Source organism: Streptococcus vestibularis (assembly GCF_900636445.1).
Taxonomy (GTDB): domain Bacteria; phylum Bacillota; class Bacilli; order Lactobacillales; family Streptococcaceae; genus Streptococcus; species Streptococcus vestibularis.
The window spans coordinates 748,854-1,210,226 of sequence record NZ_LR134275.1; the positions used below are offsets into that span (position 1 = coordinate 748,854).

The 461,373-nt window shown below is 39.0% G+C and carries 426 protein-coding genes, 1 tRNA gene, 29 pseudogenes, 1 riboswitch and 1 other annotated feature (2 of these 458 running past the window's edge); of the genes and pseudogenes, 211 read left to right on the plus strand and 245 right to left on the minus strand.

Going from position 1 to position 461,373, the window contains the following annotated elements:
* On the plus strand, positions 1-240 hold the 3' portion of the coding sequence (locus EL076_RS03840; RefSeq protein WP_003097449.1) for a Fur family transcriptional regulator. The gene continues 198 nt to the left of window position 1, outside the view; 240 of the gene's 438 nt are visible here — the last part of the coding sequence; its start codon lies beyond the left edge, outside the window; its stop codon occupies positions 238-240.
* 210 nt (positions 241-450) lie between these two features.
* Here EL076_RS03840 and EL076_RS03845 read toward each other — a convergent pair whose 3' ends face one another.
* On the minus strand, positions 451-1,653 hold the full coding sequence (locus tag EL076_RS03845; protein WP_126429321.1) for an IS110 family RNA-guided transposase: 1,203 nt from the start codon (positions 1,651-1,653) through the stop codon (positions 451-453).
* Between the two features lie 322 nt (positions 1,654-1,975).
* Here EL076_RS03845 and EL076_RS03855 point away from each other — a divergent pair, with 322 nt between their 5' ends.
* The 17 genes and pseudogenes from EL076_RS03855 to ileS all read left to right on the plus strand — a co-directional run bounded on the left by EL076_RS03855 (position 1,976) and on the right by ileS (position 18,399).
* Positions 1,976-2,182 (plus strand): YqgQ family protein, encoded by a 207-nt coding sequence (locus EL076_RS03855; RefSeq protein WP_003097448.1) that lies wholly within the window; start codon positions 1,976-1,978, stop codon positions 2,180-2,182.
* Positions 2,175-3,143: an ROK family glucokinase gene (locus EL076_RS03860; RefSeq protein WP_003094633.1), complete on the plus strand. Its 969-nt coding sequence runs from the start codon at positions 2,175-2,177 to the stop codon at positions 3,141-3,143. Before EL076_RS03855 ends, EL076_RS03860 begins: the two co-directional genes overlap by 8 nt.
* A gap of 138 nt (positions 3,144-3,281) precedes the next feature.
* Positions 3,282-5,132, plus strand: a complete 1,851-nt coding sequence (gene typA, locus EL076_RS03865) for a translational GTPase TypA (protein WP_117646873.1) — start codon at positions 3,282-3,284, stop codon at positions 5,130-5,132.
* Between the two features lie 19 nt (positions 5,133-5,151).
* Positions 5,152-5,424 carry a DUF3165 family protein gene (locus tag EL076_RS03870; RefSeq protein ID WP_003093713.1) on the plus strand — a complete coding sequence of 91 codons (273 nt, stop codon included), beginning with the start codon at positions 5,152-5,154 and terminating at the stop codon, positions 5,422-5,424.
* A gap of 123 nt (positions 5,425-5,547) precedes the next feature.
* Positions 5,548-6,900: a UDP-N-acetylmuramoyl-L-alanine--D-glutamate ligase gene (gene murD / locus EL076_RS03875; protein ID WP_003093667.1), complete on the plus strand. Its 1,353-nt coding sequence runs from the start codon at positions 5,548-5,550 to the stop codon at positions 6,898-6,900.
* 3 nt (positions 6,901-6,903) lie between these two features.
* Complete coding sequence (locus EL076_RS03880) at positions 6,904-7,974, plus strand: UDP-N-acetylglucosamine--N-acetylmuramyl-(pentapeptide) pyrophosphoryl-undecaprenol N-acetylglucosamine transferase (protein WP_003093920.1); 1,071 nt, start codon at positions 6,904-6,906, stop codon at positions 7,972-7,974.
* Positions 7,975-7,983: 9 nt separating this feature from the next.
* Positions 7,984-9,108: a cell division protein FtsQ/DivIB gene (locus EL076_RS03885; protein WP_126429323.1), complete on the plus strand. Its 1,125-nt coding sequence runs from the start codon at positions 7,984-7,986 to the stop codon at positions 9,106-9,108.
* 125 nt (positions 9,109-9,233) lie between these two features.
* Entirely contained in the window at positions 9,234-10,610 is a 1,377-nt protein-coding gene (gene ftsA, locus EL076_RS03890; RefSeq protein ID WP_126429325.1) for a cell division protein FtsA, read from the plus strand.
* A gap of 28 nt (positions 10,611-10,638) precedes the next feature.
* A pseudogene (gene ftsZ / locus EL076_RS03895) lies at positions 10,639-11,626 on the plus strand (cell division protein FtsZ); the annotation flags it as partial.
* Positions 11,627-11,805: 179 nt separating this feature from the next.
* Positions 11,806-11,961, plus strand: a pseudogene (locus tag EL076_RS10555) (cell division protein FtsZ); the annotation flags it as partial.
* 2 nt (positions 11,962-11,963) lie between these two features.
* The gene (locus EL076_RS03900) at positions 11,964-12,647 is read left to right on the plus strand and encodes a YggS family pyridoxal phosphate-dependent enzyme (RefSeq protein WP_126430141.1); all 684 of its coding nucleotides are present in this window, start codon (positions 11,964-11,966) and stop codon (positions 12,645-12,647) included.
* A 4-nt stretch (positions 12,648-12,651) separates the two neighbouring features.
* Positions 12,652-13,233: a cell division protein SepF gene (locus EL076_RS03905; protein ID WP_126429329.1), complete on the plus strand. Its 582-nt coding sequence runs from the start codon at positions 12,652-12,654 to the stop codon at positions 13,231-13,233.
* 3 nt (positions 13,234-13,236) lie between these two features.
* Positions 13,237-13,494 carry a YggT family protein gene (locus EL076_RS03910; protein ID WP_003094075.1) on the plus strand — a complete coding sequence of 86 codons (258 nt, stop codon included), beginning with the start codon at positions 13,237-13,239 and terminating at the stop codon, positions 13,492-13,494.
* Positions 13,494-14,294 carry a YlmH family RNA-binding protein gene (locus tag EL076_RS03915; RefSeq protein ID WP_126430142.1) on the plus strand — a complete coding sequence of 267 codons (801 nt, stop codon included), beginning with the start codon at positions 13,494-13,496 and terminating at the stop codon, positions 14,292-14,294. The genes EL076_RS03910 and EL076_RS03915 overlap by 1 nt, the downstream gene beginning before the upstream one ends.
* Positions 14,295-14,324: 30 nt before the next feature.
* Positions 14,325-14,465 (plus strand): DivIVA domain-containing protein, encoded by a 141-nt coding sequence (locus tag EL076_RS03920; RefSeq protein ID WP_003094392.1) that lies wholly within the window; start codon positions 14,325-14,327, stop codon positions 14,463-14,465.
* Positions 14,466-14,477: 12 nt separating this feature from the next.
* Positions 14,478-15,150, plus strand: a pseudogene (locus tag EL076_RS03925) (DivIVA domain-containing protein); the annotation flags it as partial.
* Positions 15,151-15,600: 450 nt separating this feature from the next.
* The gene (gene ileS / locus EL076_RS03930; RefSeq protein WP_003094246.1) at positions 15,601-18,399 is read left to right on the plus strand and encodes an isoleucine--tRNA ligase; all 2,799 of its coding nucleotides are present in this window, start codon (positions 15,601-15,603) and stop codon (positions 18,397-18,399) included.
* Positions 18,400-18,451: 52 nt separating this feature from the next.
* Here ileS and EL076_RS03935 read toward each other — a convergent pair.
* Positions 18,452-19,701 (minus strand): annotated as a pseudogene (locus tag EL076_RS03935) (ISL3 family transposase).
* A gap of 197 nt (positions 19,702-19,898) precedes the next feature.
* Positions 19,899-20,694, minus strand: a pseudogene (locus tag EL076_RS03940) (ISL3 family transposase); the annotation flags it as partial.
* Between the two features lie 229 nt (positions 20,695-20,923).
* Between EL076_RS03940 and EL076_RS03945 the strand changes: the two are divergent.
* Entirely contained in the window at positions 20,924-22,186 is a 1,263-nt protein-coding gene (locus tag EL076_RS03945; protein WP_003093785.1) for an NRAMP family divalent metal transporter, read from the plus strand.
* 130 nt (positions 22,187-22,316) lie between these two features.
* On the opposite strand, the gene EL076_RS03950 is transcribed toward EL076_RS03945, so the two are convergent.
* The 4 genes from EL076_RS03950 to yghU all read right to left on the minus strand — a co-directional run bounded on the left by EL076_RS03950 (position 22,317) and on the right by yghU (position 25,396).
* Positions 22,317-22,559 (minus strand): type B 50S ribosomal protein L31, encoded by a 243-nt coding sequence (locus tag EL076_RS03950; RefSeq protein WP_003093591.1) that lies wholly within the window; start codon positions 22,557-22,559, stop codon positions 22,317-22,319.
* A gap of 105 nt (positions 22,560-22,664) precedes the next feature.
* Positions 22,665-23,597 (minus strand): FAD:protein FMN transferase, encoded by a 933-nt coding sequence (locus EL076_RS03960; protein WP_003093357.1) that lies wholly within the window; start codon positions 23,595-23,597, stop codon positions 22,665-22,667.
* On the minus strand, positions 23,584-24,528 hold the full coding sequence (locus tag EL076_RS03965) for a DHH family phosphoesterase (RefSeq protein ID WP_003097433.1): 945 nt from the start codon (positions 24,526-24,528) through the stop codon (positions 23,584-23,586). The genes EL076_RS03960 and EL076_RS03965 overlap by 14 nt, the downstream gene beginning before the upstream one ends.
* A gap of 79 nt (positions 24,529-24,607) precedes the next feature.
* The gene (gene yghU, locus EL076_RS03970; RefSeq protein ID WP_003093646.1) at positions 24,608-25,396 is read right to left on the minus strand and encodes a glutathione-dependent disulfide-bond oxidoreductase; all 789 of its coding nucleotides are present in this window, start codon (positions 25,394-25,396) and stop codon (positions 24,608-24,610) included.
* A gap of 172 nt (positions 25,397-25,568) precedes the next feature.
* Between yghU and add the strand changes: the two genes are divergently transcribed.
* From add to dltD, 15 genes are all read left to right on the plus strand, one after another.
* Positions 25,569-26,579 (plus strand): adenosine deaminase, encoded by a 1,011-nt coding sequence (gene add, locus EL076_RS03975; RefSeq protein ID WP_003093576.1) that lies wholly within the window; start codon positions 25,569-25,571, stop codon positions 26,577-26,579.
* A 184-nt stretch (positions 26,580-26,763) separates the two neighbouring features.
* Positions 26,764-27,360, plus strand: coding sequence for a thymidine kinase (locus tag EL076_RS03980; protein WP_003093204.1), 597 nt, complete (start codon positions 26,764-26,766; stop codon positions 27,358-27,360).
* Positions 27,361-27,396: 36 nt separating this feature from the next.
* Positions 27,397-28,476, plus strand: a complete 1,080-nt coding sequence (gene prfA, locus EL076_RS03985) for a peptide chain release factor 1 (protein WP_003097431.1) — start codon at positions 27,397-27,399, stop codon at positions 28,474-28,476.
* A complete protein-coding gene (gene prmC, locus EL076_RS03990; RefSeq protein ID WP_126429333.1) occupies positions 28,473-29,306 on the plus strand; it encodes a peptide chain release factor N(5)-glutamine methyltransferase in 834 nt (277 codons plus the stop codon). The genes prfA and prmC overlap by 4 nt, the downstream gene beginning before the upstream one ends.
* Positions 29,293-29,898 (plus strand): L-threonylcarbamoyladenylate synthase, encoded by a 606-nt coding sequence (locus EL076_RS03995; RefSeq protein WP_126429335.1) that lies wholly within the window; start codon positions 29,293-29,295, stop codon positions 29,896-29,898. Before prmC ends, EL076_RS03995 begins: the two co-directional genes overlap by 14 nt.
* A gap of 94 nt (positions 29,899-29,992) precedes the next feature.
* The gene (gene glyA, locus EL076_RS04000) at positions 29,993-31,243 is read left to right on the plus strand and encodes a serine hydroxymethyltransferase (RefSeq protein ID WP_003094383.1); all 1,251 of its coding nucleotides are present in this window, start codon (positions 29,993-29,995) and stop codon (positions 31,241-31,243) included.
* 6 nt (positions 31,244-31,249) lie between these two features.
* A complete protein-coding gene (locus EL076_RS04005) occupies positions 31,250-32,227 on the plus strand; it encodes a nucleoid-associated protein (protein WP_003093572.1) in 978 nt (325 codons plus the stop codon).
* Position 32,228: 1 nt separating this feature from the next.
* Positions 32,229-32,840, plus strand: coding sequence for a lysozyme family protein (locus tag EL076_RS04010; protein ID WP_126429337.1), 612 nt, complete (start codon positions 32,229-32,231; stop codon positions 32,838-32,840).
* Positions 32,841-32,871: 31 nt separating this feature from the next.
* Positions 32,872-34,611, plus strand: a complete 1,740-nt coding sequence (locus tag EL076_RS04015) for an ABC transporter ATP-binding protein (RefSeq protein ID WP_126429339.1) — start codon at positions 32,872-32,874, stop codon at positions 34,609-34,611.
* Positions 34,601-36,349, plus strand: coding sequence for an ABC transporter ATP-binding protein (locus tag EL076_RS04020; RefSeq protein WP_048788206.1), 1,749 nt, complete (start codon positions 34,601-34,603; stop codon positions 36,347-36,349). Before EL076_RS04015 ends, EL076_RS04020 begins: the two co-directional genes overlap by 11 nt.
* A 174-nt stretch (positions 36,350-36,523) precedes the next feature.
* Positions 36,524-36,655, plus strand: coding sequence for a teichoic acid D-Ala incorporation-associated protein DltX (locus EL076_RS04025; protein WP_002885174.1), 132 nt, complete (start codon positions 36,524-36,526; stop codon positions 36,653-36,655).
* Between the two features lie 8 nt (positions 36,656-36,663).
* Positions 36,664-38,214, plus strand: a complete 1,551-nt coding sequence (gene dltA / locus EL076_RS04030; RefSeq protein ID WP_003094058.1) for a D-alanine--poly(phosphoribitol) ligase subunit DltA — start codon at positions 36,664-36,666, stop codon at positions 38,212-38,214.
* Entirely contained in the window at positions 38,211-39,458 is a 1,248-nt protein-coding gene (dltB, locus tag EL076_RS04035) for a D-alanyl-lipoteichoic acid biosynthesis protein DltB (protein WP_126429341.1), read from the plus strand. The genes dltA and dltB overlap by 4 nt, the downstream gene beginning before the upstream one ends.
* A 17-nt stretch (positions 39,459-39,475) precedes the next feature.
* A complete protein-coding gene (gene dltC / locus EL076_RS04040; protein ID WP_002891149.1) occupies positions 39,476-39,715 on the plus strand; it encodes a D-alanine--poly(phosphoribitol) ligase subunit DltC in 240 nt (79 codons plus the stop codon).
* A complete protein-coding gene (gene dltD / locus EL076_RS04045; RefSeq protein WP_003094418.1) occupies positions 39,708-40,976 on the plus strand; it encodes a D-alanyl-lipoteichoic acid biosynthesis protein DltD in 1,269 nt (422 codons plus the stop codon). Before dltC ends, dltD begins: the two co-directional genes overlap by 8 nt.
* Before the next feature lie 167 nt (positions 40,977-41,143).
* Here the strand turns inward: dltD and EL076_RS04050 are convergent, their stop codons facing one another.
* Together EL076_RS04050 and pabB are read right to left on the minus strand one after the other, a co-directional pair.
* Positions 41,144-43,780, minus strand: a complete 2,637-nt coding sequence (locus EL076_RS04050) for a calcium-translocating P-type ATPase, PMCA-type (RefSeq protein WP_126429344.1) — start codon at positions 43,778-43,780, stop codon at positions 41,144-41,146.
* 161 nt (positions 43,781-43,941) lie between these two features.
* Positions 43,942-45,660, minus strand: coding sequence for an aminodeoxychorismate synthase component I (pabB, locus tag EL076_RS04055; RefSeq protein ID WP_126429346.1), 1,719 nt, complete (start codon positions 45,658-45,660; stop codon positions 43,942-43,944).
* Positions 45,661-45,808: 148 nt separating this feature from the next.
* On the opposite strand from pabB, the gene EL076_RS04060 reads away from it, so the two are divergent.
* The 3 genes from EL076_RS04060 (at position 45,809) to metF (ending at position 49,789) form a co-directional block, all read left to right on the plus strand.
* Positions 45,809-46,162 (plus strand): hypothetical protein, encoded by a 354-nt coding sequence (locus EL076_RS04060; RefSeq protein ID WP_003093771.1) that lies wholly within the window; start codon positions 45,809-45,811, stop codon positions 46,160-46,162.
* Positions 46,163-46,480: 318 nt separating this feature from the next.
* Positions 46,481-48,730, plus strand: a complete 2,250-nt coding sequence (metE, locus tag EL076_RS04065; protein ID WP_003097411.1) for a 5-methyltetrahydropteroyltriglutamate--homocysteine S-methyltransferase — start codon at positions 46,481-46,483, stop codon at positions 48,728-48,730.
* Between the two features lie 183 nt (positions 48,731-48,913).
* Entirely contained in the window at positions 48,914-49,789 is an 876-nt protein-coding gene (gene metF / locus EL076_RS04070) for a methylenetetrahydrofolate reductase [NAD(P)H] (RefSeq protein WP_126429348.1), read from the plus strand.
* Between the two features lie 137 nt (positions 49,790-49,926).
* On the opposite strand, the gene EL076_RS04075 is transcribed toward metF, so the two are convergent.
* The 4 genes from EL076_RS04075 to EL076_RS04090 all read right to left on the minus strand — a co-directional run bounded on the left by EL076_RS04075 (position 49,927) and on the right by EL076_RS04090 (position 53,530).
* Positions 49,927-51,645, minus strand: coding sequence for a phospho-sugar mutase (locus EL076_RS04075; RefSeq protein ID WP_126429350.1), 1,719 nt, complete (start codon positions 51,643-51,645; stop codon positions 49,927-49,929).
* A gap of 80 nt (positions 51,646-51,725) precedes the next feature.
* On the minus strand, positions 51,726-52,298 hold the full coding sequence (locus tag EL076_RS04080; RefSeq protein WP_126429352.1) for an ECF transporter S component: 573 nt from the start codon (positions 52,296-52,298) through the stop codon (positions 51,726-51,728).
* Positions 52,291-52,854, minus strand: coding sequence for a phosphopantothenoylcysteine decarboxylase (coaC, locus tag EL076_RS04085; RefSeq protein ID WP_126429354.1), 564 nt, complete (start codon positions 52,852-52,854; stop codon positions 52,291-52,293). The genes EL076_RS04080 and coaC overlap by 8 nt, the downstream gene beginning before the upstream one ends.
* Entirely contained in the window at positions 52,847-53,530 is a 684-nt protein-coding gene (locus EL076_RS04090) for a phosphopantothenate--cysteine ligase (protein WP_003094310.1), read from the minus strand. Before EL076_RS04090 ends, coaC begins: the two co-directional genes overlap by 8 nt.
* Positions 53,531-53,724: 194 nt before the next feature.
* Here EL076_RS04090 and EL076_RS04095 point away from each other — a divergent pair, with 194 nt between their 5' ends.
* The 3 genes from EL076_RS04095 to EL076_RS04105 all read left to right on the plus strand — a co-directional run bounded on the left by EL076_RS04095 (position 53,725) and on the right by EL076_RS04105 (position 57,669).
* Positions 53,725-55,395, plus strand: coding sequence for a formate--tetrahydrofolate ligase (locus EL076_RS04095; protein ID WP_003094109.1), 1,671 nt, complete (start codon positions 53,725-53,727; stop codon positions 55,393-55,395).
* Positions 55,396-55,589: 194 nt separating this feature from the next.
* The gene (locus EL076_RS04100; protein WP_003093839.1) at positions 55,590-56,264 is read left to right on the plus strand and encodes a response regulator transcription factor; all 675 of its coding nucleotides are present in this window, start codon (positions 55,590-55,592) and stop codon (positions 56,262-56,264) included.
* Complete coding sequence (locus EL076_RS04105; RefSeq protein ID WP_126429356.1) at positions 56,254-57,669, plus strand: sensor histidine kinase; 1,416 nt, start codon at positions 56,254-56,256, stop codon at positions 57,667-57,669. The genes EL076_RS04100 and EL076_RS04105 overlap by 11 nt, the downstream gene beginning before the upstream one ends.
* 86 nt (positions 57,670-57,755) lie before the next feature.
* Here EL076_RS04105 and rpsT read toward each other — a convergent pair whose 3' ends face one another.
* Positions 57,756-57,992: a 30S ribosomal protein S20 gene (gene rpsT, locus EL076_RS04110; protein ID WP_003093369.1), complete on the minus strand. Its 237-nt coding sequence runs from the start codon at positions 57,990-57,992 to the stop codon at positions 57,756-57,758.
* Between the two features lie 68 nt (positions 57,993-58,060).
* The gene (gene coaA / locus EL076_RS04115) at positions 58,061-58,981 is read right to left on the minus strand and encodes a type I pantothenate kinase (RefSeq protein ID WP_037621505.1); all 921 of its coding nucleotides are present in this window, start codon (positions 58,979-58,981) and stop codon (positions 58,061-58,063) included.
* A gap of 110 nt (positions 58,982-59,091) precedes the next feature.
* Here coaA and EL076_RS04120 point away from each other — a divergent pair, with 110 nt between their 5' ends.
* The 8 genes from EL076_RS04120 (at position 59,092) to EL076_RS04155 (ending at position 66,839) form a co-directional block, all read left to right on the plus strand.
* Complete coding sequence (locus EL076_RS04120) at positions 59,092-59,682, plus strand: class I SAM-dependent methyltransferase (RefSeq protein ID WP_003093879.1); 591 nt, start codon at positions 59,092-59,094, stop codon at positions 59,680-59,682.
* Positions 59,679-60,956, plus strand: a complete 1,278-nt coding sequence (locus tag EL076_RS04125; RefSeq protein ID WP_003097398.1) for a pyrimidine-nucleoside phosphorylase — start codon at positions 59,679-59,681, stop codon at positions 60,954-60,956. The genes EL076_RS04120 and EL076_RS04125 overlap by 4 nt, the downstream gene beginning before the upstream one ends.
* A gap of 33 nt (positions 60,957-60,989) precedes the next feature.
* Positions 60,990-61,652 carry a deoxyribose-phosphate aldolase gene (gene deoC / locus EL076_RS04130; protein WP_003094196.1) on the plus strand — a complete coding sequence of 221 codons (663 nt, stop codon included), beginning with the start codon at positions 60,990-60,992 and terminating at the stop codon, positions 61,650-61,652.
* Entirely contained in the window at positions 61,639-62,037 is a 399-nt protein-coding gene (locus EL076_RS04135; RefSeq protein ID WP_003094441.1) for a cytidine deaminase, read from the plus strand. The genes deoC and EL076_RS04135 overlap by 14 nt, the downstream gene beginning before the upstream one ends.
* A gap of 67 nt (positions 62,038-62,104) precedes the next feature.
* Positions 62,105-63,169: a BMP family lipoprotein gene (locus EL076_RS04140; RefSeq protein ID WP_197716153.1), complete on the plus strand. Its 1,065-nt coding sequence runs from the start codon at positions 62,105-62,107 to the stop codon at positions 63,167-63,169.
* 113 nt (positions 63,170-63,282) lie between these two features.
* Complete coding sequence (locus EL076_RS04145) at positions 63,283-64,821, plus strand: ABC transporter ATP-binding protein (protein WP_003093565.1); 1,539 nt, start codon at positions 63,283-63,285, stop codon at positions 64,819-64,821.
* The gene (locus EL076_RS04150) at positions 64,814-65,881 is read left to right on the plus strand and encodes an ABC transporter permease (RefSeq protein ID WP_003094699.1); all 1,068 of its coding nucleotides are present in this window, start codon (positions 64,814-64,816) and stop codon (positions 65,879-65,881) included. The genes EL076_RS04145 and EL076_RS04150 overlap by 8 nt, the downstream gene beginning before the upstream one ends.
* A 1-nt stretch (position 65,882) precedes the next feature.
* A complete protein-coding gene (locus EL076_RS04155; RefSeq protein ID WP_003093997.1) occupies positions 65,883-66,839 on the plus strand; it encodes an ABC transporter permease in 957 nt (318 codons plus the stop codon).
* Between the two features lie 107 nt (positions 66,840-66,946).
* Here EL076_RS04155 and EL076_RS04160 read toward each other — a convergent pair whose 3' ends face one another.
* Entirely contained in the window at positions 66,947-67,582 is a 636-nt protein-coding gene (locus EL076_RS04160) for an MBL fold metallo-hydrolase (protein WP_003093355.1), read from the minus strand.
* A 95-nt stretch (positions 67,583-67,677) separates the two neighbouring features.
* On the opposite strand from EL076_RS04160, the gene EL076_RS04165 reads away from it, so the two are divergent.
* From EL076_RS04165 to EL076_RS04255, 18 genes and pseudogenes are all read left to right on the plus strand, one after another.
* Positions 67,678-70,164 (plus strand): bifunctional DnaQ family exonuclease/ATP-dependent helicase, encoded by a 2,487-nt coding sequence (locus EL076_RS04165; protein WP_126429358.1) that lies wholly within the window; start codon positions 67,678-67,680, stop codon positions 70,162-70,164.
* 144 nt (positions 70,165-70,308) lie between these two features.
* Complete coding sequence (locus tag EL076_RS04170) at positions 70,309-70,791, plus strand: cell wall elongation regulator TseB-like domain-containing protein (protein WP_003093469.1); 483 nt, start codon at positions 70,309-70,311, stop codon at positions 70,789-70,791.
* A 4-nt stretch (positions 70,792-70,795) separates the two neighbouring features.
* Positions 70,796-71,977, plus strand: a complete 1,182-nt coding sequence (locus EL076_RS04175; protein WP_003097388.1) for a pyridoxal phosphate-dependent aminotransferase — start codon at positions 70,796-70,798, stop codon at positions 71,975-71,977.
* 37 nt (positions 71,978-72,014) lie between these two features.
* A complete protein-coding gene (gene asnS / locus EL076_RS04180; RefSeq protein WP_003094004.1) occupies positions 72,015-73,361 on the plus strand; it encodes an asparagine--tRNA ligase in 1,347 nt (448 codons plus the stop codon).
* A gap of 26 nt (positions 73,362-73,387) precedes the next feature.
* Positions 73,388-73,795: a hypothetical protein gene (locus EL076_RS04185; protein WP_003093846.1), complete on the plus strand. Its 408-nt coding sequence runs from the start codon at positions 73,388-73,390 to the stop codon at positions 73,793-73,795.
* Between the two features lie 108 nt (positions 73,796-73,903).
* A complete protein-coding gene (locus EL076_RS04190) occupies positions 73,904-74,284 on the plus strand; it encodes a RidA family protein (RefSeq protein ID WP_003093219.1) in 381 nt (126 codons plus the stop codon).
* Positions 74,285-74,458: 174 nt separating this feature from the next.
* Positions 74,459-75,112, plus strand: a complete 654-nt coding sequence (gene queC / locus EL076_RS04195) for a 7-cyano-7-deazaguanine synthase QueC (protein ID WP_126429360.1) — start codon at positions 74,459-74,461, stop codon at positions 75,110-75,112.
* Complete coding sequence (gene queD / locus EL076_RS04200) at positions 75,112-75,555, plus strand: 6-carboxytetrahydropterin synthase QueD (protein WP_126429362.1); 444 nt, start codon at positions 75,112-75,114, stop codon at positions 75,553-75,555. The genes queC and queD overlap by 1 nt, the downstream gene beginning before the upstream one ends.
* Positions 75,548-76,264 (plus strand): 7-carboxy-7-deazaguanine synthase QueE, encoded by a 717-nt coding sequence (gene queE, locus EL076_RS04205; RefSeq protein ID WP_126429364.1) that lies wholly within the window; start codon positions 75,548-75,550, stop codon positions 76,262-76,264. The genes queD and queE overlap by 8 nt, the downstream gene beginning before the upstream one ends.
* Before the next feature lie 122 nt (positions 76,265-76,386).
* Positions 76,387-76,878 carry a preQ(1) synthase gene (gene queF / locus EL076_RS04210; protein WP_003097375.1) on the plus strand — a complete coding sequence of 164 codons (492 nt, stop codon included), beginning with the start codon at positions 76,387-76,389 and terminating at the stop codon, positions 76,876-76,878.
* A 452-nt stretch (positions 76,879-77,330) separates the two neighbouring features.
* A complete protein-coding gene (locus EL076_RS04215; protein ID WP_126429366.1) occupies positions 77,331-77,588 on the plus strand; it encodes a hypothetical protein in 258 nt (85 codons plus the stop codon).
* 143 nt (positions 77,589-77,731) lie between these two features.
* A complete protein-coding gene (locus EL076_RS04220) occupies positions 77,732-77,986 on the plus strand; it encodes a hypothetical protein (RefSeq protein WP_082311365.1) in 255 nt (84 codons plus the stop codon).
* A 598-nt stretch (positions 77,987-78,584) separates the two neighbouring features.
* Positions 78,585-79,355 carry a DUF1003 domain-containing protein gene (locus EL076_RS04230; protein ID WP_003093760.1) on the plus strand — a complete coding sequence of 257 codons (771 nt, stop codon included), beginning with the start codon at positions 78,585-78,587 and terminating at the stop codon, positions 79,353-79,355.
* Complete coding sequence (gene rapZ, locus EL076_RS04235) at positions 79,336-80,226, plus strand: RNase adapter RapZ (protein ID WP_003093833.1); 891 nt, start codon at positions 79,336-79,338, stop codon at positions 80,224-80,226. Before EL076_RS04230 ends, rapZ begins: the two co-directional genes overlap by 20 nt.
* Positions 80,223-81,197: a YvcK family protein gene (locus tag EL076_RS04240; protein ID WP_048788199.1), complete on the plus strand. Its 975-nt coding sequence runs from the start codon at positions 80,223-80,225 to the stop codon at positions 81,195-81,197. The genes rapZ and EL076_RS04240 overlap by 4 nt, the downstream gene beginning before the upstream one ends.
* The gene (gene whiA / locus EL076_RS04245) at positions 81,194-82,105 is read left to right on the plus strand and encodes a DNA-binding protein WhiA (RefSeq protein ID WP_126429368.1); all 912 of its coding nucleotides are present in this window, start codon (positions 81,194-81,196) and stop codon (positions 82,103-82,105) included. The genes EL076_RS04240 and whiA overlap by 4 nt, the downstream gene beginning before the upstream one ends.
* 17 nt (positions 82,106-82,122) lie before the next feature.
* Positions 82,123-83,520 (plus strand): C69 family dipeptidase, encoded by a 1,398-nt coding sequence (locus EL076_RS04250; protein ID WP_048788198.1) that lies wholly within the window; start codon positions 82,123-82,125, stop codon positions 83,518-83,520.
* An 83-nt stretch (positions 83,521-83,603) separates the two neighbouring features.
* Positions 83,604-84,698: pseudogene (locus EL076_RS04255) on the plus strand (IS3 family transposase).
* Between the two features lie 57 nt (positions 84,699-84,755).
* On the opposite strand, the gene EL076_RS04260 reads toward EL076_RS04255, so the two are convergent.
* Positions 84,756-85,577: a PrsW family glutamic-type intramembrane protease gene (locus tag EL076_RS04260; RefSeq protein ID WP_048788001.1), complete on the minus strand. Its 822-nt coding sequence runs from the start codon at positions 85,575-85,577 to the stop codon at positions 84,756-84,758.
* Between the two features lie 156 nt (positions 85,578-85,733).
* Here EL076_RS04260 and EL076_RS04265 point away from each other — a divergent pair, with 156 nt between their 5' ends.
* Together EL076_RS04265 and EL076_RS04270 are read left to right on the plus strand one after the other, a co-directional pair.
* Positions 85,734-87,278, plus strand: coding sequence for a zinc ABC transporter substrate-binding protein AdcA (locus EL076_RS04265; protein WP_126429370.1), 1,545 nt, complete (start codon positions 85,734-85,736; stop codon positions 87,276-87,278).
* A 220-nt stretch (positions 87,279-87,498) separates the two neighbouring features.
* Positions 87,499-87,897: a hypothetical protein gene (locus tag EL076_RS04270; protein ID WP_126429372.1), complete on the plus strand. Its 399-nt coding sequence runs from the start codon at positions 87,499-87,501 to the stop codon at positions 87,895-87,897.
* A 243-nt stretch (positions 87,898-88,140) separates the two neighbouring features.
* On the opposite strand, the pseudogene EL076_RS04275 reads toward EL076_RS04270, so the two are convergent.
* From EL076_RS04275 to EL076_RS04285, 3 genes and pseudogenes are all read right to left on the minus strand, one after another.
* Positions 88,141-88,638 (minus strand): annotated as a pseudogene (locus EL076_RS04275) (transposase); the annotation flags it as partial.
* A gap of 63 nt (positions 88,639-88,701) precedes the next feature.
* Positions 88,702-88,848 (minus strand): annotated as a pseudogene (locus EL076_RS10075) (transposase); the annotation flags it as partial.
* 265 nt (positions 88,849-89,113) lie between these two features.
* A complete protein-coding gene (locus EL076_RS04285) occupies positions 89,114-90,121 on the minus strand; it encodes a YeiH family protein (RefSeq protein ID WP_003092677.1) in 1,008 nt (335 codons plus the stop codon).
* Positions 90,122-90,293: 172 nt separating this feature from the next.
* Between EL076_RS04285 and EL076_RS04290 the strand changes: the two genes are divergently transcribed.
* Positions 90,294-91,007 (plus strand): glucosaminidase domain-containing protein, encoded by a 714-nt coding sequence (locus EL076_RS04290; protein WP_126429374.1) that lies wholly within the window; start codon positions 90,294-90,296, stop codon positions 91,005-91,007.
* A 104-nt stretch (positions 91,008-91,111) separates the two neighbouring features.
* Positions 91,112-91,981: pseudogene (locus EL076_RS04295) on the plus strand (IS3 family transposase); the annotation flags it as partial.
* A gap of 97 nt (positions 91,982-92,078) precedes the next feature.
* Here the strand turns inward: EL076_RS04295 and EL076_RS04300 are convergent.
* On the minus strand, positions 92,079-92,987 hold the full coding sequence (locus EL076_RS04300; RefSeq protein WP_003092595.1) for a LysR family transcriptional regulator: 909 nt from the start codon (positions 92,985-92,987) through the stop codon (positions 92,079-92,081).
* A gap of 206 nt (positions 92,988-93,193) precedes the next feature.
* On the opposite strand from EL076_RS04300, the gene glmS reads away from it, so the two are divergent.
* The 9 genes from glmS (at position 93,194) to adhP (ending at position 101,129) form a co-directional block, all read left to right on the plus strand.
* On the plus strand, positions 93,194-95,002 hold the full coding sequence (gene glmS / locus EL076_RS04305; RefSeq protein WP_126429376.1) for a glutamine--fructose-6-phosphate transaminase (isomerizing): 1,809 nt from the start codon (positions 93,194-93,196) through the stop codon (positions 95,000-95,002).
* A gap of 109 nt (positions 95,003-95,111) precedes the next feature.
* Positions 95,112-95,444, plus strand: a complete 333-nt coding sequence (locus tag EL076_RS04310) for a zinc ribbon domain-containing protein YjdM (protein WP_002891088.1) — start codon at positions 95,112-95,114, stop codon at positions 95,442-95,444.
* Between the two features lie 199 nt (positions 95,445-95,643).
* The gene (locus EL076_RS04315) at positions 95,644-96,285 is read left to right on the plus strand and encodes an amino acid ABC transporter permease (RefSeq protein ID WP_126429378.1); all 642 of its coding nucleotides are present in this window, start codon (positions 95,644-95,646) and stop codon (positions 96,283-96,285) included.
* A gap of 8 nt (positions 96,286-96,293) precedes the next feature.
* On the plus strand, positions 96,294-96,923 hold the full coding sequence (locus EL076_RS04320) for an amino acid ABC transporter ATP-binding protein (protein WP_003092990.1): 630 nt from the start codon (positions 96,294-96,296) through the stop codon (positions 96,921-96,923).
* Positions 96,924-96,935: 12 nt separating this feature from the next.
* Complete coding sequence (locus EL076_RS04325) at positions 96,936-97,787, plus strand: amino acid ABC transporter substrate-binding protein (protein ID WP_126429380.1); 852 nt, start codon at positions 96,936-96,938, stop codon at positions 97,785-97,787.
* A gap of 112 nt (positions 97,788-97,899) precedes the next feature.
* A complete protein-coding gene (locus EL076_RS04330; RefSeq protein ID WP_126429382.1) occupies positions 97,900-99,315 on the plus strand; it encodes a Y-family DNA polymerase in 1,416 nt (471 codons plus the stop codon).
* On the plus strand, positions 99,312-99,689 hold the full coding sequence (locus EL076_RS04335) for a hypothetical protein (protein ID WP_117647171.1): 378 nt from the start codon (positions 99,312-99,314) through the stop codon (positions 99,687-99,689). Before EL076_RS04330 ends, EL076_RS04335 begins: the two co-directional genes overlap by 4 nt.
* Positions 99,667-99,948 carry a DUF5960 family protein gene (locus EL076_RS04340; RefSeq protein WP_117647170.1) on the plus strand — a complete coding sequence of 94 codons (282 nt, stop codon included), beginning with the start codon at positions 99,667-99,669 and terminating at the stop codon, positions 99,946-99,948. The genes EL076_RS04335 and EL076_RS04340 overlap by 23 nt, the downstream gene beginning before the upstream one ends.
* Positions 99,949-100,109: 161 nt before the next feature.
* Complete coding sequence (gene adhP, locus EL076_RS04345) at positions 100,110-101,129, plus strand: alcohol dehydrogenase AdhP (protein WP_003092519.1); 1,020 nt, start codon at positions 100,110-100,112, stop codon at positions 101,127-101,129.
* Between the two features lie 306 nt (positions 101,130-101,435).
* Here the strand turns inward: adhP and EL076_RS04350 are convergent, their stop codons facing one another.
* From EL076_RS04350 to EL076_RS04365, 4 genes are all read right to left on the minus strand, one after another.
* Complete coding sequence (locus EL076_RS04350; protein WP_197716148.1) at positions 101,436-102,731, minus strand: tyrosine-type recombinase/integrase; 1,296 nt, start codon at positions 102,729-102,731, stop codon at positions 101,436-101,438.
* A complete protein-coding gene (locus tag EL076_RS04355; RefSeq protein WP_269148169.1) occupies positions 102,724-102,945 on the minus strand; it encodes a DUF3173 family protein in 222 nt (73 codons plus the stop codon). Before EL076_RS04355 ends, EL076_RS04350 begins: the two co-directional genes overlap by 8 nt.
* 106 nt (positions 102,946-103,051) lie before the next feature.
* A complete protein-coding gene (locus EL076_RS04360; protein WP_126429384.1) occupies positions 103,052-104,407 on the minus strand; it encodes a hypothetical protein in 1,356 nt (451 codons plus the stop codon).
* Between the two features lie 632 nt (positions 104,408-105,039).
* Positions 105,040-106,278: a hypothetical protein gene (locus tag EL076_RS04365; protein ID WP_126429386.1), complete on the minus strand. Its 1,239-nt coding sequence runs from the start codon at positions 106,276-106,278 to the stop codon at positions 105,040-105,042.
* Between the two features lie 691 nt (positions 106,279-106,969).
* Here EL076_RS04365 and EL076_RS04370 point away from each other — a divergent pair.
* Complete coding sequence (locus tag EL076_RS04370) at positions 106,970-107,536, plus strand: hypothetical protein (protein ID WP_003097344.1); 567 nt, start codon at positions 106,970-106,972, stop codon at positions 107,534-107,536.
* 240 nt (positions 107,537-107,776) lie between these two features.
* Here EL076_RS04370 and EL076_RS04375 read toward each other — a convergent pair whose 3' ends face one another.
* The 3 genes from EL076_RS04375 to EL076_RS04390 form a co-directional block, all read right to left on the minus strand.
* Positions 107,777-109,084, minus strand: a complete 1,308-nt coding sequence (locus tag EL076_RS04375) for a sensor histidine kinase (protein WP_126429388.1) — start codon at positions 109,082-109,084, stop codon at positions 107,777-107,779.
* Positions 109,085-109,093: 9 nt separating this feature from the next.
* On the minus strand, positions 109,094-109,837 hold the full coding sequence (locus EL076_RS04380) for a response regulator transcription factor (RefSeq protein WP_126429389.1): 744 nt from the start codon (positions 109,835-109,837) through the stop codon (positions 109,094-109,096).
* 998 nt (positions 109,838-110,835) lie between these two features.
* Positions 110,836-111,162, minus strand: a complete 327-nt coding sequence (locus EL076_RS04390; protein ID WP_064519801.1) for a helix-turn-helix domain-containing protein — start codon at positions 111,160-111,162, stop codon at positions 110,836-110,838.
* Positions 111,163-111,322: 160 nt separating this feature from the next.
* Here EL076_RS04390 and EL076_RS04395 point away from each other — a divergent pair, with 160 nt between their 5' ends.
* From EL076_RS04395 to EL076_RS10240, 5 genes are all read left to right on the plus strand, one after another.
* Positions 111,323-114,319 (plus strand): SEC10/PgrA surface exclusion domain-containing protein, encoded by a 2,997-nt coding sequence (locus tag EL076_RS04395; RefSeq protein WP_064519799.1) that lies wholly within the window; start codon positions 111,323-111,325, stop codon positions 114,317-114,319.
* 126 nt (positions 114,320-114,445) lie between these two features.
* Positions 114,446-114,808, plus strand: coding sequence for a hypothetical protein (locus tag EL076_RS04400; protein ID WP_064519797.1), 363 nt, complete (start codon positions 114,446-114,448; stop codon positions 114,806-114,808).
* Positions 114,809-114,948: 140 nt separating this feature from the next.
* Positions 114,949-116,217, plus strand: coding sequence for a DUF6287 domain-containing protein (locus EL076_RS04405; protein ID WP_232009677.1), 1,269 nt, complete (start codon positions 114,949-114,951; stop codon positions 116,215-116,217).
* Between the two features lie 493 nt (positions 116,218-116,710).
* Positions 116,711-117,094, plus strand: a complete 384-nt coding sequence (locus EL076_RS04410) for a hypothetical protein (RefSeq protein ID WP_126429393.1) — start codon at positions 116,711-116,713, stop codon at positions 117,092-117,094.
* A 25-nt stretch (positions 117,095-117,119) separates the two neighbouring features.
* Entirely contained in the window at positions 117,120-117,506 is a 387-nt protein-coding gene (locus EL076_RS10240) for a hypothetical protein (RefSeq protein ID WP_232009680.1), read from the plus strand.
* Positions 117,507-117,812: 306 nt separating this feature from the next.
* On the opposite strand, the pseudogene EL076_RS10475 reads toward EL076_RS10240, so the two are convergent.
* Positions 117,813-118,121 (minus strand): annotated as a pseudogene (locus EL076_RS10475) (transposase); the annotation flags it as partial.
* A gap of 228 nt (positions 118,122-118,349) precedes the next feature.
* Positions 118,350-119,912, minus strand: a complete 1,563-nt coding sequence (guaA, locus tag EL076_RS04425) for a glutamine-hydrolyzing GMP synthase (RefSeq protein WP_126429397.1) — start codon at positions 119,910-119,912, stop codon at positions 118,350-118,352.
* Between the two features lie 169 nt (positions 119,913-120,081).
* On the opposite strand from guaA, the gene EL076_RS04430 reads away from it, so the two are divergent.
* From EL076_RS04430 to trmFO, 18 genes are all read left to right on the plus strand, one after another.
* Positions 120,082-120,780 carry a GntR family transcriptional regulator gene (locus EL076_RS04430; RefSeq protein WP_003092716.1) on the plus strand — a complete coding sequence of 233 codons (699 nt, stop codon included), beginning with the start codon at positions 120,082-120,084 and terminating at the stop codon, positions 120,778-120,780.
* 65 nt (positions 120,781-120,845) lie between these two features.
* Complete coding sequence (locus EL076_RS04435) at positions 120,846-121,178, plus strand: putative DNA-binding protein (protein WP_117647188.1); 333 nt, start codon at positions 120,846-120,848, stop codon at positions 121,176-121,178.
* A 32-nt stretch (positions 121,179-121,210) separates the two neighbouring features.
* Positions 121,211-122,773, plus strand: a complete 1,563-nt coding sequence (gene ffh / locus EL076_RS04440) for a signal recognition particle protein (protein WP_126429400.1) — start codon at positions 121,211-121,213, stop codon at positions 122,771-122,773.
* A gap of 112 nt (positions 122,774-122,885) precedes the next feature.
* Complete coding sequence (locus EL076_RS04445; RefSeq protein ID WP_126429402.1) at positions 122,886-123,413, plus strand: ECF transporter S component; 528 nt, start codon at positions 122,886-122,888, stop codon at positions 123,411-123,413.
* A 19-nt stretch (positions 123,414-123,432) separates the two neighbouring features.
* A complete protein-coding gene (locus EL076_RS04450; RefSeq protein WP_126429404.1) occupies positions 123,433-123,948 on the plus strand; it encodes a transcription repressor NadR in 516 nt (171 codons plus the stop codon).
* Positions 123,949-124,042: 94 nt separating this feature from the next.
* The gene (locus EL076_RS04455; RefSeq protein WP_003092569.1) at positions 124,043-124,732 is read left to right on the plus strand and encodes an XRE family transcriptional regulator; all 690 of its coding nucleotides are present in this window, start codon (positions 124,043-124,045) and stop codon (positions 124,730-124,732) included.
* 128 nt (positions 124,733-124,860) lie between these two features.
* The gene (gene ylqF / locus EL076_RS04460) at positions 124,861-125,715 is read left to right on the plus strand and encodes a ribosome biogenesis GTPase YlqF (protein WP_126429406.1); all 855 of its coding nucleotides are present in this window, start codon (positions 124,861-124,863) and stop codon (positions 125,713-125,715) included.
* On the plus strand, positions 125,702-126,472 hold the full coding sequence (locus tag EL076_RS04465; RefSeq protein WP_003097285.1) for a ribonuclease HII: 771 nt from the start codon (positions 125,702-125,704) through the stop codon (positions 126,470-126,472). Before ylqF ends, EL076_RS04465 begins: the two co-directional genes overlap by 14 nt.
* Positions 126,473-126,478: 6 nt before the next feature.
* The gene (locus EL076_RS04470; RefSeq protein WP_003097283.1) at positions 126,479-127,399 is read left to right on the plus strand and encodes an ROK family protein; all 921 of its coding nucleotides are present in this window, start codon (positions 126,479-126,481) and stop codon (positions 127,397-127,399) included.
* Positions 127,400-127,465: 66 nt separating this feature from the next.
* Entirely contained in the window at positions 127,466-128,305 is an 840-nt protein-coding gene (gene dprA / locus EL076_RS04475; protein WP_003093081.1) for a DNA-processing protein DprA, read from the plus strand.
* Positions 128,306-128,472: 167 nt separating this feature from the next.
* Positions 128,473-130,605, plus strand: coding sequence for a type I DNA topoisomerase (topA, locus tag EL076_RS04480; RefSeq protein WP_003092737.1), 2,133 nt, complete (start codon positions 128,473-128,475; stop codon positions 130,603-130,605).
* Positions 130,606-130,786: 181 nt separating this feature from the next.
* Positions 130,787-131,464 (plus strand): ABC transporter ATP-binding protein, encoded by a 678-nt coding sequence (locus EL076_RS04485; protein ID WP_003097278.1) that lies wholly within the window; start codon positions 130,787-130,789, stop codon positions 131,462-131,464.
* Position 131,465: 1 nt separating this feature from the next.
* Positions 131,466-132,194, plus strand: a complete 729-nt coding sequence (locus EL076_RS04490; RefSeq protein WP_037621492.1) for an ABC-2 family transporter permease — start codon at positions 131,466-131,468, stop codon at positions 132,192-132,194.
* A complete protein-coding gene (locus EL076_RS04495) occupies positions 132,157-132,828 on the plus strand; it encodes an ABC-2 family transporter permease (protein ID WP_232009682.1) in 672 nt (223 codons plus the stop codon). The genes EL076_RS04490 and EL076_RS04495 overlap by 38 nt, the downstream gene beginning before the upstream one ends.
* Positions 132,829-132,957: 129 nt before the next feature.
* Positions 132,958-133,782: a TraX family protein gene (locus tag EL076_RS04500; protein ID WP_126429410.1), complete on the plus strand. Its 825-nt coding sequence runs from the start codon at positions 132,958-132,960 to the stop codon at positions 133,780-133,782.
* A gap of 35 nt (positions 133,783-133,817) precedes the next feature.
* Positions 133,818-134,477, plus strand: coding sequence for a response regulator transcription factor (locus tag EL076_RS04505; RefSeq protein ID WP_003097267.1), 660 nt, complete (start codon positions 133,818-133,820; stop codon positions 134,475-134,477).
* Entirely contained in the window at positions 134,468-135,844 is a 1,377-nt protein-coding gene (locus EL076_RS04510) for a sensor histidine kinase (protein WP_037621489.1), read from the plus strand. The genes EL076_RS04505 and EL076_RS04510 overlap by 10 nt, the downstream gene beginning before the upstream one ends.
* A 117-nt stretch (positions 135,845-135,961) precedes the next feature.
* Positions 135,962-137,305: a methylenetetrahydrofolate--tRNA-(uracil(54)-C(5))-methyltransferase (FADH(2)-oxidizing) TrmFO gene (trmFO, locus tag EL076_RS04515; protein ID WP_126429412.1), complete on the plus strand. Its 1,344-nt coding sequence runs from the start codon at positions 135,962-135,964 to the stop codon at positions 137,303-137,305.
* A 69-nt stretch (positions 137,306-137,374) separates the two neighbouring features.
* Here the strand turns inward: trmFO and EL076_RS04520 are convergent, their stop codons facing one another.
* Complete coding sequence (locus EL076_RS04520) at positions 137,375-137,860, minus strand: uroporphyrinogen decarboxylase/cobalamine-independent methonine synthase family protein (protein ID WP_126429414.1); 486 nt, start codon at positions 137,858-137,860, stop codon at positions 137,375-137,377.
* A 167-nt stretch (positions 137,861-138,027) separates the two neighbouring features.
* Here EL076_RS04520 and ndk point away from each other — a divergent pair, with 167 nt between their 5' ends.
* The 4 genes from ndk (at position 138,028) to EL076_RS09960 (ending at position 139,977) form a co-directional block, all read left to right on the plus strand.
* The gene (gene ndk / locus EL076_RS04525; RefSeq protein ID WP_160312382.1) at positions 138,028-138,441 is read left to right on the plus strand and encodes a nucleoside-diphosphate kinase; all 414 of its coding nucleotides are present in this window, start codon (positions 138,028-138,030) and stop codon (positions 138,439-138,441) included.
* A 1-nt stretch (position 138,442) separates the two neighbouring features.
* Complete coding sequence (locus EL076_RS04530; RefSeq protein WP_003097256.1) at positions 138,443-138,736, plus strand: rhodanese-like domain-containing protein; 294 nt, start codon at positions 138,443-138,445, stop codon at positions 138,734-138,736.
* A 210-nt stretch (positions 138,737-138,946) separates the two neighbouring features.
* The gene (locus tag EL076_RS04535) at positions 138,947-139,711 is read left to right on the plus strand and encodes a (S)-acetoin forming diacetyl reductase (protein ID WP_003092657.1); all 765 of its coding nucleotides are present in this window, start codon (positions 138,947-138,949) and stop codon (positions 139,709-139,711) included.
* Between the two features lie 101 nt (positions 139,712-139,812).
* Positions 139,813-139,977: a hypothetical protein gene (locus EL076_RS09960; RefSeq protein ID WP_003093033.1), complete on the plus strand. Its 165-nt coding sequence runs from the start codon at positions 139,813-139,815 to the stop codon at positions 139,975-139,977.
* 42 nt (positions 139,978-140,019) lie between these two features.
* Here EL076_RS09960 and EL076_RS04540 read toward each other — a convergent pair whose 3' ends face one another.
* The gene (locus tag EL076_RS04540; RefSeq protein WP_048788476.1) at positions 140,020-141,249 is read right to left on the minus strand and encodes a YkvI family membrane protein; all 1,230 of its coding nucleotides are present in this window, start codon (positions 141,247-141,249) and stop codon (positions 140,020-140,022) included.
* Between the two features lie 331 nt (positions 141,250-141,580).
* Between EL076_RS04540 and lepA the strand changes: the two genes are divergently transcribed.
* The 14 genes and pseudogenes from lepA (at position 141,581) to EL076_RS04615 (ending at position 155,470) form a co-directional block, all read left to right on the plus strand.
* Positions 141,581-143,413, plus strand: coding sequence for a translation elongation factor 4 (gene lepA / locus EL076_RS04545; RefSeq protein ID WP_003092624.1), 1,833 nt, complete (start codon positions 141,581-141,583; stop codon positions 143,411-143,413).
* Between the two features lie 408 nt (positions 143,414-143,821).
* A complete protein-coding gene (locus EL076_RS04555; protein ID WP_126429416.1) occupies positions 143,822-144,163 on the plus strand; it encodes a hypothetical protein in 342 nt (113 codons plus the stop codon).
* A 162-nt stretch (positions 144,164-144,325) separates the two neighbouring features.
* Positions 144,326-144,799, plus strand: a pseudogene (gene tnpA, locus EL076_RS04560) (IS200/IS605 family transposase).
* Positions 144,800-145,122: 323 nt separating this feature from the next.
* A complete protein-coding gene (alsS, locus tag EL076_RS04565; protein ID WP_003092991.1) occupies positions 145,123-146,799 on the plus strand; it encodes an acetolactate synthase AlsS in 1,677 nt (558 codons plus the stop codon).
* A gap of 15 nt (positions 146,800-146,814) precedes the next feature.
* Complete coding sequence (gene budA / locus EL076_RS04570; RefSeq protein WP_002883899.1) at positions 146,815-147,534, plus strand: acetolactate decarboxylase; 720 nt, start codon at positions 146,815-146,817, stop codon at positions 147,532-147,534.
* A gap of 161 nt (positions 147,535-147,695) precedes the next feature.
* Positions 147,696-148,145: a MarR family winged helix-turn-helix transcriptional regulator gene (locus tag EL076_RS04575; RefSeq protein WP_003092808.1), complete on the plus strand. Its 450-nt coding sequence runs from the start codon at positions 147,696-147,698 to the stop codon at positions 148,143-148,145.
* An 18-nt stretch (positions 148,146-148,163) separates the two neighbouring features.
* Positions 148,164-149,018, plus strand: coding sequence for an SDR family oxidoreductase (locus tag EL076_RS04580; RefSeq protein WP_003092602.1), 855 nt, complete (start codon positions 148,164-148,166; stop codon positions 149,016-149,018).
* Positions 149,011-149,739, plus strand: a complete 729-nt coding sequence (locus EL076_RS04585; protein WP_003092419.1) for an ATP-binding cassette domain-containing protein — start codon at positions 149,011-149,013, stop codon at positions 149,737-149,739. Before EL076_RS04580 ends, EL076_RS04585 begins: the two co-directional genes overlap by 8 nt.
* Positions 149,732-151,252, plus strand: coding sequence for an ABC transporter permease/substrate-binding protein (locus EL076_RS04590; protein ID WP_126429418.1), 1,521 nt, complete (start codon positions 149,732-149,734; stop codon positions 151,250-151,252). Before EL076_RS04585 ends, EL076_RS04590 begins: the two co-directional genes overlap by 8 nt.
* Before the next feature lie 110 nt (positions 151,253-151,362).
* Complete coding sequence (locus tag EL076_RS04595; protein ID WP_003092900.1) at positions 151,363-152,163, plus strand: PhzF family phenazine biosynthesis protein; 801 nt, start codon at positions 151,363-151,365, stop codon at positions 152,161-152,163.
* Positions 152,164-152,477: 314 nt separating this feature from the next.
* Positions 152,478-153,080: a membrane protein gene (locus EL076_RS04600; protein WP_003092778.1), complete on the plus strand. Its 603-nt coding sequence runs from the start codon at positions 152,478-152,480 to the stop codon at positions 153,078-153,080.
* The gene (locus EL076_RS04605) at positions 153,080-153,871 is read left to right on the plus strand and encodes an energy-coupling factor transporter transmembrane component T (protein WP_003092653.1); all 792 of its coding nucleotides are present in this window, start codon (positions 153,080-153,082) and stop codon (positions 153,869-153,871) included. The genes EL076_RS04600 and EL076_RS04605 overlap by 1 nt, the downstream gene beginning before the upstream one ends.
* Positions 153,847-154,683: an ABC transporter ATP-binding protein gene (locus EL076_RS04610; RefSeq protein ID WP_003092707.1), complete on the plus strand. Its 837-nt coding sequence runs from the start codon at positions 153,847-153,849 to the stop codon at positions 154,681-154,683. The genes EL076_RS04605 and EL076_RS04610 overlap by 25 nt, the downstream gene beginning before the upstream one ends.
* Positions 154,670-155,470 carry an energy-coupling factor ABC transporter ATP-binding protein gene (locus EL076_RS04615; RefSeq protein WP_003092894.1) on the plus strand — a complete coding sequence of 267 codons (801 nt, stop codon included), beginning with the start codon at positions 154,670-154,672 and terminating at the stop codon, positions 155,468-155,470. Before EL076_RS04610 ends, EL076_RS04615 begins: the two co-directional genes overlap by 14 nt.
* A 102-nt stretch (positions 155,471-155,572) precedes the next feature.
* On the opposite strand, the pseudogene EL076_RS04620 reads toward EL076_RS04615, so the two are convergent.
* Positions 155,573-156,822, minus strand: a pseudogene (locus tag EL076_RS04620) (ISL3 family transposase).
* A 594-nt stretch (positions 156,823-157,416) separates the two neighbouring features.
* On the opposite strand from EL076_RS04620, the gene EL076_RS04630 reads away from it, so the two are divergent.
* The 4 genes from EL076_RS04630 (at position 157,417) to EL076_RS04645 (ending at position 160,652) form a co-directional block, all read left to right on the plus strand.
* Positions 157,417-157,848 carry an Rrf2 family transcriptional regulator gene (locus EL076_RS04630; protein ID WP_003092884.1) on the plus strand — a complete coding sequence of 144 codons (432 nt, stop codon included), beginning with the start codon at positions 157,417-157,419 and terminating at the stop codon, positions 157,846-157,848.
* A 76-nt stretch (positions 157,849-157,924) separates the two neighbouring features.
* Entirely contained in the window at positions 157,925-158,929 is a 1,005-nt protein-coding gene (locus tag EL076_RS04635) for an NADP-dependent oxidoreductase (protein WP_003092806.1), read from the plus strand.
* A 12-nt stretch (positions 158,930-158,941) separates the two neighbouring features.
* Positions 158,942-159,778, plus strand: coding sequence for an alpha/beta fold hydrolase (locus tag EL076_RS04640; protein WP_003092491.1), 837 nt, complete (start codon positions 158,942-158,944; stop codon positions 159,776-159,778).
* Position 159,779: 1 nt separating this feature from the next.
* Positions 159,780-160,652 carry an SDR family NAD(P)-dependent oxidoreductase gene (locus EL076_RS04645; RefSeq protein ID WP_003092413.1) on the plus strand — a complete coding sequence of 291 codons (873 nt, stop codon included), beginning with the start codon at positions 159,780-159,782 and terminating at the stop codon, positions 160,650-160,652.
* 63 nt (positions 160,653-160,715) lie between these two features.
* Here EL076_RS04645 and EL076_RS10480 read toward each other — a convergent pair.
* Positions 160,716-161,046, minus strand: a pseudogene (locus tag EL076_RS10480) (glucuronide permease).
* Positions 161,047-161,084: 38 nt separating this feature from the next.
* Positions 161,085-161,624: a TetR/AcrR family transcriptional regulator gene (locus tag EL076_RS04655; protein ID WP_225901349.1), complete on the minus strand. Its 540-nt coding sequence runs from the start codon at positions 161,622-161,624 to the stop codon at positions 161,085-161,087.
* Between the two features lie 133 nt (positions 161,625-161,757).
* Here EL076_RS04655 and EL076_RS04660 point away from each other — a divergent pair, with 133 nt between their 5' ends.
* The 13 genes and pseudogenes from EL076_RS04660 to EL076_RS04720 all read left to right on the plus strand — a co-directional run bounded on the left by EL076_RS04660 (position 161,758) and on the right by EL076_RS04720 (position 174,208).
* A complete protein-coding gene (locus EL076_RS04660) occupies positions 161,758-162,663 on the plus strand; it encodes a cation diffusion facilitator family transporter (RefSeq protein WP_003092452.1) in 906 nt (301 codons plus the stop codon).
* 71 nt (positions 162,664-162,734) lie between these two features.
* On the plus strand, positions 162,735-163,772 hold the full coding sequence (locus tag EL076_RS04665; protein ID WP_126429420.1) for a zinc-binding dehydrogenase: 1,038 nt from the start codon (positions 162,735-162,737) through the stop codon (positions 163,770-163,772).
* Positions 163,773-163,778: 6 nt separating this feature from the next.
* Positions 163,779-164,072: pseudogene (locus tag EL076_RS04670) on the plus strand (IS30 family transposase); the annotation flags it as partial.
* A 163-nt stretch (positions 164,073-164,235) separates the two neighbouring features.
* Positions 164,236-164,634 (plus strand): CopY/TcrY family copper transport repressor, encoded by a 399-nt coding sequence (locus EL076_RS04675; RefSeq protein WP_126429422.1) that lies wholly within the window; start codon positions 164,236-164,238, stop codon positions 164,632-164,634.
* 15 nt (positions 164,635-164,649) lie between these two features.
* Positions 164,650-165,021 (plus strand): cupredoxin domain-containing protein, encoded by a 372-nt coding sequence (locus tag EL076_RS04680; protein WP_003093093.1) that lies wholly within the window; start codon positions 164,650-164,652, stop codon positions 165,019-165,021.
* 10 nt (positions 165,022-165,031) lie between these two features.
* Positions 165,032-167,254: a heavy metal translocating P-type ATPase gene (locus EL076_RS04685; RefSeq protein ID WP_126429424.1), complete on the plus strand. Its 2,223-nt coding sequence runs from the start codon at positions 165,032-165,034 to the stop codon at positions 167,252-167,254.
* A 361-nt stretch (positions 167,255-167,615) separates the two neighbouring features.
* A complete protein-coding gene (gene spxB / locus EL076_RS04690) occupies positions 167,616-169,391 on the plus strand; it encodes a pyruvate oxidase (protein WP_126429426.1) in 1,776 nt (591 codons plus the stop codon).
* Between the two features lie 483 nt (positions 169,392-169,874).
* Entirely contained in the window at positions 169,875-170,396 is a 522-nt protein-coding gene (locus tag EL076_RS10245) for a hypothetical protein (RefSeq protein ID WP_126429428.1), read from the plus strand.
* A gap of 39 nt (positions 170,397-170,435) precedes the next feature.
* Complete coding sequence (locus EL076_RS10250) at positions 170,436-170,603, plus strand: hypothetical protein (protein ID WP_003092967.1); 168 nt, start codon at positions 170,436-170,438, stop codon at positions 170,601-170,603.
* A gap of 191 nt (positions 170,604-170,794) precedes the next feature.
* The gene (locus EL076_RS04705) at positions 170,795-171,511 is read left to right on the plus strand and encodes an ABC transporter ATP-binding protein (RefSeq protein ID WP_126429430.1); all 717 of its coding nucleotides are present in this window, start codon (positions 170,795-170,797) and stop codon (positions 171,509-171,511) included.
* A 1-nt stretch (position 171,512) separates the two neighbouring features.
* Complete coding sequence (locus tag EL076_RS04710; protein ID WP_126429432.1) at positions 171,513-172,595, plus strand: ABC transporter permease; 1,083 nt, start codon at positions 171,513-171,515, stop codon at positions 172,593-172,595.
* 23 nt (positions 172,596-172,618) lie between these two features.
* Positions 172,619-173,242: a TetR/AcrR family transcriptional regulator gene (locus EL076_RS04715; protein ID WP_003092576.1), complete on the plus strand. Its 624-nt coding sequence runs from the start codon at positions 172,619-172,621 to the stop codon at positions 173,240-173,242.
* Positions 173,243-173,443: 201 nt separating this feature from the next.
* Positions 173,444-174,208 (plus strand): nucleoside phosphorylase, encoded by a 765-nt coding sequence (locus EL076_RS04720; protein WP_126429434.1) that lies wholly within the window; start codon positions 173,444-173,446, stop codon positions 174,206-174,208.
* Positions 174,209-174,267: 59 nt separating this feature from the next.
* Here EL076_RS04720 and EL076_RS04725 read toward each other — a convergent pair whose 3' ends face one another.
* Positions 174,268-174,903: an HAD-IA family hydrolase gene (locus tag EL076_RS04725; RefSeq protein ID WP_126429436.1), complete on the minus strand. Its 636-nt coding sequence runs from the start codon at positions 174,901-174,903 to the stop codon at positions 174,268-174,270.
* Between the two features lie 16 nt (positions 174,904-174,919).
* Here EL076_RS04725 and EL076_RS10255 point away from each other — a divergent pair, with 16 nt between their 5' ends.
* Positions 174,920-175,135 carry a hypothetical protein gene (locus tag EL076_RS10255; protein WP_232009684.1) on the plus strand — a complete coding sequence of 72 codons (216 nt, stop codon included), beginning with the start codon at positions 174,920-174,922 and terminating at the stop codon, positions 175,133-175,135.
* A gap of 75 nt (positions 175,136-175,210) precedes the next feature.
* Positions 175,211-175,393, plus strand: a pseudogene (locus EL076_RS10260) (hypothetical protein); the annotation flags it as partial.
* A gap of 175 nt (positions 175,394-175,568) precedes the next feature.
* On the opposite strand, the gene EL076_RS04730 reads toward EL076_RS10260, so the two are convergent.
* Together EL076_RS04730 and EL076_RS04735 are read right to left on the minus strand one after the other, a co-directional pair.
* Positions 175,569-176,921 carry an MATE family efflux transporter gene (locus EL076_RS04730; RefSeq protein ID WP_126429438.1) on the minus strand — a complete coding sequence of 451 codons (1,353 nt, stop codon included), beginning with the start codon at positions 176,919-176,921 and terminating at the stop codon, positions 175,569-175,571.
* A gap of 49 nt (positions 176,922-176,970) precedes the next feature.
* Entirely contained in the window at positions 176,971-177,234 is a 264-nt protein-coding gene (locus tag EL076_RS04735) for a tryptophan permease (RefSeq protein ID WP_126430145.1), read from the minus strand.
* Positions 177,235-177,341: 107 nt separating this feature from the next.
* Here EL076_RS04735 and EL076_RS10265 point away from each other — a divergent pair, with 107 nt between their 5' ends.
* Positions 177,342-177,800, plus strand: a complete 459-nt coding sequence (locus EL076_RS10265) for a hypothetical protein (protein ID WP_227278275.1) — start codon at positions 177,342-177,344, stop codon at positions 177,798-177,800.
* Positions 177,801-177,925: 125 nt separating this feature from the next.
* On the opposite strand, the gene EL076_RS04745 is transcribed toward EL076_RS10265, so the two are convergent.
* A complete protein-coding gene (locus tag EL076_RS04745; RefSeq protein WP_126429440.1) occupies positions 177,926-179,584 on the minus strand; it encodes an Rqc2 family fibronectin-binding protein in 1,659 nt (552 codons plus the stop codon).
* Positions 179,585-179,730: 146 nt separating this feature from the next.
* Positions 179,731-180,321, minus strand: coding sequence for an HNH endonuclease domain-containing protein (locus EL076_RS04750; protein WP_126429442.1), 591 nt, complete (start codon positions 180,319-180,321; stop codon positions 179,731-179,733).
* Positions 180,322-180,515: 194 nt separating this feature from the next.
* Here EL076_RS04750 and EL076_RS04755 point away from each other — a divergent pair, with 194 nt between their 5' ends.
* From EL076_RS04755 to EL076_RS10085, 7 genes and pseudogenes are all read left to right on the plus strand, one after another.
* Positions 180,516-181,316 (plus strand): TraX family protein, encoded by an 801-nt coding sequence (locus tag EL076_RS04755; RefSeq protein WP_126429444.1) that lies wholly within the window; start codon positions 180,516-180,518, stop codon positions 181,314-181,316.
* A 132-nt stretch (positions 181,317-181,448) separates the two neighbouring features.
* Complete coding sequence (locus tag EL076_RS04760; protein ID WP_126429446.1) at positions 181,449-181,997, plus strand: DJ-1 family glyoxalase III; 549 nt, start codon at positions 181,449-181,451, stop codon at positions 181,995-181,997.
* Between the two features lie 268 nt (positions 181,998-182,265).
* Positions 182,266-183,039, plus strand: a complete 774-nt coding sequence (locus tag EL076_RS04770) for a dihydroorotate dehydrogenase electron transfer subunit (RefSeq protein WP_048788151.1) — start codon at positions 182,266-182,268, stop codon at positions 183,037-183,039.
* A 9-nt stretch (positions 183,040-183,048) separates the two neighbouring features.
* On the plus strand, positions 183,049-184,005 hold the full coding sequence (locus EL076_RS04775) for a dihydroorotate dehydrogenase (protein ID WP_126429450.1): 957 nt from the start codon (positions 183,049-183,051) through the stop codon (positions 184,003-184,005).
* Between the two features lie 236 nt (positions 184,006-184,241).
* Complete coding sequence (gene pyrF / locus EL076_RS04780; protein ID WP_126429452.1) at positions 184,242-184,937, plus strand: orotidine-5'-phosphate decarboxylase; 696 nt, start codon at positions 184,242-184,244, stop codon at positions 184,935-184,937.
* Between the two features lie 87 nt (positions 184,938-185,024).
* Positions 185,025-185,654: an orotate phosphoribosyltransferase gene (gene pyrE / locus EL076_RS04785; protein ID WP_126429454.1), complete on the plus strand. Its 630-nt coding sequence runs from the start codon at positions 185,025-185,027 to the stop codon at positions 185,652-185,654.
* 275 nt (positions 185,655-185,929) lie between these two features.
* Positions 185,930-186,577, plus strand: a pseudogene (locus EL076_RS10085) (5'-nucleotidase C-terminal domain-containing protein); the annotation flags it as partial.
* Positions 186,578-186,613: 36 nt separating this feature from the next.
* On the opposite strand, the gene EL076_RS04805 reads toward EL076_RS10085, so the two are convergent.
* The 3 genes from EL076_RS04805 to EL076_RS04815 form a co-directional block, all read right to left on the minus strand.
* On the minus strand, positions 186,614-187,555 hold the full coding sequence (locus EL076_RS04805) for an AraC family transcriptional regulator (protein WP_126429456.1): 942 nt from the start codon (positions 187,553-187,555) through the stop codon (positions 186,614-186,616).
* A gap of 139 nt (positions 187,556-187,694) precedes the next feature.
* Positions 187,695-189,065, minus strand: a complete 1,371-nt coding sequence (mnmE, locus tag EL076_RS04810) for a tRNA uridine-5-carboxymethylaminomethyl(34) synthesis GTPase MnmE (RefSeq protein WP_048788148.1) — start codon at positions 189,063-189,065, stop codon at positions 187,695-187,697.
* Between the two features lie 127 nt (positions 189,066-189,192).
* Entirely contained in the window at positions 189,193-190,536 is a 1,344-nt protein-coding gene (locus tag EL076_RS04815; protein ID WP_126429458.1) for an alanine/glycine:cation symporter family protein, read from the minus strand.
* 96 nt (positions 190,537-190,632) lie between these two features.
* Positions 190,633-190,739, minus strand: a riboswitch (glycine riboswitch).
* Positions 190,740-191,044: 305 nt separating this feature from the next.
* On the opposite strand from EL076_RS04815, the gene pcrA reads away from it, so the two are divergent.
* The 20 genes from pcrA to EL076_RS04915 all read left to right on the plus strand — a co-directional run bounded on the left by pcrA (position 191,045) and on the right by EL076_RS04915 (position 211,097).
* Positions 191,045-193,354, plus strand: coding sequence for a DNA helicase PcrA (gene pcrA, locus EL076_RS04820; protein WP_126429460.1), 2,310 nt, complete (start codon positions 191,045-191,047; stop codon positions 193,352-193,354).
* 120 nt (positions 193,355-193,474) lie between these two features.
* A complete protein-coding gene (locus EL076_RS04825) occupies positions 193,475-194,755 on the plus strand; it encodes an O-acetylhomoserine aminocarboxypropyltransferase/cysteine synthase family protein (protein WP_211205175.1) in 1,281 nt (426 codons plus the stop codon).
* A 60-nt stretch (positions 194,756-194,815) separates the two neighbouring features.
* On the plus strand, positions 194,816-195,571 hold the full coding sequence (locus EL076_RS04830) for an HAD-IIB family hydrolase (RefSeq protein WP_003097184.1): 756 nt from the start codon (positions 194,816-194,818) through the stop codon (positions 195,569-195,571).
* A gap of 64 nt (positions 195,572-195,635) precedes the next feature.
* Positions 195,636-196,130 (plus strand): thiol peroxidase, encoded by a 495-nt coding sequence (tpx, locus tag EL076_RS04835; protein ID WP_048788144.1) that lies wholly within the window; start codon positions 195,636-195,638, stop codon positions 196,128-196,130.
* Between the two features lie 127 nt (positions 196,131-196,257).
* A complete protein-coding gene (locus EL076_RS04840) occupies positions 196,258-196,878 on the plus strand; it encodes a restriction endonuclease subunit S (RefSeq protein ID WP_126429462.1) in 621 nt (206 codons plus the stop codon).
* 88 nt (positions 196,879-196,966) lie between these two features.
* Complete coding sequence (locus EL076_RS04845) at positions 196,967-197,200, plus strand: DUF1858 domain-containing protein (protein ID WP_003097182.1); 234 nt, start codon at positions 196,967-196,969, stop codon at positions 197,198-197,200.
* Between the two features lies 1 nt (position 197,201).
* Positions 197,202-198,548: a DUF438 domain-containing protein gene (locus EL076_RS04850; protein ID WP_126429464.1), complete on the plus strand. Its 1,347-nt coding sequence runs from the start codon at positions 197,202-197,204 to the stop codon at positions 198,546-198,548.
* A 120-nt stretch (positions 198,549-198,668) separates the two neighbouring features.
* Positions 198,669-199,550, plus strand: coding sequence for a tRNA pseudouridine(55) synthase TruB (gene truB, locus EL076_RS04855; RefSeq protein ID WP_126429466.1), 882 nt, complete (start codon positions 198,669-198,671; stop codon positions 199,548-199,550).
* The gene (locus EL076_RS04860; RefSeq protein ID WP_126429468.1) at positions 199,547-200,458 is read left to right on the plus strand and encodes a bifunctional riboflavin kinase/FAD synthetase; all 912 of its coding nucleotides are present in this window, start codon (positions 199,547-199,549) and stop codon (positions 200,456-200,458) included. Before truB ends, EL076_RS04860 begins: the two co-directional genes overlap by 4 nt.
* Before the next feature lie 70 nt (positions 200,459-200,528).
* Positions 200,529-200,942 (plus strand): Spx/MgsR family RNA polymerase-binding regulatory protein, encoded by a 414-nt coding sequence (locus EL076_RS04865; protein WP_003092599.1) that lies wholly within the window; start codon positions 200,529-200,531, stop codon positions 200,940-200,942.
* A complete protein-coding gene (locus tag EL076_RS04870; protein WP_004182521.1) occupies positions 200,935-201,216 on the plus strand; it encodes a UPF0223 family protein in 282 nt (93 codons plus the stop codon). The genes EL076_RS04865 and EL076_RS04870 overlap by 8 nt, the downstream gene beginning before the upstream one ends.
* Complete coding sequence (locus EL076_RS04875; RefSeq protein WP_037621466.1) at positions 201,206-201,973, plus strand: inositol monophosphatase family protein; 768 nt, start codon at positions 201,206-201,208, stop codon at positions 201,971-201,973. The genes EL076_RS04870 and EL076_RS04875 overlap by 11 nt, the downstream gene beginning before the upstream one ends.
* Positions 201,974-202,053: 80 nt before the next feature.
* Positions 202,054-203,364 (plus strand): RsmF rRNA methyltransferase first C-terminal domain-containing protein, encoded by a 1,311-nt coding sequence (locus tag EL076_RS04880; protein WP_126429470.1) that lies wholly within the window; start codon positions 202,054-202,056, stop codon positions 203,362-203,364.
* A gap of 125 nt (positions 203,365-203,489) precedes the next feature.
* Entirely contained in the window at positions 203,490-204,365 is an 876-nt protein-coding gene (locus EL076_RS04885; RefSeq protein WP_126429472.1) for a phosphate ABC transporter substrate-binding protein PstS family protein, read from the plus strand.
* A gap of 2 nt (positions 204,366-204,367) precedes the next feature.
* Positions 204,368-205,282, plus strand: a complete 915-nt coding sequence (pstC, locus tag EL076_RS04890) for a phosphate ABC transporter permease subunit PstC (protein ID WP_002890959.1) — start codon at positions 204,368-204,370, stop codon at positions 205,280-205,282.
* Positions 205,272-206,156, plus strand: coding sequence for a phosphate ABC transporter permease PstA (gene pstA, locus EL076_RS04895; RefSeq protein ID WP_003092751.1), 885 nt, complete (start codon positions 205,272-205,274; stop codon positions 206,154-206,156). Before pstC ends, pstA begins: the two co-directional genes overlap by 11 nt.
* Before the next feature lie 10 nt (positions 206,157-206,166).
* Positions 206,167-206,970, plus strand: a complete 804-nt coding sequence (pstB, locus tag EL076_RS04900) for a phosphate ABC transporter ATP-binding protein PstB (protein ID WP_003092580.1) — start codon at positions 206,167-206,169, stop codon at positions 206,968-206,970.
* A gap of 12 nt (positions 206,971-206,982) precedes the next feature.
* Positions 206,983-207,741, plus strand: a complete 759-nt coding sequence (gene pstB / locus EL076_RS04905; RefSeq protein WP_003097173.1) for a phosphate ABC transporter ATP-binding protein PstB — start codon at positions 206,983-206,985, stop codon at positions 207,739-207,741.
* Between the two features lie 28 nt (positions 207,742-207,769).
* Positions 207,770-208,423, plus strand: coding sequence for a phosphate signaling complex protein PhoU (gene phoU, locus EL076_RS04910; protein WP_037621464.1), 654 nt, complete (start codon positions 207,770-207,772; stop codon positions 208,421-208,423).
* Positions 208,424-208,556: 133 nt separating this feature from the next.
* The gene (locus tag EL076_RS04915; RefSeq protein WP_126429474.1) at positions 208,557-211,097 is read left to right on the plus strand and encodes a M1 family metallopeptidase; all 2,541 of its coding nucleotides are present in this window, start codon (positions 208,557-208,559) and stop codon (positions 211,095-211,097) included.
* Positions 211,098-211,258: 161 nt separating this feature from the next.
* Here EL076_RS04915 and xerS read toward each other — a convergent pair whose 3' ends face one another.
* The 9 genes from xerS to EL076_RS04960 all read right to left on the minus strand — a co-directional run bounded on the left by xerS (position 211,259) and on the right by EL076_RS04960 (position 222,105).
* A complete protein-coding gene (gene xerS / locus EL076_RS04920) occupies positions 211,259-212,329 on the minus strand; it encodes a tyrosine recombinase XerS (RefSeq protein WP_126429476.1) in 1,071 nt (356 codons plus the stop codon).
* A gap of 283 nt (positions 212,330-212,612) precedes the next feature.
* A complete protein-coding gene (locus tag EL076_RS04925) occupies positions 212,613-213,602 on the minus strand; it encodes a lipoate--protein ligase (protein ID WP_126429478.1) in 990 nt (329 codons plus the stop codon).
* A gap of 91 nt (positions 213,603-213,693) precedes the next feature.
* Positions 213,694-214,599 (minus strand): type II restriction endonuclease, encoded by a 906-nt coding sequence (locus EL076_RS04930; protein WP_164555392.1) that lies wholly within the window; start codon positions 214,597-214,599, stop codon positions 213,694-213,696.
* Between the two features lie 126 nt (positions 214,600-214,725).
* Positions 214,726-215,316 carry a PD-(D/E)XK nuclease superfamily protein gene (locus EL076_RS04935; RefSeq protein WP_126429482.1) on the minus strand — a complete coding sequence of 197 codons (591 nt, stop codon included), beginning with the start codon at positions 215,314-215,316 and terminating at the stop codon, positions 214,726-214,728.
* Positions 215,313-216,161 carry a DNA-methyltransferase gene (locus EL076_RS04940; RefSeq protein WP_126429484.1) on the minus strand — a complete coding sequence of 283 codons (849 nt, stop codon included), beginning with the start codon at positions 216,159-216,161 and terminating at the stop codon, positions 215,313-215,315. The genes EL076_RS04935 and EL076_RS04940 overlap by 4 nt, the downstream gene beginning before the upstream one ends.
* Entirely contained in the window at positions 216,154-216,996 is an 843-nt protein-coding gene (locus EL076_RS04945; protein WP_126430147.1) for a DNA adenine methylase, read from the minus strand. The genes EL076_RS04940 and EL076_RS04945 overlap by 8 nt, the downstream gene beginning before the upstream one ends.
* 91 nt (positions 216,997-217,087) lie before the next feature.
* Positions 217,088-219,349 (minus strand): glycogen/starch/alpha-glucan family phosphorylase, encoded by a 2,262-nt coding sequence (glgP, locus tag EL076_RS04950; protein ID WP_003097164.1) that lies wholly within the window; start codon positions 219,347-219,349, stop codon positions 217,088-217,090.
* A 1-nt stretch (position 219,350) separates the two neighbouring features.
* Entirely contained in the window at positions 219,351-220,850 is a 1,500-nt protein-coding gene (malQ, locus tag EL076_RS04955) for a 4-alpha-glucanotransferase (RefSeq protein ID WP_003097163.1), read from the minus strand.
* Between the two features lie 253 nt (positions 220,851-221,103).
* A complete protein-coding gene (locus EL076_RS04960) occupies positions 221,104-222,105 on the minus strand; it encodes a LacI family DNA-binding transcriptional regulator (RefSeq protein ID WP_003092528.1) in 1,002 nt (333 codons plus the stop codon).
* Between the two features lie 185 nt (positions 222,106-222,290).
* Here EL076_RS04960 and EL076_RS04965 point away from each other — a divergent pair, with 185 nt between their 5' ends.
* The 5 genes from EL076_RS04965 (at position 222,291) to EL076_RS04985 (ending at position 227,251) form a co-directional block, all read left to right on the plus strand.
* Positions 222,291-223,538 carry an extracellular solute-binding protein gene (locus EL076_RS04965; protein ID WP_003092892.1) on the plus strand — a complete coding sequence of 416 codons (1,248 nt, stop codon included), beginning with the start codon at positions 222,291-222,293 and terminating at the stop codon, positions 223,536-223,538.
* Positions 223,539-223,653: 115 nt separating this feature from the next.
* Positions 223,654-225,012, plus strand: coding sequence for a carbohydrate ABC transporter permease (locus tag EL076_RS04970; RefSeq protein ID WP_048788132.1), 1,359 nt, complete (start codon positions 223,654-223,656; stop codon positions 225,010-225,012).
* On the plus strand, positions 225,012-225,848 hold the full coding sequence (locus tag EL076_RS04975; RefSeq protein WP_003092671.1) for a sugar ABC transporter permease: 837 nt from the start codon (positions 225,012-225,014) through the stop codon (positions 225,846-225,848). The genes EL076_RS04970 and EL076_RS04975 overlap by 1 nt, the downstream gene beginning before the upstream one ends.
* Positions 225,849-225,863: 15 nt before the next feature.
* Positions 225,864-227,000 (plus strand): ABC transporter ATP-binding protein, encoded by a 1,137-nt coding sequence (locus EL076_RS04980; RefSeq protein WP_048788130.1) that lies wholly within the window; start codon positions 225,864-225,866, stop codon positions 226,998-227,000.
* A 161-nt stretch (positions 227,001-227,161) separates the two neighbouring features.
* On the plus strand, positions 227,162-227,251 hold the full coding sequence (locus tag EL076_RS04985; RefSeq protein ID WP_232009695.1) for a type I toxin-antitoxin system Fst family toxin: 90 nt from the start codon (positions 227,162-227,164) through the stop codon (positions 227,249-227,251).
* 135 nt (positions 227,252-227,386) lie between these two features.
* On the opposite strand, the gene EL076_RS04990 is transcribed toward EL076_RS04985, so the two are convergent.
* The 5 genes from EL076_RS04990 to efeO are packed head-to-tail and all read right to left on the minus strand — an operon-like array spanning position 227,387 to position 232,049.
* The gene (locus EL076_RS04990; RefSeq protein ID WP_003092496.1) at positions 227,387-227,575 is read right to left on the minus strand and encodes a twin-arginine translocase TatA/TatE family subunit; all 189 of its coding nucleotides are present in this window, start codon (positions 227,573-227,575) and stop codon (positions 227,387-227,389) included.
* Between the two features lie 12 nt (positions 227,576-227,587).
* Entirely contained in the window at positions 227,588-228,316 is a 729-nt protein-coding gene (gene tatC, locus EL076_RS04995) for a twin-arginine translocase subunit TatC (RefSeq protein ID WP_126429486.1), read from the minus strand.
* Entirely contained in the window at positions 228,303-229,988 is a 1,686-nt protein-coding gene (locus EL076_RS05000; RefSeq protein WP_126429488.1) for an FTR1 family iron permease, read from the minus strand. Before EL076_RS05000 ends, tatC begins: the two co-directional genes overlap by 14 nt.
* A complete protein-coding gene (efeB, locus tag EL076_RS05005) occupies positions 229,966-231,171 on the minus strand; it encodes an iron uptake transporter deferrochelatase/peroxidase subunit (RefSeq protein WP_126429490.1) in 1,206 nt (401 codons plus the stop codon). Before efeB ends, EL076_RS05000 begins: the two co-directional genes overlap by 23 nt.
* A gap of 5 nt (positions 231,172-231,176) precedes the next feature.
* Positions 231,177-232,049 (minus strand): iron uptake system protein EfeO, encoded by an 873-nt coding sequence (efeO, locus tag EL076_RS05010; RefSeq protein ID WP_126429492.1) that lies wholly within the window; start codon positions 232,047-232,049, stop codon positions 231,177-231,179.
* Positions 232,050-232,403: 354 nt separating this feature from the next.
* Here efeO and EL076_RS05015 point away from each other — a divergent pair.
* Positions 232,404-233,426 (plus strand): annotated as a pseudogene (locus EL076_RS05015) (ISL3 family transposase); the annotation flags it as partial.
* Positions 233,427-233,629: 203 nt separating this feature from the next.
* Here the strand turns inward: EL076_RS05015 and EL076_RS05020 are convergent.
* The 5 genes from EL076_RS05020 to EL076_RS05040 all read right to left on the minus strand — a co-directional run bounded on the left by EL076_RS05020 (position 233,630) and on the right by EL076_RS05040 (position 243,285).
* Positions 233,630-237,472 (minus strand): GBS Bsp-like repeat-containing protein, encoded by a 3,843-nt coding sequence (locus EL076_RS05020; protein ID WP_126429494.1) that lies wholly within the window; start codon positions 237,470-237,472, stop codon positions 233,630-233,632.
* Between the two features lie 262 nt (positions 237,473-237,734).
* Positions 237,735-239,492, minus strand: a complete 1,758-nt coding sequence (lpdA, locus tag EL076_RS05025; protein ID WP_126429496.1) for a dihydrolipoyl dehydrogenase — start codon at positions 239,490-239,492, stop codon at positions 237,735-237,737.
* A gap of 180 nt (positions 239,493-239,672) precedes the next feature.
* Positions 239,673-241,055 carry a dihydrolipoamide acetyltransferase gene (locus EL076_RS05030; protein WP_126429498.1) on the minus strand — a complete coding sequence of 461 codons (1,383 nt, stop codon included), beginning with the start codon at positions 241,053-241,055 and terminating at the stop codon, positions 239,673-239,675.
* A 235-nt stretch (positions 241,056-241,290) separates the two neighbouring features.
* On the minus strand, positions 241,291-242,289 hold the full coding sequence (locus EL076_RS05035; protein ID WP_003092853.1) for an alpha-ketoacid dehydrogenase subunit beta: 999 nt from the start codon (positions 242,287-242,289) through the stop codon (positions 241,291-241,293).
* Between the two features lie 24 nt (positions 242,290-242,313).
* Positions 242,314-243,285, minus strand: coding sequence for a thiamine pyrophosphate-dependent dehydrogenase E1 component subunit alpha (locus EL076_RS05040; protein ID WP_126429500.1), 972 nt, complete (start codon positions 243,283-243,285; stop codon positions 242,314-242,316).
* Between the two features lie 192 nt (positions 243,286-243,477).
* Between EL076_RS05040 and EL076_RS05045 the strand changes: the two genes are divergently transcribed.
* The gene (locus EL076_RS05045; protein WP_232009618.1) at positions 243,478-243,936 is read left to right on the plus strand and encodes a hypothetical protein; all 459 of its coding nucleotides are present in this window, start codon (positions 243,478-243,480) and stop codon (positions 243,934-243,936) included.
* Between the two features lie 46 nt (positions 243,937-243,982).
* Here the strand turns inward: EL076_RS05045 and EL076_RS05050 are convergent, their stop codons facing one another.
* The 3 genes from EL076_RS05050 to EL076_RS05060 all read right to left on the minus strand — a co-directional run bounded on the left by EL076_RS05050 (position 243,983) and on the right by EL076_RS05060 (position 247,924).
* The gene (locus EL076_RS05050) at positions 243,983-245,908 is read right to left on the minus strand and encodes a DUF2207 domain-containing protein (protein ID WP_126429502.1); all 1,926 of its coding nucleotides are present in this window, start codon (positions 245,906-245,908) and stop codon (positions 243,983-243,985) included.
* A gap of 74 nt (positions 245,909-245,982) precedes the next feature.
* Entirely contained in the window at positions 245,983-247,251 is a 1,269-nt protein-coding gene (locus EL076_RS05055) for a dihydroorotase (protein WP_003092772.1), read from the minus strand.
* Positions 247,252-247,270: 19 nt separating this feature from the next.
* On the minus strand, positions 247,271-247,924 hold the full coding sequence (locus EL076_RS05060; protein ID WP_003092476.1) for a uracil-DNA glycosylase: 654 nt from the start codon (positions 247,922-247,924) through the stop codon (positions 247,271-247,273).
* 213 nt (positions 247,925-248,137) lie between these two features.
* Here EL076_RS05060 and EL076_RS05065 point away from each other — a divergent pair, with 213 nt between their 5' ends.
* From EL076_RS05065 to EL076_RS05075, 3 genes are all read left to right on the plus strand, one after another.
* Positions 248,138-249,334: a cation diffusion facilitator family transporter gene (locus EL076_RS05065; protein ID WP_126429504.1), complete on the plus strand. Its 1,197-nt coding sequence runs from the start codon at positions 248,138-248,140 to the stop codon at positions 249,332-249,334.
* 239 nt (positions 249,335-249,573) lie between these two features.
* Positions 249,574-250,920 (plus strand): D-alanyl-D-alanine carboxypeptidase, encoded by a 1,347-nt coding sequence (locus EL076_RS05070; protein ID WP_003092721.1) that lies wholly within the window; start codon positions 249,574-249,576, stop codon positions 250,918-250,920.
* Positions 250,921-251,072: 152 nt separating this feature from the next.
* On the plus strand, positions 251,073-251,315 hold the full coding sequence (locus EL076_RS05075; RefSeq protein WP_232009619.1) for a hypothetical protein: 243 nt from the start codon (positions 251,073-251,075) through the stop codon (positions 251,313-251,315).
* Between the two features lie 208 nt (positions 251,316-251,523).
* Here the strand turns inward: EL076_RS05075 and tnpA (EL076_RS05080) are convergent, their stop codons facing one another.
* The 14 genes and pseudogenes from tnpA (EL076_RS05080) to EL076_RS05135 all read right to left on the minus strand — a co-directional run bounded on the left by tnpA (EL076_RS05080) (position 251,524) and on the right by EL076_RS05135 (position 261,142).
* On the minus strand, positions 251,524-251,988 hold the full coding sequence (gene tnpA, locus EL076_RS05080) for an IS200/IS605 family transposase (protein ID WP_002883780.1): 465 nt from the start codon (positions 251,986-251,988) through the stop codon (positions 251,524-251,526).
* 191 nt (positions 251,989-252,179) lie between these two features.
* Positions 252,180-253,031: a patatin-like phospholipase family protein gene (locus EL076_RS05085; protein WP_003097140.1), complete on the minus strand. Its 852-nt coding sequence runs from the start codon at positions 253,029-253,031 to the stop codon at positions 252,180-252,182.
* The gene (locus tag EL076_RS05090; RefSeq protein WP_003097139.1) at positions 253,028-253,648 is read right to left on the minus strand and encodes an SGNH/GDSL hydrolase family protein; all 621 of its coding nucleotides are present in this window, start codon (positions 253,646-253,648) and stop codon (positions 253,028-253,030) included. The genes EL076_RS05085 and EL076_RS05090 overlap by 4 nt, the downstream gene beginning before the upstream one ends.
* Before the next feature lie 3 nt (positions 253,649-253,651).
* Positions 253,652-255,229 (minus strand): ABC1 kinase family protein, encoded by a 1,578-nt coding sequence (locus EL076_RS05095; protein ID WP_003097138.1) that lies wholly within the window; start codon positions 255,227-255,229, stop codon positions 253,652-253,654.
* A 17-nt stretch (positions 255,230-255,246) separates the two neighbouring features.
* Positions 255,247-255,525 carry a phasin family protein gene (locus tag EL076_RS05100; RefSeq protein WP_003097136.1) on the minus strand — a complete coding sequence of 93 codons (279 nt, stop codon included), beginning with the start codon at positions 255,523-255,525 and terminating at the stop codon, positions 255,247-255,249.
* Positions 255,526-255,772: 247 nt separating this feature from the next.
* The gene (locus tag EL076_RS05105) at positions 255,773-256,762 is read right to left on the minus strand and encodes a family 1 glycosylhydrolase (protein ID WP_232009620.1); all 990 of its coding nucleotides are present in this window, start codon (positions 256,760-256,762) and stop codon (positions 255,773-255,775) included.
* Positions 256,725-257,105 (minus strand): annotated as a pseudogene (locus tag EL076_RS10275) (family 1 glycosylhydrolase); the annotation flags it as partial. The gene EL076_RS05105 and the pseudogene EL076_RS10275, both read right to left, overlap by 38 nt.
* A 210-nt stretch (positions 257,106-257,315) precedes the next feature.
* Positions 257,316-258,452 (minus strand): AI-2E family transporter, encoded by a 1,137-nt coding sequence (locus tag EL076_RS05110; RefSeq protein WP_003092608.1) that lies wholly within the window; start codon positions 258,450-258,452, stop codon positions 257,316-257,318.
* A 78-nt stretch (positions 258,453-258,530) separates the two neighbouring features.
* Positions 258,531-259,127 (minus strand): histidine phosphatase family protein, encoded by a 597-nt coding sequence (locus tag EL076_RS05115; protein WP_064519740.1) that lies wholly within the window; start codon positions 259,125-259,127, stop codon positions 258,531-258,533.
* Positions 259,124-259,732 carry a histidine phosphatase family protein gene (locus EL076_RS05120; RefSeq protein WP_003097124.1) on the minus strand — a complete coding sequence of 203 codons (609 nt, stop codon included), beginning with the start codon at positions 259,730-259,732 and terminating at the stop codon, positions 259,124-259,126. The genes EL076_RS05115 and EL076_RS05120 overlap by 4 nt, the downstream gene beginning before the upstream one ends.
* The gene (locus tag EL076_RS05125) at positions 259,729-260,331 is read right to left on the minus strand and encodes a histidine phosphatase family protein (RefSeq protein ID WP_126429506.1); all 603 of its coding nucleotides are present in this window, start codon (positions 260,329-260,331) and stop codon (positions 259,729-259,731) included. Before EL076_RS05125 ends, EL076_RS05120 begins: the two co-directional genes overlap by 4 nt.
* Before the next feature lie 17 nt (positions 260,332-260,348).
* Entirely contained in the window at positions 260,349-260,543 is a 195-nt protein-coding gene (locus EL076_RS10280) for an HAD hydrolase family protein (protein ID WP_227278735.1), read from the minus strand.
* Positions 260,544-260,545: 2 nt separating this feature from the next.
* The gene (locus tag EL076_RS10285) at positions 260,546-260,719 is read right to left on the minus strand and encodes an HAD family hydrolase (RefSeq protein WP_227278734.1); all 174 of its coding nucleotides are present in this window, start codon (positions 260,717-260,719) and stop codon (positions 260,546-260,548) included.
* Positions 260,720-260,929: 210 nt separating this feature from the next.
* Positions 260,930-261,142 carry an HAD hydrolase family protein gene (locus EL076_RS05135; protein WP_126429508.1) on the minus strand — a complete coding sequence of 71 codons (213 nt, stop codon included), beginning with the start codon at positions 261,140-261,142 and terminating at the stop codon, positions 260,930-260,932.
* Positions 261,143-261,329: 187 nt separating this feature from the next.
* Between EL076_RS05135 and EL076_RS05140 the strand changes: the two genes are divergently transcribed.
* A complete protein-coding gene (locus EL076_RS05140; RefSeq protein WP_126430148.1) occupies positions 261,330-262,307 on the plus strand; it encodes a phosphodiester glycosidase family protein in 978 nt (325 codons plus the stop codon).
* 32 nt (positions 262,308-262,339) lie between these two features.
* Here the strand turns inward: EL076_RS05140 and EL076_RS05145 are convergent, their stop codons facing one another.
* The 24 genes from EL076_RS05145 to pepV form a co-directional block, all read right to left on the minus strand.
* A complete protein-coding gene (locus EL076_RS05145; protein ID WP_126429510.1) occupies positions 262,340-263,392 on the minus strand; it encodes a sugar transferase in 1,053 nt (350 codons plus the stop codon).
* A 10-nt stretch (positions 263,393-263,402) separates the two neighbouring features.
* Positions 263,403-264,395, minus strand: coding sequence for a stealth family protein (locus EL076_RS05150; RefSeq protein ID WP_126429512.1), 993 nt, complete (start codon positions 264,393-264,395; stop codon positions 263,403-263,405).
* Positions 264,392-265,492 (minus strand): UDP-galactopyranose mutase, encoded by a 1,101-nt coding sequence (gene glf / locus EL076_RS05155; protein ID WP_126429514.1) that lies wholly within the window; start codon positions 265,490-265,492, stop codon positions 264,392-264,394. Before glf ends, EL076_RS05150 begins: the two co-directional genes overlap by 4 nt.
* Positions 265,493-265,502: 10 nt before the next feature.
* Positions 265,503-266,918, minus strand: coding sequence for a flippase (locus EL076_RS05160; RefSeq protein ID WP_003092703.1), 1,416 nt, complete (start codon positions 266,916-266,918; stop codon positions 265,503-265,505).
* Positions 266,915-268,069, minus strand: a complete 1,155-nt coding sequence (locus EL076_RS05165; RefSeq protein ID WP_126429516.1) for a polysaccharide polymerase — start codon at positions 268,067-268,069, stop codon at positions 266,915-266,917. The genes EL076_RS05160 and EL076_RS05165 overlap by 4 nt, the downstream gene beginning before the upstream one ends.
* Positions 268,070-268,102: 33 nt before the next feature.
* Complete coding sequence (locus EL076_RS05170) at positions 268,103-269,173, minus strand: glycosyltransferase family 2 protein (RefSeq protein WP_048788580.1); 1,071 nt, start codon at positions 269,171-269,173, stop codon at positions 268,103-268,105.
* Entirely contained in the window at positions 269,170-270,138 is a 969-nt protein-coding gene (locus EL076_RS05175; RefSeq protein ID WP_126429518.1) for a DUF6625 family protein, read from the minus strand. The genes EL076_RS05170 and EL076_RS05175 overlap by 4 nt, the downstream gene beginning before the upstream one ends.
* Complete coding sequence (locus tag EL076_RS05180) at positions 270,135-270,776, minus strand: DUF1919 domain-containing protein (RefSeq protein ID WP_126429520.1); 642 nt, start codon at positions 270,774-270,776, stop codon at positions 270,135-270,137. Before EL076_RS05180 ends, EL076_RS05175 begins: the two co-directional genes overlap by 4 nt.
* Before the next feature lies 1 nt (position 270,777).
* Positions 270,778-271,926, minus strand: coding sequence for a glycosyltransferase family 4 protein (locus tag EL076_RS05185; protein ID WP_126429522.1), 1,149 nt, complete (start codon positions 271,924-271,926; stop codon positions 270,778-270,780).
* A 2-nt stretch (positions 271,927-271,928) separates the two neighbouring features.
* The gene (cps2T, locus tag EL076_RS05190) at positions 271,929-273,101 is read right to left on the minus strand and encodes a beta 1-4 rhamnosyltransferase Cps2T (protein ID WP_064519691.1); all 1,173 of its coding nucleotides are present in this window, start codon (positions 273,099-273,101) and stop codon (positions 271,929-271,931) included.
* 32 nt (positions 273,102-273,133) lie between these two features.
* Positions 273,134-274,501: a sugar transferase gene (locus EL076_RS05195; protein ID WP_126429524.1), complete on the minus strand. Its 1,368-nt coding sequence runs from the start codon at positions 274,499-274,501 to the stop codon at positions 273,134-273,136.
* Between the two features lie 55 nt (positions 274,502-274,556).
* The gene (locus EL076_RS05200; RefSeq protein WP_126429526.1) at positions 274,557-275,315 is read right to left on the minus strand and encodes a tyrosine-protein kinase; all 759 of its coding nucleotides are present in this window, start codon (positions 275,313-275,315) and stop codon (positions 274,557-274,559) included.
* Positions 275,316-275,324: 9 nt separating this feature from the next.
* Positions 275,325-276,017, minus strand: coding sequence for a capsular polysaccharide biosynthesis protein (locus EL076_RS05205; RefSeq protein WP_003092954.1), 693 nt, complete (start codon positions 276,015-276,017; stop codon positions 275,325-275,327).
* Between the two features lie 8 nt (positions 276,018-276,025).
* On the minus strand, positions 276,026-276,757 hold the full coding sequence (gene cps4B / locus EL076_RS05210) for a capsular polysaccharide biosynthesis protein Cps4B (protein ID WP_126429528.1): 732 nt from the start codon (positions 276,755-276,757) through the stop codon (positions 276,026-276,028).
* On the minus strand, positions 276,758-278,218 hold the full coding sequence (gene cpsA / locus EL076_RS05215) for an LCP family glycopolymer transferase CpsA (protein WP_126429530.1): 1,461 nt from the start codon (positions 278,216-278,218) through the stop codon (positions 276,758-276,760).
* A 343-nt stretch (positions 278,219-278,561) separates the two neighbouring features.
* Positions 278,562-279,272 carry a purine-nucleoside phosphorylase gene (gene deoD / locus EL076_RS05220; RefSeq protein ID WP_064519695.1) on the minus strand — a complete coding sequence of 237 codons (711 nt, stop codon included), beginning with the start codon at positions 279,270-279,272 and terminating at the stop codon, positions 278,562-278,564.
* A 337-nt stretch (positions 279,273-279,609) separates the two neighbouring features.
* The gene (locus tag EL076_RS05225) at positions 279,610-280,323 is read right to left on the minus strand and encodes a type 1 glutamine amidotransferase (RefSeq protein ID WP_126430149.1); all 714 of its coding nucleotides are present in this window, start codon (positions 280,321-280,323) and stop codon (positions 279,610-279,612) included.
* A complete protein-coding gene (locus tag EL076_RS05230) occupies positions 280,320-281,567 on the minus strand; it encodes a chloride channel protein (RefSeq protein WP_126429535.1) in 1,248 nt (415 codons plus the stop codon). Before EL076_RS05230 ends, EL076_RS05225 begins: the two co-directional genes overlap by 4 nt.
* A gap of 3 nt (positions 281,568-281,570) precedes the next feature.
* Positions 281,571-282,380, minus strand: a complete 810-nt coding sequence (locus EL076_RS05235) for a purine-nucleoside phosphorylase (RefSeq protein ID WP_003092568.1) — start codon at positions 282,378-282,380, stop codon at positions 281,571-281,573.
* A gap of 19 nt (positions 282,381-282,399) precedes the next feature.
* Complete coding sequence (locus tag EL076_RS05240; protein ID WP_048788577.1) at positions 282,400-282,942, minus strand: DUF1697 domain-containing protein; 543 nt, start codon at positions 282,940-282,942, stop codon at positions 282,400-282,402.
* 1 nt (position 282,943) lies between these two features.
* A complete protein-coding gene (locus EL076_RS05245) occupies positions 282,944-284,155 on the minus strand; it encodes a phosphopentomutase (RefSeq protein WP_003092904.1) in 1,212 nt (403 codons plus the stop codon).
* Positions 284,156-284,279: 124 nt separating this feature from the next.
* Positions 284,280-284,960: a ribose-5-phosphate isomerase RpiA gene (rpiA, locus tag EL076_RS05250; protein WP_048788575.1), complete on the minus strand. Its 681-nt coding sequence runs from the start codon at positions 284,958-284,960 to the stop codon at positions 284,280-284,282.
* Positions 284,961-285,457: 497 nt separating this feature from the next.
* A complete protein-coding gene (locus tag EL076_RS05255; RefSeq protein ID WP_003092921.1) occupies positions 285,458-286,042 on the minus strand; it encodes a uracil-DNA glycosylase family protein in 585 nt (194 codons plus the stop codon).
* A 39-nt stretch (positions 286,043-286,081) separates the two neighbouring features.
* On the minus strand, positions 286,082-287,488 hold the full coding sequence (gene pepV / locus EL076_RS05260; RefSeq protein ID WP_003092940.1) for a dipeptidase PepV: 1,407 nt from the start codon (positions 287,486-287,488) through the stop codon (positions 286,082-286,084).
* A gap of 229 nt (positions 287,489-287,717) precedes the next feature.
* On the opposite strand from pepV, the gene EL076_RS05265 reads away from it, so the two are divergent.
* Positions 287,718-287,903, plus strand: a complete 186-nt coding sequence (locus EL076_RS05265) for a 4-oxalocrotonate tautomerase (RefSeq protein WP_002950885.1) — start codon at positions 287,718-287,720, stop codon at positions 287,901-287,903.
* A 70-nt stretch (positions 287,904-287,973) separates the two neighbouring features.
* On the opposite strand, the gene EL076_RS10485 is transcribed toward EL076_RS05265, so the two are convergent.
* From EL076_RS10485 to EL076_RS05300, 7 genes are all read right to left on the minus strand, one after another.
* On the minus strand, positions 287,974-288,189 hold the full coding sequence (locus EL076_RS10485) for a hypothetical protein (protein ID WP_081448749.1): 216 nt from the start codon (positions 288,187-288,189) through the stop codon (positions 287,974-287,976).
* Between the two features lie 378 nt (positions 288,190-288,567).
* Positions 288,568-289,041 carry a GNAT family N-acetyltransferase gene (locus EL076_RS05275; protein WP_003092996.1) on the minus strand — a complete coding sequence of 158 codons (474 nt, stop codon included), beginning with the start codon at positions 289,039-289,041 and terminating at the stop codon, positions 288,568-288,570.
* Positions 289,042-289,084: 43 nt separating this feature from the next.
* Complete coding sequence (gene rplT / locus EL076_RS05280) at positions 289,085-289,444, minus strand: 50S ribosomal protein L20 (protein WP_126429537.1); 360 nt, start codon at positions 289,442-289,444, stop codon at positions 289,085-289,087.
* A 56-nt stretch (positions 289,445-289,500) separates the two neighbouring features.
* Positions 289,501-289,701, minus strand: a complete 201-nt coding sequence (gene rpmI, locus EL076_RS05285; RefSeq protein WP_002885093.1) for a 50S ribosomal protein L35 — start codon at positions 289,699-289,701, stop codon at positions 289,501-289,503.
* A gap of 38 nt (positions 289,702-289,739) precedes the next feature.
* Positions 289,740-290,270, minus strand: a complete 531-nt coding sequence (gene infC / locus EL076_RS05290; RefSeq protein WP_002885108.1) for a translation initiation factor IF-3 — start codon at positions 290,268-290,270, stop codon at positions 289,740-289,742.
* Positions 290,271-290,283: 13 nt separating this feature from the next.
* Positions 290,284-290,406 (minus strand) — a sequence feature (ribosomal protein L20 leader region).
* A gap of 23 nt (positions 290,407-290,429) precedes the next feature.
* A complete protein-coding gene (gene cmk / locus EL076_RS05295; protein ID WP_126429539.1) occupies positions 290,430-291,110 on the minus strand; it encodes a (d)CMP kinase in 681 nt (226 codons plus the stop codon).
* A 21-nt stretch (positions 291,111-291,131) separates the two neighbouring features.
* Positions 291,132-291,761 (minus strand): SAG1386/EF1546 family surface-associated protein, encoded by a 630-nt coding sequence (locus EL076_RS05300; protein WP_126429541.1) that lies wholly within the window; start codon positions 291,759-291,761, stop codon positions 291,132-291,134.
* A gap of 45 nt (positions 291,762-291,806) precedes the next feature.
* Here EL076_RS05300 and EL076_RS05305 point away from each other — a divergent pair, with 45 nt between their 5' ends.
* Entirely contained in the window at positions 291,807-292,004 is a 198-nt protein-coding gene (locus EL076_RS05305) for a ferredoxin (protein ID WP_003093080.1), read from the plus strand.
* Here EL076_RS05305 and EL076_RS05310 read toward each other — a convergent pair.
* The 10 genes from EL076_RS05310 to queG all read right to left on the minus strand — a co-directional run bounded on the left by EL076_RS05310 (position 291,988) and on the right by queG (position 301,670).
* Complete coding sequence (locus EL076_RS05310) at positions 291,988-292,488, minus strand: EbsA family protein (RefSeq protein ID WP_126429543.1); 501 nt, start codon at positions 292,486-292,488, stop codon at positions 291,988-291,990. The two genes, EL076_RS05305 and EL076_RS05310, sit on opposite strands and share 17 nt — an antisense overlap.
* A 56-nt stretch (positions 292,489-292,544) precedes the next feature.
* Complete coding sequence (gene pepT / locus EL076_RS05315; RefSeq protein WP_126429545.1) at positions 292,545-293,768, minus strand: peptidase T; 1,224 nt, start codon at positions 293,766-293,768, stop codon at positions 292,545-292,547.
* A gap of 206 nt (positions 293,769-293,974) precedes the next feature.
* The gene (gene lepB, locus EL076_RS05325; RefSeq protein WP_003092871.1) at positions 293,975-294,532 is read right to left on the minus strand and encodes a signal peptidase I; all 558 of its coding nucleotides are present in this window, start codon (positions 294,530-294,532) and stop codon (positions 293,975-293,977) included.
* A 122-nt stretch (positions 294,533-294,654) separates the two neighbouring features.
* On the minus strand, positions 294,655-295,884 hold the full coding sequence (locus tag EL076_RS05330; protein WP_003092446.1) for a tetratricopeptide repeat protein: 1,230 nt from the start codon (positions 295,882-295,884) through the stop codon (positions 294,655-294,657).
* Positions 295,874-297,052 (minus strand): AI-2E family transporter, encoded by a 1,179-nt coding sequence (locus EL076_RS05335; protein ID WP_064519699.1) that lies wholly within the window; start codon positions 297,050-297,052, stop codon positions 295,874-295,876. The genes EL076_RS05330 and EL076_RS05335 overlap by 11 nt, the downstream gene beginning before the upstream one ends.
* Positions 297,053-297,061: 9 nt before the next feature.
* Complete coding sequence (locus tag EL076_RS05340) at positions 297,062-297,544, minus strand: NUDIX hydrolase (protein ID WP_003093051.1); 483 nt, start codon at positions 297,542-297,544, stop codon at positions 297,062-297,064.
* A 155-nt stretch (positions 297,545-297,699) separates the two neighbouring features.
* Positions 297,700-298,629: a permease-like cell division protein FtsX gene (gene ftsX / locus EL076_RS05345; protein ID WP_003092823.1), complete on the minus strand. Its 930-nt coding sequence runs from the start codon at positions 298,627-298,629 to the stop codon at positions 297,700-297,702.
* Positions 298,622-299,314 carry a cell division ATP-binding protein FtsE gene (gene ftsE / locus EL076_RS05350; RefSeq protein ID WP_003092794.1) on the minus strand — a complete coding sequence of 231 codons (693 nt, stop codon included), beginning with the start codon at positions 299,312-299,314 and terminating at the stop codon, positions 298,622-298,624. The genes ftsX and ftsE overlap by 8 nt, the downstream gene beginning before the upstream one ends.
* An 86-nt stretch (positions 299,315-299,400) precedes the next feature.
* Positions 299,401-300,499, minus strand: a protein-coding gene (gene prfB, locus EL076_RS05355; RefSeq protein ID WP_117648635.1) for a peptide chain release factor 2 whose coding sequence is annotated in 2 segments (ribosomal slippage) — positions 299,401-300,426 and positions 300,428-300,499 — 1,098 coding nt in all. Because the reading frame shifts where the segments join, the coding sequence is not laid out codon by codon here.
* Between the two features lie 52 nt (positions 300,500-300,551).
* The gene (gene queG / locus EL076_RS05360) at positions 300,552-301,670 is read right to left on the minus strand and encodes a tRNA epoxyqueuosine(34) reductase QueG (protein WP_064519705.1); all 1,119 of its coding nucleotides are present in this window, start codon (positions 301,668-301,670) and stop codon (positions 300,552-300,554) included.
* Between the two features lie 93 nt (positions 301,671-301,763).
* On the opposite strand from queG, the gene EL076_RS05365 reads away from it, so the two are divergent.
* Positions 301,764-302,621, plus strand: coding sequence for a metallophosphoesterase (locus tag EL076_RS05365; RefSeq protein ID WP_126429547.1), 858 nt, complete (start codon positions 301,764-301,766; stop codon positions 302,619-302,621).
* A gap of 25 nt (positions 302,622-302,646) precedes the next feature.
* On the opposite strand, the gene EL076_RS05370 is transcribed toward EL076_RS05365, so the two are convergent.
* From EL076_RS05370 to EL076_RS05385, 4 genes are all read right to left on the minus strand, one after another.
* Positions 302,647-303,393: an NADPH-dependent oxidoreductase gene (locus tag EL076_RS05370; RefSeq protein ID WP_126429549.1), complete on the minus strand. Its 747-nt coding sequence runs from the start codon at positions 303,391-303,393 to the stop codon at positions 302,647-302,649.
* Between the two features lie 109 nt (positions 303,394-303,502).
* The gene (locus tag EL076_RS05375) at positions 303,503-306,187 is read right to left on the minus strand and encodes a cation-translocating P-type ATPase (protein WP_126429551.1); all 2,685 of its coding nucleotides are present in this window, start codon (positions 306,185-306,187) and stop codon (positions 303,503-303,505) included.
* A 252-nt stretch (positions 306,188-306,439) separates the two neighbouring features.
* On the minus strand, positions 306,440-306,826 hold the full coding sequence (locus EL076_RS05380) for a DUF1934 domain-containing protein (RefSeq protein ID WP_126429553.1): 387 nt from the start codon (positions 306,824-306,826) through the stop codon (positions 306,440-306,442).
* 74 nt (positions 306,827-306,900) lie between these two features.
* The gene (locus EL076_RS05385) at positions 306,901-307,764 is read right to left on the minus strand and encodes a GNAT family N-acetyltransferase (RefSeq protein WP_126429555.1); all 864 of its coding nucleotides are present in this window, start codon (positions 307,762-307,764) and stop codon (positions 306,901-306,903) included.
* Positions 307,765-307,942: 178 nt separating this feature from the next.
* Between EL076_RS05385 and yidA the strand changes: the two genes are divergently transcribed.
* Positions 307,943-308,752 carry a sugar-phosphatase gene (gene yidA / locus EL076_RS05390; protein WP_003092782.1) on the plus strand — a complete coding sequence of 270 codons (810 nt, stop codon included), beginning with the start codon at positions 307,943-307,945 and terminating at the stop codon, positions 308,750-308,752.
* 1 nt (position 308,753) lies between these two features.
* Positions 308,754-309,968: an aminoacyltransferase gene (locus tag EL076_RS05395; RefSeq protein WP_064519711.1), complete on the plus strand. Its 1,215-nt coding sequence runs from the start codon at positions 308,754-308,756 to the stop codon at positions 309,966-309,968.
* 54 nt (positions 309,969-310,022) lie between these two features.
* Here the strand turns inward: EL076_RS05395 and EL076_RS05400 are convergent, their stop codons facing one another.
* Genes EL076_RS05400 through yycF form a run of 4 tightly spaced genes read right to left on the minus strand, consistent with a single transcriptional unit; the run spans position 310,023 to position 313,301 of the window.
* Positions 310,023-310,382, minus strand: coding sequence for a YbaN family protein (locus tag EL076_RS05400; RefSeq protein ID WP_003093009.1), 360 nt, complete (start codon positions 310,380-310,382; stop codon positions 310,023-310,025).
* 60 nt (positions 310,383-310,442) lie between these two features.
* A complete protein-coding gene (locus EL076_RS05405; RefSeq protein WP_003093062.1) occupies positions 310,443-311,255 on the minus strand; it encodes an MBL fold metallo-hydrolase in 813 nt (270 codons plus the stop codon).
* 5 nt (positions 311,256-311,260) lie between these two features.
* On the minus strand, positions 311,261-312,601 hold the full coding sequence (gene vicK, locus EL076_RS05410; RefSeq protein ID WP_003092744.1) for a cell wall metabolism sensor histidine kinase VicK: 1,341 nt from the start codon (positions 312,599-312,601) through the stop codon (positions 311,261-311,263).
* Positions 312,594-313,301 carry a response regulator YycF gene (yycF, locus tag EL076_RS05415; RefSeq protein ID WP_003093060.1) on the minus strand — a complete coding sequence of 236 codons (708 nt, stop codon included), beginning with the start codon at positions 313,299-313,301 and terminating at the stop codon, positions 312,594-312,596. Before yycF ends, vicK begins: the two co-directional genes overlap by 8 nt.
* Before the next feature lie 286 nt (positions 313,302-313,587).
* On the opposite strand from yycF, the gene EL076_RS05420 reads away from it, so the two are divergent.
* The 8 genes from EL076_RS05420 (at position 313,588) to EL076_RS05455 (ending at position 319,752) form a co-directional block, all read left to right on the plus strand.
* The gene (locus tag EL076_RS05420) at positions 313,588-314,355 is read left to right on the plus strand and encodes an amino acid ABC transporter ATP-binding protein (RefSeq protein WP_126429557.1); all 768 of its coding nucleotides are present in this window, start codon (positions 313,588-313,590) and stop codon (positions 314,353-314,355) included.
* Positions 314,356-314,364: 9 nt separating this feature from the next.
* Entirely contained in the window at positions 314,365-315,198 is an 834-nt protein-coding gene (locus tag EL076_RS05425; RefSeq protein WP_126429559.1) for a transporter substrate-binding domain-containing protein, read from the plus strand.
* A 17-nt stretch (positions 315,199-315,215) separates the two neighbouring features.
* Complete coding sequence (locus EL076_RS05430; protein WP_126429561.1) at positions 315,216-315,914, plus strand: amino acid ABC transporter permease; 699 nt, start codon at positions 315,216-315,218, stop codon at positions 315,912-315,914.
* A gap of 11 nt (positions 315,915-315,925) precedes the next feature.
* Positions 315,926-316,576 carry an amino acid ABC transporter permease gene (locus tag EL076_RS05435; protein WP_126429563.1) on the plus strand — a complete coding sequence of 217 codons (651 nt, stop codon included), beginning with the start codon at positions 315,926-315,928 and terminating at the stop codon, positions 316,574-316,576.
* A 185-nt stretch (positions 316,577-316,761) separates the two neighbouring features.
* The gene (locus tag EL076_RS05440; protein ID WP_002885036.1) at positions 316,762-317,529 is read left to right on the plus strand and encodes an amino acid ABC transporter ATP-binding protein; all 768 of its coding nucleotides are present in this window, start codon (positions 316,762-316,764) and stop codon (positions 317,527-317,529) included.
* 11 nt (positions 317,530-317,540) lie between these two features.
* A complete protein-coding gene (locus tag EL076_RS05445; protein WP_126429565.1) occupies positions 317,541-318,374 on the plus strand; it encodes a transporter substrate-binding domain-containing protein in 834 nt (277 codons plus the stop codon).
* A gap of 17 nt (positions 318,375-318,391) precedes the next feature.
* On the plus strand, positions 318,392-319,090 hold the full coding sequence (locus EL076_RS05450; protein ID WP_002886251.1) for an amino acid ABC transporter permease: 699 nt from the start codon (positions 318,392-318,394) through the stop codon (positions 319,088-319,090).
* An 11-nt stretch (positions 319,091-319,101) separates the two neighbouring features.
* A complete protein-coding gene (locus EL076_RS05455) occupies positions 319,102-319,752 on the plus strand; it encodes an amino acid ABC transporter permease (RefSeq protein ID WP_002886253.1) in 651 nt (216 codons plus the stop codon).
* 73 nt (positions 319,753-319,825) lie between these two features.
* Here the strand turns inward: EL076_RS05455 and EL076_RS05460 are convergent, their stop codons facing one another.
* The 6 genes from EL076_RS05460 to metK all read right to left on the minus strand — a co-directional run bounded on the left by EL076_RS05460 (position 319,826) and on the right by metK (position 325,288).
* A complete protein-coding gene (locus tag EL076_RS05460; RefSeq protein WP_126429567.1) occupies positions 319,826-320,707 on the minus strand; it encodes a DNA/RNA non-specific endonuclease in 882 nt (293 codons plus the stop codon).
* Positions 320,708-320,768: 61 nt separating this feature from the next.
* Positions 320,769-320,957 (minus strand): DNA-directed RNA polymerase subunit beta, encoded by a 189-nt coding sequence (locus tag EL076_RS05465; protein WP_013990684.1) that lies wholly within the window; start codon positions 320,955-320,957, stop codon positions 320,769-320,771.
* A gap of 1 nt (position 320,958) precedes the next feature.
* On the minus strand, positions 320,959-322,230 hold the full coding sequence (gene murA / locus EL076_RS05470) for a UDP-N-acetylglucosamine 1-carboxyvinyltransferase (protein WP_126429569.1): 1,272 nt from the start codon (positions 322,228-322,230) through the stop codon (positions 320,959-320,961).
* Between the two features lie 67 nt (positions 322,231-322,297).
* Positions 322,298-322,534, minus strand: coding sequence for a DUF1146 family protein (locus EL076_RS05475; RefSeq protein WP_003097025.1), 237 nt, complete (start codon positions 322,532-322,534; stop codon positions 322,298-322,300).
* A gap of 181 nt (positions 322,535-322,715) precedes the next feature.
* On the minus strand, positions 322,716-323,735 hold the full coding sequence (galE, locus tag EL076_RS05480; protein WP_126429571.1) for a UDP-glucose 4-epimerase GalE: 1,020 nt from the start codon (positions 323,733-323,735) through the stop codon (positions 322,716-322,718).
* A gap of 359 nt (positions 323,736-324,094) precedes the next feature.
* On the minus strand, positions 324,095-325,288 hold the full coding sequence (metK, locus tag EL076_RS05485) for a methionine adenosyltransferase (protein ID WP_126429573.1): 1,194 nt from the start codon (positions 325,286-325,288) through the stop codon (positions 324,095-324,097).
* A 277-nt stretch (positions 325,289-325,565) separates the two neighbouring features.
* On the opposite strand from metK, the gene birA reads away from it, so the two are divergent.
* A complete protein-coding gene (gene birA / locus EL076_RS05490; protein ID WP_126429575.1) occupies positions 325,566-326,504 on the plus strand; it encodes a bifunctional biotin--[acetyl-CoA-carboxylase] ligase/biotin operon repressor BirA in 939 nt (312 codons plus the stop codon).
* On the opposite strand, the gene EL076_RS05495 is transcribed toward birA, so the two are convergent.
* From EL076_RS05495 to miaA, 4 genes are all read right to left on the minus strand, one after another.
* A complete protein-coding gene (locus EL076_RS05495; protein ID WP_117647009.1) occupies positions 326,491-326,676 on the minus strand; it encodes a DUF3272 family protein in 186 nt (61 codons plus the stop codon). The genes birA and EL076_RS05495 overlap by 14 nt on opposite strands.
* A 226-nt stretch (positions 326,677-326,902) precedes the next feature.
* The gene (gene dnaX, locus EL076_RS05500; protein ID WP_126429577.1) at positions 326,903-328,555 is read right to left on the minus strand and encodes a DNA polymerase III subunit gamma/tau; all 1,653 of its coding nucleotides are present in this window, start codon (positions 328,553-328,555) and stop codon (positions 326,903-326,905) included.
* Positions 328,555-329,055, minus strand: coding sequence for a GAF domain-containing protein (locus EL076_RS05505; protein WP_003097017.1), 501 nt, complete (start codon positions 329,053-329,055; stop codon positions 328,555-328,557). Before EL076_RS05505 ends, dnaX begins: the two co-directional genes overlap by 1 nt.
* Positions 329,056-329,105: 50 nt before the next feature.
* The gene (miaA, locus tag EL076_RS05510) at positions 329,106-329,999 is read right to left on the minus strand and encodes a tRNA (adenosine(37)-N6)-dimethylallyltransferase MiaA (protein ID WP_126429579.1); all 894 of its coding nucleotides are present in this window, start codon (positions 329,997-329,999) and stop codon (positions 329,106-329,108) included.
* A gap of 75 nt (positions 330,000-330,074) precedes the next feature.
* On the opposite strand from miaA, the gene EL076_RS05515 reads away from it, so the two are divergent.
* Positions 330,075-330,251, plus strand: a complete 177-nt coding sequence (locus EL076_RS05515; protein ID WP_126429581.1) for a DUF3042 family protein — start codon at positions 330,075-330,077, stop codon at positions 330,249-330,251.
* A gap of 378 nt (positions 330,252-330,629) precedes the next feature.
* Here EL076_RS05515 and EL076_RS05520 read toward each other — a convergent pair whose 3' ends face one another.
* From EL076_RS05520 to EL076_RS10565, 19 genes are all read right to left on the minus strand, one after another.
* Entirely contained in the window at positions 330,630-331,115 is a 486-nt protein-coding gene (locus EL076_RS05520; protein WP_003092689.1) for a hypothetical protein, read from the minus strand.
* A gap of 129 nt (positions 331,116-331,244) precedes the next feature.
* Positions 331,245-331,316, minus strand: a tRNA-Arg gene (locus EL076_RS05525).
* Between the two features lie 50 nt (positions 331,317-331,366).
* On the minus strand, positions 331,367-331,714 hold the full coding sequence (gene rplS / locus EL076_RS05530; RefSeq protein WP_002950935.1) for a 50S ribosomal protein L19: 348 nt from the start codon (positions 331,712-331,714) through the stop codon (positions 331,367-331,369).
* 127 nt (positions 331,715-331,841) lie between these two features.
* On the minus strand, positions 331,842-333,068 hold the full coding sequence (locus tag EL076_RS05535; protein WP_126429583.1) for a voltage-gated chloride channel family protein: 1,227 nt from the start codon (positions 333,066-333,068) through the stop codon (positions 331,842-331,844).
* A 9-nt stretch (positions 333,069-333,077) separates the two neighbouring features.
* Positions 333,078-333,350, minus strand: coding sequence for a chorismate mutase (locus EL076_RS05540; protein WP_126429585.1), 273 nt, complete (start codon positions 333,348-333,350; stop codon positions 333,078-333,080).
* A 73-nt stretch (positions 333,351-333,423) separates the two neighbouring features.
* Entirely contained in the window at positions 333,424-334,959 is a 1,536-nt protein-coding gene (locus EL076_RS05545) for a ClC family H(+)/Cl(-) exchange transporter (protein ID WP_126429587.1), read from the minus strand.
* Positions 334,960-335,009: 50 nt separating this feature from the next.
* Positions 335,010-335,453, minus strand: a complete 444-nt coding sequence (locus EL076_RS05550; protein WP_003092543.1) for a flavodoxin — start codon at positions 335,451-335,453, stop codon at positions 335,010-335,012.
* An 85-nt stretch (positions 335,454-335,538) separates the two neighbouring features.
* Positions 335,539-335,910: a hypothetical protein gene (locus EL076_RS05555; protein WP_126429589.1), complete on the minus strand. Its 372-nt coding sequence runs from the start codon at positions 335,908-335,910 to the stop codon at positions 335,539-335,541.
* A 12-nt stretch (positions 335,911-335,922) separates the two neighbouring features.
* A complete protein-coding gene (locus EL076_RS05560) occupies positions 335,923-336,642 on the minus strand; it encodes a matrixin family metalloprotease (protein WP_126429591.1) in 720 nt (239 codons plus the stop codon).
* Between the two features lie 119 nt (positions 336,643-336,761).
* Positions 336,762-337,544: an alpha/beta hydrolase gene (locus EL076_RS05565; RefSeq protein ID WP_048788245.1), complete on the minus strand. Its 783-nt coding sequence runs from the start codon at positions 337,542-337,544 to the stop codon at positions 336,762-336,764.
* A gap of 135 nt (positions 337,545-337,679) precedes the next feature.
* Positions 337,680-339,341, minus strand: coding sequence for a ribonuclease J (locus EL076_RS05570; protein ID WP_003097001.1), 1,662 nt, complete (start codon positions 339,339-339,341; stop codon positions 337,680-337,682).
* Between the two features lie 179 nt (positions 339,342-339,520).
* The gene (locus tag EL076_RS05575) at positions 339,521-340,279 is read right to left on the minus strand and encodes an ABC transporter ATP-binding protein (RefSeq protein WP_126429593.1); all 759 of its coding nucleotides are present in this window, start codon (positions 340,277-340,279) and stop codon (positions 339,521-339,523) included.
* Positions 340,276-341,145: an ABC transporter permease gene (locus tag EL076_RS05580; RefSeq protein ID WP_003092696.1), complete on the minus strand. Its 870-nt coding sequence runs from the start codon at positions 341,143-341,145 to the stop codon at positions 340,276-340,278. Before EL076_RS05580 ends, EL076_RS05575 begins: the two co-directional genes overlap by 4 nt.
* Before the next feature lie 11 nt (positions 341,146-341,156).
* Complete coding sequence (gene trpX, locus EL076_RS05585; protein ID WP_126429595.1) at positions 341,157-342,158, minus strand: tryptophan ABC transporter substrate-binding protein; 1,002 nt, start codon at positions 342,156-342,158, stop codon at positions 341,157-341,159.
* Between the two features lie 135 nt (positions 342,159-342,293).
* Positions 342,294-342,515: a DUF4649 family protein gene (locus tag EL076_RS05590; RefSeq protein WP_002890796.1), complete on the minus strand. Its 222-nt coding sequence runs from the start codon at positions 342,513-342,515 to the stop codon at positions 342,294-342,296.
* 183 nt (positions 342,516-342,698) lie between these two features.
* Complete coding sequence (locus tag EL076_RS10560; protein ID WP_365312916.1) at positions 342,699-343,043, minus strand: LPXTG cell wall anchor domain-containing protein; 345 nt, start codon at positions 343,041-343,043, stop codon at positions 342,699-342,701.
* Positions 343,022-343,804, minus strand: coding sequence for a cell surface protein (locus EL076_RS05595; RefSeq protein WP_232009621.1), 783 nt, complete (start codon positions 343,802-343,804; stop codon positions 343,022-343,024). The genes EL076_RS10560 and EL076_RS05595 overlap by 22 nt, the downstream gene beginning before the upstream one ends.
* A 76-nt stretch (positions 343,805-343,880) precedes the next feature.
* The gene (locus EL076_RS10090) at positions 343,881-344,297 is read right to left on the minus strand and encodes a hypothetical protein (protein ID WP_197716133.1); all 417 of its coding nucleotides are present in this window, start codon (positions 344,295-344,297) and stop codon (positions 343,881-343,883) included.
* The gene (locus EL076_RS10565) at positions 344,281-344,394 is read right to left on the minus strand and encodes a YSIRK-type signal peptide-containing protein (protein ID WP_082311353.1); all 114 of its coding nucleotides are present in this window, start codon (positions 344,392-344,394) and stop codon (positions 344,281-344,283) included. Before EL076_RS10565 ends, EL076_RS10090 begins: the two co-directional genes overlap by 17 nt.
* A 771-nt stretch (positions 344,395-345,165) precedes the next feature.
* Between EL076_RS10565 and EL076_RS05610 the strand changes: the two are divergent.
* Positions 345,166-346,414, plus strand: a pseudogene (locus EL076_RS05610) (ISL3 family transposase).
* 153 nt (positions 346,415-346,567) lie between these two features.
* A complete protein-coding gene (locus tag EL076_RS05615) occupies positions 346,568-347,770 on the plus strand; it encodes an IS110 family RNA-guided transposase (protein ID WP_126429321.1) in 1,203 nt (400 codons plus the stop codon).
* Positions 347,771-347,978: 208 nt separating this feature from the next.
* On the opposite strand, the gene pyk is transcribed toward EL076_RS05615, so the two are convergent.
* The 11 genes and pseudogenes from pyk to EL076_RS05670 form a co-directional block, all read right to left on the minus strand.
* Complete coding sequence (pyk, locus tag EL076_RS05620; RefSeq protein WP_126429597.1) at positions 347,979-349,481, minus strand: pyruvate kinase; 1,503 nt, start codon at positions 349,479-349,481, stop codon at positions 347,979-347,981.
* A 69-nt stretch (positions 349,482-349,550) separates the two neighbouring features.
* On the minus strand, positions 349,551-350,570 hold the full coding sequence (gene pfkA, locus EL076_RS05625) for a 6-phosphofructokinase (RefSeq protein WP_126429600.1): 1,020 nt from the start codon (positions 350,568-350,570) through the stop codon (positions 349,551-349,553).
* 92 nt (positions 350,571-350,662) lie between these two features.
* Positions 350,663-353,773: a DNA polymerase III subunit alpha gene (locus tag EL076_RS05630; protein WP_126429602.1), complete on the minus strand. Its 3,111-nt coding sequence runs from the start codon at positions 353,771-353,773 to the stop codon at positions 350,663-350,665.
* A gap of 152 nt (positions 353,774-353,925) precedes the next feature.
* Positions 353,926-354,711 carry an L-threonylcarbamoyladenylate synthase gene (locus EL076_RS05635; RefSeq protein ID WP_003092717.1) on the minus strand — a complete coding sequence of 262 codons (786 nt, stop codon included), beginning with the start codon at positions 354,709-354,711 and terminating at the stop codon, positions 353,926-353,928.
* 96 nt (positions 354,712-354,807) lie between these two features.
* Complete coding sequence (leuD, locus tag EL076_RS05640; RefSeq protein ID WP_126429604.1) at positions 354,808-355,398, minus strand: 3-isopropylmalate dehydratase small subunit; 591 nt, start codon at positions 355,396-355,398, stop codon at positions 354,808-354,810.
* 9 nt (positions 355,399-355,407) lie between these two features.
* The gene (leuC, locus tag EL076_RS05645; protein WP_003092639.1) at positions 355,408-356,790 is read right to left on the minus strand and encodes a 3-isopropylmalate dehydratase large subunit; all 1,383 of its coding nucleotides are present in this window, start codon (positions 356,788-356,790) and stop codon (positions 355,408-355,410) included.
* A 30-nt stretch (positions 356,791-356,820) separates the two neighbouring features.
* On the minus strand, positions 356,821-357,102 hold the full coding sequence (locus EL076_RS05650) for a DUF1294 domain-containing protein (protein WP_003096988.1): 282 nt from the start codon (positions 357,100-357,102) through the stop codon (positions 356,821-356,823).
* 4 nt (positions 357,103-357,106) lie between these two features.
* Positions 357,107-358,144, minus strand: a complete 1,038-nt coding sequence (leuB, locus tag EL076_RS05655) for a 3-isopropylmalate dehydrogenase (protein WP_126429606.1) — start codon at positions 358,142-358,144, stop codon at positions 357,107-357,109.
* 18 nt (positions 358,145-358,162) lie between these two features.
* Entirely contained in the window at positions 358,163-359,719 is a 1,557-nt protein-coding gene (locus EL076_RS05660; protein WP_126429608.1) for a 2-isopropylmalate synthase, read from the minus strand.
* A gap of 346 nt (positions 359,720-360,065) precedes the next feature.
* A pseudogene (locus EL076_RS05665) lies at positions 360,066-360,389 on the minus strand (2,3-bisphosphoglycerate-dependent phosphoglycerate mutase); the annotation flags it as partial.
* Positions 360,390-360,428: 39 nt separating this feature from the next.
* Positions 360,429-360,818 (minus strand): nuclear transport factor 2 family protein, encoded by a 390-nt coding sequence (locus EL076_RS05670; RefSeq protein WP_002890784.1) that lies wholly within the window; start codon positions 360,816-360,818, stop codon positions 360,429-360,431.
* 145 nt (positions 360,819-360,963) lie between these two features.
* On the opposite strand from EL076_RS05670, the gene EL076_RS05675 reads away from it, so the two are divergent.
* On the plus strand, positions 360,964-361,293 hold the full coding sequence (locus tag EL076_RS05675) for a winged helix-turn-helix transcriptional regulator (protein ID WP_126429610.1): 330 nt from the start codon (positions 360,964-360,966) through the stop codon (positions 361,291-361,293).
* A gap of 96 nt (positions 361,294-361,389) precedes the next feature.
* On the opposite strand, the gene EL076_RS05680 is transcribed toward EL076_RS05675, so the two are convergent.
* Complete coding sequence (locus tag EL076_RS05680; protein ID WP_000240128.1) at positions 361,390-362,082, minus strand: phosphoglycerate mutase; 693 nt, start codon at positions 362,080-362,082, stop codon at positions 361,390-361,392.
* A gap of 255 nt (positions 362,083-362,337) precedes the next feature.
* Between EL076_RS05680 and EL076_RS05685 the strand changes: the two genes are divergently transcribed.
* Positions 362,338-363,273 carry a dihydroorotate oxidase gene (locus tag EL076_RS05685; RefSeq protein ID WP_126429612.1) on the plus strand — a complete coding sequence of 312 codons (936 nt, stop codon included), beginning with the start codon at positions 362,338-362,340 and terminating at the stop codon, positions 363,271-363,273.
* Positions 363,274-363,330: 57 nt separating this feature from the next.
* Here EL076_RS05685 and EL076_RS05690 read toward each other — a convergent pair whose 3' ends face one another.
* From EL076_RS05690 to EL076_RS05825, 28 genes and pseudogenes are all read right to left on the minus strand, one after another.
* Positions 363,331-363,531, minus strand: coding sequence for a hypothetical protein (locus EL076_RS05690; RefSeq protein ID WP_003092672.1), 201 nt, complete (start codon positions 363,529-363,531; stop codon positions 363,331-363,333).
* A 58-nt stretch (positions 363,532-363,589) separates the two neighbouring features.
* Positions 363,590-363,865 carry an HU family DNA-binding protein gene (locus EL076_RS05695; RefSeq protein WP_002950996.1) on the minus strand — a complete coding sequence of 92 codons (276 nt, stop codon included), beginning with the start codon at positions 363,863-363,865 and terminating at the stop codon, positions 363,590-363,592.
* Positions 363,866-364,001: 136 nt separating this feature from the next.
* Positions 364,002-364,571 carry a YpmS family protein gene (locus tag EL076_RS05700; protein WP_126429614.1) on the minus strand — a complete coding sequence of 190 codons (570 nt, stop codon included), beginning with the start codon at positions 364,569-364,571 and terminating at the stop codon, positions 364,002-364,004.
* Positions 364,564-365,439, minus strand: a complete 876-nt coding sequence (locus EL076_RS05705) for an SGNH/GDSL hydrolase family protein (RefSeq protein ID WP_126429616.1) — start codon at positions 365,437-365,439, stop codon at positions 364,564-364,566. Before EL076_RS05705 ends, EL076_RS05700 begins: the two co-directional genes overlap by 8 nt.
* Positions 365,432-366,268: a DegV family protein gene (locus EL076_RS05710; RefSeq protein ID WP_126429618.1), complete on the minus strand. Its 837-nt coding sequence runs from the start codon at positions 366,266-366,268 to the stop codon at positions 365,432-365,434. Before EL076_RS05710 ends, EL076_RS05705 begins: the two co-directional genes overlap by 8 nt.
* Positions 366,269-366,337: 69 nt before the next feature.
* The gene (gene recN / locus EL076_RS05715; protein WP_003092712.1) at positions 366,338-368,008 is read right to left on the minus strand and encodes a DNA repair protein RecN; all 1,671 of its coding nucleotides are present in this window, start codon (positions 368,006-368,008) and stop codon (positions 366,338-366,340) included.
* Positions 368,009-368,016: 8 nt separating this feature from the next.
* Entirely contained in the window at positions 368,017-368,463 is a 447-nt protein-coding gene (locus tag EL076_RS05720) for an arginine repressor (RefSeq protein ID WP_003093096.1), read from the minus strand.
* Positions 368,450-369,277: a TlyA family RNA methyltransferase gene (locus tag EL076_RS05725; RefSeq protein ID WP_126429620.1), complete on the minus strand. Its 828-nt coding sequence runs from the start codon at positions 369,275-369,277 to the stop codon at positions 368,450-368,452. Before EL076_RS05725 ends, EL076_RS05720 begins: the two co-directional genes overlap by 14 nt.
* The gene (locus tag EL076_RS05730; RefSeq protein ID WP_126429622.1) at positions 369,270-370,142 is read right to left on the minus strand and encodes a polyprenyl synthetase family protein; all 873 of its coding nucleotides are present in this window, start codon (positions 370,140-370,142) and stop codon (positions 369,270-369,272) included. The genes EL076_RS05725 and EL076_RS05730 overlap by 8 nt, the downstream gene beginning before the upstream one ends.
* On the minus strand, positions 370,142-370,357 hold the full coding sequence (locus tag EL076_RS05735; RefSeq protein WP_002884058.1) for an exodeoxyribonuclease VII small subunit: 216 nt from the start codon (positions 370,355-370,357) through the stop codon (positions 370,142-370,144). Before EL076_RS05735 ends, EL076_RS05730 begins: the two co-directional genes overlap by 1 nt.
* Positions 370,347-371,675: an exodeoxyribonuclease VII large subunit gene (xseA, locus tag EL076_RS05740; protein ID WP_126429624.1), complete on the minus strand. Its 1,329-nt coding sequence runs from the start codon at positions 371,673-371,675 to the stop codon at positions 370,347-370,349. The genes EL076_RS05735 and xseA overlap by 11 nt, the downstream gene beginning before the upstream one ends.
* Before the next feature lie 186 nt (positions 371,676-371,861).
* Positions 371,862-372,401 carry a hypothetical protein gene (locus EL076_RS10300; protein WP_227278701.1) on the minus strand — a complete coding sequence of 180 codons (540 nt, stop codon included), beginning with the start codon at positions 372,399-372,401 and terminating at the stop codon, positions 371,862-371,864.
* Positions 372,402-372,748: 347 nt separating this feature from the next.
* The gene (nth, locus tag EL076_RS05750; RefSeq protein ID WP_126429626.1) at positions 372,749-373,393 is read right to left on the minus strand and encodes an endonuclease III; all 645 of its coding nucleotides are present in this window, start codon (positions 373,391-373,393) and stop codon (positions 372,749-372,751) included.
* Positions 373,393-374,091 (minus strand): DnaD domain-containing protein, encoded by a 699-nt coding sequence (locus EL076_RS05755; protein WP_126429628.1) that lies wholly within the window; start codon positions 374,089-374,091, stop codon positions 373,393-373,395. Before EL076_RS05755 ends, nth begins: the two co-directional genes overlap by 1 nt.
* A gap of 70 nt (positions 374,092-374,161) precedes the next feature.
* The gene (gene metA, locus EL076_RS05760; protein WP_003093071.1) at positions 374,162-375,106 is read right to left on the minus strand and encodes a homoserine O-acetyltransferase MetA; all 945 of its coding nucleotides are present in this window, start codon (positions 375,104-375,106) and stop codon (positions 374,162-374,164) included.
* Positions 375,107-375,276: 170 nt separating this feature from the next.
* A complete protein-coding gene (locus tag EL076_RS05765; RefSeq protein WP_048788237.1) occupies positions 375,277-375,795 on the minus strand; it encodes an adenine phosphoribosyltransferase in 519 nt (172 codons plus the stop codon).
* A gap of 114 nt (positions 375,796-375,909) precedes the next feature.
* Positions 375,910-378,120, minus strand: a complete 2,211-nt coding sequence (recJ, locus tag EL076_RS05770; RefSeq protein WP_126429630.1) for a single-stranded-DNA-specific exonuclease RecJ — start codon at positions 378,118-378,120, stop codon at positions 375,910-375,912.
* A gap of 310 nt (positions 378,121-378,430) precedes the next feature.
* Positions 378,431-378,835: a GNAT family N-acetyltransferase gene (locus tag EL076_RS05775; RefSeq protein WP_126429632.1), complete on the minus strand. Its 405-nt coding sequence runs from the start codon at positions 378,833-378,835 to the stop codon at positions 378,431-378,433.
* 1 nt (position 378,836) lies between these two features.
* A pseudogene (locus EL076_RS05780) lies at positions 378,837-379,545 on the minus strand (class I SAM-dependent methyltransferase).
* An 11-nt stretch (positions 379,546-379,556) separates the two neighbouring features.
* Positions 379,557-380,324 (minus strand): SDR family NAD(P)-dependent oxidoreductase, encoded by a 768-nt coding sequence (locus EL076_RS05785; RefSeq protein ID WP_126429634.1) that lies wholly within the window; start codon positions 380,322-380,324, stop codon positions 379,557-379,559.
* Positions 380,324-381,253 (minus strand): ribonuclease Z, encoded by a 930-nt coding sequence (gene rnz, locus EL076_RS05790; protein WP_003092575.1) that lies wholly within the window; start codon positions 381,251-381,253, stop codon positions 380,324-380,326. Before rnz ends, EL076_RS05785 begins: the two co-directional genes overlap by 1 nt.
* A 31-nt stretch (positions 381,254-381,284) precedes the next feature.
* Complete coding sequence (locus tag EL076_RS05795) at positions 381,285-381,926, minus strand: hypothetical protein (RefSeq protein WP_003092719.1); 642 nt, start codon at positions 381,924-381,926, stop codon at positions 381,285-381,287.
* Positions 381,919-383,157: a GTPase HflX gene (hflX, locus tag EL076_RS05800; RefSeq protein WP_003092955.1), complete on the minus strand. Its 1,239-nt coding sequence runs from the start codon at positions 383,155-383,157 to the stop codon at positions 381,919-381,921. Before hflX ends, EL076_RS05795 begins: the two co-directional genes overlap by 8 nt.
* 119 nt (positions 383,158-383,276) lie before the next feature.
* Positions 383,277-384,704: an FtsW/RodA/SpoVE family cell cycle protein gene (locus EL076_RS05805; RefSeq protein WP_003092627.1), complete on the minus strand. Its 1,428-nt coding sequence runs from the start codon at positions 384,702-384,704 to the stop codon at positions 383,277-383,279.
* A 296-nt stretch (positions 384,705-385,000) separates the two neighbouring features.
* Positions 385,001-386,508: pseudogene (locus tag EL076_RS05810) on the minus strand (glycoside hydrolase family 70 protein); the annotation flags it as partial.
* Between the two features lie 155 nt (positions 386,509-386,663).
* Positions 386,664-386,753, minus strand: coding sequence for a KxYKxGKxW signal peptide domain-containing protein (locus tag EL076_RS10570; protein WP_082311352.1), 90 nt, complete (start codon positions 386,751-386,753; stop codon positions 386,664-386,666).
* Between the two features lie 268 nt (positions 386,754-387,021).
* Positions 387,022-388,044 carry a glycosyltransferase gene (locus EL076_RS05820; RefSeq protein ID WP_003093013.1) on the minus strand — a complete coding sequence of 341 codons (1,023 nt, stop codon included), beginning with the start codon at positions 388,042-388,044 and terminating at the stop codon, positions 387,022-387,024.
* A 33-nt stretch (positions 388,045-388,077) separates the two neighbouring features.
* Positions 388,078-389,358, minus strand: a complete 1,281-nt coding sequence (locus tag EL076_RS05825) for a carbohydrate-binding domain-containing protein (protein WP_126429636.1) — start codon at positions 389,356-389,358, stop codon at positions 388,078-388,080.
* Between the two features lie 313 nt (positions 389,359-389,671).
* Here EL076_RS05825 and EL076_RS05830 point away from each other — a divergent pair, with 313 nt between their 5' ends.
* Positions 389,672-390,451, plus strand: coding sequence for a polyphosphate polymerase domain-containing protein (locus EL076_RS05830; RefSeq protein WP_126429638.1), 780 nt, complete (start codon positions 389,672-389,674; stop codon positions 390,449-390,451).
* Complete coding sequence (locus tag EL076_RS05835; RefSeq protein WP_003092561.1) at positions 390,444-391,127, plus strand: DUF4956 domain-containing protein; 684 nt, start codon at positions 390,444-390,446, stop codon at positions 391,125-391,127. Before EL076_RS05830 ends, EL076_RS05835 begins: the two co-directional genes overlap by 8 nt.
* A 153-nt stretch (positions 391,128-391,280) precedes the next feature.
* Here EL076_RS05835 and hisE read toward each other — a convergent pair whose 3' ends face one another.
* From hisE to cdaA, 26 genes and pseudogenes are all read right to left on the minus strand, one after another.
* Positions 391,281-391,595 (minus strand): phosphoribosyl-ATP diphosphatase, encoded by a 315-nt coding sequence (gene hisE, locus EL076_RS05840; RefSeq protein ID WP_126429640.1) that lies wholly within the window; start codon positions 391,593-391,595, stop codon positions 391,281-391,283.
* Positions 391,596-391,603: 8 nt separating this feature from the next.
* Positions 391,604-391,943: pseudogene (hisI, locus tag EL076_RS05845) on the minus strand (phosphoribosyl-AMP cyclohydrolase).
* Positions 391,940-392,698, minus strand: a complete 759-nt coding sequence (gene hisF / locus EL076_RS05850) for an imidazole glycerol phosphate synthase subunit HisF (RefSeq protein WP_003092820.1) — start codon at positions 392,696-392,698, stop codon at positions 391,940-391,942. Before hisF ends, hisI begins: the two are co-directional and overlap by 4 nt.
* Position 392,699: 1 nt before the next feature.
* Positions 392,700-392,801 (minus strand): annotated as a pseudogene (locus EL076_RS05855) (1-(5-phosphoribosyl)-5-[(5-phosphoribosylamino)methylideneamino]imidazole-4-carboxamide isomerase); the annotation flags it as partial.
* 276 nt (positions 392,802-393,077) lie between these two features.
* Entirely contained in the window at positions 393,078-393,467 is a 390-nt protein-coding gene (locus tag EL076_RS05860) for a hypothetical protein (protein ID WP_164555403.1), read from the minus strand.
* Complete coding sequence (locus EL076_RS05865) at positions 393,448-394,371, minus strand: phosphodiester glycosidase family protein (protein WP_126429644.1); 924 nt, start codon at positions 394,369-394,371, stop codon at positions 393,448-393,450. The genes EL076_RS05860 and EL076_RS05865 overlap by 20 nt, the downstream gene beginning before the upstream one ends.
* Positions 394,372-394,532: 161 nt before the next feature.
* Positions 394,533-395,267, minus strand: a complete 735-nt coding sequence (locus EL076_RS05870) for a PHP domain-containing protein (protein WP_126430151.1) — start codon at positions 395,265-395,267, stop codon at positions 394,533-394,535.
* Positions 395,268-395,275: 8 nt separating this feature from the next.
* The gene (locus EL076_RS05875; RefSeq protein WP_126429646.1) at positions 395,276-395,920 is read right to left on the minus strand and encodes a TIGR01906 family membrane protein; all 645 of its coding nucleotides are present in this window, start codon (positions 395,918-395,920) and stop codon (positions 395,276-395,278) included.
* Entirely contained in the window at positions 395,910-396,683 is a 774-nt protein-coding gene (locus EL076_RS05880) for a TIGR01457 family HAD-type hydrolase (RefSeq protein WP_003096954.1), read from the minus strand. Before EL076_RS05880 ends, EL076_RS05875 begins: the two co-directional genes overlap by 11 nt.
* 1 nt (position 396,684) lies before the next feature.
* Positions 396,685-397,428: an acyl-ACP thioesterase domain-containing protein gene (locus EL076_RS05885; RefSeq protein WP_126429648.1), complete on the minus strand. Its 744-nt coding sequence runs from the start codon at positions 397,426-397,428 to the stop codon at positions 396,685-396,687.
* Positions 397,429-398,565, minus strand: coding sequence for a radical SAM family heme chaperone HemW (gene hemW / locus EL076_RS05890; protein WP_003092450.1), 1,137 nt, complete (start codon positions 398,563-398,565; stop codon positions 397,429-397,431).
* Between the two features lie 95 nt (positions 398,566-398,660).
* Positions 398,661-399,395, minus strand: coding sequence for a hypothetical protein (locus EL076_RS05895; RefSeq protein WP_039976174.1), 735 nt, complete (start codon positions 399,393-399,395; stop codon positions 398,661-398,663).
* Between the two features lie 196 nt (positions 399,396-399,591).
* The gene (locus tag EL076_RS05900) at positions 399,592-399,882 is read right to left on the minus strand and encodes a hypothetical protein (protein ID WP_003092659.1); all 291 of its coding nucleotides are present in this window, start codon (positions 399,880-399,882) and stop codon (positions 399,592-399,594) included.
* 249 nt (positions 399,883-400,131) lie between these two features.
* On the minus strand, positions 400,132-400,335 hold the full coding sequence (locus tag EL076_RS05905) for a hypothetical protein (RefSeq protein WP_169309486.1): 204 nt from the start codon (positions 400,333-400,335) through the stop codon (positions 400,132-400,134).
* A gap of 115 nt (positions 400,336-400,450) precedes the next feature.
* Complete coding sequence (locus tag EL076_RS10305) at positions 400,451-400,669, minus strand: hypothetical protein (RefSeq protein WP_126429651.1); 219 nt, start codon at positions 400,667-400,669, stop codon at positions 400,451-400,453.
* A 64-nt stretch (positions 400,670-400,733) separates the two neighbouring features.
* Complete coding sequence (gene rfbB / locus EL076_RS05915; protein ID WP_003096936.1) at positions 400,734-401,780, minus strand: dTDP-glucose 4,6-dehydratase; 1,047 nt, start codon at positions 401,778-401,780, stop codon at positions 400,734-400,736.
* A gap of 205 nt (positions 401,781-401,985) precedes the next feature.
* Positions 401,986-402,579 (minus strand): dTDP-4-dehydrorhamnose 3,5-epimerase family protein, encoded by a 594-nt coding sequence (locus EL076_RS05920; RefSeq protein WP_003096935.1) that lies wholly within the window; start codon positions 402,577-402,579, stop codon positions 401,986-401,988.
* Positions 402,579-403,448 carry a glucose-1-phosphate thymidylyltransferase RfbA gene (gene rfbA / locus EL076_RS05925; protein ID WP_003092398.1) on the minus strand — a complete coding sequence of 290 codons (870 nt, stop codon included), beginning with the start codon at positions 403,446-403,448 and terminating at the stop codon, positions 402,579-402,581. Before rfbA ends, EL076_RS05920 begins: the two co-directional genes overlap by 1 nt.
* A gap of 230 nt (positions 403,449-403,678) precedes the next feature.
* Positions 403,679-404,770, minus strand: coding sequence for an NAD(P)/FAD-dependent oxidoreductase (locus tag EL076_RS05930; RefSeq protein WP_003092619.1), 1,092 nt, complete (start codon positions 404,768-404,770; stop codon positions 403,679-403,681).
* Between the two features lie 66 nt (positions 404,771-404,836).
* The gene (locus EL076_RS05935; RefSeq protein WP_003092589.1) at positions 404,837-405,118 is read right to left on the minus strand and encodes a ZIP family metal transporter; all 282 of its coding nucleotides are present in this window, start codon (positions 405,116-405,118) and stop codon (positions 404,837-404,839) included.
* A 12-nt stretch (positions 405,119-405,130) separates the two neighbouring features.
* Positions 405,131-405,919 carry a Nif3-like dinuclear metal center hexameric protein gene (locus EL076_RS05940; RefSeq protein WP_003092812.1) on the minus strand — a complete coding sequence of 263 codons (789 nt, stop codon included), beginning with the start codon at positions 405,917-405,919 and terminating at the stop codon, positions 405,131-405,133.
* Positions 405,909-406,595: a tRNA (adenine(22)-N(1))-methyltransferase gene (locus tag EL076_RS05945; RefSeq protein WP_003092791.1), complete on the minus strand. Its 687-nt coding sequence runs from the start codon at positions 406,593-406,595 to the stop codon at positions 405,909-405,911. Before EL076_RS05945 ends, EL076_RS05940 begins: the two co-directional genes overlap by 11 nt.
* A gap of 98 nt (positions 406,596-406,693) precedes the next feature.
* A complete protein-coding gene (locus EL076_RS05950; protein WP_003093059.1) occupies positions 406,694-407,134 on the minus strand; it encodes a GtrA family protein in 441 nt (146 codons plus the stop codon).
* Between the two features lie 2 nt (positions 407,135-407,136).
* Positions 407,137-408,489, minus strand: coding sequence for a phosphoglucosamine mutase (glmM, locus tag EL076_RS05955; RefSeq protein ID WP_003092462.1), 1,353 nt, complete (start codon positions 408,487-408,489; stop codon positions 407,137-407,139).
* A gap of 220 nt (positions 408,490-408,709) precedes the next feature.
* A complete protein-coding gene (locus tag EL076_RS05960; RefSeq protein ID WP_003092632.1) occupies positions 408,710-409,675 on the minus strand; it encodes a CdaR family protein in 966 nt (321 codons plus the stop codon).
* Positions 409,672-410,523: a diadenylate cyclase CdaA gene (gene cdaA, locus EL076_RS05965; RefSeq protein WP_039976172.1), complete on the minus strand. Its 852-nt coding sequence runs from the start codon at positions 410,521-410,523 to the stop codon at positions 409,672-409,674. The genes EL076_RS05960 and cdaA overlap by 4 nt, the downstream gene beginning before the upstream one ends.
* A 101-nt stretch (positions 410,524-410,624) precedes the next feature.
* Here cdaA and murT point away from each other — a divergent pair, with 101 nt between their 5' ends.
* Both murT and gatD read left to right on the plus strand, forming a co-directional pair.
* Entirely contained in the window at positions 410,625-411,968 is a 1,344-nt protein-coding gene (murT, locus tag EL076_RS05970; protein WP_003093103.1) for a lipid II isoglutaminyl synthase subunit MurT, read from the plus strand.
* On the plus strand, positions 411,968-412,756 hold the full coding sequence (gatD, locus tag EL076_RS05975; protein WP_003092813.1) for a lipid II isoglutaminyl synthase subunit GatD: 789 nt from the start codon (positions 411,968-411,970) through the stop codon (positions 412,754-412,756). The genes murT and gatD overlap by 1 nt, the downstream gene beginning before the upstream one ends.
* 52 nt (positions 412,757-412,808) lie before the next feature.
* On the opposite strand, the gene mprF is transcribed toward gatD, so the two are convergent.
* The 4 genes from mprF to udk form a co-directional block, all read right to left on the minus strand.
* A complete protein-coding gene (gene mprF / locus EL076_RS05980; protein ID WP_003092535.1) occupies positions 412,809-415,364 on the minus strand; it encodes a bifunctional lysylphosphatidylglycerol flippase/synthetase MprF in 2,556 nt (851 codons plus the stop codon).
* Entirely contained in the window at positions 415,361-416,080 is a 720-nt protein-coding gene (locus EL076_RS05985) for an alpha/beta fold hydrolase (protein WP_003092532.1), read from the minus strand. The genes mprF and EL076_RS05985 overlap by 4 nt, the downstream gene beginning before the upstream one ends.
* Before the next feature lie 214 nt (positions 416,081-416,294).
* Entirely contained in the window at positions 416,295-418,214 is a 1,920-nt protein-coding gene (locus EL076_RS05990; protein ID WP_003092731.1) for an ABC-F family ATP-binding cassette domain-containing protein, read from the minus strand.
* A 36-nt stretch (positions 418,215-418,250) separates the two neighbouring features.
* On the minus strand, positions 418,251-418,886 hold the full coding sequence (gene udk, locus EL076_RS05995; protein WP_003092587.1) for a uridine kinase: 636 nt from the start codon (positions 418,884-418,886) through the stop codon (positions 418,251-418,253).
* Positions 418,887-418,977: 91 nt separating this feature from the next.
* Between udk and EL076_RS06000 the strand changes: the two genes are divergently transcribed.
* Positions 418,978-420,060 carry a DEAD/DEAH box helicase gene (locus EL076_RS06000; RefSeq protein ID WP_126429653.1) on the plus strand — a complete coding sequence of 361 codons (1,083 nt, stop codon included), beginning with the start codon at positions 418,978-418,980 and terminating at the stop codon, positions 420,058-420,060.
* A 52-nt stretch (positions 420,061-420,112) separates the two neighbouring features.
* On the opposite strand, the gene EL076_RS06005 is transcribed toward EL076_RS06000, so the two are convergent.
* From EL076_RS06005 to acnA, 9 genes are all read right to left on the minus strand, one after another.
* Positions 420,113-421,276 (minus strand): ATP-grasp domain-containing protein, encoded by a 1,164-nt coding sequence (locus tag EL076_RS06005; protein ID WP_003092497.1) that lies wholly within the window; start codon positions 421,274-421,276, stop codon positions 420,113-420,115.
* A gap of 45 nt (positions 421,277-421,321) precedes the next feature.
* A complete protein-coding gene (locus EL076_RS06010) occupies positions 421,322-422,062 on the minus strand; it encodes an esterase family protein (RefSeq protein ID WP_003093069.1) in 741 nt (246 codons plus the stop codon).
* A 51-nt stretch (positions 422,063-422,113) separates the two neighbouring features.
* Positions 422,114-422,941 carry an alpha/beta hydrolase gene (locus EL076_RS06015; RefSeq protein ID WP_003092898.1) on the minus strand — a complete coding sequence of 276 codons (828 nt, stop codon included), beginning with the start codon at positions 422,939-422,941 and terminating at the stop codon, positions 422,114-422,116.
* Positions 422,942-423,056: 115 nt separating this feature from the next.
* Positions 423,057-424,490 carry an NADP-dependent glyceraldehyde-3-phosphate dehydrogenase gene (locus EL076_RS06020; RefSeq protein WP_003092704.1) on the minus strand — a complete coding sequence of 478 codons (1,434 nt, stop codon included), beginning with the start codon at positions 424,488-424,490 and terminating at the stop codon, positions 423,057-423,059.
* Between the two features lie 218 nt (positions 424,491-424,708).
* Positions 424,709-426,442 (minus strand): phosphoenolpyruvate--protein phosphotransferase, encoded by a 1,734-nt coding sequence (gene ptsP, locus EL076_RS06025; protein ID WP_003092582.1) that lies wholly within the window; start codon positions 426,440-426,442, stop codon positions 424,709-424,711.
* A 4-nt stretch (positions 426,443-426,446) separates the two neighbouring features.
* Positions 426,447-426,710 carry a phosphocarrier protein HPr gene (locus tag EL076_RS06030; protein WP_003092417.1) on the minus strand — a complete coding sequence of 88 codons (264 nt, stop codon included), beginning with the start codon at positions 426,708-426,710 and terminating at the stop codon, positions 426,447-426,449.
* A 261-nt stretch (positions 426,711-426,971) separates the two neighbouring features.
* Positions 426,972-428,147: an NADP-dependent isocitrate dehydrogenase gene (gene icd, locus EL076_RS06035; protein WP_003093026.1), complete on the minus strand. Its 1,176-nt coding sequence runs from the start codon at positions 428,145-428,147 to the stop codon at positions 426,972-426,974.
* Positions 428,148-428,160: 13 nt separating this feature from the next.
* A complete protein-coding gene (locus EL076_RS06040) occupies positions 428,161-429,285 on the minus strand; it encodes a citrate synthase (protein ID WP_048788218.1) in 1,125 nt (374 codons plus the stop codon).
* Between the two features lies 1 nt (position 429,286).
* The gene (acnA, locus tag EL076_RS06045) at positions 429,287-431,950 is read right to left on the minus strand and encodes an aconitate hydratase AcnA (protein WP_003092591.1); all 2,664 of its coding nucleotides are present in this window, start codon (positions 431,948-431,950) and stop codon (positions 429,287-429,289) included.
* A 331-nt stretch (positions 431,951-432,281) separates the two neighbouring features.
* On the opposite strand from acnA, the gene EL076_RS06050 reads away from it, so the two are divergent.
* The 3 genes from EL076_RS06050 (at position 432,282) to nrdF (ending at position 435,876) form a co-directional block, all read left to right on the plus strand.
* Positions 432,282-432,506 (plus strand): redoxin NrdH, encoded by a 225-nt coding sequence (locus EL076_RS06050; protein ID WP_003092756.1) that lies wholly within the window; start codon positions 432,282-432,284, stop codon positions 432,504-432,506.
* Between the two features lie 90 nt (positions 432,507-432,596).
* Positions 432,597-434,756, plus strand: a complete 2,160-nt coding sequence (gene nrdE, locus EL076_RS06055) for a class 1b ribonucleoside-diphosphate reductase subunit alpha (protein WP_048788217.1) — start codon at positions 432,597-432,599, stop codon at positions 434,754-434,756.
* A 157-nt stretch (positions 434,757-434,913) separates the two neighbouring features.
* Positions 434,914-435,876, plus strand: a complete 963-nt coding sequence (gene nrdF, locus EL076_RS06060; RefSeq protein ID WP_003092647.1) for a class 1b ribonucleoside-diphosphate reductase subunit beta — start codon at positions 434,914-434,916, stop codon at positions 435,874-435,876.
* 180 nt (positions 435,877-436,056) lie between these two features.
* On the opposite strand, the pseudogene EL076_RS06065 reads toward nrdF, so the two are convergent.
* Positions 436,057-436,979, minus strand: a pseudogene (locus EL076_RS06065) (IS3 family transposase).
* 152 nt (positions 436,980-437,131) lie between these two features.
* Between EL076_RS06065 and EL076_RS06075 the strand changes: the two are divergent.
* Both EL076_RS06075 and EL076_RS06085 read left to right on the plus strand, forming a co-directional pair.
* Positions 437,132-438,381: pseudogene (locus tag EL076_RS06075) on the plus strand (ISL3 family transposase).
* A gap of 278 nt (positions 438,382-438,659) precedes the next feature.
* Positions 438,660-439,862 carry an IS110 family RNA-guided transposase gene (locus EL076_RS06085; RefSeq protein ID WP_126429655.1) on the plus strand — a complete coding sequence of 401 codons (1,203 nt, stop codon included), beginning with the start codon at positions 438,660-438,662 and terminating at the stop codon, positions 439,860-439,862.
* 337 nt (positions 439,863-440,199) lie between these two features.
* Here the strand turns inward: EL076_RS06085 and EL076_RS10610 are convergent.
* Together EL076_RS10610 and EL076_RS10615 are read right to left on the minus strand one after the other, a co-directional pair.
* Positions 440,200-444,078 (minus strand): annotated as a pseudogene (locus tag EL076_RS10610) (collagen-flanked surface repeat-containing protein); the annotation flags it as partial.
* A 711-nt stretch (positions 444,079-444,789) separates the two neighbouring features.
* A pseudogene (locus EL076_RS10615) lies at positions 444,790-449,811 on the minus strand (G5 domain-containing protein); the annotation flags it as partial.
* Positions 449,812-450,028: 217 nt separating this feature from the next.
* Here EL076_RS10615 and pclR point away from each other — a divergent pair.
* Both pclR and EL076_RS06100 read left to right on the plus strand, forming a co-directional pair.
* Positions 450,029-451,513 (plus strand): virulence transcriptional activator PclR, encoded by a 1,485-nt coding sequence (pclR, locus tag EL076_RS06095; RefSeq protein ID WP_003094276.1) that lies wholly within the window; start codon positions 450,029-450,031, stop codon positions 451,511-451,513.
* A 231-nt stretch (positions 451,514-451,744) separates the two neighbouring features.
* Positions 451,745-452,566: pseudogene (locus EL076_RS06100) on the plus strand (transposase family protein); the annotation flags it as partial.
* Positions 452,567-452,660: 94 nt separating this feature from the next.
* Here EL076_RS06100 and EL076_RS06105 read toward each other — a convergent pair.
* From EL076_RS06105 to gyrA, 4 genes are all read right to left on the minus strand, one after another.
* Entirely contained in the window at positions 452,661-453,629 is a 969-nt protein-coding gene (locus EL076_RS06105; RefSeq protein ID WP_126429659.1) for a DUF1002 domain-containing protein, read from the minus strand.
* A gap of 113 nt (positions 453,630-453,742) precedes the next feature.
* Positions 453,743-454,144, minus strand: coding sequence for an SMU1112c/YaeR family gloxylase I-like metalloprotein (gene gloA2, locus EL076_RS06110; RefSeq protein ID WP_126429661.1), 402 nt, complete (start codon positions 454,142-454,144; stop codon positions 453,743-453,745).
* A 36-nt stretch (positions 454,145-454,180) separates the two neighbouring features.
* Positions 454,181-454,942, minus strand: coding sequence for a class A sortase (locus EL076_RS06115; RefSeq protein WP_003094436.1), 762 nt, complete (start codon positions 454,940-454,942; stop codon positions 454,181-454,183).
* Positions 454,942-457,410 carry a DNA gyrase subunit A gene (gene gyrA, locus EL076_RS06120; protein WP_003094494.1) on the minus strand — a complete coding sequence of 823 codons (2,469 nt, stop codon included), beginning with the start codon at positions 457,408-457,410 and terminating at the stop codon, positions 454,942-454,944. The genes EL076_RS06115 and gyrA overlap by 1 nt, the downstream gene beginning before the upstream one ends.
* Before the next feature lie 220 nt (positions 457,411-457,630).
* Between gyrA and EL076_RS06125 the strand changes: the two genes are divergently transcribed.
* Positions 457,631-458,617 (plus strand): L-lactate dehydrogenase, encoded by a 987-nt coding sequence (locus tag EL076_RS06125; RefSeq protein WP_126429663.1) that lies wholly within the window; start codon positions 457,631-457,633, stop codon positions 458,615-458,617.
* A gap of 92 nt (positions 458,618-458,709) precedes the next feature.
* On the opposite strand, the gene nox is transcribed toward EL076_RS06125, so the two are convergent.
* On the minus strand, positions 458,710-460,083 hold the full coding sequence (nox, locus tag EL076_RS06130) for a H2O-forming NADH oxidase (RefSeq protein WP_126429665.1): 1,374 nt from the start codon (positions 460,081-460,083) through the stop codon (positions 458,710-458,712).
* Between the two features lie 315 nt (positions 460,084-460,398).
* Positions 460,399-461,373 carry the 3' portion of an ABC-F family ATP-binding cassette domain-containing protein gene (locus EL076_RS06135; RefSeq protein WP_126429667.1) on the minus strand. 564 nt of this gene lie beyond the right edge of the window, so the window shows 975 of its 1,539 coding nt (coding positions 565-1,539); its start codon lies off the right edge, out of view — the gene reads right to left on this strand; the stop codon is at positions 460,399-460,401.

Below are 461,373 nucleotides of genomic sequence, written 5' to 3' on the forward strand. Positions count from 1 at the left end.
AACTTGAAAGTGTTGGTTGAAGAGGGAATTGTCTCTGAAATTAAGGTTAATAATGATAATACAACATATTATGATTTTATGGGGCATGACCACTTAAACATTGTTTGTGAAAAATGTGGTCAAATTACTGATTTAGATTTACCGATTCCGTCTTTCAAAGAAGAGGTAGAATCTCAAACAGGATTTCGTATCACTCGTGAGCAGATGATTTTGCATGGCATTTGTCCGAATTGTCAATAGATAAGAGCCTAAGTTAAATAGACTTGGGTTTTTTTCTACCATTTGTCAAGTCTATCAAGGCTTTAAGTAAAAAAAGAGATAAGACAGTATCTATTCTGAGGTTACTGTCTTATTTTTAACACTTTTTGATCTATAAATGGGCATGCTAAAAAAACACCTCATCTGGTATTTTTTGAAACAAGGTGTTACAATAATACGGTATAGACAGCCTTATCGATTTTGGGTCAAAGAGTAATCGTAAAGTTTGTTATGCGTAATGAGGTAATACATTGTTCGAATGAGACGATGTATAGAGGCAATCGTATGTGGCTTAGTTGAAGCTATTGTCGATTGTCTTTTTCGTTTCTCATAAAAGTCAGCGATATGGCAGGGATTGGTATGACTAGCTGAAGCGATGTTGTGAATGCACTTGAACAAGATTTTTCTGGCATAGGGATTCCCTCGTTTAGTGATGTGTTCCTTGGCGAGAAAGTTCCCAGATTCATAGTGTCTCAGGTCAATGCCAATAAAAGCGTTGATTTGATTGGTAGACTGAAAGCGACGAATATCTCCCAATTCGCCAATGATAGATGTCGCTGTGGCTTCTGCGATGCCAGGAATTGACCGTAAGATGTCATACTCTGGTAAAGGCTGAGCTAGAGCTACCATGTCGTTTAAGACAACTTGTCTGCGTTCAGAAAGACGAAGCAACTCTTGAGCATAGTAACGAACCTCTTCAAGCATTGGAGAGGTTTTCTTGACCGCACAAAAAGATTGTTTAGCGAGTTTTATAAGTTTATCAGTTAGGTAAGCAATACGCTTTTCAGAGATGCGTTTGGAGGTAGATTGACGGATAATCTCACACAAGTTACTTTGAGATAGGCTTAATACAAACTCTTTGCATGGAAAAGCCATCACTAAGTTCCAATATTGCTCTCCAGTAGGTGTGGATAATAGATTTTCCAATTCAGGAAATGTGACTTGTAGGACCTTGTGCAGACGGTTTTTAGTTCGAACAAGATCTTCTGTCATATTTTGATAGAAACGGCTTAAATCACGCAGGTGTTGATAAACTTCTTCCTGCACGTAAGTTGGTTTACGATTGTGCACAAGCTGAGATTTAGCCAGCTTTTCAGCGTCAATTTTATCTGTTTTACGAACTCGCAGACTGTCCAATTGCTTCTTAGCTTCCAGTGGATTTAGCCGTGTGTAAGCGTAACTATATTCCTCAAGAAAGGCTTGAAGACGTCGAGAATAGACGCCTGTAGCCTCAAATATAATCTCAGGGTTATGAACAGTTTTCAAGTCGCCCAACAGGCGATTGAATCCAATGGTATCATTGAGTATGGTGTAGCCATGAACCTTCTCACCATTGACTAAAATGGCCACCTCAGAACTTGTTTTACTGACATCAATTCCAAATACTGCACGCATGACATTACCTCTTTTGTCTTGAATAATTCCATGTTTTAGTGATTTTATTTTCAATACGCGACGTTTAGCGTCCTACATACTTTGATCAAACTCCACCTAAAACAAGGTGTCTTGCCAGTTTGTCAAGCGACGTCTAGCGCCATAGAGCCCTACGACTTTACAAGACACCACTACTTTAACATAAAGAAAAAGTAGTGAGTACTCTCTCCCGTCGGAGATTTCTTCACTACTAATCTTAGTATGTTTGTCTAGTTACATAATAATCTGTAAAGGTTTTCAAAATTATCTTGTCATGCCTTAAGCTTTTTGCTAAAATATTTCTATGAAAACATTATATGACGTTCAACAGTTGTTGAAGCAGTTTGGGATAGTAGTTTACTTGGGTAAAAGGCTCTATGATATCGAGATAATGAAGATTGAATTGGAAGCTCTTTATCAGAATGCTTTGATAGACAAGGAAAACTATCTTATTGCTGAAATGATTTTACGACGTGAACATCGCATTGAAATGGAGAAAGAAAATGAGTAAGAAACTCTTAGGTATTGACCTTGGTGGAACAACTGTTAAGTTTGGTATTTTGACTGCAGATGGTGAAGTTCAAGAAAAATGGGCTATTGAAACAAATACGCTTGAAAATGGTAGCCACATTGTTCCTAACATTGTAGAGTCTTTGAAACACCGTTTGGAAATGTATGGACTTACTGCTGAAGATTTTATTGGAATTGGTATGGGATCTCCAGGTGCAGTTGACCGAGAAAATAAAACAGTAACGGGTGCTTTTAACTTGAACTGGGCAGAAACTCAAGAAGTTGGCTCTGTCATTGAAAAAGAACTTGGTATTCCATTCGCTATTGATAATGATGCTAATGTGGCTGCACTGGGTGAACGTTGGGTTGGTGCTGGTGCTAACAATCCGGATGTTGTCTTTGTAACATTGGGAACAGGTGTTGGTGGCGGTGTTATCGCTGATGGTAACTTAATTCATGGTGTTGCCGGTGCTGGTGGAGAAATTGGTCACATTATTGTTGAACCTGAAACAGGATTTGACTGTACTTGCGGAAACAAGGGGTGTCTGGAAACTGTAGCTTCAGCAACAGGTGTTGTACGTTTAGCACATTATTTGGCAGAAGGATACGAAGGAAACTCTTCTATTAAAGCTGCTGTAGACAATGGTGAGCAAGTGACAAGTAAAGATATCTTCGTAGCTGCTGCTGAAGGTGATAAGTTTGCTAATAGCATTGTTGATAAAGTCTCTGAATACCTAGGACTTGCAACAGCAAACATCTCAAACATTCTTAACCCAGATTCTGTCGTTATCGGTGGTGGTGTTTCTGCCGCAGGAGAGTTTTTGCGTAGTCGTGTTGAAGGATACTTTAAACGTTATGCATTCCCACAAGTTCGCCGTACAACAAAAGTGAAATTAGCGGAGCTTGGAAATGATGCGGGAATCATTGGAGCTGCTAGTCTTGCTTGTAGTATTGACAAATAATGAGATAAAGTGCGCCTAACCGGATAAGGGAAGGTAGCACTTTTTTTGTTGAAAAACGTTTACAATTATCTGATCTCTGCCATTTTATTGAAAATGTGGTATACTTGAAAAGTTGAAATAAATAATAAAGAGGAAAAAATGACTAAACTTAGAGAAGATATCCGTAACGTTGCCATTATTGCCCACGTTGACCACGGAAAAACAACACTTGTAGATGAATTGTTGAAACAATCACACACCCTTGATGAACGTAAGGAACTTGATGAGCGTGCAATGGACTCTAACGATCTTGAAAAAGAGCGTGGTATTACCATCCTTGCTAAGAATACAGCCGTTGCTTACAAAGGTACTCGTATCAATATCATGGACACTCCGGGGCACGCGGACTTTGGTGGAGAAGTTGAACGTATCATGAAAATGGTTGACGGTGTTGTTCTTGTCGTCGATGCTTATGAAGGGACAATGCCTCAAACACGTTTTGTATTGAAAAAAGCTCTTGAGCAAAATTTGACACCAATTGTTGTTGTCAACAAGATTGATAAACCCTCAGCTCGTCCTGAAGAAGTTGTTGATGAAGTCCTAGAACTATTCATTGAACTCGGTGCAGATGATGATCAATTGGAATTCCCAGTTGTTTATGCATCAGCTATTAATGGAACATCATCATTGTCAGATAACCCTGCTGATCAAGAGCACACTATGGCTCCAATCTTTGACACTATTATTGATCACATCCCAGCTCCTGTAGATAACTCAGATGAGCCTCTTCAATTCCAAGTGTCGCTTCTTGACTACAATGATTTCGTTGGTCGTATCGGTATTGGACGTATCTTCCGTGGAACTGTAAAAGTTGGTGACCAAGTTACCCTTTCAAAACTTGACGGAACAACAAAGAACTTCCGTGTTACTAAACTTTTCGGTTTCTTTGGTTTGGAGCGTCGTGAAATTGAAGAAGCCAAAGCTGGTGACTTGATTGCTATCTCAGGTATGGAAGATATCTTTGTCGGTGAAACAATCACACCAACTGATGCTGTTGAACCATTGCCAGTTCTTCGTATTGACGAACCAACACTTCAAATGACTTTCTTGGCGAATAACTCACCATTTGCTGGTCGCGAAGGTAAACACGTGACATCACGTAAAGTCGAAGAGCGTCTTTTGGCTGAGTTGCAAACAGACGTTTCACTACGTGTTGATCCAACTGATTCACCAGATAAATGGACTGTCTCAGGTCGTGGTGAATTGCACTTATCAATCCTTATCGAAACAATGCGTCGTGAAGGATATGAACTTCAAGTGTCACGTCCAGAAGTTATCATCAAGGAAATTGATGGAGTGAAATGCGAACCATTTGAACGTGTTCAAATTGATACTCCAGAAGAGTACCAAGGTTCTATCATCCAAGCTCTTTCAGAACGTAAAGGTGACATGCTTGATATGCAAATGGTTGGTAATGGTCAAACACGCCTTATCTTCCTTGTACCAGCTCGTGGACTTATCGGATTCTCTACTGAATTCTTGTCTATGACACGTGGTTACGGTATCATGAACCATACCTTCGACCAATACTTGCCGGTTGTTGCTGGTGAGATTGGCGGACGTCACCGTGGTGCCCTCGTTTCTATCGATACAGGTAAAGCGACAACTTACTCAATCATGCGTATTGAAGAACGTGGTACTATCTTTGTTAACCCAGGTACTGAAGTTTATGAAGGTATGATTGTCGGTGAGAATGCTCGTGAAAATGACCTTGGTGTTAACATTACTACAGCAAAACAAATGACAAATGTGCGTTCAGCTACTAAGGATCAGACGGCTGTTATTAAGACTCCACGTATCTTGACACTTGAAGAATCACTTGAATTCTTGGATGATGATGAATACATGGAAGTAACACCTGAATCTATTCGCTTGCGTAAACAAATTTTGAATAAAGCAGAGCGTGATAAAGCTAATAAACGTAAGAAAAAAGCGGCGGAAGCTGAATAATCTTTAGATAGGAGAAGAGATGTTTTATCTGATTGTTGCCATATTGATTGCTTCATTCTATTTCTTTATTGCACCAAAGTCGGTAAAAAACACTATGAATCTTCTCTTTGTCATGGCTACCTTAGCATTGCTCTTGCTTTTAGCAGTGTTATCAATCATTAAATTCTTCAGTTTGCCTGGTGAGTTCTTTGTCACGGTAGGAATGCTTGCATTAAGTTATTTCACCTTGAAAGATTTTTTCGCCATGCCAGAGCTCAATCGTGATAAAGCTCAACAAGATGAAAATAAGTAGCATGATATTAAAGCCAATCTAACAGATTGGCTTTTTTTCTGTATCTAGAAAAGACTACTCCTTGAAATAGCTTGTGATAAAGGGTAAAATGGTTATGATACAATTTGAGAGAGTGGATGAATTATGAAATTAATAACACAATTTGAAAATAAAAAAGTTTTAGTCCTTGGTTTGGCTAAATCTGGTGAAGCAGCGGCTCGTCTTTTGGCTAAGTTGGGTGCTATTGTCACAGTAAATGACGGTAAACCATTTGAAGAAAACCCATCAGCACAGGCGCTTCTTGAAGAAGGAATTAAGGTTGTCTGTGGTGGACATCCTCTTGAACTTTTGGATGAAAATTTTGAATTAATGGTCAAGAATCCTGGAATTCGGTATGATAATCCAATGGTAGCTCGTGCGCTTGAAAAAGAAATTCCAGTTTGGACTGAAGTTGAGTTGGCTTACCTAGTCTCTGAAGCACCAATTATCGGTATTACAGGTTCAAACGGTAAGACAACCACAACAACTATGATTGCTGATGTTTTAAATCATGGTGGCAAGTCAGGTGTCTTGTCTGGGAATATTGGTTTCCCTGCATCAGAAGTAGCGCAATCAGTGACAAATCAGGATACTTTGGTTATGGAGTTGTCTTCCTTCCAATTGATGGGAATTGAGAGCTTCCATCCACATATTGCTGTGATTACGAACTTGATGCCGACGCATATTGACTACCATGGTAGCTTTGAAGGATACGTGGCTGCCAAATGGAATATTCAAAACAAAATGACATCAGACGATTTTGTTATTTTAAACTTTAATCAAGATTTGGCTAAAGAGTTGGCTACGCAAACAAATGCACAAGTCGTTCCCTTCTCAACTGTGGAAAAAGTAGATGGTGCTTATCTGGAAAATGGTGGCCTCTACTTCAAAGGTGAATTGGTAATGCATGCTGATGAACTTGGAGTTCCAGGAAGTCACAATGTTGAAAATGCTTTAGCGACAATTGCTGTAGCAAAATTGTCAAGTGTTTCCAACCAGGCAATTAAAGAAACTCTCTCAAGCTTTGGTGGGGTTAAACACCGTCTTCAATTTGTTGATACGATTGATAATGTAAAATTCTATAATGATAGTAAGTCAACAAATATTTTAGCGACACAAAAAGCACTTTCTGGCTTTGATAATAGTAAAGTCATTTTGATTGCCGGTGGGTTGGACCGTGGTAATGAATTCGATGAACTCATTCCTGATATTACTGGTCTTAAGAAAATGGTAATTTTGGGAGAATCAGCTCCTCGTGTCAAACGTGCTGCAGACAAAGCTGGTGTGACCCATCTGGATGCCAAAGACGTGGCCGATGCGACACGTATTGCCTTTGAACAAGCTAGTGCAGGAGATGTTGTCCTGTTGAGTCCCGCTAACGCAAGTTGGGATATGTACAAGAATTTCGAAGTGCGTGGTGATGAATTTATCACAACTGTTGAGCGATTGAAGGGATAGGCTATGGCAAAATCGAAAAAGATTGTTTTTACTGGTGGAGGGACAGTTGGACATGTGACCTTAAATCTTATCTTAATTCCAAAGTTTCTAAAAGATGGATGGGAAGTGCACTATATCGGTGATAAACATGGTATCGAACACGAACAAATTGATAAGTCTGGTTTAGATGTAACCTTCCATAGTATCGCTACAGGTAAACTACGTCGTTATTTTTCATGGCAAAACATGTTGGATGTCTTTAAAGTTGGTTGGGGGATTCTACAGTCAATTGCAATCATTGCTAAGATTCGTCCCCAAGCACTCTTTTCAAAAGGTGGATTTGTATCTGTGCCACCAGTTATCGCATCTAAATTATTAAGAGTTCCTGTATATGTTCACGAGTCTGACTTGTCTATGGGCTTAGCCAATAAAATCGCATACAAGTTTGCAACTACTATGTTTACGACTTTTGAACAATCAAAAGCTTTGGTGAAGACAAAGCATGTCGGTGCTATTACTAAGGTGGGTATGACAAGGTCTGATAATTCAGATCAACTAGATGAGGTTAAAGAACAGTTTGATGAGAAACTAAAAACAGTCCTTTTTATTGGGGGATCAGCTGGTGCAAAGGTGTTTAATGATTTTATTAGCAAAACTCCAGAACTGATTGAGCACTATAATATCATCAATATATCTGGGGATTCTTCATTAAATACCCTGGAGCGTCATCTTTATAGAGTTGATTATGTGACAGATTTGTACCAACCTCTTATGGATATGGCTGATTTAGTTGTAACTCGTGGTGGTTCAAATACTATTTTTGAATTGTTGGCTATGAAAAAACTTCATTTAATCGTTCCTCTAGGAAAAGAAGCTAGCCGTGGGGACCAACTTGAAAATGCTGACTATTTTGAAAGAAAGGGTTACGCTCGTCAATTGCAGGAACCAGAATTAAGTTGGGAGACATTAAATCACGAGCTTGAACAACTTGTTGAACATGCAGAGACTTACAAAGAAGCTATGGCTAAATCTGAGGAAATCACTTCTCCTGATGATTTTTACAAACTATTAGTGACTAGTATTTCAAATAAATAAAGGAATTTCATGGCAAAAAAGGATCAAAAATCACAAGAAAAAAAAGTTCTGACGGAGTGGCAGAAGCGAAATCTAGAATTTTTGAGAAAAAAAGAAACCAAAGATTCAGAAGAGATGACTAACAAAACAGGCGTTTATCCAGAAAAAGCCACATCTCAGGAGAACAAAATACCAGTAAAAAAAAAGGTCAAGAAGAAAAAAAGAAAAAAAGTCAATACGACTAGCAATATTCCAATTGCACAACAAAATCTTGCAGGACTTGTTATTTTTATAGCTGCGATTTTAATCGTATTTTCACTCTTCTTTATTTCGCCTTGGTCTAAGCAAAAGATTCTTACAGTATCAGGAACAAAAAATGCTCTACCAGAAGATGTGAAAGTTGCAAGTGGTATTCTTGATACAGATTATATTACTCACGTCTTTTTCAACCAAGAAGAGGTTGCATCAACTGTTGAAAAGACCAACGTTTGGGTCAAAAAGGCTACGGTAACTTATAGTTTTCCAAATCAATTTAATATTGCAGTGAAAGAATATCCAATCGTGGCTTATCGTCAAACATCAAATGGATATGTTTCTATTCTTGAAAATGGTAAGACTGGAGGGACTGTTTCGACAGGAAATCTACCAGATAAATTCATCACTTTAAAGATGGATGATGAAAAGAAAATTGAAGATTTAGTAAAAGAGTTGAATAAACTTGATAGTAAAATCAAGACTAATATTCAAATTATTAATTTAACGCCTACAAAAGCTACTACAGATTTGTTGACAATTGAGTTATATGATGGAAATTCTATTCGCGTTCCCCTTTCTCAATTAACGACTAAGTTACCTTATTACGAGAAAATTAAGAGTAAGCTTTCAGATGGAAGTATTGTAGATATGGAGGTTGGCCTCTATACAACAACTCCTGAAGTAGAATCATCAAAAACTGATAAGGATAAAAAGAAAGATAAAAACAAGACAGATAAGAAGGAAGATAAAGAAATTTCCGGCGAGGGTCAAGGAACAACGACACTAAGTGAACAAAATACTGAGGAAGAAGCTAATGCTGAAAATTCAGATATTCAAGGAGTAGGAAATCCGACTGTTAATCAAGATAGAACTCTTCAAACTTCCCCTATTCAAGGCTAATATTGAATAATAAAAACGTAAAATGCTGACATTTTACGTTTTTTTATGGTACAATAGTATCTGAATAATTCTGTATTTATACAGTTTACAAAGATATTGAATGGAAAGATTGAGAGGTCGAGTGAATGGCTAGAGATGGCTTTTTTACAGGATTAGATATAGGAACTAGCTCGATTAAGGTTCTTGTTGCTGAGTTTATTGATGGATCAATGAATGTCATCGGAGTAAGTAATGTTAAGAGTTCTGGTGTGAAAGATGGCATCATTGTTGATATTGACGCTGCAGCAAAATCAATCAAAACAGCTATTGAGCAAGCAGAAGAAAAAGCTGGTATTGTGATTGAGCAAGTGAATGTTGGGCTTCCAGCCAATCTTCTTCAAATTGAGCCTACACAAGGTATGATTCCTGTAACAAGTGAATCAAAAGAAATCAAAGATGAAGACGTTGAAAGTGTTGTTCGCTCAGCCTTGACTAAGAGTATTACACCTGAGCGTGAGGTTATCTCACTAGTTCCTGAAGAATTTATCGTTGATGGTTTTCAAGGGATTCGTGATCCTCGTGGAATGATGGGGATTCGTCTTGAAATGAGAGGTCTCATTTACACAGGACCAACAACAATTCTTCACAATCTTCGTAAGACAGTTGAGCGTGCAGGTATTCAGGTTGAGAATATCATCATCTCTCCTCTTGCAATGACTCGTGCTGTCTTGAATGAAGGTGAGCGTGAATTTGGTGCTACTGTTATTGATATGGGTGGTGGCCAAACGACTGTTGCAAGCATGCGTGCTCAAGAACTTCAGTTTACTAATATTTACTCTGAGGGTGGCGAATATGTCACCAAGGATATTTCAAAAGTCTTGAAAACATCTATGCAAATTGCAGAAGCGCTTAAGTTTAATTTTGGTAATGCTAACATTGAAGAAGCAAGTGAAACTGAAACTGTTCAGGTAGAGGTTGTAGGTGAAAATTCACCTGTTGAAATCACTGAGAAATATCTTGCTGAGATTATCTCAGCTCGTGTGAAGCATATCTTGGATAGAGTTAAACAAGACTTGACACGAGGTCGCCTACTTGATTTGCCTGGTGGTATTGTCCTTGTAGGTGGAACAGCCATCATGCCAGGTGTGGTTGAAGTTGCTCAGGAAATTTTTGAGACAAATGTGAAACTTTATATACCTAACCAAGTTGGTATCCGTAATCCAATGTTTGCAAATGTAATTAGTCTTGTTGAGTATGTTGGTCTCCTTACAGAAGTTGATATTATTGCTCAGCAAGCTGTGTGTGGTGAAGAGTATCTTCGTCGTAAACCTATCGACAATGAGGCGCCTACCTTGAGTTTTGATAGAACTACTACTTCAGCACCTCGAGTGACTCCACAACAAAATCGTATTCCAGTTGAGAATACCGTTGAGGTACCTCTACCGGTTGATGAAGAAAATCATGAACAAAAACAAAAACTCGGAGATCGTGTTCGTGGAATCTTCGGAAGTATGTTTGATTAATTGAATCTAGTAAAAGTGAGGAAATAAAATGAGTTTTTCATTTGATAGCGCATCAGTTCAGGGTGCGGTAATTAAAGTTATCGGTGTCGGTGGAGGTGGAGGAAATGCCATCAACCGAATGATTGAAGAAGGTCTTGCTGGTGTTGAATTTATTGCAGCTAACACGGATATTCAAGCACTCAGCTCTTCTAAAGCAGAAACAGTTATCCAATTAGGTCCTAAATTGACTCGTGGTCTTGGTGCTGGAGGTCAACCTGAAGTTGGTCGTAAAGCAGCTGAAGAAAGTGAAGAAACACTTACAGAGGCACTTACAGGAGCTGATATGGTATTTATCACTGCTGGTATGGGTGGTGGTTCTGGTACAGGGGCAGCACCAGTTATTGCACGTATTGCTAAAAGCTTGGGTGCATTGACAGTAGCAGTGGTTACACGTCCATTTGGATTTGAAGGTAATAAGCGCGGTTCCTTCGCTGTTGAAGGTATTCAAGAATTGCGTGAGCAAGTTGATACTCTTCTTATTATCTCTAACAACAACCTTCTTGAAATCGTTGATAAGAAAACTCCACTTCTTGAAGCCCTTAGTGAAGCAGATAATGTCCTACGCCAAGGGGTACAAGGGATTACAGACCTTATTACCAACCCAGGTTTAATCAACCTCGACTTTGCTGATGTGAAAACAGTTATGGCAAATAAAGGCAATGCGCTTATGGGGATTGGTATTGGTTCTGGTGAAGAACGTATTGTTGAAGCTGCACGCAAAGCAATCTATTCACCGCTTCTTGAAACAACTATCGATGGTGCAGAAGATGTTATTGTTAACGTAACTGGTGGACTTGATATGACTCTTACAGAGGCAGAAGAAGCATCTGAAATCGTTGGTCAAGCTGCTGGTAACGGTGTTAATATTTGGCTTGGTACATCAATCGATGATACTTTGAAAGATGAAATTCGTGTAACGGTTGTTGCAACAGGGGTTCGTCAAGATCGTGCTGAAAAGGTATCTGGTATGAAAGCCCGACCACGTAAAGTGACTACAGCTCCTTCACAATCGTCAGTTCCTACTCAGCAAGTGGCTCAAGAACAACAACGTCCAGGTTCTCAACCTTCATTTGAACGTCAACTGAACTTAGACTACAATGAAACACCTTCAATGTCACAATCAGGAGTTCGTCCTGCTGTGGCAGCATCTCAACAAGAGCAGTCAGCTTTTGGACATTGGGATTTGAAACGTGATGATATTTCTCGTCCTGAAACAGGTGAACTTGATAGTCAATTAACGATGTCTACATTCTCAAGTGATGTTGAAGATGACGATGAATTGGAGACACCACCATTTTTTAAAAACCGTTAATGATGACTATAGAAGATAATAAAAATGGTATTTATCAAGCGGTAAAAAAAGCATGTGAAAAAGCTAATCGCTCTAGCGAAGAAGTCAATATAATTGCCGTAACTAAGTATGTTTCAAGTGAAATAGCTGAAGAATTGGTTGAAACGGGAATTAAACACATTGCTGAAAACCGTGTTGATAAATTTTTAGATAAGTATCAGGCATTAAAAAAATATGATTTGACATGGCACCTTATTGGTAGTTTACAACGTCGAAAAGTAAAGGATGTTATTAATTTAGTTGATTATTTTCATGCTTTGGATTCTGTTAAATTGGCAGAGGAAATTCAAAAGCGTGCGGATCATACCATTAATTGCTTCCTACAAGTTAATGTTTCAGGTGAGGAGTCGAAACATGGTTTTCCACCTGAAGAACTTGATACAGTTCTAAATCACATTGCAAATCTTGATAAAATTTGTATAGTAGGGCTAATGACTATGGCTCCAATTGATGCGAATGCTCAAGAACTTGATAAGATTTTTGCTGAGACAAATGAACTTAGACAATCAATTCAAGATAAAAAAATAAAGAATGTTCCTTGTGATCAACTAAGCATGGGGATGAGTCGAGACTATGACATGGCTATTCAGAATGGATCAACCTTTGTTAGAATAGGCAGTGCATTCTTTAAAGAGAACGGAGAATAACCTTATGGCAATAAAAGATGCAATTGATAAAATTGTTTCATATTTTGATACCGACGAAGTAACAGATTATGAAGATGTTGCTAAAGAAGAGGCTAAAGAACGTCCAGTTAAAGTACAGAAAACTGGGCATACACCCCCTCGACAGCAACGTAAACCTGAACGTCCTCAGGCAACAGTCCCTCCTCGTCGCCAACATATCAATTCAGACGTACAGGAAACTCAAGTCCTTCGTAGTTTACCCTTGAGTCGATCACAAGCTAATCAGGGATCCCAACAAATGAATATAACTAAAACTACAATTGCAATTAAATATCCTAAAAAATATGAAGATGCTCAAGAAATTGTAGAACTTTTGATTGAAAATGAATGTGTTTTAATTGATTTTCAATATATGTTAGAAGCACAAGCTCGTCGTTGTTTAGACTTTATTGATGGTGCTAGTAAGGTACTTACAGGAAACTTACAAAAAGTTGGTTCTTCCATGTACTTGCTCACACCAATCAACGTTGTTGTTGACATCGAAGAGATTGGTTTGACTCATGGAAATCAAGAAGCTACTTTCGACTTCGACATGAAGAGACGTTAAGCCATGTCTGTATTACTATATGTTATTTGGGCACGTATTGTTAACTTAGTAGAGATACTCCTTGTAATCTATGCTTTGTTATCTTGGTTTCCAGGAGCTTATGATACAGCTCTTGGGAAGACTATTAGACAAATTGTTCAGCCAATTCTTGCGCCATTTCGTAGGCTGAATTTGGTTTTTGCTGGTATTGATTTTTCAATTATCGCAATTATACTTTTGTTAAATTTCTCTCTTAGTATTCTTAAGGTTGTCCTATTTTGATGTTTGAACAAAAAAATATTGAACAGCATTACTCGTTAGAAGAACGTCTTTTTTTAGAAAAGGTTAGGGGATTTTGTCAATTAGTTGAAGATCGGTATAGCCCCTATTTGACTGATTTCTTAAATCCTCGTGAAATCCAGATTGTCAAAGATTTAGCAAATTACTATAATTTAAAATTCTTTGTAAGTTCAACTTTTGATAACGAAGAGTATGGAAGAGTGATTCTTGCACCGGATTATTATGAGCTTGATGAAGATGACTTTGAAATTAAACGATTAGAAATTTCTTATGCTAGACAATTTAATAAATTGATACACCCCAAAATTTTGGGCGCACTGATCAATCAACTTGGTCTTGAACGTCAAGTATTTGGAGATATCATTCTTGATGAAGAAGGCCGAGTTCAATTTAATATTGCTTCTCATCTAGCCAGCTATGCAATAATGTCTATTACTAAAATCGGTAAGGTTTCGGTTACGCTTAGAGAAGCAAGTAAAGATGATTGGATTTCAAATAAAGAAAAATATTCTCAATCTTTTGTCTTGCTTTCTAGTATGCGTCTTGATAATGTGTTAGCTACAGTATTAAAAATATCACGTTCAAATGCTTTAAAGCTAATTGCTTCAGGAAAAGTCAAACTTAATTATAGGCAAATTGAGAAAGCTGATCAGACAATATCTATTGGTGATATGATTTCAGTTAGAGGTTTTGGCCGATTTCGTCTAGCTCAACAAGAAGGAATTTCTAAATCAGGAAAAGCTAAGGTCGTCATCGACAGTCTTCTAAGACGACAAAAGTAGGTATTTAATTGAAAAGCATCAGAGATGCTAATGAAACTTGAGGAGATCTGTAATGAACAAGAAGTAGATGATTTTCTTGATATTATCGTAGATAGTTATGAAGATTTAGTTCATGGAAATCGTGAACTTGTTGCTCATGTAAAAGAGTTTGAAGAAATGGTAAAAAAATAAAGGAGGCCTGTAATGGCAATCACAGCACTTGATATTAAAGATAAACAGTTTACCACTAAATTTCGTGGATACAATGAACAAGAAGTAGATGAATTTCTTGATATTATCGTAGATGATTATGAAGATTTAGTTCGTGACAATCGTGAACTTTCTACTCGTGTAAAAGAGCTTGAAGAAAAATTGGCTTATTTTGACGAAATGAAAGAATCATTGAGCCAGTCAGTTATCTTGGCTCAAGAAACAGCTGAAAAAGTTAAAGCTTCAGCAGCAGATGAATCAGCTAACTTGATTAACAAGGCCAACTTTAATGCGACACACTTGATTGAAGAAGCTAAATCTAAGGCATCTGAAATTCTTCGTGATGCTACAGATGAAGCAAAACGTGTTGCCATTGAAACTGAAGAACTTAAACGTCAAAGTCGTGTTTTCCACCAACGTCTTTTGGCTGCAGTTGAAGGTCAACTTAACTTGGCAAATGCTCCAGAGTGGGGGGAATTGTTGCAACCAACAGCTATTTATCTTCAAAACTCAGATGCTGCCTTTAAAGAAGTTGTTGAAAAAGTGCTGGATGAACATGTTCCAGATTCAAATGATGCTGCTTCGTTCGATGCAACTCGTCAATTCACTCCTGACGAAATGGCTGAACTTCAACGTCGCGTTGCTGAAAGCAATAAACAAGTTGAAGATTTCTCTAATCCAGATATTGACGAAACAAATGATATTACTTCAATTCCAGTAGATTTTGGTATTGCAGATTCATTCGAAAGTGAAGTAGCTGATTTTCCAACTTCTACACTTGTAGACGAGGACATTGATTTGCAATCAGAAGCAAGTGTTGAAATCAACCTTAATGAAACACAAACTTTTAAATTAAATATTGGCGAATAAGAAAAATACAACTTACCAAGTATATTAACAGCGAGTGGGAGATGGTGTGAGTCCCACATTCCCTATTTGGATAGTTATCATTTTCAAGCATTCTAACTGAAATAAGTAAGCTAGAAGGGAGGTCCTCCTTACGGACATTTGAGGGAGCAATTTTACGTGCTCTAAACTAAGGTGGTACCACGAGCTTTCGTCCTTTTTTGATGAAGGCTCTTTTTATTTAGTAGAATTAAATTAAAGAGGAGATATAATGAAACTTAAAGAAACTTTAAATCTAGGTAAGACAGCTTTTCCAATGCGTGCTGGACTTCCTAATAAAGAACCACTCTGGCAAAAAGAGTGGGAAGATGCTAAGATGTATCAACGTCGTCAAGAGTTGAACCAAGGTAAACCTCACTTCACTCTTCATGATGGACCTCCATATGCCAATGGTAATATTCACGTTGGACATGCGATGAATAAGATTTCTAAGGATATCATTGTTCGTTCAAAATCAATGTCTGGTTTCTATGCTCCTTACGTTCCTGGTTGGGATACGCATGGTCTTCCAATTGAACAAGTGTTGGCAAAACAAGGTGTGAAACGTAAAGAACTTGATCGTGCTGAATACCTTAAGATGTGTCGTGATTATGCACTTTCACAAGTTGACAAACAACGTGAAGATTTCAAACGTCTTGGTGTTTCGGCTGATTGGGATAACCCATATGTTACTTTGACACCAGATTATGAGGCAGCCCAAATCCGTGTCTTTGGTGAAATGGCTAAAAAGGGTTATATCTATCAAGGTGCGAAACCTGTATACTGGTCATGGTCATCAGAATCAGCACTTGCTGAAGCAGAGATTGAATATCATGATTTGGTTTCAACATCTCTTTACTATGCCAATAAGGTTAAAGAAGGTAAAGGTGTTTTAGATACTGATACTTATATTGTTGTTTGGACTACAACACCATTTACAGTGACAGCTTCACGTGGTTTGACTGTAGGTGCAGATATTGAGTATGTTCTTGTAAAACCTGCTGGAGAGACTCGTAAGTTTATTGTTGCTTCTGAATTACTAAATAGTCTTTCTGAGAAATTTGGTTGGGCTGAAGTAGAAGTTCTTAATACTTACCGTGGTGATGAATTAAATCAAATCGTTACAGAACACCCTTGGGATACAGAAGTTGATGAGCTTGTTATCCTTGGTGACCACGTTACTACAGATTCTGGTACAGGTATCGTCCATACGGCCCCTGGTTTTGGTGAGGATGACTATAATGTAGGTATCGCTAATGGCCTTGAAGTTGCGGTAACTGTTAATGAGCGTGGTATCATGATGGAAAATGCTGGTCCTGATTTTGAAGGTCAGTTCTACGATAAAGTGGCACCAATTGTTATGGAAAAACTCGGCGATTTACTTCTTGCGAAAGAAGAAATCTCACACTCATACCCATTTGACTGGCGTACGAAGAAACCAATCATCTGGCGTGCAGTGCCGCAATGGTTTGCCTCTGTTTCTAAATTCCGTCAAGAGATTTTGGATGAGATTGAAAAAGTTAAATTCCATTCTGAGTGGGGGAAAGTTCGTCTCTACAACATGATTCGTGACCGTGGTGACTGGGTAATCTCTCGTCAACGAGCTTGGGGTGTACCACTCCCAATCTTCTATGCTGAAGATAAAACACCAATCATGACTGAAGAAACGATTGAACATGTGGCTAAACTTTTCGAAGAGCACGGTTCAGTTATCTGGTGGGAACGTGATGCCAAAGATCTTCTTCCAGAAGGCTTTACACATCCAGGTTCACCAAATGGTGAGTTCACTAAAGAAAATGATATTATGGATGTGTGGTTTGACTCAGGATCATCATGGAATGGTGTTGTTGTAAACCGTCCAGAGTTAACATATCCAGCTGATCTCTATCTCGAAGGTTCAGACCAATACCGTGGTTGGTTCAACTCATCACTTATCACCTCAGTTGCCAATCATGGTGTTGCACCATATAAACAACTCTTGTCTCAAGGTTTTGCACTTGATGGTAAGGGTGAAAAGATGTCTAAATCTCTTGGAAATACCATTGCGCCTAGTGATGTTGAGAAACAATTTGGTGCTGAAATTCTTCGTCTTTGGGTAACAAGTGTAGATACTAGCAATGACGTTCGTATCTCAATGGATATCCTTAGCCAAGTATCAGAATCTTATCGTAAGATTCGTAACACACTTCGTTTCTTGCTTGCTAATACTTCTGACTTCAATCCAACAACTGATGCAGTAGCCTTCGAAGACTTGCGCTCTGTCGATCAATATATGACTATTCGTTTCAACCAATTGGTTAAGACTATTCGTGATGCCTATGCAAACTTTGAATTCTTGACTATTTACAAAGCTTTGGTTAACTTTATTAATGTTGAATTGTCAGCCTTCTATCTTGATTTTGCCAAAGATGTCGTTTACATTGAGAGCGCTGAATCACTTGAACGTCGTCAAATGCAAACAGTCTTCTACGATATTCTTGTTAAGATTACAAAACTCTTGACTCCAATCCTTCCTCATACTGCAGAAGAAATTTGGTCATATCTTGAATTTGAAAATGAAGACTATGTTCAATTGTCAGAGTTGCCAGAAGCAGAAGATTTTGCAAATCAAGATGCACTTCTTGAAAAATGGAATGCCTTCATGGACTTCCGTGGACAAGCTCAAAAAGCTTTGGAAGAAGCTCGTAATGAGAAAGTTATTGGTAAATCGCTTGAAGCTCATTTAACTATCTATCCAGATGCTGAAGTTAAAGAACTTCTTGAAAGTTTGAATACTAACCTTGCTCAACTTTTGATTGTTTCAGCTCTAACAATTGCTGAAGAAGATGTTCCTGAATCTGCTGTAAGCTTCCAAGGTGTTTCATTCACAGTAGAACGTGCTGAAGGTGAAGTATGCGACCGTTGTCGTCGTATTGATCCAACTACTAAAGAACGTAGCTACAACGCGACTATCTGTGATCACTGTGCTAGCATTATCGAAGAAAACTTTGCTGAAGGTGTGGCAGAAGGTTTCGAAGTTAAAGCAAAATAAGCTAAAAAGAGTCGCTCCTTGTCAACTGTAGTGGGTGACGAAAAGCTAACATCTAGAGAGGACCTGATAGGTCTTCTCTTTTTTTATGTTCAGAGTGATGAAGACACGTTTCTTAAAGTTGATGAAGTTTCTAAAACCGAAGCCCAACCGTTTGATGTCTTTAATCAACTTGTTGGTAGCTTCCAGTTTTGCGTTTGAATAGTCTGTTTCTAGTGCATTTTGGATGTATTGTTTGTGTCTAAGAAAAGTTCTAAAGACCGTTTGAAAGCAGTGATTGACCTTGCTCATGTTCTCCTCTATTAACTCAAAAAACTCGTCTACTCTCTTCTCCTGAAAGTGAAAAAGCAAAAGCTGATAAAGTGTATAGTAGTCAGTAAGCTCTTTTGAAAAGCCTAGTGTCTTCTCAACAACTTCATGTGGTGCTAAAGTTTGGCGGAAAGTCTTTGAATAGAAAGAGTTGAGAGATAACTTACAGCTGTCCTTTTGGAAGAGTCGCCAGTGATTTTTCAAGGCTCGATAGGGTAGTGACTTCTTATCGAACTGGTTCATGGTTGCAATTCTAGTCTTTAAAAATGCTCTACCAAGGTGCTGGATAATGTGGAAACGATCAATAATGATTTCGGCGTTTGGGAAAAGTTTTTTGGCTAGTGGGATATAGGCTCCAGACATATCCATTGTGATAAACTGCACCTGTTGGCGAGCTTTTAATGGATACTTTAAAAAGTAGTTTCGTATAGTGGTTTGGCGGCGATTATCAAGGATGGTTATGAGTTCGTTTGTCTCATAATTCTGCGCCACAAAAGCCAATTCCCCTTTCTTGAACCCAAACTCATCCCAGGACATAACAGCTGGAAGTTTGTCATAATGTTTCTTGAAAGTGAACTGGTCAAGCTTACGATAGACAGTGGACGTCGACACACGAAGTCTTCTGGCAATATCAGTTAGTGAGACCTTCTCAGTTAGGAGTTGTGCAACCTTTTGTCGGACTAAATTGGAGATTTGGCAGTTTTTCTCAACGATTGATGTCTCAGCTACCGTGACTCTCCTACAATTTTTACACTGGAAACGACGTTTTTTCAGACGTAGTAGAGTTGGAGTTCCAGCTTGCTCGAGAAGAGGGATTTTAGAGTTTTTTTGAAAGTCGTACTTGATCATCTTTCCATGGCAGTGAGGACATGATGGTGCAGGGTAATCAAGTTTTGCTTGAATCTCTATATGAGTATCAGTTTCGAAAACAAGTGAAATAATGATATTTTGGTCTTTAATTCCGATTAATTCTGTGGTATTCTTAATAAGTCTCATAAGTTCTTCCTAATGATGGTTTGGTTGCTTTTCATTATAGTTCTTATGGGACTTTTTGTGTACACTTAAAAAGTTCTATAATCTCTACAGTGGTTTTACCCACTACAGAAATTATAGAGCCTCTCTTTTTTATGTTCAGAGTGATGAAAATATGCTTCCTAAAGTTGATAGAGGTTAGAATAATTAGCGAGTTCTTATGAAAAATGCAGTGTTTTCTCAAGGACTTCATGTGAGTTTTAGGTTTGACAAAAGGTCTTCGAGTGAAATGATTTACAAGATAACTTACGGCTGTCCTTTTGGAAGAGTCTCCAGTGATTTTTTAAAGCTCGATAAGGTAGTGACTTCTTATCAAACTAGTTCATAATGGTAATTCTTGTCTTTTAAAAAGCTCTACCGAGGTGCTGGATGATGTGAAATCGATCAAGAACAATTTTGGCGTTAGGGAAGAGTTTGCGAGCCAGTGGAATATAAGCTCTAGACATATCCATCGTGATAAACTGCACTTTTTGTCGAGCTTTCAATGGATACTTCAAAAAGTAGTTTCGTATAGTGGTTTGGCGACGATTATCAAGGATGGTTATGATCTCGTTGGTCTCATAGTTTTGAGCGATAAAATCCAAGTCACCTTTCTTGAACCCAAACTCATCCCAGGACATTACAGCTGGGAGTTTGTCAAAATGTTCCTTGAAAGTAAACTGGTCAAGCTTACGATAGACAGCGGACGTCGACACACGAAACCTTCTGGCAATATCAGTTAGGAGTTGTGTAACCTTTTGACGGACTAGATTGAAGATTTGGCAGTTTTTCTCAACGATTGATGTCTCAGCTACCATGATTCGCCTACAATTTTTACACTGGAAGCGACGTTTCTTTAGATGTAGTAGAGTCGGTGTTCCAGTTTTGCTTGAACCTCGATGTAGATATCTTTTTCAAAAATAAGAGAAGTAATGATGTTAGGGTCTTTAACTCTGTGGTATTCTTAATAGATCTCATGAGTTCTTCCTAATGATGGTTTAGCCGTTTTTCATTATAGTTCTTATGGGACTTTTTGTCTGCATTCAAAAAGCTCTATAATCTCTACAGTGGTTTTACTCACTACAGAAATTATAGAGCCGATTTTTCAGAAAATATGTGAAATGCTATTGAAATTATTCCAAAAATTGTGTAAAATGGTAAACATCAATTCAGATTATTCTGAAAATTCATTTTAGGAGATTCTCTTATGTCACAAACAAGTATAACTAGTCAGTCTACCTGGCGTAGTAAAATAAAAGCAATGGGACCCGGTATCCTAATGGCTTCGGCGGCCGTAGGTGGTTCCCACATCGTTTCATCTACCCAAGCGGGTGGTTCTTATGGATGGGCCTTGTTAGGATTAGTTATTCTGGCTAATCTCTTCAAATACCCATTCTTCCGTTTTGGTGCTGAGTATACCGCAGATACAGGTAAAACTCTTGTTGAAGGTTATGCTGAGAAAGGTAAATTCTATCTTTGGGTATTCTTCATTTTGAATGTCTTCTCAGCCTTGGTTAATACTGCGGGAGTTTCTATTCTTTGTTCAGCCATCATTGCTAGTGCCTTTCCAATGCTTGGTTTGAGTATTACCACATGGTCAATCATTTTGGTTGCAATCATTTGGGGTATGTTACTCTTTGGTGGTTACAAACTTCTTGATGGCATGGCTAAATGGATCATGTCAGCTTTGACTATTGCAACAGTAGCAGCAGTTATTATTGCAGCAATCAAACATCCAGAGTACAGTACTGACTTCGTTGAAAAAACACCTTGGCAGCTAGCAGCCCTTCCATTTATCGTTTCACTTCTTGGATGGATGCCAGCTCCAATTGAAATTTCAGCTATTAACTCACTTTGGTCAGCTGAGAAAAAGAAAACTGTTGATTTCAACACTGATGATGCCCTCTTTGACTTTAACGTTGGTTACATCGGAACAGCTATTCTTGCGGTATTCTTTGTAGCTCTAGGTGCGCTTATCCAGTACCCAACTGGTAAACCAGTAGAAGCAGCATCAGCTAAGTATATTGCTCAGTTTGTTGGTATGTATGCCTCAGTACTTGGTGAGTGGTCACGCTATTTGATTACCTTTATTGCTTTCTTGTGTATCTTTGGTACTGTAATTACTGTTATCGATGGTTACTCACGTGTTAACGAAATTTCTCTTCGTCTTTTGTTTAACCAAAAAGAAAAAAATCAAACACCATTGAATGTTTGGATGACATTGACAGCTATTCTTGGTCTCATCATTATTTTCTTCTTCCAAGGTCAAGTAGCAACAATGCTTCGTTTTGCCATGATTGGTTCATTCCTTACAACACCTTTCTTTGCGCTTTTGAATTACGTACTTGTTACTAAAGAGAAGAAAGACCTTCCAACTTGGTTGAAAGGACTTGCTATTGCAGGGTTGATCTTCTTGTTTGGATTTGCCCTCTTCTTTATCTGGGCTTTGGCTATTGGTAAAGCAGGTTAATAGGATTAAACGGTTTCCATATGGAAGCTGTTTTTTTCTTTTATAAAGATGGGAGTAGGAGAGATAGATTATATCCAAGAGTATACAAAAAAACCATTCCAATCGGAATGGTTTAACAACAAGATATTGCTTATTTGAGACCGTATTTTTTGTTGAAACGATCCACGCGTCCGTCTGCTTGAGTGAATTTTTGACGGCCAGTGTAGAATGGGTGTGAATCTGATGAAATTTCTACACGGATAAGTGGATAAGTTTCACCTTCGAATTCAACTGTTTCGTTTGAGTGTTTAGTTGAACCGCTAAGGAATTGGTAACCAGTGGTTGTGTCCATGAATACTACTTGACGGTAATCTGGATGGATATCTTTTTTCATGTTAAAATATTTCCTTTCTGCCATGGTACTTTCCGCACCATAGTTTTTTTAACTATTTTAGTTTATCAAAAGGTGGTCTTCTTGACAAGTCTTTTTTACTATTTTTTAGGAAATTCGCATTTTGTAAATGCCACCTGTCTGAAAGCATCGATTATCTTTATCAACGATGATAGCTTCAAGATTTGGCTGTGAACTAACTTCCTGGAAAATGCGTTCTAGACTTGAGCCAAATAAACGTGTCGTCCAAATTTCACCATCGACTGAGAGGGATGAAATGATGGTAAGACTAGCTAGATCACTAGAGACAGGGTAGCCAGTTTGACTATCGAAAATATGATGGTAAGTTTTGCCATCTATCTCAAAAGTGCGTTCATAGATTCCTGAAGTGACAATAGACTGGTCTCTTATAGCAAGCACCATAAGATTTGTGTTTCTAGTCTCCTTGGGATTTTGAATACCAATTCTCCATTTTTGATCAGGATTGTGTAAGGCTGGTCCAAATGTTAAGACATTGCCCCCCAGATTAATCAGAGCACTAGTTACATTTTCATCTTTGAGATAATCTGCTATACGATCTGCAATATAACCTTTTGCCAAAGCACCAAGATCAATTTTCATCCCTTTTTCTTTGAGAAAAACGCTTTGATTTTCCTCGGATAGAACGATGTCTTTGGGATTAATAATATCTAGGAGTGGAGCGATTTCTTCAGGAAGGGGGAGTCTGGCATCAGAAAAGCCAATTCGCCAAGTCTGAATGAGAGGTCCGATAGCAATATTAAGGTGACTTCCAGGTTGGCAGCTATGCCATTTTCCAAGAGCAATAAGTTCAAAAAGCTCTGGGTGAACCGTCACCGAATGTAAGCCTGCTGCCTTGTTAATTTTCATGAGTTCGGAACTGTCGTCATTGGCTGAGAAGCGCTTATTGTAGGTATGTAGGAGTGCTTCAACCTGGTCTAGCAGGGGGGTTGGTTCTTCATGATAGATAGAGACGTCAATCACAGTTCCCATGAGACGTACACGACGATTAGTGAGTTGCATGGGCAACGGTATCCTTGATTTCTCGATAGATTTGTTCGTTTTCGTTTAAGCTGTAGGAATTGGCACCACTAGCAAGTGGGTGGCCGCCACCATCATGGCGTTTGGCAATCTCGTTGATGACAATACTTTTACTGCGCAGACGGACACGGTAATGCCCTTCAGGCTGCTCTACGAAAATAGCCCAAGATTCGACGCAATCAATACGGCCTGGAGTACCAACGATGGCAGAACTTTCAGCATCAGTGACATTGAATTCATCCAAAATCTTTCGTGTCAAGACAACTCGAGCTGCACCATTTTCATCAACTTCAAGATTATCGAAAACATAGCCTTGAAGTTTAGCAATTTTGAAAGGAAAACTGTCCATTCGACGAGCCATAGATGCAAAATCAAAGTTATGTTCGCGAAGTTTAGCAGCGATTTGTAGTGTTTTAGGAGTTGTAGATGGGTAGAGGAAGCGACCTGTGTCGCCAACAATACCATTGTAAAGAACACGAGCAGCGGCATCTGACAAGGAAAGACCAAGAGTGAGAGCCCAGTCAGTCACAATTTCGCTGGCACTTGAAGCAGTCGTATCAACTAAGAGGAGATCGCCGTAGGCATCGTCGTTAGGATGATGGTCAATTTTGATAAGAAAGTCCCCCTTATCAAAACGGTCGTCGTCGATACGAGGAGTGTTGGCTGTATCGGTAACAATAACAAGCGCTCCTTCATAGTCTTGGTCAGTTACCTTATCCATTTCAGCAATCCAAGACAAGGTAGGTTCATTGACACCAGTCGCGAGAACCTTTTTATCTGGAAAGTTTGTTTTTAAAATTTCCTTCAGTCCTACCTGACTACCAATGGCATCAGGGTCTGGTCTTTGGTGACGGTGGATAATAATAGTGTCATAGGCTTTTATTTTTTCTAAAATAGCTTGAAATATAGTCATGAATGTCTCCTTGTGATTTTGTTTCTATTATATCATGAAACAATAGAAAAACGGTTAGCCTAGGCAAACCGTTATAAAATTAGATATCTTTATAGTCGACTTCAAGTCCACGTTTAACCGCTGGACGGTTGGCAATTTTTTCAGTCCATGCTTGAAGGTGCTTGTACTCTTTAACATCAAGGAAAATACCAGCCTTCTCCCAAATTTTATCTTGAGCAAGACGGCCATACCAAGACCAGATTGCGATATCAGCGATGGTGTATTCATCACCAGCAATATAAGGTTTGGTTGCTAATTCTTTATCCAGCAAGTCAAGTTGGCGTTTGGCTTCCATCGCGAAACGGTTGATGGCGTATTCAATTTTGTCAGGCGCATAGTGGAAAAAGTGACCAAATCCGCCACCTAGGAAAGGTGCCGCACCTGTTTGCCAAAAGAGCCAGTTGAGAACTTCCGTACGTTTTGCGTGATCAGTTGGAATGAGTTTTCCGAATTTTTCAGCCAAGTAAAGCAGGATGTTAGCTGATTCAAAGACACGAACCGGTTGTTCTTCAGAATAATCCATCATGGCTGGAATCTTTGAGTTTGGATTAATTGCAACAAAGTCTGAGCCAAATTGGTCACCGTCACCAATCTTAATACGATAAGCATCATATCCCGCTTGAGTCACACCAAGTTCTTTCAATTCCTCCAGCATGATAGTTGCCTTGATACCATTAGGTGTTGGAAGAGTATAGAGTTGGAAAGGTTGGTCACCTTTAGGTAAAGTTTGTTCAAAACGTGCACCAGCTGTAGGTTGATTGAGGCCGCCCCAGGCACCTCCCATAGAGGTTGGAATTTCCCAAACTTCTGGTAAAATATAGTCAGACATAAAGTTTCTCCTTGTATTCTTGATAGTTACATCCTAACAAAATGCTAATGGCATTTCAAGAATCTACTACGTCCTATTAGCGCGACACCTTGACTTTTTCTATAAGAATGATAAGATAGTAAAAATTAATTTTTATCTGATAAAAACATATTGTTTAGAGAGGAAGAAAAGAATGACTGCTATTGATTTTCATAAGTTGGCTAAAACAGAACTACACTGCCATTTGGATGGTTCTCTATCATTGGAAACTATTCGTCACCTAGCTGACTTGGCACAGATTGAGTTGCCTGAGGACGATGCGGAGCTCAAACACCATGTGACAGCCCCGGCTACCTGTGAGAGTCTCCTAGATTATCTTGAGGCTTTTGATTACATTCGTCCTTTGCTTCAAACAAAGGAAGCTTTGACCATTGCGGCTTATGATGTCGCTAAACAGGCTGCTCTTGAAAATGTTATCTATATTGAAGTGCGTTTTGCTCCCGAATTGTCAATGGATAAGGGGTTGACTGTCGCTGAAATCATTGATGCTGTTTGTCAAGGCTTACGTCAAGCTCAAGAAGAATTTGGTATTATTGCTAAGGCACTGGTTTGTGGTATGCGCCAATCAGATCAAGCTTTAACAGCTCGTATTCTTGATGAAGCAAATGAAGTTGAAGATAGTGACTTTGTTGGTTTTGATTTTGCTGGAGATGAGCATCATTATGGACCTAAAGCGATTAAACCTCTGATTGAACAAGTCCAAAGTTACAACCGTCCGATGACTTTCCATGCTGGTGAATGTGGATGCGCTGCCTTTTTGGCTGAGTCAATTGCCATGGGAATTAAGCGTAATGGCCATGCAACAATCTTGGCTCAAGAGCCTGAGCTTCTGGAAGAGTTTGTTAAAAATGGTGTCACAGGAGAGCTATGTTTAACAAGTAATCTCCAGACCAAGGCAGCCGTTACAGTAGCTGATTTTCCTTATCTAAAAATGAAAGTGGCAGGGGCTAATATTACTATTAATACGGACAATCGTACCGTTTCTGATACAAACTTAACCAAGGAATACGAACTCTATCACAAGCATTTTGATAGCTCAGTACAAGATTTTTATGCTCATAATAAGACGGCAATCGAAGCTTCATTTGCTAGCGATGAGGAGAAAGCAGAACTTCTTGATAGATTGGCTAAAGCCTATTCATAAGAAGTAAATAGACTGGTAAAACTTTATAAAGGTGATAAGATTGAGCCATTTGGAACATCAGTCAAACCAATCATAAAAATAAGGGAGTGAGGCGAACTTTTTTCAAAATTTGTTCAGTCTCCCTCCCTTTTAGGCTTGGAATTATGATAAAATAAGTACAATACATATTTTAGAGGAGACTGGTTTGGCACAACTTTATTTTCGCTACGGCACCATGAATTCTGGGAAATCCATTGAGATTCTTAAGGTTGCACATAATTACGAAGAACAAGGAAAACCAGTAGTACTGTTGACCAGTCGTTTGGATAATCGAGATGGAGTCGGCTATATCTCGAGTCGTATTGGCATGAAACGGAAGGCCTATCCTATTGGTGATGATACGGATATTTTTGGTTACATTGCTAATATGTATCCACGACCGTACTGTGTTTTAGTTGATGAGGCTCAGTTTTTGACCCGTGCGAATGTCTATGATTTGGCACGAATTGTTGATGTGTTAGATATTCCAGTGATGGCTTTTGGTCTCAAAAATGATTTTCAGAACAATCTCTTTGAAGGTTCTAAATACCTTTTGCTTTTGTCTGATAAGATTGATGAGATTAAGACCATTTGTCATTATTGCTCGAGAAAGGCAACCATGGTTCTTCGTATGGAAGATGGTAAGCCAGTTTATGAGGGAGCACAAGTTCAAATTGGAGGACACGAGAGTTATATCTCTGTTTGCCGAAAGCACTGGTTTAATCCACCTCACGAAAACATAATCCCTTTGAATAAGGCCTAAAATGACTATTAGTTATATAAGGAGAAAAGATAACAAATGAATATTTATGATCAGTTACAAGCGGTTGAAGACCGTTATGAGGAATTGGGTGAATTGCTCAGTGACCCTGAAGTCGTTTCAGACACTAAACGCTTCATGGAGTTGTCACGTGAAGAAGCAAATACTCGTGAAACTGTGACAGTTTACCGTGAGTACAAGCAAGTCATCCAAAGTATCTCAGATGCTGAAGAGATGATTAAGGAAGCAAGCGGTGATCCTGACTTGGAAGAAATGGCTAAGGAAGAACTCAAAGAATCCAAAGCCGCTAAAGAAGAGTATGAAGAACGTTTGAAAATTCTTCTCTTGCCAAAAGACCCTAATGATGACAAGAATATTATCCTCGAAATCCGTGGGGCTGCAGGTGGTGATGAAGCTGCCTTGTTTGCAGGTGACCTTTTAGCTATGTACCAAAAATACGCAGAAACACAAGGTTGGCGCTTTGATGTCATGGAAGCCTCTTATAATGGTGTCGGTGGTATCAAAGAAGTGGTTGCCATGGTTTCAGGCCAATCAGTCTACTCTAAACTCAAATATGAATCAGGAGCACACCGTGTGCAACGTGTGCCTGTGACTGAGAGCCAAGGTCGTGTTCATACTTCTACAGCAACTGTTTTGGTAATGCCAGAAGTTGAAGAAGTGGAGTACGAAATCGATCCTAAGGACCTCCGTGTCGATATCTATCACGCATCTGGTGCCGGTGGTCAGAACGTCAATAAAGTTGCGACTGCGGTTCGTATGGTTCACATTCCTACTGGAATTAAAGTAGAGATGCAAGAAGAACGTACACAACAGAAGAACCGTGATAAAGCTATGAAGATTATTCGTGCGCGTGTTGCGGACCACTTTGCACAAATCGCTCAAGATGAACAAGATGCTGAGCGTAAATCTACTGTTGGTACAGGGGATCGTTCAGAGCGTATCCGTACGTACAACTTCCCACAAAACCGTGTGACGGATCATCGTATTGGTTTGACCCTTCAAAAATTAGATACGATTTTGGCTGGGAAAATGGATGAAGTCATTGATGCTCTTGTTCTTTACGATCAAACGCAAAAATTGGAAGAGCTTAACAAATGATTTTAGCGGATGTCCTGGCTGACTATGAGAAGCAACTTGAGGCTGTTGGAGAAGAGCCAGAGGCCCTTTCCTTTGTTTATCGTGGTTTGAAACAGTGGGACTTGACTCATTTTGTTCTTCAATTGCGTCAAGAAGTTTCAGAGGAAGATGCAGAGTTGTTAGCTTATGTATTCAGCCAACTAAAGAATCACAAGCCTGCTCAGTATATTTTGGGTTATGAAGACTTTCATGGCTTGCGTTTTCAGGTTGATGAGCGTGTCTTGATTCCACGTCCTGAAACTGAGGAATTAGTGGATTTAATTTTGGCGGAAAACCCTAGCTCAGAGCTCAAGATTCTTGATATCGGAACTGGGAGTGGTGCTATTTCGGTATCCCTGAAAAAGAGTTGCCCCTTTTGGCAAGTAACAGCTAGTGACTTGTCAGCTGACGCCTTAGTACTTGCTAAAGAGAATGCTAAACTAAATCAGGTAGACATCAGCTTTGTTCAATCAGATGTTTTCGAAAATATTTCTGGTAGTTTTGATATCATTGTGTCAAATCCTCCCTATATTTCTGAAAATGATAAGGACGAAGTTGGTTTAAATGTCTTGACTAGCGAGCCAAAGATGGCCTTGTTTGCTGATGAAGAGGGGCTAGCCATTTATAGACAGATTATTGAGGACGCAACGAAGTATTTAACTCCAAAAGGAAAACTCTACTTTGAAATTGGATATAAGCAAGGACTGGATTTGAAAAGGCTCTTGTCACTACATTTTCCAGATAAGCATGTGCGTGTCCTTAAGGATCAATTTGGACAGGATAGAATGGTCGTGATGGATGATGAAAAGTAAGAAACAGTTAAGAGAAAGTTTGGATAATGGTGAGGCCATTGTTCTTCCTACAGAGACTGTCTATGGTCTATTTGCTAAGGCTATGGATGAGAGTGCTGTGAACCATGTTTATGAGCTGAAAAATCGTCCTAGAGATAAAGCCATGAATTTGAATGTAGCCTCGTATGAAGATATCCTTTCCTATTCAAAGGAGCAACCCAAGTATTTGAAACAATTGTACGATGCTTTTTTGCCTGGACCTCTGACCATCATCTTAAAAGCTAATGATCAAGTACCTAGATGGATTAATTCAGGATTGGCAACGGTTGGATTTCGGTTACCAAACCATCCCGTAACTAGAGAGTTGATTCAAGCTGAGGGGCCTTTGATTGGACCATCAGCCAATAAGTCTGGGAAGGAAAGTGGTCGTCATTTCGACGATATTAGGGCACAATTTGATTTTCAGGTGACTGGCTATCGGGATGATAATGCCTTGTTAGGTGTAGATTCGACAATTTTGGATTTGTCGGTCTCACCTGCTAGGATTCTCAGACAAGGAAAAATAACAAAAGATGACCTATTGGCGGCTCTACCAGAGTTGACCATAGAATAAAATGACTAACAGAGACTTAAGAAAGAGTGAGATAACTTTCGACTGTTTGTGGGTGAGTTGTTTGAAAGCCCATTAGACCTCAAAGGAGACCTCTATGATTTTTGATAAAGAAGATTACAAAGCATTTGACCCTGAACTTTGGAATGCCATTGATGCTGAGGCTGAACGTCAACAAAACAATATTGAGTTGATTGCCTCTGAAAACGTGGTTTCTAAAGCCGTTATGGCTGCTCAAGGAACGCTCTTGACTAACAAATACGCAGAAGGCTATCCAGGTAAACGTTACTATGGTGGTACTGACGTGATTGATGTGGTTGAGTCTCTTGCTATTGAGCGTGCCAAAGAACTTTTTGGGGCAAAATTTGCTAACGTGCAACCTCACTCAGGTAGCCAAGCCAATGCAGCAGTTTACATGTCTTTGATTCAACCAGGTGATACGGTTATGGGAATGGATTTGTCAGCGGGTGGTCACTTGACACACGGTGCACCAGTTAGTTTTTCTGGTAAGACCTATAACTTTGTGCCTTACAATGTTGATAAGGAAAGTGAACTTCTTGATTATGATGCTATCCTTGCTCAAGCAAAAGAAGTGAAACCAAAACTTATCGTAGCAGGGGCTTCAGCATACTCACGTATCATTGATTTTGCTAAATTCCGTGAAATCGCTGATGCTGTAGGTGCTTACCTCATGGTAGATATGGCTCACATTGCAGGTCTTGTAGCCTCTGGTCATCATCCAAGTCCGGTTCCTTATGCACATGTGACAACTACAACGACCCACAAGACACTTCGTGGACCTCGTGGTGGTTTGATTTTGACTGATGATGAAGATATCGCTAAGAAATTGAATTCTGCGGTCTTCCCTGGTTTGCAAGGTGGCCCATTGGAACACGTTATTGCTGCCAAGGCTGTCGCTCTTAAAGAAGCACTTGACCCTGCCTTTAAGGAATACGGTGAAAATGTTATCAAGAATGCTGCTGCCATGGCGGATGTTTTCAACCAACATCCAGATTTCCGTGTTATCTCAGGTGGCACTAACAATCACCTCTTCTTGGTTGATGTGACTAAAGTTGTTGAAAATGGTAAGGTTGCACAAAACGTTCTTGAAGAAGTTAATATTACTTTGAATAAGAATGGTATTCCTTACGAGCAGTTGTCTCCATTTAAGACATCTGGTATTCGTGTTGGTAGTCCAGCTATTACAAGTCGTGGTATGGGGGAAGCTGAGAGCCGTAAAATTGCTGAATTAATGGTTGAAGCTTTGGAAAATCACGATAAACCTGAAGTTTTGGAACGCATTCGTGGAGACGTTAAAGTTCTTACAGATGATTTCCCACTCTATTAATAAATTATGTTAGATCTATATATTAAACGCATTATCATTCATCAGTTTTCTCCAAATGATACGGAGCTGGTTTTAGCAGAAGGGCCTCTTGAAATAACGCCACGTTTAGATGAGTATTTTAGAAAGAAACTCTCTAAGGTTTTCTCAGATGAGGCTAAACGAGGGTATTTCGATACAGAGAATGTTTTCATTAGTCATTTAGGAGATGATTTGATGGAAAGTTCAGTCAAGATTGCCCAACTTTGGAAGGAAGAATTTGTCATTTCTGAAGATCAAAAGACCAATGATTTGGTCTTTATTCAGTTTGACAAAGAAGGGCAAGAGTATTTTGCTTTCTTGCGTATTGCTCTTAAGGATAGTTTGATTCATTCTTTGGGAGATAGCCAACATCCTATTCAATTGTCACAAAATAATTTGCCTTCTGCTGCCCAGACGCCTGATGAAGCTTTGGTAATCAATCGTAGTAGTAAGCAGTATTATTTGATTGAAAAGCGAATCAAGCATAATGGAAGCTTTGCCAATTATTTCTCTGAAAATCTGTTGCAGGTCCAGCCTGAGCAATCTGTCAAAAAATCGATTAAGATGGTTGAAGATACTGCTCAGAAGATTGCTGAGAATTTTAATCAGGATGACTTTAACTTCCAAGGAAAGATGAAATCTGCTATTTTCAATAATTTGGAAGAAGACCAAGAGTTATCACCTGAAAAATTGGCAGACCAGCTCTTTGATAATAATTTGACAGCTCGTTTGACCTTCGTTGATGAGCTCAAAGAGGCCATTCCTGAACCTATTTCGGTATCAGATATTGACCATTCACGTCAAATTAAAAAATTGGAGAATCAAAAATTATCGTTATCGAACGGAATTGAGTTAATCGTGCCTAATAATGTGTATCAGGATGCTGACAGTGTTGAGTTTATTCAAAATCCTGATGGCACCTACTCTATTCTCATCAAAAATATCGAGGATATCATCAATAAATAATATGTTTAAATGGATAAGACGTCTGGCGGTTTTTGTTGTAGTCCTCATCATAGGTATCCAATGCTATCGAATCCATGCCAATATTCAACATGTCCTAACCTATGAATCTATGGTTAAGGAGGTATTGGCTGAGGACGACATTGAAAATACAACCAATGTCGATTTGGTTCTGGCTATGATCTACACAGAAACCAAGGGGAAGACAGATGACGTGATGCAGTCCAGTGAAAGTTCTACAGGGGTGACCAACTCCATAACAGATCGAAAAGAAAGTATTCGTCAAGGGGTGACGGTTCTGTCGGAAAATCTGGAAGAAGCTGCCCACCATAAGGTGGATCCTTGGACAGCAGTACAAGCTTATAACTTTGGTAAGTCCTATATCGATTATGTGGCTGATAACGGTGGTGTTAACACCGTTGAACTAGCAAATGCCTATTCTAAAGATGTCGTTGCTCCAAGTCTAGGAAACACTAGTGGTAAAACCTATACTTATTATCAACCTGTTGCCATGTATTATGGTGGGGGTAAGCTTTATACAAATGGTGGAAATATTTATTACGCCAAAGAAGTACAGTTTAATCTCTTTCTGATGCGAATGTTCTCTCGTCTCTAAGAGTAGCTACTTCATTCTTAAGGAAAGACAAATGAAAGCATTATTAGTTTATTTTAAAGGATACGTTAAAGATAGTATCCTGGGACCCGTTTTTAAATTAATCGAAGCCAGTTTCGAACTCTTGGTCCCTCTAGTGATTGCTGGAATTGTCGACACAACTATTCCAAATAAAGACCAAAATCATCTGTTTATGATGATTTTTCTCTTGTTCGGACTTGCCGTTATTGGGGTTGTCGTTGCTATTTCAGCACAGTATTTTTCATCCAGAGCAGCAGTTGGCTATGCCCAAGGTTTAACCGATGATTTGTATGCGAAAATCATGCGTTTATCAAAGGAAAAGCGGGATGAGATTGGAACGTCAAGTTTGGTGACACGTTTGACTGGTGATACCTTTCAAATTCAAACGGGTATCAATCAATTTTTGAGGCTCTTTTTGAGGGCACCAATCATTGTGACGGGAGCCATTATTATGGCATTCCGTATCAGCCCGCGTTTAACCTTATGGTTTCTTGGAATGGTCTTGGTATTGACACTTATTATTGTACTAGCTAGTCGCATCGTCAATCCTCTATATGCCAAGATTCGAGTAATTAATGAATCAATTGTTACCAATACGCGTCAACAACTTGAAGGTATGAGGGTTATTCGGGCTTTTGATCAGAGTGAGCGTGAATTAGACAACTTTACCGCTGTCAATAAAGACTTGAAGAAGTGGCAGCTCAAAACAGGAGTGATAGCAAGTCTCATTAGTCCTTTGACTTTCTTGGTTGTTAATATGACCTTGATTGCTATCCTTTGGCAAGGAAATCTGCAAATTCAAGGTGGCCTTTTGTCTCAAGGTATGCTGATTGCTCTGGTCAATTATCTCTTGCAAATTTTGACGGAGCTTCTTAAATTAGCCATGATGTTGAGTAATCTCAACCAAAGCTCTATTTCAGCGAAACGTGTACAAGCTATTTTTGAACTCCAAGATGAGGACATTGAAGCGCCTTTAATAATAAAGAAACCCAATCAACCAATCATAGCCCTTGAAATTGACAAGATGACTTTTACTTATCCTACAGCTAGTCAACCATCGCTACAAGAAATCGACTTTAAGACTTTTGAAGGCGAGTCTCTGGGGATTATTGGGGGTACAGGTTCGGGGAAATCGACCTTGGTCAATTTAATTATGAATCTTTATCAACCTCAGTTTGGTAGTTTGACTATCTTTAAAAATCAGTTGTCGCCGAATAATCTTAAAGAGTGGCGGTCTTGGATTGCTTATGTCCCACAGAAAGCTGAGTTGTTTAGGGGAACCATTCGTTCAAACTTGTCATTAGGACTTGATTACGAACCAAGTGATCAAGAATTGTGGCATGCTCTTGACATGGCTCAGGCTGCTGATTTTGTAAGAGAAAAGGACCTTGGTTTAGATGAGCCAGTTGAGTCGTTTGGCCGTAATTTTTCGGGTGGTCAGCGTCAGCGTCTGACTATTGCGCGTGCTTTGATGCGACCAGCCCCTTTCTTAATTTTGGATGATTCGACCTCAGCTTTAGATTACTTGACTGAAAGCCGTCTATTAGCGGCTATCAGAGAAAATCTTAAATCAACTAGTTTGATTATTATTTCGCAAAGAACAAATAGCCTAAAAGCTGTTGATCAAATTTTGGTACTTGATAAGGGACACCAAGTTGGCCTGGGTAATCATGAAGAATTGCTTGCTACTAATAAACTCTATCAAGACATTCATTATTCTCAACACCAAAAGGAGGTCGCTGATGAAGGCTAGAAATAACAAATCAACGCTTAAACGTTTAAGTAGAGATATCTTAAGTCAACGTTACCTCTTTGCCTTAGCAACTGTTGGGACCATTATTCAAGTTGCCTTAACGGTTTACTTACCTATCTTAATTGGTGATGCAGTGGATGCTGTTCTTAAGATGAATGCCGTTCTTTTGATGTCACGTTTGATTTGGCAGATGCTTTTGGTTATCTTAGCTAATAGTGCAATCCAGTGGCTTAACCCTTTGATTTATAATAGATTGATTTATTCCTACAGCGAAAGTTTACGTGAACGAGTCATGATGAAAATCCATGCTATGCCTCTCAGTTACCTTGACCGTCAAGGAACTGGAGATATAGTTAGCCGTGTGACTACAGATAGTGACCAATTGAATAATGGACTTCTTATGGTCTTTAATCAATTTTTCGTTGGACTTTTGACTATCTTTGTCATAATCATTACCATGAGTCGCTTAGACTGGCTCATGATGCTCTTAGTTCTAGTGATGACGCCTCTATCAATGCTTGTGGCTCGTTTTATTGCTAGGAAGAGTTATCAACTCTATCGCAACCAAACCAAGTGGAGAGGTACACAGACTCAGCTGATTGAGGAAAGTCTGACTCAGGAAGCTCTGGTACAAAGTCTAAATGCTCAAGACCAGATGGTTAGCAATTTTAAAGAGGTTAATGGTAAGTATGCTAACTATTCACAGGGTGCTATCTTTTACTCGTCTGCGGTTAACCCAGCTACACGTTTTGTTAATAGTCTGATTTACGCTCTCATTGCAGGTGTTGGGGCCTATCGCATTATGTCGGGTGGCACATTTACAGTGGGACAATTGACTACGTTCCTAAACTATGTCACTCAGTATACCAAACCTTTTAATGACATATCATCTGTCCTATCCGAACTTCAAAGTGCTTTAGCCTGTGCTGATCGCCTTTATATGATTTTAGATGAAAATGAAATACCAGAAACGGGTAATGCGGTTTTAGAAGAAGATGATGTTCAGGGACATTTTCAATTTGACCATGTTCAATTTGGCTATTTGCATAATAAACCTCTTATCAAGGATTTGAGTATTGATATTCCTGCTGCTAGTACCGTTGCTATTGTTGGCCCAACAGGAGCAGGAAAATCTACTTTGATTAATCTTCTTATGCGTTTTTATGACTTGGACAAGGGACAAATTTTGCTGGACGGTCGACCTATTACGGATTATACCCGTGAGAGTCTTCGCAAGCAGATTGGGATGGTCTTGCAGGAAACTTGGCTTGAGGTCGCCACTATCCATGATAATATTGCTTATGGTAATCCAAAAGCTAGTCGAGAGGAAGTAGTTGCAGCAGCCAAAGCAGCTAATGCTGATTTCTTTATTAAACAATTACCTCAAGGCTATGACACTTTCTTAAAAGATGCAGGGCAATCTCTTTCACAAGGACAACGTCAGCTTTTGACCATTGCTCGCATATTTGTCAATGTGCCTAAAATCTTAATCTTGGATGAAGCGACTTCTAGTATCGATACCCGTACAGAGCTTCTCATTCAAGAGGCCTTCGCTAAATTAATGAAAGGTCGAACAAGTTTCATCATTGCCCATCGATTATCTACCATTGAAAATGCGGACCTTATTTTGGTCATGAATAATGGGGATATCGTTGAATATGGAACCCATGAACAACTGATGCAAGCTAAGGGAATGTACTATCGAATGCAGACAGCCCAAAAGACACAAAATAGTTAAAAAAACAGAGCTTTTAGGCTCTGTTTTTTTAACATTTCAGCTAACCATTTATCGCTAAAACCTATTGATGAAAAAGAAATGAAATTTAGTTATTTTTTCTTTTTTATTGGAAAAAATGGAGATAAGATGGTAAACTAGAGAGGATATTATATAAAAAAGGTATCGAAAATTAGAATGTTAAAACACAAAAACGTCCTAGTATTTTTAGGACAAACCTTGCTTTATTTCGCCATTTTTATGGCCCTAATTTATCTCTACAATTACCTAGGACAAGGTCAAGGTAATTTTATCTATAACGAATTTTAGGAAGAATAATGACGAATACAAAAATTAAAGATATGATTGAAACGATTGAGCAGTTTGCTCAATCACAACCTGACTTTCCTGTTTACAATATTTTAGGGGAAGTTCACACTTACGGTGACTTAAAAGCTGCTTCGGATAACCTAGCTGCCAAGATTGATAGTCTCGATATTCCAGAAAAATCACCTGTTGTGGTTTATGGTGGTCAAGAGTATGAAATGTTGGCAACTTTTGTCGCTTTGACTAAATCTGGTCACTCTTATATTCCAATTGATAGTCACTCAGCTCTTGAGCGCGTGACGGCAATTGTTGAAGTAGCAGAGCCTAGTCTGATTATTGCTATTAATGATTTCCCACTTGAGGATGTCCAAACACCAATCTTGACACTGGACCAGGTGAAGATAGCTTTTGAAAGTAAAACTAGCTACGAAGTGACTCATCCTGTTAAGGGCGATGATACTTATTACATCATCTTTACATCAGGAACTACAGGTAAGCCTAAAGGGGTACAAATTTCACACAATAATCTCCTTAGTTTCACTAACTGGATGATTACGGACAAGGAATTTGCGACTCCAACACGTCCACAAATGCTGGCTCAACCGCCTTATTCATTTGACTTATCAGTAATGTACTGGGCACCTACGTTGGCACTTGGAGGAACACTCTATGCGCTTCCTTCAGCCATTACACAGGATTTCAAGAAGCTCTTTGAAACGATCTTCTCCCTTCCAATTGCTATTTGGACATCGACGCCATCATTTGCAGATATGGCAATGTTGTCTGAAGACTTCAATGCAGAGAAGATGCCAGAAATTACGCATTTTTATTTTGACGGAGAAGAGTTGACTGTCAAGACTGCTCAAAAGCTTCGCCAACGTTTCCCAGAAGCACGTATTATCAATGCTTACGGACCAACTGAAGCAACTGTAGCCTTATCAGCAGTAGCAGTAACTGATGAGATGCTGGCTAACCTTAAGCGTTTGCCGATTGGTTATACCAAGGAAGATTCACCGACTTATATTATCGATGAAGATGGTAATATCCTTCCAAATGGTCAGCAGGGAGAAATTATCGTCTCAGGTCCAGCAGTTTCAAAAGGCTATATGAATAATCCTGAGAAGACTGCGGAAGCCTTCTTTGAGTTTAATGGACTTCCTGCCTACCATACTGGTGATGTAGGAACGATGACTGATGAGGGTCTACTTCTTTACGGCGGACGCATGGACTTCCAGATTAAATTTAATGGTTTCCGTATTGAGTTAGAGGATGTTTCACAAAACCTTAATAAGTCTAAGTATATTGATTCAGCAGTAGCTGTGCCACGTTACAATAAAGACCATAAGGTTCAGAATCTATTGGCTTATGTGATTCTTAAGGATGGTGTTCGTGAGCAGTTTGAACGTGACATTGATATTACTAAGGCTATTAAGGCTGACTTAGAAGATATCATGATGTCTTACATGATGCCTACTAAGTTCCTCTATCGTGAGAGCTTGCCTTTAACACCAAATGGGAAAATTGATATCAAGGGGCTTATCAGTGAGGTTAACAACCGATGATAGACTTCTTGAAACAGCTTCCCCATTTAGAAGCCTATGGTAATCCTTTCTATTTCATCTATCTTGGGATAGCTCTATTGCCAATCTTTGTGGGCCTCTTCTTTAAAAAGCGTTTTGCGATTTATGAATGTTTGGTAAGTCTAGCCTTTATTGTTCTTGCTCTGACAGGAACACATGCTAGTCAATTACTAGCCTTACTCTTTTATATTATTTGGCAAATCATCTGGGTATACTCATACAAACGTTATCGCAGTCAAAAGGATAATAAATGGGTATTTTACCTACACTCGTTTCTTGTGGTTTTACCTTTGATTTTTGTTAAAGTAGAGCCAGCTATTAATGGTAACCAGTCGCTTTTTAACTTCCTTGGTATTTCTTACCTCACTTTCCGTGCAGTAGGGATGATTATCGAGATGCGTGATGGAGTGCTTAAAGAGTTCACACTAGGGGAATTCCTCCGCTTCATGCTCTTTATGCCGACCTTCACAAGTGGTCCTATTGATCGCTTCAAACGCTTTAATGATGACTATCAAGCTATTCCTGAGCGTGATGAGTTGATGAACATGTTAGAGCAAGCTGTAAAATATATTATGCTTGGTTTTCTCTATAAGTTTGTTTTGGCTCAGATTTTTGGAAGTATGCTTTTACCACCATTAAAAGCACAAGCCTTGAGCCAAGGCGGTATCTTTAATCTACCAACGCTTGGTGTCATGTATGTTTATGGTTTTGATCTCTTCTTTGATTTTGCGGGCTACTCCATGTTTGCCCTCGCAGCGTCTAATCTCATGGGGATTAAGAGCCCAATCAACTTTGACAAGCCTTTTATTTCACGTGATTTGAAAGAATTTTGGAACCGTTGGCATATGAGTTTGTCTTTCTGGTTCCGTGACTTTGTCTTTATGCGTATGGTTATGGTTTTGATGAGGAATAAGGTTTTTAAAAATCGTAATACCACATCAAACGTGGCCTATGTTCTCAATATGATGGTAATGGGATTCTGGCATGGGGTTACTTGGTACTATATTGCCTATGGTATTTTCCATGGAGTTGGGCTAGGAATTAATGATGCCTGGTTGCGTAAGAAGAAGACCATTAATAAAGAGCGTAAAAAAGCAGGACTTAAGCCTCTTCCAGAAAATAAATGGACCAAGGCTTTGGGAATCTTTATCACATTTAATACAGTTATGTTATCATTCTTGATTTTCTCTGGATTCTTGAATGATCTCTGGTTCACTAAAAAATAAGTAAAGGAATTTTAAAAATGGATGTAAAATCAGAAGTTATTGAAATTATTGATGAGCTCTTCATGGAAGATGTATCAGACATGATGGATGAAGACCTTTTCGATGCTGGTGTTCTTGATTCAATGGGAACAGTTGAACTTATCGTTGAATTGGAGTCACGTTTTGATATCCGTGTTCCAGTTTCAGAATTTGGTCGTGATGATTGGAACACAGCTAATAAGATTGTTGAAGGGGTAACGGAGCTTCGCAATGCTTAAGCGTTTATGGCAGATTTTTGGTCCAGTAATTTGTGCCTTGGTCTTGGTAGTAGTAGTTATATATGCCTACCCACAAGGTAGAAAATATAGTTATGAAGCTGAAAAACGTAGCGCAGTAACGCTGACGAATGAAAACTTTAAGAGTCGGACGAATAAAACTACCGCTCTTTCAGACCAGAATCATCGTTTTGTACCTTACTTTGGGTCTAGTGAGTGGTTACGTTTTGATGCCCTTCATCCGGCTGTTTTAGCAGAAAAATACGACCGTAACTATCGCCCATACTTTATTGGACAACGTGGGGCAGCCTCTCTAAATCAATATTTGGGGATGCAACAAATGCTTCCAGAATTACAAAACGGTACAGCTGTGTACGTCTTGTCTCCGCAATGGTTCACTAAAAAGGGTTATAACTCTGCAGCTTTTCAGCAGTTCTTCAATAACGACCAACTTAGTAGTTTCTTAAGTCAAAATCAGACGGATGCAAATTCACAGTATGCTGCTGAACGTATCTTAGAGATAAAACCTAAGATAACGATGAAATCTCAACTTTCTAAAGTGGCTAAAGGACAAGATCTCAATACTGTCGATAAAACCTACATTCAATTCATGGCAGAGCTAAATAAGCGAGAAGATAGCTTATTTAGTCCTTTAGTAGCGTTAAATAACGCTAATTATGACAAAAAGGTTCTTCCTTATCTTAAAGAGTTACCAGACCAATTCTCTTATGATGCCCTTGATCAGGTTGCTGTAAGAGATGCAGAAGCACATACCAAATCAAATGACTTTGGGATTGATGACCGTTTTTATAAGAAACGCTTATCTAAGAAAATTGGTAAACTTAAAGGTTTCCAGAAAAATCTTTCCTATGAAGTTTCTCAAGAATATGGTGATTTGCAGTTGGTTCTTAATCAATTTGCCAAGTCAAATACAAATGTCATTTTTGTTATTCCACCTGTTAATAGCAAGTGGATGGCTTATACTGGACTTAATCAGGAAATGTATGATGCTACGGTTTCTAAAATCCGTTATCAATTGGAAAGTCAAGGATTTACCAATATTGCAGACTTCTCAAAAGATGGCGATCAACCTTACTTTATGCAAGATACCATACATATGGGCTGGAAAGGTTGGGTAGCCTTTGACAAGGCCGTTGATCCTTTCGTTAGTAACCCAACACCTGCGCCTAGCTATAAATTGAATGATCGCTTTTATAGTAAGGACTGGGCAGGATATACAGGAACTCCTAGTCAGTTTAAGTAACACACAAAAAAGGCTTTCGAAAGCCTTTTTTTGTTATGGAGTCATAAGAGAATAATATTACTCTTATAATTTTTTCATAGGTTACCTTTAGAAATTGAGAAAAAGAATTGGGAGTAAGACCCAATCCTTTTTATTACCTTGAAGATTTGCAATACTTTAAACAGATCTTATTTGTTTTTAGTTAGAGCTTTTCGAATGAAATCTGCTGGTATAATCAATACAGCAATAAGAAGAGCAATGATATAGTGTTGAATGTTCATTGGAACAGTACTAAATACTTTTCCACCAAATTGAATAATAAGCGTTTGAACAACAGCAATAGAAATCATAACGATTGAAAATTTCTTGTTTTCACCGATATGTTCAAAAATATTGAAGCTATTACTACGTGTATTAAGTGAGTTGAAAATAACAGCATAGATAAATACGGTAAATGTAAAGGTTGTTACCATTTCAAAGTTACCAGTTCCATTTGTGATAAAGTCTTGGATACCTACAACATTTTTGAGAATGGCCAAACATACGACAGTAATGAAGATACTAGCTACACCGATAGCAGATTTCATATAGCCAGTAAGAATGTTTGCCTTCTTAGCAACTGGTTTTTCGTTCATATAACGATCTAGCGTAGGCTCTTCACCAAAGGCAAGGGCAGCAAGTGTGTCCATGATAAGGTTAATCCAAAGAATTTGGATGATTGTGAATGGCTCTTTGAGGCCCAAAAGTGGTGAGAGAAGTGACATGGCAATAGTCGTCACGTTTACGGTTAACTGGAAGATAATGAATTTACTTACTGATTTACTCATAGTACGTCCATAGAGGACGGCTTTTTCAATAGAAGTCAATGAGTTATTTAAGATAACGATATCTGAAGCTTCACGAGCAACTTCAGTACCATCACCCATTGAGAAACCAACATCAGCTGATTTAAGGGCTGGCGAGTCATTGACCCCATCACCTGTCATACCAGCGACCATATCAAGGTCTTGAGCTGCCTCAATAAGACGTTTTTTATCCATTGGAAGGGCACGACTTACCACTTTTAAGTGAGGCAATTGTTGTTTAAGCTTTTGATCTGAGAGGGCAGAGAGTTCATCGTGAGTAAGGACAAGGTCATTTTCTCCAGTAACGATACCGGCTTCTTTAGCGATAGCAACAGCGGTTTCTTTACGGTCACCAGTTACCATAACTACTTGAACACCCGCACGGTTCATTGTTTCAACAGTTTGTTTGATTGAAGAACGAACGTTATCACGGATACATACAATACCAATCAAGACTTTATCATTACCATCTATATTGAGGATAGCAAGCAAACGCATTGAACGGTTAGCTTGTTCCAATGATAACTCTTGAAAACGAGCTTTAATATCATCTGTAAAGTTTAGTTTATTACCATTTTTATCAAGATAGTAGTTGCAGTCATTTAGGATGAATTCTGGAGCACCTTTGATGTAAGTTTTTCCGTCCTTAGTCGTTACACTTGCGAATTTTGTTGCTGAGTTGAATTGTTGCTTCTCAGTAATTGTATTCGTATCGAAGTCAAGTTGAGAACGACCAATTAAGAAGTCAAGGAGTGCACGGTCAGTGGCGTTACTACCAACAGCACTGCCATCAGCTACTATGGCATCGTTGTTAAGACCGATACCATTAATCATTTCGGCTTTAAGGCTATCTGACATTGTGTCAAAATCAGGCGCATCAGTTTCACCAGTAGCCGCATAAAGTGTTCCATCAGCAAGGAAGAAGTCAACTACAGATAGTTTACCTTCTGTGATGGTACCAGTCTTATCACTAAAGAGGATATTCATGTATCCGGCCGTTTCAATGGTATCAGGATGGCGAACCAAGATATTTTGTGCTAAAAGTCGACCTGAGTTCATTGAAGAAACGAGTGCCAACATCATTGGCAGACCTTCTGGAACAGCCATGATGATGATTGTAACTGCAAAGAGAATTGTTTCAATGATAAGAAGGAAGGTTGAACCACCATTGAGGTTATTAGCCTTATTAAGGGCAATAAAGCCTAATACAAGGTTGATCACTGAATATGCAGCACCCGCACTATAACCGAGGACACCGATATTACCAGCAAGCTTGTTAAGTTTCTCTTTAGATGGTGAATCTTTACTATCTTCTTGAAGAGAAGTATTGATGCTTCCTAGAACGGTATTATCACCAATTTGTGTAGCTTCCATAACGGCTTCACCTGAAGTAACAACTGTACCACGGAAGACTTTGAGCTCTGTAAAGAGGTCTGAAGAGTCTGGCTCTGCTTGATTGCTAAGAGGAAGTTTTTTAGCATCTTCACTTTCACCATTAAGGACAGCTTGGTTTACTTTTAACTCACCTTCCAAGATGATACCGTCAACTGGAATCTTATCTCCTGATTGAAGGAGAATCTGATCACCTTTTACAATATCATCAACGAGAACCTCTTTAAGTTTACCATCACGATAAACCTTAGCGTTAGTTTTTGAAGCCTCTTCTTGAAGAGTGTTGAATTTTTGCTCATTTCGGTATTGTGAGACTGCTGAGAATCCTGTAGACATCAAAATGGCGAAGATTAGTGAGATAGCCTCATACCAATTGGCTTCACCGATAGCAGGGAAAATCATTCCAACAAAGTTGAAGATGATTTTTAATCCTAAGGCAGCCAAGAGGATGAGAATCCATTGATCCTGGAAGGCTTCAATAAAAATTGAAAGAAGCGAGTTAGCCTCTTTACTAGAGAGCTTATTATCGCCATGAGCGTTTTTACTTGCTTGAACTTCTGTAGAAGTCAAACCTTGAAATTTTTTCATTAAACGTATTTTTCCTTTCTAGATTGTTAAGAATTTAAAACCTAATAGAAGCAATAATGTTAATAACTGTCAGTAAGTATTATACTTTATTGTTGATTTTTTACCAAGGGAGGCAGTGCTTGATTTCTAGAAAATGAAATTTCTATTTTTAAATCCATATTTTAGATATCCACCTTCAACTCATACAATCCTCTCACAGCATTACAGCCATAGATGGCTTGAGCTTGTTTTAGATTATCTAGAGTCAAAACTCTCTCTGTGACTTGATTATTAGCAATGAGGCTTTGTCTGTAAATACCGTTTAAGAGTCCGAGGTGAACAGGTGGAGTGTAGAGTTGGTCCTCGATTTTAAGAACAAGGTTACCGATAGAAGTTTCTAAAAGTTCTTTCTTCTGATTATAGTAGATTTGCTCATGAGGTTCTAAACTAATGTGTGGTCGATAACTTGTTTTAAAGTAGGTATAGGGGCTATCCAAAGGATGTGTTTGCTCAACTAATCTTGCTTGACAAAAAACATCAGCTAAACCTGTTAATTGGTTATGTTCAAATGTAAGTTCACCGTTTTTGGCAAGGGACATTTTTAAACGATAGTCTGTGTCAAAATCAAGGGACTGACACAAATCTTCTACTTGATTTTGAACTTCTTCTTTATTGAAAGGATAAGAAAAGTAGCGACTGGACTCTTGTAGACGATTGAGATGTTCCTTAAGAAAGAGCAGTTTACCTCGATGAATTCGTCCAGTTGAGATAAGATCAAATTTAGGATTTTGACGGTATAGAACAGCTGACTTTTGCTTTGTTTCTTCATATTCAGCTTCCCATTTGCTGTCCCAGGTGATTCCACCGCCTACTCCATATATAGCCTTGTTTCCCTGCATTTGAAGTGTTCGGATGGCTACGTTGAAAATAGTCGGTCCATTAGGTAGCAAAATACCAATGGCTCCACAATAGACGCCTCGAGCTTGTTTTTCGACGTCTTTAATAATTGCCATAGTAGCTATTTTTGGTGCTCCTGTAATAGATCCACAAGGAAAAAGAGCTTGGAAGATGTCACCTAAACTGCTGTTTGGTAGGAGTTGCGTTTCAATAGTCGAAGTCATTTGCCAAATGGTAGAGTATTGTTCAACCATGCAAAGGCTTTTTACATTTTCACTTCCTATTTTTGAAATACGATTCATGTCATTTCTAAGAAGATCGACAATCATCATATTTTCAGAACGATTTTTCTGATCCTGAGCTAGCCATTGTGCTTGTTTGAGGTCAGTTTCAGTTGTCAAGCCACGATTTGTTGTCCCTTTCATAGGACGTGTGGTCAATCCATCACCATCTTTTTTAAAGAAGAGTTCAGGACTTACGGAAATGATGGAAACATCATCGTGTTGAATAAAGGCATTGTAATGTGCATTTTGCTCAACAACCAATCGGTTGTAGATGGCAAATGGATCTGCTGTGATGTTCTGTTGAAGTTGGACGGTATAATTGACCTGGTAGGTGTCACCTTGACGAATATGGTGGTGTATATGCTCAATAGCAGCCTTATATTCCTCAGCTGAAGTTAGTTCTTGCCAAGTTTTTGGTAAGGTAATTGGCTTATAAGTAAGTGGAATAGGCTCTGTTTGAACAGATTCATGAATAGTGAAGTAGAGGAGATACTCGGACATTAATGGGTCATCAATAACCTCAAATTTTGTCTCGAAGGCAGGGGCAGCTTCATAGGAAACATAACCTACTGCATAATAGCCTTGATTTTGATAGGCTTCGACTTCAGCTAAAAGATGCTTAACTTCCTTAATGTCCTTTGTTTTTAGTTCTTTAATGGTGTCTGTAAAGATTTGTCTGACACCAAGTTCCTTAAAATCAATAACAGTTTTCTTATGCATACATAGAGTATAACATAAGAAGATAGCCTCTGGTTCTTTTTCATGATTTAATTCTCTTTCTTAAAATTTTAGCCAAAAAAATGAACTTTTCAGATAGTTTTACATATGTTATAATGATATGGACTAAAAGAAGATTTTAGAGGGAAATATGACAAACAAAAATAAATTTGAGAAAGGTAACAGTAGTCTTTCAAATAAAAAATTGAAAAAAGTGACTTCCAAGCGGAATTCTTGGAAACATCAAATGTACGAGCTTGAGATTGCTATTGCAAAAGAGTCAAGCAATAAAAAGAGAGACGAGCTTATAAAACTTTATAATGGTTATATGAGTGAGTATAATAGTTTAAAGAAGCAAATCATTTGGTTAGCAGTATTGGGAATATGTTTCTTGGTTGTCTTGGTGATTTTGGGATATTTTATTTGGAATAGTTATAACAGTGAGAACATGTCCTATACGTCTTCTTGGCTTCAAGAACGAGTAATTAGCACGATCAAGATTTAGTTATGATTAAAACACCTTATTTTATGACTTTACTACGCAATAGTGAACATAGATGAGTTGATCACTAAATATTAAAGAAGAAAAAGTAAGGTATATCTCTAGATAAAAGTCTAGGGATTTTTTGATAAAAGTAACCTTATAACCTCTCTATATAGTTATTAGCTATACCGATATCTAATTAAAATAAGAAAACAAGACTAGAAAGCCTTTATTTTATAGGGTATAGTTTAAAACTATATAAATAGGAAACTAATAACAATTATACAGACATTTATTTCTTTGGTAAGATTAATTCAACAACAAAGAGGAGGACACAAGATGTCAACTACTATCATTGGTTTCCCACGTTTGGGTGAATTCCGAGAATTAAAATTTACTACAGAAAAATATTTTAGAAATGAAATTACTGCAGACGAACTTTTAGCAGCTGCTAAAGATTTGCGTGCAAAACACTGGAATATTGTTAAAGAAAAAGGTATTACTGAAATTCCTTCAAATGACTTTTCTCATTACGATAACTTCCTTGATGCGGCCTTCCTTTTCAACGTCGTGCCTGCTTCAGTTCAAAACTTGGATTTGACAGATCTTGAACGTTACTTTGCTTTGGCGCGTGGTTACCAAGGTGAAAAAGGGGATGTACGTGCCCTTCCAATGAAAAAATGGTTTAACACTAACTACCATTACATCGTTCCTAAATTTGAAAAAACAACAGAAGTTAAACTTGCTGGTCACAAGATTTTTGATGAGTTCCAAGAAGCTAAAGAATTGGGTCTTAACACACGTCCAGTTGTAGTTGGACCATTTACTTTCCTTCAATTATCTGACTTTGAAGATGGTGTGAAAGCAGAAGACTTTGTAGACAGCTTTGTGGCAGCTTACCAAGAAGTCTTTGCAAACTTGGCAGAGCTTGGAGCTACTCGTATTCAACTCGATGAGCCAGCCCTTGTTAAAGATTTGACAGCTGAAGAAAAAGCTCTCTTCTTGAACCTTTACAACAAACTCTTGGCTGATAAAAAAGGTCTTGAAGTCTTGATCCAAACTTACTTTGGTGACGTTCGTGATATCTACAATGACCTTGTGAACTTGCCAGTTGACGGTATTGGTCTTGACTTTGTTGAAGGTAAGAAAACACTTGAATTGGTTAAAGGTGGTTTCCCAGCTGATAAGACTCTCTATGCCGGTATCGTCAATGGTAAAAATATCTGGCGTAACAACTACGAGAAGAGTCTTGCAATTCTTGAACAAGTGCCAGCTGAAAATGTTGTTTTGACAACATCTTGCTCACTCCTTCATGTACCATTTACAACTGCTAACGAAGAATTTGAACCAGCTATCTTGAACCACTTTGCCTTTGCAGTTGAAAAATTAGACGAATTGCGTGATTTGGATGCTATCCGTAATGGTCAAGGTGAAGAAGCCCTTGCTGCTAACAAAGAACTCTTCGCGACTGAGCGTGTTGGTGAAAATGCTGAACTTCGTGCCCGTATTGCAGGCTTGACTGAAGCTGATTACACTCGTTTGCCAGCATTTGCAGAACGTGAAGCGATTCAAAAAGATGCTTTCAAACTTCCATTGCTTCCAACAACAACTATCGGTTCATTCCCTCAAACTAAGGAAGTTCGTGCTAAACGTTTGGCTTTCCGTAAGAATGAATTGTCTCAGGAAGAATACGATGCTTTCCTTGCTGAAATCACTGATGAATGGATTAAATGGCAAGAAGAAGTTGGATTTGACGTACTTGTACACGGTGAATTCGAACGTAACGACATGGTTGAATACTTCGGTCAAAACTTGTCAGGTTACCTCTTCTCTAAAAATGGTTGGGTTCAATCATACGGTATGCGTGGGGTTAAACCACCAATCATTTGGGGTGATGTGACTCGTCTTAACCCAATCACTGTGAAATGGTCTAGCTACGCACAAAGCCGTACAGACAAGCCTGTTAAGGGTATGTTGACTGGACCTGTTACTATCCTTAACTGGTCATTCCCACGTGAAGACATCTCTATCAAGGATTCAACTCTTCAAATTGCTCTTGCAATCAAAGATGAAGTGCTTGATCTTGAAGCTGCAGGCGTTAAAATTATCCAAATTGACGAAGCTGCTCTTCGTGAAAAATTGCCACTCCGTCGTAGTGACTGGTATGAAGATTACCTCGACTGGGCAATTCCAGCCTTCCGCTTGGTACACTCTACCGTAGCACCTGATACACAAATCCACACTCACATGTGTTACTCAGAATTTACAGATATCATTCCAGCCATCGACAACTTGGATGCAGACGTTATCTCATTTGAAGCTAGTCGTTCAAATCTTGAAATTTTGGATGAACTTAAAGCTCAAAACTTCCAAACAGAAGTTGGACCTGGGGTTTACGATATCCACTCACCACGTGTCCCACAAGACGGTGAAATTGACCACACTATCGAAGCAATCTTGGCTAAAGTACCAAGCGGTAAAGTATGGATCAACCCTGACTGTGGTTTGAAGACTCGCGGAATCAAAGAAACTAAAGAAAGCTTGATCAAGCTTGTAGAAGCTGCAAAAGCAGCTCGCGAAAACTTATAAGCAGAAGTTATCATATGTTGAAGACCTTCTTCTTTAAGTGTAGAAGGTTTTCAATAGCGAATAATTTTCTAAAGATTTTTGTAAGCAGGCTATGATTAACAAGTGTACTCTACTTATGAAGTCAGTAGGCACTTAAAACAGCTTTCGTCTTAACAAAAATCTAAAAAGAAGAAGGTATAAAATATGACAAGCCAAACACCATCACTCTCTTTTGAAGTCTTTCCACCTAACCCTGCAGTAGGTAACGAAAAAATTCTACGTGCCCTTGAGGATATGCAAGGATTGGCTCCACACTTTATTAGTGTGACAGCTAGTAATAACAAATATAATATCAAAGAGACGACGGTTCCTTTGGCAGATCATATTCAAAATGACCTAGCCATCCCAACGATTGCCCACCTTCCGGCTATCTATTTGGGTAAAGAAAAGGTTGCTGATACCTTACGTGACTTGGATGCTGTTGGTGTACACCGTATCTTAGCCCTACGTGGCGATATCATTCCTGGTGTGGAACCTCTTAAAGACTTTAGATATGCCACTGATTTGATTGAGTTTATTAAGGAAGAAGCTCCTCAATTTGATATCATCGGTGCCTGCTATCCTGAAGGGCATCCAGATTCGCCAAATCAAATCTCTGATATCCAAAACCTTAAGAAAAAGGTTGATGCAGGTTGTTCTAGCCTTGTAACTCAACTCTTCTTTGACAATGAACGTTTCTATGATTTTCAAGATAAATGTACCTTGGCTGGAATTGATGTACCAATTCATGCGGGTATTATGCCTATTTTGAATCGTAACCAAGCCCTACGTTTGCTTAAGACTTGTGAGAATATTCATTTACCACGTAAGTTCCGTGCCATTTTGGATAAGTATGAGCATGATCCTGAGTCACTTAGAGCGGCAGGTCTTGCCTATGCTATTGACCAGATTGTAGATCTTGTTACGCAAGATGTTGCAGGCGTTCACCTCTACACCATGAATAATGCAGAGACTGCTCGTCATATTCATGGAGCTACTCATTCCTTGTTTAAGCATCATTCACAAGTTAGCGCTCTATAATCGAATCATAAAACTACCACCTATAGTTTAATCTATAGGTGGTCTTTTGGTTCTAGTAGTAAAAAAGATAGCTTGCCTCCGTAATCTAAGTTTTGTCAGTATAAAAAGACTTAGAGCTTAGCTCTAAGTCTTAAATATTATTCACCTACGAAAGCATTGATTTCTGCTTCGATATTCGCAATTTTTTCTTTAGCATCTGCTTCAGATTCACCAATTGTAGCGATGTAGAATTTGATTTTTGGTTCTGTACCTGAAGGACGAACGGCAAACCATGAATCATCAGCCAAGACGTATTTCAAAACGTTACTTGGAGGAGTTGTCAATTTTTCTACGCAGTCAGCAGTAGTAGCTGTTTGTTCCAAGAAGTCTTCTGTTTTAGCAATATCAGTGTTGTTGAATTGTTTAGGAGCATTGCCACGGAATTTGTCCATGATTTTCTTGATTTCTGCAGCACCATCAACACCTGAAAGCGTAACTGAAATTGTCTTTTCTGCGAAGTAACCATATTGTTTGTAGATTTCTTCGATACCATCTGCCAATGTCATACCACGTGAACGGTAGTATGCAGCAATTTCCGCAACGATAAGAACGGCTTGGATAGCGTCTTTATCACGTACAAATGGTTTGATGAGGTAACCGAAGCTTTCTTCAAAACCAAGCATGTAAGTGTAATTGTGCTGTGTTTCAAATTCATGAATCTTTTCACCGATAAATTTGAAGCCAGTCAAGACGTTAAACATTGTTGCGCCGTAGCTTTCTGCAATCTTAGTAACCAATTCAGTTGATACGATTGATTTACAAAGGGCAGCATTAGCAGGGAGAGTACCAGCTGTTTTGTGAGCTTCGAGGATATATTTGGCGATGATAGCACCAATTTGGTTACCAGAAAGGTTGAGGTATGAACCATCTGGTTGACGAATTTCAACACCAAGACGGTCTGCGTCAGGGTCAGTTGCAACCAATACGTCGGCATCTACTTTACGACCGAGTTCTTCAGCAAGAGCAAAGGCAGCTTGGTTTTCTGGGTTAGGAGATTTAACAGTTGAGAAGTCAGCATCAGGAACCGCTTGAGCTTCAACGACTTGAACAGCATCAAACCCAGCTTGAGCAAGGGAACGGCGAGCCAACATTTCACCAGTACCATGAAGTGGAGTATATACAATCTTCATGTCACGACCGTACTCATTAATCAAGTCTTGGTTGATGTTAACGTCTTTAACTTCTTTTAGGTATTCAGCATCAACATTTTCACCGATGACTTCGATGAGACCGCTAGCCTTGCTGTCTTCGAGGTCAGCTAATTTGACAGTGAAAGGATTATCAATAGCACGGATGTAATCTGTCAATGCATCGGCATCTGCAGGTGGCATTTGTCCACCGTCTTCACCGTAAACCTTGTATCCATTAAATGGAGCAGGGTTGTGGCTAGCTGTTACCATGATACCAGCAAATGTGTGGAGGTGACGAACAGCAAATGACAATTCAGGTGTTGGACGAAGACTTTCAAATACATAAGATTTGATACCATGTGCAGCCAAAACTTGAGCAGATTCAAAGGCAAACTCTGGAGAGAAGTGACGGCTATCGTAAGCGATCGCAACACCACGTTTTTTAGCCTCTTCCCCTTTTGAGTCAATCAATTGCGCCAAACCTTCAGTTGCTTGGCGAACAACGTAAATGTTAATGCGGTTAGTACCAGCACCGATCAATCCACGCATACCAGCTGTACCGAATTCAAGGTTGGTATAGAAGGCATCTTCTTTCGTTTTTTCATCCATTGCGACCAACTCATCACGAAGGTAAGCAGGCAATTCAGCGAAATCGAGCCATTTTTGATAATTTTCAGTGTAAGACATATCAATCTCCTTTATATTTATAAACGCTTACATTATATCACAATTAAAGGAAAAAAACATGGTAATTACCATGTTTTTCTTTATTTTTTCAATCGAAGTAGCACAGGTGTGATACTAAGTGTTAATAGGCCAGCAATAACCATTTCAGCAACAGAGTTTGTAGTGAAAATAGTTGCCATTAGAGTTTTTCCACCTGCTGAGTAGAAATTAGGGATTAAAAAGTAGATACCAAGAAGTACAAAGAATGTATTTGTAAAAGCCCCTAAAATACCAGATAGCGTCAACCCTATACGATTTTGAACTAACTTGTAGACAAAGTAAGGGAAAATACCGATTAAAATACGAGGAACAATTGCAATGACAGCAGATACCCAGGTTCCCCCTTCGACAAAAGGACTAAAAAGATAACTACTTACTGAATAGATGATAGTGTTACGAATAATACTCATAATTCCCATAAAACCGCCTAAATATGCTCCAATTTTAGGACCATAGACGATACTAGCAATAATGACTGGGATATGAGTTAAGGTTGGTTTGATTGGAAGTACAAAAGCAGCAAAGATAGTTTGACTGAGTACTTCAATAACGACCATTGTGGCTATCAATAGAGCCAATTGTGCCGTTTGGTTGGCTTTATTTTTTTTATTCATCATAAACTCCTTTTCTTGTTAAAGCATTATCGATTGACTCAATAATGACAGCAATATCAGCTAGAGCGCCACGACCTGTATCTCCGCATGCAAGTAAGCCAGATTTTGGAAGAATTTCTTGGTAGCCAACCTCTTGTAAGGTCTTTAAGTTCTTCTTAGTCAATGGATTTTCATACATTTTCGTATTCATAGCTGGTGCAATTAATTTGGGAGTGGTGCTAGGTAAAGCTAAAGCCGTAGCAGTTAGCATGTTATCAGCCATGCCGTGTGCTAATTTGGCAATCGTATTTGCTGAAGCTGGAGCAACAATAAAGAGATCAGTTTCCTTAGCTAAGTCAATATGATTAATACGTTCAGCCAATTTTTCTTCCATAACATCGGTGTGAACCAGATTCTTAGAAAGAACTTGAAGGGTCAGAGGTGTAATAAAGGCTTGAGCAGCCTCAGTCATAATGACGTGGATGTCATACCCCTTTTTCTTTAGTTTGCTTGTCAGGTCTGCTGACTTATAGGCGGAAATTGATCCGGAAACAGCAAGGATAATACGTTTAGTCATGGCATATCCTTTCAAATAAAGCTTGAGCAATTGCAGATTTAGTTGTAACCTTCTCTTCACCCTTTTCGTCAACTAGATAAGCAATATGTTGATTTGGAGTAATCTCACCCAAATCATTTGCCACAATAATGTTTGCTTGATTGCGTTTAAGACTGGTACGAGCAGCCTCGAAAAGATCTTCTTTGCTGACATTTGCGAGAAGTTTGAAGCCAACCAACTGAATATTGGGATTCCATTGTTTAACCAGGCTAATAATCTTTGGTGTCTTTTTAAGGAAAAGAACCTGATAATCCGAAGTCGAAGATATTTTGCTCTCAGTGTTAGACTTATGTAAGAGTTGGCTGAGGTTTTCCGTATCTTCCAACTCAGCGAAATCCGTCATATAAATTGGAGTATAGTCAGAGATAGCCATACTATGGATGAGGACATCGTGCTCCTTGACAAGTGGCTCCATACTTTTTAGGAGACTGTCTACGTTGGTAATTTCTGTAATCTTTAGATTTTCTTTTGGTTCAGGTTTAACGGCAGTCTTTGCAGTAACTAAGGTAACTTGGTGACCCTTGGCCAAGAAAAGTTCAGCGATTTCCTTACCTAGATAACCTGTTGAATGATTTGTGATTCCACGAACAGCATCAATCTTTTCAGTGGTACCACCTGATGTAATCAAAATTTTCATAGTAGTATTGTACTAAAAATTGAAATTTTAGTAAACAATAATAAGTGTTTTTGAGACATGTCCCCTATAAAATAAAGTTATAACTTTCTATAGTTAAACAAAAACCGAACATTGAAAAGTAATTAGTTAAAAATGGTGCGTTTTTTATTGATCTTTGTTATAATAGTACATAGAAAGATATAGAGGAGTGTCTCATGAAAACAGATATCGAAATTGCTCAAAGTGTAGAATTAAAACCAATCACAGAAGTAGTTGAAAAAGTTGGAATCGGCTTTGACGATTTGGAACTCTACGGAAAATATAAGGCAAAATTGTCATTTGATAAAATCAATGAAGTCAAAGATGACAAACCAGGAAAACTGATTTTGGTAACAGCCATCAATCCAACACCAGCAGGTGAAGGTAAATCAACCATGTCAATTGGTCTTGCAGACGCTCTTAACAAAATTGGTAAGAAAACAATGATTGCCCTTCGTGAACCATCTCTTGGGCCTGTTATGGGGATTAAAGGTGGTGCTGCAGGTGGTGGTTACGCTCAAGTTCTTCCAATGGAAGATATCAACCTCCACTTCACAGGTGATATGCACGCTATTACTACAGCGAATAATGCCTTGTCAGCCCTTCTTGATAATCATATTCATCAAGGAAACACCCTAGGTATTGATCAACGTCGTATTATTTGGAAACGTGTCGTTGACCTTAATGACCGTGCTCTTCGTCATGTGACAGTTGGTCTTGGTGGTCCACTCAATGGTATTCCACGTGAAGATGGTTTTGATATTACCGTAGCCTCTGAAATCATGGCAATTCTTTGCTTGGCTACTGATATCAATGACCTTAAAGAACGCTTGGCTAACATTGTCGTTGCTTACCGTTATGACCGTACACCTGTTTATGTACGTGATCTTGAAATTGAAGGTGCGCTTACACTTATTCTAAAAGATGCCATCAAACCTAACTTGGTACAGACAATTTATGGCACACCAGCCTTGGTACATGGTGGTCCATTTGCTAACATCGCTCACGGATGTAACTCAGTTCTAGCTACATCTACAGCACTTCGCTTGGCAGATTACACGATCACTGAAGCAGGTTTCGGTGCAGACCTTGGTGCTGAAAAATTCCTTGATATTAAAACTCCAAACCTCCCAACAACTCCAGATGCTGTCGTTATTGTTGCTACACTTCGTGCTCTTAAGATGCATGGTGGTGTTGCTAAAACTGACCTTTCTGAGGAAAATGTTCAAGCCGTTCGTGATGGCTTCGCAAACTTGAAACGTCATGTGGAAAATGTTCGTAAATTCGGTCTTCCTGCAGTCGTTGCTATTAACGAATTTGTTGCTGATACTGAAGCTGAAATTGCAGCCCTTAAAGAACTTTGTTCAGAAATCAAGGTTCCTGTTGAATTAGCTAGCGTTTGGGCTAATGGTGCTGATGGTGGTATTGATCTTGCTAATGCAGTAGTGGATGCTGTTGAAAATGGCAATGCTGATTACAAACGTCTCTATTCAGATGATGACAGCTTGGAAGAAAAGATTACTAAAATTGTTACTGAAATCTATGGTGGTAAATCAGTTGTCTTCGAGAAAAAAGCTAAAAATCAACTCAAACAGTTTGCAGAATTTGGTTGGGATAAATTGCCAGTATGTATGGCTAAAACACAATATAGTTTCTCAGATAACCAATTCTTGCTTGGAGCACCAGAAGGTTTTGATATCACTATTCGTGAGTTTGTTCCTAAAACAGGTGCTGGATTCATCGTGGCTCTCACAGGTGATGTTATGACCATGCCAGGTCTTCCAAAAGCCCCAGCGGCCCTCAAGATGGATGTTGCTGAAGATGGAACAGCAGTTGGTTTGTTCTAATAATGAATATTTCTTTAAAGCAGTGCCTGTAGGTGCTGTTTTTTGCTCCATTTATGAAAATCTTAAGGAAAATAAGGTAAACTGAGTCTAAAGGAAAGAAATTAATGCACTAGAAGATTAAGTGTATTTTCGATATAATAGGATGACTTAGAGAGATATATGACTAGGTTTTACACCTAGCAAGAGGGATAACTATGATTAAAATTTTACTAGTAGAAGATGATTTGAGTTTGTCAAACTCAGTTTTTGATTTTTTAGATGACTTTGCGGATGTGATGCAAGTATTTGATGGAGATGAAGGTCTTTACGAAGCTGAAAGTGGTGTTTATGATTTGATTCTCTTGGACTTAATGTTACCTGAAAAAGATGGTTTTACAGTTCTTAAAGAATTGCGAGAGCAAGGAATAACGACTCCTGTTCTTATCATGACTGCTAAGGAAAGTCTAGACGATAAGGGGCATGGCTTCGAACTCGGAGCTGATGATTATCTAACCAAGCCTTTCTATTTAGAAGAATTGAAGATGCGTATTCAAGCACTTTTGAAACGTTCTGGTAAATTTGACCAAAATACTCTTTCTTTTGGAGATGTTCGTGTCAATCTTGCTACAAATTCAACCTATGTAGGCGATAAAGAAGTAGAACTTCTTGGTAAAGAATTTGATTTATTGGTCTACTTCCTACAAAATCAAAACGTTATCTTGCCTAAGTCGCAAATTTTTGATCGTCTTTGGGGATTTGATAGTGACACTACTATCTCTGTTGTTGAAGTTTATGTTTCGAAAATTCGTAAGAAACTTAAGGGGACAGATTTTGCTACCAACCTACAGACCTTAAGAAGTGTGGGGTATATTTTGAAGAATGCTGACTAAATGTTTCAATTATCTCTTCAGGAGAATCAAGTCAGACGGCTTTAAGTCCTTCATCCATTTCTTTGCAACTTTTTCTGGTATTTTCCTTATCATGACTGTTATGATTTTGCAGATTCTCAGTTATGGAGTTTATTCCAATGTTGACTCTAGTCTGAAAGCAGCAGCAACTAAGACAAATTCTTATTTGGAAATGGAAATGCTAAAACGGGAATTTTTTCTGACTTCTGAGGTGGATCAAAATAATACAACAACCATTTATCAGGCTTATGATACTAAAAGCTCTACAGCTGAAACACCTGACTCGAGTGGCTCTAAGAAAGAATCTAAGAAGAAATCAAAGATGGAAGATGCCCCTCACGATTTATCAGTTGCAGCAAATACTAGTGTCCTAGTGCTTGATAAAAATGGAAAAGTCCTCAATGTCGTTGATAAATTTTCAAGCTTATCTAATTTACCAATAGATAAAAATAATATTGATGTTATCAGTAAGGGAAGTGCTCAGAACTATTTTGATCAAACAGAAAATTATCGCTTGATTACTGAAAAAGTAGATAATAATTTCTATCCTGATGCTAAGTACCTTGTTATTGCAATCAATACGACGCAATTAGAAGAAGCCACTGAACGTTATGTAAAACTAATTGTCATTATGATGAGTTTTTTTTGGCTACTATCTATCGCAGCTAGTTTGTATTTGGCAAAATGGTCAAGACGGCCTATACAGGAAAGTCTGGAGAAGCAGAAGGCATTTGTTGAGAATGCTAGCCACGAGTTGCGTACGCCACTTGCTGTGATTCAAAACCGACTAGAGGCGCTTTTCCGTAAGCCTGAAAGTACCATTTTAGATAATTCAGAAAACATTGCTTCAAGTCTTGATGAAGTCCGAAATATGCGTCTTTTGACGACCAATCTCTTGAATTTGGCTCGTCGTGATGATGGTATTAAACCAGAAATTGAAACCTTAGATTCTTCTTTCTTTGATACAGTCTTTACCAATTATGCTATGATTGCTGAAGAAAGTGAAAAGGGGTTTACTGCTCAAAATCAGGTTGGGCGCTCAATCCAAACTGATAAGACTCTATTGAAGCAGCTCATGACAATTTTATTCGATAATGCTATCAAATATACAGAAGATGATGGCCAGGTGACTTTCACCGTTCGTACTAATGATCGTCATCTTTATATTACAGTGGCAGACAATGGCCCTGGTATTGCAGATGAAGATAAGAAAAAAATCTTTGATCGTTTCTACCGAGTAGACAAAGCTAGAACTAGACAAAAAGGTGGTTTTGGGTTGGGCTTATCTTTGGCACAACAGATTGTTCTTGCTCTTAAAGGAACGATAATTGTCAAGGACAATCAGCCGAAGGGGACTATTTTTGAAGTTAAAATTACCGGAGTCTAATGAATAAATAAAAATCCTGCTAACAATAGGCTAGCAGGATTTTTATGATATTATGACAAGAAAAAAACTCCTACTGGAGTTTTCAATTAGTTAGCCAATTTAGCTGCAAGACGTGATTTATCGCGGCTTGCTTTGTTTTTATGAATCAAACCTTTTGAAGCGGCTTTATCGATGCTTGCTGATGCAGCTCGGAAAGCTTCTTCAGTTGGGTTAGCGTTGAATGCCTTAATAGCAGTACGCAAAGCTGATTTTTGAGCTGAGTTTTTTTCGTTTTGTTTAACGTTAAGTTCAGCGCGTTTGATAGCTGATTTAATATTTGCCAATGTTTTCACCTCCAAATTTATCTAACTATGTCATTATACGTTATTTTAGGTCCCTTGGCAAGCTTTTTCTATTTTTTTAAATGAATGAGGTCGATTTTATGATTATCACCTTTATGAAGAATAAGCTCTGCACGATTTCGTGTAGGCTCGATATAATTTTCTAGATTTACCAAGTTGATTTCTTCCCAAGTTTTTTGCGCTAAGGAAAGTGCTTCTTCTTTTGTAAATTTGGTAAAACGATGGTAATAGTTGTTTTCATCTTTTCGAGCAAGTTCAAGAAGAGTTTGAAAACGTTCAAGATACCAAGTTTTGATATTTTTTACGTCAGCATCAATATAGATAGAAAAATCAAAATAGTCACTCATATAGAGACGTTGGTTAATGGGATTCTGAAAAACATTAATACCTTCAACAATTAGGAAATTTGGTTGACTAATTTCTTGAGTAAGTCCTGGTACAATATCATAAATTTCATGTGAGTAAACAGGAATGTTGACGTCCCCACTATTTTTTATGGTATCTAGAAAATTGAGAAGTAGTGGCATGTCGTAGGATTCGGGGAAGCCTTTACGATTAAGTATTCCCTTATCTATGAGGACCTGGTTTGGGAATAAAAAACCATCTGTTGTCACCATATCAACCTTCGTCTTAGGGAAGGTTCTTTGAAGAAGTAGTTGCAGAAGGCGACTGGTTGTTGATTTTCCGACTGCAACAGAACCTGAGATACCAATAACAAAAGGTCTGTTAGCCTGTGTTTTTTGCAAAAAAATACCTTTTGAAAAGGTGAGGTCCTCTGCAGCTCGCTGATAGATATGAATCAAATTGATTAAAGGAAGATAGATGTCCCTCACTTCCTGAACGTCAATCTTGTCATTTAAACTCTTAATGGATTCTAGTTCTTCTGAGGTTAATGATACTTGATCTTCTTGATAGAATCTTTGCCAATCGTTCCGAGATATAGTTTCAAAATTGATAAATTCATTTAACATAAGTTCCATTATATCAAAAAAGGATTCGAGATGTAAGCCTTACCATTTAACTAGCCTTAGTTTTATATTTCTGTTAGAATAAAAGAAAAGGACTATTTAGAAGGAAAATTATGTCAAAAATGTACTATGCTGAGACGCCAGATGCGGCTCACGATATTCATGATTTAAAAGTAAATCTATTAGGAGAAAGTTTCCAGTTTTATACGGATGCTGGAGTATTCTCTAAGAAAATGATTGATTTTGGAAGTCAAGTACTTCTGAACGCTTTAGATTTAGAGGCTGGAAAGACAGTTCTTGATGTAGGTTGTGGTTATGGCCCTCTTGGTATCAGTTTAGCCAAGGTTCAAGGAGTCAAAGTCACTATGATTGATATCAATAGTAGGGCTATAGATTTGGCTAAACAGAATGCCGAACGCAATAAGGTCGAGGCTACTATTTTTCAATCCAACATCTATAAGAATGTCACAGGAAGCTTTGATTATGTGATTTCTAATCCCCCCATTCGTGCTGGTAAGAAAGTGGTTCATCAAGTTATTGAGGAAGCCTACGACCATCTCAATCTAAGTGGTACTTTAACTATAGTGATTCAGAAAAAACAAGGAGCTCCGTCAGCTAAGGCTAAGATGGAGGAAGTGTTTGGAAATGCTGAAGTTGTAAAGAAGGACAAGGGATATTATATCCTAAGAAGTGAAAAGGTATGAGAACAGTTGATTTAATTGAAAAGAAAAGAGATGCTGGAGAATTAACCACAGAAGAAATTACTTATCTCATTAATGGCTACGTTTCTGGAGCAATACCTGATTATCAGATAGCTGCTTTGGCAATGGCTATTTACTATCAAGGTATGTCTATTCGTGAAATCCATGATTTAACGACAGAAATGGTTGCTTCGGGTGAACAATATGACCTGTCAGAAATCCCAGGTGTTAAGGTGGACAAACATTCGACCGGAGGTGTTGGTGATAAAGTAACCATTATTCTCATGCCACTTGTAGCTAGTTTTGGAGTGCCAGTAGCTAAAATGAGTGGACGTGGTCTTGGTCATACAGGCGGAACTATTGATAAACTCGAGTCTATTAAAGGTTATCAGGTTGAACGTAGCAAGGAAGAGTTTATTGACCAGGTTAAAGAAATTGGGATTTCTCTTATTGGTCAGTCGGAACATTTGGTTAAGGCTGATAAACTCTTGTATGCTCTACGTGATGTGACTGCAACAGTAGATTCTATTCCTCTAATTGCAAGCTCTGTCATGTCTAAAAAAATTGCAGCAGGTGCTGATAAGATTTTGCTGGATGTTACCGTTGGTCAAGGGGCTTTCATGAAAAACATGTCAGATGCTGAGAAGTTGTCTGAGACTATGGTTGCACTAGGTCGCGAAGTAAATCGTCAAACAATCGCTGTAATTACAGATATGAGTCAACCACTAGGTAAAGCTATTGGTAACCGTCTAGAAATCACTGAGGCGATTGAAATTATGCAGGGTAAGGGTCGTGAGGATATCACTGACTTTATCTGCGAGCTAGCCGAAATTTTATTGGATTTAGCACAGGTTGAGGTTAGCCCAGAAGAAATTCGTCAGCATCTAGTTGGTGGAAAAGCACTTGCCAAGTTTGAAGAGCTCATTCTAGCTCAGGGCGGTGATATAGAGGATCTTTATCGTTGTAGTAATGCGCCTATTATGACAGAAATTCATGCAGATGAAGCTGGTTACATAGAGGAGCTTCCAGCTATGGCTTTTGGGAAGTTTGCCATGCAATTAGGAGCAGGTCGTGCTACAAAGACTGACAGTCTTAATTATGAAACCGGAATTGTTTTTGAAAAGAAAGTTGGCGACTCTGTAGCTCAAGGAGACCTTATCGCTAAGGTCTATAGCCAAGAAATTTTATCTGAAAAAATGCTGACTGAATTCAAAAAAAATGTTATTATTGGTAGAGTGTGTAAAAAGCCAAATGAAATATTGAAAATTATTTCTTAGGACTTAATCTCAATCTAATTAAGGAGTTTTTTTATGTCTGTTAATAGCTATATTGATCATACTTTATTAAAAGCTGACGCTAATGAGGAACAGATTTATGCCTTAATTGACGAGGCTAAGAAATATCAATTTGCGAGTGTTTGTGTTAATCCAACTTGGGTAAAGACTGCAGCAGAACTTTTGAAAGACAGTTCTGTTAACGTCTGTACAGTAATTGGCTTTCCTTTAGGGGCTTCTACATCAGCTGTCAAGGCCTTTGAAGCTAAGGATGCTATTGCTAATGGAGCTGATGAAATTGATATGGTTATCAATATTGGTGCTCTTAAATCTAGAAATCTTAAATTAGTTGAAGACGACATTAAAGCTGTTGTTGAAGCTAGTGGAAGACGGCTTGTAAAGGTAATCATTGAAACTTGTCTCTTAACTGATGAAGAAAAAGTCCAAGCTTGCCAATTAGCAAAACTAGCAGGTGCAGATTTTGTGAAGACATCTACAGGATTCTCTACTGGTGGGGCTACCATTGAGGATATTGAACTCATGCGTGAGACCGTTGGCCCAACTATGGGAGTGAAAGCATCAGGTGGTGCTCGTACACTTGAGGCTGCTCAAGCCTTTATCAAAGCTGGGGCAACCCGTATTGGTACTTCATCTGGAGTTGCCATTATGAAAGGTCAAGAAAGCCATGACAGTTACTAACAAAGATAAAGTGATAGAAGCAGCTCGATTGGCAGCAGAAAATGCCTATGTTCCCTACTCTAAGTTTAGAGTTGGTGCGGCTTTGATTACAAAAAATGGAGAAATCTTTCAAGGCTGCAATATAGAAAATGCCTCTTTTGGGTTGACCAATTGTGCAGAAAGAACGGCTATTTTTAAAGCGGTATCTGAAGGATACTGTGATTTTGAGTATCTCGCTGTTTACGGTGATACCAAAGAGCCTATATCACCATGTGGTGCATGTCGCCAAGTGATGGTTGAATTTTTTGAATCCGATTCTAAAGTGATTCTTATCGCTAAAGATAAATCGACAGTCGAGATGACAGTCGGAGAGTTGTTACCATACTCTTTTACAGACTTACAATAGTCTAGTTGTTTTATTCTTTATTAAGCAAGTTTTCTTGCAAGTTATAGGAGGAGTGTTCAAGATGAAATTGAACAAGAAAATTATTGGAATTGGTCTTGTTGCTGTAGCAGCACTTGGTCTTGCGGCCTGTGCTCGTGGTGGACGAGGTGGTTCAGCAGCTGATTCGAAAGTTAAAGCTGCAATTGTTACAGATACTGGTGGTGTTGATGATAAATCATTTAACCAATCAGCATGGGAAGGTCTTCAAGCTTGGGGTAAAGCTAACAAACTTGAAAAAGATTCAGGTTTCACATATTTCCAATCAAACTCAGAATCTGATTTTGCAACAAACATGTCATCAGCTGTAGACCAAAATTATAATCTTATCTTTGGTGTTGGTTTTGCACTTCACGATGCTGTTTCAGAATCAGCTAAAGATAACGAGAAAATTAATTACGTTATCGTCGATGATGTAGTTAAAGACCAAAAGAACGTTGAAAGCGTATTGTTTGCTGATAATGAAGGAGCTTACCTTGCAGGTATTGCCGCAGCAATGCAATCAAAAACAAACAAAGTTGGTTTCATCGGTGGTCAAAAATCAGACACAATTACACGTTTCGAAGCTGGTTTCACTGCAGGTGCTAAATCTGTAAAACCTGATATTGATGTTCAAGTTCAATATGCTGAGTCATTCTCTGATGCTGCCAAAGGTTCAACTATTGCTTCAACAATGTATGCTTCAGGCGCAGATGTTATCTATCAAGCAGCTGGTGGAACTGGTACAGGTGTCTTCACAGCCGCTAAAGAGGTTAATGAAAAACTTAGCGCTGATAGCGATAAAAAGGTTTGGGTAATCGGTGTTGACCGCGACCAATCAGCAGAAGGAAACTATACATCTTCAGACAATAAAAAATCTAACTTTGTATTGACTTCAACAATCAAACAAGTTGGTGCAGTCGTTAAAGACATTGCTAACGATCAAGTTAAAGGCAAGAAATTTGAAGGTGGTAAAACTAAGACTTATGGTATCAAAGATGGCGGTGTTGACATCGTAACATCTAATCTCCCTTCAGATATTAAGGATGCAGTCGTAAAAGCTAAAGAACAAATCAAGAATGGTGAATTGAAACCAACTGATGGTCTTAGCAAATAATGGGTTAAGTACACACACTTAGACTTTAAACTGGGACAATTTTTGTCTCAGCAAAGGGAAGCAGTTTATGATTTCCTTTGCTGATATAATAATTATTTTTGAGAGGAGATTGTATGACCAAGCCAAATGTCATTGAAATGCACGACATTACCAAAAAATTTGGTGAATTTGTTGCAAACGATCACATCAATCTCGATGTGAGACCAGGAGAAATCCATGCCCTCCTCGGTGAAAATGGTGCAGGTAAGTCAACCTTGATGAATATGCTTGCAGGTCTGTTACAGCCTACAAGCGGAACAATTAAGGTAAATGGGCAAGCTGTGACGATTGATTCACCGTCTAAAGCAACAAAATTGGGTATTGGGATGGTCCACCAGCACTTTATGTTGGTTGAAGCTTTTACAGTTGCTGAAAACATCATTTTAGGTAGTGAAGTGACCAAATCTGGTGGTGTTCTTGATATGAAGAAGGCTGTAAAGGAAATTACAGAATTATCTCAACGATACGGCCTGGCGGTTGATCCATCAGCTAAGATTGCAGACATCTCTGTCGGTGCCCAACAACGTGTTGAAATCCTTAAAACCTTGTACCGTGGTGCTGATATTTTGATTTTCGATGAGCCCACAGCCGTTTTGACACCTTCTGAAATTACGGAGCTTTTAAACATCATGAGAACTTTGGTTAAGGAAGGTAAGTCTATTATCCTTATCACCCATAAGTTGGATGAAATTCGTACGGTTTCTGATCGTGTTACGGTTATTAGACGTGGTAAGTCAATTGATACAGTTACTATTGAAGGCTCTACAAATGCCGATTTGGCTGAAATGATGGTTGGTCGTCATGTTTCCTTTAAGACAGATAAAATTCCTTCAAATCCTAAAGAAGTGGTTCTTTCTATTAAAAATTTGGTGGTTAATGAGAATCGAGGTGTTCCAGCTGTTAAAAACTTATCGTTAGATGTGCGTGCTGGTGAGATAATTGGTATCGCTGGTATTGACGGAAATGGACAGACAGAACTTGTCCAAGCAATTACGGGACTTCGTAAAATTAAATCTGGTGACATCACTATTAAGGGTGAGTCTATCATTCATAAGACTACACGTCAGATTACTGAGATGAGTGTCGGTCATATTCCAGAAGATCGCCATCGTGATGGTATGATTCTTGAGATGACAGTTGCTGAAAATATTGCTCTTCAAACCTATTATAAGGAGCCTAATTCTAAGAACGGTATTTTGAATTATAATATCATAAATGCAAAGGCTCGTGAATTGATGAACGAATTTGACGTTCGTGGTGCTGGAGAATTAATCGCCGGTGGTGATTTGTCAGGTGGTAACCAACAAAAAGCAGTTATCGCCCGTGAAATTGACCGTAATCCAGATCTTCTTATTGTAAGTCAACCAACTCGTGGTCTTGATGTTGGTGCCATCGAGTACATCCGTAAACGTATTATCGCTGAACGTGATAAAGGTAAGGCTGTCATTGTTGTCAGCTTTGAATTGGATGAAATTCTTGATATGTCAGATCAAATTGCTGTTATCTATGATGGTGCAATTCAAGGTATCTTAGATCCTGCTGAAACCAATAAGCAAGATCTTGGTATCCTTATGGCTGGTGGACAATTGAATAAGGAGGAAGCAAATGTCTAAAAAAACACAAAATTGGGCAGTTCCTTTAATTGCTGTTCTCTTGGGAATGTTGGTCGGTGCTGTTTTGATGTTAATCTTTGGTTACGACCCATTCTGGGCTTACTACGATCTTTTCTCAACGGCCTTTGGCTCTTTGAAAAATATCGGTGAAATTCTACGTGCCATGAGTCCATTGATTCTGATTGCACTTGGTTTCTCTGTAGCATCTAAGGCAGGATTTTTCAACGTTGGTTTGCCAGGGCAGGCCTTAGCTGGTTGGACATCCGCTGTATGGTTTGCATTAGCGTTTCCAGAATTACCAAAAGTGGTTTCAGTTTTCTGTACAGTAATCATCGGTCTTGTAGCTGGTGGTATCGCTGGTGCAATTCCGGGTATTCTTCGTGCTTATTTGGGAACTAGTGAGGTCATTGTTACCATCATGATGAACTACATCATTTTGTATGTAGCAAATAATATTGTTCGATTTGGTTTTACAGCCGACATGTTGCGTTCATCAGAAGCATCTAATAAGGTCGCATCCTCTGCAAGCTACCAAACAGAATTCTTATCATCTTTAACTGGTGGCTCACGTTTTAATATTGGTTTCTTCCTTGCTCTTGCAGCAGTTTTCCTTGTTTGGTTCATGCTCAAGAAAACAACAACTGGTTTTGAAATTACATCTGTAGGTCTCAACCCTCATGCGTCTGAATATGCAGGGATGTCATCAAAACGTGTTATTATTATGTCTATGATTATTTCAGGTGCCCTTTGTGGACTTGGAGGAACAGTAGAAGGACTTGGTACCTTCCAAAATGCATTTGTTCAAAACTCTTCATTGGCAATTGGTTGGAACGGTATGGCGGTTGCTCTTTTGGCTACTAATTCACCTATTGGTATTCCGTTTGCTGCCCTTCTTTATGGTGTCTTGTCTGTAGGTAAGAGTGGTATGATTGGTGTGCCTTCTGAGGTTATCGACGTTGTATCTGCTTTGATTATATTCTTTGTTGGTGCTAACTACATTATTAGATATTGGGTTCTCCCTCGTCATAAGTCAGTGAAAGCTAAAGGAGGACAAAACTAATATGGACTTCATTACAATTTTAGCCTTGATTGTTGCCTCTATGCTGAAATACTCAGCACCATTGATTTTCACAAGTATCGGTGGTACTTTCTCTGAACGAGGTGGTATCGTAAATGTCGGTCTTGAAGGAATCATGGTTATTGGAGCCTTCGCAGGTGTTATCTTTAACTTGAATTTTGCAGATAGCTTTGGTGATGCAACTCCTTGGATTGCCGCGATTGTAGCAGGTCTTATTGGTCTTGTTTACTCATTGCTCCACGCGGTTGCGACCATTAATTTCCGTGCGGACCATGTTGTTTCTGGTACGGTATTGAACTTGATTGCTCCATCTTTAGCAGTCTTTCTGACACGTGTTATCTTTGGTGCCGGTCAAACACCAGCTATTAGCCATAACTTTAAAACTGTATCATTTCCAATTTTGAGCCATATTCCAATCTTGGGTAAAGTCTTCTTTACGAACGTTTCCTTGATTGCATATGTAGCTATTTTGGTTTCAGTTGTGTCATGGTGGGTTATCTTCAAGACTCGCTTTGGTTTGCGTCTTCGCTCAGTAGGTGAGCATCCACAGGCTGCAGATACACTTGGGATTAACGTTTATCGTATGCGTTACTACGGTGTTATGATTTCTGGTTTCCTTGGTGGTGTTGGTGGTGCGGTTTACGCCCAATCGATTTCAAATAACTTTGCCGTTACCACTATTGCTGGTCCTGGTTTCATCGCTTTGGCTGCTATGATTTTTGGTCGTTGGAATCCAGTTGGAGCTATGCTCTCAAGTTTGTTCTTCGGTTTGTCACAATCATTGGCAATCATCGGAAAACAGTTACCTGTTATTTCACATGTACCAAACGTCTATTTGCAAATTGCACCATATATTTTGACAATTATTGTTTTAGCTGCATTCTTCGGTAAAGCCGTTGCACCTAAAGCAGATGGTGTTAACTATATCAAATCTAAATAGGAACTCAAAAGAGTTTCTGATGAGAAGGAAGGCCCTTGGGCCTTCTTTTCTGTACTCAAAAAGCCCAACTTTGCCGAAATGAGAACAGCAGTGATGAGCTTTTCTTTTTATGAAAAATGTGGGTTAAAGACTTTTTCGTGACCGATAGTTGTGTCCCATCCGTGGCCTGGGAAAATGCGATAGTGATTAGGAAGAGTGAAGAGTTGCTCTTGAATGCTAGAAAGTAACTGGTCGTGATTACCTGTAGGAAGGTCCCATCGCCCAACTGTTTCTTTAAAAAGGGCATCACCAGAAAAAACAGTTTCTTCTTTTTCAAAGATAAAGGAAACTCCACCGATAGAATGTCCAGGAGTTGGAACGACTTTAAACTGGAAGTTGCCGATGTTATAGTCCTTGATAAAATCAAAGTAGTAGTCAGCAGGATTGACAATAACATCCTCCATATCATCATGACGTGGAAGACCAGACAAATTATGAACAGGATTCATTAACCAGTCTTTCTCAGTTTCTGCGACATAGACAGGTGGGTGGTTATAAGCTTGACGGACAGCTTCGACGCTTATAATGTGATCGTAGTGCGTGTGGGTCAAGAGGATAGCCACAACAGGTTTAGCAATTTCCTCGAGTTCAGCTAAGATACTTGAAGTGTTGCTTCCTGGATCAATGACTAAGCTGGCTGATTCATTTTCTAAAATATAGGTGTTTTCCTGGGCAACAGGATTTAAAATTCGTTTTATTTTCATAGCTCTAGTTTAGCACGAAATTCAGGCTTTTTCCAATATCAGAATGATGGTTTTGTCTTTTTTTGGTGTCTTGGATATGCTATAATAAGGTCACTATGAGTGAAAAAAACACGAATAAATATGCCATTGTTGATTTGGAAGCTACATCGGCTTCATCAACGGCTTGTATAATTCAGGTGGGAATTGTCATCATGCAAAATGGTCTGGTAATTGATGAATTTGCGAGTGACGTTAACCCACACCAAGAACTTGATGATCATATTGTTCACTTAACAGGAATTACTGATCAACAGTTGTCTCAGGCACCAGATTTCTCAGAAATTGCTAGAACCATTTTTGAACTGATTGAGGATTGTATTTTTGTTGCCCATAATGTAAAATTTGATGCCAACTTGCTTGCAGAGGCACTTTTTATGGAGGGTTTCGAACTAAGGACACCTCGTGTTGATACGGTTGAATTGGCTCAGGTCTTTTATCCGACGCTAGAACAATATAAACTTTCTTATTTATCACAAGTCTTAAATCTTGACTTAGCACAAGCTCATACGGCAATTGAAGATGCGAGAGCTACAGGACAGCTTTTGTTTCATTTAATGGATAAGATTGCTAGCTTACCTAGACAGACCATTGATATGCTTTTGACATTTTCTGATAATTTGCTTTTTGAGTCTGAATTGGTTATTCGTGATGCTATAAAAGGTAAAACTAACAGTCTTTCAAAGAAATATGTCATGCTTGAGGAATCTGGTATCGTACTTCGTAGACCTTTGACTTATATGTCGGAACGGAAGCTTTCTCAAGATTTTGAAACTAATATTGCTCTCTTAGGTTTGGAATCAAGATCTAAACAAGAGGAATTTGCGAAGACAGTGAGGAGGGAACTTGACAATACTGATATTTCAATGATTCAAGCTCAAACTGGAATCGGGAAAACCTATGGCTACCTGCTCCCTTTGTTAGCACAAGCCGATGTCGATAAAGTAGTAGTAGCTGTTCCGACCAAGCTTCTTCAAAATCAGATTATAAGTAAGGAGGCTAAGGCCTTAGCAGAAGTCTTTAACATTAACTTTCATAGTCTCAAAGGACCAACGAACTATATCAAATTAGATGCTTTTTACCATACCTTATTACGTCAGGATAGTAACCGTTTGATTAATCGTTATAAAATGCAACTTTTAGTTTGGTTGACTGAAACCGAAACTGGTGATCTTGACGAAATTAAACAGAAACAACGCTACATGGCTTATTTTGATGAAATCAAACATGATGGTAAGCTAAAGGCAGATAGTCTTTTTGCAGGCTACGATTTTTGGAAGCAGTCTTATCAAAAAGGTCAAGAAGCTAGAGTGGTTGTAACCAATCATGCTTATCTATTGACACGTATGGAAGATGACCATGATTTTGTTCGAGGAAAGACTCTTGTGATTGATGAAGGACAAAAGATGGTTCTGGCTTTGGAACAGTTTTCACGTCATCAAGTCAATCTTACGACTCTTTTGCAACAGATTCATCGTATTCTTGATAGTGATAGTCAGACTTTGTTGCAACAGCGTTTGCTTGAAAATTTGCAGTTTGAAGTGAGCCATTTAATTCAAGAGCATCAACGATTCCCTCAGAAGCAGTATAATCGACAGCAATTAAATCGTTTGCTTCAAACCATTTCTGAACTTGAAGGTGAGAGTGATGTGATGGAGATGCTGTCACCATTGAACACACCGCTTTACAGTCATTTTTGGCTTGAAACAGACTATTATCAGGAACATCGCGTTACTTATTTAAAGGCTTCACGTCAGGAGCTATTGAAATTATCAAGTTATCTCCCAAGTGCTCAAAAAGTGTTAATCGTTTCAGCAACAATTGATATTGGTCCAGACGTCGATGTGGCTGATTTATTAGGACTAAGTCAGGTACGTAAAGTAAGGCTTCCAATGGAAACTTTACCAAATCAAGCTATCTGGATTGATCAAACCATGCCTATGATTGGTGTTTCTTCTGAAGAAGAATATGGAGAAGCGATTGCAAAGCGACTCCAGAAACTATCTGCAATGGGATATCCTATTTTAGTATTATTTACATCTCGAAAGAGTATGATAGCTGTTTCTGATTTGTTAGATCATAGGAAAGTTCATCACTTGACTCAAGAGAAAAATGGGACAGCTTTTAATGTCAAAAAACGTTTCGATAAAGGTGAGACTAATCTCTTACTTGGTATGGGGTCGTTCTGGGAGGGTGCTGATTTTGCTCAACAAGATAAGGTTATCGAGGTTATCACACGTCTTCCTTTTGACAATCCTAAAGATCCTTTCTATCAAAAAATAGAGTCTTTGTTATCTAAGCAAGGAAGAAGTACTTTTGATAGTTACAGTCTCCCGATGACGGTTTTACGTTTCAAACAGGCTATTGGCCGTGCCCAAAGAAGACCAGAACAGCGATCAGCTATTTTACTAATGGATAATCGTCCCCTAGTTAAGAGCTATGGAAAACTGTTCATAAAGGAAGTGTCACAAGAAATCATCCTAAAACATGCCCCATTTAAGCTGCTGAAAGAGGACATTCAAGAATTCTTAGAAAAAGACTGCTAATTTCTTAGGCAAAGATATTCTAAGACGACAGAGTTTCTATGCATTTCCTGAGTCATAAAAAGATAGTTATTACCAGTGATATAGCTATGTAAAGATTTCTCTTTTTCTGATATAATAAATTCAGAAACTTTTTTAGGAGGCATTATGCGTAAACAACGACAACCGTGGACAAAAAAGCAACAGCTTATTTTTGGAATGATTGTACTTGTTGTGACTGTAATTGTGTCCATTACAGCAATGCTAGTTGTTGCGGTAAAGCCCTATGTCGATGCTGAGAAGCAAGTGATTGCCATAGCTAAGACCAAAGCTGATCTTCATACTGTTTCTGAATTTAATATCTACAACGGTCAGGCAACCTACTACGGACTTCTTGGAAAGTCTGGTCAAGGTGAGAAACTGGCTGTTATCGTGAGTCATGATTCAGGTGAGGTTGATATCTACAAGCAATCGGATGGTATTAGTAAGTCAGTGGCTAAAAAAGCAGCTAAAGCCTATGGTGCTAAGGATATATCCTATGTCCACCTAGGAAAATATGGCAAAACTCCTATTTGGGAAGTGAAGTCAGGAACCCAGTATTATCTGGTTGATTTTATCTCAGGTCAGGTTATTAAAGTGGAAGGACTATAATGAAATGACAAAATTATCAAATCGTGTATTACAAATGGAAGAAAGTGTTACTTTAGCTGCCAGTGCGCGTGCTAAAGCTCTTAAAGCTCAAGGACGTGATATCTTGAGTTTGACACTTGGTGAACCAGATTTTGTGACACCTAAGAACATTCAAGATGCTGCCATTGCCTCTATTGAAAATGGTAAGGCAAGTTTCTATACCGTAGCTTCTGGACTCCCAGAACTTAAGGATGAGATTAGCACTTACATGGAAAACTTCTATGGCTATGCTGTAAAACCAAATGAGGTTGTTGTTGGCACTGGTGCGAAGTTTATCTTATATGCTTTCTTTGCTACGGTTATCAATCCTGGTGATGAAGTCATTATTCCAACACCTTGCTGGGTTTCTTACGTAGACCAAGTTAAAATGGTTGAAGGTGTTCCGGTCACTTTCCAAACGACTGAAGCTAATCACTTTAAAGCAACGGTTGAACAACTTGAAGCAGCCCGTACTGAAAAAACTAAAGTTGTCTTGCTTAATTCTCCATCAAATCCAACAGGAATGATTTATAGTAAGGAAGAATTGCAAGCAATTGGTGACTGGGCGGTTGAGCACGATATTTTGATTTTAGCTGATGACATTTATGGCCGATTGGTCTATAATGGCAATACTTTCACACCAATTTCAAGCTTGTCAGATGCTATTCGTAAGCAAACAATTGTGATTAATGGCGTTTCTAAGACCTATGCTATGACAGGTTGGCGCGTGGGATTTGCTGTAGGAGATCCAGAAATTATTTCAGGAATGGCGAAGATTATTAGCCAAACAACATCAAATCTTACAGCAGTTTCTCAATACGCTGCTATTGAAGCTTTAACCGGTGATCAGTCTTCTATCGAAGAGATGCGTCAAGCCTTTGAAGAACGTTTAAATACGATTTATCCACTCTTGGCTGAAGTACCCGGATTTGAAGTTATCAAACCTCAAGGTGCCTTTTACCTTTTCCCTAATGTTAAAAAAGCTATGGAAATCAAAGGCTATACAGATGTCAATGATTTTACCAATGCCATCCTTGAAGAGGCAGAGGTAGCTTTAGTGACAGGTGCGGGATTTGGTGCTCCTGAAAATATTCGTTTTAGTTATGCTACAGATTTAGATACTCTGAAAGAGGCTGTTCGTCGTATCAAAGCATTTATGGAAAAATAAATTTTAATATAAATCAAAAGAAAAGAGAAGTAATTACATGTCTAAACAATTAGTTTCAATTATTGATGTGCCTAAACACGTGGGCGAAGAAATCACTATCGGTGCATGGGTAGCTAACAAATCAGGTAAAGGGAAATTGGCCTTTCTTCAATTGCGTGATGGAACTGCCTTTTTCCAAGCGGTAGCTTTCAAACCTAACTTCATCGAAAAATACGGTGAAGAAGAAGGTACTGAAAAATTTGATACTGTTAAACGCCTTAGCCAAGAAACATCAGTTTATGTGACTGGTGTGGTCAAAGAAGACGAACGTTCAAAATTTGGTTACGAGTTGGATGTGACAGCAGTAGAAGTCATCGGTGAATCACATGATTACCCAATCACACCAAAAGAACACGGAACTGACTTCTTGATGGATAATCGTCACCTTTGGTTGCGTTCACGTAAACAAATGGCTGTTCAACAAATTCGTAATGCGATTATTTACGCAACTTACGAATTCTTTGATAAAAATGGTTTCATCAAATTTGATAGTCCAATTTTGTCGGGAAATGCAGCTGAAGATTCAACAGAATTATTTGAAACGGATTACTTTGGTACACCTGCTTACCTAAGCCAATCTGGTCAGCTTTACCTTGAGGCTGGTGCTATGGCTCTTGGTCGTGTCTTTGACTTTGGTCCTGTTTTCCGTGCCGAAAAATCAAAAACACGTCGTCACTTGACTGAGTTCTGGATGATGGATGCCGAGTATTCGTTCTTGTCACATGATGAGTCTCTTGACTTGCAAGAAGCATATGTTAAAGCGCTTATTCAAGGTGTTATTGATCGTGCACCACAAGCTCTTGAAATTCTTGAACGTGACGTAGATCTTCTTAAGAAATACATTGCTGAGCCATTCAAGCGTGTATCTTATGATGAAGCAATTGATCTTCTTCAAGCACATGAAAATGATGAAGATACAGATTATGAGCACCTCGAACATGGGGATGACTTCGGTTCACCACACGAAACTTGGATTTCTAACTATTTTGGTGTTCCAACATTCGTTGTTAATTATCCAGCAAGCTTCAAGGCCTTCTACATGAAACCAGTTCCTGGTAATCCTGAGCGCGTTCTTTGTGCAGACCTTTTGGCACCAGAAGGTTATGGTGAAATCATCGGTGGTTCAATGCGTGAAGATGACTACGATGCTCTTGTAGGTAAAATGGATGAACTCGGAATGGACCGTTCAGAATACGAATTCTACCTTGACCTTCGTAAATATGGTTCAGTGCCTCATGGTGGTTTTGGTATCGGTATTGAACGTATGGTTACCTTTGTAGCTGGTACGAAACATATCCGTGAAGCTATTCCATTCCCACGTATGTTGCACCGTATCAAACCATAAGTAAAATTCTTTAGGAGTGCAAAAGTATGAAAAGATGGTTACTTGGTCTTTTGGCCTTACTTTGTATGGTTTCAATGGTAGCTTGTAGCAAGTCTGCTCCTTCTTTACAAGGAGAGTGGAAAGCTCAGGACGCTCTTAAAAAAGATTATAAAATCATTTTTAAGAAAGATAAAGTAACGATTGGTGAGCATGATTATAACTATACAGTAGATGGTCCTAAGGCTAAAGATAACTATACCTATTATTCTCTTAAAGTAAAAGACCAGGGAAAAGAAACGAGTTATACTGTATTTTTCCCCACAAAATCAAAAGAAACAGCTCTCTTTTTACAACCTAATGATGACAAGGAGGCTCTGAAAGGGCAAATGCTCTTTGCACTCAATAAAAAGGAAAATCCAGACTACTATGACTATGTCAAAAAGTATATGAAATAATAAGAGAAGGATTAGTTTGGAGCTAATTCTTTTCTTTTTGAAAATACCTGTTTCAATTTTCAGAATATTTTGCTATAATAACAACATACTAGTCGAAGGAGAATTATCATGGCAAAAACTATTCATACTGATAAAGCACCAGCTGCAATTGGACCTTATGTTCAAGGTAAAATCGTAGGAAATCTTTTGTTTGCATCTGGCCAAGTACCATTGTCACCAGAAACAGGTGAAATCATTGGTGAAACGATTCAAGAACAAACAGAACAAGTCCTTAAAAATGTTGGCGCTATTTTGGCAGAAGCTGGAACAGACTTTGACCATGTTGTGAAAACAACTTGTTTCCTTAGCGACATCAATGATTTTGTTCCATTTAACGAGATTTATGCGACTGCATTTACATCTGACTTTCCTGCACGTTCTGCGGTGGAAGTAGCACGCTTGCCAAAAGATGTTAAAATCGAAATCGAAGTTATTGCTGAGATTGATTAATGAAGAGAGTTTTGGCTCTTTTCTTTTTTTCTCAACTATGATATCCTATTAAGGATAAATCATTTTCGATGTTTGGGAGACACCATCGCTAAAAAAAACCATTACTGGCGTTTTTTTGGCTCCCCCAAGGGGCCTTTTTATGTGTCTCAGACATCACGAATAAAGAGGAATATTATGAAACGTCAATCAGCTTTGGTCGTCTTTAGTGGCGGTCAAGATTCTACTACTTGCCTATTTTGGGCTTTAAAACATTATGAAACTGTTGAACTAGTTACCTTTGCTTACGGGCAACGTCATAGCTTGGAAATTGAAGTAGCTAAAGAGATTGCGCAAGAACAAGGGCTAAAGCATCATGTTTTGGATATGTCTTTGCTTGGTCAAATCACTGAAAATGCCTTAACATCTGATATTGAGATTGAGGCAGAAGAAGGTGAAGTTCCTAATACTTTTGTGGACGGGCGTAATCATCTTTTCCTTTCTTTTGCAGCTGTTCTAGCCAAGCAACGTGGTATTACTGACATTATTACGGGTGTTTGTGAGACAGACTTTTCTGGTTATCCAGACTGTCGTGATGTTTTTGTCAAATCACTTAATGTCACACTCAACCTTGCTATGGCCTATGATTTTGTTATTCAGACTCCTCTTATGTGGTTAGATAAGGCTGAGACTTGGGCTTTGGCTGATCAACTTGGAGCTTTTGACTACGTTCGTGAAAAAACGCTGACTTGCTATAACGGTATTATAGGGACAGGATGTGGTGATTGCCCTGCCTGCCATTTGCGCCAAAAAGGACTTGAAAAATATCTTTCAGAAAGAGGAGATGCTTAATGTTTTTTGCACCGAAAGAAATCAAGACTGAAACAGGTGAGTCTTTGGTTTATAATCTTCACCGTACAATGGTTTCTAAAGAGTTTACTTTTGATGCTGCCCACCATCTCTTTCATTATGAAGGCAAATGCAAATCGCTTCATGGTCATACCTACCATCTTCAAATAGCAGTGAGTGGTTACTTGGATGAGCGTGGCATGACCTATGATTTTGGTGACCTTAAGAGCATTTACAAGGATCATTTGGAACCTCATCTGGATCACCGTTATCTCAATGAGACTTTGCCTTATATGAACACGACTGCAGAAAATATGGTTTTCTGGATTTTTCAGACGACTAGTGAATATCTTCCGGAGGAGCGTGGGCTTCGTTTGGAGTATGTACGGCTATATGAGACACCGACAGCTTTTGCGGAGTTTAGACGGGAGTGGTTAGATGACTAGAGAACGAGTACTTAAACTACCAGTCCTTGAAATTTTTGGGCCGACCTTTCAAGGTGAAGGTCGAGCTATTGGGCAAAAGACCATGTTTGTAAGAACTGCAGGATGTGATTATCACTGTGATTGGTGTGATTCTGCCTTCACTTGGGACGGTTCAGAAAAACCAACACGAATGACAGCTGATGAGGTTATTGAAGCTTTAGATGCTCTTGGGACTTATGACTATGTAACCTTATCTGGAGGGAATCCAGCTCTTTTAGCGGCTAATATGGCTGAGCTTGTTTCAAAACTCAAGGCAAGAGACGTGACCTTAGCTGTTGAAACACAAGGGTCTCGTTGGCAGGAGTGGCTAAGGGAGATTGATCAAGTAACCTTAAGTCCTAAACCGCCATCATCCAAGATGGAAGTCAATATGGAAACCCTTGACTTTATTGTTTCCCAGCTGGATCCTGATAAAGTTACCTTCAAGGTTCCTGTTTTCGATGATGCAGATTTAGCCTTTGCTAAAATGATTCAGGAACGTTATCAGCCAGATGTCATGTTTCTTTCGGCTGGCAATCCTGAACCTAAAGCAGAGGGTAATATTGTCCAACATCAATTAAATCGCCTTAAAGAACTGTGGGAGACAGTAGCTGCCGATGACTCATGGGGCAATGTACGTGTTCTCCCTCAGCTTCATACCCTACTCTATGATAATGAGCGCGGAGTATAATCTTTACATTCTATAAGCTTAGAATTGATAGTATTTTTACTTTTTTAATGATTAACATTAGAAATTTAGATTAAAAATTGACCATATTAAGGTCTAGAAAAATTAACAATAAAGGAAGAAAAATGTCACAACAAGAAGAAATGAAGAACCTCACTCTCCTTGGTAATAAGGAGACACCTTATATTTTTGAATACTCTCCACAAGTCTTGGAGTCTTTTGATAATCGTCACACTGATAATGATTACTTTATCAAATTCAACTGTCCAGAATTTACGTCACTTTGTCCTATTACTGGGCAACCTGATTTTGCAAGCATCTATATTTCTTATATTCCAGATCAGCTCTGCGTTGAGTCTAAATCTCTAAAGCTTTACCTCTTTAGTTACCGTAATCACGGTGATTTCCACGAAAACTGTATTAATACCATTGGTAAAGATTTGGTAGAGCTTTTGAATCCTCGTTACCTAGAAGTTTGGGGTAAATTTACCCCTCGTGGTGGTATTTCGATTGACCCTTATTATAATTACGGTCGTCCAGAAACTAAGTATGAAAAGATGGCAGAGCAACGTCTCTTTAATCACGATCTTTACCCGGAAAATATTGATAATCGTTAATATCTTTCTAAAAGTCCTTATGAAAATAATGGACTTTTTTCTTGTCCAAAAATTGATTAAGTGGTATCGGAAGTAAAAATATTTTTGACATTATATTGGTTATATATTAGAAACTTCTATTATTAAAATAGTTTGACAATAGAAACTTTATTTCTCACAATTAAGTTGTAAAACGCAGTGTAAGAGGTCGCTTTAAAAGAGGTGTGTTTGTTTTTAAAATGGTGATGAAAACAATGAGAAAAAGTTTACGTTTAATTTCGTGTGTTGTATTAGGAGCAGCCATACTAGCACCAATGGTAGTCGGTAAAGACCATGCTGAAGCTGATACTTATTATGGTAATGGATATACTTATAACTCATGGTATAACAACTATTATTCTGAATATAACTAAGGACATGATGGTTATAACAATTACAACGAATCAGATGCTTACCGATTTAGCAACGGTTATTTGTACTACATCTTAAGTGATAGTAGCTACTATGTGAGCTATAACGGTTGTTGGGTTCGTGGTGGCGACTATAATAACAATAATGGTGGTTCTAACAATACACTAATGATTGGTTATGAGATTTTGAGAAACGCTCCTCACTACCGTTATGAAAATGATATTCACTATTATTTGAAAGATGATGTCGATTATTACTATTATTCAAATGGTAAGAGGGTACTTTTAAAGATTAAAGCACAGATTCTGAAGCTCCAATAACCTCAGAAACAGCTTCAACAGCCGATTCAAGTTCGGAAACAAGTTACGAAGTCCCTGATCTTGAAATACCAGCATATGCACCTGAGACCAATATTGACTATGATAAGTGACCAAAACTAACATTGCCACCGACAGATTATCCTATGTATTCAGATCCAAGATTTGTCGATAACAATAGCACTGCAAGTGATAATCCAGAGCTTAATCCAGAATTCCATAATTCTGTAGAGAATGACGAGTACATGTATGATAACAATGCATCAAGCGTTAAATTATATTTTGAAAATGTAGTTGGAATAGGTGAAGCTGGTGAAGATCTTCCATTCCAAAATGTTGATGAATTCAGAGGCTATGTCATTAATAATTTTGCTCCAAAATTCATAGACAATGCTGGCTGAGGTTGTAATGTAACTTGGGAAATGAAGATATTGACAACTTCAACGCTTTTAAGGGCATTGCTTGGGCACGTGACTATTTATTATAACTAATCTCAAGAGCTATGTTGACGACAAAAAAATATAGTGATGTTTAATTTAGATATGTTAAATTTATTTATCATGTAGAACCAACTGAAAATTCTGACTATGTTGAGCTTGATTCAGCGATGGCTGTATTTAACGAAATCAATGCATAACGTAAAGCAGCAGGTTTGCCAGAGCTTACATGGTCTGATGATCTTTACAATAGCACAACTCTTCTACATGCCAAAGATATTTCACACAGATATAACAGTGATGGTATTGTTATCGTCGTGAATCTGATGGTTCAGTGGTATTTGTGAGCGTCTCATGAGTCCAGATGTTACCCAAGCAGCAGTTGCTTGCGTTGTCGCTGGTGATGCTACTTACTACTGGACCTTAAACTACCAATAAGAAGATTTTAAATATTGTCCCAATATAGGAGGAGCCCGAGATTAGTCTTGGATTCTTTTACTTTATAGATTGAACGTTTGAGTCTTCAATGTGGTATAATAAAGCCTAGAAAGAAGGCGAAACTATGCAGGTAAAAAGAGTTCAAGATTATATCTCTAAAGAGTGGTTCGACGAGACAGATGGTTCTTATTTCGAACGACTGAATAGTCGTTTACAGGTCCTTCTAAGAAAAGACTACCCTGATTTAAAAGGACATGATTTTATAAGTAATATCAGTCTTTTGGACTATAGGTTAGTTTTTCTCGATGAGGTTATCTCCAATGCTAATGAGAAAAATGAGCATGTGCGTGAAACAGTTCATGATGTGACCAAGAGTTTGCTATACGAAGACCAGGATGTCCAGGAACAATTGGATAGTCGAATTACTTTTGGCCAAAAGGTGGCTGATGAAGTGGCCAGATTTGGTGGATCTTGGACTTTTATCTTGTCATTCATTGCTTTTATGGGGATTTGGATGGGGCTGAATGTCGTCCAACCCTTTGGTATTGCCTTTGACAAGTACCCATTTATTCTGTTGAATCTCGCCTTATCTACACTGGCTGCAGTTCAGGCACCTCTGATTATGATGAGTCAGAATCGAGCATCGGATTATGATCGATTGCAAGCACGAAATGACTATCACGTCAATAAACAATCAAAGGAAGAAATCCGACTTTTACATGAAAAGATTGATCACTTGGTACAACAAGACCAATCAGATTTGCTTACTATTCAAAAATTGCAGACAGAAATGCTAATGGCAGTTAGTCAACAAGTTGAGAAGATATCAGATGATATTCGTGTTTTGAAAGAAATGAGACTAGAAAGGGAGACTCATGAAGACAAAGATAATTAATTTAGTGGTTGTTACAGGGATGAGTGGTGCAGGTAAGACTGTAGCAATTCAATCATTTGAGGACATTGGTTATTTTACCATTGATAATATTCCACCTTCACTGGTGCCAAAGGTTATTGAGCTGTTGAAACACAGTGAAGAGACAGATAAGATTGCTCTTGTTGTCGACATGCGTAGTCGTGTTTTCTTTGACGAAATTAACGATATTCTAGATCAGTTGGAAAGCAATGAGGAACTCAATTTCAAAATTCTTTTCTTAGATGCTACGGATGGTGAATTAGTTTCACGTTATAAAGAGACACGTCGTAGTCATCCACTAGCGGCAGATGGACGTGTTTTGGATGGAATTAAGCTAGAGCGTGAACTTTTGTCACCACTTAAGAGTTTGAGTCAAAACGTGGTGGATACAACTGAACTAACTCCACGTCAGCTTCGTAAGGCAATTTCTGAACAATTTTCATCTGAGCAAGACCAATCTTCTTTCCGTATTGAAGTTTTGAGTTTTGGATTTAAATATGGATTGCCATTGGATGCAGATTTGGTATTTGATGTCCGTTTCTTGCCAAATCCATATTATGATCCTACTCTTCGTAACCTCACTGGCTTGGACAGAGAAGTTTATGATTTTGTTATGACTCATAAGGAATCAGAGGATTTTTACAAGAATTTAAGTCACCTCATTAAACCAATTCTTCCAGGCTATCAAAAAGAAGGTAAATCTGTTCTTACCATTGCTGTTGGATGTACAGGTGGTCAACACCGTAGTGTAGCCTTTGCGCATCGTCTAGCTCAAGATTTGAAAAATGATTGGACGGTAAATGAAACACATCGTGATAAGGATAGACGTAAGGAAACGGTGAATCGTTCATGAAAAAACCAAGAATTACAGTAATAGGTGGGGGAACTGGTATTCCAGTTATTCTTCGTAGTTTGCGTCATAAAGATGTGGATATCACTGCTGTTGTAACTGTGGCTGATGATGGCGGTTCTTCAGGAGATTTGCGTGATATTATGAAACTAACTCCTCCAGGGGATTTGCGTAATGTTTTGGTTGCTATGAGTGATATGCCTAAACTTTATGAACGCGTTTTCCAATACCGTTTTGATCAAACTGATGGAGCTTTAGCTGGTCACCCACTTGGAAACCTGGTTATCGCTGGAATATCAGAAATGCAAGGGTCTACCTATAATGCTATGCAGCTTTTAACGAAGTTTTTCCATGTTACAGGTAAGATTTATCCTGCCAGCGAGACTGCTCTAACCCTTCATGCCGTTTTTCAAGATGGACATGAGGTGGCAGGCGAGAGTAGCATTTCTCAATACGACGGCATGATTGAGCGTGTCTATGTGACCAACACCTACAATGAAGAGGTGCCGAAGGCAAGTCGTAAGGTTGTTGATGCCATTATGAATAGTGATATGATTGTACTAGGCCCTGGCTCTCTTTATACATCGATTTTGCCAAATCTGGTTATACCAGAGATTCGTCAAGCACTTTTAGAGACCAAGGCTGATGTCACTTACATTTGTAATATTATGACTCAGTATGGAGAAACGGAGCAATTTTCAGATGCTGACCATGTGGCCGTTCTCAATCGTCATCTTGGCTCTGATGTTATTGATAATGTTTTGGTTAACATCAAAAAGGTTCCTCAGGAATACATGGCTAGTAATAAATTTGATGAATACCTTGTTCAGGTTGAGCATGATTTTGAGGGCTTACGTCGTGAAGCAAAAACAATTGTTTCTTCTAATTTTCTGCGACTTGAGAACGGAGGTGCCTTCCACCATGGCGATTTGGTAGTGGAAGAGCTTATGCATCTAGTGAGGAAGAAGTCATGAGTTTCACGATTAAGGTTAAAGAAGAGATAATTGCAGCCTCGAGTAAAGATATAGCGGAATTGTCAGCATTGATTAAGATGTCTGGTTCCGTTGGTTTAACGAATCAAGGACTGACTCTCTCTATTTCGACAGAGAATGCAAAAATTGCTCGTCATATCTACCAGCTGATAGAAAATCGCTACCATTGCAATCCTGCATTGAGACATTATAACAAGACTAATCTCAAGAAAAATCGTGTTTACACTGTCTTTGTTGCTGAGAATGTCAATGGCATTTTGTCTGATTTACAATTAGCAGATTCTTTCTTTGGCTTTGAAACAGGCATTGAAACGTCAATAATGGAAGATGACGAGGCTGGAAGGTCCTATTTACGGGGGGCTTTTTTGGCAACTGGAACGATACGCGATCCTGAAAAAGGCCGTTATCAATTGGAAATCTTCTCTGTCTATCAGGACCACGCAGAAGATCTAGCCTCTCTCATGAAAAAATTTATGCTTGATGCCAAGGTTTTAAGCCATAAAAATGGTTTTGTAACCTATCTTCAAAAAGCTGAGGATATTATGGATTTTCTCATCGTTATTGGTGCCATGACTTCTAAGGAGATTTTTGAAGAGGTCAAAATTATGAGGGAGACCAGAAATGACCTCAATCGTGCTAATAATGCTGAGACAGCTAATATTGCTAGGACAATTAGCGCTAGCATGAAAACAATAAATAACATTATCAAGATTATGGATACGGTTGGCTTGGAGGTTTTACCAGTTGAACTGCGTCAAATTGCCCAACTCCGTATTGCTAATCCAGATTACTCTATCCAGCAAATCGCAGATAGTATAGAACCTCCTCTAACCAAGAGTGGTGTCAACCATCGTCTCAGAAAAATAAATAAGATAGCAGACGATTTGTAAGTAGAAAGGAAGCTTTTATGGCTTGTACAACGATTTTAGTAGGTAAGAAAGCCTCATATGATGGCTCTACCATGATTGCACGTACTGAAGATTCTCAATCAGGCGTTTTTACGCCCAAAGAGTTCCTAGTAGTGACCCCTGAAGACCAACCACGTCATTATCAGTCTGTGCTTAGCAAGTTTTCAATTGATTTGCCAGATAATCCTTTACGTTATACCTCTGTACCAGATGCACTTGGTAAAGACGGTATCTGGGGAGAGGCTGGTATTAACTCAGCTAATGTTGCCATGAGTGCAACAGAAACAATCACCACTAATGCGCGTGTTCTCGGTGCAGACCCTCTTGTAAAAGATGGTTTTGGAGAAGAGGATATGCTAACTTTGGTCTTGCCTTATATCAAAACTGCTCGTGAAGGTGTCCTTCGCTTGGGTGAACTCCTTGAAACTTATGGCACATATGAGTCAAATGGTATTGCTTTTGCAGATACTGAAGAAATTTGGTGGCTAGAGACCATAGGTGGTCACCATTGGATTGCCAGACGTGTTCCAGACGATGCCTATGTCACTAACCCAAACCAACTTGGCATCGATCACTATGAGTTTGAAAATCCAGACGACTATTTAGCCTCACCAGATATCCGGAACTTTATCAATAAGCATCATTTGGATTTAACCTATTCTAACGAACACTTTAATCCACGTTATGCTTTTGGTAGCCAACGAGATAAGGATCGTCATTATAATACACCACGCGCTTGGGCTATGCAGAAATTTTTGAACCCAGAAAAGGACTATGATCCAAAATCATTCTTCATTCCATGGTGCCAAAAACCTTACCGTAAAATTACAGTTGAAGATGTTAAATACGTTTTGAGTCTTCATTACCAAGATACGCCTTATGATCCTTATGGACCTCAAGGAGACGCTATGAGTCAACGCCAATTCCGTCCAATCGGTATCAACCGTACTAGTCAAACGGCTCTCTTGCAAATGCGTCCTAACAAACCCTCAGAAACGACAGGTATCCAATGGTTAGCCTATGGATCAATGCCATTTGGTACAATGGTGCCATTCTGGACTCAAGTCGGAACGACACCTGCTTATTTCCGTCAAACAACAGATAAGGTTGATACAGGTAATTTTTACTGGAGCAACCGTTTGATTGCTGCAATCTGTGATCCGCATTTCCAACAGCATGAAGCAGATTTGGATGACTATGTCGAAACAACTATGGCACTTGGACATGCCATGATTAATCGTGTAGATACTGCTTTGGAAAATGATGAAAGTATTGATTTTGAAACTGAAAATCAAAAGATTAGTGACCAGATACAGTTAGAAACAGATAAACTATTGGCAAAAGTTTTAGATGATGCAAGTAATTTGATGACTAATCGTTTTTCTATGAGTGATTAAAGTTATCAAAAAAAGCCTTTCCAATTTTGAACTGCACCCTAAAAGTTAGACAGAAAAAATCTAACTTTTGGGGTGTTTTTATTATGAAATTGACTTATGAAGATAAAGTTCAAATATATGAACTGAGAAAGCAAGGAAAAAGCTTTAAACGACTTTCAAATCAATTTGGTGAACATCTCTGGTCTAATTACATGGTGAAATTAATTGACCGTTATGGAATACACATCGTCAAAAAGGGAAAGATTCGTTACCATTCTCCTAAATTCAAACGAGAAATGTTTGATAAAGTTCTACTTGAAGGTTGTGCTCAACAAAGTGTTTGTCTGGACTATGGGCTCTCAAATCAAAGATTGCTTAACAATTGGATAGTACAATACAAGAAAAATGGGTATACTATTGTTGAGAAAAGAAGAGGAAGAGTACCTAAAAAGTTAAAAGAGCTAGAAGACAGGGACGAAGCCTTACAGCGAGAAAGGAAGAAATAGAGAAATGGTTGTAGGAGGATTTCGACTAGACTTACTTCTGGAAACAGCTCGTTTACCGCAATCAACTTACTACTATCAGGAGAAGAGACTGGGTGGGCTTGATAAAGATAAAGAGCTTAAAGCTGAAATTCAGTCAATTTATTGTGAGCATAAAGGAAATTACGGCTATCGTCGAATGACTCTTGAATTGCGAAATTGTAGTTTTATAGTGAACCATAAAAAGGTGCAACGTCTTATGAAAGTAGCTGTTTTAACCGCTAGAATTCGTCGTAAACGTAAGTATTATTCATATCAAGGAGAGGTTGGCAAGAAAGCAGAGAATCTCATTCAACGCCAGTTTGAAGCATCAAAACCAATGGGAAAGTGCTACACAGATGCGACAGAGTTTGATATTCCAAGTAGCTAACGGGGGTAGTTATATCAATACCGTATTCTCATCGCTTTTTATAGTGGGTAAGGGGGATTCAGCCTTCCATGTCACGTAAAGGGAACAGTCCATACAACGGCATGATGGAATCTTTCTTTTGCATTCTGAAGTCTGAGATGTTTTATGGTTATGAGAAGATGTTTAAGTTAATTGAGCATTTGAAACAAGCTATTGTAGACTATTTTGATTATTACAACAACAAACGAATTGGGGTAAAACTAAAAGGACTCAGTCCTGTGCAATACAGAACTAAATCCTTCGGATAAATTAATTGTCTAACTTTTTGGGATCAGTACAAAAAGGCTTTTTTCGTAGTCTGAACATTATTTGTTTTCTTTATCTAGTTTCGAGAGGAGCTGATAAAGCGAAATAAAGAAGAAAAGATTGAGTGAAATGAGAAGTCCTGACGCCCATGGTAAATCACTCTCTAAAGTTCGAAGAGGTGAGTTCCAAGCAAAGTGTGAGGCAAAGGCACCACAGGCATAGAATATACCAATAAGACGATATTTTTGATGAATGAGTTTTTGATGTGAACGCCATATCAAGACAAGCCCCATAGCAAGGAAGGATGTGTAAAGCCAGTGGGACGATATTGCCCCAATACTGCGACCAAGAATTCCCGAAATCGTATAAGAAAAACCATCAGGCAAATCTGAAAGGATATATGAAAAATCCTCACTAATCTGAAAACCAAGACCTGCTGTAATAGCAACGAGTAAGAGTCCTTTGTAACTTTTTGTAGGAACCATATAGACAGCAAAGATAAATGCTGCTAGTTTGAGAGGCTCCTCAACCAGTGGGGCCATTATAGCATCCTCAAAGCGGTAGAAGAAATTCTTTGAAGAAAGATGGGCAGTCACCCATTCATGGGAAAAAGTATTAGCATAACCTGCCAACCAACCTGTAATAAAGAGTCCGCCAATTAGAGCAAATACGAGAACAAGTGGTTTCACCTGCCATTTCTTGCCTAAGAACCGAATCAGAAATATTGCTGGAATGATGTAGCAGAGAGCAATGAGAGTTGATAGCCCGATAATTCCATAAGCAGAGCCAGACAAAGCTCCAGAAGTATATGATTGTGTATCATAGGTCAGGCCGATGGCTGACAAAAATAGAAAAAGATATAGAGTTAGTTTTCGAACCATGTATAACCTACTTTCAAAATGATACTTCCAGTATATCAAATTATTCTTTCTCTTTGAAATATTTCATTTTTTTATTTAGGGACTTGCAAAATAAAATTAATGTGATATACTTAACCAGTAAACTATTAACCGGTTAAGTATTTTGAAAGGAATATCATGAAAAAGAAACGCATTTTTGGCATAGCAGGATTGGCAGCTGTTGTTCTAGCTGCTAGTGCAGGTATTTATTATACGACTAGTCAACACGATTCAAAGGGGAATGGTGATTTGAAGGTTGTAACGAGCTTCTACCCTGTTTATGAATTCACCAAGCAGGTTGTTGGAGATGAGGGAGAGGTGTCTTATCTTATCCCTGCAGGTAGTGAGGCCCATGATTTTCAGCCTTCTACTAAGAATGTTGCTGATATTGAGAAAGCGGACACTTTTGTCTACTTAAATGAGAATATGGAAACATGGGTTCCCAAGATTGAGAAAACCATTAATACCAAAAATACTAAGGTTATCGAGGCAAGTAAAGGAATGGTTCTTTTGCCTGGTACAGAGGAAGAAGATCATGATCACGGTGGTGAAGAACATCACCATGAGTACGATCCCCATGTTTGGCTCTCACCAAAACGTTCTCAAAAATTAGTGAAAACTATTAGAGATGGTTTGATTGCTCAACATCCAGATAAAAAAGCGGTATTTACGACCAACGCAGAAAAATATCTAAAAAAATTACAAGCTTTGGATAAGGAGTATACGGAAGCATTGAGTCATACAAAACAGAAGAGTTTTGTTACACAGCACGCAGCCTTTGCCTACCTTGCTTTAGATTACGGTTTGACCCAAGTGCCAATTTCAGGTGTTTCAGCTGAATCTGATCCATCTGCAAAACGTATTGCTAGCCTTTCTAAGTATGTCAAAGAATATGACATTAACTATATCTACTTTGAGGAAAATGCTTCAAGTAGCGTTGCCAAAACCTTAGCTAATGAAGTAGGAGTTAAGACAGCAGTTTTAAATCCAATTGAATCACTAACTAAGGAACAGTTGAAAAAAGGTGAAGATTATGTCAGTGTTATGACTGAGAACCTAAAGAATCTTCGTTTAACAACAGATGTTGAAGGTAAAGCTATCCAACCTGAAACAGGAATTGATGACAAGAAAACAGTACAAAATGGTTACTTTGATGACAAAGATGTTAAAGATAGAGAACTTTCTGATTGGTCTGGTAAGTGGCAATCGGTCTATCCTTACCTCCAAGATGGTACTTTAGATCAAGTATTTGAATACAAATCTCTACTGAATAAGGATAAAACCGCACAAGAATACAAAGAGTACTACACTAAGGGCTATCAAACAGATGTTTCTAAAATTGCTATTGATGGTAAAAAGATGACTATGACTTTCACAAAGAATGATGGAAGTAGCGTGACACACACTTATCGTTATGATGGTTATAAGATTTTGACTTATGCTTCTGGTAAAAAAGGTGTCCGTTATCTCTTCACAGCAACTGACAGTCAAGCAGCAGATAATCCTTACCAGTATGTCCAATTTTCTGATCATCAAATAGATCCAACAAGCGCAGCACATTTTCATATTTTCTTTGGTAATAGTAGTCAAGAAGAAATTCTAAAAGAAATGGACAACTGGCCAACTTACTATCCTGGAAAACTTAGCGGCTTTGAAATTGCACAAGAAATGGTCAGTCACTAAGGTTATTAAATCACTCATTTTGAGTGATTTTTATTTTTTAAAAAAGCCATTTATTTCTTAAGATATTAGAAAAATAACTAGTGTAATTATTTTAAAATAAGACTTTCAATGTAAAAAGTATTTCTAAGAAAATCATGTAAAATTATTAAATAATTACTACTTTTTTTCACCTTTTAGTGGTACAATGATATTATGATTTTCAGATAATCAGGAGAGACCTATGAACCAGTATTTAGTAGCGATACACTATATTCAACTGCTTCAAGCAGAACTCAATATTCTTAATCGTGATGCACGCTTGCTTTTTGATCTCAAGATTGATCCCAATCTTGCTAAACGTGAGCTTGCTGATTTAAAAGTATCTCTATCTAAATTATCTGATAAAAACCTTTATATCGAAGGTACAATCTGGTATCAACCAAGTTTATTTGCTATTATCGATCAAAATTTAGGGGTTATTGATGACTGGCTTAAGGAATTAGATGACTTCTTTGAATTTAGTTACGGTACAACAGTCTACACTGTTTTGAAAGAGAACGAAAATCGAAGTTATGACTTATTGCTTGGTCTTTATAGACGTCTTGAATACGTTATCTCAGATATAAAAAATTGCCGTTAGATTGTTAACGGCTTTTGATATGTCAAGAAATTTAGTTTATGTTTTAAATAGGCTCTTTTCTACCATTTGTCAAGTCTATCAAGGCTTTAAGTAAAAAAAGGGATAAGACAGTAGCTATTCCGAAGTTACTGTCTTATTTTTAAGCCTTTTTGATTCACAAATGGTCATGCTAAAAAAACACCTTATCTGGTATTTTTTGAAACAAGGTGTTACAATAATACGGCATAGACAGCCTTATCGATTTTAGGCCAAAGAGTAATCATAAAGTTTGTTATGCGTAATGAGGTAATACATTGTTCGAATGAGACGATGTATAGAGGCAATCGTATGTGGCTTAGTTGAAGCTATTGTCGATTGTCTTTTTCGTTTCTCATAAAAGTCAGCGATATGGCAGGGATTGGTATGACTAGCTGAAGCGATGTTGTGAATGCACTTGAACAAGATTTTTCTGGCATAGGGATTCCCTCGTTTAGTGATGTGTTCCTTGGCGAGAAAGTTCCCAGATTCATAGTGTCTCAGGTCAATGCCAATAAAAGCGTTGATTTGATTGGTAGACTGAAGGCGACGAATATCTCCCAATTTGCCAATGATAGATGTCGCTGTGGTTTCTGCGATGCCAGGAATTGACCGTAAGATGTCATACTCTGGTAAAGGCTGAGCTAGAGCTACCATGTCGTTTAAGACAACTTGTCTGCATTCAGAAAGATGAAGCAATTCTTGAGCATAGTAACGGACCTCCTCCCGTCGGATATTTCTTCACTACTAATCTTAGTATGTTTGTCAACTGTAGTGGGTGACGAAAAGCTAACATCTAGAGAGGACCGGATAGGTCCTCTTTTTATGTATGTTTAGAGTGATAAAGACACGTTTCTTAAAGTTAATAAAGTTTCTAAAACCGAATCCTAATCGTTTGATGTCTTTGATCAACTTGTTAGTCGCTTCAAGTTTTGCTTGAATCTCGATATGAGTGTCAGTTTCAAAAATAAGTAAAATCTTGATATTTTGGTCTTTGATTCCGATTAATTCTGTGGGATTCTTAATAGGTCTCATGAGTTCTTCCTAATGATGGTTTTGTCGCTTTTCATTATAGTTCTTATGGGACTTTTTGTGTACACTCAAAAAGCTCTATAACTCTACAGTGGTTTTACCCACTATAGAAATTATAGAGCCACAATAAAATAAAACTCACAAACTAAACAAGTTTGTGAGTTTTATTTTACCAAAGTCCTAATAGCTTTTGCATGAGGAGTGAAACGACACTAATTAATAGCCAACAAATTCCTCCCACTAATAGAGCAGCTCCCCCCCTAGTAATTAGTTTTTTGAGATTTGTTTGGTAACCGATAGCTGTCATGGCCATGATAATCATGAATTTTGAAAGGTCTTTTAAAGGATTGAAGATAGCGGATGGGACACCCATAGACATCGTTATGGTTGTAACGAGTGAAGCCAACAGGAACCAAAGGATGAAGTTTGGAATTGCTTTGGTCAGAGAAAAACTCTCCTGTGTATTATCTTTTTTTGACTGCCAAATAGAGAGTCCTAGAGTGATAGGAATGATAGCAAGTGTCCTTGTTAATTTGACAATCGTTGCCTGCTCTAGGATGGATGTTCCATGTAAGCTATCCCATGAACTAGCAGTAGCAGTTACAGAGGATGTATCATTAACAGCTGTCCCAGCAAATATAGCAAATCCCTGATTACTGAGGCCTAACCAAGAGCCTAAGTGGGGAAAAAGTAGAGCTGCCAAAATGTTGAAAAAGAAAATAACAGAGATTGCAGTTGCAATGGACTCATCTTTGGCCTTGATAACAGGTGCAGTGGCTGCAATAGCAGAACCACCGCAGATAGATGATCCAACTCCTACTAAAGTTGCGATTTCACTATCTAATTTAAATAGCTTATGGATGAAATAAGCAGTAATCAGTGCCGTAGTAATGGTAGCTAAAATAATGGGCAGAGATGTTAAACCAACGTTGAAGACTTGAGAAAGATTTAATCCAAATCCAAGAAGAACAACTGCGTATTGTAATACTTTTTTTGATGTAAATTGCATCCCTACTAAAAATTTTTTTTGATTTATAGGTAGGCTAGCTAATAAGAGTCCAATAAAAAGTCCAATGACCGGTCCACCAATAATAGGAAATAATTTTCCAAGATACCAAGCTATGAGCGATATAAGTATTGAAATACTTATTCCAGGTAAGGATTCTTTTATTTTCATTAAGTTACCTCCTTAAAACTTGACTATATTATAGCTTATTATAAATATGATGTAAAGGTGACTTCTGCCTTATTTCTCAGCAACAACTAGGTAAGAAGGTTGCAGGGTATCAGTTTTTTTGATAGAATAGTATTAAAATATTATAATCGTTTTTTTATGAAGGGAGGGCTGTATGTATCGTCATTTAAAGAAGTATTTTGTTTTTATCGTAGGGGCTTTTATCTGTTCACTCTTTTTTGTGTTGGCTTTTACAACAGACAGAAAGAATGATAATAGTGTCAATGCTAAAGCTGAAGCTGCCTATAATCAAACTACGACAGCTTTTATTGATAGTATCGGTGAGACTGCGAGACAGATTGGTCAAGACTACAATATCTATGCTTCTGTTTTAATTGCTCAAGCAATTCTAGAATCAAATTCAGGTCAGTCAGGTTTGAGTCAAGCTCCTTATTACAACTTCTTTGGTATTAAGGGTTCTTATAATGGAAACTCTGTTACAATGCGTACTTGGGAAGATGGAGGTGCAGGAAATACTTACGAGATTGACGAGCCCTTTCGTTCATATGGAAGTCTGAGTGATTCCCTAGCAGATTATGCTGCTTTGATGACGTCATCTACTTATTCAGGTACTTGGAAATCAAATACAAGTAGCTATGCGGATGCTACTCAGGCACTCACAGGAACCTATGCTACAGATAGTCTGTATGCATCTAAGTTAAATAGTATTATTGCATACTATGGTCTTACTATCTACGATCAAGCTCCGGTTACTCAGAAAACAGGTTCAAGTAGCGGTCTTGTTTGGAATGCTTATAGAGGATCATACACAGATGCTGAGACCTTATCTATAGATGAGGTTTGGGCAAGCTATAAAAATTATAAATAAAAAGAGCCGAAATGAACTGCACCCCAAAGGTTAGACAGAAAAAATCTAACTTGGGGTGTTTTTATTATGAAATTAACTTATGAAGATAAAGTTTAAATATATGAATTGAGAAAACAAGAGGGAGACCGCCTAAAATGGGACGTAAGCCAAAGAAGAAATCTGAAGAGATGACAGAGCTAGAGCAACTTCAAGAGGAGAATGAACGCTTACGTACCGAGGTGGCTTACCTAAAAAAGTTAAAAGAGCTAGAAGGAGGGACGAAGCCTTACAGCGAGAAAGTCAGAGATAATTAGAGAAATAGTCACAAGAGGATTTCGACTAGATTTACTTCTTGAAACGGACGGTTTAGCTCGCTCAACTTACTACTATCAGGTGAAGAGACTGGGTTGGCTTGACAAAGATAAAGAGCTTAAAGCTGAGATTCAAGTTATTTTTACTGAGTGCAATGTCTGATGAAGGCTCTTGGTTTAAGTGCTCGAATTCGTTGTAAACGTAAGTATTATTCATATCAAGGAGAGGTTGGTAAGAAAGTAGAGAATCTCATTCAACGCCAGTTCGAAGCATCTAAAACAATGGAAAAGCGCTATACAGATTTGACATTCCAGCAAGAAGCCAAAAACTTTATTTATCACTCGTTTTAGATGGTTTCAATAGTGAAATTATTGCTTATAATCTTTATCCATAGTGACTAGGGATGGCAATATCAACATCAGTATTATCATCGATTTTTAGAGGATAAACGGATCCAACCGTCTATGTCACGTAAGGGAAATAGTCCAGACAATGGTATGATGGAATCCTTCTTTTGCATTCTGAAGTCTGAGATGTTTTATGGTTATGAGAAGATGTTTAAGTTAATTGAGCATTTGAAACAAGCTACTGTAGGCTATATTGATTACTACAACAACAAACGCATTAATGTAAAACTAAAAGGACTCAATCCTGTGCAATACAGAACTAAATCCTTTACTTAAATTATTTGTCTAACTTTTTGGGGTCAGTACAAAAGGGCTCTTTTTTGAACGATAAAAAATTCCAACCTTATGTGATGGGGACTAAGTAGCTCTTATATTAGTTATCAAAAGTGACCTCTTTAACAAGATTATCTAAGAATTTTTCTCCCATTTTAGAAAGAGTAGCCTTTTCATGTTTCAAGTAAACAATATCAATTTCATCATCAATATCTAGTGGAATAGAGACGATATTGTCACCATTTAAATTACTATTTAAGATACCAGTGGCAATTGTGTATCCATCCAAACCAATTAATAGGTTAAAAAGTGTTGCACGGTCTGAAACCACAATCGACTTTTTATGGGGGATTTGTGAGAGAATCTCTTCAGAATAATAGAAGGAATTATGAATCCCCTGATCGTAACTAAGGTATGGGAAGTCCTCTAAATCTTCCAATGAGACCACTTTATGCTTGGCCAAAGGATTTGACTTGCTGACAAAGATATGAGGTCTAGCTTTAAAGAGACTAGTATAGGTAAGTCGGTTATCGTCAAACATTTTAGTCAAGACATCTCGGTTATAGCCATTAAGGAAGAGAACACCGATTTCTGAACGGAAGTTCTTAACGTCTTCGATAATCTCGTAGGTACGAGTTTCACGTAAGAAGAGCTCGTAACGCGTCATATCAGCTCTCTTGAGAAGTGAGACGAAGGCATTGACGACAAACGCGTAGTGTTGAGAAGAGACACTAAACAATTCACGTGTTTCTGTGTGACTCTTGTAGCGTTCTTCCAAGAGATTCGTTTGTTCCACTACCTGACGGGCATAAGAGAGAAATTCAACTCCATCCTTGGTTAAGGTGATTCCTTTAGGGTTACGGATAAAAATGTCAATTCCCATTTCTCTTTCTAAATCGCGGACAGCGTTTGAAAGACTTGGTTGTGTAATGAAAAGTTGTTTTGCGGCTTCATTCATTGAGCCGGTTTCGACGATTTTGATAATATAATGTAATTGTTGAATTCGCATAGCCTTATTATAGCATACTTTAAGGATTATTCCTTAGGATAAGAAGCGATTAAAAAGTCTTTTTGGGACTATACCAATTTTATGCTTGACAATGTTAAATATATGGAATATACTGTCCTCGTTAAGCTTTTTAAAGAGCTTATTGACTATACCAATTTTAAATAAAGGAGACATGACCTCTTTGATCTGAGGTTATTATTAAAAATATGTGTGGAATTGTTGGTGTTGTAGGTAACACAAATGCAACTGATATCTTGATTCAAGGACTTGAAAAGCTAGAGTACCGTGGTTACGATTCAGCCGGTATCTTTGTAGCTGGTAAAGCATCTAGTCAATTGGTTAAAGCTGTTGGCCGTATTGCGGAACTTAATGCTAAAACTGCAGGAGTAGAAGGTACTGCAGGTATCGGACATACTCGTTGGGCGACTCATGGGAAACCAACGGAAGACAATGCTCACCCACATCGTTCAGAAACAGAACGCTTTGTTTTGGTTCACAACGGTGTTATTGAAAACTATCTTGAAATTAAGGAAGAATACCTTTCTGGTCATCATTTCAAAGGTCAAACCGATACTGAAATTGCTATTCACTTGATTGGTAAATTTGTTGAAGAAGAAGGTTTGTCAACTATTGAAGCTTTCAAGAAGGCTCTTCACATTATCCGTGGGTCATATGCTTTTGCACTCATGGATTCTGAAGATGCATCAACAATTTATGTCGCTAAAAACAAATCACCACTTTTAATTGGTCTTGGTGATGGTTATAACATGATCTGCTCTGATGCTATGGCTATGATTCGTGAAACAAACCAATACATGGAAATTCACGATCAAGAGTTGGTTATCGTGAAAGCTGATAGTGTCGAAGTTCAAGATTATGATGGCAATGTGAAAGCACGTGATAGCTATACTGCTGAGCTTGACCTTTCTGATATCGGTAAAGGAACATACCCTTACTACATGCTCAAAGAAATCGATGAGCAACCAACAGTGATGCGTAAGCTTATCCAAGCCTACACAGATGACAAGGGACAAGTGACTGTAGATGCTGATATTATCAAGGCTGTTCAAGAAGCTGACCGCATCTATATCCTCGCAGCAGGAACTTCTTATCATGCCGGTTTTGCCTCTAAGAAGATGCTTGAAGAGTTGACAGATACTCCAGTTGAGCTTGGTATTTCTTCTGAGTGGGGTTATGGTATGCCACTCCTTAGCAAGAAACCTCTCTTTGTCTTTATTAGTCAATCAGGTGAAACAGCAGATAGTCGTCAGGTTCTTGTTAAAGCTAACGAGTTGGGTATTCCAAGTTTGACAGTGACAAACGTTCCGGGATCTACTCTTTCTCGCGAAGCTGACCACACGATGCTTCTTCATGCTGGACCAGAAATTGCCGTAGCTTCTACTAAAGCTTACACAGCTCAGATTGCAGCCCTTGCATTCTTGGCTAAAGCAGTCGGTGAAGCTAATGGTAATGAAAAAGCTGAAGCATTCGACTTGGTACATGAATTGTCACTTGTAGCACAATCTATCGAATCAACACTCTCTGAAAAAGAAGCGATTGATGAGAAGGTAGCAGCTCTTCTTTCAGAAACACGTAACGCTTTCTATATCGGTCGTGGTCAAGATTACTATGTTGCTATGGAAGCAAGTCTTAAATTGAAAGAAATCTCATATATCCAATGTGAAGGTTTCGCAGCAGGTGAGTTGAAACATGGTACAATCGCTCTTATCGAAGATGGTACACCTGTTATTTCCCTCCTGTCTGACGCTGTTCTTGCTAGCCACACTCGTGGTAATATTCAAGAGGTGGCAGCACGTGGTGCTAAAGTGTTGACTATTGCTGAGGAAAATGTTGCTAAAGAAGGTGATGACATCGTTCTTAATAACGTTCACCCTTACTTGTCACCAATTTCAATGGTTGTACCGACACAATTGATTGCTTATTTTGCAACACTCCATCGTGGACTCGACGTTGATAAACCACGTAACTTGGCTAAATCAGTTACTGTTGAATAAAAATACCAACATCTCTTACAGTGTAAGGGATGTTGTTTGTTTTTCACCCTTGCTTAATTAGGAAATCTAAAGTAGAATAGTATCTATATCACAATCTTAGGAGAGAATTATGTCATTGCCAAATTGTCCAAAATGTAACTCAGAGTATGTTTATGAAGATGGAATCTTGCTTGTATGTCCTGAATGTGCCTATGAGTGGGATCCAAACGAAGTTGCAGAAGAAGAAGGACTTGTGGTTCTTGATAGCAATGGAACACGTCTTGCTGACGGTGATACTGTTACAGTTATTAAAGATTTGAAAGTTAAAGGTGCTCCAAAAGATATTAAACAAGGCACACGTGTAAAAAATATTCGTTTGGTTGAAGGTGACCACAACATTGATTGTAAGATTGATGGTTTTGGTGCTATGAAACTTAAATCTGAATTTGTTAAGAAAATCTAAAATAAGCTTTAGGGACACTAGACTTAAGTATGGTTTGTTTCTTAGGAACGATTATTTAAGTCTCTTAGGAGTGTGACTATGAACTCATTTAAAAAGTGGGTCTAGTCGCACTCCTTTTTACTATTTTCAAAATCTTATATCATTTTTTTAAAAAATTTGGTATAATATTCAACAATACTAAATAATTATAGGAGTTTATATGTCATACGTTTTGGAAGTATTACCAGCCCTTTTGAACGGTGCGGTAGTCACACTTCAAGTATTTTTCATTGTTATCGTACTGTCGATTCCATTAGGGATTGTACTTGCTTTCTTAATGCAGATTAAATTCAAACCTTTAAATTGGTTACTAACCCTTTACGTTTGGATTATGCGTGGAACACCGCTCCTTTTGCAATTAATCTTCGTTTATTATGTTCTTCCGAGTGTAGGGATTGTCTTTGACCGCCTTCCGGCTGCTATTCTTGCTTTTACGCTTAATTATGCTGCTTATTTCGCAGAGATTTTCCGTGGAGGAATTTTGGCTATTCCGAAAGGACAATACGAAGCAGCTAAAATGCTTAAACTTAGTCCTTTCCAAACCATCCGCTACATTATCCTTCCTCAGGTGGTCAAGATTGTCTTGCCAAGTATCTTTAACGAGATTATTAACTTGGTTAAGGATTCATCATTGGTTTATGTGCTTGGGGTTGGAGACCTTCTTTTGGAAAGTCGTACCGCTGCGAACCGTGATGCGACCTTAGCACCGATGTTTGTGGCAGGAGCTATTTATCTTGTCCTTGTGGGTGTGGTGACTGTGGCTTCAAAACACATCGAAAAGAAATTCAACTATTATAAATAGGAGACCTTATGTTAGAATTAAAAAATATTTCCAAGCAATTTGGTCAACACAAAATTTTTGATAACTATAACCTAACTGTCGAAGAGGGGAAAATCCTAGCTATCGTTGGACCATCTGGTGGTGGTAAAACGACTCTCTTGCGTATGCTAGCAGGACTTGAAACCATTGATTCAGGACAAATTATTTATGAAAATGAAGAGATTCCTTTGGATCAGATGGAAAGTCGTAATTTGCTCGGTTTTGTCTTCCAAGATTTCCAACTGTTTCCACATTTGACAGTCTTAGACAATCTAACGCTTTCGCCAATTAAAACGATGGGAATGTCTAAGGAAGATGCTCAGAAAAAAGCTCAAGCTCTACTTGACCGTTTAGGCCTTGGAGCTCACGGAAATGCTTATCCTTACTCTCTTTCTGGGGGACAAAAACAACGTGTTGCATTTGCGCGTGCTATGATGATTGATCCGAAAATCGTCGGCTATGATGAACCAACTTCCGCTCTTGACCCTGAGTTGCGTCAAGAAGTGGAGAAATTGATTGTGCAGAATCGTGAGACTGGGATTACGCAAATCGTTATCACTCACGATATACAGTTTGCACAGCACATCGCCGATGAGATTGTCACTATCAATCCAAAATAGTGAGGATTTTCTATGAAAAAAATAGTGAAAACAGTTTTGCTATCCTGTCTTGTCATTTTGCCTTTGTTTGCGCTATCAGCTTGCAGCTCGCGCTCACATTTTGCAACTCAGAAAGATCAGTGGCAAATCTATACCAAAGAAAAGAAAATCAAAATTGGTTTTGATGCAACCTTTGTTCCTATGGGATATGAGGAAAAGGATGGTAGCTATGTTGGTTTTGATATTGATCTTGCAACTGCAGTCTTTAAATTGTATGGTATCGATGTCGAATGGCAGGCTATTGACTGGGATATGAAAGAAACAGAACTGAAGAATGGGACAATTGACCTCATTTGGAATGGTTACTCGGTCACGGATGAGCGTAAGAAGTCTGCAGACTTCACGGAACCTTATATGGTCAATGAACAAGTACTGGTAACCAAAAAGTCTTCAGGAATTGATTCTGTTGCTGGAATGTCAGGCAAGACCTTAGGTGCCCAAGCGGGGTCTTCTGGTTATGATGCTTTCAATGCTTCTCCGAAGATTTTGAGGGATATCGTTGCCAACCAAAAAGCAGTCCAATATTCGACCTTTACTCAAGCCTTGATTGACCTTGATAGTGGACGTATTGACGGTCTATTGATTGACCGTGTGTATGCTAATTACTACTTAGAAAAATCAGGGGTTCTGGATCAGTATAATGTTATGCCTGCTGGTTATGAAGGTGAAAGCTTTGCTGTAGGTGCTCGTAAAGCAGATAAGACACTGATCAAAAAAATCAATCAAGGATTTAGAACCCTTTATAAAAAAGGAGAATTCCAAAAGATTTCTAAAAAGTGGTTTGGCGAAGATGTTGCCACAGACCAAGTTAAAGGAAAAAAATAGAAGGATAACAACATTCTAGAAGGGATGTTGTTATTTTTTATGGAAAATACTTGAAATATAAGAAGTTATAATTTATACTAGTGTTAGTTTATAAACTAACGAAAGGGCGAGCATGGGATATTTTGATTATTCAAGAGAACCGCAAAGTGATATTGCTTTTGTAGATATGAAATCTTTCTATGCAAGTGTGGAGTGTGTTGAACGTGGTCTACACCCTCTTAAGACTTCACTATGTGTGATGAGTAGGGCTGAAAATGCTAATGGCTTGATACTAGCCTCTTCCCCCATATTTAAGCAGGTTTTTGGCAAGTCAAATGTTAGTCGTTCTTATGACTTACCTTTTGACATTCATTCTCGTAAGTTTCATTATTATAATGCCAAAAAGCAGGGACTTCCAACGGATAGAGATTTTGTAGATTACATAGAATCTTGGGCTAAGGTTACCTTTATCGTTCCTCCTAGAATGGACCTCTATATAAAAAAGAATATCCAGATTCAACACATTTTCCAGAATTATGCCAGTGTTGAAGATATTCTTCCCTATTCCATTGATGAGGGTTTCATTGATCTCACGTCGTCACTGAATTACTTTATTCCCGATAGAACAGTTACAAGAAAAGATAAGTTAGATATGATTTCAGGGCGTATTCAAAGAGATATTTGGAGGGAGACAGGTATTTACTCGACAGTTGGGATGTCTAATAGTAATCCCTTATTGGCCAAGTTAGCTCTTGATAATGAGGCCAAACATACGGCTACTATGAGAGCCAACTGGTCCTATGAAGATGTTGAGACTAAGGTTTGGAATATCCCCCATATGACCGATTTCTGGGGGATTGGTAAGCGGATGGAGAAGCAGCTAAACAAGTTGGGAATTTGCTCCATTCGAGAGCTTGCTAATAGCAATCCTGATACTCTTAAAAAGGAGTTAGGTATTGTGGGCTTAGACCTCTTTTTTCATGCCAACGGTATCGATGAAAGTAATGTTCATAAACCTTATAAACCAAAGTCACATGGCTTAGGGAATTCCCAAATCTTGCCACGAGACTATGATCGTCAAGCTGATATTGAATTGATTCTAAGAGAGATGGCAGAACAGGTAGCTATTAGGTTAAGACGAGCTCATAAGAAAGCTTGTCAAGTTTCCATTAGTATTGGGTTTTCAAAGTTAGAGGGCAAGCGTTCGCTACAAGCACAGATGAAGATTGAACCTGCTAATAATACAAGGATACTAATAGGACATGTCATTGAACTCTTTAGGAAGAAATATCAAGGAGGGGCTGTTCGAAGTGTGAGTGTCTCTTATGCAAATTTTGTAGATGAAAGGCTTCAAATTCTTTCTTTATTTGATAATCCTGATGATATTGATAAAGAAGAAAGGCTTCAAGCAGCTATAGATAGTATTCGACAGGAATTTGGCTTTACGACCATTCAAAAAGCAACAGCTTTACAGGAGGCATCTAGGAGTCTTGCTCGAAGCAAGCTTATTGGTGGCCACTCAGCTGGAGGATTAGATGGATTAAAATGATAGACCGTAGTTACCTTCCCTTTCAATCAGCTAGGGAACACCAAGATAGGGGAATGATGAAGTGGATGGGCTTCTTTTTGTCGGAACACACAAATTCCCTACATGAAGATAAGACTAAAGAAAATCTAACTAATCATTTGGATGATTTAGAGAAGTTTACTTTATTGAACCAGCTTTATTTGGGCCAATTATTGGGGAATTTCCAGATAAAGGATCAAGGTAGGCGCTGTAGGATTAATGGTTATGTGGTTGACTTGGATTTTGATCAAGTTACTATAAAATCTTTCAAGCAATATAAAGGTATTCGAACAAAGGATATATTAGAAATTAGTTTTGGGGGTGAAAACATAGATGAAGATGAGAGAAATTTATGATGATAAATTTCAAATTGACTATTTTTCTGATAGCTATTTAAAGTTTGAAGAAGACTTTTATCGCTATTCTGCTATGGATATTCCCTTAACCTTTTTGACGGATGATATTCTTAGAGAGATGGCTATCAGTCAAAAGAATTATTTTCTATTAAATAAAGAGAATGCTAGAGACGGACGCAATCATTATTTCCATTTTGAAGTCAGCCTTTTGGATTTCAAGACACTCGTGAGACAGTATAGGTATCTTGGAAATGATTAAATCATATCACATCCAGCGGGAGAAATAGTATGTCTTTAATTGCTAGCCAGAGCTTTCAAGAAATTTGTTAGTGACCGAGGAACGTTTTATGTAAGCGTTGACATTGTTTATAAGAGTGCTATAATGAGGGTGTTAAAAGTTATCATATGGAGGTAATTAAGATGAGAGCAGTTGTTGTTAATCAAGCAAGCACAGGTATTGAAGTTGTGGACCATGAAAAACCAGCGTTAGTTGGTCATGGTCAAGCTTTGGTTAAAGTTGAATACTGTGGCGTTTGCCATACTGACCTTCACGTAGCTCATGGCGACTTTGGTCAAGTTCCAGGTCGTATCTTAGGCCATGAAGGAATTGGTATTGTTGAAGAAGTTGGCGAAGGAGTTGAAACACTTAAAAAAGGTGATCGCGTATCAATCGCTTGGTTCTTCGAAGGGTGTGGCCACTGTGAATACTGTACAACTGGACGTGAAACACTCTGTCGGTCTGTAAAAAATGCTGGTTATAATGTTGATGGTGGTATGAGTGACTATGCTTTGGTTACTGCTGACTACGCTGTGAAAGTTCCAGAAGGACTCAATCCAGCTCAAGCCTCATCTATTACTTGTGCTGGAGTTACAACCTATAAAGCCATTAAAGAAGCTAAAGTTGAACCTGGTCAATGGGTAGCTATTTATGGTGCTGGAGGGCTAGGTAATTTAGCTATTCAATATGCTAAGAAAGTTTTTAACGCACGAGTAGTAGCAGTTGACATTAATCAAGATAAACTAGATTTGGCTAAAGAATCTGGCGCGGATTTAGTGGTAAATGGTAAAGAAGTTGAAGATGTAGCAGGCTATATCCAAGAGAAAACTGGTGGTACACACAGTGCTGTTGTAACAGCTGTTTCTAAGGTTGCTTTCAACCAGGCTGTCGATACTGTACGTGCCGGTGGTACGATCGTTGCCGTTGGGCTCCCATCTGAATACATGGAGCTCTCAATTGTCAAAACAGTTCTAGATGGTATCCGTGTTGTTGGATCTCTTGTAGGTACGCGTAAAGACTTAGAAGAGGCTTTTGACTTCGGTGCACAAGGCTTGGTAGTACCAGTTGTTGAAACCGTTCCTGTTGATACAGCGGTAGAAGTATTTGATCAAATGGAAAAAGGTGAAATTCAAGGACGTAAGGTACTTGATTTCACTAAGTAAGCGTACATCTGTCAATACCTACCATGACTATATGAGGAGTTGGGTAGCCTAAACTGGCTAAACTACTTTTTGAAAGCAGTATATCTGAACGAAATTCCATTGATTTATTTGTATTGATGGAATTTTTATTGCTCTAAAACTTCATTTAGATATAAAACAAAAAAGCGTTGAACGATTGCGTTCAGCGATTTTGATGATTTTGGTTTTATTCCCACTCAATAGTAATCTATACCTCTAAAATCCTTTCATATTGGGATTTTAGAAAGACTTATTTATTTTTGGTGGGCTAGATGGTGGGGATTGTTATTATTTTAAAATTGTTTGATTTCCATTGAATTTTACTAAACTTTTTGAAGGGAATGAGATTGAAATATTGCCAGTCATTTCTTGTGTGATAGCCTCATCTGCTCCCGTCCACATGTGAGCGTAATGTTTAAGAGTAATTTCTGGTGACGAGTGGCCGAGACGTTTTGATAGAATCAAGATTGGAACATTAAATTCATTGATAAGGTAAGAAGCGTGGCTGTGTCTTAATCCTTTAGCTTGAATTGGTTTAACATGAGCCAGTTTTGCATACCTTTTGATAGCTCTGGAAATTGTAGACTTCAGCATCGGAAGTCCATCATATGAAAAGATAAAATCACTGTCATGGCCAAGGCCTAGATTACCTTGAACTTTACGCCATTCTTTTAAAATTTTTATTGTATCATCATCAAGGCTTATCATACGTTTGCCATCTTTAGTTTTTGTATAAGAATTACGAGTCCAATTTTTTTTATTTTTGATAATTAGCATGTGATGGACTCGAAGCCTCTTTTTTTCAAAGTCAATATCATCCCACTGTAGTGCACAACCTTCATTTACACGGATGCCGGTCATAAAATAAATCCATAACATAACAAAATATAAATGTTCGTAAAAGTCATTAATATAAATCATAGATATTACGGATTCAAATTCAGACTTTGTCCAGTATGGAACCTCACTTTTTCCTTTTGGGATTGCCTTTGAGCGTTTAGAGATATTACTTTCTACATAACCTAGATCAAAAGCATAATCTAAAGATTTTCGAAACATTCCGAAGACTAAGCTAGCATAACCTTGGGAGTAACCGGCACCTCCCTCTTCAGCACTAGTTAGTAACCAAGTCCGAAAACTTTGTACTTGTTCAATTGATATTGAACGAAGTTTAGTGTTACCGAAACGTTCACTGATTAATAGTAAACTCTTTTCACGTACTAAATATGTGCTATCTTGAACAGTGGTACGGTAATATGGAATGTAATGGTTAGTCATAAATTGTTTATAATTCATATGATAATTAGAAAAACCATTAGCTTCATAATATTCTCTCTTGATTCTGATTAATTCTTTGTTAGCTTCGCTAGCCGATTTAAAATCAATTCCGTTTTTATCTTTTCTCCCCTTTCTGCGAATTCGTTTTCCTGTGATTTTATCTAAACCAAATTCCGTCTGGTAAAAAAATTTCCCATTATTGTCAACATAAACGCCATGATATTTTGTCTTTTTTTGCTTTTTAGTCTTTTGTTGAGATTGCTCTTTTAGTCTTTGTTGCTCGTTGAAATTAATTTCATCACTCATTATTTATGGAGTCCTCCTTTTCTTTCTCTAAAAGTGATACCCCAATAATTTCTTCAACAGCATGAATAGGAACATAATCTAGACGATGATTGTTATAAAACGCATATCCTTTTTGTACCATAATCTTCTTTGCTTGTCGAATGATAGTCATTGCGGTATTAGTTTTATAACCCAAAGCAATTAAATCGTTTTTATTAATAATTTTTTTTAACACATTATTCTCCTTTTTTAACATCAAGGGTTGAAGAGTTATTTTTTCAAGAACCTTGATATAATAAGAAATACTTGATAGATGGATTTAAAAATAGCTATCAAAATAACTAAAATAGTTCACTATCTAAATCATTTAATTGATTAATAATAATTTTATTTAAATCAATTTTATTGTTTTTCTTTTTTGAGCGAATAATTTGATTAAAAACAATATCTCTTTGATCAGTAGTGAATTCTTTTTGTTTTAATAAATGAATTTCTGTACAAGTTTCATTGATAAAACAACCCAACCCCAAAACTTTTGCAAATTCTAGCGAATCATGAAATAGTTTAAAAAGATGTAAAACTTGCCAACTTATCATTTTAGATAAGAAATATGTACTCTCATTTGAATCACGTTTCCGACTCTGTTTAATAAGATTTCGCTTTGTTCTAGCACTGTTGCTTGTACTTATAAAAGAAGTAGTATCTAAAAAGCAAAAGATGCCTTCGTCAATGGTGAGCGGTGAGAGTTTTTCAAGTGAGTTATTGAGTTGTCTTGATAAGAAAGCATCAATATAGTCATCTTTTCCTTTTTCTCTATTCAAACGACATAATTCTTGCTCAGTGATTTTGATTGACTTTCTAAGTAAGTCGATATATCTAAAAATGGAGCTGGTAAGAAGTTCCTCAAGAAAAATAATAATTTGTTTATCGGTTAGATCTTCTAATAATGCTGAACCAAATTCTTTTTTTATCTTTTGTTCATTCAGTGTTGTTTCATAGCGGTAGACTCTAAATTGCCGTTTTGAATTACGTTTAATATGTCTTCTGTGCTCAGCTTTTGCAGTCTTATCGTATAACACATGCTCCATATTTTTTCGTAGTCTTGAACTTAAAATGTGATGATCCTCTTTAGTTGAAGCCTTTTCATAAATTTTTTTATCAACTTGAGAGGCTTTAGAAAAACACTTGATGAATAAATTACGGGTTTGAAGATGAATGATTGAGTCGGTAGCAAAAGTAAAAGCAAGTTCTAACTTCATAAGACTGATTTTGTATGGAGTGATTAGTATTCCCATTTCAGACTCGAAAATTTTTAAAAGTTTTATAACCCGACTTTTTAAATGGTTGACTGAGATAGTTTCAGTATTAACATCTGGATGAATGAGTTGGAGACGACAATAGTAACTACTATGTTTCCTATAAAAATCCTGTCCGATTTCGAGTTTTCCAAATTCTTTTGAAGTTATTTGGATAAATTCGTAATTTCCACATTCTGATATCTTACATTTATTGTTTTTACTATTGTTAGTTTTTAAATATCTAGATAAAATATTATGATCAAACTCAAAGGTTCCACTAATTCTAATAGTTGTGCTATCAATGCCACAAAATGCTGATGTTGTTGAAAAACATCTCTTCATTATCTTTTCGTTACATTGTTGTATTTTATCTTTTTCACAAATAATTTTTTCTTGCATTTATTACTCCTTACTAATTTTTATTTTTAAAGAATATGTTTGAAAAAAATAGATTTTAAGAGATTTTTAAAAACCATAATTTAGAACTCTTAAATATTATTTTTCTTCTTAGATATTATGTTTGAAAAAAATAGATTTTAAGAGATTTTTAAAAACCATAATTTAGAACTCTTAAATATTATTTTTCTTCTTAGACATTATGTTTGAAAAAAATAGATTTTAAGAGATTTTTAAAAACCATAATTTAGAACTCTTAAATATTATTTTTCTTCTTAGACATTATGTTTGAAAAAAATAGATTTTAAGAGATTTTTAAAAATCATAATTTAGAACTCTTAAATATTATTTTTCTTCTTAGACATTATGTTTGAAAAAAACAAGTTTTAAGAGAATTTTAAAAACCATAATTTTGACTAAAATTTTTTAGTCTGTGTTGGAGAACAAAAGTTTAATATCAGTATCATATGTAACGAAAAAAATATAACTATAAATTTAAAAGAAGTTGAAGCTATTAAACTTAAAATAAAAATGTAAACATAAAAAAAGTCCTTGCTATATTAGCAAGGAAACTTTTATATTGGACCAACTCATATCGAGTACTCGTTAGTCACTAATCAATCTTGAAAGGATCTCTATATCTGTTCATTCTCATATGTAAAATCTGATTCATTATCAGTTTTAGCATCATATCCAAATAGTTGTGTAGGAGGTGGATCACGTCTTTCGCCCTCTAAGTAATCTCGTTCGTGTTGTGCAAGCTTTTCATTTAACTCTGTATCATGACGAATAATATTATAACGTTCGTATTTTTTAGAACCAAATGTTTGAGACAATTTTTGTTTAAATATATTCCAGAGGTTCTCTTTATTTTTTAAGAAATATGTTTTGAAGCAACTTTCGGCTAGATCGATACTCTCTTGCAGAATATTAATTGATTTCTTTAAAAAAGTATTCTCCTCTCTTAATTCTTTATTTTTCTTTTTAATTTTAGTAATCTCTTCGAGGTTTGCTTTTTTCATCTGAATGTCAATGTCTAACTCTTGTTTAGTTCTCAAGATCTCTGACAGTTCCTTTTTATTTTTCTCTGCTTCAGATTTAGCATTTTCAGCCCACATCTTTTTCTCCTCAATTTTTTGATCTAAGTTTTTAAGTTTTGTAGTTCGTTTGTAAATCTCAGTATCCAGATGGTTAGCTATTGTTTTAGATTTGCCACTTTCTTGAACTTGAACTCCATGATTTCTAGCTGTTGTTCGAAGTAGTTCGCGTTGAGCTGCTTGCCATCGAGTTTGTGCCGTTACTAAATCTTTATTTTTTTTAGATCCTGATGTGTAGTAACCCATTTCTTTGAGGGCACCTTCCTGACCGACTTGAATGCTTAAGCCTCTTTTATTTTGCCGTTTGACTAAGATGAAATCAACATGAAGATGAGGGGCAGAACCAGGCTCATCTGCATGAAAATAGGCACCGAAAATGATGGCGTTAGGATTATTTTTTTTGAATTGTTCTAAAAAATCTGTGAGAATCTTTTCTGATTCTGTGATTGTGGGATGATGGTTAACATTTCCTATGGTAAAAATTGCCTCATGGCTGGTAGCAGGATTGCGATTGGGATCACGTTTATAAGCTGAAAGCATTTTCGTATGATAGTCTATAATTTGTCTGTCAGATCGAGTTTGTTTCGCATTATAGTCAAGAACAGCCTGTCCGAAAATTTTATAATAAGGCTGTTTGATAGGCCTATCCTCTATAATTTTAAAATATCCATCTGGGTCTATATGATCCTCTGAGTTGGTTATGTTGCGATTACGAATATTATGGTCACGACTCATCTTTTTTCCAAAGTGAGCTGAAATAGTATATGCATTGTTCATAACTTTCTCCTTTATTTATTAATTATGTCTGATAAGTTGAAAATAAAAAAACAGCTTATGATGAATTTTTTAGGAGATGATGGAGACAGTCAGCAGAGTCTGACTCTATTTATAACACAATATACATAATGACAGAGTCATTATTATTGTGGTCTTGCAGACGGCTAGGATTACATCCTCTTTTTCCAAAATTATTTGGAAAAATTCACCTTTCTGTTGGCAAAGGTAAGTTATTTTTCTAAATTAAAAAAGAAATAAAAAAAGAGATTGAGAGAATCTCGCCTCTATATCTATATTTAAGTGATTGTGAAGAGGTTTTATCAATACGTCAATTGATACGTATATAAACTGGAAAGACTAGAGATATTGAGGCTTGTATGGAAAGTAGTACTAAAAGAGTAAATACTTCTCGAGAATCTATCAATATACTCTATATCATATCTTTAAAATTAGTTACTCAAGCAAAGGTAATGGACATGGTATATATTTGTCCACTGTTTGAGAGATTTTAGGGAGGTATCCTAATTGTTCTTTGTTAACACGATTTAAAGACTATCATTTAAAATAGATGCTAAAAATAGAAGATGTTGTCCTTTTATGACGAGAAAACTACAGTTTATGACTTCAATGAAACTTTAGTTGTCTTTATATTATACTAATCTTGTAAATCATAAGAAAAGGAACGTCAATCATGAAAACAACAACTAAACTCATTGGTATCCTATCAGCTCTTATTGTAGTAATCCTCGCTATCTTCTTAGTGACTAAGTTTAATAGTCATGAGTCGGCACGTGTTAGCTCAAGTAGTAGCCCAGCCAAGACGGTTAAGAAATCATCTTCAAGCTCAAGTAAAGCTGTTAAGAAGGATAAGAAAGCAGCTCAATCATCTTCTTCAGCAGTCACAAATGAAGGGAATGACAATCAGGCCTCAGCAGTAGCACCTAAAGCTTCTTCTCAAGAACAAGCTCAAGCAGGTACCACAGATGGTGGGAAAGTGGCTAAAGCAACAACACCAGCTTCTCAAGTTGGAGGAGTTGAGGGTGGTCGAGGTGCTTGGAAAGCTACTTCTGGAACATTGACACTTGATGAGGAAACCCCTGTATATGCTGCACCAGATAAAGACAGTGGGGTTGTTTCTAAAATGCCTGCAGGTGATGTTGATTGGGATAAATATGAAATTTTACCTGATGGAAACTGGTATAGTTTTGTCAAAGATGGGCAACGTTATTATATTTCATATTCAGATGTAGGGCATTGATAAATAATTAAGAAGTCTTTATAAACTACTTTTCAAGTCTATCAAGGCTTTAAGATAAACATGAAATAAAAAAAGACAGTAACTATTCTGAAGTTACTGTCTTTTTTGGGTCTTAAGAAAACCACTAGCTATGCTAGTGGTCCCAAAAATTAATAAGCTATGTAGCAAAAAATACTAGAAACAGACGATTCAAATGCAAAACCTAAGTCGATTAAAGAGGTTAAAGTTAAAAGTCGAGACTTACTTACAAAATCTGATAGTTTGAGAAAAGAGATGATTTGCACTACGAGTGGTAATCGTAGATTTAGGGTATTTTTCCAATATGCTATTTACATTATGTAACCCAAGACCTCTTCCTTTCCCTTTACTAGAGTACCCCCTAGCAAAAATATGACTAACATCCACTTTTTCTGATTTTATACTATTTTCAACGATAAGTACCAATGAATTATCATTATTTATGAAAACAACAGTCATTCTTGGACTTATAGCTTCAATCGTAGCTTCGATAGCATTATCGCAAAGTACAGATAGGATAGTTATAAAATCTAGTAATTCTATCCTAAAATTACTAACAGGTTCTTCAATCTCAACAGAAATTGAAATTCCCCTATTTTGTGCCTCAAGTAATTTAGCGGAAAGAATACTTTTGATAGCATCATTCTTAATATTACTAAGTTTAGCAATATCAAACTTACTATTATAGAATTGGTTTCCACTATCTCTAAGCACACCATTGTAAACAGTTTTAATAGCTTCAATATCTTGATTATCAATTCCTAATTTTAGACTGGTCAAAATATTAATATAGTCATGACGGAAACTTCTAATTTCCTCATAAAGTGATTCAACATGATGGCTGTAACTAGATAGTTCACTTAGTTGAGTATCCTTCTGCTCAATTATTTCCTTTTCTAGTTTTTCTTTTGAAACTGCATTGAGGTAGAGTAGTATTACAAAAAACAGAACAATATAAAAGTTATTAATATGTCCTCTCCAGTTATCTGCATCAGCTAATTTGTCTCTATAAATAACAAGTATAGAAACTAACAACATATATACAAACATAGAGATGTTGATCAGTAATAATAAATACTTGAAATAGTGATGCTTGAAACCTTCTTTTATTTCGTTAAAATCTAACCTAAGAGATTTTACTATGAGTAAATGAAGAGGAAAAACTAATAATTCAATTAAGATATCATACCAACTTAGTTTGACTTCATTGAAGACTGAGACTCCTAGTAAAGGGAAAACATAGAATCCCAACATTCTACCTAGCAAGCTATTAACAATAATGGGGTACAAGCCATAAAAAATATCAAGTATTTTACTTTTATACTTATTTTGATATATGTTATAAGCGATAAAGATAAAAAAGAAAGCAAAGTATCCAACAGGAGGACATATGATGAGGAGTAGAACATACAAAAATGGACCAATAATACACCACAAAGGTTTGATTGGTTGGTTACTTATTTGTTGAAATAGTAACAATACTACTAATATCTTAGAGTAGAACAGCAATAAATTTATAACTATATCCATAGAAACCCCTTAGCTTTTCAAAGATTTAACTTTTTCTAGGAGTCCCTTATATTTCGTACGTGAAATGGGACATTCATTATTATTTTCAAACATTACCATTTTCTCTTCCTTATTGATCCTAACGATATTTTCAGGATTAACGATAAATGAACGATGGCATCGATATAGGCGATCATCAGCTCGTTCAACTTCTGAAATACTGGCGTAGAACTCCATGCGTTCTTCTTTAGTATGCAAAATAACTTTATGTATTGTTGGAGATGTTTCAAAAAATAAGATATTGTTAAAAGGCACTTGAACTTGGGCCGTAGCTGTTTCAAAAGTAAAAGAATCTTGGGCAATAGTGGCACCCATTTTATCCATGGTATATTCAATTGCTAAATGAACACGTTCATAAAAATCTTCATCATCCATAGCTTTATCAATAAAATCTAGTGCAGCAACTCTATATTTAAAAGTGACTGGCATAAATTCTGAGTGTGTTGTTACAAAAACAATTGTTGCATTAGGGTCTTTTTTCCGAATTTCTTTTGCAATGTCTAGCCCCTTTTTTTCTTCTCCTTTAATTTCAATATCTAAAAAGAAAAGTTGATGAGAACCTCTTTCGGTAATTGCGTCAAGTAGCTGGCTAGGTTTTCCAAAAATCTCAGGTCCTTTACATTTTAGAGATTTTTTTGCAATAACATCCTTAATAACGGTCTCTATTCGTGTTTGTTGTAAAAATTCGTCTTCTAAAATAAAAATATTTAACAATTAGTGTACTCTCCATTCGATAAAATATTTAGTACTGTAGTAAAAGACATCGAAGTCTTTTCCAATATTAAAAATTATATGACTTGTTGTTTTAGATAAGAATGATATTATTTAGGGGTAATTAATGCATTTCTATAGCATCTAAATAAAAATCAATATTTCTTCTCCAAGTTAATATTGTAAAAGTAGTGATTGGAATAATAGAACCGTCAAGTCGTAAATAGTCTGAGAACAATCATCATCGCTATATTTTTATCGTAGATGACAATAAATGAACCGTTTACGATATTCAACTAATTGAATGGTATAACCAAGCTATAATAAAAATAGAAATTGGAGGAGAGGTATGCTCAATATTGTAAAGCACTTTTGGTTGTTGATTACTGTAAAAAGGTATATAAAAAAATATAAGTTAAAAGTTAAAATTGGCAACCATTTTAATTGTTTAAGAATTACTACAGCAACCAATTGTCTATATTTTATCATACATACAAAGAAATGTAACTATGGAAAAAAAGTCAAAAAAATTAGGCGAAATAACGTTAGTGCACAAATTATTTTATTGACACCAAATGTTGATTATAAAAGAATATTCAATGAACACCTCGAACTCTTAGGTGTTATTGATATAAAAAAGTCATTAGCGGGATTTACTAATGACATTAGTGGATATCTAGATTACTTTTTTAATATCGAAAAGGTGCACTAACCTCCATGTACATGTAAACTGTACTTGAGGTTATTTTTTATCATCCTATTAAATCGTTTTTCGATATTTTATCGTAACAAACGTTTATTTATGGATGTTATAACAAACAAAGCTCAAATCTGGAACTTTTGAAACAAGGATGTACCTTTGTATGGAATAAAAATCGATTTATATATCACAATGATAAATAAAGAAAGTTAAAAAGACTTATCTCTTATATTTTATAGAGATAAGTCTTTTACTTAAATTCTATTTTAACCTATAGTAGTTGTCAGTTTAAAAGGTTCTGTTATTTTGTTTCAGTCATAATAGTATTGATAGCTGTGATTAATTTCTTTTGTTTGTACTCAGGCAATGCTTTTAAATTATCAATAAGTTTTACCAAATCGCTATCTTCTTCTTTTAGTGTGACATCAAAGAAAGTGGAGATATCCACATCTAAGGCTTTCATAATTTTTTCAAGAGTTTTGATTTTAATATTAGGTTCTAGATTTTCAATTTTATAAACGTAATTTGTCCCTAATTCAGCTTTTTCTTCAAGCATTTCTTGAGTCATTCCCTCTTTTATTCGTAAGACTCTAATACGCTTACTGATATATTCTTGTAGATTTGACATAAACCACCTCACAGGGTTAATTTTACAACCTTAAAAGGTTGGTTATAACACCTTAAAAGGTTAAAAACGACTTTACAAGGTTGTTTTTAAGTTATATAATGTAAACATTACAATATAGGAATTGTATAATTTATTGAAAATTAAAGGAGTTTTAGCGTTAATGGAAAAGAAAGAAGCTATAAAGGTATTAGCTAGTGTATCTACAGTGATTGTAGCGACAGGATTAACGTCTGTAGCGAATGCTAATCAACAAGAAGCCCTAAAAACAGAAGTTGATGCCTTAAGTTCTAAAGTGACTGTTCAAGCTCTTAAAGAAGCTGAGAACAAGCAAAGTGTAGCGGTACAAGCAGTAAATGCTCAACAAGATATAGTTAATCAAGCCATCACTGAAGAAGAAAAAGCTGAAAAAACTGAAGCTATGGCTAAGGAAGCTCTTGATGAAGCGCAAATTATCAAAGATAAGGCCACTCTTGCTGAAATTGATAAAACTAAACAAAATATTAGTGAAACAGAATCAGCAATCGAAAATCAAGATGTTCAACTTCAGAATGCTCAAGCTGAGACTGCTAAAGCTCAAGATAAAGTTAACAAACAAACTGAAATTGTTAACAGTGATCAAACAAAAATTACTACTCAAGAAACTAATTTAGCAAATGCTAAAGCCGATGTAGAAACTGCTCAAAAAAATCTTGATGGTACAGGAGCTAAAGAAATCATCTCAGAACGAGATAATGCTCAAAGTGATTTGGCAACGAAAAAAGCTGTTGAAGCTAATGCCAAAAGCAAGCTAGAAGAAGCACAGAAAGCTGATGCTGATAAAAAAGTTAAACTTGAACAAGCTGAAAAAGATGAAAAACTTCAAACTAAATCTGTTGAAGACACTTCTAAAAGTTTGAGCGATGCTGAGGCTAAGGCTAAACAGACTAAAGAGCAACTCAATAATGCTAATATTGCTGTAACTAATGCTCAAGCAGCACTTGATGGTACAGGAGCTAAAGAAATCATCTCAGAGCGAGATAATGCTCAAAGTGATTTGGCAACGAAAAAAGCTGCTGAATCCAAGGCTCAAAGCAATCTAGAAGAAGCACAAAAGACTGATGCTGATAAAAAAGCTAAAATCCAAACATTGACAGAAACTTTGACTGCTCAACAAAATGTAGCTTTGAGAACTTCAACGGAATTGACAGCTGCTATAGCTGTTGCGGCTGATGCTAAGTCTAAAAAAGAAGAAGCAGACAAAGCTGTAAAACGGTTGGAAGATAAACTAACTAGTTTAGAAAATCTTAGCACTATTGAAATTCCAGAAGAAGTTGCAAGTGCTTATCGAAACTTCTATGAAGATAAATCAGAAGCAAACAAAGATAAGCTCTTCGATGCTGTTCAAACTTGGTGGGATAACCGTGATTATAGCAAAGAAAACAACTATCCTGTTGACGACACTGTAATTAATGATCTTAGTGATTTAACAAAAGAACAAATTGCTAACCTCTCACTTTATCAGGCAGGATTGATTCAACAAGTGCGAAAAACTATCTGGGGTGATTCTGAAATTCTTGTGACAGAAGATGTTGTTACAGCAATGAAGAATATCACAACTGCTTATTCGAACATGTCAAATCCTGATGGTGACCATCTTTTTAGTGCTCTAACTAATGATGGAACTGATACTACGCATTGGAAGGCAGAAAACCTCGGTTACATCAAAGCTAAACCAACTACAATGTCGGCTTTGTATAAAGGTATTTATAAATCTATTATCAATACTTTTGGTAGTGACTACAATCAGAATTATGCACATATTATTACAACAGTTGGAGGAAAACCTGACTATAAAAACGGTAAGGTTATTCCAAATTATATTGGTGCTGCAACAAGCGTAACACCAGAAGGTCTTGGATTGATGCATGAAATTCATTTCAATCACACTTCGTCAGATACTGATAAAATATTAAGTAATCCATTTGACTCTTCGGTTGTAAAAACTCAACTAGCTGACGCTAAAGCTGTTCAAACTTCTGCGGATAATGCTAACAAAACAGCCCAAAACCGATTAAATACAGCATCAGTAGCAAATAACGCAGCTCAGGATACTGTATCTAACACAACAAAAACTTTGAACGCACTCAAAGCAATTGCTGACCTCACACCTGATGCCAAAGCTAAGTTGGATGAAGCTACTGAGGTACGTAAGAATGCAGAAAGTCGATTCAGTAACGCTCAAAAATCAGTTGACAATCTTAACGCTGATGTTGCTACTAAAACTAAAGCTCTTGCGGATGCAAAAGTAGCACAAGAAAAAGCCAACAACGCAAACAAAACAGCAAATGAAGAATTGAATTCTGCGCAGGCTAAAAATAAACTTGCTAATGAAGTGCTCTCAGAAACTCGCAATAAAATTGCCTCACTCAAAGCAACTGCTGACCTCACACCTGATGCTAAAATCAAATTGGCTGAAGCGACTTCGGCGCGTGAATTAGCTGAGCTAAGATTAGTCAAAGCTCAAAAAGCTGTTAATAATCTTAACTCAGATGTTGCAAGTAAGACTAAAGCTCTTGCGGATGCTAAAGCAACACTTCAAAAAGAAGAAGCTAAGTTGGAAGAACTTAAAGCTAAAAAAGCGAAAGACGAAAAAGAACTTGCTTCTCTTCAAGAAACAGTGAACGCTTTGAAAGTGAATGAAGTTAAAATCAAAGACGAGATTAAATCTCTTAAAACTAAACTTCAAGAAACAAAAGATTATCTTAGTAAACTCGAAAATGCTGATAGTAATTTAGAAAAAGCTAAAGTTGCTTACAAACTAGCAGTAGAAAAACATAAAGAAGCTAAATCAATTCTTGATAAAGAAACTGAAAAACTTAAACAGTTGCTTATCAATAAACATGATGCAGTAACTCAATATGAAGCTATTGTTCAAAAAGGTGGAACTCCTGTTGCTATCCTTAATGAAAATGGCCAAATAGTAGGTTATAACTCTTCATTTTCCCGAGATGTCAGAACTGCTGTTCGCACTATTACCGATAATGTCGTTTCGAAACATGGTGTACCGATCTATCAAGCATCATTACCTGAAACAGGTGAAGGTGAGACAGCGGTTTATACGCTTTCAGGAATTACGTTTCTTGCTTTAGCAGGAGTGATGAGAAAGAAGAAGTTATAAATGACAGTTTCTAAATTGCTTTACTGAGTGAGAAGTTATGGCGTAACTGAAGATTCACTGCCTTACTTTAATCAAAATTACTTCCATATTCTAGAGAAGTTGAGAATAAAAATAGGAGAATATAAAATGAAAAAAGTATTAATTATTGTTTCTGTTGTTGTAATTGCACTTGCAGGGATTGGCATTGGAGCATATTTCTTAACACGTGAAAAGTCTCCGGAGCAGCAGGTTGTGGGGACTTGGTACGATGGTGAAAATGATGTAACGATTGAGTTGAAATCAAATAAGAGCCTGAAAATTACAAAAGAAAGTGGTGAATCTAGAACAGGTACTTGGCGAATTGCGGGTGATAAAATTAAGTTTACGGCAACAAGTGGTCCCAAAGCTGAAGGTGAACTTTCAACAGGAAAGATTGAATCTATTTTCTTTGAATTCACTAACACCAATGTAAGTTATGCACTTCACGATGCCACCTATGAAAAACAATAAATAGTTATAGGACTCCTATGAAGATTCATTGTACTCTTCATAGGAGTCCTATTTTGCTGAAATAGTTTTTGCATGTGGTGGGGAATCAAATCAAAACATTTAGCGGAAATAAACATATTGAAAGAACAGGAGAATTTAATATGAAAAAATGGATACTGATATCGCTTTTAAGCCTGAGTACTTTGACCTTGGTTGCATGTGGCTCTAATCAAATGAAGCAGGTAACACAGCAATCATCTTCGTCTAGTAAGCAATCATTAAAGAAGAATAGACAGGAAGCATTTCAAACAGTCTTAGATCGATATAAATCTTATCAGAAAGCAATAAATAGTGGTGATGATAGTCGTTTATCTGAATCCTTAAAACAGGTTGAAGCTACATCTGAGGAATATATGCTCATTGATAATTTAGGGCATTCGGGAACGTCAGCTGATTTTCAATATGCGTTTGTAGACTTAGATAAAGATGGACAGGACGAGTTATTAATTGGTAAACAAGATTATATTTCTGCAATCTATTACCTAAAAAATAGTCAACCTTCATTGTTACATGTAGCCTATGTAGCTCCTGTTGGTGGGGCACGTTCATCTCTCACTGCTTATGAAAACGGTCAGGTGGTATTTGCTGCCTGGCAATCATCGAATCCGGAAGTAAACCTAACTTTATACAAAGTTGAAGCTAGTGTCCCAAATAAGGAAAAAGAAACTACGATACAAATGAATGATAAGAAGAAAATCGAAGATGAATTAGGTATCTCGTCTACGGCTTTGAATCTCAAAAACTTAAAGTGGGAATCAATTGATAAAGGTTCAACGACTTCTTCAAAAGAAAGCGCTATGAAATCTTCTAGTCAGAGTGAGGATATTAAGTCAGAAACTGGTTTTCAGGTTCGTGTGCAAATATCGGATTTGGAAATACGCAAAGAACCAAGTGCTAAATCTCAGTCTTTGGGCAAGATATCTCAAGGTATTCATACTATTGCGGAAACAACAAATGCAGAAGGTTACACTTGGGGGAAATTACAATCTGGTCAAGGATGGATTGCTCTTGATTATACGGAACGAATAGAAGGTGAGAAAAAAACTCAATCGGAATCTAGTAGTATGAACATCCAAGAAATTCAAACAGGTAATTTTTCAAGTGTTAAAGGATCTTGGAGAAATGAACAAGGAAATAGTATTACTTTTGATGCCAATGGCTTGATTCAAGTTAATGGCAAACCTGCGGGTGATGTAGTTTTTGATAAGTTCGTCGTAAAAGGAGAAAAGCTCACAGCCGTTACAAAAACATCAGAAGGTATTAGTGAGACACCAATTGTATTTACTCCGTCGGGACAAGATGGAAGAGAGTCAATTTTTTGGAGTAAAAATCATGTCAGTGATGGTACGGATGTTTATTATAGAGAGTAGAAGACTAGTCATTTTATCGAATCACAAAAAGAGTCGCTTTTCATTAGCGACTCTTTTAATATACTTCAAAAGGTAGATTATTTCTGTATAATCTTTGGGCTGTGGGTCTTTATAAAAAAATTATTTTGTTTTTTTAAATTCAACTTTTCTGACATACTATATAGTTACCAAAGTAGAGAGGCAAAAATATATATAATTACTAAAAGTAAAGTTACTTATGATTTTTAGGCTTATCACTTACAGATATAACAAGAACTTAAAATATAAGAGAGGTGACTGAACTTATATTTAAGAAGAAACTACGACTATTTTTGAGAAGTAAAAAAATTATTTTGTTTTTTTAAAATTCAACTTTTCTGACATACTTAAATTGTAAATCAGGAGGTTAACTATATGATAAATGTTCTTTTTTAGAGATTAGGCTATGAACTTGACCAATTTGATACGGAATAGTTCTGTTAATTATTGAATTAGATTAAGAAAGGTTTGACAAATGAAAACTGTAAAAAAATATATTAATAAACAAATCATGACAATAGTGGGTGATCTGATTGAGAAAAGAGAAGAGATGGATATTGTTATCAACTTCGATACTTACGAGGATGACTTCTATGTAGATTTATCTCGAGATAATCAAGAACTGTCGTTCGCTTTTGTTGATGATACATTGAGGATTGTAGTTTATCACTCTTGCCATTGTAAAAATATGTTTGAGATTAGAGAGATGGATGAGATTTTAAATTTGAATTATGCACTTGATATGTTGCTTGAATCATTTTTGTTTAATGAATGGTATGATCTTGTAGCAGATTTAACGAGTCATACGCTCTGGCAAATGGTAGAAAAGTACAAAAAAGACAAGGTGAATGATATTTGATATATGAGATGAAAGGATTAATAATATGAGAACTCCCCAAAATTACAATCAATCGGTAAATGACAAAAAAATTACGAATAAGATGATTGCAGAATGTATTTATTCTGTAAACAAGCGAGCTAAAAATTATCGTGATAAAATAAGAAAATATAAAGCCGATGGCTACAATCTGTATACAGAAAGAAACATTGAAAATGCTGAAGATGAGATGGAAAAATACTATACGATGAAAGAAGAATTGTTAACAGTGTTTGAACCATCACTAATTCATAGACAATATGTAGGAGAAGAGAAAAAACGAGTATTTAGTACTGAAAAAGACTATGATAAATTATTGCAAGAAAAAAGTAATGATATCATTTGGAAAAGTGGTTACCGTGATGAGAATTCTATAGAAGTAAAAATTTTTTGATTATAAGTTAGATAGAAAAAAATATTTATATTTTTTAGTTTATGAAATTGGGAAGTCTAGTTTCCATTTACCCATTTCGGAGCAAAAGGCTAAAAAGTATACTAAATTACAAATTAAAGAAATTGACAAAGATTTCAAGACTCATGGAGCCAATATTAAAGGATTACTTTCAACACAATTTGTAAATAAAGTCTTGAGATTACTTCAAAGTGGTGACTATACAATTGTGGAATAAGACAAAGATAATATAATAAAATAAACATACTGAGAAGGTTGAATCTCAGTATGTTTTTGTCATTCGAAAAACATTAGCTTTTGTTCAAGCTGATAACGACCACAAATCTGATCAGGAGGCCAGGAGGATTTTAAACACTCATCAACTTCCTTTTTTAACTTTGGTGTCAAACGAGACTTCCGACTTTTTTGCTTAGCCCTGTGGTTGTAGTGTTCCTGTGCTAAGGCTAGGGAATAAGCATTTTTGCATCGTTTTAACCCACTTTAAATGGTAGACTTATGGACTCCAAGTTTACTTGCAATTTGGCAAAGTTTCAAACCTAATTCTAAGTAGTTTTCTATTTTAATTCGCTCGTCTGTGGTAAATTGATGGTAGCTCATAAGTTGTCCTTTCGTAATTAGTTCGTTCAATTCTATTTTACTAGAAAAATCGTATGAGTTTTTATTGTGCACTTATATTGTATATTCAAGAGACAAAAATCCCCACCAGAAAGAAATTCTGGTGGGGTATTTGGTGGGGAACCAAATATAATTAATTAGATTTTAGCGTTTTAAAACAATTCAAAATGCTGTTAAATCAATCAAGTCACTCTAAATTAGGTTTATATTTTATTCCCACTCAACAGTTGCAGGTGGTTTACTTGTAATATCGTAGACGATACGGTTAACGTGGTCAACTTCGTTAACGATACGAACAGAAATCTTTTGAAGAACTTCCCATGGAAGTTTCGCAAAGTCAGCTGTCATGCCGTCAATTGAAGTGATAGCACGGATAGCGATAGTGTAGTCATAAGTACGGCCATCACCCATAACACCGACAGAGCGAACGCCTGTGTTAACAGTGAAGTATTGCCATACATCACGATCAAGACCAGCTTTGGCAATTTCTTCGCGAAGGATAGCATCAGACTCACGAACAGTTTCAAGTTTCTCTTCAGTGATTTCACCCATAACACGGATGGCAAGTCCTGGTCCTGGGAAAGGTTGACGCCAAACGACTTCATCAGGCATTCCCATCTCAGTACCAAGGGCACGGACTTCATCTTTAAAGAGGGTGTTAAGTGGTTCAATCAATTCAAACTGCATGTCTTCTGGAAGACCACCAACGTTGTGGTGAGATTTGATTGTTTGAGCTGTCTCAGTACCGGATTCAATAATATCAGTGTAGAGTGTTCCTTGAGCCAGGAAGTCTACACCTTTAAGTTTGCTTGCTTCGTCATCAAAGACGTAAACAAACTCGTTACCGATGATTTTACGTTTTTTCTCAGGATCATCAACACCAGCCAAGAGGTCTAGGAAGCGTTTAGAAGCATCAACACGGATAATGTTAAGGCCAAATTTACCTCCAAGCATCTCCATAACTTGGTCACCTTCACCTTTACGGAGAAGACCGTGGTCAACGAAGATACATGTCAATTGATCTCCGATAGCTTTTTGCAAAAGGACACCAACAACAGATGAATCAACCCCACCTGAGAGCCCAAGAAGGACTTTACGGTCACCAACTGTTTCACGGATTTGTGCAATTTGCATATCTACGAAGTTAGCCATTGACCAGTCACCTTTGGCACCACAGATGCCAAAAGCAAAGTTTTTCAAGATATCATTACCATACACAGAGTGACGAACTTCTGGATGGAATTGGATACCATAGAAGTTTTTCTCAGTATCTTCCATCGCAGCGAATGGGCAATCCACTGAGTCACCAACAAGATGGAAACCTTCTGGAATTTCTGTAACAGCATCACCGTGGCTCATCAGAACAACTTGTTCTTCAGGAGTTCCAGCAAAGATCTCTGACTGGGCACGAAGGCGAAGTGTTGATTGGCCATACTCACGGTTACCTGCTTCACCAGCAGGAACAACTTTACCACCGAGTTTGTGGGTCAAAAGTTGCATTCCGTAACAGATACCAAGAATTGGGATACCAAGCTCGAAAATTTCTTCGTCAATACCGAAAGCATCCTCGGCATAAACAGAGTTAGGACCACCTGAAAGTACGATACCGATAGGATTTATGGCACGGACTTCATCAGCAGTAATTTTATGGCTCTTCAATTCAGAGAAAACGCCAAATTCACGAATACGACGTGCAATCAGCTGATTGTATTGGCTACCATAGTCTAGAACAATGATTTTCTGCACATCATTCAAAGTAGAAATGTCAGTCATTATTACCCTTTCTTTTTACGTCACACATGGACTCTTTCTTATGCAATCATTGTATCACAAATTTATGGACTTAGCACCTAGATTTATACGAGAAACTGTAAGTCCCTTACTTATCTTTACAATTATGTCACTTTTTTTTGTAAAATAGGAAAAAAGGAGGGGGGATTTGATGTTACCAGCGTATATTCGGATACATGATAAGATAAAGGAAGATGTTGATGATGGTGCTTGGAAAATCGGGCAACGTCTTCCTAGCGAGCGAGATCTTTGCGAGACTTTTGATGTGAGTCGGATGACTGTGCGCCAGGCGATAACACTTTTAGTGGATGAGGGAATTTTAGAACGCAAACCAGGAAGTGGAACCTTTGTGGCTAGCAGTCGAGTTAAGGAAAAGATGCGTGGAACTACGAGTTTTACTGAGATTGTCAAATCCCAAGGCAAGAAGCCGTCTAGTGAGCTTATTTCGTATCAACGTCTACATCCAAATGAGTTCGAAATCAAGAATTTAGGTGTCTTGCCACAGTCCCATGTCATTCGTATGGAACGTGTTCGTTTTGCCGATGACATTCCGGTTGCCTATGAAATTGCCAGTATCCCTGAGAAAATTATCCGAGGTTTTAAGGAATCAGATATTACCGAACATTTCTTCAAGACACTGACCGATAATGGCTATGAAATAGGAAAAAGTCAGCAGACCATATCAGCAAGTTCGGCCAATAGTAGTCTAGCCAAGCACCTTAAGGTTAAGACCGGTGATGCTCTCTTGAGTCTGATACAAATTTCCTTCCTCCAAGATGGACAGGCTTTCGAATATGTAAGAAGTTACTATGTTGGCGACCGTTTTGAATTTTATTTGGAGAACAATTAGAAGTCACTGCTTTTTTCTGCATAAGAATGGTGCTAACACCATGATTTTATGGTAAAATGAAGCTTATGGAAATTGAAAAAACCAATCGCATGAATGCCCTGTTTGAGTTCTATGCAGCCTTGTTAACAGATAAACAGATGAACTATATTGAGCTATATTATGCGGATGATTATAGTTTGGCAGAAATTGCCGAGGAATTTGGTGTGAGTCGTCAGGCCGTATATGATAACATCAAGCGTACTGAGAAGATTTTAGAAGCTTACGAGATGAAATTACATATGTATTCAGATTACATCGTTCGTAGCCAAATTTTTGATGATATCATGGAAAAATACGCAGACGATAGCTATCTCCAGGAACAAATTGCTGTGCTTAGTAGCATTGATAATAGAGATTAGATTCAAGCAGAAAGTAAGAGAGGAAATGATATATGGCTTTTGAAAGCTTAACGGAACGCTTGCAAGGCGTTTTCAAAAATTTAAGACGTAAAGGAAAACTTTCAGAGAAAGAAGTTCAAGAAGTCACTAAAGAGATTCGTTTGGCACTTCTTGAAGCAGACGTAGCTCTACCAGTTGTTAAGACATTTATCAAACGTGTTCGTGAACGCGCTGTAGGTCACGAAATCATTGATACTCTTGATGCTTCACAACAAATCATTAAGATTGTTAATGAAGAATTGACAGAAATTCTTGGGTCTGAAACATCTGAGATTGAGAAATCTCCAAAGATTCCAACAATCATTATGATGGTTGGTCTTCAAGGGGCTGGTAAAACGACCTTTGCTGGTAAATTGGCGAATAAGCTGATTAAAGAACAAGAAGCCCGTCCAATGATGATTGCGGCGGACATCTATCGTCCAGCTGCCATTGACCAATTGAAGACTTTGGGACAACAAATCAATATTCCTGTTTTTGATATGGGTACAGAGACACCGGCGGTTGAGATTGTCAAAAATGGTTTGGAACAAGCGCGTGCAAATAAAAATGACTATGTCTTGATTGATACGGCTGGTCGTTTGCAGATTGACGAGACTCTCATGCAAGAGTTGCGTGATATCAAAGATTTTGCTCATCCAAACGAGATTCTCTTGGTTGTAGATAGCATGATTGGTCAGGAAGCTGCCAACGTTGCCAAGGAGTTCAATGAACAACTAGATATCACAGGTGTCGTTCTTACTAAAATTGATGGTGATACACGTGGTGGTGCAGCTCTTTCTATTCGTGAGATCACTGGTAAGCCGATTAAATTTACAGGTACTGGTGAGAAAATTACGGATATCGAGACTTTCCACCCTGACCGTATGTCAAGCCGTATCTTAGGTATGGGTGACCTTCTTACCCTTATTGAAAAAGCTTCTCAAGAATACGATGAGAAAAAATCTCTTGAGTTGGCTGAAAAGATGCGTGAAAATACCTTTGATTTCAATGACTTCATCGACCAATTAGACCAAGTGCAAAATATGGGTCCTATGGAGGATTTGCTTAAGATGTTGCCAGGTATGGCTAACAATCCTGCCTTGGCTAATGTTAAAGTAGATGAGAAACAGATTGCGCGCAAACGTGCCATTGTGTCATCAATGACACCAGAAGAGCGTGAAAATCCTGATCTCTTGACACCAAGCCGTCGTCGCCGTATTGCCAATGGTTCGGGAAATACCTTCATCGAAGTAAACAAGTTTATTAAAGATTTCAATCAAGCCAAACAAATGATGCAAGGCGTTATGTCTGGCGACATGGAACAAATGATGCGTCAAATGGGTCTTAACCCAAATAATCTGCCAAAAAACATGCCAAATATGCCTGATATGGGTAATATGGACATGTCTGCTCTTGAAGGCATGATGGGTGGCGCTGGTATGCCAGATCTAGGGAATATGGATCTAAGCCAAATGCTTGGTGGTGGTCTTAAAGGTAAAGTTGGTTCATTTGCCATGAAACATGCGATGAAGCGGCAAGCTAACAAGTTGAAGAAAGCTAAGAAAAAACGTAAATAAGAAACTTAGAACGCTAGGGCATTTTGCGCTAGTGTTTTTTTCTGAAAAATATTGACTTATATAACTATACACTGTAACATACTAATGTATATACAGTAAAAAGGAGTAAATTATGAAACCTAAAAAGAGAATTCAAGAAATGACCTTTGCAGCTTTATTAACTGCAATTGCTATCCTTATCCCAAGTATCATGCCAATTAAACTGATCATCCCACCGGCTTCGTATACTTTGGGGAGCCATGTTCCAATATTTCTAGCTATGTTTATATCTCCCTGGGTAACTGCTTTTGTTATCTTAGCTTCTAGTTTGGGATACTTTATGGCTGGCTATCCGATTGTGGTTGTTTTTAGAGCCTTTTCTCATATTATATTTGGTTTTTTAGGCGCACTCTATTTGAAAAAATTTCCACAAACGATAGAAAATCATAAATCATCATTGCTTTTTAACTTTGTTTTAGGGCTTATCCATGCTATAGGTGAAGTTCTTGCTTGTGTGATTTTTTATTCAGTAACAGGAGAGGATTTCCAAAAACTGTTCTATGTTCTCTTTGTTTTAGTTGGTTTTGGCACTATTGTCCATAGTATGATAGACTATGTTATAGCATTATCAATTTTCAAAAGTATTCGAAAAATACGCTAGTTGAAAGAGGGGGGTGTCTATGGCTTCAAATCGAAAAGAAGAATTATTGGCACTCTTAAAGGGAGCTAAAGAGGCAATAAATGGACAGAGTCTGGCGGAGCATTTTGGTGTGACACGTCAAATCATTGTTCAAGATATTGCACTTTTACGTGCAGATGGTGCCCAGATTATTTCAACTAATAGGGGATATATCTATAAAAGTAGCGATGACAATTCTTATGTACGTAGGCTGTTTAAGGTGAATCATAAAGTATCTGATATGGAAGATGAGCTTTTGGCTATTGTTGATAATGGCGGCCGTATTCAAAATATCATGATAGATCATCCAGTCTATGGAGAAATTCAGACTTTGTTGAAATTGTCTTGTCGTCGAGATGTTAGTCATTTTTTAGATCAATCATCGTCAAATGACTTTCACCCCTTATCTGATTTAACAAATGGAATTCATTACCATCTTGTCGAAGCAGATAGTGAGCAGGATATGGCTTATATAGAAGAGGCACTAAACCATCTAGGATTTTTAGTTAAAGAATAATACAAAAGAGAATTGTAAAAGTAGTTAGTTTCACTTGAAGTTAACTGCTTTTTTTGATAAACTTGTGTTAGTTTATTAACTTACGGAGGTAGCCATGTTTTCAGGACAAAGACTTAAGGAAATTCGAGAAGCACAAGGGATGAGTCAGGCAGCAGTGGCTAAGCATCTAGGAATTTCTCGCTCCTCTTATTTTAATTGGGAAAATGGTAAGACGAAACCAAATCAAAAGAACCTATCGATTTTGGCTGAACTTTTTGGCGTAGCTGAGACCTATTTTCTTTCTGAACATGAGATTGTAGAAGTTTACTTGGAACTAAATGAGGAAAATCGTCAGGAAGCTTTGCGACTTACTAAGGCTCTCCTAGAAGAGCAAGAAGCAGAAAAGCAGAAAGCACCTGTTATTTCGCTTTACTCTTACAAAGTTTTCGAGCGTTTATCAGCCGGAACTGGTTACACTTACTTTGGTGATGGCAACTATGATGAAGTTTTCTATGATGAAGAATTAGATCATGATTTTGCATCGTGGGTATTTGGAGACTCTATGGAACCTACCTACCTAAATGGTGAAGTAGTGCTAATCAAACAAACAGGTTTTGATTATGATGGAGCTGTTTATGCTGTAGACTGGGACGGTCAAACCTATATCAAAAAAGTTTATCGCGAGGAAGATGGACTACGATTAGTTTCTCTCAATAAACGTTATGGTGATAAGTTCGCACCCTATGACGAAGATCCCCGAATCATTGGTAAAATTGTCGGTAACTTTATGCCTGTTGAGGCTTAGTCAACTTTTATCGATTGGGCATCTTAAACTAAATCTGATATAATATAAGTAAAGTGAAGCCAAGTCTTTGGCTTTTTTTAAAGAGTTTAAATCATATTTTACTAAGAAAATAAAGAGGAGAGATATACATGGCTACTATTCAATGGTTTCCTGGTCACATGTCCAAAGCCCGTCGACAAGTTCAGGAAAATCTTAAGCATGTTGATTTTGTAACAATTTTAGTGGATGCACGTTTGCCACTGTCAAGTCAAAATCCCATGCTGACTAAAATTGTTGGTGATAAACCAAAACTTTTAATTCTTAATAAGGCTGACCTTGCTGATAGTAATCGTACAAAAGAGTGGCGTAGCTATTTTGAGACTCAAGGGATTAAAACCTTGGCCATTAATTCCAAGGAACAATCTACAGTTAAATTGGTGACAGACGCTGCTAAGAGTCTTATGGCTGACAAGATTCAACGATTACGTGAACGTGGTATTCAGAAAGAGACCTTGAGAACCATGATTATTGGGATTCCAAATGCTGGGAAATCTACCTTGATGAATCGTTTGGCTGGTAAAAAAATTGCCGTTGTAGGAAATAAACCTGGTGTGACAAAAGGTCAACAGTGGTTGAAGTCTAATAAGGACTTGGAAATCCTTGATACTCCGGGAATTTTGTGGCCTAAGTTTGAAGATGAGTTGGTCGGCTTGAAGCTTGCTTTGACTGGAGCCATCAAGGACCAGCTCTTGCCAATGGATGAAGTTACGATTTTTGGACTTAACTATTTTAAAACTTACTATCCTGAACGTTTAGAGGAACGCTTTAAAGGTATTGACATTGAGGAAGAGGCACCAGAAATCATAATGGAAATGACTCGAAAACTTGGCTTCCGTGAAGATTATGACCGTTTCTATAATCTATTTGTCAAAGAAGTTCGTGATGGAAAACTAGGTCGTTACACACTTGATATTGTTGGGGTCGATACTGATGGCGACAATTAAAGAAGTCAAGGAGCAATTGGCCACTTTGACAGATCTTGACGATTACCGATGGGCAAGTTTTGAGGATGATAGTCGAGCTGGTGTGCAGACTGCCATTAAGCAACGACGTAAAGCTATCCTAGCTGAGATTGCTGAGGAAGAACGCTTAGAGATGATGCTCAGTTACGAAAAAGTACTTTATGCTCAGGGAGTTGAACTCATTGCAGGTGTTGATGAAGTTGGACGTGGCCCTTTGGCTGGGCCGGTGGTAGCTGCAGCGGTTATCTTACCAAAGTTTTGCAAAATAAAAGGTCTCAATGACAGTAAAAAAATTCCCAAATCAAAACATGAAGCCATTTATAAGCAGGTGATGAAGGAAGCAGTTGCTGTTGGGGTTGGTATTAAGGACAACCATGTGATTGACGATGTCAATATTTATGAAGCAACCAAGCTTGCTATGGCTGAAGCTATTGAAAAACTTAGTCCCAAACCTGAACATTTGTTAATTGATGCCATGACTTTGGACCTACCAATAGGACAAACATCAATTATAAAAGGGGATGCTAATTCTTTATCTATTGCGGCAGCTTCCATCGTAGCGAAGGTAACCCGTGATAAGATGATGGCTGACTATGATCAGGAGTTTCCTGGTTACGCATTTGCCAAAAATGCAGGCTATGGTACCAAGGATCATCTGTCTGGCCTAGATAACTTTGGTGTTACACCAATTCATAGAAGAAGCTTCGAACCAATAAAGTCAATAATAAAAAGTAGGTGAAGTGGCGTGATTTTAGCTATTGATATCGGAGGAACCTTTATCAAGTTTGGGTTAGTTGATGATGATTTTAAGATTAGCAATCAATCTAAAGTTCCAACACCACCAACGTTAGACAACTTTTGGTTGACTTTAGAGCATATTGTCTCGTCTCACAAGGATATTATTTCTGGGATTGCCATTGCGTGCCCAGGAGAAATAAATAGTAAACGTGGTTTCATTTTCAAGGGCGGTCTTATCCCTTATTTAACGGCTATCCCACTTGGGTCACGATTGACTAAAACATTTCAACTGCCTGTAAAGGTTATCAATGATGCTGATGCGGCGGCTTTGGCTGAAGCCAGATATGGAAGTCTACAAGAGTTAGATTGTGGGGCTGCCTTGGTTTTAGGTACGGGTGTTGGTTTAGGACTTGTCTCACAGGAGGACTTGCTATCACCTCTGTCAGTTACCCAATATCTGCGAGCTCCAAGTCCCCAAAGCATGAGTCAAACCTCTCTGCCCTTCCAGTGGGAATTGTTTATGCATGGCTTAGTAAGTCTTGTCGATAACAAGGGGTCTGCAGTAGGCTTTATTCATGAAGCCAGTGAGTTACTTGGGTTAAATCAAGACGATGGTCCAACAGTATTCTCAGCGATAGAGGAAAATCAATCGGAAGATCTAAATCTTTTATTTAAAAACTATTGTCATGAAATTGCTGTTCTTGTACTAAATTTGCAGAGCTTCTTTAGGCTGGAGAAAGTTGTTATCGGTGGTGGTATCAGTAGGCAAGATACTTTAATTGAAGGAATATGCGATGCCTATGAGGAGTTATTTAATGATAAGTCTGAATTAGGTTTTGAGCCTATAACTCTTCAAGCCTGTCATTTCCATAACGATAGTAACCTATTAGGGGCGGCGTCTTATTTTGCCTCTGAAAATGATTTATAATCAAGGAAAGTTCCATAATGGAGCTTTTTTCTTTTCTGTTGCGAATAAAGAAAAGGAGGTATCTATATGAATAATTTTGAACTTTTTAAACTTAAAGCCGCTGGGTTGACGAATTTGAATATCTTAAATATTTTGGACTATCAAAAGACTAAAGATAGAAAATTGAGTTTACGTGATATGGCAGTGGTATCCAAGTCTAAAAATGCAGTACTCTTTATGGAAAAGTATAAGAGTTTAGATATTAAGCAACTCAAAGAACAGTTTGAACGTTTTCCTACGTTATCGATTTTTGATAAAGAATATCCCATTGAGCTGAAGCACACCTATAATCCTCCTGTTCTCCTTTATTATCAGGGAAATCTTGATTTACTGATTAAACCAAAGCTAGCTGTTGTTGGGGCAAGAAATTGTTCTGAAACAGGCAAGCAGTCTGTTCGAAAAATTGTTAGTGAACTTGGTAATCAGTTTACTATTGTGAGTGGATTGGCGCGTGGAATTGATACTTGTGCGCATATGGAGTCCTTGAAAAATAAGGGAAACACTATTGCAGTTATCGGGACAGGACTTGATGTTTATTATCCTAAAGAAAATAAAGCTTTGCAGGACTATATGGCTAAAAACCATTTAGTTCTTACAGAATATGGACCGGGGGAACAGCCTCTCAAGTACCATTTTCCTGAACGAAATCGGATTATTTCTGGATTGTGTCAAGGAGTTATGGTCGTAGAAGCTAAGCTTCGCTCGGGAAGCCTGATTACTTGTGAGCGTGCCATGGAAGAAGGTAGAGATGTTTTTGCTATTCCAGGAAATATTTTAGATGGAAAGTCAGACGGATGCCATCACTTGATTCAGGAGGGTGCAAAGTGCATCACGACAGGGTTTGACATTCTTTCAGAGTTTTCTTGAAAATCAAAGTTCTCCTATAGAGATAAAGTTTTTTATTGACAGTTAAAGAAAAGGAAGGTATCATGTTAGTTGCTTGGTTCAAGATGTTTCATTTTTTAATGTCTTGTGACTAGATTTTAGACAGATTAGTGGCGCAGCCAGTTTATAATATTACAAGGAAATAGTCTATGGCGACAGCAACGAAAACTAAAACAACAAAGAAAACGACAGCCAAAAAGGCGACTAAAAAGAGGGCGACACCAAAGAAAAATTTGGTCATCGTGGAGTCTCCTGCCAAAGCAAAAACTATTGAAAAGTACCTTGGGCGCAATTATAAAGTTGTAGCCTCTGTTGGGCATATCCGTGATTTGAAAAAATCAAGTATGTCTATTGATTTTGAAAACAACTACGAACCTCAGTACATTAATATTCGAGGTAAAGGACCTCTTATCAATGAATTGAAGAAAGAGGCTAAAAAAGCTAAGCAAGTCTTTCTCGCAAGTGACCCGGACCGTGAAGGGGAAGCCATTTCATGGCATTTGTCACATATTCTTGGTTTAGAGCCAGAGGAAAAAAATCGTGTCGTCTTTAACGAAATTACTAAAGATGCAGTGAAGAATGCCTTTGTGGAGCCACGCGCCATTGACATGGACTTGGTAGATGCGCAGCAAGCTCGTCGTGTCTTGGACCGTATTGTGGGTTACTCCATTTCACCTCTTCTTTGGAAGAAGGTTAAGAAAGGTCTTTCTGCAGGTCGGGTGCAATCGGTAGCTCTTAAGCTTATTATTGACCGTGAGAATGAAATTAAGGCCTTTAAACCAGAAGAATATTGGACAATTGATGGTTCCTTTAAGAAGGGTACTAAGAAATTTCAGGCTAGTTTCTATGGCTTGGATGGTAAAAAGCTTAAGCTCAACAATAATGACGATGTTCAAGCCGTTCTGTCTCGTATCACAAGTGATGATTTTAATGTAGATAAGGTAGAGAAAAAAGAACGCCGTCGTAATGCACCATTGCCATATACAACCTCATCTCTCCAACAGGATGCTGCTAATAAGATTAACTTCCGTACACGTAAGACCATGATGGTTGCCCAACAGTTGTATGAAGGGATTAATCTGGGTTCAGGAGCTCAAGGTTTGATTACCTATATGCGTACGGACTCAACACGTATCAGTCCGGTTGCTCAAAACCAGGCTGCTGAATTTATTACAGAACGCTTTGGTTCTAAGTATTCAAAACACGGTAGCAAGGTGAAAAATAGTTCGGGAGCACAAGATGCTCATGAGGCTATCCGTCCGTCAAATGTTTTCCAAACACCAGAAAGTATCGCTAAGTATTTGGATAAGGATCAGCTTAAGCTCTATACTCTTATCTGGAATCGTTTTGTAGCGAGTCAAATGACAGCAGCAGTATTTGATACGATGAAGGTGACCTTGTCTCAAAACGGAGTCATTTTCACAGCAAATGGTAGCCAAATCAAGTTTGACGGTTATATGGCCGTTTACAACGACTCTGATAAAAATAAAATGCTTCCTGATATGGCTGAAGGTGATACGGTTAAGAAGGTTGTGACAACGCCTGAACAACACTTTACGCAACCACCTGCACGCTATTCTGAAGCGACATTGATTAAGACTTTGGAAGAAAATGGCGTTGGTCGTCCGTCAACATATGCGCCAACGCTTGATGTTATCCAACGTCGCTACTATGTCAAATTGGTGGCTAAACGTTTTGAACCAACTGAACTTGGTGAAATTGTTAATAGCCTAATCGTAGAGTTCTTCCCAGACATCGTGGATGTTAAATTCACTGCCGAGATGGAAGGTAAACTCGATAAAGTTGAAATCGGTAAGGAACAATGGCAGAAGGTTATTGATGAATTCTTCAAACCTTTCCAAAAAGAATTGGAAAAAGCTGAAGAAGGTATTGAAAAAATCCAAATCAAGGATGAGCCTGCTGGTTTTGATTGTGATCTCTGTGGTCACCCAATGGTCATCAAACTTGGTCGCTACGGTAAGTTCTACGCATGTAGTAATTTTCCAGACTGTCATAACACCAAGGCCATTACTAAAGAAATTGGCGTTACTTGTCCAACCTGTGGTCAAGGTCAGGTCATCGAACGTAAGACAAAACGTAATCGTGTCTTTTATGGTTGTGACCGCTATCCTGACTGTGAATTTACGTCGTGGGATATCCCTGTTGGACGTAACTGTCCTAAATCAGGCGATTACCTCGTCGAGAAGAAAGTACGTGGTGGTGGCAAACAAGTCATCTGTAGTAACGAAGAGTGTGACTACAAAGAATCTGTTGTTAAATAAAGACATAGCTATCTCAAGTTAAGACTTGGGATAGTTTTTTGTCTTTTATCCAAAAAACTGATACTTTCCTTAAATTTGTTTTTTATACTAAGGATGAAAAGAAAGGAGAGTAAGTGGTTTTTGATATTAGTAAGATATAAGATTATATTGAAAAAACACTTATTCTGAAAGAGGTGCATCAATGCAAATAACTGTTAAACAACTTTCAAAATCATACAAAGATAAGACTATTTTAGACAATGTCACATTTACTATTGAATCTGGAACAGTTTGTGGTCTCTTAGGGGTTAATGGTGCTGGTAAGTCGACACTGATGAAAATACTTTTTGGTTTGCTTCCCAAAAGTAGTGGAGAAATTCAATTCGATGGCATATCAAAAGGCAAACAATCATTAGGTGCATTAATCGAAGCACCTGCTATTTATCACAACCTTTCGGCTTTTGATAATTTAAAAACAAAAGCGTTACTATATGATATTCCTGATTCAAAGATTATTAAAACCTTAGAAATAATTGGTCTTTCAAATACTAGAAAGAAAAAGGCCGGTAAATTTTCATTAGGTATGAAGCAACGATTAGGAATTGGCATGGCTATTTTAACTGATCCCCAATTTTTAATTCTCGATGAGCCTACTAATGGACTTGATCCTGATGGTATAAAAGAACTGCTAGACCTTATTCGTTCTTTGAAGGCAAAAGGGATGACGATTCTGATTTCTAGCCATCAACTTTTAGAAATAAGTAAGGTGGCCGATCATATTCTTATTCTCGACAAAGGTAAAATACAATATGATGGTGAAAATAAAAATGTAGATAGTCTTGAGAGACTCTTCTTTAAAATTGTTCATGGGGGGTACTGATATGCAAAAGATATTCTATTCGGAATTGCTCAAATTACGACATTTAGGAACGACTAAATTCTTAATAATCATACCGTTTTTAACCGTTCTTATAGCCTTTTTAATGGGAGGATTGCAGATTTTTGTTCCCTTTTCAGTCTATTGGTGGGAAGCTATCTTTTTATATCTAGTGAATGGTCTATTGTTCATAGTTGATAGACGTTTAGAAGGTCAGGCGGGGCATTTTCAAAATGTTACAAACAGGAGTTTCGCTTGGAAAATTTCTCTGATGAAAATGGTGCTTATAGGAATGAGAACGTTCATTTCTAGTTTATTCTTACTAGTTTTCCTCAGTCTCGTTGCATTTATTTATGCAGGTTTTATTCCAATAAATATTCCTAAAACAGCTATTTCATTAATCTTAATTTGGATGACAACTTTATGGAATATTCCTTTTCTTTATCTGATGTCTAAATACATTAGTCATTTCATCCTATTAGCACTTAACACACTGACTTGTCTTTTAATAGCACCATTTATTGCTCAAAGTTCACTCTGGTTCGTCTTGCCCTATACCTATCACTATAAAATAGCTCAATTTATATTAAACCTTAAACCATCAGGGGATATTATTGTAAATCAAAATCAATACAGCATTTCGCAAGTGTTACTTACGATGATACTATCAATAGCAGTGACATCACTTTTATCTTATGTCCTGCAAGGGAGACAATCAAATGCTAAGGTGTGAGTTACTTAAATTAAAGAATACTATTAGTCTCTATCTTATTGTCAGTTTTTCGTTACTAGAGATTCTTTTAATCCCCCTTTATGTAAGTTTCGTTCCTAATGGTTTTTCCCTAACAAATTTAGCCATATTATCTTTTTTATGCTATCCACTATTAACAGTATTTTTATCAATTTTAGGGATTGAACAGGAAAAACACTCTAATCAATATCAAGAAATATCGAGTTATCCTAAAAAAAGACGTTTATGGTTGGCTAAACTTTTAATAGCAGACCTAATCCTTAGCCTACCTTCTTTATTGAGTTGGATTAGTATAAATCTACTCTTAAAACATAGCCTCGATGGATTTGTAGTAAGCCTATCAAGTTGGATGCTAATTATCTTTCTCAATCATTTTCATTACTTAACACAAGTGAGTCTGAACAGTGCCAGTAATATTATTATCTCTATGGTTGAAATTATTTTTATTATTTTTGCTAGTAATAAAGTTTTCTTGTCTATTCATTGGCTTCCTATTGCATTTCCTATTAACAGCATTCTCATAGGTGATTGGCGTCAACTCACTACCTTGCCTTTATGGATAGTTGGGGTGACTATGTTATTTATTTGTTCCATAGATTTCAAAACAAAAAGATAATATAAGAAATAACATGGATAGTATATTAGTCTTCAGTGATTATCCTAAAATAATATTAATTGTTTGTCTGAAAAGTAAACTATATTAGTTAATTTTTTATACTAAGGATGAAAAGAAAGGAGAGTTATTATGAAACGTTTAAGTTTATCAGGTTCCCAACTCAAATATATAGCCCTAATTACTATGGTATTCGACCATATTCATTATTTTTTTGATTATACAGGGGAAATCCCCATTTGGTTTGCTATGATTGGGAGATTAGCGGCTCCCTTGTTCCTTTTTTGTGTGATTGAGGGTTTTATTCATACCCATAACCGGAAGAAATACTTCCTAAAGATTTATGCTTTAGCAATTGTGATGGGATTGATTCAATTTGGATTCTATAATTTTCTACATCCTCTAGTTAGACCGGATGGTTTCTTTCCACAAAATATGATGCTGTCGTCATTCGCAATTTTGCTCGTTGCTCTTCAAGGTATTGCTTGGATTCAAGAAAAGAAATACCTTAAAGGACTCCCAACCTTACTTTTCCCATTATTGCTTCCATGGTTAATGGTACCTTTTTATCTGCTAAGTATGAACAAACCTACGTTATTTTTTCTACTAAAATTTCTCAATTTTACAGTGATACCAGTTCATACATTTATCAGTGACGGAGGAACGTGGTTACTTTTGACTGGTATCGCTATGTATCTTTGTCATAAGAATCTTAAGAAAGAAGTGCTTGCTTTTGTGAGTGTTAGTCTTGTTTGGGTACTAATGGTGATTGTTCTAAGCAGACCTTCTTTTCACGATTTAATGTTCAAATACTTTGAATGGATGGAAATATTTTCGGCTCCTTTAATGCTTTGCTATAACGGTGAGAGAGGGAAAGGGTCAAAATATTTGTTCTACATCTTTTATCCAAGTCATATTTATCTACTTTACGCCTTGTCAGTTGTCTTCTATAGATGATATGATAAAGGTAATTTTGTACGAAAGGAAAGGTTATGGCTCAAATACTTGTTATTGATGATCAAGAAGATATTGTGAAATTGGTTGTAAAGGCTTTAGAGCTTCAAAATCATAAGGTGACGGGGCTTACAAGTGTTTTAGATTTGGATAAGAACTCGTTGCCACGCTTTGACTTGATTTTACTGGATATCATGATGCCTGATGTTGATGGTTTCCAGTTTTGTCATGAGATTCGTGATCAGGTGGATTGTCCTATACTCTTTATTACAGCCAAAACGCAAGAGGTTGATATTGTCCAAGGCTTGACTTATGGTGCTGATGATTATATTTGTAAGCCATTTGGGGTTAAAGAACTGCAAGCGCGTGTGGCTGCTCACTTGAGACGTGAACATCGTGAGCGTCACCATAAGCTTTCACTTGGGGATTTTCAGTTTGATTTGTCGGCTCAGGAGCTTTATGTTGAGAATCAGTTGTTAGATTTGACTAAATCGGAGTACGGTATTTGTCAATTTTTGGCTGAAAATAAGGGTCAAGTCTTTTCAAAAGAACAAATCTACACGCATTTGTACGGCTATGAGGATAAAGGAAGTCCAACAGCAGTGGCTGAACATATTAAAAATATCCGTGCAAAGCTCAAAGATGTTGGGCAAAATCCTATTGAAACAGTCTGGGGGATTGGTTACAAGTGGCACTAATAAAAAAACGAGAATACTCTCTAAGAACAATCTTGTTATCTTATGTCGTTAGCCTGACGATCCTCTCGGCAATCAGCGGTCTTCTTATTTTGTATTTGTTCAGTTTGTCTTATCGTTTTGGAGTTGTGATTCCAGCAAATCAAGTTGAGAGTGATTTGTCTGCTGTGAGAAGTGATATTGAAACTTCTAAGGTCTTTAATCCCGAGATTTTACCTGATGGTACGAGTTATGTCTTTTTAACTAGAGATTTTAAGCTTAAAAAGTCTAACATGCCTGTTAACTTGCAAGAAGAATCCTTACTAAATTACCAATTCAAGAATGCTCACGGTGGGATATACGGCTATTTTCAGTCTTTTGAACGGTCAGATGGTATAGTCATTGTCAACTATCAATTATCACCTAGGTATCATAATGCGTGGATGAATCAGCATTTTCCAAATGCTGATATATTGATGATTGGCTCAATGATTGTATTCATTCTCCTCATATTTATTATTTTAACTTTTTACTATGCAAATAAATTAAGCCAGCAGCTTAAACCTATATTAAAAGTTACTGAAAAAATTTCCCAACAAGACTTGGATTTTAAAACCACTCAGTCTACAATTAAGGAGTTCAATCAGGTTTTAAGTGGTTTGGATCATATGCGAGTAGCACTTCGTGAATCTTTGATGGAAAATTGGAGGGCTGAGCAAGATAAGCAAAATCAAATTTCTGCCTTAACTCATGACCTAAAGACGCCCCTTACAGTTTCCCGTGGCAATGCGGAACTTTTAGCCATGACACCCTTAAATGCAGACCAAATGGACTTATTAAAACATTTTCAAAAGGGAATTGCACAGGTTGATGCTTACGTTAAAGAATTGTCAGAACTCAACAAAATGAGTTTGAAGAAAACCCTGTCGCTTGAAGACATTTCGGTTAGGGAATTTGTTGAAGATATTTTCGATCAAACCTTGTCACTAGCTCAAATCAAACAAATCAATGTAGCATTTGACAAGAAAGAAATCGAGAAAGAAAGCATAGGCAATTGGGATAAGTCCTTGTTGAATCGAGCTATTATGAATATTGTTTCAAATGCCGTAGAGCATACACCCAGTGGCAGTCATTTGCTCCTAACCGCTAGGGTAGAAGAAGATGAATTCAAGTTTATATGCCTTGATTCTGGTCCTGGATTTTCCCTTGAATCACTTGAAAAGGCCACTCAGCTCTTTTATCAAGAGGATAAAAGCAGACAGAGCCGCAGTCATAGTGGCCTTGGTCTGACTATTGCCAATGATATTATTCGCTTACACCATGGTAGTCTTTCTCTATCAAATGACAATGGCACGGGTGGTGCTAAAGTGACTATCATTTTACCTCTTTAAATACAGATGACTCCTAGTCGCCAGATGAGGAGTTTTTTGCTATACTACTAAGAGTAAAAATGAAGAAAGATTTGTGGGAATAGGATTTTATCTTATTCCCGAAGAGGTATTAGTGTCATGTCTCAATCAAAAGCAGATTATATTAACGTGATTGGAGCTGGTTTGGCCGGATCCGAGGCGGCTTATCAGGTTGCCAAACGTGGTATTCCAGTAAAACTTTATGAAATGCGTGGGGTCAAAGCAACACCACAGCATAAGACAACCAATTTTGCAGAATTGGTTTGCTCTAACTCTTTCCGTGGTGATAGTTTAACCAATGCTGTAGGGCTTCTTAAAGAAGAAATGCGTCGCTTGGACTCTATCATTATGCGAAATGGAGAAGCTCACCGTGTGCCAGCTGGTGGTGCCATGGCGGTGGACCGTGAAGGTTATGCAGAAGCGGTGACAGCAGAAATTGAAAATCATCCATTAATTGAAGTTATCCGTGAAGAAATCACAGAGATTCCTGATGATGCCATTACAGTTATTGCTTCAGGACCATTGACTTCTGATGCTTTGGCTGAAAAAATTCATGAGCTTAACGGTGGCGATGGGTTTTATTTCTATGATGCCGCTGCACCAATCGTTGATAAAGCGACTATCGACATGAACAAGGTTTACCTTAAGTCACGCTATGACAAGGGTGAAGCAGCTTATCTAAACTGTCCAATGACCAAGGAAGAGTTCATGGCTTTCCATGAGGCTTTGACAACAGCTGAAGAAGCTCCTTTAAATTCTTTCGAAAAAGAAAAGTATTTCGAAGGCTGTATGCCTATCGAGGTCATGGCTAAACGTGGTATCAAGACAATGCTCTATGGCCCTATGAAACCAGTTGGTTTGGAGTATCCTGAGGATTACAAAGGGCCACGTGACGGCGATTTTAAGACACCTTATGCGGTTGTTCAGCTTCGTCAGGACAATGCGGCTGGTAGTCTCTATAACATCGTTGGTTTTCAAACACACCTCAAATGGGGCGAACAAAAGCGTGTCTTCCAAATGATTCCAGGTCTTGAAAATGCTGAATTTGTGCGTTATGGGGTTATGCACCGCAACTCGTACATGGATTCGCCAAACTTGCTCAAACAGACCTTCCAATCAAAATCAAACCCTAATTTGTTCTTTGCGGGACAAATGACTGGTGTTGAAGGCTATGTTGAATCAGCTGCCTCAGGTTTAGTTGCTGGAATCAATGCAGCCCGTCTCTTTAAGGGGGAGGAAGAGGTTATTTTCCCTCAAACAACAGCTATCGGGAGCCTTCCATATTATGTGACACATGCTGAAAGCAAACATTTCCAACCAATGAATGTTAACTTTGGTATTATCAAAGAATTGGAAGGCTCACGTATTCGTGACAAGAAAGAGCGTTATGAAAAGATCGCAGAGAGAGCTCTTAAAGATTTACAAACTTTTATAGAAGCTTAATGCGAACATAAAAAGCCCTCACAAGAGTGAAGGCTTTTCGTTTTAGAGAGGAGCGAATAGAAATATCAATTAACCAAAGAATTTCTTAGCGATATCTTGACCTTGTTTGATTTTAGCCCATTGTTGAGGTGTTGCCAACTCATTACCTGAGTTACATGAGGCGAGACCACATTGGTGAGAAGGGAAGAGACGCTCTTTAGGAAGGATTTGACTAGCTTTTTCAAGCAAGTCAAGGACACGTTCTTCGTCATCAAGGTCAGTTGTTTTAGATGACAAAAGTCCTAGAACATAGCGTTCAATTCCTTTAAATCCCCAGACAAAGTCTAAATGCCACATAGAACGTCCAAACTCACCATCAGTAAGGATGTCAATACCGTTAGCTTTTTGGTCAACCACAATTTGCTTAATATTTGCAGTTTCAGTTTCTTGATAACCAGGAAGGGCATCGTAGAAAGGATACTGGATGTTGTCACGGTGCTCGATTTCGTCCTTGTATTTACGGAGATCCGCAGGACGAAGGAGAGAACCAACTAATTGAAATTTAGATTTTGTCATAAGATTCACCTCAAAATAAGATTTTATGTCTATAATACTTTTTATTTATTTCAATTGAAAATCTTTATTTTCTTTCTGAGGGTATAGTTTAAGAATATATAAGGTTTTGATCTGCAAAATGACACTTCCTATGGTAAAATGAAAAGAAAACAATGAAGGTTGGGAACATGCAAAAAACATTTTTTATTATTAAACCAGATGCTGTAAAACGACACTTGATGGGACAAGTGATTGATCGTATTGAACGTCGTGGCTTTATTATTGAACGCATGGAGATGCTGACGCTTGACGAAGAACGTCTTAAAGAACATTATGCTCAATTGGTTGATAAACCCTTTTTCCCTAGTATTTCTGAATTCATGATGAGTGGTCCATCAGTGATTGGTATTATGTCTGGTCCAGGTGTTATCAAGTCATGGCGTGATATGATGGGAGCAACTAATCCTGGGGATGCTGCTCCTGGAACGATTCGTGGAGACTTTGCAACAGCACCAGATGGTGACATGATTCCAAATATTGTTCATGGCTCTGATTCAGAAGAATCTGCGGCTCGAGAAATTAAGATTTGGTTTGGTGAGTAAGATGGATTTAGTACAGATTCAATCTGATTTAGCTAAGGGTGGACTGTTAATTGATGTCAGAAGTCCAGAAGAGTATTCAGAAGGTCATGTTAAGGATGCCCTCTTAATACCTCACACCCAGTTTTTTTCTGCTGAGATTCCAGCTGAAAAAGACGCTTCCATTTACCTCTATTGTAAAATGGGACCTCGTGCAGAATTTGCTGCCTCAGTTCTTAAAGAGCGAGGCTATACTAAGGTGACTAATCTAGGTGGTTTGGATGATATGGAAGCCCTAGGGTTTAAGTTTGAAAAATAATAGAAATAAGGTCACTAGTAGTGATCTTATTTGTTTTCAGAAAGCATGACAATTTATTGACAACGCTTTCATAAAGTGGTAAGATTTTAATTGAGTTAAGACAAAGCCTATGAAAATGACTTTGCCAGAACTTGACTAACTTAGCGTATTCCAATTGAGATAAGGCTTCTTATTAAGCCAGTGACTCTAATTGGTAGAGGAGGATTTCGTATGTCAAAAGTTGCTATTGTTACAGGTGCAGGTCAAGGTATTGGTTTTGCGATTGCAAAACGCTTGGTTGAAGATGGTTTTAAAGTCGGAATATTGGACTATAACGCTGAAACCGCTGAAAAAGCAGTTGCTGAATTGTCAGAAGACAAAGCATTTTCCGTTGTAGTAGATGTGTCTAAACAAGCTGAGGTAGCAGCAGCTTTCCAAAAAGTAGTTGATCACTTTGGCGACTTGAATGTTGTTGTTAATAATGCTGGTGTGGCACCAACAACACCCCTTGACACTATTACTGAAGAACAGTTTCAACGTACATTTAATATTAATGTTGGTGGAGTTATCTGGGGTGCCCAAGCTGCCCAAGCACAATTTAAAGCACTTGGTCATGGTGGTAAAATCATCAATGCAACTTCACAAGCAGGTGTCGTTGGTAACCCTAACTTGACTGTATACGGTGGAACTAAATTCGCAGTTCGTGGTATTACTCAAACTTTGGCGCGTGACTTGGCTGATTCAGGTATCACTGTAAATGCTTATGCACCAGGTATCGTTAAGACTCCAATGATGTTTGATATTGCCCACGAAGTTGGTAAAAATGCTGGTAAAGATGATGAGTGGGGTATGCAAACTTTTGCTAAAGATATTACCCTCAAACGTTTGTCAGAACCTGAAGATGTTGCAGCAGCAGTTAGCTTCTTAGCTGGACCTGACTCAAACTACATCACAGGTCAAACAATCATTGTTGATGGTGGTATGCAGTTCCATTAAGATTAAAAGGGAGAGCGAAATGCTCTCTCTTTTTTGCTTGATAAAAAATAATATTTCTGATAATATAATTATAAATATTTATGGTTTTAAAGGGGATTCCTATGTCAGACATTTTACACTATATTGCTGAGCACCCGTTTTATAGTCTTTTTCTATTGGGAATTGTTGTACTAGCCTTTGGTTTAGCTCCATTTTCAAGTAGTTCAATAGAGAACAAGCGTTCAGCTATTATTAATAAGCACTATAACGATAATTTCAAGAAGTAAAAAGCCCAAACTATACCGGTTTGGACTTTTTTTACTGTTATTTTAGCTGTTTTCATCTTCCACAAGGTCATGTATATCTTTTTTTAATTCACTTGTTTGAATGATTGATTCTTCCCCTAAAGCGTTATATTTTTCTTTATCTTTTTTTGAGTAAACTTTTTTAGGATGGAATTTTTTGTTAATTAGAGTAATCATTTGACGACGTAAGTTCATTTCTTCATTAATATTTTGTTTGTCTCGTATCCAAGCAACTGTTAAGACAAATAACATGATCATTCCAATATATCCCAAAATTGGATACATGAGCCCAACAAGTTCCTTGAATCCCATAAATGAAAGAATGAAACCAATTATTACCGAGGTGATAAGGTAAATACGAAACTTCTTGACGTTATCACCTGAGAATCGTTTAGCGAGAGCATAAAAAAGACTAAAGGCAGTGTTAAAGATTAAACCAAATATTACAATTGCGTAGGTAAACGCAAACAATGGATGAACCCTGTTGGCTAAAATTAACATGGGAATATCGACACCTTTTATACTATCTACATTAGCGAATAAGACAAGTGAAGCAACAGCAATAATCAATCCGACTATAGCACCACCAATGGTACCACTTTTTTTGGCGACACCAATTCGCATAATTGAGCCTCCAAGTACAAATGCCATGGATACACCGGTCATCACACAAAGTGCAAAATAATTTATGACAGCCATCCAAATATTCGGCATTGCGGGTGTAAGTTGACGAGCAACCATATCTAGATGGTTAAGGTTGTAACTTTTACCGATAAAAGTTTGACCAGCAATAATGAGTATCATAATAATTATTATTGGTGTGAATATTCCAATGATATTAGTGATTTTCTCAAAGTCCATAAAACTGACGATAATGACTAGGGCTGTACAAATCAAGGCACCAATCCAAATAGGAAAACCAAACTGCTGATGCAAATTAGAACCTGCTCCAGCAATCATGACAAAACCAATAACAAAACAAGAAATAATAAGGGATAGGTCTAAGATTTTATTGGTAATTGGATGAGCTATTTTAGATAATACTTCAGAATGATCATTAGACCGATAATAACTTCCTAGTGTAAGGATTATTTTCCCAAAAAAAGCATTTAGTACAGCGAGAACTAAAACGCCTAATAAGCCGACTAATCCAAAGCTAACAAAATATTGCATAAGGTCCTGTCCAGAGGAGAGTCCTGCACCGACAATGATTCCTACGTAGGCAAGTGCTACTGATAAAATTTTCTTAAACATAAACATCCTTTCAACTATTTATTTCTAAAAAAGATTATTATATTCTATTTTAATTAGTAAGTTTAACAAAAATATTACATATTCTTTGTTTAGAGGTAAAGATGCTTAGGAAATCTGTAATTGTTCAGAATTTTGTTACTAATAAAGCTACTTCTAAAGTAATAAACTCATTAAAGGAAGAAATTCCTTTGATGTTTGGTAAAAGACAACTAAGTATGAATAACCTATGTAATCTGGTAGATAGAGATAGGCAAAAGCCTGTCTTTTTTGTATAATAGGAGGTAACGATTAGTTTTTTTATAATCACAAGTAAGAACTAGGAAAGATAAAAATGCCAAATATTGAAGAATTAAAACAACGACAGGAGAAGATTCGTAACTTCTCAATTATTGCCCATATTGACCACGGTAAATCAACGCTTGCTGACCGTATCTTGGAAAAGACTGAGACAGTATCAAGTCGTGAGATGCAGGCGCAACTCCTTGATAGTATGGACCTCGAGCGTGAACGTGGTATCACTATCAAACTAAATGCCATTGAGCTTAACTACACAGCTAAAGACGGTGAGACTTATATTTTCCACCTTATCGACACACCAGGACACGTGGACTTTACTTATGAGGTATCACGCTCCCTTGCTGCCTGTGAGGGTGCTATCTTGGTGGTAGATGCAGCTCAAGGGATTGAAGCACAAACACTTGCCAATGTTTACTTGGCACTTGATAATGACTTGGAAATCTTACCAGTTATCAATAAAATCGACCTTCCAGCTGCAGATCCTGAACGTGTGCGTACAGAGGTTGAAGATGTTATCGGACTAGATGCTTCGGAAGCCGTGCTTGCATCAGCTAAAGCTGGTATTGGTATCGAAGAGATTCTCGAACAAATCGTTGAGAAGGTTCCTGCGCCTCAAGGTGATGTGGAAGCACCTCTCCAAGCCCTTATCTTTGACTCTGTTTATGATGCGTATCGTGGTGTCATTCTCCAAGTGCGTGTGGTTAACGGAATGGTTAAACCAGGCGATAAGATTCAAATGATGTCTAATGGCAAAACCTTTGACGTTACTGAGGTCGGTATTTTCACACCTAAAGCTGTTGGCCGTGACTACCTTGCGACAGGTGATGTTGGTTATATAGCTGCCTCAATTAAGACTGTTGCTGATACTCGTGTCGGTGATACAGTGACACTTGCAGATAATCCAGCAGCAGAGCCACTCCATGGCTATAAGCAAATGAATCCAATGGTCTTCGCCGGTCTTTATCCAATTGAGTCTAATAAATACAATGACTTGCGTGAGGCCCTTGAAAAGCTCCAATTGAATGATGCCAGTCTTCAATTTGAGCCTGAAACGTCTCAAGCCCTTGGTTTTGGTTTCCGTTGTGGTTTCTTGGGTCTTCTTCACATGGATGTTATCCAAGAGCGCTTGGAACGTGAGTTTAACATCGATCTCATCATGACGGCACCATCGGTAGTTTACCATGTTAACACTACTGACGGTGAGATGCTTGAAGTGTCTAACCCATCTGAGTTCCCAGATCCTACACGCATTGATGCTATCGAAGAGCCTTATGTTAAAGCTCAAATTATGGTTCCTCAAGAGTATGTTGGTGCTGTTATGGAGTTGGCACAACGTAAACGTGGTGATTTTGAAACCATGGAATATATCGATGATAATCGTGTGAACGTTATCTATCAGATTCCACTTGCCGAAATCGTCTTTGATTTCTTTGATAAATTGAAATCATCTACGCGTGGTTATGCAAGCTTTGACTATGAATTGTCAGAATATCGTCGTTCACAATTGGTGAAAATGGATATTCTCCTTAATGGTGACAAGGTCGATGCCCTTAGCTTCATCGTTCACAAGGAATTTGCTTACGAGCGTGGAAAACTTATCGTTGATAAACTTAAGAAAATCATTCCACGTCAACAATTCGAAGTGCCTATCCAAGCGGCTATTGGTCAAAAAATTGTTGCCCGTACAGATATCAAAGCCCTTCGTAAAAATGTCTTGGCAAAATGTTATGGTGGTGACGTTTCACGTAAACGTAAACTCCTCGAAAAACAAAAAGCCGGTAAGAAACGTATGAAAGCCATCGGTTCGGTTGAAGTACCACAAGAAGCCTTCTTGTCAGTACTTTCAATGGACGAAGATGAGAAATAAGAGTAATAGTCAGAATGTGATGTTCTGGCTATTTTTGTAAAAAAGTTATAATAAAGATGATTTTAAACTTTCCCTTCTCAAAGCGTGGAAGGATTTATGCTGCTACTATACTAATGCTTTTCTTTTTAGGGAAATGGCTATACAAAGCATGTAGCAGAATTACAGACTGCCCTAAAAGCAGATAAGGTAACTTCCAATGAGATTTTTGCTAGTCGTCAACAATATGTTGTACTTAGTCATGTAGAACCCACTTACTATATTACGATAATACTATAAAATCGGACTTAGAGAATATAAAGAAGCTAGATAAGGATTCATGGGGCTTTTAGTCTTATCAGGAAACCCATCACAAGCATTTTTCTCAGCTTTAGGCTATAATATACAAAAAGGAATGTTGGGAGGGCCACTATGGATATCACAAATTTTATTCCTAGTCAGCGACAGGCTATGTTGGAACGTTTTCAGCAAGTGGAGGCCTTGGAATTAGGTGCAATTCGTATTGAGTTGAAGGTTGCTAATCCTGTAGGTATTATTTATGAGTGCTACATTATGGCAGGGGATAATTATTTTTCTGATCAAGCAGTGGTGTCTTTCCGTATTCTATACGAAAAGGACCTGGATAGGATTTCTTTGGACGTGGTGGACATCCCTGGGCGATCAAGCTTGTCAAATTACCTCAAGCTATTGGGAATTTTTGAAGGCTTACAAAATTATCTCAATCGAGAGTTTGCTAAGGTAAAAAATAGTTAAACACCTGATTGCTATCAGGTGTTTCTTTTTGTTTTACGAAAACCACTAGCTGTGCTAGTGGTTCCGAAAAGCTTTTAGCGATGTATCAAAAAAGTCCCCCTAAAGTGTTATATTAGATAAGGTTTCCCGACCACTAACTAATATACAAAAGGAGGATCCCTGATGAGACAGGATAATAATAGTTTAGCACATACTACATGGAATGCTATGTATCATATTGAGTTCGCACCCAAATATTGACGTCAGATAATTTATGGGAAATACAAAGCAAGTATTGGTCAAATTTTACGGTTAATATGTGAAAGAAAAGGCGTTGAAATTCATGAAGCAGCAGCTTGCTCAGATCATATTCACATGTTAGTGAGTATACCATCGAAGCTAAGTATTTCCTCATTTATGGGATATTTAAAAGGTAAAAGTGCATTAATAATGTTTGATAAACACGCCAATTTAAAATATAAATATGGGAATCGCAAATTTTGGTGTCGAGGCTTTTATGTTGATACGGTTGGGCGAAATCAGAAGCGAATTGAAGAATATATTCGTAATCCATTACAAGAGGACATGATAGCAGATCAGTTCAATCTTTTCGAGGAGTATGATCCGTTTACAGGTGAGAAGAATAAGAGAAAGTAATCTTAAAGAGACCCGCTAGACGGGTCAGCTAGCAAAGGTGGTGCTGAAGGGAAACCATTCGGTAGGCCTTTAGGCCTCGGCCGGTAGCAGAGGCTTTCAGCCGAAGAGCAAGCCACCCGTTCTCACGGGTGGTTTTGACTACGTTTGAAGTGCAAAATTTCACAATCTTTTTTTCACAAGATTGTCTAAAAACTGTGCTATAATGATAACAGAATTGTGAAGTGATTAAAGTTTGTGAAAAATGGAGCATACTTTAACTCTTTGTGACCTATACTTGAGAGGAAAGTGGGCTCTGTTTTTGAAGAGCCAGAAGGACTGTGTTCATGTCAGATGAAAAGCAATTGTATGGTGCGGACTTAGTGGTTGATAGTTTAATCAACCATGATGTTGATTATGTCTTTGGTATCCCTGGAGCAAAAATCGATAGGGTTTTTGATACTTTGGAAGATAAGGGACCTGAATTGATTGTTGCCCGTCATGAGCAAAATGCCGCTTTTATGGCTCAGGGTGTTGGACGAATTACAGGCAAACCTGGTGTTGTTTTGGTAACATCTGGTCCTGGTGTATCCAATTTGGCTACTGGATTGGTAACAGCTACGGATGAGGGAGACCCTGTCCTTGCTATTGGTGGTCAGGTTAAACGTTCAGATCTTTTGAAACGTGCCCACCAATCAATGAATAATGTTGCCATGCTTGAGCCAATTACTAAGTATGCAGCTGAAGTACATGATGCTAATACCCTTTCTGAAACAGTAGCAAATGCCTATCGCTATGCTAAATCAGGGAAACCTGGCGCAAGCTTTATTTCAATTCCTCAAGATGTAACTGATGCTACAGTCAGTGTTAAGGCTATTAAGCCTATGACAGATCCAAAACTTGGTTCAGCATCTGTTTCTGATATTAACTATCTCGCACAAGCCATTAAAAATGCCGTATTACCGGTCTTACTTTTAGGGAACGGTGCTTCATCAGAAGCTGTAACTTACTCTATTCGCCAGATTTTGAAACATGTTAAATTACCAGTTGTTGAAACTTTCCAAGGTGCTGGTATTGTGTCACGTGATCTTGAAGAAGATACTTTCTTTGGTCGTGTAGGCCTTTTCCGAAATCAACCAGGAGACATGTTGCTTAAGAAGTCTGACTTGATTATTGCCATTGGTTATGACCCAATCGAATATGAAGCGCGTAACTGGAATGCTGAAATTTCAGCCCGTATCATTGTAATTGACGTTGAACCTGCTGAGGTGGATACTTACTTCCAGCCAGAACGTGAGTTGATTGGTAATGTTGAAGCAACTTTAGATTTGCTCTTGCCAGCTATTCAAGGTTATAAATTACCTGAAGGATCAGTTGAATACCTTAAAGGATTGAAGAATAACGTTGTTGAGGATGTTAAGTTTGATCGCCGACCTGAAGAAGGAAAGGTACATCCGCTAGATTTGATTGAAGTTTTGCAAGACCAAACCAAAGATGATATGACAGTCACCGTTGACGTTGGTAGTCACTATATTTGGATGGCCCGCTATTTCAAATCTTATGAACCACGTCATTTGCTTTTCTCAAATGGGATGCAAACTTTAGGGGTTGCTCTTCCGTGGGCCATCTCTGCAGCTTTGGTTCGTCCTAAGACAAAAGTCATTTCTGTTTCTGGTGACGGTGGTTTCCTCTTCTCAGCACAAGAATTGGAAACGGCAGTTCGTTTGAAATTGCCAATTGTTCATATTATCTGGAACGATGGTCATTACAATATGGTGGAATTCCAGGAAGAAATGAAGTACGGTCGTTCATCTGGGGTTGACTTTGGTCCAGTTGATTTTGTAAAATATGCTGAGAGCTTTGGAGCAAAAGGATATCGTGCAACAAGTAAGGAAGAGTTTGCTAGCTTGCTTCAAGAAGCCTTGGTTCAAGCTGTAGATGGACCAGTCCTTATTGATGTTCCAATTGATTATAAAGATAATATTAAACTTGGCGAAACTATCTTGCCAGATGAATTTTACTAAGAAGAGGGTGTAGACATGTCTGAAGCCATAAAATTATTTCAATATAATACCTTGGGAGCCTTGATGGCTGGGCTTTATGGAGGTACTTTAACAGTTGGTGAATTGTTGGAGCATGGAGACTTGGGTCTCGGAACATTAGATTCTATCGATGGTGAGTTGATTGTTCTTGACGGTAAAGCCTATCAAGCCAAAGGGTCTGAGGGTAAGGTCGAAGTGGTAGAAGTTTCTCCTGATGAAAAAGTACCTTATGCAGCAGTCGTACCTCACCAAGCTGAAGTTATATTCCGTCAACGTTATGAAATGACTGATAAAGAGCTTGAGGATCGTATTGAATCTTATTATGATGGGGTTAACCTCTTCCGTTCTATCAAAATCAAAGGTCATTTTAAACATATGCACGTGCGTATGATTCCAAAATCAAATGCCGATATTAAGTTTGCGGATGTTGCCACACGCCAACCTGAGTACGAGGTAGATAATATTTCAGGTACTATCGTTGGTATTTGGACGCCAGAAATGTTCCATGGTGTGAGTGTTGCAGGGTATCACCTCCATTTTATTTCAGACGACTTGACGTTTGGTGGTCACGTTATGGACTTTGTTATTGAAAATGGTATTATCGAAGTTGGCCCAGTTGACCAACTCGACCAACGTTTCCCAGTTCAAGACCGTCAGTATCTTTTTGCAAAATTCAATGTTGATGAGATGCGTGAAGATATTACTAAGGCTGAATAAAATTTTTTAAGACATCAAAAATCACAGAAAGGACTTTCCTAGATAATTAGGGAAGTTTTTTTGTTTTTACAGTTACTTCTATATCGAAATAGTTGACAAATGTAACGCCGAGAGTTACAATTATGGGTGTAAAGTTCGATATAGAAGAAAAAGGAGACGAAATGGACAAGATGTTAGGGGGCTACCAAGCTCTACAGATTCGTTTGTTGAATGGGCGTATCTTTCAAAAACTCTTGAGCAAGGAACCAGATGCTCAATACAGAAGTGAACAAGGGAAAATTTTAACAGTGCTTTGGCAAAAGGAAGATGGCCGAGCAACTGCGACAGATATCGCCCTTGCGACGGGTCTAGCCAATAATACATTGACCAGTATGGTTAAGAAATTGAAAGAACAAGGCTTAGTTACGATTCAACATTGTACGCAGGATAAAAGGAAAAAATATATTTCTTTGACAGATCTCGGTTGGGCGCAAAAAGAAATTGGAGACCGTGTCAGTGAAGAGTTAGGTGAGATTTTTTACCAAGGATTTTCTGATCAAGAAATTCAAGAATTTGAAGCCTATCAAGAGCGTATTATCACAAATCTAAAAGCTAAAGAAAATGACATCTAGGGAAAGGAAGTAATAGTTATGATTGGTATGACAGGGGTAACAGGGAAATTAGGTTCTTATGTGGCTAATCTTGTCGATAAGAAGGGAATCGCTTCAGTCCATCTAGCACGAAGCCCAGAGCGTGCAAAGATCTATGCGTCAGCGGAAATTCGTAAAATAGTGTATGCCAATACACCAGAGGTGGTTGAGGCCTTGAAGGGGATCGATATCTTGTTGATGGTTTCTGCTCGGGAAAATCCAGAGCGTGTCAAAGAGCACAAGGACTTTTTAGATGCTGCAAAGCTAGCAGGGGTAGAGCATATAGTCTATACCTCATTTTATGGGGCAGATAAAAAGGCAATTTTCACCTTATCTCGAGATCATGCCCAGACGGAAGCCTATATCAAGGAGTTAGGGTTCACCTACACTTTTTTGAGAGATAATTTTTACTTGGACTTCCTGATTGATATGGCGCTTGAAAATGGAAAGATTCGTGGTCCGGCAGGCAGTGGCCTTGTGTCAGCTGTTTCCCGTAAGGACACATCTAGGGTTGCAGCAGAGATTCTTTTAAATCCTAAGGAGTGGGAAAATCAAAGCTTGAATCTTACAGGGCCAGAGGATCTTTCCATGGAAGAAATCGTAGCGCTTCTCTCAAAAGAGACCGGTGACGCCATCGAGTATGTAGATGAATCAGTCGAAGAAGCCTATGAGTCACGGAAAAAATGGCCAGCACAAACTTGGGAGTACGATGCCTGGGTCAGCACCTATACAGCGATTAAAGCTGGCGAACAGGCTGGGGTTTCAACAGATATTGAAAAAGTCCTAGGGCATCCGGCAAGTAGCCTATTGGATACTCTTAGAGATAGAAAGCTTATTGAGGAAAAAAATGATTGAATACAAAAATGTAGCCTTACGCTACACTGAAAAAGATGTCCTTAGAGATGTCAATCTCCGCATTGAAAATGGAGAATTTATGGTTCTTGTGGGACCTTCAGGATCTGGAAAGACCACCATGATCAAGATGATTAACCGTCTTTTGGAGCCGACAGATGGCAATATCTATATGGATGGAAAACGCATCAAGGACTATGATGAACGAGAGTTACGTCTCAGTACAGGCTATGTCCTTCAAGCCATTGCCCTATTTCCTAACTTGACAGTTGAGGAAAATATTGCTCTCATTCCTGAAATGAAGGGCTGGACTAAAGAACAAATTACTTCTAAAACAGAAGAACTCTTGGATAAGGTTGGCCTACCTGCTGCAGAGTATGCAAAGCGCATGCCTAGTGAATTATCTGGTGGAGAGCAACAGCGGATTGGCATTGTACGAGCTATCATTGGGGAACCAAAGATTCTATTGATGGACGAGCCTTTTTCAGCCTTGGATGCCATCTCTCGCAAGCAGTTGCAAGAATTGACCAAGGCCTTACATAAAGAATTCGGTATGACGACCATCTTCGTAACACATGATACGGATGAGGCCTTAAAATTAGGAGATCGAATTGCAGTTTTGCAGGATGGAGAAATTCGCCAGGTTGCAGAACCTGAAACAATTTTACAAGCGCCTGCGACAGACTTTGTAGCAAACTTGTTTGGAGGTAGCCTTCATGTCTAATTTGATTTCAACTTTTCAAGAACGTTTTGGGGACTGGGTCGCTGCACTGGGACAACATTTGCAACTGTCATTACTGACCTTGCTCCTTGCTATTTTTCTAGCTGTCCCATTAGCAATTTATTTAAGTACACGAAAGAGAGTTAGCAACTGGGTCCTACAGTTAGCTGGAGTCTTTCAAACCATCCCTTCCATGGCACTTCTGGGACTCTTTATCCCTATTATGGGAATTGGAACACTTCCTGCTTTAACAGCTCTAGTCATTTATGCGATATTCCCCATTTTGCAAAATACCATTACAGGATTACGTGGGATTGACCCAAGCCTCGAAGAAGCAGGGGTCGCCTTCGGGATGACCAAGTGGGAGCGACTCAAGAAGTTTGAGATCCCCTTGGCCATGCCCGTCATCATGCCTGGGATTCGGACAGCAGCTGTGATGATTATCGGGACGGCTACCCTAGCTGCCTTGATTGGGGCTGGAGGACTTGGTTCATTTATCCTTTTGGGGATTGATCGCAATAATGCCAGTCTGATTTTGATCGGTGCCCTGTCTTCTGCCTTCTTAGCCATCGCCTTTAACCTTCTTCTCAAATGGATGGAAAAGGCCAAATTGCGGACCATCTTTGCGGCTTTTGCGGTAATGGTTATCGGATTGGGAGTTTCTTATACGCCAAGTCTTCTTTCCAAACCGGAAAAAGAAAACCTGGTCATTGCTGGGAAGTTGGGTCCTGAACCGGAAATTATAGCCAATATGTATAAGATTTTGATCGAAGAAAACACGGACATGACAGTGACTGTTAAACCAAATTTTGGCAAGACCACTTTCCTCTATCAAGCTCTGAAAAAATGGGATATTGCTATCTATCCAGAGTTTACAGGGACCGTGACTGAAAGTCTCCTCAAGCCGGCGCCGCAAGTCGACCATGATCCAGAAGCAGTCTACAAAGCAGCTCGAGATGGAATCAAGAAACAAGACAACCTGGCCTTGCTCAAACCCATGGCTTATCAGAATACCTATGCTGTCGCAGTGCCTAAGAAAATTGCCCAAGAGTATGGACTCAAGACCATTTCAGATTTGAAAAAGGTGGAAGGACAACTCAAGGCAGGATTTACGCTAGAGTTTAATGATCGAGAGGATGGGAACAAGGGCTTGCAGAAAGTTTACGGACTCCATCTACAAGTATCCACCATGGAGCCAGCCCTTCGATACCAGGCTATCCAGTCTGGTGAAATCCAGATAACAGATGCCTACTCAACGGATGCCGAGCTTGCTCGCTATGACCTTGTGGCCCTAGAGGATGACAAACAACTCTTCCCACCTTATCAAGGAGCACCCCTTATGAAAGAAGCTTTTCTTAAGAAACATCCAGAATTGGAAGGCATTCTAAACAAGTTAGCTGGTAAAATCACAGAAAAGCAAATGAGTCAGATGAACTACCAAGTCGGAGTAGAAGGTAAATCGGCTGATCAAGTAGCTCATGGCTTTTTGGTAAAAGAAGGGTTTGTAAAGAACTAATGAAAAATTTGCACAAAAAGTAACTTATTCAATTAACTTTTTTAGTTACATTTGTCTGTTTTCTATCCTATTTTCAGATATAATAAAGGTAACAAATTAAGGAGCCCTTCATGCCAATTAGTCAGTATACCATCCCGCAATTTATTGTAGATGCTTTTACAGATACCGTTTTTAAGGGGAACCCAGCGGCTGTTTGTCTTCTGGACGAATGGTTGTCAGATACTACCTTACAGAATATCGCTAAAGAAAACAATCTTTCTGAGACAGCCTTTACAGTTAAAGATGGCGACCACTACGAATTACGTTGGTTTACTCCCGGTGGAGAAATCGATTTGTGTGGCCATGCTACCTTGGCAACGGCTTTTGTTCTCTTTCAATTTATCGAAGAGGATGCTGAAAGTCTAACTTTTGCGACACAGAGTGGAGAACTTTTAGTCAGTAAAAAAGATGACTACTATGAGCTGAATTTTCCATCATACGCTATGCATCAAGTAGTTGTCACAAGTGAGATGGAAGAAGCAATCGGGGTCCGTCCACTTGAAGCATGGCTTGGAAGAGATCTAGTCTGTATCTTGCCACATGAAAACGATGTCATTAATGCAAGTCCAGATTTTGATAAAGTAAAAGCTTTAGATGGGCTCCTCCTGAATATCACCGCGAGAGGAAGCAACTATGATACTGTAACTCGAAGTTTCGCTCCAAAATTATCAGTCAAGGAAGATCCAGTCTGTGGCTCAGGACACTGTCATGTCATTCCTTTGTGGGCTAATAAGTTGGCACAAGCAGAATTTAGGGCCTACCAAGCCTCTGAAAGGAGTGGACTCCTCCTTTGTCGTATAGAGGGAGATAGGATTTACCTTGCAGGTAAGGCTTCCCTTTATAGCCGTGGTGAAATATATATCATGGACTAAATTTCGGTCAATGACAACAGCATAGAAATATTAGTGATAGCAATTAAAACAAAATCCCAATCAAAGATGTCTAGCTCAGCTAGGCATTTTAAATTTTTTCATATTTTTTGAAGAATTTTCAGAAAAAACTTGACAATTTTGAAAATAAGCGTATGATAGGAGTGTGAACTTTGAAATAGTAATTTTACTATATTAATCTATGTCGACTATGGTTGATTTGTGAAAAGACTAAATAGTTCTATTAACTATTCTTTAGAGCGTTGCGTCCGAAAGTCATTCCTGACACGGCTCTTTAAAAACAAAAGGAGAAGATTATGAAAACAGAACCGATTCATCGTACCAGTATGTGGAAATTTAAGTTAAGTGCTGCCACCATGACTTTGATTCCCGCTGCCGTGGGGATTAACTATGTTGCCAAAGCCTTGGCGGAGGGGTTAAAGTTGCCCGTTTGGCTGGGGTCTTTGGGAACCTTTCTTGCCAGCATGTTGGCTGGGCCGGTTGCCGGTGCCATCAGTGGTTTCATCAACAACGTGATCTATGGGCTGACCTTATCGCCAATTTCAACCGTGTATGCGATTACCAGCATCGGAATTGGGATTGCTGTTGGAGTTTTGCACGCCAATGGGTGGTTCTCGTCAGCGCGACGAGTATTTGTTTCTGCTATTATTATTGCCTTCGTTTCAGCTGTCATTTCAACGCCACTCAACGTCATCTTTTGGGGTGGTCAGACCGGTATCGCTTGGGGTGACTCATTGTTTGCGGTAATGGTCGCCAATCATGCACCAGTGTGGCTGGCCTCATTTACCGATGAATTTATCTTGGATATTTTGGATAAAGTCTGCGTGGCCTACCTGGCATTCTTCATCTATCGTCAGCTGCCGAAGCGGATGGTGCACTTCTTTAGCGATGATAAATGATGACTGATCAAACATTTATTTCTGGAGCGCCACGGGTCAAGCTCAAGTGGTACCAGGTGATCGATCCGATTACTAAGCTCTTGTTCATCTTGGACATGACGTTGTTGAGCTTTGCCAGTATGAATTTATTGCTTCAGGCCGGATTAATTCTTGCCGCAACACTGCTATTGTTATTTTCCAAATTGAGTTCTACCATCTTTAAGGCGCTGGGATTCAGCCTGTTTCTGATTTGCACCATGCTGATCATCCAAGGGCTATTTTACAGTCGGAATCAAACTGTGCTGTTTTCTGTGCTTGGGGTGTCGTTCTACAAAGAAGGCCTGATTTACGCCGCCACTCTGGGTTGTCGAGTATTGGTGATTATTTTGACAAGTGGCTTTTTTATGGTGACCACGAGTATTTCAGAAAACGCGGCCTATTTGGAACTGTCCGGATTGTCTTATAAAACCGTCTACGTTCTGATGTCGGTGTGTTATATTTTGCCGGAAATGATGCGCAATATGCGGAAAATCCAGCAGGCACAAAAAGTTCGCGGAACCAATCCGCAAAAAACGTTGATTCAGAAATTAAAGTCAGTCCTGCCGGTTCTAATTCCATTGGTGATTAAGACCTTGGATCAATCGATGGCGCGGTCGATTTCTCTCCAACTGAGAGGTTTTGATAATCTCAACCGGACTGTCAGAACCTCCCAGCGCGTGTATCGCCTGTCGCGGACGCTGCACATTGGTCTGACTGGATTGGCAATTTTATTGATTGGGTGGAAGATATGGACGAAGATAAACGGATTGTAATTGAAAATTTGACCACCCGTTATCCGGGTACTGAGCAACCACAACTGCGTCAGATTAACGCGGAGGTTCATACCGGCCAGGTGGTTGGGATTATCGGGAATAGCCACTCCGGCAAATCGACTTTGTGCCGTGTGCTGGCAGGGGTCATTCCCAAAATTGTGTCTGCTGAGATTGAGGGCGACTGGCACATGTTTGGCCAACGAGTGTCCGACAATTGGCCCGTTTATAATGCCATGAATGGAGTTGTACTGCAAAATCCAGCTGGCCAACTAAGCGGGTTGGCAGACACGGTTGCCGATGAAATCGCCTTTGACTTGATTAATCAGGGAATGGCTGAAGGACTGATTCAAAAACGGGTTGAAGCAGTTGCCACGCAAATGGGGCTGATTGAACAGCTGAATTTGCGTCCCGAGAGCCTTTCCGGTGGTCAGATCCAGCGGTTGGCAATTGCTACGGCGATTGCGGCTAACCCGGCTGTTTTGATTATGGATGATCCGACTAGTGAGATGGATCCCCTTGGCCGCCGACAATTTTTCCAATGGCTGGCCCAAGTCAAAGAGACGACTGTCTTCATTGTCACCAGTGAAATTGACGATTTGTGCGAAGTCGCCGACGTTGTGTGGGTGCTGCACGAGGGTCAAATGGTAGCCCAGGGCAGGCCGGGTGAGGTGTTTAATCATTTGGCAGCTGACTGGCAGATTCCAGCCCCGACAATCCAGCAACTTGCTCAAAAAATGGATTGGCACTTGGCTGATGGCCGGTATCCGGTGAATTACGCTGATCTGAAGGAGGTTCGTTATGTCCACAATTGAACTGAACCACCTGACGTTCACTTATCCGGAACGGTCCTTTAGCTTGGATGTTGAAGACAAACACTTCGCCGATCCGATGGTGGCGATTGTCGGCCAAAATGGTGCCGGCAAATCAACGCTCTTCAAATTGTTGACGGGCTTGCTGACACCACAAACCGGTGTGATTAAGATCGATGGAGAAAATTTTAATGATCTTAAACCAGTCGAAAAGTTACTGAAGGTTGGGATTACTTTTCAGAATCCTGACGATCAGCTTTTCAACCCGACCGTTCAACGAGAGGTGGAGTGGAGTGTCGCGCAGGTCATGGATGACCACGACACGATTACGAGGCGGGCTTTAGCGGCTCTAAAAAGAGTTGGCTTAGATGATAAAACAGCTGAAAGTCCATATGACTTGTCATTGTCGGAACGCAAGCTGTTGAGCGTTGCCACAGTTTTGGCAGTGGATCCGGCGATTTATTTATTTGATGAGCCGATGATGTCGCTTGATTGGGAAAGCCGGCGCAAGTTGACCGCAATTTTCCATGAGTTGGCTGATTCGGGCCACCAAGTTGTGACCATCACCCATGACATGGATTGGGTCGCCGCCGAGTTTGAGTCGGTGTATGTTATGGAACACGGGAAGTTTGGCTTCGCCGGCAGTCCACGGGAATTGTTCAGCGATCACGAACTTGTCCAGCGAGTGGGATTACTACCACCGCGGATTATGGACATAGCGGAGTCGCTGGGTGATTCACAGACATATTTATCGGTTAATGATTATTGCCAGAAAAATCGAGATGTATAGAAAAAGTCACCTCTGCGGGTTTTCCAGATTGAAGGATTAACTTCAGCTTATGGCAAGAACTCGGCTCTTTGTCAACTGTAGTGGGTGACGAAAAGCTAACATCTAGAGAGGACCTGATAGGTCTTCTCTTTTTTTATGTTCAGAGTGATGAAGACACGTTTCTTAAAGTTGATGAAGTTTCTAAAACCGAAGCCCAACCGTTTGATGTCTTTAATCAACTTGTTGGTAGCCTCCAGTTTCGCGTTTGAATAGTCTGTTTCTAGCGCATTCTGGATGTATTGTTTGTGTCTAAGAAAAGTTCTAAAGACCGTTTGAAAATAGTGATTGACCTTGCTCATGTTCTCCTCTATTAACTCAAAAAACTCGTCTACTCTCTTCTCCTGAAAGTGAAAAAGCAAAAGCTGATAAAGTGTATAGTAGTCAGTAAGCTCTTTTGAAAAGCCTAGTGTCTTCTCAACAACTTCATGTGGTGCTAAAGTTTGGCGGAAAGTCTTTGAATAAAAAGAGTTGAGAGATAGTTTACGGCTGTCCTTTTGGAAAAGTCGCCAATGATTTTTCAAGGCTCGATAAGGTAGTGACTTCTTATCGAACTGGTTCATGGTTGCAATTCTAGTCTTTAAAAATGCTCTACCAAGGTGCTGGATAATGTGGAAACGATCAATAATGATTTCGGCGTTTGGGAAAAGTTTTTTGGCTAGTGGAATATAAGCCCCAGACATATCCATCGTGATAAACTGCACCTTTTGTCGAGCTTTCAATGGATACTTCAAAAAGTAGTTTCGAATAGTGGTTTGACGGCGATTATCAAGGATAGTTATGAGTTTGTTTGTCTCATAGTTTTGTGCCACAAAAGCTAATTCCCCTTTCTTGAACCCAAACTCATCCCAGGACATAACAGCTGGAAGTTTGTCATAATGTTTCTTGAAAGTGAACTGGTCAAGCTTACGATAGACAGTGGACGTTGACACACGAAGTCTTCTGGCAATATCAGTTAGTGACACCTTCTCAGTTAGGAGTTGTGTAACCTTTTGTTGGACCAGATTAGAGATTTGGCAGTTTTTCTCAACGATAGATGTCTCAGCCACCGTTACTCTCCTACAACTTTTACACTGGAAACGACGTTTTTTCAGACGTAGTAGTGTCGGCGTTCCAGCTTGCTCGAGAAGAGGGATTTTAGAGTTTTTTTGAAAGTCATATTTGATCATCTTTCCATGGCAGTGAGGACATGATGGTGCAGGGTAATCGAGTTTTGCTTGAATCTCTATATGAGTGTCAGTTTCAAAAACAAGTGAAATAATGATATTTTGGTCTTTAATTCCGATTAATTCTGTGGTATTCTTAATAAGTCTCATAAGTTCTTCCTAATGATGGTTTTGTCGCTTTTCATTATAGTTCTTATGGGACTTTTTGTGTACACTTAAAAAAGCTCTATAATCTCTACAGTGGTTTTACCCACTACAGAAATTATAGAGCCATAAGAATAAGGAGTAGGATATCATATCCGCTCCTTTTTCTGTTGTTCTATAAAGAAATCTGATTTTATGGCCATTTTATTGCAGTTTACAAAGACTTTTTAAGGATTTTAATTGCATTTTCTTCAGTCTTACTTGTATAATGAATAAAAAAGTAAAAATAGTATTATGAAATAGAAATGGAAGGTAGAGGCCAACTTCTCCAGCAGTGCAACAATTTCTTATATGCATGGAAGAGAAGTCTTCTGGATTACTATAGACAACTCTTTGATACTTCGTCAGCTTTTGGTACAATAGTACAAATTTACAAGAGGTGGTCTATGATTTAGCAACACACGATTCCCATTTTAGAGTTTGACAACAAGTCACATGGCCTGATAATTTTTAAAAAAAGTGAAGCAAAAGTCTTGCTTTTCTTTTTATTTGTGTTAAACTTGTTATTGTATCAGATACAAGATATCTAAAGGAGTTTTTATGGATACGAAATTTTCAGTAGCCTTGCACATCCTAACCATGATTAGTGAGAGTAAGGAAACCTTAAGTTCACAAGCACTGGCTGAGAGCGTTGGGACCAACGCTAGTTATATTCGTAAGGTGGTTGCCTTATTGAAAAATGCTGGACTGATCCAGTCTCAGCAAGGAAAAACGGGCTACCAACCTAGTAAATCGCCAAAGGACATCACCTTACTTAACATTTATTTTGCCACACAAGAAGTCAGCCACATCAGCTTATTTCCCGTCCATCAAAATAGCAATCTGGATTGCCCAGTGGGAAAACATATCCAAGCTGCCGTTTCGCCACTATTTGTTAGTGCTGAAGCTCAACTTGAGAAGGAACTAGCCCACCAAACCTTAGAAGATGTCATTGACAATCTTTATAAAGAAGCCAAACAAAAACGAAACTGATTTGCATGCAGATCAGTTTTAAAAAGACCAGACATGTATCTTTATCAGATACAATAAAAAAAGAAAAGAGAAGACAATGAAAGCCGCACAACATACTACTTATAACAAAAAGAATATCACACTGAATATCACAGAAGTCGCTAAACCGAGTATCACAGACAAAGAAGTTTTGGTCAAAGTCACCGCAGCTGGTGTCAATCCTCTGGATAACATGATTTCCCGAGGAGAGGTCAAGATGATTGTTCCTTACAAACTCCCACAAACTGCAGGAAATGAAGTGGTCGGTATCATTGAAGAGACCGGCACACAAGTCAAAAACCTCAAAGTCGGTGACCGAGTTTTTGGACGTCTCCCACTTGACCATATTGGTGCCTTTGCCGAGTATGTAGCCGTAGACAGTCAGGCTCTAGCCAAAGTTCCAGATTATCTATCTGACGAAGAAGCTGCTGCTGTTCCGCTTACTGCCTTGACTATCATGCAATCCCTAGAACTCATGGGAGCTCAAGCTGGCAAGACCATCTTTATCTCTGGTGGTACTGGAGGTGTCGGTGGAATGGCCATTCCAATTGCCAAGGCCAAAGGTTTGAAAGTCATCACCAATGGGGCTGGAGATAGCGCTGATCGGGTGTTGAACCTTGGAGCAGATCGCTTTATCGATTACAAAATAGAGGATTATACAAAAACTGTTAGCCAGGTTGATTATGTCCTCGATACCCTTGGGGGCGCTGAGACTGAAAAACAAATGTCTATCATGAAAAAAGGTGGTCAGCTTGTTTCCCTTCGTGCCATGCCAAACGGTGCCTTTGCCAAACGGATGAACCTGCCAAAATGGAAACAGATCCTACTTGGACTAGCTGGTCGTAAATTTGATAAGATGGCTGACAAATACGGCGTTCACTACCATTTTATCTTTGTAGAAAGCAATGGCGCTCAATTACAAGAGGTAGCAGATCTCTTTAGCAAATTGGAAATCAAACCATCTATCGACACAGTTTATCCATTTGAAGAAGTGAATAGCGCCTTAGACAAGGTCGCTAATGGGCGCTCACGTGGAAAAACAGTCCTCAGCTTTAAGAAATAAAAAGGAAAAACAATGTCATATCTTACAACTAAAAATCAATACATCACTGTCCAAGGAAATCAAATTGCCTATCGCGAACTCAGTAAAGTCAAATCAAAACTACCTCTTCTGATGCTGGTCCATTTGGCAGCAACTCTCGATAACTGGGATCCAAAACTATTAGACTTAATTGCTGAAAAGCACCATGTCATTGTAGTCGATCTTCCTGGTGTTGGAGCCAGTCAAGGAAAAGTGGCTCCGACTATACCTGGAATGGCTGAGCAGACAATTGACTTTGTAAAAGCGGTTGGTTACGATAAAATCAACCTCCTCGGTCTTTCTATGGGAGGTATGATTGCCCAAGAAATCATCCGAATAAATCCTACTCTAGTGAGCCGTTTGATTTTGGCTGGAACAGGACCTCGAGGTGGAAAAGAGGTCGATAAGGTCACAGGGAAAACATTTAACTATATGTTTAAAGCGGGACTCGAGCGTATCGATCCTAAACGCTATATCTTCTATAATCATGATGAACAAGGAAAAATCGAAGCTTTGAAAGTACTAGGACGAATGGGTATGAGAACAAAGGAATTTGCGGACAAAGACATGAGTGTGCCTGGTTTCTTGACTCAACTCAAAGCTATTAAACGTTGGGGGAAAGATCCTCAAGACGACCTAAAATTTATCACTCAACCAACCTTAATCGTCAACGGGGATAAGGATATGCAGATTCCAACAGAAAATTCTTATGATATGCATGAGAAAATAAAAGATAGTAAGCTGATTATCTATCCAAATGCTGGCCACGGTTCGATCTTCCAATATGCAGAGGAGTTTTCAAAAGAACTCATTGCTTTCTTGGGGGACTAAGATGGTCAAAACAATTCTGATTACAGGTGCTACTGACGGTATTGGTAAACATTTGGCAAAGAAACTGGCCAGTGAAGGGCATCAGGTCATCCTTCATGGTCGAAATCCTCAAAAACTGGAGTTGGCGCTTCAAGAGGTTCGTTCAGTCTCCTTGAGAGATAGAGTTTCTAGCTACTTGGCAGATTTTTCAAAATTAGACGATGTTTATCGATTTGTGGAGGAAATCAAGCGAGACTTTCAACGTATCGATGTCTTGTTTAACAATGCAGGCCTGTATGCAGGAAAAGACCGAAAAGCGAGTGCTGAAAATGTCGAGTTGACATTTATGTTATCCGTTCTGGTTCCCTATATTTTAACAACTGAGCTAAGTCCCTTGTTAGAAAAAGCAGCTGACGGCCGTGTCATTAATACTTCTTCCTATATGCATCATTTTGCCAAGGTCAAGGATTTGGACTTTCAATTTGAGAAAGAATACAATCCAGGATTGGCCTATAATAATTCCAAGCTCTACACCATCTGGATGACACGTTATTTGGCAAGGAAATTCTTTTTAAAAGCTTCAAACATCACCATCAATGCCTATCATCCCGGCTTGATTTCAACTAACTTAGGGAATGATTCCAGTGATGAAAAGACGAAAAAGTCTCTCTTTGGACGCCTGATGAAGTCTCTGTCAAAAGATTTAGATCAGGGAATCGAAACAGGCTATTATCTCACCTTATCAGAGGAAGTCAGGGGCTTGACTGGCTACTACTTTGATGAAAAGAAAGTCAAGTCTGTATCTGAAAAAGGATATACATTTGAAAAAGCACGGAAATTAATGGATTACTGCCAAAATAATGTCAAAATGTTTAAAGAAAAGCAGGATGTTTAATTCCTTATTTATTTCGTAACTACCAAAAAACTCAAGTTTTCATTGATAAAACTTGAGTTTTTCTTAGATGAGGGCTAATAAAATGGTAAGAATCAGAGCGATTCCAATCCGAATGACATGGCGGGCTGGATTGAAGTTTTTTTGTGCTTGCCATTCCAATAGGCTCCGTAGCAAATCAACCCACAGCCAATCATCCAAAGAGATAGTGTGACAATCGGCAAAAAGAAGTAGAGAATGAGAGAGAAGGTCGCAAGGCTACTTCCTAGAAAAAGTAGGTAAATTCCAAGGGTCTTCTTGCCCTTTTTAATTCGGAAACGCTGACTAATAAATGAAGAAGTGCAAAAGCAAGGGCCAAGAAAGCTGTGAAAAAGCTGAGAAGAATGGGGAGAAGCATAGTTTTCCTTTTTATGATACATGATGTAAAGTCGCACCTTAGTTAGAAGCGACGTTTAAAATCTCCAAATAAAATTGGACCACTTCCTGTTCGCTATAGGATTTTCCTTTTTTTAGCCACCAGCTGAGAGTTTCAATGAAGTGGCTGACGACCAGGTGCTTGAGATAGGAGTGAGGAATGTTGGGGTGTGAGTGAATCAGTTCATCAGCGACCATCGGGTAGACATCATGTTCTAGCTCTTTGCGCAGTTGCCGGATAAAATAATCGTTTTTGGAGAGCAAGAGACTGGTCACATGGTCCTGATTTTTCTTGAAATGCTGAAAGATATGGGCCAGGTAGTCATGAGTAGAGAGTTGATTATTGCGCTCAAAGAGGTGGTGAAAGAGTTTTTGGCAGAGTTCATCCATCAATAATTCCTTACTTTCGTAATGACTATAAAAGGTCGAGCGCCCGACGTCGGCTAAATCAATGATTTCCTGAACAGTGATAGTCTCGTAGTCTTTAAGGTTTAGTAATTGTAAAAAAGCATTATAGATAGCTTTTCGAGTCTTTGTAATGCGACGATCTTGTGCAGTCATATGGACACTATGAACAAACTGTTCAGTAACATACATAGCGAACGGTTTGCCCCTATCCTTTCTGTTGATAGTATTGGATAATAGATAATGAACATGATGTTCATGAATCTATTATAACAAAGGAAGTAATATAATGAAGACAAAACGTGCGGTTTGGTTAGCTTTTTTCTTAAATCTAAGCTTTGCCATTGTTGAGTTTATTGCGGGTGGAATTTTTGGTTCCAGTGCGGTTCTCGCTGATTCAGTCCATGACTTGGGGGATGCTCTAGCCATTGGCCTCTCGGCCTTTCTAGAAACGATCTCCAATCGTCAAGAAGATAGTCACTATACCCTAGGCTACAAGCGCTTTAGCTTATTAGGGGCTTTAGTAACGGCAGTCATTCTGATGACCGGGTCTGGTATGGTGATTTTGGAAAATGTAAGCAAGCTTTTCCACCCTCAGCCCGTCAATGACGAAGGGCTTCTTTGGTTGGGAATGTTTGCTATCAGTGTCAATGTGCTGGCGAGTCTGGTCATTCGCAAGGGGCAGACCAAGAATGAATCCATTCTCAGCCTGCACTTTCTGGAAGATACCTTGGGGTGGGTGGCTGTTATCCTAATGGCCATTGTTCTCCGATTTACCGACTGGTATATTCTGGATCCGCTCTTATCTCTTGCCATTTCCATCTTTATTCTGTCCAAAGCCATTCCACGTTTTTGGAGCACGCTTAAGATTTTCCTCGATGCCGTTCCAGAAGGAGTGGATATACAGAAGATCAAGAAAGATTTGGCAGAGTTGGACCATGTCGCTAGTATCAATCAACTCAATCTTTGGACCATGGATGGTTTGGAAAAGAACGCCATTGTCCATGTTTGTCTGGAGCATGTCAAGCATATGGAGGTTTGTAAAGAGTCTATCCGAAACTTGCTCCAAGAGAGGGGCTTTCAAAATGTCACCATCGAAGTTGATGAAGACTTGGCAACTCACCGATCTCACAAGCGTAAAATTGAGAAGTTGGAAGTTGAACAAAATCATGGACATGATTATCATTATCATTAAATATCTGGTTTAAGCGAAACCTTAATGAAAAGAGTATACTAATAGTATCAAAAAGAAACTGGGGTAAATAAATGAAATCAGCAGTTTATACCAAAGCTGGGAAAGTTGGTCTAGCAGAAATTGATCGTCCGCACATCAAAGTACCAGATGATGTCATTCTTCGCATCGTTCGTACCTGTGTTTGTGGATCGGACCTTTGGAGTTACCGTAATCCGGAAATAGAAGAAGGACATAGAAATAGCGGTCATGAGGCTATCGGAATTGTCGAGGAAGTTGGTGAGGAAGTTACTACAGTAAAACCAGGTGACTTTGTCATTTCCCCTTTCACACATGGTTGTGGACAGTGTGATGCCTGTCGTGCTGGTTTTGATGGCTCTTGTGATAACCACCTAGGTAATAACTGGTCTGGGGGCGTGCAGGCTGAGTATATCCGTTTCCACTTTGCCAACTGGGCCCTTATCAAAATTCCTGGGCAACCTTCAGATTATAGTGAAGGCATGCTCAAGTCGCTTTTGACACTGGCTGATGTCATGCCGACGGGTTACCATGCGGCGCGTGTGGCTAATGTGCAAAAGGGTGATAAGGTAGTCGTTATCGGAGATGGGGCTGTTGGTCAATGTGCTGTCATCGCAGCTAAGATGCGTGGTGCCTCACAAATTGTCCTTATGAGTCGTCATGAAGATCGTCAAAAAATGGCTTTGGAGTCAGGTGCGACTGCAGTTGTTGCGGAGCGTGGTGAAGAAGGCATTGCTAAGGTCCGTGAAATCCTTGGTGGAGGAGCAGATGCTGCCCTTGAATGTGTTGGTACTGAAGTAGCAGTAGAACAAGCTCTTGGTGTCCTTCATAATGGTGGTCGTATGGGGTTTGTTGGCGTTCCACACTATGAAAATCGTGCCATTGGATCAACTTTTGGACAAAATACAACGATTGGTGGGGGACCAGCCTCTGTCACAACCTATGATAAACAAGTTTTGTTAAAAGCTGTTCTTGATGGCGACATCAATCCAGGACGAGTCTTTACGACAAGTTATAAATTGGAAGATATTAATCAGGCCTATAAAGATATGGATGAACGCAAGACCATCAAGGCTATGATTGTGATAGAGTAACGAATTAAGTCGATCACTTTTGATTGCGGAAAAGAATTTTCTAATTGGAAATCTATTTCGAATGCACATGACATTGATATTTTCTTTGCGGATCCAGGATGTCCTGGGCAACGAGGTCTCAATGAACATTCTAATGGCTTATTAAGACGAAATGGACTACCTAAACAAATAGATTTTACGAATATTTCTCAAAATTATTTATCAGCTACAGCTGATAAAAGAAATAGACTTCCTAGGAAGTCTTTGAATTATCAAACACCATACCAAGCTTTTCTGAGTTACATGAAAAATTTAACTTAATTTGACAATTTAGGGAGATAAAAATAGGGAGTGGAAAAAGCCCAACCAGACAAATCTTCAAAGAAAGATTTGTTTTTTTTATAACTTTTGGTTGACAAATGTAAACATTAGGAATAGAATAACATTGTAAGGTTTACAAATGTAGATTTAGAAAGGAGAGGTCATGCAAATTTCCAATGCGGAATGGCGCATCATGAAGATAATCTGGATGGAAGGCAAGCAGACCAGCACGGATTTGATCGCCGTCTTGTCCGAGCGCTTTGACTGGTCGAAGTCGACCATCAAGACCCTCTTGTTCCGCTTGGTGGAAAAGGGGTGCTTGACTAGAGAAAAAACAGACAAAGCCTTTGTTTACTCGGCATTGTTGACGCAGGACCAGAGTTTAGACTTGGTGGTTGAGGAGGTGAAAGACAAGGTTTGCTCAAAAAGAATTGTACAGGTGCTTGAAAACTTGATTCAGGCGAGTGACTTTACGCTTGCAGATCTTAATCAGCTGCAGCAGGTCCTGGAAGAAAAGAAAGCAGAGGCTGTCGAAACAGTCCCTTGCAATTGTATGTCATAGAAAGAAGGAAATTCCATGTTTGGATTGTTGATTAGTATTGTTTGTTTACTTGTGGTTGCTTTTATTGCTTGGTGGTTCTTTGCAGAGCATGAAAAGGTAAGCGGCCACGCTCGTCAGAAATCAGGTTATCAAGAAATTGAAGTCGAAGTCATGGGGGGCTATTCGCCTGAAACCATTGTCCTGAAAAAGAATGTTCCAGCCCGGATCATCTTTAATCGCAAGGATCCATCTTCATGTCTGGCTCAAGTGATCTTTCCAGATTTTGGCGTTCATGAAGATTTGCCTTTAGGTGAAAAACATGTCATTGAAATTACGCCAGAAAAAGCGGGCGAATATGGGTATTCATGTGGAATGAACATGATGCATGGTCAAATGATTGTGGAATAAAGGAGTAGGTATGGTAGAAAAACAAAAAGCAGTTGTGGAAAACGGAGTGCAAAAGATCCGTATTACAGCAGAAAAGGGCTATAGTCCCAAAGAATTTCAACTTCAAAAAGGGATCCCTGCTGAAATCACCTTCCATCGGGTCAATCCTTCCGGCTGTTACAAGGAAATTTTGTTTGAAGATCAGGGGATTTTAGAGCCTTTGGAAGTCGGTGTGGATAAGGTGATATCCTTTACCCCGACAGAAACAGGGGACTTTGAGTTTTCATGTGGAATGAAGATGCAAAAGGGTTCCTACACGGTTGTGGAAAAACGCCGTCGTGTCTTAAATTTACGGGGTCGCTTTTGGATTACTAGTATCTTTACCCTTCCTTTATTGATCTTGATGATTGGGATGTGGGCAGGATTTGTCTCCCATCCAGTCAGTCGCTGGGGGACTTTTCTAGCGACAACGCCGATCATGTTGGTAGCAGGAGTACCTTTTATCAAGAGTGCCTGGGCCTCATTTAAGAAGCACCATTCCAATATGGATACCTTGGTAGCTCTTGGAACCCTGGTAGCCTATGTCTATAGTGTATTTGCCCTTTTTACTGGTCAGCCAGTATACTTTGAGGCTGCGGGTTTTATCATCTTCTTTATCCTCTTAGGGCAAATCTTTGAAGAACGGATGCGTAACAATGCCTCCGAGGCTGTGGAAAAGTTGTTGGATTTGCAGGCAAAAACGGCTCAAGTTCTCCGTGATGGGAACTATGTCGAGGTGGCGGCAGAAGATATCCAAATTGATGACTTGATTCGGGTCCGTCCTGGGGAAAAGATTGCGGTTGATGGGACGATTGTAGAAGGAAGTACGACCATTGATGAGTCGATGGTGACAGGTGAAAGCTTGCCTGTGGAAAAATCAGTTGGTGATGCAGTTATCGGCTCCACTATCAACAGCAATGGAAACATTCTCTTTAAGGCTGAAAAAGTCGGTAGTGAGACCCTCTTATCTCAAATTGTGGACTTTGTCAAAATGGCCCAATCCAGTCGTGCTCCCATTCAAGATTTGACGGATAAGATTTCAGGTATCTTTGTTCCAGTGGTGACGATTTTGGCCATTGCGACTTTCTGGGTTTGGTCCGTGCTTCTGGGCGCGTCGCTTCAAGAGGCCATGCTCTATGCAGTCTCTGTCCTCATTATTGCCTGTCCTTGTGCCCTTGGTTTAGCAACCCCAACAGCTCTGATGGTCGGAACCGGCCGTAGTGCCAAGATGGGGGTTCTGATTAAAAATGGAACAGTTCTTCAAGAAGTGCAAAAGATTCAAACCGTTGTGTTTGATAAGACAGGGACTATTACCATTGGCCAACCACTTGTAACCGATGTTGTAGGAGATGAAGCGCGTGTCTTGACACTGGCTGCTAGTCTTGAAACTTTTTCAGAACATCCACTAGCCCAAGCGGTGTTATCCCAAGCAGAAGAAAAAGGTTTGGTGTTATCGCCTGTGGAAAACTTCCAAGCGATTGAAGGAAAAGGGGTCCAAGGTCAGATCGACCAGCAGTTGGTGACCTTGGGAAATGGTAAACTTCATGACGGGACAGCGATGGATCCGGAGCTTGAAAAACGGATGGTAGACTTGCAAGAGCAGGCCAAAACAGTGATCAATTTGGCTGTGGATGGGCAAGTGATTGGCTTGATTGCCATTCAAGATGCTCCAAAGGCCAGCTCAAAAGAAGCGATCAAAAAGCTTAAAGAACGGGGCTTGAAAACGGTCATGTTAACGGGGGATAATGAACGGGTGGCCCAAGCTATTGCTAAGCAAGTGGGAATTGACACCGTCATTGCTGATGTCCTTCCTCAAGAAAAAGCTAGCGCCATCCAAAAACTGCAAGAAGCTAGCAAGGTCGCCTTTGTTGGAGATGGGATCAATGATGCTCCAGCTCTCTCGATCGCGGATGTGGGGATCGCTATGGGATCTGGAACGGATATTGCGATCGAGTCCGGTGGCATCGTGCTCACGCAAAATGATTTGCTTGGCGTTGTGCGCGCCTTTGACATGAGTCAAAAGACCTTCCGCAGGATCTTACTCAATCTCTTCTGGGCCTCTATCTACAATATCCTTGGGCTTCCAATTGCTGCTGGAGTCTTTGTAGGACTGGGATTGACCCTTAATCCAGAACTAGCAGGTCTTGCCATGGCCCTTAGTTCTTTGTCTGTTTTGACTAGTTCTCTGCTTCTCAATGTTGCGAAAATTGATTAGACTCAACAAAAAAAGTAGTACAGAATTCATTTAAGATTCTGTACCACTTTTTTGTCTTTTCTTACAGCCACAAGGGAAAACAGAAGCATATATTTTATAATAAAATATCCTATTATAAGATAGTTTGTGAAAATTTCTCAAATTCAGCATCTGTTATGTAATAGGGATTGAGCATCTCTGAGCAGATCCTTATACATGTGAATCTCTTTGTGTTAAATTAGTTCTATAATCGTTTTGTAAAACGTTTTCATGAGAATGATCAGAATAAATTAATTTTCAAGACGAGCTTTGATCGCAAAGATGAAGTAGAAGCGCTGTGCTTCATTTTTCAGGATCAAATTAGAAATAAAGGAGAGTTAGAATGACTCAAGGGAAAATTATTGCATCTGCAGCAATGTTGAACGTATTGAAAACATGGGGCGTAGACACGATCTATGGGATCCCATCAGGAACACTTAGCTCATTGATGGACGCTTTGGCTGAAGACAAAGATATCCGTTTCTTGCAAGTTCGCCACGAAGAAACTGGTGCTCTTGCAGCAGTAATGCAAGCGAAATTTGGTGGCTCTATCGGGGTTGCAGTTGGTTCAGGTGGACCTGGTGCGACTCACTTGATCAATGGTGTTTATGATGCAGCTATGGATAACACTCCATTTCTTGCTATTCTTGGATCACGTCCAAACAACGAACTCAACATGGATGCTTTCCAAGAATTGAACCAAAACCCAATGTACAATGGTATCGCTGTATACAATAAACGTGTAGCTTATGCAGAACAATTGCCAAAAGTGATTGACGAAGCTTGCCGTGCTGCCGTTTCTAAAAAAGGTCCAGCTGTTGTTGAAATTCCAGTAAACTTTGGTTTCCAAGAAATCGACGAAAACTCATACTATGGATCAGGTTCTTACGAACGCCGCTTCATCGCTCCTGCTTTGAACGAAGCGGAGATCAACAAAGCTGTTGAAATCTTGAATAATGCGGAACGCCCAGTGATCTATGCTGGTTTCGGTGGAGTTGGTGCTGGTGATGTCATCACTGAATTGTCTCGTAAAATCAAAGCACCAATCATCACAACTGGTAAAAACTTTGAAGCTTTCGAATGGAACTATGAAGGGTTGACAGGTTCTGCATACCGTGTTGGTTGGAAACCAGCGAACGAAGTAGTCTTTGAAGCAGACACTGTTCTTTTCCTTGGTTCAAACTTCCCATTTGCTGAAGTTTATGAAGCCTTCAAGAACACTGAAAAATTCATCCAAGTGGATATCGACCCTTACAAACTTGGGAAACGTCATGCCCTTGACGCTTCAATCCTTGGTGATGCAGGTCAAGCAGCCAAAGCTATCCTTGATAAAGTAAACCCAGTTGAGTCTACTCCATGGTGGCGTGCAAACGTGAAGAACAACCAAAACTGGCGTGATTACATGAACAAACTCGAAGGTAAAACTGAGGGTGAATTGCAATTGTATCAAGTTTACAATGCAATCAACAAACATGCTGATCAAGACGCTATCTACTCAATCGACGTAGGGGACACTACTCAAACATCTACTCGTCACCTTCACATGACACCTAAGAACATGTGGCGTACATCTCCACTCTTTGCGACAATGGGTATTGCCCTTCCTGGTGGTATCGCTGCTAAGAAAGACAATCCAGATCGCCAAGTATGGAACATCATGGGTGACGGTGCATTCAACATGTGCTACCCAGACGTTATCACAAACGTTCAATACGACCTTCCAGTTATCAACGTTGTCTTCTCAAATGGTAAATATGCCTTCATCAAGGACAAATACGAAGACACAAACAAACACTTGTTTGGTTGTGACTTCCCTAATGCTGACTATGCGAAAATTGCTGAAGCACAAGGTGCTGTTGGGTTCACTGTAAACCGTATCGAAGATATCGATGCAGTCGTTGCAGAAGCTGTTAAATTGAACAAAGAAGGTAAGACCGTTGTCATTGATGCCCGCATCACGCAACACCGTCCCCTTCCAGTAGAAGTACTTGAGTTGGATCCAAAACAACACTCAGAAGAAGCCATCAAAGCATTTAAGGAAAAATACGAAGCAGAAGAACTCGTACCATTCCGCCTCTTCTTGGAAGAAGAAGGATTGCAATCACGCGCAATCAAATAATTCCTCTCGTCGAAAATCAAAGATAAATTTGTAGACTTCTTTATTAGGTTACTGCCGACGATTTCATCATTGAAACCTTAATTTTCAATGATGGAATCTAGTGCAGAGCCTAGAAAAAGTCCCAAAGGATTTTTCGTAGTTTGATGAGCAAGGATTTGCTATCAAACTTGGTTCCGCCTTGTTTACTCTTTGATTTTCTTAGAGAGAAAAGTGAAAAGATTGGAGTAATCCGGTCTTTTTTATTAAAGACAAAATCTTCTTTGAAACTTTCCTTAGGTGAGTACGATGGTTGGCTGGACTAAGAAAAGAAGGGAGAGAACCAATCCAATTTCATCTTATCTTTATTTCAAAGAATGTTAAAATAAAGATAAGATATTGTAATCGTTTAGATTTGCTTAGTAATGTTCTTCATATTTTCAAAAAATGGATTTTACCAGTTGCTTGCCTTGCGTTTGTTTTCTTTAGATTATAGGAGGTAGAGCAATGAAAAAGAAAATCAATCAATGTTTACTTTCGTTTCTCATACTATTTTTAGCCTTGTTTTTGACTGGTTTCAGAAAAATGAAGACTAGTGATTACAACAAGGTCATAGGGGTTATTGTCGAGAACTGTAATAAAGTAGGTTTGCATGGTAAGGTTACTATTACTAACTTGTATTGGACAGCCTTAGAAATACCAACTTACCACGTGACTTATACCTATTCTGAGAAAACTTACGATAACCAGAAAGTAGCATTAGAGCAAAATACGGCTATTCATGAAGAAGGGTCAAGTGACTCTTATGGCAATGTTCCAGAATATAAAGAATCGTTTTTGAAGCAGAAATCTATCCAAAAAGTTGAGAAGAAAATTGAAAAACAATTGAAGAAACAAAAAATCGGTCTTCCTATTAGGTTTTTTAGTTTTCTATCTAACTTCAGTCATGATGAAAAGGAGAAAAATCTGGATACCTTAACCTCAGACAATCTCAAAGCAGGTAAGAAGGACTTTGCTGGTAACTATTAAATTCCATACCAAACCTTGATTGATCAAGAGTTGGTTTATATGACTATTTTTATTTATGATAATGAATCAGTCAAAGAACAAGATATGAAAGATGCGGCTAAAAAGTTAGATGCTAGTGATCTTCCGAATGGTAAATATAATTTCTTATATTCCAATACCAAGGATGAGAATCAAGATTCTTCCTTCTCACGAGCCTTTAAAAAGTGAATAGGAGAGATCATTTCAGAGTATAGTGAATAGATTCTTAACATCAGAAGTTTTTGTCATAAACATTGGATGCTATCATCCAGTGTTTTTATTTAAAAAAAATTCAAATCATCACTTGACAAGTGAGTGAACACTCACTATAATAACCTTGTGTTTAAAAAGTGAGTAAACACTCACCTGGGAGGATGCAAATGAAAACATTGCTACATTTACAAGATTTAGAAAAATCTTTTGGTCATAAAATGGTGTTAGACCATGTTGGATTTGAATTACAGTCTGGGGAAATCATTGGTCTAATCGGTCCTTCTGGTGCTGGTAAATCAACTATGATTAAAACCATGTTAGGGATGGAAAAGGCAGATAGCGGTATCGCTTTAGTCTTAGACCAGACCATGCCCAATCGTCATATTCTGGGAGATATTGGCTATATGGCCCAGTCAGATGCTCTATATGAAGCTTTGTCAGGACAAGAAAATTTGGAATTTTTCGGTCAGCTCAAGGGACTTTCTAAGAAAGACTTGTCATTTGAAATTGCCCATGTAGCTCAAGTGGTAGATTTGACAGATCACTTAAACCAGGCGGTCTCTGGTTATTCCGGGGGCATGAAACGACGCTTGTCGCTGGCTATTGCGCTTTTAGGAAATCCGCAACTCTTGATACTGGACGAACCGACAGTTGGGATTGACCCTTCTCTTCGAAAGAAAATTTGGAGAGAGTTAATGACACTCAGAGACAATGGTGTAGGGATCTTGGTTACAACCCATGTTATGGATGAAGCAGAGCTGACAGATAAGGTCGGACTACTATTAGGTGGAAATATCATTGCCTTTGATACACCATCCAAGCTAAAAGAATCTTATGGTGTTTCAAGTATTGAAGGAGTCTTTTTGAAAGCAGAAGGAGAATGAAATGAGAACAATTGCCATTGCAAAAAAAGTTATCAAAGAATTACTACGTGACAAACGGACACTGGCCCTAATGTTTGTGGCACCAGTCTTTATTATGTGGCTGATGAACCTCATGTTTTCGGCTAGTACAACGGTGACTGTTAAGCTAGCGACACAAGATGTGCCAAGTAGTTTGGTAAGTAGGATGGATGACTTAGAACATGTCAGTGTCAAAACCTACAAAGACTTGGTTCAAGCTAAAGAGGCTTTAAACGATGAAAAAGTAGATGCAGTTATCTCTTATAAGGATGGTGAATATCATGTAGCCTATGCCAATACAGATGCCTCTAAAACTTCGGTGACCCGACAAGTATTACGCACCAGTATTGCTAGTGAAGACACCAATCAATTATTAGCCCGTGTGAAGCAATCCCTTCCACAATTACAACTAAAGGTAAAATCTCCTGAAATTAAGGAATCTTATGAATATGGTAACGAGGACACCGGCTTCTTTGCTAAAATGATTCCTGTTTTGATTGGGTTCGTCGTTTTCTTCTTTGTCTTTTTGATTTCAGGTATGGCACTCTTGAAAGAACGTACTAGCGGAACCCTAGATCGTTTGCTGGCAACCCCAGTCAAACGTTCGGAAATCGTTTACGGCTATATGTTGTCTTACGGTCTTATTGCCATACTGCAGACAGCAGTAGTCGTTCTAGCAGCCATCTGGTTGTTGAACATTGAAGTTGTCGGAAGCCTGTTAAATGTTATAATAGTTAATGTTGTACTGGCTCTGGTGGCACTAGCCTTCGGAATTCTCTTGTCTACCTTGGCAAAATCAGAATTTCAGATGATGCAATTTATTCCTCTTGTGATTATGCCGCAACTCTTTTTCTCAGGAATCATTTCACTTGATTCAATGGGAGACTGGGCAAAAACACTAGGAAAATTCTTGCCTTTGACCTACTCAGGTGATGCGATGAGTCAGATTATTCTTTACGGACGTGGACTTGGAGATATTTTACCATATATTGGTGTTCTACTAGTCTTCCTTGTCGCTTTGACAGTTCTCAATATTGTCGGCTTGCGTCGTTACCGTAAAGTATAAAATATAAATATACGAGGATGAAAATGAGTGAGAGTGTTTTTGAGTCGTTTGAAGCTTATCTAAAGGGTGCAGACTATCCCAAGGGAAAGAAAAAAATCATGCAGGCGGCGGTCGATTTGATTTCTACTAAGAGTTACAATGGGACCTCCACCTTACAAATTGCTAAACATGCGGGACTTAGCCAAGCAACGCTCTTCAAGTATTTCAAGACTAAAGAAGATTTATTAACAGCTATTTTGCACCCTGTTGTTCCAGGACTTTTCGGTCGTTTTTTTGAAGAACTTTTAGCCTTAGAAACGACTGAAGAAAAGGTGCATTATCTGGTTCAAAATCGTATGGCCTATCTCAAAAAGAATCGCGCTTTGATGAAAATTATTTTTCAGGAAATTTTTTCAAATAAGAAACTGAGAAAAGAACAACTTTATATTTGGAATACTCTTCAGGATAAATTATTAGTACTCCACAAGGAATTGATAGCAGATTCACGAGTGAATCCTGAAATCACGGTTCCTCAAATGGTTCGTATTTGTATAGGTCCCTTATTGGCCTACTTTGCCCAACTCTATATCGTTAGCGACAATAGTGACATAAGAGAAGAAGACTTAAATTTGTTGGAAAAACAGATTTTAGGTGGTTTGTGGAAATAAACGCCGACTGAAATCATATTTCTTAAAATAAAACACAAAAAGGACATGTTTCTGACTAAAGCAGATTTATGTCCTTTCTTTTCAGTTATGTACATTGTTTAATTGGTTTTTCTTTGTAATTCTTGGGAAGTAGTTCCTATGAAATCATATTACATTGGTTATTTTTTGATATAATAATTCTTAAAACTTAGGAGGCAACAGATGATACATAAACATGAAATCCCAATTTTAGAGTTTGATGACAATCCTCAGGCTGTGATTATGCCGACACATGAGGATTTAGACTTGAACTTGCCGGCTAGGTGCGTCTACGCCTTTTTAGAGGAAGAAATAGAACGTTATGCGACTTCTGTTGGAGCTGAAAAAGTTGGTGAGTTTGTCTCTGCGACCAAAATCTATCCTGTTTATGTTATGACTTACAATGGGGAGGAAATATGCTTGGCTCAAGCTCCAGTAGGATCAGCTGCAGCAGCTCAATTTATGGACTGGTTGATTGGTTGTGGCGTCAAGCAAATCATATCAACTGGAACTTGTGGTGTCTTGGTAGACATGCCAGAGAATATCTTTTTGATTCCGACGAGAGCATTGCGAGATGAAGGTGCAAGTTACCACTATGTTGCGCCTTCTCGCTATATAGACATGAATACACAAGCTCTTGGAGCCATTGAGAGAACTTTAAAGCAAAAGAAAATCCCCTATGAAGAGGTCATGACCTGGTCGACAGACGGCTTTTATAGAGAAACACCTGATAAAGTTGCTTATCGGATTGAAGAGGGGTGTAGTGTTGTAGAGATGGAGTGTGCATCTCTTGCAGCAGTTGCTCAACTTCGAGGAGCTATTTGGGGCTTGCTTCTGTTTACTGCTGATTCCCTAGCAGATATAGACAATTACAATCAACGAAATTGGGGCTCAGAGGCTTTTGATAAGGCCTTAGAGATCTGCTTAGATATCATTGTTCAGATGTAATTTTGATTTGATAGAAAAGAGCATGATGGTATAGTCATGCTCTTTTTATGTATCAATTGTTATTTCAAAATATTCCAGAGTTCTTGGGAAGTATCAGCTACAAAATCAGGATTTTCTTCCAAAAGGGTTTCGTTTGTCCCGAATCCCCAAGTAACAGCCAAGGTCTTGATACCAACGGTTTTTCCTCCAATCATGTCATACTTGGTGTCGCCAACAATGACAGAATGGTCTTTGTTCGCATTATTTTCAGTAATAGCACGCTGCAAGACGTCAGCCTTGTTGAAAGTAGCAGGTGTGGCCCCATAGATGTCGTCAAAAAACTCAGTGATGCCAAGGTATTTGCACATTTTCCGAGCAGTAGGCTCATTTTTGGAAGTTGTGATATAGATTTTCTTATTTGGATCTTGACTCAGCTTCTCGAGTACTTCTTTTATACCGTCGTAGAGATGAGCTTCAAACTGTCCTTTGTTCTCATAATAGTCACGATAAAGTTGAACAGCTTGGGCAGCACCTTCTTCGCTTATTTCTTCTCTGAATGTGACTTCTAGAGGTGGTCCCATAAAGGTGCGAATTTTTTTATTGCTTGGAACAGGTAGGCCCAGTCTTTCAAAGGTTTGGACAAAACCATTGTGGATGCCCTCAGAACTATCTATAAGGGTACCATCAAGGTCGAAGAAAATGTGTGTAAATATCATATGATTCTCCAATACAATGTTGTTTATTTATTATATCATGATAGGACAAAATGCAAAGTCAAACAATACAAGTCATATTTTCAAAGAGAAGACGATTGTGCATGATTTTGATAGGACGGAGTTGAAAAAAGCTCCTAAATGTACCGTTATCCTCGACGACCTCTATGGTGAAATTTTAGGCCCATTGTATATCACTCTTATAGGTGCGACAACCGGTCAAACTGATAGTTAAGACTTTTCAACCTTCTTTAAGAAACAATACAAGGATAAAAAAGTTATTTCAGTTAGTTAGCAGGGAAATCCAGATTTAGACAAGATTGCTGAGTTAAAACCTGATTTAATCCTTATGACAGGAGAGCGAGAAGATCTTTATGAGGATTTGTCTGAAATTGCACCGATTGTTGGCTACCAAACCAACAACGATGAAAATTGGGACTATTACGAAACGTCTCCCATACTATGCTTACGGGCATTTTGGTTACCTGTATGATACTTATAAGTTCAATCGTGCCGAAACCTTATAATCCAGATGATATGTTCCAAGTTATAGATCTAGATTAACTAAAAGATATTACCCCTGATCTCTTGATTGTTCAAGCTGATTCTCAGGAACTCCTAGATAACAAACTTAAAAACTCACCTATCTGGAGTAACCTTAAAGCTGTTCAAAAAGGGGGCTTGCTGACAAACAAGCGTCTGATATGTTTTCTCAAAGAAAAATAGAGCTGAATAGTCATAGGAATCCAAATCAAAGGTTCACATAGGATAACGCCAAGGTAGCCCATATAAGGAATGACGAAAACAACAAAGAGAATTTTACCAAAAAGCTCAATAAAGCTAGAGGTTAAAGGTGTTAGTTTCTTACCTAGACCTTGCAGGCTATTTCTAAAGATGAAGAGCATTCCTAAAATAGGATAAAAGAGAGAACTGATACGGAGGTAGAGACTGGCATTGTCAATAATCACAGCATTATCAGACCCAGAAATAAGACCAGCCAAGAAGGGGCTTGTTACATAGAGGAGGGCACAAGCAATGACAGACCAAGTTATAGAAACAAGACAGGATTGCTTTAACCCAGCGACAATGCGTTTAAACTGTTGGGCTCCGAAATTCTGCGAGGTGAAGGTTGTCACCCCAGCAGCAAGGGAGGTCAATGGTAGAACCGCAAAGGACATAATTCGTCTCGCTGACACCTGAGCGCTAATGATGAGAGAGCCGAAGCCATTAATGGCGTACTGTAAGGTCACAGTTCCAATAGAAACAATAGAATTCATGAGCCCCATAGCCATCCCTTGTCCCAAAAGGTCCAGATAAAGGCTTGAATCAAGAACACAGTCAGACTTATGTGGTAGGAGAAAGGTCACTCTTTTCTTAATATAGTAAAGACAGAGGATAGCAGAAAGCCCCTGTGAGATTATAGTTGCCAAGCCTGCTGATTGAACACCAAGATGGAGCTGTGTAATAAAGAAAAGGTCTAAAACGATATTGACCAGAGCCGAAAATATCAGAAAATAGAGGGCTGTCAGACTATCACCAACTGCTCTGAGGAGGCCTGCACACAGATTATAACCCAAAGTAACCCCAACACAGGAGACAATCATTGAAATATACTGGTAGGACTGCCCAATGATAGAAGTAGGCGTCCCTAAAAATCTTAGCAAAGGATAGAGCCCGAAATGTCCTAGAATCATAACCAGGGCACTTAAGCCCAGACCGATGACAACTGTGGCCGCGACAGACTGACGAAGTTTTCTATAGTCTTGCGCTCCATAATAACGTGCGATAACAACTCCCATACCATTTCCAACGCCAAGAGCAAAGCCGATAACCAAATCAAAAATAGCAGAAGAAGCTCCTACAGCAGCCAAGGCATCTGGCCCTAGAAAATGACCCACAATCATGACATCGGCAGTATTGTAGAGTTGCTGGAAAATATTGGATATCAGAATTGGTAGAGCAAAGATTAAAAGAGACCGCAAAATAGGGCCTCGTAAAAGATTAACTGACGCATTTTTCATAGACTTATTATAGCAAGATTGTAATTGTGAAACAATGTTAAAAGCCATCCTAGGATGACTTTTGCATATTTTTTAGATAGCGGCTGAGTGTTTGTGTCATATGGTTGTAGCCTGCCGCGATCATTGGAATTTGTAAGTAAATATAAGGTAGGGTGTACTGGCTCTTAGTCTCTGATATGAGGTGAAAGAGGATGCCACCGAAGAGATAGAGGAAGGCATAGAGGCCCAGTGTTGCTCCATCTTCCATTCGTTTATAAGTGAAAGCATAGTAGAACGCACCACCAAGATATAGGACTAGGAGATAGCCTTGCATATAGGTCACAAAAAAGAGATGTAGGGTCAGATGGCATATAATAATAAGATGACAACAATAAATACGTTTTCAAATATTTTATCTAAAAAATAGAATGAGGAAATAAAATGTCAAAAAATTCAAGATTCAATGAGGATTTTAGTTATATCATGTGGATTATAAGTCTACTAACAGTCTTTTCTGTGCTCTTTGTAAAACTTACATACTTAGTAGCATTACCTTATTATAAAGTTATAACAAACTTGTTCTCAGAAAAAGTTAGCCAGTCTGAAGCTCAAAAGTTTAAATATTGGATGCGATTTCTTCCTGTAGGCTGGTTTGTAGATATTAACAGTATTGAAGACAACAAACGTATCAAAAATGCTTCTGTTACTTCATCATTTTTACCAATAGCACTTCTTGTGTATTTAATTACTGTTCCATTAACTAATGATGCTTCTTCAGACTCAATAATATGGGTGATTTCATTTATTTTTCTGTGTTTTACAATAGGTAGTGTTATTGGATTTTACAAAAATTTTAAGTTTACAAAAAATATTCAAGATTATCACAAGAATATGTATTGAAAAATAAATATAAAATAAATTACCAATATAATGAAAAAAGGAACCTACTAAGTTCCTTTTTTATTACAGTTAAACTAGCATTTACAACCACTTAGTATTACATACTGGTTGGTGGAAGGTTAAATTTACTTCATCCGCATACTGTCAATTTTTTCTTCAGTTGGTGTGACGCGTAGGGTCTTTTGTCCTGTATAAGTCACAAATCCAGGCTTACCTGCTGTTGGTTTGTTGAGCTTCTTAACATCAATCATATCGACTTGAACCAAGTTTGACAGACGGGCCTTAGAATAGTAGGCTGCCAATTCAGCCGCATCGGTCTTGACATCGTCAGTTGGGTTAAGATTTCCCTTGATAACTACGTGACTACCTGGGATATCCTTGGCGTGGAACCAGAGCTCCCCCTTTTTAGCCATCTTGAAGGTCAACTCCTCATTTTGTAGGTTGTTACGACCAACCATAATAATGGTCTTACCATCAGAAGCTAGATACTGTTCAGGTTTCTTGCGTTTGTGGCGTTTGTCAGTTGAACGACGTTTCATAAAGCCAGCCTGAACAAGCTCTTCACGAATATCCTCGATTTCATCCATGTTGGCTTGAGAAAGACTGAACTCCACACTCTCCAGATAATCAATAGTCTGCTTGGTTTCCTCAATCAAACCAGTCAAGTGCTTAACAGCCTCCTTGAGCTTCTGGTATTTCTTGAAGTAACGCTGAGCATTTTGGTTAGGTGTTAGAGCCACATTTAGAGGAATGGTAATCTTTTCGCCAGTGTAGTAGTTGTCTAGCTCGACACTATCTTTATCATTTGGCACCATGCTGAGGTAGGTGGTCAATAGTTCCCCTTTTTGACGGAGCTCCTCGGCATTTTCAGTCGCCGCAAGCTCTTTTTCTTGTTTAACAAGTTTCTTCTTATTTTTTTCCAGTTCATTTTGCACACGATGGATCAAATCACTAGCCTGTTGAGTCACACGGTCACGCGCTGCCTTGTCCAAATAGTAGTAGTCCAATAGGGCTGACAAGGTTTCAAACTCAGGTTGGTCCTGACTATCTGAGAATCTTACAGCTGAGAATGCCTTAGCCGTTAAGTTTGGCTCTATTTCACGATTGAAGAAGGCACGGAAATTCTTGAATTTATCAGTATCAAGTAAAGCTGATAATTCATTGGCCGTGTCGCGCCCCAAACCTTGGAAAAGTTTTTGAAGGTTTCTAGAGGACAAATCCTCGGTTTGTAGGATTTCAAAGAGCTTTTCGTCTGCAATGTCAAATGGATTCTTGGCGTCTGTCTTAGGAGGAGCGATATAGGTAGACCCAGGCAGAATAGTACGGTAACTATTTTGTGAGAAACCAACGTGCTTGATAGACTCGATGATTTTGCTCTCGTTTTTGTCAATCAGGATAATGTTGGAGTGTTTCCCCATGATTTCCATGACCAGAGTAACCTTAACGCTATCACCAATTTCGTTTTTGTTAGAGACTGAAATTTCAAGAACACGGTCATTTTCAAGCTGTTGGATATCCTCGATAACTGCTCCCTGAAGGTATTTACGCATAATCATGGTATAGGTGTTTGGATTTTGCGGATTTGGCAACTCTGCCTTGGTCGTCTGAATACGCCCAAAAACAGGGTGAGCCGAAAGCAGAAGCTTGTAATTCTGACGATTGTTACGAATGGTCAGGACCAACTCACGCTCAAAAGGCTGATTAACCTTCTGGATACGCCCGTAGAGCACCTGCTCACGCAACTCAGCTGTCATATGATGAAGAAAAAAGCCGTCAAAAGACATGATGTACTTCCTTTCTTGTTAGAGATAATGGTTGTTCTTTTAGTTGTGATAAATCATAAAACGCCTATCCATTATAGCATAAAGAGAGTAGAAATGCTTGAGGAGGGTAATTAAGAAATCAGAGATTGCCATTCATTGAAGCAGCATTATTTTATTAAGTGTTTTATTTTATCGTAATATTCATTAGCCTTTTCATCAGCTTTTTGTCTGAGCTCATCTTGTATTTTTTTATATTCTAAATCTAACAAGTGAGATAATTTGTCTCTAATTTCATCATAATTATAATTATATTTTTTTTGAAACTCTTTGAGTTTTTCTAAGCGTTCTTCACGTTCTTTTAAAGTTGATCCCTTCTCCTTCCAGAATTGCTCAGATTTTTTTGTTTTACCTAACAAAAAATCCGAGGCTGTAAGTGTACCTTTTTTACGATTAGCATCCGGAGAACAAATAATAATATTTCCCTTTACATTTAATCCACAGTATTTCCTATTTTGCGGTATAATATGATCTAGCTCATTATTTTTGATACTTAATTTTTCATCAGTGTATGGACATTTATAATCAAAGAATTCAAGACAATTTTTGAAGTAGTCTTCATCAACAGCTGGAAATTTTTTACTCAATTGAGATAATATTTTTCTAATTGATGAATTTGCAACATCAGATTCACTATGTCCTTTAATTGACTTTCTATTTTTTAATTGATTAAAATATTTTTTTGTAAATTTCTCTTCCATGTGTAAAACCTCTTTAATTTATATTTATAGTAGATACCATTTTAATTGAATTAATTCGAAATCTACTATGATAATAGTATTTACTCTTTATCTTAAAGTCAACATCATAATAGACGATATTCATAACGAATACCTTTGAATTTACATCTAACTTATGGTATCATTTAATATGCTGAAAATTAAAGGAGCATTAAATGAACGATATAAAAAAGATATGCAATGCGACTAATTTGAAATACCTAGCTATTGTACTTATGTTTTTGGATCACATCCATCAGATGTTTGAGGGTATGGGAGCACCACTATGGTTGACTATGTTAGGACGTTTGGTTTTTCCTATTTTTCTCTTTCTAGCAGCTGATAGTTTTCATTACACACACGACCGTATGGCTTTTCTCAGACGTTTGCTTTACATGAGCTGGTTCATGACTATTGGTAACACCATTATTAGTAGTGTCTTTCATAATGGTAATCTTGGTTTGATGAACAATGCTTTTTCAACCTTCTTTATCACTGGGATTTTTATTTGTTCTTGGGATTTGTTGGCTAAGGGGCTTCGCGATAAATCATACAAGGAATTGATTCAAGGGATTGGTGTCTTTCTATTGCCGATTCTTTCATCTATTCCAGTTGTAGTCCTTGGAGGTATATTTGAAACACCACATGCAAACCCACTTGTTGTACAAATTGTTGCCTTTATCTTGTCACTTGTGCCAAGTATTATCATGGTTGAGGGTGGCTTTGTCATGGTTATCCTTGGTTTGCTATTCTATATTTTCCGTACCAATCGCATCGCTCAAATCATCGTCTTAGCTGTTATTTCAGTGATTGCCCATCTCTTTGATCCGACAGGTGTACAGTGGATGATGGTCTTTGCTGCGATTCCTATGTATTTCTATAATGGTGAGCGAGGTAGTGGTAACAAGAATTTCTTCTATATTTTCTACCCAGCCCATATTTATCTCTTGTGGATCTTAGCAAGTTTGTTTAGATAAAATGACAAGGGCAGTCTTTGTGCTGTCTTTTTTCGTGCTCAAAATCCATTTTTATGGTTTGTTTCCTGCTTCTAAAACTGCTATAATTTAAGGCGTAATAGAATCTTGTGATAACTAAATTGGAGGTATATCATGACAAAAGTAGCAGTAGTATTTGCGGAAGGATTTGAAGAAATCGAAGCTTTGAGCCCAGTGGATGTCTTCCGCCGAGCAGGATTTGACTGTGACATGCTTGGACTTGAAAGTGCATCAGTGACTGGCTCACATGGGATTCAAGTTGCCATGGATGGCGTATTTGATGGCAATTTTGCGAATTATGACTTGGTTGTCCTTCCTGGAGGTATGCCTGGATCAACTAATCTACGCGACAACGAAACTTTGATTGCCTCTCTTCAAGAGGCTGCAAAAGCTGGAAAATACGTTGCTGCCATTTGTGCGGCACCAATTGTTCTCGAACGTGCTGGTCTTCTTGAAGGTCGCAAATTCACATGTTTCCCTGGTGTTGAAGAACAAATTGCATCTGGCGACCATCAAACTGATTTGGTGGTCGTTGATGGCAATATTGTCACAAGCCGTGGTGCCGGAACAGCATTGGCATTTGCATATGCCTTGGTTGATCTATTAGGCGGTGATGGTCAACAGTTGGCTCATACTATGGTCTACGACAGACTGTTTCAATAAGATGATAATAGACATGTATCAAACAGAGGGCCTAGTTATAGGCTAGAGAGACCTTAGCTTAGTTTTAAGAGATTTGGTTTTTTCTTTTCTGCTTTGACATCTCGCTTGAAAATGGTTATAATAATGACAAAATAACCTTTAAATGAGTCCAGAGAGGCTTAAAAGGTCGGACAGATTGAAACAGCAGGGTTCTCCTGTGATTTTTTGTGCGACCTTGCCATGTGGCGAGGTTTTTTTGATGACATTTTGCAGTTTAGAAAGGGTTGTCATGATATTAGTTGAAGATTTAACCATTGTGAGTCAGCGTGAGATTGCACCTCGTATTTTTGAGATGGTGCTTAAGGGAGAGATGGTTGCAGATATGCATGTTGGTCAGTTCGTTCACCTCAAGGTGCCAGACCCAAGCAAGCTCCTTCGTCGTCCGATTTCAATTTCAGAGATTGACTACGACAAGAAAGAGGCAACTATTGTCTACCGTGTGGAGCGTGAGGGAACAGCTATTCTGTCTAAGATGGTAGCTGGACAAACCATTGATACCATGGGCCCTCAGGGTAATGGTTTTGATATTTCTGTTATTGAGGCTGGGCAGAAAGCTCTCCTAGTTGGTGGAGGTATTGGTGTGCCACCTTTGGTTGAGACGGCTAAGCAGTTGAAGACTAAGGGAGTGGAAGTTGTATCAGTCATTGGTTTTGCCAATAAGGATGCCGTCATCTTGGAGGACAAGCTCAGAGCTTGTGGTGATGTTTATGTGACCACTGATGACGGTTCATACGGTATCAAGGGTTACGTTTCGACAGTTATTGATGGTTTCGACTGGACTCCAGATGCCGTTTACAGTTGCGGAGCTCCAGGCATGCTTAAATATGTCGACAGCAAGTTTGAAAATCACCCTCATGCCTATGTTTCTATGGAAGCTCGCATGGCTTGTGGTATGGGTGCTTGCTATGCCTGTGTGGTTCACGTTAAAGGAGAGTCGGACGCCAAAAATCTTCGTGTTTGTGAAGAGGGACCAGTCTTCCCTACCGGAAAAGTCATCGTCTAGGAGGTTACTATGTCAGAAATTAAATCAGAAAATCGTTTAGCTATTAGCCTTCCAGGACTCGATTTGAAGAATCCTATTATCCCAGCTTCTGGTTGCTTTGGTTTTGGTCAAGAGTATGCCAAGTATTACGATTTGGATAAACTAGGATCGATCATGATTAAGGCAACGACTGCCAACCCACGCTTTGGTAATCCGACACCACGTGTGGCTGAGACACCATCAGGCATGCTTAATGCCATTGGCTTGCAAAACCCTGGTGTTGATGCTGTCTTGTTTGAAAAACTCCCATGGTTACAGGAACATTATCCTGAGTTGCCAATCATTGCGAATGTGGCTGGATTTTCTAACGAAGAATATGCGGAAGTCTCTCACAAGATTTCCAAAGCTAGTAACGTCAAGGCAATTGAGCTCAACATCTCCTGTCCAAACGTGGATCATGGCAACAACGGCCTTCTCATCGGACAAGTCCCAGAACTTGCCTATGCAGCCGTAAAAGCCAGTGTTTCTCATTCTGATGTGCCCGTCTATGTCAAACTGACACCAAGCGTGGCTGACATCACAAGTGTTGCCAAGGCAGTCGAAGATGCCGGTGCGATAGGTTTCACCATGATTAACACCTTGGTCGGAACACGCTATGACTTGGCGACTCGCAAACCTATCATTGCCAATGGCCAAGGTGGTATGTCAGGCCCAGCTGTCTTTCCAGTAGCCCTTAAACTTATCCGCCAAGTTGCTCTAGCTTCAGACCTTCCAATTATCGGTATGGGGGGTGTTGACAGTGCCGAAGCGGCTATCGAAATGTTTATTGCTGGTTCCTCAGCCATCGGTGTCGGAACAGCCAACTTCGCAGATCCATATGCCTGCCCTAAAATCATTGACCGACTCCCTGAGGTTATGGACAAGTACGGCATCACAACTCTTGAGGACTTGCGCGAGGAAGTTCGAACAGACTTGTTGGGGAAATAGAATAAAAATAGCATTTTTAAGGAATTTAACAAAGCTATAATTACTTTCATCCCCCTTTGACATTCCATTATAAAAGCGCTATAATAGAACAAATTGAACTGAACCTTTAATCGAGTCCAGAGAGGCGAGAAAGGTGTACTGAGATGCTACGGCATCACTAAGGGGTAGGGACTGCCCTATTTTCGTGCAACCTTCGCTGACTGGCGGAGGTTTTTTTGTGTGAAAGGATATAAGAAATGAGAGAAAATCGTCCTGTTATTGCCCTTGATTTCCCGACTTTTGAGGATGTCAAGGCTTTCCTTGCTAAGTTTCCTGCTGATGAAAAGCTCTATGTGAAGATTGGTATGGAACTTTACTATGCGGCTGGGCCTGAGATTGTGTGCTACGTTAAAAAGCTTGGCCATAGTGTTTTCCTTGACCTTAAGCTTCACGATATTCCAAATACTGTGAAATCAGCCATGCGTGTCTTGTCTAACCTTGGCGTTGATATGACTAATGTGCATGCGGCCGGTGGTGTGGAAATGATGAAGGCTGCGCGTGAAGGCTTGGGAGATGGTCCAATCTTGATTGCTGTAACACAGCTAACCTCTACCTCTGAAGAGCAGATGCGTGATTTTCAAAATATCCAAACCACACTTCAAGAATCAGTGGTTCATTATGCTAAGAAGACTGCTGAAGCGGGTCTTAATGGTGTTGTTTGCTCAGCACATGAAGTAGCAAAAATCAAAGAAGCAACAAATGGAGATTTCGTTTGTTTGACACCTGGTATTCGTCCAGCAGGAGCAGCAGTTGGTGACCAAAAACGTGTCATGACACCTGCCGATGCCCATCAAATTGGTTCAGATTACATTGTCGTTGGTCGTCCAATTACACAAGCTGCCGATCCAGTAGCAGCTTATCACGACATCAAGGCCCAATGGAACGGTCAATAAATTTTCAAAAAGACCTTATTTCATAGGAAAATAGATGGAATTAGGTTATAATAAAGAGTAGAAAACGCTTTACGGAGGATAATAATTATGACATTAGCATCACAAATCGCATCTGACTTGCTCGATATCAAGGCTGTTTACCTTAAACCTGAAGAACCATTTACATGGGCATCAGGAATCAAATCACCAATCTACACAGACAACCGTATTACTTTGTCTTATCCAGAAACTCGTACACTTATTGAAAATGGTTTTGTGGAAAAAATTAAGGAAGAATTTCCCGAAGTAGAAGTAATTGCAGGTACTGCAACTGCGGGTATTCCTCACGGTGCGATTATAGCTGACAAGATGAACCTTCCATTTGCCTACATCCGTAGCAAACCAAAAGATCACGGTGCTGGTAACCAAATCGAAGGTCGTGTGGTTAAAGGCGAAAAAATGGTTGTTGTTGAAGACTTGATTTCAACTGGCGGTTCAGTACTTGATGCTGTTGCAGCTGCAGAGCGTGAAGGGGCTGATGTTATCGGTGTTGTGGCTATCTTCACTTACGAATTGCCAAAAGCTGAGAAAAACTTCGCAGATGCTGGCGTGAAATTGATCACTCTTTCAAACTACACTGAGTTGATTAAGGTTGCTAAAGTTCAAGGTTACATTACAGCAGACGGACTTAAACTCTTGAGGAAATTCAAAGAAAACCAAGAAACTTGGCAAGACTAGTTATCATGATTTAAGGTGGAACGTTTTAGGCGTTTTGCTTTTTTTAGAATAATTTAGGAAAAGATAAGCAGGGAGAGTATATGAGGACAATTAATGAGCAGTTAGATGCAACGGCAATGGATGAAGCTGTGCAAAATAAGATGGTCAGTCCCCGAGAACTAGTGTAGGCTACCATTCGTGAAGCAGAGAGGAGGAATCCCAAAATCAATGCTATCGTCAGTCAACGCTACGAGAAAGCATTGAAAGAAGCAGAAACTAGAGACTTTTCAGAAAGACCTTCAGCTGGTTTCCTTCAAGTCGCTGGAGCTCGCGTATATTATGACACAACTTTTCCAGCTGAAAAACGTATCTTATCAATTGACATTTTGGATCAAGAAACCGGTGTCTATAAACCGCTCAACACTAATGAAACTTACTACCTTGTAACGAATGACTTCTTGGCTGCTGGTGGCGATGGCTTCACAATGCTTGGTGGTCCACGTGAAGAGGGTCCTTCACTCGATACAGCCTTTGCTGATTACTTGACTCATGCAGATCTTACGAAATACGCAGTAATTAATCCTAATTCACGTACAATTTCTATTTCAAGTGCCGATTTTGCTGTTTTAAATAAGAAAGAGAATGCGGAAGATCCAAGGGTTAATCCATTAAATACTATTGATCCAACTGTAGCTTCTAAAGTGTTAGAAAAAACTAAACCAGTAGTATCTAAAGTAGTAACAACACCTACCGGTAAAGCCTTCTTCGTTTCAACTTCAAACGAAACTCTTAAGGAAATTGAAAAGGTTACTGAAACTTTAGGCTAAACCGAAGAACTTCCTACAACAGGTGATAAGGCCTCACACGCTGGGCTCCTCGGACTTGGTGTATTGCTAACTATCTTTGGAATTAGTGGAAAACACAAAGGTAAAGAGAAATACTAAGAAGTTTGCAGATAAAAATTAGAGTTAACCATTTGGCTAACTCTTTTTTGTTTTATTGTTGTTGCTATGTGTTTTTCGATACTGACTTGGTGTTTGGTCGTAATAGTGTTTAAATTGACGGTTGAAATTGGATAAATTGTTAAAACCAACATTAGTAGCAATTTCCAAAACTGGTTTTACGCTATTACGGAGCTCCTCGCAAGCAGCATGTAGTCTTGCTTGAATGATAAATTCGGTACAAGAGGTGCCAGTATGTTGTTTAAAAATCGTCATAAAGTGTGTCTTACTATATCCCATGAGCTCTGACAACTTTCCAATCGTGAGATTTTCAGCATAATGTTGATTGATGTAATCAATGATTTCACGAATTTTATCATTTTTACGATAATGATCATCAGAAGTTTTTCGCTTTACCAAATGATAGAAGTAGAGGAGGTAGATTAATTCTTCCAACTTTGACTTGAGAAGAAGTTCATAGTGACGATTTTTCTGACGAATCATCTTAAAAATCTCGAAGAGAAGTGCTTTTATTTCCGTATAACCCTCGTCTGATGGTCTTAGACATTGTTTAAACTTAAAATTGGAATTCTGTAAGGGCTGAAGATATCGGAGACTAAGCAGATCCACCAGAGACTGTCCCAACATATCCAAATGAAAATGAAGGGTGTCAGTATGATGAGACTGATTATCTATGGGATGAATCGAATGAAGCTCATTAGGACCTATCAAAAAAATATCTCCAGCCTGACTGTCAAAATAGTCATAATCAATATGATAGCGAGCTGTCCCCTCATAAACGTACTGAATCTCAAGCTCAGGATGCCAATGAAAAAGGATATCAGGACGTCCATTTTCAACCTTGATTTCCGTCAGTCGAAATGGAAGCAGATTATCGTCAAAATCTATCAAATGTTTAAAATCAGTATCAGTAGCTGCTTGACTCATGGTAAACCTTTCAAAATCATAGGATAGTACCATGATAGCATTTTATTTCTTAAAAAGCATGAGTTAATCGTCTTATGATATAGATATATTTTTTACATAATTTTATTTCTGTATTTAAGGTATGGAAAGTAAAAAGATGATGCAACATCTTTTTACATAAATTTAGTTATGTTTATTTCCCTAGGCAGAACTGACTAAAGAGTTGCGTAATGAGTTCATCCGGTGCGGCGTCACCAGTAATTTCGCCAAGAATTTCCCATGTGCGAGTCATATCAACTTGTAATAGGTCAACAGGCATACCTAATTCAAGTCCTTGATTGACGGCTTCAAGACTTTCAAGCGCCCTTTCAATGAGTGAAATATGTCGTGCATTTGAGAGATAAGTAGCATCTTTTTCCACTAAGCCAGCATTATCAAAGAAGAGTTGGTTGATGCGATCTTCGATTTTGTCAATGTTTTCATTCTTGAGGACTGAAATCGGAATGACATCTTCAGGAAGCTCTTCCATTTGGATTGCTTGTGGAAGGTCAGTTTTATTTAGGAGAATGATACGATTACTATTTTTGCTAATTTCGAGTAATGTACGGTCTTGCTCAGTTAGCGGTTCGGAGCTATTAAGGACAAGAAGAACCAGGTCAGCCTCTTCAAGAGCTTTCTTAGAACGCTCAACACCAATTTTTTCGACCACATCATCTGTGTCACGAATACCAGCGGTATCAATTAACTTAAGAGGAACACCCTTAATATTAACGTATTCTTCAATAACATCACGGGTAGTCCCTTCAATATCAGTAACGATAGCTTTCTCTTCACGTAGGAGATTGTTGAGAAGACTAGATTTTCCGACATTAGGACGGCCTATGATTGCTGTCGAAAGACCTTCTCGTAGGATTTTCCCTCGTTTGGCAGTAGCAAGAAGATTTTCTAGAAGTGCTTGAAAATCTTGAGTCTTTTCACGTACAAGAGCTGTAGTAACTTCTTCAACATCATCATACTCTGGGTAATCAATATTCACCTCGACTTGAGCCAAAGTGTTAAGGATTTCTTGGCGAGTGTTGTTAATGAGATCCTTGAGCGAACCATCAAGTTGGGAAACGGCAACGGCCATAGCCTTATCAGTTTTAGCACGAATCAAATCCATGACAGCTTCGGCCTGGGTCAAGTCCACACGACCATTCAAGAAGGCACGTTTGGTAAATTCCCCTGGTTCAGCCATACGAGCTCCAGAACGGATTAGGAGTTGAAGGATTTCATTAGTAACAGCGACACCACCATGTGTGTTGATTTCCACGACATCCTCGCGTGTAAAGGTCTTTGGTGCACGCATCACACTGACCATGACTTCATCAATGGTTTCATCATTTTCCACGATATGACCGTAATTGATAGTATGTGAAGCGACCGTTTCTAAATTTTTTCCTTTGAAAACCTTATTAGCAATAGCAACAGCATCGGTTCCAGATAAGCGAACGATACCGATAGCACCTTCACCTAAGGGCGTTGAAATAGCAGTAATCGTATCAAATTCTTTGGTAATTGACATAGTTTTTCCTTTGGATTTTTTCTGTATTAGTTGTAAAATGATTTAATTTCATTGTAACGCAAAAGACCGGTAGTAGCAAGGATTGGTGCCGATAAAACCAAGAAAAAAGAGCCTGAGCTCTTTTTGTTTATTTGTGGCGTTCAAAGTATGATTTGGTTTCTTTAATGATGATTGGTGAGAGGACTAGGAGGGCAATCAAGTTAGGCAATGCCATCAATCCGTTTACGATATCCGCAATTTTCCAAACAACATCAAGAGTGAGGTAACCACCAAGAGCAACCATGACTACAAAAATGAGGCGGTAGAGTGGAAGGAATTTCGTTGATTTGAAAATGAATTCGAAACAACGTTCACCGTAGTAAGACCAACCCAAGATTGTTGTAAAGGCAAAGAGAACCAAAGAAAGTGTTAAGGCAATTTCACCAAATGTACCAAAAACAGAAGAGAAGGCCGCTTGTGTCATTGGGGCACCTTCTAGGCTACCTGACCATTGACCAGTTACAAGGATAGCAAGACCAGTAAGTGTACAGATGATAATCGTATCAATGAAAGTACCTGTCATTGAAATCAAACCTTGTTCAACAGGTTCTTCGGTCTTAGCAGCAGCTGCAGCGATAGGAGCTGATCCAAGACCTGACTCATTTGAGAAGACACCACGCGCAATACCAAGACGCATTGCAACCATGACTGTTGCACCAGCAAAACCACCTACGGCTGCTTTACCAGTAAAGGCAGATTGGAAGACTGTTTCAAGGACTGGAAGAAGTTGACTAAAGTTAGTAAAGATAACCACAAGAGCTGCTAGGATATAAAGTCCAGCCATAAATGGTACGACCTTTTCAGAAACTTTAGAGATAGATTGGATACCACCAAAAATGATGGCAGCAGTAATAAGAGCTAAGATAACACTAACAATTTTTGGTGACCAATCAAAGCTGTTTTGAAGAGATGATGTGATTGAGTTAACTTGAGAGAAAGTACCGATCCCCAACCATGCAACTAGGACACCTGCAAAGGCAAAGAAGTAGGCCAAAGGTTTAGCAATAGTTTGCCATTTACCAGAAAAACCGTGTGTAATGTAATACATTGGACCACCAGAAACATTACCTTGGTCATCAAGTGTACGGAATTTAATAGCCAAAAGACCTTCGGAATATTTGGTTGCCATACCAAAGAAAGCAGCAATCCACATCCAGAAAAGGGCACCAGGTCCACCAGTTTTGATGGCAGTAGCTACACCGACAATGTTACCTGTACCAACAGTTGCAGCAAGAGCCGTTGCGAGGGCTGCAAAACTAGAAATATCACCTTCCCCTTTATCTTCAGCAAAGATAAGTTTAAAGGCTTTAGGCAGACGAATGATTTGCAAAAGTCCAAGACGAAGCGTAAGGTAAATCCCAGTTCCTACAAGAAGGACCAAAAGGGGTGGTCCCCAGACAAAATCATCAATGGTAGTAAAAAAGTCTAACATGAATGTAACAATCTCCTTTAACCGAGACGTCAAAAAAGAGGTTTGGCTTAACCAGACCTCTGAGAATACAAAGCTATTACTACAAGTTAAAAACTTGCGATGCTTTCTGTCCTTTTACCTGAGAGTTTCGGTTGTTACCCCTTGCCCCTTCGGTGTCTTGTTTACAGCTAAAGCTGTTTCAAGATCTCTCCAGAAGTCCGTCAATCACCAGTTTTCCTGATGACATCACTCGGTTCTTATTTTATTGTGGTTCTATCTTATCGAAAAAACCGAACAGTGTCAACACTAATTTTCATCATAACTATAAAAAACCGAATATTCTACTTAAGAATGCCTTTCACCAAAACCTAGAAAAGCTTGGAATAACAATCATGTTAAGCAAATAACCTCCCAATAAAAACAAACGATTATTTGCTAAAGTTATTTCACACACATTATGAATAGAGTCTGCATTTTCATTCGAAAAATGATAAAATAATAGAGCTTATTTTTGAGAATGGAGAATATTATGAACCCATTATTAACTGGTATGAATGACAAACAGGCCGAAGCAGTTCAAACGACTGAAGGCCCTCTTTTGATTATGGCTGGTGCAGGATCTGGGAAGACACGTGTGCTTACCCACCGCATTGCCTACCTTATCGACGAGAAAATGATCAATCCCTGGAATATCCTAGCCATCACCTTTACCAATAAGGCTGCCCGTGAGATGCGTGAGCGTGCTATGGCTTTAAATCCAGCAACTTCAGAAACCTTGATTGCGACCTTCCATAGCATGTGTGTGCGAATCCTTCGTCGTGAAGCGGACCATATTGGATACAACCGAAACTTTACTATCGTGGATCCTGGGGAACAACGTACTTTGATGAAACGTATTCTAAAGACTCTTAATCTTGATCCTAAGAAGTGGAATGAACGTGCCATCTTAGGGACGATTTCCAACGCCAAAAATGATTTATTGGATGAAGTGGCCTATGAGCACCAGGCTGGTGATATGTACACCCAAATCGTTGCTAAATGTTATAAGTCCTATCAGGAAGAGCTCCGTCGTAGCGAAGCCATGGATTTCGACGATTTGATTATGATGACTTTACGTCTCTTTGACAAAAATCCTGATGTTCTCGCCTATTATCAGCAGCGTTATCAGTACATTCACGTGGATGAGTACCAAGATACCAACCATGCTCAGTATCAGTTGGTAAAACTCTTAGCATCTCGCTTCAAGAATATCTGTGTCGTAGGTGATGCGGACCAATCAATCTACGGTTGGCGTGGGGCTGATATGCAGAACATCCTTGATTTTGAGAAGGACTATCCTGAAGCTAAGGTTGTCCTCTTGGAGGAAAACTACCGTTCAACCAAGAAGATTCTCCAGGCGGCCAACGAAGTTATCAAGAATAACCGCAACCGCCGTCCTAAGAAACTTTGGACTCAAAATGACGACGGTGAACAAATCGTTTATTACCGTGCTAATGACGAGCGTGATGAGGCTGTATTCGTAGCTTCAACAATCGACAATATCGTCCGTGAAGAAGGCAAGAATTTCAAAGACTTTGCTGTTCTTTACCGTACCAATGCTCAGTCTCGTACTATTGAGGAAGCCTTGCTCAAGTCTAATATTCCTTATACAATGGTTGGTGGGACAAAATTCTACAGCCGTAAAGAGATTCGTGATGTTATTTCTTATTTGAACTTGATTGCCAACCCTTCAGATAACATCAGTTTTGAACGTGTCGTCAATGAACCTAAACGTGGAGTTGGGCCTGGCACGCTCGAAAAGATTCGTAACTTTGCCTATGAGCAAAATATGAGCCTTCTAGATGCTTCAGCGAATATTATGTTGTCTCCTATTAAGGGAAAAGCAGCTCAAGGCGTTTACGATTTCGCTAACACGATTCTGAACCTACGTGACCAGCTAGATGGGCTAAGCATTACCGAGACTGTAGAAGCTATTTTAGACAAGTCTGGTTATCTGGATGCTCTGTCCATGCAACAAACGCTTGAAAGCCAAGCACGCATTGAAAATATCGAAGAATTCATGTCTGTTACTAAGAATTTTGATGAAACCAACACCGATGGTACGGAGGACGAGACAGGTATTGACCGTTTAGGTCGTTTCTTGAATGATCTAGCTTTGATTGCTGATACGGATGATGGTGATATGGAAGCGGCAGAAGTAACCTTGATGACTCTTCATGCTGCTAAAGGACTTGAATTCCCAGTCGTCTTTCTTATCGGTATGGAAGAGGGAGTCTTCCCTTTGTCTCGTGCTTCAGAGGATCCAGAAGAACTCGAAGAAGAGCGTCGCTTAGCTTACGTAGGTATTACCCGTGCTGAAGAGATCCTTTTCCTTACCAACGCTAATACACGTACGCTTTTTGGTAAGACTAGCTATAATCGCCCTAGCCGTTTCTTGCGTGAAATTTCAGATGATTTATTACAATATCAAGGTCTAGCACGTCCAGCCAATTCATCATTTGGTGTTCGTTTTACAAAGGAAGAGCCAACACAATTTGGTCAGGGCATGAGTTTACAACAAGCGCTTCAGACCAGAAAAGCAAATGCACAACCGCAAAGGCATACTGGCGCTCAGCCATTTTCAAAAGCTACTGGCGGACTACCTTTTGGTAAGGCTTCAGACTCTGGAAATTCAGCTACTGATTGGGAAATCGGAGATATTGCTCACCACAAGAAGTGGGGAGATGGTACCGTTCTAGAAGTAACTGGAAGTGGCAAGACACAGGAACTTAAGATAAAATTCCCAGAAGTTGGACTTAAAAAAGTCTTGTCAAGCGTAGCACCTATTGTGAAGAAATAGAAAGGGACCGAAAGGTCCTTTTTATAAGCCCTCCCTATCACATTGATAAAACATTTCTATTAGACAGCTAGCTTTTCTGGGTGTAGAATGAAGGCAACTTTTGTTTTGGAGGACACCCATATGTCACGAGAATTTTCATTTGAAACCTTACAATTACACGCTGGACAAACACCTGACAAGGAAACAAAATCACGTGCTGTTCCAATTTACCAAACGACTTCATATGTTTTTGACGATGCTCAAGAAGGTGAAGATCTTTTTGCCCTTAGAAAACCGGGTAATATTTACACACGTATTACCAATCCAACAGTAGCAGTACTTGAAGAACGTATTGCAGCCCTCGAAGGTGGTGTTGGTGCCTTGGCTACGGCTTCAGGTATGGCTGCAATCACCTATGCAATCCTTGGCTTGGCACATGCTGGTGATCATGTTGTTGCTGCGACAACCCTCTATGGCGGGACATTCAATCTCTTAAAAGAAACTCTTCCACGCTATGGTGTCACAACAACTTTTGTAGATGTTGACAATCCTGAAGAAATTGAAGCTGCTATCAAAGATAATACCAAACTTGTCTTGATTGAGTCTTTGGGTAATCCGCTTATCAACATTCCTGATTTTGAAAAGATTGCTGAGATTGCTCACAGTCATAATATTCCATTGGTTGCTGACAATACTTTTGGTACTCCATATCTCATCAATGTTATCACCCATGGTGTAGATATCGTGGTTCATTCTGCGACGAAGTTTATCGGTGGACATGGAACAACCATAGGAGGCCTTATCGTCGATTCTGGTAAATTCGACTGGGAAGCTTCAGGAAAATTCCCACAGTTGGTTGAAGAAGACCCATCTTACCACAATATCAGCTATACACGTGATGTTGGTCCAGCAGCATTTATCACTGCCCTTCGTACCCAACTTTTGCGTGACACAGGAGCTGCCTTAGCACCTTTCAATGCTTTCTTACTTTTACAAGGACTTGAAACACTTTCACTTCGTGTCGAACGCCACGTCGAAAATGCTAAAAAGATCGTAGACTTTTTGGAAAATCATCCAAAAGTTGAAAAAGTTAACTATCCTGGATTACCATCAAGTCCTTACTATGATTTAGCACAAAAATACTTCCCTAAAGGACCAGGTTCTATTTTCACTTTCCATGTTAAAGGTGGACAAGACGAAGCACGTACCGTAATTGATAATCTTGAAATCTTCTCAGATTTAGCTAACGTTGCTGATGCAAAATCTTTGGTGGTGCACCCTGCAACAACAACTCACCAACAATTGGCAGAAGCAGATTTGCTAGCTTGTGGTGTCACTCCAAATCAAATTCGTATCTCAGTTGGTTTGGAAAACGCAGATGATTTGATTGAAGATTTAAAACTAGCTCTTGATAAAATCTAAGTATTTCAATACAAAATGATTTAGCCAGCTCTTTAGCTGGTTTTTTGTTATACTATCCCTATGAAATTTGTTTTTGATTTGGATGGAACCCTATGTTTTGATGATATGACCATGTCAAAAGAACTACAAGATGTTCTTTTGACAGCACCAAAATACGGTCATGACATTATTTTTGCAACAGCACGCTCTTACAGAGACTGTCTTAGTATTTTAGAAGGAGGATTGAGAAATCTGACAGTAGTTGGCTTAAACGGTGGTGAAGTCTTTCAAGATGAATGTTTAGTATCACAATACACAATACCTTCTTCTGCTCTAAGAACGATTGTTAGCTACTGTGATACTTATAATCTCCCTTATTTTATTGATGATACCTTTAATTATGCTATTCAAAATCCTGAGCAAATCCCTTTTCTTTCAAATGTTGATCCATTAAACAAAGCAAGAATTTTGCCTGTTCATGAACTTAATGAGCCTATCAAAGTTGTTATTCCACTTGTAGAGCATGAAGATATACGTGAAGACCTTATCTTTAATCTAAACAAACTGGAATGTTTAGACCTTACTTACCATGATATCGAAAGGTGTCTTTACATTAATCCTAAAGGTGTGAGCAAGGCTAGTACTGTTTTAAACCACTTTGGTAAAGACTTTGTAGCTTTTGGAAATGATCAAAATGATATTTCTCTTTTCAAAAATGCTATATATGGAGTGCAAATTGGTGATTATCCCTACCTAAAAAACTTTGCGGATGAGGTTATTCCTGCAATTAATGCAGTTATTGCTGAAAAAATTAGACTACTGTTTGAAAAGTTCTAAACAAATGCTTAGGCTTATTGCTATATTTACAGTACAATAGTAAAAAAAGTATTGGAGGACTAACATGCCAACATTTATTGGAAAACCAGTTACAGTAGCAGAAGACAAACAACTTCAAGTTGGAGATACCTTGCGTGACTTTAACTTGACCACAACAGATTTGACGAAAAAATCACTTTCAGAATTCGATGGAAAGAAAAAAGTTATCTCTATTGTTCCATCAATCGATACTGGTATTTGTTCAACTCAAACACGTACCTTTAACAAGGAATTGTCAGAACTAGATGATACTGTAGTTATCACTATTTCAGCGGACCTACCATTTGCACAAGCTCGTTGGTGTGGTGCTGAAGGTCTTGAAAATGCCATTATGCTTTCTGACTACTATGATAATAGTTTTGGTAAAGATTATGGTGTTCTTATTGAAGAATGGCACTTGTTAGCGCGTGCCGTTTTAGTGGCAGATGCTGACAACAAGATTACTTATGTCGAATATTTGGACAATATCAATACTGATTCAAACTATGAAGCGGCAGTAGCAGCAGTTAAGAGCTTATAAAAAAGAGGTACAGGTCTCTTTTTTATTTTGCCTTTCTTACAGTTTTTACTTGCAAAAGTATTAGCTTCTTGCTATTATTGTATAGCAATACTCAATACGGATAGTAAAATATAAAAAAGGAGATTCAATGTCTGAAAAAGAAAGACCTCAACTGATTATCGATTACGAAGCTAATACAGACAAACTTGTTCGTTTAGGCGATGTTGTTGATCAATTTAAAGGAAAAGCTGTCCCAGCTAAGGCAGAACCTGGTGAATTTGCTGTCATTAATCTATCGGATATGACACCTAACGGTATTGCCTACGATGACCTTAAAACATTTTCTGAGGAACGCCGCAAACTTTTACGATTTCTCTTAGAAGATGGAGATGTTCTTATTGCATCTAAGGGAACTGTACAAAAAGTTGCTGTTTTCGAAGATCAGGGCAAGCGAGAAGTTGTCGCCTCATCAAATATCACAGTATTAAGACCTAAGGAAAAACTCCGTGGTTTCTACATCAAGTTTTTCCTTGAGACAGAGATTGGTCGTACCTATTTAGACTATGCTGATAAGGGAAAGGCTGTCCTAAATTTATCGACGGCTGACCTCTTAGACATCAAAATTCCTGAGATACCAATTGTGAAGCAAGATTACCAAATTGCTGCCTACCTACGTGGGCGTGCTGATTACCACCGTAAGATGATTCGTGCAGAGCAAGAGTGGGAAAACATCCAGCATAATGTCACAGAAGCCCTATTTGGAAATTAATCAAAAGCCATCAAACTAGGATTTGTTGGTCTTTTTTTATTATTCTCGTGTATAATGGTAGTAGTAAATATGTTATTAGGAGGTCATTATGACTACCAACACTATAGATTTATCACAACCCGTCGCAACCATCATTAAAGAGCATCCAGAGGTTAAGGAGTTACTGATTGATCTTGGTTTTAAGCCCTTGTCCAATCCTGCTATGCTAAATACTGTTGGTAAGGTAACCAGTATAAAAGCTGGCTCTAAGTTAGCTAACATTCCCTTGGACAAAATCAAGCAAACCTTACTGTTCAATGGTTATGATGTCATCGGAGACTAACATGGAAAATAATCGTATTCAAATACTCAAAGAAATACTCCTAGATTTACACCATGGAGCCAGTCCTGAAAGTGTTCAAGAACGCTTCAATCAACACTTCAAGGGAGTATCTGCCCTTGAAATCTCTATGATGGAGCATGAATTGATGTCATCTGAAGATGGGGTTACCTTTGAAGATGTTATGAGCCTCTGTAATGTCCACGCTAACCTCTTTAAAGGAGCAATTGCAGATGTGGAAGTGGCGGATGCTGATCAAGAGGGCCACCCTGTTTATGTTTTCAAGCAAGAAAATCTAGCACTTCGTTCAGCCATACTCCGTATCCGACGTATCATTGAAAACATTAGTAAGCCTGAAAATGAAGATTTCAAATCTGACCTACTCAATGGGCTTAGACATCAGATGTCTTTATTGGGACAATTCCATAACCATTACACACGTAAAGAAAAGCTCTTCTTTCCAATTATGGAACGTCATGGCCATGACTCCCCTCCAAAAGTGATGTGGGGAGTAGATGATGATATCCGAAAACTTTTTAGAGCAGCAGAAGCTAAATTAAAAGAACTTCCAGATACTGATTTAGAAGAATTTTCAAAGTCCTTTGAAGCTTTCTCAGAAGAATTTGAAGCCATGATTTTCAAAGAAGAGGCTATCTTGCTTATGATTCTGCTTGAAACCTTCACACAGGATGATTGGCTTTCGATTGCCGAAGAAAGCGATGCCTATGGCTATGCAATAATAAAACCTACAGCTGTCTGGAAACCTAAGCGTGAGCGTTTTGAGGAAGACAATACGGAAACATCGCAAGAAAAGTCTGGTCTAAGCACTGACGAACATACGGGCAATACCCGAATTATTGACACTCCCGAAGGGCAATTCACTATCAGCTTCACTCCAAAACCAAAAACTGAAACTGTCGTAGATAGAGAAACAACGCAACCTTTTGGCAATGGTTATCTTTCTGTGGAGCAGGCCAATCTCATTCTTAACCATCTTCCTTTGGAAATCACTTTCGTCAATAAAGAGGATATTTTCCAGTACTATAATGATAGTGTTCCAGCCAATGAGATGGTCTTTAAACGAACACCTAGCCAAATTGGACGAAACGTTGAACTTTGTCATCCACCAAAAGTGCTTGAAAAGGTCAAGAAAATCTTTGAATTACTAAGAAGTGGGGAGCGTGACCAAGTTCCAATGTGGTTCAAATCTGAACGTTTAGGAAAATTCGTTTATGTTACCTATGCAGCTGTTAGGGATGACAAGGGAGATTTTCAGGGTGTCCTAGAATATGTGCAGGATATTCAGCCTTTCTTTGAACTGAAAAGCGACCTTAATAGAGATATCGATTAAAAAAGCTAGCAGACCCGCGATTGCTTATGACTATTATACTTAAGAGGTTAGAGACTTTGCTCTCTGCCTCTTTATGTTTCTACCTAGCTCTTTAGGATGGCTTTTGATATAATTAAAAGTATGATTTCAGGAATTATTAATCTAAAAAAAGAGGCTGGAATGACCAGTCATGATGCTGTTTTTAAACTACGTAAAATATTACATGAGAAAAAAATTGGGCACGGAGGAACTCTTGATCCAGATGTTACTGGTGTTCTACCTATAGCGGTTGGAAAAGCTACTCGTGTTATTGAATACATGACTGAAGCAGGTAAAGTCTATGAGGGCGAAATCACCATTGGATTTTCAACAACTACCGAGGATACTAGTGGAGAAGTCGTCCAAACAACTCCAATAACAGAGCTAGATGAAGTAACTGTCGATCAGGCAATGGCTAGTTTTGAGGGAGAAATCACACAAATTCCTCCTATGTACTCAGCGGTTAAGGTCAACGGAAAGAAACTTTATGAGTACGCACGCGCTGGTGAAGAAGTAGAGCGTCCACAACGTCAAGTGACAATTACCGAGTTTGTCCGTACCTCTCCTATTGAATTGGAAAACAACACCGCAAAATTCACCTTCCGTGTTGCTTGTAGTAAGGGGACTTATGTCCGTACCTTATCTGTCGATTTGGGTGCTAAACTCGGCTACGCAAGTCATATGTCTGCTCTTCGTCGAACAGCTTCAGCTGGTCTAACCTTAGATAAGGCATTAACTCTCTCTCAAATCTCAGAAATGGTAGAAGCAGGGGATACGTCCTTCCTCCTTCCCATTGAATTCGGTGTTCAGGATTTGCCAGCAGTACAAGTCAATGAAGATGATGCCAAAGAAATCTCATTTGGTCGCTTTATTTCAATTGATAGCCAAGAGCCTTTGGTTGCGGCCTTTTTAGGAGACAAAGTACTAGCCATCATGGAAAAGCGAAATCAAGTTTATAAACCTAGAAAAGTATTAAGTCAATGAAAATAACTTCTATTAACGATTATAAAGATATCCATCAGGATAAGGAAACTGTCCTGGTCTTAGGCTATTTCGATGCGCTTCATCGTGGTCATAAGGTCCTTTTTGATAAGGCACGCCAGATTGCTGACGACAAACAGCTTGAAGTAGCTGTCCTTACCTTTAATGAAAGTCCTCAACTGACTTTTCAACGGTATACGGATGATCTCCTTCTGCACATTACAGCACCTCAAAGACGTTGTGATCTTTTTGAAGCCTATGGAACAGATCAGCTTTATTTAACAGATTTTAATAGTGATTTTGCTCGAACAAGTTCTGACGACTTCATTGCTCGTTATATTAAGCGTTTGAAAGCTCAAGAGGTTGTAGTGGGCTTTGATTACAAGTTTGGACACCATCGAACAGATGCGGACTATTTAGCTCGAAATTTTTCTGGAAGGGTACATGTCATTGAAGAACAACAAAGTGATGGTGAAAAGATTTCATCAACCCGTGTTCGCCAGTTGATTAGAGAAGGTAAGGTTAAAGAGGCAAATTACCTCTTGGGACATGAATTCTCTACACGGGGTATTGTGGTCCACGGAGATGCCCGTGGACGTACCATTGGTTTTCCAACTGCTAATTTAGCACCAATCGACAGAACTTTTCTACCTGCTGATGGCGTCTATGTTGCCGATGTCGTCATTGATGGAAAACGCTATCGTTCTATGACTAGTCTAGGAAAAAATGTCACCTTTGGTGGTACAGAGTTACGTCTTGAAGCCAACATCTTTGATTTTGAAGGTGATATTTATGGAAAGACAATTGAAGTTTTTTGGTTAGATTATATCCGTGATATGATCAAGTTCAATAATATAGACGAGCTATGCGACCAACTGGAAGCGGATAAAAAAATCGCGGAAAAATTTTAAGAAAGCGTAGCCAAAACTAATCAAATAATGTATAATGTTTTAGGAATGTTAAAGTGAAAGGGGTGTTTGCATGGTAACTTTATTTTTATCACCTAGCTGCACCAGCTGTAGGAAAGCACGAGCCTGGTTGACCAATCATGAAGTTGCTTTTGACGAACACAATATCATCACGAGCCCATTAACTCACGATGAGTTGATGAAGATTTTGTCTTACACGGAAAATGGTACTGAAGATATCATTTCAACCCGTTCAAAAGTCTTTCAGAAGCTAAATATCGATGTGGATGATTTGACCATCAAGGAACTCATTCAATTGATTTCTGAATATCCAAATCTTCTTCGTCGACCTATCATTATGGATAACAAACGTATGCAAATCGGTTTTAACGAAGATGAAATTCGTGCCTTTTTGCCTCGTGATTATAGAAAGCAAGAACTGCGTCAAGCGACCATTCGTGCTGAAATTAAGGGTAACAATGACTAAAGGAAATTATTCCTACCCACTCGATCCATCATGGAGCACTGAGGAAATCACCACAGTGCTTCATTTTTTGAGTCAGGTAGAAAAAGCATATGAGAGTAAGGTTGACCGTGATCAGCTCTTGCAGGCCTATAAGGCGTTTAAAACAGTTGTTCCAGGAAAGGCACCTGAAAAGCAACTAGACAAGGCCTTTGAAGAAGCTAGCGGTTTTTCAACCTATCAAGCTGTCAAAGCTGCTAAAGCAAAAGATAAAGGATTTGTATCACTTGGAAAATAAACTGATTTTCGCCAAAGAAATCATCAAAGAAGCTGGTGCTTTTATTAAAGAAAGTTTAAGCAAAACAATCACAGTCGAAGAAAAGACGGCTTTTGATGATTTAGTTACTAATATTGACAAACAAACACAAGATTTACTCGTGGCACGTATTAAATCTTCCTTTCCTTCAGACAATATTTTCGCTGAAGAAAATGGCTTGGTGCATAATATCAAAGATGGGAACGTCTGGGTCTTGGATCCTATTGATGGAACGGTCAATTTTATTGTCCAACAAGATAATTTTTGTGTGATGATTGCCTACTATGAAGAGGGGCAAGGGAAATTTGGTCTCATTTATAATGTCATGGCTGATCAACTTTTCTATGGTGGTGGCCAGTTTGATGTGTATTGTAATGACAAATTGCTTCCAGCCTATAAAAGTCGACCTTTAGACCGGTGCCTAGTCGCTAGCAATGGAGCGATGTATGCTAAAAATTTTCACGGCTTAAAAGACCTTATTGATAAGACCTTGGGTGTTCGTGTCTACGGTGGTGCTGGTTTAAGCATGTCAAAAGTCCTATCTGGTCAAATTTTAGCTTACTTTTCAGTTATTTACCCTTGGGACTATGCTGCAGCAAGTATTATGGGAGAAAAATTGGGTTATCATCTTGAGACCATTACCGGAGAACCACTGGATTATTCTAGTCGTCAAGCTGTAATGCTTGTGCCTAAAGACAGACTTGAAGAAATCAAGGATATTATGGGCTCAGAAAATTAATTTAAAACAAAAAACCATACTGGACAAATCAGAACAGCAAGTTCTCTTGGTTAGTCCAGTTTTTTGATAGAAAGGAAACTATGCAATTTCCATCAGACTTTATAGAAAAATATAATAACTTCCTTGGAGATGAAGCGAAGGACTTCTTTGCATCTTTTGACCAAGAAGCCGTGTCCGCCTACCGTACTAACCCTCTGAAAAAGCAACAGAAGGACTTTCCTGATGCTATTCCTGAAACACCTTGGGGCCATTACGGTAAAATTTCTGGAAAATCTGCCGATCATGCAACTGGTTTGGTTTATTCTCAGGAACCAGCTGCTCAAATGGTTGCTCAAGTGGCAGCTCCGGCCAAGGGAAGTCGTGTCTTAGACTTGGCAGCTGCTCCGGGCGGAAAGTCTACTCATCTTCTAAGCTACTTAGATAATACTGGACTGCTCGTCAGCAATGAAATCAATCCCAAGCGTAGTAAAATTCTGGTTGAAAACATAGAACGTTTTGGGGCGAGAAATGTTGTTGTGACTAACACGTTAGCTGATAAGCTAGCCAAAGTTTTCAAAAATTACTTTGATACGATCGTCTTTGATGGACCATGTTCTGGTGAAGGAATGTTCCGCAAGGATCCTAAAGCAATCCAATATTGGCACAAGGATTATCCTAGTGAACTGGCACAATTGCAGAAGGATATTCTGTCAGACGGATTGAAGATGCTCGCTCCTGGTGGTCAATTGATCTACTCAACCTGTACCTGGTCTCCTGAGGAAAACGAAGGGGTTGTTGCTTGGATTTTAGAAAATTACCCTGATCTTGAATTAGTGCAAATCCCTAAATGGAATGGCATGAGTGATGGAATTGATTTTCCAGAAACAGCTAGAATGTATCCACACCATTTCAAAGGTGAAGGCCAGTTTATAGCAAAATTCCAGGATAAGCGCGTCCCTGAGCAGACACGTATCAAAGAAGGAAAATCTAACCTAAACAAGGAGCAGAAGCAACATTGGGAAGATTTTGCAAAAAAACACCTTAAGACTAGTCTAAATGGTTTACTCCAAGTTTTTGGGGACAATCTCTATCTGCTTCCTAAGGGACTTCCAGATCTTTCTAAAGTAAAAATCGCTCGTAACGGTCTGCATCTTGGTGTCTTCAAGAAAAAACGTTTCGAACCAAGTTTTGCGCTTGGAATTGCGTTAACCTCTGATGAAGTTGTTTCAAGTATAGAGCTAACTCAAGACCAGTTTGCCCAATATGTTTCTGGTAATGTGCTCACTCTAGATCAAACGCAACCAAACGGTTGGTATCAGCTTTTAGTGGATGGCAATGGTTTTGGATTTGCCAAAATCGTTGGAAACACGGTTAAAAACTACTATCCTAAAGGATTAAGATTCCTTGTATAAGGGTCTGTAATCAAACTTTAATATGACTTAATTATCTTATACTTGGTATAATTATATAGATGTCTTTTAATAGCATATATATAAGACACTATCTTACTTATGTTACAAAATGTCGGAGGACAAAAATGAAAAAAACAAAAGTCCTTGCAGTGATTCTGTCACTGACAATGGCCATGCTAGTCTTAACTGGCTGTGCCTCTTGGATTGACCGTGGCCAGTCCATTACAGCAGTTGGTTCTACGGCCCTTCAACCCTTAGTGGAGGCGGCAGCAGATGGGTTCGCTGAAAAGAACCCTGAGAATATCGTTAACGTCCAAGGTGGTGGTTCTGGTACTGGACTTTCTCAGGTACAATCCGGTGCCGTTCAAATCGGAAACAGTGACCTTTTTGCCGAGGAAAAATCTGGAATAGATGCCAGTAAGCTTGTTGACTATCAAGTTGCCGTTGCAGGGATTGCAGTTATTACAAACAAAGAAGTCTCTGTAGATAACTTGACAACAGAACAACTGCGTAAGATTTTCACTGGTGAAATCACAAACTGGAAACAGCTTGGTGGTAAAGACCTAGAGATTACTATTATTAACCGTGCAGCTAGCTCAGGATCGCGCGCAACTTTCGATGCAGTGATTATGGATGGTAAATCACCAATCCGTACCCAAGAGCAAGATTCTAATGGTATGGTTAAGTCAATCGTTGCTCAGACACCAGGTGCTATTTCATACCTATCATTTGCTTACCTTGATGATTCTGTTAAAACATTGAAGTTAAATGGATTTGAACCCAAAGCTGAAAATGTTGCAACTAACGATTGGCCGATTTGGTCCTACGAACATATGTATACCAAGGGAAAACCGGATAGCTATACCAAACAATTCTTAGATTACATGATGAGTGACGAAGTCCAAGAAAACGTCGTCGCAAAAATGGGTTACATTTCCATTCATAGCATGAAAGTTACCAAGGATGCTGATGGTAACGTCTCAAAGAAGAGTGAGGAGTAAGCATGAAAAATGAAGAATTGGTGAAACAATTAACATCACCCTCTAAAAATTCACGCCTCGAGAAGTTTGGTAAAACAATCACTTTCCTTTGCCTGGCTTTGATTGTTTTCATCGTGGCGATGATTTTACTTTTCGTTGCTCAAAAAGGGCTGGCGACTTTCTTTGTCAATAAAGTTAGCTTGGTCGAGTTTCTCTTTAGTGGTGATTGGTCACCATCTGAAGGCAAATTCGGAGCTCTACCAATGATTTTGGGATCATTCGTAGTGACTTTACTTTCAGCCTTGGTTGCAACCCCATTTGCCATTGGAGCAGCCATCTTTATGACTGAGATTTCTCCTAAAGGGGCTAAATTCCTACAACCCGCCATCGAACTTTTGGTCGGGATTCCATCCGTTGTTTATGGATTTATTGGTCTCCAAGTCGTGGTTCCATTTGTTCGCTTAATTTTTGGTGGAACAGGTTTTGGTATTCTTTCAGGTACCTTTGTCTTGTTCGTCATGATTCTACCAACCGTAACCTTTATGACAACAGATACGCTTCGTGCAGTGCCTCGTCACTATCGTGAAGCTAGTCTAGCAATGGGAGCTACACGTTGGCAAACGATTTGGCGTGTGACACTTAATGCGGCTAAACCAGGTATTTTCACGGCCGTTATCTTTGGTATGGCCCGTGCCTTTGGTGAGGCTCTAGCCATCCAAATGGTTGTCGGAAATTCCGCAGTGATTCCAACTTCTTTAACGACACCAGCAGCAACATTGACATCTGTCTTGACTATGGGAATCGGGAATACAGTCATGGGTACTGTTTCAAACAATGTCCTTTGGTCTCTCGCCTTGGTGCTCTTATTGATGAGTCTTGGTTTTAATATGTTGGTAAAATTCATTACCCGTGAGAGAAAGAGAAATTATGAACGCTAAAAAAATTGATAAAATTGCCATCAGCACGCTTTATGTGATTGCTGGCATTATTGTAACAATCCTGGCAGCCTTGATTCTCTATATCTTGGTTCGCGGGATACCACACATCAGCTGGTCATTCCTGACTAGTCGATCATCTTCCTACAAAGCTGGTGGAGGAATTGGGGTTCAACTCTACAATTCATTCTTCCTTTTGGTTATTACCTTGATTATTTCTGTGCCTCTTTCAATGGGAGCTGGCATCTTCTTATCAGAATATGCTAAAAAAGGACGACTTACCAACTTTGTCCGTACCTGTATTGAAATCCTATCTTCACTACCTTCAGTGGTGGTCGGACTCTTTGGTTATTTGATTTTCGTTGTCCAATTTCAGTATGGATTTTCAATCCTATCAGGTGCCTTGGCCTTAACTGTCTTTAACTTGCCACAAATGACTCGTACTGTTGAAGATAGCTTAAGAACCGTTCACCATACCCAACGTGAAGCTGGCCTAGCTCTAGGCTTGTCTCGATGGGAAACTGTCTGTCACGTTGTTGTTCCAGAAGCCTTACCTGGTATTGTTACTGGTATCGTTCTTGCTTCTGGTCGTATTTTCGGGGAAGCAGCAGCACTTATCTACACAGCAGGTCAATCGGCACCAGCACTTAACTGGAGCGACTGGAATCCGCTTAGCATCTCTAGTCCAATTTCGATTTTCCGTCAAGCAGAGACACTTGCTGTTCACATCTGGAAGGTCAACTCAGAAGGTACGACACCTGACGCCACTGCAGTATCTGCTGGTTCAGCAGCAGTGCTCTTGATTTTCATTCTGATTTTCAACTTTGGTGCACGTCGTTTGGGAGCTTACCTCCATAAGAAATTAACATCCGCTTAAAGGAGTTATCATGACAAAATATAATTGGGACGAGCGTCATATTATTACCTTCCCAGAGAAGGAGCTCGCTCTTGAAACAAAGGACTTGCATGTCTACTATGGTCAAAAAGAAGCCATCAAAGGCATTGACATGCAATTCGAGAAAAATAAAATCACAGCTCTTATTGGCCCTTCAGGATGCGGGAAATCAACCTTTCTTCGTAGCCTAAACCGTATGAATGATACGATTGATATTGCTAAGGTTACTGGACAAATCCTTTATCAAGGCGTCGATGTCAATGCAAGTAATATCAATGTTTATGAAATGCGTAAACATATTGGAATGGTTTTCCAACGTCCAAATCCATTCGCCAAGTCTATTTACAGAAATATCACCTTTGCTCACGAACGTAAAGGTGTAAGAGATAAGCAAACCTTGGACGAGATTGTTGAAACATCACTTAAGCAAGCTGGACTTTGGGATCAAGTTAAAGATGACCTTCATAAATCTGCCTTTACCCTTTCAGGTGGTCAGCAACAACGTCTTTGTATTGCAAGAGCTATTGCCGTGAAACCGCAGATTCTCCTCATGGACGAACCTGCAGCTTCATTGGACCCTGTAGCTACTATGCAGCTCGAAGAGACCATGTTTGAACTTAAGGAAGATTACTCTATTATCATCGTGACGCACAATATGCAACAAGCAGCGCGTGCTAGTGATTATACAGCATTCTTCTACCTTGGTGATCTTATCGAATATGATGAAACCAAGAAAATCTTCCAAGACGCTGCCCTACAGTCGACCAATGACTATGTATCAGGACGTTTTGGATAGAAAGGAGCACTCATGACTGAACCTATCATTTCAATTAATGATTTATCGGTGTATTTCAATAAGAAAAAAGCCCTCAATAATGTGACAATGGATTTCTATCCAAATGAAATCACGGCCCTTATCGGTCCTTCAGGATCCGGGAAATCAACCCTGCTCCGCTCTATCAACCGAATGGGAGATTTAAACCCCGAGTGGACACTTACTGGTGCTGTTTCCTACAATGGTCACAATGTCTACAGTCCTCGAACAGATACCGTTGAACTCCGTAAAGAAATCGGAATGGTCTTCCAACAACCCAATCCTTTTCCAATGTCTATCTATGAAAACGTGGTTTATGGCCTTCGTATCAATGGAATCAAAGATAAGACTGTCCTTGACAAAGCAGTAGAAGAGTCACTAAAAGGTGCTTCAATCTGGGAAGAGGTCAAAGACCGTCTCCATGACTCAGCGCTTGGACTTTCAGGAGGACAACAGCAACGTGTCTGTATTGCACGGGTTCTTGCTACATCTCCAAAGGTTATCCTTCTTGATGAACCAACCTCAGCCCTCGACCCTATCTCCGCTGGTAAAATTGAGGAGACCCTATATAACCTTAAAGACCAATACACCTTGCTATTAGTCACACGTTCTATGCAACAGGCAAGCCGCATCTCACAACGAACCACCTTTTTCCTCGATGGAGAACTCATTGAGTATTCATCAACAAAAGACATGTTCCTAAATCCACAACATAAAGAAACAGAAGATTATATTACCGGTAAATTCGGTTAAGAAAGGACAGATTACTAAAATAATTATGATGTTACGAACACCCTTCGAAGAAGAATTAGAAAAACTCCACAACCAATTTTACGCTATGGGTACAGAGGTTGCAGCTCAGCTTAAGAAAGCTGTACGTGCCTTTATCAGCCATGATCGTGATTTGGCTAAGGAAGTTATTGAAAATGACGAAATCATCAATAACTACGAAACCAAACTTGAGAAAAAATCACTTGAAATTATTGCTCTACAGCAACCTGTATCAAGTGATTTGCGTACAGTTATCACCGCACTTAAAGCATCTAGCGACGTTGAGCGTATGGGTGACCATGCCGTTGCTGTCGCTAAAGCAACCATCCGCATTAAAGGTGAAGAACGGATAACTGAAATTGAAGCTGAAATCAAGAAAATGGGGAAAGCAGTTCGCCACATGGTCGAGGATGCTCTAGATGTTTACTTGAACAGTGACGAACAACGCGCTTATGAAATCGCAGCTTCAGATGAAATCATTGATAACTATTTCCGTGATATTCAGGCCATGACAGTAGAAGGTGTTCGTAAGAATCCTGATGCTGCCTTCGCTGCCAAAGAATATTTCCAAGTACTTATGTATTTGGAACGTATCGGCGACTATGCCCGCAATCTCTGCGAGTGGGTTGTCTACCTCAAATCTGGTAAAATCATTGAACTGTAGGCAAAGCTTCCAATCTATGTTATAATGGGTCTGTATTAAATAATTCAGACCCTTTTCTTTTGTAAAAGAGTCTAATATCGAAACATTTGTCAGTCTGTTTCGATACGAAAAGTTAGATTAGGAGTATATACGTATGACAGCATCTGTTGCTCGTTTTATCGAAAGTTTCATCCCTGAAAATTACAATCTTTTCTTGGACATTAATCGTTCTGAAAAGACCTTTACAGGGAATGTTGCCATTACAGGTGAAGCCTTTGATAATCACATCTCCCTTCACCAAAAAGACCTTACCATTAATTCAGTTCTCTTGGATAATGAATCCTTGAACTTCCAAATGGATGATGCCAATGAGGCTTTCCATATTGAACTCCCAGAAACTGGGGTTCTAACAATGTTCATCGAATTTTCTGGCCGCATCACAGATAATATGACTGGTATTTATCCATCATATTACACTTACAATGGTGAAAAGAAGGAAATTATTTCAACACAGTTTGAATCTCATTTCGCCCGTGAAGCTTTTCCTTCTGTTGATGAACCAGAAGCAAAAGCGACTTTTGATCTCTCATTGAAATTTGACGCTGAAGAAGGCGATACTGCCTTGTCAAACATGCCAGAAATCAATAGCCATTTGCGTGAGGAAACTGGAGTTTGGACATTTGAGACAACACCTCGCATGTCAACATACCTTCTCGCCTTTGGTTTCGGTGCTCTCCAGGGTAAAACAGCCAAAACACAAAATGGCACTGAAGTTGGTGTCTTCGCTACAGTTGCACAAGCAGAAAATAGCGTCGACTTCGCTCTTGATATTGCCGTTCGTGTCATCGACTTCTATGAAGACTACTTCCAAGTCAAGTATCCTATCCCATTATCATACCACCTTGCTCTTCCTGACTTCTCAGCGGGTGCCATGGAAAACTGGGGTCTCGTTACCTATCGTGAAGTTTACCTCCTTGTAGATGAAAATAGCTCAGCTGAAAGCCGCCAACAAGTTGCCCTTGTTGTTGCCCACGAATTGGCTCACCAATGGTTCGGTAACCTTGTTACCATGAAATGGTGGGATGATTTATGGCTTAACGAAAGTTTTGCCAACATGATGGAGTATGTTTCAGTGGATGCTATTGAACCAAGCTGGAACATCTTTGAAGATTTCCAAACAACTGGTGTGCCTCATGCTCTTCAACGTGACGCAACAGACGGAGTACAGTCCGTCCACATGGAAGTTAATCATCCAGACGAGATTAATACCCTCTTTGATAGTGCTATTGTTTATGCCAAAGGTAGCCGTCTTATGCATATGCTCCGCCGTTGGTTGGGCGATGAAGCCTTTGCCAAAGGGCTTAAAGCTTACTTTGAAAAACACCAATATAACAATACTGTTGGACGTGACCTTTGGAATGCTCTTTCGGATGCTTCAGGTAAGGATGTTTCTAGCTTCATGGATACATGGTTAGAGCAACCAGGTTACCCTGTGGTTAGTGCAGAAGTTGTTGATGATACGCTTATCCTTAGTCAAAAACAATTCTTTATTGGTGAACATGAAGACAAAGGACGTCTTTGGGAGATTCCATTGAATACAAACTGGAATAGGCTTCCAGATACACTTTCAGAAGAGCGTATTGAGATTCCAAATTATAGCCAGCTTGCTACCGAAAATAATGGTGCTCTCCGTCTTAATACAGCTAATACAGCACATTACATCACAGACTATCAAGGACAACTCTTGGACAATATCTTAGAGGATTTTGTAAACCTTGATACTGTAAGTAAACTTCAAATTTTACAAGAACGCCGTCTTCTAGCGGAAAGTGGACGTATCTCGTATGCAAGCCTAGTTGCTCTTCTTGATCTTGTCGAAAAGGAAGAAAGCTTCTTGATTTCTCAAGCTAAATCTCAAATCCTTGCTGGTTTGAAACGCTTTATCGATGAAGATACAGAAACAGAAGTGCATTATAAAGCCTTAGTATGTCGTCAATTTCAAAATGACTTTGAACACCTTGGTTTCGATGCCAAAGAAGGAGAGTCTGATGAAGATGAAATGGTCCGTCAAACAGCTCTTAGCTACTTGATTCAAGCAGACTATCAACCAGCAGTCCTTGCAGCAGCAAGTGTTTTCCAAGCCCATAAAGAAAACATCGAAAGTATTCCAGCAAGTGTCCGTGGCCTTGTCCTCATCAACCAAATGAAACAAGAAAACAGTCTTTCTCTTGTTGAAGAGTATGTTAATGCATACGTAGCAACAAACGACAGTAACTTCCGTCGTCAATTGACTCAAGCACTTTCATACCTTAAAAATCAAGAAGGTCTTGACTACGTACTAGGTAAACTTAAAGATAAAAACGTTGTTAAACCGCAAGATTTGTATCTATGGTATATGAACTTCCTCAGCAAATCTTTTGCTCAAGAAACCGTTTGGAATTGGGCTAAAGAAAACTGGGAGTGGATTAAAGCAGCCCTTGGTGGTGATATGAGCTTTGATAGCTTTGTTAATATCCCAGCAGGAATCTTTAAAACGAAAGAACGTCTTGACCAATATATTGCATTCTTCGAGCCACAAACAAGTGACAAAGCTTTGGAACGTAATATTTTGATGGGAATTAAAACAATTGCTGCACGCGTAGACTTGATTGAAAAAGAAAAAGCTGCGGTTGAATCAGCTCTTAAAGATTATTAATATAAAAAACAAGCTTTCCATGAAGGAGAGTTTGTTTTTGTTCACAATCATTTACATAATTTTAGTTTTGTTAACAATCGTGAATAAAATTAGTTTGATATAATTAAATTTATGTAAAATAAAAATAATCAAGCCAAATAGGAATGGTTATGATTGGTTAATTATAAATTATCTAGAGCATTTTTTTGCTCATCATTTACAATATGGGTGTAAAGATCAGTGACCTGAGTGGAAGCATGACCAAGTTGATGACTAACTAAAACTTGAGACTTAGTAGCATCATAAAGACGTGTTGCCAGAGTATGGCGTAGTTTGTGAGGAGTAACACGAATCTTGAAATCCTGAGAATACTTAGCAACCATTTTTTCGATACTTGAAGCATCGATACGGTTTGGAACCCCTCGATATTCTGTTAAAAATAGGGCAAGGTCTTGCTTTTCAGCCTTATAGCGTTTATCACGTATGTTAAGATAATTTTCAAGATAGGGTCTTGCAAAACTCGCCACATTAACGGAGTCCCGTTTGCCACCTTTTCGAGTGACGTCAATGACCATCATTTTTAAATTTATATCTTTAAGGTCTAGATTAACAGCCTCAGATAGTCGAACACCTGAAGCCAGCAGCAAGGCAATGATAGCTAAATCACGCTCTTTATTCTTATAAAACGAAGATTTAGCACGATTTGAGAGCTTGACTTCATATTCATTTTCTACATAATCAAGGAAATCCATGGTTTCATCGCCTAGAAAAAGTTTTTGTTTGATATTCTCAGCACGTGCAGCCAAGGTTTCTTTCTTTTTCTTAGTCGAAACTTTTTTCATGACGTTACGATAGAAATATGGTTCACCATCAGGTCCCTCGACCTCCTCAGTTAAATACTTATAGAGACTAGATAATGCTGAAAGCGTACGATTAATGGTTGTTTGAGAGACACCTTGTTTCTTGGAGTAGGTATTTAAAGATGGACGTTCACGTAGATAGAGGACAAACGATTCCATATCTTTTTTAGTTAGATTTTCCAAGGTTTTGATATCAATTGAGGCAATATCATCAGCATCTGAAATACCTGAGTCAATCAACCAGTCAAAAAAGCGTTTATATTCCTTGAGATATTCATATAAGGTCGTGAAAGAATACGGTACCGATAGTTTAGATTGATAATACTCCAAAACAAACCAAGGCATAAGAGATTTGTATTCTTCAATTTTTTCTAGTAAGAGTTCACGTTTCATTAATTTTATTCTCCATAATTACTTAATAGAAGTATATCACACCCTCATATTTCTTTCAAGAAAATTATAGTTTTTCGGAAAGATGTTGTGGGGTATTTTTCTCTTATATGGGCTTTTTAGGTTCGTTGGCCTATTTTATAAAATGACTAACTTAGTCAATCATAAAGGAACTTTCAGAGTATCATGTGAATTTGATTCTGGAAATTATTTAAAGTTTACTTTAGACAATATAGAAACTCACCAAAAAAACAACCTAGAGTTTTCCGGGTTGTTTAAATAATGATTAAGCTGCGATAGCTTTTGCAACCTCCTCGGTTGTCATGCGTGAGAAATAATGTGTTGTGTCGATGGTTTTAAGTTTAGCCAAGACATCTTCGTACTCGTAAGGTACACCGACCAGCAGCTCTTCAATATCAGATACATCCCCGATACCAAAGAAATCTCCGTAAATCTTAACAGATTTGATAATTGAATTTTCAACATTCGCATAAGTTGAAATCTTACCTGCTGGGTAACGAACGTTACGCTCTACTGTGTATTCTGGCGACTGTCCGTAAGTCCAATCCCAGGTATTGAATTGTTTCTCATAAGACTCTTGAATCTTAGCCAATTCGTCTTCAGAAAGGACGTATTCAGTCATTTCTGGGTAGAATTCTTTCATTTTTTCCAAGATTTTATCTGAGAATTCATTTACAGTGATTTTTTCTGGCAATTCGTCTACAATATTTGTCACACGAGCTCGTACAGATTTAACACCTTTTGATTCAATTTTGTCTTTGCTGACTTTAAGGGCTTGGCCAAGAACCGACATATCAACGTCAAAAAGCAAGCAACCATGGTGCATCATACGACCTTTATAGTAAGCTTGAGCATTTCCACAAAACTTTTTACCATCGATTTCAAGGTCATTTCGACCGGTAAATTCAGCTTTAACTCCCAAATCAGCAAGTGTTGCGATTACCGGTTGAGAGAAAGTCTTAAAGTCAAATGCTCCTTCATCTGCCTTGTTAGAGATGATAGTATAGTTGAGGTTGTTCAAATCGTGATAAACAGCGCCACCACCAGATAAACGACGAACGACCTTGATACCATGAGCATCTGTATATTCTTTGTTAATCTCTTGAATGGTATTTTGGTGTTTACCAACAATGATAGCTGGACGGTTAATCCAAAGAATGAACAATTCATCTTCATTTACCAATTCACGAAAGGCATAGGCTTCCAAAGCAATATTATAGGCAGGGTCATTTGATGTGTTTACAATATATTTCATGAGGTCTCCTCTTGTAATGTGATACTTATATTATAAAGGAAAACGGTGACAAAGTACACGAAGACGGCTTGGGAGATAAAACGTTAACTTGTTACTTTAGTAAATTAAATAGAAATCCATTTTTTAACATTTCTAAATTAAAGACATTGACAATGTGTCCAAAAGCCTCAGCTAGCGGGAGATGAGCAGTTTTCCAGCCTATTCCATCTGTCACCCAAACAAATTCCACATTATCATCTGATGTGACTACAAACTGGCTTAGTTCTGTAAATTCCCCAGCCACAGCTTTAAGCTTGCTTCCACCTCCACCATAGTAATTTGTTTCAATTAACCACACTTTATGTTTTTCTTCAGAATAAACTGCAACATCGAATCTACGTTGAGATTTATCAACTGGTACATCAATATCCCAAGTCTCTTTGATAAAACTTGCAGTTGCTTGAGCTTTATAGGATAGACCGTATGCTTTGCATACTTTTGAGACATTTCTTTCAAGTATACCTTCCATCGTTGTACCACTACGGTTTTTACGGCCATTACTATCTAATCCTGTTTCAACCCCATAGACATAGTCAACTAAAGACCGATTGGCTTCATTTTGAAGAAAATTTAAAAGACCAGATCTCTCAATAAAATCAATATAACCTTTGATGTTATTTGTATCAATATTTTTAAAATCTAATTGATAAAAACTCATATTATCAGTTTCATCCAGTGATAACACATCAATAACCTTATCACGGCATGCAATTAAACTAGGAATGGCTTTTAATAGTTCTGGTTGTTTTTCAAACAACTCTAGAGCAACATTATAAATATTTTTCTTACCAATTAAATAATTTAGTGTATTTAACTCAATCTCAAATTTTTTAGTTTCTCGATTTACTTTTTCCCAATTCACATAATATTCAGGTGTGCGATTTGTGACAGAAAGAGTCGATAAAAAAATATTAAGACGGTCTGATGGTAAAGATGAAATATATTTGTAGTAATCCATTATAGTAATCTCCTTGAACTATTATTAATTATATGGTCATTTCATTAGTTAAAATGAAGATAATAAATATTCTTATTCAGTAAAAGTTCTTATATTCATTGGATAGTATTAAAAGTAAGTTTATTGTCAAACTTTAGGTACAGGTAATCCAAACTCCTTTAATGGAATATAATTAAACCGATAATAACATCCGACACTATTTACATAATCTAGAACATCTTTATATTTCTTCTTCAAGAACCATTCATCTAGAAGATAATAATACTTTACTTCCTTATTTAATGGAGAAAAAAGTTTCTTATACTGCTTTAGTTTAAAATCACAAGTCTGCAATTTTTCATCTACACTTCCATTAGTATTTTGAGTCTTTTTTTCAATTATGAAAACTGTATTATTATCCATTACAAAAATAGAATCATCTGGCAATAGTTTTTTTGAAAGAATTTCATTGTATTTTAAATCTACTTCATCAAAATAACGGTATAAGCCATGCTTTTGAAATATTTCTGCAACGTACTCTCCTTTATAAGTTACACTCCATCGAGAAACTTTTTTTCGTTTCTTTTTTGTAACTTTGCCATCTTTTCGCTCGAAATCAAAATCATTCTCAAATATTTCGTATCCATTTTGCTTTGCGATAAACGTTGGCAAATCCGTTTTTAACTCAAAAGCTAATCCTGTTTTAGTATTTGCACCACCGACTCCACCTTTTATCAATTATTTCCCTCCTTTAAAAAAGTTTTATCAGAACTTATAGTCGAAGCATAGTCTTCTCTCTCTAATCTTGCTTGTGCTATTTTTAAATAATCCTTCTCAGAATCTATTCCAATAAAACATCGTCCTAACCTCTTAGCCACCACTCCAGTTGTACCACTACCTACAAAAGGATCAAGGATATAATCATTAGGTCTGGTAGACGCTAAAATGATGCGCTCTAAAAGGTACTCTGGCTTTTGTGTCGGATGCTTACCTGCCCACTTTTCAGATTTCTTAGTTAAGGCACCAGTCCAGACATCTTTCATCTGTTTTCCACCATTAAGTTCTTTCATCAATTCATAGTTATAATAATGCTTTGCTTTTTTATCATTTTTTCGAGCCCATAATATAGTCTCCGTGGAATGTGTGAAATAACGACAAGACAGATTCGGAGCAGGATTAGTTTTTTGCCATGTTATATTATTTAGGATTTTAAAACCTTCTTGTTCTAAGGCCATCCCAACAGAATATATATTATGAAAACTACCTGAAACCCATAGTGTTCCATTGGTTTTCAAGACCCTTTTTGCTAATCTAATCCAATTTCTATTAAACTCATGCTTTTCTTCAAGAGTATCGATTTTATCCCAGTCTCCTTTGTTCACTGAAACGATTTTACCTCCTGAATTTGAGAAACCTCCATTACTTAAGAAATAAGGTGGATCCGCAAAAATCATATCCATACTTTCAGGTTTTATCTTTTTTAAAAACTCAAATGTATCCGCATGTACCAGGATTGCTTTATCTTTATAATAGTATGGTTTGTCCATTAAAACACCTCCATACTCATATTCGTAATTATTCATAATTTGTAACGATGATTTCCTTAATTGTCCCTCGACTTTTTGGCTTTGCACCATTTGTACGCGAAGCATCCACATAATGAAGATTAAACTCCTGATAAAGATCCTCGACTAACGGACTTGAAGAATTTGATAAAATAACCTTAACACCACGTCGAGTTAAATCTCTAACGGTATTTCTTAACCTTACTTGATCTTCATAAGAAAAACCTTCATGAGTATAGGAAGTAAAAGAACTGGTCTCAGACAAAGGAATATATGGTGGGTCAAAATATACTAAATCACCATCAACGGCATCGGCAACAGCGTTAGCAAAGTCTCCTTGTAAAATTTGAATATTATTAGCATTTAGATACCCAGATACTTCATAAATCAAATCTTCGTCTAGAATTTTAGGATTCTTATATCGACCGTATGGGACATTGAATTGATTTTTTGAATTCACACGATAAAGACCATTAAAATCGACGCGTAACATATAAAGAATTCTTGCGGCTCTTTCAACATCAGTCATATTCTCAATGCGTCCATCTCTGTCAGCGGAACGAATATTAAGATAATAATCTTTCGAATTATTATCTCTATGTTCTGCTAATAGATCTATTAATTCATTTGGATTATCGCGTATCTGTAAATACGCATTTATCAATTCCTCATTAAAGTCATTTATAATTGCATCATGTGGTAAGAGTTTAAAAAATAAAGCTCCTCCACCAATAAAAGGCTCATAGTACCTATTAAAGTCATCAGGTATTAACTCTGTCAAAATAGGTAATAACTTACGTTTACCACCGGTCCACTTTGTAAAAGGTTTCATTCTTTTATTATAACAAAACATAGATATTGATTGCACACTTTTTTTAGTTTTTTTTTCATGCAAAAAAACAAGACCATTTCTGATCTTGCTTTCCTTCTATGCAACTAGAATATTATTTTGTGTGCCAGATGTCTTTGTCATACTGTTCGATTGTACGGTCAGATGAGAAGAATCCTGCTTCAGCGATGTTATAAACAACTTTTTTGTTCCATGCTTCTTGATCTTCGTAAGCTGCATAGACTTCCTCTTTTTTCTCGATGTATTCAGCCAAGTCAATCAATGTCATGAACCAGTCTTTAGAGATAAGTTCATTGTGGAGACGTTCCAAGCGTTCTTTATCACCAAGTTTAACAAGGTCTTCGCTTACGATAAAGTCAACAGCTGCTTTGATGTTTGCATCTTTTTCATAGTAATCACGTGATACATAGCCAGCTTTTTCATAAAGGTCGATGATTGTATCAGAGTCTTTACCAAATGTGAAGATGTTTTCTGGTCCTACCAATTCAGCAATCTCTACGTTGGCACCGTCCATTGTACCAAGTGTAAGGGCACCATTAAGCATGAATTTCATGTTACCTGTACCTGAAGCTTCTTTAGAAGCCAATGAGATTTGTTCTGAAATATCTGTCGCTGGGATAAGGTGTTCAGCAACTGTTACGTTGTAGTTCTCAACCAAGTGGACGTTGAGGTATTTGCTTACTTCTGGATCATTATTAATGAGTTCAGAAAGTGACAAGATCAAGTGAATGATGTCTTGAGCAATAACGTAGGCAGGAGCTGCTTTACCACCAAAGATGATTGTGATTTTACGTTTTGGAAGATTTCCTTTTTTGATTTCCAAGTATTTGTGGATGACATACAAAGCGTTCATTTGTTGACGTTTGTATTCGTGGAAACGTTTGATTTGTGTATCGATGATTGAATTTTCGTCAAGGTCAATACCTTTATTGGCTTTAAGATAACGTTTAAGAGCCAATTTGTTATCATATTTGATTTGAGACAAACGTTTGTGAACTGCTGGATCATCTGCAAAGGCAGCCAATTTTTCCAATTGAGTTGCGTCAGTAAGATAACCATCACCAATCAATTCTTTGATGTAGTCAGCAAGTTCTTGGTTTGAGAATTCCAACCAACGACGGAATGTAATACCGTTTGTTTTGTTGTTGAAGCGTTCTGGGTAAAGGTCGTAGAATGGTTTCAACTCAGAAGCTTTAAGGATTTCTGTGTGAAGTGCTGCTACACCGTTAACGCTTGTAGAGAAGTGGATGTCCATGTGTGCCATGTGAACACGGTTGTGTTCGTCAATGATTTGAACACGTGGATCTTCAAATTTTTCACGAACGATAGCGTCCAATTTCTTGATGATAACAACAAGGTGTGGAACAACTTCTTCAAGGTAATCAAGAGGCCATTTTTCAAGGGCTTCAGCCAAGATAGTGTGGTTTGTGTAACCCACCATTTTGCTCACGATTGATACTGCTTCATCAAATTCAAATCCATGTTTTTCTGTTAAAAGACGGATCAATTCAGGGATAACCATTGATGGGTGAGTATCGTTTATTTGTACGTAAGCGTAATCTGGAAGATCGTGAAGGTTAGAACCACGTTCGATAGCTTCGTCAATCAAAAGTTGAGCAGCGTTTGATACCATGAAGTATTGTTGGTAGATACGCAAGAGCTCACCTTTACGAGTTGAATCATCTGGGTAAAGGAAAAGTGTCAAGTTTTTTTGGATTTCGTCTTGATCAAAAGTGATTCCTTTTTCAATTAAGCCATAGTCCAAGCCATTGATATCGAAGAGGTTAAGGTAGTTCTTAGTTTCTTTCTTGTAACCCAAGATATCCAAACGGTCCAAACGTGATTTCAATGTGAAGTTTTTGAATGGAACATCATAAGAGATATCAGTTGGTACCAACCATGATTGATCTTCAATCCAGTAGTTTGGTTCAGCATATTGTTTGTTATCTTTGAAGACTTGTTTGAAAAGACCACAGTGGTAGTTAAGACCAACACCTTCACCGTTAATGCCAAGTGTTGACATAGAATCTATGAAACATGAAGCCAAACGTCCCAAACCACCGTTACCAAGAGATGGTTCTGGTTCAACATCTTCGATTTCACTGATTGATTTTCCGGCAGCAGCTAATTCAGCTTTCACATCTTTATAGATGCCCAAGTTAATCAAGTTATTAGACAAAAGTTTACCAATCAAGAACTCAGCTGAGATGTAGTAAACTTTACGTTTGCTATCGTTTTTAGGTTTTGGGGCAGCTGCTTCTTTTACAAATTCTAACAAAAGGTAGTAGATTTCTTCGTTTGAAAGTTCTTTAAGATTTTTATTTTTCGCTTCAACGTAATTTGTAAATGTAGACATTTTATTTATTTCCTCGATTATATCTTTCTGTAATATCAGTTAAAAATTCTTTCTTATCAACGGTGATTTCACCTGGAAGCATACGCCATTTCCAGTTTTCTCCAACTGTGTTAGGGAAGTTTGTACGACTATTTTCAGGTTTATCAAGAATATCTTGCATAGTCGCAATAGCTGTGTTACTTACTGTTGCGAAGAGTGTGCGAAGAAGGGCACGTGTGATTGGTTCACCTTGACGACGGTTGATATAAGCATCAGTGTAATCACGTTGCTCTTGTGTCAAGTTGTCGTACCAACCGTTGATTACTTCGTTATCATGTGTACCAGTGTAAGCCACTGAGTGGTGTGTGTATACGTGTGGAATATCAATGCTGTTTCCAGTGGTATCATAGAAACCAAACTGAACAATCTTCATTCCTGGGTAACCACAGTCTGCAAGAAGTTTACGTGTCTTATCATCAATATTACCAAGGTCTTCGGCAATAATCTTAAGATCACCCAACTCTTCTTTAACCACTTTGAAGAGGTCATAACCAGGTCCTGGAACCCATTTACCATTTTCAGCAGTTTCATCTCCACCAGGGATTTCCCAGAAATCAGAGAAACCTTTGAAGTGGTCGATACGCAAGTAATCATAGAGTTTGAATGATTCTTGAATACGGAAGACCCACCAAGCATAGTTTTCTGCTTTGTGTTTATCCCAAGCGTAGATTGGGTTACCCCAAAGCTGACCAGTAGCTGAGAAGTTATCTGGTGGAACGCCGGCAATGTAACGTGGTTTACATTCGGCATCTAGTTTGAAGAGGTGTGGTTGAGTCCAAACTTCAACACTATCAGCTGAAATGTAGATTGGCATGTCACCAATGATTTGAATACCATTTTTGTTAGCATAGGCTTTAAGCTCTGCCCATTGACTAAAGAAGAGGTATTGTACTACTTGGTGGTAAGTGATGACATCAACAAGTTCTTTGCGAAGTTTTTCAAGAGTTGCCTCATCGCGTTTAACCGCTTTTTTGTCATCCCAATCTTGAAGGGCTTTGTTATCAAAGTGTTCTTTGATAGCCATGAAGTCAGCATAATCTGCTAACCAGTTAACATTTTCAGATTTGAAAGCTTCAAACTTCTTAGCTTCTTTTTTGTCAGCCAAGATTGCTTTTACAGCTTTTTCAAGGATTGGACGACGAGCTTCGTAAACTTTAGCATAGTCGATAAACTCTGGATTTGAACCAAAGTCAACACCCTCAACATCTGCTTCAGTCAAGAAACCGTCACGGATAAGGAAATCCAAATCGATGAAGTGTGTGTTTCCCGCTACTGCTGAGAATGATTGGTAAGGTGAATCCCCATAACTTGTAGTAGTCAATGGCAAAATTTGCCAGTATGTTTGCTTTGTTTCTTTCAAGAAATCAACAAAGTCGTAGGCTGCTTGACCGAAAGATCCGATCCCGTAGTCACCTGGAAGTGATGTGATGTGCATCAAAACACCGCTTGCTCGTTTGTTCATAAAGTTTACCTCAAATTATTTTTTACACTAACGATTATAATGCAAACGGTTGCACAAGTCAAGAATTTTTAGCAAAAAAAATATAAACTTTTTATTTCTCTTTAAATCAACGTTCGTGAAATAAACGTTTTCATTTAGTGAGTTCTTCTACTAACTTAATTGCGCTCTGGATTTTCTGAAAAATAATTGTCTAGGTAATAAAAAATGGTTGGTAACTTAAGTTACCAACCAAAAGTAAATATTTAAACCTTTTTTATCTCGTTGAGACACTTTCTCTTTCAATGAGTTTAAATGGAATTGTTATTTTCTGTGCCTTAGTATGAGGATTTTTAAGAAGATCCAATAGCCTTCGGACGCTTTCCTTACCCAGTTCTTTAATATTAATGTCATAGGTAGTTAGGAAAGGATGCATGATTTCAGCAAAAGTCGAATTATTGAAAGAAATAACGGCGTAATCTTCGGGAATTCTGATTCCCTGATTATTTAGCCAGTGTATAAGCCGTAGGGCAATCAAGTCATCTTTAACAATTAAGGCGGTCAGTTGATAAGATTGCAAACTCTCTGTCAATGAATCAATGACTCTAGATGAAAAAACAAGTTCTGGATAAGCTTCTAAATTAAATTCGTTAGTCGCTTCAATATATCCTTGATAACGTTCTTGACCTACTTGACCAAAAAGATCATCTGTTACAAAACCAACCTTTTGGTGACCTTTAGTTCTTAAATAACTAACAGCTTCTTGTCCAAGTTCTTTATTATCATTATCAATATAGGTTACTTTATTATTATTATCAACTGCTGCTCCAACAACTACGAAAGGAACTTTTTCTTTTAATAAGTAGTCTTTAACTGGATCTTTTTTTTCTGAATAGAGAATGATAAAGCCATCAGCTCGTTTTTGACGATGCATAAGCTCGACCTGTTTAACTAATTCTTCAAGTGTGGCACCCGTAGCAATACTAATGACCTGAGAATGGCAACTAGCTTCTTCATTAATTGCTGTTAGAATCTCCATATAGAATGGTTGACTAATTTTTTCACGGTCTGTTAAGGGAGGAAGAACAACACCTAAACTATGTGTTAAGCCTGTCGCCAACATTTGTGCTGCTGAGTTTGGTACATAACCTAATTCATCCATAGCCGCTCTTACTTTAACTTTGGTTTCTTCTGATATGGCCTGGTTATCCTTTAAGGTCCTGCTTACTGTTGATGGGCTGACACCAGCCCTCTTAGCAACATCTTTAATTGTAGCCATTATTTTCCTCTCATTTTTATAAATATTTCTTTATATTCGTAAAATACAAGAATTATTATAACTAAAATAAACAGCTCTTGCAATCGTTTGCAAAAAAAGTTTAATTTTTTTTAGAAAACACTTGACAGATGTTGGAAACGGTTGCATAATATATACCGTAAAATATATTTCTGGAGGACATAGAAATGAAAAAATGGCAAAAAGTATTACTTGGTAGTGCTGGACTTCTTGTAGCTGGTTCGCTCTTGGTAGCGTGTAGCTCAAACTCAAGCAAAAGCTCAAGTTCAGATAGCAAGACTTTGAAACTTTGGGTTCCAACTGGTGCCAAGAAGTCTTATTCAAATACAGTAGCAGAGTTTGAAAAGAAATCTGGTTACAAAGTTGATATGGTAGAAATGGAAGACCCAAACGCTCAAGAAAACTTGACTAAAGATGCATCTACTGCTGCAGATGTCTTCTCACTTCCACATGACCAACTCGGTAAATTGGTGGACGCTGGAGCTATCCAAGAGATTCCTGAGAAATACTCAAAAGAAATTACTGAGCAAGATACTGAGCAAGCTGCCAAAGGTGCTCAATACAAAGGTAAAACCTACGCCTTCCCATATGGTATCGAAACACAAGTTACTTACTACAACAAATCTAAGCTTAATGAAGAAGATGTGAAATCGTATGAAACAATCACTTCTAAAGCTAAATTTGGTAGCAACCTGAAAGAAGTTAATGCTTACGGAACTGGTCCTCTCTTCCTTTCAGTTGGTGACACTCTCTTTGGTCCTAACGGTGAAGATGCGAAAGGTACTAACTGGGGTAACGAGGCTGGTGTGAATGTTCTTAAATTCATCGCAGCTCAAAAAGACAACAAAGGATTTGTCAATGTTGATTCAGCTAACATGATGGCTAAATTCGAAGATGGTTCAGTTGATGCATTCCAATCAGGACCATGGGATTACGCAGCTGCTGCTAAAGCTGTTGGCAAAGACAAGCTTGGTGTTGCCGTGTATCCAACAGTTAATATCGGTGGCCAAGATGTTCAACAAAAAGCCTTCATGGGTGTAAAACTTTACGCTGTAAACCAAACACCTTCTAAAGGTAATGCTAAACGTATCGCTGCTTCTTACCAATTGGCACAAGCTTTGACAAGCAAAGACAGTCAAAATAACCAATTCACTAATGAAGATCGTCACATCATCCCTGCTAATAAAGAAGTTCAAGCTTCTGAAGCAGTTAAAAATGATGCACTTGCACAAGCTGTAATTACTATGGGTTCATCTGAGCAATACACAACTGTTATGCCTAAACTTAGTCAAATGTCAGTCTTCTGGACTGAAAGTGCTGCTCTTATGAGTGACGCTTATAACGGTAAAATCAAGGAAGACCAATTCCTTACTAAATTACAACAATTTGATAAAGATTTGGCAGCGGCTAAATAAGAAACCTAACAAATGAGGAGGTAAAGAGGCAGGTCAAGTTCCTAGCCTCTTTCTCACTTATTTGTAGACAAAATAGAAACCATCACTAATCACACATTTATCTGAGGAGATATCTATGTCACAAACAATCTACGACACAACTCCTATGCGCCAGGTCTTCAAAGAAGGTACATGGGATGTCAAATTATCCTTTCTGGTAATGGGATTGGCAAACTTGGTCAACAAACAGTTTACCAAGGGATTGCTCTTCCTCCTTTCTGAGATTGCCTTTCTAGCGGCATTCGTTATACAAATTATTCCTGCACTTCAAGGGATGATTAGCTTGGGGACTCAAGAACAGGGTGAGGCTGTTAAGGAAGTTAATGGTGTTAAACTTACTGTTCAGGTTGCTGGAGACAACTCTATGCTATTGTTGATTTTTGGACTTGCGTCATTAATCTTCTGTGCAGTCTTCGTTTATATTTACTGGTGTAACCTTAAGAGTGCTCGCCATCTCATGGCTCTTAAACAATCGGGTCGCAAGGTGCCGAACTTTATCGAGGACTTCAAGACCTTGGCTGACGGTCGCTTCCACATGGGGCTTATGACTGTCCCTTTGATTGGGGTTCTGCTATTCACAATCTTGCCTTTGATCTATATGGTCTGTTTGGCCTTTACTAACTTTGACCACAATCACCCAGCCCCTAAATCACTCTTCGATTGGGTTGGCTTTGCAAGTTTTGGTGAAGTTTTACAAGGTCGTATGGCTGGTACTTTCTTCCCACTTTTGACTTGGACCTTGATTTGGGCAGTTGCCGCAACAGCAACTACTTTCTTCTTTGGTATTGTTCTCGCCCTCTTGCTTAATACTAAGGGGCTTAAATTCAAGAAAGTATGGCGTACTCTATTCGTTATCACTATCGCCGTTCCTCAATTTGTATCACTTCTTTTGATGCGTAATTTCCTTAATGACCACGGTCCTTTGAATGGTTTACTTCAAACCTTGCATATCACTAACGGACCTATTCCGTTCTTGACTGATCCCTTGTGGGCTAAGTTCTCTATTATCTTTGTTAATATGTGGATTGGTATTCCATTTACAATGTTGGTCGCAACTGGTATCATCATGAACTTGCCAACTGAGCAAATTGAAGCAGCTGAAATTGATGGGGCAAGTAAATTCCAAATTTTCAAGAGTATCACTTTCCCACAAATTCTCTTGATTATGGCACCATCTTTGATTCAACAATTCATCGGTAATATTAATAACTTCAACGTTATCTACTTCCTTACTGGCGGTGGACCTACTAACTCTGAATACTATCAAGCAGGTTCAACTGACCTCTTGGTAACTTGGCTCTACAAACTAACTGTTAGCGCTAAAGACTACAACTTGGCATCTGTTATCGGTATCTTGATTTTTGCCATCTCTGCAACATTCAGTCTCTTGGCCTACACAAGATCATCTTCATTCAAGGAAGGGGCTGCTAAATAATGAAACGTAAGAAAAATCTTTATCTAACTGGTACTTATATTCTATTGACAGTTCTAACTGTTATCTGGTTGATTCCGATTATTTGGATCTTCCTTACAAGTTTCCGTGGTGAAGGAGCTAATGCCGTACCATACTTCTTCCCTAAGACTTACACTTTTAATAACTACATCAAACTGTTTACCAGCGATGCTTATCCATTTGGGAAATGGTTTATCAATACTTTCATCGTTGCTACATGTACATGTATCCTCTCAACTTTGATTACCGTTGGGATGGCCTACTCACTTAGCCGCATTAAATTTAAGCACAGAAACGGCTTCTTAAAATTGGCGCTTGTACTTAATATGTTCCCTGGTTTCATGTCAATGATTGCGGTCTACTATATTTTGAAGGCCCTCAATTTGACACAAACGTTGACATCTTTGGTTTTGGTTTATTCTGCTGGGGCAGCTCTTGGTTTCTACATTGCGAAAGGTTTCTTTGATACCATTCCTTACTCATTGGATGAATCAGCAATGATTGACGGGGCAACTCGTCTTCAAATCTTCACTAAGATTACCTTACCACTTTCTAAACCGATCATCGTCTACACCGCCCTCATGGCCTTCATGGGACCTTGGGTAGACTTCATTTTTGCATCTGTTATCCTCGGTGACGTTAAAGATAAATATACTGTTGCCCTTGGACTCTACCAAATGCTTAACCAAGACGCTATCAATGAATGGTTCCTTCCATTTACCGCAGGTGCTATTATCATCGCCATCCCAATCACTCTTCTCTTTATTTTCATGCAGAAATACTATGTTGAAGGTGTAACCGGCGGATCAGTTAAATAATAAAGGATAAATGATATGACAACTCTTAAACTGGATAAAATTTATAAAAAATACCCAAATGCAACCCACTACTCTGTCGAAGATTTCAGTATCGACATCAAAGACAAAGAATTCATCGTGTTCGTAGGTCCTTCAGGATGTGGTAAATCAACAACACTCCGTATGGTAGCTGGTCTTGAAGAAATCACAGAAGGAACACTTTCTATTGATGGTGAAGTGGTTAATGACAAATCACCAAAAGACCGTGACATTGCCATGGTATTCCAAAACTACGCACTTTACCCACACATGACTGTTTATGAAAATATGGCCTTTGGTCTAAAACTTCGTAAATATAAAAAAGACGATATTGACAGACGTGTACGTGAAGCAGCTGCCAGCCTTGGCTTAACTGAATTCTTGGAACGTAAACCTGCTGACCTTTCTGGTGGTCAACGTCAGCGTGTAGCTATGGGTCGTGCCATTGTTCGTGATGCTAAAGTCTTTCTTATGGACGAACCTCTCTCAAACTTGGATGCTAAACTTCGTGTCACAATGCGTGCTGAAATTGCTAAGATTACTCGTAATATTGGGGCTACTACTATCTACGTTACTCACGACCAAACAGAAGCTATGACTCTTGCTGACCGTATCGTTATCATGAGTTCAACTAAGAATCCTGATGGTTCTGGTACTATTGGTCGTATCGAGCAAATTGGTACTCCTCAAGAACTTTACAATGAGCCAGCTAATAAGTTTGTTGCTGGATTTATTGGAAGTCCTGCCATGAACTTCTTCAATGTCAAAGTTGATGGCAATCGTATCACTAACTCTGAAGGTTTGGATATTGTGATTTCTGAAGGTCAAGCTAAAATCTTAAGGGAAACAGGTTACCAAGGTAAGGAAGTTATCTTTGGTATCCGTCCTGAAGACGTTTCTAGTCGTCCAATCGTTCAAGAAGTATATCCAGATGCCAATGTTGATGCTGAAGTAGTCGTTTCAGAACTTCTCGGTGCAGAGACAATGCTTTACCTAAAACTTGGAGAAACTGAGTTTGCTGCTCGCGTTGATGCACGTGATTTCCACAATCCAGGTGAGAAAGTTAACCTTACTTTCAACGTTGCTAAAGGTCACTTCTTCGACGCTGAAACAGAAAAACGTATCAGTTTGTAAGCTATAAAAAATCGGCTCAAAAGAGCTGATTTTTTTGTTATGATCGCAATACATTCTAACGTTTACTTCCTTACAGTTATTAAAGATATCTCTATCAAACTATGATATAATATCCCTTGGCACCTCGACACCGCCTACGAAGGGAAGTGGGATTGCCTATGATGGATTTACTATTCAAAATTATCATCGGACCCATTGTGGTCGATATTATCCTTCGTCTGATCGACAAGTGGTTAAACAAGGATAGATAGTCCTAAAAAAGACCCCGAGCTTATGTGGAAGTTAGCCTGGGGTCTTTTCTTGCCTATGATATAGACTTACTATTCAATACAGGTGAATTATGTCATAAAAGCTTCGAATTGTCAAGAAACTAGAGTATCTAGGAACTAGTCTTTCTTCTCAGTCTCATGATCCTTTTTATCTTCATCAGTCTTATTTACAGCTGCTTTAAATTCGGCTAGCATTTTACCGATGGATTGGCCGAGTTCTGGCAAGCGTTTAGGACCGAAAATAAGGAGGGCACCTAGGACAATAATGATAAGTCCTGGGGCTCCGATATCACGTAGAATTCCCATAAGATCTCCTTTCTAGTTATCTTTATATTTTCTTTGTTTACGTTTATAAATGAGCTTACTTAGAGTTACGCTAACTTCATAAAGCAAGATTAAGGGTGCCGTCATGGCCAGGTCACTGATAAAGTCAGCTGGTGTTAGAATGACCGCCAAAACCAAGAGAATAAAGTAAGCATAGCGTCTATTGTGTGTCAGAAAAACTGGTGTTATCATGCCGATAGATGTCAAAAAACTCACAACTACGGGAAGTTCAAAGAGAACTGCTAAAGGCACTGTCGTATGCAGTAAAAAACTAAGGTAGTTCTGTGCTGTAATTTGTGTATTAAAGTGCCCTTCTCCTAGTTTTAAAAGTACTTCTAAGATAGCTGGACTAACAAAATAATAACCAAAGGCCAAACCCAATACAAAACAGACAAAAGTTGCTGGGATATAAGCAAAGATAGCACGCGCTTCATTGTCCCTCAAACCTGGTTTTACAAACTGCCAAATCTGGTAGGTCGTGAAAGGCAGAGTAACCGTAAAAGCCATGAGACTTGCTAGATTAATGTAAATCCAGAGAATATCGTTAGGCCCAAGAACCAATAAAGGCTTGTCAAACCCTCTAGTCAGATAAGCATAGAGCTCCCCAGCAAACAACAGGGTAATACAAAAAACTAGGAAAAAACAAAACACTACTGCCATGAAGCGTCTCCGAAACTCCACCAGATGCTCAACAATAGTCATCTCATCCTTACTTCTTGCCATGCTGTCTCACCGTCACAAAGGCAATAATAACAATAAAGATAAGTTGTGGAATCAAGACTTCCCAGCTTGGATAAATACCAGCCCAATCAATGGTTGGGAAACCAGTGATCAAATGATTGGACATCATATTAGTCAACTGGAGGGCATGAATGCTGACACCGAGCATCTTGAAGGCCAAGGCATAAATCAACCAGGTTAAAATAAAGAAAATACGGTGTGGTTTAATATAATGACTAGCCTTAGTCATAGCCACAGCAATGATAACAAGAACTGCAATAGCTGAAGCAATACCAATCAAGAAATTAGCTGTCGTGATACGTGGGATAATACCAACATAGAAAAGGATTGTCTCAGCTCCTTCACGGAAGACAGCCAAGAAACTGAGGGCAAACATAGATACAAAGCTTCCAGTAGCCGTCACCGTCTTCATCTGGCGGTCCATAAAGTCATTCCACTGTTTGACTGATGACTTACTATGGAGCCATATTCCAATGAGAATCATCATTGCAACTGCGAAAATACCAACGCCACCTTCAATAATTTCACGGTTAGAGCCCGAAGTTACTGCTGGAAAGACAACTTGCAAGACGACAGCTATAGCAGCACTGGCTAATACCCCAGAAACGGCTCCTCCATATACCCATTTGAGTCCCTTACGCATCTTAGCTGCCTTAAGAGTTGTCACAAGGGCCATAACGATGAGGAGGGCTTCAACCCCTTCACGCAAGAGAATTAACATAGCATCAAAGGCATTGTAAGAAGCACTGGTATCGATAGCAGATAGGTCTGTAATCAAAGCTTGGAGTTTGTCCTGATAAGCTTTTTCTTTTCCCTTAACCATGATAACAGGCGTTTCACTCTCCACACGTGTATAGAGGCTAGGATTAGTTGTGCTTACATCTCCTTCAATGGTTGGCCAAATAGTGATGAATTTCTTCATAGTGGCCGCAGCCGTTTTTTCATCACCCGATTGGAATTGACCTAAAGCTTTTTTCAAGAGCTTAATACCATCTTTAAGAGTTAAACTGGTACTAGTGCTATCAAGAGGGACACCCTTGATAAAGTCATCAATCCCCCCTTTAAGATCATCATAGGATGACTGGATGCTAGTGAAATCAGTTGGTTCTGTCTCGATGCTACTTCTTAATAGTGAAATGGCGGTCTCAATCTTACCGTAGTAGGCAGTACTATGGTCACGGACAACAGCTTCATTTCGCGTCCAAGCATTATTTAATTCACTGTAAGTTTTTCGTGTCACAATCAAATCTTTGGCATTAATGGCATCCTGTAAGTTCTTGAAATAAGGATTTAGGTGAATTTCAAGTTTTTCCTTCTCTGCGTCTAAATCAACAGGATTTTGCTCTTTCTCAAATTTAAGAAGGGCTGACGAGATGGCGGTTAAGTCCTCTTCTGTCACATCTCCCTTAATATCAAGAGCCTTGCTAACTTTTCGACCAGCCTTGGAATCGTGATTTTCTTTAGTTTCGAAATCAGACTTAATCTCACTAACCAATTCATTAGCTTTTGTTTGATCTTTATTTTGAACAGCTGTTGTCGTATCTGTGATTTTGATGAAAAGATCACTGTAAGATTCAGCAGCTACTGGATAAGTACAGAATAAGGCCAGAAGCCCAAGTAAAACGAGGAGTTTATTCAAAGAGTGCTTGACCAAGGTAGCCTCCTTTCTCCACGCCTGCAAAGCAAGCAAAGAGCCCACTTCCGATATGGGTGATGTACTCATTCATCTTGTCTACAGCACCAAGATTGGTCTGAATTTTAACAAAACGGTCGGGATCCTTCTGGTAGGCAATGAAAATCAAACCTGAATCAAACTGGCCAGTTCTCTCATCAATGCCATCTGAATAGGAATAGGAACGGCGTAAGATAGGAAGGTTCACTTCTTTAGCCAAACGGACATGTGAATCGACTGGAAGTTTTGACAAATCTACTTCGTCAAACTCATCTTTCTTTCCAAAGGGTGCACCTGATTCCTTGTAACGACCAAAGGTATTTTCCTGCTCCTGCAAATTGGTACGATCCCAAGTTTCCAAGTGCATCTGTACCAGACGAAGAGCCATATAAGAACCACCCTTCATCCAATCTTTACTATCGGTCCAGACCACCTTGTCGAATTCCTTTTCTGTCGTAACATTGGCAGTACCGTCCTTGAAGCCAAAGAGATTTCGTGGCGTTTCCTTGCGGTCTCCAATGGCAGCAAAACCTGATTTGCTCCACTTCATGGTAATTTTATTACGACCTTTGCGAATCAAATTGCGAACAGCATGAAATGCCACTTGTTCATCATCTGCACAGGCTTGAATAACGATATCTCCACCCGTATACTTGTCCTGCAACTGCTCCTTAGGAAATGGAGGCAAATCACGGAAGAGCTTAGGACGTTTGGATTCTAAACCAAGTTTTTTAAGAAAATCAGCCGAAATTCCAAAAGTCAGACTCAGGCGATAGGGATTGAGTCCCACCGTTTCGCCTGTATCCGTAGGAGGCAAGAGGGCATTAGAACCATCCTTTTTAACTAGTTCACCTTCTACTAATTTACTACTATAATCTGTCCAGTCCTTAAAGAGCTGAATCACTTCTTTTTTATCGGTCGTGCGAAGATCTAGAACCACCAAATAACAAGCCTTCTGCATAGGAGTCGTAATTCCAGCCTGGTGCTTTCCAAAGAAACTAATATCTTCATCCCCGTCTAGGGCCTTTTTTGTTGAACTATCCTGATTAGCGAAAAAAGCAGATGCACCAGAAAGACCAAGCGCAAGCCCAGCTCCTCCAATACCTGCTTTTTTAAGAAATTCACGACGGTCCATTTTTTTATCTAAAAATTTTTCGTCAGTCATTTTTCTTATTTCCCATCTAGGATAACACCCATTTGTGATAATGGTTCACCAAGTTTCGTTACAGCTTCGGCCAATTCCTTAGTATCTGCTTCACTCAAATCAGTATAAGACTTATAGTTTTTCTCATCAGTCATGTGTTTATCTAAGAGACCATTAACATTCTTGAATTCTGTTTCCAAAGTCTTAACAAGTTTAGCATCTTTCTTCTCAATCAATGGCTTGAAGAGTTCAAAGATTTTTTCTGCACCTTCAATATTGGCACGGAAATCATAAAGATCAGTGTGTGAGAAGACCTCTTCTTCACCTGTAATCTTTTGAGTTGCTACTTCGTTAAGAAGATCAACAGCACCTGTCAACATGATATCTGGAGTGACTTTAACAGTTGCGATTTTAGCCTTTAGTTCCTTGATATCATTGACTAATTGATCCACATAGGCAGCTGTACCCTCTGTCGTGTTGTCTTGCCACATGATACGTTCGATACGGTGGAACCCTGACCAACCGTCTTCTGATTTATTTTCGTCCATGTAATCAACCAAACGGTAGTCGATTTTCACGTCAGACTCACCAAAGCTTTCTGCAATCGGCTCTGAACGCTCGTAAGCCATACGAATCAATGGGTATTGTTTCTTAGCTTCTTCAAGATTTCCTGACTTGAGGGTTTCACTGAATCCTTCAGTATCTTTCAAAAGCTGATCAATTTCGCCTTCTACGAAAGTCTTATAATCACTTGTGGCCTGATTCAATTGCTTTTGCTCACTGGCTGTGAGTTTTGAGTTAGTTGAGCTTGAATTACTTGAATTACCAGATTTGGCACAAGCCGTCAATAAAAGTCCTGATGCCAAAAGAACAACACCAAGTTTGCTAAGTTTTTTCATGAATGTCTCCTATTTTCAAGATAGTGTTCGACATTTGTCGTTATATATGTGAATCGTCGTTTTAACATTAATAAAGAACGAACGATGATAAGTCAATAATGATCTCTCATATGTAAGAGAACATATCTAAACTAACAGAAGAAACTAGCACTGTCAACGGTTTTAGGCTATTTAAGAACTATTCTAAAGAGCAGATAAGAATGATTATAAATAATACAAAACCAAGGAATTCTTACTCTATAATTTCTGTAGTGGGTAAAACCACTATAGTTCTTATAGAGCTTTTTGAGTGTACACAAAAAGTCCCATAAGAACTATAATGAAAAGCGACAAAACCATCATTAGGAAGAACTTATGAGACTTATTAAGAATACCACAGAATTAATCGGAATTAAAGACCAAAATATCATTATTTCACTTGTTTTTGAAACTGACACTCATATAGAGATTCAAGCAAAACTTGATTATCCTGCACCATCATGCCCTCACTGCCAAGGAAAGATGATCAAATATGACTTTCAAAAAAACTCTAAAATCCCTCTTCTCGAGCAAGCTGGAACGCCAACTCTACTACGTCTGAAAAAACGTCGTTTCCAGTGTAAAAGTTGTAGGAGAGTAACGGTGGCTGAGACATCTATCGTTGAGAAAAACTGCCAAATCTCCAATCTAGTCCGACAAAAGGTTACACAACTCCTAACTGAGAAGGTGTCACTAACTGATATTGCCAGAAGACTTCGTGTGTCAACGTCCACTGTCTATCGTAAGCTTGACCAGTTCACTTTCAAGAAACATTATGACAAACTTCCAGCTATAATGTCCTGGGATGAGTTTGGGTTCAAGAAAGGTGACTTGGCTTTTGTGGCGCAGAATTATGAGACAAACGAACTCATAACCATCCTTGATAATCGCCGTCAAACCACTATTCGAAACTACTTTTTGAAGTATCCTTTGAAAGCACGTCAAAAGGTACGGTTTATCACGATGGATATGTCTGGAGCCTATATGCCACTAGCTCGAAGGCTTTTCCCAAATGCCGAAATCATTATTGATCGTTTCCACATCATCCAGCACCTTGGTCGAGCCTTTTTAAAGACAAGAATTGCCATTATGAACCAGTTTGATAAGAAGTCACTACCCTATCGAGCCTTGAAAAATCATTGGCGACTTTTCCAAAAGGACAGCCGTAAACTATCTCTCAACTCTTTTTATTCAAAGACTTTCCGCCAAACTTTAGCACCACATGAAGTTGTTGAGAAGACATTGATTTTCTCAGAAGAACTCACCAACTACTATACTCTTTACCAGCTTTTACTTTTTCACTTTCAGGAGAAAAGAGTAGATGAGTTCTTTGAGTTATATGATTACTCTTTGGCCCAAAATCGATAAGGCTGTCTATGCCGTATTATTGTAACACCTTGTTTCAAAAAATACCAGATAAGGTGTTTTTTTAGCATGCCCATTTATGAATCAAAAAGGCTTAAAAATAAGACAGTAACTTCGAAATAGCTACTGTCTTATCCCTTTTTTACTTAAATCCTTGATCGACTTGACAAATGGTAGAAAAGAGCCGGATTTATAGATTAAGCAAAGACAGAGAAGAATGGTGCACCAAGCTTAGTATCCATTGCATCTCTACTCTGAACACCATGAATGTAATCCAATGAATACCATCCATTGTTATTGGCGTTAAATGGATCACGAACATATGTTTTACCATTATCATAGCCATGAAGTACGATTTCATGCGTGTAAGGATAATTGGTAAATTGACTTGCTCCTACTGCCGCCAAAACGTGTTGACCTGACATCAAAGCTGAGGCAATGTTATCAATACTTGAAAGTACGTTGCTCTTCAGACCCCAATTTTTACTTGCTAATACAATACCATCTGCATCAGTACCAGCGACTGATGTTTTGTTAAATGAATTTGTATTGTAATACAAATAATCCGCAACTGTCGTTGGTGCAATGACAGTTCCCAAGATATCTGTAAAAGTCATGGCAAGTGATGTTGGAACACAGCCAGATTGATCCATATTGCTGACACCATACCACTTAGAAGCCCAACGAGGATCACGTTGAGAATAATAAGTCGTCTGAGGCTCAACACGACGATTACGTGGAGCAAGAGCTGTCTCACCAAGGTTAAATCCGTCTTCAGTATTGTCTACATAGTCTACATAAACATGAGTCGTATAGTTACCTATGAGATTCTTATGATTAACAGTCGATACATTTATTTCAGTATGTGTTCCAGTAGGTGCTGTATTGTACCAAGAAAGGTTTCCTTGGTTACTTTCTGACCATACAGCTACATGAATATTCTTAATCTGACGTCCTTGTGGCGCTTGATCAACTACAACTGTAAAACTACCTGCTTCTGAATTAACATTAGTGATATAGGTTTGCGTTTTAGTCTTAGCATTACGGAATTCAACTGTTGTCGTTGTCCCTCCTACACCAACTTGTGACCCATCATTTAAAATGTAGTACAAATGAATATTGTACAAACCTGTTGAATTTTTGTGGTTAGTAGCTTGAACATTTACCGTATAAGTGCCATTAGCTTGACGTGTGGCTTCATACCAACGGATGTCATCTTGACCATCTTTTTCAGACCAAATAGGTACTTGAACAGCACGAACACCTTTAGAACTATAGACATCACTAATAATAACATCAAAAGTTCCAGTGTCTTTATTGTTATTAACTACTGAAATAGTGCCGACTGGCTTATTATGTTTTACATCTACAATTGTTTCAGTGATATAATGACGTTGGTTGGCATTATCTACGATATAAAGGTCAGCACGGTAATTTCCTAGTGAATTCTTATGCTCACTAGACTTGATTGTTACACGATAACTACCATCAGATTGGCGACTTGCTTTGTGCCAAACCAAATCATCTTGTCCGTTAACTAAACTCCATGATGGGACTAAGACTTCCTTAACCCCATTTGGTGCAACGATATTGCGAATAACAGCGTCAAAAGTACCTAAATCAGCATTATTATTTTCAATAACGAGACTTGCGCTAGGGCGAGTTTGAGTAACTTCTACCACTTTTTCAGTGAGATAGAAACGTTTGTTAGAGTCATCTACGATGTAGGCATCGGCACGGTATTTACCAGTTGAATTCTTATGATCCGTTGCTTTGATAGTCACACGGTAAGAGCCATCCGCTTGGCGAGTTGCCTTATGCCAGATAAGGTCGTCCTGACCACCATCCAGACTCCACGATGGCACAAGAACCTCTTTCAAACCTGTAGGAGCAACAATATTACGGACAACAGCATCAAAGGTGCCTGTTGCAGTGTTATTGTTTTCAATTGTAAGAACACCGCTTGGTCGAGCATAATCAACAGACACCACTTTTTCAGAAATGTAGTGTCGATTGTTAGAGTTGTCCACGATATAGGCATCTGCACGGTAATTTCCTTTATTACCCTTATGCTCACTTGCCTTTATAGTTACACGATAGCTACCATCACTTTGCTTAGTCGCCTTATGCCAGATAAGGTCATCTTGACCACCATTCAGACTCCACGATGGCACAAGAACCTCTTTCAAACCAGTAGGTGCAACAATATTACGGACAACAGCATCAAAGGTACCTGTTGCAGTGTTATTGTTTTCAATCGTAAGAACACCGCTTGGTCGAGCATAATCAACAGACACCACTTTTTCAGAAATGTAGTGTCGATTGTTAGAGTTGTCTACGATATAGGCATCTGCACGGTAATTCCCTGTATTACCCTTATGCTCACTTGCCTTTATAGTTACACGATAGCTACCATCACTTTGCTTAGTCGCCTTATGCCAGATGAGGTCGTCCTGACCACCATCCAGACTCCACGATGGAACTAAAACTTCTTTAACACCTAGAGGAGCTGATATATTAGTGATAACGGCGTCAAAAGTACCAGCATTGACGTTGTTATTCTCAATAGCAAAACTTGCTTTGGGTTTCAACTGCTCTGGTGTCTTACCAATAAAGACTTGAGTAGTTGTTCCACCAACACCCGTCAATTGTCCGTCTTTTTGAACATAATAAAGGTGAACATTATAAAGGCCTGTTGAGTTTTTATGGGCTGAAGCTTTAACATTGACTGTGTAAGTTCCATTATTTTGACGGTCAGCAGTATACCAGATAATGTCATCTTGGCCATTAATTTCTGACCAAATTGGAACAGAGACTGTTCCAACACCATTTGGTGCTTTGACATTAGAGATGACAACATCAAAGCTACCTAAGATTGGGTTGTTATTGACAATTGAGATAACACCACTCAAATCACCTTGAGTTGGATCTGTTTCAATGCCTACATTAGCAGTAAAACGTCCAGTATAGTCAACACTTTGATCGAAGACATGTTTGCCTGGCAAAAGATTAGCTGTCGCTGAGAACTGCCATGCACCAGTTTTACCGTTATAGCGCATATTCTTTGCACTAGTAGCCGTAAGTCTTGCTGATGGATATTGGGCAACCCAGAAGTTTTCAATACCAAATTGAGAGGTAGAAACAGGTCCACGGTAGCCTAGATTGTTCTCATCCAACCAACTAGCACTAGTATAGAACATCAAGTTATTGTAACCATGCTTGCGCATTTCATTAACCCATGCTTGAGTGTTACGGTTGATATTAGGAAGCATGTTAGAATCTTCAAAATCGTTAACCATAACAGTGCTCTTTGGAAGGTTAAGTCTTTGTGCTGCCTCGATATAGAAACGAGCCTCTGCACGTGCTTCTTCCTCAGTTGTGTATCGAGAAAAATGATAAGTCGATACTTGGAGGCCTGCGATTTGCGCATTGCGAACCTGTGATGGAGCTTTGGGATTATTGTACCAAGTATCTTCAGTCAATTTAACGACTACGCCACCCACACCTTGGCGTGCAAGAGCACGGTAATCATCTACACTGATATCGCCATTGTGGCTGCTAACATCAATAAAAGTCTTAGGCTGAACCCTAAGAGTTGTCGAAGGGACATCTGAAGAATTCGTTAATTTAGCAGGCTTGGCAACAACCTTGTTAGAAGCCTCAGAAGCCGTTGAATGTGCAGAAGAAGTCACACTCTCAGAGCTAGCATTTGAAGTTGCTACTGATGTAGACGTAACAGTCGTTGTTGAGTTAGCTACATTTGTTGATGCAATTGAGGTTACAGCCGCCACACTAGACGTAGGCGCTTCCGAATTTTGCTTAGCAGTAGCTGTAGAGGCAGGGGCTGAAACAGTTGAGCTTGATGTTTCAATAAGTGACGCTTCACCACCCAAAACATCTGCTACGGTTGCAGGCTGATAGTGGTTTCCTTCAGCAATAGAAGGTGCTTGTGTTGCCACTTCATCTGCTTGAGCAACCTGAGTAGTTACAGACAAGAGAACAGCCGCGCTGGCATAGTAGATAAAATCTTTCGTTCGCATTTAACTTTCCTTTTGCATTTGTAATACTTGAACCATTTTACCACAGAAAAACTCTCATGGAAAGGTTATTATTAAAAAGTTTCTAAATAAAATAGATATATTATAGAATCATAAACAAACTATCTTTCCTGATAGAAAACTATTTAACTTATTATTCGTATTTTTCTCTAAAACTATTGAAAATCCGTAACGATTTTTTAATAAATACAAATGATAATATTTGAAAAAATTCCCGAACATCTGTCCGAGAATTTAATTTATCTTATTTACGTTTTGGTGGGTTATGGATAGCTTCTCCAAGTACGTCAGCAAAAGCTTCATACATATTTTCAGAGAAAGTTGGGTGACCATGGATAGATTGCAAGAGCTCATCTACAGTCAGTTCATTTTCCATAATAGTTGATGCTTCGTTAATCAACTCAGCTGCAGCCGGTCCAATGATATGAACACCAAGGATTTCATGGTACTTCGCATCTGCAACGACTTTAACAAAACCTTGAGCTTCGTTTGAAGCAATAGCACGTCCATTACCAGCAAAGCTTGATTTACCAATGAGGACATCACCATATTTAGCGCGTGCATCTTCTTCCGTAAGACCACACATTGCGACTTCTGGGTGTGTGTATACAGCAGCTGGTGTGTAGTCAAGGTGAGCCTTACGGACATTGCCACGCATAGCATTTTCAGCTGCAACTTCACCCATACGGTAAGCAGCGTGAGCAAGCATCTTAGTTCCGTTTACATCACCCGGTGCATAGATACCAGGGATTGATGTTTCTTGATAAGCATTCACTTTGATACGACCACGGTCTAATTCAAGGTTAAGATTTTCAAGACCATCCAACTGAGGAACACGACCAATTGAAAGAAGGGCGCGATCAGCTACAATCTCTTCACCATTATTGAGTTTAAGGGTCAATTGGTTGTTAGCTTCTACAATCTCAGAAACTCCGACAGATGTCATGATCTTCATACCCTTCTTAGCAAGGATTTTTTGAAGTTCAAGTGACACTTCTTTATCCATAGCTGGAATAATGCGGTCAGCCATCTCAACAACAGTTACTTCTACACCGTATGAAGCATAAACAAGACCAAGCTCGATACCAACAACACCACCACCCATAACAGCAAGTGATTTAGGCAATTCACGTAAGTCAAGAATATCATCTGATGTCATCACAAGTTGTGAATCGATTCCAGGGATATTAATACGTGATACTTTTGATCCAGTTGCAAGGATGATATTACGTCCCTTGATTGTTTCTGATCCAATAGTAACAGTCTTATCGGGGTTAACTTGACCAAGACCATTGAAAATAGTTACCTTATTAGCCTTCAGGAGACCTTGCACACCACCTGTAAGGGTCTTAACAACAGAGTTCTTAAAGTCAACCGTTTTATCCATATCGATAGTGTAATTTGTTGATGCTAGGTTGATACCACGACCTGCAGCAATCTTAAGCCCATCAAGGATTTCTGCATTTTTAAGGTAGGTCTTAGTTGGAATACATCCTTTATTCAAACATGTTCCACCAAATTCTGATTTTTCAACGATAGCAACTTTGCCGCCAAGTTGTGCTCCACGAATGGCAGAATAGTATCCAGCAGGACCACCACCAACAACGATAATATCGTACTCATTGTCAGCAAGTGGTGCTTTTTCTGCAGCAGCTGCTGGAGCAGTTTGGGCAGGAGCTTTAGGAACTTCAAGACCAGCTGATTCCAACTGAGCAGTTGCTTCTACAACAGGTGCGCTAGCTGCGTTGTCAGCCACAACTTCACCTTCTGCTCCAATATAACCAATAACCTCAGTAACTGGTACAGTTTCACCAGCCTGACGAGTAATCTTCAAAAGAACACCAGAATCTTCTGCTTCAAGTTCCATGTTCGTTTTATCTGACATAATTTCAAGAAGGATATCTCCCTCATTAACCACATCACCCTCTTGTTTCTTCCACTCGATGATTTCACCTTCCTGCATGTCCACACCAAGCTTAGGCATAATAATCTCAAAAGCCATATTTTATGATACTAAGAACGCTAAAATGCGACAGAATTTTAGGAGTTTTACGTTAGTGTGCTTGCACACAAGTAAAACTATCTAAATTCCGAAGCATTTCGTTCGAGTTCAAATCAACTCAAACGCTTTAACGCCCTCTCCTTTCTATTTTAAAACTTCAGTTTTCAGATATTTTTTTACTTAAATCAACAATTCCATTGGATTTTCAATCAAATGTTTTAAATCAACCATGAATTTTGCACCATTCATACCATCTACAATACGGTGGTCAATAGTCAAGCATAACCCCATGATTGGACGTACGACAACTTCACCATCAACAACAACCGGTGTCTGAATAGTTGCTGAAACACCAAGGATGGCTGAGTTTGGTTGATTAATGATTGGATTGAATGACTTGGTTCCGAACATTCCCAAGTTAGTGATAGAGAAGGTTGAACCTGACATTTCTGCCGCCTTCAATTTACCAGCCTGAGCTTTTTTGATGACATCCTTAGAGGCCACCACAAAGTCAGACAAACTCATCTTATCTGCACCATGAACTACTGGTACAATCAAGCCATCATCGAGACCAACGGCAATACCGAGATTAACAAATTTGTGTAATTCGATATTTTGCGCATCATCAATCAAGGATGCATTGAGGTAACGGTGTTCCTCTTTCATAAGGGTACGCACAACTGCCAAACCAATCAAATCAGTGAAGGTCACCTTCATGCCAGTCTTATTCATGATTGGATCAAGGACTTGCTTACGAAGAGCCATAAGGTTAGTCATGTCCACATCGTAGTTAAGGGTAAAGGTTGGCGCAGTTAAGTAAGAGTGAGTCATTCCCTTCGAAATAGCCTTACGCATAGCAGACATTGGGATAACTTCCACACCTTCTGGCAAGACTTTTTCTGGCTTAGCTTCAACCACACGTGTAGCTTCCTTAACTTGGGCTGGGGCACTGATTGCAAGGATGTCTTCCTTAGTAATCTTACCGCCAAAGCCTGTTCCAGATACGCTAGCTAAATCAATACCAAGGTCCGCTGCAATCTTACGTGCCAACGGAGTTGCCTTAGGTTGAGCACCCTTAAAGTTCTCAACGTCATCAACATGAACACGACCTTTTGCTCCAGTTCCTGGAACTTGAGCGATGTCAATTCCCAACTCACGCGCTACTTTACGTGCTTTAGGTGTTGCACGTACTTTGCCACCTTCGTATACGACAGGTGCTTGGGCTTGTGCTGCTACTACAGTTGCTTCCACAGTAGCAACTTCTTCAACTTGCAGGGCAGCTTCTGCAGCTGGTGCGCTCGCAGCATTATCAGCCACAACTTCACCTTCTGATCCAATATAACCAATAACCTCAGTAACTGGTACAGTTTCACCAGCCTGACGGGTAATCTTCAAAAGAACACCTGAATCTTCTGCTTCAAGTTCCATGTTCGTTTTATCTGACATGATTTCAAGAAGGATATCTCCCTCATTAACCACATCACCCTCTTGTTTCTTCCACTCGATGATTTCGCCTTCCTGCATGTCCACACCAAGTTTTGGCATAATAATCTCAAAAGCCATATTTTATGATACTAAGAACGCTAAAATGCGACAAAATTTTAGTAGTTTTATGTTAGTGTGCTTGCACGCAAGTAAAACTATCTAAATTCCGAAGCATTTCGTCCGAGTTCAAATCAACTCAAACGCTTTAACGCCCTCTCCTTTCTACTTTAAATTATATTTTCCGATACTCTCACAGTTAAAACAAGAAACACATTTTACTAGCGAGACATATCACTTAACCGTCGCTAGAAAGTTAGTTTCCTTTATTGGCCATCTTGATAATAGCAGCCTTAATCTTTTCAACATCTGGAAGAACCGCTTGTTCCAAGACACGCGCATAAGGTACAGGCACATCTTCACTTGCCAAACGTACAATTGGGTGGTCGAGGTAATCAAATGCTTCACTTTCAGTAACCATAGCAGCAATCTCACCGATGAAGCCACCTGTTTTATATGCGTCATTGACCAACATAAGTTTTCCAGTCTTCTTGACTGATTCAAAAATCAATTCTTTATCAAGTGGAACGAGAGTACGAGGGTCAACGACCTCAACATTAATACCTTGTTCAGTCACTTCTTCAGCCGCCTTAAGAACACGTTCCAACATACGACCATATGTGACAATAGTAAGGTCAGTTCCTTCACGCTTGATTTCACCTTTTCCAAGTGGAATGTAGAAATCAGGGTCTTGTGTCACTTCCTCTTTCTTACCGTAAAGTGCTTTTGGTTCCATGAAAATAACAATGTTATTATCTTGAATAGCAGATTTCAAAAGACCTTTAGCATCGTTAGCATTACCTGGAGCAACCACTTTAATCCCTGGAATGTGAGTCAACCATGACTCAAGAGATTGTGAGTGTTGTGCCGCAGAACCAATCCCTGAACCAGAGGCTACACGGAAAGTTACAGGAGTCTTCAAACCACCACCAAACATGTAGTTGTTTTTTGCACCATTATTAACGATAGCGTCAAGGGCAATCGTAATGAAGTCCATGAAAGTCAAGTCAACGATTGGACGAAGACCTGTAATGGCAGACCCAACAGCTGCACCAGCGATAGCTGCCTCTGAAATTGGCGTATCTTTAACACGTTTTTCACCAAACTCTGCCAACATACCAACTGATGTACCGAAGTCACCACCATAGATACCAACATCTTCACCCATAAGGAAGATGTTTTCGTCTTTACGCATTTCCTCGCTCATAGCAAGGTTTACTGCCTCACGCAAGGCCATCAATTTTGTTTCACTCATACTTGTATTACTCATCCTTTCTCTTTAGTCTACCCATACATCTTCAAAGGCAACTGAAAGTTCTGGATCTGGGCTATTTTGGGCGAACTCATAAGCTGCATCAACCTCTGCTTTAACTTGGCTTTGGATAGCATCCAACTCTTCAGCGCTTGCGATATTTTCAGAAACGAGATAGTCACGGTATTTAATAATTGGGTCGTTATTGTTCTTCCACTCGTCAACTTCTTCCTTAGTACGGTAAACACCCGCATCGGCTGTAGAGTGACCAAACCAACGGTATGATTCAACTTCAACAATAGCAGGACCATTACCACCACGAACATGGTCAACAGCTTTACCCATTGTATCATATACAGCCATTACATCGTTACCATCTTCACAGTAGAATCCAGGAATACCATAAGCTTCTGCACGTGTATACAAGTGAGGAGTGTTGGTAGCTCTATGAATATCCATTGAGATACCATAACGATTATTGATGATAAAGAAGATAACAGGCAATTTCCAAGTAGCCGCCATATTGACTGACTCATGGAATGAACCTTCATTAGTAGCGCCATCACCTGAAAAGGCAACAACGATATTTCCAGTTTCTTTGTACTGTTGAGTAAGAGCTGCACCTACGGCAAGAGCATAACCACCACCAACAATACCGTTAGTACCATAGTTACCTTTTTCAAAGTCAGCCAAGTGCATAGAACCTCCACGCCCCTTAGAAACTCCTGTTGCCTTACCAGCAAGCTCTGCCATCATTTTATTCAAATCCATATCTTGAGCAATAGATTGTCCGTGACCACGGTGATTTGAAAAGAAGATATCGTCATAACTCAAGTGTTGAACAGCCCCAACGTTGGCTGCTTCCTCACCAACTGAAAAGTGAGTCATTCCTTGAACAAAACCACGACGAACTAATTTATTAATACGTGAATCGAATTCACGGATACGTTCCATTTTAGTGAACATCTCAAGATGTGTCTCTTTAGAAAGTTTTACCATATCGATCTCCTCTATCGAAATTTTTCTATACATCTAGGATAGGTTAAAAAAACTCAATGAGCAAGAAATATGCTTAAAAAATGAAAAGCCTTACATCCCTATCGCTTATAGGCAATTCGTATGCTCTTTTTCAAAGCGTTATGATATGATTGGATAGATTTTACTCGTACTCAAATAGGGTATTTTATTATATTGGGTGATGCCATTATTAACGGGCTTACGGCATGTATAGCTTTTATACTTCAAATTATTATCTTCAAGGTGACCACGCAAAGGCCGCTTAGATACTGGATTATTATTTTAGCTGGTATAGCAATTTTTGCCTCTAGTTATTTGGGCATTTTGTATCCAAAATCCGGTTTTATTGCATTTGTACTCTTTCTAGCTGCCAAATCCTACAAAAATCTAAGACATACCATTTTGGAGACTTTCTTCATACCTTTCACCTTTGCCTTAATGGTAAGACTGGTGATTTTTCTGATTATCCCAATATTTTTCCCTGTAGTCTTGGATTACTATTTTGCTGGCCCCTTTAACCTCTTTCTCTCTTTTTTACTAAAACGTACTGCTTCAAGTGGATTATTCTCGTATGAAATGAGAGGAGCTAAATCAGATAATCCTCAAGCTAAACAAAGACACCCAAGTTGGTAAACTGGATGTCCTTTTATGCTAATATTCCACGATGGATTGGTGGGTCTTAGAAGGCACCACCGCCGCCGCCTCCTCCGCCCCCAGAGAAGCCACCGCCACCTAGACCTCCACTACCACTGTTTGAGTTGATAGAAAAGTTACTTACTGTATTCGAAGTCGAAACATAGGATTCTAAGCGACTAACATTGTTCAAAAGAAGAAATGGCGTTGCAGAATGAGTGAACTCATCTAAAGATGGATTGCTGAGGTGGATGTTATATCGTTTCAATACATCACTTACTTTATTCGCTTGTCCGTAAAGTGTCGCATAAACCAAGATACGATTCCATAGGATAACAGATTCGAGTTCTGATTGCCTAAAAGATGTAATACTTCGGAGCATGCTTTCGAAATATTGCCAATGACGATATTCTTCGATATGTGACGGGTCTAAAGTTTTCTTCCGTCTTTTTTTAATAAATCTTCTATTAGAGTACCAAACTAAAGCAACAAAGAGCGAAACCAAAAGATAAATAACTCCTAGGCCAGAACCAAGGCCCACAAATAAAAATATTGTTGCTAGTGTAGAAATAATAAAAAGTAAAGCAAATACCACATTCCCTGAAGTAATAAACATATTTTCTTTAATGGTAAAGTCTCGATATAGGTTAGGAAGACCGAGTGAGACAATCTCTCGATTCACACCTTCAGTTACACTTCTTCCATCTTGAACAAACTTCCTCCTGATACGCTGTCCTTCTTCACGAACAGAATTCCTTTCATAATTAGACTTAGCGTTGTTAAACTGTTTTCTTAATCCTTTCTCGTCAAGATAGTATCTAGAGAACATCTCGCGATCCGTGATTTCTATACGATCATCAAACAACATTTCAAGGAAATCAAACTCGTAGTCTGCTAAGCCCTCCTTTGGAATTCTTCTCAGAGTATGAACACCATTTTCTTGGCTATAGCCTATGTAGCCTCTATCGACAAGATCTAGAATTACTGCTTGAACCATGTTCTTAAATTTTAAATGTCCATTCTCTTCGCCAAGTCCTGTTTTATCAAATGATTGGTTATAAATACTTTTTGCTAAAACTAAAGGTGGTAAATCTTGAGGAGTTTCGTATATTCGTACATCGTATGGGAAGGAAGGCTCCTTAGTCCATCTCAAAACTCTCCAGAATAAGAAAGAGCCGAGAATAAAGAAACCAACCATCACTTTAGGCAAAATCTTGTAAAAAGCATTCTGATAGGCTGCCATTGTCTTGCTAATAGATGCTTCCTTCTCTATAAACTTTTCCCTATATTTCTCATCACTGATATATGACAAATGACCATCTTTTAACGCAGACGTCATAGGCCAATATGCATGTATTTCTAGCTTACCACCCGACGGTAAGTTTTCAACCCGCACACGATAACCGTTTGAAGTTCGCTCTACATCGGGAGTTTTTCCAAAATAGCCCGTATGAGCAAAAAGCTCCCCATGACTTGCATCTAGGCCTTCAACTTCAAAGTCAACATGGTTGATTGATTCATCCCAATCAGAGATAGGAAACCAGTTTAAAACAGCAATATCTGAATAGAGTGACAACATATTCTGTATCTGCCAGGTAACTTTTAACTGAACCTTATCACCATCGGAACCCGAATTGTAAACTTTTAGTTTTACACCGTCAGAAAGATTTGTTTCCTCCACTTGAATATCTTTCTTTTCTTGACCATTCACGGTTGCTGAAACACTAGGGTTTTCCGAAATCATGAATCCTTTAGGTACAGGATCAGCATATCCAAGTGTCACATATTGTCCATTATAGTCACTATTAAAAACATATAGTACTTCCTGGGTGAAGGTCCCATTGCCATCATCATTTATAATTAGGTGCCCCTTGTAGGAAGCAATGTCATATCTTACCTCTTTTGCATGAACTGTTGTTGTCGGCAGGAGGATGGTAAGAATAACAATCAGAAACAAAAGAATTTTTTTCATCTGCGTCCCCTTTAATGACTAAAAAAGCAGGTACAACACCAAGTGTCTCGATGTGCCCTGCTCTGATCTGCTATTTAGGCTTGATAAACAATCTCACCGTCACAGATAGTGTATTTAACACTGCCCGTAAGTTCTTCGCCTACAAATGGTGAATTAGCTGCTTTAGACTTAAAGTCTGCTGTAACCTGACGTTTTTCCTTGTCTGCAAAAATCACAAGGTCAGCTGGTCCATTTTCAGCCAAATAACCAGCATCGAAGCCATAAAGATCAGATGGGTTGCTAGTCATTACTTTCAAGAGTTCTGTCAAACTTAAATGTCCTGCTTCAACTAAATTAGTCAAACCAAGAGATAGAGAGGTTTCCAGACCAGTCATTCCTGATAGTGCTTTAGTCACATCAGACACATTCTTTTCATCGGCATGATGTGGCGCGTGGTCTGTGGCAATGACTGAGATGACTCCAGATTTCAACCCTTCGATGACGGCCCGACGGTCAGATTCCAAACGAAGTGGTGGGTTCATCTTGGCATTAGCGCCTTTTGAGAGTAAGAGGTCTTCAGTTTTTGAGAAGTGCTGTGGCGCTACTTCAGCAGTGACTTGTGCTCCAAGTTTTTGAGCAAACTCAACGACTTTTACAGATTCAGCTTTCGACAAGTGTTGAATATGAACATGGGCTTGTGTATCATAAGCAATCATGACATCACGCGCAATCATACTGTACTCAGCTACACCAGTCGCCCCACAGATATGAAACTCTTTTTTAGCAATATTTTCATTGAAACCGAGAATACCATTAAGATCAGGATCCTCCTCGTGAAGACTGATAAAGGTATTATTCTCCTTAGCTAGCTCCATGGCTTTTTTGACAATACCAGCATTGGTCAATGGAATACCATCATCTGAGAATCCGACAGCACCGGCTTCAAGCAAACCCTTGAAATCAGTGAGGTTTTCACCATCAAAGTTCTTTGTAATAGTCGCAACAGACTTAACATGGATATTTTCCTTAGCTGCCGAAGTCAAGACATCTTTCAAAGTTTCCTTGTCTGAAATCGTTGGATTCGTATTAGCCATCATCACAACTGTTGTAAAACCACCTGCAGCCGCTGCCAAGGCACCCGTATGAATGTCTTCCTTATGGGTTTGACCTGGCTCACGGAAATGAACATGGATATCCACCAAACCAGGAGCAACCACAAGACCAGTGGCATCGATAACTTGGGCATCTCCAGCATCGATATTTTCAGCAATTTTAACGACTTTTTTACCGTCCACAAGAACATCAGCTTGCGTATCCAAACCAGACTTAGGGTCTACAACACGACCATTTTTAATCAGTAACATAATCTTCCAACTTTCTATTTTACTTCAACCAATCAATTGGGGATTGGCCTTGAGATACAAGGTAGGCATTGGCTTTTGAAAATGGCTTGCTGCCAAAAAAACCACGATAGGCCGACAAGGGACTCGGATGGGCACTCTCAATAATGGCATGTTTAGAATTAGTCACTAGCACTTTCTTCTTACGAGCATAGCCACCCCAAAGTATAAAGACTACAGGAGTATCCTTTTGATTAAGAACCTTAATAACAGCATCTGTAAAAGGTTCCCAAATCTGACCAGCATGTCCATTTGCCTGACCAGCTGGGACAGTCAGACAGGCATTAAGCAATAGCACCCCTTGCTCGGCCCAGGTTGTTAAATCATGATGACTTCTAGGACCAAGATCCTCCCCCAATTCTTTGAGAATATTAACCAAAGAAGGTGGAGCTGGAATCGTCTCAGGAACTGAAAACGAAAGCCCCTGAGCCTGATTAGGCCCATGGTAAGGGTCCTGACCAAGGATTACCACCCGAACTTCTTCAAAAGGAGTCTCTAACAAAGCATTAAATACCTTATCTCGTGGGGGATAAACCGTTCCCTGACTATAAACCTGATCCATAAACTGATTTATCTTTGAAAAATAATGATCCGGCAGTTCCTCTTTCAGAAGCTTGTGCCATGTCGAATGTTCCATAAAAACCTCTTTTAGATTATTATACACCCTAAATTATACCATAATTTGTAGATAATATTCGGAAAATACTGAAAAATACTATGTGATAGCTGTTTCTTCAATCTTTTCCTTTTAAAAAGGCGATTCATATTAACAATCAATGTATTACAGGCTTTAAGTAACTATTCTTTTGTGCTATAATAAATACTTATATTTAAACAAAAAGGTAAATCTATGACGACGTATGAAAATTTAAGGGCAGCCAAACGAGGGCCTATTGTCAGCATTGCAGCCTACTTACTTCTTACCATTGCCAAACTTATTGCTGGACACTTTTTAAACTCTAGCTCATTGATTGCTGATGGTTTTAACAACTTATCTGATATTTTGGGGAATGTCGCCCTACTCATTGGATTGCACCTGGCTAGTCAACCAGCCGATGCAGATCATAGGTTTGGTCATTGGAAGATTGAAGACTTATCAAGCCTAGTTACTTCCTTTATCATGTTCGTAGTAGGCTTCCAAGTCCTAATTCAGACAGTTCGAAAGATTTTTTTGAGAGAAGAAACTGTCGTTGATCCACTTGGTGCCACTGTCGGTGTCCTATCTGCTCTCGTCATGTGTGGCGTTTACTTATACAATAAAAGACTTGCTAAAAAGCTAAAATCCAGTGCTTTGATAGCTGCTGCTAAGGACAATCTCTCCGATGCCGTAACTTCTATTGGAACATCAATCGCCATTCTTGCAGCATCCTTCAACCTTACCATCATCGACTATATTACTGCTATTATCATCACCTTCTTTATCCTAAAGACAGCCTATGGTATCTTCATGGAAGCAACCTTCAGCTTGTCAGATGGTTTTGATGAGAGGAATCTTAAGGCCTATGAAAAAGCCATTCTGGAGATTCCCAAAGTTACCAAAGTTAAAAAGCAACGTGGACGTTCCTATGGTAGTAATATCTATCTTGATATCGTTGTTGAAATGAACCCTGACCTCTCCGTCTACGAGAGTCACGCCATTACTGAACAAATTGAAGAAATCCTCAGTAAGCGTTTTTCTGTCTATGATACTGATGTCCATGTAGAGCCTGCTGCAATTCCTGAAGACGAAATTTATGGAAATGTACTTCGCAAACTCACTCGGAATGAAAAGATTATCTTATCAAAGATTCCAGACTACGAAAACCTCTTAGCACCTGACTTCTACTTAATTGATGAAAATGGTCATCATCACACACGTGAGAAAGTCATTGCCAATCATCAACCACTTCTCAATAACTTTGACAGCTTCAAGATGACATCTGTTAGTCAAAAAACGAAATTAATTAGTTACGAACTGGGAGGCAATTTCCATACCAGCATCTGGCGCCGAAATGAGACATGGTTTATGATTTACCATCAAGTCACAGCTATAAAAGATAACGAGTAACGAGCAACTCAGCTCGTTTTTTTGTCATCAAAAGTATGTTATTTTTAAAACACTATAGATTCTAAAAATTGTATTAAAATATAAAATATTACGAAAACACAGTATGTTATATGGTATAATGGAAGTGTTTATCACCATCAAATTTGTCTTTTTAAATTTGGTTGATACATAAATTCTATTAAAGTATTTATATTGGTTCTGCCTACGACAGAACCAATATAAAATAAAGGAGACACATTATGAAAAAGAAAATTGTTTCCATCCTTTTATCAGCTTGTCTAGCCCTAGCCCCTAGTTTGTCTAGTGCAGATGAATTAATGGATATTACACGCGCTGCTGGTTATACTGAAGCGACAGAGGCCTATCGTCCTAAATCTACTCTATTAATTGATGGAACTACCGGAGATGTCCTCTGGGAGGAGAATGCTGATGAAATCCGTGACCCAGCCTCTATGTCTAAGGCTATGACCCTGTACTTGGTCTTCGAAGCCATGTCCAAAGGAGAAATTTCAGAAGATACTGTTATTACAGCTACTCCTACAGACCAAGCTATTGCCGATATTTATGAAATCTCCAACAACAAGATTGTTGCTGGTGTTGACTACACGGTTTCAGAGCTCATTACCATGACAGCGGTGCCATCCTCTAACGTTACAACTGTGATGCTAGCCAACTACTTGACCAATAATAATCCTGATAAATGGCTAGACATGATGAATGAAAAATCTAAAGAGCTGGGGATGACCAATACCAAATGGTTTAACGCTTCTGGTGCCGTTGCTGTTGCCTTCAAAGGTTACTACAGTCCTCAACGTTACGATAACAACCAAACCAACCAAACAACTGCGCGTGATTTGGCTATCATGACCTATAACTTCATCAAGAAATACCCAAAAATTCTCAAGTACACTAGCAAACCTGTTGTCACAGTTAAGAAGGGAACACCTTACGAGGAAACCTTCGAGACTTACAACTACTCTATTCCAGGTGCCAAATACGGAATTGATGGGGTTGATGGGTTGAAGACAGGATCTAGCCCAGAAGGTGCCTTCAACTATATTGACACCATCAAACGTGGTAATCAACGTATGATTGCTGTCATCATGGGCTCTGGTGATTGGTCTGACCAAACAGGTGAAGAGATTCGTCATACCTTTGGTAATGCTCTCGTTGAGAAAATGTATAAAGACTTCTCTTACAAGAAAGTTCTTAGCAAGGGTGAACAAGAAATCGACGGTAAAAAATACAATGTCGAAAAAGATGTCTACGCCACAGTCAAAAAAGGCAAAGACCCTAAAATCTCTGTTAAAGATGATCAAATTGTTATTGATAATGGTCTGAAGACAGTATCACCTAATATCAAGGCTACTTCTGTTAAAGCTACAAAAGTTAAGGGATGGTTCGATTTTGGAAGTAAGCAAAAAGATAAAAAGGCTACAAAAGCAACAAATAATGGCCAACTCCCAGTTTATTTCTGGCTACTCTGCCTTGTTCCAATTGGACTTCTCTACTTGATTTATCTAAATGAAAAGGGACGTCTTCAGAAAGTTAAAGAACGACGTCTGGCTCGAGAACAACATAAATAAAAGAAAGCGTGTCTATGACACGTTTTTTTCTGATTTTAAATAGAAAACTAAAATTGCTGAAATCTATGCTATAATACTACGGTATAACGTTTTATAAACAATAAAATATATTAATATATCAGACAATACGTTATTACTTAAGGAGACTATTTGTGAAAAAGAAATTGTTGGGCCTCCTTCTAGTAGCTAGTCTGACAATATCTCCCAGTCTGTCATTCGCTGACCAACTGGGAGATATTGCACAAAAAGCAGGTTACAAGGAAGCCACTGAGACATACAGACCTAAATCATCTCTTTTGATTGATGCAAACACCGGTGATATCCTTTGGCAAGATAATATTGATGAAGTCCGCGACCCTGCTTCCTCCTGTTGCCAATTTACGTTATCTACCTGATTTTCAACAATGAAAAGAAGCGTCGTCAAAAACTCAACGAACGTTGTCAAGCTCGACAAATGAATAATCATAACCACCCGTCTAACGGGTGGTTTGACCAAGGGCTATAAGCCCATAATACCAGCCAGCGCCTAAAGACGCTGGCTTTCACTTTGTTCAAGCCTTATTGCTTTTGACTCGTCACAAGCCTCTCAAAGAGGCATTCGCATTACTTACCGTTATCCCTAAAGGGATTTTCATATTCTTTCACGCTTAATTTATCTAAAGCGATATCATGCTTCTCTTGTTCCTGAATATATTTCTTAATTGTGGCTTCATTAAGTCCTACCGTACTTACATAATAACCTTCTGCCCAAAAATGTCTGTTCCCAAATTTATATTTTAAATTGGCGTGTTTATCAAACATCATTAATGCACTTTTACCTTTCAAATATCCCATAAAACTAGCTACACTCATTCGTGGTGGAATACTTACTAACATATGGACATGATCTGGCATTAAGTGGCCTTCTATTATTTCAACGCCTTTATATTGGCATAGTCTATGAAAAATCTCTCCCAGACTACTCCTATATTGATTATAGATTATTTTTCGTCTATACTTAGGTGTAAATACAATGTGGTACTTACACATCCATTTTGTATGTGATAAACTGTGAGCTTTTTGCGCCATAGTCTTAACTCCTTCCGCTTTACAATTGGCTTGAACACCTATATTGTAACTCGTTTGGAGTTTTTTTGTTATGACGGTATAACCTTCGATGCGCACCCGCATAGCGGGTGGTTTATCTGTTTCGCACCTTCGGAGCGAAACGGACTTAAAGTCACATAACTAAAAAAAACGTGCCCAGAAAAGCACGTTTTTTAGTTATCTCCAAGAAATATTTTGAGATTGGACATATCATTACGTATTTGTTCCAATCCTTCTTGATAAATAGCTTCGAACTTTTCTGGGTCCTTTTCCAATCGACCAACTTCAAGAGCATGCTCTGGACGAATGGCATATACTTTTCCAGTTTTTTCCAAAGTCTCAATCTTCTCAATACTCTTATTGTAGTGTATATGGCGATTTGAAGGCACCTCAACAAATTCAGGATACTTGCGGTAAAAGAGCTTGTAAATCCGCTTGCTAGTTTTAGAAGGTTGTTTACGATAAGACTTAGGGCGTGTTAAAACCACAACGAATTTATCAAATCCCATATTTTCCATAAAATCAATGGGAAGACTATCAGACAGACCACCATCCATGTAGCGTTTGCCCTTGTACTCGACTATTTCAGAAACCAAGGGTAGAGCGGAACTTGCACGAAAGGCTTCCATCTGCTCAAAGACATGATCAATCTTAATATAGTCTGGTTTTCCCGTCTCAATATCTGTAGTGACCACATAGAAGGGAACACCAGACTCAGCAAAAGCTTCCTGATCAAAAACATCTAACTCCATAGGAACCTTATAATAGGAGAACTCCTTATTAACGAAGTTACCGGTTGTCAGCCATGACCAGAAACTCATGTAACGACGGTCCCCCATGAATCGCTTGTTATAGCGAAGAGCTCTTTTGGGTTGGTTAGAGAGATAATTGACACCAAAAAGTGCTCCAGCAGATACCGAGACAACGCCATCCACCTTGATCCCAGCTTCTAAGAAGGCGTCTAAGACACCAGCTGTGTATAAACCACGCATACCACCGCCTTCTAGGACTAAGCCTACCTTCATTCTAAAATCTCCTTTATAATTGGTTCTGCTATGACCTGATAAGCTTGTGGACTCAAGTGCAAACCATCAGTTGTATAGTTGGCATTTAACTGTCCTTGAGCATCCGTAAGGTAATCAAAAAGATCGACATAAGTCACGCCAGGTAGGACTGCTAGTTGTTGATTAAGTTCACCTACAGTAGCATTGTTTCGAATTTTAACCTTCGAAGCATATTCCAATCTTTCACTGACGGGAAAGACACTTAGCAAGTAAATTTCTGTATATAGAGATTCTTGTCGAACTGTCATGATAATATCGGAAATACGATTGACGACATCTTGAATGGGGTAACCTCGTCCAATGTCATTAATTCCAATCAAGATAACCAATTTACTGGGTTCCAAATCTAAAACTTGCTCTTTAAGATGTTCTAAAAGCCAAACCGAGTCTGTTCCTGCAATCCCGCGGTTTACCAAGGGAAACTCTCGACCCAAATATTTTTTCAATGCAAAAAACTCCGTGATAGAGTCCCCTGCAAAAACAATTTGTCCCTTGTCTAACTTTTGATTTTCACTTACAAATTTAGCTAAACGTTCTTTTTGATAAGCCACAAGCTCAGGCCTAGTTGTTTCCATCATACCTTATCCTTTTTTCTTAAATATTATACGACCTACGGTAACTAAAGCTAGGAAAGTTCCAATTCCAAGAAATAGCCAAGCAAGATTTTGAAAATCTGATTTATTGGACAAAAGAGCACCAGACAGAAGAAATGCCAATGTCAGCAAGGCTAAAACCAGATTATTTAAAACTTTCTCAAAGACTTTAACCCTACCTGAAAAGTCAATAAAATCATGGTTAAGCACGATTCGTCCGTTTAAAATCTGCTCCAAGAGCTGATGCAGGCGACGTGGAATATTTTTTCCATTGCGAAGCAGGTAAAAGAGTTCAATCAAGATAGTCTCTTTATTTAGGGTCTGCTTAAGCATATCCGGCCCCATATTCTCTAGGAAGTAATCCTTGGCCAGGGTCATCAGATCCATATTTGGTGCTAATTCTCGAAAAATACCTTCAATTTGAATCGAAGATTTCTCCAAAATAGTAATTTGAGAAGAGGCTTTAAGATGATTCTTCTGGAAAATAGCCAGCAAATCTTCAAGCAAATCTGTCATCGACAGACTGCCTAGTTCTACACCAGAATAACGGCCCAGCATCTGCTCCACATCCTGACTTAGAGCTGCACGATTTAGACCATTATCAAACTGAGTAACTGACAAAATAGCCTTAGTCATGCCGTCAACATCCTGAGCAGTAAAACTATATAAGATGTCATTTAAGGACGCACGCATCCCCGCTTCCAACTCACCCATAATTCCAAAGTCAATGAAACAAATCTTGCCATCACGTACCAACAGATTTCCAGGATGAGGGTCACCATGAAAATAGCCATCCTTGAACACTTGCTTGATAAATGACAGCATTAGTTTCTTACCCACGTCTTCCAGGTCATAGCCAACCTCAATCAGTTGGCTGTAGTCATTAAGGGGAATCCCATCGATGTACTCTTCGACTATGAGGTGTGGCCTCGTAAAGGAATCATAGACCTCTGGGACACCTAGACAAGCAACAGCCCTGTTATTTGCCTTAAAACGCTTCATGGCCTCTGCTTCATTCCTGAAATCAAGTTCCTTGATTAGGGTTTCACGCAGATTTTCCAGAACCTCTTGAACATCGACCATAGGGATAAAATGCTTAGGTATATGCCGTGCAAGCTTAATGAGAAGCTGAATATCTTCCTTAACGACCTTATCAATACCTGGTCTCTGAATTTTTATAATCACTTCCTGACCAGACAACAATCTAGCCCTATGAGTCTGAGCTACAGAACCAGAAGCCAAGGGCTCTTCCGAGAAATCAAGGAAACTGTCAGAAAGCCCATTGGGTAATTCTCTCTTAATGGCAGTCATGACTTCCTCTTTATTCAAGGGAGGAACTGAGCTCTGGAGCTTTGATAATTCTTTGATATAGTTTTCCGGCAAAAGGTCAGAGCGCGTGGATAGGATTTGACCAATTTTAACAAAACTAGGTCCTAATTGCTCAAAGGCTTGGCGGAGCTTGACAGGTGTTGTCTGTTGGTCTTGAGGAAGATGCTTTTCACGATAAGAAAGGAGACCAACTGACGAGAAAACCTTCAACACATGTCTCAATCGTTTACTTGCCATTTTAGTCTCCTTACATTTTATTTATTTTGACTGAGCAAAGCGTCAAGTTTTTCTTCAAGACGTTTCACATCCTCCTTAGTCGCATACTCAACTGAAGTTTTCTTGGCATCGAGTTTAGCTAAAAATTCTTGAGCTTCTTCCTTACTTTGACGTTTGAGCTCTTGTTCCAGTTCCTTACCTTCTTCAACAGTCAAGCGCCCCTTTTCAACCAACTCTTTGACAAAACTATCAGCTTTATCTACTGTCATAGCAGTCAATCCGATTCCAGCTAAGAGAACTTTTTTCAAATCATTCATTATCGCTACCTCCATCTAAGTAGGAAAAGCAAAGAAATAGACTAGCCACTTCTTCAGAAAATATAAGAACGTTTTCACACTTTTATTCTACCACTTTTTCAAAAAATGTGTTAAATAACATAAATTACAATATATGGTATTTCGATACTCATAACACAAATATATCCAACGAAATCCTTATTTATCAACATTGTACTAAAATACTAATTAAGAATCTCAAGCTTTTGCTGAGATTCTTAACAAGTTTCTATTTGTAAAGGGCAGCACCATTACTTACGATAACAGATTTATACCAAGCAAATGACTTTTTCTTATAACGTGCCAAGCTACCACTATCATCATCATTTCGATCAACGTAGATGAAACCATAACGTTTACTAAATTCTGCAGTTGAGGCTGAAACCAAATCAATTGTCCCCCAAGTCGTATAACCCCAAAGCTCCACACCATCTTGAAGAGCTTCACTGACTTGCATCAAGTGTTTTCGAAGATAATCATCTTCAACTGTTGAACCATCAGGACCATCGACAAGGACATCCTTGGCAGCCAAACCATTTTCGACGATAAACAATGGTAATTGATAACGATTATAGAAGTCATTCAAAACTAGACGAAGACCGATTGGATCAATTGCCCCAACCCCACTCAGATTTCTCAAGGTAGGGATTTTCAACACCACCCATAATATTTCCTTTACCAATCGTATAGTCTTCTGTATTGTATGCTGTGCGACAGACATGTAATAAGAGAATGAAATAAAATCAACGATATTCTTCAAAATTTCATCATCGCCAGGGGCAAATTGTATTCCAATACTATGCTTTTTTGAAATATCCTTTAATGTAAGTCGGATATTTCCCACGTGCATGAATATCCGAGAGAGATAGTTTTGATTTTCAAACTCGTGAATAGCCAACTGTTCCAAAGAATTAGCTGTCATTCCATAAGCTGGCATGGCAAGAACCATACAACCAATCTTAAAATCAGGGTTGATGTCATGACCAATCTTGGTTGCTGAAGCTGAAGCGACTAATTCGTGGTAGACTGCTTGGTAGAGTTCCTGTTTAGATAGCTTTTCCATGAGAGTTGCAATACCACCTGACATGAACGGTGCATGTAGAACAGAGTTCACTTCATTAAAGGTCAACCAATATTTGACCTTATCTTTATAACGTGTGAAGACGGTGCAAACATAGTTTTCATAAAAACCAATTAATTTTACGATTAGTCCATCCATTGTATTCACGCGCCAAGTTTAGAGGTGTTTCATAGTGAGACAAGGTTACAAGTGGTTCAATGCCGTACTTAGCCAATTCATCAAAGACTTTATCGTAGAAGGCTAGTCCTGCTTCATTTGGCTCAGCATCATCACCATTTGGGAAAATACGAGACCATGCAATTGACATATGAAAGACCCTGAAGTCCATCTCTGCCAAAAGTGCTATGTCCTCTTTATAACGGTGATAGAAATCTATACCTTCTAGCTTTAGATTATCTGGTGTTGGTTCTTCAGTAATCAAAGGATTCAAAGCCCCAGGTTCAAAAGGGACACCACCTTTTGGAGTCACATCCTGGACAGATAAACCTTTACCATCTAGGTTATAAGCACCTTCAAACTGGTTGGCAGCTGTTGAACCACCCTAGAGAAATTCTTTCGGAAATGTATAAGTCATCTTTTATCTCCTTGTATTGTTCAATTTACTCATAGTTTAACACTTAGAAAACGATTGCAATTATATTATTGAAATCTGATACTATAACACGAAAAAACAGACCGAAGTCTGTTTGAATTAATCACTATTTTCTAAAGAAGCAACTGCTTTGGCTTCTTCGCGTGTAACCACATTATCCTTAACAATCTGATAAAGGGTTGCGGCTACTGGAACGGAAACCAACATACCCAAGATCCCCGCTAAGGCAGATCCTATGGTAATGGCAAAGATAACCCAAATGCCTGGAAGTCCGGTAGAACCACCAACCACATAGGGATAGATGAGATTTCCTTCAAACTGTTGCAGAATAACCACGTAGGCAACAAACAAAAGTGCCAAGGTCACGGAATGAGTCATAATCAAAATGGTACCAATGGTAACACCAATATAGGCACCCACAACTGGTATCATTGCTGAAAAGCCAATCAGGATAGAAATGGTCGCAGCATAAGGAAAATTAAAGATACGCATCCCAATATAACATAAGGTCCCCAAAATGCAGGCTTCAATAGACTGATAGACAAAGAAATTGCGGAAACGATTATTTAGAATACCAACCACATAGTGGAAAGTTTTACCATAACGCCCCAAATAGACATCTACTAAGCGATTAACCTGATTACCAAGTTTCTCCTTCCCAGCTAAGACATAGCAAGAAAAGACAACACTAATAAAGAGATTAATCAAAGTTGACGGTAGGCTAGTCAAGGAAGTCAAGAAATTCGTCAAACCAGTCATGATTTGTTGAAGTAACTGAGCACTGTAGCTATTGATTAGCTCTCTAACCTGTGTCACACCACCCAGGTCTTGGATAACCTTCTGCAAAGATTTGTTCTTAAGTAACCAATTAATCAAATTATTAATAGCCGAGCGATCTTGACTAATCAAGGTATTGATACTGTCAATCAAATCAGGAAGGACAGTGAATACTACCCAAGTAAAGACCAAACCGATGGTCGCAAAAGCCAAGAGCAGGGAAACGGGACGTTTAATTTTAGTGATAAAACCAAATGGTATAAACTTGACCAGTATTTTTTCATAAAAAGACATCAGGATATTGACCACAAAGGCAATTCCCGCTCCAACTAAGAAGGGCTGACTGGCGACAAATATCGTGTTACAAATCGAAACAACTGTTTCCCAATAGGTATATATCAAGAAACAGCTGAAAAACAGCACAGCCATCCAAATGAACTGATTTTTTGTAAACTTCATAGGCACTCCCAAATTTAAAATACCCTTCCATTATACACTAAGAAAGGGGTTCTTACTATCTTTTTTTAAAGAAAGAAACTAAAACTCCATGAATTCTTGATCAGTTAAAGGATCTATTAGTTTGACAAAGTGAAAGTCCGATCCATCGTAATCAAAGACCAAGATGGCACAATTGCCTGGACAAGACTGAAAAGCACGCTCTGGCTCCACAGCATGAAGAAAAGTCATCAAGGCTCCTGCGTGACTAACGGCTAAAATAGATTGGTCAGGATGCTTATCTACTATCTCCTTAGCACTCGCAACCACACGCATAACAAACTGATCTTGACTTTCTCCACCAAACTGGGCATAGTGGTCACCAAAATGCCCCACAACAGATGTCTTGGGATGAAGATACTCTGGCTGACCCTCAAAGATACCAAAATGCATTTCTTTAAGTCCCTTAACACGTTTATAATCAGTACGCCCAGTAGCCAATTCAAGCGTATCAGAAGCCCTTTCAGTTGTCGTGCAGTAATAATGATCAAAAGCCATATCATGTTTTTCAAAATAAGCACGCACCTGACGAGCTTGGTCTCTACCTTTTTCAGTCAAGGGCGAGTCACACCACCCTTGAATCCGATTAAGTGTGTTAAAAAGTGTTTGACCATGTCGCATTAAATAGAATCTTGTCATCCTTCTCCTCCGTAGATATACTCTTCTTCCACAGGGTTATAAATTGAAACCAATTCAAATTGACCTTGATTATAGGTAAAATGTAAGATAGAACAATTTTTAAGGCCATGAATATCTGGAACAGGATCTAAAACACGCCTACAGAACTGCAAAATAGATGGACCATGACTAACAAGCAAGGACTTAGAGCCCTCGGCCACACTCTCCATGATAGCTCTAACAGTCAACTCCATACGATCCCGGACTTGAGTTGTACTTTCACCACCAAATTGAACAAAGAAATCACCAAAGCCTTGTCCATCAGGTAAGGCTTTAGGGGTAAGATATTCTGGTTGCCCCTCAAAAGATCCAAAATCCTGTCCTCTAAGACCTTTAAGTCTTTCATAATCTGTTCGTCCTGTCACAATTTCTAGAGTATCGCTAGCTCTCTCAGAGGTTGACGTAAAGACATGATCAAAAATTGTCTCTTGCTTGGCTAGATACTGACCAGCCTTTTTAGCCTGTTCAATCCCGACTTCCGTCAAAGGAGCATCGCAGACCCCTTGAATCCTATGTTGAGCGTTAAATCGTGTTTGTCCATGTCTCATTAAATAAAATTCTTTCATAATGTCACCTCTAAACCAGAAATCGGGTCAACCACCTGAAGGAGTTCCAATTGCCCTTTGTTATAATCATAAACACAAATATTGCAGTTACCAAAGCCTATCCCTTCAGGAAATGGCAAATCCATAGTAATAATTAACCCCCATAAAGCCGCTCCATGACTAACAAATAGAAGATTCTCAGCACCCTCCTTAGTATGTTCTTCTGCTTTCTCTATGACAGTCTTTAAAACCCTCTGTCCAACCTTGCGAATATCTTCGCCACCGTATGGGACCAAGAGATCTTCAAAAGATCGTGAACCTGGACGATGTTTGGGTAGGAGATGCTCTGGTTGAGCTTCAAAAGACCCAAAATTCATTTCTTTAATTCCCTTGAGCTGGGTTACAGTGTACTCAGGCGCCACAATCTTTGCCGTGTCAGTTGCTCTCTCTTGCGTAGATGAACAGACAGCATCAAAAGAAATACCTTTCTCCGCAAAGTACTGCTTAGCTTGTTCTGCCTGACAGATTCCATTTTCAGTTAGAGGAGAGTCACACCATCCCTGAACACGCTTTTGTGTATTAAATAATGTCTCACCATGTCTCATTAAATATAACTTCATTACTTTACCACCCTTTTTTACGATAAACCTAAATAATCTTCTAAGATAGTCAATACGCCTTGATCCTTGTGGTGCGGTGCTATTTGGTCTGCCACTTGCAAAAGAGCAGGGCTGGCATTTTCCATCGCATAAGAATGACTAGACATATGCAGGAGCTCAATATCATTATCGCCATCACCAAAGGCCATAACATTTGCCTCAAACAAATCCAATCTTAAGTGTGAACTCCTTTTTGAATGAAATCAATGGCACCAAAACCGCTTGGAACATCTACAAGATTACCATCGAAATCATGATTAAAAGCCTCTGAAACACGATTAGCTTCTTCAGGACTCAGTAACATTGTAATTTTGATGAAATCATCATCTAACTCCTCAAGCCCATTCAAACGCTGAATGGCAGCTTCTAGGGCTTTTTGCTCTTATTCTGTTATCATCTCAGCAAAATTAACCCTAGACCCTTTTAACATATAGTAGCCTTGAGCACCATTAAATATAGTTGGCCTATCTAACAAATTATAATTGAAATAGCTTAGCAGGTTTTCAACATCATTTGATGCCATAAATTCCTGACATAAGAGCTGACCATAGCTAACCACCTATCCACCATTTTCAGCTACAAAATGCAGGCGGTCAAAAGTCTCTGCAAACATGGGTTTAAGACTACTCATACTATTACTTGATGCAACGACAAAGTGCATATCACGCGCAGCCATAGCATCTAAAATCTGATGAAAACGCTCCTTGTCATAGCTCCCTTTATCGTCTAAAAATGTCCCACCCCTATCTGATGCAATCACCTTAATAGACATAAAGTACCTCCTTGACTAACTTACTCTTATTATAACCTTTTTAGAAAACGCTTACCAGTATCATAATAGGAAAAACTGATACTATTCTTGGATATTTAATGCTCTTAAGATTGTGTTGCCAGCCTAGATTGTTTATAATGATAGTATGAAATTAAAAAAATTTTTAAGAATGCTATTTTCTCTTCTAATGATAGGTGCTATAGTTGGTGGACTAATCTACCTTACCATCTATTTCAATAACCGAGATATTAAGAAGCTTTCCATGCCATCAAACAAGGATGGATTGACCTTTAACATAGAAAATAAGGAGCTCCTCGACCAGTCAGTCCTACTTGAAAAAGGCAGTATTAAGAATGTAGATATGCAAATCTTGTCTTTTAAAAAAGATGGAAAATATGTCCTTCAAAAGGGAAAAACCGAAGATAATAATCCTGAACTTACAGAACACAATATTAAGTACGAGGCTAATCGTAGAGAAGCTCTTGCTCTTATTAACTCAGGTTTTTGGTCTTACGAAGGACTAGATCGTCCTTTCGCTCAAAAAGAAATCGGACTTGGCAAAACTGGCCTTCTTTATGGGGATGATCAAAATAATATAACTGCTGGGACCTATCCTAATATAGACACGGCACAAATGTTCACACACATGGGAAGTAACGGTTGGAATACAGGTGCCTTTGGAATTATCATTAAGGATAAAAAGCTAGATAAAAATTGGGAAAAAGGTGATCCTGATGAACCGAATGCCCGTTCTATTTACGTCGAGACCTATGATGGTATTATCCGTATTATCCAAACATACGGCCACACTTCTCTCAATAAAGGATTAAATCACAAAGATATTTATAATCTTTTGAAAAATTTAGGCTACTCAAATATTCGCCTAGCTTTCTTACTTGATGGTGGTGGAACGACTCGCATGTACACCCGATCTGACAATGGTAAAGAAAAGGTTGTTGGTGCCTTTGTTGATGACAGAACCTATATTGAGTACCTCTATCTCGCCAAGCGTGACAGCAATGCTACTGATCCATATATATGGCGTGATCAAGAGCTCGTAAAAGCAGGTAAATCAAAGTCAATCACTTATAAGGACTATATTGAAGCAATCTTTTCAAATGGAATAGTTCCAGGAACCCAATACCAATTTGAAATCTCTAAATAATACAAAAAATCCTCACAAACATGAGGATTTTCTTATTTCAAATTGTTTAATGCTGTAATCAGATAGTGACCATCACGGATGCCTTTACCAACACACTTAGCATTTTCAACCAAATCTTGATAGTTAGTATCTGAAAGATTGTCGATTGTCGCCTTCAAATCATGAAGCGACTCTACTGCAATCCCACAGCCGTTCTCAAGAACAAAGTGAGACAAGGCAGACTGTTTCCAAACTACAAGAGGAAAACCTGAGGCCAAGTATAGTGACGCCTTGTGAGAGTTGTTATAGCGTAGGTACTCACCAAATACACCACTACATGTCTCAGCGCTATCACCATCCCAGACAAGCCCAAAACCACCCTCAAGAGCTGATGGTAGCTCGTCAGGTAGGAATGACCCAAAGTAAGTCTCATTCGTAAGAGCTCTGCTCTCGTCGAAACCAACACCATAAAGGTTGTAAGCAGGTTCTTCAGGAATGGAGTAAAGATAACCAGCTTTTTCCTGAGCCAAATTACCAGCTACAATAATTGGCTGATTCTTAGTAAGCCCCGTCTTATCTTGGAAATTTGGAATCAAATAGTCGAAAATGCCAAGGCTAATAATCTTATCTGCATCGACCCCTTTATCCACCAAAACAGATTTCATAATTGGATTGTGGGCAATGATACCATCAGCTACACCTAAAAGACCTGATTCCTGGATTCTCATTCGAATTCTATGTTTTAATCGAGCAGCTTGACTATTCATAAAACGAAGTGCATCCAAATCATGGATGATAAACTGAATTTTCACACCTCTTTTTCTTGCTTTTTTAACAAGTAAAGTAGTGAAAAAACTATGATGAAGCATTGGAAATTGAATTAGAAGTTCATCCCCTTTATTCAAACGATTTAAAGACTGGCTGAATGATTTAGCCTTATGTATTTGAGCCTTTATTATACTCATATTGTACCAATTATCAACCGAAAGAACCAAGGCCTGATACCCTTCTCTCTTTACAATTTCTTCAACATCATTACGTGCCTTATTCCCGGCATTTTTCACATTATTATCGTGTAAGAATTCTTCTTTTAAATAGTATTTCATCTCTTATTTCTCATTTTTCAAAAGCTGATTTTTCAGGATAGCGTTTTTGTAAGATTTGCTTAAAATGAACGAGATTTTCTTCCTTAAAGTTACCATCGTCATTCACACAAAGCAGCTTTTTATGTTTATCTTCAAAGATTTTATCAAGTTTATCCACTTGATTTAAACCAATTGTCTCTCCAAAATTCTTTGACATAGGATAAAACTGGTTACTTTCAATTTGCCAGTGAGAACAGATGTATTGATTGACATCCACTCCATAGTCTCTCACTTGATTACGTGACGTTTTATCTAATGTTTCTCTTTCAATTTCCCATAAATGTGCCAAGGTACTCTTTTTCATTGGAACAGGTAAATGCTGGTTCACATAGCCTGTTGGCCCCCATGGCAAGAGTAGCAAGTTTTTCAAAACCAAAGACCCATAACGGTAATTAAAGAATTTCCAAGGTGAAGATTTTAAGGCTTTTTTATTAGGAAAATGACGATAAATTAATTCAACATTATTGTTATACGTATTCGTAAATGGTGACCAAGGAACCAAAGCATCATAAACCGCTAAAAGCTTCGGTTGTCCATGCTTATAAAAATCCGAAGGCTGGCTATCCCTTATTAAGTACATATCATCATTGAAATAGAGATAGTTTTCCGACAAGCCTTCAATCCGATGGAAGTTAAGCTCAATAGCCGCTGAATTATAAGTAGGTAGATACTCTTTAGGGATAAATTCCTTATGAGTGACCAATTTAAGTTTTGGATGCTCCAAGTTCAACCATTCAGGTTTTTGTCCATTGGTGACTAAGTAAACATGATTTACCCAAGGAGCATGTTTTTCAATCATTCGAAACCAATAATTAAAAATACCATAATCACGATAACGTTGCTCTCCATCAATCTCTTCGCCCAAATCATCAAAATGAGCAGTCACAGCTTGTTTCTCACGGATAAACTCTGGATCACTACCATCGACCCAGGGAACAACGATATCAATCTTTTCTTGTGTCATTTAGTAAATTCTTTCTCAACGACTTCCAAGGCACGCTCAATGACCACGTGCATGTCGTAGTATTTATAATCTGCAAGACGTCCACAGAAGATAACCTTGTTATTTTTCTCAGCTTCTTCTTGGTACTTGGCAAACATAGCATTGTTCTTTTCATCATTGATTGGGTAGTATGGCTCATCCCCACGTTTCCAGTCAGCTGGGTATTCGCGCGTGATGACAGTCTTTGGTTGGGTTCCATACTCGAAGTGCTTATGCTCAATGATACGAGTATAAGGAATCTTACGCTCTGTGTAGTTGACTACAGCATTACCTTGATGATTTTCCTCATCCAAGATTTCGTGTTCAAAACGCAGGCTGCGGTACTCCAACTCCCCATGCTTGTAGTCAAAGTACTGGTCAATCATCCCTGTAAAGACAACTTTTTCCGCTGATGCTTCAAGCTCTTCACGATTGGCAAAGAAGTCAACTCCAAGCTCTACTTCTACATCTCCAAGCATATTTTCAATGATGACATTGTAACCACCGATTGGAATCCCTTGATAACGGTCATTAAAGTAGTTATTATCAAAGGTTAAGCGAACTGGAAGACGTTTGATGATAAATGGTGGAAGGTCTGTTGCAGAACGTCCCCATTGTTTTTCCGTGTAACCTTTGATCAACTTTTCATAGATATCAGGACCAATCAACTTGATTGCTTGTTCTTCCAAGTTTTTAGGATCAACATCCTTCATGTCAGCCGTTTGCTCCGCAATCTTGTCCTTGACTTCTTGTGGAGTCTTGGTCCCCCACATAGCGTAGAAGGTATTCATGTTGAAGGGAAGATTGTAGAGGCTCCCCTTGTAGTTAGCCACTGGTGAGTTGATATAGTTGTTAAATTCAGCAAATTGGTTGACATAGTCCCATACTTTTTTATTAGACGTATGGAAAATGTGGGCACCATACTTGTGAACATTGATGCCTTCAACCTCCTCACAGTAGATATTTCCACCGATGTGATCACGTTTGTCAATCACTTTTACTTTTTTACCACGTTTTGTAGCTTCGTATGCGAAGATTGCTCCAGACAAACCAGCACCAACGATAAGATAATCGTACATATTCTTCTCCTTAGTTTTTCATTAACTGTTGTTTCAAGTCTTTCATATCAACGACACGCAAGACAAAAATTAAAATGACATAAATAATAGCTCCCACAAAGCCATCTACTGCTACATTTGCCATAGGTTTAAATTGGACAAACATCTTAAAGACAAAGAGCCCAAGATACATGACAACTGATGCTAAAATGATTTTAGACATAGCTGGAAGGATAGACACATCTTTCATGAATCCCCTTGAAAATTTCAGTTGGATAACCCATACCAAAGCCTCTGTTAAAACTGAAACAATAGAGGCTCCGACAAAACCAAATGGAGGAATTAACAAGAGATTAAGTCCCACACTGACAACTGCCGGAATAGTCGTAGAGAGCATAAACTCACGATGTTTATTGTGTGGAATCAAAATCTGAATCCCCATAATATTTGTCCATCCGATGAAGAACATCCTAAAGACCATGATGGCAATAGCAAGATAAGCCTCTTGAAAATCTTTCCCTAGGAAGAAACTCACAAAGTCCTTATTGACAATCAAGAGACCTGCTATAATCGGGAAAATTACCAGATTATAAATCAAGAAAGAAAGTTCATGCATCTTGTTAACTGCCTTATAATCACCACTAGATAGTAGACCAGATACCCTAGGAAGCATAACACTTCCTAAAGAAGTCACTAGAGTTAAAAGGATATTGATAATCTTCAATGCTTGATCATAAATACCGACATCATTGGTAGATGATAAGGCACCTAGCATCGTACGATCCAAAGTCACGTATAATGAAATGGCAACCTGCGGTAGAAAAAGCAAGATAACAGGCTTGAGATGTATCCTAGCGTAAGACAAATCAAAATGAGGATCACCAATATAAGATCTGGCTGGTAACCACATACTCAATTGGCCTAGCAATTCGAAGAAGGTCAAAAGGAAAACATAAAGATACAAATCACCAGGTGTTTTCACAAATAGGAAGATGGAAATAACACCTAAGACCTTCACCGTTGTATTCCTTGCGGTAATACGACGAAAATCCTCCAAGCCTTGGAATAACCAAGAAATATCCATTCCTTTTGATATCAAACTTAGTCCTAAGATATAAGCCACCATATTTTGCATGCCAGGAAAGAATAAACACAAAAGCGTATACAAGGCAAGAGACAAAATAGTAGCTATCAATTGAAGAGTATAAATACCCCAGAAATTTTTGCGAATATCCTTACGATGTGCTGAAATCTCCTTGGTCCCATAATTGGCAACACCTAAAGTCGCCAGGAGAATAAAGTAGGTCACAATCGAATTAAAGTAACCATAAGTACCTAAATCCTTTGAACTGAAAATACGAGTAACATAAGGTGTCGTAATGATCGGTAAAACAATAACCAGTAACTGGTAGGAAAGATTGTAGGCGTAGTTTTTAAGAACTTTCATGATAATTCAATTCTATCTTTCGTTTTGTATTGATTTGGCAAAAGACTTGCAAATAATGCAAACATAAAGATATTATATCCTGGTCTTACCCAAAAAGCTTCAATCATACAATTCACTGTAATAAGCGATAATAAGGCCAAGAATAAAAACATACCTTGTTTATAAAACCTTTTTGATGCAATAACATAAATCAATACCAGTAATACAACAGGAACAACTCCGTAATAGAATAACATTTGAATATAAGAGGAATCTACATAATTATAACTGTATACTGACTCTGTGGTACCACCATATCCAATAAACTTAACTCCAGTTGTTCCAAATAAATGTATGTCATAGGTATCTATTGCGTTTTTTCCTAAAAACAACCTCATACTGAATAAGTTGTTCAAACTTACAAATAGAGAAGAAGACCAGGTAAAGAAATATGTCAAATAAAACATTATGGAAGAAAAAATAGCTGCAGAATAAGGTAGGATTCCATAAATTTTGAATTTTCTTTCTTTAGTCACATACATTAGAATAAAAATGACAGTTGCTAAAAGTACAGAAAGAGCATTTAGCCTAGCATCACAAAATTTGATAATGAAAAATGACAAACTAAGACCTACCAAAGTTCGTAATATGATGAGTCTCTTACGTAGTATATATCCCCAGGCAATAAATAAATAAAAGCAGTGAGATGCAAAGTCAGTTGGATAAATGAAACCAAAGGAATTTCTAATCACTAAAACTGACGAACGGACCTGAGCAAACTGTAAATTTGGAATAACTCCCAGAATTGAAAGTACGAAAACTCCTAATACTATCGCTCCTGATACAATAACGTATGTTTTTAATATAACATCGATATCTGCATCATATAATAATAAAATTAACAATGAATAAAGTAAGAAATTAGTCCCCCCTGTACTCATAAATACGACAGAGCTTGTTGCTAGTAATAAAATAGAAGTTAAGATATAAAAGAAAGTGAATTTTTTTATATATAAAAATCTAAAACATAATAATAATGAAAAACAGATTAATAAAATAACCGGGAGATTTGGTATCGTTCTGTTTAACATTGTTGTCATAAGAGTATCGTACCCAACAATTAGGGTCAACACTAGGATAACCAAAAGGTTCTCAAACTTAATTTTTAACATAATACCTTTTTACTCTTAATAAAATAACTACACCTATTTAAAAGCAATTTTACGTAAGATTGGATTCATTTTTAATTTTTCAACAAATATGACAGTACTAAATTTTTTTCTTGCAAGAAGATCAATACATAGTCTCCGAAGAAAGGAGGAAATATCTTGCCGCCTTAATAACGTCTTATAAGACCCAATAATTTGATTCCTATTTCCTGAAAAAATATCGTAAAAAGCTTTATTAGCAATTATAGATCGCAGTAATTCTATCTTATCTTTCCTTCTCATATTTAAATTAGAAATTTGAAAGGTTGCGCTTACAATGATTTTCGTCTTAATTTCTTGAATTAATGTGGCATCTTCTAATTGGAACTGTTCAAGCAATTTATGTAATTCTTGAAGTTCATCTAATTGAATTTCAATTCTCCTAGGATGAAAACTGGTTAATGCTGAACCACTTCTACCAGCAATATAATTATAGAGTGTCGAATCAATAAATAGAATAGTATTTAAATGTCGATAAACTTGAAAATTGAATAAAGTATCTTCTCCTATTTGTTTATTAGGAAACCTAATATCATGCTTTAAAATAAATGTCTTGTTATAGATTCTTGACCAAACATTATACATCATATCAGTTTTGAATAATTCTATAAATTCATTTCTAAATTCATTCTTTCTAAGAAGACCACAATGTGTATAAAAATGAGGGCGACAAGACAATACCGTATTCTTATTTTCTTTAATTTCATTGTAGCCAAAACAAAGAACATCCCATTTTTGTTTTAAATTAGAAGAAATCTTATCAAAGAAATTATCTGACAAAAAATCATCCGGATCCATAAAATATAAATAATTTCCCTTCGATAAAGAAATACCTAAATTCCTAGCTTCTGCCACTCCGTTATTTTCGATGTGACTAACAAAAACATTTGAAAAATTACTTTGGTACTCATCACAAATCGCACCACTTTTATCACTTGAACCATCATTAATTAGCAGAATTTCATATGTGATTGATGACGGTTGCAAAAGTATTGAATCTAGACCCCTTCTTAAATAATTTTCAACATTATATACTGGAATAATAATGCTCAAATCTATATTATTCATTTACTCTTCATCCTTAACTTATGTCGAATAAAACCTAATGTCCATTTTTCTCTCTTAAACTTCTTTAAAAATGTTGACTTAACATGTTCCCAATAAAATCTATTATTTGTTACTTTTTCAATCTCTTGTATAGAAATTTTATCTCCAACGACTAGTCGGTTAGGTATAACATAAAATGAATCGACAACCTCAAACTCTGGACATTCAATCGTCCTTTTTTGGAAATGTGCATATAATGGATGTTTAACGACTAGCTTATTGTCTTTAATTTCAATACTTTCAAGTCCATTCTTTTCTGACCAAAAATAATAGCGTTTAGGTTCATCTTCACCATATTCTCGAAATGAGAAATGACTAATATCGATATCATGAAAGAATTTATCTTGCAGTTGTTTGAAATTACTTTTTTCAAAAATCTTTTGGATACCATCTGCCTCATCAAAAATAAAAGTTTGCTCGTTAGTGAAGACATTATGATAATCTAATCGATAGTTTAAACCTCTACCAGACATGAATACATGATTAACTTCTTGTGAATTTTTAAATATTTGGAGGTGACCAAAAAGACCATATCGAGCATAATCATTCTCAAAAAAGCTATGCTTTTCCAGAAATTGATAAATATCACCAAGTAAGACATCTGTATCACAAAATCCCCAGTAATCATACTCTTTTAATTCTTCTTCAAAAATAAGCCCGTAGGCAACCCTATAGTCACATAATTTATACGGAGTTTTGAGAGAAATTTCAAAATCAAATTTAGACTGTACTTTTTTTCTTAAATCATCAAACGAAAGAGTCTTAAATTCAATATTATCAGCGTTTAAAACTTCAAATTGGTCAACATTTTGATCAGTATAAATTAAGAAATCAATCTTTTGATTACGTTTGGCGGTCAACAAAAAATAAGGGAAAAACTTTGGAAGTTTTCCAAAATATGGAATAATGAGTCTTATCTTTTTCATTTACTTAAATCCTCTCCGCCCTTATTCAACCAGGTAACAACATTAAAATAGCGATGATACGTTTTCAAGTCGATGCCAACGTGCCCTTGCTTTTCAGCTGATTTGAAATGAACTAGGGAAGGTAAATCACTATAATTCTTAGAAGAGAAGATAACCTTACTCTTGTATGGAAGCTCTTCGAACTCTTTCATCAATTCATAAGTACAAGCATCATTATCATTGAACTTGAAATACAAATTATCCCAATGAATTCTTTCTAAACGACGGTTCCATTTTTGAGTTGTTTCTTTCTCATCTGCATAATGTAAGAAATGTAATTCGATATCGTCTAAAAGGGCAAGTGGATAAGCATTATCAAAGTCTTTAATGTATTTCGATTCCTTAACAAATTTCAAGGGGATATTTCCACTCAAATAGTGTTTTAAATTCTTGAGCATCTTGATGTAATCAGGAGAGAAAACAAACATCCCTACAAATGGCGTTTGATAAGGTAAGCCCAATTCCTGATAGACTTTTCCAGCCCAACAATTATCACAAATGATAGTAAAGTTTTTATTCTTAAGTCTTCTTCTAGGAATAAAGTTAATAATTGGATAAACAATTGGTTTTAATTTATTCTTAATTTTTTCAATATTCATCTTAGTATTTCTTATATAGCTCTGAGAAATTACGAATATAACTTTGTAATGAGAAAAGTTCTTTTTGACGTTTGACCGATGCCTTGCCAAATTGCTCTCTCTTCTCAGTCTTCTCAACTAATTCTTGAATGGCCTTCGATAATTCTGCAGGCTGATTTGGAGTGGCTAGGAGACCGTTTACCCCCTCCTTAACCATTTCACAGACACCACCATGACGATAACCAACTACAGGTTTGCCACAAGCCATTGCTTCGAGGACTACTGTTGGTAGAGGATCTGGATTGGTACTTGGTAAGACAAAGATATCAAACATATTATAGAGCTCTGTCGTCTTACTATAATAGTCAATACGCTTGATTTGTCTAGCTACTGGTAAGGCTGATATAGCTTTTTCCAACTCATCAACACGCCATTCTTCACCCTCAAATGCACTACCAGCCAAAAAGGCAACTGCTTTTGGATTAGCCTTCAAAATTGGAGTCACAGCTTCTAAAAAGTCGCCTTGCCCTTTCCAGGCATTAACTCGACCAACCATACCAATGACAAGCGAATCTTGTGCGATGCCAAACTGATCACGGACGGCCTTGGCATCCATTTCATGATATACGGCATTGTCAACACCATTATAGATGACTTGAACTTGGTCATTTTTTACAAAGCGAGACTGCTTGACGTGGTTGGCTACAGCATTTGATACCGTCACAATCGTATCAGCATAACGTCCCATCAAAAAGTTGATGAAATCTGAGATTGCTTTTGGTTTCACAATAATTTCATGCACATGCCAAATTAAAGGAAGTTTCAATTTACGTTTGAGATAAATCCCCTCAAGTACTGCAGTCGTATTGTTGTGAAGGAGAGTAATTCCATTTTCCTTAGCATATTCGGCGATTTTCTTTGAATAACGATTATATGAGCTAAAATACTCAAGAATCCCCTTAGGATTAAAATATTTACGACGCAAGATTGGATAATCGATAACTCTAACTTTAGCACCAACACTCTCCAATGCACCGGCTAGGACACCATCATTGGGTAAGATAACGTGTGCTTCAAATTCGTCTTTATTCAAACCTTTAATAAGCTCCAACAAAACCTTATCAGCGCCATACATTTCAGCACCAGCGTGGAGATATAAAATTTTCTGCATTTCTATCCTTTAAATACTTTTTCGTAATCTGCAACAATTTTTTCCCAAGTAAAGGCTTCAGAGATACGTTTACTTGATTTTTGATTGAGATCTTCTATAGCTTGTTCATCCAATTGCTCAGCTTGATCAATGACACTTGCTAATTGATCTTTCTTCCAATAGAGAGCACCATCTTCACCGACTTCACGGTTAAAGCCAACATCCAACAAAAGATTGAGCTTAGTAGACTCAAGAGCCTCAAGAAGGGACGGATTGGTACCACCTACTTCATGACCATGGAAGTAAGCGAAGGCATTCTCACGAATGTATTTGAGCAATTCTTGATCATAGACAGTTCCAACAAATTTAACACGAGGATCTTTATCAAAACCAGTTTCCTGACGCAACTTGTCGTAGAACTTGTTTTCTTCAACATTGGTAATGAGAACAAAGTCCTTGTCAGAGTTAGACGCCATAAAACCACGAATCATGGCCTCATAGTTATTTTCAGGCACAAAACGTCCTACAACAAGGTAATAATTGCTTTCAATGACACCCTTTTCAAAATACCATGTGCGTACCTTATCATCAACTTTAGTCAATCGAGATTTAGTCGTATCTGTTCCATAGGCAATGTAGGTTGTTTGAGGACGATACTTGGCATAATCCTTCTGAATATATGATTCAATGTTTTTACTATCACAAATCAGAAGGTCTGCATGCTTAACCATAAGTTGTTCTGAAATCTTCCAATATTTACGGACAGGAAGACTCCATTTAGCACGAAGCCATTCATGACCGTCCGGGTTAACCATAAGGGTACCACCGATATCCCTGATTTTCTTTTTAATACTTGAGATAAATGGACCAATTCGGCAGGCCAAAACATAAAAGATTGGTGCTTGGTCTTTATTTTCCTTGGCAATTTCAATGGCCTTATTGAGAGCTGCGATGTCATAAGCGATGGCACGTGCAGGCCCGATATTTGGGACGTCGATATTGTAGCATTTAGCACCGTTATGTTCGAAAGTGTCTGCTGTAATACCTGATTTAGCAGAGTTTTCACGCATACAAGCTACATAATACTGAATATCTTTATCTTGTTGGAACTCTGTTAACTTCTCAACAAAGGTTTCAAATCCCCCATATTTTGCTGGAATTCCCTTAGAACCAACGATATAAACTGTTTTTGTCATTTAATCACCATCAAAAGAAATGGAGAAAGCTATCACTTTGCTCCATCCTTCTTTACTACTACTTTAATTGTCTTTAATAAGATTCTTATATCACGCCAGATTATCCAATCGTCCATATAAGCAACATCTAGTTTGACAACTTCATCAAAATCAGTAATTTCACTACGACCACTTACTTGCCAAAGACCAGTGATTCCTGGTCTAAAGCTTAACCGACGTTTTTGTTCTGGCGTATACGATTCGTATTCGTCCAATGTTGGAGGGCGTGTTCCAACTAAACTCATATCACCTTTTAGAACATTCCAAAATTGTGGAAGTTCATCAAGACTCGTTTTACGAATAAAATGTCCAATCTTGGTAATCCGTGGATCATTATCCATCTTAAACATACCACCAGACATCTTATTTTGAGACATCAAATTCTTCTTAATTTCTTCGGCATCTACACGCATCGAACGGAATTTATAAAACTTGAAGATACGTCCATTTTCACCTACGCGATCTTGAACAAAAATTGCTGGTCCACCATCCCTACGGATAAGAGGGTAAAGAAAGATTCCGACTAAACCACATAGGAGCAAACCAAATAAGGCCCCACAGATATCAAGAAAACGTTTAGCTACGATATCACCGTAACTATAAAACTGCGTTGAAAATGTAACAACATTAAAAGGACCCAACTGTTGGATACGTTTTTTACCTTGACTCATAAATTCAAGGGAATTTAAATTAATGGATACTGGAATTCCCATAAGCTCAAAAGGCGAGGCATAGTCCCAAATTTTGTACTGTTCACTAGGTAGATTAATTAGCACTTGGTCAACAACCGAGTGTGTAGCATATTCAACAAGATTTTCAGGTTTCACACTCTTAATAAAAGGACTTGTAAAATAAGGATTATCCAAAACACAGACCGCAGTAATCCTACCATCCATATTGTCTTTCATACGAATCAAAACATCTTCCAGACGTGCTTGATCAGAAATTAAGAGGATATTTTTATTTCCTTTACGGCGCGTATAAATGGATGAGCGGAAGTACCTTAGAAGAGTATTTGTCAGATATAACAAAGTACATGTGATTAGAGTGACGTATAGAAGACCTCGTCGTGAAATCGAAAAATCACCATCTGCAAAAAATGATAGGAAGGTTACAACTAGAGCAAATATAAAACCATACTTAACAGTTGCAATAAGCTCATCTAAATAGCCCCTATATTTAAGATTTTCATAATAACTACTGATATAGTATGTGACAACATGGACCACGCCTAGAATGACCATACTTCCTTTGGTTATCTCAGTGTAAGGTAATTTACTAGCTAACCAGGCTGCAAACACAACCACAACTAACTGTACAACTCCAATTTCAATGCGACGAATTTCTTGTTTTTCTTTCACTCTTAACTCCTCTTTAAATATTAATGCATAAGGAGCCGCATTATCACCATTAACGCTATCCTTTTCTACGACGATGTGCTCTTGAATGACTTTCTTTTTGTTTTCCTTTTTTTCCGTACTCACCATATGATCCATACGAACCGTACGAACCGTACGAACCGTATGACCCATATTTATCAACTGTCATATCAACTTTATTAAGAACGACACCTAAAAATTGAGAACTACTTTGTTCCAATTGTTCAACAGCTTTGGCTACAAAGCGACGTTTAATTTTTCCAGCTGCTGTAACTAAGATACTTGCGTCAGCCTGATGGGCAATAATAGCGGCATCAATTACCAAACCAATTGGTGGCGTATCGATGATGACGTAATCATAACGACTGCGAGCAACATCCATCAAATGTCTAAAATTATCATTTTGCAAAAGACTTGTTGGATTAGGTGGAACAGGGCCAGATGCAATGACATCCAAACCGGAAATATTAGTTTGACAAATTGTTTCATTTAAATCAGCATTTCCTGAAAGAAAATTTGAAAGACCTTTATACGGCGCATTTGATTTAAAGGTCCCTGACAAAACAGAGTTACGAGTATCTGCATCAATGAAAAGTGTTCGAAGCCCAACACTAGCAAATGAAATCGCTAAGTTAACAGATGTCGTTGATTTTCCTTCACCAGCTTCAACAGAGCTAATAGAAATCACTTTCATCTGAGCACCAGAAAATTGAATATTTGTGCGAATGGCATTGTAATATTCTTCTGTTTGTTTGGCAAACTGTACTTTAGATTTTACTAACTTTAATAGAGGCATTTCTTCTCCTTAAATTTTATCTGTATCAGGGACAATTCCAAGAAGTGTCATTCCAAGAGTCTCTTCAATATCCTCTGGACGGCGAATGCGATCATCTAAGATTTCACGACCTAATACACCAACCACTGCAAGGAATACCCCAAACACTGCTCCAATAAGTACATTACGTTTAATGTTTGGTGAAGATGGTGATTCCGGTAATTTAGCGTCTTCAAGTGTTGTAACATCTTCAACTTTTGTCACGTTCTTGATTTTTTCTGAAGCAACTTCACGTACCTTATTAGCAAGGAGTTGAGCGTCTTGACCTGTTTTAGCACTTACAGAAATCGAAATAAGACGTGTATCAGTAGGGATATTAACCGAAATCTTTTTAGCAAGCTCAGCTTCAGTCATCTTCAATTTTTCATCCTTGATAACTTCAGATAAGACATCATTAGATGTAATAATTTCTTTATAGTCTTTTGTCAAAAATGTACCAGCCTGCAAATCTTGAGCTGAAATATTTTTACTGTCATTGGTTTGATTAGCCACATATATGCGTGTAGATGACGTATATGTAGGCTGAATTAGGAAGTAAGTTCCCAAGAAAGCAAAGACAGCTACATAAAAGGCCGTGAAAAGGATGAACACCTTTTTACTCCAAAGTTTATGCAATAGTGCAAGCACATCGATTTCAACACGTTTCGTGTTTTCCTGAGTCATAGTTTCTCCTATATGTATTGATTTTCAAGTAGTGTTTGGGGGTTATCGATAAAGAGATTACGTGCGCGTCTAGTCCCATATGTTTTTTTAATAATAGCATATGCATCCTTCATAAATGGTGGTCTTGGACCAAGATTATGCATATCACTAGCAACAATATGAACTAAATTATTTTCCAAGAAAAAGCGTACACGTTTCTTTCTCACTTTTTCTTTATCGCCAAATAGCTTTGGTTTTAAGACATGAGAGCTATTAACTTGTGTGTAGCAACCCATATTGATAATTTCACGAACTCGATCAGCGTTTTCTTCGAGGGCGTCATAGCGTTCAATGTGAGCAACAATCGGTGTTACCCCTGCTCGTATAACATTACTCAGCCCGTCATGAATTTCCTTCCAAGATGTTCTGGCACTAAACTCAATCAAAGCAAATTGCGTGTTGTGCATACGCGGAATAAGATTCTTTTCAAGTTTCTCCACAATGTCTGAGGTGTAATAAAGTTCACCACCATAATAAATAGTTAAGTCTGGATAAAGTGCTTCTGCTTTTTCTTTAACTTTTGAAAAATTTGCAAAGATTTTATCCTCTGGGGTTTCAAACATCCCCTTACGACGGTGGGAGGTAGAAACAATCGTACGCACACCCTGAGCGTAACTTTCTCCAATGAGTTCCAAACTTTCCTCTAAAGTTTTAGGACCATCATCGACATCAAAAACAATATGTGAGTGAACATCAATCACTTATTTTTCCTCCATCATATTTTTGATAGCTTGAGCAGCACTTTCCACACTAGAATCATCTAGCTTCATCATGTAGAGACTAGAATTTGGCATAGCATATGAAGTCAATTGTCCCGTTGAGCCTGTACCTGTCACCGCTTGAGATGTAACTGTAAATTTAGTTCCTGAATCCAGTTGTGTATTAGCCAAGGCGTTAATGGTATCCAAAGACATGTTAGTTTGAACAGAATCTTGAAGATTGTTAACAATTGACGTAAAGTTTGATACTGAATGAAGTGAAGCTAATTTGTTAACAATCGCTGAAATAACTTTTTCTTGATTTTTACCACGATCATTATCACCACCATCCAAGCTATAACGCTCACGAACAAAACCAAGTGCTTGTTCTGAGTTCATTTGAATATCTCCAACTGGGAAATCAAACTTCCCATGAAGACTTTTGAAGGCTTGATCATTATGAACGGTCACTCCACCAAGTTGGTCAATCAATTTAAGGAATGACGTGAAGTTGATACGTGCATAATAATCAATATTAATACCATAAAGATTTTCCAAAGTTTGCTCTGATGTTTCAACACCATAGATACCTGCATGAGTTAGCTTATCATACTGGTTCGCTCCACCACCAGGAATCTTAACATATGCGTCACGAGGTGTTGTTGTCAAAAGAATCTTATGCGTATTCATATTAACAGTCATAATGATATTAACGTCTGAACGTGATATTGTCGAAATAGAACCATAGGTATCAATACCACTAATATAAATATTGAAAACTTTTGAGTCCACCTGTTTCGCAGAACCGTTATTCTTCCTTTTAATTTTGTAGGTATAAATAGTTTTTAGATTTGAAGCGTAGTCACTATCAACTGATTCTAATAGGCTAGCATAAGAACCACTCAAGACCATTGCTTGAGAATTTCCAGACTTAAGATTGTCATAAGCTTCTTGATAGGAAGCAACATCATCGACTTTGACATCAACCTTTTTGTCATCCTTTAAAGCTGACATCAAAGTATCGATATTTTTCTTATCAATCTTAATCGGTGCCTGAACGCTAGTAATCTGACTCACATCTTTGATATCACTATCCTTCGGAACCACAATGCTCATTTCTACCTCTGAAAAAGCTGCAGTCTGATTCATACGATTAGTGATATCAATCAGTTGTTTAAATCCAAAAATACCAACCAAAGAAGATAGTGAAAAGATTACTAATACAACCGTTGTCACTAGTGGTGATTTTTTGGTTTTCTGAAAGAAGATACTAACCGCAAGAACCAGTAACAAACCAAAGGTAATAATTATGTTCAAAAACCTAAAAGATAGGAAGTTATAATTGAACATAATGAATAATAAGACCGCTGCCAAAATAGCATACAGAACGGTCAATCCAAAGTTGACCATTACCAACGATCTATTGTTCGTCCGTTTTTGCTTACGCTTCGTACGCGAACTCATATAAATTTCTCCTGAATATTAAAATTAGACATTTTCCATCATCATTATAACATTACTATAACTTCATTTCAATTGTCATTATTTTTAAAAAAGAAGAAACCGTTTTTCATAAGCCTATCAAGTATCTATTCTTTATCACTATTTCTAATATTGTAAGTATTATATCCCATTTTCAAGATGTTTCATGAGATTATCAGTTATTTATCTAATCATTAAAGACAAATTCCTTAAAATACTTTTAGAGTATTCTTGTAGTTTGAAAACTTTTAACCTTTCTAGCTATCGAAATAATATAACCTTTCGGCTAATCAAAAAAGATAGCTACAGACATCCTTTTCATAATCTAGTCTGCAATAAGAGTTTCAAGACCTACTTTCATCATGTCAGTAAAGGTATTTTGACGTTCTTCAGCAGTTGTATCCTCATCTGGATTTACCAAACTATCAGAAATAGTCATAATAGCCAGAGCATCTACTTGGTGTTGGGCTGCAAGGTAATAAAGTGCTGCTGCTTCCATTTCGACAGCCTTCACGCCCCATTTCCCAAGCTCAATATTTTTTTCAAAATAATTTGAGTAAAAAACATCAGAAGATAGAACATTACCAACATGTGTTGTCATACCAAAATCTTTGGCAATATGATAAGCTTTATCCAAGAGATTGAAACTTGCAATTTGAGGAAAGTCGTATTGAGGCCAGTCATTACGAATAATATTAGAGTTAGTTGCTGCTGCTTGTGCTAGAACTAACTCACGAACGTGAACATTCTCATTCAAAGAACCGGCAGTTCCTACTCGAATTAATTTTTTAACACCGTAGTCAACAATGAGCTCACGTGCATAGATAGAGATAGATGGCATCCCCATCCCAGTTCCCATTACTGAGATACGTTCACCCTTGTATGTTCCTGTGTAACCAAACATGTTACGTACTTCGTTGAAACACACAGCATCTTCAAGGAAATTTTCGGCAATAAATTTTGCACGTAAAGGATCCCCAGGAAGAAGAATCTTATCAGCAATATCTCCTTGTTTGGCAGAAATATGAATTGACATAATTAATCTATAAAGGGCGACAGAGACGAAGTAAAAATAGGAAACTGACGAAGCATTGCAAATGCTATCCATTCTATCTTTTTCACTGTTCTCCGCCCGTATTCAGTTCAGTGAATACAGTTAACCCATCCTTTCTATTATTTATTAAGGTAAAAGAGCAACTAGAAAGTGACTGAAAATTAGGAAGGCTGACATAGCTCTACGCATCTAAGAAGGTTAGCTATTTTCTAAACTCTCCACTCGTTTTCAAATATGAATACCTGCTGCACCATCCTTAAGTTATATTTTTTTAAAGTTTTCTACTATTATATAAATAGTATATGAGCTACTTAAATGTTTAGATCTGGATTAGTGAATCTAGAAAAGCAAATAACTTTTTGTTCATTTCAGAATAATCGTTTTTACGTAATTGATCTGGTGTTTGAACAAAAGGTAACTGTTTATTTTGCTGGCACAAGTGCTCTTCACCATCAGCAGCTATCAGTAAATCAATCGCTTCAAGGTCAAACTCTAAATGTGCTTGGAAGGCATAATGTTTAGGGCTAAAGCGAACTATTTGGCGTGGACAGCCCTGACTGGTCGCAAGAACAACTGCCTTGTCGGTCAAACCAGGCATATCTCCATGCCAGTGACCCGTGTTTAAAGTAGAACCAAAATCTTTAATGTGCTCATCAGCTAATCCTTCCTCTGTTAAGGTCAAAGGGAAAACGCCAATCTCGCGTTCTGGACTATGTTCATATTTCCCACCATAAGCTCCAGCTAACAGTTGAGCCCCTAAGCATACCCCGACAATATAGATATCAGCATCAATAGCTTTTTGAATTAATGCAATTTCAGCCTTTGGATCATAGTATGGAAAGACTTGACGATCTTCATCAGGTGACTGAGGTCCGCCCATTACTATAAGGAAATCAATATCATCAACAGTTTCTGGAAGTTTCTCTTTCTCATAAACCTTTGTTGACGAAATATGGTGTCCACGCTTTTGAGCCCATTTCAAATAAGCTCCTGGAACCTCAAATTTTTCGTGTAAAATAAAATGAATATTCATAATCTTTTCTTCCATTTATTGTTTATTATCTTTGATAGGATACTCGCTAGTATAAGAGGGAATACGATAACACCTCCAGTACCTGTAAAACCAACAACTAAGGCTATTCCTGTTAGAGGGGCATCAAGCGTTGTTCCTAAAAATACGGTTGCCCCTAGTAACATTCCTAAACTAAGACTATGAGAAAATCCAAAATTTCCAAGAAGTACCGTTATCAGATAACCCGTACCTACACCTAAAGCAAAGGATGGCGTCAGAGTTCCACCATAAGCACCACTCCTTAAAAGTAGACAGACCAATAGACATTTGATGATGAGAATGACAGGAAGATCTGCTGAAGAGTTCCCAGAAAAAATCCATTGAGCTAAAACTTGTCCATTTCCCATAAAAATAGGAAGGTAAGCTGACAATACACCAAGAATTAGAAAGGCAAAGGGCAACGTCCAAAGAATTTCTTTACCTGTAATACGATGGCTACTGGCCTTCTTTGCAAAATATCCAAATATTATGGCAAATGGTGTTACAAATAATGCTAAGATGATTGCCTGTATGAAACTGGAAGAATCAATAGTCACTGTATCGACTATATATAAGGCGTGTCCACCAACAATTGGTTTAGCACAATAAGCAGATACATAAGTAGTCGCAAAAATAATGATAATATTCTTTAGTGTCCAAGAGACTCCTAATGTTTCCAAAACAAATAAAGCGCTAGCAAAAGGCACTTGGTAAACAGAGGCTAGCCCTGCACCAGCACCACAAGCAATTAATAATTGTCTATCGGAAATGTCTAAATGCAATCCTTTAGAAAGACTACCACCAAAGAGAGCACCCAATTCTCGAGGTGCTCCTTCTTTGCCTATTGAGGCCCCAGCAGCAACGATTGCCACCTGGATTAATGCATGTAGAGACTGACCTAGAAAATTTGGACTCCTTTTACCAACGAGTTTTTTAGCTTTGCTAATAGAAAGTAAGGTGACACGCCGTTGAAGAAAATACCAAAATAAACTAGATAAGACCCCAACAACAAGTAAGACTGAGAGCCTTCGAAAAGCACTCACTGATTGAAACTGTAACAAGAGGTTCCCTTTATCTTTACCAAACGCAAGAACTTGTATAAATTCTAGAAGATAGTGGCAAAAAATTCCAACAACCCCTGAAGCAACGCCAGTCCCAATAACAGCTAAACTCAGCTTAAGGAATTTTAGTAACAACCTTAAACGTCTCCTTACCTGAGAAATCATTTCTTAGAGTTCCGCCAAAATAGCTTTAAGCAATCCTTTGAAGTCCCCCTTGATACGTTCAGTCACTTCTACAACTTCTTCGTGGTTGAGTTCTTCTTGGAAACCAGCAGCATGGTTAGTGATACATGAAATTCCTAGAACTTTCAAGCCTGAGTGAGCTGCCACAATAACTTCAGGAACAGTGGACATACCAACTGCATCTGCCCCCAATGTCTTATAGGCACGAATCTCTGCAGGTGTTTCATAAGTCGGACCAGTTACACCGATATAGACACCTTCATCAAGCTTGATACCAAGTTTCTTAGCCACTTCATGGGCAGTAGCACGGTATTCTGGTGTGTAGGCTTTAGACATATCAGGGAAACGTGGGCCAAAGTCATCCAAGTTTTCACCGATCAATGGGTTTTGACCAGTCATATTGATATGGTCAGTAATAGTCATCAAAGTACCAGGACCGAAGCCAATACCACCAGCAGCATTAGTTACAATAACACCTTCACAACCAAGAGCTTTCATAACACGTACAGGGAAAGTTACCACTTCAAGAGGATTTCCTTCATAAAAATGGAAACGTCCTTGAAGAGCCAATACCTTACGTCCAGACAAAGTACCATATACAAGTTTACCTGCATGACCGACTACTGTTGATTGTCCCCAGTTTGGAATATCTGCGTAATCGATTACAATAGCATCTTGGACCTCTTCAGCCAATTCTCCAAGTCCAGAACCCAAAATCAAACCAAACTCAGGTTTTTCAATTCCTTTGCTTTCCAAAAAGGCTTGCGTAACTCTAATTTTTTCAAGTAGTGACATCTAAATCTCCTTTAGTTCCTTATTTTTTTAAATAATGACCAATGTTTGAAAAAGTTCTTGCATTTCGAATCGTAATATAAGGATAAAATGATGACTTTAATAGATTTTTATGATAAGCCGTTTGATTGTAGCTTGTCTTATCATATTTCCCCCAGTAAATTCCTAATTCCCCAAAATGAAGAGTCTCATCTGCCAAATCAAAAGAATTTATTACTCTCTTTAATTGATCCTTGTCTAATTGTACTGTATAAAAGAGGACATCTTTTCTGTACAAATCATTTTCCCACCATTTTGGTAGAGATTTACACTCATTTTGGTATTCCTCTAGTGTGAAAAGGGAAAAGACAGTAATAAATGAGTAAGACTTATTCAGAAATTCTTCTATTACAAAAAGTAATTCTTCTTTCATCATGGGTGAATCAAAGAAAAAATTTCCACTATTAATATAGGAGGAAACATTCTTAAAACCAAGTTTCTCAAGGTCATGGCGGAATTTTTCCATGACTACCTTATTACGACCGCCGACATTTATCCCACGAACCAGAAGTGCATAACGTTTCATTTTAGACAAGTTTATCTAAGAAACTTTCACCAATCATGGCTTTCTCAACACCGAAGTTATCCGCAATTGTTGCTGAGATGTCGGCGAAGTGTCCAACTGGAATCAAGCCACTACCTTTGAAGGCTGGACTGTAAGCCAAAAACGGGATGTATTCACGCGTATGGTCTGTACCAGCATAAGTTGGGTCATTACCATGGTCTGCAGTAATCATCAAGAGATCATCTTCTTTCATAGCAGCGATGATTTCAGGCAAGCGCTCATCAAATTCATGCAAGCAATCGCGATAGCCATGTGGATTACGACGGTGTCCGTAAAGGGCATCAAAGTCTACTAAGTTTGTGAAAGAGAAACCATGTTTAAACTCTTCTGATGTCATAGCCTTAATCAAATTGTCTACACCGTGGCTATTTGATTTGTTGTGGCCCATATCGTGGTTGATACCTTCACCATTGAAGATGTCACTAATCTTACCAACTGAGTAAGTATCGATACCAGCCTCATTCAATTTGTCCAAAACAGTTGGAGCAAATGGTGAAACAGCCAAGTCACGACGGTTAGATGTACGAGTAAAGTTTCCAGGCTCACCAACGTAAGGACGAGCAATGATACGACCAAGAAGAGCTGGACGTTCCAAAGTGATAGAACGAGCAAATTCACAAATACGATACAATTCTTCAACAGGAATAATATCCTCGTGAGCTGCGATTTGAAGAACCGGATCAGCTGATGTATAAATAATCAATTCGCCTGTTTCCATTTGGCGTGGTCCAAAATCATCGATAACTGCTGTACCAGAATAAGGTTTGTTGGCCTCGCGGATGACCTTGCGTCCTGAGAATTCTTCGATTTGAGTAAGAATTTCCTCTGGGAAGCCATTCCAGAAAGTATCGAAAGGCTCTGTAATATTAAGTCCCATGATTTCCCAGTGACCTGTCATGGTATCTTTTCCAAGAGAGACTTCTTCTAACTTAGTTGCGTAACCAGTTGGATTGCTCTCAGCTGGAACAGTTTTCAAGGCTTGTTCGCGAGGAATATTTCCAAGACCAAGTTTAGCCATGTTTGGCACATTCAAACCAACAGTTTTAGAAATATGTCCAAGAGTATCTGAAGCTCCGTCAGGAACACCAGCATTGACAAAGTTATTGGCATCTGGAGCTGCACCAATACCTACTGAGTCAAGAACGATTAAATGCATTCGATTAAATTTGGACATAACAACACCACATAGAGCTAAAATCTTTCGAAATTACCTCTTTCCTTTCTACATAATAATCTAGTAATAACATAACTATTAAGCTACTTTATTCATTTACAATTTAAAAGAAAATTAAACAGGACTAATCCTTAGCCTCAACAATCTTAACACCGTCTTTTCCAGCAACGATAACCTTGTTAACCATTCCATTGAATAAACCATGATCAACAACACCAGTCATAGCTTTTAGTTCGTCACCTAAAGCAACTGGATTATTAATTTTGCCGAGATCCAAATCAATAATGAAATTCTTCATATCTGTAACAAAGCGATCACCTTGTTCAGTTAATCGGAATGATGGCTTATAACCCTTAGATTCAAAGACGCGATATAATCGATCAGCACCATATTGAACAACTTCGACTGGTAATTTAAAAGCACCAAGTTGTTCAACCATCTTAGACTCATCAACTACCCAGATGTACTCTTTAGTAGGTGTAGCAACGATTTTTTCCATCAAGAGGGCACCACCGCCACCTTTAATACCGTTGAGTTGAGGATCTACTTCGTCGGCGCCATCAACGGTAACATCAATACTATCAATATCATCCACTGATTTCAAAGGAATACCTAGACCTTCAGCTTGCTTCGTTGTTTGACTAGATGTCGTTACACCTACTACACTAAGACCTTCCTCCTTTATTCGACGACCAATCTCCTCTACAAAGAAATAAGCTGTTGAACCAGTACCTAGTCCAACAACCATGCCATCTCCAACAAAACTAGCAGCCCTTACACCAGCGAGCTTTTTCAATTCTTCCATGCACATCTCCTTGCATCTTTCTATACATTTAGTTAGACTCATTATAACATGAGTCTTCTTTAAATTGCAACGATAAGTATGAAAAGGCTATCAAAAACTTTAAAACAATAAAACTAGACCCTAAAATTAGAATCTAGTTTGGACGGAGAAATAATATAATAGCACCACTTAGTCTTCTTTACGACATTTGAAGAATTCTACGAAAGCTGAAAAAAATCATTGCGCTGTTGTAAAATGAAGTGCAACAGGGCAATTTCTTTAGTCTAAAAAATAGTTATTTTAATTTTATATGTTGCTCTTATTGAAATTAAAATTATATTGCAATTAATGCGTTTGGTATTGAAGTTTTTATTAATTATATTTTTCAAATAATTTTGTTAGAAGATCAAAAAAAGCCCCAAAGGGCCAAAATCTTTACAATATTTGGGTATGCTCTGATAGTTGCTTCATTGATTTGAAACAATACCTAGTGACAATCCAAGTTCAGATATCTGAATTCATTGACTCAAGATTTTTTGAACCAATGCTTTTAAATCTGGAACCACTTCTTTCATAAACCATGGATTTTTCGCTTGCCAGATATTATTTCGTGGTGACGGATGCACTAAAGGAAAATAGTCTGGAAGATAATCTTTGTAATGCTTAACTGTATCTGTTAACTTAGCTGATGACTTTTGATGCAAATAGTAACGCTGAGCATAGTTTCCTACTAGTATGGTTAATTGAATATTTGGAGCTAAATCTAAAACTCTCTCATGCCATTTATCTGCAAAACCTTTGCGAGGCGGTAAATCTCCCGATTTTCCGTGACCCGGGAAATAAAAATCCATTGGTACAATGGCAAACATACCCGATTCATAAAAATCTTCTCTCGAAACACCCATCCAATCCCGTAGATTATCCCCACTAGGATCATTCCAATAAAGCCCAGACTCTTGAGCACGGATACCAGGAGCTTGTCCGACGATATTAATCCGTGCCGTTTTTGGAATACTAAACAAGGGTTTGATACCTTGTTCAGTATAAGTTTTATTTTGTTCATCATCCATAATTGCTTGTGTCAATTCTTCAAGTGTTTCCATATTTTCCTCCAAAAAAAGAGACAAAATGTCTCTTCTTTTTTATTTGACCAACTCATAGATAGCTTCTGCATAAATAGCAGCTGCACGGTACAAGTCCTCAACTTCAGTAAACTCATTTGCTTGATGCATGGTATTGACATACCCTGGGAACATAGCACCATAAGCAACACCACGTTTAAGCAGACGCCCAAAGGTTCCGCCACCAATGATTTGTTCATGACCTTTAAGGCCTGTCTGTTTCTCATAAACAGAAAGAAGTGTCTGTACCATAGGATCACTAACTGGTACATAGTGCGGTACGTGACCATGTTCTGAGAGACTGACTGCCTTAGGCTCTTCAAGTTTTTCAAGACAAGTCTTAATATCATCCGTATCAACCCCTTGAGGGTAGCGGAAATTCAAAGCAATTGTATTATCTTCAGATTCCTTGTTGAAGGTAAAGACACCGGCATTCATAGTTAACTCACCCATTTTAGAATCTGTATAGGCAAGACCTGTCTTTTCAGCAAAGAAATCTTGATGAAGTGTTTCAGCAACTAAATTCAAATAAGTCTTAGCATTAGCCTGAAAATCAAATTGGCTAAGGAAGAGTGCTAAGTATGTTGCCCCATTGATACCATTTTGAGGCATCATACCATGAGCTGATTTCCCATGAATAGTCACATGGAAAGCACCTGCTTCTTCAGTCACTTGACCAGTTACTTCTTGATCAGCAACAAAGTCATTAAGTTTAGACTCAAGTTCCTGTAAAGTGATAGGTGCCGTAAACTCTGCACTTGCAGATTCAGGAACCATATTTTCACGCATGCCACCATTAAAGCTTACGAGGCTAAAGTCACCATCGTTTTGTCCTTCAAAATGAAGATAGGCAGTAATATTTCCTTTTTCCCCATTGATAATTGGAAATTCTGCATCAGGAGAAAAACCAAAATCAGGATCTTTCAATCCATTATGAGCGAAGTAATAATCCATATCACCCCAACCAGATTCTTCATCTGTACCAACAATAAAGCGAACGCGCTTAGATACTGGAAGCTCAAGCTCTTTGATAATTTTCAAGGCATAATAACAAGCCATTGTGGGCCCTTTATCATCTGATGAACCACGAGCATAAAGCTTTCCTTCTTTGATGACTGGCTCATAAGGATCAGTGTCCCATCCGCTACCCGCTGGAACCACATCCAAGTGTGCAAAGATACCCAATACCTCATCTCCTTGACCAAATTCAAAGTCACCAGCGTAATTATCAATATTACGAGTTTTATAACCATCACGTTCAGCTAAAGCAAGAAAATGTTCCAAAGCTTTTACTGGTCCAGGACCAAATGGGTGCTTTTCATCAACCTTACTGTCATCACGTTCTGAATTAATACGCAAAAGACCAAAAAGGTCCTCCATCAAAGCTTCTTTACGTTTATCAACTTCGGCGCGAAAATCAATTGTCATAATTTACTCCTTACTGTCTTTAGTTAGCACTATTTTACCATTTTTAGTAAGAGTTTTCATCTCTTTGAATATACCAAATTAAAAAGGAAAATAGTTTTCTAAGATCACAAGACACCTACCTCTTTCAAAATAATTCATAGTCTAGCATTATTTCAAGAATTTCTAAAAACTTTAGAATATTCTCTTAATTCATGCTATAATAGGACTATCAAAACTAAGGAGATGCATTATGCCATTTGTAAAAATTGATCTCTTTGAAGGTCGTTCAGAAGAACAAAAGATTGAACTTGCTCGCGAAGTTACTGAGGTTGTATCACGTGTTGCAAAAGCCCCTAAGGAAGCTATCCATGTTTTCATTAACGATATGCCAGAAGGGACTTACTACCCACACGGTGAAATGAAAAAGAAAAACTAATCATCAAAAAGCAGTCACATCTGTGACTGCTTTTTGATATAAAATCTGGAGTCTAACTTCAGTTCACAACTTAAATAATAGTTGGTAATTCGTCATCGTCGTCAAAATTCTCAACGACTCCTTCACCAGGCAAAGGTTTTTGTAGTTTTCCCAAGATAAAACGTGAGATTGGACCAACCACTAGAAAATTAAGTGGTAAAGCCATGATAACATTTGTCAACCAAGCACGACCATAGGATAATAGCGTCACCAAATGACTGTTGTAAACTAATCCATAGAATGACATAAAGGTTACCATGAATAGCGCCATGGTTCCAGAAATCACTAAAATCTTTGCCCATCGTTTATCATGGGCTTTTACTTTATGTAAAATCGCAAATGCTATTGTCTTGGCTAGTGGTCCCACCAAAAGCATATCCAGTAAGAAAGCAACTACAAATCCAGGAAGATAACCTTGGAAAAAGTGACCCCAAACAAAGGGAACTACTCCAGTCCAATCAAGGATGAGAAGATTCCATAGACCATCATTCCACACATCAAAAACGTAAAAAGCAAAGCTTCTTTAAAATTACGAGGCATTAAAATTCTCCATTTCTAAAAGTTCTCTTTCAGCATATCAAAAATTTTTTCTCCTCGTAAGTTAAATTTCTCTCATGAAAACGTATTATTTTAGGATACTTTCCATTTCTGTATATCTCGGTTTCATACCTAAACGTTCGTAAAAACGTACAGCTCCCTCATTATCATTCCATACGTGAAGTGTCAGATTATAACAACCTAACTCCTTAGCATAGTCCAAGGCAAATTGATAAAGCTTCTCCCCTAATTTTTGACCTCGAGCCTCCTTATCAACGCATAAATCATCAATAAAAAGAGTCTTAACAGCCTTTAGTGGACCATTATTATCAGATACTTCTTTAATCATTAAGAACAGATGACCCAAGATACGCCCATCTTTCGCCTCATAAACAAAAATAGGTTTATTTGGATCATTAATCACTGCTTCTAACTCTACATCTGTAAATTTACTGCCTTCTGACTTAAAAACATCAGGACGTGCGTGATGATGAACTAGAAGAATCTGCCCCAATAACTCCTGTAATCTTGGGATATCTTCTGCTCTTGCTAAACGAATCATAATTACCTCCATAAAAAAAGATGGGTAAAACCCATCTTAATTCTTATTTACCAAGTTTTGCTTTAGCTGCATCTGCAAGAGATGTGAAAGCTGCTGCATCGTTAACTGCCAAATCAGCAAGCATTTTACGGTTAACTTCGATTTCAGCCAATTTCAAACCGTGCATCAATTGTGAGTATGACAAACCGTTCAAACGAGCTGCCGCATTGATACGTGTAATCCAAAGCTTACGGAAATCACGTTTCTTTTGACGACGGTCACGGTATGCATAGTAGTAAGAATTCATTACTTGTTCTTTTGCAGTACGGAACAAGATGTGTTTTGCACCATAGTAACCTTTAGCAAGTTTCAATACACGTTTACGACGTTTGCGTGATACAACGCCACCTTTAACACGAGCCATTTATATATTCCTCCGAATTAGTTCTAGTTTAGTTAATTTGTAATGCTTGTAGCGGATTAACGCATTTGTGAAAGCATTGATTTGATACGTTTAAAGTCACCTGAATGTACCATTGACGCTTTACGAAGGTGACGACGTTGTTTTTTAGTTTTACCGTGGAAACGGTGAGATGTGAAGGCACGGAAGCGTTTCAATCCACCTGAACCTGTACGTTTGAAACGTTTAGCTGATGCGCGGTGTGTTTTTTGTTTTGGCATTTTAAAATTCTCCTCTTAAAATAGTGTTAGTTTGACAATTATTTTTTGTCAGGAATTGGTGCAAGTTGCATGAACATTTGACGTCCATCCATCTTCGCTCTTTGCTCAATAATCGCAATATCTTGCGTTTTTTCAGCAAATTCCGCCAATACCTTAGCTCCGATTTCTTTATGAGTAATCATACGACCTTTGAATCGGATAGAAACTTTAACCTTGTTTCCTTTTTCAAGGAATTTACGGCCGTTACGAAGTTTTGTTTCAAAGTCACCTTTATCGATGACTGGGCTCAAACGAACTTCCTTAACGGTAACAACGCTTTGTTTCTTACGTTGTTCTTTTTGTTTCTTTTGATACTCAAATTTGAACTTACCATAGTCCATAATCTTAGCAACAGGTGGCGTAGCTTGTGGTTGGATAAGAACCAAGTCAACATTTGCATCATCTGCAATAGCTTGTGCTTCTGACAATGGTTTAATTCCCAATTGTTCACCATCAAGACCAACAAGACGAACTTCACGAACGCGAATTTCATCATTAATGAATAGATCTTTCTTAGCTATGATCTTCACCTCTTTATTTTTTTAGAGAAAAACAAAGCGGACTTGATATACAAGCCCGCACACATAATATCCCTTTAAGGATTTGACATGTTGGGCCAGACAACCTAAGTCGCAAGGCGAGAAGTTCTCACTTCTGCTTTTCTCATTGTTAATAGTATAACAAGTGAGTCATCCTTTGTCAATAATTTTTTTTGCTTTTTCTTGAATAAATTCCACAACACCCTCAATTGACACTCCTGTAGTGTCAAAAGTGATGGCATCTTCCGCTGGTTTAAGAGGTGATACCTTACGATGACTATCTTTATAGTCACGTTCAGCAATTTCTTTTTTTAAAGTCTCAAGGTCAGCAGGAATACCTTTTTCGATATTTTCCTTATAACGGCGTTCCGCACGTTCATCAACTGAAGCAATCAAGAAGATTTTGAGTTCTGCATCAGGCAAAACCACAGTCCCAATATCACGACCATCCATGATAATAGCACCATCTTGAGCAATACGTTGTTGTTGCGCAACCAGTTCTTGGCGCACTTCAGGAATGGCTGCTACCCAAGAAACATTATTTGTGACTTGGTTATCACGAATGGGGTGTGTAATATCAACATCACCAACATAAACCTGCTGGCTACCATCTGCTGCTTTTCCAAATGAAATCGGATGTTGAGATAGTTGCTCCAAAATTTCTGGTACATTTTCCTCAGTCAAACCATTCTGCAAGGCCAAATAAGTTGCAGATCGGTACATAGCACCTGTATCAAGATAAGTATAGCCAAGATTTTTTGCAATAATCTTGGCTACTGTACTTTTTCCACTTGACGCAGGACCATCAATAGCAATTCTAATATCTTTCATGATGTTCCTTTGCTTTTAAAATTATTGAACATTAACGACATCACCTGGGTTAGCATACCAGTAACCACTTGTCATGTGATCAGGGTTAAGACGTTCCAACTCATCTACAGAGATACCTGCACGTGCAGCGATTGAACCGGCACCTTCACCAGATTGAACAACGATTGATGAACCGTCGGTTGCTGCTGCCGCACTTGATGGTGTTGTTTCAGCTGAGCCAGTTGCATAGTCTTTTTCAACATGTTTAGAAGAGCTTGATGCTTTCGTTGATGAAGATTTCTCTTTAGTAGATTTCTCACTATCTTCACCCTTACCTGAATCTTTTTCGCTTGATGAAGATTTAACAACTTTGCTAGTTGAAGTTGAAGAGAAACCTGAAGATTCCTTAGACGCTGCAGTTTTGCTTCCTCCAACATTTGATGTGTAGAAAACAAAGAACAAAATACATACAACAATAATAAAGAATAAGCCAAGCAAGACTGTCAAGAATGACGAATTGATGAAGCCACCTTTTTCTTGCTTCTCATCTGAAGGAGTGTTCTCCTCTTCTTCAAAATCCTCAAACTCATCTTCGTCATCTAGAAAATCAGCATCAACTACTTCTTCCAACTCTTCTTCAGAAACCTTATCTTTCCATGGTTTTTTACTCATGATTTTCTCCTTGTAAAAACAATAAATCTATTTTAAAATAATACTATGAAAGTATCATTAATTCCAGAAAAATGTATCGCTTGTGGTTTGTGCCAAACCTACTCTCCTGTCTTTGATTATGATGACGAAGGAATCGTTAGGTTTAAAGATAGCGACCAACTTATTAGAACGATTGAAAATAGTCCCGAAACTTTGACAGCTGTCAAATCTTGTCCTACTAAAGCCCTTATTTGCGAAGTTTAATCTTGAGGGCTTTTTTTGATTCCTCATAAAAGGCAAAATAATCAAAATTAGTCATATAATCCATTAGTTCTACCTCACCTTTGAAATCAGGATGAAGTGCTAAAGCATCTAAGAAATATTTCTTAGGCCACTTTCTCATATAAAACTGACGTTTCTTTCCATTTTTAAAAATGAGGCACAAGCCGGTTTTGACAACTTCCACTTTTTCAATATCACTAATCTGTACCTTACGCGGTTTAAAAATATTGAAAGAAACAATACGCAGTATTCCATAATCTTCAATAATAAAGTAACGATGGAACCCTAGACCAAATAAAGCAACAAAAATAGTGAAAAGCATCAAAATATGTGAGGGCACCGAGTACAACTCGAACAGAAGGGCGGCTGCAATAAAGATTGGCGTGATGGCTAAAGACCAATAAATGATAAGCCAAGATAATTCAGGTTGCCAATGGTAACGATACTTGCCGAAAATTTTAATCATCTCAGCACCTCCATTACTTCTAATTCTACCATAAAATCAGTTTTTAGCAAGCACAATTAGGGATTACTGACAATTCCAAGAATAACATCTACAGCTTTTTCCATTGTTTGTAAAGAAACGTACTCATAACGACCATGCATATTTTCACCACCTGCAAAAAGGTTTGGCGTCGGAATTCCCATGAAAGATATCTTTGAACCATCAGTTCCACCACGAATTGGCTCAATGACTGGAACAATTCCTAGGTCCTCCATAACCTCCTTAGCCAACTCAACAGGCATCATATCTTTTTCAATGACTTGACGCATGTTATAATATTGATCTTTGATCACCAAATCAACTCGCGTTTGACCGTAGGCTTGATTCATTTTATCGGCAATTTCTTGGAAAGTTGCTTTTCGATTTTCAAAAGACTCTGTCTCAAAATCACGAATGATATATGATGAATTTGCTTCTTCAACAGTACCTGTCATTGTTTGAAGATGGTTGAAACCTTGATAACCATCCGTCAACTCTGGACGATCTTCTGCGGGCAACTGATTATGAAAATCAATTGCCAATTGCAAAGCATTGACCATCTGACCTTTTGCTGTTCCAGGGTGGACATTACGGCCATAAAAGGTCAGCTCTGCACCCGCGGCAGAGAAGGTTTCATACTGTAATTCACCCAATGGACCACCGTCAACAGTGTATGCAAAATCGACATCAAAATCATCAACATCAAATTTATCTGCGCCAATTCCAATTTCTTCATCAGGACCAAAGCCTACACGAATCTCACAATGCTTGATTTCAGGATGTGCCTTCAAATGAGCCAATGCTGTCATAATCTCAGCAATACCAGATTTATCATCAGCTCCAAGAAGAGTGGTGCCATCTGTCGTAATAAGTGTATGACCGATGTAATTCTGGAGATTTGGAAAATCAGTTGGATTTAGGTTGTAACCTGAGGTCCCAAGAGGAATAATGCCTCCATCATAGGATTCAATAACTTGGGGTGATACTCCTTCTGCATTAAAATCTGCAGTATCCATATGAGAGATGAAACCAATCTTACGTGTTAATTGGTCATCGTTAGCCGGCAGGGTTGCCACTAGGTAACCATTACTTTCCAAATAATGGACGTTACTTAAACCAAGCTCTTCCAATTCTGGTTTTAGAATATTCAAAGCAAAATCTACCTGGCTTTGTGTTGTCGGCGTCCTTGTTGCATTTTCATCACTGCGTGTATTTATTTTGACATAGCGTAGAAAACGTTCTAAGAGTAAATCGTAGGCCATAAGTACTCCTTTTATTGTATTTACTATTTATCTCAATTATAGCATAAAAACCCATCATATTGATGGGTTGACCGTATGACTGAAACTTTAGTTTCTTTTTCGTAATAAGCCTTAGTCCCCATCACAATTGCATTTGCTAAAGACAATATCACTAAAAAAGCTAGAAACTTATCAAAAGTTCCTAGCTTTTTAGTAGTATTGAAATATTAATCGACATCAACGAAACCAAAACGTGATAGAGGATACAATCTGAAAGAGATAACACCTTTAATTTGGTCCTTTTCAATAAGACCAAACTTACGACTATCATCTGTATTACGACGGTTATCGTTCAACACAAGGTATTGACCTTTTTCAATCTTAGTTTGTTTATTATCTGTCAATGTTGCAATGGAAAAATCATCAGTAAAGAAATTCCCAGGTGACACTGTCGCCAAATAAGCTGATTTATCTTTGCTAATATAGGCTTCGTCAACTGACTTATCATTGATATAAAGGAAATCATCCATAGCTGTCACGCTCTTGCCCTCATCAGCAATAACACGGCCGATATATTCCTTACCATTAACCGTATACAAGATAAAGTCCTTATTATGCGGTTCAACATTTTTATTGAAAGTAACATAATCACCTGCATGAATATAGTCATTTGCCTGACCTTCGGTTACACGGTGTGTTGATAACACAAAAGCTCTTAACAATAAAATCACTACAATGGCAAGAACTGCTATGATAATATTTCGAATTAAATCTCTCTTAACCATATTTACTCCTTATGGGTTCTAATAAAATCATAACATAAATAGACAAATAAAAAAAGAGGAGGTTGAGTAAGATTCGCACTCCCCTCCTTCTATTTAAACCACCAATTAAAACATTTTAAAGCTTAGTAATCTTCAAGAAACGTTTGCATATTGACATCGTCTGGCACCAAGGCAAGGTATTTTTCTGCTGTTACACGCGCCTGGTCTCTGTAACCAAATTCTCTTAGAATATATGCATAATCCTGTAAGAATTCAGGATTATCAGCCAAATCTTTAGACAAATCTTGATAAATTTGAAAAGCTTCTTCTTCATCATCAAGTGCTTGATAGGCTCTGGCGATATTCCAACGAGCCAAAACAGAATCAACCTCGTAATCAGCTAAAGCTACCAGGTCCTCGTAACGTTCTTCTTCCAAATAGAGAGTACTTAAACGTAAGACAATCTCATCCTGGTCCTCAGCCAATGGCAAGGCTTGCTTCAAATAAGATTCAGCAGATTGAGTATCATGCAACTCGTAGGATAACTGTGACGCTAACAAAAGTAATTGAACATCAAAGGCATTTTTTGAAATTCCTTGTTGTGCCATACGTAAGGCTTCTTCGGTTTTATGTTCTGCATGTAACGACAAAGCGTAAACATACTCATAACCTTCGAAGTCTGCAGACATGGTTTCTATCTGCTTAAAGTAAAAATTAGCTTTTTGATACTCTTCTTGATCATAGAGCAAAGTGGCTAATTCAAAAGCAGTGGTATCATCGTACTCAATTTCAATAGCTTTTTCCAAAAATTCACGAGCAGCTTCAAACTTTCCAAGACTGGCATAAGCCTTACCAATGCGTTCATAAGTAGAAACCCCAGTCATTGCCAGGAGGTCACGATTATCCAATTTAGCATAGTATTGAATAGCTTGTTCAAAATTTCCAAGTTCAAATTCCATCTCAGCCAAACCAAAAATAATCAATGAATCATCTGATAATTGACTTGCCTCCAACAACTTATCACGTGCCACATCAGTTAAACCCTCCATTTGATAGATGTCTGCCTTTACAATTAAAGCGGACAAATAGTCGTCAGAGTCTTCAGGTATGGCATCCAAATAAAGAAAGGCCTCTTCAATATCGCCATCTTCGGCTACAATTTGTGCTAGATTGACATTAACCTCTGGAAAATCAAAACGAACTTTTTCGTAAATTTCCTGTGCCTGTGGTAAGAAACCAATAGACTCTAAGTATTGGCCCAACTCAACAAGAACCTCTGCAGGGTCTTCTCGTAAAGCTTTTTTAAAATATTTGTCAGCGTGGTCTAAATCTTGGTTTCCGATAGAGGCAACCATTTTTTCACTATTTAACATCGTCTTTTTGTCCTTCATTTTCTAGATCATCTTGATAAAGATTACTTACAGAACGGTACCAATCAAAAATCTCTCTAACAACAACCTTGACAGAGGCATAGATTGGAATCCCTAATAGGACACCCCACACACCGTACAGAGATCCTGCTGTCAAGAGAATAAACATAATGGTGATAGGGTGAATGCTTAGTTTATTTCCCAAAACAAGTGGAGAAACAAAACGTCCTTCAATAGTTTGCTCGATAACAAAAATGATGAGGACCTTGATTAGCATAGCAGGGCCTTGAACCAATCCCATAATAACAACGGGTACCATAGCTAGAAAGCTTCCAAGATAGGGAATCATATTTAGAAATCCTGCTAAAATACCAAAAGTCATTCCATAACGAAGCCCAACAATCTTGAACATGATACAGAACATAATTGCCACGACAATTGCTACTGTCACTTGACCTTGAACATAACCTTCGAGCTGACTATTGATATCTGAAAGCATACGGACAGTCGTTTTACGAAAACGTGTCGGTAAAGCTGAGACAAAGCTATGTTTCATCTTTTGACTATCTCTTAAGAGATAAAAAAGAATGAATGGTGTCAAAATGATAGCAACTGTTACTCTTGCTACTGTGCTAGCAAAGGTCCCAATCCAAGTCAGAGCTGAAGTAGAAAAGTGCTCGGCATAGTTGACCATTCTCGCTGAAAAATCACTGAGCACAGCCTCTAAATCTCCATGAAAATTGGAAAGAATAGGAAGTTTCAACCAACGTTCCGTTTCACTGTTTGCCCGAGCAATGTATGATGGTGCATTTCTAATCAAAATCAAAATTTGATCTTGTAAGTTAGGAATAGCCGTCGAAATTCCCCAAACTAGGAGTAAGGCAAGAATAGCATAGATAAGCAAGATAGACATGGTCCGATTTAAACCAGTTTTTTCGACTAATAGCACCAAAGGTTTTATCAGATAATAAAGGAGCATGGAAATAACCAGCGGCAACATAATAATGGTCAGAAATTGAATAACTGGTGAAAAAATTGGACTAATTTTGGTAAAAATCAAGACCGTCAAACCAATCAAGAGTAAGATTAGAAAGGCCATTACCACCTGATTATTCAAAATCCACATAAAAAACCATGTTTGTGAAAATTTTTCTGTCTTTTTACGGCTCATAGTTTCTCCTTATTTATCATAAAAAGTTACAGTTTTATCTACCAAGTTCTGGTTAGAATCATAAACAAATTTTGCAGAGAAGAAAGGTCTATCTTCAAGAATCCACTTAAAAATCTCATAGTCACCTTCCCAGGTTGGCTTCGTTAAAACCTGATCATATGGCACCCATTCAAGTGTCCCTTCGCGAGATTCCTCATCAGAAATGAGTTCTCCTTCAAAATCAGTCACCTTAAAGACATAGGTATACCAATCGTGGCCCGGAGTAAATTCAGGGAAGGTAATCATACCTTTGAAGTTCATCTCAGTTACTGTAAAATGGGTTTCCTCGAAAATTTCACGACGAGCACATTCGTCAGGTGTCTCTCCAGCTTCTAGTTTTCCCCCGACAGAAATCCACTTTCCTTCATGAACATCATTAGGCTTTTTATTACGATGTAGGAGCAAAAGCTCCTTTCCATTGTCAATATAACAAATGGTAGCTAACTTTGTCATAATGCATCTCTTTTCCAATGTTTTTTAAATATTATACCAAATATAGTCTTTGATTTGGGCTTTGAGCATAACCATTTTCAGATAAAGCTGAAATCTCTGCTCCTGAATCTCTTGACAAGCAAAAAGAGAACCAGAACGGTTCTCCTTTAATTGCATTAATACTTCAAATAACGGCGCATTGCCATACGTGACCCAATCGAACCGATAATGATACCGACTGCAAAGAGAGTTCCGATAACTGCATAGACAAACCACTCTGGATCATACATCGAAATACCACCTTTAACGAAATCAGGGTTCAAAGATGAGTATACCATATGATACAAAAGGTAAATGAGGCCAGAAGGAATGATAGCACCAAGTGCTCCAATCCAAGCACCTTCCATCAAGTAGGGACGACGAATGTATGAATTCTTAGCACCTACCAAACGCATGATTTGAATTTCAGTCGCACGTGACATAATGGTAATACGGATGGTATTTGAAATCAATAGGACAGCCACAATAGTTAAGAGAGCTGTGGCAATGATTCCCCAAAATTGAACACGTTTCATAGTAGACATCAGAATTTCGGTATCGGAACCACCAAAGTTAGCGTTATCAACACCCTGAATGGCTTTTGCTTCCTTGGCAACACGACTGACATCATCTGGTGATTTCGTTTGGACGATGTAAACATCTGAAAGAGGGTTGGCATCTCCAGTAGCTGTCTCGAAACTTGAACCCATTGTTTCAATCAGTTGTTTCTTTTGTTCTTCTTTGCTAGAGAAGGTAACCTTATCTACACCTTTGATTTTGGTCAAAGCATCATAAATCTTATGGTAGTCTTTATTAGCAACAATCTGTCCAGAAAGTTCCTTGACTGTTTTCGAAGCATCTGATGAATCTGGATCCAAGTAGACATTGACCTGAATATTCTTTTCAATATCTGAAGCCAATTTCTGCGTATTTAAAATAACAGAGCCAAAGACACCTAAAAGTGAAAGAACAATCATTACCGAAAATACTGCGGTAAGTGTCGACAATAGATTACGTTTGAGATTCTTAATCGATTCTCCTAAATGGCGGAAAAAGCGTCTAATCATGGTAACCGTACTCTCCTTCCTCTTCATCACGAACAATACGTCCTTCCTCAATCGCTAAAACACGATGACGAAGGTTATTAACGATAGTTGAGTTATGGGTTGCCATTATAATGGTAGTCCCTTGCAAGTTGATACGTTCAAGTACCTGCATAATTTCCCAAGAAATTTCTGGGTCCAAGTTCCCTGTTGGTTCATCCGCAATCAAAACTTTTGGATTATTTACAATAGCACGTGCAATAGCGACACGCTGTTGCTCACCACCAGACAATTGATTTGGGAATGAACGCATCTTGTGTTTAAGACCAACCAACTCGAGTACTTCTGCCACTCGTTTCTTGATATGACGAGGTTTCTCACCAATAACTTCCATGGCATAAGCAACATTTTCAAAAGCTGTTTTCTTGGGAAGAAGTTTATAATCCTGGAAAACAACCCCAATAGAACGTCGCAAGAGTGGTACATCTTTCTTACGAAGACGGGTTAAATCAAACTCCCCAACCTTCATAGAACCACTCGTTAATTTTTCTTCTTGGTAGAACAAGCGAATTAAACTTGATTTACCAGCACCAGAAGGGCCGACTAAGTAAACAAACTCCCCTGAGTTGACAGATAAATCAATATGTCTTAGAGCTGTTGTTGACTTATCATACTTCTTAGTAACATCTTTTAATTCAATAAGAGCCATAATGTCAGTATTCAACTACTAAATTAGTTGAAGCCTTCCTTTCATTGAGATAGAGTATCTTAATACATAAAACAAGTATATTATTACTATTCTTCCATGCGCCACTTGAGGTAGGCATCGATGAAGCCTTCAATATCCCCATCCATTACCTTATCAACCTGGGCAACTTCGTAGCCTGTACGGTGATCTTTAACCATGGTATATGGCGTGAAAACGTATGAGCGAATTTGACTTCCCCAAGTGATTTCTTTCTTATCACCTTTCAAAGCATTAACTTCTTCTGCTTTCTTTTCTTGCTCCATTTGATAAAGCTTAGCTTGAAGCATCTTCATAGCACGGTCACGGTTTCCGTATTGTGTACGGTCAACCGTAGAAGCTACAACAATACCTGTTGGAATGTGAGTCAAACGCACACCGGTAGAAACCTTATTGACGTTCTGACCACCTGCACCACCTGAGCGGAAAGTATCCATCTTGATATCATCATCACGGATTTCAACTTCAATGGTATCATCTAATTCAGGCATGACTTCCACTGATGTAAATGAGGTATGACGACGTTTGGCAGAGTCAAATGGTGAGATACGAACCAAACGGTGGACACCCATTTCTGACTTAAGGAAACCATAAGCATTAGGTCCTTCAAAAGCAAGGGTTACAGATTTGATTCCAGCTTCATCACCCGCCTGATAATCCAAAGTCTCAACTTTGAAACCTTTGGCATTTCCATAACGCTGGTACATCCGGAGTAACATATCTGCCCAGTCTTGAGCCTCTGTCCCACCAGATCCTGGGTGAATTTCAAGAATGGCATTATTATGGTCATATGGCTCAGACAGGAGCAGCGTCATCTCGTAACTTGTCATAATCTTATCAAGTTTTTCGAGAGTTTCTTCGAGTTCCTCTTGAATGCTATCATCTTCTTCCAACATTTCCAAATAAAGCTCTGTCTCGTCAGAGAGTTCTTGCATATTGTTGAAAGTTTCGTACTTCATTTTGAGCTCATTTAACTCTTGTGAAGTCTTTTGAGCTGCAATATTATCATTCCAAAAATCTGGCTCAGTCATTCGGTTTTCAAGGAGCGCAATGTCCTCTTCCAAACGATCTAAGTCAAAGAGACCTCCCGAAGCTCACGAGCTTCTCTTGATTTTCAGAGATTTTTTGGCGAATTTCTGCCACTTCCATGGATAGGTTTCCTCCATTTTATAGTATTATGCTTAATTCTAGCATAAATCACTTAAATTTGCCATTTTGCACACACAAGCTCCCACTCTGCTTGGGCGTCTTCATCTTTAAGTGAAAGATTGCTCATATAGTCTAACATGGCCTCATCAGGCTTCTTAACAATCTCACCGAGAGCCCAAATGGCAGTCGCCGTATGGATGGGATTATTATTCTTATCAATTATCTCCATCAGTTTGACAATAGCATTGCGATCATGTAGGTTGGCCAAGGCAATAATAGCATTACGCTGAAGAATATTTTTCCCGCGCCATGAACCGGCAATCATCCCAAATTTCTCCTTGAAGGATTTGTTGGTCAGCTCGAGAAAAGGAAGTAATTCAGGCATGGCAAGCTCAGGATCAATATCTGAAGCCAAGGGATTGTCGATACCTCTGTTATATGGACAGGAAATCTGACAAATGTCGCAACCATAGATAACAGTCTTGATTTTCTTTCGAAACTCCATATCCATCATACCTTTATCCTGTGTTTGGAAGGATAGGCAACGACGAGCATTCATAGTCCCATCGCCAATGAGACAAGATGTCGGACAGGCATCCAGACAACGACGGCAATCCCCACAACCATAGTCAACTTCTTGATCTGGTTCAATCTCTAGATTAGTGATAAGCTCGCCAAGATACATGTAGGACCCGTATTCTTTCGAGATAACTAGTCCATTTTTCCCTATGAAACCAATACCAGCTCGCTTGGCCACTGCTGTATCGACCAGAGCTCCAGTGTCCACCATACCTTTATATTCGAAGTTTTCCGTCAGTTTTTCAATGCCTTCTGCCAGACGCTTCAATTTATCCTGCAAGACATAGTGATAATCTATACCCCATGAATTTGGAGTGATTTTGCCACGCTTATATTCTGTTTTTGGGGGTTGTTGTGGCAGCTTATGCGGATAGGCAACTGCAATGGAAATGATGGTTTTAGCTGATTCCAAGGTCAACTTAGGATAAATACGCTCTTCAATATTTTTATGTTCAAAGCCTGTCGTTCGCCCTTCTTCAACACCAAGTCGAAGGGATTTTTCCAGATAGGCGAAATCATCAGCGGTTGTAAAACCAATTTTTGAAATGCCAATTTCCTTGGCCATCTTTTGTATCTCTAACTTGATATCCATATTCTTATCATAATGAAATTGTAGTCTAAGGGCAAGTATTTTCCACCATCTTCATTTACAGACAAGCCTTAACCTTTTTGTTACAATGTTTCTATGACGAGACTTGCAGTAATGAGTGATTTACATATTGATATAAATCACTTTGAAACATATGAAATTGATACTCTTATAAAGTGCCTAAAAAATCAAGAGGTTAGCCATCTCCATATCGCTGGTGATATTTCTAACCATTTTTTTATCGATACGAAACCTTTTCTACGGAAACTTTCTAAGGAGGTCAAGGTCACCTATAATTTAGGCAATCATGATATGCTTGATTTAGAGGATGACCTTATTGATAATCTGGATTTTCAGGTGACAAATTTAGGTAGTAAGACATTATTGGCTTTTCATGGGTGGTATGACTATTCCTATTCAGATGAAACGTTAGATAAGATTCTTAAACGTAAGAAACAACTTTGGTTCGACCGTCGACTTATGCGTTTAGGTACTGATCCGGAAATCTGTCAAAGGAGTCTCAAGAAGCTAGATAATATTCTAAATGATTTAGACACGAATAACCTTATAGTTGCCATGCATTGTGTTCCTCACAGTCGCTTTACCATGACGCATGAACGTTTTGCACCGTTTAATGCCTACTTAGGCTCGGAAGAATTCCACCAGATTTTCGTCAAGCATGGCGTTAAAGATGCTGTTTTTGGTCATGCCCACCGCAGTTATGGGACGGTAACTATTGACGGTATAACCTATCACTCACGACCTCTTGGATACCGACGAGAATGGGATTTAACCATCGACTTTGTTTCCAATCACCCTGAACTCAATCCTACTGGAACGTGGAACCTCTCCAAACGTTATAATCTGGTCAAGAAACGACCAGAGTTTTTAGAGTATGAAAAAAAGGAACTAGCAAATGAGTTCCTTTCATCTATGACACTGTTCAATTTATAGAACGGCTCTCATGAGAGTCGTTTTTTTAGTCGGTGAAAAATCCCTGCTTTTGAAGGTCCTTCAAAGTATTCGCACGATTGGCAACGGATTTATCCATAGTCTTTGCAATCTGAGTCGTAAATTCGTCAACCCTATTATTAAGATCGCGAAGGTCATAATACTCATGAACTTCAGCATCGTAATCTTTTAACTCCTCCAAGGGATTTTCTAAATCCTGATAATAATTTTCCATATGGATGACGTGACGTGGCAAACGAGGTTTAAGCTGTGGTTCCTGATCTGGCCAACCAACTGCTAAGCCCACTGCTGGATAGACATACTTGGGAAGTTTGAGAAGCTCTGAAAGTTTGGCATTATCATTTAAGATACTCCCCAAATAAACTGTTCCCATACCTAAACTTTCTGCAGCCACAACCATATTTTGAGCAGCAATCATAGCATCTGAAAAAGCAGAAATAAAGCGTTCGGGGCTACCTTGTACCAAAGCCTTGGCTCCCTTAGCTTCTGCAATCAGGGTATTACGTCTTTGGTCCACAACAAATACAAATAGGTGCCCAGCATTTGGAATATAAGGCTGATTGGCAATTTCAGCAATTTCTTCCTTCAATTTTTGATCAGTAATACTGATAATCGAATAGGATTGTCTAAAATTACTTGTTGATGTATGTCTGGCAACATCAACAAGGAGGTTAACCTCTTCTTGTGTCAAAGTCACAGGTTTAAACTGACGAATACTGCGGTGATTGAGTTGTGTCTTAATGGTTTCGTTCATAGCCTTCTCCTTAACTTATGATTAGTTCCTTTCAATTATAAACAAGACCCCTCCTGAATTCAAGATGTGATAAGAAAAAGCCAGAGACCATTATCTCTGACTTTATGTCTTAAATAGCGTCTTTATCCTTACCAAGGGCACGTTGAATAGCTTTGACTAATTCAACCGAAACCACAATCAAGAATGAACCTACAATAACAGCAAGCCATTGTGTAAGACTAAGGTGTGATACATGAAAAAGGTTATTAAATCCAGGAACTACGATAGTTGCCATCAAAAGAACAAAGGCTACTGGAATTGCCCAGTTGAAAGTCTTGTTTCTAAAGAGACCAACTTTAAAGACTGATTGATAAACAGATTTAACGTTAAAGGCATGGAGCAACTGGATTAATCCAAGGGTAGCAAAGGCCATTGTAAGGGCATCCGCATGAATTTCTGCTTGCGTATGATGCTCTGGAAAGGCAAGACCCCAACCATATACTGCCAGAACAAGGATAGTTTGGAAAACACCTTGATACATAATCGCTTCGAAGACACCACCATCAAAGAAGTTTGATTGGCGACCACGAGGTTTGTGAGTCATAATACCTGGTTCAGCTGGTTCAACCCCAAGAGCGATGGCTGGAAGGGTATCAGTTACTAAGTTAATCCAGAGAAGATGCACCGGTTGAAGCACATCCCATCCAAATAATGTAGCAAAGAAGATAATAAAGACTTCGGCCATGTTGGCTGACAAAAGGTATTGGATTGATTTTTGAATATTTGAGAAGACCTTACGTCCTTCTTCTACTGCAACGATGATTGTCGCAAAATTATCATCGGCAAGAACCATATCTGAAGCTCCCTTAGAAACCTCTGTACCTGTAATTCCCATACCGATACCGATATCAGCTGTCTTAAGTGAAGGCGCATCATTAACCCCATCACCTGTCATGGCAACAACCTTGCCCTCATTTTGCCACGCCTTAACAATACGAACCTTGTGTTCAGGAGACACACGCGCATAAACAGAGTACTGTTTGAAGACTTTTTGGAACTCTTCATCAGAAAGCTCATTAAGCTCAGCTCCAGTAAAGACATGATCTTCCGTATCATTTGGATCAATGATACCGAGACGCTTAGCGATTGCTTCCGCTGTATCTTGGTGATCACCTGTAATCATAATTGGACGGATTCCCGCTTCTTTAGCGACACGAACAGCTTCTGCTGCTTCAGGACGTTCTGGGTCAATCATCCCTACCAAACCAGAGAAAATCAAATCAGATTCAACAACTTCAGATTCCAAAGTAGGAATTTCACTCGTTGTCTTATAAGCCATCATCAAGACACGGAGAGCTTGTTTGGCCAAGTCTTTATTAGTTGCAAGGATAGCTTTCTTGTCTTCATCCGTGATAGAACGAACCTCACCATTGATTTCAATTTGAGTCACACGTTTGAGCAATTGGTCAGGTGCACCTTTAACAGCTACAAAGTATGTGCCATCTGCTTCTTTATGAATAGTAGACATGAGCTTACGGTCAGAGTCAAATGGCAATTCTGCCACACGAGGCTCTGATTTCAAGACGTCGCGAACATCAAAATTGTGATCCAAACCAAACTGTACAAGGGCTGTTTCGGTTGGGTCCCCGATTAATTTACCATCTGGATCCACCTTCGTATCATTAGCAAAGTTCATAATACGAAGGGTCGTATTGTCAGCACTAAGTTCTGTATCAGCGTTTTGCAATTGACCGTTTGTATAGACTTTTTCAACAGTCATCTGGTTCATGGTTAAGGTACCAGTCTTATCAGATGCGATAATTTCTGTTGAACCAAGGGTTTCAACGGCTGGCAATTTACGAACAATTGAATTGCGTTTGGCAAGAGTCGTTGTTCCAAGTGACAGGAGAATCGTTACAATGGCAGGCAAACCTTCAGGAATGGCTGCAACGGCAAGCGCAACGGCAACCATCAAGCCTTCAAGAGGCTGTTCACCACGAATGAAGACACTAACCAAGAATGTCACCAAGGCAATAGCGACAATCAGATAAGTCAAGGTCTTAGACAATTGCTCCAAGCTTTGTTTCAATGGTGTTTGTGATTCGTCCGCATTAGCCAGCATATCTGCAATCTTACCAACCTCAGTATACATACCAGTATTGGTTACAACTCCAGTACCACGACCATAAGTAACGTTAGAGTTTTGGTAACCCATATTCACACGGTCACCAATACCTGCATCAGCTGCAACCGTTTCAGTAATATCCTTTTCAACTGGAACGGATTCACCTGTAAGGGCTGCTTCTTCAATCTTAAGTGAGGCAGCTTCGAGCAAGCGCATATCCGCAGGAACAACATCACCTGCTTCAAGCAAGACGATGTCTCCAGGAACCAATTCACGTGAATCAATTTCAACGACATGGCCATCACGGCGCACACGAGCCCTAGGACTAGACATGTTTTTGAGAGCTTCAATAGCCGCTTCTGCTTGTCCTTCTTGATACACACCAAAGGCAGCATTCAAAACAACAACGGCTAAAATAATGCAGGCATCCGTCAAACCATGAATACCTTCTGTAATAACAGAAAGGGCGGCAGCGACAAGCAAGATGATGATCATCAAATCTTTAAACTGATCAATGAATTTTGACAAGAGGCTGCGTTTTTCACCTTCATCCAACTCGTTATAGCCATAGGCATCTAAACGTTCCTTGGCTTGTGCAGTGGACAAACCATCAACAGAAGTGTCCAAGTTTTTTAGGACTTCTTCCTCTCCTTGTGTGTAAAACAAGGCTTTATTTTGTTCTTTAGACAAAATAATTTCCTCCTTCTCTATAGGTAAAAATGGCTAACAAGACTCTTTTTATATAAAAAGAGACTTGTTTAATTAAAAACAAGTCTCGCTGTTTAAGAATATGCCGGAAATGTGAAATTTCGTAATGACGACATAATCGCAACTGTTAATCAAATCTCATGATTACAGTCACCTGCTACTCCCTTATTTGTACTAAATATTTTATCATAAATTATTCTTTATTCAAGCAAAATGATTCTATTTTTTCAAAAATTAAAACCAAGAAACTTCTAATTCATAATCAGCAAAAACATCTTCTGTTTCTGGATGCTTCAACTGATAATGAACATCAAGTGTTTGTCCATTTGGATCATGGGCAAATAGACTAGTATCTGTCAGAAAATGCTGGGTGCCAAGCGGTGTCGGAATGTGAACTAAGGCAGGTACTTTAGCAGAAAAACGCATAATGGATTTAGGATTAGAAAAGCGTGTCATCACCAGCTCTTCCTTGTTCAACTTAATAACCACTTTTTCTTTCTCGGAATTATGGTGAACAAGATAGGTATAATCTCCTTTTTCCATAACTTCACAAGTGTGGATTTCTTCGATAATTTCCGTTTGATCGCCTACTTTAATTTTATTTTTTATTTTGATTTTCATTAATTACTCCTTTTGTTACTATACCTATTTTGGCAACTCTAATGCGATACTGACAGCAATCTCCAAAAAAGTCATTAAATCTGTTTCAAGTAAACCACTTGGGTTTGTTTGACAAAGCCAATTTTTTCATACAAACGTTTTGCTCCAATATTGTCATCTTCCACTGCGATTTGGAAGGACTTGTCATTTTGTGCAATGAGTTGATTTACGACTGATTTAGCCAGATAGCTACCATATCCTTTGCCACGATAGGCTTCTACTACAGCAAGCCCATAGAGGTAGTTACTATTCCCAGATAAATCAACCGTACAAACTCCAATAACCTGACCTTCTTTGAGGAGGATGTAAAGCAGGCTACTCGAATCTTTTAAGGCCTCAGCAATATATCTGTGGGGCACCTCAAGAGTTTCTTCCGCATCAGAAAAGGCTTGGTGGTGAAGTTGAGTAATTTCTTCAAGATAAGAGGGTTCTGCTAAGAGCACCTTAACATCTGAACGGGACTCCAAAACATATGGTGTCCTATCTCGCCCTAGCCAGGTTTCCGTTTCTTCATTCTCAATCAAACCCCAATGACTTGCCAAATCAGGATGACCATCTAGAAAAACACGCTCCGTCTGAAAGGTCACTGAGCGAATAGGGTAAGATGCCGTTTCTTCTTTAAAACTCTTAAACAAGGCACGTGCAATGCCCTTACGACGATGATTGGGATGAACTAGGATACTTAGTTCAACATCCTCATCATCCGCATAGACCGTTAATAAGCCAAGCAACTCTTCCTCTTGATAATAGAGGAAAAAAGCCGGCATATTGGGATCAAAATTAAACATATTGGAGAGATAAGGTTCTCGAAAGGTTTGATCATGGGCTTGGCAGCTGGCAATCAATACTTTTGCTTCCTTACGTTCTTTATCGGTCAGTTGGTTGGTAAATCGAATCACTCTTGTCTCTCCTTTATTAGTCTGACCTTATTTTACCAATTAAAAAGCATTTGAGCAATTCTCACCTAATCTACTTCTTTAAAGAGACAATAATACTTTTATCAGGAAGAACTATGACAAAGCACCTAAATTTTAGTAAAATAGAAGGGAAACTAACTAAACGAAACAGGTAATTATTATGTCTATTAAACTTATTGCTGTTGATATTGATGGAACGCTTCTAAATAGCCAACGTCAAGTTACACCGGAAGTCTTTCAAGCGATTCAAGATGCTAAAGCCGCTGGTGTAAAGGTTGTTATTGCGACTGGTCGCCCTATTCCAGGAGTACTTCCACTTCTTGAAGAGCTTAACCTCAACCAAGACGGAGACTATGTTATCACTTTTAATGGTGGTCTTGTCCAAGAGACTTCTACTGGTAATGAATTGATTCGTGAGACCCTTTCATATGAAGACTATCTTGATATTGAAGTTTTGGCTAACAAACTTGGTGTTCATTCACATGCTATTACTAAAGATGGTATCTACACAAGTAATCGAAATATTGGACGTTACACCGTTCATGAGTCTACACTTGTTCATATGCCAATTTACTATCGTACACCTGAAGAGGTAGCTGACAAGGAATTCGTTAAGGCCATGTATATCGATGAACCTGAAATTCTTGATGCAGCCATTGCCAAACTTCCACAGGAATTTTATGACCGCTTTACCATTGTAAAATCAACACCATTTTATCTAGAAATTCTCAAGAAAACAGCCAACAAAGGTATCGCTGTAACCCATCTTGCTGAAAAACTCGGTCTTTCGAAAGAAGAAACAATGGCTATCGGTGATGAAGAAAATGACCGTGCTATGCTTGAAGTCGTTGGCTCTCCTGTTGTTATGAAAAATGGAAATCCAGAAATCAAGAAAATCGCCAAACACATCACAAAATCAAATGATGAATCTGGTGTCGCTTACGCTATTAGAAAGTGGGTGCTAGACTAATATGTATACCTATAAAACTGGTCTCAGTACTTCCGAGCATGACCGCTTTGTGATTGATAGTCCTCAAACCAACTTATTACAAAGTAGCTCATGGGCAAAAATCAAGGATAGTTGGGGCAATGACCGCCTAGGTTTCTATCAAGATGGTAATCTCGTTGCTGTCGCTAGTGTCCTTATTCAGCCACTTCCTCTTGGCTTTTCTATGATTTATATTCCTCGTGGGCCTATTATGGACTATCAAAATAAAGAGTTGCTCGCCTTTGTTATAGCTTCACTAAAAAAATATGCCAAAACAAAGCGTGCCCTCTTTGTGAAATTTGACCCAAGTCTCTTCGTGACTAAAAGCTTGATTTCACAAGAAGCTGAAATCCGTAAAGAGACTATGGCAATTGCCAAATACATCCAAGCTCTTGGCGTTGAATGGACAGGCCTCACTGAAGATATGGCTGAAAATATCCAACCTCGCTTCCAGGCTAATATCCATAAGGAAGATTTCACTGAAGAACAACTCTCTAAAAGTACCAAGCAGGCTGTTCGTACTGCTCGAAACAAGGGGATTTCAGTCCAATTTGGTGGTACTGAACTTCTTGAACAATTCGCATCTTTGATGAAGAAGACAGAGGCCCGTAAGAACATCCACCTTCGTGGCATTGACTATTATGAAAAGTTGTTGACGACTTACCCAGAGTCGTCATACATTACACTCTCGACACTAGACTTGCCAGCTCGTCTCAAAGATCTTAATAAACAACTGGAAAAGAACATCGCTGATGCAGCCAAGTTCACTGAAAAAACTAAACCAGGAAAAATCGAGAACAATAAGCAAGAGCACAAAAGACTTAAAGAAGAGATTGACTTTCTTCAAGAAAAGGTTGATGCTGGAAATAAGACTGTCCCACTTTCAGGTACATTAGTTCTTGAATTTGGCAAGACGTCTGAGAATATCTATGCAGGAATGGATGAAGACTACCGCCGTTATCAACCGGCTATTCTGACCTGGTATGAAACAGCTAATCACGCCTTTGAGCGTGGTTCCGAATGGCAAAATATGGGGGGAATTGAAAATTCACTTGATGGTGGTTTGTATAATTTCAAGTCTAAATTTAACCCACGTATTGAACAATTCATTGGGGAATTCAACCTTCCAGTTAGCCCTCTTTACGGACTAGCCAATTTTGCCTATAAACTCCGTAAGAAATTACGTAGCAAACATTAATGGATAGTATTTAAAATGAGACTTCCTTTTGGGAGCCTCATTTTTTATCTTTTATTAGTCTTTATCAGGAATAACCTTAAATAAGTAATAGGTGATAAAGAGTGTTAGGCAAAAAAGCGCAATTTTTACCCAAATAATAGGAGCGAAAACTATCGATATTCCCATTAAAACATAGATTTGGATAATGATTCTTTTCTTTCGTTCTTTGGCAATCGATTTTGTTTCTCGAAAATCGGCGACATAAGTTTGGTAAAGTTTGGTATTATATAACCATTTCTCAAAACGTTTGGAACTTTTAGCAAAACAAGCAATGGCTAAAAGTAGAAAAGGTGTTGTGGGCAAGATAGGAAGAGGAATTCCAAGAATGCCCAAACCAAGCGAGACAAACCCTAGCGAGAGATAAATTACTTTCATAAATACATTCCTTTTAAAAAGCTACACTAAAGGCATTAGTGCAGCTCTTCTGCTATTATTTTAAATATCTGTTAGTGGGGTCGCCGTGTCTGGTGAGGTATCAAAAACCTTAAAGTCAGTTCCAACACCAAAGTCAGCGCGAGCCAACTGATTTTCCATGGTCATGTGGGCCAACTCCTTGATATTATTTTCTTTGGAAAGGTGACCCAAGTAGATCTTTTTAGTTTTATTACCAATGCTACGAATCATAGCATCCGCTCCATCTTCATTACACAAATGACCTTGATCAGAGAGGATACGTTGCTTAGTTGACCAAGGATAAGAACCCGCCCTAAGGATTTCAATATCATGATTGGACTCAATCAGATAACCATCAGCATTCTCAATAATACCTGCCATGCGATCAGACACATAACCCGTATCCGTCAACATGACAAAACTTTTTCCATCTTTCATGAAGCGATAGAACTGTGGATCAATAGCATCGTGACTAACTCCAAAAGACTCAATATCAATGTCTCCAAAGGTTAGAAGCTTATCACGAGAAAAAACATGTTTCTGGCTATTTTCAATCTTGCCAAGCATGTTCTTACTATCCATAATTTGCCAGGTTTTCTCATTGGCGTAGATATCCATGCCATATTTACGAGCTAAAACACCTACACCATGGATATGGTCCTTGTGTTCATGTGTTACTAAGATGGCATCAAGATCACTTGGATCACGATCAATCTCTGCTAGCAAACTTGTAATCTTTTTTCCTGATAAACCAGCATCCACTAAAATCTTCTTTTCGGGAGTTTCCAAATAAAAGGAATTCCCGGTTGAGCCTGAAGCCAAAATACTGTATTTAAACCCTAAATCTGAGGTCATTTATACTACATCTCCCATTCATCAACCATCATGGCATCCTTGTCATATGGAAGCACAATTGTAAAAGTTGAACCCTTACCATACTCACTCTTAGCCCAAATAAAGCCCTTATGTTGTTTAACAATTTCTTTTGCAATGGACAAGCCAAGTCCTGTTCCACCTTGAGCACGACTTCTGGCCTTATCAACGCGGTAAAAACGGTCGAAAATCAACGGCAAATCCTTCTTAGGAATACCCAAACCTTGGTCAGAAATAGAAACAATCAACTGTGAATCAGTCGTCTTCATAGACACTGTAATCTTACCACCATCAGGCGAATACTTGATGGCATTATTAAGTATATTATCTACGACCTGAGTCATCTTATCAGTATCAATTTCCACCCAAATAGAGTTTACTGAGTAATCTCTAATGATTTCATAAAACTTACCTGGATTAGTTTCTTGACTCTTAATTTGATCAAACCGATTCAATATATAGGTCATAAAGGCTGTAAAGTTTGTCATTTCGACATCAAGCTGTGTGCTTTTATTGTCAATTCGAGACAATGCCAAGAGGTCAGAAATCATACGCATCATGCGGTTGGTTTCATCTAAAGAAACTTTAATAAAGTTTGGAGCAATTTCTTCGTGGAGAGCACCATCATCAAGCGCTTCAAGATAGGATTTCACTGAAGTCAAAGGTGTCCGCAATTCGTGACTAACATTTGATACGAAGAGACGACGTTCACGCTCCTCTTTTTCCTGTTCAGTGGCATCATGAAGAACGGCTACCAGACCTGAAATAAAACCAGATTCCTTACGAATTAGTGCAAAATTAACACGTAGCGTCACAAATTCATCATTAGCATCTCGACGCGACAGATGGATTTCGGGCGTCTTAGACAACAATTCACTATAGGTGTAGGGATTCTCACCATCTAATAAATCCAAAATAGACATCTGAGTCGCACTTTCGCGATCTAAATTCAACAAGCGTTGAGCAGTGCTATTAATCATGGTAATCTGACCACGGCGATTGGTCGCAATAACCCCGTCACTCATGTACGAAAGGACAGATGATAAGCGGTTTTTTTCCTGGGCTAGATTTTCATGTGTCAAACGAAAGACGTCCGACAAATCATTCAAGCGATCCGCTAGCTCTAAAAGCTCTGAATCTCCCTTTATGCGTAATTTTTCATTATAATTACCTGCCATAAGGGACTTGACTCTCTTAGTCAACTTTCGGATATTTTTAGCTTGTCGATAATCACGATAAGCTAAAAAAATAAAATAGAAAGCAACAAATAGGAGCGTAAAGAGTAAGGCTAGTTCAAAGCTTGTAATATTTAAGCCAATACTAGTCATAATTCTTCATGTAATAACCGACACCACGACGCGTCAAGATATATTCAGGACGGCTAGGTGTATCTTCAATCTTTTCACGCAGACGACGAATAGTTACGTCCACAGTACGAACATCCCCAAAATAGTCATAACCCCAAACGGTTTCAAGCAAATGTTCACGCGTCATAACTTGTCCCATATGTGTTGCCAAATGGAAGAGCAACTCAAATTCACGGTGGGTCAACTCAACTTCGTTTCCACGTTTTTTAGCAACAAAGGCATCCGGAACAATAATCAACTCACCAATTGAAATTTCCTGCTTGCCAGAGTTAGAGCTCTCTTCTACTGCAGTTTCAATAGTTTCTGTACGACGCAAGTGGGCTTTAATACGTGCCAACAATTCACGGTTAGAAAATGGCTTAGTCACATAGTCGTCTGCCCCAATTTCTAATCCGATAACCTTATCAAACTCACTATCTTTAGCTGAAAGCATAATAATCGGTGTGTGGCTCGTTTTACGGATTTCCTTGGCTACTTCCAAGCCATCCAGTTCAGGCAACATCAAGTCCAGGATAACCAAGTCTGGTTTTTCAGCTTCAAATTGTTCTAAAGCTTCTCGACCATCAAAGGCCGTAACCACTTCATAACCCTCCTTAGTAAGGTTAAACTTGATGATATCCGATATTGGTCTTTCATCATCAACAACTAGAATTTTTTTCATAATAAACACCTCATCGGTTTTCTTAAGTCATTCAATTTAGTAAAGCCAAAAACTTTACGTATCAAAGGTATTATACCAAAAAATAGGTCAAGGACCAAGTTTCTACTATAGATATTAAGCTGATATACAAGCTTTCTTTGTTTTTTGAGATAGCTTTGCTATGTGTAATCGGTAAAAAGACGAACACTATGATTGAATTTTCAAACATTTTTGACATTTTGCTATATCTATAGTAAAATACACTCTTGTTATTACATATATTAATGTAAAATTTTAGGAGGCTCTTATGGCACTTATCGAATTTAAAAATGTCAATAAATACTACGGAGATTATCATGCACTTCGTGATATCAATCTAGAAATTGAAAAAGGACAAGTTGTGGTTCTCTTGGGCCCTTCTGGGTCTGGGAAATCTACCCTTATCCGTACTATCAATGCCTTGGAATCCATCGATAACGGTACGCTTATCGTTAACGGACATAATATGACGGAGGCTTCTGCCAAAGATTTGGTAGAATTGCGTAAGGAAGCAGGGATGGTTTTCCAACACTTTAACCTCTACCCTCACAAAACCGTTCTTGAAAATGTTACCTTGGCACCTATCAAGGTGCTTGGAATCAGTAAGTCAGACGCCGAAAAAACTGCTGAAAAATTCCTTCGCTACGTTAACATGTGGGACAAGAAAGATTCATACCCTGGTATGCTTTCTGGTGGGCAAAAACAACGTATCGCTATCGCCCGTGGTCTTGCCATGAATCCTGAGCTCTTGCTCTTTGACGAACCAACATCAGCCCTTGACCCAGAGACTATTGGTGACGTTCTTGCCGTTATGCAAAACCTTGCCAAAGGTGGCATGAACATGGTTGTCGTAACCCACGAAATGGGCTTTGCCCGTAGTGTAGCTGACCGTATCATTTTCATGGCTGAAGGTCAGGTCCTTGTAGACACTACGGATGTCGATGGCTTCTTCGACAGTCCAACTGAACCTCGTGCAGTTCAATTCCTTTCTAAGATTATCGACCACAACTCTGATCGTGTCCAAGTGGATGCCTAAGGAGGACTTATGTTAATCAAGAAACTTAGTCGCATTTTTGCTATCTCTGCTTTGGCTTTTGTAGCAGTTCTCCTCTGGAACACCAAAAGTAGTCAGGCAGATGAGAGCAGTAAACTACTCAATAGTGCTGCAATTCAAAAAATTGTCAAAAAAGGGACTCTAAACGTTGGTGTCAAACAGGATGTCCCAAACTTTGGTTACTACTCAGCCAAAACCAATACCTATCAAGGGATGGAAATTGACCTCGCTAAGAAAATCGCCAAAAAACTTAAGGTGAAGGTGAATTTTACAGCGGTTACCCCACAAACTCGTGAAGCCCTTATGGATAACGGGACTATTGACATGCTTATCGCTACTTATACCATTACAGATGAGCGTAAGGCTTCATATGCCATGTCAAATCCTTACTACTACGACCAAATCGGTTTCCTTGTTCAAACTAAATCTGGCTACAAGAAACTTTCTGATCTAAACGGTAAAACTATTGGAGTATCTCAAGGGTCATCTGCCAAAACTGCTGTTGAAGAGTACGCTTCAGCTAATAACCTTAAGTTTGACTACGTTCAACTTGGATCTTATCCTGAGTTAACCGTATCCCTCTATGCTTACCGTATTGACGCCTTTGCTGGTGATAAATCAATCTTGTCAGGTTACGAAAGTGATAAAACCAAGATCCTTGATGAAGGTTTCAAAACACAAGAATACGGTATCGCCTCAAGCAAGTCTAACCAAGAGTTAATTGATTATACCAACGATTTGATTGCTAAATGGCAAAAAGATGGTAGCCTTCAAAAACTCTACGATAAGTATCACTTGAAACCAGCTAAGGCTGAAGATAAATAGAAAGGAGTCCTGAATTTATGTATCTTTTAACTGAAACGGCTAGTCCTTTCGCTCTTGAACGTTGGGCTGCTTTCTTCGCTAACTTTGGTCAGTTTGCCAAAGGTTTCTTTTACACTCTTGGCATTTCAATTGGTGCCTTGATTGTAGCTCTTCTTCTTGGGCTCATCTTTGGGGCTATGAGTTCAACTCACAACAAGGTCCTTCGCGGCATCTCACGTGTCTATGTCGAAATCTTCCAGAACACACCCTTACTTGTGCAATTCGTGGTTGTCTTCTATGGGATTTCAATATTGACTGATGGTCATGTCATGATCCCAATTTCATTGACAGCTATCCTTTGTGTAGGGGTCTACACAGGAGCTTATATCTCTGAAATTATTCGTACAGGTATCGAGGCAGTTCCTAAAGGTCAAACCGAAGCAGCTTTGTCTCAAGGGTTCACCTACGCTGATACCATGCGTATCATCGTCTTGCCTCAAGCCGTCCGTACTATCTTGCCACCATTGACCAACCAAGTGGTTAACTTGATTAAGAATACTTCAACAGTTGCCATCATCTCTGGAGCAGATATCATGTTCACGGCTAAGGCTTGGGCTTATGATACCACTAACTATGTGCCGGCCTTTGCTGGGGCTGCTTTCCTCTACTTTATCATGTGTTTCCCTCTAGCTACCTGGGCACGTCGTAAAGAAGAAGAGAATAAGAAAGCTTACTAAGGAGGTCCACTATGTCAGAAGTTTTATCAGCTACTAACCTTAAATTCTTAGCACAAGGGATGTGGACGACCCTTTACTTGTCTTTCTTCATCATCGTGCTATCTACCTTGTTCGGAACAATTCTGGCGGTCATGCGTAACGGAAAGAATCCTATTCTTCGTTGGATCGCTTCTATCTACGTTGAGTTCGTCCGTAACGTTCCTAACTTGCTTTGGATTTTCATTATCTTCTTGGTCTTCCAGCTTAAGTCAACTGCGGCAGGGATTACCTCTTTCACAGTCTTCACCTCAGCCGCCTTAGCGGAAATCATTCGTGGGGGACTGAACTCTATCGACCATGGCCAAACGGAAGCCGGCTTGTCTCAAGGATTTAACAGCAGACAAATCTTTGTTTACATCATCTTCCCACAAGCTATTCGTAAGATGTTGCCATCTATCATCTCTCAATTCGTAACAGTTATCAAGGATACTTCTTTCCTTTACTCTGTTATCGCCCTACAAGAATTGTTTGGTAAGAGCCAGATTCTGATGGGTGGTTACTACGAACCTAGTCAAATCTTTACCTTATACGGTATTGTAGCTCTAGCCTATTTCGTGGTTAACTTTGCTATTTCTAGCTACTCTCGCTACCTCTCTAAACAATGGGAGCAAGCTAGTGAATAAACAAAAACTCACCTACGGGTGGGTTTTTGTTTGCTCATATTTATAACAAAAAAATGATTAATTATTTAGTAAAAACCGAACGTTTTGAAAGAATATTCGGAATTTTTTGACTTTCGTCTTTACTTATGCTAAAATTTAATACATGTTAGAAAAGCTAACAAGCAAATCCATTATAGGAGGCTCTTATGGCACTTATCGAATTTAAAAATGTCAATAAATACTACGGAGATTATCATGCACTTCGTGATATCAATCTAGAAATTGAAAAAGGACAAGTTGTGGTTCTCTTGGGCCCTTCTGGGTCTGGGAAATCTACCCTTATCCGTACAATCAATGCCTTGGAATCAATTGATAACGGTACGCTTATCGTTAACGGACATAATGTGACGGAGGCTTCTGCCAAAGATTTGGTAGAATTGCGTAAGGAAGCAGGTATGGTTTTCCAACACTTTAACCTCTACCCTCACAAAACCGTTCTTGAAAATGTTACCTTGGCACCTATCAAGGTGCTTGGAATCAGTAAGGCAGAGGCTGAAAAGACTGCTGAAAAATTCCTTCGCTACGTTAACATGTGGGACAAGAAAGATTCATACCCTGGTATGCTTTCTGGTGGACAAAAACAGCGTATCGCTATTGCCCGTGGTCTTGCCATGAATCCTGAGCTCTTGCTCTTTGATGAGCCAACGTCAGCCCTTGACCCAGAGACTATCGGTGACGTACTGGCGGTTATGCAGAACCTTGCCAAAGGTGGCATGAACATGGTAGTGGTTACCCACGAAATGGGCTTTGCTCGCAGTGTGGCAGACCGTATCATTTTCATGGCTGAAGGTCAGGTTCTCGTGGATACTACGGATGTCGATGGCTTCTTTGACAATCCAACTGAACCTCGTGCTGTTCAATTCCTTTCTAAGATTATCGACCACAACTCTGATCGTGTCCAAGTGGATGCCTAAGGAGGTTGCCTATGATTTTCAAAAAAATCTTACGTTACCTAACTGTCGCATGCTTAGCAATTGTCACTATTTTTCTTATCTCGAGTCACAAGACTAAGGCGGAAGACACTAGTAAGCTTCTTGATAGTAAAGCAGTCCAAAAGATTGTTAAGCGAGGGACACTCAATGTTGGTGTAAAACAAGACGTTCCTAACTTTGGTTACTATTCTGCTAAGACCAATAGCTACGAAGGTATGGAAGTTGATCTTGCTAAAAAGATTGCTGATGAGTTAAAAGTGAAAGTAAATTACATCCCTGTAACGACGCAAACCCGTGAACCTCTTATGGATAACGGTACTATCGACTTACTCATCGGTACCTACACCATTAATGACGAACGTAAGGCATCTTATGCCATCTCAGATCCTTACTACCATGATCAAATTGGTTTCTTGGTCCTAAAGAATTCAGATATTAATAAAATCTCAGATTTGAATGGTAAGACTATCGGGGTTTCTCAAGGAGCGTCAACTAAGGCTGCCTTACAAGAATATGCCTCAGCCCACAATCTTAAGTTCAACTACGTTCAACTCGGTTCTTTCCCAGAATTGGCTGTATCTCTTTACGCTCATCGTGTAAATGCTTTCTCAGTTGATAAATCTATCCTTTCTGGCTATGAAAGTAAAAAGACTAAAACCTTAAAAGAAGGTTTCAAAACACAAGAATACGGTATCGCCTCAAGCAAGTCTAACCAAGAGTTGATTGATTATACCAACGATTTGATTGCTAAATGGCAAAAAGATGGTAGCCTTCATAAACTCTACGATAAGTATCACTTGAAACCAGCTAAAGCTGAAGATAAATAGAAAGGAGTCCTGAATTTATGTATCTTTTAACTGAAACGGCTAGTCCTTTCGCTCTTGAACGTTGGGCTGCTTTCTTCGCTAACTTTGGTCAGTTTGCCAAAGGTTTCTTTTACACTCTTGGCATTTCAATCGGTGCCTTGATTGTAGCTCTTCTTCTTGGGCTCATCTTTGGGGCTATGAGTTCAACTCACAACAAGGTTCTCCGTGGCATCTCACGTGTCTATGTCGAAATCTTCCAGAACACACCCTTGCTTGTGCAATTCGTGGTTGTCTTCTATGGGATTTCAATATTGACTGATGGTCATGTCATGATCCCAATTTCATTGACAGCTATCCTTTGTGTAGGGGTCTACACAGGAGCTTATATCTCTGAAATTATTCGTACAGGTATCGAGGCAGTTCCTAAAGGTCAAACCGAAGCAGCTTTGTCTCAAGGGTTCACCTACGCTGATACCATGCGTATCATCATCTTGCCTCAAGCCGTCCGTACTATCTTGCCACCATTGACCAACCAAGTGGTTAACTTGATTAAGAATACTTCAACAGTTGCCATCATCTCTGGAGCAGATATCATGTTCACGGCTAAGGCTTGGGCTTATGATACCACTAACTATGTGCCGGCCTTTGCTGGGGCTGCTTTCCTCTACTTTATCATGTGTTTCCCTCTAGCTACCTGGGCACGTCGTAAAGAAGAAGAGAATAAGAAAGCTTACTAAGGAGGTCCACTATGTCAGAAGTTTTATCAGCTACTAACCTTAAATTCTTAGCACAAGGGATGTGGACGACCCTTTACTTGTCTTTCTTCATCATCGTGCTATCTACCTTGTTCGGAACAATTCTGGCGGTCATGCGTAATGGAAAGAATCCTATTCTTCGTTGGATCGCTTCTATCTACGTTGAGTTCGTCCGTAACGTTCCTAACTTACTTTGGATTTTCATTATCTTCTTGGTCTTCCAGCTTAAGTCAACTGCGGCAGGAATTACCTCTTTCACGGTCTTCACCTCAGCGGCCTTGGCGGAAATCATTCGTGGGGGACTGAACTCTATCGATCATGGCCAAACGGAAGCCGGCTTATCTCAAGGATTTAACAACAAACAAATCTTTATTTACATCATCTTCCCACAAGCTATTCGTAAGATGTTGCCATCTATCATCTCTCAATTCGTAACAGTTATCAAGGATACTTCTTTCCTTTACTCTGTTATCGCCCTACAAGAATTGTTTGGTAAGAGCCAGATTCTGATGGGTGGGTACTACGAACCTAGTCAAATCTTTACCTTATACGGTATTGTGGCTTTAGCTTATTTCGTGGTTAACTTTGCTATTTCTAGCTACTCTCGCTACCTCTCTAAACAATGGGAGCAAGCTAGTGAATAAACAAAAACTCACCTTAGGGTGGTTTTTGTTTGCTGGATACTAAAAACGACTCCGATTGGAGTCGTTTGTTTCGTTAATTCACCGTTACTTTCCCTGAATAATAATCTAGGGTAATCCCTTTTTGTACATTTGGAACAAAGACATTGAACTCAAGTGAGCCATCTGCAGACTTGGCTTCAAGATGCGATCCCGATGGAATGAGGTTATCTCCTTCATAAATCAAGGTCACGCGATAACGGACACGTTTGTTTTTATCCAGAGCTTTTCGTACCAGGCTTTCATAATAATTTTGTCCCGTAGAACTCTCGCTATTGGCTTGGTTAGCCCAAGCAGTTTGAACGGCAACATTTTCTGGATTTGAAGTCGAGGCATCAAATCCTTTGAGACCACCTACAAGTGCATAGCCTAACAAGTGACCTCGATCTACGGCATGGTTATACTCTCCAGATAGATTGTGAACTTGATGCCATCCAGCTGGTGTCCAAGACGTTGAGCCATTCCCTGTTTCTTGACGATTTTTGTACTGTCTGGTCGCTTTACTTAACAAAGCATTAGCAACTGTAGGAACCGTTTGACCGTGAACTGTTTTGACTTGGTTATTAGCATAGGGTTGGCTTGATACCTTAGCATTTAGATTAGTCTTATTTCCATTAACAATATAAGCCCCTGCCCCATTCCATTCTAAAGAGTTTCCGAGTTGACTCTTGACAGAGCTAGTCATCACTATCTCAGCGAGCTGCTCTTGTGGTGTAGACTGCCCACTTGTTGAACTGTTTGATTTGACGAAGTTATTGGATTTTCCCGAGACTAGACTAGCTACCTGCTTGATTGGATTATTAGGCGAGAGCTTACTGCTCGTCCCAATGTAACCTAGAACCGCTATCAAGACCGCTATTAGTAACGAGATTAGCTGACGTTTCTGTTTATTTGTTAAAGATGTCTTTCTTTTTGCCATTGTTCTCTTTCTTTTATATGAATATCATGACTAAAGGAGCGGGATTACTTCCCACTCCCTTTTATTTTCCTGTAAATTTAGCAACAATTGCCTGCCAAGTTTCTGGTTTTAAGATGCTTATAGGATCCTTGCCCTCTCCTAAAACAGCATAGCCAACCATCAAGCCGATAGCTAGAAAAGCAAGGCCAATCACACACACACTTAAAACTAGTAATAATTGACGAAAAACATAGCCTTTACCAGTTTCCATACTAAGCCTCACTTACACGTGAAATATTTGCTCCTAGTTTAGCTAGTTTCTCATGAAATTGATAGTAACCACGATCCAAGTGTGTCAATTTACCAACAGTCGTTGTTCCTTCAGCTACCATTCCTGTAAGAATAAGTGCTGCTGAAGCTCGAAGGTCAGTAGACATAACTTGAGCACCTTGAAGTGGTAAACCACCGTGAATCATAGCCGTATCACGAAGGATTTCTGAATGAAGTCCCATACGACGCATTTCTTCCAAGTGTTGGAAGCGATTTTCAAAGACTGTTTCGATCATGGTTGATTCCCCGTTTACCACTGCCATAAGTGCTGTAAATTGAGCCTGCATGTCAGTTGGGAAACCAGGGTGAGGTAGAGTTTTAACGGTTACTGGTTTCAATTGAGAAACATCAGATTTAACACGAATGCCACCTTCTTCTTCCTTAACATCAACACCCATTTCCAATAATTTTGAAATCAAAGGACGGTTATGTTCCCAGATAGCATCTTTGATGAGGATATCTCCAGAAGTCATAGCCGCTGCTACCATAAAGGTACCTGCTTCAATACGGTCTTGAACAACTGCATGTTTAGTACCACGGAGAGCTTTAACACCTTTAATCACGAGTGTTTCAGTTCCAGCACCTTTGACGTCTGCTCCCATCTCGTTAAGAAGAAGGGCCAAATCAACAATTTCTGGTTCACGTGCAGCATTTTCAATGGTTGTAACTCCATCAGCCAATGTTGCTGCCATCATAAGGTTTTGAGTGGCACCAACAGATGGGAAGTCCATATAAATCGTTGCACCTTTAAGGTTTTCTGCCGTCGCAGTAATGTCACCACCAACTTGGGTAATTTTAGCACCCATTGCTTCTAAACCTTTGAGGTGGAGGTCGATTGGACGACTACCAATCGTACAACCGCCAGGCATTGAGACCTTAGCGTGACCATTACGAGCAAGAATAGGTCCAAGAACTACGATTGACGCACGCATCTTGCTAACATACTCATATGGTGCTTGATCGAGAATTTCTCCACTAGCATCAACGACAACGGTATTCTTTTCCTCGTCAAAGTCTACAGCAATATCTAAACCACGAACAACATTATTCATCGTGTAAACATCTGACAAGATTGGAACATTAGTTAAGGTTGTTTGACCTTCCGAGGCCAAGATAGTCGCTGCCAACAAGGGAAGGACAGCGTTTTTAGCACCTTCAATGACAACCTCACCACTTAATCGAGTGTTGCCACCCTGCACAATAATTTTATCCATAAGGATTCCTTTCAAGGGTCATTTTCATCTTTTTGTATTATATCAAAAGTCTTTTAAAATCACTAATTTAAGAAATCGAGCTAGCCATATTCTGTCCAAATGCTAAAACCGACAGAATAAAGGAACTGATAAGGTAGCCTAAGGCAATACTGATAAAGAGTAAAAAGAGTTTCAATTTACCAGTATTTTCAATCGGATTTTTGATGATTTTTGCCCAATCAAAGAGGCTAATCAGCATATGATAGCTCAATCCAATAAATACTAGGTGACTCGCCAAAGTGACGAATTGATTAATAATAGCCATAGTTTCATTATACCATAGAAAGCTAGTCTAAAACATAAAAAGAGGGGTGAGACAGTTCTAAACCTATAATCATTAAGTGACTGCTTTCACTCCTCTTCTCTTTATTTCTGAAACTACTAGATTAGGGCTTTTTTTAAAATATAGTTCTTGTCCTACTCTCTATAGGGTATGATTTCCTAGACTAAGCATAGTCTTCGTAACCATTTGGGTTTGTTTTTTGCCAACGCCAAGAATCTCTGACCATCTCTTTCAAAGTTTTCTTAGCTTCCCAGCCGAGAACCTCTCTAGCCTTTTCAGGAGACGCATAACAAGTCGCAATATCACCAGCACGACGTCCTTGAATACGGTATGGAATAGCAACCTTGTTTTCAGCTTCGAAAGTCTTAACGAGATCCAAAACGCTATAACCATATCCAGTACCCAAGTTGAAAATCTCAGCACCTTTATGACTCAAATTATATTTGACAGCAGCCAAGTGACCTGAGGCCAAGTCAAGAACGTGAATGTAGTCACGCACACCTGTACCATCTGGAGTTGGATAATCATCACCAAAAATATTAAGCTCAGGCAGTTTACCGATAGCTACTTGTGTAATATATGGCATAAGATTGTTTGGAATACCGTTTGGCAATTCCCCAATCAAACCACTTTCATGAGCACCGATAGGATTGAAATAACGAAGATTTGTGACAGACCATGACGGATCTGATGCAGCTACGTCTATAAGAATTTGTTCCATCATCAACTTAGTATAACCGTATGGGTTAATAGCTGATGTGGGCATATCTTCGGTCATTGGAGAAGGATTATTGGTACCGTAAACTGTGGCACTTGAACTGAAGACGATGTTTTTAACTTCATATTCCTTCATTTTTTCAAGAAGGGTGATTGTACCACTGATATTGTTTTTATAATATTTCAAAGGTTTTTGAACAGATTCATCAACTGTCTTGAAGGCAGCAAAGTGAATGATCAATTCAATATCTTCATTTGTAAAAACCTTATCTAAAAGTTCTGTATCTAAAATTGAACCTTGATAGAATGGGAACTTCTTACCTGTGATATTTTCCAAGCGTTCAAGGACTGCTGGAGAGCTATTTGAAAAGTCATCAACCAAGACTACATCAAAACCTGCATTAAGGAGTTCGACAGTGGTGTGACTACCAATGTAGCCAGCTCCTCCTGTAATTAAAATAGACATAGGTATTTCCTTTCTTGTTCGTCAGCATCTCTTCTCTCACAATCTTTCATGGTAAAATGAACCGAAGGTTCTTGTGTCATTGGAGATATAATCCTGAGCTTCATGTGATAATTCTAATTTTTTTAATAAGCGATACTTGACTTCAGCTCAGCAGTTTGATTTGGAACAGGTGACAGTAAGTCATCTATAAAGAAATTATTAATGGTTGGTGTCCTTAAGCCTATCATTTTAAACATCTAACCGTTTCAGTAAAGTCTTAAATAAGAAAATTCATATTATTTATAATAGGTACAAAAAACAGAATTCAAAAAATTAAATTCTGCCTTAATTAAAATCATTAAATTAGATATAATATTATCTTAAGCCTCTACTGCTGCTTTAAGTGCTTCAACCTTATCCAATTTTTCCCATGGAAGATCGACATCTGTACGTCCCATGTGACCATAAGCCGCTGTTTGACGGTAGATAGGACGTTTAAGATCAAGCATTGCAATGATACCAGCTGGGCGCAAGTCAAAGAGATTACGGACAGCAGATTCAAGTTTGCTTTCAGCAACTGTCGCCGTTCCGAAAGTATCAACACGGACAGACACAGGGGTAGCAACACCGATAGCATAAGCCAGTTGTACTTCTGCTTTCTTAGCAAGACCAGCAGCTACGATGTTTTTGGCAATGTAGCGAGCTGCATATGAAGCTGAACGGTCAACCTTAGTGGCATCTTTACCAGAGAAGGCACCACCACCGTGTCTTGAGTAGCCACCATAAGTATCAACAATAATCTTACGACCAGTCAAACCAGAGTCCCCTTGAGGTCCTCCAATAACAAAACGACCTGTTGGGTTGATAAAGAATTTAGTCTCATTATCCAAGTATTCGGCTGGAATAACTGCTTTAATGACTTTTTCAATGACGTCTTGACGAATTTGGTCGTTAGTCGCTTCAGGATCGTGTTGTGTTGAAATAACAACAGCATCAACACGTACTGGTTGGTCATGCTCATCATACTCAACAGTAACCTGAGATTTAGCATCCGGACGAAGGTAGGAAATCTCACCAGATTTACGCAAATCTGCCAATTTTTTAACCAATTTATGTGAAAGACTAACTGGAAGTGGCATAAATTCAGGAGTTTCATCAATAGCAAAACCAAACATCAAACCTTGGTCACCAGCTCCGATAAGATCAAGTGGATCTTGATCACCAGTTCCACGAACTTCAAGTGCTTCATTGACACCTTGAGCAATATCTGGAGATTGTTCAATCAATGATGGGTGAACCCCAACAGATTCTGCTGCAAAGCCGTATTCTGCATTGTTATAACCAATTTCAGCGATAGTATCACGAACCACACGGTTAATGTCCACATAAGCTGTTGTAGAAACCTCACCAAAAACATGGACAGAACCAGTGTAAACAGCTGTTTCTGCTGCTACATGGGCGTCTGGATCTTCTGCTAAAATCGCATCGAGAATGGCATCTGAAATTTGGTCTGCAATTTTATCTGGATGCCCTTCAGATACTGATTCAGACGTGAAAAGTTTACGTTCTGACATATAAAATGTCCCCCTTTTAATATGAAAAATAGTATTAGACAGCACGGATTTAACCGTCTCCTAATAGGTAAAACGCTATTCTCCTGGTAGAGATAAACGCCGTTAAAAAGTTACAAAGAACCAACAGTCAAGCTAGGATGACTGTTGCCTTATCGGGACTTAATAACTATCCTCCATTATATCATTTTTTTCAGTCTAGTCATATAGTTATTTATTATCAAGCCTCATCAATAATTTATAGTGAGCATTTTACCATCTTTTGTATTATACTTAGGATATGAAAACTTATGAGCACGTTTATGACATCTTATCGAAGAGTCCAGACTTTGTAACGGGAGAGAGCTTGGCTAAAAGCCTTGGGGTCTCACGGACAGCTATTTGGAAGGCAATTCAAACACTTCAAGAACAAGGAATTGACATTACAAGTGTCCGAAAGAAAGGCTACTATTTAGAAAAGGGAGATATTCTTCTTCCTCAAGATATTTCTAAGCAACTCAACATTCCAGTCTACTTTAATCCAGATTCTAATTCTACCCAACTAGATGCTAAACATGGCATGGAAAAGAATAATTCAACGCCTGCACTTTATCTGGCATCAAGTCAAAAGGCAGCCAAAGGACGATTTGAACGTCACTTCTTTGCCAGTCCACAAGGTGGTATCTACATGAGTATCCACTTAAAGCCCAACTGTCATTTTGAGGAGTTACCCCCTTATACGATGATGGTGGCAGCTACTATTGTCAAAGCTATTCAGCGTCTAACCGGTATCAATACAGAAATCAAATGGGTTAATGACATCTACCTCAACAACAAAAAAATGGCTGGTATCCTTACCGAAGCCATTAGTTCTATCGAATCTGGTCGCATCACAGATGTCATTATCGGGGTTGGGCTTAACTTCTCAATCAGTGATTTTCCTGAAAAGTTAGCTAATAAAGCTACTAGTCTTTTTACTTCTGAAAAACCAAGCATCACTCGAAACCAGCTCATTTCAGAAATTTGGAAGCTCTTTTTAACCATTCCTACTAGCGATCTGGTCAAGGTCTATAAAGAAAAGTCCATCGTTTTAGACAAACAAGTGACCTTTAAACAAGCTGGAAGGACTTATACTGGTATTGCCAAGGAAATTGGTAATAAGGGCCAACTTCTCGTTCTTACTGATGATGGTCAGGAAAAATGGTTGACCGCTGGTGAAGTGAGCCTTACTTCTTGGTAGACTTGTCGGCTGCACGCGCAATGCGTGAAACAACATAGGTTGTCCAAAGACGACGTAAGAGTAAGTAACCAAAAAAGACTGTAAAAAAGTAATAGCCATGCTGTAAACTATAATTAAAACAAACCGTTTCAAAAATAGTTTCAAGCGTAATAAACAAAATTTGTTGAATCATAAGATTATTATATCAATAGATAGAGCCTGGGACAAGCAGTCTAGGCTCTTTTAGATGTTAGAAAGATTAGACCTCAAGATAGATAAACACACTCACAAGATACCTAAGGCGGGATAACTAACTTTCCCTAGCTTCTACATTTCTTGGCTCGGACCTAAAGAGGTCCACTGGACCTCCTCGCTTTTTCATTTCTTGGCTCGGACCTAAAAAGGTCCACTGGACCTTTTTAGTCCTCTATTTCTACAATATCAGAGAGAAACTCGAGTTCTTGAGGGATATACTCTTCACGATCTTCTTTTTCTAACTCTTCCTTAGATTTTAGACTTCGTGCAAATTCTGTACGGAGTTTTTCAAATTCTGATTTTGGAACAGCCATAATATTAGGCGAGAAACCGGCAGCTGAACTCATGATATTACCAAACATATCATTGAGATCACTACGTTTCATGACCAGTTCAGCATTAAAGGCAGCATTAAATGCCAGGATGGCATTTTCCTGATTGGCTAGTACAGGCTCAGATCCATTCAAAAGGGCCCTATTTTGTGGGCTAATAGAATCCAAGATTTCAGGCCAAGTTCCCTTTAGAGCATCCAGACACTGGCGTGATTTCTGGGGATTTTCCATGGTTTCACGCATAATAGTGAGAATCTTTTCACGATCCACCTTGTACTGATAAGCAGGTTTGGCTTTTCGAGTTGGTAATGCATCTCCTTGGACTTTGCCCTCTTTAAGAGCTTTACGTAGGCCTTCTACTTCGCGACGAAGACTATCTAACTCTTCTTGTAAATTCTCTGGAATTTCTTGTGACATCTGACTATGGGTTTCTGACAATTTTATAGTCAGCATCTCCGCATAGATTTTAGGATGTGTCCCAGTTTTAATTTCTGGCAAGGCACTTGTAACCAAGTCAATCAATTGGAAAAGTCGGTCTTGCTCCAGAGAAAGGTTTTCTTCAAAAAGGGGACTATGATGACTGTTCTCTCCGCCCGCTTTGACAATCAAAAGATCACGGAAATACTCCAAGAGATCAGTCGCAAAACGGCTCATAGACTTCCCATTATCAAAAAGAGTTTCAAGATTTGATAAAGCTTGCGTAGTCTCTTGATTGCGAACGTTAGCGACAAAACTATCTAGGGCTGTTAAACCAATAGAACCAGTGATTTCTTCAGCTACGGCTTGGCTGACATGATTGTCAGGAGAAAGACTCAGTGCTTGGTCTAAGATTGACAAAGCATCACGCATACCACCTTCCGCACGACGAGCAATAATGGTCAAAGCCTCATCATCAAAGGTTAATCCTTCTTTTTCCAGAATTGAAGCCAAATGCTCCTTAATAGCTCCCTGTTTGATCGATTTAAACTCAAAGCGTTGGACACGAGAAAGAATGGTTGCAGGAATCTTATGTAATTCAGTGGTCGCCAGGATAAAAACAACATTTTGAGTTGGTTCTTCCAAAGTCTTCAAAAGAGCATTGAAGGCACCTGTCGAGAGCATGTGAACTTCGTCAATAATATAGACCTTGTAAGTCGCACGACTTGGAGCATAGGTTGACTTATCACGAATCTCACGAATCTCATCAACACCGTTATTGGAAGCCGCATCGATCTCAATAACATCTTCAAGACTGCCGTTAGTAATATCACGACAGATATCACAGTGGTTACATGGCTCACCATCGACCTGATTAGGACAATTCATTGCTTTGGCAAAAATTTTTGCTGCACTGGTCTTACCAGTACCACGTGGGCCAGAAAAGAGATAGGCGTGGCTGATTTTCCCTGACTCTACCGCCTGTCTTAGCGTGGTTGAAATCACTTTTTGACCAACCATCTCGCCAAAAGTCTGACTACGGTATTTACGATATAAGGCTTGATACATTAGTTAACCTCAAACATTGCAAAAGTAAGATTTGTTTTTTCAAGTAAGACTTTGACAAACTGTTCAAGATAGTCTTGGTCAATGTCATCGTAGTCTCCTACTTGATGAGAATCCAAATCAAGAACACCAACTAATGTACCATCCTTCACCATAGGGACAACAATCTCACTTCGAGCAGCAGAATCACAGGCAATATAGTTGGCATGTTTAGTGACATCTTGGACAATCAAGGTTCTATTTTCTGCCGCAGATTGGCCACAAACACCCTTACCTAAGGCAATTCGAACACAAGAGACATTCCCTTGAAATGGTCCAAGGATTAACTCGTTTTTAGCATGATCCAATAGATAAAAACCTGTGAACACTGAGTTTGGCAATGTGGTATTCAAGAGAGCCGAGGCATTAGAAAAGTTGGCCAGAGCATTGTCTTCATTGGCAAAAAGTGCCTTAGCCTGAGCTAGCATTATTTCATAGGCTGATTTTTTTTCTTCTTTAGTCATAGTTATTATTATAGCAAAGATAGGTATTTAAAACTAGGAACCACCTACTCCTATCCTTCCCTTTCATTTAAAAATAAAGCAAGATCTTGAATCACATTTTCAGGATAATCTGGACTAGAAATCTGATAAAACTTAACCCTCATGCGATTTCTGAACCAGGTTAATTGGCGTTTAGCAAATCGACGGGTATTTTGCTTGAGTTTTTCTAAGGCCTCATCTAAAGTTTGTTCCCCAGAAAAATAAGGAAATAATTCCTTGTAGCCAATTCCACGTGCGGACTGGACCTCAGGATAATTATCATAGAGCCACTTAGCCTCTTCCAAAAGCCCAAGTTCAACCATCTTGTCAACACGAGTATTAATACGTTCATAAATCAGAGAGCGCTCATCATCCAACCCAATAATAAAAGGATCAAAAGTCGTTTCTGTATTTTCAGGATTATCAGAAAAGCGATGCAACTCAAGAGCCCTAATGGCACGACGACGATTAATCTCCTTTATCTCTATACCTAAATTATCGATCTGCTCAAAAAGTTCCAAATCAGAAAGTTGCTCTAACTCAGAGCGATAGGCTAACACCTGCTCTTGATCCACTTGCCCCCCCAGATGATAACCTTCAAGAAGACTTTGCAAATAAAGACCTGTACCACCAACAATAATAGGAAGTTTGCCACGATTGACAATTTCAGTAATGGCAATTTGCGCTTCAGTCACAAAATCATAGGCTGAATAAGACTCATCGACATCTCGGACATCAATCAGATGATGCACTGCCGCTGCCTGTTCTTCAGGAGTGGCCTTTGCAGTTCCTATATTCAATTGTCGATAAATCTGCTGGCTATCTCCCGAAATTATCTCCCCATTAAAACGCTGGGCCAATTCAATTCCAAGTGCCGTTTTTCCCACAGCAGTAGGTCCAGCCACTACAATAAGTTTGGTTTTCATAATGTTTCCACTTGCTATTCTAGATATTTTTTTAGATAATATAAGCATATTATAACATATACGGAGGATAGTCTCATGGCTAAAAAACATTCATTTGCTAAAGGTCTTGCTACTGGTATTCTCGGAACTGCTGCTACTGTTGCAGGTGCCGTTTTCGCAGTTAAAAAGACAATTATCGATCCAGAAGAAAAGAAATTGGCTTTCATCGAAGAAAACCGTAAAAAAGCAGCTCGCCGTCGTGTAAGTCGCTAATAGTTATAACCAGGGAAACCTGGTTTTTTGATTGAAGAGATAGATTTCTTTTACGTTAGTTAACTGGTCTGATAATCACATCAAAGGGAAAAATCTAAAGGTAATCTCAATAGTTATTATGGCTCCAGAATGAAATAAAAACATAATTCGCAATTTGTTTTGGACCCTTTTGTTCAATCTCCAAAGTAGATAAAACAATATCTTCACCAAACTTCCAATCGCCTGTTATTCAAAATCTCAGACCTTTTTATCACAATATAATGTCCTCAGAAAAGTTTATTTGGTACATCAAAAATGACTATTTCATATTCTTTACCTATCATCTTTTATTTATAACGCAATAAAAAAGCCTCTTTTAAAGAGACTTATGAAACCAGTTTACTTATTATTTAAAGCTTCAATAACTCGGTCAGTATTAGCTGTCACATTTGTATTATTGTAACGATGTTGAATTAGACTTTCGATTGTTTCTTTGCAAGTCAAAAGATTGGACTTTTCAAATACAACAACACTCAATACATGTGCACCTCCAGAAGTTAGATTTAAAATCAAAAGAGTCTGGAATGCACTTAATACCGTCAAAATACCATAAGCAGCTAAGATCAATCCTCCTAAGATAGATGAACCCATCATATTAAAGCCAACTAGAGCAAAGATAATTCCCCATGCGAAAGATTTAAAATCTAATCTGAATGAATCATCAACACTTGAGATATGATCCACTGGAATCGTTTTATTCTGTGCTCCAAGAGGAATAACCTTCAAAATAGTGTTAGGGTTTGAAGTCTTGATAAAATCTCCTTCAAGTGCTACAGATGCTTTTAGATAAAATGTTAGATACGAAGTGATGAAGGTTTGTTTCACAATAATCTCCTTTTTCTATTTTCTATAAAAAATCACGAGACTATTATATATATATATATTGTCAAGACCTTACTAAAAAGTTAGTTCAGAAATTCAAAATGATTCCAAAACCATTCAAACTATTTTTGATGTCCCCTGCCGGAATCGAACCAGCAACGACTCCTTAGGAGGGAGTTGTTATATCCATTTAACTAAGAGGACTTATGAAAAAATCTGCCACGAGGACAGATTTTTTTGTCGAAATCTGTAAATTATTTACGGATTTCTTTGATACGTGCAGCTTTACCTTGCAAAGCACGCAAGTAGTAAAGTTTAGCACGGCGGACTTTACCGTAGCGTACAACTTCAATCTTGTCAACACGTGGAGTGTGGATTGGGAAAGTACGTTCTACACCGATACCGCTTGAGATTTTACGAACTGTGTACATTTCTGAGATCCCTTGACCTTTGCGTGAAATAACTACACCTTCAAAGATCTGGATACGTTCGCGAGTTCCTTCGACAACTTTCGCGTGAACGCGAACTGTGTCACCAGGACGGAATGATGGGATGTCAGTACGAAGTTGACCTTCTGTCAAACTTTGGATCAATGGATTCATTTTTATATACTCCTATCTTACTAATCTTAAGAGCAACCTCTGTGTCTCAGCGGATTAGCCGTTATTTTTGTGTGTCCATTACACACTCTTATTATCTTATCAAAAAATTGTCAGGATGTCTAGTATCTTATTGCATTTCTAGCATTTTTTGTTGTCCATAAATGCTCGTCTTATGATTAATGAGATAAGCAAAAGCCATGACAATCACATAAGGAAGGATGTTAGCTGGTCCAAAGACCTCTACACCAATGAAAATCGGTGCTAAAAGGGTATTGGTACTGCTACCAAAGACTGACAAATAACCAAGACCTGCTACAAGTGGAATTGGAAGTCCTAGAACTGGTGCTAGAACAGCACCAAGACTTGCTCCGATAGCAAACAAAGGTGTTACTTCTCCTCCTTGGAAACCAAGAGATAAAGTAAAGACGGTCAAGAGCAATTTCAAGAGCCAATCAAATGAATAAATGGTCCCACCACCAACACTTAAAACAATCAAATTTGTCCCAAGTCCTGTATAGCGCCCCTTCCACAAAAGCAAAAGAAGACAGGTCAATACGACACTTCCTAAAAGAACACGATAGTAGGGATTAGGAAGAATACTAGCAACCTTTTTTTTAGCCATTGCCAATAGATAGGCAAAGAGATTACCTACTAAACCAAAGGTAAGACCCAAAAGAACTAATTTAACAAAAGTCTCAAGATCAATACTCAAACTGTCAGATACAAAGTGACTAAACTTTTCAAGTCCTAAAAAATGACTTGTTGTACTAGCTACAAAAGATGCGATAAGAGTTGGTGCTAGAATTGGTAGGCTTAACTGACCCAGAGTCAAGACCTCAATAGCGAAGAAAGTCGCAGCGATTGGTGTTTGGAAGAGCCCTCCAAAACCAGCTGCCATCCCCATGGTCAAGAAAATGCGTGAAGCATTAGGGATCTTAAAATAGCGACTAAAAGCATGGGAAACTGTGGCTCCGAGCTGAACAGCAACTCCTTCTCGACCTGCAGAGCCCCCAAAAAGATGGGTCAGCCACGTTGTCACTGTCACAAGTGGGATTAATCTTAAAGGTACCTGCTTCTCCTCATTGTGACCAACCTTGAAAATTAAGCCCATCCCTTGTGCTGCTTTGCCTGCAAACCTTTGGTATAGGTAAACAATCAAAAGCCCCGCTATAGGAAGCGCTGGGACTAGATAAATGAGATGATGGTCTCGATATTCTGAAAGCCCTATAAGAACACGACCAAAAATAGCATCAATTAGTCCAACTATCACTCCTAGAAAGACAGCATATAGACTCAAAATCACTAGATTGGAGTATGAGAGACCTTGACTCTCACTTAATTGTCTAACTTTCATTTTAGTAGCCTACTTTCCTTCAAGCTTCCCTGCTTGATAAGTACGAGAATGCTTCATAATATCCGAAAAACTAGCTACGATAACCTCTTGGTATTCCGGATTTGTGACACTCGCTGCTACTTTATCTAGCAAGGCCTGCTCACGCTCAGGATCATAAATCGCCTTTCCAGTGCGTTGCTTAAAAGCACTAACTCGAGTTACCAATTTCATACGTTCTTCCAACAAGGCAACAATCTCATTATCAACTGTGTCAATCTGTTGGCGGATCTCATTTAAGTCCATACTGACCTCCTTTTTTCTCTTCATTATAACAAAAATGACCTGAGGACAAAAGAGCCTCAAGCCATTGAATTGCTTATAAAAAGAGTTTTCTTACCTGACTGATATTACTTTCATTAACAACCAGATACAGGGTTGCTCCTGCTTTTAGACGTGTGTCTCCATGAACAACTTCAGACTGGTCTTGAAAAATCTGAGTGGAAATCAAAACCCCATCAGGTAAGGTTAAATCCTTAACCAATCGACCGGCTAGACTGTCTGTAACTGGTAAGTCAATCATCGTCGGTATTTTATCAACTTGCTTTGGTTCGTGAGCGATTAGATTGTGAAGCATGGCTTCATAGACAGGTTCTCCTCCCATGAAATCCATGACCAGATAGGCAATTAGGGTCACGACACCAATTGTCATTAACTGGTGAAGATCCCCTACCATCTCAGTCACCAAAATCATAGCAGTTAGCGGTGCCTTGGATACTGCACCGAAATAACCTGCCATGCCTAAGATGATGAAGATGGGGAACTTAGTCGAATCCAAGAAACCTAAATTTTCAAAAGCTGCAGCAAAAACGCTACCAGAAAGAGCACCGAGAGTCAAAATCGGAAGGAAAATACCACCAGGAAAACCTGACCCGAATGACAACATACTCCAAATAAAGCGAATAGCCAAATAGAGGATAGCCACAGTTAGAGCAGGATGTAAACCATTTAAGGCAAGAATCAATTCATTCCCACCACCTAAAAGATGTGGAAAATAGAGGCCTATAGGAATGATAAACAGAACTGCCAAAAGGCCATGAAAATGAGATGGCAAGTGGAAGATTTTTCCTAACCCTTGGTAGACCTTACCAATACGTAAGACAACCCACTCATAACCGTATCCAAGCACACCTAGAAAAATCCCCAAGACAATAAGAATCCAATAATCTTTCAAAGGAAATACGGGTAATTTTTCTGTCATAGCAAGGACTGGTACCTGGCCAAAGATGCGTAGGGAAACAGCATTGGCTACTAAAGATGCCGTTAAAGCTGTCACCCAAACATGACGAGAGAAATGATGATAGACTTCTTCGACGACAAATAGAAGACCTGCAATTGGGGCATTGAAGGCAGCCGATAACCCTGCTGCTGCTCCTGCAGCAATCAAGACGCGCTTCTCACGCGCAGAGAGCTTAAGTCCCTCGGCTAATCCCTTAGCAGTCATGGCACCTAGTTGAATACTAGGCCCCTCACGACCCAACATCAGTCCCATTGAAATCCCAAGAACACCTCCTAGGAACTTACGCCATAAAACTGACCACCAAGACGGATGTAAAAGCCCCATCAGTTCCCCTTCAACATGAGGAATCCCTGATCCCTTGATGTCTTTTTCCTGCTTAATGAGATAACCAATTAAAATAGCAAAGACCAAATTGACAAAGACAATTTCTAAAATAAGGACTGGATTGTGCAGGGCGTCTTGATAAATGGATACCGAGATTTGGGCCCCTTTAGCAATTAACCAACGAAAGAAGCTAACGACTGCACCTGCAGCCACACCGACTAAGAGCCCACGCCAAACGGACCAAAGGAGATGTTGAGATTGCGTCCTAAAATCTCTTTCTATTTCATTCATAAAAACTCCATTTTTAACTACAATAAAAGCAGACTTTACTCTGCTTTTTCTTATGCTAATGCTTCTGAAACTTTCTCAGCGAAAGCTTCGAGGTTTTCGATATCTTCATCTTCAGCAGAAAGGTCAACTTTGACACTATCCGCACCTTTAGTTGCACCAGTAAAGGTGAATTGTGTTTCAAATTCATCAACTGATTTACAGAAATAATCGTAGAAAGTATCTCCTGAACCTACAACACCGAAAATCTTGCCTGACAAATCAAGGTCAGCCAAATCTTCGTAAAAGTCAACGATTTCATCTGGCAACTCTCCATCACCATAAGTGTAAGTCGCTACAATACAGATGTCTGCATCTTCAAAATCAGCGGCATCAACCGTTGTACACTCGTCTACATCTACAGTGTGACCCAATTCTTCCAATTTTTTGGCAACGATATCTGCGATTTCTTCCGTGTTACCGGTCATACTGGCATAAACGATTTTTGCTAAAGCCATACTGTCCTCCAAAATAATAAATTAACTATATTATATCATATTTCTTCAGAAAATAAATGACCTAATAACTCAAAAAAACTGCCCATCAGGACAGTTTTAGATTTTGTAAGAGCTCAAACTGTCGATAGACTAGCCATAAGCCAAGACCAACTATCAGAATGAGAATCACTGCTCTCATGAGACCTCTCAGAAAAGTCAAGAGCCAAGTAAGAATCATAGAGGTGATTAGCCAACTCCATCCAGAAGCACCGTAAAGGGTTTGAATACTCTCTATGGAATGACTAGTCAGCATTTTTACCCAAGTGGGAATATAAATATAAATGCCATCACTTGATAAGCCCAAACGATTGGCAATCATGGTTCCTGTTGTTTGCAACCAAGTAAGGACCTCTGCATTGAAAAGAAAAAGGAAGGTTTGCATGGGGTAACGTCTAGCAAGGCGTTTCAAATAGCGCATGACAGCTCCTCCTTAATTAGCATAAAGAGCATGGACCGTATCAATATCCACCTGTTGAATCCCGTAATAAGATCCAGCTGATTGCATAACGGATGTCTTAGAGTCATCGTGATCTAAGCCGATGGCATGCCCCAATTCGTGCTCAGCCGTATTCACAATACGCTTGTGAGTATAACCAAAATCACTATTCAAGAGGAAATAACGATTCAACTTAACATCCACATGAGTGATACGATTTGTTAAAACATTAGTCTGACTGTCCGCTAGACCAGCTGCCTGTGAATTCGCATCGGAATAGTCAGTCGCAACAATGTCAGCTGTTGAAGCATCATCAGTTAAAGTAAAGATGAAAGCACCCGTGTTATTCCAGTCGGTGATAGCTTCCTTATAGGCAGCTACCAAGGTCTCATCCGTGGACTGAATATAGATACTGGCTGTATTTTGCGCCCATCTAGCTCCATTAGACTCAGGAATTGTATCTGTCGTCGATAGGTTTGAAACAACCTTTTTAACATCACTTGCATTGGTCCCACTAAAACCTAGCTCAACTTGTCGAAAGGCTTGATTAATGTTTGTAGCTAAGGTACTTGAAGAGTTATTAGCATAATAGATAAGTCCATAACCAACTATGGCTAAGACTAGGGCAAGTTTAAATATAGCCCAAATAAGATTCCAAATAAATTGTAAAAGAAGTTTGGGAATATAGAAGATTACTCTCAATAATTTTTTCAATACAGAGCCTCCTTTTCGAAACTTCCCCTAGTATATCATGCTCTAATAGTTCTAAAAAGTAAAAAATATCACTTTAAGCTTTTATCATCTCTTTGATAAGATGTTACATACTTGACCAATTAAGATAAACGTTCTTCTTTAATGTAATCAATAGGTAACCATTCTAAATAGGCTTCTAGTTGTTTTTCCCAATAATACCACTCATGTCTTCCATGGTCCGTGCGGTAGTCAATGTCCAAACCAAGAGCTTTCAAGTCAGCTACTGCTTTGTTTTGAGAGTCAAAAAGGAAATCCTCAAGACCACACCAGGCAAAGAATTTGGTTTTCTTGTCATGTTGCTTGGCTAGATTAACCAGTTTATGCTGCTCAATGTCTTTTCCTTCCAAATCGCCAAAGACACCTTGCCAGTATTCCTTAGACTCACTCGTCTCATCTGTAATCATCTCCGCTGATAATCCAAGGGCACCAGAGAAGGAACCTGCACAAGCAAAGTTATTTGTCGTTAAGGCTAGTTTGAAAGAACCATAGCCACCCATAGAAAGTCCAGCGATAAAGGTCTTTTCACGCTTCTTAGTCATACTAGGGAAGAAACGTTGCATAACTTGAGGAAGCTCCTTAGCAATGGCATCGTAATACTTAACCCCGTAGTTGGTATTTGTATACCAGCCATTTTCCGTGTTAGGCATAATAACGATGAGATTAGTCTTACGAAGGAGACGCTGAATATTGGTACGGAAGGCCCAAGAATTATGATTGCCCCCCATGCCATGAAGGAGATAGAGAACCGGAATATCCATATCACTTTCCCTTTCAGCAATCTGGTCGCGGTCTGGATAAATGACATCTACTTGACGGTACTGTCCTAGAACGTCTGATGAGTATTCAATTTGAAAAAAAGCCATTTGTATTTTCCTTTCTAAATGTCAGAAAAGCTGGGATACCCCAGCTTCTGCTTTAAGAAGAAAATCTTGTCGAGATTTACCTCTACTTCGATGAATGCAAGCGAGACGCTCACACTCTTAATGTAAAATCAATGATTAACGTACTTCCATGACTACTGGAAGAATCGCTGGGCGACGTTTAGTTTGGTCAAAGAGGAACTTAGCTACATCGTCTCGGACGGCACCTTTAAGTTCACCCCAATCAAAGCTGTCTCCTGCCAAGTAATTTTCAACGGTAGCATTGACAATGTCAGCAGCCTCACGGAGAATGTCACGGCTCTTCTTCACATAAACGAACCCACGTGTATTCACACGCGCTTTAGAGACAATCTTACGTTCCTTCTTGTTAACAGTGATAGCTACGATAAAGATACCATCTTCAGACAAGACCTTGCGGTCACGAAGGACGATATTACCCACATCACCGATGGCATTACCGTCAATCATAACATCACCGGCTGGAACAGCTCCTTCATGAAGGAAACCTTGATCCTCTGACAAGTGCATGATGTCACCGCGTTTAACGATATAAATGTTTTCTGGAAGAATACCAACTTCCAAGGCTAACTCTGCATGGGCTTGAAGGTCACGGTACTCACCTTGGACAGGGAAGAGATACTGTGGACGAAGGAGGTTAATCATCAATTGAAGTTCACGAGCATTGGCATGTCCAGATACACGAAGGCTCTGCGTAATCATCTTAACAGTTCCACCAGCCTTATAGATAGCGTTGTTAACACGTGCCACTACAGCTTCCTTAGCAATGCTTGGAGTTGTTACGATATAAACCAGATCTCCATCCTTAATTTGAACGTAACGGTGACGACCAACGGCCATCTTTTGGAGGCCATCGATTGGTTCACCCATACGACCATTTTCAAGGATAATCAACTCGTGGTCTTCAAACTTGTTCATGTCTTTTGGTTTGACAATAAGTTTTTCATGCTCCACAGTCAATTTTTTAAGACGGATGGCTGTACGGACAATATTTTCTACGTCAAAACCAGTAAGAACAACGCGACGTCCGTGATCAGCAGCTGAATCGAAGACTTGTTGAATACGTACCAAGTTTGAGGCAACTGCAGCAACAATAACACGTCCCTCTGCATCAGCAATAACTTGGTCAATCTCTTGGCCAACCTCTGCTTCAGAAGCTGTTTGTTCAGTACTTGTCGCATTTGCTGAGTCTGACAAGAGTGCCAAGACACCTTCTCGACCGATTTCAGCCAAGCGACTTAAATCAGTTTTGTAGTAAGGGCGAGCAGCCTGGTCAAACTTGAAATCACCAGTATAGACAATATTGCCTCGGTCCGTGCCAAGAACAATCCCCATTGATTCTGGGATAGAGTGAGTTGTCTTAAAGAATGAGACCACTGCATCTTCAAATTCAATTTCAGTTTCTGCGTCAATAACATGGAAGTTATTGAATTTCTTAACGCCAGCATTTTTTACAAAAAGCTTAGCCAACTCAATAGTAAGTGATGACCCAAAGACCGGTACTTTGACGTCTTGCAAGATATAAGGTAGGGCACCAATGGCATCAGCATGTCCGTGCGTCAAGAAAATCCCTTGGATACGATCTCTATTTTCAATCAAGTAATCTAAGTTAGGAATGACAAAGTCAACACCTAGTTGTTCATTTTCAGGATACTTTAGACCAGCATCCAAGATAAAGATAGAGTCGTTAATTTCAACAATATAGAGGTTCTTAGCATTTTCACGTACTCCACCTAGGGCAATAATTTTAATATCGCTCATGCTTGTTTTTCTCCTTTTTAGTTTGACTCTCTTCTAGAGCCTATTTTTACAGACGGTCCAAGAAGCTGAACGTTCGTGCGAACAGTCTCCTTGTCGATTTACAGGCCACAACAAAAAGTTGCATACTCTTTAAGTATACAACTTTTTAGCTTATTTTACAATTTAGAGTCAATCTGGGCCTACTCGAACATAGCATAGTAGTCTGTGATATCCAATTGATCCTTTTCTTCCTTGGTAAGATCTTTAATGATTTGTCCATCCTTCATAACGATAAGACGGTTCCCATATTTAAGAGCATCTTCCATGTGATGGGTAATCATCAAGGCTGTAAGATGGTCGCCCGTCACAAACTCATCAGTCAACTCCATAAGAGCCACACTTGTCTTAGGATCCAAGGCTGCGGTGTGCTCATCTAAGAGCAAGAGCTCAGGACGTTTAAGTGTTGCCATTAAAAGGCTAAGGGCTTGGCGCTGACCACCTGAAAGGAGACCTGCTGGTGTATCTAAGTGCTTTTCTAAACCATTACTGATACGTTCAATCAGACCTTGAAATTCCTCTGTGAAGAGATGAATTTGGCGTGATTTAAGGCCTCGTTTTTCGCCACGGTATTTGGCAATCAAGAGGTTTTCTGCAACGGTCATACGAGGAGCTGTCCCCATTTTAGGATCTTGGAAGACTCTTGAGAGGTACTTAGCACGCTTCTCAGCAGGGAGAGACGTAACATCCTCACCCATGATGAAAATCTGACCACTGGTCAACATGAGGGTCCCTGCAATGACGTTGAAGAGGGTTGATTTCCCGGCACCATTTCCACCAAGAATGGTAATAAAATCACCTTCTCTAATGGTAAGGTTGACATGGTCCAGGATGGTTTTTTCGGTGTTAAAACCGTTATTGACCTTAACAGTCGCATCTTTGAGTTCTACAATAGCTGTCATCGTGATAAGGTCACCCCCTTAAAGAATTTTCGGCGTAGGACAGGCGAGATCAAGCAAATGGCCAGAACAATCGCACTAAAGAGTTTGAGGTAGTTCGTGTTAAATCCAAGAGCGATAACTGCTGTCAAAAGGAACTGATAAAGGATTGAACCTACACAGATGGCAATCAGTCGTTCCAACAAGGTCAAGTTAGTCGTATACAAGACTTCACCAATGATAATGCTGGCAAGTCCGATGACGATAACCCCAATCCCTTTTGAAACGTCGGCATAACCGTCCTGTTGACTAATCAAGGCTCCTGAGAGGGCAATAATACCATTTGAGATAACAAGTCCCATCACTTCCATTGAATCCGTATTGATACCAAAAGATTTAGCCATGTCTCTATTATCACCTGTGGCAATATAGGCTTGCCCTAGGCGCGTGTTAAGAAAGGCAATCAAGGCAGTGATAACAATGGTTACAGCAATGAGACCGACGATTAAGAGGTTGTAGTCCTTGCTGAAAGGAAGTAAATCTTGAATAGTCTTAATATCAAGAAGTCCTAGGTTGGCCCTACCCATAATCATAAGCATGACTGAGTTAAGAGAAGTCATGACCAAAATCCCTGCCAAAATAGTAGGAATTTCTCCCTTAGTATAGAGGAGACCAGTCACAAGTCCAGCACCACAGCCGGCCAAAACAGCAACCAAGGTCGCCAAGATGGGGTTCCAACCAAAATTCATAAGGGTTACTGCTACTGCCCCACCAAGAGGAAAGGAACCTTCTGTTGTCAAATCAGGAAAATCCAAGATACGGAAAGTCATGTAAATACCAAGACCTAGGATTCCGTATAGAAGCCCCTGATAAATAGATGAAATAATCATATGTCCTCCTCTTATTTATCAGCTTTAACAGCGATGTCTGACTGTTTAAGCACATTTTCAGGGATGGTGATATTGAGGTCTTGAGCTACTTTGAGATTGAGGGTTGGTGTCCCATCATCAATCACATCAACTGGGACATCCTTAACTTTTTTACCTTTTAGAACCTTAACGGCACTGCGAGCTGTAGCCTTTCCGAGTTCATATTGGCTTTGAGCAACTGAAGCCAAACCGCCCTCTTTCACCATCGTATCAACCGTCGTATAAACTGGAATCTTAGCTTGGTTGGCTGAAGAGATTACTGTTGAGAAAGCTGATGCAATGGTATTATCCTGAGGTGTCCAGATGGCGTCAACCTTACCAGTCATGACTGACATGGTTGTGTTGATTTCATTGGTTGATGGTACGGCGTACTCGACCACATTCAGACCATCTTGTTCAGCATATTTTTTAAAGTTTTCAACCTGTGATTTGGAATTATCTTCACTTGAAGCGTAGAGAATACCAATCGTTTTGGCGTTGGGTGTCAGTGATTTGACCAATTCTACTGTCTGCTTAATCGGCACTTGGTTAGAGGTACCAGTGACATTACCTTCTGGATGCTTGAGATCCTTAACTAATTTTGCCCCAATAGGGTCCGAGATAGCCCCCATAATGACTGGAATATCCTTGGTAGCTGCCGCTAGCCCTTGTGCTGCTGGTGTGGCAATGCCGATAACGACATCGTTCTTGTCGTTGACCAATTGTTTAGACATGGTTTGAATCTTTGATTGATCCCCTTCAGCATTTAGGAGGGTAACTTGAACCTTGTTCCCTTTATAACCAGCTTCCTTAAGGCCATCCTCAATACCTTTCTCGATTTGATCCAGGGCATCATGAGTGACGAACTGAAGGATTCCTACTTTGACGACCTTATTGGTATTTTGGTGTTCTTTTTTGAACAGATCTGTACCAATGGAGCTGAGCGTCAAGATAGCTAAGAAAACCAAAGTCCAAATTAAACGCTTGTTTTTCATATCTGTCTCCTTATATAAATTCTTACTTTCTATTGTAAGTCATTTTCAGTCAATTAGCAATATTCTTAATTTATAAAAATTACCTTTCTCAAAGAAAAAGAATCAGAACACGATGTCTGATTCTTTTTCCTATTATTACTGATATTGTGCCAAGTCTAGCTTCATAATATAAAAGTAAAGGTCGCCATATTGTCCTTTGTAGCCAATATCATGTCCGTTTATAGTCACCTTAGTGACTGGCGTTGAATCCGGTAAGGCAATCCAACAAGCTTGCTGTGCTCTGACAAATTCATTGTAATCTTCAAAAGAAGTGTGTTTTTCTTGCTTTGCAGTATTTAAATAAGTTACTTCAATCATCGAGGGACCTCCTTCTTATCCTTTAATTAATGTCTAGATTACGCTTCTTAGAGAGTAAAGTCAATCATGACGACTTAAAAAACTAGCAGGCTAGACTATACAAATAGACCCCATGGCAAATGCTGTGAAATCTATATTGATTCGAATCAGAATTCTACTGCCCTAAACGACCGTTAAATCATTTTAACATTTGCGTCGTTTTCCAGTATAGAGTCCCATTCCTGCTATAAGACTTGACAAACTAACAAATGCAAGATTTGAATTCTCACTACCAGTTTCTGGAAGTTGAGCTGTCTTATCAGTTGGATTGATAAAGTATGCTTCTTCTTTTGTTTCTGGGAGAACTGGAGCCTTAGGCTCTTCTGTTTGTGGAGCTGGCTGTGGCACTGGTGTTGGAGTCACAGTCTGTTTGTAGATGTGCTGAGTATTACCATTTTCATCAACGTATGATGTCGTTACTTGTTCGTAGACATGTTCGATATCACAATTAAGTAATTTCTTGGTTTCTACGAAGCGATAACCTGGAATTTCAGCTTTTGCTTGTTCACCATCAACTGTAGGATTTCCCTACCACCCTTATCTACAAATGACGTAACTGGCAATACAGTAAGTGTGTAAGTCGCTGAAGCCTTAGTTTCGTTCACATCTTCATGAACCACTGTAACTGCTGGGACAGGTTCTGTAAATTCAGCTTCTGGTGTGAATGTTACTGTACCATCTGCTGCTACCGTGTAACTACCAAGACCTGAAACAGTCTTGGTAGTGGTGCTATCTTCAAATGTAACTGGAACGGCATCATTTATTGATACACGGATGTCACCTTCAGTAAAGATTGGCTTGCCTGTTTGAGTTGCACTCTTCTTACCAATTGAAGTAACTGTTGTGACAGTTTGTGTGTACTTATCAGTTGCAGTCTTAAGAGCATTATCTGACACTCTACCATCTTTATCACGACCAACTGAAGTCGTAAGAGAAACTGTTACACCCTTGGCAGTTCCAGTAAATCCTGGGTCTGATACAAAGGTAACCTTTCCAGTCAGCTCATCTAAATAGTAGATTCCTTCTACAGTCGAAACAGGATCATTGATTACATTTCCAGTTGTTGGATCGACAAACTTGGACATATAATCAAAATCAAGTGTGATTTTAACTTTCTCACCATTATTATTTGTTCCTTCAATAGCTAATTCTGGAGTACCAGTTTGACTAACTCCTTGAACATCCATAGATGTCTTGTCTTCCCTCTCAAGTTCCTTCGGAGTAACAGTTGGAATATATAGACCATCCATGCTATCCCAAACTTCATTTATAGAAGGAAGTACTTCTTTGTCTTTAGAAACTCAATCAGTTGTATAGCCGTTGTTATCAGTAATCTGATTCAGTATTCATTATGGCTGCCTCAGTTGCCTCTAATTCATTACTTGCAGAAAGAGCTGAAGTATTTGTCAAACCGTTAGCAACTACCAAATTCTCTAATGAGGCTTGAGCTGTAGAAGATGATTCATGATTCTTGGCTTCTGATGTTTGACTTGATAAATCCATCGATTTAGCAGTTCCACTACCGTTATCTGTAGATTGAAAAGGTTCAGTTTTAGCACTTGCTTGGCTATCTGTAACTGAGGGTGCAGTTTCACTTGTTGCTTCGTTCGCAATCATTAATGCCAATGTACTATATAGTTGTGCATCTTGACTAATAGGTGTAGCGGCACTTGCTACACCAGCTGTTTGAACTTCTGTAGTTAACTCATCTGCTAAAACTTTGTTATCAATACCAAGTTCCAAGTAAGACAGAGTACACGCCTACATTGAGTTTACGAATTGAAAATCGACTTAAACAATTATTTAATAAATCTTTACCCACTTTGGTAATCCTCCACACTTAACATTTAAGTATCCTACCCCTCAATGAGATTAAAAGTATTTTAAAATATTAATCGTTTAACATTCTAACACGATCAGTAAAGATAATTTATTTTTTGTATAAATATAACTTTATCCAAGTCTATATAAAATATATGCATATGTTTACCAGTATTTAAAATTGTCCAAAAAAAATAATTTTAAAGTTTCATTATTTCGAAGAAAGCAATTACATTAATTAACCTTAGAAAAATGAATTCAAGGGAAATGTTTAAATTTCTAAATCCTAATCATTATAGTCAACTTCATAAAACGTCTCTTTAGTGTCTTTTTGAAAGTTTCTAGGAGCTTTAACAAATTTCGTATACACTCTTAAAATAAATGTAGCTAAAACAATATATTTCTAGGCAAATTATCTTAAGCAATTCAATTTAGCTAGCTACTTAAAATAGGAGTGTAAAGTCTATACTATTACAGCTATACCTGAATCTTCTAGGATTTTACAATCAAAATAAAAGCTAAGATTCAACGAAAAATCATGTAATTTATCATAATACTCATTTATAACCAACTCAGCCATTTTATATCCCCCCATTAATCCACTTCCTCAAAGATAATCTATATAGCATATTCCACTAGATAAATTTTATAGTTAAATAAAATATAAAAGGCTCTATAATTTCTGTAGTGGGTAAAACCACTGTAGAGATTATAGAGCTTTTTAAGTGTACACAAAAAGTCCCATAAGAACTATAATGAAAAGCAACCAAACCATCATTAGGAAGAACTTATGAGACTTATTAAGAACACCACAGAATTAATCGGAATTAAAGACCCTAACATCATTATTTCTCTTGTTTTTGAAACGGATACTCATATCGAGATTCAAGCAAAACTGGATTATCCTGCACCACCATGCCCTCATTGCCAAGGAAAGATGATTAAATATGACTTTCAAAGACCTTCTAAAATCCCTCTTCTCGAGCAAGCGGGAATACCGACACTGCTACGTCTGAAGAAACGTCGGTTTCAGTGTAAAAGTTGTAGGAGAACACGGTGGCTAAGACATCAATCGTTGAGAAAAACTGCCAAATCTCTAATCTGGTCCGACAAAAGGTTACACAACTCCTAACTGAGAAGGTGTCACTAACGGATATTGCCAGAAGACTTCGTGTATCGACATCCACTGTCTATCGTAAGCTTGATCAGTTTTCTTTCAAGGAACATTTTGATAAACTCCCAGCTGTTATGTCCTGGGATGAGTTTGGGTTCAAGAAAGGGGAATTAGCTTTTGTGGCACAAAACTATGAGACAAACAAACTCATAACTATCCTTGATAATCGCCGTCAAACCACTATACGAAACTACTTTTTGAAGTATCCATTGAAAGCTCGACAAAAGGTGCAGTTTATCACGATGGATATGTCTGGGGCTTATATTCCACTAGCCAAAAAACTTTTCCCAAACGCTAAAATCGTTCTTGATCGTTTCCACATCATCCAGCACCTTGGTCGAGCCTTTTTAAAGACAAGAATTGCCATTATGAACCAGTTTGATAAGAAGTCACTACCCTATCGAGCCTTGAAAAATCATTGGCGACTTTTCCAAAAGGACAGCCGTAAACTATCTCTCAACTCTTTTTATTCAAAGACTTTCCGCCAAACTTTAGCACCACATGAAGTTGTTGAGAAGACATTGAATTTCTCAGAGGAACTCGCTAATTATTATAACCTCTATCAGCTTTTGCTTTTTCACTTTCAGGAGAAGAGAGTAGATGAATTCTTTGAGCTGATAGAGGAAAATAGAAGCAAAGTCAATCACTATTTTCAAACGGTCTTTAGAACTTTTCTTAGACACAAACAATACATCCAAAATGCACTAGAAACAGACTATTCAAACGCAAAACTGGAAGCTACCAACAAGTTGATTAAAGACATCAAACGGTTGGGCTTCGGTTTTAGAAACTTCATCAACTTTAAGAAACGTGTCTTCATCACTCTGAACATAAAAAAAGAGAAGACCTATCAGGTCCTCTCTAGATGTTAGCTTTTCGTCACCCACTACAGTTGACAAACTGGCAAGACACCTTGTTTTAGGTGGAGTTTGATCAAAGTATGTAGGACGCTAAACGTCGCGTATTGAAAATAAAATCACTAAAACATGGAATTATTCAAGACAAAAGAGGTAATGTCATGCGTGCAGTATTTGGAATTGATGTCAGTAAAACAAGTTCTGAGGTGGCCATTTTAGTCAATGGTGAGAAGGTTCATGGCTACACCATACTCAATGATACCATTGGATTCAATCGCCTGTTGGGCGACTTGAAAACTGTTCATAACCCTGAGATTATATTTGAGGCTACAGGCGTCTATTCTCGACGTCTTCAAGCCTTTCTTGAGGAATATAGTTACGCTTACACACGGCTAAATCCACTGGAAGCTAAGAAGCAATTGGACAGTCTGCGAGTTCGTAAAACAGATAAAATTGACGCTGAAAAGCTGGCTAAATCTCAGCTTGTGCACAATCGTAAACCAACTTACGTGCAGGAAGAAGTTTATCAACACCTGCGTGATTTAAGCCGTTTCTATCAAAATATGACAGAAGATCTTGTTCGAACTAAAAACCGTCTGCACAAGGTCCTACAAGTCACATTTCCTGAATTGGAAAATCTATTATCCACACCTACTGGAGAGCAATATTGGAACTTAGTGATGGCTTTTCCATGCAAAGAGTTTGTATTAAGCCTATCTCAAAGTAACTTGTGTGAGATTATCCGTCAATCTACCTCCAAACGCATCTCTGAAAAGCGTATTGCTTACCTAACTGATAAACTTATAAAACTCGCTAAACAATCTTTTTGTGCGGTCAAGAAAACCTCTCCAATGCTTGAAGAGGTTCGTTACTATGCTCAAGAGTTGCTTCGTCTTTCTGAACGCAGACAAGTTGTCTTAAACGACATGGTAGCTCTAGCTCAGCCTTTACCAGAGTATGACATCTTACGGTCAATTCCTGGCATCGCAGAAGCCACAGCGACATCTATCATTGGCGAATTGGGAGATATTCGTCGCTTTCAGTCTACCAATCAAATCAACGCTTTTATTGGCATTGACCTGAGACACTATGAATCTGGGAACTTTCTCGCCAAGGAACACATCACTAAACGAGGGAATCCCTATGCCAGAAAAATCTTGTTCAAGTGCATTCACAACATCGCTTCAGCTAGTCATACCAATCCCTGCCATATCGCTGACTTTTATGAGAAACGAAAAAGACAATCGACAATAGCTTCAACTAAGCCACATACGATTGCCTCTATACATCGTCTCATTCGAACAATGTATTACCTCATTACGCATAACAAACTTTACGATTACTCTTTGACCCAAAATCGATAAGGCTGTCTATACCGTATTATTGTAACACCTTGTTTCAAAAAATACCAGATGAGGTGTTTTTTTAGCATGCCCATTTATAGATCAAAAAGTGTTAAAAATAAGACAGTAACCTCAGAATAGATACTGTCTTATCTCTTTTTTTACTTAAAGCCTTGATAGACTTGACAAATGGTAGAAAAGAGCCCTTTATATTTAAGTATAACTTAAATTATTTTACTGTGCGGATACGCATAGTGTTTGTACCACCTGTACCTACTGGAACACCAGCAACGATAACAATGTTATCACCAGATTCTACAAGACCTGATTCCAATGCAACTTTTTCAGCAACATCAAACATATCATCAGTTGAGCTTGGTTTTTCAGTAACTACTGGAATAACACCCCAGTTAAGCATCAATGATTTTTGAGTAATTTCATCGAATGTTACAGCCAAGATATCAGCTTCTGGACGGTATTTAGAAATCAAACGAGCAGTGTTACCTGATTCAGTAAGCGCAACAACAAGTTTGATATCCATTGAGTTAGTAGCATCTTTAACTGCAGACGCAACTACTTCAGTCTTAGTTGAACGGTCAAATGTTGATGAATCAAGACGTCCATACTCTTTAAGAAGAGTTTGAGCGTTTTTATCAATTGTAGCCATTGTACGAACTGATTCAACTGGGTATTTACCATTTGCAGACTCACCAGAAAGCATTGTAGCATCTGTACCATCGATAACTGCGTTGAATACGTCAGATACTTCAGAACGAGTTGCACGTGGTTTTTCTGTCATTGTTTCAAGCATGTTAGTAGCTGTAACAACAACTTTACCAGCAGCGTTTACTTTAGTGATGATCATTTTTTGGTAAACTGGAACCATTTCAAATGGAACTTCGATACCCATGTCACCACGTGCAATCATGATACCATCAGCAGCTTCGATGATTGAATCAATGTTTTCAATACCTTGTTGGTTTTCGATTTTAGCCAACAATTTAACATGTCCATTACCAGTTTCTTCACAGATAGCACGAACTTCTTGTACGTCTTTTGCAGTACGCACAAATGAGATAGCGATAAAGTTAAGACCTTGTTCAAGACCGAAACGAATATCGTCATTATCTCTTTCAGCAAGTGCTGGGAATGGGATTTTAGTGTTAGGAATGTTTACACCTTTTTGTTTAGCGATGATACCATCATTTTCAACTTCAACGATGAATTCACGTTTTTCAGCATCTTTGTCTACAACACGAAGACCAAGTTTACCATCATCGACAAGAACTTGTTTACCAACTTCTACATCGTCAAAAACGTCAAGTGCGCCTGCAACGTTCAAAGCGATAACGTCGCGAGTTGATTTGATACCTTGTTTAGTAGCAACACGAATTTGTTCACCAGTTTTGTATGCATACTCTTTAGCATCACCTTCGAACAATTCTGTACGGATTTCAGGTCCTTTTGTATCAAGAAGGAAACCTACTTTTTGACCAGCAAGGTCTTCTGCCATACGAACGACATCCATACGTTCACCTTGTTCAGCGTGGTCACCATGTGAGAAGTTGAAACGGAAAACGTTGGCACCTTCCTTGATCAATTGAGCAATGTTTTTAGCAGATGCTTCACGGTCAAGTTTTTCACCCCAGTAACCATCTTCACCAAATTTTTTACCGCCACGGATTTCAACCGCAGGACCAAGTGTTGCAACGATTTTTACACGTTTATTCATGATAAATAAATCTCCCTTATATTTTTTGTCGCCTTAGCGACGGATTAACAATAATTTAAGTAACTGAGATTAGTTCAAGTTAGACAATGAACGGTTAAGGTCTGCAAAGTCAAGACGAGCTTTGTGTGGATTGTTAACGATAATTTTACCGTCTTCAGTAAGACTGAACAAAGCGCCTTCTTCTGCCGTACCAAGGATTGGGCTCTCAACAAGCTCTTCATTGTGGATACCAACAGCTACACCACCAATACCTTGTTTAAGGAGGTCAACCGCATGCGCACCCATCCATGAAGCAAGAACACGGTCACGCGCAGTTGGTGTACCACCACGAACCACGTGTCCAATGTTTGTTGCACGAAGATCTGAAGTGTCTCCAGCCTCTTTCATTTTAGTTGCAAATTCTTCTGCACCCATAACACCTTCAGCAAGTACGATTACATGGTGAGTTTTAGCACCTGATTCGTAACCTTCTTTAACTTTACGAACAACTTCATTGATGTCGTACTCTTCTTCAGGTACAATAATTTGATCTGCACCAGAAGCAATACCAGCCCAAAGAGCGATATCACCAGCGTTACGTCCCATTACCTCAACGACAAAAGTACGTCCATGACTGAAAGCAGTATCTTGGATTTTATCCAAGGCTTCTGTTGCAGTTGCAACAGCTGTATCAAATCCAATTGTATAGTCTGTACCAACAATATCGTTATCGATAGTTCCTGGAAGACCAACTGCTGGGAAACCATGTTCAGTCAAACGCATAGCACCATGGTAAGAACCATCTCCACCAATAACTACTACACCTTCGATTCCATGTTTTTTAAGTTGCTCAATACCTTTAAGTTGACCCTCAAGTTGGGCAAACTCAGGATAGCGAGCAGACTGAAGGAAAGTACCACCACGGCTGAGGATGTTGTCTACGCCTTTGGCATCAAGTTGGAAGATATCTCCTTCAACCATACCAGCGTATCCACGGTTAATGCCGAATACTTCAATTCCTTCAGAAATTGCTTTGAGAACAACTGCACGAGCGGCAGCGTTCATACCAGGGGCATCTCCACCACTAGTCAAAACAGCAATACGTTTCATTATTCCTGATACTCCTTTTATATATTTAACATTTTCATTATAACACAAAGAATTCTAAATGGCTTTAAATTTGAAAAGTTTTATCGTTTTTTTTAACGTAAAACCGTTTTCAACACTAAGGGTGCTAATTCCCTACTGAGTTCTTCGTTCTTAGACACTTTATATCGTTGACTAACTATCGTTTCCTTGCTTCCCTGATAACGAATAACCACAGGAATATGTCCAGGATGCTTGGCTAAAATTTGAGAAACTTCTAAATCTTTATTATGATTCTCTAGTAAAATCCAAAAACGCTCAGTACTAGCCTCCTCTATATTTGACAAAATTAATTGAAGACGTCCGTCGCGCTCCTGAGTTCGTCCCTCTAGATAAAAGAGACCACCTTCTTTTAACTTATCTTTATGATAGAAATAAGTTTCTGGAAAAAGAGTGACATCCAGTTTATTTACCCCATCAAAAACGCTTAGAAAAGCCATCTGGTCTCCCTTTTTCGTTCTGATAATGCGAACTGATTCAAGCTGAACCAAAACTGTAGCCTTACTGTTCAAAGCCAACTCAGAAATTGGTTGGTAGGGCCGTGATGTCATTTTTTGAGCTAAATGTAATGGATGTGTACTAAGCCCAACGCCTAGTAAATCCTGCTCTATACTGTAGCGTTCTGTCTGACTATAGTCTTCATACTCCACCCAAGAATAAGAGGACTCTGCAAACAAACTTCCTAACTCGTTCACAAAAGTAAAGAGGTTGCTTAAATTACCAATGATTTTCTGACGATTTGGTTCAAAGATATCAAACAAACCAATTTGGATGAGAGGAGTCAGAATATCGACTTTCTGATATTTGCTAGGAATACGTGTCAAAAAGTCTTCTATAGAAATGTATTTGCCATTTTGTTTGCGTTCCTCAATAATCCAAAGGGCAAAATCTCTTGGCAAGCCTTTTATTGTCTTAAGTCCCAAAACAATCTTTCCATCTGAAATCTTGTCCAGATAGGGAATCCTATTAATATCGAGGCTAGCTAGGGAGAAGCCATTTTCAATGGCATCCTTAATGTAATCACTTGACGAATAATTTAACATGACGTCATAGAATATCTGAGGATAATGCGTTTTAAAATAAGCTAATTGGAAGGCTAGGGCTGAATAAGCATAGGCATGACTTCTATTAAAACCATAACCTGCAAATTTAGCCATCATACTAAAGAGACGTTTAGCAATCTGAGGGTCACGTCCCAATTGACGACTTCCTTCCATGAACTCTTCAGACATCTTAGACATTTCATTGGCATCTTTTTTAGACATCGCTCGACGAAGCAAATCGGCTTTTCCGAGTGTAAAGCCTGCAAATACTTGGGCAATCTGCATAACCTGCTCCTGATAAAGCATGATGCCATAGGTAGGTTCAAGAATTGGAGCAACCACTGGGTCAATGAGATCAACTTTCTCCTTACCAGATTTACGAGCGATAAAATTATCTGTATAATCGCTAGCTCCTGGACGGTTAAGAGAGGTAGTCGCTACTACTTCTTCAAACTTAGTAGGTTTAATCCGTTTAAGGAGATTTATAGCACCTGCCTGCTCGAACTGAAAAATCCCCTTTGTCTTACCACTGGCAAAGAGCGCTAGGGTTTGTGAATCTTCCAAGTCAATGGATTTGATATCAATAGCGATTCCTTGTTCTTCTTCAAGCTTCTCCCTCATTTTTTGAACAAAGGTCAAATTTCGAAGCCCCAAGAAATCCATCTTAAGCAAACCATTGTCCTCGACTGCGGAGGCATCGTACTGTGTAACCATCATGTCCTCACCTGCCTTAAGAGGAATATGGTTGGTCAGGTCATCATCGCTCATCACGATACCTGCAGCATGTATAGAGGTTTGTCTTGGCTGGCCTTCAATAGCCTTAGCAATTTCAAAAGCCCTCTGAAATTCCTGTCTCTGATTAATCAACTGTCTAAATGACATATTCTTCTCATAGACAGAAGTCAGATTGTCACGAAAAGAAATCTTTTTACTTAGTTGGGACAGTTCAAATTCTTTAGCACCAAAACGTTTAAAAACATCTCGAATAGCCTGCTTAGCTCCAAAGGTTGAAAAAGTAACAATCTGAGCAGAGTGTTTACTACCATAACGGTCCCTAACATAATGAAGAAACTCGCTTCGATAGATATCGGGCAAGTCAATATCAATATCAGGCATGCTATAACGCTCTTCATTTAGGAAACGCTCGAAAAGCAAGTCATTTTTAACGGGATCAATTCCAGTAATATCAAGGACATAGGCCACTAAGCTTCCTGCAGCAGAGCCACGCCCCATTCCCATATAATAACCACGGCTACGCCCAAAGCGTAATAAGTCCCAGACAATCAAGAAATAATCATCAAATCCCATCTGATGAATGATAGATAATTCTTTGTCTAAACGTTCCTGATAAACTGGTTCTCTTAACGCTTTACTATCCAATCCAGATTGAGCTAATTGACGTAATTGGTCAACTGCTGGCATATCACGATTAAAACGAGGAAGCTTGAGATTTGTATCAAATTGATAAGAGACATCTGAAACAAGTTGCTCCAAATTGTTCAAAGCCTCTGGAATATCACTATATGCACTTTCCATTTCTTGAGGCGAGAAAAGAAGCTGATTCATAGGGCAGATGGAGACCTCAGACAAGGACACATTTTGTGAGATGGCATGTAACGTCTGGATAGTCGAGCGATCTGCATTTTCAAAATAACGCACTGTATGTAAAGGAACCACAGGATAATCGAACTCTTTACCAGCATCTTCTGGCCTTACCCCAATAAAAACCTCTGAACCAAGAGTCATCCCTGGCTCCCAGTCCTCACTTGGAATAATTAGGGCGATGTCATTCAGATAGTCTGAAAAAGGCGTAAACTCCCGCTGCCCTGAGGAGAGCTCTGTCGCCAACTTCATCAAATTTTTATAGCCTTGATTATTTTTAGCTAATAGGCGAAAGGGAATTTTTCTCCCATCATAGAATAAATTAGCTTCTATTCCAATCAAGGGACGTAAACCATTTCTGATTGCAAGCTGGGCAAAATGATAGGCAGCATAGAGATTATCACGATCCATCAAACCTATACTTTGATAACCAAGCTCTTTGGCACGTTTTACATAGGTGTTTAAATCTACAACGCTGTCCATGAAACTATATACTGATTTTGTATCCAATTGTGCAAACATGAGGGCCTCCTTTCAAAATTATTTTTTGTCAAATAATAATTTAGTTTTCTAGAAAAAATCAAAGAAACCTATTCAAATAGTATTATATCACAAGTTTTTAAGAATATTAAAAGCAGAACCAGAGGTCCTGCTTTCTTGAAGACATTATTTTCTTAATAATACTCACCTTGACGGTAGTTCCAAGAATTAAAGTGGTCTGAAAGGTGCATCATAATTTTATCTATATCAAGCCCCTTACGGATAACTACTGGACATGGTTCTACTGAACGGCTTCCCTCACCTTGTTCAGGAATTAATTTACCATCTGCATCAACCATTGATACCATAACCCCTTGTTCATAACGTGTTTCAACAGTTTTATCAGGCTGAATTGACGCAACGTATTCATCAGCTTCGATGACAAGGTCAACAGCATTTTCAATACGTTCACCAATACCTTCAACCTTACCACGGTTACCTTTACCTGAAGGGTTTGCTGATGAAGCGTAAACCATCTTGCCTTCTTTTTCCCACATTTCTTTGGCAATTTGCTCACCAGCTTTACCAAATTTAATAACGAAACATGATGTTCCACGTACATCAGTCATAAGCTCTTCACGGCCATCACCAAATGCTTGGAGTTTTGCGTAAGCATCCTCACGCCACGGAAGAATACATCCAAGAAGGATATCTTCATCCCAGTGCTTTTGATAGAATGCATCAATTTCAGGAGTCAATTGTGCCAATGCACGCAACTCATCCATGCTTCCGCAAAGAACAACACCTGGTTTGTTACGGTTACGTTCTTTAGCTTCGAATTTACGTTCCAAACCAGCTTTATCGCTAGTCATAATAATGTAACCAACTTTAGTTGGTGTAACGATACATCCACCTTCACCTTTAAGAATTTCAAAACCTTCTTGGTTAAGGTTACCATCCCATTGGACATGTTTAGTCATAATGTGTGTTCTCCATCTAATTTATAATACATATATTTTATCATGTTCATAGTTATCAGGCAAGTAATTTTCGGAATATTCGAAAATATAAGACTATTACTGCCAATAGCTTGGACGATGTTTTTCGTACTCGGTGATCAAATCCTCATACTGCAGGGTAATCCCTATATCATCTAATCCATTTAAAAGTTTATGTTTCCATTCACCATCAATTTCAAAAGTGAACTCACCAACCGGTGAAATAATTTTTTGTTGTTCTAAGTCTACCGTCACTTCATCAGTAGGTTTTAATTGTTTCAATTTTTGACGTACTTCTATCGGTTGAACAATTGGTAACATCCCATTATTAAGTTCATTATTATAGTGAATGTCTCCGAAGGAACCTGCAATAACAACTTTAAATCCGTAGTCAGCTAGGGCCCACGCAGCATGTTCACGAGATGAACCTGCACCGAAATTATCACCTGTTATTAAAATAGTTGCTTTACGATATTCAGGTCGATTAAAAACAAAATCAGGATCCTCAGTATATTTGTCATCTTTATAACGCCAAGCATACATTAAATATTTTCCAAAACCTTTTTTGTCAATCAGTTTGAGAAACTGTTTGGGAAGAATCTGGTCGGTATCGATGTTATCATTCATCAATGGAACTGTCGTCCCGGTATAAATGGTAAATTTTTCCATGTTTCCTCCTTATTGTACTTCTGGCATTTGGCGAACATCAACGAAACGTCCGGCGATAGCTGCTGCCGCTGCCATTGCAGGACTGCAAAGGTGTGTTTTTGCTCCAAACCCCTGTCGATCCTCAAAATTTCGATTACTTGTTGAAGCACAGTGGACCCCATCAGGAACTTTATCTGGATTCATTCCAAGACACATCGAGCATCCTGGGTCTCTCCATTCAAAACCGGCATCTTTAAATATCTTATCCAACCCAATTTTCTCTGCAGCTTGTTTAACAGGTCTAGAACCTGGAACCACAATAGCTGTCAAATTAGGGGCAATCTTCTTACCTTTAACAAATCTGGCTGCCAACTGCAAGTCACTCAAGCGAGCATTAGTACAAGACCCAATAAAGATATACCCAAGATCAATGTCTTCTGCTTTTTGACCCGGACGAAGATCCATATAATGGTATGCACGCTCATCATTCATATCTCGAACTTCAGGGAAAGGCGTATCAAAATCTACTCCCATAGATGGATTAGTCCCCCATGTGACCATTGGTGCCAACTCAGAAACATCCATACGAATGACTTTATCGTATTCCGCATCATCATCACTAACTAGTGTCTTCCAGTCAGCTACTGCTGCATCAAAATCCTCAGGAACACATTCTCGACCACGCATATAATCATATGTTGCTTGGTCTGGATTCATAATTCCCATTTTCGAACCAAATTCAATCGACATATTACAGATTGTCATGCGTTCTTCCATAGTTAAACGGTCAATTGCCTCACCGCGGTACTCTACAACATAACCCACTCCACAAGCAACCCCATATTTAGCAATCAAGGCGAGAATGTAATCTTTTGAATAAATCCCTTTCTGAGGTTTCCCAGTGAATTCTACCAACATCTTTTTAGGCTTGACTTGCCAAAGTGTCTGTGTAGCAAAGACATGCTCAACCTCGCTCGTTCCAATACCAAAGGCTATAGCTCCAAAGGCACCGTGGGTAGCTGTGTGGCTATCCCCACAAACAATAAACTTACCTGGTTGCGTACGTCCTGTTTCTGGACCAACCATATGTACGATTCCTTGCTTATCCGAACCATGTGGCGCATTGTCAATACCAAACTCAATGACATTTTCAGCAAGTTTATCAATTTGTGCCTTAGAAATAACATCTCTAATATCAAAGATATTCACAGTTGGAACATTATGGTCAAAGGTCCCAAAAGTCAGATCTGGACGCCTTACTTTACGTCCAGCATCACGAAGACCTTGAAAAGCTTGAGGACTAGTCACTTCATGAATATAATGTTGGTCCACGTACATAAGTTGGGGTTGCCCCTCATCACCTGCAATTACATGGCGTTCCCATAGTTTATCAAAAATTGATTTTCCGCTCATAAAATACTCCAAATATAATCTAAGGATTAGCTAATCCGAAAGTCTTGTTAGAATAAGGTATAAAAGAACGACATCTATAACAATCCCTAAAAGCCAGCAGAACTTAAAGTACCATTTGTTAATTTTATGTCTAAATAGTCTCCCACCTAGAAAGGCACCAATACCACCAAAGATAATAGTCTGCAATAATAATGACTTCTCAGAAATCCGTCTCTTATGTTGAATAGCCTTATGTTTATCAAGTCCATAAACGGATAAGACGACTAGATTCCACACCAACAAAACACTTAGTAACACTAATTTCAGTGTCATGATGTTAGAGATTGCCAATAATAGCTGCTGTCATTTCAGCAGTCGAATCCTGACCACCCAAATCACGTGTCAAGATGCCTTGATTCAAGGTCTTATCAACAGCATTTTCAATCAATTCTGCCCCTTCAGTTTCATTAAAACTTTCACGTAACATCATAGCTACTGACAAAATCATTGAAATTGGGTTGGCGATACCTTGACCAGCGATGTCTGGTGCCGAACCGTGGATTGGTTCATAAAGACTTGGACCATTTTCAGAGTGACTGGCAGATGGCATAACACCTAAAGTTCCTGGAAGAACACTTGATTCATCAGACAAGATATCCCCAAAAAGATTTTCTGTCACAACTACGTCAAAACGAGCTGGGTTGGTAATCATAATCATTGCGGCACTATCAACGAGTTGGTGTTCAAGAGTTACATCTGGAAACTCCAAAGAAACTTCATCAGCAACCTTACGCCACAATTTAGAAGTTGCCAAGACATTTTGTTTATCAATGCTAGTGACCTTTTTGCCACGACCTTGAGCAATCTTGAAAGCACGACGCATGATTCGACGAATCTCATCTGCTGAATAATCATTGATATCACGAGCCTTATCTTCTTCAAGAATATGCTCACCAAAGTAAATACCGCCCGTAAGCTCACGAACAACGACAAAATCTACGCCTTCAATACGCTCAGGCTTAAGAGGTGACAAGTGTTTCAAAGCATCAAAGATGCGGACAGGACGGATATTAGCAAAGAGATTTAACTCTTTACGAATGGCCAAAAGTCCTTGTTCAGGACGAACTGGCGCATTGTCATATTTAGGTCCACCAATTGCAGCCAAGAGGATAGCATCTGCTGATTTAGCAGCATCCAAAGTTGACTTAGGAAGTGGATGACCCTCAGCATCAATGCCAGCACCACCAAATGGTTTAGCATCGATGTCGTAATCAAATCCAATTTTTGAAGCTACTTTATCCAGAACTTCAAGACCCGCTGCCATAATCTCAGGTCCAATTCCATCACCTGAAAGTGTTACAATTTTTTTTGTCATGTTTAACTCCTCTTAGGCTTATGGAAGGTCACGGTAAGAAACTTTTCGTGCCATCTCACCAGCATTTTCTTTTTGAACCAGCGTATTCGCATTAATATAGGCAATTGCTGATGCTTTCAAGACGTCAAAGTCCAAACCAGATGCATTGAAAATAGTATCTGTATCTACATTTTCGACAGTTACAAGTACACGCGCTTGCGCATCAATACCATCAGTTACTGCGTCAATATTATAAGAAGTCAAGCGAACTGTTTGGTTGAAGAATTTGTCAATAGCATTGAAGATAGCTTCAACTGACCCTTGGCCATTTGCCAAAAATTCAACAGATTCACCATCTTCATTAACCAAGCTTACTGTAGCAGTAATTGTTTCATCAGCATTAGTTGTCAAGCGAAGATCTTGGAAGTGGAAGCCTTCTGGATTATCTACACTTGTACCAGCAACAAGTGCACGAATATCTGCATCAGTAATATCATGTTTTTTCCCAGCCAAGACTTTAAATTTGGCAAAGAGTGGTTTGATATCTTCTTCCACAAAGTCAAGCTCAAGTTCTTTCAATTTTTCAACAAAGGCATGACGTCCTGACAATTTACCAAGAGGAAGACTGTTACTCTTCACACCTACCAATTCTGGTGTGAAAATTTCATAAGTTTGTGGGTTCTTAAGAACACCATCTTGGTGGATACCAGATTCGTGAGAGAAGGCATTCCCACCAACAACAGCTTTATTTTTAGGAACAGGAATTCCAGAGAAGCGAGAAACAAGCTCTGAAGTATTCATTGTTTCATTAAGAACAATATCACTTGTTGCTTGGAAAAAGTCTTCACGAATTTTCAAAGCAACAGCTACTTCTTCAAGAGCAACATTACCCGCACGTTCACCGATACCATTAACAGTTCCCTGTACACGTCCAGCACCGTGTTTAATTGCTGTCAAAGTATTTGCAGTTGCCATACCGAGGTCATCGTGACAGTGAACACCAAAGACAACTTTATGGTCTGATTTAATATTTTCAGTCAAATGATCAAAAATACGCGCAAACTCTTCTGGAGTCGTAAATCCTACTGTATCAGGAATATTAATATATGATGCACCAGCATCAACTGCTGTTTGAACAACTTCAGTCAAGAAATCAAGCTCTGTACGAGTAGCATCCTCTGGTGAAAACTCTACAACTTCAAACTTTGAACGTGCATATGACACATGCTCTTTTACAATTTCAAGAATTTCTTCTTTTGATTTATTAAATTTGAATTCACGGTGAATTGGGCTTGTTGCGATAAAGACATGAATTTGTGGATACTTAGCATCTTTCAAAGCTTCATAACAAGCATCGATATCAGATTTTACTGAACGAGCCAAACCAGTAACAGAAGTTGTTGTCATAGCTTCCGCAATTTGTTTTACTGCCTCAAATGAATCTGGGCTAGCTGCAGGAAAACCTGCTTCGATTACAGAAATTCCCCATTTTTCAAGTTGCTTAGCAATGGCAACTTTTTCTTTGATTGAAAAGTTAACACCTGGTGTTTGTTCCCCATCACGAAGACTTGTATCAAAAAATTCAACTTTACGCATAGACATTCCTCTTTCTAAAAGTAAAAACGATAGTAGTAAAAAAACATCTCACTCGGAAACCCAAGCGAGATGTTTTTACCTCCCGCTTGGTAAGCCAAACAGGACTAATGCTTTTGCACTAGCCCTCATTACGCAATAGCAAAGTTGTTGTAGTTGCGAATGTCATTTGACTGATTTCCTTTCGATGTATCTTGACTAATATGATACATCTTTCCAACTTGAAAGTCAAGGAAAAATTACTGAATTGACTGACTTTTCTGACCGTTTTTTACAATTTTTTTCAGAAAAACAAAAAAGCTGACCAAAGTCAACTTTTTATTTGTTAATGATAACTACCTATCTCAGCTTATTTTTCGAGGTAGTATTCGTTAACAACGTTCAATTTTTCATCAAATTCGAATACTAATGGTGGGAAGTTTGGAATTTCAACGTCCATGATTTCGTCATCAGACAAGTCTTTGAAGTGTTTTACAAGGGCACGGATTGAGTTACCGTGTGCTCCTACGAATACGTTTTTACCATCTTTAAGTGCTGGAGCGATTTTATCTTCCCAGAATGGAAGGGCACGTTCCAAAGTAACTTTCAAGTTTTCAGCATCTGGAATTACTGAGTCATCAAGTGAAGCGTAACGACGGTCAGTGTGTGCTGAGTGCTCATCATCACGATCCATAAATCAAATTTCATTTCAGATTATAGATTAATTTACTGTCTAACCCCAGAAAGCATCTTCTACTGCTTGATCTGATGAAAAGAGCCAAACTTCCTTGATCTTTCCATCATCCATGCGAAAAAGATCAATACCATTCATGTTGAGTTCCTCGCCGTCTGGGCGAGTTCCGACAAAGGTCACATTGGCTGCTACAAGGTCAATATTTTCAGACACCCAGTTAGTCAATACTTTGAAGGTACCGTTTGTTTTTTCTGAAAATTGAGCCAAGTGTGCTCCAAGTGCTTCTTTTCCAACAACTGTACCGGAATTACTATGCTGACCTGGCTGGTGCCAGATGATATCATCTGCCATAGTCTCAAAAACAGCTGGAAAATCACCTGTTATAAGACCATTGTTATACGCGTTAAAAATTTCTAAATTTACTGACATGAGTTACTCCTCGTTTCTTTTATTTATGATATAATATTATCACTTACTAACAAAAAGACAAGTAGGCACTTTATTGTTATCTAGTATCAAATACGATACTATTATTGTCAAATAAGAGAATAATTTTAAAAAATTTGGAGGAATTATGGTAACCAAAGTCAGTGAATACGGAATTTGTCCTTTTGCCACGACGCAGCGTGTACTAACAGGCAAATGGGCTCTAGTCATCATCTATCAACTCAGTACGGGGACTAAGCGTTTTAATGAACTACAACGTCTAATTCCTGGCATTACCCAAACCATTCTAACACGACACCTCAGACAGCTCGAGAAGGATAAAATCGTGGAGCGTAAAGTCTATGCTGAAGTTCCCCCACGGGTTGAATACAGTCTAACTGAAATGGGTAGAAACTTTCAAGGTGTCCTAGATGCCATTGAAAGTTGGGGACTGGAGTATATCGAAACTCTAGACTAATTATCTCCTCGGTTCATCTCACCTTACAAAATGAGACGAACCGAGAGTCAGTTCTCAAAAAAAGGCGGAATAAATCCCGCCTTTTATCTTTTATAATTATTTTCCAAGGTAATATTCAGAAACAACGTTCAATTTTTCGTCAAATTCGAATACCAATGGTGGGAAGTTTGGAATTTCAACATCCATGATTTCGTCATCTGACAATTGTTTGATGTGTTTTACAAGGGCACGGATTGAGTTACCGTGTGCACCTACGAATACGTTTTTACCATCTTTAAGAGCTGGAGCGATTTTATCTTCCCAGAATGGAAGGGCACGTTCCAAAGTAACTTTCAAGTTTTCAGCATCTGGAATTACTGAGTCATCAAGTGAAGCGTAACGACGGTCAGTGTGTGCTGAGTGCTCATCATCACGATCCATTGCTGGAGGCAATACATCGTATGAACGACGCCAGATGTGAACTTGCTCATCACCAAATTGTTCAGCAGCTTCTGCTTTGTTTTTGCCAGTCAAACCACCGTAGTGACGTTCATTCAAGCGCCATGATTTTTCAACTGGAACCCAAAGTTGGTCAGATGCTTCAAGTGCAAGGTTAGTTGTTTTGATCGCACGTTTCAATACTGAAGTGTATGCTTGGTCAAATTCGATGCCAGCTTCTTTGATCAATTTACCAGCGTCGATAGCTTGTTGAGTACCTTTTTCAGAAAGATCTACGTCAGCCCAACCTGTGAAAAGGTTAGCTTTGTTCCATTCAGACTCACCGTGGCGAGCGAAAACCAATTTTACCATTAGTTATGTCTCCTTTTTATTTTGGGTTATACCCATTTACTCTATCTATTCTACCCAAAAAACCTTGAAAAAGCTAGCAAAATCCCAAAATTCTGTAAAATTCTACTGCTTCTTTCCTTTGTCAAATTGGAACTAAGCGGAAGTTTAAGTCAGAAGTTTATACCTATCCATTATTTCCTTGTTTTAGGCCTTCTTTCATGCTAAAATGGGATGAAAATAGTAACATTTTACTTTGTGATCTCTAAGGAGGATATTATGGTTTCTACTGCTACAAAAGTTGGCCAATTTACGTTTGATAACTGTCTTATGAATGCTGCTGGTGTTTACTGCATGACTAAGGAAGAATTGGCAGAGGTTGAAACTTCAGCTGCTGGTTCATTCGTCACAAAAACAGGAACACTTGAGGCCCGCCCTGGTAATCCTGAACCACGTTATGTCAATGTACCCCTTGGTTCAATCAACTCAATGGGATTGCCAAATAACGGTTTTGAATACTATCTTGACTATGTCATTGAATTGCAAAATCAACCCAATACAAAAAAACATTTCCTCTCACTAGTGGGGCTCTCGCCAGAAGAAACACACACTATTCTTAAGAAGGTTCAAGATAGCGACTATGAGGGGCTCGTTGAACTCAATCTTTCATGTCCTAACGTTCCAGGTAAACCTCAAATTGCTTACGATTTTGAAACAACAACCGAGATCCTAACTGAAGTCTTTTCTTACTTTACGAAACCTATTGGTGTGAAATTACCACCATACTTTGATATTGTACACTTTGATCAAGCAGCTGCTGTTTTCAACCAATTCCCTCTTGTCTTCGTTAACTGTGTGAACTCTATTGGTAATGGACTTTACATTGAAGATGAATCTGTTGTCATCAAACCTAAAAATGGTTTTGGGGGTATCGGAGGTGACTATATCAAACCTACTGCCTTGGCAAACGTTCATGCTTTCTACCAACGCTTGAAACCTGAAATCCAAATCATTGGTACTGGTGGTGTCAAATCTGGTCGTGATGCCTTTGAACACATCCTTTGTGGCGCAAGTATGGTACAAGTTGGTACTGCACTTCAAAAAGAAGGTGTCGCTATTTTTGACCGTATTACTAAAGAACTCAAAGAAATCATGGAAGAAAAAGGTTACGAAACTCTTGAAGACTTCCGAGGAAAACTTCATTACATTGACTAGTCTATAAAAAAAGTTTGGAAGGTCTTCCAAACTTTTTTATTGATGAGGATTCTCCTATTAGACAAGACCATCATCGTCACGTTCGTCCCAGTCTTCAAAAGGATCCTTTCCCTCTTTTTCAGCTTGAAGACGTTTCTGACGAGCTTCTTCGATTTGTTTTTCACTTGGTTTCATCAGTTTGCTAATAGCAGCAATAGCTGATAACTTAATAACAGTAAAAACCAAAAGAAAGATCAATACCACTGTTATGGTTTTCATAGTTTTCCTTATATTTTTTCAATAAATCAAAACCCCTAAAAGCTTAGGGGTTTTAACATTATTTAACTGCGTCTTTAAGAGCTTTACCAGCTTTAAATGCAGGAACTTTAGAAGCTGCGATTGAGATAGTTTCACCAGTTTGTGGGTTACGACCTTGACGAGCAGCACGTTCACGCACTTCAAAGTTACCGAAACCAATCAATTGTACTTTTTCACCTGCAGCAAGGAATTCTTCGATAGAAGCGAAAACCGCATCTACAGCTGCTGCTGAATCTTTTTTAGTAAGCTCAGTTGCTTCTGCAACTTTAGCGATCAAATCTTGTTTGTTAGCCATTGTAACAATCCTCCAATTTATTTCTAAGCGAATGATATTTTTAGCGCTTCGACAAATATTATCTTATCCTAAAAGCCTTATGAGGTCAAGTAATAAACGCTAATTTCATCGCTTTTTTGTAAAAAATAAAGCCTTTTTAATTTATTGTCTTATAGATGTCAAATTCGATACGGTCGTTAACTAAATCGAAACTCTGAGCACGTGCTGTTATTCCCTTATCATTCTTCATAGACTGAATATTTAGGGTAACCTTTCCCTTCTTACTGTCAATTACAATATAATCAGGAAGTTTTGTTGAACGTTTAATCATCTTAAGAGCATCTGAAACAGGGAGCTTCAAGGTTCCTGCCGAGAGCTCAGACACTTGAAGAACGACAGCACCCGACTCACTTACAAGAGGTGTAAAGTAAACATAGAGGGGTACTGCGTGACCTAAGACCTTATAACTACTCTCAAAAACAATTTTGGAATTGGTAACATTGACCTTGAAACGCATTTTGTCAGTAGAATAATCTTGTGCAAACCCTGTAAGCGCCGCATCAAGCTCCTCTTTACTCATACTATACTTTCCAATTTTAGTAGCTCCTTTAGGTAAGGATACTGAGCTCGTTTCGACTGGTGTCATTATTCTAACTGTCACGACACTAATTAGGGCTAAATTTAAGGCTAAAAGTCCCAAAAACAACCATTTCCATACCTTACTCACCTGACCACTCCTTCTTTGTTTGGTTTATACGTTTTAAAATCGCATCTGACATAATTTGATAACCTGTGTTGTTGGGGTGAAAATGATCATCCTCGAATAGAGCATCGTTTAAACTACCTTGGGATGATTTGGCAGACTGTGATGTTTCATCAGAGCTCGTCACTCCTCCCTTACCATCAATTCCCTTATAGAGCAGATCGTTAACTGGAACAAAGTAGACATTGTCGTACTCCTTACACACGTCTTCGGTAGACTGGTTCCAATTATCAACAATGGTTTGCATTTCTGTCATCTCTGGAAAATTAAGATAAAACGGATTGTAAATACCAACAATATAAATCGGTAAAGTTTTATTATCCTTACGAGCTAGCTCAATAATATGTCGCAATCTCTTTTGATACTCCACAGCAGGTTTGCTAAAGGTATTCACATTAAGATTGGTGATATTATCCTTAATGACATGAATCACATCATTTCCACCAACAGTCAAAGTCATCATTTTTGCCTTTTTGAGCTCCCTTTTGATATCCTTCTTTTCCTGCATCCTCTTGAGGATTTGATTGCTGGTGTTTCCTGCGATACCATAGTTGCGAGAAGTCACTTGCCAATTAAAATCTGACTCTAAGGCCTGGGATAAAACAGGAACGAAGCCTCCTTGTTTACTGCTGTCACCCACACCTTGGGTAAGTGAGTCTCCAATGGCCACATAAGTTACCTTTTCTTTTTTTACAAACCTTATCTTGTCAGTAATCTTTGATGACCGATGATTGCTTGGTACAATAAAAATGAAAAGCCCTACAAATAATAGAAAAAGCAATAAGAAGCCTACTAGACTTCTAAGTAATTCTGATTCTTTCAATTTATTCATAGCGAACCATTACGGCAAAGGCGTCTTCACCAGTGTGTGTTTGAATGATTGACCCTGTTTCAAGAATTGAAATTGGAGCACCCAATACCTCAAGTTTCGAAGCAAGTTCATTCGCCAAATCCCGTTTTCCTGCATAAGAAATACCTATCTCAGCAACCTTGCGATCCTTGATAGCATCAATGTAAGAATCCAACCATTTCATGAAAGTTTTTGCACCACGACCTTTAGCAATAGTATTTAACTGATAGTCCTTCAATTCCATAATAACACGGATATTGAGCAATGATGATAAGAGGCCTGTAACACGTCCAATACGGCCACCTTTGACAAGATTCTCAAGGGTAGAGACACCAATATGAAGTTCAGATTTACTTTTCACTTCTTCTACATGTGCCACAATGTCTTCAAGACTAGCCCCTTCTTGCGCGAGTTTAGCAGCCTCAACTACTTGAAATTTGAGACACTGATCTGTAAAACCTGAGTCTATAACTGTTACATCAGCTCCTGAAAGGTTAGCTCCTTGACGCGAAGCCTCACATGTCCCAGAAAGAGTATGCATAAGATGGATGGCCACAATTTGCTCTGCACCATCTTTAACCAATTTTTCATATGTCTCAGCAAACAACCCCACTGGTGGTTGGCTTGTCTTTGGTAACTCTTTACTATGCTTCATCATTTCCAGGAAACGACCTTCTTCACGAAGGTCACTATCTGAATAGATGACACCATCCACCATAACTGACAATGGAACGACAGTGATATTGTACTTTTCAACCAATTCCGGTTCAATCGTAATTGACGAATCGGTTACAATTCTGATTTTACTCATATTTCTCTCGCTTAACACAAATTTTTATTCTATTATAGCATGACTAGAGAGGTTTTCCCAGCTATTTTCCTAAACAGGTTCATCCACTTTTAATAAAGCTCTAGCTTGACTCAAGGCAGCATCAGTCACATTGTCACCTGCAAGCATCTTGGCGATTTCCTCAACTCTTTCTTCAGATGTCAAGAGACGAACACGAGATACAGTTGTCTCGTTATCACTTTCTTTAGAAATAAAGAATTGATAATCTGCAATAGCGATTACTTGAGGAAGGTGACTGATAGCCAATACCTGACCATGACTTCCAATCTTATGAATCTTCTGTGCGATAGCCTGGGCTACGCGGCCTGATACTCCAGTATCAACCTCGTCAAAGACAATACTAGTTTTATCTTCTTTTCGAGCAAAGGCTGACTTAATGGCTAGCATAAGTCGAGACAGTTCGCCACCAGATGCGACCTTAACAAGCGGTTTAAAACCTTCACCTGGATTGGTTGAAATATAAAACTCAACTTGCTCATTACCATCACGGTTAAATTTCCCCTTAGTAAAGATAACTTTAAAATCAGCCTTATCCATATAAAGGTCACATAGTTCAGCCTTAATCTCAGCTTCAAGGGCTGTGGCAATTTGATGGCGTGCCGTTTGTAGGGTCTCTGCAGCCGCCAGCAGATCTTTTTCAAGTTGCTTAAGCTCTTGTTCCATAGCATCCGAAGAGCTGGAATTGCCAGTCAGAAGATTGTATTCTTTACTTGAATTTTCGAGATAATCTAAGACATCATCAACAGTTCCACCATATTTACGGGTAATGGCATTAATCGTATCTAAACGGTGTTCAATCTCTTGCAAACGCCCAGCATCAAAATCTAAATTATCCACAAGATCTCCCAACTGTTTAGTAACATCCTCAAGGACATAATAGGCCTCTGATAAATTATTAGAGAGTTCTTTATAATCAGAGTCATACTCTTCAAGAGATTGAAGGTCATTCATAGCAGAACGGACATTTGATAGACTTGAAAAATCTTCATTATCCAGCATAACATAGGCATTTGTTAGGGTATCAGCTATCTGCTTATGATTCAATAGTTTGTCTCGTTCCTTCAGTAAAGCAAAATCTTCTCCTGATTTCAAGGAAGCTGCCTCAATTTCTGCAATCTGAAAGGCTAGCATTTCAATTCGAGCCTTATGCTCTTGCTCATTTTTCTGTTTTTCAAGAACAGCTTTTCTTAACTCACGGTAGCGATCAAAATACTCTTGATACTTTTTCTTCGTTTGGAAAAATGCCTTATCTCCAAAAGCATCCAACATGCTAATGTGAAGAGCAGGTCTCATAAGTTCTTCTTGGTCATGCTGTCCATGGATATCTACCAAAAAGTGTCCAACAGATTTAAGAGTCGTTAAATTGACCATTTGACCGTTGATACGACTGACACTTCGACCATTTTGGAAGACTTCACGTCGGATAATTAATTCATCCTCAACAGGAATCCCATTATCTTCCAAGAGACTAACTAAAGCAGGATTTTGTTCAATTGAAAAGAATCCCTGAATCTCCGCCTTAGGGGCTGAATGACGGACAACCTCGCTAGATGCCCGTGCCCCCAACATAAGATTCATGGCATCAATGATAATGGATTTCCCTGCCCCAGTCTCTCCGGTGAGAACAGTCATGCCATTTTCAAAGTTAAGAGAAATTTCTTCAATAATTGCGAAATTCTTTATCGTAATTTCGAGAAGCATGCTTCCTCCTATTCTTCAACCCACTTGACGATTTGTCCCTGTAATTCAATAGCTGCTAATTCTGACTGAGCAACCAAAAAGAGCGTGTCATCATCAGCAATCAAGCTAAAAATCAAATGCTTGTATTCATCCAAAAGAATCTTTTTGATGAGACGACTAGTCCCTGGCTGAACTAAGATATTCATAAAGGCATGTTGTCGATCAATACGCAACAAGCGGCGGCAAGCAACAGAAGATCCACCTACTCGTCTAGGCGCAGTTGAAAGCCCATAGATGTAGGAACCATCTTCGGTTGGCACTTTGGTAATACCAATTTCATTGATATCACGTGATACCGTAGCCTGAGTAGCCTTCAACCCCTCAGCCTGGAGTAATCTTACCAATTCTCCCTGGGTCGTAATTTTATTTTCTTGGACAATCTTTCGGATTAACTCCAAACGATCATTCTTCTTCATTCTTCTTAAACTCCTTATGTGCTTGTGCTACAACTTCTTTGATTGAAGTTTGAACATCATTTCGAGGAGAACCTGTCTTCTCCAAGTGTGCGAGAAATTCAATGTTACCATGACCACCTTGAATAGGTGAAAAATCCAGTCCTTTAACTGAAAATCCATAGTCAACTGCAAAAGCTGCTACGGTTTCTAATACTTTTTCATGGATACTGCTCTCACGAACAATTCCATTTTTTCCAATTTGTTCACGGCCCGCCTCAAATTGAGGTTTCACAAGAGCAACAACTTGCCCTCCATCAACCAATATCTTAGCTAAGGCCGGTAGAATCAAATTAAGAGAGATAAAGCTGACATCAATAGATGCAAATGATGGTAATCCCTCTGTGAAATCGACAGGTTCAGCATATCGAAAATTATATTGCTCCATAGAACGCACTCGATCATCTTGACGCAATTTCCAAACTAACTGATTGGTACCAACATCTACTGCATAAACTAGTTTGGCACCATTTTGAAGCATGACATCGGTAAATCCACCTGTTGAGGCACCGATATCGATAGTTGTCATATCTTCAACTGATAGATTGAAAACAGCTAAAGCTTTTTCAAGTTTGAGTCCTCCACGACTCACATACTTAAGCTTTTCACCTTTGAGCTTCAACTCTGTTCCATCATCAATTTTTTCACCAGGTTTATCGTAACGCTCACCATTGATAACATTAACAACTAAACCAGCCATAACACCACGTTTAGCTTGTTCTCGCGTTTCAAATAGGCCTTGTTTATAAGCCAAGACATCTACTCTTTCCTTAGGCATGGAGTCTTAACCTTTCTATGATTTTCATAATATTATCTTGCTTGAAACCTTGGTCCTCAGCCAAATCTTTGAAAATAGACTCAGCCTTATTTAGTGACTCCTCAAGAATGACATGCGATTTTTCCAAACCAAGAAGAGCCGGATAAGTTGATTTTCCAGCAACTACGTCTTTCCCAGGTGTCTTCCCAAGCTCTTCGAAATCAGCAGTCACATCCAAAATATCATCACGTACTTGAAAGGCAAGACCAATCAGGCGACCAGCTTCTTTTAGATTTTCCAAAACCTCTTGATCTTTTTGAGCAACAATACCAGCCGCTACAAACGGAAAGGTTAAAAGCTTTCCTGTCTTATGCTCATGAATTTGAGCCAGTTGCGATAAATCAAGTTCCTGACCTTCACCCTTCATATCCAACATCTGACCACCAACCATACCGAAGGTCCCTGACGCATAAGATAAAGCTTGAATCAATTGAACACGAATCTCTGCAGAAAGTTCTGTTTGGGCTACAAGTGCGAAGGGATCCAAAAAGAGAGAATCACCAGCTAATATTGCCGTTGCTTCATCAAATTTTTTATGGTTTGTTAAACGTCCTCGACGGTAATCATCATTATCCATTGCCGGTAAATCGTCGTGAATAAGACTTCCAGTATGAATCATTTCAAGACTTGCTGCGACATCAAAATGACTAGGAGTAAGCTCTAAACCAAATCCTTCAAGTAAATCTAAGAAAATCAGTGGACGAATACGCTTACCGCCACTATCAACCGAATAAAGAATAGCAGTGATTAAATCACTTGATATTGGAAGGTTTTTCTTTTGATAGAAATCACGGATAGCCGCATCAATTTTTTCACGCTTGGTCATTAGGCATCCATTTCCGTTTCTGTACCGTCCGCTTGCATAACCTTAACCAATGTCTTTTCAGCATCTTCTAAGGTCTTTTGCAAATCTTTAGATAGGGCCATACCCTTTTGGAACTCCGCAATAGCATCTTCAAGAGCAACATCGCCTGTCTCAAGCTTAGTAACGATGGCCTCTAGGTCCTGTAAATTTTCCTCAAATGTTTTTTTAGTTGACATTTTTTACCTCTACTTCTAGTTCTCCATCCCTCATTTGGATAGTTAATTGATCACCTTCAGTAATATCCTTAATAGTGGTTAGGGGCTTATCGTCTTTATTGACAATAGCATAGCCCCTCGCAACAATACGGCTAGTATCCAGTGATAATAGGGTATCTTGCGCTTTCTCTAGTCTCACATGATAGCCGTTAAGGGTGTTCTTAGTTGTGGTAACTAACAAACGCTGTAAGGACTCTCGACGGTCTTGGTAATTCTCTACACTAGTCAAGAGATTCAAACCTTGCAGTCTCTGACTTAAAAGAGCCACTTCTTTTTGTTTGCGTTCAAAATCCTGCTTTATAAAGACTTCAAGTCGGGCTGTCAATTGGTCAATCTTTTGCAAATAACTATCATAAAGACGTTCAGGTTGCCTAAAGACAACCGATTGCGATAATTTGGCTAAACGTTCTTGGTTATACTGTATACGTCTCAAACAGGCTTGATAGGCTCTATTTTGTCTCTCACGAATCCAAACCAAGGTATCGGCCTTTGATACCGGAGTCGCAAGTTCTGCCGCTGCTGTAGGCGTAGCAGCCCTACGATCTGCAACAAAGTCAGCCAAGGTCGTATCGGTTTCATGACCAACACTAGAAATTACAGGCAAACGACTCTCAAAAATCGATTGCACCACAATTTCTTCGTTAAAGGCCCAGAGATCTTCGATAGAGCCTCCACCACGACCTACGATTAAAAGATCCAGATCGCCCCTTTGATTGGCTCTATAAATATTTTCAGCAATTTCCTGTGCAGCTCCTTCACCTTGAACCTTGGTAGGAAAAAGTAAGATTTCTACACCAGGAAAACGACGGTTAACAGTCGTAATAATATCTCGAATAACCGCACCACTAGGACTTGTGACAACCCCGATTTTTTTGACAAAATTAGGAAGACCCCGCTTATGACGCTCGTCGAAATAGCCTTCAGCAGTTAATTTCTTACGAAGCTGTTCAAATTGGAGAGCCAAGGCACCCACACCATCTGGCTCGGCTTTCTCAATAATAATCGAGTAGGAACCACTCGGCTCATAAATCTGTACCCGACCAACGACATTGATTTTCATCCCTTCTTCGAGGTCAAAACCAAGTTTTTTGAAAACTCCCGCCCAAATTGTAGCTTGGATAACAGCCCCTTCATCCTTCAAAGAAAAATACTGATGACTCGGCCGACGGCGAAAATTGGAAACCTGACCTGTCAAATATACCCTCTCTAAATAAGGGTCACGGTCAAATTTCATTTTCAAATATTTGGTTAAGGATGTGACCGATAAATAGTCTGACACGACAATTCTCCTTTATTTAACCTATCCTCGAAAACCTGAAGACATTAAAAAAGTTCTGTAGAACCATCATCCCCAAATCTTCTCAGTCAGTTTTTTAATTGTATACACGATTACCTTAAATTATATCAAAAAAGACTGTCAAAAGACAGTCTCAACCACCATTGTCAGGTGTTTTATATAGTTTCATTAATCGGTTGTATAAGTTTTTGAAACGACGTCCCAAGAATCGCTTGAACCGTCAATACCACCATAGGCTTCGAGTTGTCCCTTCTTATCTACACGGAAAAGAAGAACCTCATTACCATAGGTATCATAAAGTTGAGCATAAACTAGGTTATCATCATCATCCGTCCATGAATAAACATTCCAACCTAGATTTTTATAATTTTCTCCAGTTGAACCTTGTTCTTTAGCATAGGTAGAAAAAACCCAATCTTCTAACTGTTTATCAGACAAAGATGAGGTATCAACTTGAGAGGATTGATTATCAGATGACGCTGCAGCTGCTTCCTTACTTTTAGCTAACTGGCCATTTTTCCATGGGTTTGTTTCACTCTCTTTTTGGTTATTACTATACCACATCAAAGTAACAACAGGAATAACCACTGCAAGTACTGCAACAACTCCAATTACCCATCTAATGATTTTAGGATCTTTGAGTTTATTAAAACTCGAAACATTCCTTCCCTTAGTTCTTTCAGTTTTACGACGTCTAAATTCGCTCACAGCTTTATCCTCTTTTTCTTGAAAGTAGTCCCTTTTTTTCTTTTCCTCTTGTTCCAAGAGTTTTTGCACTTCCCTACGACCCTGCGAATCACTCGTTTGAGTCAATGAAATTTGCAACTAAAAAATACGATTATCCAAAGCTTGCTCATATTCTTTGGCTGCTTCTCTATCACCGTTATCAGCTAAGGCTCTCAGATACCCTTCATTACTGAATTCAGCCATTCACTATTTCGCTACTACTTCTAAATCGTTTCTTCTATTTTCTTAAAGCCTGGGACTTTTGTCAAGTTACTAATTTGTAACAAAATCTTACAACTGTAAAAGCTGAAGAAAATCACATCTTCAGCTTATTTCTTGGTTATTCCTCGATAATACTTACAGTAACTTTGAAGAGGACAAGTCTGGCATTTAGGATTCTTGGCTAAACAATGATAGCGTCCAAAGAAAATCATGCGGTGATGACTGATAATCCAATCTTTCTTTGGTATTTTCTTCATCAATTCTGCTTCGATTTCCTCTACACTAGCATTTTCTGGAGCTATATTCAGACGTTTAGAAACGCGAGAGACATGTGTATCTACAGCAATAGACGGAATCCCGTAGACTTCAGCCAATACGACGTTAGCTGTTTTTCGTCCAACACCAGGTAAACTCTCTAATTCCTTGTGAGTTTTGGGAACTTGTCCGTCGAAATTCATTAAAACAACTCTAGCAGTTTTGATGATATTCTTTGCCTTATTCTTATATAGTCCAATGGTTCTTAAGCACATTTCAACATCATCAAGATTAGCAGATGCTAAATCTTCAATTTCTGGATAACGAGCCCACAAACCCGGTGTTACCTTATTAACAGCTTTGTCTGTTGTTTGAGCAGATAAAATAACAGCAACTAGTAGTTGAAAGGGAGTCTCCCACTCCAGCTCGCCATGTGCATCTGGAAACATCTTTCCCATTAAAGCTAGAGCTTCATTAACACGTTTTCTACCTAACATTATTGACCACCCCACAATTGACGGGCCGCATCCATACCAGTTTTGAACTCATCCGAAATCTGGTGATGTTGTTTCTTTCCTTGATGCTCCAAACGACGTTCTTCAACTTGAATTTTAGTAGTAATACCACTTGTTTTCCAGTTACGAAGAACCCCTTTGATATAATTCCAGTTGTTTTTTCGGTTAAATACTGCCTCTTTCAGAGCTTCACGGATTAATTCCGGGTCAGTGTGTTCTTCCTGAATTTCCTTATTTAAATCTTCGATTACCATAGGATTCAATATTCCCAAAGCCTGTTCCAACTCATCTGTCAGCTGTTTAATAAGCTGCGTATTTGTTGGTTGGCCAACAACAGGACCTGTCGTTGGCTTTTCACTACTCACTAGCTTGTCTAACACTGCTAGGGCAGGTGAAGCATCAACAACCATCTCAATTTCATTATTAACTTTAATAGTCGTAAAATCAAGGAGTCCAGCCTCAGTTAATGTCGTAATACTTTTATTAACCTCAGTGAGGGTCTTTCCAGTTGCCTGCGCTATCTGACTAGAGGCCACTTCTCCAATCTGAGTAGTCGTTTGTAGATAGAGAAACTGCCAAACTAAAAAGTCATCCGCTGATGGAAAAATATCCTTAAAGTGAAAAAATAAGGCATTTGGAAGGACTAAATTTCCTGTTCGATACTGTTCAAAAAAACTCATATTTACCTTTCAGAGTAGATAGGTCAACTCAAAAAATTTATGTTTCAACATAAGTCTTTTGAGAGACCTACTACAAATAACCGTAGAATGAAAAATCGTCTTCCAACTCTTCTAAACGATAGGGTGTTTCTTGATATACCGCGTAGTTAATCCAATTACTAAAGAATGCTGATGCCGCAAGGTTCCAACGAAGTTTAGGTTCCTGACTTGGATCGTCCCCAGGGAAATAGTTTGCTGGCATATCTGGATTGATGCCTGCATCCAAATCCCTTCTATATTCTCTGGCCAGAGTATCACAATCATATTCGAAATGACCAAAACTATAAACTTCACGAAGATTCTTACTTGCCAGAATGGACAGACCTACCTCTTTACCTGATACAACAACGTCTAAATCTGTTTTATTCTTGATATCTTCCAGAGTTACCTCTGTATAGCGTGAGTGCGGTGACACAAAGCTATCATCAAAGCCATTCATGAGGAAATTTTTTGGCATGTCAACAGTTTGCTTATAGATACCTGATAATTTCTCTGACAAGGGAACCTTATCAACCCCATGTTTGTAATAGAGACCTGCTTGAGCTCCCCAACACAAGTGAAGAGTTGAATAAACATGCTTTTTAGACCAGTCAAAAACTTGTGTTAATTCCTGCCAATAATCAACTTCCTCAAAAGGCATTTGTTCAACAGGAGCCCCCGTTACGATAAGACCATCGTAATACTTGTCCTTGATTTCATCAAAAGTCTTATAGAAGGTTTCCATATGTTCAGCGTGGGTATTTTTTGATTTATGACTAGCCATATACAGAAACTCTACGTTAATTTGGAGTGGTGTATTCGCTAAAAGACGTAGCAACTGAGTTTCTGTCACTTCTTTAGTTGGCATTAGGTTAAGGATCAGGACCTCCATTGGTCTAATATCCTGGCTACTAGCTCTATTCTCATCCATGATGAAGACATTTTCCGAACGCAATACATCAAGAGCTGGTAACTTATTATCAAGTTTTATAGGCATAACAATATCTCCATCCTTGTTTATTCTATCTTCATATTATAAACCGGGTAAATATTGTTATCAAATATATATTTTCTCTAGTTAGCTATAGCTTTAAGCTATATAAGAACACACTTATTTTTTAAAAGAGTTAAAAAGGCCCTGAGGCCTTTTGTAAAACATAGATAGATTTATCCTGGGAAGTTCATCAATACTTTAGCGTCATAACCTTCGATTGCTTCACGACCATTAAGTCCGTCAAGCTCAATCAAGAAGGCACATCCAGCAACGACACCACCCAGGCGTTCAATCATTTCAATTGTTGCTTTGACAGTACCACCAGTCGCCAAGAGATCGTCAACGATAAGTACACGTTGGCCTGGTTTGATTGCATCGGCATGCATGCAAAGAGTATCGACACCATACTCTTTTTCATAATCGGCTGAAATCACTTCACGTGGCAATTTACCAGGTTTACGAACTGGCGCAAATCCAATACCAAGTTCAAAGGCAACTGGACACCCAACGATGAAACCACGTGCTTCGGGACCAACAATCATGTCAATCTTCTTGTCAGTCGCATACTGAACGATTTCACGAATAGCATAGCTATAAGCATTTCCATCAGCCATCAACGGGCTAATATCACGGAAAGTAACCCCTTCTTTAGGGTAGTTTTCAATAGATGCAATATAATCTTCTAATTTCATTTGTTCTTCCTATAGGCATTTTGCCAAAAAATATTTACATATTATTATAGCATGAATCCGTGGATTTAGAAAATGCTAACCACTAGATCCTAAACCAGTTATCTTAGTTAGGCACTACTGCTCCTGTTTGTAGAGCCAATCATAAATTTCCTGTGGTGTTCCCAAAGCCATGAGTTCTTGGAACTTGACAAGACGTTTAAGGTCCTGGAAAATCTTGCTTTCCTCAATCTCACGTTTTTCAGCCTCTTTATTAACTGTCATGACGCCATTATCAATAGTGACAAAGTCCAATTCATCAAAGATTTGAATCATCTTGATGAGGAGAATTTTATCAATCTTAAGGTAATGACTGAGGTCATCTAGTTTATAGCGCACATCAAATTCTGGAAATTGATAAATGGTTTTATAGAGCCTTGCAAATTGTTCTCTAGTTCCATAGCCCGTCAGATAATAGGCTTCCTTAATGCAATTCTTAAAATAAATAGCCTGGAATTCCTTACCATCAAACCACGCTTTTAATTCCGTCGCTGAATCCGGTAGGGTATTGAGGACAACTGCTGCTGTTTCGTTTGAGGCCTCTTCTACCGTTGGTAGGCCTTCAGGTAATATCATATTTTTTGAGCGAAAATCAAATAACTGAACACCGTCCACGCGCGCATCTTCTAGCATGAGCTGTAGCGTTGTTTGACCATTCCAAACATTAACAGATAAGGTCACTGCCAATTCCAAACCTTGAGCTTGTTGAAATTCTTGAAGCAAGTGGCCTTTATTAAAGGCAACAACATCAAAACTATCCTTGCCTTGCTTAACCTTAAACTTAAGATGAGCTCCATTTTGCCCCATAGTTCTAGCTTGAATAACGGAAATATCATGTAGCCAAAAGACTGGCTTTTTATTATCCATACCAAAAGGTGCTAATTTTTCAAGGCTCTTAATAGTATCCAAGCTAAGCTCACTGAGTTGGAGCTCCTCGTCTAAATTAAGCGTATTTTTGGCAGTCGTATCAATGTCATTATCGTAGACATAATGACACAAGATCTCTGATAGTTGACCAAGATTTTCTTCAGGAAGGGTCATCCCAGCCGCCCCAGCATGTCCTCCAAAAGCAGTAAAGATGTCTCGGTGATCATCAAGGGCATGGAAGACATTAATAGATTCCAAACTACGGGCTGATCCCTTAGCTAAACCATCTTCAATATTCAAAACCACTACTGTCTGGCTGATTTGCTCCATGATGCGCCCCGCTACAATACCTAGAACGCCAGGATGCCAACCTTCCTTGGCCAAAACCTGAACTGGTTTGTCCAAGTCTACCATAGTCATGGCTTCATCAAATATTTTTTGAACAACTTCCTTACGTTCTTCATTTTTAGCATTGATTTCCAGAGCAATGGCTTGAGCTTCCTCATCGTCAAATCCGGTCAGTAGTTCAATGGCTGGATTTGGATCATCTAAGCGTCCCAAGGCATTGAGTTGAGGAGCCAGTTTGAAACCTACCGTTTCTTCGGAAATCGTTGTTGGGTCCACATCTGAAATGCGAAGCAATTCTTGAAGCCCAATACGCTCAGTAGTCTTGAGAATTTCCAGGCCGACCTTGACCATAATACGATTCTCATCCGTTAGGCTAACCATATCAGCAATGGTACCAATGGCTACCAAATCCAACATCTCTGTAGGAATAGTTTCAAGGAGGGCAGTTGCCAATTTGAAAGCTACACCACAACCTGCCAAATACTTAAAAGGATAATCGGCATCTGGATGCTCTGGATGGACAATGGCATAGGCATCTGGAAGCTGTGCCGGCATACTGTGATGGTCTGTAACGATAACGTCCACACCTTGCTCTTGCGCATAAGCAATAGCTTCATTTCCCGCAACCCCATTATCCACTGTAACAATGAGTGAAATGCCTTCTTGCTCAATGAAATACTTGTAGACACTTTCGTTCGGCCCATAACCATCTGTAAAACGGTTAGGCAAATAAACTCGAGCCTCAGCGCCCATCATTTCAAGAGCTTCTTTAACAATCGAGGCTGACGTCATACCATCCGCATCGTAATCTCCATATACTAAGATTTGCTCATAATTTTCAATAGCCTGACGAATTCTAGCCACTGCTTTATCCATATCATGAAGAAGATAAGGGGCATGAAGGTGCGATAAATCTGCCTTTAGAAAGTCTTCAAGTGCCTCTTCTGTCCCAATGCCACGTTCATAAGCAATCTTGGCTGCTGTTTCTGCCAGTCCATGTTTTTTAGCAAGTTTAAAAAAGCCAGCATCTGGCTCTTTTGTGTTTATTTTCCAATCATACGTTGATGTAATCATGTTTTTATATTTTCTCCCTGTCATCTAGTCTACCTATTATAACATGAATAAATTTATCATAGTGGATAGAAGCCTAAGTTTCCTAAAATTAGAATAGAAAACATCGGAAGGTGCTTCGACTCATGGTACATTTCCAATCAAGACCTGCTTTTCTAGACAAAATAATAGTCTGGATATTGCTCCCTTTTTGACTTGTATTTTCTCAGATATTCCCTTCTCCTCTTTACGTTAACTAACTCTATTCTACTATCATTTTCAAGTAATATTAGGAAAAACAAGAAAAAGATTCCCTAATTGGAAATCCTCTACATCAATATTTATAAATCATCCCTGTACAAGTTTGCTCTGAAAGTTCGACAAATCCCAGGGACTGGTAAAAGGCTAAATTTTTCTCGCTACGATCAGTGGCAAGGAGCCGTTGATAGACATTGTGGAAAGTCCCTAAAGCCTCTTCTAAGAGTTTCTTTCCGATCCCTTGGCGCTGATGATCTGGTCGCACCAAGAGGTCCTGCACAAAAATGACAGAGTGCCCATCTCCTACCAAACGAATGTAGGCTACGAGCTCTTCCTCATCATAGACCGCCAACTGCCATAGACTGGCTTTGACAGCTTCTTCCAACATGGTTGGATTGTTAGTATAATTGGTCCAGCCGACTGAACTGTACAGTGCGAGTAGGTCTGTCATCGCTGGAATCTCTTTTTTATAATTTAACATCTTAACTCCTTTTTAACCTATAATGCTGGAAGAAGGCGATATCCCGATAAGGGGACTTTTGGCAGACCGCCAGCTCCATCTTAAGCATAGACTCTCGCCATCCTTCTTGGCCTTTGAAGCGATTGTCCTGCAAGGCATAAAAGACACGGATTCCTTGGTAGTCTTTAATTTCAAGAGCTAAATTTTCTACTACTATCAAGATCATAGGCCTGAGCCAAACCCATGGAGTGGGTTTTCAGATCTTGGCCTGCTAGTAAATCGAGGGCCTTCTGAGTATCATTTTCAAAGACGACGGTCTGTAGGACTCGGCCAACTTCATTGTGCTTGACGATAGAGAGCAGGCCTCCTGGTTTCAAGAGGCAGATGAATGCCTTGAGAACAGCCTTGCGATTCTCTACATACTCTAAGACATTGTGGCAGAGAATGACATCAAAGCTAGCATCCTCAAAGCTTTCTAACTGATCCAGACTCCCGACTAGTTGCTGATAGGGGTGATTCTGGGGCCGCAAGGTCACCATTTCTTCATTAGGTTCTACAGCTAGAACTTGATTTTCTTGAGCCAAGTGGTTGGCCACAAGGCCAAAGCCACTGCCAAAATCAAGAACTCGCTTCCCCTTGATGTCCTGTAATTGGTCAAAAAGAATATCATAATAGATTTGACCCCAGGGTTGCTTAAGATTCTCTAAATACGCTTGGATATTTGCGGCCATCTAGTATCCTCCTATTTGTAGTTAAACACATTGGTAGCTAGTTTGTCCGAGATTCGTGGAAATAGCATGTAGCCTTTGTGAGCAACTGATAAGAGTCGTGGTAGATTAACTTCACGTTTATTTTTTCCCAGAATACGGACAATCTTTTTAGCCACGTATTTAGGACTGAGGACAAACTTTTTAACACTCTCAAGATAGGCTCCAGAGGGATCAGCTTGATCGAAGAAAGATGTCTCAATTGGACCAGGATTGACTGTTGTCACATAGACTCCCTTATCAGCCAACTCTAGACGAAGGGCATCTGAGAAGCCAATTACCGCAAACTTTGTCGCTGCATAGACACTTGAGTTAGCTGTCGCAATCTTACCCGCTATACTGGCGATATTGACGATATGACCATGGCCTTGCTCCACCATTTTCTCAGCCATCAGACGTGAAAAGGTCATCGTCGCAAAAGTATTGATATCAAACATATCACGTACTTCTTGGCTAGTGTAATTATCATAAGACTTGAATTCACCGAAGCCAGCATTATTGATAAAGACATCAATACGGCCAAACCGTTGATAGAGATAATCGACCATTTCTTTAATGGCATTGTCGTCTCTAAGGTCAATAGCAAGACAAGTTTTATTTTCCACATGGCGATAACATTTCTCAAGTTTGTCCTTGTCTCGTCCTAAGAGGATAATACCATCACTAGGTGAGAGCTGCTTGACAATTTCTTGAGCAAGGCCTCCTGAGGCACCAGTAATAGCAATAATACGTTGTTTAGCCATTAAATCTCTACCTCTTCCAAGTCACGAACGATGTGGGTGTTTTCGAAAATTGTTTTAGCATCTGCTGCCATCTTACCGATATCACGTCCCAAGAATCGTGCTGATACATGATTTAGAAGAAGGCGCTTAGCTGAAGCATCTTTAGCGACCTGTGCTGCTTGCATATTGGTTGAATGCCCATGGTTCTTAGCAATTTTTTCATCACCCTTACCATAAGTGGACTCATGAACCAAGACATCTGCACCCAATCCAAGACGAACACTGGCATTCGTCTTACGAGTATCACCTAAGATAGTGATAACCTTACCTTTCTTAGGTGCGGAAATAAAGTCTTTGGCAATGATTTTCGTTCCATCTTCAAGAACTACATCTTGTCCATTCTTAATTTGTCCAAAAAGCGGACCAAATGGTACGCCTGCTACCTTAAGGGCCTCAGCATCCAAGGTTCCTTCGAGATCCTTTTGAACCACACGGTAACCAATACAAAAAATGGTGTGATCCAACTTATCTGCATAAACAGCGAACTTGTCATCTTCCATAACCAAGCCTAGCTTGTGCTCATCAATTTCCTTAAAATGCACATGATAAGGTAAGCGTGTCCCCGAGGTACGAAGGCTGGTCATGACGTATTGCTTAATACCAACTGGTCCATAAACTTCAAGGTCAGTTTGTTCTTCGCTAGATTGGAAAGAACGACTAGCCAAGAAACCAGGTAGACCGAAAATATGGTCCCCGTGCATATGTGTAATAAAGATTTTTTTTACTTTACGAGGTTTGATTGTTGTTTCTAAAATCTGACGTTGGGTTCCTTCCCCACAGTCAAACATCCAGACTTCGTTGATTTCATCGAGTAGCTTCAAAACCAGACTCGACACGTTACGGGCCTTGGATGGCTGTCCGGCGCCCGTCCCTAAAAATTGTAATTCCATGACTTTCTATACTTTCTATCTATCGTTTTTCTTATTTCTGGACAATATAAGCCAGGCATTCACGCTGAGCAAAGCCATAAAATACAGTTTGCCCTTTATATTGAGATAAAAGTTCCACTAATTCGTCTTGATTGAAGCTAGCTAACTTAATGACATTCCCCTTCAGTTTAGTGACACGACTAAGTAACTGAGTTTCTGGTGTCAACTCCTCCAACACTTCTTCGTCAAAATCAACCTTGGCCATCTTAATTTGAGTGCCTTCAAAATAAACCTTATACTGCGGGAAAACTTGAGCAAGCTCAAACAAAATGCTAGCTGTTGGAACCTCTAAATGCTCTGCAAAGACTAGGGCCACCTCATCGGCATTTTCATAGCAAAAACCATAAGATTTTCCTGACAAATTGAGACGAATAAAGGGCTTGTGTTCATCAAAAGATGGTACTGGATTAAAGAGGTTCAATTCTTTCGAAAGCTCCAAATAGTAATCCGTTGCTGCTTCTGGAGACTGTTTCTGGTAAATCTCTGCAAAATAAGCATTAATCACGCTTGGTGGTGGTGTAATAAAGGCCAGTTTTTGACGGTCTGAAAGGTCTGACAAGGTGTTTTCCAGATACACTTTATCTAGACTTGTAAAACCACCATATTTTAAAGCTAAATCCATATAATCAGTCATAAAACTCTTCCAATTTCCATTTATTTTTCGGTGAAATATAACCTGTAATTTCTTCCACTTCTGTCTCAAAAGTGTAGCTATCTAACAAGGCCAATTGACTCAACTGATAAAGTTTATAAGCTTGCTCCTGATGTACCTTAATACTAAAGGGTTCAAAAATCTGTTGAATTTCATCAATCAAGAGTCTTCTGAGGGCCTCACGACTTCCCTTGTCACGTGCTGAGAGGCGAACATTAGGAAAGACTGTTGCTACTAGATTATCAGCTACATCCATCTTATTGTAGATTGCTAGGCGAGGAATATCAGTCATATCTAAGTCTTTGAGAATGTCTAAGACCACCTTTTCGTGCTCTTCGTGATTAGGATCACTCGCATCAATGACATGCAAAAGGAGGTCCACATTACGACTTTCTTCAAGCGTTGACTTAAAGGCAGCAACCAATTCTGTTGGCAAATCTTGGATAAAACCAACCGTATCTGTCAAGGTCACTCGAAACTGATCTTTTAAGTAAATTTTCTTAGTCGTTGCATCCAAGGTCGCGAAAAGTTCATTGGCCTCATACTGCTTATCATCCGTCATAAGGTTCATGATCGTTGACTTTCCAGCATTGGTATAACCAATCAAACCAATTTTAAAGGTACTTGAATCAACACGTTTTTCGCGAATGGTTTCTCGATTCTTCTCAACAACCTTTAACTGGCGTTCAATATCAGCAATCTGGTTACGAATCGAACGACGATTAAGTTCCAGCTGACTTTCACCAGGTCCACGGCTACCAATGCCCCCCGCTTGACGGCTGAGCATAATCCCCTGACCAGCTAAACGAGGCAACATGTATTTGAGCTGAGCTAGGTGAACCTGAAGTTTTCCTTCATGACTCCTAGCCCTCATGGCGAAGATATCCAAAATTAATTGCATACGATCGATGACTTTTACACCAAATGCTGCTTCAAGATTGGTATTTTGACGTGGGGTTAAACGGTTATTGACAATGACCGTAGTAATCTCATCCGCGTCCACCATAGCCTTGATTTCTTCTAATTTTCCTGAACCTACGAAGGACTTACTATCATAGCGTTCACGTTTTTGGGTATAGCTAGCTACAACCTCTGCTCCTGCTGTTTTGGCAAGACTAGCAAGTTCCTCCATGGACATGTCAAAATGCTCTGTCTCTTGCAATTCAACACCTACTAAAATAGCACGTTCTTGCTGCTTAGCTGTCTCTATCATAGCAACCCCCTTTTCGAAATAGTCGCCTTCTATTATACCACAGGGAGACCTAAAGAGAAGGGGACAGACCTTAATTTTTTATAAAGAAAAACAAGTTGGATTGCCCAACTTGCTTCTAATTAGTGTTTACGTGTCGGTTTCTTTTTAGACCCCTTACGACGCTTGCCTTGGTGAAGAATAGGCGTATTTTGAGAAATGGTTTGACGCATTTTCTCAGTGACCTTATCAACCTTATCTTTAGCCTTAACCAATTCTTGTGAGGCCTTGATTGCACTCTTCGAAGGTTTGTTTTTCTTAGTTTTGATCTTAGACACTGACTTTACTTGACTAGTCCCCGATGTACGCATACGACGAGACATAGCTAGAAGAATTTTATTTTCTTCGTTGAGGTTGGTCTGGTAGGCCATTGAAAGTACTAGACCAACACCAATCAAGTTTGAGATGAGTGAAGATCCACCTTGAGAAATAAAGGGCAAAGGAATACCTGTCAGAGGAAGAATTCCTACTGCTGCCCCAATATTTTCAAAAATATGGAAGACAATCATCATAATAAAACCTGTAGAAATAAAGGTATAGAAACGGTTGTTAGACTTAAAAGTCACTCGCAACATGCGATAAATGAGGAAGAGATAGGTCAACAGAACCAATCCACCGCCTACCAAACCAAAGTCTTCTGCAATAACCGTGAAGATCATATCACTCTCACGAACTGGTACATTCAAATCAAGATGATTAAAACCTTTTCCGTATATCCCCCCAGTACCTATCGATACCATCCCTTGTGTCTGTTGAAAGGCGATGCCATCCGCATAGGTGAAAGGGTCCAACCAAGCTGAGATACGGTTAATCTGATAAGTCTGAACCCCTAACTTGAGCAAGGCTTCCTTTCCCCAATCTGTGATAAACACCATTATAAACAGAGCTACGCTAGCTACAAAGGCTAGCACTACCGGCAAGATGATACGCCAGGATATTCCCGAAACCACTATTATACCCGCTAAAATAGCGAGGAAGACTAAGGCCGTTCCCATATCACCTTGAAGAACCAGTAAGCCTAAGACAGGAAGCGTGACCGCTACATATTGGAAAAGTAGCAGCCAGTCATCTTTAAGCTCAGTTACTTCTTTTCCTTGTTTAGCCCAAACACCTATTCTCGAAAGAAAAAGGATGTAGGATATCTTCATAAATTCTGATGGTTGAAAAAGGGTGACTGATCCAATACTGACCCAGTTTTTTGCTCCTGTCGAGGCAACCAAAGCGGGTGAATAAAAAACAAGAGGCAGAACCATAAGTCCCAGGCCAAAAATATAAAGCCAGGGAGTTACCTTCCAAAGAAACTCTGTATTAAATAACATGACAACAAAAGCAAGTACCGAACCAAGAAAAATCCATAGTACTTGCTGAGAAATGACTTGCACGAGATTCTTTGGATAATCAAAATTTGTCGCGATAAAAACCGAGACCAGACCAACCAGCAGTAAGATAAGGACTGGCAAGAGAATCGAGTAATCTATCCGACTTTCAATAGTATTTTTTGACTTAGCCATGTGTACTCCAAAATAAAGATTTAGCAAGAGTTATTATACCACTTTTTCGGCCAGATAAATGGCCTGAATGTATAAAAAGTTGTTAATTTTTTAACGAAAAAAGCAACCACAAATTACTTGATCATTGAAGTATACCCATTGACCTGAAGGAAGTTGATACTAACTTATCTTCGGCATCCCCATGGTAATATGAGCAGGTGACATTATCGTTTGTTGCAAAGCTACCTTTAACTTGCTTACCATCATTTGTCATATTTAACAGTGACTTCTTTCCAACCAGTTTGAGTTGTCAATTTACCTGACTTACCATAAACCAATGATTGACCTTTAACATTCTTAATGATACCATCAGCAAACATCACACCATTTGGTAAGAAGTAATAGTAAGAACCATCGATAGTTTGCTCACCTGTCACAGGGTAACCCTTATCGTTAAAGTGATACTGTTTACCAGTATAAGTCACAAATTGACTTTTAGCTTGAGTTCCTGATGTTGTGTAATAAGTCAAACCTGTACTATCATAAGCAAATCCAGTCTTAGCTCCGGTATCACCAGTCGAAACTACTGGTAAGGAGGTACCTTATTATTAACGTTGAAGTACAATTTACCATCACTGAGAACGTAGTCAAAGCCACGTTTTTGAATGGTTGTACCGTTAAAGTATTTAGCTTTCCTCTGTTTAATCTTAACAGAGGGATCAATCGTCTTACCCGAATCTTCCATAACTTCTTTAAAGATTTCTGGATAAAGCTTTTGAAGTTTGTCTAGGAAGGCACCGCCGTACTGTGCTTGGAAATCATCACCTGATGACCTAGTTTTTGTCACATAAAGTTTATTAACCAGGCTAGTATCATCCAACACCTTACCGTGCATATCTGTACGAGTAGCTGTAACTACTTCTTTCCCTGGAAGAGTGTACAATTGATCTGGAACTCAGTCAGCAATGACTTGAATACATTTGTTTGTGAAGAGCCTTGAGGATATCACGAAGGTCTTTTTTTGAACCGTATTTATTGTTGTTGCTCACCGTTAAGGTCATAGCAGTTCGCAAAGGAATAACTATTTTGGATAACTAGGTCAAGGAAGGTATGAGCGTCTGCAGATAAATATTGAGGTTATATCTCGAATGGTGTAATTCTCCATGACTTAAAGAGCTCTGCATTTTCAGCAATCAACTTATTAGTATATTGGCTATCATTTTCAATAAAATCTTAGAAGTTTGAGTCGTTGGTAATAAGAGTCAACAAACCTGAATGTTTGATAGTTTCAACACCCCTAATCTGATCAGCAGACATAATGTCTTTACCGTAACGCACTGAATACAAGATTTCCTTGCCACCAAATGAATCAACCTTCATTGATTGGTCACCTGAAACATACTTCATGCGGTTAGTCAAAAGAGTTGTGATGGCATCGTAATATGGTGATTGCTTAGCCATGTATCGAGCATCATCTGTGTAGAGTTCACCATAGTATACACGTGTCGTCAAGTGAGTCAAAACAGCTGTACGGAGTTTGTTGTCCATTATCAACCGCATCAACAGGGATACCATCAAAATTAGCATCCTTCTCACCTATAACTATTGAACCCCAGTTCATGAAGTAGTGGATTTTGTTCAACTGCTCAGCTTGTACAACTGGATTTGAAGTATCCACATCGTTTGCAAGAAGGATCTCATAACCACTAAGAGAACCATCTTCATTACTTGGTGTGCGACTAAGAATACGATAATTTGAGCTAGCCCATGAGGTTACATCACTATAGACAAAGAGGAGGTCCCCACCCTGAAGATGGTCAGCCAGAGTATAGTTTTCTGTTGCAACACTCCACTGCTATTGTTCCTTAACAAATGAAGTAATTGCCTGAGGAAGCCATTCTGTTGATTGTTTAGCAGAAATCTCTTGTTCAATCATAAGTAGAAACTGATTCAGTTGTTTGATCGTCTGAAACCTTTTGATTAGCTACTGTAGCACCACCTACACATAGCAGCAATCGTCACCCATTGCTTCTTAACTTTGTGAAGCGTGTAATGTACCTTTTTCCCCATTTTAGGTCCTCATTTCATTTTCCTAGTTTAAATGAAAATCTACATAATTCAAACATTCTCATTATATCATGTTTTTTTCACTCAAATATCTCATTTTTCATATCATTTTATTCTTTTAATCGTAATTTAAATTGATTTATATTTCGATAAACATTAAAAACTACCGAATCTTGAAAACGGTAGTTTTTCTATTTTCTAGAAATTTTTTAAAGCTATGAGAGAATTAAACACAGTCTATTTAACTGGATTGCAATTTTCAATCCAGATATCAAGCAAAGACAAGGTCATGTTGAACCCTATAGCTGATTAAAAATAGTAAGGTTTCTGTAAGTAATTTAGCCACAACCAGCCCTAAACCAATAGCCACTAAGCTGCTAAGCAAGAAATAGTTACAAGCTAAGAGAACCAAGACCAACATAAAGTAGCGAACACTTGATCTAAAGAGAGAACTTGTCGGATTGAAGACAACATTTGCATTTAGCAAACACTGACTTGAAGCCGAAATGACACGCGCTAGCACGACTGAAAGGAGGAGGTTTTTCGTCAAGGTAAAGAGCACAAATAAGACTGTTGCATCAATGACTGAGGCCAGGATGGCCGTGCCAGAGAACTTTAAAAAAGGGCTGTAAATACGGATGGAATCACGAATGGGCCGAAAGTGCGAGCTTTTATTCTCCTCCAGATAAACGGTCTCGATTGGGACTTCAGAGATTTGGTAGCCTGACTTCTTGGCTTCAAGTAGCATATTAAACTCGTACTCGAAACGATTGCCATCTAGATTAATCAACCATGGGATAAGGTCTGTTGACATTCCTCGAAGACCAGTCTGGGTATCCGTTACCTTCTGACCAGTTACTAGACGGAAGAGCCCCGCAGTCACTTTATTTCCAAAGCGGCTTCGTGCTGGTACTTTACCTACAAAGGCACGCGCACCCAAGATAAGATGACTTGGATTTTCCTCAGTCGCCTTGGCCACACGGACAATATCCTTAATCAGATGCTGACCATCGCTGTCAACTGTTACTATAGGTTGAGCAGACAGATGTTGGCTGACCACTTCTTCTTGGATATAAGCGAAAGCAGTCTTTAGAGCAGCTCCTTTTCCTTTATTAATCGGGTGTTTAAGGACCGTAGCTCCAAAAAGGGCTGTTTCGTCGTAAAAGTCGTCATAGGGTGGACCGCTCCCATCATTGACAATAATAATCCGTGATTTAGGGAGTTTTAAAGTAATATCTTGAACCACCTGAATCAGGCGTTTGTCTGGTTCATAAGCTGGAATAATAATATACATAGGCACTTCCTTTCTGTTTCATCCTATGACTCTTTAGTGACCTCCGCCAAAGCCACCTGGTTGCCCACCACCTTGGGGACCACCGTCACCTTGAGGGCCACCGCCGCCAGGCATTGAGTTTTCAATCTTAGTTTGTTTCTCACCATTGATAGTAATGTCACCACCAGTATAGGTCGCTGAACCGTCGAAGTCAAAGCCAGACTGACCAGTCAAATTGATCGTTCCACCCGATACAATAATATCGCCGTTAGAGTCAATTGGGTCTGTATCGCCCTCGCCAACCTCAACATTTAGGGTTCCATCGGTCATCTTGAAGAAAATCTCACTTTGACTGGCATTAGCATTGGCCGCATTGACACCATCATCCGTTGCATAGACATCGATATTTCCACCATTGATGGTCACAGATTTACCTTCGATACCTTCGGTTGATTTTTCAACCTTGTAAGTACCACTATCAATAATCAGGTCACCGGACGCATGAATACCGTCGTCACCAGCCTTAATGGTCATGGTATTGTCAGATAGATACATGGTCCCTACTGAGGTGTCGTCATCGTTGTCGACCTTAACGCCATCTTCTTCCGCTTCAATGGTCATGGTTGTTCCTGTGATATTAAGTTCATCGTTGACATTGAAGGCATCACCGACTGAGGAAATCTTATAGGTACCGCCAGTCATATGAAGACTGTCGTTTGCTTTAATACCGTTATTTTTCTTGGCATCAATATTTAGGGTACCTGAACCGTTAATGGTCAAATCTCCTTTAGAGAAAATCACAGCATCCGCATCTTCATCATTATTAGAACTTGAATCAGAGAGGGTGCTAGTGGTTCCATCTTTAAGCGTCAGGTAGACATGCCCGGCTTTTGTGGCGTTGATTGCTGCATTTGTATTTGTCATGGTAACACCATCCAAAACAATATGGACATCATCTGAATCACCGGCGTCCACCTTGATTTGCACACCATCGGATTTTCCTGAAATGACGTAGGTACCCGATTTAGAGATGGTTACAGTTGAACCTGATACCGTTACGCCATCACCTGAAACATCCGCAGATGAGCCTGACAACTTAATCTTAGAAGCTGAGCTCTCGTTATAAGAGGTATCAGAATCTTTAGAAGTAAAATAGTTGCTGTTATTCTTATTCGTTTTCTTACTAGTCGTTGCTGTTACAGCACTTGTTTTTGATGTCGTGCTTGACGTAGTCCCCGTTGCTTGACTGTTTGATTGGCTACACGCTGTCATGATTGTTAGAGCAGTCGCACAAGTTAATAAAGTCGTCCATTTTTTTAGTTTTTTTGATTTCATATTTTTTCCTCTCGTGTTCGTTTGGATGATTACAGTTTACGGGACTTACCTAAAACATTTCTAAAGATTAACTGAAACTTATCTTAAGTTAAGTTTGGTGAAAGTTTGGCTTAGGACTTCTTTCAGAAAAGTTCCATAGACTAATAGGCGAGCAAGTAAGTGCTTTATAGAGATAGTACATTTACACTCAATTTTTTACTATAAAACAAAAAAGAATAAGGCGACTGTTTAAGGGTAGGTGTGCTACGACAACACTCTATTTTCCTGTGAGTTGCTGTACAGCTTTGTATCTTATCTATAAAAGGAGTTTTTCATGGTTAAACAATTGGAAACACGTTTTAAACGTATTGAAACAAAATATGTGGTCTCAAAGGAAAATCTTGAAGACCTGCTCACTGATCTTAAGGAGTATTTGGTAGAGGATGACTATCCGACATCTACCATTTCAAATATTTACTTTGATACGGATAATTTTGACGTCATCCAAGATGCCTTAGATGGTAATCACCGTCAAGAGAAAATCCGTATGCGTACCTACCTAGCCAATCCCAAAATTGATAGTAAGGTATTTCTAGAGATCAAAGCCAAAGATGATGAAGGAATCGGTCATAAGTTTCGTCTCGTTTCAACACCGCTTGCCATCACTAACTTGATGACAGATGGTAAGAACCATGGTCAAATCACTGATCGTCAGCTCTTACAGGATATTCAACACTTACGTCAACGCTACGATGAAGGTCTCAAACCTCGTATGTATATCTACTACGACCGTTTTTCGATGAAAGAAAAAGAAAGTATCGAAGGATATGCTTACAATAAAGTTCGTGTTACCCTAGACCAAAATCTGACTTACCGTGATGAAGACGTCAGTCTTTTCAAAGGAAATCATGGTTTTAGTCTTCTTGATGAAGATACGATAATCATGGAAATCAAGGCACCTGGCCAAAAGCCAAACTGGCTGCAAAGCATCTTAGACAAACATGGGTTGGAAGAGCAGAAATTCTCCAAATACAGCTGTGCCTATCATAAGTCTCAAGGTCTGGACTACGGGCCACATCCAGTTCGAGAAAAAGGAGGTGTCACCTATGTCTAATCTCTTCAACTCTATTTTTAACGATGCGACCGCAACTGCAAGTCCCCTTCAACTCATGCTGGCCTTACTGGTCAGCCTTGTTTTGGGCTTAGCTCTTACCTGGACTTATAAATACCGAACTCTCTACACCAGGGAATTTGTCATCAGTTTGACCCTACTTCCATGTTTGATGACCCTAGTCATCTTTCTGGTTAATGGTAGTTTGGGGACCTCTATTGCCGTGGCGGGGACCTTTAGTCTCATTCGTTTTCGTTCAGCTACCAGTGGTTCCAGAGAACTAATCGCCGTCTTTATGTCCATGATTATTGGTCTAGCATCTGGGACAGGATATCTGCTACTGGCTTTACTCTTTACCATCTTTCTTTTAGCTGTTTGGCTCCTTTTGGAAAATCGTCAAAGTCGTACCGACAACCAACGTCGTAGGCTCCTGACTATTAATGTCTCCCATCAGGACTTGATTGACCAAAAAATCACTAAAGCCTTGCTCAATTTCACTAGCGAATGTGACCTAATCTCCCTTAACACCACAGGTGGAGGGGAGACCATGCAACTGGTCTACGAAGTGGACTTGAATCCCCAAATGGACGACTTCCAATTAACTAATCATCTTATCTCAAGTATTGAAAATTGTGACCTTGCCCTAACCAAAAAAGCTAAAAAGAAAAAGAATTTGTAAGACAAAAAGACATCTCCGACTAGTTTTTGGAGATGTCTTTTGGTTTTACAAATGATTTCTCAAAGAAAAATTAATTACTTAAACTTTTTTTGAATATTTTTCAATACATTCACTTCAAGCTTTTATTCTTAGTATCAATTGGTTGAGATATCCTTAATAATCCGTTACTTCTTTTCGGTCATGGACATTGCTTTGCTTGCCCTGACGTGCTTTAAGAACGGCTTCAACGTCTTCAGGGCTAACCTCTGTTTCAACGAGCATGACTGCTAGGTGATAGAGGACGTCTGCTGTCTCGTTGGCAATTTCTTCTTTATCAGCATTTTTAGCTCCGATCACAACTTCTGTTGCTTCTTCGCCAACCTTTTTAAGAATCTTGTCTAGGCCCTTGTCAAAAAGGTAATTGGTATAAGAGCCTTCTTTGGGATTTTTTTTACGATCTAAGGCTTCCTTATAAAGTGTTTCTAACATATCTACTCCTATCTGTCTTGTCTGTCATATATATATATCCGTAAAGAAACAGCTGTAGGCTCCTGTATGACAGGCTGCTCCTTCTTGTTCCACAGCGATAAGCAAGGTGTCCTGATCACAATCTGTCTTGATGCTTTTGACATGTTGGAAATGACCAGATGTGGCTCCCTTATGCCAAAGCTCGTTTCTAGAACGGCTCCAGTAATGCATTTATTTGGTCTCTATGATCAACTGATAGGACTCCTCATTCATATAGGCCAACATGAGCACCTGTCCCGTCTTGTAGTCTGTCACAATGACTGGCACCAGTCCTCCTTGTTTGTCAAAATCAAGTTTAACCTCTGTCATCGTCTCACCTCAATTCCTGCATTTGCCAAGACTTGTTTGGTTTCGCCTATATTTACCTCACCAAAGTGGAAGATAGAGGCTGCCAGAGCACCCGTCGCTGTTGTCTTTTCAAAGACCTCTACAATGTCCTCAATATTTCCCGCACCACCAGAAGCGATGATCGGAACATCAACGACTTCCGCCACACGATTTAGCATTTCCAAATCAAAACCAGATTTGGTTCCGTCCTTGTCCATACTGGTCAAGAGAATTTCTCCAGCTCCCAAGGCGACAACTTCTTGCACCCATTGGATGAGATCCCTACCTGTATCCTTACGGCCACCTGCCACAAAAACATGCCAGCTCCCATCAGCCATCTTTTTAGCATCAATCGCAGCCACGACACACTGATTTCCAAATTTTTGAGCACAATCAGCGATTAGTTGCGGGTTGGCAAGGGCTGAGGAATTGATCGCAACCTTGTCAGCACCAGCTTTAAGCATCTTGTTCATGTCTTCAACTGAACGGATACCACCCCCAACCGTGAAAGGAATAAAGACCTGATCGGCAACACGACGCACCATGTCAACCGTTGTTTCGCGATTATCTGAAGTCGCTGTGATGTCCAAGAAAACAAGTTCATCACAACCAGCCTCATAATAGGCACGCGCAGAATCAACAGGGTCTCCAACGTCTGTCAAATTCACAAAATTAACCCCCTTGACGACACGGCCATCCTTGACATCCAAACAAGGAATAATACGTTTTTTAAGCATATTAACCTCCGAAAGACTTGAGTTGGTCCAATGTGATATTGCCGTTATAGTAGGCTTTGCCAACAATGGTTCCTGCCACACCAATCTCTTGTAGGTGATCTAATTTTTAGCCTCAAAATAAAACAGTTTCCCAAGCTGCTCTACTCTCAAAACTTCCGAATGCCTTAAGTGCATTAGTTTCAGGTACTTCCATCACTAGAAAAAGTCTCCCTTTATCTATATTCCTATCACAAAAATCAATCTCTGTTATTTTTATGAAGATCTCTTTAGTCCATTTCCTAATTCAAAATAATGTCTCCATTTATAAGTTGTATATTTATCCTAAATAATTTTTCAAGGCAAGACAAAAAGACTGGAGCATTACCCCAAGCTTTCATTTTTAAGCCAATTTTCTAGGTCTGATAAATCCTGTCATAATACTCAAACAAAGTAGCCCCGCAGCAACATACCAATAGGGCATATCTACACTAGTTGTACGTCCTGAGACTTCAACAATGCCTTTAACTAAACAGGCACTTGCTACAACTGCGATAGACGAATTAAAGAGAAGTTTTGAAAGACGTGTTTTCAGCCAGGACATTCCCAGTCCAGTAAGTAGATAGATAAGTGCTCCGGCCAATGGTGCAAAGAACATCATGCGCATAAACATGGAGGATTCACCATAAGAAAAGCGTTCATAAACAAATGTAAATACTAGACTAAAAATGGTTAAACCAATGTAGGTGAAAAAGTGCTGTCTAGCTGATTTTTTAGTAACCGATGTAAACAATATCACTCACCGCCCTTTCTGAAATTTTGTTTCCGTTTGTGGTTGGCTTGTTAATGACTTGACCATTGAAGTACATAGTAGATGAGCCACCACCGTCAAGGTTGTAGGCTGTCGTCACACCATAGGATTTCATCAACTCTGCCATTTCATAGAGAGTCAACCCTGACGATTCACTGGTACGACCATCAGAGACAATGACAATATAGTGCACACTGCCATCACTCTCTTCGATGACCCCGATGGCTGTACGTGGATTGTCAGCCATGGCTTGACCAACCTCTTCATTTTTTGAGACAGCTATCTTGCCATTTTCAACCAAGGTTGGACCAAAGGCAAAGGTATTGACCACACCTGAATCGACCAATTTTTGAGCTGTTGTATCGCTCTCCTTAAAGGTCTTGAAGCTACCATCTGAATAAACAGCAAGATCCTCGTAGTCACTGTTTCGATCAGTATCACGATAGACTTGGCCATTTTTAATCACATAGCCCGACTGATTAGCTCCGTAGTAGTCACCATTGATGGCAAAGATTGCATTGTTTTGCTGGGCAATACTTGAAGTAGTCTCGGTGATGTTGGTCCCATAGGTATTTTGTGCCAAAGCCGTTTTAAGGTAATCTGCACTCGAAAGCTTGATATCTGCCACATAGTATGTGGTATCACTGGTTTTACCTGTCGTGATTTTGATATCCATATTGTCATCTTTATAAGTCGTATCCGTCTTAGTTACCTTACCAGTGCTGGTAGATGTCGTCGACGACGCTGTGGTTGAGCTAGTCGTATTGGCTGAAACCGTTGAGACCGCTGAGGGAATGACAAAGACCTTTAAGAGAGAGTAGACATTTGCCCCCATCAGAAAAAGGGTAAAGAGTAAGGCATAGGCATGCCTTTTGAGAAATTTCATAGAAGACCTCCAATTGTGAAAGATAAGATAGAAACCATAAGTTTCTTTTGCTTAAAATTAGCATAACAAGCAAATCTTAAAATCTTCTATAATTCCCACAACCACGCCTTTTCTTTAAGTTTTCCTTAAGAAAAAGACAGCTTCAGTTGAAGCTGTCTTCACTATATAATCATATCTTCCGTAATGCCGAATTCTCTCAAGATCTCCTGAATCTTATCAAAGTTCAGACGGAAATGCTCTAATTTATGTCCATCAGACCCAATAGAATACTTGCGACATCCCAAATCCTTAACAAGGCCTAGCGCATAACGATATAGGTCTTCGTGATGATAGAGATACATGCTCTTTGCATTCAGCTCAAAAGCCAAATCATTAGCCATCATTTTCTGGAAAATACGTTTAAGCTGATTCTCATAGGCTTTTAGCTCATCAACAGTCACATCAAAAAGGCGGAAACCATAGTCAAAGTGGGCCAGAACATCTGCGTCCACACGACCAATGGCATACTCCAACTTGTCCAGATATTCTTGAATAATGCTAGCCTTGTCCATATCAGCTACCTCATCATCAAGGTAATCATTAACCCCATTATGGTGAATAGAAAGCAGTTTGAGATCATAGTCCTTACCATCCAAAAAGTCTAAAATATCGCTTTCTCTAGGCTTGTAATAACCAATTTCGATGCCTCGTTTAATACGATTGCCATACTTACGGTTAAGCCTTTCAATCTCACGACTATAGGCCTCATACTCGGGCACATCGTCCTGTTTGGTATAAGGATTAGAGAGATCATAATGCTCAGTCGTTACAATCTCGCCATCAAAATGTGTCAAATAATCAGTAAAAACCGCATCCGAATCATAGGAATGATGGGTATGCAAATGGTTATCACGAATAGACATAACTACTCCTTATTTTTCAAATACATTGTAAGCTGCTTATGGGCCAACCAGGTCAAACTCACCATGATTCCCTCATAAATTATAAAGAAAATCACAAAACATTGAAGAAAATATTCTTCTGGCAAAACATTAATAATCGGGTCCAACATTGGATTAAAGAGCCAACTGCTATCTCCAGGAAAGAGAGCCTCATGAAAGAGAATGAAGAACTGATCAAATCCTAGGAAAAGTCCCACTACTCCAATAAGGATTGGTAAAACAGCTAGACTCAGATAAAGTCTACGATAGAGACCAAAAGTCCCCTTCTTCACATTTCGCCAAATAAAGCCCACAGCTGGATAAACCAGTAGGACAATAAGGACCTGAACCAGATGAAAGAGCCACTTGACATCATGAAAATGCTTAAGACCACTCTCTGACGACGGAAAATCAGGCATGGCCAGATGATTTACCCAAGGAAAAGTCAGGTACCGCATGAGGACATTGAAATTATGCCAAAGCTCCGTCTTTCCGATAATGACATAGTCCAAAAGACGCATCCAATCAACATCAAAATAATAGAAGCCCCATGCTAGGTAAATCGTAACTAGAATAGACAAGGCTAGGAGACAAATGGGAGTCAACACTGCTTCAATCTTAGTTCGCATCAAAATCCCACTCCGCTAGACTAGCAAGTACATGGTCTGGTTTTACTGGTAAATCCGCAACCTCTTCCGCCTTGGTGAAACCAGTCGTCACAAGAAGTGTTGGAAAGTCATTTTTAATGCCAGCTGTAATATCTGTCAAGTAATTATCACCAACCACAATAGTTTGGCTACGTTCTGTTCCAAGGATTTCAAGAGCCTTGTTCATGATAATAGCTTTAGGCTTACCAATAATGATTGGGGGCACACGTGTAGCCGCCTCGATAAGAGCTAAGAGTGAACCAGCACCTGGAAGCAGACCGCGTTCTGTTGGGATATTCAAATCTGGGTTTGTCCCAATAAACATAGCTCCTTTTTGGATAGCAAGTGTTGCCTTTACCAACATTTCATAAGTGACTTCACGGTCCAATCCCACTACCACATAAGCAGGATTTTCCTCATCTACCGTATATCCCGCATCCGCAATAGCAGATTTAAGCCCAGTTTCACCAATAACATAAACTGTCTTACCACGATTCATATCATTCATGTAGTCAACTGTCGCCAGGGTTGCTGTATAAATAGTTTCAAGAGGCGTTTCCAACTCGCACTGATTACGCAAAAGCTCTTGGACCATTTCTGGTGTACGCATACTGTTATTAGTCACAAAAAGATAGGGAATTTGACGCTTCTGCAACTCCTTAACAAAGGCCTCCCCTTCAGGAATACGGTCCTTACCCTTGTAAATGGTTCCATCTAAATCAATCAAATAACCTTTATATGTCATCTTACTCGTCTCCTATTTCTTTCCATTGGATAATGGCCTGAGCATTAATATTGCCATCAACACAAATATGATGTTGACTGCTCAAATTTTCTTGGTCAAACTCATAGCCAGAATAAATTTCTGACCCATGATGAATTTCCTTAACGTACTTGAGATCAATATGGGCTGGCGTGTACTTGGTCAAAAAGTCCAAATTGAAAACATCCAACATCCACTCTAAGTACTTACTATTGTTAACGTGGCCATTCATGTCTAGGTCAAAATAACGCACACGATAAAGCGTCTCAATTGGATTTTCCAAAACCTTGTAGCGAGGACCCCGAAGTAACTTTTTAGTTTTTTCAGCCCCATAAGGTGCTACCACCTCATCTGGCACTTCGGCTACCTTACGCGTTTCATAATCCATAAGGGCAAAAGTAGTCTTAAAGAGCATGATTTGTTGACCAGTTTCATCTGTGATGTAAAAATTACGGTAACAGAAAATCTTATTATAGGAAATAGCTTCCGTTGTAATTGTCACCTTTTCATTGTAGCGAGGCAAACGGTCAATCTCAATCGCATAGTCTGTCACAATCCAAACCAGACCGTATTTATCAAAAACGTCCTTATCCGTATTTCCCAGAGACTCTGACTGCATACCGGATACTTGCAATGAAAAAGCCAGTAAGTGTGGTAATTTTACCTGATGCGTGATATCCGTCTCATAAAACGGAATCTGATAAGGAATACTAAATTTTAATCCCATCTAATCCTCCAAGATAAATTGTTCAGCGACACTATCACCCAAAAAGAGTCCTCGTTTGGTCATACGAACAACTTCTGGATCCTTGACCAAGAGCCCATCTTCCTGTAGTTTTTTTACAATGTCTCCATAAGTATCCGCGAATGACAAGCCAAACTTCTCTTCAAAACGTTTAATAGATACACCTGATTTTTTACGCAAACCAAGGAAGAACTCCTCCTCCATCATCTCCGCCTTAGTCAGATGCTCCTCGTGAAGTCTAGCATGACCATCCTCAGCTATAGCCTTAAGGTAATGCTGGATAGGTCCTCTATTGCGATAACGAACACCATTGACATAACCAGAGGCTCCAGCACCCACACCATAATACTCATCATTATTCCAGTACATGAGATTGTGACGACTCTCCATCCCAGGTTTGGTAAAGTTGGAAATCTCATAATGCTCAAAACCTTTTTTTTCCAACTCTTGGATAATATAGTCAAACATCTCTGCTTCCAAGTCCTCAGTTGGTAGATTAAGCTTACCTCGACGCATCTTATTCATAAAGACCGTGTGATGTTCCAATATCAAGCTATAGAGACTTAGGTGTGGAATATCCAGTTCCAGTGCCTTTCTCACATTTTCCTTGACCTGATCCATGGTTTGACCAGGCAGAGCATAAATGAGGTCAATGGAAATATTATGGAAACCAGCAGACTTCAAGCTATCAATGCTTTCATAAATCTGTGCTTGATTATGACTGCGACCAATTTGACGCAAGTGCTTGTCATCAAAAGTCTGAACCCCTAAAGAGACGCGATTAACAGCAGATTTTTTGAGCACTTCAATCTTATCAACCGTCAAATCCCCGGGATTAGCCTCAATAGTAAACTCCTCCAGCTTAGACAGATCCAAGTTCTTCTGAAGATTGCTCAAAAGGTAATCCAATTGCTCTGCAGAAATAGCCGTTGGGGTCCCCCCACCAATATAAAGGGTACGAAGCTCCTTGATATTTAAAAGCTCCCACTCACGAATCAAAGCACTCAGGTAGTCATCAACGGGCTGATTTTTAATGAAGACCTTAGAAAAGTCACAATAATAACAAATTTGTGTGCAAAATGGAATGTGCACATAGGCTGACGTTGGTTTTGTTTGCATGTAACTATTCTACCATTTTTTAAGCAGAAATGAGACTTCGAATGATAAGAGTTTGAGCCAAAAAAGAAGCCATCTCTCCAGATAGCTTCTTTACTTTATTTTGTTAATGAGAATGGGAAAGCATTATAGTTGCTATAATCAAAGGTTGGTCCCAAGTCAGAGATGAATTGAACTGGCGTATAAGTTCCATTTTTAAGAATAAAGCCAGGCTTAGCTTGGAAACCAGCTCCCCCTAGGCCTGTAATACCTGGAAGCAAGGTAGAAAAATCGCCACCCTCCCAAACATAGAGATTTCCAGAAATTTGAACAGCTTTTGCAGTTGTAGAGCTTTGACGATAGGGTTCGTAATCAACATTGAAATTTGCCTTTGAAGTGATGTTTCCTTCGGCATCAACTGTAAAACTAATGTCTGTTGCTTGTGGACTCGTACCAGTCCAAGTTCCCACTAATGCTGCTGGAACAGGAGCATCACTTTGAGTATCAGCTGTTGCTTGACTAGACTTGTTTGACTCAGAAGCAGCACTGCTACTTGTTCCTCCTTGAGCATCATTTCCAGCTGTAGCTTGATTTTTTGAAGAGCTTGCTTCAGGAGCGCTCGCTTCTTTTTGGCCTTGAAAATCCTTTGAAGCTTCTGTCTTGGCCTTTTTAGCAGACTGCTTCTCAGATGTTTGTGTTTTAGCAGATGACTTCACTACTTTAGAAGTTGACGTTGTCGATGATGCTGCAGTGTCTTTTTCTGACTTAGAGCCACATCCACCAAGAGCTATAGAAACAGCTACAGACAACAAAACAAGTGAGCAAACACGAATAACTTTTCTTTTCATTTTCATAAACCTCTTTTCTATATGTCTATTATATCTATTTCATTACAAAAAACAAGTATTTTGTGTAATTTTTGTAACATTTATGTAATTAATTGTATCGCTGTCATAAGTTAATATATTCTTTTAACCAAAAAAGCCTATCACTCCCACAGGAATGATAGACTTTTGACTATTATTTAAGTACTCCTTATCTTATCTGATATTAGCGAGTACCTTCTCTTTCAAGATAACCTGAATAGGGATGATCGTAGCCATCTTCCAAGACAGTAATGCGCTTACCACCATTCACAACTAGAAAATAGTATAAACCTTTCTCGTCATGGTAGATATCATTAACACTCTTACCTTGGTAACCATGTGACTTAAGAGACTTCTGTATTCTAGCAAACTCTTTTTGCACCTTACCATTACCTACTTTACCAGTTTTGTCCACCAGATATTCTTTCAAAGGTTTAACAATTAATATATCTATATCATCATAATCTGTAGTCATAACACCATTTTCAGAGATAACCGCTTCTCCTTCTGATTCATCTTCATAATTAAATGTCTTCCATTTTCCAACAAAAACTTTGGGAACCCCTGCCTTATGAAAAAGATAGCTCTTTTTTAAATCTTTGTTTTTTGATCCGTAGTGGGCTAGTTCTGATGAGCTTAAACCTAGAACAAAGTTTGTCCCAACTTTCTGAATCAGATTATAGTAGCCAGAATCTTCCGTCGTTACCAGTATGACCTCTTTTGTTTATAATTGATATTTCTTGTCAAAATCAGCAATAATTTTTAGTTTTGAATCACTGAGTTTCTCTAAGTTTGCTTCAAACTTCTGTCCAGCTTTCTTACCAGTAGAGATTTCTTTGATTTCTTCTTCCGTATAGCCTGCAACGAGTTTTGACTTCTTCCCATTTAAATCATAAACAAGCCCATCATTATTACCATTTACCCACAAACCCCCTAAGTTTGTTCCTTTAGAAGAAAACAAAAAGAATCCAAGACTTGTTGCTACGACAAGAAATAAAGCAATGGTAAAACCTATAAAAGTCTTCTTACCAAACTTTTTCTGTTTAACAAAGACAAGCTGCTGTGCAGAGGAGTAATTGACCAGTCATCTGATTTGGTAAAAATATGACTTCTTCAGTCCCAGATTTACTATTGCTAGAAAAAGTAGCTTGCTTTTCTTCCATGACAAATTCACCTTTTAAAAGGGCCTGCTGACACTCTTGAATAGTGGACTTACGATTATTAATCGCTTCAAAATATTCAATCCATTCTTTTCTATGCATCATCTCTCCTCACAATTCTTAATAGAAAAATCTATCACTAGCTTATAAGTGATAGATTTTCCAATTATTTAAGCACTTCTTGTGTCTTAGCGTAGTTAGCTTCAACAGCTTCTTTTTCAGCTTTCCACCAGTCTTGGTGATCGGTGTACCACTTGATTGTTTCTTCCAAACCTGATTCAAAGTTTGTGAATTGTGGTTCCCAACCAAGTTCTTCACGCAATTTTGTTGAGTCAATAGCGTAACGTAAATCGTGACCAGCACGGTCTGTGACACGGTCGTAAGCATCTTTTGGTTGACCCATTTTTTCAAGGATGAGTTCAAGAACTTCCTTGTTATTCTTTTCACCATCAGCACCAATCAAGTAAGTTTCACCGATACGTCCCTTAGTAAGAATGGCCCAAACACCAGTTGAGTGGTCATTAGTGTGAATCCAGTCACGAACGTTTTTACCTTCACCATAAAGTTTTGGCTTAATTCCTGACAAGATATTGGTGATTTGACGTGGAATGAATTTTTCGATGTGTTGGTATGGTCCATAGTTGTTTGAGCAGTTTGAAATAGTTGCCTTAACACCAAATGAACGCACCCATGCTTTAACGATAAGGTCTGAAGCAGCCTTAGTTGATGAGTATGGTGATGATGGGTTGTATTTTGTTTCTGCTGTGAATTTTTCACCAGGACCTTCACCGTGACCAGGGAGATCTTCGCGCAATGGAAGGTCACCATAAACTTCGTCTGTTGACACGTGGTGGAAACGAATATCGTATTTACGAGCAGCTTCCAAGAGTGTGTAAGTACCAATGAAGTTTGTGTAGATAAATGGTGATGGGTCGTTCAATGAATTATCATTGTGGCTTTCAGCTGCATAGTGAACGATGGCATCAGCCTTAGCAGCCAATTTATCAACCAATTCAGCATCAGCAATATCACCAACAACCAATTCAACACGATCACCAAGGATTTCTTCAATGTTGGCACGGTTACCAGCGTAAGTGAGTTTGTCAAGGACAGTCACATGTACGTCTGGATGGTTGTTGTAGACATAGTGTACGAAGTTTGAACCGATGAAACCTGCGCCACCAGTTACGATGATATTTTTATATTCAGTCATTTTTTCTCCAAAAAATATTGTTTTTTCTTATTCGTTCCTTTCGCTAGTGAGGGACGCCAGCAACCCTTCGATTTCATGGCTAAATCCGAAGCCGAAGTCTCTGAATTTCCCTACAAGATTCCTTGAGGAAATCTTGTTTTCACTAGGGTAGGAACGATCTTATAATGCTCCTTGCAGTCGAGGTACTGCTGTGCAAAGCTCGTTTTTACAAATCTTCTGCTTTTAGTGGTTTGACGTCTTTGAGCAATGGGTGATTTTTATCTGCTTCTGAGACTTCTGCTTCTTCCAAGTTTTCCCACTTGATATCAAGGCTTGGGTCTGCGTAGTTGACAAAGGCGTATTTTGGTTTGAGTTCAAGTGCCCAGTAGTCGTTCACAAGATAGCTGTATGCAACCTTATCAGACAAAACTTGGAAACCATTGGCAACACCGCGAGGAACGAAGATTCCTTTTGAAGCATCAATAACTGTTTGGTAAGTATTCCCAAAAGTTTCGCCTTCACGAAGGTCAACCCATGTTCCAAGAACCTTTCCTTCATCTGCTACTGAGATGTATTTATCCCAAGGCTCGGCGTGCAAGCCACGCAAAACATTTTTACGTGAGAAAGAAACGTTATTTTGCAATTTTCCTTCTGCAAAAAATGATTCTGGAAAACCGAGTGGCAACATTTTTTCTTTTTGGAAGTTTTCCTTAAACCAACCACGGTTATCTCCATGAACAGGAATATCAAATTCAAGCAGACCTGGGATAGCTTCAATCTTACGTGCAGCTAGTTCTTTTCCAAAAAATTGTTCAGTCATTATGCTTCTCCAATCAAACGGAGCAAATATTGTCCGTATTCATTCTTTTTAAGCGGTTGTGCCAATTCGAGGACCTGTTCCTTAGTGATGTAACCCATACGATAGGCAATTTCCTCAAGGTTAGCCACTTGGACATTTTGCAACCGTTGAACAGTTTCAATGTACTGAGCAGCTTGCAAGAGACTTTCGTGAGTGCCTGTATCCAACCAAGCAAAGCCACGTCCCATAAGTTCAACAGAGAGGTCACCACGATCTAAGTAAGCCTTGTTAACATCAGTAATTTCAAGTTCTCCACGAGGGCTTGGTTTGATATTTTTAGCAATTTCCACGACATCATTGTCATAGAAATAAAGGCCTGTTACAGCAAAATTTGATTTTGGATGTTCTGGTTTTTCCTCGATTGAGATGGCATTCATATTGTCGTCAAACTCAACCACACCAAAACGTTCTGGGTCCTTAACTTGGTAGCCAAAGACTGTGGCTCCTTTTTCCTTAGCTTCAGCACGTTGAAGCATGGCAGAAAGACCATTGCCATGGAAAATGTTGTCCCCTAGCACAAGAGCAACACTATCATCACCGATGAAGTCTTCACCAATGATAAAGGCTTGAGCCAAGCCATCTGGACTTGGTTGTACAGCGTAGGAAAGGGAAATACCAAACTCTGAACCATCGCCAAGGAGCTCTTCAAAACGTGGAAGGTCCTGTGGTGTTGAGATAATGAGGATTTCCTTAATACCAGCCAACATAAGCGTTGAGAGTGGGTAGTAAATCATTGGTTTATCGTAAATCGGCATCAGTTGTTTTGATGCAGCACGTGTCAGTGGATACAAACGTGTCCCTGAACCGCCTGCAAGAATAATACCTTTCATAAGAAGGCTCCTTTTTTCTCTAATATATTACCTATATTTTAGCATTTTTCAGCCCTCTTGTCACGGTAAACCCTATGTTCTTAAGCTTTCATTAAGAAAATCACAAGTGTCCATTTTCTTAATCAAATGGAATAAGAATTTCGAATGAAATCCTTTTCTTGCACTATTACTCTTGGGAATAGTGATTGTCATCCTTTTCTTAAATTTTAATATGTTGAGGGGCTTTACAACTATTGCTCTTTCTTCCTAACGTACTGAGTCACTGGATAATCTGCACTGTCCAAGCTACCAGAGCGATTCATGGCCAAATCAACTAGATTTTTTCCAATCAGTGGACCAGTTGTAAGCCCTGAGGAACCTAGACCTGAAGCAACGAAGACGTTTTTAAGCTCTGGAACTTCTCCAAAGAAAGGCGAAAAGTCACTGGTATATGCTCTAGTTCCCACACGTTCAGAGAAGGACTTAGCAGTACTTAAGTCAGGGAAATAGGTCTTAGCCTCCTCCTCCAAACCTTCTAGAATAGCTTCATCAACCGTTAAATCAAAGCCTTTGTCATTTTCGTGACTGGCCCCTACCGAAATCTTTCCACCAGCAAAGGGAATGACATCTAATTCACCCTCTGGCATCAGAACTGGTAATTTACCAGTATCTAACCCATCAAAGAAATAATCTCGTAATTGACCCTTTTGGGGGCGAACATCCACCTCAAAACCAAGGGGTTCAAGCGTTTGACCTAGCCAGGCACCACAAGCGAGAATGACCTTGTCAAAAGTTTGACAATTAATCTCATAAGACCCATTATCAAGAGAAGAGAGTGTAACTGGCCCCTCTACCTTTTCAAAACCAGATGCATTAATCAAAGTTGCTGTCAATTCTGCCCCTTCGACTCTGGCTCCTCCTGAGGCATAGAGATAACGGTCAAATCCAGCGAATTCAGGGAGGTTGTCAGCATTTTTTATAGAGAGTTCACCAATAATAGGTGACTCCTCTAGCCTAGTCTCAGCATGCTGATACAAACCGTCCAATTTACTATCGTCTTTCTTTAGAAGGGCCACACCAGACTGATCATAAAAACTCGTGTCATAACCATCATTTTCAAGATTTGAAGTTAACTCTTGGTAAAAATCAGCTCCCAAACGAGCCATACGATACCAGGCCTTATTTCGGCGTTTAGAAAACCAGGGACTGATAATCCCTGCTGCTGCCTTTGTTGCTTGTCCAAGACCATGGTCAAAAACAGTAACCTCTACATCTTTTTCTTTTGATAAGTAATAGGCAGCCGTTGAACCGACAATACCTGCTCCAACAATTGCAATTTTCATCTCTAACTCCATCTATTTGAAAAAAGCTGAGACCTATACATATAGGTACAGCTCATCATTAATCATTTATCCCAAGGCCACATCCATAACCATCATGACTACAAAGCCAACCATAAGCCCCAAGGTTGCCACATCAGTATTACCATTGGTCTGTGATTCAGGAATCAATTCCTCTGTTACCACAAAAATCATGGCACCTGCTGTAAAGGCCATCATGATGTCTAGCAATTTACGGCTAATATTCTTGAAGAAGAAAACTATGGCTGAGCCAACAATAGTACATCCCCAGGTAAAGAGACCGGCAAGAAAAACCAAGAAAACAACATTTTGATGTAACAGCCAAGTCATAAACACATTCTCCTACAAATGATCAAAAGGATTGGTTGATGACTGACTTTCAAGTATCGTCACATTCCAATTATGCTCACGTTTCCAGGCTTCAAGTTTCTCAGCAATCTTTGCGATAAAGAGGGCTTCGATATGATGCCCAGGATCAATAGCCAAGAGACCATTAGTAATCATTTCCTGACCTGTATGGTAATAAACATCACCCGTGATAAAGACCTGTGCTCCCTTTTTCAAAGCATCCTTGTAAAATCCTTGACCGCTACCACCACAAATAGCCACACGGCTAACAAGAGGATTATCATGGTCATAACGAACCAATCGAACACTGTCCAAGCCAAAAACTGCTTTTACTTTAAGAGCAAGTTCTTCAATGGTCTGTGGCATGATATCACCCACTCGACCAATTCCATGATTTTCAGAAGTCTGTGTTAAATAAGTGGTGTCTTTAATGTCAAGTAACTCGCAGAACCAATCATTAAGGCCATCATCAACGACATCAATATTGGTATGGCTGACATAGACAACAATGTCGTGCTTAACCAAGTCAAGTAAAATATCACGATCCGGTGAAGACACCAAGTCCTTAACCGGACGGAAGATAGGGGCATGTTTAGCAATGATGAGGTCCACACCTTTTTCAATGGCTTCAGCTACTGTATTTTCACGAACATCCAAGGTAACCATGACCTTCTGAATCTCTTTATCCAGACTGCCAATCTGCAAGCCAACCACATCACCTTCCATAGAAAACTCCTGTGGACAGAATTCTTCATAAGTCTTAATAAGTTCACTAGCTAACATGATTCAAGACCTCCTTAATGGTTTGAATTTTATCTTCAATAGCTGTACGATCAGCCTGATTGGCAAGAGGAATGGAACCTAAGGCAATCTCTAGTTTATTTATTTCTCGCTGCCATTTGAGCTGGAAAACCTGAGATTGGTCTTTCATGAGATGAGGACCAAAACGTACTTCCTTGTCCGAAAGGCTCATGTGTCCAGCTTCTGCCACCATGATTTCGTAATATTTGCCATTTTCAGTCATGATAGACTCTGCAATAATCTCAAAACCATTTTCCATCAACCAGATACGGAGATCATCTTCACGATTATTTGGTTGAAAAATCAGACGGTCTACGCCCTTAAGTTTGTCCTTCCCAGCATCAAGGATATCCGCAATAAGACGTCCTCCCATACCACAGATTGTGATGGTTGTGACAGCATCAGAATATTCGAAGGCAGCCAAGCCATTAGCCAAGCGCACCTCGATTTTATCTTGGAAGCCAGAAGCTGAGACATTAGCAAGAGCTGATTCATAAGGGCCCTTTACCACTTCACCAGCAATAGCTGAGGTAATCAAGCCTTTTTCAAGTAAATAAATCGGAAGATAGGCATGATCACTGCCTACATCCAAGAGTTTTGCGCCTTTGGGAACATAGGTTGCTACGTCTTTGAGGCGTTGAGATAATTGTACGTACATGTTTCATCTTTCTATTTTTTTAAGTCTCTTCAATTATATCAAAAAAGGAGGTTGGTAAGAAATGGTTTTAACACATTTCCTAACAACTTCCTTTTTATTTATACCTTTTCGCCCGTAAAGACAAATAATTTAGAAATAATATAATTCAACACAATGATAAGGACCTGAGCAAATACACTCTCTATACCATTTACCCATGCCTGACTATGACCAACAAATTGACCAATAATTTCTGGATAGGTATCTACCAAGAAATAAGCTAATGCCAAATCCAAGACCAAGGTCAAAAGGCGGGCTCCTACGAACTTAACAAAGCGCATGGCCATACCGGTCGTTTCCTGATTAAAGACAAAGATGTCATTTGTAAAAAAGGCAAAGATAATGGCAATCGCATTGGCCAAGACAGCCGATAGGGTCCCTTGTTGGGTCAACTGAAAAATAAAGGTACGACTAACCATGTAAACCAAAGTTGCCAAAACCCCAAAGAAGAGATATTTGAATACTTCAGTAGCCATGAAGGCTCTGAGTTTAGCTATCATACTCAGTCCAATCCAATTTCTGCACGAACAACATCAGCAATCGTATCAACATAATAGTTCACTTCATCATCTGTTGGTGCTTCTGCCATAACACGAAGGAGAGGTTCTGTACCACTTGGACGAACCAAGATACGGCCATTTCCAGCCATCTCAGCTTCCATTTTTTCAATGATAGCGGCAATTGCAGGAACTTCCATAGCTTTATCTTTCAGGCTATTTTCCACACGGATATTAACCAATTTTTGAGGATAAATGGTCACTTCTGCTGCCAATTCAGACAAGCTCTTACCTGTTTCAACCATGACTTTAGTCAATTGGATAGCTGTCAATTGACCATCACCAGTTGTGTTGTAATCCATGATAATAACGTGACCAGATTGTTCGCCACCAAGGTTATAACCGTTTTTACGCATTTCTTCGACAACGTATCGGTCACCAACAGCAGTGACAGCCTTGTTAATACCCTCACGATCGAGAGCCTTGTGGAAACCAAGGTTCGACATAACTGTTGTAACAATGGTGTTTTTAGCTAACTCACCTTTTTGGGACAAGTATTTACCAATGATATACATCACCTTGTCACCATCGACAATATCGCCATTTTCATCAACGGCAATGAGACGGTCACTGTCACCATCAAAGGCAAGACCGATTGCTGAACCAGTTTCTCTAACTAAGGCCTGCAATTGCTCTGGATGTGTAGAACCTACACCGGCATTGATGTTAAGGCCATCAGGTTGATCACCAATAACAGCGATTTCTGCATTCAAGTCAAGGAAAATGTTACGTGCAGATACCGCAGCCGCACCATTAGCTGCATCCAAGGCAACCTTCATACCACCGAGGTCAAGACCAGTAGCCACCAAGAATTTTTCGTATTTACGAAGACCTTCTGGATAATCCACAAGTGTTCCAAGTCCCTCCGCTGAAGGGCGTGGAAGCGTATCTTCTGCAGCATCTAGAAGAGCTTCAATTTCCGCTTCACGTGCATCATCTAATTTAAAGCCATCTCCACCAAAGAACTTGATCCCATTATCAAGAGCTGGATTGTGACTAGCTGAAATCATTACACCAGCACTAGCATTTTCTGTACGTACCAAGTATGATACACCTGGTGTCGCAAGTACCCCAAGTTTATAGACCTCGATACCTACTGAGAGCAGTCCCGCTACCAAAGCAGATTCTAACATCTCACCAGAAATACGTGTATCACGAGCCACAAAAACTTTAGGACGGCCAGTTTCATGTTGACTAAGCACATAACCACCAAAACGACCTAATTTGAAAGCCAATTCAGGCGTAAGCTCAACGTTTGCTTCTCCACGAACACCGTCTGTTCCAAAATATTTACCCATAAATTTACTATTAGTGCTTGTGCACTAAATCCTCCTTAAACTTTGATGCCGTTTAACAAGAGTCAATCTAGTGAACCCTATCTAGATAATCTAACTGTATAAGATTTCACCAATATTTTCAACCCTTGTTTTAAAATATTATTAATTGGTTACATTTTTATGAGACTAGTCCCTCTCAATCCAATCTATTATATCTGAATTTGACGAAAATGTAACTCCCTCATTTTTGCGTGACTTTCAAGTTAACCTTCACAGTACTTGGTTGCACTGTGACACCTTCTGCTGTAAGCTCTAAGGTTTTCGATGTATCCTTAGTTACTTGGCTAATGTCTACAGGGACTGTGATGCTATCGATTTTATCCATCGCTTCTTGACTACCAACAATGGTCACATGACCACGATCAAAACTATAACTGATATTAGACACGTTGCTAGCCTTATCGCCAGTCAACTCTAGCTTAACTGGAACTGATTTACTCAATTTTCTCAAACTAATTTTAGCATGAACCTTAGCTGGAGAAATTGAACTAGCTAGAATCGTTCCATTAGACGAAACTGCTTGAAGAACCAAGTTACCATCATAATCATCAGACAAGTTGTCATCTCCTTCCAAGACTGCTTGAACGTGATCAATTTGATTGATGATATCCTCACTTGACGTCACCTCTACCTTGGTTTCATTCAAGCTAACCTTTTTCACTTCATAGCCATTAGCCAACTTATCCTGTGTGATATTTGCAACTACATCAAATGTCTTACTAGCTTTTTTACCTATGGTTGCTGTCAAGGTAGATGGTGATACTTGGGCAGACATTCCAGCCGGTAAATTCTTAACCTGAATAGGAACACGACTTGTCCCTTGGCCAAGATTTGATAAATCTGCAACCAACTTAAAATGACGTGTATCACTTGTTGCTTCAGTCGTCAAGGCCAATTGTGTCGTCGCTGTCAGATAGACCTCAGCATCATAGGAATAACCACTGATAAAGTACTTATCACTATCATATTTAATATCCACAGGAACCGACTCAACGGTTTGTGTAAAGGTATTAGATGCACTTGAGCTATTGTTTTTATTTTGCGTATTTCCCGACCATGCCGTGAAAAAGAGTACCACAGCAAAGAAGAGAGCAACTAGCATCTGCCATAAACGATCGTTTTTAAAGAAATTTACAAAACGCTTCATTTTTTGCTACCTCCCATCCAACGTTGGAAGAATGACTGACGTGGTTCTTGTTCTTTCAACAAGATAAGACTCAACTCTTGTTCAAATTCTTGAACAGAGAGATCATGGATGAAATTTCCCTTGTACGCAATTGAAATCGCACCAGTTTCCTCAGACACAATAAAGGTCAGTGCATCTGTCTGTTCTGAAAGACCAATAGCAGCCCTATGTCTAGTCCCAAACTCTTTGGAAATCTTATTAGATTCCGTCAATGGCAGATAAGAACAAGCTGTTGCAACCTTGTTATCTCTGATGATAACTGCCCCATCATGAAGAGGTGTATTTGGAATGAAAATATTAATTAACAGTTCCCCAGTCACCACCGCATCAAGTGGAATCCCAGTCGCAATCTGCTCTTGTAAGGTCTGAGTCTGTTCAATAGAAACCAAGGCCCCAATCTTACGAGGACTCATGTACTTAACAGCTTTAACGTAGGCTTGAACCAACTTTTCGTCTGAGCTAACCTCTTTATTTTGCAAAAAATGCTGAGGCGTACGTCCAAAGGTTTCAAGAGCAGAACGAAGCTCTGGCGCAAAGATCACAACCGCCGCAATAGCTCCATAGTTGATAACCTGATTCATCAAATAAGAAATCGTCGTGAAGCCTATAAAATCAGAAATCAGTTTGACTAAAATAAATAAGACAACCCCTTGAACAAGGGTCATAATTTTTGTCCCTCGTAGGGCCCTAATAAAGCGATAAATTAAAAAAGCAACAATCAATATGTCCAAACTATTGACGATAACTTTCAGCGGACTATCAAAGAGTGACCGCCAAAAATCAATATCAATGGACGAAAGTATTCCCATACATATCACACTTTCTTTTAATTTTTAAACAGTTTCTATTATACCACGAATTCTAACTATTTTGAGACTACAATCACTACTTTTTGTGATAAAATAAATTCATGACTATGAAAACTACCATGGGAGTTCTGGCGGGTAAAGCTAGCCATCTCGTCCTTTCAAAATTGGGACGTGGTTCAACCTTGCCTGGAAAAATTGCCCTTAAATTTGACAAAGATATTTTAGACACTTTAGCTAAGGACTACGAAATTGTCGTTGTCACTGGTACCAACGGTAAAACGCTGACAACCGCTTTGACAGTCGGTATTCTAAAAGAAGCTTTCGGTGAAATTGTAACTAACCCTAGTGGAGCCAACATGATCACAGGGATTACTTCTACCTTCCTAACAGCCAAAAAAGCCAATTCTGGTAAGAAAATTGCTGTCTTGGAAATTGACGAGGCCAGCCTTCCAAAAATCACTGAATACATCACTCCAAGTCTTTTTGTCTTCACAAATATTTTCCGTGACCAAATGGACCGCTACGGTGAAATCTACACTACTTATCAGATGATTTTAGATGGTGCTGCTAAGGCGCCAGCAGCAACTATTTTGGCTAATGGGGACAGTCCTCTCTTTAATTCTAAAGAGATAGTCAATCCCGTGCGTTTCTACGGTTTTGACACTGAAAAACATGCGCCAGAGCTTGCACACTATAATACTGAAGGAATTGTGTGTCCTAAGTGCGAGAGCATTCTTCAGTATCGCCTTAATACTTACGCTAACTTGGGTGACTATGTGTGCCTTAACTGCGACTTCCACCGTCCAGAATTAGATTATAAGCTAACGCAGCTGACAAAAATCACCAACACCACTTCTGAATTTATCATTGATGGTCAAGATTACAAAATTAACGTTGGGGGGCTCTACAACATCTATAATGCCCTTGCTGCCGTTTCTGTCGCTGAATTCTTCGGCGTTGCGCCAGAGCAAATCAAATCTGGTTTTGAAAAGAGTCGCGCTGTCTTTGGACGCCAAGAAACCTTTAAAATTGGTGATAAATCATGTACTCTCGTACTGATTAAGAATCCAGTTGGAGCTAGCCAAGCTCTTGACATGATTAAACTTGCAGATTATCCATTTAGCTTGTCAGTCCTTCTTAATGCCAATTATGCTGATGGTATTGACACCAGCTGGATCTGGGATGCCAACTTTGAAAGCATTCTCGATATGGATATTCCTGAAATTAATGCTGGTGGTGTCCGTCACTCTGAAATTGCCCGTCGTCTGCGTGTGACTGGCTATCCAGAGGACAAAATTACACAAGCAGAAAAACTCGAAGATATTATGACCCTAATCGAAAAGCAAGACTGCGACCATGCCTATATCCTAGCGACCTATACTGCTATGCTTGAATTCCGTGATATTCTTGCCCAACGTCATGTTGTCGGAAAGGAGATGAACTAATGACTTATACTTCTCTCAAATCTCCAGAAAATCGTGACTACACCTATGACCTAAATGTTGCCCACCTTTACGGTAATCTGCTCAATACCTATGGTGACAATGGTAATGTCCTTATGATAAAATACGTGGGGGAAAAGCTTGGTGCTAAAATGACCTTCGACATCGTTTCTGTTGGAGACTACTTCGACAAGGACTACTACGACATGGTCTTCTTTGGTGGTGGTCAAGACTATGAACAATCTATCGTTGCTAAAGACCTCCCATCAAAACGTGATGCCATTGGTCAATTCATCCAAGATAATAAAGTGCTCCTAGCCATCTGCGGTGGTTTCCAACTTCTTGGACAATATTATGTCCAAGCCAATGGTGTCCGCATTGATGGTATTGGTGTTATGGGTCACTACACCCTTAATCAAGAAAATAACCGTTACATCGGTGACATCAAAATTCATAACGAAGAGTTCAATGAAACCTATTATGGTTTTGAAAATCACCAAGGACGTACCTTTCTTTCTGATGATGAAAAACCACTTGGTAAAGTGGTCTACGGTAATGGTAATAACAAGGAAGATGGTACTGAAGGTGTCCACTATAAAAACGTTTATGGTAGCTACTTCCATGGTCCGATTCTTTCTCGTAATGCTAACCTTGCTTACCGCTTAGTAACAACTGCCCTTCGTAACAAATATGGTCAGGATATTCAATTACCAAGTTATGATGACATCCTCTCAAGCGAGATTGCTGAAGAGTATGCAGATACTAAATCAAAAGCTGAATTCGAGAAATAATTCTTTTAAACAAAAAAAGTGACCCTCCAAGGGTCACTTTTTTTTGTCGTATTTACTTCCAAAGACGTCTTTTCTTCATTTTATCTTCAATTTTACGATTATCAATCCTTAGAATAGCAATCATATCAAACAAGAGCCAGGTTCTTTTTGGATAGACAATGTATTTTGGAGACCAAATTGGAGAGAATTTTTCCTTGTAACGTTGGAGCCCACTAAAAGAGTAAAAACGCTGAGCAAAAATATAAACTAAATTGGCAACCTTTTCCTCTAAAAAACTATCTTCTTCAGTACCAACGTTGGCTAGGGGAGCCATTCCCATATCAAAGTACTTCTTGTCTTCTGCTTGGAAGTATTGGAAGAGTTTAACGAAGAGGTAGTCCATAATGCCTTCAGGAGCCTTCTCAAAGTCGTAACGCATAAGGTCAATGGTCGCCACCTGTTTATTTTGGGTCGGCATGATATTAGCAAATGCCACAATGTCGCCTTCTTCACTCTCAACGATAGCAATCGGTGCTTGTTGCAGATAGGCTTCATCAAAGAAACCAAGAGAGAAACCTTTCTCCTTACGACCATTAAGCCAAATATCTGAGACTGCCTTCATTTCCTGCATCTGAGTCTCCGAAAATGGAGGATTAAGTAATTTAAACTGGAAGCCTGCTTTTTCCACACGATTGGTTGGTTTACGAAACTTCTTACCATGCTTACCATCGACAGAAAATGTCGTCAAATCAACCATGGCATTTTCTCCAAATTTCATGAAGTCAAAGCCATAATCATGAAGCATAAGGGTCACACTCTCATCCGCCTCATAAAATAAAGCCTGTAAATTCCAATCAGATAAGTTTTTCAAGAAAGCTTCCCAAGCTGGACGATAATATATTTCATTACCAATAGGATTGCCCATAATCACACACTTGTTACTGGTTTGTGCAAATTGGAAAACCACCTGGTCTTGTCCATCGACACGATACCAAAAGAGGCGTTTATCATGTAAATAAGCTAGAGCACTTTCTGATGCGCCCCCATATTTCTCAAGAAGTGCTGTGAAGCGCTCATTATCCATGCTTTGACCAAAATGCTTACGAGGTGCCAAAACTCTCAAAACAACCCAAACAATGGTTGCAATGATTACCGATCCCAGTAAAATATCAAACCAAATATGAACAAAATGTCCAAGAACATCCCGGTTCCTAGGTGGCAATAAATGAGACCAAAAACCGCTACCACCCAGAACAAGAAGAACCAGAATAGTAAAGGCTAGGAAAAGGAAATCCTTAGTTTTGTCTTCCCAACTATAAACAAAGTAACGATGATACAACCGCTTTCTGATGATCAACATAAGCACCAAAGAGAGTACAATTAGGAATGACATGGCCCAAGAAATACCATTGAGATTGACATAAATTAAAGCCAAGACAAAGGTTACCAAGGAGGCAATGAAAGCTCCCTTAACCCGACGTCTGATCAGACGAGCCATGAAAACAAAGAGGGTTCCAAATAAAATACTCGGAAACTGCCAGATCAACTGTTCCTGAATAGGATCGAAACGGTTAATAAAGTAAACATTTGCCAAGCGTTCTGGGATTAGGGCAGATAAAATCAAGAAGATTCCTAAAAAACGTAACAAATAAACAAGGATACGATGGAAACTTCCACCAAATACTCGTGAAGGAATCTTGAAGTATTTCTCATTGATGTGGCCTCCCATGTGTTTGAAAAAGAAGACAACACCTAATAAAAATGGAATGATGTAGTAGGTTAGACGAAAGAGCAATAGTAGGCTGACCGCTAGAGCATTACTAACCCCCATAGAAGTCAGACCGGTAATCACAATCAAATCGAAACTACCAATCCCGCCCGGAATCATAGAGAAGATACCAATAATAACCGCTAGGAAATAAAGAGGAATCAGATTATAAAGAGGAACATGCAAGCCCATTAAATAAGCCACACTTACAAAGCTCCCAAGGGCCGTTCCCCATTCAGCTGTCGAAGCTAAAAGAAGACTTAGTCTCGTTTTCAACGGTACTTGCCCAAAATAGGCCAACTTTTCACGACTGGAAATAAAGAAAATAAAAGGCAAATAAAGGAAAATTCCTAACAAAAGCAACCAATACTTTCTCAAGTCTGGACTTAGAGGGAAAAACCAAAAGGTAGCAAACACCAAGCCGCTTAGGAGTGACAAGCCCGACATAAAGTAAGGCAATAAACGTGATAGTGCCTTAACACCAGACTTCTCCTGCCCATCTTCAGAATAAAAGGAATACCTCAACCCCACGTCGACTAAACCGGCAAAACCAGCCAGGTTATTAATGGTATTGACAGCCCAACTCGTTTCTAGTATATAGGATTTTGAAAAATCCGTCTCTAGCTCCCTGTTCAAGATAAGGTCATAAAAGAGCATAGGTGACACAGCAACTAAACCTATCACTACCATCAAAGCAAGATGCCAAATTGATAGACCTGATAAAGCTGATTCTAGCGATTCTAAAGTGATCGTTCGTTTCAAACGAACCAACTCTACAACAACAAGAACCGTAATAGAAATAAAGAAGATAGATTTAACGGCAGTTTTTAAAGGTTGAAGTCTCTCTATAAGTCGCTTCATGCCACCACCTCTTTTCGACTAATTCTAACTAACTCACGGATCATTTGATTAAAAACCTTATATTTTCGTTGAGCTAGACGATGCCCCTGTCTCCGTTCAACATATAGCTTATGAATTGGAAAAAGGTCCGAAATATCCCTTGAATGACTAATACTAATGACATCTCTTTGTCCCATAACTACCCAAACAGGATAGGATGCTTGATGTAGTCGTTCCCTATCCAGTGGCAAATCATGTAGCATGAGCTCCGTTATCTGAGCCATGATGTCCATTTTAGATGAAAATGGCGATAAGGCTTTTAGGCAATAATACTGTATATAAACCAGAAATCTTGAGCGTCTGGTCAATCCTTTAAAGGTCATATTCCCTGCATTAAGCAAGAGCCCTGCAATCCGGTCAGGAAAGCGACTGGCATAAACCATAGCTAGATTAGCCCCATCACTGTGACCAACAAACAAAGCCTTTTTGATATTTAAAAATTGCAAAATTTCCTCCAAATCGGCAGCCATCTGTTCAAAGGTCATCTTAGCACTCTGACGACTGGATCTGCCATGATTACGACTATCAATGAAAATTAAACGATAGTCTCGATATAGAATTCCTTGCTTACCAAAGTAGTTTCCTGATAAATTATTGCCATGCAAGAAGACAATTGGAAAGCCTTTACCAAGGTCACGATAATAGATGATTTGACCATCTTTCACTTTGAATTCCATAATATTACCTACCTTTTCACTAACGTATTCTTATACGATGATTAGTCTTATAAGGCATTGGGTCCGATACCATAAAACAAAGTGCTCAGACCCTCTCATTCCATTATAACACTTCCATTTAGCAAAACTCAGAATATTAGTACATTTTCTGCAAAAAAAGAAAAAACCTTTTCAGGTTTCTCCTATTAAAATATAAAAAGGTTTCCATGTTTGTTTAACTTTCCAACTGTTCCGAAAGGTCACTCCACTCTTCCATCAGAGCCTCTTGATTGACTGATAAGTCATCTAGTTCTTTCTGCAAGTCAGACAATTCCGCCACTTCATTGGTTTCAAGCATGGCAACAGAGATTTCCCCCAAGCGTTCTTCGATAGTTTCTAATTCATTTTCGATTTGCTCAATGCGTCGGCTTAGTTTACGGATCTCTTTTTGACTAGCTTTTTGAGCTTGATAATCACTAGCACCCGCTGAAGCTACTTGGGTCTCCTCTGGCCCTTGATTTTCTTCCGCTTCAAGTCGTGCTAATTCTTCAAGCTCCGCCTTTTTCTCAAGGTAGTAATCATAATCCCCAAGATAAATGGTTGCCCCCTCCTCAGAGATTTCCATCACTTTTGTTGCCACACGGTTGATAAAGTAACGGTCGTGGCTGACAAAGAGAAGTGTTCCATCAAAGTCAATAAGAGCATTTTCCAATACTTCCTTGCTATCAATATCCAAGTGGTTGGTTGGCTCATCCAGGATTAGAAAGTTATTATTTTCCATTGACAATTTGGCTAGGAGCAGACGAGCCTTCTCACCACCAGAAAGCATGGAAACAGACTTTTTGACATCGTCACCTGAGAAGAGAAAGGCTCCCAAACGGTTACGAATCTCAACTTCAGGAGTTGTCGCAAAATCATTCCACAACTCATCAAGAACAGTGTTTGACGGTGTCAAGGCAGATTGGGTTTGGTCATAGTAACCCACTTCAACATTGGCACCATAAGTTGATGTTCCCTTGATAAATGGCAGTTTACCGACTACCGACTTGATAAAGGTTGTTTTTCCAATACCATTAGGTCCCACAATGGCAATGGCATCCATCTTCTTAACATCCAGAGAAATAGGCTCTGAGAGAATCTCGTCGTCATAACCAATAGCAGCATCCCTCACTGTCAAGACCACATTTCCAGAGACCTTGTCCGCATGGAAAGTCATATTAGCTGACTTTTGACCTTCTGTTGGCTTATCCAGACGTTCCATTTTCTCAAGCTGTTTACGACGGGCTTGGGCACGCTTAGTTGTAGAGGCACGAACAATATTACGATTAACAAAGTCCTCCAGCTTAGCAATTTCCTTTTGTTGCTTTTCGAAGTTCTTTGCTTCAGTGGCCAACTTTTCAGCCTTAAGGTCCATGAATTTTGAATAATTTCCGACATAACGATCTAAACTATGTTTGGTCAAATCCAGGGTTACTGTCGCCACCTTATCCAAAAAATAACGGTCGTGGCTGACAATGATTAGAGCTCCCTGATAATTAACCAGGTAATTCTCCAACCAGGCAATGGTTTCGATATCCAAGTGGTTGGTCGGTTCGTCCAGTACCAAGAGCTCAGGCTTCTCTAAAAGCATTTTTGCCAAAGCCAAGCGCGTGTTTTGCCCTCCAGAAAGTTCTGAAATGGACATCTCCCACATGCTTTCATCAAACTTAAAACCATTGAGAATAGCTTTGATGTCAGATTCATAGGTAAAACCACCACGCTGTCTGAAATCCTCGGAAAGGCGATCGTAGTCAGTCATTAACTTGTCCAAGTCTGCCCCAGTCAAGTCAGCCATCTTCATTTCCATGTCACGCAAACGGTTTTCATCTGCACGTAGATCTGCAAAGACATTCAACATTTCCGCATAGATGGTCTTACTAGACTCAAAACGACTATCCTGAGCCAAGTAAGACAGGTTCAAATCACGTTTGGTGTTGATGTCACCACTTGTCGGTGCTTCCTCTCCAACCAAGATTTTCAACAAGGTTGATTTTCCAGCACCGTTACGGCCAACCAAGGCAATACGATCACGTTCATCTACCTGAATATTAATATTATCAAAGAGCACATCTCCTGAGAAAGAGCGCTCAATTTTATTTCCTTGTAAAATAATCATAACGTTTCAATTATACCAAAAAAGCCAAGCTCCTGCTTAGGCTTTCTTACTTTCTTCTAGAATGCTAGCTACCTTAGTATTAATCAAATCGATTGCAACAGTATTTGTGACACCTTCAGGAATCACCACATCCGCATAGCGTTTGGTTGGCTCAATAAACTGATGATACATAGGTTTGACCACACTGATATACTGCTCGATAATACTATCTAAGCTACGACCACGCTCTTCCATATCACGCTTAATACGGCGGATAATACGGATGTCATCATCAGTATCTACAAAGAGCTTGATATCCATCAAATCACGCAAACGTTTATCTTCAAGTACCAAAATCCCTTCAACGATAAAAACATCCTGAGGTTCCTGACGATAGGTCTTATCACTACGAGTGTGTTGCGTGTAATCATAAATCGGAATATCTACTGGACGCCCAGCAATCAGCTCATTGATATGCTCAATCATAAGATCTGTATCAAAAGCAAAAGGATGGTCATAGTTAGTTGACACACGCTCTTCAAAAGTCAAATGTGACTGATCCTTATAATAAGAATCATGCTCAATCATGGCAATTTTCTCATCTGGAAAATTTGATAGAATGGCACGAGAAACACTGGTCTTACCACCACCAGAGCCACCCGTAACCCCAATAATAATCGGTTTTTTAGGCATGGTAAATTCCTATCTAATATAGTCTTTCTTATCTATTTTACACTAAATCATGATATAATAAAAGCAAATCCATATAGAAAATGAGACTTTTATGTTTAAAAACTTTCCCGAACAATGGCAAGACCTCCTTAAAGAAAAAGGAATCACTACAGAAACTGCCATTCAAAAAGAACTCTTTGCACCAATCACTGAAGGAGACAATGTCCTAGGTATCAGTCCAACTGGAACAGGTAAGACCCTAGCCTACCTTCTCCCACTTCTTCTCTCTCTTAAGCCCCAAAAAGCTCAGCAACTGCTTATCCTAGCACCTAACTCTGAACTTGCTGGACAAATTTTTGATGTAACCAAACAGTGGGCTGAGCCACTAGGACTCACTGCACAGCTCTTCCTTTCTGGCTCTAGTCAAAAGCGACAAATTGAACGCCTGAAGAAAGGACCGGAAATTCTCATCGGAACCCCTGGCCGTGTCTTTGAGCTGATTAAACTTAAAAAAATCAAGATGATGAACGTCAATACTATCGTCCTCGATGAATTTGATGAGCTTCTCAGTGATAGCCAATACCACTTTGTGACAAAAATCAGCCACCATGTTCCTCGTGATCATCAAATGATCTATATTTCAGCAACCAACAAAATTGACGATCAAGATCTTATCGAAAATACTATCGTTTATGACCTGTCTGATCAGAAACTAGACACCATTAAACATTATTATATCAGTGTTGATAAACGTAACCGTGTCGAACTTCTCCGTAAGTTCTCCAATATTCCTGATTTCCGTGGCCTTGTCTTTTTCAACAGTCTTTCTGACCTTGGGGCTACTGAAGAGCGCCTCCAATTTAACGGAGCTTCAGCGGTATCATTGGCTAGTGACATCAACGTCAAATTCCGTAAGGTTATCTTGGAAAAATTCAAGAACCATGAAATTTCACTCTTATTAGGGACTGATCTCTTAGCACGTGGTATTGATATTGAAAACCTTGAAGTGGTCATCAACTTCGATATTCCTCGAGATCGTGAAGCCTACACTCACCGTGCAGGACGTACTGGTCGTATGGGAAATGAAGGGAGTGTCATCAGCTTGGTAACCCATCCAGAAGATCTCAAAAAACTTAAAAAATTCGCTAAAGTTTCAGAAATAGTTCTTAAAAATCAAGAACTTCACGAAAAATAAGGCATGACAAAAGCACTTCAGAATCAACTGAAGTGCTTTTAACATATGCAGATTAAGCTTTTTTACCAAAGTCCTCAATCATTTGTTCCATTTCCTCACGACTTGGAGTAGTCAACATATAGAGGTAGTCACCTTGCAACTCTGCAAAGGCAGCTGGCATGATTTTCTTAACTTTGAGTTGTTTACGATACTTGTCGAAAAGTTCTTCTTCTGAATAAGCATAATAAGAACTTGCACGACGTGAAGTCGCTAAACAATAAAGTGGTTCAAAGTGAGATCCAGGGAATGGATCACCAGCAACGATATCTGCATAGCCCTTGTACAAATCGATAGAGTGGGCATAGTTATATACATCAATCGTGAAACCACCGGCAGGGCGATTATTGTACTCAATAGCAATATAATCATCACCATCACGGAAAAATTCAATATGGAAGAAACGTTCCTTCATACCGAATTCTTTGACAATGGCTTCACCATACTTACGCAATTTAGGATCCATTTCCTTAAGAACATAGTAAGAATTATCCATCTTGTAAATCATCAAGTCAAGTGGAGTGTGAGCATAATCAAAGGTAGTTGAAAATACGATATTACCATTTCTATCAACCAAACCATCAAAAGTACAGATTTCACTTGAATTTACAAATTTTTCAAAGAAATAAACGGTTTCACGGTCCCATTCAGCCTTGAAATGATTGATATCATCTTCTGTTTCGAGTTTGAAAGTTGCAGCTGCACCAACCCCATTATCTGGCTTAGCAATCATTGGAAGACCAATTTCTTTCACAGCTTTATCCACATCTTCGTCAGTTTTAATGACAGCACCAGGTACAACTGGCACTCCAGCTTTTTGGAAAAGTTTCTTCATTTCAGACTTAAATTTAGTCTTCTTAAGGTCTTCTGGCTTAGCACCAAAAACATTGAACTGTTCACGAAGTGCCGCATCCAATTCCAACCAGTATTCATTATGAGATTCGATACGGTCGATTGGACCATGTTTGTAGAAAAGAAAGGCTACCGCACGTTTAACTTCATCTAAATTTTCCAAATTGTCTACACGGAAGTACTCAGTCAAAGCATCTTTCAAAGATTGATCCAACTGTTCATAAGGCTCTTGACCAATACCAAGAACTGTGATTCCCTTATTAGCAAGTTCGACTGTAAACTGTTGGAAGTTTTGTGGATAGTATGGTGAAATAACAAGATAATTCATTAGTGATTCCTCTTTGATAGTTATTTAGATAGCTTAGATACGATATTATAGGTTCATATTATCAAGGAAATAAGGCATTTGTTTGCGCCACCATTCCCAATCGTGAGCAACATCGTGGCCCCACTCAGAGAACCAAGCTGGAATATTCTTTTGTTCAAAAGCTTCCTTAAGTTTGTAATAAGAAGGAAGACCATCTTGTTCCCAGGCACCAAGACCTGTACACACAACAATTTCAGCTTGACGATAACGATCAATAAACCAACCATCATTTTGATTCCAAATATAATCTGATGGTGAATTTTGGTAAATAGCCTCATCTCCTCCAAACTCTCCAACAAAGAAACGAGCATCATAAACACCACTAAGTGCCACTACTTTATTGAAAACATCAGGATGTTGCAAGAAGAAATTAAGAGCATGGTAAGCACCCATTGAACAACCTGTTGTCATCATTGGATCAAACCAACCAGTTTTATGTTTGATATATGGAATAGCTTCTTCAATAACATAACGTTCATAAGCACGATGCATTTCAGCACGATCGTGTGGATTTTTCCAATCGCAAAGCCAACTTTCACTATCTACACTTGAAAGTGTAAAGAATTGTAAGCGTCCTTCTTCAATAAAACGTGCACAGGCATCAATCATACCAAAATCATAGTATTCGTTATGGCTACCACCTGATGAGGCAAAAACCACGATAGGGATACCAGCGTGCCCATAACGGTTAACATACATTTCACGATTAAGCTGACCACTCCAGTGGCTAAGATGTTCGGTATTCATATTTTAATTCCTTTTCCTTTATTACAATTTTAATAGTTATGGCAAGGATGACTATTCCCAGTTTTCAGCGAAAAAGCGAAGACAGTCAGGTAGATTCTCGGCCCAGGCCTCCTCATTATGTTCAGCTCCAGATTGAATGTGAATCTTGATATTCTCCAAATCAACCCCACGATCAATCAAATCATGATAATATCTCAGAGACGAATCAATATAAGCCTGCTTAATATTACCAGCCATCAAAGTTTTGTCTGTATCATCAGCTTCTTCTGTGCCTACATAGATATAGACACGTTGATTAGCATCTAGATCTTGACGGGATATATATCGATCAAAGGCCTCCTGATGCAACCAGTTGGCTGAAGAAAATACCCCTAAACAGCCAATTTGATCCTTGTAATCAAGCCCCATAAACTGAGTGATATTACCACCAAGAGAAGATCCAATCATGGCAGTATGTTGTCGGTCTGGAAGTGTGCGGTATTCCTTATCAATAAAGGGTTTTACCACATCCATAACGAACTCAGCATACTCTACGCCCTTACCGCCAAACTGCACACCTGGGATATTAGATTCTTGATACTTCCATGCAGAATACTCGTTCATACGGGCAGGACCATCATTATCAATGGCTACAACAATCATACGCGAAATATCAGGGTTACGCTTGATTGTTGGGATAATCTTCCAAGAATAGCCAGAAAATGACTCCTTACTATAAAGAACATTCTGACCATCATGAAAATACACGACAGGGTAGGAACGATCTGTATCTGTTTCATAGTTTTTAGGTAGAAGAACACGCACACGACGAAGTTTACCAGTGTAAGGCACTTCTAACTCATGCGTCTTCATCACCAAATAAAAATAAGATTTATTCATTGTCAGAAAACTCACTCTATTCAAAATTTTATTCTATTATACCAAATTTTTACAAAAAAAGAGCCTTATAACTAAGGCCCTCTTTACTTTTTACAATTATTGACTGACTTAACGCTTAGTAGTTTGTAACATCAAATACTGTTGATTTCACACGAGTCATAGCTTCGATAGAGTATTTCACACCCTGAGTTCCGGCACCAGATCCTTTAACACCAAGGAATGGGAAGTTATCTGTACCACGTTGTGTTTTATTGTTGATGTGAACTGTACCAACTTCAAGTTGCTCAGCAATTGCGAATGCACGTGGGTAGTCTTGTGTGAAGACAGCACCTTGAAGTCCAAATTCAGATTCGTTAGAAATCTTGATTGCCTCTTCAACTGAAGATACACGGATGAATGGCAATACTGGACCAAATGGTTCTTCCCAAGCAAGACGCATATCAGTTGTTACATGGTCAAAGACTACTGGGTAAATAAGGTTACCTTCACGTTTCAATTCAGTTTTAGCAGTAGCACCTTGTTCAACTGCATCATCAATCAAACCTTGTACGAAGTCAGCTGCTTTTGTATCGATAAGTGGTGTAACGCTTGCGCTTTCTTCAGGCATACCAACAGTGATATTACCTACCAAAGCAGTTACTTTTTCTACCAATTCATCTGCAACGCTATCCATTACAAGGACACGTTTGATAGCTGTACAACGTTGACCTGAATAGTCAAAGGCACCAGCCACAATGTTTTTAGCAGTCAAGTCAAGATCAGCATCTTCAAGAACGATAGCGGCATCTTTACCACCAAGTTCAAGCATGATTGGACGCATTGCTGCCAAACGACCGATGTTTTCACCGACTGGAGTCGAACCTGTAAAGTTGATAAAGTCAACTGCTTTGTGTTCAACGATGTAATCACCAATAACTGAACCACGTCCTGTGATAGAGTTCAAGACACCAGCAGGGATACCAGCTTCAACGAACGCTTCTACCAAAAGAAGCCCTGAGATAGAACCTTGTGTTGGTGGTTTGAAGGCAACAACGTCACCAGCGATCAAGGCAGGAGCAATTTTAGAACCAGCCAAGTTTACTGGGTAGTTAAATGGTGAGATAGCAAGTACAAGACCTACTGGTTCGCGACGAACAACAGCAATTTTTTTCTTGCTACCAGCATCAAAAGCACCACCTTCAAGTACTTCACCTTCCAAACGCAAACCTTCTTCAGCTGCATAGTGGATAATTTCAGCAGTACGAACAACTTCACCAATTGCAGATTTCAAACCTTTTGAAATTTCTTTAGAAAGAACTTGTCCAATTTTTTCTGCATCACGTTCCAAGATATCAGCTGCTTTATGAAGATAAGCTGCACGTTCAGCATATGAAAGCGCACGCCATGCTGGGAGTGCTGCTTTAGCTGCTGCGTAGACTTCGTCTACTTCAGCTTGGCTCATAGCTGGAACTGACCCAAGTTCCTCACCGTTTGCAGGTGCGTAGATAGTAATTGAATTTTCAGATGTTTTCCACTCACCATTGACATAGTTTTTGTATTGTTTAGCCAAGATAGTAACTCCTTTTATCTATTATAAGACCTATTTTATCACTTTTTTAGAAATATTCCAACATTTAAATGAGAATTATTCAGAAAATTTTGACAAAAAATACTAAAAATTATTAACCTAGGTTAGCCGTATTTTACTCCTAACTAAAGAATGAGTCAATTATTTTGTCTCTGTTTAGATATAAAAAAAGTGAAAGCTCAAGCCTCCACTTTTTTTGATTAATCTACGTTAACATATTCTTTTGAAAGTTCAAGAACTTCTTCCATTGTTGAACATTCAGTAAGGGCACGGTTAGCGTATTCTTCCATTTTAGCTGTGTCAAGTTTCTTCATCAAGCTACGTGTACGAAGGACAGATGTCGCTGACATTGAGAACTCATCCAAGCCCATTCCGACAAGAAGTGGAACAGCAGTTTGGTCACCGGCCATTTCACCACACATACCAGCCCATTTACCTTCAGCGTGAGCCGCCTTAATAACGTTGTTAATCAAGCGAAGGATTGATGGGTTATATGGTTGGTAAAGGTATGAAACTTGTTCATTCATACGGTCAGCAGCCATAGTGTATTGGATAAGGTCGTTTGTACCAATTGAGAAGAAATCAACTTCCTTAGCAAATTGATCAGCAAGCATTGCTGCAGCTGGGATTTCAATCATGATACCTACTTCGATGTCGTCTGCAACGGCAACACCTTCAGCAACTAATTTAGCTTTTTCTTCTTCAAGAATACCTTTAGCAGTACGGAACTCAGTCAACAAAGCAACCATTGGGAACATAATACGCAATTTACCGTGAACAGATGCACGAAGCAAGGCACGTAATTGAGTACGGAACATTTGGTTACCAGTTTCAGAGATAGAAATACGTAATGCACGGTAACCCAAGAATGGATTCATTTCTTTAGGAAGGTCAAAGTAAGGAAGTTCTTTATCCCCACCGATGTCCATTGTACGAACAACAACAGGTTTACCATTCATACCTTCAAGAACTGCTTTATATGCTTCATATTGGTCTTCTTCAGTTGGGAAGTCTTGAGAATCCATATACAAGAATTCTGTACGATAAAGACCAACTGCTTCTGCACCATTATCGTTAACACCTTCAACGTCTTTAGGTGTACCGATGTTTGCTGCTAACTCGAAGTGTTTTCCATCAGCAGTAACTGTTTGAGCATCTTTAAGTTGAGCCCATTCTGCCTTTTGTTTAGCGTAAGCTTCACCAGCCGCCTTAAACTCAGCAATTTGTTCTTCAGTTGGATTAATAACAACTTCACCAGTAATACCTGAAACCGCTAAAATGTCACCATCTTTAACAAGTTCAGTTATGTTGTTTGTTCCAAGAACTGCTGCGATTTCAAGTGTACGAGCCATAATTGCAGAGTGACTAGTACGTCCACCGATATTAGTAACAAAAGCTTTTACAAATTTTTTGTTCAACTGAGCTGTATCAGATGGAGTCAAGTCATGAGCAACAACGATTGATTCTTCATCGATTGTTGCTGGATTTGGCAATTTCTTACCAAGCAAGTTTGCAAGCACACGTTTAGTAACGTCACGAATATCCGCTGCACGTTCTTGCATGTATGGGTTATCTTCCATACCTTCAAAGATCGCGATAAACATGTTAGTTACTTCTGTCAAAGCAGCTTCGGCATTGACTTGTTTAGCACGGATAGTTTCTTTGATTTGACCAGTCATTTCTGGGTCAGCAAGGACCATCAAATGAGCATCAAAAACGGCTGCGGCCTCTTCACCAAGGCTTTCAACTGCTTTTTCACGGATAACAGAAAGCTCGTCTTGCGACGCCGCTAGAGCAGCATCTAGACGAGCCTCTTCTGCACTTGTATCTTCAACTGTAACAGTTTCAAATGACAAGTCCGGTTGAACAAGCAGATATGCCTTAGCAACTGCAACACCATCAGATGCCGCGATTCCTTTAAGCATTTCTGTCATATTTTTATGCCAATCCTTCTTTTGTCATTGTTTCTGCGATTGCTGAGATTGCATCATCAGCGTCAGCACCTTCTGCAGAAATAGTTACGTCAGCACCTTGACCAACACCAAGACTCATAACACCCATGATAGATTTAAGGTTAACTGCTTTACCTTTATAGTCAAGAGTGATATCTGAAGCAAATTTACTTGCTGTTTGAACAAGCAAAGTAGCTGGACGTGCGTGAATACCAGTTTCTGCAACAATGTGGAAATCTTTAGAAGCCATAATGGACTCTCCTTCTTAATTTGGAATATTTGAGTTATCAATGATAACCCTTACAATTTAGAATTATAACATAGCTGTTTGATATTATCAAGGTTAAAACGCACTTTCTACAAGTTTTTCAAAAGACTGTCTCTCATTTTACTGCTCATTTTCATTTTTTAAAACATAAGCAAATACTAGTCTTTAGTTATTTACAACATTTTCAGAAAATGTCTTTCATAGTGTTTTCAACCATTAATTTTCATTTTTGAGCAAAAACAATCACATAATTGAAAGAATTTGATTACTAAAAGCACTCGTTGAATATTCTTGTTTCCCAAATGCTAAGTCAGCTGTAAAGATATCATCTTTAAATGTCTCCTCAATAGCACTTTTAATCAGTTGAGCTGCTTCAGACCAACCGATATATTCTAGAAGCATGCAGCCAGATAATAGAACTGAGCAAGGATTAGCCTTATCTTGATTCGCAATATCCGGAGCTGTTCCATGTGTTGCTTCAAAAATTGCATGACCTGTTTGATAGTTAATATTGGCTCCAGGGGAGATTCCGATACCACCAACCTGAGCAGCTAGTGCATCACTGGCATAATCACCATTCAAGTTGGTTAATGCAACAACATCAAATTTTTCTGGATTCAAAAGAATCTGTTGTAAAAAGTTATCCGCGATTATATCGTTAATCTCTAAACGACCATCCATCAATTCTTCTTTATAGTCTTCCTGAGCCACTTCATAACCCCATTTACGGAAGCCACCTTCTGTGAATTTTTGAATATTCCCTTTATGAACCAATGTCACTTTCTTTAGATTGTTTTTGAGAGCATAGTCGATAGCCGAGCGAATGAGACGTTTACTTCCTTCTATTGAAATTGGCTTGATTCCGATACTACTTGATTCTGGGAAGCGAATTTTACTAACATTCATCTCTGTCTGGAGAAACTCAATCACGCGCTTGACATCTGTCGTTCCTGCTTCCCATTCAATTCCCGCATAAATATCCTCAGTATTCTCACGGAAGATAGTAATATTTGTTTTTTCTGGTTCTTTAAGTGGACTTGCTACTCCGTCAAAGTAACGAACAGGTCTAACACAAGCGTAGAGATCAAGTTCTTGACGTAAAGCTACATTTAAAGAACGAATACCACCACCTACTGGCGTCTCAAGCGGTCCCTTAATAGCTACTAAACTTTCTCGAATAGCCTCCAAGGTTTCTTTCGGCAACCACTCGCCTGTTTTGTCATAAGCCTTCTTACCGGCTAGAAGCTCTTGCCACTCAATATGACGATTTCCTTCATAGGCTACTTCTACTGCTTTATCAAAGATTGCTTGGGCATTCTTCCAGATATCATGTCCAACACCATCCCCTTCAATAAAAGGGATAATTGGATGATCAGAAACTTGAAGCTGTCCATTTTTCATTACGATTTTTTCTGCCATATAGCTTTCCTCCCTAGCGTTTTTCTAAAGGAATATACGTCATATTTTCTTGTCCGATGTACTGCGAGCGTGGACGAATCAATTTGTTATTTTTTTGTTGCTCTTGAATATGAGCAATCCAGCCGGCAACCCGACTCATAGCAAAGATGAGTGTAAAGATATCACTATCAATTCCTAGAGTATGATATACAGTGGCTGAATAGAAGTCCACATTGGGAATTAATCCCTTCTTTTCTTTCATGAACTCTTCAATTTCTTGAGACATATTAAAGAATTCTTCATTCTCAGTACCCTCTGTCAACTTTTTAGCCATATCTCTTAAGAAAATTTCACGAGGATCCTGTTTCTTGTATACACGGTGTCCAAATCCCATAATTTTCTCTTTAGAGTCAAGCTTTTCCTGCAAGTAAGCATTAACATCACCGGATTCACGGATTTCTTTAAGCATATCAAAGACGCGTTCATTAGCTCCACCATGCAGGGGACCTTTTAGAGCACCAATAGCTGTTGTAACACAAGAATAGATATCTGTCAGAGTCGAGGCACAAACACGCGCTGCAAAAGTTGAAGCATTCAACTCATGGTCAGCATGTAGAATTAAGGCCTTATTCATAGCCTCAACTTCAATTTCAGAAGGTTCAACACCATTCAGCATGTAGAGAAAATTAGCCGCAAAGCCTAAATCCTTCCGTGGTTTAAGGGGCATTTTACCAGTACGTAAGCGTGCAAAAGTCGTAATAATTGTAGGCAATTTAGCCATCAATTCAATACTTTGCTGATAAATTGCCTCCATGGATCTTTCCTCAGCATCCACATTGTAAACTCCAAGAAGGGAGACTGTTGAACGTAAAACACTCATTGGGTGCAAATGTGGCCGAGATTGGATAAGAATGCATTGCTCTACAGCATCAGAAATATCATAGTTCTTACGCAACTCAGCTTCAAAATACTTGAGTTCCATTTGCGTAGGAAGATGCCCATTCCACAAGAGATAAATCACTTCCTCAAAAGACGCTTTATTATCCATAAACTCAGAAATATCATATCCTGAATACGATAAATGATCATCAATGATAGATGAAATCCTAGTATTACAGGCAATCATATCCTTAAGTCCATTAATTTCAACTGTTGTCATATTAGGCTCCCTTCAATTTTTTTCTTACAACCATTGGCAAGATACCACCATTTTTATAGTAGCGAATATCGGCATCTGCATCAAAGCGTACCAAGGCTTTAAAGGTTTTGGTTTGTTCAGGTGTTGAAGCTGTAACGGTGATAACATCATGCACACCTGGATTTTCTGAAAGGTCAAAGCTAAAGGTCTCATGTCCTGTCAATCCAAGACTTTCAGCATTTTCTCCTTCCATAAATTGTACCGGCAAAATTCCCATCATGACTAGATTTGAACGGTGAATACGCTCAAAACTCTCAGCAAGCACTACTTTTACACCAAGGAGATTTGCCCCTTTGGCTGCCCAGTCACGACTTGAGCCCATCCCATAATCTTTACCAGCAATTACAAGCGTATCTCGATTAGCTTCTTTATATTTCATAGCAGCATCATATATAGGAAGAATGTCACCATCATATTTAGTATATCCACCAATTTTTCCTTCTGCCAACTCATTCTTGATACGAATATTAGCAAAAGTTCCTCGCATCATGACTTCATGGTTTCCACGACGACTACCATAAGAATTAAATTCTTGGTAATCTACACCATTTTCAGACAAATAGACTGCCGCAGGACTATTTCTAGCAATATTACCAGCTGGAGAAATATGGTCTGTTGTAACCGTATCTCCAAATTTAGCCAATACCTTCAAATTATTCAATGGTTTGATGGTCAAATCATCTCCTAAAGCATCAAAGTAAGGTGGGTTTTGAATATAGGTAGACTTCTGATTCCATTTATAATTTTGTCTATGTTCAGTTGGAATCGCATTCCACTTCTCACTGTCAGAGAAGACACTAGCATATTCGTCTCGGAAAAGTTGACGGGTTACGTATTTATCAACATAAGCTTCAATTTCATCACGTGATGGCATAATATCTTCTAGATAGACAGCTTGCCCATTGTCATCAAAACCTAAAGGCTCCGTTGTCAAATCAATATTAGTATTACCAGCCAAAGCATAGGCAACAACCAATGGTGGGCTAGCCAAGAAATTTGCTTTAACAAGTGGATTAATACGCCCTTCAAAGTTACGATTTCCTGACAAAACGGCACTCGCTAGTAAGTCCTTGTCTACAATAGCTTTAGCTACCTCAGGACGTAAATCTCCCGAGTTACCAATACACGTCGTACAACCGTAACCTACCAAATTGAAGCCAAGCTTATCTAAGTAGCTTTGCAAGCCTGAAGCTTTGAGATAACCTGTAACGACTTTAGATCCAGGCGCCAAAGAGGTCTTGACTGTTGGAGAGACTTCGAGTCCCTTCTCAACAGCTTTTTTGGCTAAAAGACCGGCTGCCATAAGGACGTAAGGATTTGAGGTATTGGTACATGATGTAATCGCTGCTATGGCCACATGACCTGTTTGAATTGTTTCTGAATGATCCTCAAAATCAACTTTTGCAGTTTTTTCTAACTCTTCATTATCCAAACCAAAGCCACGCACACCTGCTTCTCGTACCACTGCATCCTGAAATTCTTGCTTAGCATCGGATAAGAGAATCAAATCCTGTGGACGTTTAGGACCTGAGATTGAAGGTTTAATGGTTGACAAATCAATTTCAACAATCTTAGTATACTTGACTTCTTTACTTGGGTCATAAAAAAGATGATTGGCTTTTGTGTAGGCTTCGGTGACCTGGATATGTTCCTCATCACGGTTAGTTAAACGCATGTAGTTAAGGGTTTCGTCATCAATAGGAAAATAACCACAAGTTGCCCCATATTCTGGTGCCATATTAGCCACTGTAGCACGATCAGCTAGAGATAGGTTCTTTAAGCCAGAACCAAAATACTCTACAAATTTACCAACAACATTTTCAGAACGAAGTACCTGAGTAACCTTGAGAGCCAAGTCTGTTGCCGTAGCAATTTTAGGCAGTTCACCTGTTAAATGTACACCAATAACCTCTGGAATAGGGAAATAGGAAGCTTCGCCTAGCATAGCTGCCTCAGCTTCAATTCCACCGACACCCCAACCCAGAACACCAATACCATTAATCATAGTTGTATGACTATCTGTACCAAACATAGAGTCAGGATATAGTAGCCCATTTTTTTCAATAATGACATCACTCAGAAATTCAATATTAACCTGGTGAATAATACCGGTAGCTGGTGGAACCGCACGGTAATTTTCAAAAGACTGTTCGGCCCATTTAAGAAATTCGTAGCGCTCATTGTTACGTTTAAATTCTAGATTGATATTATCTTCAAGCGCTGTATCACATCCATATGAATCAACTTGAACAGAGTGGTCAATAACCAAATCTACTGGAATCTCTGGATTAATAAGTTCTGCTTTACCACCATTAGACACTATAGCATCCCGCATTGAGGCCAAGTCAACGACAACAGGAACCCCTGTGAAATCTTGTAAAATGACGCGACTTGGTTTAAATGGTACTTCAGAAATTGTTGGAAAATTCGGAAATTTTATTAGATCAGAAATGTGAGATTCCTTGACATCAGCACCATCTTTTTTTCGGAGTAGACTTTCAAGTAGTATTCGAATGCTATAAGGTAGTTCTCCGACCTTGACATCATAAGATTTTGCTGCTTTTTCGAGATCATAAAAAGAGAATGTCTTACCATTTACAGTTAGATTTGAACAGTATTCTTGCATACTTGAACCTCCATTAGTTAAAAAATTTCCTTTATTCTACACTGTTTTTTTTGAAAAAACAAATAGAATCGGCATTTTGATGTCATGTTTTATTACATATTCAGTCAGTTGTTGGAATTTTAGCAATTTCTATAAACAAATTTGATTTAATTTAAGAAACTAAAAAAAGCCTTTAAAACACAAGATATAGGGTTGTGTTTCAATACTAAACACAAAATATTGTATTCCCTTAAGATATTTAGCTTGATTTTTCCCAATATTTTGGGTATTCTATTAAAGTCGAAAAAGTGACTCCTAGTCACTTAAAATCTTTAAAAAAGGAGTATTTGCAATGGCAAAGATTACATTGTTTTCTAAAAACAACTGCATGCAGTGCAAAATGACTAAAAAATTCTTGGAAAAGGAAGGTGCTGATTTCGAAGAAATCAACATTGATGAACAACCAGAAAAAATCGATTACGTAAAAAGTCTTGGTTTCACTGCTGCTCCAGTTATTGAAGCAGGCGATAGCGTCTTTTCAGGTTTTCAACCGGCTAAACTTAAAGAAATCCTTTAATTATCAAGTTTTTATATAGAAAGGAACTTGTTTGCTTAGTTTAATATGTTAACCTTAATCTACCTTTAAACTAAGCCTGGTATCTGTATTATGTCTTTAAAAAATCTTGGCGATGTTTCTTACTTCCGCCTCAACAATGAAATTAACCGTCCTGTAAACGGTCAAATTCCTTTGCATAAGGATAAAGAAGCGCTTCGTGCCTTCTTCCTTGAAAATGTTAAGCCAAATTCAATGGTATTCAACAGCATCACAGATAAAATTAATTATTTGATTGAAAACGACTATATTGAGTCTGAATTCATCGGTAAATACGAACCTGCTTTCATCGAAAAGTTGTCTGCAGACATTCATACTCAAAAATTCCGCTTCCAATCTTTCATGGCAGCCTACAAGTTCTACCAACAATATGCCCTCAAAACAAACGATGGCGAGTCTTACCTCGAAAGTATTGAAGATCGCGTTCTTTTCAACGCCCTTTACTTTGCTGATGGTGATGAAAGCCTTGCTAGTGACCTTGCTAACGAAATGATTCACCAACGTTACCAACCTGCTACTCCTTCATTTCTAAATGCTGGACGTAGCCGTCGTGGTGAACTCGTGTCATGTTTCCTTATTCAAGTAACGGACGACATGAATTCTATCGGTCGTTCTATTAACTCAGCTCTCCAATTATCACGTATTGGTGGAGGGGTAGGTATTAGCCTATCTAACCTACGTGAAGCTGGTGCTCCTATCAAAGGATATGCTGGTGCTGCTTCTGGAGTTGTCCCAGTTATGAAGCTTTTTGAAGACAGTTTCTCTTACTCAAACCAACTTGGCCAACGTCAAGGTGCTGGTGTTGTTTACCTGGATGTTTTCCACCCAGATATTCTTGCCTTCCTTTCTACTAAGAAAGAGAATGCTGATGAGAAGGTGCGTGTTAAGACACTGTCACTTGGTGTTACAGTTCCAGATAAATTCTACGAGTTGGCACGTAATAATGAAGATATGTACCTCTTCAGCCCTTACTCAGTCGAAAAAGAGTATGGTAAACCATATAACTACATTGATATTACAGCTATGTATGATGAGTTGGTTGCCAATCCCAATATTACAAAAACCAAGATTAATGCACGTGAGCTAGAAACTGAAATTTCTAAACTCCAACAAGAATCAGGTTATCCATATATTGTCAATGTTGATACAGCCAATCGATACAACCCAATTGATGGTAAGATCGTCATGTCCAACCTTTGTTCTGAAATTCTCCAAGTTCAAACACCAAGTGAACTTAACGATGCACAAGAGTTTGTCAAACTCGGTACAGATATTTCATGTAACCTTGGATCTACTAATATCCTGAACATGATGACTTCACCTGACTTTGGTCGTTCCATTAAGGCTATGACACGTGCGCTTACTTTTGTTACAGACAGCTCAAGTATTGATGCTGTACCATCTATCAAAAATGGTAACCAACAAGCTCATACTTTTGGTTTGGGAGCTATGGGGCTTCACTCTTACCTTGCTAAACACCATATCGAGTATGGTAGCCCTGAATCTGTTGAATTCACTAATATCTACTTCATGCTTATGAACTACTGGACTTTAGTTGAATCTAACAATATTGCCCGTGAACGTCAAGAAACCTTTGTCGGCTTTGAGAATTCAAAATATGCTGACGGTTCTTACTTTGATAAATACGTTACAGGCCAATACGTTCCTAAATCTGACCGTATCAAAGAACTTTTCGAAGGCCACTTCATCCCACAAGCCAAAGATTGGGAAGAACTACGTGAACTCGTTAAGAAAGATGGTCTCTACCATCAAAACCGTTTGGCTGTTGCGCCAAATGGCTCAATCTCTTACATTAACGACTGTTCTGCTTCTATTCATCCAATCACACAACGTATTGAAGAACGTCAAGAGAAGAAAATCGGAAAAATTTACTACCCAGCCAACAGCCTTTCAACAGACACTATTCCTTTCTACACTTCAGCCTACGACATGGACATGCGTAAAGTTATCGACGTCTATGCCGCTGCGACTGAACACGTTGATCAAGGTTTGTCATTAACTCTATTCTTGCGTAGTGAGTTGCCTAAAGAAATTTACGAATGGAAAACGGAAAATAAACAAACAACTCGTGACCTTTCTATCCTTCGTAACTACGCCTTTAACAAAGGAATCAAGTCAATCTACTACATCCGTACTTACACAGATGACGGTGAAGAAGTTGGCTCTAACCAGTGTGAAAGCTGTGTCATCTAAGATAGTGATTTGAGACTAACAACTTCACTACTCTTATTTATAAAATGCATAAAAAGGTCGGTTCGCCGACTTTTTTAATAGATAAACTCAAAAAACTATATCATGATTTTTAATTATGATAAAATAGAAATGATATCAATAAAGAAAGAGGTTTCTAATGGAAACTTACTATAAAGCCATTAACTGGAATGAAATCGAAGATGCGATTGATAAATCTACCTGGGAAAAATTAACTGAACAATTTTGGTTAGATACTCGTATCCCCCTTTCAAATGACCTTGATGACTGGCGTAAACTTTCAGCTAAAGAAAAAGATTTAGTTGGAAAAGTTTTCGGCGGTTTGACCTTGCTAGATACCATGCAATCTCAAACGGGTGTTGAAGCCATTCGAGCAGACGTTCGTACACCACATGAAGAAGCTGTCTTGAACAACATTCAGTTTATGGAATCTGTTCACGCAAAATCTTACTCTTCTATTTTCTCAACTTTGAATACTAAATCAGAAATTGAGGAAATTTTTGAGTGGACAAATAGCAACAAGTACTTGCAAACTAAAGCAAAAATCATTAATGATATCTATGAAAACGGAACGCCACTTCAGAAAAAAGTTGCTTCAACTTATCTTGAAACCTTCCTTTTCTATTCAGGCTTCTTCACTCCACTCTATTATCTTGGTAATAATAAGCTAGCTAACGTCGCTGAAATTATCAAACTCATTATCCGTGACGAATCTGTTCACGGTACCTATATTGGCTATAAGTTCCAACTAGGATTCAACGAATTACCTGAAGAAGAGCAAGAGAGTTTCCGTGAATGGATGTATGATCTCCTCTATCAATTGTATGAAAATGAAGAACTCTACACTAAATCTCTTTATGACGGTGTTGGATGGACTGAAGAAGTAATGACATTCCTTCGCTATAACGCCAATAAGGCATTGATGAATTTAGGACAAGATCCTCTTTTCCCAGATTCTGCTAACGATGTTAATCCAATCGTTATGAATGGTATTTCTACAGGAACATCAAACCACGATTTCTTCTCTCAAGTCGGTAATGGTTACCTTCTAGGTACTGTTGAAGCCATGCAAGACGATGATTATAACTACGGACTAAAATAAAAAACTAGCTCGGGGCACTGCACCAATAAAATGAGACACAAGAAAACACTCCTGTTGAATTCTGGTAAACTAGAAACAGGAGTGTTTTGTTATAGTCAAAAAAGTATATTCAGTAGAAACTAAGCTAGCTTGTATCGAAATGAAGAAGGTGTACTGCCCCCAAAAAGTTAGACAATTAATTTATCCGAAGGATTTAGTTCTGTATTGCACAGGACTGAGTCCTTTTAGTTTTGCCCCAATTCGTTCGTTGTTGTAATAATCAAAATAGTTTACAATAGCTTGTTTCAAATGCTTAATTGACTTAAACATCTTCTCATAACCATAAAACATCTCAGACTTCAGAATGCAAAAGAAAGACTTCATCATGCCGTTGCACCTTCTTATGGTTCACTATAAAACTACAATTTCGCAATTCAAGAGTCATTCGACGAGAACCATAATTTCCCTTGTGTTCAGTAAAAATAGCTTGAATTTCAGCTTTGATAGTTTGATTATTATCCGTTTGATCCAGCTGTTTTAAGTGGTAATAATAGGTCGAACGAGCAAGCTTAACAATCTTTAGAAGACTCTCTAAAGCAAACTCTGTTACCAATCCTCGAACAATTTCTGTTTTTCTCTTTACTCTTTCTCGCCCCTCAATCGGAGTTTTCTCAACCTTTTTAGAACAGCGTTCTCCGCTCTCAAGTACTCATTTTCTGCTTGAAGTTGCTCTAGCTCTGTCATCTCTTCAGATTTCTTCTTTGGCTTACGTCCCATTTTAGGCGGTCTTCCTCTTGTTTTCTCAACAATAGTATACCCATTTTCTTGTATTGTGCTATCCAATTAGGTAACATTCCACCACTTGGAAGAGCATAATCAAGACTTATACTTTTTTGTGAACGACCTTCAAGTAGCACTTTATCAATCATTTCTTGTTTTAATTCTGGAGAATAGTAACAATTCTTACCTTTCTTGACAATTTCTATTCCGTAACGTTCGATCAATCTCATCATATATCTTAATCCAGAAGCATCCACACCAAATCTTTTTGAAAGTTGGTTGAAAGTTTGACCTTGCTTTCTCAATTCATGTATTTTAACTCTATCTTCATAAGTTAATTTCATAATAAAAACACCCCAAAAGTTAGATTTTTTGGGCTCTATAATTTCTGTAGTGGGTAAAACCACTGTAGAGATTATAGAGCTTTTTAAGTGTACACAAAAAGTCCCATAAGAACTATAATGAAAAGCGACAAAACCATCATTAGGAAGAACTTATGAGACTTATTAAGAATACCACAGAATTAATCGGAATTAAAGACCCTAACATCATTATTTCTCTTGTTTTTGAAACGGATACTCATATCGAGGTTCAAGCAAAACTGGATTATCCTGCACCATCATGTCCTCACTGCCATGGAAAGATGATCAAGTACGACTTTCAAAAAACTTCTAAAATTCCTCTTCTCGAACAAGCGGGAACGCCGACACTACTACGTCTGAAAAAACGTCGTTTCCAGTGCAAAAGTTGTAAGAGAGTAACGGTGGCTGAGACATCAATCGTTGAGAAAAACTGCCAAATCTCCAATATAGTCCGACAAAAGGTTACACAACTCCTAACTGAGAAGGTGTCACTAACTGATATTGCCAGAAGACTTCGTGTGTCGACGTCCACTGTCTATCGTAAGCTTGACCAGTTCACTTTCAAGAAACATTATGACAAACTCCCAGCTATAATGTCCTGGGATGAGTTTGGGTTCAAGAAAGGTGACTTGGCTTTTATCGCTCAAAACTATGAGACCAACGAGCTCATAACCATCCTTGATAATCGTCGCCAGACTACTATACGAAACTACTTTTTGAAGTATCCATTGAAAGCTCGACAAAAGGTGCAGTTTATCACGATGGATATGTCTGGGGCTTATATTCCACTAGCCAAAAAACTTTTCCCAAACGCTAAAATCGTTCTTGATCGTTTCCACATTATCCAGCACCTTGGTAGAGCATTTTTAAAGACTAGAATTGCAACCATGAACCAGTTCGATAAGAAGTCACTACCCTATCGAGCCTTGAAAAATCATTGGCGACTCTTCCAAAAGGACAGCCGTAAACTATCTCTCAACTCTTTTTATTCAAAGACTTTCCGCCAAACTTTAGCACCACATGAAGTTGTTGAGAAGACACTAGGCTTTTCAAAAGAGCTTACTGACTACTATACACTTTATCAGCTTTTGCTTTTTCACTTTCAGGAGAAGAGAGTAGATGAGTTCTTTGAGCTGATAGAGGAAAATAGAAGCAAAGTCAATCACTATTTTCAAACGGTCTTTAGAACTTTTCTTAGACACAAACAATACATCCAAAATGCACTAGAAACAGACTATTCAAACGCGAAACTAGAAGCGACTAACAAGTTGATTAAAGACATCAAACGGTTGGGATTCGGTTTTAGAAACTTCATCAACTTTAAGAAACGTGTCTTCATCACTCTGAACATAAAAAAAGAGAAGACCTATCAGGTCCTCTCTAGATGTTAGCTTTTCGTCACCCACTACAGTTGACAAACATACTAAGATTAGTAGTGAAGAAATCTCCGACGGGAGAGAGTACTCACTACTTTTTCTTTATGTTAAAGTAGTGGTGTCTTGTAAAGTCGTAGGGCTCTATGGCGCTAGACGTCGCTTGACAAACTGGCAAGACACCTTGTTTTAGGTGGAGTTTGATCAAAGTATGTAGGACGCTAAACGTCGCGTATTGAAAATAAAATCACTAAAACATGGAATTATTCAAGACAAAAGAGGTAATGTCATGCGTGCAGTATTTGGAATTGATGTCAGTAAAACAAGTTCTGAGGTGGCCATTTTAGTCAATGGTGAGAAGGTTCATGGCTACACCATACTCAATGATACCATTGGATTCAATCGCCTGTTGGGCGACTTGAAAACTGTTCATAACCGTGAGATTATATTTGAGGCTACAGGCGTCTATTCTCGACGTCTTCAAGCCTTTCTTGAGGAATATAGTTACGCTTACACACGGCTAAATCCACTGGAAGCTAAGAAGCAATTGGACAGTCTGCGAGTTCGTAAAACAGATAAAATTGACGCTGAAAAGCTGGCTAAATCTCAGCTTGTGCACAATCGTAAACCAACTTACGTGCAGGAAGAAGTTTATCAACACCTGCGTGATTTAAGCCGTTTCTATCAAAATATGACAGAAGATCTTGTTCGAACTAAAAACCGTCTGCACAAGGTCCTACAAGTCACATTTCCTGAATTGGAAAATCTATTATCCACACCTACTGGAGAGCAATATTGGAACTTAGTGATGGCTTTTCCATGCAAAGAGTTTGTATTAAGCCTATCTCAAAGTAACTTGTGTGAGATTATCCGTCAATCTACCTCCAAACGCATCTCTGAAAAGCGTATTGCTTACCTAACTGATAAACTTATAAAACTCGCTAAACAATCTTTTTGTGCGGTCAAGAAAACCTCTCCAATGCTTGAAGAGGTTCGTTACTATGCTCAAGAGTTGCTTCGTCTTTCTGAACGCAGACAAGTTGTCTTAAACGACATGGTAGCTCTAGCTCAGCCTTTACCAGAGTATGACATCTTACGGTCAATTCCTGGCATCGCAGAAGCCACAGCGACATCTATCATTGGCGAATTGGGAGATATTCGTCGCTTTCAGTCTACCAATCAAATCAACGCTTTTATTGGCATTGACCTGAGACACTATGAATCTGGGAACTTTCTCGCCAAGGAACACATCACTAAACGAGGGAATCCCTATGCCAGAAAAATCTTGTTCAAGTGCATTCACAACATCGCTTCAGCTAGTCATACCAATCCCTGCCATATCGCTGACTTTTATGAGAAACGAAAAAGACAATCGACAATAGCTTCAACTAAGCCACATACGATTGCCTCTATACATCGTCTCATTCGAACAATGTATTACCTCATTACGCATAACAAACTTTACGATTACTCTTTGACCCAAAATCGATAAGGCTGTCTATACCGTATTATTGTAACACCTTGTTTCAAAAAATACCAGATGAGGTGTTTTTTTAGCATGCCCATTTATAGATCAAAAAGTGTTAAAAATAAGACAGTAACCTCAGAATAGATACTGTCTTATCTCTTTTTTTACTTAAAGCCTTGATAGACTTGACAAATGGTAGAAAAGAGCCATTTTTTGTCTAACTTTTAGGGTGCAGTTCACAAATCCCATGGGATTTTTGCAGTCTTTTCCATCATATGAAAATCGTTCTAAGAATATTCTTTCATTCGATATCTATCACTTATCATCTTCTTTTGAGAAATTAGAGACTGCTTTTAGATGATTAATCTTCTTTTCTTCGACCTACATATAGGCTCAATAGAATACCGCTACCTAGAAGAACAAAGATATAATCAGATTGGCTTCCAGTTTCAGGTAATTTGTCCCCATGGTTTTCTTTAACTGTAGTTGGTACTTCTGGGTTAGCATTTACTGGACTTGCTGGTTGAGCCGATGTTGGCACTACAGGTTGTTCTGGAACCACTGGTACTGGTTGGACCGGTACCTCTGGTGTCGGAACAACTGGAGTTGGTTGTACTGGCACTTCTGGCGTCGGTACATTTGGTGTTGGTTGTACTGGTACTGTTGGAATATCTAATTCTGGTACTTCAGTAACTTCAGGCATACCTGGTACTCCACCGTTAAACTCTGGCAATTCATGAACTTCTGGTATTCCTGGCACACCACCGTTGAATTCTGGCAATTCATGAACTGGTGGTTCTGGCATTGCAAATGTTGGTCCTTCTGGCACATTTGGTGTTGGAGGAACTGGTTTGTCATTTGATGGTGTTACTGGTTTGTCTTGGCATCCACATTTGCCATCTTTACCGTCTTTGCCGTCGCGACCATCACGACCATCTTTTCCGTCTTTAACAACTGTTTTTGTCACAGTTCCGTCAGAATTGATGATTGTGATTGTATGACTACCATCTCCGTTATCTTCAACAGAAACTTTTGGTGATTTACCATCTTTTCCGTCTTTAATAACCATATCAGTTTTACTTCCGTCTGGATTTGTGATTGTAACTGTGTGAGTTCCATCATTATTATTTTTAACTGTTACAGTTGGTGATACTCCATCTTTTCCGTCTTTTCCATCTTTAATAACAGATTTGTATTCACGTCCGTCAGAATCTACGATTGTTAAGGTGTGAGTGCCATCTCCATTATCAACGATATTAGCTTTTGGTGATTTACCGTCAAAGATTGTAGTATTAGTTTCTTTACCGTCTGCTCCTGTAACTTTAATAGTGTGTGAACCATTGTTGTTATCGATTACTTCAAGTTTTGGTGATTTACCATCACGTACTGTTGTAGTTGTAGTAGTTCCATCAGAGTTAACAATTGTAACTGTGTGAGTGCCATCTCCATTGTCTACTACTTTAGCAGTTGGTGATTTACCATCACGAACTGTGGTTTCAGAAACAGTTCCATTTCCATTTTCTACACGAATAGTGTAAGTACCATCATGGTTGTCAGTAACAGTCGCTACTGGTGATTTACCATCTTTAATGATTGTTTCAGTAGTTGTTCCATCACCATTTAGAACTGAAATCTTATGAGTTCCATTTTGTTCGTCAGTTATAGTCACTTTTGGTGATTTACCATCACGTACTGTTGTTTCAGTTGTCACACCTTCTGGATTTGTAATAACGATTGTATGACTTCCGTCCCCATTGTCACGAACAGATGCGGTTGGAGTACGTCCGTCAACACCGTCACGTCCATTTTTCACAATGAATTCATTCTTAGTTCCATCTGGGTTAGTGATTGTTACAGTGTGGCTTCCATCTGGGTTTTCAGTAGTTGTTGCTGTTGCAGCTTTACCGTCTTTACCATCTTTGATGATAGCGTTAGTAACATTGCCGTCTCCATCTGTAACTTTAACAGTATGAGTTCCATCATTGTTATCAGTTACTTCAACTTTTGGAGTCTTACCATCTTTACCGTTTTTAACAACTGTTTCTTTAGTTGTTCCATCTGGATTTGTTACAGTAATTGTGTGACTTCCATCTGGATTTTCTGTTGTAGTGATATTGGCAGTTTTACCGTCTTTACCATCTTTAACTTTAGTTGTTGATTCAGAACCATCAGGGTTTCTAACAGTAATAGAGTGTGTTCCATCTCCATTGTCCGTTACATTTACAACTGGCGATTTACCGTCTGCTCCATTAGCCCCGTTTTCACCTTTGTCGCCTTTTTCACCGGCTACTCCTTGAGGTCCACGGATATTACCAATCTTATCCCAAGTTCCGTTATTTTTCTTATAAACGTCTCCTGTGTTAGCATCGATATAAGTATCACCGTCTTTACCATCCTTAGCAGTTGGGGCAGTAGCTCCACTTAGTAACTCAGCACCGTTTCGGCCATCACGTCCATCATGTCCGGAAGCTCCATTTGTACCATTACGTCCATTGATACCATTCAAGATATCGCTTGTACCAATTAATTCATCAACTCCCGGATCATATTTACCGTTACCATTGTTATCATAGTAGGCTGTAATACGAGTACCATCTACTGGTTGTGAATCTGTTGAACCGGTAGTCGCTGGTTGTGTAGCTGCTGGTTGTGAACCTGTTGAGTCTGTAGCTACTGGTTGAGCTGATGCAGTTTCCTCATCTGGATTATCCCCTACACTTCTCGCTCTTCTTGCACTTCTTGATGTTCCAGAAGGTTGTGGATTAACAGCTAATCCAGCACCTCTTCTTACTGCATCCACTAATGCATTTAAGTCAATATGCGGTGTACGTCCATCTTTACCATTCTTACCATCTTTCACTGTAAAGGTTACTGGATCTTTTCCTGGTGTTGTGATAGTTACAAGAGTGCTTTGGCCATCTTTTCCAGGTTGAGTTGTAATTGTAGGAGTTTGTCCATCTTGACCTGTTGCTCCAGTTTCTCCTTTTTCACCATCATGAACAAAGACTGTAGTTGGTTGTGAACCATCATGGTTATCAACAGTGATTTCAACACCTTTATGACCTTCTTCATCCTTACGTACAGCTGTTACTGTTGGAGAGACTCCGTCCACTCCATCTTTAATAACTGCAAGAGGTTTTTCTGGGTTCAATGGTTGACCTGGATGTGCTGGATCTTCTTGGTAAACTTTGGTTTCTTTACCATCTTTGACAGTAAGCAATGATTTACCATCACGTCCGTCCGCACCTTTAGCTCCATCTTTAATCATTTCTGAACCTAGAAGTTCATCAGTTCCTGGAGTGTACTTACCATCATTGTTTTCATCTGTATAGAATGTCACAATTGTATGAGATGGATTTCCGTTTTGTCCTTCGACACGGAGCAAATCAACTTTTGGAGTTTTACCGTTTAGACCATTTTCTCCGTCCTTAACATTTACTGTAACTGGATCTTTACCTGGAACAGTGAATGTAATGTCGGTACTATGACCATCTTTACCTGGAGTTACAGTTACTTCTGGAGTCTTACCATCTTCTCCACGTTCACCTTTATCCCCTTTAGGGCCTTTGATGTTGCCTTCTTTTTCCCAGTTGCCGTTATTCTTAACGAAGACGTCACCTGTTTCGGTATTGACGTATTTATCGCCGTCTTTACCTTGAGTCGCGTCTGGATTAACTTTGCCATTCAAGACATCTTTTCCGTCGCGGCCATCTCGTCCGTCACGACCTGCTGCTCCATCACGTCCATCGCGGCCTGGTAAACCTTGGGCTCCGTCTTGACCACGTTCACCTTGAAGACCTTGAGCACCTTTGTCCCCTTTAGGGCCTTTGATGTTGCCTTCTTTTTCCCAGTTGCCGTTATTCTTAACGAAGACGTCACCTGTTTCGGTATTGACGTATTTATCGCCGTCTTTACCTTGAGTCGCGTCTGGATTAACTTTGCCATTCAAGACATCTTTTCCGTCGCGGCCATCTCGTCCTGCTGGTCCTTGTGCGCCATCTCGTCCGTCGCGGCCTGGTAAACCTTGGGCTCCATCCGCACCTTTAGGTCCTTGCGCACCTTCTGCACCTTTGTCCCCTTTAGGGCCTTTGATGTTGCCTTCTTTTTCCCAGTTACCGTTATTCTTAACGAAGACATCGCCTGTTTCGGTATTGACGTATTTATCGCCGTCTTTACCTTGAGTTGCTTCTGGGTTAACTTTGCCGTTCAAGACATCTTTTCCGTCGCGGCCATCTCGTCCGTCACGACCTGCTGCTCCATCACGTCCATCGCGGCCTGGTAAACCTTGGGCTCCGTCTTGACCACGTTCACCTTGAAGACCTTGAGCACCTTTGTCCCCTTTAGGGCCTTTGATGTTGCCTTCTTTTTCCCAGTTGCCGTTATTCTTAACGAAGACGTCACCTGTTTCGGTATTGACGTATTTATCGCCGTCTTTACCTTGAGTCGCGTCTGGATTAACTTTGCCATTCAAGACATCTTTTCCGTCGCGGCCATCTCGTCCGTCACGACCTGCTGCTCCATCACGTCCATCGCGGCCTGGTAAACCTTGGGCTCCGTCTTGACCACGTTCACCTTGAAGACCTTGAGCACCTTTGTCCCCTTTAGGGCCTTTGATGTTGCCTTCTTTTTCCCAGTTGCCGTTATTCTTAACGAAGACGTCACCTGTTTCGGTATTGACGTATTTATCGCCGTCTTTACCTTGAGTCGCGTCTGGATTAACTTTGCCATTCAAGACATCTTTTCCGTCGCGGCCATCTCGTCCTGCTGGTCCTTGTGCGCCATCTCGTCCGTCGCGGCCTGGTAAACCTTGGGCTCCATCCGCACCTTTAGGTCCTTGCGCACCTTCTGCACCTTTGTCCCCTTTAGGGCCTTTGATGTTGCCTTCTTTTTCCCAGTTACCGTTATTCTTAACGAAGACATCGCCTGTTTCGGTATTGACGTATTTATCGCCGTCTTTACCTTGAGTTGCTTCTGGGTTAACTTTGCCGTTCAAGACATCTTTTCCGTCGCGGCCATCTCGTCCGTCACGACCTGCTGCTCCATCACGTCCATCGCGGCCTGGTAAACCTTGGGCTCCGTCTTGACCACGTTCACCTTGAAGACCTTGAGCACCTTTGTCCCCTTTAGGGCCTTTGATGTTGCCTTCTTTTTCCCAGTTGCCGTTATTCTTAACGAAGACGTCACCTGTTTCGGTATTGACGTATTTATCGCCGTCTTTACCTTGAGTCGCGTCTGGATTAACTTTGCCATTCAAGACATCTTTTCCGTCGCGGCCATCTCGTCCGTCACGACCTGCTGCTCCATCACGTCCATCGCGGCCTGGTAAACCTTGGGCTCCGTCTTGACCACGTTCACCTTGAAGACCTTGAGCACCTTTGTCCCCTTTAGGGCCTTTGATGTTGCCTTCTTTTTCCCAGTTGCCGTTATTCTTAACGAAGACGTCACCTGTTTCGGTATTGACGTATTTATCGCCGTCTTTACCTTGAGTCGCGTCTGGATTAACTTTGCCATTCAAGACATCTTTTCCGTCGCGGCCATCTCGTCCTGCTGGTCCTTGTGCGCCATCTCGTCCGTCGCGGCCTGGTAAACCTTGGGCTCCGTCTTGACCACGTTCACCTTGAAGACCTTGAGCACCTTTGTCCCCTTTAGGGCCTTTGATGTTGCCTTCTTTTTCCCAGTTGCCGTTATTCTTAACGAAGACGTCGCCTGTTTCGGTATTGACGTATTTATCGCCGTCTTTACCTTCTGTTGTTGGATCAACTTTGCCGTTCAAGACGTCTTTTCCGTCGCGGCCATCACGGCCGTCACGTCCTGCTGCGCCATCTCGTCCATCACGACCTGGTAAACCTTGAGCTCCGTCTTGACCACGTTCACCTTGAAGACCTTGAGCACCTTTATCACCCTTAGGTCCCTTGATGTTGCCTTCTTTTTCCCATGTGCCGTTATTCTTAACGAAGACGTCACCTGTTTCTGTGTTAACGTATTTATCGCCGTCTTTTCCTTCTGTTGTTGGATCAACTTTGCCGTTCAAGACGTCTTTTCCGTCGCGGCCATCTCGTCCGTCACGTCCTTGAGCACCATCTCGTCCGTCGCGGCCTGGTAAACCTTGGGCTCCATCCGCACCTTTAGGTCCTTGTGCACCTTCTGCACCTTTATCACCCTTAGGTCCCTTGATGTTACCTTCTTTTTCCCATGTGCCGTTATTCTTAACGAAGACGTCACCTGTTTCTGTGTTAACGTATTTATCGCCGTCTTTTCCTTCTGTTGTTGGATCAACTTTGCCGTTCAAGACATCCTTACCGTCGCGGCCATCTCGTCCGTCACGACCTGCTGCGCCATCACGTCCATCGCGGCCTGGTAAACCTTGGGCTCCGTCTTGACCACGTTCACCTTGAAGACCTTGAGCACCTTTGTCCCCTTTAGGTCCCTTGATGTTACCTTCTTTTTCCCATGTGCCGTTATTCTTAACGAAAACGTCACCTGTTTCTGTGTTAACGTATTTATCGCCGTCTTTTCCTTCTGTTGTTGGATCAACTTTGCCGTTCAAGACATCCTTACCGTCGCGGCCATCTCGTCCGTCACGACCTTGAGCTCCATCACGCCCATCGCGGCCTGGTAAACCTTGGGCTCCGTCTTGACCACGCTCACCTTGAAGACCTTGTGCACCTTTGTCCCCTTTAGGTCCCTTGATGTTGCCTTCCTTTTCCCAGTTGCCGTTATTCTTAACGAAGACGTCGCCTGTTTCTGTGTTAACGTATTTATCGCCGTCTTTTCCTTCTGTTGTTGGATCAACTTTGCCGTTCAAGACATCCTTACCGTCGCGGCCATCTCGTCCGTCACGACCTGCTGCGCCATCACGTCCATCACGACCTGGTAAACCTTGAGCTCCGTCTTGACCACGTTCACCTTGAAGACCTTGAGCACCTTTGTCCCCTTTAGGTCCTTGTGGTCCTTGTGGCCCTGCAACTCCGTCTTCACCTTTTAGACCTTGAGGTCCACGAATGTTACCAATCTTATCCCAAGTTCCGTTTTCTTTCTTATAAACATCACCTGTAGTTGCATCGATATAAGTGTCGCCATCTTTACCATCATCTGCTGTTGGTGCTTTAGGTCCACTTAATAATTCAGCACCATTACGTCCATCTGCTCCGGCTGCTCCGGCTGCACCATTGGCACCGTCTGTACCATTTAAAATATCAGCTGAACTAATTGGTTCGTCAACTCCTGGATCATATTTACCATTTCCATTGTTATCGAAGTAAGCTGTAATACGAGTTCCAATTACTTTTGGTTTTTCAGTTGGAGCTGGGGTATCTGATAATGATCTTCTTACTCTTCCGCTTCTTTGATTATTCAGTCTTACTGCTGCCTCTGCTAAAGCATTTAAATCAATATTTGGTGTACGTCCATCTTTTCCGTCTTTTACATTAACGGTTACAGGTTCTTCACCAGGAATAGTAAATGTAATATCAGTACTACGGCCGTCTGCTCCACGAGCAGTTGTGATTTTTGGAGTTTTTCCGTCACGTCCCGCTGCCCCTGTTTCACCACGGTCTCCACGTTCACCTTTTTCACCTTGCGCTCCAGTGAGACCGCGTTCGCCTTGGTCTCCTTTTTCACCTTTGGCACCATCTGCAATGACAACTTCTTTTAATTTCTTATCAGAAGCATCTAATTCATTATTTCCATTTTGATCATAATAGAAGATAACAGTTGTTGTCTTATCTGCTTCATTTCGTTGAGTCGCAACTAATGGACTTGCGCCATCGAAACCATCTCTTACAACAGTACTTGTAACATTACCTCTACCGTCGTTAATAGTGATAGTATGAGTGCCGTCATTTTTATTATCTTTAACGGTTACGGTTGGAGTTACACCGTCACGTCCTGCAGATCCTTGCGCTCCAGTGAGACCGCGTTCGCCTCGGTCTCCTTTTTCACCTTTAGCTCCAGTTAAACCGCGTTCACCTTGGTCTCCTTTTTCACCTTTAGCTCCAGTGAGACCACGTTCGCCTCGGTCTCCTTTTTCACCTTTAGCTCCAGTGAGACCGCGTTCGCCTCGGTCTCCTTTTTCACCTTTAGCTCCAGTGAGACCGCGTTCACCTTGGTCTCCTTTTTCACCTTTAGCTCCAGTGAGACCGCGTTCACCTTGGTCTCCTTTTTCACCTTTAGCTCCAGTTAAACCGCGTTCACCTTGGTCTCCTTTTTCACCTTTAGCTCCAGTGAGACCACGTTCGCCTCGGTCTCCTTTTTCACCTTTAGCTCCAGTGAGACCACGTTCGCCTTGGTCTCCTTTTTCACCTTTGGCTCCATCTTTAATAGCAATTTTTTGAACAAGTTCGTCTACACCTTCAGTATAAACACCGTTTCCATCGTTATCAAGATAGAAAGTGAGGTTATTTGTATCACCGACTTTATTTTGATCGACACGTGGTTTTACTGTATCGATTAGCTCTTTAGCCACACCAATTTGCATAATACGTGGCTTAGCTTCTTTAGTAACAGAATTACTAATTGGTAATCCTAAAAGTGTTTCGTTACCAAATCGATGTACTTTATAGGTAATTTGACGTTGTCCTTTTTCACCTTCTCGAACTAATCTAGTTTGACCTTCTAGTAACTTACTAGTTGGAAGATAGACAGTTTGGAAGTCAATGTCTTCTGAAACAGTCTTGTTATTAGTACCACCATAAGGGTTTGCATCCAAGTATAGTGGGTTTGCTCTATAATAATAGTTGGAGTTGCTGTATGGGTCATTGCTAGTAGCGGCACTACCACCACCTTGGTCCACGTTAAAAGTAACTGGTTTCAAACGAACAGATAAGTCACCATTTGGATTAATGATAGGCAAACTAAATCTGATTGTTTGTTTTTCACTCGTTGATGTAGCAGAAGTCATACTGTATCCTGAGTGCGATACGAAGTTGCCACCCTGACTAACAGGTCTTGTTTGTTCTCTCAACCTTGGAGTCGTGATGGTTGCATTTGAAGGATTTCCAAATCCATCCCCTTTATCCAAGATAAAGTTATTATTAACAAATTCACCTGGACCAGAATAGTCGATTGTGAAATTCAATTTATTACCTTGACGTACTGTTGTTACATCGTAATGAATGGAATTACCACCACGTGAGTTCCCGTAGCCACGGAAACTATAACTACGACCACCTTGACTAATATCTGTAAATGCAACTGTATTTCCAGAACCTGAAACAATTGGGTTTGCTGGATTGCTAGACGCTCTAAAGCCACTGTGTCCCTTATCTAAGTCTTCCTTACGAATTGCTGGATTTTGACGAGCATCAGAAAGGCTCAATCCTGGTTTCAAGATTTCATTAGTTGCTTCTACTTTAGCAGTTGTGCTAGTTGGCAAAACAGCACTATCAACAGCTGAGCGATCAGACGTTGTTGCAGCTGGCTTAGACTCTTCTTTCGCTTCAACTACATCAGCTTTCTTCCCTACAGGCGTTTCTAATACAGTTCCTTTGTCAGAGTTAGAACGAGACTCTAGACCAATATTAGCTGATTTATCTTTTGCTTCTTCAACTTTTTCTGCTGGTTTAGTAGCTTCTTCAGTTTTAACTGGAGTCGTTTCTACTGGATGAGCAACAGTTGGAGCTGTGTAAGTTGTTTCTTTTTTAGGGGTAGAGACTTCTGCTAGTTTAGTAGCTTCTTCAGTTTTAGCTGGAGTCGTTTCTACCGGATGAGCAACAGTTGGAGCTGCGTAGGTTGTTTCTTTTTTAGGGGTAGAGACTTCTGCTGGTTTAGTAGCTTCTTCTACCTTATCAACAGAAACAATGTTAGTTACTTCTGGATTTTGTTCCTCCGCTTGTACTGCTTGCGCATTAGCAGCAGTTCCCAAGACTAAGGCTGTCCCAAGCAAGACACTAGCCGCACCAAAGTGATACTTACGAATAGAGTATCGTTGATGCATGCTATACCAGTCAAATGATTTCTTATGTGAATGTTTCATTTTGAACTCCTAAATAATATTTTACAATTCCCAATCTACAACCATTTGATATATAAATCAATATTTTCTGAATAATTGATATATTCTGTTTTTGCACCTAAGAGTCACTTATATTATTCTAAATTCTCTGACTACTAACGACAATTTTCTTATTCTAATTTTATTGTACTTTTTGGACAAGAATGTGATAGAATAAATTAAGGAGGAGACTATCTACATGCGTAACCTTTTATCCACAAAAGTTCAACGACAATTACGTTTAATGGAAACTTTAATTCAAAATCGTAATTGGATGAAATTACATGAACTTGCCGAAAAATTAGAATGTACAGAACGAATCTTAAAAAGTGATTTAAATGAACTACGTCTTGCCTTTCCAGATATTGACATCCAATTTTCTGCTAACGGAATCATGATAGATTTAGCACTTAACACTAGTGTAGAAGATGTATATCAATATTTTCTTGCACATTCTCAATCTTTTCAATTACTAGAGTATCTGTTTTTCAATGAGGGCCTACCTATTTATCGAACAATAGAAAATCTTCATTCTAGTAATGCTAATCTCTATCGATTAGGTCGAAATATTACAAAAACTCTATCATCTCAGTTTCAAATAGAATTATCTTTTACTCCATCCGAGATACGTGGGAATGAGATTGATATTCGCTATTTTTTTGCCCAATATTTTTCTGAGCGCTATTATTTCCTAGACTGGCCTTTTCCTGACCTTCCTGAAGAAGATTTAACAGAGTTTGCTGACTTCTTCTATAAAATCACGAATTACCCAATGACATTTTCAATTTATAGAATGTACAAATTGATGCTGGCTATCAGTATCCACCGCATCAAAAATGGTCATTTTATCGACTTACCAAATCATTTCTATGATGAATACTATCCTATTTTGGAAAGTATTCCAAACTTTGAGGAGATACTTGTCCATTTCTCTGAGAAATTGGGGTTGGAAATCACTCCAGATATAATCGCACAAATTTTTATATCCTTTATTCAAAACAATCTTTTCTTAGATCCTCAAGAATTCTTCAACTCTTTAGAAGAGAACAGTGAAGCAAGATACTCTTACCAATTACTTAGTCAAATATTAGAACGCCTATCAAAACAATATAAGATTACTTTTACCAACCACGATGAGCTGATTTGGCATTTGCACAACACTGCTTTATTTGAAAGACAGGAAATCTTTTCTACCCCAATCTTATTTGAACAAAAAGCATTGACGATTCAAAAATTCGAAGTTTACTTCCCAGACTTTATGGAAAGTGCGCGTCAAGAACTGGCTCAATACCGTCAAGCAATTGGACAGCATGACCATCCTGAACAGTTGGAACACTTGATGTACACCATCTTAACCCATGCTGAACACCTCTCTACTCAGCTGTTAGAAAATCGACCACCTATCAAGGTTTTGATTATCAGTAACTTTGACCATGCTATATCCCTTACCTTTGTTGATATGCTCTCCTATTACTGTAATAACCGCTTCACCTTCGATATTTGGGATGAATTAGAAACAAGTCCTGAGATTTTAAATCAGACAGATTACGATGTCATCGTGTCTAATTTCTATATTCCAGATATCACCAAGAAGTTTATTTGCCAAAACCATCTGTCAATCATGGATTTGGTCAATCATCTTAATACTTTATCAAATGAGATCCATTTATCCAATACTTTATAAGCTAGAAAAAAGTCAGCATGATGTGCTGACTTTTTCTCTTATCTGATTTATATACTTCCTTAACAAAAACCAATTCCTGTAACTTTTGTAGTGGATAAAACTCTATAGATTTTATGGAGCCTAAAAGTCCCATAAAATCTATAATGAGAAGAGACACAACAACTCATTAGAAAGAATCATATGAAAGAATTACACTTGATCACAAAACCACTCGATATTTAAGACTCTAATATCCAGATTCTAGACATCATCAATAAGGATACACACAAGAAGATCATCGCTTAACTGGACTATAATGCCCCATCTTGTCCTGATTGCGAAAGCCAAATGAAGAAATAGGATTTTCAAAAACCGTCTAAGATTCCTTACCTTGAGATGACTGGTACTCCTACCAGAATTCTTCTGAAAAAAGCGTCGTTTTAAGTGCTACTATTGTTCGAAAATGATGGTCGCCGAGACATCTTTCGTCAAGAAAAATCACCAAATTCCTCGTATCATCAATCAAAATATTGCTCAAAAGTTAATTGAAAAGACTTCTATGACCGATATTGCACATCTGCTTTCCATTTCAACGTCAACTGTCATTTGTCATTCGTAAGCTCAATGACTTCCGTTTTAAGCATGATTTTTCTCGTCTTCCAGAGACCATCCGAAATCACTTTCTTAAATATGATAGAGTAGTCCGATGTCGAGTGAAAATCATGACTATGGATATGTTTAGCTCTTACTATGACTTGGCTAAACAGCTTTTTCCATATGCTAAAATTGTACTTGATTGCTTTCACCCTTCGTTATTATATTTCTAAACTCATGCTGAAACAGTTCAGTGAACAGTTTTACTCCAACACCTTAGATCTTAGCCGTGTTATGAGTCATATGCGTGTTCAAATCATAAATCAATTTGAGCGAGAACCTCATGGATACAAGACAATCAAACGTTATTGAAAGCTCATTCAACAAGATTGTTGTAAACTCAGCGCTAAGCGATTTTATCGTCCTACTTTTCGTATGCACTTGACGAATAAAGAAATTCTAGACAAGCTTTTGAGTTTTTATGCCCCTATCTAGATACTAGCTTTTCGTCATCCACTACAGTCGACAAAGAGCTAAAAAATAGGAAAAGCCATCCAAATGGACAGCTCTTTCACTATTTAGAAAGTCCAGTAAAAAAGTCTACGATAGCTTGCCAGATTTTTGAGAAAATATTTTTGCTATTCTCAACTGCTTTGTTAGCATTAAAGTTTAGGTTGATTCCAGAGAAGGTATTACCAGCTTTCGAAACGATAGAATCTTTAAGTGAACTCAGACTTGACTTGAAGCTAGCACTATCAATGATTGATGACTTAGATAAATTTAAAGCAAAGTTCACTAAAAGATTGATTTGTGTATCAGAAAGATTCAAGTTGTAGTTATTGATGGTTTGCTGAACAATTGTTTTAGCTTGATCTTCAGTCAACTTATTTCCTTTATCAGCAACTGCCGCCTTGATATCAGTCATGGCTACATTAAGCTTATCCGCATCATAGTTACTCTTACCTGAATTTTCCTCATTGATTTGGGAAAGGGTTTTAAGCTCCTCCTGAGCAAGCTCTTTGCTTTCATCTGAGACTTTGGCTCCATTCTGCTCTAGAGAATAATAAATACCAGCCAAGGCACTTTCCCCAGTTACTGGAATAGGTGCTGCTACTGTAATCTTAGCATGTTCGATACCAAGTGTCGTGGCAGCATTACGGTACATATCTGGAGTGATTTTAGTGATATTTTGCGGTGTCACAATCTCTACACTCAAGGTTTCCTTAGCACCTAGCTTAGCAATCTTTACTGAAGAATATAGCTGAAGACTAGAATCGTCAGCAACATTCATGATATTCGCATAAGCAGATGTCGTAAGTGTCTTAACATTGGTATCCTTACTACTATCATACCCTAACAAATTCAAGGTTTCATTACGTTGCTCTTCCGACAATGAGTAACCCATCACATAGTCTGGTTGAACATAAGATTCATCAATAACCTTTTGGACTTGCGATGACGTTGCTGCTTGCGCAACCAAAGTGAAGGCTGTTACTGAAGCCAATAAAGCCATCCCAGTAACAAGAAGTTTTTTCAATTTCATGTGTGTTTCCTTTCGAAAATAGAATATTATTCCATAATCTCCTGAAGGACGACTGGTATGAGACCAACCGTGAATTTATTATACCATGACTTAAAAAATTAAGGTCAAAAAAACTACTCGTGCAACTCCAAGGGAAGACCATCCGGATCAGTAAAGAAAGTCATCTTTTCCCCAGTAAAACTGTCCTTGCGAATAGGTTGGCAGGAAATACCCTTTTCTTCTAAACTCTTGACAACCTCTTCAATATTAGCCACTTTAAAAGCTAAATGACGTAATCCACATGCCTCAGGATAAGACAGACGTTTTGGTGGCTCCACATAGGCTAGATCACTAGTCTTATTTCCAAAGATTTCCAGTTCTATATCACCACAACGTAGATCTAATTTATAATCATGACGTTCCGGACGATAATTTTCACGTATAATTTCAAAACCTAGTTTATTAACATAAAAATCTCGAGATGAATCATAATCAGAAACAATGATAGCGACATGGTGTATTGTTTTCAAAAACATTTTTCCCTCCATAGAAAAAGGCCTTATGGCCTTTTCTTAACTTTGAAATTGATTGTATGACTTATTGAAGGCTTCAATAATATCTGAACTTGCCTTGTCAAAATCTACCTGTGATTTCAATTCACCTTTGACGATTGTACGCTGAGTTGCTTCAGCATCTGTACAAGTTACCAAAGTCACTTCAGATTTGCCAGGAGTGTCATCAACCACTGCTACTTCAGTTGGTTGAACAATTTTTACCTCACTGATAACATAGGTGTAGACCTTATTTTTATCCGTAAGATAAATCTTCATGCCTTCCTTAGCCTTATCTAGTGGTGAAAATAGCATATCAGATGCACCGGCAATACCAAAGACGTGGTGGCTAGCTAGTGAATAGTTGTTTTCACCACCCATGACTTGGTTTTCCTTCATAGTTCCAGCACCGTAGGTAAGCTCTGTATTGCCAAGTCCTTTGAAAATAGGGAGATTAATACCAACCTCAGGGATAGCAATTCCACCAACAACTGGAAGTTCTTGGGCACCTATCTGGGCTTGCAATACCGACTCTGTACTAACAGATTTAACCGTATCAAAGTCATAACTTGCCTCAGCTTCCTTGTTTTTCTCTATTGTCTTTTTAGAAACCTTACTTACTTGATATTTATTAGTATTCCAAGCAATTACAGTGTTTCGAATCGATTTATTGAAAATTAAAGCTAAACCAACAACCAAGAGAACAACAATCAAGATCCAACGAAGGACCTCAAGCCACTTACGATGCTTTTTAGGAGTCTTATTTTTGTTATCTTTTCTCATTAGTTATCACCACTTTCTTGGTCTTCAGTAACTTGATCAACTTCTTCAGGTTCAACCAAAGCAAAGGTGACAATACGAGCAGTATCATCTAAACGCATGACCTTAACCCCTTGAGTTGCACGACCAGTTTGCGAGATATTAGCAACTGCGGTACGGATAATAACACCCGTATCAGTTATGACCATAATATCCTCATCACCAGAAACTGTTACAATACCTGCTAGGTTACCATTTTTATCAGTGATATTAGCTGTCTTAATACCTTTACCACCACGCCCCTTAGTTGGGTATTCAGTAGCTGAGGTACGCTTACCGTAACCTTTTTCGGTGACAATCAAGACTTCTTGGTCTTCAGTAATAGCTGCTGCACCAACGACTTGGTCACCGTCACGAAGGGTTACCCCTTTAACACCAGCGGCCATACGACTCATACTGCGAATAGTATCCTCTTTGAAACGCACACTGTAACCAAATTTAGTACCAATAATAATTTCTTCATTACCAGTAGTCAAGAAGACATTGATTAGCTCGTCACCTTCTCTAAGTTTCAAGGCAATCAATCCATTTTGACGGATATTTTTGAATTCTGCTTCTTTAGTTCGTTTCACTAAACCTTGGCGAGTTACAAAGACAAGGTGGTTGTTATCTGATGCTTCATCACTCTTAGCATTAATCACTGTTTGAATTGTCTCACCTTCATCCAATTTCAAGAGATTGACAATAGGTAAGCCTTTGGCCGTACGACCATACTCAGGGATTTCATACCCCTTGAGACGGTATACACGCCCTTTGTTGGTCATAAAGTAAAGGTGATCATGAGTGCTTGTTGAGACAATATCTCGAACAAAGTCGTCATCGTTCACACCTGTTCCTTGAACTCCACGTCCTCCACGTTTCTGAGAACGAAATTCGTCTTGAGCCAATCGTTTGATATATCCCTTGCTAGAAAGAGTGATAACGACATCTTCTTCTTCGATTAGATCTTCATCTTCAAGTGAGACAACTTCACCGACCATCAATTCTGTACGACGGGCATCTGCGAATTTACGCTTACTTTCATCCAACTCTTCCTTGATGATAGCAATGACACGTTCTGGTTTTGCCAAAATATCAGCCAAATCAGCAATCAAAGCAAGGAGATCATTGTACTCATTCTGAATCTTATCGCGTTCCAAACCGGTCAAACGACGCAAACGCATATCAAGAATGGCCTGACTTTGACGTTCAGTGAGTTCAAAGCGAGCCATCAACTCGGCTTGAGCCTCTGCATCAGTTTGACTGTTACGAATAATCGTAATCACTTCATCCAGATGATCAAGCGCAATTAACAAGCCTTCTAAAATATGGGCACGTGCTTCAGCCTTATCCTTATCAAACTGTGTACGACGGACCACAACCTCTTGTTGGTGAGCAATATAGTCAGCCAAAATTTGACGCAAGGAAAGGATTTTGGGCACACCCTTTTCAATGGCCAACATATTGAAGCTGAAGTTTGTCTGAAGTTGCGTTAATTTGAACAAATTGTTCAAGATTACGTTGGCAGATGCATCGCGACGCACTTCGATGATAAAACGTACCCCCTCACGAGAAGACTCGTCACGAACTGCTGTAATCCCCTCAATACGTTTTTCCTGGGCCAAACGAACGATGTGTTCATGGACCTTAGTCTTATTGACCATATAAGGGAACTCAGTGACTACAATGCGCTCACGACCTGATTTTGTTGTTTCAATTTCGGTACGCGAACGAAGAACAATAGAGCCTTTACCAGTTTCGTAAGCACGGTGAATACCAGATCTCCCCATGACCAAACCACCAGTTGGAAAGTCTGGACCAGGAAGAACTTCCATCAATTCACGGGTTGTGACTTCAGGATTGTCCATCATCAGTTCAACGGCATCTATAGTTTCAGCCAAATTGTGTGGTGGAATGTTGGTCGCCATACCAACCGCAATCCCTGTAGCACCATTAACAAGAAGATTTGGAATACGTGATGGAAGAACAATTGGCTCACGTTCAGAACCATCGTAGTTATCTTGAAAATCTACGGTATTCTTATTGAGATCACGGAGCATCTCCAGGGCGATTTTAGACATACGAGCCTCAGTGTAACGCTGAGCGGCTGCGCCATCACCATCCATAGAACCAAAGTTTCCGTGGCCGTCAACCAACATGTAACGGTAACTCCACCATTGAGCCATACGAACCATGGCTTCATAGATAGATGAATCACCATGTGGGTGATATTTACCCATAACATCCCCGGTAATACGGGCAGATTTTTTATGAGGCTTATCAGGTGTCACCCCAAGCTCATTCATTCCATAAAGAATACGACGTTGTACCGGTTTTAAACCGTCACGAACATCTGGGAGTGCACGAGATACGATAACACTCATGGCATAATCGATAAAACTCGTTTTCATCTCAGACGTCAAATTAACGTCAATTAAATTATTATCTTGCACTCTAAAAATGCCTCTTTTCTTTCATTCAAATCATTCTAAATTCTCATAAAAGAGAATGGAAAATTTCTATAATATTATACCATAAAACGCTTTATATTTCAGTTCCCTAAAACGCTTTCATTTGATAATTCCTTAATATTTCGTGACATCCATCACTTAAAATGGTAGAATAAGCAGTGTATGGGGTAACCCAATAAAAAATTAAGGAGATGTTTAGACCATGACTGCAACTAAACAACACAAAAAAGTCATCCTTGTTGGTGACGGTGCCGTAGGTTCATCTTACGCTTTCGCACTTGTAAACCAAGGTATCGCTCAAGAACTCGGTATCATCGAAATTCCACAATTGTTTGAAAAAGCTGTTGGTGATGCGCTTGACCTTAGCCACGCACTTGCTTTCACTTCACCTAAAAAAATCTACGCAGCTAAATATGAAGACTGTGCGGATGCTGACCTTGTAGTTATCACTGCTGGTGCTCCACAAAAACCAGGTGAAACTCGTCTTGATCTTGTTGGTAAAAACCTTGCTATCAACAAATCTATCGTTACTCAAGTTGTTGAATCAGGCTTCAAAGGAATCTTCCTTGTAGCAGCTAACCCAGTTGACGTATTGACTTACTCAACATGGAAATTCTCAGGATTCCCTAAAGAACGCGTTATCGGTTCAGGTACTTCACTTGACTCAGCTCGTTTCCGTCAAGCACTTGCTGAAAAACTTGATGTCGATGCTCGTTCAGTTCACGCTTACATCATGGGTGAACACGGTGACTCAGAGTTTGCGGTTTGGTCACACGCTAACATCGCCGGTGTCAACCTTGAAGAGTTCCTTAAAGACAAAGAAAACGTTCAAGAAGCTGAATTGGTTGAATTGTTCGAAGGTGTTCGTGATGCAGCTTACACAATTATCAACAAAAAAGGTGCTACATACTACGGTATCGCAGTAGCCCTTGCTCGTATCACTAAAGCTATCCTTGACGATGAAAATTCAGTACTTCCATTGTCTGTATTCCAAGAAGGTCAATATGGTGTAAGTAACGTCTTTATCGGTCAACCTGCTATCGTAGGTGCACACGGTATCGTACGTCCAGTAAACATCCCATTGAACGATGCGGAACAACAAAAGATGAAAGCTTCTGCTGATGAATTGCAAGCTATCATTGATGAAGCATGGAAAAACCCTGAATTCCAAGAAGCTTCAAAAAACTAATCTTACTTTAGTTAAATAAAAGCCTCCAGTTGGAGGTTTTTTAGTATTTAAAAAAGAAAAACAGCTAATTCAAATGAATTAGCTGTTTAATATTATTCAGCTGAGATAGCTGCTTTAGCAATATAGCTAAGTGGTTGGTTAAAATGTGGCAAGAAGAACAAATCAAGCAATTGTAGACGATCAATTGTTACTCCTTCTTGAATTGCCAATGAGAACATGTGGATTCCCATTGAGATATCCATGCGTGAAACCATTTGAGCTCCCAAAACTTTACGAGTATCTTTATCATAAACAATCTTGATAGTTACATCGTCATTTTCATCTTCCATGAAGGCAGCTTTTTGAAGATCTGTTGATTCTACTACTGCTGGATTGAAACCAAAACGTTTTGCTTTCTCTTCAGTCAAACCAGTAGAAACCATGTTCAAACCATAGATAGAGATACCATTTGATCCTTGAACACCATTTGATTCTACATCACCACCACCGACATTGTGTCCACCTACAATACCTGAACGAACAGCATTTGAAGCCAAGGCAATGTAGTTGACATCGTCAAGAGCATTGTCATAAACCGTAGCACAATCACCAACAGCGTAAACATCCTTAACTGATGTTTCTTGTTTCTTATTAACAAGGTAAGCACCATTTCGGAATGTTTCCAATTTACCAGCTCCAAGGGCTGTATTAGGACGGAAACCAACGGCAAGAACAACCATATCTACATCATAAGCATTTTTATCTGTTACGATGCGTTCTACATTAGTTTCACCTTCTACTGCTTTAACAGTTTCGCCAAAGGCCAATTGGATACCATGGTCTTCCATATTTTTAGCCATACGGTCTGTAAAATCGCGGTCATAGTATCCTGCCAAACATGTGTCAACAACATCAATAAGGATAACTTCTTTACCATGGCGTTGGAAAGCTTCAGCCAATTCAACACCAATGTAACCTGCACCAACGACTGCTACACGTTTGATGTCTTGTGACTTATCATTCAACTTATCAATAACTTCTTGAGCATTTTGGAAAAGTTTAACGAATTGAAGGTTTTCAAGAGTCGCTTCGAAAGTACGACTCCCTTCTTTAATCTCAGCACCATCGATTGGAGGTAAGATTGGCTGTGAACCAGTAGCTAAAATCAATTTGTCATATGATTCAACATGTTCTTTACCATCAACAAGAGCTGTAACAGTTTTACCGTCAAAGTCAATAGACTCAACTGGTGAGTTCATATAAACTTTTGCTCCCTTGCTTTCGAGGCCTTCTTTATTGGCATAGAAAAGGCCATCAGAACCTGAGATTTGATTACCAATCCAAAGAGCCATACCACAACCCAAGAATGAAATGTTAGAGTTTTGATCAAAAACAACTACTTCATTTTGGTCTCCGTAATTATCAAGAATGGTATTAATACTAAAAGTACCAGCATGGTTAGCACCAACAACTACGATTTTTGACATAAGTTTATCCAACTTTCTTTTGATAATAGTTTACTATACCATTTTACCACAATTGGAAAACGGTTACACGTTTTATGCTCAAACTTTGTTACTTTTTGAACAAAATAAGACATTTTGATTTAAAATCGTCATTTTATTAGCTCAATCCATATTAACTAGTGTGCTATGTTAAATATTCTTATCACTAATTGACCCTAGAGTCTCTATCATTAAGCTATTATCAACCCCTAATGACTACTACTTGGCTCTTTGGCCACTCAAAAAAAGAGTGAGTGACACTCCAACTCATTGAGAAGATATCAACACTCTTTTTGATTATACTAACTCATTAAAATCCCAAACGTCTGTCCAACCTTCATAAAATTCGGGTTCGTGACATACCATGAGGACACTACCTTTAAAGGCCTGAAGAGCACGCTTCAATTCGTCCTTGGCTTCAACATCCAAGTGATTGGTGGGCTCGTCAAGAACAAGGACATTATTTTCACGATTCATAAGGAGACAGAAACGAACTTTAGCCTGCTCTCCTCCTGACAAGACCTGAATTTGACTTTCAATATGTTTAGAAGTTAAACCACATTTGGCTAATGCTGCACGAACCTCAGCTTGATTTAGAGCTGGGAAAGCATCCCAAACCGCTTCAAGTGGGGTCTGACGTGAGCCTTCTGCTTCTTGCTCAAAATAACCTAGGTCAATAAAATCACCCGTTTCAACTTCTCCTTCAAGAGGTTGAATAATACCAAGCAGGCTCTTAAGCAAAGTGGTCTTACCAATACCATTGGCACCGACAATAGCTACCTTTTGATTACGTTCGAATGTAAGATTCAATGGAGCCTTGGTCAACGGACGGTCGTAACCAATAACAAGATCTTTGGTTTGGAAAATAAAGCGTCCAGGTGTACGACTTTCCTTGAAATGGAATTCTGGTTTTGGCTTCTCTGCCTGCAACTCGATAATTTCCATCTTATCCAATTTCTTCTGACGAGACATGGCCATATTTCGAGTAGCAACGCGCGCTTTATTACGGTTAACAAAATCTTGAAGGTCTGCAATTTCCTTTTGCTGACGTTCATAGGCTGCTTCCAATTGAGCTTTCTTCATTGCATAGACAGATTGGAAATTGTCATAATCACCTGCATAGCGAACCAAATCTTGATTTTCAACATGGTAGACAATGTTAATCACATCGTTTAAGAATGGAATATCATGCGAAATGAGAACAAAAGCATTCTCATACTCTTGGAGATAGCGTTTAAGCCAGGCGATGTGTTCTGCGTCCAAATAATTTGT

Coding starts and splice junctions, on each gene's coding strand:
- EL076_RS04270 (WP_126429372.1), top strand. CDS start 87,499: ATGAACCAGTATTTAGTAGCGATACACTATATTCAACTGCTTCAAGCA.
- EL076_RS05595 (WP_232009621.1), bottom strand. CDS start 343,804: ATGGATGGTCTATATATTCCAACTGTTACTCCGAAGGAACTTGAGAGG.
- EL076_RS04260 (WP_048788001.1), bottom strand. CDS start 85,577: ATGGTTCGAAAACTAACTCTATATCTTTTTCTATTTTTGTCAGCCATC.
- whiA (WP_126429368.1), top strand. CDS start 81,194: ATGAGTTTCACGATTAAGGTTAAAGAAGAGATAATTGCAGCCTCGAGT.
- EL076_RS04505 (WP_003097267.1), top strand. CDS start 133,818: ATGGCTCAAATACTTGTTATTGATGATCAAGAAGATATTGTGAAATTG.
- EL076_RS04535 (WP_003092657.1), top strand. CDS start 138,947: ATGTCAAAAGTTGCTATTGTTACAGGTGCAGGTCAAGGTATTGGTTTT.
- EL076_RS05495 (WP_117647009.1), bottom strand. CDS start 326,676: ATGATTCAACAAATTTTGTTTATTACGCTTGAAACTATTTTTGAAACG.
- EL076_RS04165 (WP_126429358.1), top strand. CDS start 67,678: ATGAGTGAAAAAAACACGAATAAATATGCCATTGTTGATTTGGAAGCT.
- EL076_RS06050 (WP_003092756.1), top strand. CDS start 432,282: ATGGCAAAGATTACATTGTTTTCTAAAAACAACTGCATGCAGTGCAAA.
- EL076_RS05175 (WP_126429518.1), bottom strand. CDS start 270,138: ATGAAAAAGATAAGACTCATTATTCCATATTTTGGAAAACTTCCAAAG.
- EL076_RS04840 (WP_126429462.1), top strand. CDS start 196,258: ATGTCTGAAAAAGAAAGACCTCAACTGATTATCGATTACGAAGCTAAT.
- lepA (WP_003092624.1), top strand. CDS start 141,581: ATGCCAAATATTGAAGAATTAAAACAACGACAGGAGAAGATTCGTAAC.
- EL076_RS05335 (WP_064519699.1), bottom strand. CDS start 297,052: ATGAGCCGTAAAAAGACAGAAAAATTTTCACAAACATGGTTTTTTATG.
- prfA (WP_003097431.1), top strand. CDS start 27,397: ATGAATATTTATGATCAGTTACAAGCGGTTGAAGACCGTTATGAGGAA.
- EL076_RS05450 (WP_002886251.1), top strand. CDS start 318,392: ATGTATCTTTTAACTGAAACGGCTAGTCCTTTCGCTCTTGAACGTTGG.
- EL076_RS05255 (WP_003092921.1), bottom strand. CDS start 286,042: ATGGAAACACTTGAAGAATTGACACAAGCAATTATGGATGATGAACAA.
- murD (WP_003093667.1), top strand. CDS start 5,548: ATGAAATTAATAACACAATTTGAAAATAAAAAAGTTTTAGTCCTTGGT.
- EL076_RS04660 (WP_003092452.1), top strand. CDS start 161,758: ATGAAGACAAAACGTGCGGTTTGGTTAGCTTTTTTCTTAAATCTAAGC.
- EL076_RS05240 (WP_048788577.1), bottom strand. CDS start 282,942: ATGAAACGTTATGCACTTCTGGTTCGTGGGATAAATGTCGGCGGTCGT.
- EL076_RS04595 (WP_003092900.1), top strand. CDS start 151,363: ATGCCAATTAGTCAGTATACCATCCCGCAATTTATTGTAGATGCTTTT.
- EL076_RS05765 (WP_048788237.1), bottom strand. CDS start 375,795: ATGAAATTAGAAGATTATATTGCATCTATTGAAAACTACCCTAAAGAA.
- EL076_RS05565 (WP_048788245.1), bottom strand. CDS start 337,544: ATGGCTTTTTTTCAAATTGAATACTCATCAGACGTTCTAGGACAGTAC.
- EL076_RS04080 (WP_126429352.1), bottom strand. CDS start 52,298: ATGAATAAAAAAAATAAAGCCAACCAAACGGCACAATTGGCTCTATTG.
- EL076_RS05590 (WP_002890796.1), bottom strand. CDS start 342,515: ATGATTGAAGTAACTTATTTAAATACTGCAAAGCAAGAAAAACACACT.
- ftsE (WP_003092794.1), bottom strand. CDS start 299,314: ATGGCTCTTATTGAATTAAAAGATGTTACTAAGAAGTATGATAAGTCA.
- EL076_RS04665 (WP_126429420.1), top strand. CDS start 162,735: ATGAAATCAGCAGTTTATACCAAAGCTGGGAAAGTTGGTCTAGCAGAA.
- EL076_RS04300 (WP_003092595.1), bottom strand. CDS start 92,987: ATGCGAATTCAACAATTACATTATATTATCAAAATCGTCGAAACCGGC.
- EL076_RS04100 (WP_003093839.1), top strand. CDS start 55,590: ATGATTAAAATTTTACTAGTAGAAGATGATTTGAGTTTGTCAAACTCA.
- queF (WP_003097375.1), top strand. CDS start 76,387: ATGTCACAACAAGAAGAAATGAAGAACCTCACTCTCCTTGGTAATAAG.
- rplS (WP_002950935.1), bottom strand. CDS start 331,714: ATGAATCCATTGATCCAAAGTTTGACAGAAGGTCAACTTCGTACTGAC.
- EL076_RS04445 (WP_126429402.1), top strand. CDS start 122,886: ATGAAACCTAAAAAGAGAATTCAAGAAATGACCTTTGCAGCTTTATTA.
- EL076_RS05020 (WP_126429494.1), bottom strand. CDS start 237,472: ATGCGAACGAAAGATTTTATCTACTATGCCAGCGCGGCTGTTCTCTTG.
- EL076_RS10245 (WP_126429428.1), top strand. CDS start 169,875: ATGAAAAAGAAAATCAATCAATGTTTACTTTCGTTTCTCATACTATTT.
- EL076_RS03920 (WP_003094392.1), top strand. CDS start 14,325: ATGAAACTTGAGGAGATCTGTAATGAACAAGAAGTAGATGATTTTCTT.
- tnpA (WP_002883780.1), bottom strand. CDS start 251,988: ATGGCGCAAAAAGCTCACAGTTTATCACATACAAAATGGATGTGTAAG.
- EL076_RS04330 (WP_126429382.1), top strand. CDS start 97,900: ATGGGATATTTTGATTATTCAAGAGAACCGCAAAGTGATATTGCTTTT.
- EL076_RS04405 (WP_232009677.1), top strand. CDS start 114,949: ATGAAAAAATGGATACTGATATCGCTTTTAAGCCTGAGTACTTTGACC.
- EL076_RS05710 (WP_126429618.1), bottom strand. CDS start 366,268: ATGAGTAAAATCAGAATTGTAACCGATTCGTCAATTACGATTGAACCG.
- EL076_RS05775 (WP_126429632.1), bottom strand. CDS start 378,835: ATGTTAAATTATAAAAAAGAGATTCCAGCGATGACAGACCTACTCGCA.
- gatD (WP_003092813.1), top strand. CDS start 411,968: ATGACTTATACTTCTCTCAAATCTCCAGAAAATCGTGACTACACCTAT.
- EL076_RS04675 (WP_126429422.1), top strand. CDS start 164,236: ATGCAAATTTCCAATGCGGAATGGCGCATCATGAAGATAATCTGGATG.
- coaC (WP_126429354.1), bottom strand. CDS start 52,854: ATGACTAAACGTATTATCCTTGCTGTTTCCGGATCAATTTCCGCCTAT.
- EL076_RS04465 (WP_003097285.1), top strand. CDS start 125,702: ATGGCGACAATTAAAGAAGTCAAGGAGCAATTGGCCACTTTGACAGAT.
- EL076_RS05185 (WP_126429522.1), bottom strand. CDS start 271,926: ATGCAGAAAATTTTATATCTCCACGCTGGTGCTGAAATGTATGGCGCT.
- EL076_RS04655 (WP_225901349.1), bottom strand. CDS start 161,624: ATGACTGCACAAGATCGTCGCATTACAAAGACTCGAAAAGCTATCTAT.
- EL076_RS05705 (WP_126429616.1), bottom strand. CDS start 365,439: ATGAATAAATTGAAAGAATCAGAATTACTTAGAAGTCTAGTAGGCTTC.
- mnmE (WP_048788148.1), bottom strand. CDS start 189,065: ATGTCAATTACCAAAGAATTTGATACGATTACTGCTATTTCAACGCCC.
- EL076_RS05505 (WP_003097017.1), bottom strand. CDS start 329,055: ATGACTAAAGAAGAAAAAAAATCAGCCTATGAAATAATGCTAGCTCAG.
- EL076_RS05755 (WP_126429628.1), bottom strand. CDS start 374,091: ATGAGTTTTTTTGAACAGTATCGAACAGGAAATTTAGTCCTTCCAAAT.
- queG (WP_064519705.1), bottom strand. CDS start 301,670: ATGGATATCAAGTTAGAGATACAAAAGATGGCCAAGGAAATTGGCATT.
- pclR (WP_003094276.1), top strand. CDS start 450,029: ATGCGTAACCTTTTATCCACAAAAGTTCAACGACAATTACGTTTAATG.
- EL076_RS03965 (WP_003097433.1), bottom strand. CDS start 24,528: ATGACTATATTTCAAGCTATTTTAGAAAAAATAAAAGCCTATGACACT.
- EL076_RS04365 (WP_126429386.1), bottom strand. CDS start 106,278: ATGAACAATGCATATACTATTTCAGCTCACTTTGGAAAAAAGATGAGT.
- EL076_RS10240 (WP_232009680.1), top strand. CDS start 117,120: ATGAGAACTCCCCAAAATTACAATCAATCGGTAAATGACAAAAAAATT.
- EL076_RS05115 (WP_064519740.1), bottom strand. CDS start 259,127: ATGACAAGATTCTATTTAATGCGACATGGTCAAACACTTTTTAACACA.
- hemW (WP_003092450.1), bottom strand. CDS start 398,565: ATGCAAACAAAACCAACGTCAGCCTATGTGCACATTCCATTTTGCACA.
- EL076_RS04730 (WP_126429438.1), bottom strand. CDS start 176,921: ATGAAAAATGCGTCAGTTAATCTTTTACGAGGCCCTATTTTGCGGTCT.
- asnS (WP_003094004.1), top strand. CDS start 72,015: ATGTCTAAACAATTAGTTTCAATTATTGATGTGCCTAAACACGTGGGC.
- typA (WP_117646873.1), top strand. CDS start 3,282: ATGACTAAACTTAGAGAAGATATCCGTAACGTTGCCATTATTGCCCAC.
- EL076_RS04710 (WP_126429432.1), top strand. CDS start 171,513: ATGAGAACAATTGCCATTGCAAAAAAAGTTATCAAAGAATTACTACGT.
- EL076_RS04980 (WP_048788130.1), top strand. CDS start 225,864: ATGACAACTCTTAAACTGGATAAAATTTATAAAAAATACCCAAATGCA.
- EL076_RS04610 (WP_003092707.1), top strand. CDS start 153,847: ATGGACGAAGATAAACGGATTGTAATTGAAAATTTGACCACCCGTTAT.
- EL076_RS05445 (WP_126429565.1), top strand. CDS start 317,541: ATGATTTTCAAAAAAATCTTACGTTACCTAACTGTCGCATGCTTAGCA.
- EL076_RS05420 (WP_126429557.1), top strand. CDS start 313,588: ATGGCACTTATCGAATTTAAAAATGTCAATAAATACTACGGAGATTAT.
- EL076_RS05145 (WP_126429510.1), bottom strand. CDS start 263,392: ATGAAATACTATTTAAAAGAAGAATTCTTACACGATAATAATGTGAAA.
- EL076_RS03860 (WP_003094633.1), top strand. CDS start 2,175: ATGAGTAAGAAACTCTTAGGTATTGACCTTGGTGGAACAACTGTTAAG.
- EL076_RS05900 (WP_003092659.1), bottom strand. CDS start 399,882: ATGACTACAGATTATGATGATATAGATATATTAATTGTTAAACCTTTG.
- pstB (WP_003097173.1), top strand. CDS start 206,983: ATGACTGAACCTATCATTTCAATTAATGATTTATCGGTGTATTTCAAT.
- phoU (WP_037621464.1), top strand. CDS start 207,770: ATGTTACGAACACCCTTCGAAGAAGAATTAGAAAAACTCCACAACCAA.
- EL076_RS05035 (WP_003092853.1), bottom strand. CDS start 242,289: ATGAGTGAAACAAAATTGATGGCCTTGCGTGAGGCAGTAAACCTTGCT.
- EL076_RS05865 (WP_126429644.1), bottom strand. CDS start 394,371: ATGAAATTTCTCAAAAGGCATGCCTATGCCTTACTCTTTACCCTTTTT.
- EL076_RS05340 (WP_003093051.1), bottom strand. CDS start 297,544: ATGACAAAGTTAGCTACCATTTGTTATATTGACAATGGAAAGGAGCTT.
- EL076_RS04175 (WP_003097388.1), top strand. CDS start 70,796: ATGACAAAATTATCAAATCGTGTATTACAAATGGAAGAAAGTGTTACT.
- EL076_RS03910 (WP_003094075.1), top strand. CDS start 13,237: ATGTCTGTATTACTATATGTTATTTGGGCACGTATTGTTAACTTAGTA.
- EL076_RS05720 (WP_003093096.1), bottom strand. CDS start 368,463: ATGAAGAAGAATGATCGTTTGGAGTTAATCCGAAAGATTGTCCAAGAA.
- ptsP (WP_003092582.1), bottom strand. CDS start 426,442: ATGACAGAAATGCTTAAAGGAATCGCGGCATCTGATGGTGTTGCAGTT.
- EL076_RS05960 (WP_003092632.1), bottom strand. CDS start 409,675: ATGAAGCGTTTTGTAAATTTCTTTAAAAACGATCGTTTATGGCAGATG.
- EL076_RS05570 (WP_003097001.1), bottom strand. CDS start 339,341: ATGAGCGATATTAAAATTATTGCCCTAGGTGGAGTACGTGAAAATGCT.
- EL076_RS04105 (WP_126429356.1), top strand. CDS start 56,254: ATGCTGACTAAATGTTTCAATTATCTCTTCAGGAGAATCAAGTCAGAC.
- EL076_RS04185 (WP_003093846.1), top strand. CDS start 73,388: ATGAAAAGATGGTTACTTGGTCTTTTGGCCTTACTTTGTATGGTTTCA.
- EL076_RS04845 (WP_003097182.1), top strand. CDS start 196,967: ATGACTACCAACACTATAGATTTATCACAACCCGTCGCAACCATCATT.
- EL076_RS03885 (WP_126429323.1), top strand. CDS start 7,984: ATGGCAAAAAAGGATCAAAAATCACAAGAAAAAAAAGTTCTGACGGAG.
- adhP (WP_003092519.1), top strand. CDS start 100,110: ATGAGAGCAGTTGTTGTTAATCAAGCAAGCACAGGTATTGAAGTTGTG.
- EL076_RS04815 (WP_126429458.1), bottom strand. CDS start 190,536: ATGTTAGACTTTTTTACTACCATTGATGATTTTGTCTGGGGACCACCC.
- EL076_RS05695 (WP_002950996.1), bottom strand. CDS start 363,865: ATGGCTAACAAACAAGATTTGATCGCTAAAGTTGCAGAAGCAACTGAG.
- queE (WP_126429364.1), top strand. CDS start 75,548: ATGACTAGAGAACGAGTACTTAAACTACCAGTCCTTGAAATTTTTGGG.
- EL076_RS03960 (WP_003093357.1), bottom strand. CDS start 23,597: ATGCAACTCACTAATCGTCGTGTACGTCTCATGGGAACTGTGATTGAC.
- EL076_RS03845 (WP_126429321.1), bottom strand. CDS start 1,653: ATGCGTGCAGTATTTGGAATTGATGTCAGTAAAACAAGTTCTGAGGTG.
- glmM (WP_003092462.1), bottom strand. CDS start 408,489: ATGGGTAAATATTTTGGAACAGACGGTGTTCGTGGAGAAGCAAACGTT.
- EL076_RS04155 (WP_003093997.1), top strand. CDS start 65,883: ATGGACTTCATTACAATTTTAGCCTTGATTGTTGCCTCTATGCTGAAA.
- EL076_RS05265 (WP_002950885.1), top strand. CDS start 287,718: ATGCCATTTGTAAAAATTGATCTCTTTGAAGGTCGTTCAGAAGAACAA.
- pcrA (WP_126429460.1), top strand. CDS start 191,045: ATGAACCCATTATTAACTGGTATGAATGACAAACAGGCCGAAGCAGTT.
- EL076_RS05235 (WP_003092568.1), bottom strand. CDS start 282,380: ATGTCACTACTTGAAAAAATTAGAGTTACGCAAGCCTTTTTGGAAAGC.
- EL076_RS03870 (WP_003093713.1), top strand. CDS start 5,152: ATGTTTTATCTGATTGTTGCCATATTGATTGCTTCATTCTATTTCTTT.
- EL076_RS05205 (WP_003092954.1), bottom strand. CDS start 276,017: ATGACTCAGGAAAACACGAAACGTGTTGAAATCGATGTGCTTGCACTA.
- EL076_RS04755 (WP_126429444.1), top strand. CDS start 180,516: ATGAACGATATAAAAAAGATATGCAATGCGACTAATTTGAAATACCTA.
- EL076_RS05055 (WP_003092772.1), bottom strand. CDS start 247,251: ATGTTACTGATTAAAAATGGTCGTGTTGTAGACCCTAAGTCTGGTTTG.
- EL076_RS04555 (WP_126429416.1), top strand. CDS start 143,822: ATGGATATCACAAATTTTATTCCTAGTCAGCGACAGGCTATGTTGGAA.
- EL076_RS04715 (WP_003092576.1), top strand. CDS start 172,619: ATGAGTGAGAGTGTTTTTGAGTCGTTTGAAGCTTATCTAAAGGGTGCA.
- nox (WP_126429665.1), bottom strand. CDS start 460,083: ATGTCAAAAATCGTAGTTGTTGGTGCTAACCATGCTGGTACTTTTAGT.
- EL076_RS04880 (WP_126429470.1), top strand. CDS start 202,054: ATGCAATTTCCATCAGACTTTATAGAAAAATATAATAACTTCCTTGGA.
- budA (WP_002883899.1), top strand. CDS start 146,815: ATGTCTGAAGCCATAAAATTATTTCAATATAATACCTTGGGAGCCTTG.
- EL076_RS05040 (WP_126429500.1), bottom strand. CDS start 243,285: ATGGTAAAACTTTCTAAAGAGACACATCTTGAGATGTTCACTAAAATG.
- EL076_RS04745 (WP_126429440.1), bottom strand. CDS start 179,584: ATGTCTTTTGACGGCTTTTTTCTTCATCATATGACAGCTGAGTTGCGT.
- EL076_RS10250 (WP_003092967.1), top strand. CDS start 170,436: ATGACTATTTTTATTTATGATAATGAATCAGTCAAAGAACAAGATATG.
- EL076_RS04450 (WP_126429404.1), top strand. CDS start 123,433: ATGGCTTCAAATCGAAAAGAAGAATTATTGGCACTCTTAAAGGGAGCT.
- coaA (WP_037621505.1), bottom strand. CDS start 58,981: ATGTTAAATGAATTTATCAATTTTGAAACTATATCTCGGAACGATTGG.
- glgP (WP_003097164.1), bottom strand. CDS start 219,349: ATGTCTACATTTACAAATTACGTTGAAGCGAAAAATAAAAATCTTAAA.
- galE (WP_126429571.1), bottom strand. CDS start 323,735: ATGTCTATTTTAATTACAGGAGGAGCTGGCTACATTGGTAGTCACACC.
- topA (WP_003092737.1), top strand. CDS start 128,473: ATGGCGACAGCAACGAAAACTAAAACAACAAAGAAAACGACAGCCAAA.
- EL076_RS04580 (WP_003092602.1), top strand. CDS start 148,164: ATGATTGGTATGACAGGGGTAACAGGGAAATTAGGTTCTTATGTGGCT.
- EL076_RS05460 (WP_126429567.1), bottom strand. CDS start 320,707: ATGGCAAAAAGAAAGACATCTTTAACAAATAAACAGAAACGTCAGCTA.
- EL076_RS04500 (WP_126429410.1), top strand. CDS start 132,958: ATGAAACGTTTAAGTTTATCAGGTTCCCAACTCAAATATATAGCCCTA.
- EL076_RS03995 (WP_126429335.1), top strand. CDS start 29,293: ATGATGAAAAGTAAGAAACAGTTAAGAGAAAGTTTGGATAATGGTGAG.
- EL076_RS05785 (WP_126429634.1), bottom strand. CDS start 380,324: ATGGCTAAACAACGTATTATTGCTATTACTGGTGCCTCAGGAGGCCTT.
- EL076_RS05380 (WP_126429553.1), bottom strand. CDS start 306,826: ATGAAAATCAAAATAAAAAATAAAATTAAAGTAGGCGATCAAACGGAA.
- EL076_RS06030 (WP_003092417.1), bottom strand. CDS start 426,710: ATGGCTTCTAAAGATTTCCACATTGTTGCAGAAACTGGTATTCACGCA.
- EL076_RS04530 (WP_003097256.1), top strand. CDS start 138,443: ATGGATTTAGTACAGATTCAATCTGATTTAGCTAAGGGTGGACTGTTA.
- EL076_RS04010 (WP_126429337.1), top strand. CDS start 32,229: ATGTTTAAATGGATAAGACGTCTGGCGGTTTTTGTTGTAGTCCTCATC.
- EL076_RS06105 (WP_126429659.1), bottom strand. CDS start 453,629: ATGAAATTGAAAAAACTTCTTGTTACTGGGATGGCTTTATTGGCTTCA.
- cps2T (WP_064519691.1), bottom strand. CDS start 273,101: ATGACAAAAACAGTTTATATCGTTGGTTCTAAGGGAATTCCAGCAAAA.
- EL076_RS04645 (WP_003092413.1), top strand. CDS start 159,780: ATGGTCAAAACAATTCTGATTACAGGTGCTACTGACGGTATTGGTAAA.
- EL076_RS05085 (WP_003097140.1), bottom strand. CDS start 253,031: ATGAAGGTAGGCTTAGTCCTAGAAGGCGGTGGTATGCGTGGTTTATAC.
- ndk (WP_160312382.1), top strand. CDS start 138,028: ATGCAAAAAACATTTTTTATTATTAAACCAGATGCTGTAAAACGACAC.
- EL076_RS10485 (WP_081448749.1), bottom strand. CDS start 288,189: ATGTCATTCTATGGATTAGTTTACAACAGTCATTTGGTGACGCTATTA.
- EL076_RS05675 (WP_126429610.1), top strand. CDS start 360,964: ATGGTAACCAAAGTCAGTGAATACGGAATTTGTCCTTTTGCCACGACG.
- EL076_RS04370 (WP_003097344.1), top strand. CDS start 106,970: ATGAAAACAACAACTAAACTCATTGGTATCCTATCAGCTCTTATTGTA.
- EL076_RS05950 (WP_003093059.1), bottom strand. CDS start 407,134: ATGATAGCTAAACTCAGAGCCTTCATGGCTACTGAAGTATTCAAATAT.
- EL076_RS05575 (WP_126429593.1), bottom strand. CDS start 340,279: ATGACAGCTATTGTAGAACTCAAAGATGCGACTGTTAAGGTCAATAAC.
- hflX (WP_003092955.1), bottom strand. CDS start 383,157: ATGATAGAGACAGCTAAGCAGCAAGAACGTGCTATTTTAGTAGGTGTT.
- EL076_RS04830 (WP_003097184.1), top strand. CDS start 194,816: ATGAAATTTGTTTTTGATTTGGATGGAACCCTATGTTTTGATGATATG.
- nrdF (WP_003092647.1), top strand. CDS start 434,914: ATGGAAACTTACTATAAAGCCATTAACTGGAATGAAATCGAAGATGCG.
- pabB (WP_126429346.1), bottom strand. CDS start 45,660: ATGCATAAGAAAACTGTTATTGATTTTAAGGAACTTGGTGTCAGACAA.
- EL076_RS05555 (WP_126429589.1), bottom strand. CDS start 335,910: ATGCGCTATTTGAAACGCCTTGCTAGACGTTACCCCATGCAAACCTTC.
- EL076_RS05805 (WP_003092627.1), bottom strand. CDS start 384,704: ATGGCTAAGTCAAAAAATACTATTGAAAGTCGGATAGATTACTCGATT.
- EL076_RS05160 (WP_003092703.1), bottom strand. CDS start 266,918: ATGAAAGTTCTTAAAAACTACGCCTACAATCTTTCCTACCAGTTACTG.
- glf (WP_126429514.1), bottom strand. CDS start 265,492: ATGTACGATTATCTTATCGTTGGTGCTGGTTTGTCTGGAGCAATCTTC.
- alsS (WP_003092991.1), top strand. CDS start 145,123: ATGTCAGATGAAAAGCAATTGTATGGTGCGGACTTAGTGGTTGATAGT.
- EL076_RS04865 (WP_003092599.1), top strand. CDS start 200,529: ATGGTAACTTTATTTTTATCACCTAGCTGCACCAGCTGTAGGAAAGCA.
- EL076_RS04885 (WP_126429472.1), top strand. CDS start 203,490: ATGAAAAAAACAAAAGTCCTTGCAGTGATTCTGTCACTGACAATGGCC.
- truB (WP_126429466.1), top strand. CDS start 198,669: ATGATTTCAGGAATTATTAATCTAAAAAAAGAGGCTGGAATGACCAGT.
- gloA2 (WP_126429661.1), bottom strand. CDS start 454,144: ATGTTTTTGAAAACAATACACCATGTCGCTATCATTGTTTCTGATTAT.
- EL076_RS05580 (WP_003092696.1), bottom strand. CDS start 341,145: ATGATTATTTCATCTATTTATCAGGGGCTTCTATACGGAATCCTAGGT.
- EL076_RS04985 (WP_232009695.1), top strand. CDS start 227,162: ATGGATTTACTATTCAAAATTATCATCGGACCCATTGTGGTCGATATT.
- EL076_RS06040 (WP_048788218.1), bottom strand. CDS start 429,285: ATGACAACAGTTGAAATTAATGGACTTAAGGATATGATTGCCTGTAAT.
- EL076_RS05095 (WP_003097138.1), bottom strand. CDS start 255,229: ATGGCAAGTAAACGATTGAGACATGTGTTGAAGGTTTTCTCGTCAGTT.
- EL076_RS05725 (WP_126429620.1), bottom strand. CDS start 369,277: ATGCCTAAGGAAAGAGTAGATGTCTTGGCTTATAAACAAGGCCTATTT.
- nth (WP_126429626.1), bottom strand. CDS start 373,393: ATGTTAGGTAGAAAACGTGTTAATGAAGCTCTAGCTTTAATGGGAAAG.
- tatC (WP_126429486.1), bottom strand. CDS start 228,316: ATGGCAAGAAGTAAGGATGAGATGACTATTGTTGAGCATCTGGTGGAG.
- spxB (WP_126429426.1), top strand. CDS start 167,616: ATGACTCAAGGGAAAATTATTGCATCTGCAGCAATGTTGAACGTATTG.
- EL076_RS05990 (WP_003092731.1), bottom strand. CDS start 418,214: ATGATTATTTTACAAGGAAATAAAATTGAGCGCTCTTTCTCAGGAGAT.
- deoC (WP_003094196.1), top strand. CDS start 60,990: ATGTCTGTTAATAGCTATATTGATCATACTTTATTAAAAGCTGACGCT.
- EL076_RS04940 (WP_126429484.1), bottom strand. CDS start 216,161: ATGAATAATTACGAATATGAGTATGGAGGTGTTTTAATGGACAAACCA.
- EL076_RS03950 (WP_003093591.1), bottom strand. CDS start 22,559: ATGAAAAAAGATATCCATCCAGATTACCGTCAAGTAGTATTCATGGAC.
- EL076_RS05200 (WP_126429526.1), bottom strand. CDS start 275,315: ATGCCTCTATTAAAGTTAGTAAAATCTAAAGTACAGTTTGCCAAACAA.
- metA (WP_003093071.1), bottom strand. CDS start 375,106: ATGCCTATAAAACTTGATAATAAGTTACCAGCTCTTGATGTATTGCGT.
- EL076_RS04705 (WP_126429430.1), top strand. CDS start 170,795: ATGAAAACATTGCTACATTTACAAGATTTAGAAAAATCTTTTGGTCAT.
- EL076_RS05070 (WP_003092721.1), top strand. CDS start 249,574: ATGAAAAAGAAAATTGTTTCCATCCTTTTATCAGCTTGTCTAGCCCTA.
- EL076_RS05120 (WP_003097124.1), bottom strand. CDS start 259,732: ATGAAAGAATTTTATTTAATGAGACATGGACAAACACGATTTAACGCT.
- EL076_RS04290 (WP_126429374.1), top strand. CDS start 90,294: ATGTATCGTCATTTAAAGAAGTATTTTGTTTTTATCGTAGGGGCTTTT.
- EL076_RS04320 (WP_003092990.1), top strand. CDS start 96,294: ATGTTAGAATTAAAAAATATTTCCAAGCAATTTGGTCAACACAAAATT.
- EL076_RS05370 (WP_126429549.1), bottom strand. CDS start 303,393: ATGAACGAAACCATTAAGACACAACTCAATCACCGCAGTATTCGTCAG.
- pyrE (WP_126429454.1), top strand. CDS start 185,025: ATGACATTAGCATCACAAATCGCATCTGACTTGCTCGATATCAAGGCT.
- EL076_RS04925 (WP_126429478.1), bottom strand. CDS start 213,602: ATGAAATATATTGTAAACACATCAAATGACCCTGCCTATAATATTGCT.
- recJ (WP_126429630.1), bottom strand. CDS start 378,120: ATGATTACATCAACGTATGATTGGAAAATAAACACAAAAGAGCCAGAT.
- recN (WP_003092712.1), bottom strand. CDS start 368,008: ATGCTTCTCGAAATTACGATAAAGAATTTCGCAATTATTGAAGAAATT.
- prmC (WP_126429333.1), top strand. CDS start 28,473: ATGATTTTAGCGGATGTCCTGGCTGACTATGAGAAGCAACTTGAGGCT.
- EL076_RS05945 (WP_003092791.1), bottom strand. CDS start 406,595: ATGTACGTACAATTATCTCAACGCCTCAAAGACGTAGCAACCTATGTT.
- EL076_RS04025 (WP_002885174.1), top strand. CDS start 36,524: ATGTTAAAACACAAAAACGTCCTAGTATTTTTAGGACAAACCTTGCTT.
- xerS (WP_126429476.1), bottom strand. CDS start 212,329: ATGAAACGTGAACTCTTACTAGAAAAAATTGAAGAATACAAATCTCTT.
- EL076_RS04315 (WP_126429378.1), top strand. CDS start 95,644: ATGTCATACGTTTTGGAAGTATTACCAGCCCTTTTGAACGGTGCGGTA.
- EL076_RS04020 (WP_048788206.1), top strand. CDS start 34,601: ATGAAGGCTAGAAATAACAAATCAACGCTTAAACGTTTAAGTAGAGAT.
- EL076_RS04395 (WP_064519799.1), top strand. CDS start 111,323: ATGGAAAAGAAAGAAGCTATAAAGGTATTAGCTAGTGTATCTACAGTG.
- EL076_RS04095 (WP_003094109.1), top strand. CDS start 53,725: ATGAAAACAGATATCGAAATTGCTCAAAGTGTAGAATTAAAACCAATC.
- EL076_RS05820 (WP_003093013.1), bottom strand. CDS start 388,044: ATGTATATTATTATTCCAGCTTATGAACCAGACAAACGCCTGATTCAG.
- EL076_RS03880 (WP_003093920.1), top strand. CDS start 6,904: ATGGCAAAATCGAAAAAGATTGTTTTTACTGGTGGAGGGACAGTTGGA.
- queD (WP_126429362.1), top strand. CDS start 75,112: ATGTTTTTTGCACCGAAAGAAATCAAGACTGAAACAGGTGAGTCTTTG.
- EL076_RS04335 (WP_117647171.1), top strand. CDS start 99,312: ATGATAGACCGTAGTTACCTTCCCTTTCAATCAGCTAGGGAACACCAA.
- EL076_RS05245 (WP_003092904.1), bottom strand. CDS start 284,155: ATGTCCAAATTTAATCGAATGCATTTAATCGTTCTTGACTCAGTAGGT.
- EL076_RS04060 (WP_003093771.1), top strand. CDS start 45,809: ATGACAAACAAAAATAAATTTGAGAAAGGTAACAGTAGTCTTTCAAAT.
- EL076_RS04600 (WP_003092778.1), top strand. CDS start 152,478: ATGAAAACAGAACCGATTCATCGTACCAGTATGTGGAAATTTAAGTTA.
- EL076_RS04960 (WP_003092528.1), bottom strand. CDS start 222,105: ATGGCTACAATTAAAGATGTTGCTAAGAGGGCTGGTGTCAGCCCATCA.
- hisF (WP_003092820.1), bottom strand. CDS start 392,698: ATGCTTAAAAAACGTATTATTCCTTGTTTGGATGTCAAGGATGGCCGT.
- pfkA (WP_126429600.1), bottom strand. CDS start 350,570: ATGAAACGTATTGCTGTTTTGACTAGTGGTGGAGATGCCCCTGGTATG.
- EL076_RS05660 (WP_126429608.1), bottom strand. CDS start 359,719: ATGCGTAAAGTTGAATTTTTTGATACAAGTCTTCGTGATGGGGAACAA.
- EL076_RS05065 (WP_126429504.1), top strand. CDS start 248,138: ATGACGACGTATGAAAATTTAAGGGCAGCCAAACGAGGGCCTATTGTC.
- rapZ (WP_003093833.1), top strand. CDS start 79,336: ATGAAGACAAAGATAATTAATTTAGTGGTTGTTACAGGGATGAGTGGT.
- EL076_RS05650 (WP_003096988.1), bottom strand. CDS start 357,102: ATGACACTGAAATTAGTGTTACTAAGTGTTTTGTTGGTGTGGAATCTA.
- EL076_RS04760 (WP_126429446.1), top strand. CDS start 181,449: ATGACAAAAGTAGCAGTAGTATTTGCGGAAGGATTTGAAGAAATCGAA.
- EL076_RS04490 (WP_037621492.1), top strand. CDS start 131,466: ATGCAAAAGATATTCTATTCGGAATTGCTCAAATTACGACATTTAGGA.
- EL076_RS04265 (WP_126429370.1), top strand. CDS start 85,734: ATGAAAAAGAAACGCATTTTTGGCATAGCAGGATTGGCAGCTGTTGTT.
- dltB (WP_126429341.1), top strand. CDS start 38,211: ATGATAGACTTCTTGAAACAGCTTCCCCATTTAGAAGCCTATGGTAAT.
- lepB (WP_003092871.1), bottom strand. CDS start 294,532: ATGGTTAAGAGAGATTTAATTCGAAATATTATCATAGCAGTTCTTGCC.
- ffh (WP_126429400.1), top strand. CDS start 121,211: ATGGCTTTTGAAAGCTTAACGGAACGCTTGCAAGGCGTTTTCAAAAAT.
- EL076_RS04725 (WP_126429436.1), bottom strand. CDS start 174,903: ATGATATTTACACACATTTTCTTCGACCTTGATGGTACCCTTATAGAT.
- EL076_RS04375 (WP_126429388.1), bottom strand. CDS start 109,084: ATGGATATAGTTATAAATTTATTGCTGTTCTACTCTAAGATATTAGTA.
- ileS (WP_003094246.1), top strand. CDS start 15,601: ATGAAACTTAAAGAAACTTTAAATCTAGGTAAGACAGCTTTTCCAATG.
- EL076_RS05170 (WP_048788580.1), bottom strand. CDS start 269,173: ATGAATAATATAGATTTGAGCATTATTATTCCAGTATATAATGTTGAA.
- EL076_RS05690 (WP_003092672.1), bottom strand. CDS start 363,531: ATGAAAACCATAACAGTGGTATTGATCTTTCTTTTGGTTTTTACTGTT.
- EL076_RS05730 (WP_126429622.1), bottom strand. CDS start 370,142: ATGACCAAGCGTGAAAAAATTGATGCGGCTATCCGTGATTTCTATCAA.
- dltC (WP_002891149.1), top strand. CDS start 39,476: ATGGATGTAAAATCAGAAGTTATTGAAATTATTGATGAGCTCTTCATG.
- EL076_RS05150 (WP_126429512.1), bottom strand. CDS start 264,395: ATGACACAAGAAAAGATTGATATCGTTGTTCCCTGGGTCGATGGTAGT.
- EL076_RS05985 (WP_003092532.1), bottom strand. CDS start 416,080: ATGGAATTCAAAGTGAAAGATGGTCAAATCATCTATTATCGTGACCTT.
- EL076_RS10265 (WP_227278275.1), top strand. CDS start 177,342: ATGTCAAAAAATTCAAGATTCAATGAGGATTTTAGTTATATCATGTGG.
- EL076_RS04340 (WP_117647170.1), top strand. CDS start 99,667: ATGAAGATGAGAGAAATTTATGATGATAAATTTCAAATTGACTATTTT.
- EL076_RS05425 (WP_126429559.1), top strand. CDS start 314,365: ATGTTAATCAAGAAACTTAGTCGCATTTTTGCTATCTCTGCTTTGGCT.
- EL076_RS06000 (WP_126429653.1), top strand. CDS start 418,978: ATGTTTAAAAACTTTCCCGAACAATGGCAAGACCTCCTTAAAGAAAAA.
- EL076_RS04750 (WP_126429442.1), bottom strand. CDS start 180,321: ATGGAAGAGAAATTTACAAAAAAATATTTTAATCAATTAAAAAATAGA.
- EL076_RS09960 (WP_003093033.1), top strand. CDS start 139,813: ATGTCAGACATTTTACACTATATTGCTGAGCACCCGTTTTATAGTCTT.
- EL076_RS04975 (WP_003092671.1), top strand. CDS start 225,012: ATGAAACGTAAGAAAAATCTTTATCTAACTGGTACTTATATTCTATTG.
- EL076_RS03945 (WP_003093785.1), top strand. CDS start 20,924: ATGTCACAAACAAGTATAACTAGTCAGTCTACCTGGCGTAGTAAAATA.
- pstB (WP_003092580.1), top strand. CDS start 206,167: ATGACAAAATATAATTGGGACGAGCGTCATATTATTACCTTCCCAGAG.
- EL076_RS05515 (WP_126429581.1), top strand. CDS start 330,075: ATGGCTAAAAAACATTCATTTGCTAAAGGTCTTGCTACTGGTATTCTC.
- EL076_RS04120 (WP_003093879.1), top strand. CDS start 59,092: ATGTCAAAAATGTACTATGCTGAGACGCCAGATGCGGCTCACGATATT.
- pstC (WP_002890959.1), top strand. CDS start 204,368: ATGAAAAATGAAGAATTGGTGAAACAATTAACATCACCCTCTAAAAAT.
- rfbA (WP_003092398.1), bottom strand. CDS start 403,448: ATGAAAGGTATTATTCTTGCAGGCGGTTCAGGGACACGTTTGTATCCA.
- EL076_RS04575 (WP_003092808.1), top strand. CDS start 147,696: ATGGACAAGATGTTAGGGGGCTACCAAGCTCTACAGATTCGTTTGTTG.
- EL076_RS05300 (WP_126429541.1), bottom strand. CDS start 291,761: ATGAGTAAAAAACCATGGAAAGATAAGGTTTCTGAAGAAGAGTTGGAA.
- dltA (WP_003094058.1), top strand. CDS start 36,664: ATGACGAATACAAAAATTAAAGATATGATTGAAACGATTGAGCAGTTT.
- EL076_RS05435 (WP_126429563.1), top strand. CDS start 315,926: ATGTCAGAAGTTTTATCAGCTACTAACCTTAAATTCTTAGCACAAGGG.
- cmk (WP_126429539.1), bottom strand. CDS start 291,110: ATGAAAGATATTAGAATTGCTATTGATGGTCCTGCGTCAAGTGGAAAA.
- efeB (WP_126429490.1), bottom strand. CDS start 231,171: ATGACTGACGAAAAATTTTTAGATAAAAAAATGGACCGTCGTGAATTT.
- metK (WP_126429573.1), bottom strand. CDS start 325,288: ATGTCAGAACGTAAACTTTTCACGTCTGAATCAGTATCTGAAGGGCAT.
- EL076_RS03905 (WP_126429329.1), top strand. CDS start 12,652: ATGGCAATAAAAGATGCAATTGATAAAATTGTTTCATATTTTGATACC.
- birA (WP_126429575.1), top strand. CDS start 325,566: ATGAAAACTTATGAGCACGTTTATGACATCTTATCGAAGAGTCCAGAC.
- miaA (WP_126429579.1), bottom strand. CDS start 329,999: ATGAAAACCAAACTTATTGTAGTGGCTGGACCTACTGCTGTGGGAAAA.
- EL076_RS04230 (WP_003093760.1), top strand. CDS start 78,585: ATGCAGGTAAAAAGAGTTCAAGATTATATCTCTAAAGAGTGGTTCGAC.
- EL076_RS05100 (WP_003097136.1), bottom strand. CDS start 255,525: ATGAATGATTTGAAAAAAGTTCTCTTAGCTGGAATCGGATTGACTGCT.
- EL076_RS05455 (WP_002886253.1), top strand. CDS start 319,102: ATGTCAGAAGTTTTATCAGCTACTAACCTTAAATTCTTAGCACAAGGG.
- EL076_RS04590 (WP_126429418.1), top strand. CDS start 149,732: ATGTCTAATTTGATTTCAACTTTTCAAGAACGTTTTGGGGACTGGGTC.
- EL076_RS03900 (WP_126430141.1), top strand. CDS start 11,964: ATGACTATAGAAGATAATAAAAATGGTATTTATCAAGCGGTAAAAAAA.
- EL076_RS05465 (WP_013990684.1), bottom strand. CDS start 320,957: ATGGAAACTGGTAAAGGCTATGTTTTTCGTCAATTATTACTAGTTTTA.
- EL076_RS04485 (WP_003097278.1), top strand. CDS start 130,787: ATGCAAATAACTGTTAAACAACTTTCAAAATCATACAAAGATAAGACT.
- EL076_RS05230 (WP_126429535.1), bottom strand. CDS start 281,567: ATGATTTCTCAGGTAAGGAGACGTTTAAGGTTGTTACTAAAATTCCTT.
- malQ (WP_003097163.1), bottom strand. CDS start 220,850: ATGAACAAACGAGCAAGCGGTGTTTTGATGCACATCACATCACTTCCA.
- EL076_RS05135 (WP_126429508.1), bottom strand. CDS start 261,142: ATGTCTATTAAGGTGATTGCATCAGATAGGGGTGGGACATTTTTAGAC.
- trpX (WP_126429595.1), bottom strand. CDS start 342,158: ATGAAAAACAAGCGTTTAATTTGGACTTTGGTTTTCTTAGCTATCTTG.
- EL076_RS04775 (WP_126429450.1), top strand. CDS start 183,049: ATGTCAGAAATTAAATCAGAAAATCGTTTAGCTATTAGCCTTCCAGGA.
- yghU (WP_003093646.1), bottom strand. CDS start 25,396: ATGTCTGACTATATTTTACCAGAAGTTTGGGAAATTCCAACCTCTATG.
- leuD (WP_126429604.1), bottom strand. CDS start 355,398: ATGGAAAAATTTACCATTTATACCGGGACGACAGTTCCATTGATGAAT.
- EL076_RS05275 (WP_003092996.1), bottom strand. CDS start 289,041: ATGATTCGTTTAGCAAGAGCAGAAGATATCCCAAGATTACAGGAGTTA.
- glyA (WP_003094383.1), top strand. CDS start 29,993: ATGATTTTTGATAAAGAAGATTACAAAGCATTTGACCCTGAACTTTGG.
- EL076_RS05475 (WP_003097025.1), bottom strand. CDS start 322,534: ATGGCTATTATTAATCAATTCGTCACTTTGGCGAGTCACCTAGTATTT.
- EL076_RS05795 (WP_003092719.1), bottom strand. CDS start 381,926: ATGACTGATTATATGGATTTAGCTTTAAAATATGGTGGTTTTACAAGT.
- EL076_RS04915 (WP_126429474.1), top strand. CDS start 208,557: ATGACAGCATCTGTTGCTCGTTTTATCGAAAGTTTCATCCCTGAAAAT.
- efeO (WP_126429492.1), bottom strand. CDS start 232,049: ATGAAAAAACTTAGCAAACTTGGTGTTGTTCTTTTGGCATCAGGACTT.
- EL076_RS05550 (WP_003092543.1), bottom strand. CDS start 335,453: ATGGCTTTAGCAAAAATCGTTTATGCCAGTATGACCGGTAACACGGAA.
- EL076_RS05305 (WP_003093080.1), top strand. CDS start 291,807: ATGAAAGTATCATTAATTCCAGAAAAATGTATCGCTTGTGGTTTGTGC.
- metE (WP_003097411.1), top strand. CDS start 46,481: ATGTCAACTACTATCATTGGTTTCCCACGTTTGGGTGAATTCCGAGAA.
- EL076_RS04930 (WP_164555392.1), bottom strand. CDS start 214,599: ATGGATTACTACAAATATATTTCATCTTTACCATCAGACCGTCTTAAT.
- EL076_RS05405 (WP_003093062.1), bottom strand. CDS start 311,255: ATGACCTCAGATTTAGGGTTTAAATACAGTATTTTGGCTTCAGGCTCA.
- EL076_RS05030 (WP_126429498.1), bottom strand. CDS start 241,055: ATGGCTTTTGAGATTATTATGCCAAAACTTGGTGTGGACATGCAGGAA.
- EL076_RS06005 (WP_003092497.1), bottom strand. CDS start 421,276: ATGAATTATCTTGTTATTTCACCATACTATCCACAAAACTTCCAACAG.
- nrdE (WP_048788217.1), top strand. CDS start 432,597: ATGTCTTTAAAAAATCTTGGCGATGTTTCTTACTTCCGCCTCAACAAT.
- EL076_RS05105 (WP_232009620.1), bottom strand. CDS start 256,762: ATGGATGGACTAATCGTAAAATTAATTGGTTTTTATGAAAACTATGTT.
- rnz (WP_003092575.1), bottom strand. CDS start 381,253: ATGGAATTACAATTTTTAGGGACGGGCGCCGGACAGCCATCCAAGGCC.
- rplT (WP_126429537.1), bottom strand. CDS start 289,444: ATGGCTCGTGTTAAAGGTGGCGTTGTATCACGCAAACGTCGTAAACGT.
- EL076_RS06015 (WP_003092898.1), bottom strand. CDS start 422,941: ATGAATAAATCTTATTTTTATTTGGTGATGAAGACGCATGAGTTAGAA.
- EL076_RS05920 (WP_003096935.1), bottom strand. CDS start 402,579: ATGACTGAACAATTTTTTGGAAAAGAACTAGCTGCACGTAAGATTGAA.
- EL076_RS04160 (WP_003093355.1), bottom strand. CDS start 67,582: ATGAAAATAAAACGAATTTTAAATCCTGTTGCCCAGGAAAACACCTAT.
- EL076_RS05635 (WP_003092717.1), bottom strand. CDS start 354,711: ATGACTAAACATGTCCAATGGGATGGTAACCTTAACCAAGAAGGTTTT.
- EL076_RS04310 (WP_002891088.1), top strand. CDS start 95,112: ATGTCATTGCCAAATTGTCCAAAATGTAACTCAGAGTATGTTTATGAA.
- EL076_RS03915 (WP_126430142.1), top strand. CDS start 13,494: ATGTTTGAACAAAAAAATATTGAACAGCATTACTCGTTAGAAGAACGT.
- EL076_RS04605 (WP_003092653.1), top strand. CDS start 153,080: ATGACTGATCAAACATTTATTTCTGGAGCGCCACGGGTCAAGCTCAAG.
- EL076_RS04005 (WP_003093572.1), top strand. CDS start 31,250: ATGTTAGATCTATATATTAAACGCATTATCATTCATCAGTTTTCTCCA.
- EL076_RS04150 (WP_003094699.1), top strand. CDS start 64,814: ATGTCTAAAAAAACACAAAATTGGGCAGTTCCTTTAATTGCTGTTCTC.
- EL076_RS04970 (WP_048788132.1), top strand. CDS start 223,654: ATGTCACAAACAATCTACGACACAACTCCTATGCGCCAGGTCTTCAAA.
- EL076_RS04990 (WP_003092496.1), bottom strand. CDS start 227,575: ATGGGAATTCTACGTGATATCGGAGCCCCAGGACTTATCATTATTGTC.
- EL076_RS04825 (WP_211205175.1), top strand. CDS start 193,475: ATGTCACGAGAATTTTCATTTGAAACCTTACAATTACACGCTGGACAA.
- yidA (WP_003092782.1), top strand. CDS start 307,943: ATGTCTATTAAACTTATTGCTGTTGATATTGATGGAACGCTTCTAAAT.
- pstA (WP_003092751.1), top strand. CDS start 205,272: ATGAACGCTAAAAAAATTGATAAAATTGCCATCAGCACGCTTTATGTG.
- EL076_RS04135 (WP_003094441.1), top strand. CDS start 61,639: ATGACAGTTACTAACAAAGATAAAGTGATAGAAGCAGCTCGATTGGCA.
- EL076_RS05330 (WP_003092446.1), bottom strand. CDS start 295,884: ATGTTAAATAGTGAAAAAATGGTTGCCTCTATCGGAAACCAAGATTTA.
- cdaA (WP_039976172.1), bottom strand. CDS start 410,523: ATGGGAATACTTTCGTCCATTGATATTGATTTTTGGCGGTCACTCTTT.
- EL076_RS04805 (WP_126429456.1), bottom strand. CDS start 187,555: ATGGTACTATCCTATGATTTTGAAAGGTTTACCATGAGTCAAGCAGCT.
- glmS (WP_126429376.1), top strand. CDS start 93,194: ATGTGTGGAATTGTTGGTGTTGTAGGTAACACAAATGCAACTGATATC.
- EL076_RS04145 (WP_003093565.1), top strand. CDS start 63,283: ATGACCAAGCCAAATGTCATTGAAATGCACGACATTACCAAAAAATTT.
- EL076_RS05125 (WP_126429506.1), bottom strand. CDS start 260,331: ATGAAGTTATATTTAATGAGACATGGTGAGACATTATTTAATACACAA.
- EL076_RS04630 (WP_003092884.1), top strand. CDS start 157,417: ATGGATACGAAATTTTCAGTAGCCTTGCACATCCTAACCATGATTAGT.
- EL076_RS05685 (WP_126429612.1), top strand. CDS start 362,338: ATGGTTTCTACTGCTACAAAAGTTGGCCAATTTACGTTTGATAACTGT.
- ftsA (WP_126429325.1), top strand. CDS start 9,234: ATGGCTAGAGATGGCTTTTTTACAGGATTAGATATAGGAACTAGCTCG.
- tpx (WP_048788144.1), top strand. CDS start 195,636: ATGCCAACATTTATTGGAAAACCAGTTACAGTAGCAGAAGACAAACAA.
- pepT (WP_126429545.1), bottom strand. CDS start 293,768: ATGGCCTACGATTTACTCTTAGAACGTTTTCTACGCTATGTCAAAATA.
- EL076_RS05680 (WP_000240128.1), bottom strand. CDS start 362,082: ATGGTAAAATTGGTTTTCGCTCGCCACGGTGAGTCTGAATGGAACAAA.
- EL076_RS04615 (WP_003092894.1), top strand. CDS start 154,670: ATGTCCACAATTGAACTGAACCACCTGACGTTCACTTATCCGGAACGG.
- EL076_RS04090 (WP_003094310.1), bottom strand. CDS start 53,530: ATGAAAATTTTGATTACATCAGGTGGTACCACTGAAAAGATTGATGCT.
- EL076_RS05310 (WP_126429543.1), bottom strand. CDS start 292,488: ATGATTAAAATTTTCGGCAAGTATCGTTACCATTGGCAACCTGAATTA.
- EL076_RS10255 (WP_232009684.1), top strand. CDS start 174,920: ATGTTGTTTATTTATTATATCATGATAGGACAAAATGCAAAGTCAAAC.
- EL076_RS05940 (WP_003092812.1), bottom strand. CDS start 405,919: ATGTTAGCTAGTGAACTTATTAAGACTTATGAAGAATTCTGTCCACAG.
- EL076_RS05430 (WP_126429561.1), top strand. CDS start 315,216: ATGTATCTTTTAACTGAAACGGCTAGTCCTTTCGCTCTTGAACGTTGG.
- EL076_RS04170 (WP_003093469.1), top strand. CDS start 70,309: ATGCGTAAACAACGACAACCGTGGACAAAAAAGCAACAGCTTATTTTT.
- EL076_RS05880 (WP_003096954.1), bottom strand. CDS start 396,683: ATGACATATAAAGGTTATTTGATTGATTTAGATGGAACCATTTACAAG.
- rpmI (WP_002885093.1), bottom strand. CDS start 289,701: ATGCCAAAACAAAAAACACACCGCGCATCAGCTAAACGTTTCAAACGT.
- EL076_RS06010 (WP_003093069.1), bottom strand. CDS start 422,062: ATGAATACCGAACATCTTAGCCACTGGAGTGGTCAGCTTAATCGTGAA.
- EL076_RS10305 (WP_126429651.1), bottom strand. CDS start 400,669: ATGCATAGAAAAGAATGGATTGAATATTTTGAAGCGATTAATAATCGT.
- EL076_RS04640 (WP_003092491.1), top strand. CDS start 158,942: ATGTCATATCTTACAACTAAAAATCAATACATCACTGTCCAAGGAAAT.
- EL076_RS04015 (WP_126429339.1), top strand. CDS start 32,872: ATGAAAGCATTATTAGTTTATTTTAAAGGATACGTTAAAGATAGTATC.
- EL076_RS04945 (WP_126430147.1), bottom strand. CDS start 216,996: ATGTTTTGTTATAATAAAAGAATGAAACCTTTTACAAAGTGGACCGGT.
- hisE (WP_126429640.1), bottom strand. CDS start 391,595: ATGTTAGAAACACTTTATAAGGAAGCCTTAGATCGTAAAAAAAATCCC.
- EL076_RS04050 (WP_126429344.1), bottom strand. CDS start 43,780: ATGAAAAAATTTCAAGGTTTGACTTCTACAGAAGTTCAAGCAAGTAAA.
- icd (WP_003093026.1), bottom strand. CDS start 428,147: ATGGCAGAAAAAATCGTAATGAAAAATGGACAGCTTCAAGTTTCTGAT.
- dltD (WP_003094418.1), top strand. CDS start 39,708: ATGCTTAAGCGTTTATGGCAGATTTTTGGTCCAGTAATTTGTGCCTTG.
- EL076_RS04585 (WP_003092419.1), top strand. CDS start 149,011: ATGATTGAATACAAAAATGTAGCCTTACGCTACACTGAAAAAGATGTC.
- EL076_RS05875 (WP_126429646.1), bottom strand. CDS start 395,920: ATGCGAACTAAGATTGAAGCAGTGTTGACTCCCATTTGTCTCCTAGCC.
- EL076_RS04325 (WP_126429380.1), top strand. CDS start 96,936: ATGAAAAAAATAGTGAAAACAGTTTTGCTATCCTGTCTTGTCATTTTG.
- EL076_RS04720 (WP_126429434.1), top strand. CDS start 173,444: ATGATACATAAACATGAAATCCCAATTTTAGAGTTTGATGACAATCCT.
- EL076_RS05400 (WP_003093009.1), bottom strand. CDS start 310,382: ATGAAAGTAATTTATCTCTCGCTAGGGTTTGTCTCGCTTGGTTTGGGC.
- EL076_RS05395 (WP_064519711.1), top strand. CDS start 308,754: ATGTATACCTATAAAACTGGTCTCAGTACTTCCGAGCATGACCGCTTT.
- EL076_RS05835 (WP_003092561.1), top strand. CDS start 390,444: ATGTCTAATCTCTTCAACTCTATTTTTAACGATGCGACCGCAACTGCA.
- EL076_RS05630 (WP_126429602.1), bottom strand. CDS start 353,773: ATGTTTGCACAATTGGATACAAAATCAGTATATAGTTTCATGGACAGC.
- udk (WP_003092587.1), bottom strand. CDS start 418,886: ATGCCTAAAAAACCGATTATTATTGGGGTTACGGGTGGCTCTGGTGGT.
- EL076_RS03855 (WP_003097448.1), top strand. CDS start 1,976: ATGAAAACATTATATGACGTTCAACAGTTGTTGAAGCAGTTTGGGATA.
- EL076_RS04350 (WP_197716148.1), bottom strand. CDS start 102,731: ATGAGTGATGAAATTAATTTCAACGAGCAACAAAGACTAAAAGAGCAA.
- murT (WP_003093103.1), top strand. CDS start 410,625: ATGACTATGAAAACTACCATGGGAGTTCTGGCGGGTAAAGCTAGCCAT.
- EL076_RS05670 (WP_002890784.1), bottom strand. CDS start 360,818: ATGTCAGTAAATTTAGAAATTTTTAACGCGTATAACAATGGTCTTATA.
- pepV (WP_003092940.1), bottom strand. CDS start 287,488: ATGACAATTGATTTTCGCGCCGAAGTTGATAAACGTAAAGAAGCTTTG.
- EL076_RS06115 (WP_003094436.1), bottom strand. CDS start 454,942: ATGAGAAAAGATAACAAAAATAAGACTCCTAAAAAGCATCGTAAGTGG.
- mprF (WP_003092535.1), bottom strand. CDS start 415,364: ATGAAGCGACTTATAGAGAGACTTCAACCTTTAAAAACTGCCGTTAAA.
- EL076_RS05440 (WP_002885036.1), top strand. CDS start 316,762: ATGGCACTTATCGAATTTAAAAATGTCAATAAATACTACGGAGATTAT.
- EL076_RS04125 (WP_003097398.1), top strand. CDS start 59,679: ATGAGAACAGTTGATTTAATTGAAAAGAAAAGAGATGCTGGAGAATTA.
- leuB (WP_126429606.1), bottom strand. CDS start 358,144: ATGACAAAAAAAATTGTAACACTTTCAGGTGATGGAATTGGACCTGAG.
- EL076_RS04770 (WP_048788151.1), top strand. CDS start 182,266: ATGATATTAGTTGAAGATTTAACCATTGTGAGTCAGCGTGAGATTGCA.
- EL076_RS06085 (WP_126429655.1), top strand. CDS start 438,660: ATGCGTGCAGTATTTGGAATTGATGTCAGTAAAACAAGTTCTGAGGTG.
- EL076_RS04220 (WP_082311365.1), top strand. CDS start 77,732: ATGTATTCAGATCCAAGATTTGTCGATAACAATAGCACTGCAAGTGAT.
- yycF (WP_003093060.1), bottom strand. CDS start 313,301: ATGAAAAAAATTCTAGTTGTTGATGATGAAAGACCAATATCGGATATC.
- vicK (WP_003092744.1), bottom strand. CDS start 312,601: ATGACTAGTATTGGCTTAAATATTACAAGCTTTGAACTAGCCTTACTC.
- guaA (WP_126429397.1), bottom strand. CDS start 119,912: ATGACTGACATTTCTACTTTGAATGATGTGCAGAAAATCATTGTTCTA.
- EL076_RS04850 (WP_126429464.1), top strand. CDS start 197,202: ATGGAAAATAATCGTATTCAAATACTCAAAGAAATACTCCTAGATTTA.
- EL076_RS05050 (WP_126429502.1), bottom strand. CDS start 245,908: ATGAAAAAAATTCTTTTGTTTCTGATTGTTATTCTTACCATCCTCCTG.
- EL076_RS04075 (WP_126429350.1), bottom strand. CDS start 51,645: ATGTCTTACACTGAAAATTATCAAAAATGGCTCGATTTCGCTGAATTG.
- EL076_RS05140 (WP_126430148.1), top strand. CDS start 261,330: ATGATAGGTGCTATAGTTGGTGGACTAATCTACCTTACCATCTATTTC.
- EL076_RS05545 (WP_126429587.1), bottom strand. CDS start 334,959: ATGAATGAAATAGAAAGAGATTTTAGGACGCAATCTCAACATCTCCTT.
- EL076_RS05180 (WP_126429520.1), bottom strand. CDS start 270,776: ATGAATATTGAAAAAATTAAGAATAAATTAAAACCAATTGTTTATCCA.
- cpsA (WP_126429530.1), bottom strand. CDS start 278,218: ATGAGTTCGCGTACGAAGCGTAAGCAAAAACGGACGAACAATAGATCG.
- dprA (WP_003093081.1), top strand. CDS start 127,466: ATGAATAATTTTGAACTTTTTAAACTTAAAGCCGCTGGGTTGACGAAT.
- EL076_RS04540 (WP_048788476.1), bottom strand. CDS start 141,249: ATGTTTAAGAAAATTTTATCAGTAGCACTTGCCTACGTAGGAATCATT.
- EL076_RS05060 (WP_003092476.1), bottom strand. CDS start 247,924: ATGGAACATTCGACATGGCACAAGCTTCTGAAAGAGGAACTGCCGGAT.
- EL076_RS04410 (WP_126429393.1), top strand. CDS start 116,711: ATGAAAACTGTAAAAAAATATATTAATAAACAAATCATGACAATAGTG.
- dnaX (WP_126429577.1), bottom strand. CDS start 328,555: ATGTATCAAGCCTTATATCGTAAATACCGTAGTCAGACTTTTGGCGAG.
- EL076_RS04430 (WP_003092716.1), top strand. CDS start 120,082: ATGTTACCAGCGTATATTCGGATACATGATAAGATAAAGGAAGATGTT.
- EL076_RS04390 (WP_064519801.1), bottom strand. CDS start 111,162: ATGTCAAATCTACAAGAATATATCAGTAAGCGTATTAGAGTCTTACGA.
- EL076_RS04635 (WP_003092806.1), top strand. CDS start 157,925: ATGAAAGCCGCACAACATACTACTTATAACAAAAAGAATATCACACTG.
- ylqF (WP_126429406.1), top strand. CDS start 124,861: ATGGCTACTATTCAATGGTTTCCTGGTCACATGTCCAAAGCCCGTCGA.
- ftsX (WP_003092823.1), bottom strand. CDS start 298,629: ATGATTAGACGCTTTTTCCGCCATTTAGGAGAATCGATTAAGAATCTC.
- EL076_RS05895 (WP_039976174.1), bottom strand. CDS start 399,395: ATGAAAATGAAAAGAAAAGTTATTCGTGTTTGCTCACTTGTTTTGTTG.
- EL076_RS05935 (WP_003092589.1), bottom strand. CDS start 405,118: ATGACTTGGCTGTTACATCAAAATGTTGTTTTCTTGGTTTTTCTTGCC.
- EL076_RS05090 (WP_003097139.1), bottom strand. CDS start 253,648: ATGATGGAAACAACTAGGCCTGAGCTTGTGGCTTATCAAAAAGAACGT.
- leuC (WP_003092639.1), bottom strand. CDS start 356,790: ATGAGCGGAAAATCAATTTTTGATAAACTATGGGAACGCCATGTAATT.
- EL076_RS05615 (WP_126429321.1), top strand. CDS start 346,568: ATGCGTGCAGTATTTGGAATTGATGTCAGTAAAACAAGTTCTGAGGTG.
- pyrF (WP_126429452.1), top strand. CDS start 184,242: ATGAGAGAAAATCGTCCTGTTATTGCCCTTGATTTCCCGACTTTTGAG.
- add (WP_003093576.1), top strand. CDS start 25,569: ATGACTGCTATTGATTTTCATAAGTTGGCTAAAACAGAACTACACTGC.
- EL076_RS04240 (WP_048788199.1), top strand. CDS start 80,223: ATGAAAAAACCAAGAATTACAGTAATAGGTGGGGGAACTGGTATTCCA.
- EL076_RS04965 (WP_003092892.1), top strand. CDS start 222,291: ATGAAAAAATGGCAAAAAGTATTACTTGGTAGTGCTGGACTTCTTGTA.
- EL076_RS05540 (WP_126429585.1), bottom strand. CDS start 333,350: ATGGACTTAAATGAGATCCGCCAACAGATTGACACAGTTGATAATGAG.
- EL076_RS05735 (WP_002884058.1), bottom strand. CDS start 370,357: ATGTCAACTAAAAAAACATTTGAGGAAAATTTACAGGACCTAGAGGCC.
- EL076_RS04400 (WP_064519797.1), top strand. CDS start 114,446: ATGAAAAAAGTATTAATTATTGTTTCTGTTGTTGTAATTGCACTTGCA.
- EL076_RS04495 (WP_232009682.1), top strand. CDS start 132,157: ATGTCCTGCAAGGGAGACAATCAAATGCTAAGGTGTGAGTTACTTAAA.
- EL076_RS04520 (WP_126429414.1), bottom strand. CDS start 137,860: ATGACAAAATCTAAATTTCAATTAGTTGGTTCTCTCCTTCGTCCTGCG.
- EL076_RS05365 (WP_126429547.1), top strand. CDS start 301,764: ATGACGAGACTTGCAGTAATGAGTGATTTACATATTGATATAAATCAC.
- deoD (WP_064519695.1), bottom strand. CDS start 279,272: ATGTCAATTCATATTTCTGCCAAACAAGGAGATATTGCTGATAAGATT.
- EL076_RS04250 (WP_048788198.1), top strand. CDS start 82,123: ATGGCTTGTACAACGATTTTAGTAGGTAAGAAAGCCTCATATGATGGC.
- EL076_RS04680 (WP_003093093.1), top strand. CDS start 164,650: ATGTTTGGATTGTTGATTAGTATTGTTTGTTTACTTGTGGTTGCTTTT.
- EL076_RS04455 (WP_003092569.1), top strand. CDS start 124,043: ATGTTTTCAGGACAAAGACTTAAGGAAATTCGAGAAGCACAAGGGATG.
- rfbB (WP_003096936.1), bottom strand. CDS start 401,780: ATGACTGAATATAAAAATATCATCGTAACTGGTGGCGCAGGTTTCATC.
- EL076_RS05930 (WP_003092619.1), bottom strand. CDS start 404,770: ATGAAAATTGCAATTGTTGGAGCAGGTATTGTCGGTTCAACGGCTGCC.
- EL076_RS04190 (WP_003093219.1), top strand. CDS start 73,904: ATGGCAAAAACTATTCATACTGATAAAGCACCAGCTGCAATTGGACCT.
- murA (WP_126429569.1), bottom strand. CDS start 322,230: ATGGATAAAATTATTGTGCAGGGTGGCAACACTCGATTAAGTGGTGAG.
- EL076_RS04735 (WP_126430145.1), bottom strand. CDS start 177,234: ATGCAAGGCTATCTCCTAGTCCTATATCTTGGTGGTGCGTTCTACTAT.
- EL076_RS05110 (WP_003092608.1), bottom strand. CDS start 258,452: ATGAAGTTTACAAAAAATCAGTTCATTTGGATGGCTGTGCTGTTTTTC.
- EL076_RS04870 (WP_004182521.1), top strand. CDS start 200,935: ATGACTAAAGGAAATTATTCCTACCCACTCGATCCATCATGGAGCACT.
- EL076_RS05885 (WP_126429648.1), bottom strand. CDS start 397,428: ATGGGATTAAAATTTAGTATTCCTTATCAGATTCCGTTTTATGAGACG.
- EL076_RS06125 (WP_126429663.1), top strand. CDS start 457,631: ATGACTGCAACTAAACAACACAAAAAAGTCATCCTTGTTGGTGACGGT.
- EL076_RS10570 (WP_082311352.1), bottom strand. CDS start 386,753: ATGGGGAAAAAGGTACATTACACGCTTCACAAAGTTAAGAAGCAATGG.
- rpiA (WP_048788575.1), bottom strand. CDS start 284,960: ATGGAAGAATTGAAAAAGCTCGCTGGTGTAAGGGCTGCTAGTTTTGTT.
- EL076_RS05825 (WP_126429636.1), bottom strand. CDS start 389,358: ATGAAATCAAAAAAACTAAAAAAATGGACGACTTTATTAACTTGTGCG.
- trmFO (WP_126429412.1), top strand. CDS start 135,962: ATGTCTCAATCAAAAGCAGATTATATTAACGTGATTGGAGCTGGTTTG.
- EL076_RS04685 (WP_126429424.1), top strand. CDS start 165,032: ATGGTAGAAAAACAAAAAGCAGTTGTGGAAAACGGAGTGCAAAAGATC.
- EL076_RS05535 (WP_126429583.1), bottom strand. CDS start 333,068: ATGAAAGTTAGACAATTAAGTGAGAGTCAAGGTCTCTCATACTCCAAT.
- EL076_RS05165 (WP_126429516.1), bottom strand. CDS start 268,069: ATGTTAAAAATTAAGTTTGAGAACCTTTTGGTTATCCTAGTGTTGACC.
- EL076_RS04285 (WP_003092677.1), bottom strand. CDS start 90,121: ATGAAAATAAAAGAATCCTTACCTGGAATAAGTATTTCAATACTTATA.
- EL076_RS04860 (WP_126429468.1), top strand. CDS start 199,547: ATGAAAATAACTTCTATTAACGATTATAAAGATATCCATCAGGATAAG.
- EL076_RS05830 (WP_126429638.1), top strand. CDS start 389,672: ATGGTTAAACAATTGGAAACACGTTTTAAACGTATTGAAACAAAATAT.
- lpdA (WP_126429496.1), bottom strand. CDS start 239,492: ATGGCTTTTGAGATTATTATGCCTAAGCTTGGTGTGGACATGCAGGAA.
- EL076_RS04360 (WP_126429384.1), bottom strand. CDS start 104,407: ATGCAAGAAAAAATTATTTGTGAAAAAGATAAAATACAACAATGTAAC.
- EL076_RS05225 (WP_126430149.1), bottom strand. CDS start 280,323: ATGAATATTCATTTTATTTTACACGAAAAATTTGAGGTTCCAGGAGCT.
- metF (WP_126429348.1), top strand. CDS start 48,914: ATGACAAGCCAAACACCATCACTCTCTTTTGAAGTCTTTCCACCTAAC.
- EL076_RS04435 (WP_117647188.1), top strand. CDS start 120,846: ATGGAAATTGAAAAAACCAATCGCATGAATGCCCTGTTTGAGTTCTAT.
- pyk (WP_126429597.1), bottom strand. CDS start 349,481: ATGAATAAACGTGTAAAAATCGTTGCAACACTTGGTCCTGCGGTTGAA.
- queC (WP_126429360.1), top strand. CDS start 74,459: ATGAAACGTCAATCAGCTTTGGTCGTCTTTAGTGGCGGTCAAGATTCT.
- acnA (WP_003092591.1), bottom strand. CDS start 431,950: ATGCAAGAATACTGTTCAAATCTAACTGTAAATGGTAAGACATTCTCT.